The sequence below is a fragment of the Saccharospirillum sp. MSK14-1 genome (assembly GCF_003054965.1).
In the GTDB taxonomy this organism is placed as follows: domain Bacteria; phylum Pseudomonadota; class Gammaproteobacteria; order Pseudomonadales; family Natronospirillaceae; genus Saccharospirillum.
Genome location: NZ_MIES01000033.1, coordinates 57,547 through 518,919, shown reverse-complemented (window position 1 = coordinate 518,919; position 461,373 = coordinate 57,547). Strand labels below are relative to the sequence as shown.

General features: G+C 56.1%; 418 protein-coding genes, 9 tRNA genes, 2 pseudogenes and 3 riboswitches (2 of these 432 cut by a window edge). Of the genes and pseudogenes, 190 read left to right on the top strand and 239 right to left on the bottom strand.

The window, feature by feature from the left end:
- The 4 genes from BGP77_RS11395 to BGP77_RS11380 form a co-directional block, all read right to left on the bottom strand.
- Window positions 1-1,007, bottom strand: the 5' portion of a protein-coding gene (locus BGP77_RS11395; RefSeq protein ID WP_108164857.1) for a sigma-54 dependent transcriptional regulator. Its footprint begins 346 nt before the window's first position; 1,007 of the gene's 1,353 nt are visible here — the first part of the coding sequence; its start codon is at window positions 1,005-1,007; its stop codon lies beyond the left edge, outside the window.
- Window positions 1,004-2,863, bottom strand: coding sequence for an ATP-binding protein (locus BGP77_RS11390; RefSeq protein WP_108164856.1), 1,860 nt, complete (start codon window positions 2,861-2,863; stop codon window positions 1,004-1,006). The genes BGP77_RS11395 and BGP77_RS11390 overlap by 4 nt, the downstream gene beginning before the upstream one ends.
- A 50-nt stretch (window positions 2,864-2,913) precedes the next feature.
- On the bottom strand, window positions 2,914-5,085 hold the full coding sequence (locus BGP77_RS11385) for a TRAP transporter permease (RefSeq protein WP_108164855.1): 2,172 nt from the start codon (window positions 5,083-5,085) through the stop codon (window positions 2,914-2,916).
- 82 nt (window positions 5,086-5,167) lie between these two features.
- Window positions 5,168-6,148 carry a TAXI family TRAP transporter solute-binding subunit gene (locus BGP77_RS11380; protein WP_108164854.1) on the bottom strand — a complete coding sequence of 327 codons (981 nt, stop codon included), beginning with the start codon at window positions 6,146-6,148 and terminating at the stop codon, window positions 5,168-5,170.
- Between the two features lie 258 nt (window positions 6,149-6,406).
- Here BGP77_RS11380 and ispE point away from each other — a divergent pair, with 258 nt between their 5' ends.
- The 5 genes from ispE (at window position 6,407) to ychF (ending at window position 10,884) form a co-directional block, all read left to right on the top strand.
- Window positions 6,407-7,261 (top strand): 4-(cytidine 5'-diphospho)-2-C-methyl-D-erythritol kinase, encoded by an 855-nt coding sequence (gene ispE, locus BGP77_RS11370; protein WP_108164852.1) that lies wholly within the window; start codon window positions 6,407-6,409, stop codon window positions 7,259-7,261.
- 73 nt (window positions 7,262-7,334) lie between these two features.
- A complete protein-coding gene (locus tag BGP77_RS11365; protein ID WP_199224266.1) occupies window positions 7,335-8,273 on the top strand; it encodes a ribose-phosphate pyrophosphokinase in 939 nt (312 codons plus the stop codon).
- 186 nt (window positions 8,274-8,459) lie between these two features.
- Window positions 8,460-9,104 (top strand): 50S ribosomal protein L25/general stress protein Ctc, encoded by a 645-nt coding sequence (locus BGP77_RS11360; protein ID WP_108164850.1) that lies wholly within the window; start codon window positions 8,460-8,462, stop codon window positions 9,102-9,104.
- A gap of 71 nt (window positions 9,105-9,175) precedes the next feature.
- Window positions 9,176-9,763: an aminoacyl-tRNA hydrolase gene (pth, locus tag BGP77_RS11355; protein ID WP_108164849.1), complete on the top strand. Its 588-nt coding sequence runs from the start codon at window positions 9,176-9,178 to the stop codon at window positions 9,761-9,763.
- Window positions 9,764-9,792: 29 nt separating this feature from the next.
- Complete coding sequence (ychF, locus tag BGP77_RS11350; protein WP_108164848.1) at window positions 9,793-10,884, top strand: redox-regulated ATPase YchF; 1,092 nt, start codon at window positions 9,793-9,795, stop codon at window positions 10,882-10,884.
- Between the two features lie 46 nt (window positions 10,885-10,930).
- Here ychF and BGP77_RS11345 read toward each other — a convergent pair whose 3' ends face one another.
- A complete protein-coding gene (locus tag BGP77_RS11345) occupies window positions 10,931-11,680 on the bottom strand; it encodes a head GIN domain-containing protein (RefSeq protein ID WP_158269350.1) in 750 nt (249 codons plus the stop codon).
- A gap of 254 nt (window positions 11,681-11,934) precedes the next feature.
- Between BGP77_RS11345 and BGP77_RS11340 the strand changes: the two genes are divergently transcribed.
- Window positions 11,935-13,527: a GMC family oxidoreductase gene (locus tag BGP77_RS11340; RefSeq protein ID WP_108164846.1), complete on the top strand. Its 1,593-nt coding sequence runs from the start codon at window positions 11,935-11,937 to the stop codon at window positions 13,525-13,527.
- A 3-nt stretch (window positions 13,528-13,530) separates the two neighbouring features.
- Here BGP77_RS11340 and BGP77_RS11335 read toward each other — a convergent pair whose 3' ends face one another.
- Window positions 13,531-13,854 carry a hypothetical protein gene (locus BGP77_RS11335; protein ID WP_199224265.1) on the bottom strand — a complete coding sequence of 108 codons (324 nt, stop codon included), beginning with the start codon at window positions 13,852-13,854 and terminating at the stop codon, window positions 13,531-13,533.
- 76 nt (window positions 13,855-13,930) lie between these two features.
- Window positions 13,931-15,202 carry a D-amino acid dehydrogenase gene (locus BGP77_RS11330; protein WP_108164844.1) on the bottom strand — a complete coding sequence of 424 codons (1,272 nt, stop codon included), beginning with the start codon at window positions 15,200-15,202 and terminating at the stop codon, window positions 13,931-13,933.
- Between the two features lie 197 nt (window positions 15,203-15,399).
- On the opposite strand from BGP77_RS11330, the gene BGP77_RS11325 reads away from it, so the two are divergent.
- A complete protein-coding gene (locus tag BGP77_RS11325; RefSeq protein ID WP_108164843.1) occupies window positions 15,400-17,226 on the top strand; it encodes an EAL domain-containing protein in 1,827 nt (608 codons plus the stop codon).
- 16 nt (window positions 17,227-17,242) lie between these two features.
- Here the strand turns inward: BGP77_RS11325 and BGP77_RS11320 are convergent, their stop codons facing one another.
- From BGP77_RS11320 to BGP77_RS11285, 7 genes are all read right to left on the bottom strand, one after another.
- A complete protein-coding gene (locus tag BGP77_RS11320) occupies window positions 17,243-17,935 on the bottom strand; it encodes a pirin family protein (RefSeq protein WP_108164842.1) in 693 nt (230 codons plus the stop codon).
- Between the two features lie 103 nt (window positions 17,936-18,038).
- Window positions 18,039-18,839 carry an ABC transporter ATP-binding protein gene (locus BGP77_RS11315; RefSeq protein ID WP_108164841.1) on the bottom strand — a complete coding sequence of 267 codons (801 nt, stop codon included), beginning with the start codon at window positions 18,837-18,839 and terminating at the stop codon, window positions 18,039-18,041.
- Window positions 18,836-19,849, bottom strand: coding sequence for an iron ABC transporter permease (locus BGP77_RS11310; RefSeq protein ID WP_108164840.1), 1,014 nt, complete (start codon window positions 19,847-19,849; stop codon window positions 18,836-18,838). Before BGP77_RS11310 ends, BGP77_RS11315 begins: the two co-directional genes overlap by 4 nt.
- Entirely contained in the window at window positions 19,846-20,832 is a 987-nt protein-coding gene (locus BGP77_RS11305) for an iron ABC transporter permease (protein ID WP_233252347.1), read from the bottom strand. Before BGP77_RS11305 ends, BGP77_RS11310 begins: the two co-directional genes overlap by 4 nt.
- Window positions 20,833-21,753, bottom strand: a complete 921-nt coding sequence (locus BGP77_RS11300; RefSeq protein ID WP_233252346.1) for a Fe(3+) dicitrate ABC transporter substrate-binding protein — start codon at window positions 21,751-21,753, stop codon at window positions 20,833-20,835.
- A 266-nt stretch (window positions 21,754-22,019) separates the two neighbouring features.
- A tRNA-Met gene (locus BGP77_RS11290) sits at window positions 22,020-22,096 on the bottom strand.
- 235 nt (window positions 22,097-22,331) lie between these two features.
- Window positions 22,332-25,031: a DUF349 domain-containing protein gene (locus tag BGP77_RS11285; RefSeq protein ID WP_108164838.1), complete on the bottom strand. Its 2,700-nt coding sequence runs from the start codon at window positions 25,029-25,031 to the stop codon at window positions 22,332-22,334.
- A 152-nt stretch (window positions 25,032-25,183) separates the two neighbouring features.
- Here BGP77_RS11285 and sbcB point away from each other — a divergent pair, with 152 nt between their 5' ends.
- A complete protein-coding gene (gene sbcB / locus BGP77_RS11280) occupies window positions 25,184-26,719 on the top strand; it encodes an exodeoxyribonuclease I (RefSeq protein WP_108164837.1) in 1,536 nt (511 codons plus the stop codon).
- A 7-nt stretch (window positions 26,720-26,726) separates the two neighbouring features.
- Here sbcB and BGP77_RS11275 read toward each other — a convergent pair whose 3' ends face one another.
- On the bottom strand, window positions 26,727-27,275 hold the full coding sequence (locus BGP77_RS11275) for a helix-turn-helix domain-containing protein (protein WP_108164836.1): 549 nt from the start codon (window positions 27,273-27,275) through the stop codon (window positions 26,727-26,729).
- Window positions 27,276-27,381: 106 nt separating this feature from the next.
- On the opposite strand from BGP77_RS11275, the gene BGP77_RS11270 reads away from it, so the two are divergent.
- Complete coding sequence (locus BGP77_RS11270; protein ID WP_108164835.1) at window positions 27,382-28,554, top strand: benzoate/H(+) symporter BenE family transporter; 1,173 nt, start codon at window positions 27,382-27,384, stop codon at window positions 28,552-28,554.
- Here the strand turns inward: BGP77_RS11270 and BGP77_RS11265 are convergent.
- Window positions 28,551-29,300 carry an enoyl-CoA hydratase gene (locus BGP77_RS11265; protein ID WP_108164834.1) on the bottom strand — a complete coding sequence of 250 codons (750 nt, stop codon included), beginning with the start codon at window positions 29,298-29,300 and terminating at the stop codon, window positions 28,551-28,553. The two genes, BGP77_RS11270 and BGP77_RS11265, sit on opposite strands and share 4 nt — an antisense overlap.
- Before the next feature lie 217 nt (window positions 29,301-29,517).
- Between BGP77_RS11265 and BGP77_RS11260 the strand changes: the two genes are divergently transcribed.
- Entirely contained in the window at window positions 29,518-31,032 is a 1,515-nt protein-coding gene (locus BGP77_RS11260; protein WP_108164833.1) for a fumarate hydratase, read from the top strand.
- A 131-nt stretch (window positions 31,033-31,163) separates the two neighbouring features.
- Here BGP77_RS11260 and BGP77_RS11255 read toward each other — a convergent pair whose 3' ends face one another.
- The 7 genes from BGP77_RS11255 to BGP77_RS11225 are packed head-to-tail and all read right to left on the bottom strand — an operon-like array spanning window position 31,164 to window position 38,672.
- Window positions 31,164-33,416, bottom strand: a complete 2,253-nt coding sequence (locus BGP77_RS11255; protein ID WP_108164832.1) for a glycosyltransferase — start codon at window positions 33,414-33,416, stop codon at window positions 31,164-31,166.
- A complete protein-coding gene (locus tag BGP77_RS11250) occupies window positions 33,413-34,477 on the bottom strand; it encodes a lysylphosphatidylglycerol synthase transmembrane domain-containing protein (RefSeq protein ID WP_108164831.1) in 1,065 nt (354 codons plus the stop codon). Before BGP77_RS11250 ends, BGP77_RS11255 begins: the two co-directional genes overlap by 4 nt.
- 9 nt (window positions 34,478-34,486) lie before the next feature.
- A complete protein-coding gene (locus tag BGP77_RS11245; protein WP_108164830.1) occupies window positions 34,487-35,146 on the bottom strand; it encodes a gamma-glutamyl-gamma-aminobutyrate hydrolase family protein in 660 nt (219 codons plus the stop codon).
- Window positions 35,122-36,111, bottom strand: coding sequence for an amidoligase family protein (locus BGP77_RS11240; protein WP_233252345.1), 990 nt, complete (start codon window positions 36,109-36,111; stop codon window positions 35,122-35,124). The genes BGP77_RS11245 and BGP77_RS11240 overlap by 25 nt, the downstream gene beginning before the upstream one ends.
- A complete protein-coding gene (gene ggt, locus BGP77_RS11235; RefSeq protein WP_108164829.1) occupies window positions 36,108-37,832 on the bottom strand; it encodes a gamma-glutamyltransferase in 1,725 nt (574 codons plus the stop codon). The genes BGP77_RS11240 and ggt overlap by 4 nt, the downstream gene beginning before the upstream one ends.
- Window positions 37,833-38,237: a GFA family protein gene (locus BGP77_RS11230; RefSeq protein ID WP_108164828.1), complete on the bottom strand. Its 405-nt coding sequence runs from the start codon at window positions 38,235-38,237 to the stop codon at window positions 37,833-37,835.
- Between the two features lie 9 nt (window positions 38,238-38,246).
- Window positions 38,247-38,672, bottom strand: coding sequence for an HIT family protein (locus tag BGP77_RS11225; protein WP_108165955.1), 426 nt, complete (start codon window positions 38,670-38,672; stop codon window positions 38,247-38,249).
- Window positions 38,673-38,760: 88 nt separating this feature from the next.
- Here BGP77_RS11225 and BGP77_RS11220 point away from each other — a divergent pair, with 88 nt between their 5' ends.
- The 6 genes from BGP77_RS11220 (at window position 38,761) to BGP77_RS11195 (ending at window position 44,321) form a co-directional block, all read left to right on the top strand.
- Window positions 38,761-39,657 (top strand): ribokinase, encoded by an 897-nt coding sequence (locus BGP77_RS11220; protein WP_108164827.1) that lies wholly within the window; start codon window positions 38,761-38,763, stop codon window positions 39,655-39,657.
- A 3-nt stretch (window positions 39,658-39,660) separates the two neighbouring features.
- On the top strand, window positions 39,661-40,611 hold the full coding sequence (locus BGP77_RS11215; RefSeq protein WP_108164826.1) for a nucleoside hydrolase: 951 nt from the start codon (window positions 39,661-39,663) through the stop codon (window positions 40,609-40,611).
- Window positions 40,611-41,333 (top strand): sulfite exporter TauE/SafE family protein, encoded by a 723-nt coding sequence (locus BGP77_RS11210; protein ID WP_108164825.1) that lies wholly within the window; start codon window positions 40,611-40,613, stop codon window positions 41,331-41,333. The genes BGP77_RS11215 and BGP77_RS11210 overlap by 1 nt, the downstream gene beginning before the upstream one ends.
- A 76-nt stretch (window positions 41,334-41,409) precedes the next feature.
- Window positions 41,410-42,237 carry a hypothetical protein gene (locus BGP77_RS11205; RefSeq protein WP_233252344.1) on the top strand — a complete coding sequence of 276 codons (828 nt, stop codon included), beginning with the start codon at window positions 41,410-41,412 and terminating at the stop codon, window positions 42,235-42,237.
- A 3-nt stretch (window positions 42,238-42,240) separates the two neighbouring features.
- Window positions 42,241-43,347 carry a peptidoglycan -binding protein gene (locus tag BGP77_RS11200; RefSeq protein ID WP_108164824.1) on the top strand — a complete coding sequence of 369 codons (1,107 nt, stop codon included), beginning with the start codon at window positions 42,241-42,243 and terminating at the stop codon, window positions 43,345-43,347.
- A gap of 71 nt (window positions 43,348-43,418) precedes the next feature.
- Window positions 43,419-44,321 carry an acyltransferase gene (locus BGP77_RS11195; protein ID WP_108164823.1) on the top strand — a complete coding sequence of 301 codons (903 nt, stop codon included), beginning with the start codon at window positions 43,419-43,421 and terminating at the stop codon, window positions 44,319-44,321.
- Here BGP77_RS11195 and BGP77_RS11190 read toward each other — a convergent pair.
- The 24 genes from BGP77_RS11190 to BGP77_RS11075 all read right to left on the bottom strand — a co-directional run bounded on the left by BGP77_RS11190 (window position 44,282) and on the right by BGP77_RS11075 (window position 68,742).
- Window positions 44,282-45,076, bottom strand: a complete 795-nt coding sequence (locus BGP77_RS11190) for a phosphotransferase family protein (protein WP_108164822.1) — start codon at window positions 45,074-45,076, stop codon at window positions 44,282-44,284. The genes BGP77_RS11195 and BGP77_RS11190 overlap by 40 nt on opposite strands.
- Window positions 45,063-45,542, bottom strand: a complete 480-nt coding sequence (gene moaE / locus BGP77_RS11185) for a molybdopterin synthase catalytic subunit MoaE (protein WP_108164821.1) — start codon at window positions 45,540-45,542, stop codon at window positions 45,063-45,065. The genes BGP77_RS11190 and moaE overlap by 14 nt, the downstream gene beginning before the upstream one ends.
- A gap of 7 nt (window positions 45,543-45,549) precedes the next feature.
- On the bottom strand, window positions 45,550-45,801 hold the full coding sequence (locus BGP77_RS11180) for a MoaD/ThiS family protein (protein ID WP_108164820.1): 252 nt from the start codon (window positions 45,799-45,801) through the stop codon (window positions 45,550-45,552).
- A 65-nt stretch (window positions 45,802-45,866) separates the two neighbouring features.
- Complete coding sequence (gene moaC, locus BGP77_RS11175; protein ID WP_108164819.1) at window positions 45,867-46,340, bottom strand: cyclic pyranopterin monophosphate synthase MoaC; 474 nt, start codon at window positions 46,338-46,340, stop codon at window positions 45,867-45,869.
- Window positions 46,337-46,876: a molybdenum cofactor biosynthesis protein B gene (gene moaB, locus BGP77_RS11170; protein WP_108164818.1), complete on the bottom strand. Its 540-nt coding sequence runs from the start codon at window positions 46,874-46,876 to the stop codon at window positions 46,337-46,339. The genes moaC and moaB overlap by 4 nt, the downstream gene beginning before the upstream one ends.
- A gap of 36 nt (window positions 46,877-46,912) precedes the next feature.
- Window positions 46,913-47,881 (bottom strand): GTP 3',8-cyclase MoaA, encoded by a 969-nt coding sequence (moaA, locus tag BGP77_RS11165; protein WP_108164817.1) that lies wholly within the window; start codon window positions 47,879-47,881, stop codon window positions 46,913-46,915.
- A riboswitch (molybdenum cofactor riboswitch) is annotated at window positions 47,870-48,018 on the bottom strand. It overlaps the preceding gene by 12 nt.
- A gap of 42 nt (window positions 48,019-48,060) precedes the next feature.
- Entirely contained in the window at window positions 48,061-49,599 is a 1,539-nt protein-coding gene (locus BGP77_RS11160) for a SpoVR family protein (protein ID WP_108164816.1), read from the bottom strand.
- On the bottom strand, window positions 49,596-50,876 hold the full coding sequence (locus tag BGP77_RS11155) for a YeaH/YhbH family protein (RefSeq protein ID WP_108164815.1): 1,281 nt from the start codon (window positions 50,874-50,876) through the stop codon (window positions 49,596-49,598). Before BGP77_RS11155 ends, BGP77_RS11160 begins: the two co-directional genes overlap by 4 nt.
- A gap of 80 nt (window positions 50,877-50,956) precedes the next feature.
- Window positions 50,957-52,879, bottom strand: coding sequence for a PrkA family serine protein kinase (locus BGP77_RS11150; protein ID WP_108164814.1), 1,923 nt, complete (start codon window positions 52,877-52,879; stop codon window positions 50,957-50,959).
- A 403-nt stretch (window positions 52,880-53,282) separates the two neighbouring features.
- On the bottom strand, window positions 53,283-53,984 hold the full coding sequence (gene ung, locus BGP77_RS11145) for a uracil-DNA glycosylase (RefSeq protein ID WP_108164813.1): 702 nt from the start codon (window positions 53,982-53,984) through the stop codon (window positions 53,283-53,285).
- Window positions 53,981-54,976: a YhdH/YhfP family quinone oxidoreductase gene (locus BGP77_RS11140; protein WP_108164812.1), complete on the bottom strand. Its 996-nt coding sequence runs from the start codon at window positions 54,974-54,976 to the stop codon at window positions 53,981-53,983. The genes ung and BGP77_RS11140 overlap by 4 nt, the downstream gene beginning before the upstream one ends.
- 69 nt (window positions 54,977-55,045) lie before the next feature.
- Window positions 55,046-55,576 (bottom strand): adenine phosphoribosyltransferase, encoded by a 531-nt coding sequence (locus tag BGP77_RS11135; protein WP_108164811.1) that lies wholly within the window; start codon window positions 55,574-55,576, stop codon window positions 55,046-55,048.
- A 120-nt stretch (window positions 55,577-55,696) separates the two neighbouring features.
- Window positions 55,697-56,986 (bottom strand): NCS2 family permease, encoded by a 1,290-nt coding sequence (locus BGP77_RS11130; protein ID WP_108164810.1) that lies wholly within the window; start codon window positions 56,984-56,986, stop codon window positions 55,697-55,699.
- Between the two features lie 238 nt (window positions 56,987-57,224).
- Window positions 57,225-58,709 carry a malate dehydrogenase (quinone) gene (mqo, locus tag BGP77_RS11125; RefSeq protein ID WP_108165954.1) on the bottom strand — a complete coding sequence of 495 codons (1,485 nt, stop codon included), beginning with the start codon at window positions 58,707-58,709 and terminating at the stop codon, window positions 57,225-57,227.
- Between the two features lie 270 nt (window positions 58,710-58,979).
- Window positions 58,980-60,065: an alanine racemase gene (gene alr / locus BGP77_RS11120; RefSeq protein WP_108164809.1), complete on the bottom strand. Its 1,086-nt coding sequence runs from the start codon at window positions 60,063-60,065 to the stop codon at window positions 58,980-58,982.
- Complete coding sequence (gene dnaB / locus BGP77_RS11115) at window positions 60,062-61,459, bottom strand: replicative DNA helicase (protein WP_108164808.1); 1,398 nt, start codon at window positions 61,457-61,459, stop codon at window positions 60,062-60,064. Before dnaB ends, alr begins: the two co-directional genes overlap by 4 nt.
- A 214-nt stretch (window positions 61,460-61,673) precedes the next feature.
- On the bottom strand, window positions 61,674-62,123 hold the full coding sequence (rplI, locus tag BGP77_RS11110; RefSeq protein ID WP_108164807.1) for a 50S ribosomal protein L9: 450 nt from the start codon (window positions 62,121-62,123) through the stop codon (window positions 61,674-61,676).
- A gap of 10 nt (window positions 62,124-62,133) precedes the next feature.
- Window positions 62,134-62,985, bottom strand: coding sequence for a hypothetical protein (locus tag BGP77_RS11105; protein ID WP_108164806.1), 852 nt, complete (start codon window positions 62,983-62,985; stop codon window positions 62,134-62,136).
- A gap of 28 nt (window positions 62,986-63,013) precedes the next feature.
- Window positions 63,014-63,241 carry a 30S ribosomal protein S18 gene (gene rpsR / locus BGP77_RS11100; RefSeq protein ID WP_108125226.1) on the bottom strand — a complete coding sequence of 76 codons (228 nt, stop codon included), beginning with the start codon at window positions 63,239-63,241 and terminating at the stop codon, window positions 63,014-63,016.
- Window positions 63,242-63,258: 17 nt separating this feature from the next.
- Window positions 63,259-63,705, bottom strand: coding sequence for a 30S ribosomal protein S6 (rpsF, locus tag BGP77_RS11095; protein ID WP_108164805.1), 447 nt, complete (start codon window positions 63,703-63,705; stop codon window positions 63,259-63,261).
- A gap of 196 nt (window positions 63,706-63,901) precedes the next feature.
- A complete protein-coding gene (locus tag BGP77_RS11090) occupies window positions 63,902-64,630 on the bottom strand; it encodes a DUF2334 domain-containing protein (RefSeq protein WP_108164804.1) in 729 nt (242 codons plus the stop codon).
- A complete protein-coding gene (locus BGP77_RS11085; protein ID WP_108164803.1) occupies window positions 64,627-65,757 on the bottom strand; it encodes a glycosyltransferase in 1,131 nt (376 codons plus the stop codon). Before BGP77_RS11085 ends, BGP77_RS11090 begins: the two co-directional genes overlap by 4 nt.
- Entirely contained in the window at window positions 65,757-66,968 is a 1,212-nt protein-coding gene (locus BGP77_RS11080; protein WP_108164802.1) for a sulfotransferase, read from the bottom strand. Before BGP77_RS11080 ends, BGP77_RS11085 begins: the two co-directional genes overlap by 1 nt.
- A gap of 55 nt (window positions 66,969-67,023) precedes the next feature.
- Window positions 67,024-68,742: an ABC-F family ATP-binding cassette domain-containing protein gene (locus tag BGP77_RS11075; RefSeq protein WP_108164801.1), complete on the bottom strand. Its 1,719-nt coding sequence runs from the start codon at window positions 68,740-68,742 to the stop codon at window positions 67,024-67,026.
- A gap of 338 nt (window positions 68,743-69,080) precedes the next feature.
- Here BGP77_RS11075 and BGP77_RS11070 point away from each other — a divergent pair.
- The 5 genes from BGP77_RS11070 to BGP77_RS11050 all read left to right on the top strand — a co-directional run bounded on the left by BGP77_RS11070 (window position 69,081) and on the right by BGP77_RS11050 (window position 71,304).
- A tRNA-Met gene (locus BGP77_RS11070) sits at window positions 69,081-69,157 on the top strand.
- A 9-nt stretch (window positions 69,158-69,166) separates the two neighbouring features.
- Window positions 69,167-69,241: transfer RNA gene (locus BGP77_RS11065), tRNA-Gln, on the top strand.
- Window positions 69,242-69,278: 37 nt separating this feature from the next.
- Window positions 69,279-69,353 (top strand) — tRNA-Gln (locus tag BGP77_RS11060).
- A gap of 59 nt (window positions 69,354-69,412) precedes the next feature.
- Window positions 69,413-70,276, top strand: coding sequence for a sulfurtransferase (locus tag BGP77_RS11055; protein ID WP_108164800.1), 864 nt, complete (start codon window positions 69,413-69,415; stop codon window positions 70,274-70,276).
- 2 nt (window positions 70,277-70,278) lie between these two features.
- Window positions 70,279-71,304 carry a polysaccharide deacetylase family protein gene (locus tag BGP77_RS11050; protein ID WP_108164799.1) on the top strand — a complete coding sequence of 342 codons (1,026 nt, stop codon included), beginning with the start codon at window positions 70,279-70,281 and terminating at the stop codon, window positions 71,302-71,304.
- A 73-nt stretch (window positions 71,305-71,377) separates the two neighbouring features.
- Here the strand turns inward: BGP77_RS11050 and BGP77_RS11045 are convergent, their stop codons facing one another.
- From BGP77_RS11045 to BGP77_RS11010, 8 genes are all read right to left on the bottom strand, one after another.
- Window positions 71,378-71,725 (bottom strand): DUF2185 domain-containing protein, encoded by a 348-nt coding sequence (locus BGP77_RS11045; RefSeq protein ID WP_108164798.1) that lies wholly within the window; start codon window positions 71,723-71,725, stop codon window positions 71,378-71,380.
- 201 nt (window positions 71,726-71,926) lie between these two features.
- Window positions 71,927-73,153 carry a glycosyl transferase gene (locus BGP77_RS11040; RefSeq protein WP_108164797.1) on the bottom strand — a complete coding sequence of 409 codons (1,227 nt, stop codon included), beginning with the start codon at window positions 73,151-73,153 and terminating at the stop codon, window positions 71,927-71,929.
- A 2-nt stretch (window positions 73,154-73,155) separates the two neighbouring features.
- On the bottom strand, window positions 73,156-73,947 hold the full coding sequence (locus BGP77_RS11035; RefSeq protein WP_108164796.1) for a mannosyl-3-phosphoglycerate phosphatase: 792 nt from the start codon (window positions 73,945-73,947) through the stop codon (window positions 73,156-73,158).
- Window positions 73,944-74,813 carry a hypothetical protein gene (locus BGP77_RS11030; RefSeq protein WP_199224264.1) on the bottom strand — a complete coding sequence of 290 codons (870 nt, stop codon included), beginning with the start codon at window positions 74,811-74,813 and terminating at the stop codon, window positions 73,944-73,946. Before BGP77_RS11030 ends, BGP77_RS11035 begins: the two co-directional genes overlap by 4 nt.
- A 208-nt stretch (window positions 74,814-75,021) precedes the next feature.
- Entirely contained in the window at window positions 75,022-75,732 is a 711-nt protein-coding gene (locus BGP77_RS11025; RefSeq protein ID WP_108164794.1) for a DUF3581 domain-containing protein, read from the bottom strand.
- A gap of 141 nt (window positions 75,733-75,873) precedes the next feature.
- The gene (locus BGP77_RS11020; RefSeq protein ID WP_108164793.1) at window positions 75,874-76,722 is read right to left on the bottom strand and encodes an alpha/beta fold hydrolase; all 849 of its coding nucleotides are present in this window, start codon (window positions 76,720-76,722) and stop codon (window positions 75,874-75,876) included.
- Complete coding sequence (locus BGP77_RS11015) at window positions 76,722-77,645, bottom strand: PfkB family carbohydrate kinase (RefSeq protein ID WP_108164791.1); 924 nt, start codon at window positions 77,643-77,645, stop codon at window positions 76,722-76,724. The genes BGP77_RS11020 and BGP77_RS11015 overlap by 1 nt, the downstream gene beginning before the upstream one ends.
- 361 nt (window positions 77,646-78,006) lie before the next feature.
- Window positions 78,007-78,082 (bottom strand) — tRNA-Glu (locus BGP77_RS11010).
- 147 nt (window positions 78,083-78,229) lie between these two features.
- Here BGP77_RS11010 and BGP77_RS11005 point away from each other — a divergent pair.
- Entirely contained in the window at window positions 78,230-79,015 is a 786-nt protein-coding gene (locus BGP77_RS11005) for a hypothetical protein (RefSeq protein ID WP_108164790.1), read from the top strand.
- Between the two features lie 53 nt (window positions 79,016-79,068).
- On the opposite strand, the gene BGP77_RS11000 is transcribed toward BGP77_RS11005, so the two are convergent.
- Entirely contained in the window at window positions 79,069-79,533 is a 465-nt protein-coding gene (locus BGP77_RS11000) for a hypothetical protein (protein ID WP_108164788.1), read from the bottom strand.
- A gap of 132 nt (window positions 79,534-79,665) precedes the next feature.
- Here BGP77_RS11000 and BGP77_RS10995 point away from each other — a divergent pair, with 132 nt between their 5' ends.
- The 4 genes from BGP77_RS10995 to BGP77_RS10980 are packed head-to-tail and all read left to right on the top strand — an operon-like array spanning window position 79,666 to window position 83,363.
- Window positions 79,666-79,848 carry a hypothetical protein gene (locus tag BGP77_RS10995; protein WP_108164787.1) on the top strand — a complete coding sequence of 61 codons (183 nt, stop codon included), beginning with the start codon at window positions 79,666-79,668 and terminating at the stop codon, window positions 79,846-79,848.
- A 46-nt stretch (window positions 79,849-79,894) separates the two neighbouring features.
- A complete protein-coding gene (gene glgC, locus BGP77_RS10990; protein WP_108164785.1) occupies window positions 79,895-81,133 on the top strand; it encodes a glucose-1-phosphate adenylyltransferase in 1,239 nt (412 codons plus the stop codon).
- Complete coding sequence (locus tag BGP77_RS10985; protein ID WP_108164783.1) at window positions 81,126-82,622, top strand: glycogen synthase; 1,497 nt, start codon at window positions 81,126-81,128, stop codon at window positions 82,620-82,622. Before glgC ends, BGP77_RS10985 begins: the two co-directional genes overlap by 8 nt.
- Window positions 82,623-82,667: 45 nt before the next feature.
- Window positions 82,668-83,363 (top strand): dienelactone hydrolase family protein, encoded by a 696-nt coding sequence (locus BGP77_RS10980; RefSeq protein WP_108164781.1) that lies wholly within the window; start codon window positions 82,668-82,670, stop codon window positions 83,361-83,363.
- 150 nt (window positions 83,364-83,513) lie between these two features.
- Here the strand turns inward: BGP77_RS10980 and BGP77_RS10975 are convergent, their stop codons facing one another.
- The 10 genes from BGP77_RS10975 to tadA all read right to left on the bottom strand — a co-directional run bounded on the left by BGP77_RS10975 (window position 83,514) and on the right by tadA (window position 93,500).
- A complete protein-coding gene (locus tag BGP77_RS10975) occupies window positions 83,514-85,589 on the bottom strand; it encodes a tetratricopeptide repeat protein (RefSeq protein ID WP_108164779.1) in 2,076 nt (691 codons plus the stop codon).
- Window positions 85,590-85,871: 282 nt separating this feature from the next.
- A complete protein-coding gene (locus BGP77_RS10970; protein ID WP_108164777.1) occupies window positions 85,872-87,227 on the bottom strand; it encodes a hypothetical protein in 1,356 nt (451 codons plus the stop codon).
- 319 nt (window positions 87,228-87,546) lie between these two features.
- Complete coding sequence (locus tag BGP77_RS10965; RefSeq protein ID WP_108164775.1) at window positions 87,547-88,200, bottom strand: tetratricopeptide repeat protein; 654 nt, start codon at window positions 88,198-88,200, stop codon at window positions 87,547-87,549.
- Between the two features lie 242 nt (window positions 88,201-88,442).
- Window positions 88,443-89,126: an MSMEG_1061 family FMN-dependent PPOX-type flavoprotein gene (locus BGP77_RS10960; RefSeq protein WP_108164773.1), complete on the bottom strand. Its 684-nt coding sequence runs from the start codon at window positions 89,124-89,126 to the stop codon at window positions 88,443-88,445.
- Window positions 89,113-89,952 (bottom strand): hypothetical protein, encoded by an 840-nt coding sequence (locus tag BGP77_RS10955; protein WP_108164772.1) that lies wholly within the window; start codon window positions 89,950-89,952, stop codon window positions 89,113-89,115. The genes BGP77_RS10960 and BGP77_RS10955 overlap by 14 nt, the downstream gene beginning before the upstream one ends.
- Before the next feature lie 224 nt (window positions 89,953-90,176).
- Window positions 90,177-90,662 (bottom strand): GNAT family N-acetyltransferase, encoded by a 486-nt coding sequence (locus BGP77_RS10950; RefSeq protein ID WP_108164771.1) that lies wholly within the window; start codon window positions 90,660-90,662, stop codon window positions 90,177-90,179.
- A 29-nt stretch (window positions 90,663-90,691) separates the two neighbouring features.
- On the bottom strand, window positions 90,692-91,108 hold the full coding sequence (locus BGP77_RS10945) for a GNAT family N-acetyltransferase (RefSeq protein ID WP_108164769.1): 417 nt from the start codon (window positions 91,106-91,108) through the stop codon (window positions 90,692-90,694).
- Complete coding sequence (locus tag BGP77_RS10940; protein WP_108164768.1) at window positions 91,101-91,727, bottom strand: LysE family translocator; 627 nt, start codon at window positions 91,725-91,727, stop codon at window positions 91,101-91,103. Before BGP77_RS10940 ends, BGP77_RS10945 begins: the two co-directional genes overlap by 8 nt.
- Window positions 91,728-91,805: 78 nt before the next feature.
- Window positions 91,806-92,984, bottom strand: a complete 1,179-nt coding sequence (locus tag BGP77_RS10935) for an MFS transporter (RefSeq protein ID WP_108164766.1) — start codon at window positions 92,982-92,984, stop codon at window positions 91,806-91,808.
- Between the two features lie 36 nt (window positions 92,985-93,020).
- Window positions 93,021-93,500 (bottom strand): tRNA adenosine(34) deaminase TadA, encoded by a 480-nt coding sequence (gene tadA / locus BGP77_RS10930; protein ID WP_108164765.1) that lies wholly within the window; start codon window positions 93,498-93,500, stop codon window positions 93,021-93,023.
- 205 nt (window positions 93,501-93,705) lie between these two features.
- On the opposite strand from tadA, the gene yghU reads away from it, so the two are divergent.
- Together yghU and BGP77_RS10915 are read left to right on the top strand one after the other, a co-directional pair.
- Window positions 93,706-94,569, top strand: coding sequence for a glutathione-dependent disulfide-bond oxidoreductase (gene yghU, locus BGP77_RS10920; RefSeq protein WP_108164763.1), 864 nt, complete (start codon window positions 93,706-93,708; stop codon window positions 94,567-94,569).
- A 147-nt stretch (window positions 94,570-94,716) separates the two neighbouring features.
- The gene (locus BGP77_RS10915) at window positions 94,717-96,219 is read left to right on the top strand and encodes a hypothetical protein (protein WP_146171234.1); all 1,503 of its coding nucleotides are present in this window, start codon (window positions 94,717-94,719) and stop codon (window positions 96,217-96,219) included.
- Window positions 96,220-96,300: 81 nt separating this feature from the next.
- Here BGP77_RS10915 and BGP77_RS10910 read toward each other — a convergent pair whose 3' ends face one another.
- Genes BGP77_RS10910 through BGP77_RS10900 form a run of 3 tightly spaced genes read right to left on the bottom strand, consistent with a single transcriptional unit; the run spans window position 96,301 to window position 100,664 of the window.
- Complete coding sequence (locus BGP77_RS10910; RefSeq protein ID WP_108164761.1) at window positions 96,301-96,600, bottom strand: hypothetical protein; 300 nt, start codon at window positions 96,598-96,600, stop codon at window positions 96,301-96,303.
- A 39-nt stretch (window positions 96,601-96,639) separates the two neighbouring features.
- Entirely contained in the window at window positions 96,640-99,099 is a 2,460-nt protein-coding gene (locus BGP77_RS10905; protein WP_108164760.1) for a YbcC family protein, read from the bottom strand.
- Window positions 99,096-100,664, bottom strand: coding sequence for an NADH-quinone oxidoreductase subunit L (locus tag BGP77_RS10900; protein WP_199224263.1), 1,569 nt, complete (start codon window positions 100,662-100,664; stop codon window positions 99,096-99,098). Before BGP77_RS10900 ends, BGP77_RS10905 begins: the two co-directional genes overlap by 4 nt.
- A 98-nt stretch (window positions 100,665-100,762) precedes the next feature.
- On the opposite strand from BGP77_RS10900, the gene BGP77_RS10895 reads away from it, so the two are divergent.
- The 3 genes from BGP77_RS10895 to BGP77_RS10885 all read left to right on the top strand — a co-directional run bounded on the left by BGP77_RS10895 (window position 100,763) and on the right by BGP77_RS10885 (window position 102,483).
- On the top strand, window positions 100,763-101,653 hold the full coding sequence (locus BGP77_RS10895; protein ID WP_108164758.1) for a LysR substrate-binding domain-containing protein: 891 nt from the start codon (window positions 100,763-100,765) through the stop codon (window positions 101,651-101,653).
- 137 nt (window positions 101,654-101,790) lie between these two features.
- Window positions 101,791-102,078 (top strand): DUF3817 domain-containing protein, encoded by a 288-nt coding sequence (locus BGP77_RS10890; protein WP_108164757.1) that lies wholly within the window; start codon window positions 101,791-101,793, stop codon window positions 102,076-102,078.
- A 3-nt stretch (window positions 102,079-102,081) separates the two neighbouring features.
- A complete protein-coding gene (locus BGP77_RS10885) occupies window positions 102,082-102,483 on the top strand; it encodes a CopD family protein (RefSeq protein WP_108164756.1) in 402 nt (133 codons plus the stop codon).
- Between the two features lie 46 nt (window positions 102,484-102,529).
- Here the strand turns inward: BGP77_RS10885 and guaA are convergent, their stop codons facing one another.
- Both guaA and guaB read right to left on the bottom strand, forming a co-directional pair.
- On the bottom strand, window positions 102,530-104,107 hold the full coding sequence (gene guaA / locus BGP77_RS10880) for a glutamine-hydrolyzing GMP synthase (RefSeq protein ID WP_108164755.1): 1,578 nt from the start codon (window positions 104,105-104,107) through the stop codon (window positions 102,530-102,532).
- Between the two features lie 143 nt (window positions 104,108-104,250).
- Complete coding sequence (gene guaB, locus BGP77_RS10875; RefSeq protein WP_108164754.1) at window positions 104,251-105,720, bottom strand: IMP dehydrogenase; 1,470 nt, start codon at window positions 105,718-105,720, stop codon at window positions 104,251-104,253.
- Window positions 105,721-105,959: 239 nt separating this feature from the next.
- Between guaB and xseA the strand changes: the two genes are divergently transcribed.
- Window positions 105,960-107,327, top strand: a complete 1,368-nt coding sequence (gene xseA / locus BGP77_RS10870; RefSeq protein ID WP_108164753.1) for an exodeoxyribonuclease VII large subunit — start codon at window positions 105,960-105,962, stop codon at window positions 107,325-107,327.
- 43 nt (window positions 107,328-107,370) lie between these two features.
- Here the strand turns inward: xseA and der are convergent, their stop codons facing one another.
- From der to iscR, 17 genes are all read right to left on the bottom strand, one after another.
- On the bottom strand, window positions 107,371-108,774 hold the full coding sequence (gene der, locus BGP77_RS10865; RefSeq protein WP_108164752.1) for a ribosome biogenesis GTPase Der: 1,404 nt from the start codon (window positions 108,772-108,774) through the stop codon (window positions 107,371-107,373).
- The gene (gene bamB, locus BGP77_RS10860; protein ID WP_108164751.1) at window positions 108,774-109,928 is read right to left on the bottom strand and encodes an outer membrane protein assembly factor BamB; all 1,155 of its coding nucleotides are present in this window, start codon (window positions 109,926-109,928) and stop codon (window positions 108,774-108,776) included. Before bamB ends, der begins: the two co-directional genes overlap by 1 nt.
- Complete coding sequence (locus BGP77_RS10855; RefSeq protein ID WP_158269348.1) at window positions 109,928-110,563, bottom strand: tetratricopeptide repeat protein; 636 nt, start codon at window positions 110,561-110,563, stop codon at window positions 109,928-109,930. The genes bamB and BGP77_RS10855 overlap by 1 nt, the downstream gene beginning before the upstream one ends.
- An 81-nt stretch (window positions 110,564-110,644) precedes the next feature.
- Complete coding sequence (hisS, locus tag BGP77_RS10850) at window positions 110,645-111,898, bottom strand: histidine--tRNA ligase (RefSeq protein WP_233252389.1); 1,254 nt, start codon at window positions 111,896-111,898, stop codon at window positions 110,645-110,647.
- Window positions 111,899-111,971: 73 nt separating this feature from the next.
- On the bottom strand, window positions 111,972-113,090 hold the full coding sequence (ispG, locus tag BGP77_RS10845) for a flavodoxin-dependent (E)-4-hydroxy-3-methylbut-2-enyl-diphosphate synthase (protein ID WP_108165953.1): 1,119 nt from the start codon (window positions 113,088-113,090) through the stop codon (window positions 111,972-111,974).
- A gap of 5 nt (window positions 113,091-113,095) precedes the next feature.
- A complete protein-coding gene (locus tag BGP77_RS10840) occupies window positions 113,096-113,863 on the bottom strand; it encodes a tetratricopeptide repeat protein (protein WP_108164748.1) in 768 nt (255 codons plus the stop codon).
- A complete protein-coding gene (rlmN, locus tag BGP77_RS10835) occupies window positions 113,860-115,035 on the bottom strand; it encodes a 23S rRNA (adenine(2503)-C(2))-methyltransferase RlmN (RefSeq protein WP_108164747.1) in 1,176 nt (391 codons plus the stop codon). The genes BGP77_RS10840 and rlmN overlap by 4 nt, the downstream gene beginning before the upstream one ends.
- A gap of 92 nt (window positions 115,036-115,127) precedes the next feature.
- Window positions 115,128-115,553, bottom strand: coding sequence for a nucleoside-diphosphate kinase (gene ndk, locus BGP77_RS10830; protein WP_108164746.1), 426 nt, complete (start codon window positions 115,551-115,553; stop codon window positions 115,128-115,130).
- Window positions 115,554-115,708: 155 nt separating this feature from the next.
- On the bottom strand, window positions 115,709-116,137 hold the full coding sequence (locus BGP77_RS10825; protein WP_108164745.1) for a SufE family protein: 429 nt from the start codon (window positions 116,135-116,137) through the stop codon (window positions 115,709-115,711).
- 56 nt (window positions 116,138-116,193) lie between these two features.
- The gene (sufT, locus tag BGP77_RS10820) at window positions 116,194-116,724 is read right to left on the bottom strand and encodes a putative Fe-S cluster assembly protein SufT (protein WP_108164744.1); all 531 of its coding nucleotides are present in this window, start codon (window positions 116,722-116,724) and stop codon (window positions 116,194-116,196) included.
- A gap of 10 nt (window positions 116,725-116,734) precedes the next feature.
- A complete protein-coding gene (locus BGP77_RS10815; RefSeq protein WP_108164743.1) occupies window positions 116,735-117,112 on the bottom strand; it encodes an iron-sulfur cluster assembly accessory protein in 378 nt (125 codons plus the stop codon).
- Window positions 117,113-117,142: 30 nt separating this feature from the next.
- A complete protein-coding gene (locus BGP77_RS10810) occupies window positions 117,143-118,363 on the bottom strand; it encodes an aminotransferase class V-fold PLP-dependent enzyme (protein ID WP_108164742.1) in 1,221 nt (406 codons plus the stop codon).
- The gene (gene sufD / locus BGP77_RS10805) at window positions 118,360-119,655 is read right to left on the bottom strand and encodes a Fe-S cluster assembly protein SufD (RefSeq protein WP_199224262.1); all 1,296 of its coding nucleotides are present in this window, start codon (window positions 119,653-119,655) and stop codon (window positions 118,360-118,362) included. Before sufD ends, BGP77_RS10810 begins: the two co-directional genes overlap by 4 nt.
- 1 nt (window position 119,656) lies before the next feature.
- On the bottom strand, window positions 119,657-120,406 hold the full coding sequence (gene sufC / locus BGP77_RS10800; RefSeq protein ID WP_108164740.1) for a Fe-S cluster assembly ATPase SufC: 750 nt from the start codon (window positions 120,404-120,406) through the stop codon (window positions 119,657-119,659).
- 94 nt (window positions 120,407-120,500) lie between these two features.
- Complete coding sequence (gene sufB, locus BGP77_RS10795) at window positions 120,501-121,937, bottom strand: Fe-S cluster assembly protein SufB (protein ID WP_108164739.1); 1,437 nt, start codon at window positions 121,935-121,937, stop codon at window positions 120,501-120,503.
- Between the two features lie 29 nt (window positions 121,938-121,966).
- Window positions 121,967-123,136: an aminotransferase class V-fold PLP-dependent enzyme gene (locus BGP77_RS10790; protein WP_108164738.1), complete on the bottom strand. Its 1,170-nt coding sequence runs from the start codon at window positions 123,134-123,136 to the stop codon at window positions 121,967-121,969.
- Window positions 123,133-123,654 (bottom strand): Fe-S cluster assembly transcriptional regulator IscR, encoded by a 522-nt coding sequence (gene iscR, locus BGP77_RS10785; protein ID WP_108164737.1) that lies wholly within the window; start codon window positions 123,652-123,654, stop codon window positions 123,133-123,135. Before iscR ends, BGP77_RS10790 begins: the two co-directional genes overlap by 4 nt.
- A 278-nt stretch (window positions 123,655-123,932) precedes the next feature.
- Here iscR and BGP77_RS10780 point away from each other — a divergent pair, with 278 nt between their 5' ends.
- Complete coding sequence (locus tag BGP77_RS10780) at window positions 123,933-124,580, top strand: 2OG-Fe(II) oxygenase (protein WP_199224261.1); 648 nt, start codon at window positions 123,933-123,935, stop codon at window positions 124,578-124,580.
- A 17-nt stretch (window positions 124,581-124,597) separates the two neighbouring features.
- Here the strand turns inward: BGP77_RS10780 and BGP77_RS10775 are convergent, their stop codons facing one another.
- Window positions 124,598-124,969 carry a hypothetical protein gene (locus tag BGP77_RS10775; RefSeq protein WP_108164736.1) on the bottom strand — a complete coding sequence of 124 codons (372 nt, stop codon included), beginning with the start codon at window positions 124,967-124,969 and terminating at the stop codon, window positions 124,598-124,600.
- Window positions 124,970-125,069: 100 nt separating this feature from the next.
- On the opposite strand from BGP77_RS10775, the gene BGP77_RS10770 reads away from it, so the two are divergent.
- Window positions 125,070-125,945, top strand: a complete 876-nt coding sequence (locus BGP77_RS10770) for a bile acid:sodium symporter family protein (RefSeq protein WP_108164735.1) — start codon at window positions 125,070-125,072, stop codon at window positions 125,943-125,945.
- Here BGP77_RS10770 and BGP77_RS10765 read toward each other — a convergent pair.
- The 3 genes from BGP77_RS10765 to BGP77_RS10755 form a co-directional block, all read right to left on the bottom strand.
- On the bottom strand, window positions 125,942-126,487 hold the full coding sequence (locus BGP77_RS10765; RefSeq protein WP_108164734.1) for a dihydrofolate reductase family protein: 546 nt from the start codon (window positions 126,485-126,487) through the stop codon (window positions 125,942-125,944). The two genes, BGP77_RS10770 and BGP77_RS10765, sit on opposite strands and share 4 nt — an antisense overlap.
- Window positions 126,488-126,570: 83 nt before the next feature.
- Window positions 126,571-127,506, bottom strand: a complete 936-nt coding sequence (locus BGP77_RS10760) for a DMT family transporter (protein ID WP_199224260.1) — start codon at window positions 127,504-127,506, stop codon at window positions 126,571-126,573.
- A gap of 14 nt (window positions 127,507-127,520) precedes the next feature.
- Window positions 127,521-127,904 carry a DUF2750 domain-containing protein gene (locus BGP77_RS10755; protein WP_158269347.1) on the bottom strand — a complete coding sequence of 128 codons (384 nt, stop codon included), beginning with the start codon at window positions 127,902-127,904 and terminating at the stop codon, window positions 127,521-127,523.
- 182 nt (window positions 127,905-128,086) lie between these two features.
- Here BGP77_RS10755 and BGP77_RS10750 point away from each other — a divergent pair, with 182 nt between their 5' ends.
- The gene (locus BGP77_RS10750; protein WP_108165950.1) at window positions 128,087-128,992 is read left to right on the top strand and encodes a 1,4-dihydroxy-2-naphthoate polyprenyltransferase; all 906 of its coding nucleotides are present in this window, start codon (window positions 128,087-128,089) and stop codon (window positions 128,990-128,992) included.
- A gap of 38 nt (window positions 128,993-129,030) precedes the next feature.
- Here BGP77_RS10750 and BGP77_RS10745 read toward each other — a convergent pair whose 3' ends face one another.
- Window positions 129,031-129,576 carry a nucleotidyltransferase family protein gene (locus BGP77_RS10745; protein WP_233252343.1) on the bottom strand — a complete coding sequence of 182 codons (546 nt, stop codon included), beginning with the start codon at window positions 129,574-129,576 and terminating at the stop codon, window positions 129,031-129,033.
- A 28-nt stretch (window positions 129,577-129,604) separates the two neighbouring features.
- Window positions 129,605-130,531 (bottom strand): RDD family protein, encoded by a 927-nt coding sequence (locus BGP77_RS10740; protein ID WP_108164732.1) that lies wholly within the window; start codon window positions 130,529-130,531, stop codon window positions 129,605-129,607.
- Between the two features lie 281 nt (window positions 130,532-130,812).
- On the opposite strand from BGP77_RS10740, the gene bfr (BGP77_RS10735) reads away from it, so the two are divergent.
- The 3 genes from bfr (BGP77_RS10735) to BGP77_RS10725 all read left to right on the top strand — a co-directional run bounded on the left by bfr (BGP77_RS10735) (window position 130,813) and on the right by BGP77_RS10725 (window position 132,058).
- Window positions 130,813-131,289, top strand: a complete 477-nt coding sequence (gene bfr, locus BGP77_RS10735) for a bacterioferritin (RefSeq protein WP_108164731.1) — start codon at window positions 130,813-130,815, stop codon at window positions 131,287-131,289.
- Between the two features lie 2 nt (window positions 131,290-131,291).
- A complete protein-coding gene (bfr, locus tag BGP77_RS10730; protein ID WP_108164730.1) occupies window positions 131,292-131,759 on the top strand; it encodes a bacterioferritin in 468 nt (155 codons plus the stop codon).
- A gap of 119 nt (window positions 131,760-131,878) precedes the next feature.
- Window positions 131,879-132,058, top strand: a complete 180-nt coding sequence (locus tag BGP77_RS10725) for a hypothetical protein (protein ID WP_108164729.1) — start codon at window positions 131,879-131,881, stop codon at window positions 132,056-132,058.
- Here BGP77_RS10725 and BGP77_RS10720 read toward each other — a convergent pair.
- Together BGP77_RS10720 and BGP77_RS10715 are read right to left on the bottom strand one after the other, a co-directional pair.
- Window positions 131,999-132,652 (bottom strand): DUF502 domain-containing protein, encoded by a 654-nt coding sequence (locus tag BGP77_RS10720; RefSeq protein ID WP_108164728.1) that lies wholly within the window; start codon window positions 132,650-132,652, stop codon window positions 131,999-132,001. The two genes, BGP77_RS10725 and BGP77_RS10720, sit on opposite strands and share 60 nt — an antisense overlap.
- A 57-nt stretch (window positions 132,653-132,709) precedes the next feature.
- Window positions 132,710-132,976: a hypothetical protein gene (locus tag BGP77_RS10715; protein ID WP_108164727.1), complete on the bottom strand. Its 267-nt coding sequence runs from the start codon at window positions 132,974-132,976 to the stop codon at window positions 132,710-132,712.
- Window positions 132,977-133,118: 142 nt separating this feature from the next.
- Here BGP77_RS10715 and BGP77_RS10710 point away from each other — a divergent pair, with 142 nt between their 5' ends.
- Window positions 133,119-134,021: a LysR family transcriptional regulator gene (locus BGP77_RS10710; protein WP_108164726.1), complete on the top strand. Its 903-nt coding sequence runs from the start codon at window positions 133,119-133,121 to the stop codon at window positions 134,019-134,021.
- Between the two features lie 55 nt (window positions 134,022-134,076).
- On the top strand, window positions 134,077-134,460 hold the full coding sequence (locus BGP77_RS10705; RefSeq protein ID WP_158269346.1) for an MAPEG family protein: 384 nt from the start codon (window positions 134,077-134,079) through the stop codon (window positions 134,458-134,460).
- 15 nt (window positions 134,461-134,475) lie between these two features.
- Here the strand turns inward: BGP77_RS10705 and BGP77_RS10700 are convergent, their stop codons facing one another.
- Together BGP77_RS10700 and BGP77_RS10695 are read right to left on the bottom strand one after the other, a co-directional pair.
- A complete protein-coding gene (locus BGP77_RS10700) occupies window positions 134,476-135,159 on the bottom strand; it encodes a hypothetical protein (protein WP_199224259.1) in 684 nt (227 codons plus the stop codon).
- 82 nt (window positions 135,160-135,241) lie between these two features.
- Entirely contained in the window at window positions 135,242-136,936 is a 1,695-nt protein-coding gene (locus tag BGP77_RS10695; RefSeq protein WP_108164724.1) for an L-lactate permease, read from the bottom strand.
- A 157-nt stretch (window positions 136,937-137,093) separates the two neighbouring features.
- Between BGP77_RS10695 and BGP77_RS10690 the strand changes: the two genes are divergently transcribed.
- The 4 genes from BGP77_RS10690 to BGP77_RS10675 all read left to right on the top strand — a co-directional run bounded on the left by BGP77_RS10690 (window position 137,094) and on the right by BGP77_RS10675 (window position 141,304).
- The gene (locus tag BGP77_RS10690) at window positions 137,094-137,957 is read left to right on the top strand and encodes a putative selenate ABC transporter substrate-binding protein (protein WP_108164723.1); all 864 of its coding nucleotides are present in this window, start codon (window positions 137,094-137,096) and stop codon (window positions 137,955-137,957) included.
- An 11-nt stretch (window positions 137,958-137,968) separates the two neighbouring features.
- Complete coding sequence (locus tag BGP77_RS10685) at window positions 137,969-138,643, top strand: ATP-binding cassette domain-containing protein (protein ID WP_108165948.1); 675 nt, start codon at window positions 137,969-137,971, stop codon at window positions 138,641-138,643.
- Entirely contained in the window at window positions 138,640-140,139 is a 1,500-nt protein-coding gene (locus tag BGP77_RS10680; RefSeq protein ID WP_199224258.1) for an ABC transporter permease, read from the top strand. Before BGP77_RS10685 ends, BGP77_RS10680 begins: the two co-directional genes overlap by 4 nt.
- An 85-nt stretch (window positions 140,140-140,224) precedes the next feature.
- Window positions 140,225-141,304 (top strand): NADH:flavin oxidoreductase, encoded by a 1,080-nt coding sequence (locus BGP77_RS10675; protein ID WP_108164722.1) that lies wholly within the window; start codon window positions 140,225-140,227, stop codon window positions 141,302-141,304.
- Between the two features lie 2 nt (window positions 141,305-141,306).
- Here BGP77_RS10675 and BGP77_RS10670 read toward each other — a convergent pair whose 3' ends face one another.
- Window positions 141,307-142,200: an NAD(P)-dependent oxidoreductase gene (locus BGP77_RS10670; RefSeq protein ID WP_108164721.1), complete on the bottom strand. Its 894-nt coding sequence runs from the start codon at window positions 142,198-142,200 to the stop codon at window positions 141,307-141,309.
- A gap of 178 nt (window positions 142,201-142,378) precedes the next feature.
- Here BGP77_RS10670 and gcvT point away from each other — a divergent pair, with 178 nt between their 5' ends.
- Window positions 142,379-143,506 carry a glycine cleavage system aminomethyltransferase GcvT gene (gene gcvT, locus BGP77_RS10665; RefSeq protein WP_108164720.1) on the top strand — a complete coding sequence of 376 codons (1,128 nt, stop codon included), beginning with the start codon at window positions 142,379-142,381 and terminating at the stop codon, window positions 143,504-143,506.
- A gap of 3 nt (window positions 143,507-143,509) precedes the next feature.
- Here the strand turns inward: gcvT and glp are convergent, their stop codons facing one another.
- From glp to BGP77_RS10645, 4 genes are all read right to left on the bottom strand, one after another.
- Window positions 143,510-144,751 carry a gephyrin-like molybdotransferase Glp gene (gene glp / locus BGP77_RS10660; protein ID WP_199224256.1) on the bottom strand — a complete coding sequence of 414 codons (1,242 nt, stop codon included), beginning with the start codon at window positions 144,749-144,751 and terminating at the stop codon, window positions 143,510-143,512.
- 125 nt (window positions 144,752-144,876) lie between these two features.
- Window positions 144,877-147,102 (bottom strand): TonB-dependent receptor, encoded by a 2,226-nt coding sequence (locus tag BGP77_RS10655; protein WP_108164719.1) that lies wholly within the window; start codon window positions 147,100-147,102, stop codon window positions 144,877-144,879.
- Window positions 147,103-147,179: 77 nt separating this feature from the next.
- On the bottom strand, window positions 147,180-148,172 hold the full coding sequence (locus BGP77_RS10650; protein ID WP_108164718.1) for a FecR domain-containing protein: 993 nt from the start codon (window positions 148,170-148,172) through the stop codon (window positions 147,180-147,182).
- Window positions 148,172-148,678: a sigma-70 family RNA polymerase sigma factor gene (locus BGP77_RS10645; protein ID WP_233252342.1), complete on the bottom strand. Its 507-nt coding sequence runs from the start codon at window positions 148,676-148,678 to the stop codon at window positions 148,172-148,174. The genes BGP77_RS10650 and BGP77_RS10645 overlap by 1 nt, the downstream gene beginning before the upstream one ends.
- Before the next feature lie 230 nt (window positions 148,679-148,908).
- On the opposite strand from BGP77_RS10645, the gene BGP77_RS10640 reads away from it, so the two are divergent.
- The 3 genes from BGP77_RS10640 to BGP77_RS10630 are packed head-to-tail and all read left to right on the top strand — an operon-like array spanning window position 148,909 to window position 150,803.
- Window positions 148,909-149,661, top strand: a complete 753-nt coding sequence (locus BGP77_RS10640) for an energy transducer TonB (protein WP_108164716.1) — start codon at window positions 148,909-148,911, stop codon at window positions 149,659-149,661.
- A gap of 25 nt (window positions 149,662-149,686) precedes the next feature.
- Window positions 149,687-150,391: a MotA/TolQ/ExbB proton channel family protein gene (locus tag BGP77_RS18295; RefSeq protein ID WP_370446836.1), complete on the top strand. Its 705-nt coding sequence runs from the start codon at window positions 149,687-149,689 to the stop codon at window positions 150,389-150,391.
- Window position 150,392: 1 nt separating this feature from the next.
- Complete coding sequence (locus BGP77_RS10630) at window positions 150,393-150,803, top strand: biopolymer transporter ExbD (RefSeq protein ID WP_108164714.1); 411 nt, start codon at window positions 150,393-150,395, stop codon at window positions 150,801-150,803.
- Between the two features lie 31 nt (window positions 150,804-150,834).
- Here BGP77_RS10630 and sufT (BGP77_RS18405) read toward each other — a convergent pair whose 3' ends face one another.
- Window positions 150,835-151,683, bottom strand: coding sequence for a putative Fe-S cluster assembly protein SufT (sufT, locus tag BGP77_RS18405; protein ID WP_108164713.1), 849 nt, complete (start codon window positions 151,681-151,683; stop codon window positions 150,835-150,837).
- Window positions 151,684-151,788: 105 nt separating this feature from the next.
- Window positions 151,789-152,379 carry a CGNR zinc finger domain-containing protein gene (locus tag BGP77_RS10620; RefSeq protein WP_108164712.1) on the bottom strand — a complete coding sequence of 197 codons (591 nt, stop codon included), beginning with the start codon at window positions 152,377-152,379 and terminating at the stop codon, window positions 151,789-151,791.
- Between the two features lie 89 nt (window positions 152,380-152,468).
- On the opposite strand from BGP77_RS10620, the gene BGP77_RS10615 reads away from it, so the two are divergent.
- Genes BGP77_RS10615 through BGP77_RS10600 form a run of 4 tightly spaced genes read left to right on the top strand, consistent with a single transcriptional unit; the run spans window position 152,469 to window position 154,987 of the window.
- Window positions 152,469-153,269, top strand: a complete 801-nt coding sequence (locus BGP77_RS10615; RefSeq protein ID WP_108164711.1) for an alpha/beta fold hydrolase — start codon at window positions 152,469-152,471, stop codon at window positions 153,267-153,269.
- A gap of 25 nt (window positions 153,270-153,294) precedes the next feature.
- Complete coding sequence (locus BGP77_RS10610) at window positions 153,295-153,867, top strand: uracil-DNA glycosylase family protein (RefSeq protein WP_108164710.1); 573 nt, start codon at window positions 153,295-153,297, stop codon at window positions 153,865-153,867.
- A complete protein-coding gene (locus BGP77_RS10605; RefSeq protein WP_108164709.1) occupies window positions 153,864-154,589 on the top strand; it encodes an SDR family NAD(P)-dependent oxidoreductase in 726 nt (241 codons plus the stop codon). The genes BGP77_RS10610 and BGP77_RS10605 overlap by 4 nt, the downstream gene beginning before the upstream one ends.
- Window positions 154,586-154,987: a GNAT family N-acetyltransferase gene (locus BGP77_RS10600; RefSeq protein WP_108164708.1), complete on the top strand. Its 402-nt coding sequence runs from the start codon at window positions 154,586-154,588 to the stop codon at window positions 154,985-154,987. Before BGP77_RS10605 ends, BGP77_RS10600 begins: the two co-directional genes overlap by 4 nt.
- Here the strand turns inward: BGP77_RS10600 and BGP77_RS10595 are convergent.
- Both BGP77_RS10595 and BGP77_RS10590 read right to left on the bottom strand, forming a co-directional pair.
- Window positions 154,984-155,370 carry a YchJ family protein gene (locus BGP77_RS10595; RefSeq protein ID WP_108164707.1) on the bottom strand — a complete coding sequence of 129 codons (387 nt, stop codon included), beginning with the start codon at window positions 155,368-155,370 and terminating at the stop codon, window positions 154,984-154,986. The two genes, BGP77_RS10600 and BGP77_RS10595, sit on opposite strands and share 4 nt — an antisense overlap.
- Window positions 155,367-156,386, bottom strand: coding sequence for a DUF3549 family protein (locus BGP77_RS10590; protein WP_108164706.1), 1,020 nt, complete (start codon window positions 156,384-156,386; stop codon window positions 155,367-155,369). The genes BGP77_RS10595 and BGP77_RS10590 overlap by 4 nt, the downstream gene beginning before the upstream one ends.
- A 130-nt stretch (window positions 156,387-156,516) precedes the next feature.
- Between BGP77_RS10590 and BGP77_RS10585 the strand changes: the two genes are divergently transcribed.
- Window positions 156,517-156,846 (top strand): YqcC family protein, encoded by a 330-nt coding sequence (locus BGP77_RS10585; protein WP_108164705.1) that lies wholly within the window; start codon window positions 156,517-156,519, stop codon window positions 156,844-156,846.
- Between the two features lie 14 nt (window positions 156,847-156,860).
- On the opposite strand, the gene BGP77_RS10580 is transcribed toward BGP77_RS10585, so the two are convergent.
- Both BGP77_RS10580 and BGP77_RS10575 read right to left on the bottom strand, forming a co-directional pair.
- Complete coding sequence (locus BGP77_RS10580) at window positions 156,861-158,066, bottom strand: HD-GYP domain-containing protein (RefSeq protein ID WP_108164704.1); 1,206 nt, start codon at window positions 158,064-158,066, stop codon at window positions 156,861-156,863.
- Between the two features lie 84 nt (window positions 158,067-158,150).
- Window positions 158,151-159,821 carry a glutamine--tRNA ligase/YqeY domain fusion protein gene (locus tag BGP77_RS10575; protein WP_108164703.1) on the bottom strand — a complete coding sequence of 557 codons (1,671 nt, stop codon included), beginning with the start codon at window positions 159,819-159,821 and terminating at the stop codon, window positions 158,151-158,153.
- Window positions 159,822-159,975: 154 nt separating this feature from the next.
- Between BGP77_RS10575 and BGP77_RS10570 the strand changes: the two genes are divergently transcribed.
- Window positions 159,976-161,907 carry a DNA topoisomerase III gene (locus BGP77_RS10570; RefSeq protein WP_108164702.1) on the top strand — a complete coding sequence of 644 codons (1,932 nt, stop codon included), beginning with the start codon at window positions 159,976-159,978 and terminating at the stop codon, window positions 161,905-161,907.
- A 72-nt stretch (window positions 161,908-161,979) separates the two neighbouring features.
- Window positions 161,980-162,954 carry a quinone oxidoreductase gene (locus BGP77_RS10565; RefSeq protein WP_108164701.1) on the top strand — a complete coding sequence of 325 codons (975 nt, stop codon included), beginning with the start codon at window positions 161,980-161,982 and terminating at the stop codon, window positions 162,952-162,954.
- Between the two features lie 64 nt (window positions 162,955-163,018).
- Here the strand turns inward: BGP77_RS10565 and BGP77_RS10560 are convergent, their stop codons facing one another.
- Window positions 163,019-165,229 carry a glycoside hydrolase family 3 C-terminal domain-containing protein gene (locus tag BGP77_RS10560; protein WP_108164700.1) on the bottom strand — a complete coding sequence of 737 codons (2,211 nt, stop codon included), beginning with the start codon at window positions 165,227-165,229 and terminating at the stop codon, window positions 163,019-163,021.
- A gap of 80 nt (window positions 165,230-165,309) precedes the next feature.
- Window positions 165,310-165,633: a hypothetical protein gene (locus BGP77_RS10555; RefSeq protein ID WP_108164699.1), complete on the bottom strand. Its 324-nt coding sequence runs from the start codon at window positions 165,631-165,633 to the stop codon at window positions 165,310-165,312.
- Window positions 165,634-165,942: 309 nt separating this feature from the next.
- Between BGP77_RS10555 and BGP77_RS10550 the strand changes: the two genes are divergently transcribed.
- A complete protein-coding gene (locus BGP77_RS10550) occupies window positions 165,943-166,626 on the top strand; it encodes a glutathione binding-like protein (protein ID WP_108164698.1) in 684 nt (227 codons plus the stop codon).
- A gap of 62 nt (window positions 166,627-166,688) precedes the next feature.
- Here the strand turns inward: BGP77_RS10550 and BGP77_RS10545 are convergent, their stop codons facing one another.
- Together BGP77_RS10545 and BGP77_RS10540 are read right to left on the bottom strand one after the other, a co-directional pair.
- A complete protein-coding gene (locus tag BGP77_RS10545) occupies window positions 166,689-166,919 on the bottom strand; it encodes a hypothetical protein (RefSeq protein WP_108164697.1) in 231 nt (76 codons plus the stop codon).
- 3 nt (window positions 166,920-166,922) lie between these two features.
- A complete protein-coding gene (locus tag BGP77_RS10540; RefSeq protein ID WP_108164696.1) occupies window positions 166,923-167,498 on the bottom strand; it encodes a phosphoribosyltransferase in 576 nt (191 codons plus the stop codon).
- 66 nt (window positions 167,499-167,564) lie between these two features.
- Between BGP77_RS10540 and BGP77_RS10535 the strand changes: the two genes are divergently transcribed.
- Entirely contained in the window at window positions 167,565-168,161 is a 597-nt protein-coding gene (locus BGP77_RS10535) for a phosphoribosyltransferase (RefSeq protein WP_108164695.1), read from the top strand.
- Here BGP77_RS10535 and BGP77_RS10530 read toward each other — a convergent pair.
- The 5 genes from BGP77_RS10530 to thiB all read right to left on the bottom strand — a co-directional run bounded on the left by BGP77_RS10530 (window position 168,154) and on the right by thiB (window position 173,623).
- Entirely contained in the window at window positions 168,154-168,684 is a 531-nt protein-coding gene (locus tag BGP77_RS10530) for a thioesterase family protein (protein ID WP_108164694.1), read from the bottom strand. The genes BGP77_RS10535 and BGP77_RS10530 overlap by 8 nt on opposite strands.
- Window positions 168,685-168,786: 102 nt before the next feature.
- A complete protein-coding gene (locus BGP77_RS10525) occupies window positions 168,787-170,310 on the bottom strand; it encodes a methyl-accepting chemotaxis protein (RefSeq protein ID WP_304572213.1) in 1,524 nt (507 codons plus the stop codon).
- Between the two features lie 102 nt (window positions 170,311-170,412).
- Window positions 170,413-171,138: an ATP-binding cassette domain-containing protein gene (locus tag BGP77_RS10520; protein WP_108164692.1), complete on the bottom strand. Its 726-nt coding sequence runs from the start codon at window positions 171,136-171,138 to the stop codon at window positions 170,413-170,415.
- Window positions 171,131-172,636 (bottom strand): ABC transporter permease subunit, encoded by a 1,506-nt coding sequence (locus tag BGP77_RS10515; protein WP_108164691.1) that lies wholly within the window; start codon window positions 172,634-172,636, stop codon window positions 171,131-171,133. The genes BGP77_RS10520 and BGP77_RS10515 overlap by 8 nt, the downstream gene beginning before the upstream one ends.
- 3 nt (window positions 172,637-172,639) lie before the next feature.
- Window positions 172,640-173,623, bottom strand: coding sequence for a thiamine ABC transporter substrate binding subunit (gene thiB, locus BGP77_RS10510; protein ID WP_108165945.1), 984 nt, complete (start codon window positions 173,621-173,623; stop codon window positions 172,640-172,642).
- Between the two features lie 111 nt (window positions 173,624-173,734).
- Window positions 173,735-173,833, bottom strand: a riboswitch (TPP riboswitch).
- A 76-nt stretch (window positions 173,834-173,909) separates the two neighbouring features.
- Between thiB and BGP77_RS10505 the strand changes: the two genes are divergently transcribed.
- On the top strand, window positions 173,910-174,698 hold the full coding sequence (locus BGP77_RS10505) for a phosphotransferase (RefSeq protein ID WP_108164690.1): 789 nt from the start codon (window positions 173,910-173,912) through the stop codon (window positions 174,696-174,698).
- Between the two features lie 5 nt (window positions 174,699-174,703).
- On the opposite strand, the gene ltaE is transcribed toward BGP77_RS10505, so the two are convergent.
- Window positions 174,704-175,732, bottom strand: coding sequence for a low-specificity L-threonine aldolase (ltaE, locus tag BGP77_RS10500; RefSeq protein ID WP_108164689.1), 1,029 nt, complete (start codon window positions 175,730-175,732; stop codon window positions 174,704-174,706).
- Window positions 175,733-175,831: 99 nt separating this feature from the next.
- Between ltaE and tpx the strand changes: the two genes are divergently transcribed.
- Complete coding sequence (gene tpx / locus BGP77_RS10495) at window positions 175,832-176,329, top strand: thiol peroxidase (RefSeq protein WP_108164688.1); 498 nt, start codon at window positions 175,832-175,834, stop codon at window positions 176,327-176,329.
- Window positions 176,330-176,380: 51 nt separating this feature from the next.
- Here tpx and BGP77_RS10490 read toward each other — a convergent pair whose 3' ends face one another.
- The gene (locus BGP77_RS10490) at window positions 176,381-176,863 is read right to left on the bottom strand and encodes a peptidylprolyl isomerase (protein ID WP_108164687.1); all 483 of its coding nucleotides are present in this window, start codon (window positions 176,861-176,863) and stop codon (window positions 176,381-176,383) included.
- A 104-nt stretch (window positions 176,864-176,967) separates the two neighbouring features.
- Here BGP77_RS10490 and BGP77_RS10485 point away from each other — a divergent pair, with 104 nt between their 5' ends.
- A complete protein-coding gene (locus tag BGP77_RS10485) occupies window positions 176,968-177,813 on the top strand; it encodes a CPBP family intramembrane glutamic endopeptidase (protein ID WP_108164686.1) in 846 nt (281 codons plus the stop codon).
- Here the strand turns inward: BGP77_RS10485 and BGP77_RS10480 are convergent.
- The 6 genes from BGP77_RS10480 to BGP77_RS10455 are packed head-to-tail and all read right to left on the bottom strand — an operon-like array spanning window position 177,810 to window position 184,771.
- Window positions 177,810-178,718 carry a DMT family transporter gene (locus BGP77_RS10480; RefSeq protein WP_108164685.1) on the bottom strand — a complete coding sequence of 303 codons (909 nt, stop codon included), beginning with the start codon at window positions 178,716-178,718 and terminating at the stop codon, window positions 177,810-177,812. The genes BGP77_RS10485 and BGP77_RS10480 overlap by 4 nt on opposite strands.
- Before the next feature lie 32 nt (window positions 178,719-178,750).
- Complete coding sequence (locus BGP77_RS10475; RefSeq protein ID WP_108164684.1) at window positions 178,751-180,337, bottom strand: ABC transporter ATP-binding protein; 1,587 nt, start codon at window positions 180,335-180,337, stop codon at window positions 178,751-178,753.
- Between the two features lies 1 nt (window position 180,338).
- The gene (locus BGP77_RS10470) at window positions 180,339-181,370 is read right to left on the bottom strand and encodes an ABC transporter permease (RefSeq protein WP_108164683.1); all 1,032 of its coding nucleotides are present in this window, start codon (window positions 181,368-181,370) and stop codon (window positions 180,339-180,341) included.
- Window positions 181,367-182,479, bottom strand: a complete 1,113-nt coding sequence (locus tag BGP77_RS10465; RefSeq protein WP_108164682.1) for a microcin C ABC transporter permease YejB — start codon at window positions 182,477-182,479, stop codon at window positions 181,367-181,369. Before BGP77_RS10465 ends, BGP77_RS10470 begins: the two co-directional genes overlap by 4 nt.
- A 13-nt stretch (window positions 182,480-182,492) precedes the next feature.
- Window positions 182,493-184,307: an extracellular solute-binding protein gene (locus tag BGP77_RS10460; RefSeq protein ID WP_108164681.1), complete on the bottom strand. Its 1,815-nt coding sequence runs from the start codon at window positions 184,305-184,307 to the stop codon at window positions 182,493-182,495.
- 38 nt (window positions 184,308-184,345) lie between these two features.
- Complete coding sequence (locus BGP77_RS10455; protein WP_199224254.1) at window positions 184,346-184,771, bottom strand: YbaN family protein; 426 nt, start codon at window positions 184,769-184,771, stop codon at window positions 184,346-184,348.
- A 217-nt stretch (window positions 184,772-184,988) separates the two neighbouring features.
- On the opposite strand from BGP77_RS10455, the gene BGP77_RS10450 reads away from it, so the two are divergent.
- Both BGP77_RS10450 and BGP77_RS10445 read left to right on the top strand, forming a co-directional pair.
- A tRNA-Glu gene (locus tag BGP77_RS10450) sits at window positions 184,989-185,064 on the top strand.
- Window positions 185,065-185,186: 122 nt separating this feature from the next.
- Window positions 185,187-185,261, top strand: a tRNA-Gly gene (locus BGP77_RS10445).
- 295 nt (window positions 185,262-185,556) lie between these two features.
- On the opposite strand, the gene BGP77_RS10440 is transcribed toward BGP77_RS10445, so the two are convergent.
- The 11 genes from BGP77_RS10440 to zwf all read right to left on the bottom strand — a co-directional run bounded on the left by BGP77_RS10440 (window position 185,557) and on the right by zwf (window position 202,249).
- Window positions 185,557-186,558, bottom strand: a complete 1,002-nt coding sequence (locus BGP77_RS10440) for an AraC family transcriptional regulator (protein WP_108164680.1) — start codon at window positions 186,556-186,558, stop codon at window positions 185,557-185,559.
- Window positions 186,559-186,726: 168 nt separating this feature from the next.
- Window positions 186,727-188,310, bottom strand: a complete 1,584-nt coding sequence (locus BGP77_RS10435) for a hypothetical protein (RefSeq protein WP_146171233.1) — start codon at window positions 188,308-188,310, stop codon at window positions 186,727-186,729.
- Between the two features lie 77 nt (window positions 188,311-188,387).
- Entirely contained in the window at window positions 188,388-190,058 is a 1,671-nt protein-coding gene (locus BGP77_RS10430; RefSeq protein WP_146171232.1) for a hypothetical protein, read from the bottom strand.
- A gap of 213 nt (window positions 190,059-190,271) precedes the next feature.
- A complete protein-coding gene (locus BGP77_RS10425) occupies window positions 190,272-191,555 on the bottom strand; it encodes a DUF4032 domain-containing protein (RefSeq protein WP_108164677.1) in 1,284 nt (427 codons plus the stop codon).
- A gap of 114 nt (window positions 191,556-191,669) precedes the next feature.
- Window positions 191,670-192,764 (bottom strand): ABC transporter ATP-binding protein, encoded by a 1,095-nt coding sequence (locus BGP77_RS10420; RefSeq protein WP_108164676.1) that lies wholly within the window; start codon window positions 192,762-192,764, stop codon window positions 191,670-191,672.
- A 266-nt stretch (window positions 192,765-193,030) separates the two neighbouring features.
- A complete protein-coding gene (locus BGP77_RS10415) occupies window positions 193,031-196,237 on the bottom strand; it encodes a glycoside hydrolase family 15 protein (RefSeq protein WP_108164675.1) in 3,207 nt (1,068 codons plus the stop codon).
- Between the two features lie 122 nt (window positions 196,238-196,359).
- Window positions 196,360-196,989: a bifunctional 4-hydroxy-2-oxoglutarate aldolase/2-dehydro-3-deoxy-phosphogluconate aldolase gene (locus BGP77_RS10410; protein WP_108164674.1), complete on the bottom strand. Its 630-nt coding sequence runs from the start codon at window positions 196,987-196,989 to the stop codon at window positions 196,360-196,362.
- Window positions 196,990-197,021: 32 nt separating this feature from the next.
- On the bottom strand, window positions 197,022-198,026 hold the full coding sequence (gene glk, locus BGP77_RS10405) for a glucokinase (protein WP_108164673.1): 1,005 nt from the start codon (window positions 198,024-198,026) through the stop codon (window positions 197,022-197,024).
- A gap of 2 nt (window positions 198,027-198,028) precedes the next feature.
- Window positions 198,029-199,855 (bottom strand): phosphogluconate dehydratase, encoded by a 1,827-nt coding sequence (edd, locus tag BGP77_RS10400; protein WP_108164672.1) that lies wholly within the window; start codon window positions 199,853-199,855, stop codon window positions 198,029-198,031.
- 107 nt (window positions 199,856-199,962) lie between these two features.
- Window positions 199,963-200,655, bottom strand: coding sequence for a 6-phosphogluconolactonase (gene pgl, locus BGP77_RS10395; protein WP_108164671.1), 693 nt, complete (start codon window positions 200,653-200,655; stop codon window positions 199,963-199,965).
- A gap of 112 nt (window positions 200,656-200,767) precedes the next feature.
- Entirely contained in the window at window positions 200,768-202,249 is a 1,482-nt protein-coding gene (zwf, locus tag BGP77_RS10390; RefSeq protein WP_108164670.1) for a glucose-6-phosphate dehydrogenase, read from the bottom strand.
- Between the two features lie 233 nt (window positions 202,250-202,482).
- Between zwf and hexR the strand changes: the two genes are divergently transcribed.
- The 7 genes from hexR to BGP77_RS18290 all read left to right on the top strand — a co-directional run bounded on the left by hexR (window position 202,483) and on the right by BGP77_RS18290 (window position 212,137).
- The gene (gene hexR / locus BGP77_RS10385; protein WP_108164669.1) at window positions 202,483-203,343 is read left to right on the top strand and encodes a transcriptional regulator HexR; all 861 of its coding nucleotides are present in this window, start codon (window positions 202,483-202,485) and stop codon (window positions 203,341-203,343) included.
- 295 nt (window positions 203,344-203,638) lie between these two features.
- Complete coding sequence (gap, locus tag BGP77_RS10380; protein ID WP_108164668.1) at window positions 203,639-204,664, top strand: type I glyceraldehyde-3-phosphate dehydrogenase; 1,026 nt, start codon at window positions 203,639-203,641, stop codon at window positions 204,662-204,664.
- A gap of 95 nt (window positions 204,665-204,759) precedes the next feature.
- Complete coding sequence (pyk, locus tag BGP77_RS10375) at window positions 204,760-206,202, top strand: pyruvate kinase (protein WP_370446855.1); 1,443 nt, start codon at window positions 204,760-204,762, stop codon at window positions 206,200-206,202.
- Between the two features lie 279 nt (window positions 206,203-206,481).
- Window positions 206,482-209,139, top strand: a complete 2,658-nt coding sequence (gene aceE, locus BGP77_RS10370) for a pyruvate dehydrogenase (acetyl-transferring), homodimeric type (protein WP_108164666.1) — start codon at window positions 206,482-206,484, stop codon at window positions 209,137-209,139.
- A gap of 26 nt (window positions 209,140-209,165) precedes the next feature.
- A complete protein-coding gene (gene aceF / locus BGP77_RS10365; RefSeq protein WP_108164665.1) occupies window positions 209,166-211,073 on the top strand; it encodes a pyruvate dehydrogenase complex dihydrolipoyllysine-residue acetyltransferase in 1,908 nt (635 codons plus the stop codon).
- 235 nt (window positions 211,074-211,308) lie between these two features.
- On the top strand, window positions 211,309-211,926 hold the full coding sequence (locus BGP77_RS10360; RefSeq protein WP_158269345.1) for an outer membrane beta-barrel protein: 618 nt from the start codon (window positions 211,309-211,311) through the stop codon (window positions 211,924-211,926).
- Between the two features lie 88 nt (window positions 211,927-212,014).
- Window positions 212,015-212,137 carry a hypothetical protein gene (locus BGP77_RS18290; protein WP_255414355.1) on the top strand — a complete coding sequence of 41 codons (123 nt, stop codon included), beginning with the start codon at window positions 212,015-212,017 and terminating at the stop codon, window positions 212,135-212,137.
- A gap of 54 nt (window positions 212,138-212,191) precedes the next feature.
- Here the strand turns inward: BGP77_RS18290 and BGP77_RS10355 are convergent, their stop codons facing one another.
- Window positions 212,192-213,043, bottom strand: a complete 852-nt coding sequence (locus BGP77_RS10355; RefSeq protein ID WP_108164663.1) for a putative RNA methyltransferase — start codon at window positions 213,041-213,043, stop codon at window positions 212,192-212,194.
- 97 nt (window positions 213,044-213,140) lie between these two features.
- On the opposite strand from BGP77_RS10355, the gene BGP77_RS10350 reads away from it, so the two are divergent.
- Together BGP77_RS10350 and BGP77_RS10345 are read left to right on the top strand one after the other, a co-directional pair.
- Window positions 213,141-213,680 carry a TIGR00730 family Rossman fold protein gene (locus tag BGP77_RS10350; protein ID WP_108164662.1) on the top strand — a complete coding sequence of 180 codons (540 nt, stop codon included), beginning with the start codon at window positions 213,141-213,143 and terminating at the stop codon, window positions 213,678-213,680.
- The gene (locus tag BGP77_RS10345; RefSeq protein ID WP_108164661.1) at window positions 213,677-214,030 is read left to right on the top strand and encodes a hypothetical protein; all 354 of its coding nucleotides are present in this window, start codon (window positions 213,677-213,679) and stop codon (window positions 214,028-214,030) included. The genes BGP77_RS10350 and BGP77_RS10345 overlap by 4 nt, the downstream gene beginning before the upstream one ends.
- On the opposite strand, the gene BGP77_RS10340 is transcribed toward BGP77_RS10345, so the two are convergent.
- The 3 genes from BGP77_RS10340 to BGP77_RS10330 all read right to left on the bottom strand — a co-directional run bounded on the left by BGP77_RS10340 (window position 214,027) and on the right by BGP77_RS10330 (window position 216,867).
- Window positions 214,027-214,899 carry a universal stress protein gene (locus BGP77_RS10340; protein ID WP_108164660.1) on the bottom strand — a complete coding sequence of 291 codons (873 nt, stop codon included), beginning with the start codon at window positions 214,897-214,899 and terminating at the stop codon, window positions 214,027-214,029. The two genes, BGP77_RS10345 and BGP77_RS10340, sit on opposite strands and share 4 nt — an antisense overlap.
- Entirely contained in the window at window positions 214,899-216,383 is a 1,485-nt protein-coding gene (locus tag BGP77_RS10335; protein WP_108164659.1) for a SulP family inorganic anion transporter, read from the bottom strand. The genes BGP77_RS10340 and BGP77_RS10335 overlap by 1 nt, the downstream gene beginning before the upstream one ends.
- Window positions 216,384-216,543: 160 nt before the next feature.
- Window positions 216,544-216,867: a heavy metal-binding domain-containing protein gene (locus BGP77_RS10330; RefSeq protein ID WP_108164658.1), complete on the bottom strand. Its 324-nt coding sequence runs from the start codon at window positions 216,865-216,867 to the stop codon at window positions 216,544-216,546.
- A 298-nt stretch (window positions 216,868-217,165) separates the two neighbouring features.
- Here BGP77_RS10330 and BGP77_RS10325 point away from each other — a divergent pair, with 298 nt between their 5' ends.
- The 3 genes from BGP77_RS10325 (at window position 217,166) to BGP77_RS10315 (ending at window position 223,484) form a co-directional block, all read left to right on the top strand.
- Window positions 217,166-219,709: an ExeM/NucH family extracellular endonuclease gene (locus BGP77_RS10325; protein ID WP_108164657.1), complete on the top strand. Its 2,544-nt coding sequence runs from the start codon at window positions 217,166-217,168 to the stop codon at window positions 219,707-219,709.
- 762 nt (window positions 219,710-220,471) lie between these two features.
- Window positions 220,472-222,313 carry a methyl-accepting chemotaxis protein gene (locus BGP77_RS10320; protein WP_108164656.1) on the top strand — a complete coding sequence of 614 codons (1,842 nt, stop codon included), beginning with the start codon at window positions 220,472-220,474 and terminating at the stop codon, window positions 222,311-222,313.
- Window positions 222,314-222,680: 367 nt separating this feature from the next.
- Window positions 222,681-223,484 (top strand): UDP-2,3-diacylglucosamine diphosphatase, encoded by an 804-nt coding sequence (locus BGP77_RS10315; protein ID WP_108164655.1) that lies wholly within the window; start codon window positions 222,681-222,683, stop codon window positions 223,482-223,484.
- A gap of 69 nt (window positions 223,485-223,553) precedes the next feature.
- On the opposite strand, the gene BGP77_RS10310 is transcribed toward BGP77_RS10315, so the two are convergent.
- From BGP77_RS10310 to trmJ, 3 genes are all read right to left on the bottom strand, one after another.
- Entirely contained in the window at window positions 223,554-225,146 is a 1,593-nt protein-coding gene (locus tag BGP77_RS10310) for a hypothetical protein (protein WP_146171231.1), read from the bottom strand.
- Window positions 225,147-225,373: 227 nt separating this feature from the next.
- Entirely contained in the window at window positions 225,374-226,162 is a 789-nt protein-coding gene (cysE, locus tag BGP77_RS10305) for a serine O-acetyltransferase (RefSeq protein WP_108164653.1), read from the bottom strand.
- A 2-nt stretch (window positions 226,163-226,164) separates the two neighbouring features.
- Window positions 226,165-226,953, bottom strand: a complete 789-nt coding sequence (gene trmJ / locus BGP77_RS10300) for a tRNA (cytosine(32)/uridine(32)-2'-O)-methyltransferase TrmJ (RefSeq protein WP_233252341.1) — start codon at window positions 226,951-226,953, stop codon at window positions 226,165-226,167.
- A gap of 241 nt (window positions 226,954-227,194) precedes the next feature.
- Here trmJ and BGP77_RS10295 point away from each other — a divergent pair, with 241 nt between their 5' ends.
- The 3 genes from BGP77_RS10295 to BGP77_RS10285 all read left to right on the top strand — a co-directional run bounded on the left by BGP77_RS10295 (window position 227,195) and on the right by BGP77_RS10285 (window position 230,131).
- Complete coding sequence (locus BGP77_RS10295; RefSeq protein WP_108164652.1) at window positions 227,195-227,944, top strand: inositol monophosphatase family protein; 750 nt, start codon at window positions 227,195-227,197, stop codon at window positions 227,942-227,944.
- Window positions 227,945-228,035: 91 nt separating this feature from the next.
- Window positions 228,036-229,103: a patatin-like phospholipase family protein gene (locus BGP77_RS10290; RefSeq protein ID WP_108164651.1), complete on the top strand. Its 1,068-nt coding sequence runs from the start codon at window positions 228,036-228,038 to the stop codon at window positions 229,101-229,103.
- A gap of 92 nt (window positions 229,104-229,195) precedes the next feature.
- Entirely contained in the window at window positions 229,196-230,131 is a 936-nt protein-coding gene (locus BGP77_RS10285) for an NADP-dependent oxidoreductase (RefSeq protein ID WP_233252340.1), read from the top strand.
- Here BGP77_RS10285 and BGP77_RS10280 read toward each other — a convergent pair.
- Window positions 230,121-231,137, bottom strand: a complete 1,017-nt coding sequence (locus tag BGP77_RS10280) for an asparaginase (protein WP_108164649.1) — start codon at window positions 231,135-231,137, stop codon at window positions 230,121-230,123. The two genes, BGP77_RS10285 and BGP77_RS10280, sit on opposite strands and share 11 nt — an antisense overlap.
- Before the next feature lie 154 nt (window positions 231,138-231,291).
- Here BGP77_RS10280 and BGP77_RS10275 point away from each other — a divergent pair, with 154 nt between their 5' ends.
- A complete protein-coding gene (locus BGP77_RS10275) occupies window positions 231,292-232,107 on the top strand; it encodes a hypothetical protein (protein ID WP_108164648.1) in 816 nt (271 codons plus the stop codon).
- A gap of 99 nt (window positions 232,108-232,206) precedes the next feature.
- Here BGP77_RS10275 and BGP77_RS10270 read toward each other — a convergent pair whose 3' ends face one another.
- Window positions 232,207-232,818 (bottom strand): Yip1 family protein, encoded by a 612-nt coding sequence (locus tag BGP77_RS10270; protein ID WP_108164647.1) that lies wholly within the window; start codon window positions 232,816-232,818, stop codon window positions 232,207-232,209.
- 345 nt (window positions 232,819-233,163) lie between these two features.
- Between BGP77_RS10270 and BGP77_RS10265 the strand changes: the two genes are divergently transcribed.
- Genes BGP77_RS10265 through BGP77_RS10255 form a run of 3 tightly spaced genes read left to right on the top strand, consistent with a single transcriptional unit; the run spans window position 233,164 to window position 236,068 of the window.
- Window positions 233,164-233,496, top strand: a complete 333-nt coding sequence (locus BGP77_RS10265) for a TIGR01244 family sulfur transferase (protein ID WP_108164646.1) — start codon at window positions 233,164-233,166, stop codon at window positions 233,494-233,496.
- A gap of 11 nt (window positions 233,497-233,507) precedes the next feature.
- On the top strand, window positions 233,508-235,115 hold the full coding sequence (locus tag BGP77_RS10260; RefSeq protein ID WP_108164645.1) for a SulP family inorganic anion transporter: 1,608 nt from the start codon (window positions 233,508-233,510) through the stop codon (window positions 235,113-235,115).
- On the top strand, window positions 235,112-236,068 hold the full coding sequence (locus BGP77_RS10255) for a sigma-54-dependent Fis family transcriptional regulator (RefSeq protein WP_108164644.1): 957 nt from the start codon (window positions 235,112-235,114) through the stop codon (window positions 236,066-236,068). The genes BGP77_RS10260 and BGP77_RS10255 overlap by 4 nt, the downstream gene beginning before the upstream one ends.
- Here the strand turns inward: BGP77_RS10255 and BGP77_RS10250 are convergent.
- A complete protein-coding gene (locus BGP77_RS10250) occupies window positions 236,061-236,882 on the bottom strand; it encodes an SOS response-associated peptidase family protein (protein ID WP_108164643.1) in 822 nt (273 codons plus the stop codon). The two genes, BGP77_RS10255 and BGP77_RS10250, sit on opposite strands and share 8 nt — an antisense overlap.
- Window positions 236,883-237,103: 221 nt before the next feature.
- On the opposite strand from BGP77_RS10250, the gene BGP77_RS10245 reads away from it, so the two are divergent.
- Window positions 237,104-238,480 (top strand): ribonuclease J, encoded by a 1,377-nt coding sequence (locus tag BGP77_RS10245; protein WP_108164642.1) that lies wholly within the window; start codon window positions 237,104-237,106, stop codon window positions 238,478-238,480.
- Here BGP77_RS10245 and BGP77_RS10240 read toward each other — a convergent pair whose 3' ends face one another.
- On the bottom strand, window positions 238,481-239,368 hold the full coding sequence (locus tag BGP77_RS10240; protein ID WP_108164641.1) for a LysR family transcriptional regulator: 888 nt from the start codon (window positions 239,366-239,368) through the stop codon (window positions 238,481-238,483).
- Window positions 239,369-239,487: 119 nt separating this feature from the next.
- Between BGP77_RS10240 and BGP77_RS10235 the strand changes: the two genes are divergently transcribed.
- Window positions 239,488-240,207, top strand: a complete 720-nt coding sequence (locus tag BGP77_RS10235; protein WP_108164640.1) for an SDR family oxidoreductase — start codon at window positions 239,488-239,490, stop codon at window positions 240,205-240,207.
- A 61-nt stretch (window positions 240,208-240,268) separates the two neighbouring features.
- Here the strand turns inward: BGP77_RS10235 and BGP77_RS10230 are convergent, their stop codons facing one another.
- A complete protein-coding gene (locus BGP77_RS10230) occupies window positions 240,269-240,718 on the bottom strand; it encodes a thioesterase family protein (protein WP_108164639.1) in 450 nt (149 codons plus the stop codon).
- A gap of 33 nt (window positions 240,719-240,751) precedes the next feature.
- On the bottom strand, window positions 240,752-241,621 hold the full coding sequence (locus BGP77_RS10225; protein ID WP_158269344.1) for a LytTR family DNA-binding domain-containing protein: 870 nt from the start codon (window positions 241,619-241,621) through the stop codon (window positions 240,752-240,754).
- A gap of 130 nt (window positions 241,622-241,751) precedes the next feature.
- Between BGP77_RS10225 and BGP77_RS10220 the strand changes: the two genes are divergently transcribed.
- On the top strand, window positions 241,752-242,993 hold the full coding sequence (locus BGP77_RS10220) for an acyltransferase family protein (RefSeq protein WP_108164637.1): 1,242 nt from the start codon (window positions 241,752-241,754) through the stop codon (window positions 242,991-242,993).
- Here the strand turns inward: BGP77_RS10220 and BGP77_RS10215 are convergent.
- A complete protein-coding gene (locus BGP77_RS10215) occupies window positions 242,926-243,942 on the bottom strand; it encodes a DUF3080 family protein (protein ID WP_158269343.1) in 1,017 nt (338 codons plus the stop codon). The genes BGP77_RS10220 and BGP77_RS10215 overlap by 68 nt on opposite strands.
- A gap of 186 nt (window positions 243,943-244,128) precedes the next feature.
- Between BGP77_RS10215 and BGP77_RS10210 the strand changes: the two genes are divergently transcribed.
- From BGP77_RS10210 to BGP77_RS10195, 4 genes are all read left to right on the top strand, one after another.
- On the top strand, window positions 244,129-245,856 hold the full coding sequence (locus BGP77_RS10210; RefSeq protein ID WP_108164635.1) for a SulP family inorganic anion transporter: 1,728 nt from the start codon (window positions 244,129-244,131) through the stop codon (window positions 245,854-245,856).
- 133 nt (window positions 245,857-245,989) lie between these two features.
- On the top strand, window positions 245,990-246,871 hold the full coding sequence (locus BGP77_RS10205; RefSeq protein ID WP_108164634.1) for an MBL fold metallo-hydrolase: 882 nt from the start codon (window positions 245,990-245,992) through the stop codon (window positions 246,869-246,871).
- Between the two features lie 112 nt (window positions 246,872-246,983).
- Entirely contained in the window at window positions 246,984-247,427 is a 444-nt protein-coding gene (locus BGP77_RS10200; protein WP_108164633.1) for a YeeE/YedE family protein, read from the top strand.
- Complete coding sequence (locus tag BGP77_RS10195) at window positions 247,424-247,879, top strand: YeeE/YedE family protein (RefSeq protein WP_108164632.1); 456 nt, start codon at window positions 247,424-247,426, stop codon at window positions 247,877-247,879. Before BGP77_RS10200 ends, BGP77_RS10195 begins: the two co-directional genes overlap by 4 nt.
- A 56-nt stretch (window positions 247,880-247,935) precedes the next feature.
- Here BGP77_RS10195 and BGP77_RS10190 read toward each other — a convergent pair whose 3' ends face one another.
- Window positions 247,936-248,163 (bottom strand): DUF1127 domain-containing protein, encoded by a 228-nt coding sequence (locus BGP77_RS10190; protein WP_108164631.1) that lies wholly within the window; start codon window positions 248,161-248,163, stop codon window positions 247,936-247,938.
- A 155-nt stretch (window positions 248,164-248,318) separates the two neighbouring features.
- Between BGP77_RS10190 and BGP77_RS10185 the strand changes: the two genes are divergently transcribed.
- Both BGP77_RS10185 and BGP77_RS10180 read left to right on the top strand, forming a co-directional pair.
- A complete protein-coding gene (locus BGP77_RS10185; RefSeq protein WP_108165942.1) occupies window positions 248,319-249,761 on the top strand; it encodes a PLP-dependent aminotransferase family protein in 1,443 nt (480 codons plus the stop codon).
- An 88-nt stretch (window positions 249,762-249,849) separates the two neighbouring features.
- A complete protein-coding gene (locus BGP77_RS10180; RefSeq protein WP_108164630.1) occupies window positions 249,850-250,104 on the top strand; it encodes a hypothetical protein in 255 nt (84 codons plus the stop codon).
- Window positions 250,105-250,189: 85 nt separating this feature from the next.
- Here the strand turns inward: BGP77_RS10180 and BGP77_RS10175 are convergent, their stop codons facing one another.
- Window positions 250,190-250,810 (bottom strand): LysE family translocator, encoded by a 621-nt coding sequence (locus BGP77_RS10175; protein WP_108164629.1) that lies wholly within the window; start codon window positions 250,808-250,810, stop codon window positions 250,190-250,192.
- Between the two features lie 160 nt (window positions 250,811-250,970).
- On the opposite strand from BGP77_RS10175, the gene BGP77_RS10170 reads away from it, so the two are divergent.
- A complete protein-coding gene (locus tag BGP77_RS10170) occupies window positions 250,971-251,999 on the top strand; it encodes an AI-2E family transporter (protein ID WP_158269342.1) in 1,029 nt (342 codons plus the stop codon).
- Between the two features lie 9 nt (window positions 252,000-252,008).
- Here the strand turns inward: BGP77_RS10170 and BGP77_RS10165 are convergent, their stop codons facing one another.
- The 5 genes from BGP77_RS10165 to BGP77_RS10145 form a co-directional block, all read right to left on the bottom strand.
- Complete coding sequence (locus tag BGP77_RS10165) at window positions 252,009-252,188, bottom strand: DUF2798 domain-containing protein (protein WP_233252339.1); 180 nt, start codon at window positions 252,186-252,188, stop codon at window positions 252,009-252,011.
- A gap of 65 nt (window positions 252,189-252,253) precedes the next feature.
- Complete coding sequence (locus tag BGP77_RS10160) at window positions 252,254-253,471, bottom strand: FAD/NAD(P)-binding oxidoreductase (protein WP_108164627.1); 1,218 nt, start codon at window positions 253,469-253,471, stop codon at window positions 252,254-252,256.
- Window positions 253,472-253,620: 149 nt separating this feature from the next.
- The gene (locus BGP77_RS10155) at window positions 253,621-254,583 is read right to left on the bottom strand and encodes a sensor domain-containing diguanylate cyclase (RefSeq protein ID WP_108164626.1); all 963 of its coding nucleotides are present in this window, start codon (window positions 254,581-254,583) and stop codon (window positions 253,621-253,623) included.
- Between the two features lie 81 nt (window positions 254,584-254,664).
- Window positions 254,665-255,231 (bottom strand): elongation factor P-like protein YeiP, encoded by a 567-nt coding sequence (gene yeiP / locus BGP77_RS10150; protein ID WP_108164625.1) that lies wholly within the window; start codon window positions 255,229-255,231, stop codon window positions 254,665-254,667.
- A gap of 64 nt (window positions 255,232-255,295) precedes the next feature.
- On the bottom strand, window positions 255,296-256,321 hold the full coding sequence (locus BGP77_RS10145) for a GlxA family transcriptional regulator (RefSeq protein WP_108164624.1): 1,026 nt from the start codon (window positions 256,319-256,321) through the stop codon (window positions 255,296-255,298).
- 110 nt (window positions 256,322-256,431) lie between these two features.
- Here BGP77_RS10145 and BGP77_RS10140 point away from each other — a divergent pair, with 110 nt between their 5' ends.
- The gene (locus BGP77_RS10140) at window positions 256,432-257,358 is read left to right on the top strand and encodes an alpha/beta fold hydrolase (RefSeq protein WP_108164623.1); all 927 of its coding nucleotides are present in this window, start codon (window positions 256,432-256,434) and stop codon (window positions 257,356-257,358) included.
- Between the two features lie 19 nt (window positions 257,359-257,377).
- Here the strand turns inward: BGP77_RS10140 and BGP77_RS10135 are convergent, their stop codons facing one another.
- Both BGP77_RS10135 and BGP77_RS10130 read right to left on the bottom strand, forming a co-directional pair.
- Entirely contained in the window at window positions 257,378-259,588 is a 2,211-nt protein-coding gene (locus BGP77_RS10135) for a malate synthase G (protein WP_108164622.1), read from the bottom strand.
- 198 nt (window positions 259,589-259,786) lie between these two features.
- Window positions 259,787-260,737 carry a LysR family transcriptional regulator gene (locus BGP77_RS10130; RefSeq protein WP_108164621.1) on the bottom strand — a complete coding sequence of 317 codons (951 nt, stop codon included), beginning with the start codon at window positions 260,735-260,737 and terminating at the stop codon, window positions 259,787-259,789.
- A gap of 217 nt (window positions 260,738-260,954) precedes the next feature.
- On the opposite strand from BGP77_RS10130, the gene aceA reads away from it, so the two are divergent.
- Both aceA and BGP77_RS10120 read left to right on the top strand, forming a co-directional pair.
- The gene (aceA, locus tag BGP77_RS10125; RefSeq protein WP_108164620.1) at window positions 260,955-262,298 is read left to right on the top strand and encodes an isocitrate lyase; all 1,344 of its coding nucleotides are present in this window, start codon (window positions 260,955-260,957) and stop codon (window positions 262,296-262,298) included.
- Window positions 262,299-262,580: 282 nt separating this feature from the next.
- Window positions 262,581-263,696: a hypothetical protein gene (locus BGP77_RS10120; protein WP_108164619.1), complete on the top strand. Its 1,116-nt coding sequence runs from the start codon at window positions 262,581-262,583 to the stop codon at window positions 263,694-263,696.
- Window positions 263,697-263,748: 52 nt separating this feature from the next.
- Here BGP77_RS10120 and BGP77_RS10115 read toward each other — a convergent pair whose 3' ends face one another.
- Complete coding sequence (locus BGP77_RS10115; protein ID WP_108165941.1) at window positions 263,749-264,612, bottom strand: oxaloacetate decarboxylase; 864 nt, start codon at window positions 264,610-264,612, stop codon at window positions 263,749-263,751.
- Window positions 264,613-264,892: 280 nt separating this feature from the next.
- Here BGP77_RS10115 and rimO point away from each other — a divergent pair, with 280 nt between their 5' ends.
- Complete coding sequence (gene rimO, locus BGP77_RS10110; protein WP_199224305.1) at window positions 264,893-266,224, top strand: 30S ribosomal protein S12 methylthiotransferase RimO; 1,332 nt, start codon at window positions 264,893-264,895, stop codon at window positions 266,222-266,224.
- 93 nt (window positions 266,225-266,317) lie between these two features.
- Here the strand turns inward: rimO and BGP77_RS10105 are convergent, their stop codons facing one another.
- Both BGP77_RS10105 and BGP77_RS10100 read right to left on the bottom strand, forming a co-directional pair.
- A complete protein-coding gene (locus tag BGP77_RS10105) occupies window positions 266,318-266,524 on the bottom strand; it encodes a cold-shock protein (protein ID WP_108125007.1) in 207 nt (68 codons plus the stop codon).
- A 227-nt stretch (window positions 266,525-266,751) separates the two neighbouring features.
- On the bottom strand, window positions 266,752-267,957 hold the full coding sequence (locus BGP77_RS10100) for an NAD(P)/FAD-dependent oxidoreductase (protein WP_108164617.1): 1,206 nt from the start codon (window positions 267,955-267,957) through the stop codon (window positions 266,752-266,754).
- Between the two features lie 135 nt (window positions 267,958-268,092).
- On the opposite strand from BGP77_RS10100, the gene BGP77_RS10095 reads away from it, so the two are divergent.
- The gene (locus tag BGP77_RS10095) at window positions 268,093-268,983 is read left to right on the top strand and encodes a DMT family transporter (RefSeq protein WP_108164616.1); all 891 of its coding nucleotides are present in this window, start codon (window positions 268,093-268,095) and stop codon (window positions 268,981-268,983) included.
- On the opposite strand, the gene arfB is transcribed toward BGP77_RS10095, so the two are convergent.
- The 3 genes from arfB to BGP77_RS10080 all read right to left on the bottom strand — a co-directional run bounded on the left by arfB (window position 268,980) and on the right by BGP77_RS10080 (window position 272,680).
- On the bottom strand, window positions 268,980-269,393 hold the full coding sequence (gene arfB, locus BGP77_RS10090) for an alternative ribosome rescue aminoacyl-tRNA hydrolase ArfB (protein ID WP_108165940.1): 414 nt from the start codon (window positions 269,391-269,393) through the stop codon (window positions 268,980-268,982). The two genes, BGP77_RS10095 and arfB, sit on opposite strands and share 4 nt — an antisense overlap.
- Window positions 269,394-269,516: 123 nt before the next feature.
- Window positions 269,517-271,643 (bottom strand): TonB-dependent siderophore receptor, encoded by a 2,127-nt coding sequence (locus tag BGP77_RS10085; RefSeq protein WP_108164615.1) that lies wholly within the window; start codon window positions 271,641-271,643, stop codon window positions 269,517-269,519.
- Window positions 271,644-271,771: 128 nt separating this feature from the next.
- Complete coding sequence (locus BGP77_RS10080; protein WP_199224253.1) at window positions 271,772-272,680, bottom strand: helix-turn-helix domain-containing protein; 909 nt, start codon at window positions 272,678-272,680, stop codon at window positions 271,772-271,774.
- 301 nt (window positions 272,681-272,981) lie between these two features.
- Between BGP77_RS10080 and BGP77_RS10075 the strand changes: the two genes are divergently transcribed.
- The 3 genes from BGP77_RS10075 to BGP77_RS10065 all read left to right on the top strand — a co-directional run bounded on the left by BGP77_RS10075 (window position 272,982) and on the right by BGP77_RS10065 (window position 275,945).
- A complete protein-coding gene (locus BGP77_RS10075) occupies window positions 272,982-273,410 on the top strand; it encodes a hypothetical protein (protein WP_108164614.1) in 429 nt (142 codons plus the stop codon).
- A 140-nt stretch (window positions 273,411-273,550) separates the two neighbouring features.
- Window positions 273,551-274,750 (top strand): multidrug effflux MFS transporter, encoded by a 1,200-nt coding sequence (locus tag BGP77_RS10070; protein WP_108164613.1) that lies wholly within the window; start codon window positions 273,551-273,553, stop codon window positions 274,748-274,750.
- A 79-nt stretch (window positions 274,751-274,829) separates the two neighbouring features.
- Window positions 274,830-275,945, top strand: coding sequence for a PLP-dependent aminotransferase family protein (locus tag BGP77_RS10065; RefSeq protein WP_158269341.1), 1,116 nt, complete (start codon window positions 274,830-274,832; stop codon window positions 275,943-275,945).
- Between the two features lie 23 nt (window positions 275,946-275,968).
- Here BGP77_RS10065 and BGP77_RS10060 read toward each other — a convergent pair whose 3' ends face one another.
- The gene (locus BGP77_RS10060) at window positions 275,969-277,372 is read right to left on the bottom strand and encodes an aminotransferase class V-fold PLP-dependent enzyme (protein WP_108164611.1); all 1,404 of its coding nucleotides are present in this window, start codon (window positions 277,370-277,372) and stop codon (window positions 275,969-275,971) included.
- 129 nt (window positions 277,373-277,501) lie between these two features.
- Between BGP77_RS10060 and BGP77_RS10055 the strand changes: the two genes are divergently transcribed.
- Complete coding sequence (locus tag BGP77_RS10055) at window positions 277,502-277,954, top strand: Lrp/AsnC family transcriptional regulator (RefSeq protein WP_108164610.1); 453 nt, start codon at window positions 277,502-277,504, stop codon at window positions 277,952-277,954.
- A gap of 20 nt (window positions 277,955-277,974) precedes the next feature.
- Here BGP77_RS10055 and BGP77_RS10050 read toward each other — a convergent pair whose 3' ends face one another.
- On the bottom strand, window positions 277,975-278,538 hold the full coding sequence (locus BGP77_RS10050; RefSeq protein ID WP_199224252.1) for a hypothetical protein: 564 nt from the start codon (window positions 278,536-278,538) through the stop codon (window positions 277,975-277,977).
- 244 nt (window positions 278,539-278,782) lie between these two features.
- Between BGP77_RS10050 and BGP77_RS10045 the strand changes: the two genes are divergently transcribed.
- Window positions 278,783-280,870 carry a methyl-accepting chemotaxis protein gene (locus BGP77_RS10045; protein WP_108164609.1) on the top strand — a complete coding sequence of 696 codons (2,088 nt, stop codon included), beginning with the start codon at window positions 278,783-278,785 and terminating at the stop codon, window positions 280,868-280,870.
- On the opposite strand, the gene BGP77_RS10040 is transcribed toward BGP77_RS10045, so the two are convergent.
- Window positions 280,867-281,487, bottom strand: coding sequence for a flavodoxin family protein (locus BGP77_RS10040; protein ID WP_108164608.1), 621 nt, complete (start codon window positions 281,485-281,487; stop codon window positions 280,867-280,869). The genes BGP77_RS10045 and BGP77_RS10040 overlap by 4 nt on opposite strands.
- Window positions 281,488-281,653: 166 nt before the next feature.
- Window positions 281,654-282,235, bottom strand: a complete 582-nt coding sequence (locus BGP77_RS10035; protein ID WP_108164607.1) for a superoxide dismutase — start codon at window positions 282,233-282,235, stop codon at window positions 281,654-281,656.
- A gap of 240 nt (window positions 282,236-282,475) precedes the next feature.
- Between BGP77_RS10035 and BGP77_RS10030 the strand changes: the two genes are divergently transcribed.
- Entirely contained in the window at window positions 282,476-282,994 is a 519-nt protein-coding gene (locus BGP77_RS10030) for a hypothetical protein (protein ID WP_108164606.1), read from the top strand.
- Window positions 282,995-282,997: 3 nt separating this feature from the next.
- Here BGP77_RS10030 and BGP77_RS10025 read toward each other — a convergent pair whose 3' ends face one another.
- Genes BGP77_RS10025 through BGP77_RS10015 form a run of 3 tightly spaced genes read right to left on the bottom strand, consistent with a single transcriptional unit; the run spans window position 282,998 to window position 285,803 of the window.
- Window positions 282,998-283,594: a MarC family protein gene (locus tag BGP77_RS10025; RefSeq protein ID WP_108164605.1), complete on the bottom strand. Its 597-nt coding sequence runs from the start codon at window positions 283,592-283,594 to the stop codon at window positions 282,998-283,000.
- The gene (gene tdh, locus BGP77_RS10020) at window positions 283,591-284,619 is read right to left on the bottom strand and encodes an L-threonine 3-dehydrogenase (RefSeq protein WP_108164604.1); all 1,029 of its coding nucleotides are present in this window, start codon (window positions 284,617-284,619) and stop codon (window positions 283,591-283,593) included. The genes BGP77_RS10025 and tdh overlap by 4 nt, the downstream gene beginning before the upstream one ends.
- Window positions 284,616-285,803, bottom strand: coding sequence for a glycine C-acetyltransferase (locus tag BGP77_RS10015; RefSeq protein ID WP_108164603.1), 1,188 nt, complete (start codon window positions 285,801-285,803; stop codon window positions 284,616-284,618). The genes tdh and BGP77_RS10015 overlap by 4 nt, the downstream gene beginning before the upstream one ends.
- 620 nt (window positions 285,804-286,423) lie before the next feature.
- On the opposite strand from BGP77_RS10015, the gene BGP77_RS10010 reads away from it, so the two are divergent.
- Window positions 286,424-286,609 carry a hypothetical protein gene (locus tag BGP77_RS10010; RefSeq protein WP_108164602.1) on the top strand — a complete coding sequence of 62 codons (186 nt, stop codon included), beginning with the start codon at window positions 286,424-286,426 and terminating at the stop codon, window positions 286,607-286,609.
- A gap of 62 nt (window positions 286,610-286,671) precedes the next feature.
- Here the strand turns inward: BGP77_RS10010 and BGP77_RS10005 are convergent, their stop codons facing one another.
- Entirely contained in the window at window positions 286,672-288,015 is a 1,344-nt protein-coding gene (locus BGP77_RS10005; RefSeq protein ID WP_233252338.1) for an MFS transporter, read from the bottom strand.
- Window positions 288,016-288,263: 248 nt separating this feature from the next.
- Here BGP77_RS10005 and BGP77_RS10000 point away from each other — a divergent pair, with 248 nt between their 5' ends.
- Both BGP77_RS10000 and BGP77_RS09995 read left to right on the top strand, forming a co-directional pair.
- Window positions 288,264-288,812: a TRAP transporter small permease subunit gene (locus BGP77_RS10000; protein WP_108164600.1), complete on the top strand. Its 549-nt coding sequence runs from the start codon at window positions 288,264-288,266 to the stop codon at window positions 288,810-288,812.
- Window positions 288,812-290,203 carry a TRAP transporter large permease subunit gene (locus tag BGP77_RS09995; protein WP_108164599.1) on the top strand — a complete coding sequence of 464 codons (1,392 nt, stop codon included), beginning with the start codon at window positions 288,812-288,814 and terminating at the stop codon, window positions 290,201-290,203. Before BGP77_RS10000 ends, BGP77_RS09995 begins: the two co-directional genes overlap by 1 nt.
- Window positions 290,204-290,268: 65 nt before the next feature.
- Here BGP77_RS09995 and BGP77_RS09990 read toward each other — a convergent pair whose 3' ends face one another.
- On the bottom strand, window positions 290,269-291,366 hold the full coding sequence (locus tag BGP77_RS09990; RefSeq protein ID WP_108164598.1) for a TRAP transporter substrate-binding protein: 1,098 nt from the start codon (window positions 291,364-291,366) through the stop codon (window positions 290,269-290,271).
- A 524-nt stretch (window positions 291,367-291,890) separates the two neighbouring features.
- On the opposite strand from BGP77_RS09990, the gene BGP77_RS09985 reads away from it, so the two are divergent.
- The 3 genes from BGP77_RS09985 (at window position 291,891) to BGP77_RS09975 (ending at window position 296,520) form a co-directional block, all read left to right on the top strand.
- Window positions 291,891-293,462, top strand: coding sequence for a Re/Si-specific NAD(P)(+) transhydrogenase subunit alpha (locus BGP77_RS09985; protein WP_199224304.1), 1,572 nt, complete (start codon window positions 291,891-291,893; stop codon window positions 293,460-293,462).
- Window positions 293,459-294,841: a Re/Si-specific NAD(P)(+) transhydrogenase subunit beta gene (gene pntB / locus BGP77_RS09980; protein ID WP_108164596.1), complete on the top strand. Its 1,383-nt coding sequence runs from the start codon at window positions 293,459-293,461 to the stop codon at window positions 294,839-294,841. The genes BGP77_RS09985 and pntB overlap by 4 nt, the downstream gene beginning before the upstream one ends.
- Before the next feature lie 110 nt (window positions 294,842-294,951).
- The gene (locus BGP77_RS09975) at window positions 294,952-296,520 is read left to right on the top strand and encodes a cation:proton antiporter family protein (protein WP_108164595.1); all 1,569 of its coding nucleotides are present in this window, start codon (window positions 294,952-294,954) and stop codon (window positions 296,518-296,520) included.
- Between the two features lie 9 nt (window positions 296,521-296,529).
- On the opposite strand, the gene BGP77_RS09970 is transcribed toward BGP77_RS09975, so the two are convergent.
- The 4 genes from BGP77_RS09970 to proV form a co-directional block, all read right to left on the bottom strand.
- Complete coding sequence (locus tag BGP77_RS09970; RefSeq protein ID WP_108164594.1) at window positions 296,530-296,787, bottom strand: hypothetical protein; 258 nt, start codon at window positions 296,785-296,787, stop codon at window positions 296,530-296,532.
- Window positions 296,788-296,935: 148 nt separating this feature from the next.
- A complete protein-coding gene (proX, locus tag BGP77_RS09965) occupies window positions 296,936-297,925 on the bottom strand; it encodes a glycine betaine/L-proline ABC transporter substrate-binding protein ProX (protein ID WP_108164593.1) in 990 nt (329 codons plus the stop codon).
- A gap of 70 nt (window positions 297,926-297,995) precedes the next feature.
- Window positions 297,996-299,063, bottom strand: a complete 1,068-nt coding sequence (gene proW / locus BGP77_RS09960; protein ID WP_108164592.1) for a glycine betaine/L-proline ABC transporter permease ProW — start codon at window positions 299,061-299,063, stop codon at window positions 297,996-297,998.
- Window positions 299,060-300,256, bottom strand: coding sequence for a glycine betaine/L-proline ABC transporter ATP-binding protein ProV (gene proV, locus BGP77_RS09955; RefSeq protein WP_108164591.1), 1,197 nt, complete (start codon window positions 300,254-300,256; stop codon window positions 299,060-299,062). The genes proW and proV overlap by 4 nt, the downstream gene beginning before the upstream one ends.
- 349 nt (window positions 300,257-300,605) lie before the next feature.
- Between proV and BGP77_RS09950 the strand changes: the two genes are divergently transcribed.
- A complete protein-coding gene (locus BGP77_RS09950; protein ID WP_108164590.1) occupies window positions 300,606-301,745 on the top strand; it encodes a beta-ketoacyl-ACP synthase III in 1,140 nt (379 codons plus the stop codon).
- A gap of 45 nt (window positions 301,746-301,790) precedes the next feature.
- On the opposite strand, the gene trxA is transcribed toward BGP77_RS09950, so the two are convergent.
- On the bottom strand, window positions 301,791-302,657 hold the full coding sequence (gene trxA, locus BGP77_RS09945; protein ID WP_108164589.1) for a thioredoxin: 867 nt from the start codon (window positions 302,655-302,657) through the stop codon (window positions 301,791-301,793).
- Between the two features lie 159 nt (window positions 302,658-302,816).
- Between trxA and BGP77_RS09940 the strand changes: the two genes are divergently transcribed.
- Window positions 302,817-305,735: an insulinase family protein gene (locus BGP77_RS09940; RefSeq protein WP_108164588.1), complete on the top strand. Its 2,919-nt coding sequence runs from the start codon at window positions 302,817-302,819 to the stop codon at window positions 305,733-305,735.
- 41 nt (window positions 305,736-305,776) lie between these two features.
- Here BGP77_RS09940 and BGP77_RS09935 read toward each other — a convergent pair whose 3' ends face one another.
- Entirely contained in the window at window positions 305,777-306,775 is a 999-nt protein-coding gene (locus tag BGP77_RS09935) for a sensor histidine kinase KdpD (RefSeq protein WP_108164587.1), read from the bottom strand.
- Between the two features lie 265 nt (window positions 306,776-307,040).
- Here BGP77_RS09935 and deoC point away from each other — a divergent pair, with 265 nt between their 5' ends.
- Genes deoC through BGP77_RS09920 form a run of 3 tightly spaced genes read left to right on the top strand, consistent with a single transcriptional unit; the run spans window position 307,041 to window position 310,373 of the window.
- Window positions 307,041-307,814 carry a deoxyribose-phosphate aldolase gene (gene deoC / locus BGP77_RS09930; protein ID WP_108164586.1) on the top strand — a complete coding sequence of 258 codons (774 nt, stop codon included), beginning with the start codon at window positions 307,041-307,043 and terminating at the stop codon, window positions 307,812-307,814.
- A gap of 1 nt (window position 307,815) precedes the next feature.
- Entirely contained in the window at window positions 307,816-309,129 is a 1,314-nt protein-coding gene (gene deoA, locus BGP77_RS09925; protein WP_108164585.1) for a thymidine phosphorylase, read from the top strand.
- A gap of 11 nt (window positions 309,130-309,140) precedes the next feature.
- A complete protein-coding gene (locus tag BGP77_RS09920; RefSeq protein WP_108164584.1) occupies window positions 309,141-310,373 on the top strand; it encodes a phosphopentomutase in 1,233 nt (410 codons plus the stop codon).
- A gap of 218 nt (window positions 310,374-310,591) precedes the next feature.
- On the opposite strand, the gene rlmB is transcribed toward BGP77_RS09920, so the two are convergent.
- The 12 genes from rlmB to tsaE all read right to left on the bottom strand — a co-directional run bounded on the left by rlmB (window position 310,592) and on the right by tsaE (window position 325,299).
- A complete protein-coding gene (rlmB, locus tag BGP77_RS09915) occupies window positions 310,592-311,353 on the bottom strand; it encodes a 23S rRNA (guanosine(2251)-2'-O)-methyltransferase RlmB (protein WP_108164583.1) in 762 nt (253 codons plus the stop codon).
- A gap of 11 nt (window positions 311,354-311,364) precedes the next feature.
- On the bottom strand, window positions 311,365-313,725 hold the full coding sequence (rnr, locus tag BGP77_RS09910) for a ribonuclease R (protein ID WP_108164582.1): 2,361 nt from the start codon (window positions 313,723-313,725) through the stop codon (window positions 311,365-311,367).
- Window positions 313,726-313,817: 92 nt separating this feature from the next.
- Complete coding sequence (locus tag BGP77_RS09905) at window positions 313,818-315,113, bottom strand: adenylosuccinate synthase (RefSeq protein WP_108164581.1); 1,296 nt, start codon at window positions 315,111-315,113, stop codon at window positions 313,818-313,820.
- 2 nt (window positions 315,114-315,115) lie between these two features.
- A complete protein-coding gene (locus tag BGP77_RS09900; protein ID WP_108164580.1) occupies window positions 315,116-316,312 on the bottom strand; it encodes an ATP phosphoribosyltransferase regulatory subunit in 1,197 nt (398 codons plus the stop codon).
- A gap of 197 nt (window positions 316,313-316,509) precedes the next feature.
- Window positions 316,510-317,436 (bottom strand): protease modulator HflC, encoded by a 927-nt coding sequence (gene hflC, locus BGP77_RS09895; RefSeq protein WP_108164579.1) that lies wholly within the window; start codon window positions 317,434-317,436, stop codon window positions 316,510-316,512.
- An 11-nt stretch (window positions 317,437-317,447) separates the two neighbouring features.
- Window positions 317,448-318,650, bottom strand: coding sequence for an FtsH protease activity modulator HflK (hflK, locus tag BGP77_RS09890; protein ID WP_108164578.1), 1,203 nt, complete (start codon window positions 318,648-318,650; stop codon window positions 317,448-317,450).
- Between the two features lie 78 nt (window positions 318,651-318,728).
- Window positions 318,729-320,042 carry a ribosome rescue GTPase HflX gene (gene hflX / locus BGP77_RS09885; RefSeq protein WP_108164577.1) on the bottom strand — a complete coding sequence of 438 codons (1,314 nt, stop codon included), beginning with the start codon at window positions 320,040-320,042 and terminating at the stop codon, window positions 318,729-318,731.
- 59 nt (window positions 320,043-320,101) lie between these two features.
- Window positions 320,102-320,344: an RNA chaperone Hfq gene (hfq, locus tag BGP77_RS09880; RefSeq protein WP_108124953.1), complete on the bottom strand. Its 243-nt coding sequence runs from the start codon at window positions 320,342-320,344 to the stop codon at window positions 320,102-320,104.
- Window positions 320,345-320,601: 257 nt separating this feature from the next.
- On the bottom strand, window positions 320,602-321,573 hold the full coding sequence (gene miaA, locus BGP77_RS09875) for a tRNA (adenosine(37)-N6)-dimethylallyltransferase MiaA (RefSeq protein ID WP_233252337.1): 972 nt from the start codon (window positions 321,571-321,573) through the stop codon (window positions 320,602-320,604).
- The gene (gene mutL, locus BGP77_RS09870; protein WP_108164575.1) at window positions 321,573-323,432 is read right to left on the bottom strand and encodes a DNA mismatch repair endonuclease MutL; all 1,860 of its coding nucleotides are present in this window, start codon (window positions 323,430-323,432) and stop codon (window positions 321,573-321,575) included. Before mutL ends, miaA begins: the two co-directional genes overlap by 1 nt.
- Window positions 323,433-323,491: 59 nt before the next feature.
- Window positions 323,492-324,835, bottom strand: a complete 1,344-nt coding sequence (locus tag BGP77_RS09865; protein WP_199224251.1) for an N-acetylmuramoyl-L-alanine amidase — start codon at window positions 324,833-324,835, stop codon at window positions 323,492-323,494.
- Entirely contained in the window at window positions 324,826-325,299 is a 474-nt protein-coding gene (gene tsaE, locus BGP77_RS09860; protein WP_233252336.1) for a tRNA (adenosine(37)-N6)-threonylcarbamoyltransferase complex ATPase subunit type 1 TsaE, read from the bottom strand. Before tsaE ends, BGP77_RS09865 begins: the two co-directional genes overlap by 10 nt.
- A gap of 153 nt (window positions 325,300-325,452) precedes the next feature.
- Between tsaE and queG the strand changes: the two genes are divergently transcribed.
- Window positions 325,453-326,556, top strand: a complete 1,104-nt coding sequence (queG, locus tag BGP77_RS09855; protein ID WP_108164573.1) for a tRNA epoxyqueuosine(34) reductase QueG — start codon at window positions 325,453-325,455, stop codon at window positions 326,554-326,556.
- On the opposite strand, the gene BGP77_RS09850 is transcribed toward queG, so the two are convergent.
- Window positions 326,522-327,118 carry a YigZ family protein gene (locus BGP77_RS09850; protein WP_108164572.1) on the bottom strand — a complete coding sequence of 199 codons (597 nt, stop codon included), beginning with the start codon at window positions 327,116-327,118 and terminating at the stop codon, window positions 326,522-326,524. The two genes, queG and BGP77_RS09850, sit on opposite strands and share 35 nt — an antisense overlap.
- Before the next feature lie 181 nt (window positions 327,119-327,299).
- On the opposite strand from BGP77_RS09850, the gene BGP77_RS09845 reads away from it, so the two are divergent.
- Both BGP77_RS09845 and BGP77_RS09840 read left to right on the top strand, forming a co-directional pair.
- Complete coding sequence (locus tag BGP77_RS09845; protein WP_108164571.1) at window positions 327,300-328,364, top strand: BamA/TamA family outer membrane protein; 1,065 nt, start codon at window positions 327,300-327,302, stop codon at window positions 328,362-328,364.
- 13 nt (window positions 328,365-328,377) lie between these two features.
- Window positions 328,378-329,253: an ion transporter gene (locus BGP77_RS09840; RefSeq protein WP_108165936.1), complete on the top strand. Its 876-nt coding sequence runs from the start codon at window positions 328,378-328,380 to the stop codon at window positions 329,251-329,253.
- 3 nt (window positions 329,254-329,256) lie between these two features.
- Here BGP77_RS09840 and BGP77_RS09835 read toward each other — a convergent pair whose 3' ends face one another.
- Window positions 329,257-330,153 (bottom strand): helix-turn-helix domain-containing protein, encoded by an 897-nt coding sequence (locus BGP77_RS09835; RefSeq protein ID WP_108164570.1) that lies wholly within the window; start codon window positions 330,151-330,153, stop codon window positions 329,257-329,259.
- Between the two features lie 160 nt (window positions 330,154-330,313).
- Between BGP77_RS09835 and pobA the strand changes: the two genes are divergently transcribed.
- The gene (gene pobA / locus BGP77_RS09830; RefSeq protein WP_108164569.1) at window positions 330,314-331,495 is read left to right on the top strand and encodes a 4-hydroxybenzoate 3-monooxygenase; all 1,182 of its coding nucleotides are present in this window, start codon (window positions 330,314-330,316) and stop codon (window positions 331,493-331,495) included.
- A gap of 7 nt (window positions 331,496-331,502) precedes the next feature.
- On the opposite strand, the gene BGP77_RS09825 is transcribed toward pobA, so the two are convergent.
- Window positions 331,503-333,155, bottom strand: a complete 1,653-nt coding sequence (locus BGP77_RS09825; RefSeq protein WP_158269340.1) for an EAL domain-containing protein — start codon at window positions 333,153-333,155, stop codon at window positions 331,503-331,505.
- Between the two features lie 266 nt (window positions 333,156-333,421).
- On the opposite strand from BGP77_RS09825, the gene BGP77_RS09820 reads away from it, so the two are divergent.
- Together BGP77_RS09820 and BGP77_RS09815 are read left to right on the top strand one after the other, a co-directional pair.
- A complete protein-coding gene (locus tag BGP77_RS09820) occupies window positions 333,422-334,087 on the top strand; it encodes an ABC transporter substrate-binding protein (RefSeq protein ID WP_158269339.1) in 666 nt (221 codons plus the stop codon).
- Window positions 334,088-334,230: 143 nt separating this feature from the next.
- The gene (locus BGP77_RS09815; RefSeq protein WP_108164566.1) at window positions 334,231-334,635 is read left to right on the top strand and encodes a VOC family protein; all 405 of its coding nucleotides are present in this window, start codon (window positions 334,231-334,233) and stop codon (window positions 334,633-334,635) included.
- Between the two features lie 194 nt (window positions 334,636-334,829).
- Here the strand turns inward: BGP77_RS09815 and BGP77_RS09810 are convergent.
- Together BGP77_RS09810 and pyrC are read right to left on the bottom strand one after the other, a co-directional pair.
- Window positions 334,830-334,916: transfer RNA gene (locus tag BGP77_RS09810), tRNA-Leu, on the bottom strand.
- A 63-nt stretch (window positions 334,917-334,979) separates the two neighbouring features.
- Complete coding sequence (gene pyrC, locus BGP77_RS09805) at window positions 334,980-336,020, bottom strand: dihydroorotase (RefSeq protein ID WP_108164565.1); 1,041 nt, start codon at window positions 336,018-336,020, stop codon at window positions 334,980-334,982.
- Between the two features lie 246 nt (window positions 336,021-336,266).
- On the opposite strand from pyrC, the gene queA reads away from it, so the two are divergent.
- The 9 genes from queA (at window position 336,267) to BGP77_RS09760 (ending at window position 347,534) form a co-directional block, all read left to right on the top strand.
- Window positions 336,267-337,313, top strand: a complete 1,047-nt coding sequence (gene queA / locus BGP77_RS09800) for a tRNA preQ1(34) S-adenosylmethionine ribosyltransferase-isomerase QueA (protein ID WP_108164564.1) — start codon at window positions 336,267-336,269, stop codon at window positions 337,311-337,313.
- Entirely contained in the window at window positions 337,310-338,446 is a 1,137-nt protein-coding gene (tgt, locus tag BGP77_RS09795) for a tRNA guanosine(34) transglycosylase Tgt (RefSeq protein ID WP_108164563.1), read from the top strand. The genes queA and tgt overlap by 4 nt, the downstream gene beginning before the upstream one ends.
- Before the next feature lie 134 nt (window positions 338,447-338,580).
- Entirely contained in the window at window positions 338,581-338,934 is a 354-nt protein-coding gene (gene yajC / locus BGP77_RS09790) for a preprotein translocase subunit YajC (RefSeq protein WP_108164562.1), read from the top strand.
- Between the two features lie 96 nt (window positions 338,935-339,030).
- Window positions 339,031-340,878, top strand: coding sequence for a protein translocase subunit SecD (gene secD / locus BGP77_RS09785; RefSeq protein ID WP_108164561.1), 1,848 nt, complete (start codon window positions 339,031-339,033; stop codon window positions 340,876-340,878).
- Between the two features lie 10 nt (window positions 340,879-340,888).
- Complete coding sequence (secF, locus tag BGP77_RS09780) at window positions 340,889-341,839, top strand: protein translocase subunit SecF (RefSeq protein WP_108164560.1); 951 nt, start codon at window positions 340,889-340,891, stop codon at window positions 341,837-341,839.
- A gap of 112 nt (window positions 341,840-341,951) precedes the next feature.
- A complete protein-coding gene (locus BGP77_RS09775) occupies window positions 341,952-342,965 on the top strand; it encodes a tryptophan--tRNA ligase (protein WP_108164559.1) in 1,014 nt (337 codons plus the stop codon).
- A 2-nt stretch (window positions 342,966-342,967) separates the two neighbouring features.
- Window positions 342,968-344,206: a glycosyltransferase family 4 protein gene (locus BGP77_RS09770; protein ID WP_108164558.1), complete on the top strand. Its 1,239-nt coding sequence runs from the start codon at window positions 342,968-342,970 to the stop codon at window positions 344,204-344,206.
- Between the two features lie 85 nt (window positions 344,207-344,291).
- Window positions 344,292-347,024, top strand: coding sequence for an aconitate hydratase AcnA (acnA, locus tag BGP77_RS09765; RefSeq protein WP_108164557.1), 2,733 nt, complete (start codon window positions 344,292-344,294; stop codon window positions 347,022-347,024).
- Window positions 347,025-347,273: 249 nt separating this feature from the next.
- On the top strand, window positions 347,274-347,534 hold the full coding sequence (locus tag BGP77_RS09760; RefSeq protein WP_108164556.1) for a hypothetical protein: 261 nt from the start codon (window positions 347,274-347,276) through the stop codon (window positions 347,532-347,534).
- Window positions 347,535-347,545: 11 nt separating this feature from the next.
- On the opposite strand, the gene BGP77_RS09755 is transcribed toward BGP77_RS09760, so the two are convergent.
- Entirely contained in the window at window positions 347,546-348,145 is a 600-nt protein-coding gene (locus BGP77_RS09755; protein ID WP_199224250.1) for a LysE/ArgO family amino acid transporter, read from the bottom strand.
- Window positions 348,146-348,242: 97 nt separating this feature from the next.
- Between BGP77_RS09755 and BGP77_RS09750 the strand changes: the two genes are divergently transcribed.
- The 3 genes from BGP77_RS09750 to BGP77_RS09740 all read left to right on the top strand — a co-directional run bounded on the left by BGP77_RS09750 (window position 348,243) and on the right by BGP77_RS09740 (window position 351,905).
- Window positions 348,243-349,118, top strand: coding sequence for a LysR family transcriptional regulator ArgP (locus BGP77_RS09750; protein WP_108164555.1), 876 nt, complete (start codon window positions 348,243-348,245; stop codon window positions 349,116-349,118).
- Between the two features lie 123 nt (window positions 349,119-349,241).
- Window positions 349,242-349,718 (top strand): Dps family protein, encoded by a 477-nt coding sequence (locus tag BGP77_RS09745; RefSeq protein ID WP_199224303.1) that lies wholly within the window; start codon window positions 349,242-349,244, stop codon window positions 349,716-349,718.
- A gap of 63 nt (window positions 349,719-349,781) precedes the next feature.
- Window positions 349,782-349,989, top strand: a riboswitch (cobalamin riboswitch).
- Between the two features lie 137 nt (window positions 349,990-350,126).
- Complete coding sequence (locus BGP77_RS09740) at window positions 350,127-351,905, top strand: TonB-dependent receptor domain-containing protein (protein ID WP_108164553.1); 1,779 nt, start codon at window positions 350,127-350,129, stop codon at window positions 351,903-351,905.
- Between the two features lie 24 nt (window positions 351,906-351,929).
- On the opposite strand, the gene holA is transcribed toward BGP77_RS09740, so the two are convergent.
- The 5 genes and pseudogenes from holA to BGP77_RS09710 form a co-directional block, all read right to left on the bottom strand.
- Window positions 351,930-352,952: a DNA polymerase III subunit delta gene (holA, locus tag BGP77_RS09735; protein ID WP_108164552.1), complete on the bottom strand. Its 1,023-nt coding sequence runs from the start codon at window positions 352,950-352,952 to the stop codon at window positions 351,930-351,932.
- Entirely contained in the window at window positions 352,952-353,455 is a 504-nt protein-coding gene (locus tag BGP77_RS09730; RefSeq protein WP_108164551.1) for a hypothetical protein, read from the bottom strand. Before BGP77_RS09730 ends, holA begins: the two co-directional genes overlap by 1 nt.
- Complete coding sequence (gene leuS, locus BGP77_RS09725) at window positions 353,445-356,024, bottom strand: leucine--tRNA ligase (RefSeq protein WP_108164550.1); 2,580 nt, start codon at window positions 356,022-356,024, stop codon at window positions 353,445-353,447. The genes BGP77_RS09730 and leuS overlap by 11 nt, the downstream gene beginning before the upstream one ends.
- A 147-nt stretch (window positions 356,025-356,171) precedes the next feature.
- Window positions 356,172-356,939 (bottom strand): annotated as a pseudogene (locus tag BGP77_RS09715) (fructosamine kinase family protein).
- Window positions 356,926-357,741, bottom strand: a complete 816-nt coding sequence (locus BGP77_RS09710) for a class I SAM-dependent methyltransferase (RefSeq protein ID WP_233252335.1) — start codon at window positions 357,739-357,741, stop codon at window positions 356,926-356,928. Before BGP77_RS09710 ends, BGP77_RS09715 begins: the two are co-directional and overlap by 14 nt.
- Window positions 357,742-357,802: 61 nt before the next feature.
- On the opposite strand from BGP77_RS09710, the gene BGP77_RS09705 reads away from it, so the two are divergent.
- Together BGP77_RS09705 and BGP77_RS09700 are read left to right on the top strand one after the other, a co-directional pair.
- Complete coding sequence (locus BGP77_RS09705; protein WP_158269337.1) at window positions 357,803-360,373, top strand: ATP-binding protein; 2,571 nt, start codon at window positions 357,803-357,805, stop codon at window positions 360,371-360,373.
- Window positions 360,374-360,410: 37 nt separating this feature from the next.
- The gene (locus BGP77_RS09700) at window positions 360,411-361,565 is read left to right on the top strand and encodes a mechanosensitive ion channel protein MscS (RefSeq protein WP_108164547.1); all 1,155 of its coding nucleotides are present in this window, start codon (window positions 360,411-360,413) and stop codon (window positions 361,563-361,565) included.
- 64 nt (window positions 361,566-361,629) lie between these two features.
- Here the strand turns inward: BGP77_RS09700 and BGP77_RS09695 are convergent, their stop codons facing one another.
- The 3 genes from BGP77_RS09695 to glnL all read right to left on the bottom strand — a co-directional run bounded on the left by BGP77_RS09695 (window position 361,630) and on the right by glnL (window position 365,475).
- Window positions 361,630-362,853, bottom strand: a complete 1,224-nt coding sequence (locus BGP77_RS09695) for an argininosuccinate synthase (RefSeq protein ID WP_108164546.1) — start codon at window positions 362,851-362,853, stop codon at window positions 361,630-361,632.
- 128 nt (window positions 362,854-362,981) lie between these two features.
- Window positions 362,982-364,409, bottom strand: a complete 1,428-nt coding sequence (gene ntrC, locus BGP77_RS09690; protein WP_108164545.1) for a nitrogen regulation protein NR(I) — start codon at window positions 364,407-364,409, stop codon at window positions 362,982-362,984.
- Window positions 364,396-365,475, bottom strand: a complete 1,080-nt coding sequence (glnL, locus tag BGP77_RS09685) for a nitrogen regulation protein NR(II) (protein WP_108164544.1) — start codon at window positions 365,473-365,475, stop codon at window positions 364,396-364,398. Before glnL ends, ntrC begins: the two co-directional genes overlap by 14 nt.
- A gap of 254 nt (window positions 365,476-365,729) precedes the next feature.
- On the opposite strand from glnL, the gene BGP77_RS09680 reads away from it, so the two are divergent.
- Complete coding sequence (locus BGP77_RS09680; RefSeq protein WP_108164543.1) at window positions 365,730-368,846, top strand: GGDEF domain-containing protein; 3,117 nt, start codon at window positions 365,730-365,732, stop codon at window positions 368,844-368,846.
- Here the strand turns inward: BGP77_RS09680 and BGP77_RS09675 are convergent.
- Window positions 368,815-369,171 carry an acetyl-CoA sensor PanZ family protein gene (locus BGP77_RS09675; RefSeq protein ID WP_158269336.1) on the bottom strand — a complete coding sequence of 119 codons (357 nt, stop codon included), beginning with the start codon at window positions 369,169-369,171 and terminating at the stop codon, window positions 368,815-368,817. The two genes, BGP77_RS09680 and BGP77_RS09675, sit on opposite strands and share 32 nt — an antisense overlap.
- A 111-nt stretch (window positions 369,172-369,282) precedes the next feature.
- On the opposite strand from BGP77_RS09675, the gene hisB reads away from it, so the two are divergent.
- From hisB to hisF, 4 genes are all read left to right on the top strand, one after another.
- Complete coding sequence (gene hisB / locus BGP77_RS09670; protein ID WP_108164541.1) at window positions 369,283-369,873, top strand: imidazoleglycerol-phosphate dehydratase HisB; 591 nt, start codon at window positions 369,283-369,285, stop codon at window positions 369,871-369,873.
- Between the two features lie 66 nt (window positions 369,874-369,939).
- Complete coding sequence (gene hisH, locus BGP77_RS09665) at window positions 369,940-370,593, top strand: imidazole glycerol phosphate synthase subunit HisH (RefSeq protein WP_255414354.1); 654 nt, start codon at window positions 369,940-369,942, stop codon at window positions 370,591-370,593.
- 35 nt (window positions 370,594-370,628) lie between these two features.
- A complete protein-coding gene (hisA, locus tag BGP77_RS09660) occupies window positions 370,629-371,372 on the top strand; it encodes a 1-(5-phosphoribosyl)-5-[(5-phosphoribosylamino)methylideneamino]imidazole-4-carboxamide isomerase (RefSeq protein ID WP_108164540.1) in 744 nt (247 codons plus the stop codon).
- Between the two features lies 1 nt (window position 371,373).
- Complete coding sequence (hisF, locus tag BGP77_RS09655) at window positions 371,374-372,132, top strand: imidazole glycerol phosphate synthase subunit HisF (protein ID WP_108164539.1); 759 nt, start codon at window positions 371,374-371,376, stop codon at window positions 372,130-372,132.
- Between the two features lie 46 nt (window positions 372,133-372,178).
- Here the strand turns inward: hisF and BGP77_RS09650 are convergent, their stop codons facing one another.
- Window positions 372,179-372,583 (bottom strand): RDD family protein, encoded by a 405-nt coding sequence (locus BGP77_RS09650; RefSeq protein ID WP_108164538.1) that lies wholly within the window; start codon window positions 372,581-372,583, stop codon window positions 372,179-372,181.
- A 262-nt stretch (window positions 372,584-372,845) separates the two neighbouring features.
- Between BGP77_RS09650 and BGP77_RS09645 the strand changes: the two genes are divergently transcribed.
- Window positions 372,846-374,306 (top strand): hypothetical protein, encoded by a 1,461-nt coding sequence (locus BGP77_RS09645; protein ID WP_108164537.1) that lies wholly within the window; start codon window positions 372,846-372,848, stop codon window positions 374,304-374,306.
- A 39-nt stretch (window positions 374,307-374,345) separates the two neighbouring features.
- On the opposite strand, the gene BGP77_RS09640 is transcribed toward BGP77_RS09645, so the two are convergent.
- From BGP77_RS09640 to BGP77_RS09630, 3 genes are all read right to left on the bottom strand, one after another.
- Window positions 374,346-374,759 (bottom strand): hypothetical protein, encoded by a 414-nt coding sequence (locus BGP77_RS09640; RefSeq protein WP_108165931.1) that lies wholly within the window; start codon window positions 374,757-374,759, stop codon window positions 374,346-374,348.
- Window positions 374,760-374,794: 35 nt separating this feature from the next.
- The gene (locus BGP77_RS09635; RefSeq protein WP_199224249.1) at window positions 374,795-375,778 is read right to left on the bottom strand and encodes a hypothetical protein; all 984 of its coding nucleotides are present in this window, start codon (window positions 375,776-375,778) and stop codon (window positions 374,795-374,797) included.
- Between the two features lie 65 nt (window positions 375,779-375,843).
- Window positions 375,844-376,749 carry an AraC family transcriptional regulator gene (locus BGP77_RS09630; protein ID WP_108164535.1) on the bottom strand — a complete coding sequence of 302 codons (906 nt, stop codon included), beginning with the start codon at window positions 376,747-376,749 and terminating at the stop codon, window positions 375,844-375,846.
- A 207-nt stretch (window positions 376,750-376,956) separates the two neighbouring features.
- On the opposite strand from BGP77_RS09630, the gene BGP77_RS09625 reads away from it, so the two are divergent.
- The gene (locus tag BGP77_RS09625; protein ID WP_108164534.1) at window positions 376,957-377,703 is read left to right on the top strand and encodes an SDR family oxidoreductase; all 747 of its coding nucleotides are present in this window, start codon (window positions 376,957-376,959) and stop codon (window positions 377,701-377,703) included.
- Window positions 377,704-377,735: 32 nt separating this feature from the next.
- On the opposite strand, the gene BGP77_RS09620 is transcribed toward BGP77_RS09625, so the two are convergent.
- Entirely contained in the window at window positions 377,736-378,197 is a 462-nt protein-coding gene (locus BGP77_RS09620) for an SRPBCC family protein (protein WP_108164533.1), read from the bottom strand.
- Between the two features lie 112 nt (window positions 378,198-378,309).
- A complete protein-coding gene (locus tag BGP77_RS09615; protein ID WP_108164532.1) occupies window positions 378,310-379,530 on the bottom strand; it encodes a multidrug effflux MFS transporter in 1,221 nt (406 codons plus the stop codon).
- A gap of 133 nt (window positions 379,531-379,663) precedes the next feature.
- Between BGP77_RS09615 and xylB the strand changes: the two genes are divergently transcribed.
- On the top strand, window positions 379,664-381,112 hold the full coding sequence (xylB, locus tag BGP77_RS09610; RefSeq protein WP_108164531.1) for a xylulokinase: 1,449 nt from the start codon (window positions 379,664-379,666) through the stop codon (window positions 381,110-381,112).
- Here xylB and BGP77_RS09605 read toward each other — a convergent pair.
- The gene (locus tag BGP77_RS09605; protein WP_108164530.1) at window positions 381,109-382,017 is read right to left on the bottom strand and encodes an oxidoreductase; all 909 of its coding nucleotides are present in this window, start codon (window positions 382,015-382,017) and stop codon (window positions 381,109-381,111) included. The genes xylB and BGP77_RS09605 overlap by 4 nt on opposite strands.
- Window positions 382,018-382,182: 165 nt before the next feature.
- On the opposite strand from BGP77_RS09605, the gene BGP77_RS09600 reads away from it, so the two are divergent.
- The 3 genes from BGP77_RS09600 (at window position 382,183) to BGP77_RS09590 (ending at window position 387,439) form a co-directional block, all read left to right on the top strand.
- Complete coding sequence (locus tag BGP77_RS09600) at window positions 382,183-382,608, top strand: PilZ domain-containing protein (RefSeq protein WP_158269335.1); 426 nt, start codon at window positions 382,183-382,185, stop codon at window positions 382,606-382,608.
- A 128-nt stretch (window positions 382,609-382,736) separates the two neighbouring features.
- Complete coding sequence (locus BGP77_RS09595) at window positions 382,737-384,698, top strand: family 14 glycosylhydrolase (protein ID WP_199224248.1); 1,962 nt, start codon at window positions 382,737-382,739, stop codon at window positions 384,696-384,698.
- A gap of 89 nt (window positions 384,699-384,787) precedes the next feature.
- On the top strand, window positions 384,788-387,439 hold the full coding sequence (locus BGP77_RS09590) for a LuxR C-terminal-related transcriptional regulator (protein WP_108164528.1): 2,652 nt from the start codon (window positions 384,788-384,790) through the stop codon (window positions 387,437-387,439).
- Here BGP77_RS09590 and BGP77_RS09585 read toward each other — a convergent pair.
- Window positions 387,433-388,182: a ParA family protein gene (locus BGP77_RS09585; protein ID WP_158269334.1), complete on the bottom strand. Its 750-nt coding sequence runs from the start codon at window positions 388,180-388,182 to the stop codon at window positions 387,433-387,435. The two genes, BGP77_RS09590 and BGP77_RS09585, sit on opposite strands and share 7 nt — an antisense overlap.
- Before the next feature lie 119 nt (window positions 388,183-388,301).
- Here BGP77_RS09585 and BGP77_RS09580 point away from each other — a divergent pair, with 119 nt between their 5' ends.
- The 5 genes from BGP77_RS09580 (at window position 388,302) to ppa (ending at window position 392,141) form a co-directional block, all read left to right on the top strand.
- On the top strand, window positions 388,302-388,619 hold the full coding sequence (locus tag BGP77_RS09580) for a DUF6482 family protein (protein WP_108164526.1): 318 nt from the start codon (window positions 388,302-388,304) through the stop codon (window positions 388,617-388,619).
- Complete coding sequence (locus tag BGP77_RS09575; RefSeq protein ID WP_108164525.1) at window positions 388,616-389,026, top strand: DUF3429 family protein; 411 nt, start codon at window positions 388,616-388,618, stop codon at window positions 389,024-389,026. Before BGP77_RS09580 ends, BGP77_RS09575 begins: the two co-directional genes overlap by 4 nt.
- Window positions 389,027-389,144: 118 nt before the next feature.
- Window positions 389,145-390,122: a 6-phosphofructokinase gene (pfkA, locus tag BGP77_RS09570; RefSeq protein ID WP_233252334.1), complete on the top strand. Its 978-nt coding sequence runs from the start codon at window positions 389,145-389,147 to the stop codon at window positions 390,120-390,122.
- A gap of 112 nt (window positions 390,123-390,234) precedes the next feature.
- Complete coding sequence (gene aroA, locus BGP77_RS09565) at window positions 390,235-391,521, top strand: 3-phosphoshikimate 1-carboxyvinyltransferase (RefSeq protein WP_108164524.1); 1,287 nt, start codon at window positions 390,235-390,237, stop codon at window positions 391,519-391,521.
- Window positions 391,522-391,610: 89 nt separating this feature from the next.
- Entirely contained in the window at window positions 391,611-392,141 is a 531-nt protein-coding gene (gene ppa, locus BGP77_RS09560) for an inorganic diphosphatase (RefSeq protein WP_108164523.1), read from the top strand.
- 60 nt (window positions 392,142-392,201) lie between these two features.
- Here the strand turns inward: ppa and BGP77_RS09555 are convergent, their stop codons facing one another.
- Window positions 392,202-393,236, bottom strand: coding sequence for a DUF2333 family protein (locus BGP77_RS09555; RefSeq protein ID WP_108165929.1), 1,035 nt, complete (start codon window positions 393,234-393,236; stop codon window positions 392,202-392,204).
- A gap of 280 nt (window positions 393,237-393,516) precedes the next feature.
- Here BGP77_RS09555 and aroQ point away from each other — a divergent pair, with 280 nt between their 5' ends.
- The 11 genes from aroQ to coq7 all read left to right on the top strand — a co-directional run bounded on the left by aroQ (window position 393,517) and on the right by coq7 (window position 405,642).
- On the top strand, window positions 393,517-393,957 hold the full coding sequence (gene aroQ, locus BGP77_RS09550; RefSeq protein WP_108164522.1) for a type II 3-dehydroquinate dehydratase: 441 nt from the start codon (window positions 393,517-393,519) through the stop codon (window positions 393,955-393,957).
- A gap of 11 nt (window positions 393,958-393,968) precedes the next feature.
- The gene (gene accB, locus BGP77_RS09545) at window positions 393,969-394,433 is read left to right on the top strand and encodes an acetyl-CoA carboxylase biotin carboxyl carrier protein (RefSeq protein ID WP_108164521.1); all 465 of its coding nucleotides are present in this window, start codon (window positions 393,969-393,971) and stop codon (window positions 394,431-394,433) included.
- Window positions 394,434-394,444: 11 nt separating this feature from the next.
- Complete coding sequence (gene accC / locus BGP77_RS09540) at window positions 394,445-395,791, top strand: acetyl-CoA carboxylase biotin carboxylase subunit (protein WP_108164520.1); 1,347 nt, start codon at window positions 394,445-394,447, stop codon at window positions 395,789-395,791.
- 130 nt (window positions 395,792-395,921) lie between these two features.
- Window positions 395,922-396,821 carry a 50S ribosomal protein L11 methyltransferase gene (gene prmA / locus BGP77_RS09535; protein WP_108165928.1) on the top strand — a complete coding sequence of 300 codons (900 nt, stop codon included), beginning with the start codon at window positions 395,922-395,924 and terminating at the stop codon, window positions 396,819-396,821.
- Window positions 396,822-397,077: 256 nt separating this feature from the next.
- A complete protein-coding gene (locus tag BGP77_RS09530; protein ID WP_158269333.1) occupies window positions 397,078-398,178 on the top strand; it encodes a DUF3426 domain-containing protein in 1,101 nt (366 codons plus the stop codon).
- Window positions 398,179-398,288: 110 nt separating this feature from the next.
- A complete protein-coding gene (gene dusB, locus BGP77_RS09525) occupies window positions 398,289-399,278 on the top strand; it encodes a tRNA dihydrouridine synthase DusB (RefSeq protein ID WP_108164518.1) in 990 nt (329 codons plus the stop codon).
- The gene (gene fis / locus BGP77_RS09520) at window positions 399,275-399,589 is read left to right on the top strand and encodes a DNA-binding transcriptional regulator Fis (RefSeq protein WP_108164517.1); all 315 of its coding nucleotides are present in this window, start codon (window positions 399,275-399,277) and stop codon (window positions 399,587-399,589) included. The genes dusB and fis overlap by 4 nt, the downstream gene beginning before the upstream one ends.
- 92 nt (window positions 399,590-399,681) lie before the next feature.
- Entirely contained in the window at window positions 399,682-401,262 is a 1,581-nt protein-coding gene (gene purH / locus BGP77_RS09515; RefSeq protein ID WP_108164516.1) for a bifunctional phosphoribosylaminoimidazolecarboxamide formyltransferase/IMP cyclohydrolase, read from the top strand.
- Window positions 401,263-401,280: 18 nt separating this feature from the next.
- Window positions 401,281-402,570, top strand: a complete 1,290-nt coding sequence (gene purD / locus BGP77_RS09510) for a phosphoribosylamine--glycine ligase (protein ID WP_108164515.1) — start codon at window positions 401,281-401,283, stop codon at window positions 402,568-402,570.
- A gap of 86 nt (window positions 402,571-402,656) precedes the next feature.
- Window positions 402,657-405,026: a 7TM-DISM domain-containing protein gene (locus BGP77_RS09505; protein WP_108164514.1), complete on the top strand. Its 2,370-nt coding sequence runs from the start codon at window positions 402,657-402,659 to the stop codon at window positions 405,024-405,026.
- A complete protein-coding gene (gene coq7, locus BGP77_RS09500; RefSeq protein WP_108164513.1) occupies window positions 405,001-405,642 on the top strand; it encodes a 2-polyprenyl-3-methyl-6-methoxy-1,4-benzoquinone monooxygenase in 642 nt (213 codons plus the stop codon). Before BGP77_RS09505 ends, coq7 begins: the two co-directional genes overlap by 26 nt.
- 57 nt (window positions 405,643-405,699) lie before the next feature.
- Here the strand turns inward: coq7 and BGP77_RS09495 are convergent, their stop codons facing one another.
- The 3 genes from BGP77_RS09495 to BGP77_RS09485 all read right to left on the bottom strand — a co-directional run bounded on the left by BGP77_RS09495 (window position 405,700) and on the right by BGP77_RS09485 (window position 408,646).
- A complete protein-coding gene (locus BGP77_RS09495) occupies window positions 405,700-407,172 on the bottom strand; it encodes an inorganic triphosphatase (protein ID WP_108164512.1) in 1,473 nt (490 codons plus the stop codon).
- A 175-nt stretch (window positions 407,173-407,347) separates the two neighbouring features.
- Window positions 407,348-408,157: an adenosylmethionine decarboxylase gene (gene speD, locus BGP77_RS09490; protein ID WP_108164511.1), complete on the bottom strand. Its 810-nt coding sequence runs from the start codon at window positions 408,155-408,157 to the stop codon at window positions 407,348-407,350.
- 69 nt (window positions 408,158-408,226) lie between these two features.
- On the bottom strand, window positions 408,227-408,646 hold the full coding sequence (locus tag BGP77_RS09485) for an OsmC family protein (RefSeq protein WP_108164510.1): 420 nt from the start codon (window positions 408,644-408,646) through the stop codon (window positions 408,227-408,229).
- A gap of 273 nt (window positions 408,647-408,919) precedes the next feature.
- On the opposite strand from BGP77_RS09485, the gene crp reads away from it, so the two are divergent.
- The 3 genes from crp to pyrF all read left to right on the top strand — a co-directional run bounded on the left by crp (window position 408,920) and on the right by pyrF (window position 411,733).
- Window positions 408,920-409,567, top strand: coding sequence for a cAMP-activated global transcriptional regulator CRP (gene crp / locus BGP77_RS09480; protein WP_108164509.1), 648 nt, complete (start codon window positions 408,920-408,922; stop codon window positions 409,565-409,567).
- Between the two features lie 66 nt (window positions 409,568-409,633).
- Complete coding sequence (argA, locus tag BGP77_RS09475) at window positions 409,634-410,902, top strand: amino-acid N-acetyltransferase (RefSeq protein ID WP_108164508.1); 1,269 nt, start codon at window positions 409,634-409,636, stop codon at window positions 410,900-410,902.
- A 15-nt stretch (window positions 410,903-410,917) separates the two neighbouring features.
- A complete protein-coding gene (pyrF, locus tag BGP77_RS09470; RefSeq protein ID WP_108164507.1) occupies window positions 410,918-411,733 on the top strand; it encodes an orotidine-5'-phosphate decarboxylase in 816 nt (271 codons plus the stop codon).
- On the opposite strand, the gene msrA is transcribed toward pyrF, so the two are convergent.
- Window positions 411,730-412,350: a peptide-methionine (S)-S-oxide reductase MsrA gene (msrA, locus tag BGP77_RS09465; protein WP_108164506.1), complete on the bottom strand. Its 621-nt coding sequence runs from the start codon at window positions 412,348-412,350 to the stop codon at window positions 411,730-411,732. The two genes, pyrF and msrA, sit on opposite strands and share 4 nt — an antisense overlap.
- 109 nt (window positions 412,351-412,459) lie before the next feature.
- On the opposite strand from msrA, the gene BGP77_RS09460 reads away from it, so the two are divergent.
- The 6 genes from BGP77_RS09460 to oppF all read left to right on the top strand — a co-directional run bounded on the left by BGP77_RS09460 (window position 412,460) and on the right by oppF (window position 418,868).
- A complete protein-coding gene (locus tag BGP77_RS09460) occupies window positions 412,460-412,849 on the top strand; it encodes a PilZ domain-containing protein (protein ID WP_158269332.1) in 390 nt (129 codons plus the stop codon).
- Between the two features lie 314 nt (window positions 412,850-413,163).
- Window positions 413,164-414,837, top strand: a complete 1,674-nt coding sequence (locus tag BGP77_RS09455) for an ABC transporter substrate-binding protein (protein WP_108164504.1) — start codon at window positions 413,164-413,166, stop codon at window positions 414,835-414,837.
- A gap of 199 nt (window positions 414,838-415,036) precedes the next feature.
- Window positions 415,037-415,960, top strand: a complete 924-nt coding sequence (gene oppB, locus BGP77_RS09450) for an oligopeptide ABC transporter permease OppB (RefSeq protein WP_108164503.1) — start codon at window positions 415,037-415,039, stop codon at window positions 415,958-415,960.
- A 12-nt stretch (window positions 415,961-415,972) separates the two neighbouring features.
- Window positions 415,973-416,896 carry an ABC transporter permease subunit gene (locus BGP77_RS09445; protein ID WP_108164502.1) on the top strand — a complete coding sequence of 308 codons (924 nt, stop codon included), beginning with the start codon at window positions 415,973-415,975 and terminating at the stop codon, window positions 416,894-416,896.
- 11 nt (window positions 416,897-416,907) lie between these two features.
- Window positions 416,908-417,879: an oligopeptide/dipeptide ABC transporter ATP-binding protein gene (locus tag BGP77_RS09440; protein WP_108164501.1), complete on the top strand. Its 972-nt coding sequence runs from the start codon at window positions 416,908-416,910 to the stop codon at window positions 417,877-417,879.
- The gene (gene oppF / locus BGP77_RS09435; RefSeq protein WP_108164500.1) at window positions 417,876-418,868 is read left to right on the top strand and encodes a murein tripeptide/oligopeptide ABC transporter ATP binding protein OppF; all 993 of its coding nucleotides are present in this window, start codon (window positions 417,876-417,878) and stop codon (window positions 418,866-418,868) included. The genes BGP77_RS09440 and oppF overlap by 4 nt, the downstream gene beginning before the upstream one ends.
- Window positions 418,869-418,925: 57 nt before the next feature.
- Here the strand turns inward: oppF and BGP77_RS09430 are convergent, their stop codons facing one another.
- Window positions 418,926-419,609 (bottom strand): hypothetical protein, encoded by a 684-nt coding sequence (locus BGP77_RS09430; protein ID WP_108164499.1) that lies wholly within the window; start codon window positions 419,607-419,609, stop codon window positions 418,926-418,928.
- A gap of 162 nt (window positions 419,610-419,771) precedes the next feature.
- Here BGP77_RS09430 and ilvD point away from each other — a divergent pair, with 162 nt between their 5' ends.
- The 4 genes from ilvD to BGP77_RS09410 all read left to right on the top strand — a co-directional run bounded on the left by ilvD (window position 419,772) and on the right by BGP77_RS09410 (window position 423,182).
- Window positions 419,772-421,619 (top strand): dihydroxy-acid dehydratase, encoded by a 1,848-nt coding sequence (gene ilvD, locus BGP77_RS09425; RefSeq protein WP_108164498.1) that lies wholly within the window; start codon window positions 419,772-419,774, stop codon window positions 421,617-421,619.
- A gap of 35 nt (window positions 421,620-421,654) precedes the next feature.
- Window positions 421,655-422,695, top strand: a complete 1,041-nt coding sequence (mutY, locus tag BGP77_RS09420) for an A/G-specific adenine glycosylase (RefSeq protein ID WP_108164497.1) — start codon at window positions 421,655-421,657, stop codon at window positions 422,693-422,695.
- 19 nt (window positions 422,696-422,714) lie between these two features.
- Window positions 422,715-422,984 carry an oxidative damage protection protein gene (locus BGP77_RS09415; RefSeq protein ID WP_108164496.1) on the top strand — a complete coding sequence of 90 codons (270 nt, stop codon included), beginning with the start codon at window positions 422,715-422,717 and terminating at the stop codon, window positions 422,982-422,984.
- A 122-nt stretch (window positions 422,985-423,106) separates the two neighbouring features.
- Window positions 423,107-423,182 (top strand) — tRNA-Phe (locus BGP77_RS09410).
- A gap of 136 nt (window positions 423,183-423,318) precedes the next feature.
- Here BGP77_RS09410 and BGP77_RS09405 read toward each other — a convergent pair.
- The 8 genes from BGP77_RS09405 to gpmI form a co-directional block, all read right to left on the bottom strand.
- Window positions 423,319-424,284 (bottom strand): endonuclease/exonuclease/phosphatase family protein, encoded by a 966-nt coding sequence (locus tag BGP77_RS09405; protein ID WP_108164495.1) that lies wholly within the window; start codon window positions 424,282-424,284, stop codon window positions 423,319-423,321.
- Between the two features lie 229 nt (window positions 424,285-424,513).
- Complete coding sequence (locus tag BGP77_RS09400) at window positions 424,514-424,897, bottom strand: DoxX family protein (protein ID WP_108164494.1); 384 nt, start codon at window positions 424,895-424,897, stop codon at window positions 424,514-424,516.
- Between the two features lie 93 nt (window positions 424,898-424,990).
- A complete protein-coding gene (locus tag BGP77_RS09395) occupies window positions 424,991-425,746 on the bottom strand; it encodes a TatD family hydrolase (protein WP_108164493.1) in 756 nt (251 codons plus the stop codon).
- The gene (locus BGP77_RS09390; RefSeq protein WP_108164492.1) at window positions 425,746-426,366 is read right to left on the bottom strand and encodes a DUF2799 domain-containing protein; all 621 of its coding nucleotides are present in this window, start codon (window positions 426,364-426,366) and stop codon (window positions 425,746-425,748) included. The genes BGP77_RS09395 and BGP77_RS09390 overlap by 1 nt, the downstream gene beginning before the upstream one ends.
- Window positions 426,367-426,433: 67 nt before the next feature.
- Window positions 426,434-427,264 carry a divergent polysaccharide deacetylase family protein gene (locus BGP77_RS09385; protein ID WP_108164491.1) on the bottom strand — a complete coding sequence of 277 codons (831 nt, stop codon included), beginning with the start codon at window positions 427,262-427,264 and terminating at the stop codon, window positions 426,434-426,436.
- On the bottom strand, window positions 427,251-428,555 hold the full coding sequence (locus BGP77_RS09380) for a S41 family peptidase (RefSeq protein WP_108164490.1): 1,305 nt from the start codon (window positions 428,553-428,555) through the stop codon (window positions 427,251-427,253). The genes BGP77_RS09385 and BGP77_RS09380 overlap by 14 nt, the downstream gene beginning before the upstream one ends.
- 150 nt (window positions 428,556-428,705) lie before the next feature.
- On the bottom strand, window positions 428,706-429,908 hold the full coding sequence (locus tag BGP77_RS09375; RefSeq protein ID WP_108164489.1) for a murein hydrolase activator EnvC: 1,203 nt from the start codon (window positions 429,906-429,908) through the stop codon (window positions 428,706-428,708).
- A gap of 90 nt (window positions 429,909-429,998) precedes the next feature.
- Window positions 429,999-431,546, bottom strand: a complete 1,548-nt coding sequence (gene gpmI / locus BGP77_RS09370; protein ID WP_108164488.1) for a 2,3-bisphosphoglycerate-independent phosphoglycerate mutase — start codon at window positions 431,544-431,546, stop codon at window positions 429,999-430,001.
- 203 nt (window positions 431,547-431,749) lie between these two features.
- Between gpmI and BGP77_RS09365 the strand changes: the two genes are divergently transcribed.
- The 9 genes from BGP77_RS09365 to BGP77_RS09325 all read left to right on the top strand — a co-directional run bounded on the left by BGP77_RS09365 (window position 431,750) and on the right by BGP77_RS09325 (window position 440,924).
- Complete coding sequence (locus BGP77_RS09365; RefSeq protein ID WP_108164487.1) at window positions 431,750-432,169, top strand: rhodanese-like domain-containing protein; 420 nt, start codon at window positions 431,750-431,752, stop codon at window positions 432,167-432,169.
- 23 nt (window positions 432,170-432,192) lie between these two features.
- On the top strand, window positions 432,193-432,471 hold the full coding sequence (gene grxC / locus BGP77_RS09360) for a glutaredoxin 3 (RefSeq protein ID WP_108164486.1): 279 nt from the start codon (window positions 432,193-432,195) through the stop codon (window positions 432,469-432,471).
- 36 nt (window positions 432,472-432,507) lie between these two features.
- The gene (gene secB, locus BGP77_RS09355; protein WP_108164485.1) at window positions 432,508-432,960 is read left to right on the top strand and encodes a protein-export chaperone SecB; all 453 of its coding nucleotides are present in this window, start codon (window positions 432,508-432,510) and stop codon (window positions 432,958-432,960) included.
- Window positions 432,961-433,090: 130 nt separating this feature from the next.
- Window positions 433,091-435,076, top strand: a complete 1,986-nt coding sequence (locus tag BGP77_RS09350) for a bifunctional diguanylate cyclase/phosphodiesterase (RefSeq protein ID WP_108164484.1) — start codon at window positions 433,091-433,093, stop codon at window positions 435,074-435,076.
- A 78-nt stretch (window positions 435,077-435,154) separates the two neighbouring features.
- Window positions 435,155-435,967, top strand: a complete 813-nt coding sequence (locus tag BGP77_RS09345) for a MurR/RpiR family transcriptional regulator (protein WP_158269331.1) — start codon at window positions 435,155-435,157, stop codon at window positions 435,965-435,967.
- Window positions 435,968-436,038: 71 nt separating this feature from the next.
- The gene (locus BGP77_RS09340) at window positions 436,039-437,601 is read left to right on the top strand and encodes a gamma-glutamyltransferase family protein (protein ID WP_108164482.1); all 1,563 of its coding nucleotides are present in this window, start codon (window positions 436,039-436,041) and stop codon (window positions 437,599-437,601) included.
- Between the two features lie 17 nt (window positions 437,602-437,618).
- Window positions 437,619-438,440 carry a sulfite exporter TauE/SafE family protein gene (locus BGP77_RS09335; protein ID WP_108164481.1) on the top strand — a complete coding sequence of 274 codons (822 nt, stop codon included), beginning with the start codon at window positions 437,619-437,621 and terminating at the stop codon, window positions 438,438-438,440.
- A 22-nt stretch (window positions 438,441-438,462) separates the two neighbouring features.
- Entirely contained in the window at window positions 438,463-439,698 is a 1,236-nt protein-coding gene (locus BGP77_RS09330) for an alanine--glyoxylate aminotransferase family protein (RefSeq protein ID WP_108164480.1), read from the top strand.
- Window positions 439,695-440,924 carry an allantoate amidohydrolase gene (locus tag BGP77_RS09325; RefSeq protein ID WP_108164479.1) on the top strand — a complete coding sequence of 410 codons (1,230 nt, stop codon included), beginning with the start codon at window positions 439,695-439,697 and terminating at the stop codon, window positions 440,922-440,924. The genes BGP77_RS09330 and BGP77_RS09325 overlap by 4 nt, the downstream gene beginning before the upstream one ends.
- An 8-nt stretch (window positions 440,925-440,932) precedes the next feature.
- Here the strand turns inward: BGP77_RS09325 and thiI are convergent, their stop codons facing one another.
- The gene (thiI, locus tag BGP77_RS09320) at window positions 440,933-442,387 is read right to left on the bottom strand and encodes a tRNA uracil 4-sulfurtransferase ThiI (protein ID WP_108165927.1); all 1,455 of its coding nucleotides are present in this window, start codon (window positions 442,385-442,387) and stop codon (window positions 440,933-440,935) included.
- Window positions 442,388-442,799: 412 nt separating this feature from the next.
- On the opposite strand from thiI, the gene glnA reads away from it, so the two are divergent.
- Complete coding sequence (glnA, locus tag BGP77_RS09315; protein WP_108164478.1) at window positions 442,800-444,206, top strand: glutamate--ammonia ligase; 1,407 nt, start codon at window positions 442,800-442,802, stop codon at window positions 444,204-444,206.
- 145 nt (window positions 444,207-444,351) lie between these two features.
- On the opposite strand, the gene ilvN is transcribed toward glnA, so the two are convergent.
- The gene (gene ilvN / locus BGP77_RS09310; RefSeq protein WP_108164477.1) at window positions 444,352-444,843 is read right to left on the bottom strand and encodes an acetolactate synthase small subunit; all 492 of its coding nucleotides are present in this window, start codon (window positions 444,841-444,843) and stop codon (window positions 444,352-444,354) included.
- 2 nt (window positions 444,844-444,845) lie between these two features.
- Entirely contained in the window at window positions 444,846-446,594 is a 1,749-nt protein-coding gene (locus tag BGP77_RS09305) for an acetolactate synthase 3 large subunit (RefSeq protein WP_108164476.1), read from the bottom strand.
- 343 nt (window positions 446,595-446,937) lie between these two features.
- Here BGP77_RS09305 and BGP77_RS09300 point away from each other — a divergent pair, with 343 nt between their 5' ends.
- Window positions 446,938-447,867 (top strand): LysR family transcriptional regulator, encoded by a 930-nt coding sequence (locus BGP77_RS09300; protein ID WP_108164475.1) that lies wholly within the window; start codon window positions 446,938-446,940, stop codon window positions 447,865-447,867.
- A 3-nt stretch (window positions 447,868-447,870) separates the two neighbouring features.
- On the opposite strand, the gene BGP77_RS09295 is transcribed toward BGP77_RS09300, so the two are convergent.
- Together BGP77_RS09295 and djlA are read right to left on the bottom strand one after the other, a co-directional pair.
- Window positions 447,871-449,238 carry a M17 family metallopeptidase gene (locus BGP77_RS09295; RefSeq protein WP_108164474.1) on the bottom strand — a complete coding sequence of 456 codons (1,368 nt, stop codon included), beginning with the start codon at window positions 449,236-449,238 and terminating at the stop codon, window positions 447,871-447,873.
- A gap of 85 nt (window positions 449,239-449,323) precedes the next feature.
- Complete coding sequence (djlA, locus tag BGP77_RS09290) at window positions 449,324-450,130, bottom strand: co-chaperone DjlA (RefSeq protein WP_233252333.1); 807 nt, start codon at window positions 450,128-450,130, stop codon at window positions 449,324-449,326.
- 255 nt (window positions 450,131-450,385) lie between these two features.
- Here djlA and BGP77_RS09285 point away from each other — a divergent pair, with 255 nt between their 5' ends.
- The 5 genes from BGP77_RS09285 (at window position 450,386) to BGP77_RS09265 (ending at window position 456,800) form a co-directional block, all read left to right on the top strand.
- A complete protein-coding gene (locus tag BGP77_RS09285; protein WP_158269330.1) occupies window positions 450,386-452,884 on the top strand; it encodes an LPS-assembly protein LptD in 2,499 nt (832 codons plus the stop codon).
- A gap of 80 nt (window positions 452,885-452,964) precedes the next feature.
- Window positions 452,965-454,185 (top strand): peptidylprolyl isomerase, encoded by a 1,221-nt coding sequence (locus BGP77_RS09280; RefSeq protein WP_158269329.1) that lies wholly within the window; start codon window positions 452,965-452,967, stop codon window positions 454,183-454,185.
- Window positions 454,182-455,195 carry a 4-hydroxythreonine-4-phosphate dehydrogenase PdxA gene (gene pdxA / locus BGP77_RS09275; protein ID WP_199224247.1) on the top strand — a complete coding sequence of 338 codons (1,014 nt, stop codon included), beginning with the start codon at window positions 454,182-454,184 and terminating at the stop codon, window positions 455,193-455,195. The genes BGP77_RS09280 and pdxA overlap by 4 nt, the downstream gene beginning before the upstream one ends.
- Window positions 455,188-455,979 (top strand): 16S rRNA (adenine(1518)-N(6)/adenine(1519)-N(6))-dimethyltransferase RsmA, encoded by a 792-nt coding sequence (gene rsmA / locus BGP77_RS09270; protein ID WP_108164470.1) that lies wholly within the window; start codon window positions 455,188-455,190, stop codon window positions 455,977-455,979. Before pdxA ends, rsmA begins: the two co-directional genes overlap by 8 nt.
- Window positions 455,976-456,800 carry a symmetrical bis(5'-nucleosyl)-tetraphosphatase gene (locus tag BGP77_RS09265; RefSeq protein WP_108164469.1) on the top strand — a complete coding sequence of 275 codons (825 nt, stop codon included), beginning with the start codon at window positions 455,976-455,978 and terminating at the stop codon, window positions 456,798-456,800. The genes rsmA and BGP77_RS09265 overlap by 4 nt, the downstream gene beginning before the upstream one ends.
- Window positions 456,801-456,894: 94 nt before the next feature.
- Here the strand turns inward: BGP77_RS09265 and BGP77_RS09260 are convergent, their stop codons facing one another.
- Together BGP77_RS09260 and BGP77_RS09255 are read right to left on the bottom strand one after the other, a co-directional pair.
- Entirely contained in the window at window positions 456,895-458,433 is a 1,539-nt protein-coding gene (locus tag BGP77_RS09260; protein WP_108164468.1) for a hypothetical protein, read from the bottom strand.
- A gap of 212 nt (window positions 458,434-458,645) precedes the next feature.
- Window positions 458,646-458,798, bottom strand: a pseudogene (locus BGP77_RS09255) (FlgT C-terminal domain-containing protein); the annotation flags it as partial.
- Between the two features lie 208 nt (window positions 458,799-459,006).
- Here BGP77_RS09255 and BGP77_RS09250 point away from each other — a divergent pair.
- Window positions 459,007-459,483, top strand: a complete 477-nt coding sequence (locus BGP77_RS09250; protein ID WP_108164466.1) for a hypothetical protein — start codon at window positions 459,007-459,009, stop codon at window positions 459,481-459,483.
- Window positions 459,484-459,514: 31 nt separating this feature from the next.
- On the opposite strand, the gene BGP77_RS09245 is transcribed toward BGP77_RS09250, so the two are convergent.
- Window positions 459,515-459,940: a hypothetical protein gene (locus tag BGP77_RS09245; protein ID WP_108164465.1), complete on the bottom strand. Its 426-nt coding sequence runs from the start codon at window positions 459,938-459,940 to the stop codon at window positions 459,515-459,517.
- A 287-nt stretch (window positions 459,941-460,227) separates the two neighbouring features.
- On the bottom strand, window positions 460,228-461,373 hold the 3' portion of the coding sequence (locus BGP77_RS09240) for a flagellar assembly protein T N-terminal domain-containing protein (RefSeq protein ID WP_108164464.1). The gene runs 117 nt beyond the window's last position; 1,146 of the gene's 1,263 nt are visible here — the last part of the coding sequence; the start codon falls outside the window, past its right edge; it ends in the stop codon at window positions 460,228-460,230.

The following is a 461,373-nucleotide window of genomic DNA, read 5'->3' as shown; positions in this document are numbered from 1 at the left end:
GCCGCGGCAATGAGTGCGAAGTGGTGGAACAACAACGGAATGTCTTCTTTGCGTTCACGCAATGGCGGTATTTGCAGTTCAACCACATTCAGGCGGTAATACAGATCGGCCCGGAAATCGCCCGCGTCGCTGAGTTTTTTCAAGTCGGTTTTGGTGGCGGCGATGATGCGCACATCCACATCGAGGGTGGTGTTGGAACCCAGACGTTCGATCTTGCCATCTTCCAAAACGCGCAGCAGTTTCACTTGCAGCCCAAGCGGCATTGACTCAACTTCATCCAAAAACAAGGTGCCGCCGCTGGCGTGTTCAAAACGACCAATGCGCTTTTTATCGGCACCGGTAAAGGCACCGGCTTCGTGCCCGAAGAGTTCACTCTCAATTAAATTTTCCGGTACGGCGCCGCAATTGACGGCCACGTAATTGTGATCGGAGCGCGCGCTGTTTTCGTGAATATAACGCGCCAGCGCGTCTTTACCGGTGCCGGTTTCACCGTTCAGCAACACCACGGCGGAGGTATCGATCACGGGGTCAAGCTGGGTCATTAACCGCAGCATGCCGGCGCTTTCACCGAGCACGCGTGGGCCGGGACGCGCAAAGTGACGCAAGCGCGCTTTCAGTTCGCGGTTCTCCAAGGCCAGCTGACGTTTTTCCCGCGCCTTTTTGAGCAGCTCAATGAGCTCGTCGTGATCAAACGGCTTTTCAATAAAGTCGTAAGCGCCTTCTTGCATGGCTGCTACGGCGGTGCTGATGTCACCCTGACCGGTCAGAATGACCACCGGAATGGCGTCATCGATGGCGCGCACCGCGCGCAACACGTCCAGACCATTCATGCCTGGCATGTGGTAGTCGCACAACACGACGAGGTTTTCATCGGCCGACAAATCAGCCACGGCGCTGGCACCATCGGCGTAACAATCGACCGGCAGTTCTTCCAGCGCCAGCGTTTGCGCCATCACCTGGCGGATGTCGGCTTCGTCGTCGATAAAGACCACGGCTCGTTGACTCATGCAGTGCCCTCTCGCTGCGTCAGCGTCAAAATAAATTCAGCGCCCTGTCCATCGGCGCGGTTCTGACCCACCAGGCGGCCGCCGAGTGCATCAACGATCTGACGCGATATCGACAGCCCCAAACCCAAACCCTGCTTCATCGATTTGGTAGTAAAAAACGGCTCGAATAATTGTTCGGTATTGGCCGGTAACCCCGAGCCATTATCGCGCACTCGGCATTGCCAACAAGTGCCGTTTTTATGCACATCGATGGTGATCTTGGGTTGCTCAACCGCTTCGGTGGCTTGCACGGCGTTGGCGATTAAGTTCACCAGCACCTGTTCGATGCGAATTAAATCTCCGTGTACCCAGGCCGGTTGCGAGGGTCGCTGCCAATCGAAGGTCACGCCTTCGCTGTTGTCCTGCGCGCTGATAATCTTCAGCGCCCCATCGACGGGCTGGCGCAAATCCACCGGGCTGGGTGGGCCTTCGGATTTGCGCGCAAAGACTTTAAATTGCCGCGTCAATTCCGCCATGCGATCGCACAGGGCCACAATTTCGCTGAGGTTGGCATCGACGGTTTCGCGATCTCCGCGCTCCAAAAAACGGCGGCTGTTTCGGGCGTAGGCCTGTATCGCAGTCAGTGGTTGATTCATCTCGTGATTTAAACCCGCCGACATCTGACCCAGCACCGCCAGCTTGGCGGCCTGAATGAGTTCCTGCTGAGTTTCGGTTAATACCTGTTCGGCTTTTTCACGCTCGGCCACTTCCGCCAACAATTGGCGGTTGGAGCTTTCCAGATCGGCGGTGCGTTCGGCTACGCGCTGTTCCAGTTGCTCGCCACGTTCGGCCAGTTCCGCTTCACGACGATAGCGTTCGCGCAAATACAGCCAGGTTAAAAAACCACCGAGAAATAAAACGGTACCGGCGATTAAAAATTGCAGTTGAGTAAAGAGCACGGGCTCGGTGCCAATCAGCACCCGTAAGCGCCAATCCAATTGCGGCAAGGGTGTTTCGACACTGAGGTACGGGCGAGCGGTATCACCCGCGCCGATCAATAACCGCTCGGATAAGTCACTGACGCCCAATGGCCGGCCCTGATCAGCAATGGTCATCGGTGCCAGCTCTTCATCGTGGTAACGACGGTCAGCAAAAATAGCGCTGCGGCGCGCCTCAGTAATGGGTTCGAAGGCGCGGTATAACCAGGTGGAACGGCTGGCCAGGAAACTGATGCCGTCTAAATCGAGCACCACCATTTCCGATTCGGTAAAAGCCGCCGGGCGCTGCCATTGGTCTTCCAGATCGGTGACCTGAATTTTTATGGCGACAACGCCCAAGGCGTCACCGGCATCATTTAAAACCGGGTGTGAAAAATACAGGCCGCGCTGGTCGGTAGTGACGCCCAAAGCAAAATAGATGGCCGAATCGGCCGATGCCATGGCTTCGTGAAAATACGGCCGGAAGGCAAAATTACGGCCGATAAAACTGGTGGGTAACTGATAGTTGTTGGCCGCGATGGTCATGCCGGTTCGGTCCATTAAATAGACGTCGGAACTGGCGACAATGCTGGCCATTTGTTTCATTTCTTCGTTGGCTTCAAGCACCAATTGATCGCTGTCGGGGTTTTCTAACACGGCCAGCATCAAGGGGTGTTGCGCCATTAATTCAGGAATGGGCCGATACCGGTTCAATTCGTTGGCAACCAACTGACTGTAACGAAACGATTCCTGAATGCTCTCGCGTTCGAGCAATCGGTAGCCGGCCCAGGAACCAACCACCCAGGACAGCAAACAAGTGCTGGCAAAAATCACCAGAACCCAGAAACGATAGTTCGTTAACCGCAAGCGGTAGTTCGTTAAATAGTGTCTCAGCGACATCCGTTAACCCGGTCAGGCTGCGACAATCGTCGCAGCCATAAGAAGAACGATCAGGCCTGAGGCGCTAATCGGCCGCCACGGGCTTTCTGGATAAAGAAGGCTGCCACGGCAATCGCCAGGCCGACCAGGTCGGTGACGATACCGCCTTCGATCATGGCAAAGGCAGCGACCATCAGCAGGATGCGCACCGGCCAGTTAGCGGCCAGACGCATAAACCAGCCCTGCACACCACCAGACAGCAGATAAACACCAAAGGTGGCGGTGATCAACGCACGGCTGATGGCAAACCAGTCGGCATTCATCAACAGCGCGCCATTGTAGAAGAACATAAAGGGCACGATGAAAGCCGCCAGACCAATCTTGAACGAAGCGGTCGAGGTTTCCATAGCGTTGGCACCGGAAATACCGGCCGCTGCGTACGACGCCAATGCAACCGGCGGCGTAATCGCTGATACCACGGCGAAGTAGAACACGAAGAAGTGCGCCGTCAGCGGATCAATACCGAGCGAAATCAGGCCCGGTGCCACCACCGATGCAGCGACCGCATAAGCCGCCGTGGTCGGCATGCCCATACCCAGCAAGATGGAAATGAACATGGCGAAGATCAGCGCCAGCAACTGGCTGGTTTCGGCTAGGCCGAGCAGCAAGGCGGAGAACCGCGCGCCAACGCCGGTGAGTGAAATCACACCCACAATAACGCCCGCACAGGCACAGACGGCAATGATCTGAATCGACATCACGCCCGCCAGTTCCAACGCTTTCAGAATGGAACGAATGCCCATTTTGTGTGGTGAAATCCAACTGACAACAGCGGCGGATACGGTCGCCAAGGTACCGGCGCGAATCACCGAATACCCCATAAAGAGGGCGACAATCAGAATGATGATCGGCGCGAACAGGTAGACCTGTTTCACCAGTTTACGGAAGCGCGGAATCTCGTCTTCCTTCATGCCGCGCATGCCCAGCTTGGCCGCTTCGAAATCGACCATAAAGTAGACTGATGCGAAATACAGAATGGCTGGAATGATCGCGGCAATGGCGATTTCGGTATAAGGAATACCGGTAATTTCCGCCATGATAAAGGCACCGGCGCCCATGATCGGCGGCATGATCTGCCCACCGGTCGAGGCCGCCGCTTCCACTGCACCGGAAGATTTTTTCGAGTAGCCGACTTTCTTCATCAACGGAATGGTCAGCGAGCCGGTGGAAACCACGTTACCGGCGCTGGTGCCGTTGATCATGCCCATCAGACCGGACGCAAAAATCGCGACCTTAGCCGGACCACCGCGTGCACGACCGGCCACGGCAAAGGCGAAATTCACGAAGTAATCGCCCACTTTCGAGGCCTGCAAAAAGGCGGCGAAAATAATGAACAGAATAATGTAGGTAGAAGACACCGCTGTGGTCGGGCCCAAAACGCCCGCGTCGGTATACACCTGGCTGAAGAAACGCTGCACCGACAGACCCGGGTAACCCAAAAAGCCGGGCAGATAGGGACCGGCAAATACGTAACCCAAAAAGATGCAGGCGATGATCACCAGAGCGAGACCGGCCACACGACGCGTCAATTCCATGATCAACGCAATGCCGCCAACCGCCGCAAAGGAAATGCCGATGGGCGCAAAGGAGGTACCGGTACTCATACGCAGCGGCGTGTTGTACATCAGCAGGAAGTAACTGGCAGCGGCGATGGCGCAAATCACCAGTTGCAGATCCGGCCAGGAAAACGCCGAACGGCGGCTGCGATGGAACCAGCTCAAAATAATGCCGCCAAAGGTGGCGACCATCAGCGGCCAGCCATAAAGGTTGGCTTCAACGGCTGGGTCGATGCGCATCGCACCGTTGGCCATCATCTGTGCCATGGCGCCGGTTTGGTAGAGTGCAAACAGCGCGGGCAACATCAGCACGCCTGCGACGATGGCTGTCCAGCGTCGCGGAGATTCATCATCGGCACTGAAACGGGTGCCGGTATACAACAGAAAACCCAGAATCAACGCACCACAGATGTGAATGATGCGGAACGTCCAGGTTTCCAATGGAGCAATGTTCAGGGTATAGAGGTGAAAGCCTGAAAAAATCACCGCCAGGGTCATGACGCCCCAGAACACCCAGCCTTCAAATAAGCGGCGATTGGGTTCGATGGTTTCTTCGTCGACGCCTTCAATCACCAGGCCATCATCGACGGCTTCACTGGTGGGCGCTTGGTAATCTTTATCAGTCATAACGGCTTCTCAGCGAGCAGAACCGGGCCGACTCCCAAAGGAGCCGACCCGGCGGCAAAGGCCTTGCGGCCTATCAGAGGTCTTACTTAATCATGTTGGCATTGATGGAGTAGCCGTTCTCGTTGAACCAACGAGCCGCCCCCGGATGCCAAGGGATGAAGGTGTTCTTGGTGTAGTTCTCCGGTACTGAGGTCCGGGCTGCCTTATGGATCGACATCATCTGGTCGTTGTTTTCCATGGTCAGCTTGGTGACTTCGTAGACGAAGCTTTCCGGCAGATCACAGTTAGCAATGGCGAAGTTCCACATGGAGACCGCGCGGGCATCGTGATCCAGCGACTGGTAAGTACTGGCCGGAATGGAGAACTCAGACACCGGGAAGGCGTCGAGGACGGTATTCATCTCAGCTTCGCTGAACTCGATGATGTTCACGTCGGTCTGAACTTCCAACTGGCTGACGGCCGGAATTGGAATACCGGCAGCGAACGCGATCACGTCCAGCAGGCCATCCTGCAACTGGCCACCGAGGTCGTTCCAGCTACCGTTACGGCGGTCGAAATCAACACCCAGGGTTTCCAGCATGCGCGGGAAGTAAGTGTCAGAGGTAGAACCGGCCGGGCCGAAACCGATGCGGGCACCGTCCGGGATGTCAGCAATGGAAGTAATGCCAGAGCTGGTCAGTGCGGTGACCGAGAACGGCGTCTGGTACATCGGGAAGATGGCGCAGACGTTGTTCATTTCCATGCCCGGAGCCAGCGGACTGTTACCGTCCATGGACTCGCGAGCCGGGCCCATGGTGGTCAGACCAAAGGCCAGATCACCGGTGTGCACCAGCGCCATGTTCTGCATTGGTCCGCCGGTGACTTCACCACCACCGGACACGCCCAGGTTTTCGGCCACAAAGTTAGCCCAGCCAGAACCATAGGCGAAGTAAGTGCCGCCTTGGCTGGCAGTACCAACGGTAAAGTTGCTCGGCCAATCGGAACGATCTTCGGCCTGGGCGATACCCAGAGCCAGGGTGGACGCGGACAGCGCCGCCAACATAAGAGTGCGGGTTGCCTTCATTGTATTCTCCACTTGTTTTTGTCGTTGTTTGGGATATCACTGCGATATCTGTGGGCTTTAAGCCTCGGCCTGCCTTTAGCAAGCAGCGGGCCAAGGCGGACAAAGCGCCACATCAGCGCAGGTACGGCGATCCCAGCCTGTATAAATGGGTGGATTCCCACCCACTTTTTATCACCCAATGAGTCAGCATCCGCCCATTGGCCTGAGCTTTCATTGCGGTATGATGGCGCCCTCCAGCCTTCGGACCTTGATCGCCCCATGCCCGCTTTGCACCTGCCCGCTCCGGCCAAGCTGAATTTAATGCTGCACATCACTGGCCGGCGCGCGGACGGTTACCACGAACTGCAAACCCTGTTTCAATTGCTCGACCGTGGTGACGAGCTGCAGTTTAGACCAACTTCCGATGGCTGCATTCAACTGTCCCCGGCTCTGCCCGGCGTCGCTGATGACGACAACCTGATCATCAAAGCCGCACGACGGTTAAAGCCGCACGCGCCAAAGGATGCCGGAGTACAGATCACCCTGGAAAAACGCCTGCCCATGGGCGGCGGACTGGGTGGCGGCAGCTCCGATGCAGCCACCACCTTGGTGGCGCTGAATCATTTATGGCAATGCGGATTGGATGACGATCAACTGGCGGAACTGGGACTGGCGCTGGGCGCCGATGTACCCGTATTCGTGCGCGGGCGCAGCGCCTGGGCCGAAGGGGTGGGTGAACGCCTGACTGCCGTTGAACTGCCGGATCAATGGTTTGTAGTGATTCAGCCGGGCGTTGAGGTGAATACCGCGCGCCTGTTCGCTGACACGGAATTGACACGAAATACCCCAGTCAGCACAATACGCTCCGCGCTGGCAGGGGCGGGTCATAATGACTTCGAAGCCGTTGCCAGGAAGCGCTACCCTGAGATCGAACGTGCATTCACCCGTCTGGCTGAATTTGGTCAGGTCCGACTCAGCGGCAGCGGCGCCTCACTCTTTCTAACGACGCAAAGCGACATGGCAGCCCAAGACCTACTGCGCAGCATTGTTGAGCACTACCCGGGCTATAGCGGCTTTATTGCCCAGGGTGTCAATCAGTCGCCTTTGCAGCGAATGCTGGCCGACACGGCCTGACTGCAACTACCGAATCCGAAGTCGGGTGGTTGCAGGCCACCCGAATGAGCTAACCAAAACAGGGTGGTCCTAAGTGTCTAAAATGATGGTCTTTACCGGCAATGCGAATCCCGATCTCGCCAACCAGGTGGTTGAACGCCTGTGTATTCCGATGGGTGACGCTACCATCACCAAGTTCAGCGATGGCGAGACTGCCATTGATATCAACGAGAACGTGCGCGGTGCCGACGTTTTCATCATTCAGCCCACCTGTGCACCCACTAACGACAGTCTGATGGAAGTTATCCTGCTGGCCGACGCGTTGCGTCGTGCGTCAGCCGGTCGCATCACCGCCGTGATGCCCTACTTCGGTTACGCCCGTCAGGATCGTCGTCCGCGTTCTTCGCGGGTGCCTATTTCTGCCAAGGTCGTGGCTGACATGCTGACCGTTGTCGGCATCGACCGCATCATGACCGTTGACCTGCACGCCGACCAGATTCAGGGCTTCTTCTCCATTCCGGTGGACAACATCTATGGCTCGCCGGTACTGCTGGACGACATTCGTCAGCGCGAATTCGAAGACATGGTCGTGGTCTCCCCCGACGTTGGCGGCGTGGTTCGCGCCCGTGCCATCGCCAAGCAGTTGAGCTGCGATCTGGCGATCATCGACAAACGCCGCCCGAAAGCGAACCACGCTGAAATCATGAACATCATCGGCGACGTCAAAGACCGTACCTGCGTGCTGGTCGACGACATGGTCGATACCGCTGGCACTTTGTGCCAGGCGGCCGAAGCACTGGTGAAGTTCGGTGCCAAGAAAGTGGTGGCTTACGCCGTTCACCCGGTACTGAGCGGACCGGCGGTGGAGCGCATTTCCAACTCCCATCTGGAATTGGTGGTGACGGACACCATTCCGCTATCGGAAGCGGCGAAAAACTGTGCTAATATCCGCCAGCTTTCGATGGGGGGGGTGCTCGCTGAGTCCATCCGCCGCGTCAGCAACGAAGAATCCATCAGTGCCATGTTCCGCTAAGTTAGCATCAGAGTTCCGCTAAGTTAGCGTCAGAACAACACTGAATAACAACAAATAGCGGCTTTTTAGCCGCTATTTTGTTGAATTCGTTTTATTCCTTTCAGGCGTTTTGCCTGAATTTACTGAAACGGTGGCAAGCCGAACTGGTCGCGGTTCGCGGTCACCTTGAGTTGGAGAACAACCGCAATGTCTGACATTTTTACTTTGAACGCCGAAGTGCGTGAGGTTGCAGGGAAGGGTGCGAGCCGCCGCCTGCGTCGTGAAGGCTGGGTCCCGGCAATCATCTACGGCGGTGCTAAGAACCGTAAGCCGATGAGCCTGACTCTGAAAGAGCGCGAATTGAGCCGTGCCCTGAAAGAAGAAGCTTTCTACTCTCACGTTCTGACCATCAACATTGGTGACAAGTCCGAACAGGCCATCCTGATGGACATTCAGCGTTCACCGGCCAAAGGCCTGCCGCTGCATGCCGACTTCGAGCGTGTCACCAAGACCACTGTGGTCCACAAGCGCGTTCCTCTGCACTTCATCAATGAAGACAAGTGCAAGGCTGTTAAACTGCAAGGCGGCAAGATCCAGCACACCGCTACCGACGTTGAAGTCACCTGCAAGGTCGGTGACCTGCCGGAATTCATCGAAGTCGATGTGGCTGATCTGGAACTGGGCGCCGTCCTTCACCTGTCCGATCTGAAACTGCCGAAAGGCGTGACACTGACCGAATTGAACAAAGGTGAGTCTCACGACGTACCGGTCGTCAGCATCGCTAAGCCGGCCGGTGTCGACAGCGCTGATGAAGATGACGACGCTGAAGCAGAAGCCGACAGCGAAGAGTAAGACCCGCCCGCGTGAGACACGCGTGCAAAATAAAAGGGCCTGCGGGCCCTTTTTTTAGTTAGGACACACAGATGGCAGCCTTAAAACTCATCGTCGGCCTGGGTAACCCCGGCGCTCAATATGACCGCACCCGGCACAACGCCGGATTCGACTACGTTGATGAACTGCTGGCCAAAGCCGGTGGTCAATGGCAGCTGGACAGCAAATACCAAGCGGAAATGGCTAAAGTGATGCTCGGCGGACGCACCGTCTGGCTGATGAAGCCAATGACCTTTATGAACCGCTCCGGTCAAAGCGTCGCCACCTTCGCCAACTTCTATAAGATCGACGCCCAGCAAATACTGGTAGCGCACGACGAACTTGATCTGTCGCCCGGTGTTGCCCGCTTCAAACTCGGCGGCGGTCATGGCGGCCACAACGGCTTGCGCGATATCATCGCTCGCCTGGGCAACATCAAAGATTTTTATCGCCTGCGCCTGGGCATCGGCCATCCGGGCTCTGCACCGGAAGTGGTCAATTACGTACTGGGCAAGGCGCACCCTGACGACCAGATCCGGCTGGCTCGCGCGATTGATGCGGCCATTGCCGAGACCGATAAAGTGGTCGCCGGGGACTGGCAAAAAGCCATGAATAAATTGCATCAATTTCAGGCCGACTGACGGCCAGAACTTATTTCGGGAGAACTGTTATGGGCATTAAATGTGGCATCGTCGGCCTGCCTAACGTCGGCAAATCGACTCTGTTCAACGCCCTCACCCAGGCTGGCATCGATGCCGAAAACTTTCCGTTCTGCACCATTGAACCAAACACGGGTGTGGTACCGGTTCCTGACCCGCGTCAGGATCAGATTGCCGGCATCATCAAACCGGAAAAAACCATTCCCACCACCATGGAATTTGTCGACATCGCCGGCTTGGTTGCCGGTGCGTCCAAAGGTGAAGGCCTGGGCAACCAGTTCCTCGCCAACATCCGCGAAACCGATGCCATCGCGCATGTAGTACGTTGCTTCGAAGACGACAACGTCATCCACGTGGCCAACAAGATCGACCCGATCAGCGACATCGAAGTGATCAACACCGAACTCGCCCTGGCTGATTTAGACGCGGTGGAAAAGCAGCTGCTGAAATTGCAGAAAAAAGCCAAGGGTCAGGATAAAGAAGCAGTGCGTCAGGTGGCGGTGCTAGAGAAAATCAAACCGGCCCTGGACGACGCCAAACCGATTCGCAGTGTTGAACTGAGCGACGACGAAAAAGCTGACCTGAAACCGTTTTTCTTTTTAACCACCAAACCGACGCTGTACATCGCCAACGTCGATGAAGACGGTTTCGAGAACAACGAACACCTCGACCGGGTCCGCGCCATTGCAGCCGAAGAAAACGCCGAAGTGGTGGTGATCTGCAACAAACTCGAAGCCGAAATTGCCGAGCTCGATGACGAAGAAAAAACCGAATTCCTCGCCGATCTCGGCATGGAAGAACCCGGCCTGAACCGTGTCATTCGCGCCGCCTACAAACTGCTCGGCTTGCAAACTTACTTCACCGCCGGCCCGAAAGAAGTGCGCGCCTGGACGGTCAAAGTCGGCGCGACTGCACCGCAAGCCGCGGGCGTCATTCACACCGACTTCGAAAAAGGCTTTATCCGCGCTGAGACCGTTGGCTACGACGACTTCGTGCAATACAACGGCGAATCCGGCGCCAAAGACGCAGGCAAATGGCGTTTGGAAGGCAAGGAATACATCGTCAAAGACGGCGACGTGATGCATTTCCGGTTTAACGTCTGATCTCTTTTTCAGATCAAAAAAAAGCGGCCCTTGAGCCGCTTTTTTTTCAGTCGTCGTTCAACGCTTCCACCGACGACGAACCACTGACACTCTGGCTCACTAACGGCTGCCCGCGATAACGCACACGCGTTGAACCGCTGCTGCGGATGTCGATGCTTTCCTCGGCCCAGATGGTGACTCGGGAACTGCCCGAGGTGGCGATGTCGACGTGGCGCGCCAGCAAATCGCTGCCTTCCAAACGAACCGAACCTGAGGTACGAATCTCAAGCTGATCGACCAGTCCGGTGGCGGTAATCTCGGCGCTGCCGGAAGACCGCAGGGTCAGTAACGAGGCTTCGACGCGCATGTCCACCTCTGCCCTGCCCGACACGGACAACGTCAGTTCATTGCCCCGCAGTTCATCGGCTGTAATGGACATGGCGCCGCTGACACCCAGATGTTCCAGCTCATTCACATAGAGCGTATACACCGGGCGACTGTCTGAAGCGATATAGACATGCCGTTGCGGTCCGGCTTTAAGGCGGTCATCGCTGATGTTGATGCTGAGGGCTTCCTGCACATTGCGCGCGGCCGAGACCACCAGCACGGAATCATCAGATGGCAGAATTCGCACCTCTCCCCGGCCGGAAAAATACACTCGCTCAATGCCATTTAATTCGTAGCGCTGCTCAACAACAGGCCCTTTTCCCTGAACCCTTGTCTGGTTTGCACAGGCGGATAAAAACATCGCACTGAACAGGCCGATGCCGATGGCAAGCGCGCGATACAATGCAGAAGAAACGAAGGCGTTGTTCAAAAGACTGTCCTTTTTACGGTGATTCACTCGTTCTGACCTTTGCCAAGGTTGTGCCAACTGCCACGGCATCGCTGAAAACCGCCTACTGGCCGCCTTAGCCGTGTGAATAGCCACACCCTTCAGGTCAAATCTGGTCAATTTGCTCATTATTATTCGCCATCGCGACCAAATCATCGTTCAAGCGCGTCGATGTCTTGTTGTTCGTTTAAGACCGGCCTAGGTTAATGGCCGTCGAAAGCCAACCGATAACAATAATGACAAATTTGTTCGACACCATCATCGTCGGCGGCGGTTCCGCCGGTGCTGTGCTGGCCGCTCGCTTATCGGAAGACCCGGGTCATCAGGTGCTGCTGATTGAAGCCGGCGGCAACGGCCGCAGCGCTTTGATCCAATGGCCCATTGGCATCGCGCTCAGTGTCCCGACAAAGCTGCACAACTGGGCTTTTGATACCGAACCCCAGGCGGCCTTAAACGGACGACGCGGTTACCAGCCGCGCGGCAAGGCTTTGGGTGGCAGCAGCGCCATCAATGCCATGATCTACACACGCGGCCACCACGACGATTACAACGACTGGGCGCAGCTGGGCTTAACCGATTTCAGCTGGAAAGAGGTGCTGCCCTGGTTTCGCTACAGTGAAAACAACGGCCGTTGCGCCGACGCTTTCCACGGCCAGGACGGACCGTTGGCGGTGAATGATCTGCGTTATCCAAACCCGGTCGTCGATGCCTTTATTGCCGCCGGGCAACAAGCCGGCTGGTCGCACAACCACGACTTTAACGGCGAGGTTCAGGAAGGCGTGGGTCGCTATCAGGTCACCCAACGCAACGGCCGCCGCTGCAGTGTTGCCAGCGCCTATCTGCACCCCATTACAAAACGCCCGAACCTGACCATTCTGACACGCACCCGGGCTACTCAATTGCTGCTGGGCGACAGTCGAGTAACGGGCGTGCGCATACAACGCGGTCGCTCCGCGCCGCAAGACCTCCTATGCCGACGCGAGGTCATTCTCAGCGCAGGCGCTTTTCAATCGCCGCAACTGTTGATGCTCTCGGGCATCGGCCCGAAAGACGAGCTGGAACGCCATGGCATCGACGTAAAACTGGAACACTCTGAGGTTGGAGCCAATCTTCAGGACCACCTCGATTTTCTCAGCAGCTGGCGCAGTTCATCGTCACGCCTGGTCGGTTACAGCCTGACTGGTTTAGCACGACTGCTAATGGACTTGCCAAAACTGGCAAGAGGCCGAGGCATCTGGACCACCAACGGCGCCGAAGCGGGCGGTTTTATCAAAACCCACCCTAACCTCGACCGCCCCGATATCCAGCTGCACTTTCTGATCAGTCCGGGCGATGACCACAATCGGCGCCCACACTACGGCCAGGGATTCAGCTTACATGCCTGCCAACTGCGACCCTATTCGCGTGGCCGGGTGGGCTTGCACAGTGCCCACCCCTTAGCGTCACCGCGCATCGACATGGGTTTTCTCAGCGACGATCGCGACCTGCCGGTGTTGCTGGCGGGGGTTAAACAAGCGCGTCACATCATCCAGCAAAGCGCCATGGATCAATTTCGCGGTCAGCCGTTTTTTGTGGCCGATAACGCCAGTGATGAAGCGTTAATCGCTGCTATACGCCAGCGTGCCGACACCATTTATCACCCGGTGGGCAGTTGTCGGATGGGGATGGATGCGCAGGCTGTGGTCGATCAACGGTTTCGGGTGAAGGGCGTAGACGGGTTAAGAGTGGTCGATGCCAGCGTGATGCCAACGCTGATTGGCGGTAACACCAATGCCCCAACCGTCATGCTGGCCGAGCGAGCCGCCGCTTGGATAGCAAGCGGTGAGTGAGGCTTATTCTTTCCACACCCAGCGCACCGGCTCGCCAAAGTCGTCGTAAATCCATTCTTTGCGTGGACGACGGCGCTTGGTGTTGGCGGGCGCGGCTTTCTTGTGTTTACGCGAATCGATGGCAGCGAGTACTTCCGGCACCGGGGTGCGCGATGACTTGGGTTCATCGCTGGGTGAGGCGTGAAACGGATTGCTCCAGGGTTTGTTGGCTTCCAACCCTGAGCGACCACGGTCCACCCACTCGATCTCGCCGCCTTCACGCAGAAAGGCTTCGACCTGGTCTTCCAGGTCATGACGGATGTCTTTTTTGCTGGGGGGTCGTTTCACCACCGCCCTCGCGTTTCGCCAACATTAACGAGTCAGTATAACAGGGCCCTGGCGCTATCGGCTAAACCGGATCACCTCAGGCTAAACCACCGGTAAAACGACGCGGACGGAAGGCGGTCATCTCCACCGCCGGTTCTTCGCCAGCGACTTGCTGAGCGATGATTTCGGCACTGCCCATGGCCAACGTCCAACCCCAGGTGCCGTGGCCGGTGTTGTAGTAGACATTGCTCTGCCGACCCAGACCAATGGCTGCCGGGCCATCGGGCGTCATCGGACGAAAGCCGGCCCAGGGTTCGGCTTTATCCCACTGGGCCGCTCCGGGGAAGCGTTTTTCCAGACTGTCCCGTATGGAGTTCAGGCGACGCGGCAACAGACGCCGATCGAAATCAGCCAGTTCCGCAAAACCGGTGACGCGCACCCGATCACCCAAACGAGTGATGGCGACTTTGCGGTTTTCATCAATGAGCGTCGATTGCGGCGCACGAGCCGTAACGGCAACCGGCGCGGTCAGCGAATACCCTTTCACCGGATAAATGGGCAGATGCACGCCCAGCGAAAACGCCAGTTCGCGGCTGCCACAACCGGCACACAGAACAAAGGCATCGGCGTTAAACCATTGCTCACCATCGGGGCCGTTCAGTTGTACCGAATGCAGCGTCTTATCGTCGGTGCGCAGATGCGTGGCTTCCGTGCGATAACGAAATTGCACACCGGCGGCCGCCGCGCGTTCAGCCAACCGTTCGGTAAAACTCTGGCAGTCGCCGGTGCCGTCACCGGGCACCAGTAAACCGCCTGCGATATCGGGCGACAAACCCGGTTCCTGAGCACGGGTTTCATCCGCGTCAAGCCAGCGGTTTTCAATGCCCAGGCGCGTTAAGTGGTCGCCAATATCCAGCAGTTCACGTTTGTCGTCGTCGGTGTCCGCCAGCTTCAATAAGCCGCGGTGGCCGCCGTCAAAATCGAACGGTTCGGCGTCTTCGAGCGCCAGAAACTGCTCGCGGCTGAATTGCGCCAGCCGCAACATGGCATCGTGGTTGCGCCGATAAAGGGCGGGCTGCCCGGCAAAGCGACTCATGCCGACCAGAAACTGAATCATCCGACCGGACGGCGGTAACTTCAGCTTCAGGGGTCCTTCACTGCGCAACATCGATGGCAGCGCCTGACGAATCATCGACGGAGAAGCCCAGGGCGAGACATGACCGTAAGACCGCTGACCGGCGTTGGCGTAACTGGTTTCCAACGCTGCGGCGCTGGCTTTGTCGACAACAGTGACCTCATGGCCACGCCGGTGCAGCGTCCAGGCGGTAGTGACACCAATCACACCGGCGCCAATGATCAAAATTTTCATAACAGCCCCTGACAGCCCCTTCGCAGTTCAAGATAAGCCATTAGCCTATCGATCATTAATCCCTCCGGATAGAGCCAGTTGCCCGCACCAACAAGCCCTTCTGTCCCGACATCATGCGGCTACAGGATGTAACAATTGGACAGAGCGTAGCCGGGCTGCCATTCTATAAAATCCATTGTCGGCGACTGTGGTGCCCTATGGACCCGAACCAGCAGTTCATCGAATACCATCAAGCGTTGATGAAGCTGTGCCATGACAAAGCGTTTATTCAGGATACCCGCCGTAACAAGCTGAGCGCTTTGACCTCACTGTGCGCCTCGTTACTAAATGTTGGCCGGGTCAGCGTGTGGTGGCTGCAAAGCGGTGGCGATGATTTGGAAAGTGAAATTCTTTATCAATTGGGTGAAGGCCACAACTTCGATCCCAACTACCTGACACGCCTGGGCAATCCGGCGTATTTCGATGCCTTGATGAAAGCGCGTATCATTGATGCCCGCAATGCCCGCCAAGACCCACGCACCCAAGCGTTCAACGACCATTACCTGATTCCAACCGGCATACACGCCATGCTGGATGCACCCATCTTTGATGCCGGCCAACTGAGCGGCGTCATCTGCCTGGAAGCGCTGGAGCCGCGCGACTGGTCACTGGCGGACATTTCTCTGGCCACCGCCATTGCCGACACCATCAGCCTGATCAACACGCACGAAGCCTGGTCGCAGTCCCAACAGCAACTTGATTACGTCACCCATTTCGACAGCCTGACGGGCCTGCCCAACCTCAATTCGATGCGTGATCGTCTGCATCACATCACTCGGCAGGAAGCGCCTTTTGCGCTGCTGTGGATTGATCTGGATCGGATCAAGGCGATCAACGATGGCATGGGGCAAATGATCGGCAATCAAATCATTGGGGAGGTGGCGAATCGCTTGCGGCATTTGTCGATTCCCGGCAAAGACAAAATTGCCCGCGTCGGTGGCGACGAATTTGTCATGCTGATTCGTCGGCAAACCGATGAATCGCACCTGCGACATCTGACTCAAAGCATTCTCAATACCCTGGCCGCGCCGATGCAATTGCACGACCAGTTGCTGGCCATTACAGCGTCCATTGGTGTCAGCATCTGGCCTGCTGATGGTCAAGACAGCGATACTCTGCTCAAACACGCCGAAGCGGCGATGTATCACGCCAAGGAACAAGGGCGTGGCCAAGCGCAATTGTTTAACCGCTCCATTTCAGCCGATGCGCGCTCGCGTTTTCAACTGGAATCGCAGCTGCGTGAGGCGATTCGCAACCAGCAACTGGACGTTCACTATCAGCCCATCGTTCGCGCCAGTGACGGCCATTTGATGCAACTGGAGGCTCTCGTTCGCTGGAACCACCCGACGCATGGTTTGTTGCCACCGATCCGTTTTCTCGACCTGGCGCGCTCCGCTGGCTTACTGCCCGATTTAGGCATGGCGGTCATGCATCGCGCTTGCCATCACCTGCGTCAGGCGCAACAAGCTGGCATGAATCTGCCACAGCTGGCGATCAATCTGGCGCCGGAACAACTGCTCGACCCACTCCTGCCCGAGCAATTAAAAGAGGTGTACGAAGCCTACGGTTTGAACGGCGAGTGCTTTGATTTTGAAGTAACCGAAGACGTCATCAAGGCCGATACCGAAATCCTGCGCAACCTGCTGAAACAACTGGTCGACATGGGTTCGGGCTTATCTATCGACGATTTCGGCACCGGCTACTCATCGCTGGCGCGGCTGAAACATCTGCCCTTTGCCAAACTGAAAATCGATCGTTCCTTCGTTAAGGAACTGCCCAGTGACCGCGACGACTGCGCCATCACGCTGTCGATTTTGGGGTTGGCGCGCGGCCTGGGAATGGCCGTGGTCGCCGAAGGTGTGGAAACCGAAGACCAGGAACGCTGGCTGACCGAACAAGGCTGCGATTTCCTGCAGGGTTATCGTTACAGCCGGCCGGTTCCGTTCGATCAATTGCTGATGACGGTCATCAAAGACGCCGGCTGATGACGATGCTGCGCGCTCAGTGCCCGCGTAATTCAAACAACAAGGCATCGACCGACGTGGCGGTTTCGAAGCTGAGCCGGTCTTCTTCCGCAATGTAAGCGCCATCACCGGCACTCATGGTCACACCATTGACGCTGAGCTCACCGTGAGCAACCTGCAGGTAATACAGCCGGTCTTTTGCCGTGGTGAAGCTTTGCGCCTCTTGCTCCAATCGCACCTGATACAGGCTGGCATCCTGACGGATAGCCAGCGAACCTTCACTGCCGTCGGGTGAAACGATCCTGTTGATGCCACTCAAGGCGGAAAAATCCTGCTGCGCATAACTCGGTTCAACACCAGCGACATTGGGCAACACCCAGATCTGCAGGAAATTCAGCCGCTCGCTTTGCGAAGCATTGTATTCACTGTGCATCACGCCACTGCCAGCGCTCATCACCTGCACTTCGCCGGCTTTAAGTTGCGACACATTGTTCATGGTGTCGCGATGGGCGATGGTGCCTTCGAGCACGTAGGTGATGATTTCCATATCGCGATGACCGTGAGTATCAAAGCCGCTTCCCGGTGCTACCCAGTCGTCATTGATGACGCGCAAATCGGAAAAACCCATGTAATTCGGGTCGTAATAATTGGCGAACGAAAAACTGTGGTGCGAATCCAGCCAGCCGTGTTGAGCATGGCCGCGTTGATTGGCGAGACGCACTCTGATCATGATGACCTCCCATCAAATGCTGCGTTCCGGTATCGACGCCGGAACCCTGGATGGAAGCAATATAGAGGCTTACGGAACGCAAGCCTAACGGAGCTTTTCGGCGTTATCGTTCAGTTTCACTGACCGAACGCGGATACGGCACACACAAGGGTTTGCCACCCATCGGCTCGGCCAGAATGCGGCTATCCACCGCAAAAACGTCGGCGATATTGGCCGGAGTTAATACCTGCTCCGGCGTGCCATCAGCAAAGACGGCACCGTTGTTAAACAACACCAGACGATCGGCGTAACGTGCGGCCAGATTGAGGTCGTGCAAGACCACCAGCGTGGTCTTTTTATGGTCGCTGTTCAGCCGACGAATTTGTTCCAGCACATCAATCTGATGGGTAATGTCGAGATGATTCGTTGGCTCATCAAGAATGGCGTAAGGCGTATCCTGCGCCAACACCATGGCAAAGAAGGCACTTTGACGCTGACCACCGGACAGTTCTGCCACCGGCCGATCACGAAGATGCTCAATACCGACGGTGGCAATGGCCTGATCAATCAGCTCAACATCACGCGCCGAACGGAACCCCAGTAACGACTGATGCGGTGCACGGCCATAACCGACCATCTGCTCCACACTGATGCCCGTCGGCACCAGGGGTTCCTGCGGTAAAAAAGCCAACGTCCGGGCGACCGCTTTGGGCGAACTGGACAACACATCCAGCCCATCCACGTTGATGCGTCCACTGCGCGGCTTCAATAAGCGCGCCATGGTTTTCAGCAGCGTCGATTTGCCACAGCCATTGGGGCCAATAAAGACAGTGATTTCGCCCTCGCGAATGGTTAAATCGATGTTATTGATCACCGCCGGATTGCGGCCATAACCGGCACTGACGCCGGACAACACAATACTCATCCGTCCTGCTCCGAAGCGGTGGTTAACATGATGTAAACGAAAAATGGCGCGCCCAGCAGCGCCGCCAGAATGCCGGCGGAAACTTCCAATGGCGGCGCAATGGCGCGGCCCAGTCCGTCAGCCAGCGACACCAGCAACATGCCGGTTAACGCAGACGTCGGTAACAACCAGCGATGCGAACCGCCAACCAGGCGCCGGGCAATGTGCGGCGCCATCAAACCGATAAATCCCATGACGCCGACTACGGCAACCGAAACACTGGCCAGTACTGTCGCCACGGCCAATAACGCCAGACGCAACAACGGCACTCGGATGCCCAAACCGGTGGCAGAGGCATCCCCCAGACTCAGCAGATCGAGCCGGTAGGTCAGCACCAGCGCCAAGGCCGCGAAAATCATAAGCGGAGCAACACTGACCGATACATGATCCCAGTTGCGCCCCCACAACGACCCGGTCAGCCAGATCAGTGGCGCGGAACGTTCGGCGTCGCTCGAAGTCACCAGCAGATAATCAACACCCGCTTCAAACACCAGACCGACGGCCACCCCGATCAACGCCAAATGCGCCGGCGACAAGGTACGAAAATGCGCCACCAGCATGACAATACCGGCGGCCGATAAGCCACCCAAACAGGCGGTCACCGGCATCCAAGCGGGCGGCAAATCCGGCAGTAAGCTGACCAGCAACACCGCGAACAAGGCGGCGCCGGAATTGATGCCGATAATGCCCGGACTGGCCAGTGGGTTACGGATGACCGCCTGAATGATGGCACCCGATAACGCCAGCGCACCGCCGGCCAGCAGCGCCAAAACCACGCGCGGCAGACGCGATTTCAAAATAATGTAACGTTGCTGATCGCCATCGAGATTCAACAGCGTATTGACGATGACATCGACCGGCACCTTCACCGCGCCAACGCCCAGGCTCCAGATCGCCGACGCCAGCGTCAGCGCTGCCAGCAGTGCCACCAGACTGGCTCGACGCCGATAGATGCCCTGCCCAGGGGTCATGCCAGCCTCCGCGCCGTTAGTGTTGCATAGAGAAAATACGGCGCACCGATCAAGGCGCAGACCACGCCCAGAGGCGTTTCATAGGGAAAGCGCACCAGCTTGGAAACCGCATCGGCCAGCACCAGCAACGCACCGCCGCCCAACGCCACGGCCGGCACCAGCGCGCGATGATTTTGCCCAAACCAGAACCGGCACAGATGCGGCACCACCAGCCCAACAAACATCACTGGCCCAGCCACCGCCACGCTGGCACCGGTCAACACGGCGGCCAAGGCAGCGCCTAAAAAGCGCACCCGGCGTGGGTCGATGCCCAGCCCCTGAGAAGCACCGTCGCCCAGCGCCAGCACATTAAACCCGTGCGCCAGCAAAAGGCTGCCCAACACCCCGGCGAAGGACCAGGCGATCAGCGGTAGCACCTGTTGCACTGACACCGACGAAATATCGGCCGACACCCAGTTAATCACCAGGCGCGACAAATCATCATCGAGGGTGTAGGTAAAGCGCACACAGGCATAGCTGAAGGCTCCGACGGCAACGCCAGCCAGAATCAAACGAATGGAGTCGAGCCGGCCACCCAGACCTCCGGCAATGGCAAAGGTGACCAAGCCCGCCAGTGCGGCGCCGAGAATCGCCATCAAATCCAGCGGTACGCCCGCCAGAAACGGCAGTACCACGGCCAGCGCGACACCCAGTGACGCCCCTTGATTGATGCCGAGAATGGATTCCGAGGCCAGTGGGTTGCGGGTTACAGCCTGCAAAGCCAGGCCCGCCAATGCCAGGTTAACGCCGACGAACAGCGCCACCAGCGTGCGCGGCAACCGCAGATCGATCACCGCCGAACGCGCTAGCGAACCATCGTCGACCCACAGCAGGCTGAGAATGTTGGACAGGTGAATATCGCCGCGCTGACCTAACGTCAGCGACCAGAGCGCGGCCGCAACGACGACCGCAATCAGCAATACATATCGAACCGCGAGCGGCACTCAGCGCTCGATCTGCGCCATGATGTCGACCAGGCTGGCAGCGCTGGCTTCAGACGCAATCACACCGCGCAGACGCGACCAGTTGTGCGCCTCAATATCGAACAACCAACCCGACTGAATGGCCTTGAGGTTGTCGAACAACGGCTGCCCTACCCACTCATCGGTCAAACCCGGATCGGCGTATTTGCCGCGAACCAGAATGTCAGGATTGAGCACCGACAGCTGTTCCAGCGAGGTCTGCACAATGGCATCGGAATAGGTGTCGCCATCGGTGGCGGTCATTTCCGTTTCAAAGCCGAACCAGCTCAGCAGCGAGCCGTTATAGCTTGTTGGCGAATGCAGATAAATGCCACGGCCATTGTCGATAAAAAACTGAATCGATAAGCCGGAAACATCGCCCAGCTGGGCTTTGTAGTCCGACATCAGCGCGCGATGTTCTGCCAGACGCTCGCTCATCTGCGCATCACGGCCAACGGCGTGAGCAATGGTCGCAGCCGATTCCAGCGCCACATCGTAAGTACCGGTCAGGCTGTCGAACACCAGCGTCGGAGCAATATCGCTCAGCGAGCTGTAGATGGCACTGTGACGATTCTTATCGGCGATGATCAGGTCTGGCTGCAACGACGCGATGATTTCCAGGCTGGGTGATTTACGGGTACCGACAGACACCCAGTCGTCACCAATGATGTCGGTGTAAGCCTGAACGATGCGGTCACGGCTGTTGTCATCGGCGATACCGACCGGTGCCACACCCACGGCTGCCAGACTGTCGACGAAGCTGTATTCAAGCACCACGATACGTTCGGGGTTTTCCGGCACATCGGTCGTGCCCAGTTCGTGGTCAATTTCAACGGCATGGGCGGAAGTCACCATGGCCAATAATGACGCGGTCATGCCCAAACGAGCGATTACGTTACGCACTGTGTTATCTCCATGATTCAACAGCCGAGTCGACCCATCGAACCCTGAGGTTATTGTCGACTTGAGTCAGCGATGGCGCCGTTGCCAGACGGAGTAAACCCAAGGCAACCGCTAAGATTGGAGCCGGATAATAACGAGGCACAACCGCAAAAACAATTGATAAGCATTCTTATAAATATGAAAAATGCCAACAGGCTTGTTGAGGCGAGCAATCTAAAACCACAACGAAAAAAGCCCGGCTCTTTCGAGCCGGGCTTTCCTCTAATTGGTAGCGGGGGCAGGATTTGAACCTACGACCTTCGGGTTATGAGCCCGACGAGCTACCAGACTGCTCCACCCCGCAATAAACCTTACTGTTGAGATACCTAACGATCACGCGTTGGGTCGGCCTCATAAGCCGAAGGTCGTTGGACTCCCTTCGACTTTTGCGGTGTGGGAGCCCGACGAGCTACCAGACTGCTCCACCCCGCAATAAACCGTTGTGAAGGTTTTAAAAACCGGCGTCTGGGCGCCTCCCTTCAACGGCTGCGAATACTAATGACGAGGTGTTGTAGTGTCAACTAACTTTTTGATTTTTTTCAATTTTTCCCGTTAAGCCACGCTTGTCGGGCCGCCTGCATTCTCACGGCCAGGCGGTCGTAGTCAGCACGCGCGACCGGGCCACAAGCCAGCCAGTCGAGCACGGTCTGATCAATACGCTGCTGATCAACCGTCTGCCCTAACCCACCCGCCAGACGTTGCACCTGCAATTCCATGCGCAGATTTTTATCATCCGCCGGACTGTCGACTTGCGCCAAGGCTTCGAGCTCTACCGTCTGGCGATGAAGTTGATCCCGCGCCTGTGACGTCGCCGGCTGCCGCCACACGCTTAGCTGATCCGCCAGGCGATCGGCACCAGATGGCAGCGACATGGCCCGGAATGCGTCGAGCAAAGCGTCATCGTTACTGTCTTCAAAGCGTGCACGCGAGACCCAATCGATTAATGCTTGCCAGTGCTGATCTTTATTGTGACGTTTTTGCCCACGACAGGCGGCATCGAACTGTTTCTGGGCTTTGTTAAAGCGTTCCTGCAATGTTTTTTGTTGCGTTTTGGGCAGCGCACCCAACCCCCGAAATTGCGCTTTAAGCGCATCAGCCTGAGACTTCTCTGCCAATGGTTGATCGGCTTTGGACAGCGCCTCCAATTGTTCAATCAACGCGTCGGCCTGACGTCGATGGTCATCCAACTCAGCTTTGAACGCCTCTACCTGCTGACCCCGGCGCTCAAATAATTCGTCGCACACTACTCGGAAAGCCTTCCACAACTGTTGTTCATCGCGACGCGCCAAGGTGCCGACTTGCTGCCATTCTTTTTGCAAACGTTTGGCCGCTTCGGTGGCTTTGCGCGTGTCGGTTTCATCCAGTAGCGTGCGAGCGCGTTCAATGATGGCTTCTTTAGCACGACGAAAATCGCCCTGTTCATCCTGTAATTGATGACGCAGTCGTTTGATGACCGCGTCGAAGGCTTTTTGCACGCCCTTATTGGCGGCGCGTTCGACCGGAGAAAACCGACGCCACTCCTGACGCGCCATGTTCATCACCTGATCGAGCTCTTTGATGTCCACGGCGCTGCTGCGAATCAGCGCTTCGTATTGTTTGAGCTGCTCCACCAATTCGCGCCGTTTTTGCAAGTTCAGGCTGCGCAGTTTGCTTTGCTCGTTAAAGTATTCACGGCAGGGTTCATACGCCTGCTGCGCCAAGGCATGAAAGGTCTCCCACAATTCCTGATGCTGATTTTGCAAACCTCGGCTGAGCTGACGCCATTCATCCTGCAGGGTGCGAATGGTTCGTGCGCGATCCTGTGGGTCCATGGATTGACCGATCAGGGTACGCATGCGCTCGATCAGCGCTTCTTTTTTGGGCTGCACGGCAAAGCTCTGCCAGTCGCGCAATTGCTCAACCGCGGCCCGTGTCTCCTCCAATTGACGAAACAATCCGGGATGCGCCACCTGGGTCAGGCGCGCCAGTTCGTCCTCGACGCCGTGCAGCAAACCGGAGGCGCGGCGCAGGTGGCCTTCGTTCACGGCTGCCATACAACGACGCATCAACGCCCGTGCATGTCGGACCGCCTGCACTTCAGCCTGATGGTGTTCGGCCAGTTGATCATGATGACGCGCCAGGGCTTGTTCCACGCGGGCTTTGAGCTGCGGTGCCGGTGAGTCTTCAGGCCAGTCGAGTTCGTGCAGCCATTCATCCAGCGCCTGCGCTTCGGCGTTCATGGTTTCCGGCGAGGTTTCCAAACGGTCCAGCAGGGCTGGCATTGGCCCAAAGCGCTGGCTGATGGACGCCTGATGCGACAGCGCCGTTTCAAACGCCGTGCACAGCCGATGGAACGCCCGCTCTTCCGATTTCCCCGGTCGTGTTAGCTGTTCCGTTTCACGCCATTGATGTTGCTGGTCGGTCAGAAAATGCTGAGCATCGCGCAGAGCTTCCTCGTCGATATCCAGCGCATCGGTACGCTCACGCAGTTCCTCGACAAGGCGAGCCACAATCATTTCACGGTTTGGGTCGATTTTGTTCGGTTCGTCCGTCGCCTCTTGGGTGTCGGTGGGGTCGGTGGCGTCGGTTTGGGTCGTTTCGCTCGAGGGTTGTATGCGCGCCTGGGCGGTTTGCCAGGCGTGTTCAAAGCGTTGCTGCCAGTGTTCGTCGGCATGTTGCCGACACTGCTGCCACTGATCCTGGAAAGCGGTCAGTTTGCCTGCATAGAGCGGATCCAGTGTCGCTTGAGCGTGGCGCTCCATTCGCTCGACCAGATGATGCGCCTGCGCCTGTTCGGCCTGGTGTTCGCGAACGCGGGCGCGCTGGGCGTCGAGTTTGTCACGGGCGATGCGATACACCGCTTTATCGTGCCCTTTGGCTGCGCGCGCCAACGCTTCCAGTTGTTGGCTGTCGGTTAACCGCTCAGCCGCGGCATTACGCACCTGAGCGGAAAACCCTTCCAGCGCCAGGGCGTAACAATGGTGCTCAGAGAGCCCCTCGACATCAGCCTGGTGTTGCAACTGCAGTGCAAGCTGATCGAGCTCGGTCAGCGGCAGATGTTCCAGTTCCGCGTTGTCGAGCCGGCCATCGTCGAGTCGGTTCGCCAGTTCCGCCAGCGCGGCCTGTCGTTGGCGGCGATCCTGACTGTGGCTGCGTTGTGCCAGCTCAGTCGGCTCGGCTGGATCGGGCGTGGCCGAGGTGGATTTAGCCTGGGTGTTCGAATCGTTCTTGTTATTGAACAGCTTGGAGAGCGCAGCCATGATGCCTTACCTCGTCTGGCCGGACGGCGCAACGGGTGCCCCGAATCGGCGAACAGTGCTAGGGTAGAGCCCCTTAGGTACGGCCGAAGACAGCCAGCTTTCGGCGTGGTGCCACGCAGTGTAAACCCTAACGACTTTGCCCGGAAACCATCATGACCCAGCCATCGAGCTTTCTCTGGTACGACTATGAGACCTGGGGAATTCAGCCGCGTCGCGACGGCATTGCGCAGTTTGCCGCGGTGCGCACTGATGCCAACTTAAACCTCATTGGCGATCCGGTCGATCTGAAATGCCGTCCACTGCCAGACACGGTGGTGTCGCCCGATGCGGCCTTGGTGACCGGCCTGAACCCGGCCGACTGTGATCGCACCGGTCTCAGCGAATGGCAATTCGCCGAGCAGATTCAACAACTGATGGCTGAACCGGGCAGTTGTGTGACTGGCTACAACTCGCTGCGGTTTGACGATGAATTCAGCCGTCATCTCTTTTATCGCAACCTCCTCGACCCTTACAGCCGCGAATGGCGCAACGGCAACAGCCGTTGGGATCTGCTCGATGTTGTGCGCCTGACTTACGCGCTTCGCCCTCAGGGCATTGAATGGCCCACGCACGAAGACGGCACACCGTCGTTCAAGCTGGAACAGCTGACGGCTGCGAATGGCATTGAACACGGCAACGCTCACGATGCGGTCAGCGATGTGCTCGCCACCATTGAATTGGCGCGTTTGATTCGACGCCACCAACCCAAGCTGTTCGACTACGCGCTGGAGCTGCGCACCAAGGCGGCTGTTCGTCGGCAACTGAAGTTCGATGAGCGCGAGCCGCACCTGCACGTCAGTGGTCGCATTCCGGCAGCGCGCGGTTGTCTGGCGGTGGAATTGCCGTTGATCGAACACCCGGATCGGCGCAATGAGATCATCGTGCTCGATTTAACCGACGACCCCAGCTGGTTGCTCGATCACAACGCTGACCAACTGCGTGACTGGTTATACACCCCCAACGACGATCTGCCCGAGGGCATTGCGCGCGTGCCGTTGCGCACCCTGCACCTGAACCGCAGCCCGATGGTCGCGCCCTACGCCATGCTCGATGACGAGGTGGCACAACGCCTGGGCGTTGATCGCGATGCCATTGAACGCCATCGCGCCATCGTCGATCGCTGGCATGATCTGGTCACTCTGGCGCGCGATGTGTTTCGTGACGAAGACCGCGCGCCCTTTATCGACCCCGAACACGCTCTTTATGCCGGCTTTATCGACGATCACGATCGCGGCATTTTAAACCGCATCCGCGCCAGCACCGACCGCCCCGAGGCCTGGCCCGGACTGGCCGAAGACTTACACGATGACCGTCAGCAAACCCTGGTGTTTAACGCCCGTGCTCGCCACTTCAGCGATAGCCTGAGCGCCGCCGACGCAGCGCAATGGCGCGATCAGGTCAAACGCAACCTGACCGAGGCCGACTGGGGTTCCAGTCTGAGCTGGCAACAGGCGTTTGATCGAACCGAGGAGTTGCTGCAGGAACAGCCGGAATCGGCGGTGTTACTGCAGGTGAAAGACTGGTTGGAGACGCAGCGCCAGCAATGGCTGGCCGAAGCCAAAGAATCCACAAAGGCGAGCAAAAAGACCGCCTCTACGGCCGAACCGGCCGACACCGGTCACGAACAGCTGGGTTTGTTTGACGAGTAGCGTGGCGTCAGGACGCCCGACCCTGCGGATAGAAAATCAGATTATGCAGCCAGGCGGGCTGCTCGGCTGAATCGTTGCGGTAACCGTGGGGCTGATCGGCCTTAAAGCGCCACACATCGCCCGGCCCCAACCGGTGCCAATCGCCATCGCTGAGCACTGACAGCCAGCCACTGATCACTATGACGTGCTCCACCACCCCCCGCTCATGCGCTTCGGATTCGCGCACGCAACCCGGCGCCAGCTCCAGTTCCAGTAACTCAGAGCGCAAATTGGCATCGAACGGAATCAACGATCGCACACGAATGCCGCTGCCCGCCGGCTCCAGTCGTTTGTCGCCGTTGTAAGCAGGGCTCGTCAATGGCGCCATCAACTGAGAAAAGGACAGCTCGTAGCCACGCGCCAACTTCCACAGGGTGTTGAGTGTCGGGCTGGATTCGCCGCGCTCGATTTGCCCCAGCATGGCCTTGCTGACACCCGTTGCGGCGGCGGCTGCATCCAGGCTCCAGCCGCGGCTTTGGCGCAGGGCTTTTAAGCCGGTGGTGAGTTCGTTGGTCATCGGGCAGCCTTGCTTGTGCGTTATAACGCACGATGCTAGAGTTCGGCGCATTGTACGTTATAACGCACAGCCGAACCAAAACTCGCGGTGCTATAGAGGAGTGCCCATGCTCAGAGATTTTTCCGCGGCCAGCATCAGTGCGGGTTTCGTCGCTGTTTTGGTCGGTTTCAGCAGTTCGGCGGTGATCATCTTTCAGGCAGCGTCCGCCGCTGGTACTGACGCCGCCCAGGCGGGTTCCTGGCTGTGGGCGCTTGGTCTGGGCATGGGCATTACCTCCATCGGGCTGTCGCTGCAACATCGGCTACCGCTGGTTACCGCCTGGTCCACGCCCGGGGCGGCCGTGCTGGCGGTCAGTCTGGGGGATTTCTCGCTGGGTCAGGCTATCGGCGCTTTTATCGCTATGGGCGTGTTGATACTGCTCGCGGGTTTAAGCGGCCAGGCAGAAAGACTGAGCCGCCAACTCAGCCCGGCCATTGCTGGCGCCATGCTCGCCGGAGTGCTGTTGCCCTTTGGTCTGGACGCCTTTGCCGCGCTGAATGACGCGCCCTTGCTGTCGGGTACGATGGTGGTGAGCTACTTTCTGGCCAGGCTCTGGGCGCCACGCTTTGCGGTGTTGATCGTCGCTGCGCTCGGCCTGGTATTGGCGCTGGGGCTGAATCAAGTGGTCACCGACCAATGGCAGTGGGCATTGGGTCAGCCGGTCTGGCAAGGACCGCAGTTTTCCTGGCAAGCGCTGCTGTCGCTGACGCTGCCGCTGTTTCTGGTCACCATGGCCTCGCAAAACCTGCCTGGCATCGCCACCTTGACGGCGGCCGGTTATCTCTCACCCACCTCGTCGATGCTGAAGTGGACCGGCGCGACTACCACAGTGCTGGCGCCCTTTGGTGCCTTTGCGTTGAACCTGGCCGCTATCACTGCGGCTATCTGCATGACCGAGGACGCCCATCCCGACAAGCGCAAACGCTATACGGCTGCGGTATCGGCAGGCTTTTTCTATATCTTGCTGGGGGTCATGGCCGCAACAGTGGTCGCTTTTTTCGAATCGGTGCCGCCGGCTTATCTGGCGACGCTGGCCGGGCTGGCCTTACTGCCGACACTGGGTTCGGCACTGGTGATGGCCTTGCAGGATGACAGCGAACGCGAAGCGGCGCTGGTGACGCTCTTGGTCACCACCGCCAACGTCACGCTCTTTGGCATTGGCGGCGCGTTTTGGGGACTGGTGTTTGGCTATCTGGTGCGCAGCCGCCAGCCCCTGCTAAAGCGCTTAACGAACCGTTAGGCTTTTTCTTTTCCCTTCAGAAAGGCTTCAGCGGCGCGCTTAAACTCGTCGCTTTTCAGCCGTTTCATAAATTGCTGAGCTTCGTCGTCGATGGCGTTAAGAATAAAGCTCATATAGCTCTGCTTCATCAGCCTCTTGGTCGCCTGGATCGCCTCCGTCGGCTGGGCGGCCAATAACTGTGCCTGCTGATTGGCGGCGTTGAGGTAATTTTCGTCACCAAAAACGGCGTTGATCAGCCCGGCCTGCAAGGCTTCCTGTGGTCCAAACGACTTGCCCAGCATCAGCCATTCGGCCGCTTTGTTGTGGCCCACACGCAACGGCAGCAACACGGACGAAGCAAACTCCGGCACCAACCCCAGGTTGACGAACGGCAGTTGGAAAACGGCGCTGTCACCGCTGTAGACCAAATCGCAGTGCAGTAACAAGGTGGTACCAATACCGACCGCCGGCCCATTCACTGCAGCGACAACGGGCTTGGGGAAATCCGCCATGGTTTTCAAAAACTTCATCACCGGCGATTCGTCGTCGAACGGCTTTTCCAGAAAATCGTTCAGGTCGTTACCGGCGGTAAAGCAGAATTTCTGGCCCGACAACAACACGACCTTGGCGTCGTCATCAAACTTGGCTTCGTTGAATACACGGTGCAGCTCGACATACATCGCTTCAGTCAGGGCGTTGCGCTTCTCCGGCCGATTCAAGGTCAGTTCGAGCACACCGTTGTTTAAACGCTGAATAATCTCTGTCATGGCGAAGGTCCTCACTGCATTTTTGTCCGTTCAATTTAAACAAACGTTTGAATTTTGCAAAGTTGGGACTTTGTTTCGCACTGTAAAGCCAGGTGGCCAGCCACACCGTTCCGCTGTGGAAACCCTATGTATCCTAGCGGTAACCACTTGGTATAACTCCGATTCCTGCCATTTTGGTGTACACTTCGCCGCCATCGCCCACGGCCAGGAGACCTTCATGACGGCTATCAAACAGGACGACCTTATCCAGAGTGTCGCCGACGCCCTCCAGTTTATTTCCTATTACCACCCTCAGGATTTTATTCAGGCCATTCACGCCGCCTACGAGCGTGAAGAAAGCCAGGCCGCCAAAGACGCCATGGCGCAAATTCTGCTCAACAGCCGCATGTGTGCCGAAGGCCACCGACCGATCTGCCAGGACACCGGCATCGTCACCGTCTTTCTGAACATCGGCATGAATGTCCGTTTCGACGACGCCACCATGGGCGTTGAAGACATGGTCAATGAAGGCGTGCGCCGCGCCTACACCCACCCGGACAACGTGCTGCGCGCCTCCGTGCTGGCCGACCCGGACGGTAAACGCCAGAACACGAAAGACAACACACCAGCGGTGATCCACACCCGTATGGTTCCCGGCGATACGCTGGAAGTGCACGTCGCAGCCAAAGGCGGTGGCAGTGAAGCCAAATCCAAATTTGCCATGCTCAATCCGTCCGATTCGATCCTCGACTGGGTGCTGAAAGTGGTACCGGAAATGGGCGCCGGCTGGTGCCCGCCGGGCATGCTCGGCATTGGCATCGGTGGTACCGCCGAGAAAGCCATGCTGATGGCGAAAGAATCTTTGCTGGAACCGATCGACATCAACGAGCTGAAAGCGCGCGGCCCACAAAACCGGGGCGAAGAGTTGCGTCTGGAAATTTTCGACGGCGTGAACAAGCTGGGCATCGGCGCTCAAGGTCTGGGTGGCTTGACCACCGTGCTGGATGTGAAAGTGATGGAAGCGCCGACGCATGCGGCCAACAAGCCCGTAGCGATCATCCCCAACTGTGCCGCCACCCGTCATACTCACTTCAAGCTCGACGGCACTGGCCCGGCGGACCTGAAACACCCACGTCTGGAAGACTGGCCGGACATCGTCTGGGACGCCGGCCCCACGGCGCGCAAGGTCAACCTGGACACACTGACCAAAGACGAAATGCTGGCATGGCAACCGGGCGATACATTGCTGCTGAACGGCAAGATGTACACCGGTCGCGACGCGGCGCACAAGCGCATGGTCGATATGATCAACAAAGGCGAAGAACTGCCGGTCGACCTGACCAACAAACTGATCTACTACGTGGGCCCGGTTGATCCGGTACGCGACGAAGTGGTCGGCCCCGCTGGCCCGACGACCGCCACTCGCATGGATAAGTTCACCGACACCGTGCTCGAACACACCGGTTTAATCGGTATGGTCGGCAAGGCTGAACGCGGCCCCATTGCCATCGAAGCCATCGCCAAACACAAGGCGAGCTATCTGATGGCCGTCGGCGGTGCCGCTTATCTGGTGTCCAAAGCGATTCGTAACGCCAAAGTCGTTGCTTTCGAAGACCTAGGTATGGAAGCCATCTACGAATTCGACGTTGTCGATATGCCGGTCACCGTCGCCGTTGATACCAACGGCGATTCAGTCCACAAAACCGGTCCGCAACAATGGGCGGCGAAGATTTTGGCTAAAGAAGTTGGGTGAAACGGAAGACGCTTAACGGGAAATGCGAGACGCCCGATACGAAAAAGGGAGCCACCTGACGGTGACTCCCTTTTTTATTACAGCAAGATGCGACATATCGGGCGAAGGTTTCCACCATTCAGCGTCTCCCGTCAGGCATCTCCCCGCTTACGATCGGCTTCACTCGCCAACACATGCGCATAGATGCCGGCGACATCGTCGGCAAAACGATCAATCGCGAAATCACCGGCGAAGCTCAGGGCTTGATCAGCCAGTTTTTCCCGCTCCGCATCATTCTCCAGCAAATACTGCACCCGCTCCAACCAGAGATTACGGTCTTCGCGGGTTTTAAACCCGTTGTAACCTTCACGCACCACATCGTCGATACCACTGGAGCGCACGGCTACAACCGGCAAGCGCGCAGCCATGGCTTCCAGGATCACCATGCCCTGTGTTTCCGATTTAGAAGCAAACACAAACGCATCGCCTAACTGGTAATAATTGGCCATCTCGTCCGGTGGTACCGGGCCGACCAAATGCACGCAATCCGCCAAGTTCTTCTCTTCAATGCGCTGCTGCAAAGCGCCGCGTTCTTCGCCATCACCGATCAACAGACAATGAAAAGATCGATCGCTGCGACGCCGCAGTTCTGCCAGTGCATCAATCATAAAATAGATATTTTTCTCTTTGCTCAGTCGCGACACCGATACAAAAACGCAATCGTCTTTAGCGATGCCCCAGTCACTGCGCAGTCGCTCTACGGCCTTTTCATCGCGCTGTTGAAAACGTTCAAAATCAATGCCGGTCGGCTGCACATAAAGGTTGGTGGTCACCCCAATCACACGCAGATATTCCTCGGCCGATTGCGTCGGCACAATGACACCCGCACAGCGATTCGCAAAACGACGCACCAGAGAATGAGAAATCAAATTGCGAAACAATGGCCCAGGCAGAGGCACATAATGCGAATAATGTTCCAGACGGGTGTGGTAGGTGTACACCGCCGGTACGCCTAAGGCTTTAGCCCAGAGCAAGCCAAACCAACCCAGCCAGAACGGATGGTGGATATGCACCAGGTCGGGTTTAAACGCCATCATGGCGCGACGCGCACGACGTGAAATGGGGTTGGCCATGCGAAATTCACCGCTCTTACCCAGCGCCACCCAAGACCGCAAACGAACCACTTCGTCTTTATTTTCGTTTTTATCCTGGTCGCGGTAACTCGGCGAAATGATCAACACCTTATGACCTAAGTCGACCAATCCACGGCGCAGGCGTTCAATGGAAATCGGCACCCCACCAATAAAGGGCAGATAGTTGTTGGTGACCATCATTATGCGCAAGGCTTTTTCTCGAAACGGTGTGACGTCGAGATCGAAGTTCGGGTAATAATCCCGATCAACAAAGACCGTGGTATACAATTTAATGGCCAACGCCGTCAGTGCGAACAACACCAACAGAAAATTAAGATGCCCAACATAGAACACCGAATGCACAAAGAACCACAGACTTTCCAGCGTCTTTAAAAACTGGTTTTGGCCAATGTCCAAACGCTGCATATCGATACTGACGTTTTCACCATCCACTGCAACCGTAACGTAGTGATAGAAACTGGTGTCGTCATTGATGACCAATCCACCAGCGCCACCGGTCGTAATATACTCCACACCTTTATGCGTTTGATGATCGAATAAATGCAAATCGGAAGAGAATACAGCCGTGACCTGATGACGACTAAAAATGGTTTGCAATTGTTGCCCAAAGGCTTCATCCACCAGGTAGTCTTCAGCAAAGTCGACCGGTGTTTCCTGAATGGGTTTTAACAATGCGTCGCCCAAAAACACAAATCGATGCGTGGGCTGTTCATCGAGTAATTGCTGATTGAGCCAATGCAACTGGAACTCGTAAGCGTCCGGATCCGTTGTATCGAGAAAAATAAACTGGCTGTTGCCCGCTTTGAACGAATAAAAATACGGTCCAAAATGTTCGTAAAAGTGGAAAGAACCAAAAATGCTGGTTTCGTTCTCACCAACGGTGAGGAAATAAGGCATTTCAAGGTGACTGAAAGATCGATACAAGGCGCGGTACTTATCTTCACCCCCACCACTGACGGCGTTGCCTGCGGACACCAAAAAGTCCGATTCCGTTGCATTAATGATGGGGATCATGGTGCGTTCAAACACACCCACCGAATTATTAATATTCCCCACCACCGAAAAAGACAGCTGACTGCGGCCGGCCAATGTTTCCTGTACGGCTTCAATCTGCTGAGCATGAACCGCGGAATAATCCTGCTCGAAATAAACCAGATAAATTCGATAGCCGACCAACGACAGAATCAATAAAAGGTTGATGTAAAAAATGTATTTCAATCGCCTTGGTGTGAACCAGCCTTTTATTGTCATTTTGGGGCTCCGTCTGTCAGTTCGCGCTGGGTAACGAAGATGCCAATCAACATTCCCAGGTAGATGGTGAGTGCTCGCCAGCCGACGGTAACCAGCACCAGATGACCGGCCGTCAATACGTCTGAAAAGAAATGGCCGAACACACCTTCGGCGATACCGGAAGCGCCCGGTGTCGGTGAAAAATACATCACAAAGGTGGTGATCACCATGCGCCCCACCACCAGCCAATAGGACAAGTCATAACCCAATGCCCAACACAGTACAGCCGGGAATGAAAACAGCGATAATAAGAACAAGGCAGTAAACAACCAGGACGCCAGAATGTCGCGCCAGCGACCACTGAAATAAAGACTGAACCCTTGGGCAAACCGGCGTAATTCCCGCACCAGACGGATACGCCAGCGCCGTTGCCGCGATGCGCTGATCAGATGAAAAGCTCGCAATATTTTCAAACCAATCAACATCGGCCGAGCCAACCAGGATGGCCGCAACAACAGCACGGCAAAAAACCCTAAATACAGCACTACACAGACGATTAAGGTCTGCACCAAGGACGATTGCTGAGCGGCTTCTTCCGCACCCGGCAGGGTCATGAGTAATACCGGGGTGGCGCCAAAAATAAACAGCACGGCCAATACCGTACGGATGGTGGTTGCCGTCATCGCAGTTCCAATGGCAACACCACGCCGTTGCAGAAACCATACCTGGGCAAACCCGCCGCCAGTGGCCATGGGGGTCACGTTGGACACAAATATATTGAGAAAGACCAGACGACCCATGGCCATTAATGGCACCCGCTCACCCAGAGCGCGCAAGGTAAACCAAAGACGCAACGCATCCGATATAAAATAGATCAGCAATAAAACCAGATAACCCGCCAGTGCTGATGGCGATAAAAGATTGCCATCCCAGCTTAGAGATCGTTCTGCGACCTGGCTGTAGACAGCATAAACACCGGCCAGACTCAACCCGATAAACAACAGCGTAAACAGCAGTAATCGCCGGGTATTTGGAGTGCCTTCCCCTGACCCGGACGAGGCCCGGATAGTGCTGTTGGTCATGGTATTCCCTTAGCTGGCTTGTTCGACAAGTCGACGAAACAAGTGTCGCTGCTGCGACAAATATAAAAGAAACTCAGGATGCCATTGCACGCCGAGCACAAACGAATGAGATGGGTCTTCAACTGCCTGAATCAAGCCGTCTTCATCACGCGCCACGACGTTAAGGCCATCGCCCAGCCGATCCACCGCCTGGTTATGCAAGCTATTAACGCGGCCTGGCGAGGTTGACCAATGGCCCAGCCATCGACTGTTTTTTTCAACGCTCAGATGTTTTGTCGGTAACAGTGTCCGCCGGTTAGACGTGCGCCGGCGCCGTGAGCGAATGTCCTGAAACAAGGTGCCACCACGCCGAACATTTAACAGTTGCGCACCCCGGCAAATGCCCAATAACGGACAATCGCGTTCCAGTGCCGTATCGATGATGGCACTTTCGAACGCATCGCGTTGCTCATCATACTTGGGCATCACTTCCGGTTCTTCGGCATAGAGCACAGGGTTGATATCGTGTCCGCCGGTAATCACCACGGCCCGAAAATCGTCTTGCCAACGATCACCGGGTCGCAGTTGCCAGGGTTTGCCACCGGCCAACCTGATGGCCAGTGCGACGCAAAACCGCGGTCCGATGGCGCCTTTACTCGGCCCGGTTATTGCGACGATGGGAGCAGCCATTGCGCCTCCAGTTCAACCACCCAATCTTTAAACCAACGCTTCAAAGGATTGCGCAAATAACGGCGTAATGCAGCGCTGCATTCGGCCAGCCGAGCCTCATCAAAGGCCAAAAATTCGACCTGACACCAGTCGTCCCAGGCCAGCGCAGGGCTCCAGTCGGCGCGCTGAATCTGACAATCGGGCAGGCGGTAGTGGAAGGTGGGTCGGGCTTTGATCAATGGATCATCGGCGACCGCTCTGACACGTGATTCATCCAATTCGGTGAACAGTGGCAGCATATCCAGCGGCCGGTTCCGAGTGGGATTCCAATGCAGGTAATCATCGATCAAGGTGGCAAGGTCAGGCTGATAATCGGCGGCTAACAGATGGCGAACATAGTCGCGCGGAAAAGGGTCAATATAAGGCGTGACGCGGCGCGCCAGATCCGTTTGATCGCGTTGTTTCAGCCATTCTTCCAAACAAACAAACGCCTGCAAATAACGTCGAATAGTGTTGGCATCCAAAGCGGGTAATTCAGGATTAAACTGCAAGCCAAACGCATTGGTCAGTTGATTGGATGACCCTTTTGCTCCGGCTGCGTGTAAACGCTGACTGAGTTTTTCGACCTCATTCAAACGCGATAACGGCAACGGCGGACTGACCAATTCCAATGGCACAAAGGGTTCGGAAACCCGGTGCAGCATGGACTCCAGCCGTTGCTTAAATTCATCGCTCCACTCGCCAGCCTGATAATCTTGCTGGCCCATTTCTTTGAGCAATCGAAAATCCACTTCGACTTGCCAGTCACCCGCTGAATCGCCGGTCAACCGATACTGATAACGACCTTCAGCATTGAGCGTCAGATCCAGTTCATCGGCAATCAGCTGCGCCAGTTGTTGCAGCGGCACACCGTTCATTTCAATTTCGACGCCGACTCGACGTTCGTCGCCGGTTGCGGTCTTGGTGCTTGGCAAATCCACGATCACGATTCTTGCTCCTTTGGGGTCCAGGCTTGCGCCGCCCCTTTCAAACGCGGATCGGCAGCACCACGCCAGCCATCTGAATAACGCTGGAGCGCATGCACACCGCTGGTCAGTGAACGAACATCTATTGAATGGCCGAAGTCGCGCAAAGTTTGCGACCAGAGCGCTGCCGGCGTTCCCGCTTCGACGTCCACCGTTCGACCATTGTACAGAACATTGGGCAAGGCGATGGCCTGTTCAACCGGCAAGCCCCAATCGAGCGTTGCGATCAGCGTTTTGATCACATAACCAATGATGCGACTGCCGCCGCGCGAACCGACCACCAAAACGGGTTCACCCTGGTCATTGAACACCAGAACCGGTGACATGGATGAACGCGGTCGTTTGCCAGGTCCGGGGGCGTTGGGATGCACACCAAAGCCGGCTTTCGCGTCAAAGGTAAAATCGGTCAGTTGATTGTTCAGCACGAAACCACCGGCCATCATGCGCGCACCAAACGGTTTTTCGTTGGAACTGGTTAACGCAACGATGTTGCCTTGCGCATCGACCACGCTGAGGTGGGACGTGCCATCGCGCACCGGGCTTTCTGGTACCGCCGACCCTTCGGTTGCAGACGATGATTGCGGTTGACCATGGCGGAGGATTGTCGCGGCGCGGGGGCCAATTAATTGCGCCCGCTCAGCCAGGTAATCGTGTGACAGCAGTGCCTCAACCGGTACGTCTACGACATCCGGATCACCGAGATAGCGGTAACGATCAGCAAAAGCCAGACGGCTGGCTTCGAGAATCCAGTGCCAGGCTTGCGCATCCTCGGCATCACGTCGGTCCAACGGAAAATGCTGCAACATGCCCAGTGTTTGCAACACCGCAATACCACCGGATGAAGGTGGCCCGACACTGCACAAACGCCACTGACGATAAGGCGCGCAAACGGCCGCGCGTTGTTTGGCCTGGTATTGATCAAAATCCGTTTGGGTTAAATCGGATGGCCAGAACCAACCGCGAGAAGCGCGGTCAATGATGGCCGATGACACCGGTGGCCGGTAAAACGCACTCGCACCTTCCTGTGCGAGACGATCCAGGGTGTCGGCCAGTGGTGGGTTAATCAACCGCTGTGATGACGCGGATTGCTGAGCGCGAAAATAGCGCCGCGTATCGGCAAATAACCGCAGCGAAAAGTCGGCCTCTATTTGCTGCGACAACCGCGTCGGCATAGGGACCCCCTGACGCGCGACCTGCGCTGCCGGTGCCACTAATTCGGCCCAGGGCAACGCCCCGTGTTCGCGATACACCTGCCCTAATAAAGCGGGCAATCCTGGCACACCGACGGCCCGTCCAGTTGGGACCGCCGCAAACCACGGCACGGGAATATTCAGGAGGGTAAAACGATCGGCATCGGCCGACAGAGGTGCGGTTTCCCGACCGTCATAAAAACGCGTCTGTCGATCGGCAGCGCTGTAATGCAACAAGAATCCACCGCCGCCCAACCCCGTTTCCGGCGCTTCGACAAAGCCGAGCATCAGCGTCATCGCCACGGCCGCATCAACGGCATTTCCGCCGCGCTGGAGAACCGCCAGACCCACCTCGGTTGCCAGTGGATCGGGTGAGCTGACAGCGGCGGCTCCCAATGCAGATGCCTTAGGGGTTAGATCAATCGACTGCTCGGGTTCAGCACAAGCAAAGACAAGCAGACCGGATAAAACCGCCAGCGACCGAAGCCTCATTTAAAGACCGGTGTCGCCGTCGTACTTGGGCAGTCCATCGTCGTAGGGACCGGACCAGGCAGGGCGGTCGCTGTAAAAAATATGCTGAACCGGTGCACTACCCGGCTCTTCATCCAAGACGCCCAGCGCAAGACCCAATATCTCGGGACGTTCATGATCAACAAACAACAAGGTCGACCCACAGCGGCCACAGAATACTCGGCTGGCAATGTCGGACGACCGATACGTCACTAACAATGCTTCGCCTTGCTCATACTGCAACTCATCGCGCGCTACATTGATGTAACTGCCAAACGCCGCGCCGTGCTGTTTGCGACACATCTGGCAGTGACAATGACTGGCCGTATTGGGTTGCAGCTTGGCGCGTATTTTTACCCCGCCACACAAACAGGAAGCCCGGGTCATACCATTACCTCATTGATCGGACAGCGCCGCTTTTATTTGTTCAGCTTGCACCTTGAGTTGTTCGACATCAGCCATCTCACTGCCGTGCGGTTTGCGCAAGTCGGCAATAGAGCCGGGAATGATGTGAAAGTGTACGTGCGGAACCGTCTGGCCTGCGCCTTTGCCGTTTAATTGAAACAGCACAATGCCGGGTGCATCGAAGGCTTTTTTTACCGCCGCGCTGACCTTGCGTACGGTGCGCATCCAAGCGGCGCTGGCGTCATCACTGAGATCAAAAATGGTTTCGGCGGGCACTTTGGGAATCACCAGCGTATGGCCTTCGGCCTGAGGCATGATGTCCATAAATGCCAGAGTGTCATCATCTTCGTACACCTTGATGGCCGGGATTTCCCCGCGCAGCATCTTGGCGAAAACATTGTCCGAGTCGTAGGCCATGGTAAGCTCCGCACACTGAAAAGGTTGCGCCAGCTTAGCGGATTTCCCGGCGGCACAAAACGGCGCGCCGCTGATCAAGGAATTACGCATGACCGTCTTCAACCTGGGTTCGATCAACATCGACCACCTCTATCGCGTGGACCATTTTGTCCGCCCCGGTGAAACCCTGGCCTCGACTGACTATCGCACTGTCTTAGGTGGCAAAGGCGCCAATCAATCCATTGCCCTGGCCCGCGCCGGTGCTCAAACACAGCACATCGGTGCCATTGGTAAAGGTGACGTCTGGGTGCTGGAGCAACTGCGCGACGCCGGTGTCAGTACCGATCATATTGCACAGCTCGATGACGCCAGCGGCCACGCCATCATTCAACTGACGTCGGCGGCCGAGAATTCGATTTTGCTGTACCCCGGCGCTAACCATCAGTTGAGCAACGAGCAGATTGATACCGCGTTAAGCAACGCCAACAAAGGTGACTGGTTGCTGCTGCAACACGAAACCAACGCCTTGGCCGAGGCCATGGAAAAAGCCGCCGCTCGCGGTTTGCACATTGCCTTTAATCCTGCGCCCATGGTGGCCGACGCGGTAAAACCGCTGCTGCCAAAAATCGACTTGCTGATTGTCAACGAAGTTGAAGCCATGGATCTGACCGGCACCGACAGCGTTGCTGATGCCGAAGCGGTATTGCAGCGTGACTACCCTCAGTTACGCATCCTGCTGACGCTGGGCAGTGCCGGTGTGGTTCACATCAGCCCGGACGGCCGCATTAGCGTGCCGGCGTATAACGTTGACGCCGTTGATACCACCGCCGCCGGTGATACCTTTATCGGCTATTGTCTGGCCGCGCTGGCCGATGGCCAGGCGGTCTCCGACGCCTTGCGCCGTGGCAACGCCGCTGCCGCAGTGTGCGTCACCCGATTAGGCGCGTCTGTTTCCATACCGAACACCGCTGAGGTCGATGCCTTTCTCAGCGAACATCAGGACTGAACCATGACTCAACGCATTATTATCGACACCGATCCGGGCATTGATGACGCCATGGCGATTCTCTTTGCCTTCCGCTCGCCCGAGCTGGAGGTCATGGGTCTGACCAGTATTTTTGGCAACGTCAGTGCCGAACTGGGCGCCCGCAATGCCTTAACCCTGTGCCAGCTGGCCGGCACCCAGGTAACGGTTGCCCAGGGTGCCACCGCGCCGTTGGGAATGCCGCCAAGACCCCATTCGGACTATGTGCACGGAACGGACGGCTTCGGCAATATCGATTGGCCTCAGGCTGAAGGTGTGATTGACCCGCGTTCTGCTGCTGAGTATATCGTCGAGTCGGTCAACGCTTATCCAGGCGAAGTCACCTTGATTCCACTTGGCCCACTGACCAACCTGGCGCTGGCGCTGGACCTCGATCCAAGCATCGCCAGCAAGGTCAAAGAAGTGGTGTTAATGGGCGGCGCGGTACACGAAACCGGCAACGTCAGCCCGGTAGCCGAAGCCAACATCATCAACGATCCGCACGCCGCCGATCGCGTCTTTGGTGCCGATTGGCCGGTGACCATGATCGGTTTGGACGTCACCCATCAGGTGTTGCTGAAAACCGCGGTGATGGAGCGCATCGAAGCTGCGAACCCGGTTCAGGGCGGGTTTCTGAACCAGGCGGCGCAGCATTATTTCGACTTTTATCGCGGCGCATTAGGCGTGGATGGCTGCTACTTCCACGATGCCGCCACCATCGCCTATGTACTCGACCCCAGCTTGTTTGGCTGTCGTCACGGCCGCATCCGGGTCGCCACCGAAGGACTGGCGTTAGGCCAAACCATGATGGCACCAGAAGGTCGCGAATTCCCAACCGACGGCTGGGCCGACCGCCCTTTGATCAAAGTTGCCTTTGAGGTGGATGACGTTCGCGTACTGCGGCTGTTCGAGCAACGCCTGTCGGAAGCACTCTGATGTTCGATCTGATCTGGTGGCTGTGCGCCTTGGCACTGGCCGCTGGCTGCCTGATTCAAACCGCCCTCGGTTTTGGTATGGCGGTACTGGCCGCGCCGATCATCGTGGTGCTGCGCCCCCAGTGGGTGCCGGTGGTTTTAACGGTCACCGCCTTGGTTCTGTCGCTGCTGAATATCTGGCATCTGCGACGCGATATTCAAATTCGAGCCATGCTGGCGCCCATCCTCACGCGCATTCCAGGCACCGCCGTCGGCACCTGGATTCTGTTGCAATTACCGGTTCAGGCTTTGCAATTGCTGGTCGCCGCCAGTGTGTTACTGGCGGTTCTGGTCAGCGCCTTTGGCCGGGCTTTTGACGCCACGCCTACTCGCCTGGGGCTGGCGGGCTTTGTGTCCGGCATCATGGGCACCACCACCTCCATTGGCGGGCCGCCGATGGCGCTGGTGATGCAACATGGCCGAGCCCGGACCATTCGCGCCAACCTGGCCCTGTATTTTGCTTACAGCTGTGTGTTGTCGCTGATCAGTTATCAGCTGTCGGGCTTTCTCACCCCTGCGTTGTGGCGCGACAGCCTGTCGTTTATTCCGGCGGCTGTGGTCGGGTTTGCGCTCGGCCGACTGTGTCAGACCTGGGTTGACGACCGCTTTCGCCCACTGCTGCTGATTCTGTGCTCGATCTCAGCCGGTATCGCGGTCACCGGCGCCCTGTTCGCCCACGGCTAAGCAAGCGCTAAGGCTGTAAGACAGTGGTCAAATCGCTGTGCTAAGGTGGCGCTCTGCGCGCACCGCCGGAGGGGGCATGAACAATCCCAAACAAAGCCTGATCTGGATGAGCCTGTATCTGGCCATCGTATTGGCCATTTGCGGTCTGATTTACCAACCGCTGTCTCAGGCCTTTATGGCCAACTGGGTCTTCAATGGCCTGATACTGGCCGTGCTGCTGGCGGGTATTGTCATGAGCTACCGCCAGGTCATCCGGTTGTTGCCCGAGATGCAATGGGTCGCGCGCTTCCGCACTGGCCGTGGCAATGCCTATGGCAACGTGTCTCCCAAACTGCTCAAACCTCTCGCCCGCCAGTTGGGCGATGACCTGCAACATGAACGGGTGACCCTGTCACCGATGTCGCTGACTACGCTGCTCGATGGCGTCCGCTCACGGCTGGATGAGGCGCGCGAGCTGTCGCGCTATATGATCGGCCTGCTGGTGTTCCTCGGCCTCCTCGGCACGTTCTGGGGGCTGCTGGGCACCATTGATGCCATTGGCAGCGTGATTCTTGATTTGAACTTGGGTGATCGCCCTTTTAACGAAGTGTTTCGCGACTTACAGGCTGGGTTACTGGAGCCGCTCAATGGCATGGGCACCGCCTTCAGTTCTTCGCTGTTTGGCTTGGGCGGTTCATTGGTGCTGGGCTTTCTCGATATTCAGGCCGGTCACGCTCAGAATCGTTTTTTCAACCGCCTGGAAGAATGGCTGACAGGCCTGACCCATCTGGTCGATATCAACAGCGACAATGCCCAGTTGCTGACCGATGCGTTGTCACCGGAGGAACTCATCGAGCAGTTACAACGGCTGGAAGCGGAGAACCGGCAACTGAAACGCCAACTCGGCTTCACTGACGAGTCCTGAACCATGGCCAGCCGCCGTCGCCCAAGTTCCGCGTTAAACATCTGGCCAGGTTTTGTCGATGCCCTGTCGGCACTGCTGTTGCTGCTGGTGTTTGTGGTCATGGTGTTTACGCTGGCGCAGGTTTTTCTGGCACAGACGGTGGCCAACCGCGACGACCAGCTCAGCCAACTCAACAACCAACTCGCCGACATCGCTGCGGCTTTGCGTTTGGAACGCAACGACAATGACGAGCTGCGCGCTGCGCTGACACAAAGCCAAACCCAAAGCGCCGAACTGAGCACATCATTGGCAGCGCTGCAGGCACAAAGCGACGCAGACCAAGCTCAATTGACCGCACAGCGAAATGATCTGACCGCTCTGCGCGCTCAAAACGACAATCTGACCGACCAGTTAGCAGCCCGCGATGCGCGCCTGGGCGAATTGGAATCCAGCCTGGCCAGCAGTCGTCAATCTCTCGATGAGGAGCGAGCGTTGTCGGCCAGTGCCCGCGCCGAGGTCGAACGCCTGAGCAGCCAGATTGCGCAACTGCGCGAACAACTCGACGTAATCAGCGCGGCATTAGCCGCTGAAGAAGCCGCCCGGGCGGCCAGCGAAAGTGAATTGGCGGAGCTGGGCGAGCGACTGAATACGGTGCTGGCGCAACGGGTGAATGAGCTGGAACAGTATCGCTCTGAGTTTTTCGGTCGACTGCGGCAAGTGTTGGTCGATAATCCCGATATCCGCATCGAAGGCGATCGCTTCGTTTTACCCTCGGAACTGTTTTTCGATTCGGCCTCCGCCACGCTTGGCGAATCCGGTCGCCTTGAATTGGCTAAGGTAGCCACGACCTTAACAGCTGTTGCCGATGACATTCCGGCCGATTTGGGTTGGATATTGCGCATTGATGGCCATACCGACCGGCGCCCGATCAACACCGAGCGCTTTGCCTCCAACTGGGAGCTGTCGACCGCCCGCGCTGTTTCCGTGGTTCGTTTCCTGGCTGAACAAGGCATTCCGGCACAGCGACTGGCGGCCGCGGGCTTTGGTGAACATCATCCACTGGACTCGGCCGATACCGAAGACGCCTTTGCGCGCAACCGCCGCATCGAGATCAAACTGACCGAGCGCTGAACGGAGCGTCATAAATTGAATGCGCCCAAGCCTTCTTTTATGATAGCCAGCCTTTTTGACTGACGAACACCATGATCCGAAACCTCTTGAGCAATCTTCACGGCGCCCTGGCGGCCATCGCCCTGGTGGTTCATACCCTGACCTTAGGTGTCTTTCTCTATTTATTTATTGCGTTGCGGGCCATCATCCGGTTCCGCGCCACCCGACCCTTTTTCCAGCGCGCTCTAACTGGCGTCGCCTCCATCTGGATGGCGGGTATTCAGTGGTGGATGCGCACCTTTCACCGCACCCGCTGGCAGGTTGAGGGTTTGGGTCAGCTCAATCCAAAAGGCTGGTATCTGATCACCGCCAATCACCAATCCTGGGCCGATATTTTCGTGCTGTTCCGGATGTACAACCGCAAAATTCCACTGCTCAAGTTCTTCATCAAGAAAGACCTGATGCGTGTACCGGTGGCCGGTCAGGCTTGGTGGGCGCTGGATTTTCCGTTTATGCAGCGGCATTCAAAATCGTACTTGAAGAAGCATCCGGAAAAAGCCGGCCAGGATTTAGAAGCCACCAAGAAAGCCTGTGAACGGTTTTCGGAAACGCCGACCAGCGTGATGAACTTTATCGAAGGTACCCGTTTCAGCCAGGCCAAACACGACAACCAGAAATCACCCTACAAGCATTTGCTGAAGCCTAAGGCTGGCGGTCTGGCGTTCACCATTGCCGCGCTGGGCAACAAGTTCAGCGCGTTGACCAATGTCACCATCGCCTATCCAGCCGGTGCACCCTCGTTCTGGGATCTAATGTGTGGTCGCATGCGGGAAGTGATCGTGCAGGTGGAAGAACTCGCCATTCCGGCGCATTTCACCACCGGCGACTACCAGAATGACCCGAGCTTCCGTGTTGAGTTCCAGGCCTGGATTACTCAGTTGTGGGAACGCAAAGATCAATTGCTCGACGAAATACTCTCTAACCACCCCAAGTAACGCTGGTTGAACCACTGCTGATAGCGCTGCGCTTCGGCGTTAGCGCGATCATGCAGGATGTTCACCACTTCAATGACCACCAATGCCATGGTCTGCAATACCTGACGCACCAGCGTCGTCTCTGACCAGGGACAGCCCGGCCAGGTTGATCGATATAAACGCACGTACCGGGTTACCACTGGCTCGCCCGACAGCCCGGGAATCAACGGCGCCAGATCGATAGCTGGCGAGCCCCGACCCAACCGTTCCCAATCAAACAACACCGCTTCACCGTTCGCTCGGCGACCCCAGTTGCCGTGGTTGCTGTCCCCGGAAATCAAAACCTCGGGTGCCAGCAAGGCATCAACATCTCGATACCAGGGTGTTATTTTCTGTCGAATCGGCGAACGTTGTTCAGCGGGGAAATGCGCTAACGATCGCTCCAGTTGTTGCGGTGTCCAATCGAAGTGGAACAAGTATTCGTCGGGCACGGTGATCGACTGGGCGTGCAATCGTGACAGGGAACCGAGCAAGTCGGCACTGAGTGTTTCATCGGCCGCGACCGGGGTTGGGATCCATTCCAGCCATACCGCCCCGTCCTGCCAACCCAAGACCTCGGGCACAGCAGGGCCCTGAAAATCGGGATGTTGGGCCAGTTCACGATAGAAATAGCCTTCCGTTTGACCCAGTGGACCTTTAAGAATGGCCCGTTGTCCCTTGAATGTCTGTTGTACCACCCGTGCCTGACCCATGGCCGCCAGGTCAGTCGCGTTCATCCGTGATCTCGCCTTGTTGCCAGTGTGCCAGGCGCTGCTGATCGCTGTCGCGCGATGTGACCCAACGATTGCCGTTGGGCGTTTTTTCTTTTTTCCAAAAGGTCGCTTCGGTTTTCAGGTGATCCATGATGAAAGCCGCCCCATCAAACGCCGCCTGACGATGTGGGCTGGACACACCCACAAAGACAATGGCATCCGCCGGATACAATTCGCCAAAGCGATGGGTAATGCGAATGCGGTTCAACAGCCAGCGCTGAGCAGCGCGCTCGGCGATGCTGGCCAGCGTTTTCTCAGTCATACCGGGGTAATGCTCCAAGTGCAGCCCGGTAATGGCGTCGCCATCGTTCATATCGCGCACCCGGCCGACAAAGAACACCACCGCGCCATCTTCACGATTGCCAGTGCACAGGGCGTCGTATTCCTGCTGAATATCGAAGGCTTCCGCCTGTACGCGTATCACGCGCATGGCGTCGTTAGCCACCCGTCACCGGCGGAAAGAGCGCCACCTGATCACCGGGGTTGAGGTCGACATTGTCGTTCACCACTTCTTCATTGACCGCGCGGGTCAATGGTTGCTCCAGTGCTTCACGCCAATGCGGATGCTGGGTTTGCAGCCAGTTCATCAGGCTGTCGAGATTGGGTGCCTGATCGGCCGGAATGGCGATCTCGGCGATGCCCAGTTGTTCGCGTAATCGAGCAAAAAATTTCAGCTGCACGGTCTTCATTGATTGTTTCCGGTTGCGTGAATGAAACACACCGGCGGCCTAACTCACCCTATCCATGGACGTCTTCAGGCTTGCCAGTGCCCGCTCTTGCCACCGCGCTTTTCCAATACTCTCAATCCTTCGATGCGCATGGCTGGGTCCAAAGCCTTGACCATATCAAAAAGTGTCAAGGCCGCTACCGAGGCTGCCGTCAGCGCCTCCATTTCCACACCTGTCTTACCGTCGAGCTTACACCAGCTTTCGATACGCACTCGACCCTGATCCATTTCCAGGCTTAAGTCTACCGAGACCTTAGTCAACATCAGCGGATGACACAGCGGAATCAACTGCGATGTCTGCTTGGCACCCTGAATACCAGCGACCCGGGCAACGCCAAAGACATCGCCCTTGTGGTGATTGCCATCGGCGATGCGCTGCAATGCTTCCGCATTCATATATACATAGGCTTCCGCACGGGCATCGCGTGTTGTCACCGCCTTGGTGGTCACATCAACCATATTGGCGTTGCCGCTTTGGTCCAGGTGACTGAAGTCGCTCATGCCGTCGGCCCCATCACATTACCAACGCTTTTCAGGTGAGTCACAAAGTTACAGGGTTTGTGACGGGCATCCAACTGCTGCGCCAGTATGCCATCCCAACCGGTGCGACAAGCGCCAGTGGAACCCGGCAAACAAACCACCAGCGTGCGATTGGCCAGACCGGCCAACGCCCGGCTTTGCACCGTCGATGTACCGACATCCTCATAAGACAATTGGCGAAACAGCTCGCCAAAGCCCTCAACTTCTTTATCCAACAACGGCTTTACGGCCTCAGGGGTGGAATCACGGCCGGTAAAGCCCGTGCCACCGGTCAACAGCACCACCTGAATAGCCTCGCTGGCGATCCAGCGTGACAGGTGCATGCGCAGGGCGTAAAGGTCATCCTTCTCAATTTTGCGTTCCAATACCTGATGTCCGGCTTCCGTGGCGCGGTCAAATAACAGCTGGCCGGACGTGTCGGTGCTGCTGTCTCGCGTATCCGAGACCGTCAATATGGCCATGTTCAAAGGCACCATCTGGGCGGCAACCTGGCTCATGTTTGCTCCTGTTCCTGTGATGTGACCTCGGCGGCCTTAACCACCGATGATACTGAGATTCGACGTAGCTCCGCTGTCACCCTGATGCAGCAGATGACTCGGTGCTTTGTGCTGGACCAGCGCCACCAGCCGCTGTTGCAACTGCTGAGGATCCACATCCGCCTGCATCCAGGGTCGAAGATCCAAACCCTGTTCAGTGAACAGGCACAGATGTAACCGACCTGTACTGGAAACCCGCAAGCGGTTACAAGAATCGCAGAAGTCCGGGCTGTACGGCATGATCAAGCCAATACGACCGGCATAATCCGGATGCCAGAACTCTTCAGCCGGTCCAGCATCCCGAGCGCGCAACACTGGCTGCCAGCCATGATCGAGCAACTCGTCTTTCAGGCCCTGACCACTGCGATGATGCTGACGGAAAAAAACCTGTTGATCGCCCGTTTGCATGACTTCGATAAACCGCAAGGTCACCGGGGTGTGTTTCAACCAGTCAAGAAAGCTCGGCAGCTGATCATCGAGTCCGCGCATCAGCAAAGCGTTAACCTTGGTATTGATGCCTAAAGCCACTGCCCGCTCTACACCGGCGAGTACTTCGTCGAGGCGGTCATGGCCGGTGATGTCGTGGAATTGTTGCCGGTCAAGGCTGTCGATCGACACATTTAATTGAGTAAGACCCGCCTGCTGCCAGCGATCAACGTTCTTTGGCAGCTTATAGCCATTGGTGGTTAGGGCCACCTGACGAATACCTGGCGTCGACGCGGCCATTTCAATAATTTGCGGCAAATCGCGACGCAAGCTGGGTTCACCCCCGGTCAAACGAACTTTCTCGGTTCCCAGAGCTGCAAAGGCAGTCAAGGTTTGCTGTATTTCAGGCAGGCTCAGAAAGGCATCCTCAGGACGCCCCTGATACCCGTCGGGCAGGCAGTATTCGCAACGAAAGTTGCACACGTCAGTAATCGACAGCCGCAAATAATAGAAGCGACGGCCTAAAGCATCTTGCAGCATGTTCCACCTTTCCAAAGTCAGGAGGCGAGGCGGTTTCCCGCCCCACCCTGTCGTTCATTGCAATGAACGAGGCCCGGCAGTCGTATTACGCGGTCTCGCGCAACTTAGACCGACCGGGCTCGGTGAGGTTCCATGAGTTTAGTGCAGACAGCCGGTGGTGACCATGGCCTGAGTCGGGTTCAGACAAATTTCAGGTTGTCTTCGAACACATTCTCAGCGCTGGTATCAGCCGGTGGCAGGTGATAGCTCTGGCGCAGGGTTTCGCCATCGTAGGAATGCAGATGCACGTCAAACCCCCACAATCGATGCAGGTGTCGCAACACTTCTTCAGCGTCGTTATTCAGAGGGATGTTATTGTGGCGCCTGTGGTGCAGCGTTAAGGCGCGGTCGCCGCGCAAATCGACATCAACAACCTGAATGTTGGGCTCGCGATTCGACAAGTTGTACTGCTCGGCCAGCAACGCACGCAGTTTCCGGTAACCGGGTTCATTGTGAATGGCACTGATGCGATATTCACTCTCGTCCTCGTCATCGAAGACCGCAAACAAATGCATATCCCGCATCACTTTTGGCGACAAAAACTGTTGAATAAAACTCTCGTCCTTAAAGTTTTCCATGGCGAAATGCAGTGTATCGAGCCAGTCGCCCCCGGCGATCTCCGGGAACCATTCGCGGTCTTCTTCTGTTGGCTCCTGACACATCCGTTTCAAGTCACGATAGATATTGAAACCCAGAGTGTATGGATTCAGCCCGGAGTAGTACGGCGAATCATAGGGCGGTTGAAACACCACAGCTGAATGACTGGCAAGAAACTCCATCATAAAACCTTCGGTAATGTAGCCCCGGTCATAGAGCTCATTCATTAAGCTGTAGTGCCAGAAACTGGCCCACCCCTCATTCATCACCTGAGTCTGGCGCTGCGGATAAAAATACTGCGCCAGTTTGCGCACAATGCGCACCAACTCACGCTGCCAGGGCTCCAACAGCGGCGCATTTTTTTCAATAAAATAGAGCAGGTTTTCCTGCGGTTCAGCGGGATAGCGTGGCTGCTGTCGGGTCTCAGCCTTTCCTTCCGACGTCGGGATCGTACGCCACAGCAGATTCACCTGTTGTTGCATATAGGCTTCGCGCTCTTCCTGACGAGCTCGTTCTTCGGCCGCCGAAATTGGCGAGGGTCGTTTATAGCGATCGACCCCATAATTCTGTAAAGCGTGGCACGAGTCCAAAATGCGTTCTACTTCAGCGACGCCGTATCGCTCCTCACACTGAATGACATAGTTCTTGGCAAATACCAGATAATCAATAATGGCGGTGGCGTCGGTCCAGGTTTTAAACAAATAGTTATTCTTGAAAAATGAATTGTGTCCGTAACAGGCGTGAGCAATCACCAGAGCCTGCATCGGCATGGTGTTTTCTTCCATCAGATACGCAATACACGGGCTGGAATTAATAACGATTTCATAGGCTAAGCCCATAAAACCGCGTTGATAATTCTGCTGGGTTTGCAGAAATTGTTTACCGTACGACCAGTGGTGATAGCCCACTGGCATACCAATGGATGAATAGGCATCCATCATTTGCTCGGAGCTGATGATTTCGATCTGATTGGGATAAGTATCGAGCCGAAATTCCTGAGCGATGTCGGCAATGACCGCGTCGTATTCCTGGATCAGCTCGAATGTCCACTCGCTTCCGGTGGAAATCGGTTTATTGCTCATGCGGATTTCCTCTGGAACAGCTGGCGGAACACCGGATAAATATCGCCTGGATCGATAATCTGCTCCATAGCAAAGTGCTCCGGGTGCTCGGCACGGACATCTTCATAGGCATACCACAACGCCTGGTGGTCGCGTGGAGTGATCTCAATATAGGAGTAATACTGCACCAGAGGCATCAAATAATTAGCCAGTAAATCCTTACACTGAGGGGAATCGTCATTCCAGTTATCACCATCCGAAGCCTGAGCGGCATAGATGTTCCAGGCGCTGGGTGGGTAACGTTCCTTAATAACATCATGCATCATGCGTAATGCACTGGAGACAATGGTGCCGCCAGTTTCGCGGCTGTAGAAAAACTCTTCTTCGTCGACTTCTTTGGCACTGGTGTGATGACGAATAAACACCACCTCAATTTTTTCGTAATTGCGGCGCAAAAACATATAAAGCAACAGGAAAAACCGTTTCGCCATGTCTTTGGTATTCTGGGTCATCGACCCTGACACATCCATCAGACAAAACATCACCGCCGCATTACTGGGAACCGGTACTTTCTCACTGCGGTTGTATCGCAAATCAAAGTCATCAATAAAGGGTAAGCGTTTGATCTTGGCTTCCAGGCGTTGTTGCTCTTCGAGCCACTGCGCTAGTTGCTGGCCATCGCGCAACGCTTCGTCTTTCGCCTCTTCCTGCTCAATCAAGGCGTTTAGCTCCTTGACCCGGCGGCGCGACTTACCACTTAAGGCGATGCGCCGGGCTTGTGCATTGCGCATAGACCTGACAATATTAATTCGGTTGGGAACACCCTGACTGGTAAAACCCGCCTGTCGATACACAAAATCACTCATCTGCTTGAGGTCTTTGCGCACCAGGTTGGGCAGTTCTAAATCCTCAAACAAAAACTCCAGAAATTCATCCTGGGTGATGGTAAACGTAAAATCGTCGAGGCCTTCACCGCTGTTCGAGGCCTGGCCACCCCGCCCTTGACCCGAGCCGCCCTGAGGTTTACGCACCCGATCACCGGTACTGAATTCTTTATTTCCCGGATTGACCGTCGTGCGCGTCCCACCTTGACCGTGCCCAAAGACAGGCTCGTGAATATCTTCCGATGGAATAGAAATGGATTCACCATGCTCCATATCCGTGATGGAGCGTTTATTCACAGCTTCGTTAACGGCTTTCTTGATGTGCTTGCGATAGCGTTCCAGAAAACGACGCCGATTCACGGCGCTCTTATTCTTGCCATTGAGGCGACGGTCAATCACATAGCTGTTGATCATAGCTCGACCTCATGCGGGGCCTTACGGCCGTCAGAGTCGAATGTTGGCCCGGCCACTGAATGGCACCGGGCCGATAGACATCAGGACGATTTACGTACTCGCAGATACCATTCGCTGAGCAAACGCACCTGTTTTTCGGTGTATCCACGGTCGGTCATGCGGCGTACAAAATCCTGATGTTTTTTCTCATCATCCTTGGACGACTTGGCGGAGTAGGAAATAACCGGCAAGAGGTCTTCGGTATTAGAGAACATCTTTTTCTCGATCACAGCCCGCAACTTTTCATAGCTCTGCCAGCTCGGGTTGCGGCCTTCGTTATTCGCTCTGGCGCGCAAGACGAAATTGACGATCTCGTTGCGGAAATCTTTGGGATTGGAAATGCCCGCTGGCTTTTCGATTTTTTCCAGCTCTTCATTGAGCGCGCCGCGATCCAGTATTTCACCGGTTTCCGGATCGCGGTATTCCTGATCCTGAATCCAGAAATCGGCATAAGTGACGTAGCGATCAAAGATGTTCTGACCGTATTCGGAATAGCTTTCCAGGTAGGCGGTCTGAATTTCTTTGCCGATAAACTCAACATAGCGCGGCGCCAGATACTCTTTTAAGTGCGCCAAATAACGGTCGTGAACATCCTGCGGGAACTGCTGCTGTTCAATCTGATCTTCGAGTACGTAGAGCAGATGGACCGGGTTGGCAGCCACTTCGGTAGCGTCGAAATTGAAGACCTTCGACAAAATCTTGAAAGCAAAGCGTGTCGACAGACCATCCATACCCTCATCCACACCCGCGGAGTCACGATACTCCTGAATGGTCTTCGCTTTCGGATCGGTGTCTTTCAGGTTTTCACCGTCATAGACGCGCATTTTCGAATAAAGATTAGAGTTCTCTGGTTCTTTCAGACGAGACAGCACTGAGAACTGGGCCATCATACGCAAGGTATCTGGTGCGCAATGGGCATCGCGTAACGACGAGTTTTCAATCAGTTTGTGATAGATATTAATCTCTTCGCTGACGCGTACGCAGTAGGGAACCTTGACGATATAAACCCGATCCAGGAAGGCTTCATTATTCTTATTATTGCGGAACTGCTGCCATTCAGATTCGTTCGAGTGCGCTAAAATTGTTCCACTGAATGGAATGGCGCTCATGCCTTCAGTTGCGTTGTAATTGCCCTCCTGCGTGGCAGTCAGCAATGGATGCAACACCTTGATGGGTGCCTTAAACATCTCGACAAATTCCATCAGGCCTTGGTTGGCTTTACACAACGCACCAGAGAAGCTGTAAGCGTCTGGATCATCCTGCGGATAATCTTCCAGCTTGCGGATATCGACCTTACCGACCAGCGCGGATATATCCTGGTTGTTCTCATCGCCAGGTTCGGTCTTAGCAACCGCCACCTGATCGATAATCGAAGGATAGAGTTTTACCACCCGGAACTGGGAAATGTCGCCGCCATATTCATGCAGCCGTTTTACGGCCCAAGGCGACATGATGGAACGAAGGTAACGCTGAGGAATGCCATAACGCTCCTCAAGAATGCCGCCGTCTTCTTCGAGATCGAATAAGCTCAACGGACTTTCATAAACCGGTGATCCTTTAATGGCGTAAAAAGGAACCGCTTCGATCAATTGTTTCAGCCGTTCAGCCAACGACGATTTACCACCACCGACCGGGCCTAACAGATAGAGGATTTGTTTTTTCTCTTCCAGACCTTGAGCGGCATGACGGAAGTAAGACACGATCTGCTCGATCGGTTCTTCCATGCCATAGAATTCTTCAAAGGCTGGGTAACGACGAATGATTTTGTTGGAAAAAATGCGACTGAGGCGAGAGTCCTTGGCGGTATCAATAACCTCGGGTTCACCTATGGCTTTAAGCATTCGCTCAGGTGCCGAGGCGTAGGCCATCGGATCGTCTTTGCACAACTGCAGGTATTCTTCCAGTGAATACTCTTCGTGCTGGCGAGCTTCGTAACGTGACTGGTACTGCTTAAATATATCCATCTAGACCCCCTTGAAAGAAACACTGTTTCGGTTCTTTCCCTGAATGATCATGTCATGGATTCATGGGACGCCCTTAGGCGTAACAGACATTCACTGGCTAAGTGGAGCATTCTTCATGCCAATGCCGAAACCGGATTTTTTACAGTGTTCCACTGTGTTATCTAATTTCTTTCTCTGTCGAGTTCTAGACTAGCTCAGTCGAATCAAGAGTGCTGAATTTTCACGCTTTTTCTGAAGGTCTTTACAGTTGGAACGCTCTGATAACGATTAAAAAATGGCTTTGAATTGTGATTGAGTGATGGAGAAACAGCGCACGAATGGCACCGAATGAGGGCGTCAAAATTTAATCGGTCGGCGTCAAATTCAGAACGCTGCCAAGCCGATTAAGCGTTCTGCCAGACCCTTAAGGTTGCCAATCTATCGGGGCCTGTCCGGTGCCACGCAAATACACATTCGCCGCCGAAAAATGCCCGCTGCCAAACCAGCCGCGATGAGCCGATAACGGGGACGGGTGTGGTGCTTGCAACACACAGTGTCGGTCGCGGTCGATAAAACGGCCCTTCTTCTGGGCGTAACTGCCCCACAACATAAACACCAGTTGATCGCGCTCACGGTTCAATCGCTCAATGACCGCATCGGTAAAACTTTCCCAGCCTTTTCCCTGATGAGCACCGGCATTGCCCTGCTCCACCGTCAACACCGAGTTCAGTAACAGCACACCCTGACGCGCCCAGCCACTGAGATCACCATGGTTTGGCCGGGAGATCCCCACGTCCTGTTCCAGTTCTTTATAGATATTGACCAGGCTGGGAGGTGGTTTAATGCCCGCTTGCACTGAGAAACTCAGACCGTGCGCCTGACCGGGACCATGATAAGGATCCTGGCCGAGGATCACGACCTTAACGGACTCAAAAGGGGTTAACTGCAGCGCTCGGAACACCTGATCCGACGGTGGAAACAGCGTCTTTCCAGTTGACGCCTGATCGCTGAGAAAGCGCTGCAACTCCGCCATATAAGGCAATTGAAACTCACCCGCAAGCTGGGCTGCCCAGTCGTCAGCCAGGGTTGGCCGAGCCAGGTTCAAGTGCCAGGGAAGGGTGGTCATTGAGCCTCCATATCAATCAGCGCTCGCCCCTGAATCTGCCCTGCCAGCATGGCTTCTATGCGCGCTTCAACCTCATCAAGACGCAGGGTGTCACAGAGTTCTGGTAAACGCGGCATCTTCCAGACCCCGGCAAATTTGCCCAGCACACGCTGACGCGCGGCCAGTGGCGCATCGGAACTGGCAATGCCCACCAGGTTCACGCCACGCAGAATAAACGGATAGATATCGGTCGGCACAGCCGTACCGCCGACAATGCCGCAGGCCGCAACCGTGCCGCCAAACTTAAGACTTTTGAGGATATTCACCAAGGTAATGTCGCCAACCGTATCGATGGCACCGGCATAGGCGTCCGCGAGCAAGGCTTTGGGCTGCGCATCTGCCAGTTGTGAACGCGGTATGACCACGCTGGCTCCGAGGCTGCGCAACCAGTCATGGGATTGTTCTTTGCCGGTAACGGCGGTGACGTCATAACCCAGCGAACCCAGCAAGTGCACGGCCAAAGTGCCCACACCGCCGGTTGCCCCCGTCACCAACACCGGCCCGTGCTCGGATTTCAAACCGTTGTCGAGCAACTTCTCCAATGCATAGGCCGCGGTAACACCCGCCGTCCCCAGACGCATGGAATCTGCCATCGACAAGCCTTTCGGCAGCGCCATAACCCAGCCCAACGGCACGCGGATATAATCGGCGAAGCCACCATCCGTGTTCATACCCAGATCGAAACCGATCACCGCCACTTCCGTGCCTTCGGCAAAGGTATCGCTGGAATCGCTCACCACCTTACCGGCTGCATCGATGCCCGGCGTATGCGGATAATGCCGGCTGATGCCTTTGTGGCCGTTAGCCGACAGCGCATCTTTGTAGTTAAGCGAGCTGTAGTGCACCCGAATCAACACCTCTCCGACTGGCAAGTCATCCAGGGTCCGGTGTTCAATGGACCGGCTAAGGCCGTCATCGGTCAGATGAATTCTCATGGCGCGAAAGGTAGTCATGGCGGTCTCCACGATGGCTCTTTGCATCAGGCTAACAAGCTGTAGGCAGCGACTGTATTCGACCTTGGATCAGTCCCCGTCAAAAGCGCACAGTGTAAATACCGAATGGCCGGCCTCGCGAATCGCCCGACTGCCACCCAGATCCGGAAGGTCGACAATGGCTGCACATTCAACGATGTCGGCACCCAAACGCTCCACCAGTTTGCAGGTGGCCGCCAAGGTGCCGCCGGTAGCAATCAGGTCATCCATAATCACCGCGCGCTGCCCGGGTTTCAGCGCATCGGCATGCACCTGCAATACCGCTTCGCCGTATTCCAACTCGTAGGATTCTTCATAGGTCTCAAACGGCAACTTGCCCTTTTTACGCACCGGGATAAAGGCTGTTTTCAGTTCATAGGCCAGCGGCGCACCGAGGATAAACCCCCGCGCATCAATGCCGACAATGGCGTCCAGCGGCTGGTCGTAATAGTGATGCACAAACGCATCAATTAACTGACGGAACACCTTGGCATCGGACAACAAAGTAGTGATATCGCGAAACTGTACGCCTTCCTGAGGCCAGTCTGGCACGGTACGAATATGGTCTTTAGGGTCAAACATGGAGGGTTCTCTTCTCTGATCAGCCGATATTGTAACGATCGACCGCGGCAATGACGACCGGCTCGCGGCCATAAAAAAGGGCCCCGAAGGGCCCTGATTCAATCGTTGGCGAACGACAGATCAGATCCAGATGTACTTGATCAGCGCCAACGCAGAGATGATGTAAACGGCAATGTTCACTTCTTTACCTTTACCAGCCAGCACCTTAATGACGGCATAAGACAGGAAGCCTGCCGCGATGCCTTCGGCAATGGAGTAGGTTGCCGGCATCATAAAGGCGGTAATAACCACCGGTGCCGCTTCAGTAATGTCTTTCCAGTCGATGGAAGAGATGGAAGAAACCATCAAAACCGCGACGAAAATCAACGCAGAGGCGGTTGCGTAGGACGGAATCATCAACGCCAGTGGCGAGAAGAACAACGCCAGCAGGAAGAGTACAGAAACGGTGATGGCAGTCAGACCACTGCGGCCACCAACAGCAATACCGGCACCACTTTCAATGTAACTGGTGGTGGTCGAGGTACCGAGCAGAGAACCGGCAACGGACGCTGAACTGTCGGCCATCAGCGCGCGGTTCAGACGCGGCAGTTTGCCATCAGAATCGAGTAATTTGCCCTCTTTGGCCACGGCAACCAGCGTACCGGAGGTGTCGAACAGGTCGACGAACAGGAAGGCAAAAATGACCGAGTACAGACCCAGTTCCAATGCGCCGAAAATATCCAGCTGCAGGAAGGTAGCACCCATACCACTCGGTACAGAGGCAATACCGTTGTAGCTGACCAGGCCGAAGAAGGCGCCGATCACGGTGGTTGCCAGAATACCGATGATCACGCTACCGGTAATGCCGCGATGGTGCAGCGCTGCAATCAGAGCAAAACCGAGGAAGGCCAGCACGACCTGAGGCGAGGTGACATCACCCAGACCCACCAGCGTTGCGTCGTTATTAACGACCACACCAGCGCCCTGCAGGCCGATCAGCGCCAGGAACAAGCCAATCCCGACTGCGATACCGGTTTTCATCGACGCCGGAATAGCGTTGATGATCCATTCACGGACTTTGAAGATACTGATCAGAATAAAGATGATGCCTGACCAGAACACGCAGCCCAGCGCAACCTGCCAGCTCTGACCCATGCCAAACACCACACCGAAGGTGAAGAAGGCATTCAGACCCATGCCCGGCGCCAGAGCAACCGGATAGTTGGCAAACAGACCCATGATGGCCGTACCCAGCGCCGCGGCAATACAGGTGGCCATAAAGACGGCCTCAAACGGCATGCCCGTCTCGGACAAAATGCCCGGGTTGACGACGATGATGTAAGCCATGGTCAAAAAGGTTGAAATACCGGCCAGCACTTCGGTGCGGACATCGGTTCCCAACTCTTTCAGTTTGAAGAGTTTTTCCAGCATTTAAGACTCCTTGGTGACTGCCGGGCGCGATGGTAAGAACAGTAGCCGGCATGATCGTTGTTATCGTTGGAACCCTGAGCCCAGGGGCAAGCGAGCGCGGCAAGTTTCGCAGAAAACCCACGCTCAGGCACCTCTGGACCGATCGGTCAACATTCTGTAAAGCAGGAGCTGTGCCAGATACGAAAAAGCACCCAAAACCGACGGTTTTGAGTGCTTTTTGGTGGCTCGACTGAGGGGATCAGTCGCCGTTCAATTGCAGCGTTTTAAGTGTGCGACTGCGGACTTGCTTGAGCAACTCCGCATTGTCGATCAGCGACTGACCGTAGGAGGGAATCATCGCCGTCAGTTTGTCGCGCCAGGCCGGTTCAGCCAGGCGATCAGCAAAGCAGCGTTCAATGATGTTCACCATGGTTTGAGCCGCGGTCGACGCGCCGGGTGACGCCCCCAACAAGGCCGCCAGCGAGCCATCTTCGGTCGCAATCACTTCGGTTCCAAACTCCAGCTTGCCACCGGTTTTCGGGTCACGTTTGATGATCTGCACCCGCTGACCGGCAATCGCCAACTCCCAATCTTCATCACGCGCTTCGGGATAGAACTTGCGCAGCGCTTCGACACGAGACTTGTGCGACTGCAACACTTCGCTGATCAAGTACCGCGTCAAATCCATATTGGCCAGGCCCGCACGCAGCATGGGCCAGAGGTTGTTCAAGCGCACCGACTTGATTAAATCCAGGAAGGAACCGGCCTTGAGGAATTTGGTGGTAAAGCCGGCAAACGGCCCGAACAACAACGCTTTTTCGCCACTGATGATGCGGGTATCCAGGTGTGGCACCGACATCGGTGGTGCACCCAACGGCGCCTTGCCATACACCTTGGCGTGGTGCTTTTCGACCACTTCCGGCTTGCGACAGACCAGCCATTGGCCGCTGACGGGAAAGCCACCATAACCATGGCCTTCGCTAACACCCGACTTCTGCAACAACGGCAACGCACCGCCGCCAGCCCCCAGGAAGACAAAGCGACAGTCGACCGACTGATAGCCATTCGCGCCACTTTTCAGCGTAATGGCCCATGAGCCATCGGCTTTCTGGTTGAGGTCGGTCACTTCGGTATTCAGCTTTAATTCGAAGCCGTCCTGCGCTTCCAGGTTCTGCACCAACAAACGGGTCAATGCCCCAAAATCGACATCCGAACCATGACTCACCCGAGTTCCTGCTACTTTTTGGTGCGCGTCACGACCTTCCATGACCAGTGGCATCCACTGACTGAGCACGGCAGGGTCTTCGCTGTATTCCATCTCGGCGAACAACGGATGCGCTTTCAGTGTTTCATAGCGCTTACGCAAAAAGGCCACGTTGTCATCGCCCCAGACGAAGCTTTTATGAGGTGCGCGATTAATAAAGGCTTTGGAGTCTGGCAAGGCGCCGTTTTCAACCAGGTACGACCAAAATTGCAGGCTGACTTCGAAGGCTGAGTTGATGTTTAACGCCTTGGTGGTATCGATGCTGCCATCGGCCAACATGGGCGTGTAGTTCAGTTCGCAATAGGCAGCATGGCCGGTACCGGCATTATTCCAGCCATCGGTACTTTCCAGCGCAACGGCGCTGCCCTTTTCGATCATCAGAATGTTCAGGTTGGGATCGAGTTGTTTCAACAACATGCCCAGCGTGGCGCTCATAGCGCCAGCGCCTACCAGGACTACATCTGCTTTGATTGCGGTCATTACGGTCTCGCCCATGGCTGATAAAAGCGGAGATGAAGTGGGCCGGTGGCGATAGGCCATCCTTGAGCGGCCGTAGTGGAGTGTAGACTCCTGGGCCCGACTTCGTGATTCTGGACCGCCGGAGGATGCCGTTTTTAAAGCGAGTGTTTGCTAACCCGAAGCATCCGATTAATGGGCGATCGAGGCGCATTATACGGATTTTGTTATAGAAGTCTTGAATAAAAAGGGGTAAGACGCTCATCCATTTGGCTTATGGACGGCGGTCGATATTCAATCCAGATGTCGCCATTGGCGCGGCACACGGCTGGAAACTCGGGTCAGCAGTTCGTAGCCAACGGTGCCCATCTGCTGGGCAACTTCATCGACACTCAGATGCGCCCCCCAGAGCTCGGCGGACTCACCCAGCTGGACCTTTGGCAGGTCGGTCACATCGACCGTCAGCATGTCCATCGACACCTTGCCGGCCAACGGCACACGCTGACCACCCAGCCACACCGGCGTACCATCCGGTGCGTGACGGGGATAGCCATCACCGTAACCCATGGCGATGGTGGCGATCCGACTGGGGCGTTCCGCACGCCAGCGACCGCCGTAACCCACTCGATCGCCCGCGGGCACTTCTCGAATTGCAATCACCGGCGCGGTGACCGTCATAGCTGGCGCCAACCCCAAGTCAAGGCCGGTTTTATCAAAGCCGGGAGAGGCGCCATAAAGCATGATGCCCGGGCGCACCCAATCGCGATGACTTTGGGGCCAGGCTAAAATGCCCGCAGAATTGGCCAGACTGACCGGGGCGTTATCGATGCCTCGCTCGGCTCGTTCGAACGCAGCCAACTGCGCTTCAGTTGCCGTTGGATCGAGGTCATCAGCGGCGGCAAAATGACTGAGCAGACCCACCGGATGATCGCTCAGCGCGGATAACCGCTGCCAATATTCAGCCGCCACGTCCGGCGCCACGCCCAGACGGTGCATGCCGGTATCGACTTTGAGCCACAAGGGTTGCTGTTGCACCCGTGGGCCCAGTGATTCCAGCTGCGCCAATTGATCCGCTTGATGAACAACCGTTGCGCAATCCAATTCAATCGCCTGGCGCGCCTGTTCGATATCAACGGTGCCTTCGAGCAGAATCAGCGGTTTTTCAACACCGGCGTCGCGCAATTGCCGGGCTTCACCCAACGAGGCCAGTGCAAAGCCGTCGGCATCGCGCAACGCGCGCGCTGCGTCAATCGCACCGTGACCATAAGCATCGGCTTTAATCGCCGCCCAGATACGACTGTTCGGGGCCAGTTCGCGCACCCGCGCCAGGTTGGTTGTCAGGGCCTGGGCATGAATGGTGGCGCACGCTCCCCGGCTCATTCGGCCTGCCAGTCGCCGTATTGATCCGGCGCCAGGTTTTCGAATCGACTGTGCTTACCGATAAAGGCCAGGCGGCAGGTTCCGATAGGACCGTTACGCTGCTTACCGATGATGATTTCAGCGGTACCCTTATCTTTGGAATCTTCGTTATAAACTTCATCGCGGTAGATGAAGAGAATGATGTCGGCGTCCTGCTCGATCGCGCCGGATTCCCGCAAGTCGGAGTTAACCGGGCGCTTGTTGGGCCGCTGCTCCAAGCTACGGTTGAGCTGCGACAGCGCCACGATCGGGCATTCGAATTCTTTGGCGATGGCCTTGAGGGAGCGCGAGATTTCCGAAATCTCGTTGGTACGACCTTCGGTAAAGCCTTTGATTTTCATCAACTGCAGATAGTCGACCACGACCAGACCGACATCGCCATGCTCACGCACCAGCCGACGAATACGACTGCGCATCTCAGTGGGGCTGATGCCCGGCGTATCGTCGATAAACAGCTTGCGATCTTTAAGCAGGTTGACGGCCTTGGTCAGCTTGGGGAAGTCGTCATCGTGCAACTTGCCGGTCCGCACCCGGCCCATATCCAGGCGTCCCAGGGAGGCGATGGAACGGGTAATCAACTGGTCGGCAGGCATTTCCAGACTGAAGACCACCACCGGTTTTTCCTGGTTTAACGCCGCTTCTTCGACCATGTTCATGGCGAAGGTGGTTTTACCCATGGCCGGACGCGCCGCCAGAATCACCAGATCGCCGCTTTGCCAACCGGTGGTCATGCTGTCGAGGTCGGCAAATCCAGTGGAGACACCGGTCAGATCGCTGTCCGAATGCAATAACTCGTCGATGCGCTCCAACGCCCTGTCGACCAGCGGATTCACATGCACCAGACCGCCCTGATTCGGACGCTGCTCGGCAATCTGAAACACCTGGCGCTCCGCATCATCGAGCAGGGTTTCGGCATCCAGCCCGCGAGGATCGTACGCTTTAGAGGCAATGTCGTTGGCGACGCGAATCAGTCGGCGCAATACCGAACGCTCTTGCACGATCTTGGCGTACGCCAAGAGATTGGAAATCGATGGCGTGTTGTCGGCCAGATCGTTCAAATAAGCCATGCCGCCGACGGCTTCGAGCTGCTTTTCCGTCTCCAGCGCTTCGCCCAGCGTGATGACATCGAGCGGCTGAGTCTGATCCGACAGCTTCATCATCATGCGGAAAATCTGCCGGTGCTCGCCGCGGTGGAAATCATCCGGCATCAGTACTTCGGCAACACCGTCCCACTGACTGTTATCGATCATCAAAGCACCCAGCACCGACTGCTCCGCTTCCAGCGAATGCGGCGGCACGCGCAAATCGGCAACATCGTCGCCAGCGAACAGATCGTCTTCTAGGGCATCAGTCATGAGGTACGGCGGTATGGCTAAAGTGGGCGGTTATGGTAGCGGGTTGGGGGGAAAATTGGGAGACGCTTAACGGAAGACGGGAGACGCAAAGTGCGTTTGCTCCCTCACCGGTTTGGAAAACTCGGTGCCAATAAAAACGGGAGACGGGCAACACCTATTCGGCGTCTCCCGTCTCCCGTTCAGCGTCAAGCAATGGGCGCTAAGCGCCCATTAATCACGCCTCAGGCACCACAATAATGTGTACTTCAGCATCAACGTCCGGGTGTACCTGGATAGCGATGTTGTATTCGCCAGTGGCACGGATCGGACCTTCAGGCATACGCACTTCCGCTTTGCTGACTTCAACGCCAGCGGCGGTGATCAGATCAGCCACATCGCGCGGGCCGATAGAGCCGAACAGCTTGCCTTCGTCGCCCGCGTTAGCCGCAACGGTGACTTCAATTTCAGCCAGCTTCTCAGCGCGCTGCTGGGCTGCAGCCAGTTTCTCGGCTTCAGCTTTTTCCAGTTCAGCACGACGCTCTTCGAAGTACTTAATGTTGTCTTTGGTTGCCGGAACTGCCTTGCCCTGAGGCACCAGGTAGTTGCGGGCGTAACCGCCTTTGACATTTACGGTGTCACCCAGAACACCCATCTTGCCAACTTTCTCAAGCAGGATAACTTCCATCTCGCTTACCTCATTTATCGTCCTGATCCGGCTGTTGTGGCAGTCGTGCTCGAATATCGACAGCACCATCGGCCACGGCCACCAGGACCAGTAACGGTAACATGAACTGATTGACCAGGAAGGTGGCTAAATAAAAGGCCACCAACCATTGCCCACCCAATTTCAGTCTGGCCACTAAAGCGTGAACCAGCGCCACCCCGGCAAACACCAAGGGCAGCAATAACAACAACAGTGCCGCAGGCTGCAGCCACCAACTGACGATGATCGCACCCGTTAACAGCCATAACGGCCGTCCGCTGATGCGCAGGCGGTGTAACTCAGCGCGCAAGCCACCCGGGTTATAAAGCCCGGCTTGCCAATAACGCGCCAGCAGTACACACAACAGCGCTTCAAACACCTCAGCCGACATCACCAAAAAGGTGGCGTACGGCTTGATGGCTTCGAGCACCTGCCAGCCCATCTGCTGGGGATCGGGTGTCATCATGGCCTGTATCTGGCCAACGATGGCAGTAAACCGATCTGGCATCAGCTGCTGTCCCACCGTCGCCAGGCATAAACCCAGGACCGTTGCCGACAACAGCATGACTGACCAATCCTGAGAGCGGCGCAAGACCAGAGCCAAAATGGCGGTCATTGGCAGAACCAGAAGGGGCAGTATGACGCCCGTCAATTGCCAGCTCACCAGAGCACCAGCCAAAGCGGCCAGCAGCACTCGTGTGCCAGCGGTAGAACCGTGTCGCAATGCGACCAGCCCCACCAGTGCCGCGCTGAGTGCATAAAGCATCGGCAGCACGGCCAAACCTGCGGCGAGGACTCCTGCATTGAAGCGGCTTTTCATCGCATAGCGAGCAAAGCCCATCATAAGAGGAACCTCCCCTTACCCGACCAACTTACTGATGGCTGTCGGTGTAAGGCAGCAAAGCCAGGTAGCGAGCACGCTTAATCGCCGAAGACAGCTGGCGCTGATAGCGGGCACGGGTACCAGTGATCCGGCTCGGTACGATCTTGCCGGTTTCAGTGATGTAACCTTTCAGCAGGTCTACATCTTTGTAATCGATTTCCTTGATGCCTTCTGCGGTGAAACGGCAGAACTTACGGCGACGGAAAAAACGGGCCATAACAATGCTCCTTTAACTTAGGCTTCGTCAGCCTGCTCGGTGGATTGGTCGTCCAGGTCAACATCATCTTCTTCGACGTCGTCATCCTGTTCGGAGCGGGTGCGAGATACCGCTGCCTGAGCTTCGTCTTTCGCTTTCTTGGCTTCGACGCTCTTCATCATCGGAGACGCTTCAGTCACAGCGTCCTTACGGCGCATGATCATGTTGCGGATGATGGCATCGTTAAAGCGGAAGGTGCTCTTCAGATCGTCGATGACTTCGTTGTCAGCTTCGATGTTCAGCAGCACGTAGTGAGCCTTGTGAGCATTGTCGATCGGGAATGCCAGTTGACGGCGGCCCCAATCTTCCTGGCGGTGTACTTTGCCGCCTTTGTCGGTGATGACCGAGGTGTAGCGCTCGATCATAGCCGGCACTTGTTCAGACTGGTCAGGATGAACCAGCAGAACGATTTCGTAATGACGCATAGGATCTCCTTGCGGGTTATACAACCTTCCGAAGCCGAAGCCGCAGTAAGGTAAGGAGTTAACGCACAGCCGCCCTATCTATAGACGGGAAGCTGGCACAACTGCCCCGACAGTACGTCGGGAGGGCGCGGATAGTATAGAAAGCGACATCGATAATCAAGCGCTAAAGGCCGAGCGGCGGCGGTTCCGGCGATACTCAGGCTGCCTTGGAGGCATCGCTTAAATGCAGCACCTGACGGTAGTTGACCGCCTTAATGCCTTCTCGCAGCCAACGTTGCAGTGACGAGGCCATATAGTAGCGGTGATCGTGAGGGTGAATGGACAGCCTCAGCGCTCGCTGTGACGTAGCGAGACGGCGATTGAGTCCGTTCCAGAGTCGTAGGCTGGGTACTCGCCAGCGAGCATCGGCTTCGAATCCCGCCAGGGGCAAGGCGTGAAAGCGGCCGGTGAGGAGATCATGAAAACCGGCGGTGCTCTCCAGGTAATGAAATGGAAGATGTCGCCGCGCCGCTGCGGGGAGTTTCCCCAAAGCCCAGGCAGGCGGGACGTAGAGTTCAGGCGATTGGAAATCATTGTCAGTAAACCATTGATAGTTGCGCTGCAAAAGCTCAGTCAGTTCGGCTTCGCTCAGCGACAGATGTTCGGCCGCCTGCCGCGACACCAGAGTCGAGTGCAGGCGATGATAGAGCGTCGAGATTCGACGCACTTGATGCAGCCAGCCGTGTCCGGCCAGTTCGTAGCCTCGCTGTTGCCAACGACGCAATTGCGCCAGTTGCTGCGGCTGCCAATCCAGACCCGGCACCACCAGCAGCGTTAAATCGGCCGGGGCGATATCGGCCAGCCAGTTATTCAGCCACCACGCCACCTCATCGAGGGTGTCGGGCATAACGTCGTGCAGGCTGACAATGGCGGGCCGAGCTTTCATGCGTGCTCCGTAATAAAGTCCAACCACAGATCGAGGTTGGCCTGATTGTGCTGAACAACCGCCTGACGCGCCTGACGCGCTCGGGCAGCCACTTCAAATTCACTCAATGCCATGGCGCGCCTCAGCACAGCCGTGACGTCTTCATCGCCGCTTTTGACCACTAAGGTCTGCGCCAGTTCCTGCCAATCGGCAATGCCACAGGCATCACTGACCACAACCAAACGCTGACGCGCCATCGCCTCCAGCGCGATGGTGCCAAAGCTCTCCACATGACTAGGCAGAATCAACGCATCGTGCCCGTCCATGGCCGCCAGCAAACCTTCACGATCCAGCCAGCCGATGTAATCGACGTTGGGCAGCGCTTGCGCGGCCGCTTCAACCAGAGCCCGCTGAGGACCATCACCGGCAATGGCAAAATGCAATTGTGGCAACGCCCGGGCGGCATCCAGCAAGCCTTCCAGATTTTTTTCCGCCGCCAACCGGCCGGCGAACAACACCGAGCGCACCGCACTGGGTGCGCGCGGTGGTTCGCGCTGCAAAAACAGCGGACTGACCGGCGTGCCCATCAAGGCCGCTTGTGGCGCACCGATGCGCTCGGCAATGGCCACCATTTCTTCCGAATTGGCCAACACCACATCGGCGTTACGAAAAATCATCCGATTGCTGACTTCGAAATAACCCCGGGTCAACGAACCTTGCACTCGGTTCCAATACAACTCCGTCAGTTTTTCATACCAGGTATGAAAACCAACCACGACGCGCGCACCCAATTGGCGGGCATAACGCGCACCAAACATCCCAAACAAACCCGGCGTAGGAATCACCACCACATCCGGCGCAAACGCTTCCATCTGCTGGCGCAGTTGCAACAAATTGGGAATGCAGAATTTCTGCGTGGCGTCACCGGGCAAGGGCAGCATCCAACCGCCCTGCCACTGGCCGTCCACGATGGCTGGCGAAATGATGTCGATCTGCTCGACCCAAGGCCCCAAGTGATGCATCAAATCCTGATAGTAAGCACCCACGCCATTACGGTGTGGGGCGGCATCGGAAACGATCAGTACGCGACGCGGTGCGCTGTCGGCACTTCGATTGGGCTGCAATGCTAACGAAGTCTGATCACGCATTACGCCACCTCCTGCATCACACCGGCTTGAGCACAGCGTGCATCAAAGCGATGAGCGACTTGATCCCAGCGCACACTGAACGCCTGCTGCTGATACTGATGACCGCTGCGATACTGTTGCGCCTGCTCGACTTCTGCATCCAGCGCCTGTCGGTAGGCTGGCGTCATCGGCAAACCCAGGTCGTCCAGCAATTGACTGACCGTGCCATCCAGGTCGGCGGTTAACTGTTGCATCGGCACCAACTGGGCATCCGGGTTCTCGCTGCAAAATAAATCGATGTCGCGGTAGTAACCGGCCAGCATGCCGACAATGCGCTGCTCAAAGGCGGGCGTAAAACGCGGCCCATGAAACAGCTGCCAGCCCGGCAACAAAGAACTGAGCTGAGACGGTAAGGTTTTTTGCGCGGGCCGAATGCATAAGGCGAAGTCAGCATCGGGAAACTGCTGACGCAAGCTGGTCAGCCAGGAAGCGAATGAGGGGTTTTTGCACAAATAGCGACGCTGAGCGCCATGAAAGTAGAGGTGCTTTTGAATCATACGCCGGTAAAAGCGCATCAACGTCTGCTTGCGGCGGGTCGGCATGGCGGAATCGAACCGCACTAAGCGCCACAGCGACGCTTCTTCAGGGAACAGCACCACCACCAGGAAACAACCATTCACCGGCAGCAGCGACAGAAAATCCTCTTCTGGCTCTTGCAGGCCCAACTGATGAATCGCATCCATTTGCTTCAAGAAGGGTAAGCGGACTTTGCCAAACACCCGAGCCAGCGGGCTCAACACCCAGCCCAGCGCACGCACGATATAACGCTCGGTAATGCTGGGTGCGAACAGGCACTCCCAGGTACGCATCGACGTCAGTTCGTCGTGATGCGACAACACGCGATGCAGGTGCGTGGTACCGGAGCGCGGCACACCGGAAATAAAGACCGGTCGACGCACCTCAATTTGGCGATAGCGCCGAAAAAACAGCTCGTCACAGAGAAACCCGACCCAATGCACCACTTGCAACAACGTCAGAGCAGGCACGGCCAGCAAATACATCAACGCCCGCTTGGGCAGATGACGCCAGCCGCCATACGGCAGGTACTTCAATGTCCAGAGGCAAATTAACAGCCATTGTCCTAAGGCCAATTTAAAGCCGTGACCCATAGCGCTCCCCTTCTTAACCGGTGGATTGCTGGGAACGGTAGCGGCGCTCCATGTCATTTCCATGACAATACCGTCATGCGGCGGTCATCGTGCCATACCGACCGCCGCCTCGGCTAACTCACCCCTCCAACCGGCGCCACAAAGCCGCGATCTCCGTTTGCCACTGCGATTGTTTTTCCGGCTTCTGATGCTTGGGTTTGCGCGCCTGATCCTCGTGTAGCTGCTGCTCCAGCCACGCCAGACGGCTCAACAACGCGTCTTCGTCATCCATGTCGCCATTCGATTCGCGCTGGGGCAAATCGGTTGCAGGCTCTGCAGACGCTTCACCCGACTCCAACAAACGGTAGAACGGCTCTGGCCCGTCTACTTCCGTTAACTGCCCGTTGTGAATCCACCACCATCGAGTTGCCACCGCATCGAGAAAGGCGCGGTCGTGACTGGTCATTAAGACCGTCAGCTCACTGCCACACAGCGATTCAATCAACTCATCTCGACCGTCCAAGTCCAAATGGTTGGTCGGCTCATCCAGTATCAAAGCATTGGGGCGACGCAAGCGAAAATAGGCAAACATCAAGCGCGCCTTTTCACCCCCGCTGAGGGTGTTAACCGGTTGGTCAAAGCGCTCATAAGGCACGCCCGCATTCAGCAACGTTTGGCGAATGGCCTCATCCGGCCCATCTAACCGCTCGCGCAACCAGTCGAAGCGACCCTGTTTTATCTCCATTCGCTCCAGTAGCTGATCGTAGTAACCGAGCTGGACCCGCGGGTTCCAGCGAATATCTTCCAGGTCGGTATCAAGCGCGGTCATCATGCGTTTCAAGGTGGTCGACTTGCCGACACCATTGACACCCAATAAGGCAATTCGATCGCCAGGGCGTACCTTGAGAAACTCACAATGAATCGACCGGGACGAGTCGCCAGGCAACGCGATCTGCGCAGACTCAAGCACCACCACCTGGCGCGCCGACAAACCATCTTCGGGCAACGCCAAGGCCAGACCGGTGCCCTGACTGACAAAGGTCAGGTCCGACTTCAACCGCTCTACACGCTTTTCCATCGACTTGGCTTTGCGCGACAGGTCTTCGTTGTCATAGGTGTGCCCCCAGTGCGCCAAGCGCTTCGCAGAGGCCTGCAAGCGCGCCACTTCTTTTTCTTCCTGCGCCCGCCGCACCCGCGCTTGCTCATCGGCATCAGCCAAAGCCTGACGCGCGGCGTCAAAGGGTAAATCAAAACAATAGAGGCGTTGATCGCGCAGAAACCAGGTTTGGGTACACAGACTGTCCAACAGATAGCGATCGTGCGACACCATGACCCAGGGCACGGTTTGCGACTGCAACCAGCGGCGCAACAGCGTCAGGCTGAGAATGTCCAGGTGGTTGCCCGGCTCATCGAGCAGCAACACATCCGGTTCAATCAAAATAGCGCGCGCTAGCAACAGCAGATTCTGCTGGCCACCACTGAGCGAATCGACCAATTGGCCCATCTGCTCAATACGGAAACCCAGTTTGTGCAACTCGGCTTCGGCGCGAAAGGCCTCTTCCAATCTACGTGTTGCAGGAATGGCCGCTTCGGCAGCCGCGCGTAATGACAATGACAGCAGCTCAGCAGGAACGAACTGCTCTACCCGACCGATCACCAGATGACGTTGCACCTGGCGCCGCCCGGCATCAGGTTCGTAGGTTCCGGCCATCAAGGCCAACAGACTCGACTTACCCGAGCCATTGTGACCGACCAGACCAATGCGGTCACCGCTATTCACAACCAGTGATAAATCGGCAAAGAGGGGCTTGGCATCCAGACTCAGGGATACCTCGGAAAGCGATAATAAAGCGCTCATATCAACGTCCTAATAAAAAAGGCAACAAGGACGCCGAAGGGGTGTGAAAAAAAGCCGTTCGACGTCCGCTAGTTCGGAAAGGACGTCGGTGCAGCGCCCGAGGGGCACTGTGCGCGGCCGAGACGGCACAAGCACACAATCATGATGGGGCTCCTCTGTAGGCGGTGAATGGAAGGCAATCGTGTTAAGACAGTCTAACGAACCGAGAGGACGGCGCAACGCACAGCTTTTGCTGACTTCACCGCCTGTTCGCTAAACCCTTGAATTTTTTGGAAAAAAGAAAGGTAGGTATTGTTGACACCCCCGCAATTTTACGGATAATACGCGGCCGTTACGGAGGCTATGTAGCTCAGTTGGTTAGAGCACAGCATTCATAATGCTGGAGTCGCTGGTTCAAGTCCAGCCATAGCCACCATCCTCCTGGTGGGCCGTCGCCAAGCGGTAAGGCAACGGGTTTTGATCCCGTCATGCGCAGGTTCGAATCCTGCCGGCCCAGCCATTTTTATTCTCCGTGTTCTCCCTTTACGCCTGATTATTGGGCCGTCGCCAAGCGGTAAGGCAACGGGTTTTGATCCCGTCATGCGCAGGTTCGAATCCTGCCGGCCCAGCCACCTTCTCTTTCACCCAGCAGACCGTTATTGTCGGTTCAGCTCGATGCCGGAGAACTGTCATGCAAACCCAATCCCCTCACCTGATCAGCGCCCGTGAACTGAACGCTCACCTGAATAACAGCCAGACACTGGTTTTGCTCGATTGCCGTTTTGATTTAGCAGCACCCGACGCAGGCCAGGCCGAATACGATAACGGTCATATTCCCGGAGCGTTTTACGCCCACCTCGACCGCGATCTTTCTGCGCCGATCCAGCCCGGCATAACCGGCCGTCATCCACTGCCCGATCCGGCCAGCCTGCAAGCGCGCTTACGCGCCTGGGGTTTGTCCTTTGATACTCCGCTGGTGGTTTATGACAGTGGCGCTGGCCAATACGCAGCCCGCGCCTGGTGGCTGGCGCGCTGGGCTGGTCTCACTCAGGTTCGCCTCCTGGATGGTGGTTTGAGCGCCTGGCTGGAACAAGGTGGTGCCTTAGAGAGCCAAGCACCACCAACACCACCCAGCACAACGATGACCGTGTCGTGCCCGTCTGACTGGGTCATCGACGCCGACCAACTGCACCAGCAATTGAGCGACTTAACGCTTATCGACGCCCGCGCCGCACAACGCTACAGCGGTGAAACCGAACCCCTGGACGCCCGCGCCGGCCATATCCCGGGCGCCTACTGCGCCAACTTTGCCGACAATGTCGACGCCGAGGGGCACTTCCTGAATCGCGAGGCTTTAAAGCAACGTTTTGAACCACTGCCGGATTCCACCGACAAGGTTTGTTACTGTGGCTCAGGCGTCACGGCCTGTCACAATATCCTGGCCATGCTGCTGGCCGGCTTCCCCCAGCCGCAGCTCTATGCTGGCTCCTGGAGCCATTGGATCACTGACAGCCATCGCCCCATTGAAACCGGACTGACGAAGGAACCTCTCTAACCATGCCCGCCCGTCTACTGCTACTTTGTTTACTGACACTCTGTGCCGGCCCTGCACTGGCCCAGTCACACTTCAATATTCTGGTCTACCACCACGTCGCCGAAGACACACCGGCGAGTACGACGGTCAGCCCTGCCACTTTTCGCGAACACCTGGAATACCTGCGCGATAACAATCACCCGGTGATTGCACTGCAAGCCGCACTCGATGCGGTACGCAATGACGAAGCACTGCCCGACGGCGCAGTGGTCATCACCTTCGATGACGCCTTTAAAAACATTTACACCAACGCCTTTCCGTTGCTGCAGGAATTCGCAACCCCCTTCACCATCTTTGCCGCCACCGATCCCATCGATCAGGGCTTCAACGACATGCTCAGCTGGGATCAGCTGCGAGAAATGCAGGAATGGGGTGCAACCATCGCTAACCACAGTCGCGATCACGATTACATGGTTCGCCACACCCCTCGCGACAACGCCTGGCGCGAAGCCATGGCGACAAATATCCGCCACGCCCAGCAGCGTCTGGAAGACGAACTCGGTGACGACATCCCTCGCTGGTTTGCCTACCCTTATGGCGAGTACAGCGCGGGCTTAAAGTCGATTCTGCAAAACGAAAACTTCGTCGGTTTCGCGCAGCATTCTGGTGGTGTCTACAGCGGCAGCGACTTTCTTGCCCTGCCCCGCTTCGCGGCTGCTGGCAACTATGCCCGCCTGGAAACACTGAGCACCAAACTCAACAGCCACCCGATGCCGATCGATCTGTCGTCCATACCCGACATGCCCACCACCGAATCACAGCCGAGCATGACCATCCGGGTCGACGACACCTCAGACATGAGCCAAGCCCTGAACTGTTTTGTCGACAGCAGCTGGCAAGACGCGCAATGGATCGATGAACAGCAGTTCAAGCTAAGCGCTCCGGAACCGCTGGGCACTGGCAGACACCGTTTCAACTGCACCGCCCAGGCGCGCAGCGGCAACTTCTTTTATTGGTATTCCCAGCCTTGGTTAGTGCTTGAGGAATGAGCCTCAGTCACCCAACCAGCGACACAAAAAAACCGGCCTTTAGCCGGTTTTTTTATAACACTCGAAGCCCGCGTCAATCGGGGATTTCGTAGTCCAGTACTTCCACCCAATCATTGCTGTCGGGCAAACGCTCCCAAACGGTGCCGACCTCGGATTTCTCCAAGAGTTCGACAATGCTCGGGTCCAACCGCTCCATACAGTCGAGCGGCGCGACACAGGCGGCGTCTTCTTCCATTAAAAAATCGTCGGTTTCAAAACCACTGTAAAAACGAAAACCCGTATCGTTGGCATGCTGCGCTTCTTCTTTATAAAAGAAACGGATGGGCAACGGACGTTCGTTCAGAATCAAACTGGATGCCAGGCAGAGATAGCCACTGTGTTGGCTGGGACTGCTCTGAACGGTGCTGACCTGAGCTTGCATATAACAAACAACCTCGTAAACGCGGCGTGTATCGGTAGATCCAAAGGGCGGCGGATTATAAGCAAGCCAACTCAAAATGCATCCCGTTTGGGCCGACCAACCGGTCAGAAAATAACGGCACGTTTAGAATCAAGAAGTTATGAATGTAATTTTTTGTAACACCCTGAAAATCCCCAGCGTTGCCACTGGGGTTCTTCAAACTCAGGCCGACTGAGTTTCCTGGTTATCAAGCTCTACGGCATCGAAGATTTGCTCCAGAATGTCTGGAATGGCCGATTGCACACGGCTCCAACTCGGCATAAAGGGCGTCGCCATGGGGTTCTCCAAAAACTCCTGGCCGGCACTCATAACATTGCGGGCAAACAGTTCCACCGCCTCTTCTTCCGCGTGGCGGTCCAGCGACAGACCATTGAAGATGGCATCGTTGTAGTAGGTTTCGATGTAATCCAGCGCCACCCGGAAATAGGTCGCTTTGATGGTGCGGAAATGCTCTTCGGTAAACACAAGCCCCTGAGTCGCCAGCTTGCGGAAGATGGCCTTGGCGATATCGCGCGACATTTTTGACAACCCTTTGCGCGCATCTTCCGGGCTCAGCGGCTGATGTTTGTGGTCATACACCGAGGCGACATTGACTTGGCAGATACTGCGCGGGCTGTAATTGCGATGCAGCTCCGCCAACACGCCCACTTCCAGACCCCAGTCACTGGGAATGCGCAGATTACGCAGCACGTCAGTACGCAGACTGAATTCGCCGGACAGCGCGTAGCGGAAGGAATTCATGTATTCGAGGAACTCGTTTTCGCCTTTGACCATCTTCAACGCTCGCAACAGCGGCGATACCAACAGACGGCAAACACGGCCATTCATCTTATTGTCGGCAATGCGCGAGTAATAACCTTTGCAGAACTGATAACGGTAGGACGGATTGGCGACCGGATAAATCAATCGCGCCAGCATGCCGCGATCGTAGGTTTTGATGTCACAGTCGTGCATCGCCACCGCCTTAGCGCGGTTGGCCGCGAGGATGTAGCCGTAGCAATACCAGACGTTGCGGCCCTTACCCAATTCCGTCGGCGCCAGACCTTTGCTGGCCAGCAGCCGATCCACCGCCTGCAGACGCGGACCGTCATTCCACAGAATTCGAACCGGTTGCGGCAAGCGCCCAAAATATTCCTGAGCGTGACGAAACTGGTCGCGATCGGCCCGATCCAAGCCCACCACCACCTCATTTAAATAAGGCACCTGGCGCAACTCCTGGACAATATTCTCCAGCGCTGGCTGCTCCAATTCCGAATACAGCGACGGCAACACCAACGCCATCGGATTCTGATGCGAAAAGCCGATTAACTCCTTTTCCATGGATTCAACCGGCCGGTCAATCAGGTTATGCAGATTGGCAATCAGACCATTTTGAAAAAAATCGCTCATAACTAGGGCTCCTTGGGGATAAAACGATCAAGCAGGTCCAGCATCGTCCGATTCCAGCCAGCTGGGCCAGGCACGGGCGCGCGGATGACATCAACAACGGTTTCCGGTCGGGCAGTGCCATGCGCGGCGGGAATGCGCACAGCCAGGTCGGCGGCGGCGAGCATGGCGTCATCATTACCACCATCCCCCAAGGCCACACTACGCACCGTCCCAGTGCTACCCAACTGATTCAATAAGTGTTTTAAGGCAACGCCTTTATCCGCACCGTTGGCCAGGTGCATAAAACGACCGCCTTCCAGAAGCTCAATGCCTTCGGCGGCAATCGCTTCTTTAAAGGCATCACGTCCGGGAAAATGTTCGGGCCAGTACACCGGCAAGGCGCCTTCACGCTGGCGTGCCAGAGCCGCTTGGTCGAGCGATAAACCGGTCCAGTCAGCGATTGACTGGTCTTTGGCTTCGTGAAAACCAATCGCAGGCACGTTCAACTGGTCTCGCACCCGCTCAAAAACACGAATCAACTCTGCCAGCGGACGACCCAATGATTGCAACTGGGTCGGCGACTGACGGTCATCCACAATCACAGCGCCATTTTCACAACCGGCCAGCGGCGACAGGTAGGGAATTTCTTCGCGCAACGCCTGCCACTCCGCCCGGGTTTTGCTGGTGATCGCAATGACCGGTATTGAACGCTCTGCCAAAGCGCGCAAAGCCGGTTCTGCCGGTCGCCAATCGTAACTGTCGTGATCCAGCAAGGTGCCATCAAGATCGGTAAAGCAGGCCCAATTTGCAGTCATTTAGCAGGCTCCTTCCAGCGCGGCGCGCCGGGCCGTTGCTGATCGTCCAGCGGTACCACGACGTCGGCTTGCTCGCCTAACGTTGTTAAGCCATGGCGAGTCAAACGCTCGTAGTGCTGAATAAAACGGCGCAGCTGATTGTCATCCATAACGCCGCTGCCACCGCGACCTCGCAGTGCCTCTTCCTGACGCCGGCGCCAATCGAATACTTGCTCAAAACCCGGCGCTTTCAGCACGATCAGCGCATCCAAGGCGGCAAACAAATGCTGATAAGGCCCGGCCAACTGATCGTTCACATAGCGCCGCCAATCCCCATCGGGATCTTCATCGCGCTCCAGTGCATTGATCGGCTCGTCAAGTTCAGCCTCTGGTTGAGCGGTCATGGCCACGCACCAGCCTTCAAAAATGAGCATATCGGGCGGACTGCCCAAAACCGGCCACTCCGACATTGCACGGCGGTCATCGCGGGATTTATCAAAACGAGGCAGGGCTTTTGCACCAACGCCATGACGTACCCAGTGCAACAGCGTTTCACCCAAGGCCAAATCATGGGTTCCCGGTACGCCCCGTGTTGCCAATAAAGGATTGCGTTGCTTGGCCAATCGCTGGCGCTCGGCCAAAGGCAAATACAGATCGTCAATTGAGAGAATGGCAACCGACAGCCCCTGCTGCTCAAGATGCCACTTCAGCACCTCCGCCAGCGTCGACTTGCCCGATCCTTGCGTCCCCTGCACGCCCAATATTGTGGGTCGACGTTGCAGCAGCCAATCGGCCAATGGTTGATAGAACCGATCGCGATAGTCTGCCAACTCTGCCGGCAGTGATGACTGAGCTAGAAAAGTGGTAAAGGCGTCAGTATCAACCACAGCGATCACTCTCCTGAATTCAATGCATCCGACAGCTCGGTAGGAAGACACCATCTTCCGCCGAACCACAAACTACAATCAGGGTAGAGCAAAATACCGGCCAAGAGGACAGGCCGTGGGAAGGCTTTACTGCGCACCAATAAAGTGCGAATTGGAAGTGGCGCACCGAGGCGAGCAGATGCCCGCCCCGTTTTGGTGCGCGCGTAGATTAACCGCCGTTGCGTTCGCGCTTGAGCGCTTCAAACTGCTCTACCATGTCGTCCATGGCAGCAGAATCGTAGGGTTGCAAACCACTGACGATCAGCTTTTTCGAGCCGGTACCAACCACGTCACCGGCGGCGGTGATATTAAATTCGAAGTGCACATCCGCCCGCTTACCGTTGACTTCCAAGCTGGTACTAGCCAGTTCCAGCCCCGGATCTTCAATGTTCAGGTGGTTCAGTTCAAACGCCATGCTTTCGTAGATCACCAGCGGGCGCTTGGGGTTAAACATCACCCCATGCTGCTCCATCAACGGCACCATAATGAACGGGAAGTTGTGGCCCGAGAAAGCCACATAACGACGCGTTAACTGCTCAATTAACGCCGCGTCATGGCTGGTTTTGCCACCATGTTCCAAGTGCAGGTAGGCTTTACCATCCGTGTCCTGCACATCAATGACGCCTTCATCCACTTCAGGAAAGACCAACGGAACGTTATCGCCCACCATGCCGGAAAAACGCACTGACATGCGCTCGCTGACACCATATCGCTCCAATACCAGAGCAAACAATAAGTCGCCTGGCACGCAGAAGCGTTTGGCATCCGGGTTGTGAATGGGATTGAAATCGCCGGCCACATCCTTGGCAAAATTACTGGCCTGGTCAGCACTGATCAGGACATAACCGTTTTCTTTACGATGAAAAGGATCAAGAAACACGAAAATCGCTACCTATATGACACAGTTTGAGCATGTTCGCCTATTGTGACGACTGCCGTTGCACTATAAAGCATCTGGCTAGGAAAAGATTTGTGAACAAAGCTCACTGCCAAACCGTTAAAAACCCGGTTATCCAGCAATTCAGGACACAATCGACTCAACCGTCAGGGTTGGATTTTCCATGGGCAACAAATGTCTCTGTTGCGGTATATCGATAAATTCTGCGTCAGGCAACAGTCGCTGAAGCCGTTGCCAACTCGTTTGGGGCAAGAACAATGAAGGTCGCGCCCGAATAATTTTCACCGGCATGCGCAAACGCTTTAAATCCCGCCATACGGCATCCAGCCCCATATAGTTGGCCACTTCCCACTGCCGACTGAACGCCAGTCGAACCGCATTATCCGCCGGTTCGAGCAGACCATCCAACAACACCTCCAGCGCTTCATCCGGGACACAACGATACGCCCGGTGTGACCGGTAGAACTGCCAGGCTTCGGCACGATCCGCCCAGCATTGAGGCGAACTCAGAGTTGTATCTATCAATGGCAACCGCGCTTGAACCCTAGCAGGCAGGGTCTGGCTTAGAAAGGCCGTCCAGGTACTGAGCAACACCGGCTCGATCAACACCAGACTGCGAAACAAATCGGGCCTGGCGGCAGCTGCCATAACGGTGGTGGTTGCGCCCATCGAATGCCCCATGCCAACCACCGGCGCCGAGGCGGTTGCGTCCAGAAAGCGCACCAAATCATCGGCGTATTGGCGGCAGCGAATCCGATGCTTCGGCTGGCGGGGCTGGCCAGGCCATAGGGCACGGTTATCCAAGGCGGTCAGCGAATAATGCGTCGCCAGCGCCGTTAATAAAGAACGGTAAGCAGGAACCGGAAAACCATTAGCCGCGTAAAAGTGGGCTGGCGTCAGGGAAGTCGACGTGAATTGCCAGTAGGATGCGGCCTCTTTACCCAGAGCAACAGGCCGCTGCCGGGTATCCATTACACCAGATCAGCGGTCGTGGGCAGCGAAGGGAAAGCCCCCTGTTTGCCTACCGCGATGGAGCCGGCGCGTACGGCGCGAGCCAGGATGGCAGCCCAGTCAGGCTCTTGGTCATCACACAGCGATGCCACAATAACACCACAAAAAGCCCCGCCGGCTGCCGTTACGTCAACGACATCAACCACTGGCGGTTGTTCTGAGTACCGGCCGTGACGGGTCACCACCTCAGCTGGCTGGGCACCATCGGTAATAAACACCGCCTGAGCGCGGTGAGCAAAGGCCAAATCCAGCAATTGCTGTTCGGCTTCGCTCTCCCACAACAGCGACAGTTCGTGATGATTCACTTTAATCACGTCAGCGCGGGTCAACATCGCTTTGATGGGTTCACGATAATTGTTGCCACCTGGCCACAAACCCAAGCGCAAATTAACGTCAAAACTGATCAGGTTACCGGCGTCCAGGCAACGGTCGACAAATCCCAGATGCACCCGGCGGATATCCACTTCGGTCAGGGTGTTCGATGCGACATGTACCACCCCGGGTGCAAATTCAGTCGGACTGGGCAGTTTATGGGCAGGCAATACTAAATCTGCGCTGCCACTGCGATAAAACCGAAACTCCGGCCGACCCTGATCATCCAAGGATACCAGCGCCAATGGTGTCGGTGCATCGGTTGAACGCAGATAACGCGTGTCGACACCATAATGCGCCAGCGCCTGTTTCAGATAGGGGCCGAACTGATCCCGCCCAACTTGACCAATAAAGTGGCTTTTTACACCCAAACGCGCCGCTGCCACAGCCACATTAGCCGGAGCACCTCCGGGGTAAAATAAGGCGCCGGGAATGGCCAGCCCATCTTCCTCAATGCCCTGCTGATGCAACGCATCGACGAGCAGTTCACCAAAGGCGTATAACGGCTTCATTCACATTCCTTAATTACAACCGGCAGCGGGGCTTGAATTGTCGCATCCTGCCTGAAAACTGTCGATCTCACAGCAAACAGTGAGTAAGGAATACCCTGCTAACGCAGCCCTAAAATTCCACCGTCTTTATAACCATATTGCAAAAGCAGCCGGCCATGGCCATAGTCGTGACCTTTTAGCGGTGAGCCCTATGGAATTTGTGCTGATAGCCGCCGTCACCCTGGTCGTTTTGATCATGGTGGCCGATTTATTACGCTTAGTGAGGCATCGATGGGTGGCGAGAATCCATTTAAGAAAACGCACTCGCCGCCGATGAGCTATATTAGATAACCGTCTTCGCACCATAAATAAGACGATAAAGTGGCGTCCCGTAGGGGACTCGAACCCCTGTTACCGCCGTGAAAGGGCGGTGTCCTAGGCCACTAGACGAACGGGACGTTGCTAGAGAGCGGCGCACTTTAAGGACGCCCTTTTTAACTGTCAAGCCCACTCTTTGGGGGCTCGGCGACAACTGGTTTTTTGCAGTACACTGAAATGGTGTACGAAAGGAGCAAATCGTTCCTTTCACTTAAACGGAATGGTTCATGGGCATTGATATCAAGGTTTTGCTCTCCATAGCGGCGGTCATTATGGTCGTTGTGATGCTGGTGGCCATGATGATTACCCAGGGCCGCCATCGCCACCAGGCTGCGGTACGCGAGCAACTGCAAAACCTCAACACCCAGTTTCGTAAACTCAACAATGTTTTGCGCAGCCTGCCTGAAGGTTATCTGTCAGCGGAATTACGCGACTTTATTTATCAGGCATTGCTTCAAAACCTGCGCGCCCAGGTGAAACTAAAACCCGATCAGGAAAAATACCTAATCAGCGATTATGAACAACTGACGACCGAACGCGCCCAGGCCAAACTGAACCCGCCGAAAGCAACCATGCCGAGTCTGTCACCTGAAGAAATCAATCTGCATCGACACACACTCAAGGCGTTGTTTCTGTTTATCAAACGCAACTATGAAACCGGCCACATGGACAAAGCAGCGGCGGAGAAAATGCTGGCACAGGTGGAAATCAAGCTGGTTGAAACCGCCGTCCGCTTCTTCAATTCTCGCGGCGATCAGTGCCTGAAAAATAAAAGCTATCAGGAAGCGTGCCGGGCTTATCAGAAAGGCATGGATACGATCACCGCCTCTCGCCACGCCAGCGCGTTTAAACAAGAAGAAATGGCCATGCGCACTCAGTTGAACAGCGCCAAACAGGAATGGCAGGAGCACCGCAAACAGATGTCGTCCACTCAGGCCGAAAAACTGGCGGAAGACATGGAATCGATGGTGGAAGATCAGGACAGCTGGAAGAAAAAGAACGTCTACGATTAACGCCAGACCGAGTCCGCCCGTTTCATAACGGACCCGACCTGACACAGAGCCCGTCAGTTACTCATATTGCGTGGCTGCAGCCTGAACTCCATCGGTGTCTGCAACTGCAACTGCCCCATCCTTTGCGTCGTCAAACGATAGCGACCACAGGTACCGCTCTCGCCCTGACACTCCCCCAGATTGACAATCTCACCCTCAGGTTGGGCTTCGAGAATGCGATGATCATCGGTAATGCAGATCATCTTGCCCGGCGTTAGTACCGCATCCGCCTGATCGAGACTGATTTGAACCGATAACAGGCAGTATTCCGGTAAGGGTTCGCTCATAGACCCTTCAGGGCTACCCGCATCCTGTGGATGAACCGTCACTGTCGTGGTTTCAGTCAGTGTTAGATCGGCCAGTGGCAACAACTGCAACTGCGCTTCTGGCTGGACAGTAAGTACGACATCCTCGGCCAGAACCGGGGCGGAAACAGCAAAAAACAAGACACTCAGAATCAGACCCAGGCGGGTTTTCATAACGGACCTCAACTGACTAAACGATAAAACCAGCGGCAGTTTACCAGAACTCGCAGGCAGTTCCCTTGCCATTTCGGAATCAACCGGTACACAATGCGATCCATCTCCTGAACAGCGCAACCTTATACCACCATGAACAAGCGTCTGATCATCTTCCTGCTGGCGGTCGTGGCCTTTGTGGCGGCGCTGGTCTATTTTGAACAACAGCGGCAGGATCCGTGGAATTCGCCGGTTTTTTTCAGTGAACTGACAAAACCATCGATTCTCGACCACCTGCAGCCGGCTTCTGGCCACCTGCCCAGCGGCGCAGTCTGATTCGCGTCGACCCCGCGTCTGAAGTCCGAACCAGAAGGGAAAGGTTATGTCCGGCATACTGTCCATGATCCTGGCCGGCGGTGAAGGCACACGCTTGGCACCTCTCACCTCGGTACGCGCCAAGCCAGCGGTTCCCTTTGGCGGCAACTACCGCATCATCGACTTTGTGCTCAACAACTTCGTCAATTCCGACCTGCTGCAGATCTTCGTGCTGACGCAGTTCAAATCCCATTCTCTGATGAAACACATGAGTCGGCGCTGGCGAGTGACCGGTCTGACCAATCGGTTTATCGACCCCATTCCTGCCCAAATGCAAATGGGCAAACATTGGTATCAGGGCACCGCCGATGCCATCTATCAGAACATCGATTTGGTCGAAGGGCTGGACCCGGAAATCGTCTGTGTCTTTGGGGGCGATCACATCTACAAAATGGATGTGCGCCAGATGATCGAATTTCATCGCAGTCACGACGATGCGTTACTCACGGTTGCCGCCATTCCCGTCCCCGTCGAACAAGCCGATCAATTCGGCATCATCGAAATCGACGAACATCATAAGATGATCGGTTTCCAGGAAAAGCCCAAGTCCAACCCAAAAACCATTCCCGGCCGACCTGGCTGGGTATTGGCCAGCATGGGCAATTATGTGTTCGAAGCCGATACGCTGGTGGGTTGCCTGCGCGAAGACGCAGAGCGTACCGACTCTATTCACGACTTTGGCCACAACATCATTCCTCAGTTGTTTGAAGCCGGGGTGGTGTACGTCTACGACTTTTCCACCAACAGCATTCGTGGCGAAACCGAACACACCAGCGGTTACTGGCGCGATGTCGGCACCATCGATTCGTTATTTGAAGCCAACATGGATCTGCTGGCGGTCACACCGCCGATTGATCTGTACAACCGACACTGGCCGTTACGCTCGCATCACCCGGCCGTGCCACCGGCTAAATTTGTGCACGATGAAGCCAACCGCACCGGTCAAGCGATCAGCTCCATGATTTCCGGTGGTTGCATCATTTCCGGTGGCAGCGTGCATCAATCGATACTGGGTCATAACAGCCATATTCACAGTTACACCACGGTTGAAGACAGCGTCCTAATGGGCGGTAATGACATCGGCCGTGGTTGCCGCATTCGCCGTGCCATTCTCGATAAAAACGTGACCGTCGCACCGGGCACCGTGATTGGCGAAAACCCCGAACACGATCGCCAACGTTTTCACGTTTCCCCCGGTGGCGTTGTTGTTATCCCCAAAGGCGCCCGTGTTGGCTTCGATGACTGACCCACTGAAAATTCTGGTGATTGCCTCTGAAGTCGAAGGACTGGTTAAAACCGGAGGCTTAGCCGACGTTGCTCGCGCCCTGCCCGCCTGCCTGCAAGCAATGGGTCACGATGTTAAGGTCTCCATGCCAGCTTATGAGCGTATTCGTGAGCACTGGCGTACCTGGCCCGCTCAAACCATTTCCTTACCACTGAGCTTATCGGAAAGCCATCGTATCCAGGCGCGAACCGGTGACAACGATGGCCTTCCCATCATTGCACTCGAACACGCCCCCAGTTTCGAACGCGCCGGGGTCTATGACGATGGTTATCACGCCTTTGACGACAACCCGCGACGCTTTGCCATTCTCAGCAAAGGCGCCTTGCAATGGTGCCAGGAAAACAACTGGCAACCCGACATTGTTCATCTGAACGATTGGCAAAGTGCTCTGGGTGCGTATTACCTGGCCGAACACTTTAAAGATGAACCCTTCTTCGCCAATACCCGCAGCTTGCTGACGTTACACAACGGTGCGTACCAAGGCCACGCCGATGCTCAATGGTTACACCCTCTGGGCATCAACGAGCGCTATTTTCACGAAAACATTTTCGAAGACTACGGCCGCATCAATTTGCTCAAAGGCGGTATTTATTTTGCCGACGGTCTTAACGCCGTCAGCCCCGGCTATGCTGAAGAGTTAATGACAGATCTTGGCGGCCATGGCCTGGGGCGTTTCTTCCGTGCACGCCAGGACGACCTTATTGGCATCCTCAACGGATGCGACTATGGCCAGTGGTCTCCTGAAATTGATGCGCATATTACGGCCCATTTCCAAACCATTGATGAACCTGGCAAAGCGCACTGCAAGGCGGCGCTGCAACAGGAATTCGGTCTGGCAGAACGCGCCGTGCCGTTGCTGGTTTCGATCAGCCGTCTGACCGACCAAAAAGGCTTTCATCTACTGATTCCAGCGCTGGAAGAATTATTAAAAACCGCCGATTTCCAGGTCGTTTTACTCGGTTCTGGCGATGCCGAACTGGCTGCACGGCTGCATAGTCTGGAGCAACGTTATCCGTTAAAAGTCCGATTTACTGAAGGCTATGACATGGCGTTATCACATCGCCTGGAAGCCGGCGGAGATGCGTTCTTAATGCCTTCTCTGTTCGAGCCGTGCGGACTGAATCAGATCTACAGTCAGCGCTACGGAACCTTGCCACTCGTCCGCGACGTGGGGGGACTAAAAAACACCGTTACCGCCTTGAACACAACCGCCAGTAACGTTGATGAAGCCACAGGCTTCAGTTTTTTGGAACCGAATGCGACCACCTTGCAAAACGCGATTGAAAACCTGATCGGTGTCTATTTTAAACAGCCTGACATTTGGCAGCGTATGCAACGCAACGCCATGGAACAACGCTTTGAGTGGCGTGAATCGGCACTGCACTACATTGAGTTCTACCGACGCCTGCTGGCAACGCCACGTTCCAACCCGGGCGCTAGACCTCACTGAAGCCAGCGCTACACTGACTCTGCTCACTTCAAATTGGAGGTCAGTATGAATGCATCCTGGATCGACATCCCCACCCGTGACGGCAACACCTATCAAGGCTATTTAACCTTACCTCCCACAGGCAGTGGTCCTGGCATCGTTTTGTTGCAGGAAATCTGGGGTGTGAATTATCACATCCGCACTGTTGCCGATCAGTTCGCCTTATCTGGCTATACCGTCTTAGCTCCGGATGTGTTTTGGCGCATCGAACCTCGTATTGATTTGGACTACAACGAAGCGGGCAATGAAAAAGCCTTTAGCCTCGCAAAAGCCGTTGATCGTGATCAGGCCACGCTCGATATTGCCGATGCAGTCGACTGTTTAAAGACTCGCGACGAGGTTTCCGGAAAAACAGCCGTCTTAGGTTTTTGCTTGGGCGGGCAATTGGCATTTCGAGTGGCAGCTACGGGTAAGCCCGATGCTGCCGTGTGTTATTACGGTGGTAAAACCGTCGACTATCTGGACGAAGCCAAACAGATCAACATACCCATTCAATTTCACCACGGTGGTCAGGACGGCAGCATTCCACCCGATGCCATAACCGCCATAAAAGAGGCATTGGCTCATCACAAGCCGGCAGAATTCTTCGAGTACCCCGATGCGGGTCATGGTTTTAATTGCTGGGGACGCTCTTTGTATAATCAAAACGCATCGGCATTAGCCCAAGGGCGAAGCTTGGAATTTCTGGCGCACTATTTATAACGCGGGTGTCGTATTCATTGATGTTATTAAAAGCCGAGACATAAAATTTTGCTCGATTACTCACTCATAGATCAGGCAACTTAAATAGTGAGGAAAGAGCCCGCTGCATCCATACCCAATAGACATCGGGTATGGATGAAGTTCACGATACTAGAATCCAGCCATCCGCCGCCAGGCAGACTCCAATTCGCTGATCGCCTTTTTGTCGTAAAAAATGCGCTCTCGGTTATCCATTAATTGCTGCCAGCAGTGCGCCCGGTAGTCACCATCCTGTGCCACGCGCAAGGCCAGATCGACATAGTGCTCAGCCGATTCGGCAATCAAGTCTTTGAAACCCATCTGTTGATACAAACCGGAAGTAAAGTTCCCGCGCAGCAAAACCGACCGTTGCGTCACCACCGGCAAGCCTAAACCGAAAGCATCGAAACTGGTGTTCGCGCCGGTGTAATGGGGTGGATCAAGGGCAACATCAACACATTGCAATAAACCCAAATATTGATCATTCGGCATGCGCGGTATGATGGTCACTCGCTCGATAAGATGACCCAAAATGCGCTGCAATCGCTGTTGCAACAAGATCGCTTCATTCGATTCAGCGCCGCCGATCAACAACAACCGTCCTTTCGGATCACGCTCTACTATCTGCGCCACCAAAGTATCAAAGTCCGGATGCACCTTGCGCGGGTTCTGGTGACACAGATACAAGTGCTCGTGATCACTCAAGCCAAAGTCCAGGCGCTGCCAGGAACGAGTCGACAACACCGGCGGCTCAGCCCAGGTAAACATGTTATTCGGCATACTCAGCAAGGGTTCACTGTATAACTGCTGAGCGTTATCCGGCTCAACCAAGTCACTGGTCAGGAAAAAATCCATAGCCGGAATGCCAGTGGTCATTGGCCAGGCCCAACTGGTGTATTGCACGGGCGCGCAGCGAAACCAGGGTAAGAAATAGTTGAACGTATCGGTGCCCACTTCCCAGTGATAAATCACATCCAATTGTTCACGCCGCAACTGCTCGGCCGCCAAATCAACGCGTTCAGCCAAGGGTAACCAGCGGATATGCTTGAACGGCAACATGGCTTGTGTGCTTGCCAGAGCGGGGCGACTTACAGCAATGACGATTTCAAACTGGCGACTGTCAAAATGCGGCAACATCCCCCTCAGGCTGCGTGCAAATATCCCTTCGTGACCACGACTGACCACCAGTGCGATGCGCAGACGATCTACCCCTGAGCGCTTTTCGGGCGCATCAAAAGTGGGCAATCGATCCGCCAGCATTTGCGCGTAGATCACCTTAAATCGACGATCTTCTCGACCCTGGTACATTAATTTATACGTTGGTTCAGCTCCGGTCATATGCAGCTGTTCCAGTGGCAATACGCCAGGGCGATCCATCCACTGACTGATACGCTGCTGAAATGTTTCACGCCATTGATCAATCGCCAGGCTGGACTCATAGACATCTGGGCAGAGATTATCGGCGTGCAACTCATGCCACCAATGGTCAGGCTGGGCACGCGCCAAACGTCGGAAACTGCTTCCGGCCTGTTGCAGTTCGCCACTGCGTTCGAGTGCTTTTGCCAGGTTAAATTCAGCATCCATATAATCCGGAACTGCTGACAAGGCGTTTCTTAGAGGCTCTATTGCTTCGGTCGGTTTACGAATAAGAAGGTACGCACTGGCCAGATTGTTCAGTACTTTTGGCCGTTGAGAGGGTGGTGCAAAATTAAGTGCTTGCTGGTAGCTGTCGATGGCCTCGCTCATTTGCCCTAAATCCAATAGCGCATTACCGAGATTAAACCAGCCATCAGCGTTCTCAGGCTGTTGGGCCAAAGCCTGCCGGTATTCACCGACGGCATCTGTGAGTCGTCCCGCGCCACGCAATGACAACGCCAAATTAAAACGCGCTGCTACTAATTGTGGGTTCTGTTGAATGCAGGCGTGCAATACGTTGATGGCTTCGTCGTATCGCTCCAGTCGCCGCAGAACCTCACCTCGATTGACCGCAACCGGTGGTACCGGCCCGTACTTTCGTTCTAGCCAATCCAGCTGTGCTAACGCCTCGTTATGACGTTTCAAATACACCAGGCATAAAGCATGCTGCAAGCGATATTCCGGGTTGTCAGGCTCTGCCTTAACGAGTTGCAGGAACAACGCCTCAGCTTCTGTCGTGTGGCCTGTGGCCAATGCATTCTTTGCTGCAGTAAAACGATCCGAATGAGCCATCAATCATCCTTTCTATTGGCTGCCATTATGGAGCACGGCATCTGCATGGGTCTTTGAGATTCGCTGCACTGTGCAAACATCGCATCGTCGAACAGCGGTCGCTTCTCAGTAGACGCTACCCAAGCGTTCCTTGGATGCATGACCGATTAAAAACAGACAGTTAGTTAAACAGTTAAAGAATCGGGCCGTGATCAACCTTGGTAACTGGCTTAAACATTCACTCAAAAAAAAAGCCCAGGGTGTTCAGCCAATGGGCTCTTTGATCATCAAGATAACCAATAATTAATGCCGTAGCCGACGCCTATATAGACCTAATAATCCGGCCAGTACCAACATCACAAAATGATTGAGCGACCCTAGTAAAGAATCGTCGGTATTGGTGCTCGATTCACTGGCTAAAGGCTGAAGAACACGGGCATCAATGGTTTTTCTATCGTTTGGCACCCAACCAATAGCGATGACATCGTTGTTCATGGCAATCTCAGGCCCATGCTTTAATGTATCACTCAGGCTTCCGGTGATACGAACTCCGCCTTCAGCAATAGTATTGTTTGCAACGTCAACAGCGAAGCTTCCAACCGAATTTTCATTTCCAAAAATCCCCCAAACGGCAACCAAATGGCCTTCGGAATCGGATGCAAAAGACAGGTTGTCAGCATATGTCGAAGACGTAACGATTAAATTATTTATCAATTGCGGTGTGCCATTGGGATATCCATTTGCATTCCATCTTTGGAAGTAGATGTCATCATCTGACCCTTCCAGCCATGATGATACAAATCCTCCATCACGATCTGGGGCAACGTTCACCGAACTTACAGACGAGTCAGAACTTAATACATGGCCGTTATCTAAATCGACACTAGACAAGATAGGATTCAAATGTAGATCCAAGATCGAACCATCTATCGTGGGATAGTTATCGTAATCCTCCCAGCCTATCAGAACTTTTTGGTCATTATTCTGAGCAATTCCGGCAAGGTAATTAATGGAATGAAGAGCTTTACGACCTCGACTAGGTACCCCGCCTGACAGGTAAGACTGAATACTCAAGTCGTAATTCGCAGAAGAACTGTCTGTATGCCATACCAGAACAAAGTCACCGTCATTATCCATAGCAATATCCACCCCACAGGGGTTACTGCCCATACTTTCATACAACGGCAACGCACTGCTGGATGTATAAGGCGGCGAAAACAGTAAACCATCAATATCACTGGTTGCATTGCCCCCACAGTTGGTGCTGTTCGCTGATCCACTTTGAGGCACCGTCCAGGCCACCACCAAATTGCCTGCCTGGTCGGCCGCAACGGCTGGAAATTCGAAAGCATCACCACTGCTATTGCCCTGAACTAATGGGCGTGCAGATATAATGGGCTGACCTGAGGAGTTGAACAGCCCCAACATGACTCGGCCAGGCGAGCCAGAACCGTTTTCAGCCCAGACCACGACAAACGAGCCACCCGGTAACGAGACCATATCAAAGCCGTCGATTTCGTAACTCCCGGGAGCTTCACGCAAGGTCAGAACAGCACTGGATCCGTCCAGCAGGCTTTCGCTCCAAACCAAAGAAGGCATGGCGGCCGTACCGGTAATCGCCAAAGCCAAGGCGCTGCGGTGAAAAAGATTGGGTTTCATAAGAAGGTTCCTTCCCGACACATCATGGTGCCACTGCTAAGGCGTTGTACATGGAGACGAGACCCAGACCCATTTAGATGCTTCCCAGCGCACGGTCTGACGGGTCTCAGCCTGCGGATAATAAAGCCAAACGGCCAACACTGTATAAGTTTTGTACCGAGGTGACACAGAATACGCCTGTCGCACAGAAGCCTGAATAGAACTCAGAGGCAAAATTGTCGACTGGTCGACGAATAACACCGTACTCTGTTCGAACTACCTATTAGGCCCAGACTGCCCAGGGTCCGGACAATAGCGGCAACGATCTGATATTGATCTTTTATATCTTACTGTTCACTACAAACCCGTGAAACAGCGCAGACAGCGGTTGGCGCCACCACAGCGGTGCAGACTCCTTGACGGCATGACCCTGCATTTTCCAAGCGCGCCTGAGCTGCTGTACGACCTTGGGTTGGCACATGTCTGGTAGCCGTTCCAATGCCTGACTGAAACAGTCAATGGCTTCGTCCGGACGATTATCGTCTAACAGAACTTTGCCTAACCTGTACCAGGCTTCGCCGTGGTCAGGCTCGTGAGCTAACGCTAGCCGGTATTCCGATATGGCTTCATCCAATTTCCCGGCATGGTTCAACGCACGAGCCAAGTTAAACCGCGCCTGCATGAATCGCGGCCGTCGCTCAGTAAACTGAGTGAGCACCTCAACGGCCTCGTCATGTCGTCCCATGCGGCTTAGAATATCGGCGCGATTGATGCTGACAGCTGGCACTTGCGAGTAGTCTTTGGAGAGCACTTTCAATTGCGCCAACGCCTCATTAAGGCGACCCAATCGTGACAGTAACAAAGCGTAATGAAGACGAATTTCCGGATCATCGGGATGGGTACTGAGCAATTGAAGAATTAACGGTTCGGCGCGCAGATCGTCACCATTTTCTGTGAGTTGTTTAATCCGTTCCAAAATATCGTTTGTGGTCATTCCTTTCTCCCTCGATCAAACAGTCCTTATGTCTTGAGCTGGCGACAGCTCAGACTTTGTCGTACACGGCGAGAGAATATCGAAGGAGCGATTGAATAAACGTTTGAATAAACGAGGAAATAAGCCAGCAATGTGTATATTTGTGGCCCAGTCAACGATTGTTACAACAGGAAGAAACAGTTGGACGGGAGATGGCTTGGGTTTTGTGACATAAAACTCGTTCGGCGAGCCGGATCCTGACGTTATAACCCGTCTTTGTAGTCAGACTCGAGGTGTCGATTCACGTTTTCAAACGCCATTGAACGTAACTGAGAGAAATACTGCCGCACCAAAGCTTCCCCATCGGAATCTTGCATCGGCGCCTGCCACAAACCTGAACGAACCACCGCTTTACCACAATGGAAAAAAACTTCTTCAACCGTTACTACCGTCGCCACCAGTGCGGGCTTCCCATCTGCGGCGAGTTCATCTAATAAAGTAGGATCACGATTTAATCGAGCCTGACCATTTACGCGCAGCGTTTCGCGTGTACCTGGAATCATAAAGATCAGACTGATTGATCCCGTCTGCAGAATATTATGGAACCCAAACGCCAGGCGATTGCCCTTGCGCTCAGGGATTACCAGCCGGTTTTTATCAACGACCTGAACAAAACCGGCTGCATCACCTTTCGGTGACACATCTACCTGTTGCTGAGCATTACAAGTGGCTACCAATACAAAGGGGGATAACGCAATAAACTGTCGAAACGGTTCTGTCAGTGACGATTCAATCTTATCCAGCGCTGCCAGAGTAGGCAGCGGAATCGATTCTCTTAATTGTTCTTCGTTGCGAATGTCAAACTCTTCTCGAATACGCATAAACACCTTTTTGCTGACATCCGCCCCAAAAGTTTCATTGGACTGGTCACCATCAATACCGGCCAAAACGCTCCAAGAGCCGGTTTAAACGAGCCGTGCTGTCAAAAAAGCTGCTACCGCTGCGTTCACCCACCCGAATGGAGGTGGCCATCAAATAGAAGCCCATCCGCATTTCCTGCTCTTGCGGACTGTATGCTGGACCATGGTTAAGATCACTATCAACTTTCAGTAGAAACTGATCCAGACGATCGTCTTCGGCCCGAGTAAAGGCCACTAAATCGTCATAGCTCTCGATATTATTGTCATCGAGCAACTCGTCGAGAACTTTATCCAGGCGACCGTTATAGCGGTAATTGTAAGCCGCCTTTTCCACTGAATAGGCATTAAATTCACTGGCTTCCGGTAAGGCGCCTTCAGCAAACAATTCATTAAAGCCGTGCATTAATTCATGCGTCATAAACACACCGGCGAATGCCGGGGACACTCGATCCGGCCTTACCGTGACTGCCATTAGATTGGCTTGCTGGCCGGTTTGCAAAGTCGGACCGGGCTGCGACAGGCTCGGATGATCTTCAGCTAAAAATAGAATCCACAAACCGTCGGTATGGCCATCAGTCGCGGCGATAATCTGACCGTCCGCTTGAATGTAGCCCCAAAATAAATGCGGATAGAGATTTTGGTCGATGGCCTGAATCAAGGATGCATCTTCCTGTTCCTCAGCATCCGGCACGGGCACCGATCCCATCACCTGAGCCAGGCTTTGCTCATAAACCGACTTGGCTTCCACCCAGTCAACAAAGGTCTCTGATTCCGGCACTTCGTATGTTGCCTGACTGGCACAACCAGCCAATAAGACCAATAGCATTAACGAAAACGCAGCGCGTGCGAGCATTGCTCGGCTCTCCATGCAGATAACAGGGAAATGACCATAGCACAGCCACCCTAAGCTCCACCATTTGCAGCGAAGACAGTTTAGCCCGTCGGCCAGAAGCTGATATGTACGCCATGGCTTATCAGAGGCTTTCCAGGCTGTGCCCTATTCATTCTGATCTATATAAGTTTGAATAATGAATCCAACGGACAATTCCGCTTTATTCATTCCGTTACTTTTGCGATCTACTCCAACCACTTATACATCACCAACGCATCCACCAGACCCTGCGTTGGATGATTAAATGCTTTGGGCAAGCGACCAACGGTTGCAAATCCCAGTTTGCTCCACAGCCTTATGGCACCTTCGTTGCTGGCTGCGACAAAATTAAATTGCATAGCCAGGTAACCCAGTTCTCTGGCGACTTGTTGAGAGTGTTCGCAGAGCTGAGTAGCCAGGCCTTGACCGCGAGCAGAAGAAGACACCATATAGCCACAGTTGCACACGTGACTGCCGGGGCCGGCCTGATTGGTTTTCAGATAATAGGTCGCCAGAATCTCGCCATGATCATTTTCATAGACAAAGGTTTTACGCGGTAACGCCATCCACAAATGATAGGCTTGGTCGCGGTCAGTATTGGTGGCATACGCGTAGGTTTCACCGGCACGTACGACGTTTTCGAATATTGGCCAGATAGCATTAAAATCGTCTGGGCTTGCTTCGCGTATCACCTGAACTCCTTAACTTTGGTATTGCGGTACTAACGTTGTTTTCTCAACTCGTAAACATACGACAGATAACCCAGCTTCTGATAGAAACCCAACACTCGATCATTATTCGCCAGCACCTCTAGGTGCAGCGGTTTCCCTGGGGTCGCCATTGTTTCGGCTCGCTCCAATAGCAACCGGCCATAACCACATCGGCGCCGATCCGGTACCACGTATAGCTGGCGAATATAATTCCGGTCAGGTTCCAGGGCGAACAAACAATACCCCACTAGTCGTTCACCCTCGAAAACAGCCAGGCATTGATAATCACAGTCCAACCAGTGACGTAGGCGTTGCGCCAGTTGCACTAAGTTTAATAGTGTCGTGCTGCCCTCTTCTGCAATCAACGCCTGATTTAACGGCGCCAAGCGTTCCGCGTAACGGCCATCAACTTTTGTAATCTCAACCATGCAAACGACTCAACCAGACTTTGATACCCGCATATGCAAAAAGCCCTGCGAAGAGCGCATCAAAATAGCGTTTGGATTGATCATAAGCGTGGCGAACTCGGGCGTTTGAAAAAAGAACGGCGTAACCAAAAAAGACGACGCCATTGGTTCCGCTGATTACAGCAATTACAGACACCAAACTTGGGATGGACGTATTAGGCGCCAACATCACCGAATAGAGCGCTCCAAAAAATAACACCGCCTTGGGATTGGTCAGATGGATCAGTAACCCGCGTCGATAGACCGCCGCTAATGTTTGTGGAGAACCAGCCATCTGTGTTGATGGCACTGTGGCTATCATGGAACGAAATGATCGATACGAGAGATACAGCAAGTAACCAGCGCCGAACGTTCGCAAGACGTCAAACAGCCAGGCATTGGCTAACATGAGTGCGCCCATTCCAAAGGCCGCGGAAACCGACCAAATTAACGAGCCGCACCAGATCCCACCCGCCACTGCTAATGCCCGTGAACGACCGCTCACAAAGGCGGTACTGGAAATCGCCAGAGTGGCTGGCCCTGGGCTTGCACAGGCAAGAAACGCCGCACTAATGACCAGCCAATAAGGAATGTCCGCCATCGCCGCACTCGCTCCGACAGTAGGTTGCAGTACCAACCACTATATCGCGACGACTGGCAATCGGCATCACCCTTACCGCTAGTGTGCCGTATTGTCTTGACCGCGAATACTGCCAAAAGCGACGAAGGCAATTGCCGTCGCGATGGCCGTGCTGATTGCACCGGTCCAATACACGGTACCAGCGCCGGTCCATAACCAGCCCGACAATAAGTTGCCGACAATTAACCCGACACCCATTCCGGTTGCCACATAAAGGCCTTGACCTAAACCCTGACGACTCGGTGGGAACAACCGGCCTACCCGATGAATGGCAACAGAATGAATCACCCCAAAGGTCAACGCATGTAACATTTGAGTGAAGAAGACCAACGCAAAGCTGTTATCGACCGTCGCCAGCAATGACCAACGCAAAACGGTTGCGAGCAACGCGGTTAATAACAGAAAACGCTCAGTAAACCGCTGAAACCAGGCGCCAATAACAAAGAACACAGCAATCTCTGTCGCGGTGCCAAAACTGATTAAAAAGCCAATGATACTGGCGCTGAAATCACGTGCTTTCAGAAACAAATCGAAGAAGGTGTTGTAGGGGGCAATGCCGATTTGCCAGAAAAATACCACCGCAAGCAGCACACACACCTGACGCCAATCGATGCGTTGTGTTTCTCCGGCACGGATGGCCTGACGCTGCGCCGAATCCAGCCGTGTCTCGGTGGGTATTAGCAGTGTTGTCAGCCACATCAGGCCACAGAGCGCGACGCCAATGACCGGCAAAATGGTGACCGGCAAATAATCCAGGGCGACGCCCAACAACCAGACAATAATGACGTAGCCCACCGAGCCCCATAATCGAACCTGGCCATAGCGAGATTTATCGGGCCCGAGCACGGTCATGGCCAAGCCTTCCATCTGCGGCAACACCGCCGATAAAAAGACGCCAAATAATCCGAATACGCCGAGATACCAATAAAAACCTGTGCCAAATAAGGTCAGTAAATAAAACACGCCCATCATGACAAAACCAAAACGGATCATCGGTAAACGCCGCCCGGTCCGGTCGGTAATCAGGCTGAATAAAAAGGGTGCAAACACATTCACGCCGAAAACCAAGGCTGAAATAACGCCAATCTGCGGAGCGGTCAGACCACGGGCGTCCAGAAAGCGAGCGAGATAAGGAAACACCACGCCAAACAAGGTGAAATAACAGGCGTACATGGGCGACAAGCGCCAGGCTTTCTGTTGAAAAGATAACTCAGACATAGTGCTTCTCAGACCTTAACATTCAGGTGCCGGCCTTCAGCCTGCACTCTTTTTCAGCGCTTTTTGGCGCGCACGACGCTCAGCAAAAAAACGCGACATCAATTCAGCGCATTCGTCTTCCAACACACCACCAACAACGTCCAGATGATGGTTGTATGGTCCAGCATCAAACAGCTGCAAATTAGAACGCACAGCACCACTTTTCGGTTCCGCTGCACCATAGACCAATCGGTTAATGCGGCTGTGTACCAGCAAGCCGGCGCACATGGTGCACGGTTCGACGGTGACATAGAGCGTAGCGCCACTGAGTCGATAGTTGCCCACCGCCTGAGCGGCATTGCGAATGGCCACCATCTCGGCGTGTGCACTGGGATCGAGCCGGCCGATGGGTTCGTTAAAGCCCTCGGCAATCACTTGATGGTCTTGAACAACCACCGCACCCACCGGCACTTCACCGGCACGGTAGGCACGCTGCGCCTGTGCCAACGCTAAGCGCATATAGTGGGAGTCATCCATTGACCTGCTCTCCTGTGAAAAAGGCCGCCATCATACAGCAGCGTTCAGTCCAGTTCAGCCGGCGGCTTCGCAACAAGGTTAGCTTAGAGGAAACGCAGCGTATCACGAGCACCCCAGTTGCCCAGCCGCTGACACTGGGTCAGGATGAGGAACTTCTGCGGATCAGACGCATCTATCCAGACGCCCCCCTAATGAGGACATCGTTGTGACCGATTACACCCCACCCAAAGTGTGGACCTGGAACAGTGCCAACGGCGGTGAATTTGCCAGTATCAACCGCCCCATCGCCGGCGCGACGCACGATAAAGACTTACCGGTTGGCAAACACCCCCTGCAGCTTTACTCGCTGGCCACCCCCAACGGTCAGAAAGTGACTATTTTGCTGGAAGAGCTTTTGGCGCTCGGCTACACCGGCGCGGAATACGATGCCTGGCTGATTAAGATTAACGAGGGTGATCAGTTCAGCAGCGGCTTCGTCGAGATCAATCCTAACTCCAAGATTCCAGCATTGATGGATCATTCCGGTGCCACACCGGTGCGCGTCTTTGAGTCCGGCGCCATCTTGCTCTATTTGGCGGAAAAATTCGGTGAATTCGTACCGACTGAGCCCAGTGCCGCACGCACAGAATGCTTGAATTGGTTATTCTGGCAAATGGGCAGCGCGCCCTATGTGGGCGGCGGCTTCGGTCACTTCTACCATTATGCACCCAGCAAAATTGAATACGCCATCGACCGTTTCGCCATGGAAACCAAGCGCCAACTGGATGTCCTTGATCGCCAGCTCGCTGAACGCGATTACATCGCTGGCAACGATTACAGCATCGCCGACATGGCGATCTTTCCGTGGTACGGCGGCCTGGTGAAGTTTGATTCGTATAATGGCGCTGAGTTCTTATCCGTGCACGAATACAAGAATGTCCAGCGCTGGGCGGATGAGATTCTGAAACGACCAGCGGTACAACGCGGACGCATGGTTAACCGAGTCATCGGCGATCCTTCGGAACAATTACATGAACGTCACGACGCCGGTGATTTTGACACCAAAACCCAAGACAAGTTAAACGCCTAGTTGCGTCGGTACTTAACAAGGATGCCTTAGCCTTAACATTAACCGGGGTGATCCAGCGCATCACCCCGGTTATACTGCTGCCCGCTATCACAAATAGCATAGTGTTTCGATTGAAACAGCAGTACGCAGTACGGGGCGAGATGCACGGTGAAGCGATCGGTGGTGTTGTCTGATGTTTGTCGCAGTTGGCTGTGTCGCATTGTTCTCTCCATGGTGATCGGTGGTCTTACGATCATTACCCCAGTGAACGCGACCTTGATGGATGATGCCGTTGCTCATCTGAACATTGCGGATGTTAATCGAGTAACGCACGGCATCTTCGGCTTCGACCTGACGGCTTTGCCGGATGGTCGCTTTGCCGTCGTTTGGACTGAAGCCAAGGATGAAACTCAAGACGGCAGCGGTTCCACCAAAGGTGGCGCGGTTTATCTGCAGCGCTATGACCGCAACGGCGGCGCTATCGGTCAGAACATCACTGTTTTCGAAGATGTATCCGGCACTGTGTTTCCCGAACGCCCCAGCGTTGCTGCCGATGATCAAGGTCATTTGATCGTCGCCTGGACGACCGTGACCGATATTCAATATCTCAATGCCCACCACTGTACTCGAGGCACCACTGTGGTGGTCAGACGGGTCACCGGGAATACGGTATATGCTGTCGCTGCGCCTGACATCGCCAGCAATGAACCTTGCGGTATTGATGTGGCAATGGATGCCGATGGTGATTTCGCCTTGCTGTGGGGCTATACGAACAACGCTGGCACGCAGCAACTGAACCTTCAGACTTATACGGCAGCAGGCACTAAGATCGCGTCCGCCAGTCCGGTGAGTTCTGCTGGAAACGGTCATCTGGCCATGCAGTCCGACGGCCGTTTTTTCTTAGCCTGGGCAGAGCCAGAAGCGGGTGACGGTTCTATCATCAAAGCGCAGCTCTATAATCTACAGGCACAGTCAATTAATGCCCCTTTTCGCTTGGATGCGCGCAGCAATGCGTCCTTGCCGGTGCAAATCAAACCCAATCTGACGGTAACCGCCGATGGCGGATTGATGGGTATCTGGGCGGAAATGGATGAACCCTATAGCAACACGTCCGGCAGCGATTCCAGTGTGCTGGAAATACGAGGACAACGCTGGTCTGCCGACGGTTCAACCGGTGCGGCTATGTTGTTCGGCCGTCATCAAGAGCAAGGTTCCTTTCGTCTAGATGTTTCGACCCCCGCCATTGGAACTGACAGCAAAGGCAATGTCATGGCCGCTTGGGCGTTTGATACCGGAACCAGCGATGTCCTTCCTTCACAGGCCGAAGCGACAATAATGGACAGCGCCAGCCAGCTGGTCGAAGAACGTCAATTCGCTTATGCCGATTACAGTTGGGAAGACCGAAACCTTAAAGTGGGTCAAGAGGACATCGACGCCGGCCGCCTTGCCGTCAGCGATGAATTCAGTGTGATTGCCTGGGTCGAATTCGATCGACGAGCCAACCCGGATCGTATGAAGTTAAACGCCCTGGTCATGCCGAGCTTGGCGGAAAATAATCGGCGTATTGCGGACCAGAACCTAAACGTCGGTGGTGCGCTCGGGGCACCGATCATTGGCTTAATGCTTCTACTGAGCCTGGCACGTCATTTTCGGTGCTGCCTTCGCTGCTGACTGTCACTAACGGCGATTGAACGATTGACGATTGCATGCTGCAAAAAGTATCAGCCCAACACCGCCTTGGTTTAACGAGGTTCAGGCTGAAGGTTTGGATTGCAGCGCAATATCGATCGTGCAGTTTATCGATAATATCTGACCACTTTCGGCAGCTGTATCCAACAACTGCATCACGTCCTGCCTGGTCTGCTGCAACTGTTCAATGCGCGTTAATTGCCCGGGGGCCGTTTCACCAAAACGCTCCTGATGGCTGAATTCTTTGCGCTCGTGAAAACCGATCTTACTGTCGATCAGTTTAATCAACACTTCGCGCGCTTCTTCGGCATCAAAGTGACCGGCGATCAATTGTAATTGGTGCTGGTTCAAGTCGTCGCTCATGCTAAATTCCTCCCATGTTTTTTATAAGAATTGGCTTCGTCAAACCTCAAGCCAGCCTTGCCAGTGGCCATCGCGATAATGTTCGACGCGGTTGAGTTCCAGCCGCATTAAATGCAACCAACGATGTTCAACCAACTGACGTACCAGCGGGTGTTCAGCCATTACCTGTTCAATGGTCTCGCGTGGCGCATCGATCACCACCGTCAAACGCAGCGGTGTGTGACGCCAGTTTTTACCGTCGTGAACCGATTGCCAGGGCAAACCGATGCGCAAATCACCACCATTGCCTTCAAACACACCGATACGCCCACCCACTACGTTGTGCAGCGTTTTATTGCCGCTGCCATAACGGGCGTTATCAACGGTCGAGGCGAAATACTGCATGTTGATCCAATGGCTGACGATCATCGGTGCGGTCATGATGGATGCTAAGCGCGCGCCGTCGGCATCGAGGCGATGATCGTAATCGTGCAGGAAACACCGCCCCTGCAAGTCAACGCCACGGCTGCGACGACGAGGTGCCACCAGTAACGCCGCATTATTGGCCAAACCCCATTCCGGACGAGTGTGTGACCAGTCAACCGCACGCCGTTGCAGTGCTTGCAGTAAAGTGTGAGGTTGCTCTGCCAACGTCGCCAAGCCCAAATTCGGTGCGCGTTCGCGACGCGCAGCGGTCGAAGCCTGGTTCAATTGTGCACGCAGATTTTGCAGGTCGGCGCGGCAATCGTCTGGCAAGAAATAGGTGTCGAGTAAGGTCACTTCATCGGTGGTGGTATTGTGCAATGCAGCCACAAACTGCGTGCGCTCGGGGATGTCGATACCGGCGGCGCGCAAGCCATCACGAATCGCAATATCATTGAGCAAACCGGCCAGTGCCCGAGCGTTGACATCACCGCCCTGCCCGCAACAGGCACCACAATCCAGACCGGCTTTGTGCGGGTTGTTGCGAGTCTGGCTGCTGTGACCGACCAGCAATACCAGGCGGCCAAAACCTTGTGTCATACCCAAAGCCGTTAACACCTGACGCGCCAGTTCGACTTGCCCGTCCAGACCTCCGGCCGCTTGCTCCGCGAAGGCCGGTCGCAATGCCGTTGCACTCGACCCCAAAGCCAGTTGGTCGTCGCTCGGAGGAACTTTGCCGAGTGTAAAGCTGCGACGAATCAGTTTGATCAGGTAATTCAAACCCGTGGCTTCGACCAGGGTAAAGTTCGACAACGGCGCCGAATGGAAGGCACGCCAGCCCGCTTGTCGGTCGAGCCGATGCACACGTGTCGTGCTCAATTGCGCATCGAGTGTTGGGTCGCCGCTGCTGTCGGTCAGCGCAATGGACGGTGCCAGCAGTCCGGGTAATTGCGGTCGCTCTGCCTTCGTACCGATCGGTGTGTAGCTGATCGGCAAGCCAAAGAAACCAGCAAAACCGATGGTTTGAATGGCCTCTGACTGAGCTTCAAAATGTCGCCGAAACACTTCAGACCGTACGTCTATGCAAAACACGGCCTGAACGTCGGGCGTATCAACCGACGTTGCGTCGGGCTTCGCTAAGAGTTTCCCGGCCAGTTCACGCTGATAGTGAACTTCCTGAGCGCGTTGCCACAGATGAAGCAGTGCCAGCGAACGCTGTTGCTCAGGCAGATCATCGCGTTGCCAGTGCTGTTGCCAGTCCGACCACGGGCTGCCCGTATCGCGATTGCCGTCATCCAGCAGCGTTTCCCAACTCAAACGGATGGCCAGCAATTCAACCAGACTGTGGTCGTCCTGACCCGACTGGCGCGCTTGCCATTGCAAATAAGCACACCAGGCGGCCCAGCCGCTGATGCGCATCAGCACTGCTTGCAGGAATTCAGACCACTGCTCCGGTGGTACAGCCAATTGCTGTAGGGAATCGGCAATCTGTTGCTCCGCATCGTCGGCTAACGCACTGGCCTTAGCCGGGTCAAAGCGATGACGCATCAGCAGCGCAATGCTGTGATCCTGACTGATCACCTGGCGCCAACTGAGGTACAGCGTCTGCTCGCGACTGGGATGCCACTGCGCCTGATCACGGTCAAAATAGGCGGCACAGAATTGTGAAATTTGATGGGTAATGGTGTCGCACCAAGCCGGCTGTCGGCGTAAATCACGGCGACGGTCAAACTGATCACTGAGCAAAGCCACCGGTTGCAGCACGGCATCGCCGTTCTCCAAAGCGGCCACGGCCGACGTCAGCGTCCATTCGCCACTCTGCTCAGCCAGCGCCTGTTGCACATCGGCGGCGACAATGTCGCCGTTGTGCCAGGCGCGGCGATAATCGTCCAGTGAACCGGTCAGGCGCGAACCGGCCAGACGCGCCAAATCTTCAGCGGCGGTCTCAAAGGGTTGTGACACCCGTCCCCAATAGGGATTCACCGCGATCAATCGATCCAACGGCCAGCTTGGCGCGATGCATTCAATGGCTTCGTTAATCGCACGCTGCACCGATGCACGTTCGTTCACATCGGGGGTTTGGACGGATGCGGTCATTGCGATTCTCCTTGTGACTTCAGCGTCGGGTTCGCCATCGTCCGCGCCTGTACAGCACTGAACCGGACCGGCCAGATTTTGAAGGTCAAACGAGTCACGGTTTCATCGAGATAGAAACCGCCAAATGCCCAGGGATAGAAACGCCGGGCGAAGCGGCCAGAGGGATAGCGGCGCAACCAGATTTGTATGGCATAGAGCGCACCGAAGCAGGCCACGACCCAAACCAGCGCCCCGGGTTCAGCCTGGGTTGCCGTGGGCGCCAGGCCGGAAAACAACCAGTGCCAAAGCAAATAAAGCTGAGTCAGCGTAAGGACGCGCACCAGACCGCTGACCCACTGTCGCAACAGACTGCCTTGTTCAACCCACAGCAAAGACGCCAGGCCAAGCGCCACTATCCACAGCGCTGCGGCGGGAACACGCAACTCGGGTAATAAGAGATGCCATAGTTCGGCAGAGCCAAACACCAGCAACACGCTGACAACAGCGGTTATCAGATACCAACCGTAGGGGCGCTGGCCATCGGCCGGGCTGAGCATGTCGCCCAGGCGGGCATAGCGCACCGTTTCACCCGCGGAGAGGAAGGAGTAAGCCTTGTAGCAGGAGTGTGCAACCAGATGCAGCAGCGCCAGTTCATAAAGGCCCAGACCAATCTCCATCAGCATAAAGCCCATCTGCGCGCAGGTTGACCACGCCAACCGCACTTTAACGCTGACCCGTGTCAGCATGACGAGCCCGGCTAAAACCGCCGTTAAACTGCCCACGACCACCAGCAGCCATTGCGCGCTGACAGACACCGCCATCAAGTCAGCCAGCCGGATCAGCACCAAACCGCCCATATTGACCACACCGGCGTGCAACAAAGCAGACACAGGTGTCGGTGCTTCCATCACCTGAATCAGCCAGCCATGCAGCGGCAACTGAGCGGTTTTCAAGATGGCGGCGAGCGCGAACAGTACCGCCGCTAGGTGCAGTCCGGCAGACGCCTGAGTGGCGCCCGCCAGATGCTGTTGCAAAGCACTCAGAGACAACGAGCCAACGGCCTGATAGATCAGCCACAGCGCTATCACCAAACAGATTTCAGCCAAGCGACTGAAGAGGAATTTCTTGTGCGCCACCACCTGGGCAGCTTTACGGTCGGGGTAAAACGTCAGCAGGTGATGCAGACCCACACTGGTCGCGCTCCAGGCGAGCACGATGACCACCAAATGCTGGCTGACCACCAGAATCATGACCGCGGTAATGGTAAACAACAGCGAGCGCACAAAGCGCTGCTGGCCCGGTTCTCCAGCCAGATAGCGCTGTGAATAGCGCACAATAACCCAGCCCAGCAAGGTGACCAGAACCGCCGCGACCAGCCCAACCTTGTCCGCTTCGTAGCCGTAGAGGAGCGCCGCCACCGGTGCCGCCAGCAACAGTGCCAGGCTGATTAGCAGCGATACGGTGGCCACCGCAGTCGCCACGCGCCAGGGGCGTGCTGCCGACCAACTCACCAACAGGTAACCCACGACATAGACCAGTGCCGCCGACCAACCGAGGTTCAGTTCCACCATTTTGTCGCACTCCATCGGACGTCTCAGCAATCGATACACGGATGATGCCGCTGGATTTATATTAAAAATAATATATTGTTTTTATAGTTTCGTTCTTTTTATATGAACATTTGATGCGACAACTGAACTTTCACCATCTCTACTACTTCTGGACGGTCGCTAAAGAAGGCCACCTCACTCGGGCGGCTGAACAATTGCACGTCTCACAATCCGCACTGTCGTCACAGATTCGGCAGTTACAGGAACAGCTGGGCCACGACTTGTTCGTGCGCCAGGGCCGCTCGCTGCAACTGACGGATATGGGGCATCTGGTTCTGGAATACGCGCAGAGTATTTTCAGCCTCGGCAACGAACTGTTATCGGTGACCGAAAGCGGCGAACTGCGTCATTTACAACGCTTGCGTATTGGCTCGGTAGCTACGCTGTCGCGTAACTTCCAGGACAACTTTCTGCAACCGGTCATCGGTGAAGCCAAAATTCGACTGGTGCTGCAGTCAGCCAGCTTAAACGAACTGCTGGAACTGCTCAGGGTTCACAAACTCGATTTAATTCTGTCGAATCGCTCGGTCGCCGCCGATACCTCAACGCCCTGGCGCTGCCAGAAAATTGCCGAACAAAGCGTGTGTATTGTCGGTCCACCGGGAAGGCTTGCCGACCAATTCCAATTCCCCCAAGACCTGGCCCAACACCCGCTTTTGTTACCCGGACCGAACAGCGATATTCGCAGTCAATTCGACCTGCTGTGCGAGCGCCACGGCATCGAAGTTGACCCTTATGCCGAAGTCGACGACATGGCCATGTTGCGCTTGTTAGCGCGCGATTCTGGCGGGTTGGCGGTCGTACCGGAGGTGGTCGTACAGGACGAATTACGCAGCGGAAAACTGCAACGCTATGCCGTATTAGACGATGTGGTAGAACGATTTTACGCCATTACCGCCAAGCGTCATGTGGAGATGGTGGCGTTACGTACCCTGTTGGAACAGGCCGCCGCCAACGTCGACTGAATTGAATATCACTGAACCATCGACGGGCTGCGGTTAAAACCAATTGAGCTGTTGGCTGTGTAAAGCCGACTTATGGCACACGCCCGACACTTGCAACCCAGGCACACTGATGGGCAAATTTTCATTCGGAAGATGTCATGAACGATACTGCATTACGTTGGGCTAATCTGGCTGAAGCCGCTACGCTGGTCGCGCTGTTTTGCGTGGCTATGCCGTTAAAGTACATGGCGGGTTTCCCCGCTGCCGTCAGCCTGGTTGGTTCCATTCATGGCATTTGTTTTCTACTGTTTATCTTTGTACTGATGCGAGCGCTGTTTATGCGCAGTATTGGCATTCCCTACAGCCTGGCATTAGTCGTCGGGGCTTTCATTCCTTTCGGTGGTTTTATTAACGACTATTGGATGCGAAAACGGCAAGAGGTATAACCCATGCTCTATCTGCTCACCAAAAGCCTGCACATTCTGGCGGTTATCATCTGGTTATCTGGCATGGTGGCGCTGGCATTGGGATTGTTGAAACCCGGCAGAACCCAACTGCAACTGCTCAGTACCTGGGATAAAAAAGTCACGACGCCTGCCATGGCTCTGGTCTGGGTGCTGGGGCTGGTTCTTGTTTACTGGGGCGGATGGTTTGGCGCCATCTGGCTGTGGGTCAAACTGGCCGCCGTTTTCGTCTTGTCCGGCATGCATGGCATGCTCAGCGGACAGGCCAAAAGATCCTTGCTTAGTGACGATACTGAATCCGCTCAGACTTCCGTCAAACCCGTTTTATTGCTGATGATGCTGTTGGTTTCATTAGCCATCTTTATGGTGGAAACCAAGCTTTATTAAACGGCCATAGATATAAGAAAGGCGGCTAATCAGCCGCCTTTTTAAATCATTCCCACTCAATTGTGGCGGGGGGTTTTCCGGAAATATCATAAGTGACGCGTGATACGCCACTGATCTCATTGATGATGCGACTGGAAACGCGTCCCAGTAATTCATAGGGCAGATGCGCCCATCGCGCGGTCATAAAGTCGATGGTTTCTACCGCACGAACCGAGATCACCCATTCGTAACGACGGCCGTCACCCACCACGCCAACAGAACGTACCGGCAGGAAAACCGCAAACGCCTGGGAAACTTTGTGGTACCAGTCGGCCTTGTGCAGTTCTTCGATAAAAATTGCATCGGCTTCACGCAACAGATCGGCGTATTCTTTTTTCACTTCGCCCAAAATGCGCACACCCAGACCCGGACCCGGGAACGGATGACGGTAAACCATGTCGTATGGCAGGCCAAGTTCAAGACCAATTTTGCGCACTTCATCTTTAAACAATTCGCGCAACGGCTCGACCAGTTCCATCTTCATTTCTTCCGGCAAACCACCCACATTATGGTGCGATTTGATCACATGTGCTTTGCCGGTTTTGGACGCCGCCGACTCAATGACATCAGGGTAAATCGTGCCCTGAGCCAGGAAGTCGACCTCTTTCAATTTAGTCGCTTCTTCATCGAAGACTTCAATGAATTGATGGCCGATGATTTTGCGTTTTTTCTCCGGATCGGCTTCGCCTTTCAGTGCGTTCAAAAAGCGCTCTTCAGCGTTGGCACGAATCACCTTAACGCCCATGTGCTCGGCAAAGGTATCCATCACCTGGTCACCCTCGCCTTTGCGCAGCAAGCCGTTATCGACAAACACACAAACCAGCTGATCACCAATGGCCTGGTGCAGCAACGCCGCAACCACGGATGAATCGACACCGCCGGAAAGACCCAATAATACTTTGCGATCGCCAACCTGTTCGCGCACTCGAACGGTCATGTCTTCAATGATATTGGCGGCTGTCCACAACGCATCACAGCCGCAAATCGAGCGCGTAAAGCGCTCAAGAATTTCCAGACCTTTTAACGTATGCGTTACTTCCGGATGGAACTGCACGCCGTAGAAACGACGGCTGTCATCCGCCATACCCGCAATCGGACAAGACGGCGTCGATGCCATCAGCTGGAAACCTTCCGGCATCGCACTGACTTTATCGCCATGGCTCATCCAGACATCGAGAATGGCTTTGCCATCACTGTCGCGATCGCTGAAACCGTCGAGCAGTTTGCCACCGTGATCGACCTGCACTTCTGCGTAACCAAATTCCTGTTCTTTGGAACCGATTACTGAGCCGCCCAACTGCTCGGCCATGGTCTGCATGCCGTAGCAAATACCCAATACCGGTACGCCGAAATCAAAGACACGCTGCGGCGCGCGCGGTGATTGATCCGCATGAACCGATTCCGGTCCGCCGGACAAAATAATGCCGTGCGGGTTGAAGGCGTCGATCTCTTCAGGGGTCATCTCGTAGGTGTGAATTTCGCAGTAAACACCGATCTCGCGCACGCGGCGGGCGATCAATTGGGTGTATTGCGAACCGAAGTCGAGAATCAGGATCTTTTGAGCATGGATATCGAGTTGGGTCATGGCGGCGTTCCAGCAGTCAGACGAACAAAACGGTTAAACCGAGTGGCCATTCCACTGCGGTTGATCATTGGCTCAGCACGCTCTCGGTGCCGATAAAACAAAGACACCGGCCGCAGCCGGTGTCGGAATCCACTCACTCCATCTTAGGCCAGACGGTAGTTGGGTGCTTCCTTGGTAATCTGCACATCGTGCACATGGCTTTCTTTGATGCCCGCACCGGTGATCTGTACAAACTCCGGTTTGGTGCGCATCTCTTCAATGGTGCGGCAGCCAGTGTAACCCATGGAAGCGCGCAGGCCGCCCATCAGCTGGTGTACCACCGCGTGCAGCGGCCCCTTGACGTTAATGCGGCCTTCAATGCCTTCGGGCACCAGCTTCTCAACGCCACTTTCCACGGTTTGGAAGTAACGATCGGACGAACCCTGAGTCTGACCCATAGCGCCGACAGAGCCCATACCGCGATAGCTTTTATAAGCACGGCCCTGAAACAGCTCGACTTCACCGGGTGATTCATCGGTGCCGGCAAACATGGAACCGGCCATGATCACCGAGGCACCCGCGACGATGGCTTTGGCAATGTCACCTGAGAACCGGATACCGCCGTCAGCAATCACCGGAATGCCTTTGGTGGCGAGCTCTGTCGCCACATCGGCCACGGCAGAGATTTGCGGTACACCGACACCGGCAACAATCCGAGTGGTACAGATAGAGCCCGGACCAATACCCACTTTCACCCCATCGGCACCAGCGTCGGCCAGATCACGCGCCGCCGCAGCGGTGGCAATGTTGCCGCCGATCACATCCACCTGCGGATAATTTTCTTTAACCCAACGCACCCGATCCACCACGCCTTTGGAGTGACCGTGGGCGGTATCGACAACGATCACATCGACGCCAGCACGGACCAGCGCATCGACACGGTCCGGTGTTTCCGGGCCAGTACCGACGGCAGCACCAACGCGCAGACGACCATCGCTGTCTTTGCAGGCGTTCGGATAGGCCTGGGCTTTGTTGATGTCTTTTACGGTCATCAGGCCGCGCAGACGGAAGTCGTCATCGACCACCAAGACTTTTTCGATGCGGTGTTCGTGCAGCAGCTGACGGACCTGTTCGGGCGCGACGCCTTCGTTAACGGTCACCAGCTGTTCGCGCGGCGTCATCACCGTTTCAATGCGCGCATCCAGATTCTTCTCAAAACGGACATCACGACTGGTGACAATGCCCACCAGATCGTCGCCATCCATGACCGGAACACCAGAGATATTGTTTTCGCCAGTCACCGCCAGCAATTCGCGAACGGACGCTGTCTGCTGAATCGTGATCGGATCACGCACCACACCGGCTTCGAATTTTTTCACCAACCGCACCTGCTGCGCCTGCTGTTCGATGCCCATGCTTTTATGGATGATGCCGATGCCGCCTTCCTGGGCCATCGCGATGGCCAGACGGGCTTCGGTTACGGTGTCCATCGCAGCGGACATCAACGGAATATTGAGACTGATATTGCGGGTCAGTTGGGTTTTGAGCGTCACGTCCTTGGGCAGGACCTCGGAAAAACCGGGCACAAGCAGGACATCATCGAAAGTGAGAGCGGTTTGGGCGATGCGCAACATGAACTTCCCTCCGGGCGAAGTGGGAATGGCGATTGCCGACAGAAACAGCAGCAACCTAAGTTGGCGCGGCATTATAACCAGTTTTGACTTCGAGCAAAGTTTTATGCTCAAATCGCCGGTTTATATAGGCTGCCCCAATGCGGGCCGCACATATGCAACGTCCATGATCGATATAAACGTTGATCAAAACGCCCGTCCGGGCGAGTGCCGCCTGGGCTCTTCTTTATTCCAGGATGTCCATGGCACTGTCAGACCCTCAAGCCCCGCTCACCGTCAGTCAGCTCAACCGTCAGGTTAAATTCCTGCTCGAAAACCAATATCCGGCAGTCCCGGTCAGTGGCGAATTGTCGAATGTGGCGCGGCCAGCGTCCGGTCATCTGTATTTCACGTTGAAAGACGGGACCGCTCAGGTGCGCTGCGCCATGTTCCGCTCCAGTTTGCAGCGTTCGCGGTACCAACCCAAAGAAGGCGATCAGGTTATCGTGCGTGGTCGGGTCAGCCTCTACGAAGGCCGGGGCGATTATCAGATCATCGTGTCTTCCATGCAGCCCGAGGGCGAAGGCGCGCTCCAGCAAGCGTTTTTTCAACTCAAAGAACGGCTGGAAAAAGAAGGTCTCTTTGCCGCCGAACACAAGCAGCCCCTACCTGAACACATTCGCACCTTAGGTGTGGTGACCTCACGCACCGGAGCGGCGCTGCACGATATTCTGACCGTGCTTAAACGCCGTTTTCCGGCCATGGCGGTCATTCTGTATCCGGTAGCGGTGCAAGGCGACGAAGCGCCGGGGCAGATTGTGCGTGCCATCGAAACCGCCAACCGACTGAACCAGGTGGATGCGCTGATCGTCGGTCGAGGTGGCGGTTCACTGGAAGATTTATGGTCGTTCAATGAAGAAGCGGTGGCGCGGGCCATGTTTGTTTCCAAGCTGCCCATTGTTTCCGCCGTCGGCCATGAAGTGGATGTGTCGATCAGTGATTTTGTCGCCGACGTGCGCGCGGCAACACCGTCCCAGGCCGCCGAGCTGGTCAGTCCCGATCAGAATGATATCCGCCGTGCGTTGCTCCATCAGCGGGCCCGTTTGGCGCGTGGCTTGGATCAACGCCTGCAAGCAGACCGCCGGCGCCTGAACCATGCCCGTCAGCGCTTGCGCGATCCTGGGGGGCTGCTGCGTGAATGGCAGCAACGACTGGACGAGCGCGCCGGTCGATTGCTGCGCGCCGTGAAAGCCGGACAACACAATCGAACCCAGGCGTTTACCGCCCTTGCCGCCCGGTTGCGTCGGGCCAGTCCGGTTAATCGTCTGAACAGCGACCGGCGTCGACTGGAACAGCTCGATAAACAACTGCGCCGCCTGGCACAACAGCAAATACCGCCGCGCCGGCAGCAATTAGGATCACTGGCCAGCCGACTGAACGCTTTGTCGCCACTTAATACACTGGAGCGCGGTTACAGCATTACGCGCGATGCATCGGATAAGGTCATTCAGACGGCTGATGAGCTAGCGCCCGGCCAGCGCCTGACTACCTTGCTGCGCCGAGGACGCGTGGTGAGTACCGTTGAACGCGTTGAATCAGAAGAGTCTGTGTCAACGCCCAAGGCAAATTGAGAGAGGCAACTGGCAACCCGGCCTGGATTGCCAGTGCACTGAATCAGCGACGACCGCTGCGCTGAGACCGACCTTTGGCGTGCTCGCGACTCTTACGCACACCCGGCCGAGCATTGGCCTTGTTGGCGTAAGGATTGTCACCCACGACAAATTCAAAACGAATCGGCGTGCCGCGCACCTTCAACGCCTTGCGGAAGGCGTTTTCCAGATACCGCTTGTAACTGCCCGGCAATTCACTGAGCTGGTTGCCATGCACGACAATTACCGGCGGATTGGAGCCACCCTGATGCGCATAACGCGGCTTGATGCGCCGGCCGCGGACCATCGGCGGCTGATGCAGTTCGATCACACCTTTGAGAATGTTGGTCAGCTGATTGGTGCTCCACTTACCGCGCGCCGAGGCGTACGCCTGATTCACCGACTTATACAGATGACCGACGTTGGTGCCGTGCAACGCTGAGATAAAGTGAATATCGGCCCAATCCAAAAACGGCAGGCGACGTTCAATGCTTTCTTTAACGTGATCTTTCTGGTCCTGATCCAGACCGTCCCACTTATTGATGGCAACCACCAGCGCCCGACCGGATTCGAGTACAAAGCCGAGCATGTGCATGTCTTGCTCGACCAGACCATCGCGCGCATCGATCACCAGAATAACCACATTGGCATCCTGAATGGCCTGCAGCGTTTTGACGATGGAGAATTTTTCCACCGCCTCAGAAATGCTTTTACGGCGACGCACACCCGCGGTGTCGATCAGCGTATAGGCCTGGTCGTCACGCTCGTAGGGAATATAGATGGAATCCATGGTGGTGCCGGGGTGGTCGTACACCACTACCCGCTCTTCACCAAGCATGCGGTTAACCAGCGTCGACTTACCCACGTTGGGTCGTCCAACAATGGCCAGGCGAATGTTGTCGTCGTCATCTTCAGTCGCCAACGGATCGTCATCGACCGGGAATTCGGCGAGCACATCTTCAAGCAATGAACGCACGCCCCGGTTATGAGCCGCCGCAATCGGCCGGGGTGACTCTTTCAAACCAAGCTCGTGAAAATCGCCCAGGACCACATCGGTATCCAGACCATCGGTCTTGTTAACCACCAGATGCACCGGCTTACCGGTTTTGCGCAAATGCTGCGCAATGTGGTTGTCGGCGGCGGTGACACCCGATTGGGCGTCGGTGATAAAGAGCACCACATCGGCTTCATCGATGGCCGCCAGCGACTGCTGCGCCATGCGCTCATCGAGCCCTTCTTCAAAGCCGCTGATGCCACCGGTATCGATGACAATAAAGGAACGGTCATCGAGCTTGCCGTCACCGTATTTGCGGTCACGCGTCAGCCCCGCCCAGTCGGCGACCAGGGCATCGCGACTGCGCGTAAAGCGGTTGAACAGGGTTGATTTGCCGACATTGGGTCGGCCCACCAAGGCAATTACCGGGATCATTAACGAGCCTCGTTTGGCCGACGGAACGACAGCCGTTTAATTCGCGAAGAGTTGCCTTGCTGCAGAATATAGTCGTCACCCAGAGCAACGGGCGCGGTATGCGCACCGGTCCAGTCGACCTGTCGCGTCGCCAGCCATTCGCCGGTCTGGGCATCCAGCAGATGCACATAGCCATCGGCATCTGACACCGCCAGCGCATCTTTCCAAGGCAGCACCTGGCTCAGACGCCGGTAGGTAAATTGATCCTGAGTCCAGACCACCGCCAGCGAGCGCGGGTCCAGCGCCACCACATGACTCTGATCGTTCACCGCGTACCAATAGTCCTGGCCCGGCACCACAGCGCGATACGTCGATAACGGCTGACTGGCCAGAACCTGACCCGAAGCCGCATCCAGCACCAGCATGTCACCCTGATAACCGGCGGCGAGCAAATAATCACCGACGCGGGTGACACTGGCATCGACGTCCACCAGACGGCTGACATCGGTTTTGCCCTGAGCACGGGCAATGCGGTATTCCCAGGCCGGTGACCCATCGGCCAGACTCAAGCCCACCAATTTGCCATTGGCAAGGCCGGTCACCACCAAATCATCCACCACCAACGGACGGGCCGTGCCGGTGATGGTCAGTTCCGGCTCAGCGTCCTGATAAACCCACAGCGGCCGGCCAGTATTGCGCTCGAGCGCCATCACCCGGCCGTCCATGGTTTGCACGATCAACCGATCTTCCAGCAACAGTGGCGCTTCAGTCGCCAACGCAGAGATCGCGCTGGACCAGAGTTCACGGCCATTCCAGTCGAACAGCTTCACATCGCCGTTACCGGTCATGATCACCATCTGACGCTCATCGGCCGCCAGCGGTGCGGTGATCTGTTCGGCCAGTTGGCGACGCCAGATGAACCTGCCCGACTCCGACAGCAAGGCCACTTCGCCCAACGGCGAGGCCGTCAAAATGCCACGCTCAGTGACCAGCGGTGCAATGCGGCTGAATGGCATCTCGGTGTAACGCTCTTCGAGCATTTGCCACCAATCGATACGCAAATCGGCCAATTGCGGGCGTTCTTCGGGCAGAGGGGCTGGCGCTTCACGCAGCGACCCGCCGGCACAGGCGGTGAGCACGCTGACCAGCGCGGCCAGAATCAGGGCATTGCGCATTAAGCTTCGTCCGTCTCAGTCGCCAGATCGTTCAGTTTCATTTCCAGATAAGGCGCGTTAATGCCTTGCTGGGCAGATTCTTCCAACGCGGTCTGATAGGCCGAGCGCGCCGCGTCCACGTCACCCTGGCTGAGCAGGATATCACCCCGCAATTCATGGCTGGGCACTTCGAAGCCTTCGCGATCAATGGCGTCCAGCTCGGCCAGCGCCGCGTCGTAATTTTCGGCTGAATAATGCACGCGCGCCAGACGCAGGTGCACCACCGGAGCCAGGCTGTCATCGGCGTTTTCGAGCGCCCATTCCAGCTCTTCAGCAGCGGCCGTCAGATCGCCACTGTCGACCGCTTGCTTAGCGCCTTGCAAAGCCGCGTAAACACCGTAAACCGTATCGCTGTAGTCGCTCTTCAGATTACCAATACGCGCTGCGACGGTGTCGGCATCGTCGTTTTCCACGGCCGTCATCAAATCATCGTAAAGCGTCGACGCTGCTTCGAGTTTTGACTGGGAGGCGTTCTGGTAGAACGTCCAGCTGAAAAAGGCCACCAAGGCCACCAGAACGGCGCCAATCACGTAGTTGCCGTTTCCCGACCACCACTTTTTGATCGCTTCAATCTGTTCCTGTTCTGTGTCGTACACCGTGTCACTCCTGCTGTCAGAGGCGTCCTTCGGCCGCAACCGAAGACTTTCTTGTCATTAACTGTTGGGACATGAATACCGTCAGTCGGCCAACAAGGCGCGCAACTGATCGGCGGCCACGTCAAAGCCGCACTGAATTTGTTCGCGATCATCCCGCAAAGGTTTGATGGTTATTTGCTGCTGAGCCACTTCATCGTCGCCCAGAATCAACGCCACCGGTGCTGCGGATTTATCGGCTTTTTTCATCTGGCTCTTAAAGGAACCACCGCCGCAATTCACTTGCAGACGCAAGCCGGGAATCTCACTGCGTAACTGCTCGGCTAACTTGAAGCCTTCGCGCGAGGCCGCATCGCCGGCCAGAATAAAGTAGGCATCCAGGGTTGCAAAGACGCTCGACGGAATCTTTTCAAGGGTTTCCAGCAACAGGATCAGTCGTTCGACGCCTAAGGCAAATCCAGCTGCCGGAGTTTCTTTGCCACCCAGCTGCGGTACCAGACCATCGTAGCGACCACCGCCACAGACAGTACCCTGAGCGCCGAGACTGTCAGTGATCCACTCAAAGACGGTGCGTGAATAGTAATCCAGACCCCGCACCAGGCGCGGATTGATCACATAGTTCACACCTGCGCCATCGAGCAGCTCGCACAATAATTGGAAATGCTCGCGCGATTCGTCATCCAGGTAATCATCGAATACCGGTGCGTCATTGAGCAGTGCCTGGGTGGTTCCGCTTTTGGAATCGAGGATGCGCAAAGGATTGGTGTGCAATCGCTTCTGGCTGTCTTCATCTAACTGATCGGCCACGCCTTGCAGATAGCTGACCAGCGCTTCGCGATAATTGGCACGTGCCGCGCTGCTGCCAAGCGTATTCAGGTGCAAGGTGACGTGCTCACTCAACCCCAGATTATTGAGCAAACGGGCACTTAACAGAATCAACTCAGCGTCAATATCGGCGCTGGCCATGCCAAAGGTTTCAGCGCCAATCTGATGAAACTGACGATAGCGGCCTTTTTGCGGACGTTCATAACGGAACATCGGGCCGGTGTACCAAAGCCGCTGAACCTGATTGTGCAGCAGGCCATGTTGCAAGGCGGCGCGCACGCAGCCAGCCGTGCCTTCCGGACGCAGTGTCAGGCTGTCGCCGCCGCGGTCCTCGAAGGTGTACATTTCTTTTTCGACGATATCGGTATGCTCACCCACACCGCGTTTGAACAGTGCGGTCGGCTCAACCACCGGCATGCGAATTTCACGGTAACCATACTGATCGAGTACAGCGCGCACCTGCCCTTCCAGGTACTGCCAGACGGGACTGGCGTCCGGCAAAATATCGTTCATGCCACGAATGGCTTGCAGTGTGGACAACTCACTTTCTCCCGATTACAACACAGCGACAACGAACTGACATGCGTCAGTCCTTGGCGATCAGGTTCGCCTCTTGCGCTTCTTTTTCAGCCACTTTCTGACGGATCAGTTTTTCGTAGTGATCCACCAGATTGTCGTGACCGACCTTATGATCTTTCTCACCATCCACATAAATCAGATGCTGTGGTGTACCGCCGGTTAAACCGACATCCGCTTCTTTGGCCTCGCCCGGGCCATTCACGATGCAACCGATCACGGCCACATCGAGCGGTGTGAGCACATCGTCCAGACGCTCTTCCAGAGCGTTCATGGTACCGATGACATCAAAGTTTTGCCGCGAGCACGACGGACAGGCAATAAAATTAATGCCTTTGGAGCGCAACCGAAGACTCTTGAGAATATCGAAGCCGACCTTCACTTCTTCAACCGGATCGGCCGCCAGCGACACGCGCAACGTATCGCCAATGCCGTCCATCAGCAGCATACCCAAACCGACTGACGATTTTACCGTACCTGAACGCAAACCACCGGCTTCCGTGATACCCAAGTGCAACGGCTGTTCAATCTGATCGGCAATCTTGCGATAGGCGGCAACCGCCATAAAGACGTCCGAGGCTTTCAGGCTGAGTTTGAATTCGTGAAAATCCAGACGATTTAGAATGTCGATATTGGTCAACGCCGATTCCACCAGTGCATCCGGTGTCGGCTCACCGTATTTGCGTTGCAGATCTTTGCTCAGCGAACCGGCATTCACACCAATCCGAATCGGAATGCCATGATCCTTGGCCGACTGCACCACCGCACGCACCCGGTCTTCACGACCGATATTGCCCGGATTAATGCGCAAGCAGTCGACGCCTAACTCGGCGACGCGCAGCGCAATTTTGTAGTCGAAATGAATGTCGGCAACCAACGGCACATCAACACGCTGGCGAATTTTGCCAAAGGCTTCGGCGGCATCCATTGACGGTACCGACACCCGCACAATATCGGCTCCGGCCTGCTGGATGCGATTAATCTGTTCAACGGTGGCGTCGACGTCGCGCGTTTCAGTATTGGTCATGCTCTGAACGGAAATTGGCGCATCGCCACCGACCGGCACCGAACCCACCCAGATTTTGCGCGAGACCCGGCGTTTAATCGGGCTCTGATGGCGCTTGTTCATGTCACTCATCGTTCCTCCCGCCAGCTTTGATAAAGCTGGAATTCCTCGCTGTTGGCAAAACGTCGCGCCAATTGATCAGCAAGCTCAACGGTCAACTCAGGCCGATTGATTGCTTCGGCCAGGCGAATACCCAGCCATAAACTGCTGGCGCTCTGTTGCGCGTCGGCCAATCGCCTGAACGATTGATAAGCATCGAAGGCGTCCGACGACTCGCCTTGATGGTACAGCAAGTCTGCCAGCCCCAAGTAGGCACTGGCCCGTTGCCTATCCAATGTCAGTGTACGACGGTAGGCAGCAATGGCCGCAGCGTCATGACCCAGACGACGTTCACTCAACGCCAGATATTCAAAACTCTGAGCACGACGCAGATAAAACGCATCGTCGGTTACGTCGCTAAAACGATCACGCGCCGCTTGGTAGCGCCCTTCGTTGTAGAGAAAAACAGCGTACTGAAAGGTCGATTCAGTACCGCCGCCGTAGCGCACCGCGCGTTGGAAATTCTCTTCGGCCAGCGCCGTTTCACGTTCAACATCAAACACTCGTGCCAGGCCCAGATAAGCGCCTGCCGCTTGGTCATCAAGCGACAACGCTTCGTTTAAGGCGGCTTTGGCCTGATGCAGATTATTGTTCTCGAAATGGCGATAGCCGATCTGAATGTAGGTCTGCACCGCCTGATCTGTATTGGCTTGTTCATCAAGTCGAGTACGACTCGATGTGGTCACGCAACCCGCCAGCAGCACCATAACCAGCGCCGCCAGTGTCAGCCGTTTCACAGCAATCCTCGCTGGCCCCGGCTGGAGGCGATGTCAGCCGCCGTGCGACCGAGCTCCACCGCTTCGATGTAGCGCACCGAGCGTTTGGTTTTATCACTCACCTGACCAACCAATTGACCGCAGGCAGCGTCAATATCATCACCCCGCGTTTTACGAATGGTGACGTTGTAGTGCGCCGCCAATAAAATTTCGCGGAAACGATGCATGCGGTTGTTGCTGGGCCGTTCATACCCGGAGTTGGGGAACGGATTAAAAGGAATCAGGTTGATCTTGCACGGAGTATCACGCAGCACTTCGGCCAGCTCATGAGCGTGCTCTGGCTTATCGTTAACACCATTGATGAGGGTGTATTCAATGGTCGTTACGCGTTTCTCGCTGAACCGTGCCATGTAGTGATTGCAGGCATCCAGCACCTGTTGAATGCCATACTTTTTATTCAACGGGACCAGCGTGTTACGCAGCGCATCGTTAGGGGCGTGCAGCGACAACGCCAGCGCCACATCGGTGACTTTGGCCAGCTCGTAAATTGCCGGAACCACACCGGAGGTACTGAGCGTTACCCGCCGTTTGGACAAGCCGTAGGCGTTGTCATCCATCATCAGGCCCATGGCCTCAACGACGTTATCGAAATTCAGCAACGGTTCGCCCATACCCATCATCACCACGTTGGTGATACGGCGTTCTTTAGCGGACGACTGACCGTCTTCACCGACTTCAAACGACCGCGCCGCCACCCAGACCTGGGCGATGATTTCCGCCGAGCTGAGATCGCGGTTAAAGCCTTGCTTGCCGGTGGAACAAAAAGAGCAGTCCAGCGCGCAGCCGATCTGCGATGACACGCACAGCGTGCCGCGTCCGTCTTCGGGAATGAAGACGGTTTCAACCGCACTGCCGCCGGGCATTTTCATGACCCATTTGCGCGTGCCGTCTTTGGAATCTTTGCAGTAGGTGACCTCGGGCGTGACGATTTCCGCCACTTCCTTGAGCTTGGTGCGCAAGGCTTTGCTGACATCGGTCATCGCATCAAAGTCGTCAACACGACGCTGGTGAATCCATTTCAGTACCTGAGTGGCCCGAAACTTTTTTTCGCCCAGTTCGTTGACAAAAAACTCCTCCAGCGCGGGCAAACCCATGCCGAGCAGATTGACTTTGGATGGTGCCTGTTCAGTCATTATCGTTCCCGTTGGTCACGCTGGACGCTTAGCGGGAGACGCTGAACGCTAGCTTGGATAGGCGTCTCCCGTCTCCCGTCAGGCGTCAAACTTTATCGAGCGCAGATTTCGTCAGCGTTAAAGAAATACGCGATTTCACGCTCGGCTGAAGCCGGAGCATCAGAGCCGTGTACGGCGTTGGCGTCGATGCTGGCAGCGAAGTCATGACGCAGGGTACCAGCCGCGGCTTCTGCCGGGTTCGTTGCGCCCATGATTTCACGGTTTTTAGCAATGGCGTTGTCGCCTTCCAGAACCTGAACCACAACCGGGCCGGAGGTCATGAACTCAACCAGCGCACCGAAGAAAGGACGTTCTTTGTGTTCGGCGTAGAAGCCCTCGGCCTGTTCCTGGCTCAAGCGCAGCATTTTGGAGCCGACGATGGTCAGGCCAGCGGTTTCAAAACGGCTGTAGATGGCGCCGATCAGGTTCTTGGCAACGGCGTCGGGCTTGATGATGGACAGGGTACGTTCTTTGGCCATGGGCATTATTCTCCACTGAGGGTCAATTAGTCGGCGGCGGATTATACGTGGCCGGCCGGTCCGTTACCATGGCCGTACCACCTTTGCATCCCATTTTACCGGCTTAAATGACAAAACAGCGGTCAATAACGCAACCGAAACGCCTGACTCGCCGTTTAAGCCGCGTTTTGCACCGCGACATCGCGAATCCGGCCGACCATGGCACGCAGACCATTACCGCGAGTCGGGCTGAGGTGCCGCACCAGATCGAGCTTGTTGAAGTAGTCTTCAACGTCGAAATCCAGAATCGCCTGGCTGGAGCGACCATTATAGGCAGCCAGCACAACCGCCAGCAGACCACGAACAATGTGCGCATCGGAATCCGCCTGAAAATACAGACGTTCGTTGTCGACACGGTGCGCCAGCCAAACCTGACTTTGACAGCCACGGACAATGCGATCGTCGGTTTTCAGGCTGTCGTCCATGGCCGGCAGTTCTTTGCCCAGATCAATGATGTAGCGATAGCGGTCTTCCCAACTATCAAAGAACGACAAGGCTTCCAGGATGTCATCAGGTGTGATGTCGACGCCGAACTCGCTGCTCATGGCTAAATTCCGTGGTTAATAATCAAAACTTAAAATGCGGTGACTGAGGGAGCGGTTTAAAAAAACAGCCCGGTCTCAAGCCGGGCTTCTTCGCTCATGCGGTCCCGGTTCCAGGGCGGGTCGAACACCAGTTCAACCTCAACCGCTTCAATGCCCGGCACTCGGGCCAACCGATACTTGACGTCATCGACCAGCACCGGCCCCATGCCGCAACCCGGCGCGGTCAGCGTCATGTCGATCTGGGCGGTCGAACCCTCGATGCGTACGCCGTAAATCAGTCCAAGATCGACGATATTGACCGGAATTTCCGGGTCGTAGACCGTCGCTAGCGCCTGCCAGACATGCGCCTCATCCGGCCGACCATCGGCGCTGGGTGCAAATTCCAGCACCTGTGGTTCCATGCCAATGGCATCACCATCCAGACCGTCAATGCGCGCCATGTTGCCTTGATGGACGACGGTATAGTTGCCGCCGAGCGACTGCGTCAGGGTGATAAAACTGTCGGCGGGGATGGTTATCGGCGTACCCACGGGCACCAGGCGCGCCTGCACATCACGCTGCGTGACCACCATGCGTTTTTCGGTCATTGGCGTTGGCTCACACCGACTCTTCTTCGTCGATGATAAAGCTCTCACCACAACCGCATTCTGCGCTGACGTTGGGGTTGTTGAACTTGATCACTCGATTAACGCCTTCCGCGCCAAAATCAATCTCAGTGCCGCGTACGATGGGCAAGGCGCTTTGCTGTACGAAGAGGGTGACATCATCAGCCACGGCAAACTGCAGATCGCTGTCATTGGCTTCGGAAACAAAATCGACCACGTACATATAGCCCGAACAGCCACTTTCTTTCACCGCCAGGCGAATGCCTGAAGCACCGGCCTGCTGGATCTGACGACGGGCATGCTCTACCGCTGCCGGTGTCATGGTGACCGCAGGTGCGGCCTGGTTCGGGTCAAAGGATTCAACGCTCATGAGATCCCCTCCTGTTGCTGACCATTGGGGTTACAGCAAAAATGTTTTTACTTTGTCGAGGCCGGCGAACAAGGCGTCGACATCGTCTCTACTGTTATACAGCGCAAAACTGGCGCGCACCGTTCCGGTAATGCCAAAACGCTCCATCACCGGCATGGCACAGTGGTTACCGGTACGGACCGCTATGCCCTGCTGATCGAGCAACATGCCGATATCGGCCGGGTGGGCGCCATCGAGCAGAAAACTGAGCACACCGGCGCGATGATCCGCTTCGCCCACCAGGCGTAAGCCGTCGTACGACTGTGCCCGCTCTACCGCGTAATTCAGAACATCGGTTTCATGCGCTGCCAGTGCCACTCGGTCCTGTGATTCAAGAAACTCCACCGCAGCGCCCATGCCGATTGCGCCCGCAATATTGGGGGTGCCCGGTTCAAATTTATAGGGCAACGTATTATAGGTGGTGCCGGCAAAAGAGACGGTTTCAATCATCTCGCCACCGCCCATAAAAGGCGGCATTGCCTCCAGCAACTCGCGCTTGCCATAGAGCGCGCCCATACCTGTTGGCCCATACATTTTATGAGCCGAAAAGCTGTAAAAATCGCAATCCAGCGCCTGAACATTGAGCGGCCAATGCGCCACGGCCTGAGCGCCGTCAATCAGCACCTTAGCACCCACAGCGTGGGCTTTCTCGACAATGCTCTCTACCGGATTAACCGTACCCAATGCATTGGACACATGGACGACCGACACCAGCTTAACGCGCTCATCAAGCAGATCGTCCAGCGCCGCCAGATCAATCTGCCCCTGATCATCGACCGGCATTGGCACCAGTTCGCAACCGGTCTGACCGGCGAGCAGTTGCCAGGGCACGATGTTGGCGTGGTGTTCCATGGTCGACACCAGCACCCGGTCACCCTGGCGCAGATGTTCGCGGCCCCAACTGAACGCCACCAGGTTGATGCCTTCGGTGGTGCCCTTGGTCCAGATAATTTCCTGACGATCAGCGGCGTTGATAAAACGACGCACCGATTCCCGCGCCGCCTCAAATTTACCCGTCGCCCGATCACTTAACGCATGAGCACCGCGGTGCACATTGGCGTTGTCGTGCCGGTAGTAATCGCAAATCGCATCGATCACAACATTCGGCTTTTGAGTCGTTGCACCGTTATCCAGATACACCAGCGGCTTACCGTTCACCTGCTGATCCAGGACCGGGAACTGGGCGCGGATATCGGCCAGGTTAAAACTCATGCCAATGGCTCCAGTGCAGCGCCCTGGGCAAAACGTTCGCGCAACAGCGGTTGCAATAAGTCACGCACGGGCGCGTCTGCCAGACCATCGAGCAATTCATTAATAAAGGCGAAATTCAACATCACCTCGGCTTCTTCACGGCGAATACCGCGCGCCAGAAAATAGAACAAGGCGCTGTCATCACGCTGAGCCACGGTCGCGCCGTGCGCACACTTGACATCGTCCGCGTAAATTTCCAACTCCGGCTTGGTATCGACTTCCGCCTGATGACTGGTCAACAGGTTTTTATTGCTCAACTCAGCCAGTGTTTTCTGCGCGTCTTTATGAATATGGATGCGACCGTTGAACACCGCCTTGGCACGATCGGCAACGATGCCACGAAACACTTCACTCGACGTGCAATGCGGCACGCAATGCTCCAGCGTGGTGTGGTAATCAATGTGTTCCTGGCCACGCGGCAAATAAACACCATTCAACGTCAGTTCGGCGCCACTGCCATTGTGCTCAACCACCAGATCCTTACGCTTCAAGGTGCCGCCGAGCGCCATGTGGAAGCTGTCGAGGTTGGCGTAACCACCCAGTGACGCATGCACCGAACCCAGATGACGTACATCGCCTTCTTCGAGTAGTAAGTGGTAATGACGCAGGCGCGCATTGGCGGCTAACTGAAGCTCAGTCACCGGGTTAATAAAGACCGCACCACTGGCGTCGTTGCTGAAGGTTTCCACCAGCGTTGCTTCAGCACGATCGCCAACATCAACCAGAACACGTACCGGAATTACCCGCTCAGTCGCCGCTGAAGAAATCACCTGATTCAGGTGCAACGGCTTGTCGAGCACAGTACCGGGCGCAATTTCGATCCACACCGCTTCCGTCAACATGGCCTGATTAAAAACATTAAACAGCTGACGCTCACCGGCCAGCGTTCTGCTCAGGCGTTGTTCGAAGTCTCCGCGGGTTTGCGCATCGGCTTTTGACAGCAAACGCACACTGACGCCTTCCGGTAAGGCATCGTGATCAACCAGTTGGCCATCGACCAGTGTCAGCGTCATGCGTGACCAATCGTCAAAGTCGACGCCTTGAGCGTCACCCGATGGCGCCGCCAGTTGCCAGTCGGTATTGGTCAACGACCGCAGTGGTGTGTATTTCCAATCTTCGGTTTTACGCGTCGGCCAGGGCGTGTTGCTGAAACGCTCCCAGCCAAGCGCACGCCAGTTTGACAGCCAGTTCCAATCGGTCGCTGCCTGCAACTGCTGATGCGCATTTTGTGCCTGCATAGATACCACGGCCACCTCAGGCTACCTCCTCGTCGATCCATCCGTAGCCTTGCTTCTCGAGTTCCAGCGCCAGTTCACGACCGCCGGATTTGACGATCTTGCCCTTTGCCAGAACGTGAACGTAATCGGGCACGATGTAGTCAAGCAAACGCTGGTAGTGCGTCACCACAATCATGGCACGATCCGGACTGCGCAAAGCGTTAACGCCATTGGCAACCACCTGCAACGCATCAATATCCAGACCGGAATCGGTTTCATCGAGAATGCATAATTTCGGTTCCAGCAACATCATTTGCAGCAGTTCATTACGCTTTTTCTCGCCGCCAGAAAAACCTTCGTTCACGCCGCGCTTGAGGAAGTCTTGCGGTAAATCCACTGCCTGACATTTCTCTCGCGCCAGCTTGATAAAATCCATCGAACTCAACGCTTCCTGACCCCGTGATGCACGCACGGCATCAACGCTGGCTTTCAGGAATTCCATATTGGAAACACCGGGAATTTCGACCGGATACTGGAACGCCAGAAACAGTCCGGCCTGAGCGCGTTCTTCTGGTTCCAGATCAAACAGCGACTGACCATCGAAGTCGGCACTGCCGCCGGTCACTTCATAACCAGCACGGCCGGCTAACACATGACCCAGCGTACTTTTGCCGGCACCGTTCGGACCCATAATGGCATGCACTTCACCGGCTTTTACGTCCAGATTCAGGCCGCGCAGAATGACTTTGTCTTCAACTTGGGCGGCTAAATTATCAATCTTCAACATGGTGTTGGTATCCGTCGTTTAACTCTTTACCAGTACGGTTTTCGTACGTTTACAGCCGGTATCACGGGCCGGCCGGTGATCCATTTCGGTGTGCTTAACCCACCGCGCCTTCGAGGCTGACTTCCAGTAATTTTCCGGCCTCGACCGCAAATTCCATCGGCAGTTCCTTGAACACTTCTTTGCAGAAACCGTTAACGATCATCGATACCGCTTTCTCCGGGTCGATGCCGCGTTGCTGACACAAAAACAGCTGATCATCGCTGACTTTTGACGTCGTCGCTTCGTGCTCAATCACCGCCGTCGGGTTTTTCGATTCGATGTACGGGAAGGTGTGAGCGCCACACTGATCACCGATTAACAGCGAATCACACTGGGTGTAGTTACGCGCACCTTCAGCACCCGGGTTCATCCGCACCAAACCGCGATACGCATTTTCCGAACGCTTGGCGCTGATGCCCTTGGCGATGATGGTCGAACGGGTGTTTTTACCCAGGTGAATCATCTTGGTGCCAGTGTCGGCCTGCTGATAATTCGACGTCAGTGCCACCGAATAAAATTCACCGATGCTGTCGTCACCCTTCAAAATGCAGGACGGGTATTTCCAGGTTACCGCGGAACCGGTTTCTACCTGAGTCCAGGAAATTTTTGAGCGGTTATGTGCCATGCCGCGCTTGGTAACGAAATTAAAAATACCGCCTTCGCCTTCTTCATTACCCGGATACCAATTCTGTACCGTCGAGTATTTGATTTCGGCATCGTCCAGCGCGACCAGTTCCACGACAGCGGCGTGCAACTGGTTTTCGTCGCGCATCGGTGCGGTGCAACCTTCCAAATAACTGACGTGGCTGCCTTCATCGGCAATCAGTAGCGTCCGCTCAAACTGACCGGTTTTGGCTTCGTTGATGCGGAAATAGGTCGACAATTCCATCGGGCAACGCACGCCTTTGGGAATGTAGACAAAGCTGCCGTCGGAAAAGACGGCCGAATTCAATGCCGCATAGAAATTGTCTTTTTGCGGCACTACCGAGCCCAGGTATTTTTTGACCAGCTCAGGGTATTCCTGAATCGCTTCGGAAATGGAACAGAAAATAACGCCTGCGTCCTTCAGCTTTTCACGGAACGTCGTACCAACCGATACCGAATCAAACACCATATCGACGGCCACACCGGCGAGCACTTCTTGCTCGTGTACGGGAATGCCCAGCTTTTCATAGGTGCGCAGCAATTCCGGATCAACTTCGTCGAGCGACTTGGGTCGTTCTTCCATGCTCTTGGGCGAGGAATAGTACGACAGCGACTGAAAATCCGGCTTGGCATATTTCACATGCGCCCAATTGGGTTCTTCCATTTCCAGCCAGGCACGGAACGCCTGAAGACGCCATTCGAGCATCCATTCCGGTTCCTGTTTTTTGGCTGAAATCAGCCGAATCACGTCTTCATTCAGACCCGGTGGAATCGTCAGAGATTCCACGTCCGTGGTCCAACCGGCGGCGTATTCGGATTTCAGATACTGATCAATATTTTCACTCATGGTCTATCACCTAGAGGGCGGTTACCCTTTTAGGAAGCCACCGACGACTGCTTGCGCAGCGCCGGCACGGCTTCACGAATACTATCGATGGCCTGATCCACCTCAGCGGCGGTTGTGTAACGTCCCAGGCTGAAACGCAACGAACCGTGGGCCACGCTGTCCGCCAGGCCCATGGCTTTTAATACATGCGAGGGTTCAACGCTGGCGGAGGTACAGGCCGAGCCGGTACTGACCGCCAGCTGGCGCAGCGCCATCATCAATGCCTCGCCGTCCACACCGCCAAAGGCCACATTTAAATGACCCGGCGTGCGCGGCGCATTGCCACCGTTGATGTGCACATCACCGAGGTCGGCAATGCCTGCCCACAGACGATCGCGCAGCGCGCCAATGCGCTCTGCTTCTTCCGTCAATTCGGTTTTGGCAAGGCGGGCGGCCTCACCGATGGCGACTAACTGATGTGTCGCCAGCGTGCCTGAACGCATACCGCGCTCATGACCACCGCCATGAATCTGGGCTTTTAATTGCAGCGTTGAGCGTCGCTTCACATAGAGCGCACCCACCCCTTTGGGGGCGTAAAATTTATGGCCGGAAATCGAGATCATCGTAGCCTGCCAGGCGTTCACATCGACCGGAATTTTGCCCACGGCTTGAGCAGCGTCGATGTGAAACCAGATGTCTCGGTCAGCCAGCAGCGCGCCAATTTCTGCGACCGGATTCAAAACACCCGTTTCATTATTCGCCGCCATGATGCTAACCAAACGGGTATTGGGCTGCAGTGACTCGGCGACGGCTGACGCACTGATTACGCCATCGCGGTCGGGTGACAACACCGTCACGCCATAACCTTGCTTACGCAGGTATTCCGCTGGGTCCAGCACGGCTTTATGCTCCGTGGCGCTGATGATCAGATGGCAGTCATCCGGCTCGAAATTTTCCGCGACACCTTTCAGTGCCAGGTTATTGCTTTCGGTGGCACCACTGGTCCAGACGATTTCGCGATTATCGGCACCGATCAATTCCGCCAGTTCATTGCGGGCTTCTTCGACCGCTTCTTCCGCTAACCAGCCGAGCAAGTGCGAACGCGACGCCGGATTGCCGTATTGGCCGTCTCGGGTCAGAAACTGCATCAGCTTTTGCGCCACACGCTCATCAACGGGCGTGGTGGCGGCGTAATCGAAATAGACCGGTGCGTTATTCATAACTGACTCGCCAGGATCGTCGCTTCATGAGTCGCCCGCTTGGCGGCCTCGTTGACCGACAACTCTTCCTGGCTCTCCTGCAAATACAGATTTTGGCGCTGATTGACGGACTGGATATCGCGACGGGCGACCAGATCAGCCAACGAAATGTCATCCAGGAAATCGTGAATCTGAGCGCTCAGGTCTTGCCACAGATGATGCGTTAAACACACCTCACCCTGCTGACAACCGGCTTTGCCCTTGCACCGGGTCGCATCCAGGCTCTCGCTGACCGCATCGACCACATCGGCAACACTGATCTCAGCACCGACTCGACCCAGACGATAGCCCCCACCCGGCCCACGCACAGAGGTCACTAAGCCGTGGCGGCGCAGTTTGGAAAACAGCTGCTCCAGATACGACAGCGAAATGTCCTGTCGCTGTGAGATATCGGACAGGCTGATCGGCCCTGAATGCTGGTTCAGCGCCAAATCGAGCATGGCGGTGACCGCATAGCGACCTTTGGTGGTTAATCTCATAACGCGGCTCCCGTGCGGGTTCCTGGCTCTATTTCAGCCTCTGTTGCAACTTCGCGGCTGCAACCTTGATGGTGGCGCGAATTATAAATACCCGAGTAAAACAGTCAACTATTTGTAACGCTCTATTTCGGGGCCTGACGGCAGGTTTCAAGGGTGAGTCAGAAATCGAAAAGCGTTCTAAAAATGATCGTCACGATCAAAAGGTTTCGCTTTACCCGCCCAACCCGGCCGCTATGCTCGCCGGTCACCTGTGAGGATACGCCTGTGAGGATACGCCTTTGATCATCCAACCTGCCGTCCAGCCCGTCTGGGATTACGACCTGATCGCCGATCGTCTGCGCGGAGCTGGCTGGGTGTATCTGCCCTTGGGTGTGGAATCGGGACTGGCTTTGGATCTGTTGCAGGATCTGCACCGTCAGCCGGAAGATCAATGGCGCCAGGCGGGTATTGGCCGACAGCAGGATCACCACACCAACGAACTGATTCGTCGCGACGCCACCTGCTGGCTCACAGGAAAGACCGACGCGCAACAGCGTTATCTGGCAGCAACCGAAGCCTTGCGCGTTGAGTTGAACCGGCGTCTGTTGCTGGGATTGTTCGATTACGAATGCCACTACGCTCGCTATGACAGCGGCGCTTTTTATCGCAAACACCTGGATGCGTTTCGTGGCCGCTCCAACCGCGTACTGACGACAGTGACCTATCTCAACCCGGACTGGAATTCATCCAATGGCGGCGAAATCGTGCTCTACGATCACGACGACACTGAACTGGCCAAACTGCAGCCCAGCCTTGGCGCCATAGTGATTTTTCTCAGTGAAGAGTTTCCACACGAAGTGCTGACGGCTAACCGCAGCCGCTTTTCCATCACCGGCTGGTTTCGGCGCAACAACAGTACCGCAGACTGGGTCGACCCAGCGCGATAACGCACCAACCACCTTGATCATTCAATAAAGAAGGCCCTTAACATCTGTAGCGAAAGACCTATCACAAAAGTCGCCAATGGATAGCGTAAATCCGGTATGTACCTGGGGCCATACTTGCCAGCCGCCCACCAGCCCCGACCGCGTACTTTTCGATAGCCTCGATGCACTAAAAAAAAGCCAAACAACAAACACCAGGGCCGCATCATAAAAGGAATGCCAAAATACCAGCCTATCTCTGCATAGCTCATTAAATATCGATAGCTATTGAGATAGCCGATCAGCAACCCTAAATTCCATAATGCGCTAATGTAGACCGTCATTAACCCGACAAAAATGGCAAAGCCACCGGCGAGAACGCCCAAAAACCGGCCTACATTGCGAGTATTCATAGTTTATCCATCGCCTTAAAAAGTCACTTCTTGCGTTGCGTCAATTCAGCCAACGCGTATTGGCTTAGTCTATCGTCAAACCTTTTCGAGTACAGATTCTATGGCTGCGCTTTTATCGCAAGTTCTACTGCCTTTGATACTGGCATTCATCATGTTTGCCATGGGCCTGGCGCTTAACGTTCGGCATTTTTCCGAACTGTTGCGAGCCCCCACCATTGCCGTGCTGGGCTTGGCGCTGCAGATGTTGATGCTACCGGTGTTGGCCGTATTGATCATTGTGGCATTAAACCTGAATGGCCCAACAGCCGCCGGTTTATTTTTATTGTCGTTATGCCCTGGTGGCGCCACGTCGAATTTATTTACCTATCTCGCTAACGGCAAAGTCGCTTTGAGCATTGCACTGACTGCCTTAAGCAGTCTGCTGGTACCACTGACTTTGCCGGTGCTGTTTGGCGTCTATTTGAATCAGGCTGGGGATAGCGCAGTCGACCTGCAATTGCCGATTGCCAATACCATTAAGCAACTCATCGCGGTGACTTTTTTACCTGTGGTACTGGGCATGGCGTTGAATCATTGGGCACCCAGCATGGCTGCCCGACTGGAGCCTTGGTGTAAAAAACTGGGCACAGGCTTTATGTTGTTGCTGGTATTGGCACTGATCGTCACTAACTGGAGTTTGCTACAAGCGCCGATCAAAGCCCTGGCCGTTTTATTATTGTCCGGCTCGTCTTTAATGATCGCCTGGTTTATCGGCAGCCGCATCAGTCAGGATGTTGCTGTCGCCCGCACCTTGGCTGTGGAAGTCGGCATCCAAAATGCGGGCACCGCCCTGCTGGTCGCCATCAGTCTGATGCAGCAACCAGCGCTCGCCGTGGTGCCGCTGATCTACGGCATTTTGATGAACCTGCCCGGCTTTGGGTTTGTTGCCTGGGTACGGTATCGCGATGCGCAACAAGGCGCATTGCAAGCGGGCTAATCGGGGTTGCGCAGACGACGGTAACGCGACTGCACCAGACCACTTTGGTACGACTGGGTGTGCCGATGTTCAAACGCCAACTCCACACCCAGGTCACCGAAGAGTGACAACCCAGCGCCGAGCAACAACGGCAAGCGCGTCACCGTCAGTTCATCAATGAGATCAGCTTGCAGGCAGGACTGAATCAGCTGACCACCGTCGATATAAACTCCCTGCTCACCGTCAGCCTCCAGTTGCTGCAGTAATGCCGATGGTGAACCGACGAAACTTTCCGCCCTGTACTGGAAATCCGACGGCACGGCAGCCACTGACTTCGATATCACGATCAGTCGCTTGTCTACATAAGGCCACGAATCAAATTGCCGCACCACATCAAAGGTACGCCGTCCCATCATCAAGCAGGTGATCGATGACATAAAATCGGCGTAGCCGTAATCCTCACCCTCGATCAGATATTGCGGACGCATTAACCAGTCGATCGAATCGTCAGGGCGGGCAATAAAACCATCCAGACTGGTGGCGATAAAAACAGCGGTTTTCACGATGGTGACTCCGGTTCCATTGAGAGGCCCGCAGTTTAGATCGACAAGCGGACAGAAATGGACCGGATTAAGAAGTCGGCGACCTAAGCAAGGCGGCGGCTACGTACAGCGAGCAAACCAGCCGCTGCGATCAGCAAAACACCGACAGCGGCGATCGCTCCAGGCACTTCATGAAACAGCAGTGCGCCCCAGACAGTGGCAAAGGCGACATAAGCAAAATCGAAAGTGGCAACGGTGGTCGGCCGACCCAATTGATAAGCCACTGCCGCGCCCACACTGCCGACGATAATGGCCACGGCCAGCAACGCCATGGCAGCCCACTGCATAACATCCATCAATCCCCAGCTGCCAAACAGGAAAGCTTCGCCGGCGCTCAGAGCAACGGATGAAGACTGCCCCAGCACAAGACTGAAACCGATGCCGAGCAACAACATAACCAGGTTCAACCAGATCGACAGCAACAGCGGTTCTTCGTTGGCGCATCGCGAGCGCGTCAGGATCATCGCCAGGGCATAAGCCAGTGCCGACGCCAATGGCAACAAGCTGTAGAGATTAATAGCCCCAGCGGTCGGCTGCAGAATCAGCAAGACGCCAATGGCGCCCAAACCCACTGCTAACCAGCCGGTGCGACCAACCGCATCGCCGAGAAACAACGCCGCGAAGAGGGTAATAAAAATGGGTGAGGAATAATAAACCGCCGAGGCAATCGACAAATCGACATAGAGCAATGAATAGTAATAGGCGATCCACATGGCGCTGAGCAAAGCGCTGCGCAGCAACGTCCACCACGGCCGCTGTGGCCACAACACCAACGCACGGCTACGCCAGAGCAACGCCACGACCAAAACCGGCAATACCAGGACAGAACGCAAGGTGAAAATCTGCCATAGCGTAAATTGGGTGCTGATGCCCTTGATCACCGCATCGCCTAGGGCCAGGAAAAACCCCGTGGCCAGTATCACCGCTATGGCGACGACATTATTATCAACCCGGCGCCCAGCTCGAACAGATGACGACACCTCCCTGCCCCGGATTAATCCTGGCCGGCCGACAAGAGTTCGAGAAACTCCAGAGGTTCCAGCACGATGCCTTCTTCTTTTTTGCCGGGGAAGACCGCCAGCGCCAAACCGTCTTCCTTTAAACCGGGCAACCAGCGTTCCAGCCAGGCCGCCAGATCAATCGCCAGCGGTTCGCAATCGGCCCAATCACCACTGACCCACTGCTGAGCGAATTCGGCGTGTGGCCAGATTGGCAGGCAGTCATCGCCGTCGCAGGACATCAGCACCGTGCCGGCATCACCGCGCAGCGTCCAAACCTGTTCATTTTCCAACACCGAACGCACCAGAAAATCGTAGCGCGCTTCGGCGGGTAAAGTTGGAAGCGTATCGAGTTGTTGCTGGCTGGGGGACTGTGACATAAAAACATCCATCAAAAGAAAGCATCATAACAAAGACACCCAGACGGGTCCCGGCATGTCGATACAGAGTTCAGGGTAACGGTTCAACCGATCCGATCATGCCGAGCCTTGAGCCAGGTCAGCAGCCGATGGCTGTTTTGCGTTAGCATGGCGATATCAATCTCCGTATGGAATTCATTGGTATGACGGCCCAAACCAAACATCGCACCAACCCCTGGTTGCTGGCAGCCCGACCGCGTACGTTGCCGGCAGCCGTCGCGCCCATCATCGCGGCCGTCGCCTTGGCGATCTATCACGGCCACTTCAATCCAATGCTGGCACTACTGACTCTGCTCTGTGCACTGGGCCTGCAGATTCTGGTGAATCTGGCGAATGATCTTTTCGACGCCGAAAGCGGGGTCGACACGGGCGAACGTCTGGGGCCGACTCGCGTTACCCAAAGCGGACTCATTTCACCCACCCACATGCGTCGTGCGCTCTGGGTGTGTCTGCTGTTTTGCTTGCTAACCGGTACACCGCTGGTCATCGCCGGAGGCTGGCCTCTGACACTCGCGGGCATGGCGTCTATCCTGGCGGCCCTGGCCTATTCAGCCGGCCCCTGGCCTTTAGCCAACCACGGTTTAGGCGAAGTGGCGGTGTTGGTGTTTTTCGGTTTGGTGGCCGTTATGGGTTGTTATTGGCTGCAAAGCGAACAGTGGCATATTGCCAGCCTCTGGGTCGGCCTCATGGTGGGTTTTCCCTGTTGCGCCATCTTGATGGTCAACAACATCCGAGATATCGACACCGACCGGCAAAGCGGAAAAATCACTCTGGCGGTTCGCCTTGGCCGCTCCGGCGCAAACTGGTTGTATCGGGCCGCACTACTCAGTCCGTTTCTGCTGGCGTTAGTCGCGGCTGGCTTGCAGCATTTACCACTGTGGTTACCCATCGCACTGATTCCCAGCCTGTATTGGGCGTGGCAACTGGATCATCAACTGCGCCATTATCAAGGCCGAGAGCTGAATGCCTTGCTGGCACACACCGCACAGTTCGAACTCAGAGTCAGTTTATTGATTGCCATTGTGTTGTTAACGCTGGCCTTGGTTTAAGGCCCGTTCCATGCCGTTCACTGGCCTGCGTGTAACGATTATGACGGGGCATGGACCTTCAACAACGGCCACTGATTTAACCAGGATTTGGCCGTCTGGCGTTGCGCAAACGCCTCGGGTTTTGGGCGCTTCTGGTTCAGGCTCAGACACCCGTCCATCAAGGATTTCAACCCAAAAGGAGCGAGAAATTCAATCTCGCCACTATCATTGAGGCGTACCCCGACCGCCGTCTCCACTTCCACCCAATAGCTCATGGCATCGGCCGTTGACTGATAGGGCGCATCGCCATTGCGTTGATGCATGCGCGCCTGATTTTTCACCGACCAGGGCGCTGCTTGCATTGCGTTCAAGCGAGCTTCCAGAGCGCGATCAACTGGCTCACGGGTTTCACGGCGGTCGAAGTAAATCAGATCCACATCCGTCAATGGCGTCGGTGTTTGATAACCATGCAACCGGTCCCACACCAGATTGCGAACAAAACCGGCGGCCAGACACCAGTCCGGCCGTTTTGTCTGCGCAGCGGTTTGCAGCAACGCCATCCGATAGCGGTCGGCTCGTAGCCAAGCGATCAGCGTTTGCGACAAAACTGGATCCAGCTTTTTCATGGCGTTGTTATAAATCACTCGGTGCAAAGTAATAGCTGTTGCTGCGCCAGTACGCGGAAAAAACAATGTCGTAGCCGTACATCAGCTGGATGAGAATCGACTCTCTGTCCGCGACGGATGCATCGGCAAAAACCGCCATGGTGGCGAGCTTTTTGGCCAGCTCGGGATCATCGGTGTTCCGACGATTCATCAACACATTAATCGACACCTGAGACAACTCAGTTGCCTGAGCTTGGCCGGAAGGCGTCGCCGTTACCCAGGTCCTCAACACCTCGGGCTCGCTTTCTAACGCTTGCTGAACCTGATCGGACTGATCAAGATGAGCCACCGGTGGTTGCCAATAGCGCTCTGTTAAAAAAAGCCCCAACACAACTGCCAAACACAAACCGGCCAGAACCCCATAATGACCCCGCCAAACCGGGGCTGATGGCTGAGCATCGAGATCGGTTTTCACAACGAAAGCACGCACCAATAGATCGTAGGGCGCTTGTCGGGTTGTCCGATTAAAGATCAGCAAATAAATGAACGACAACAGCCCAACCCACACAACCATCATCGCCAGAAAGATCCATACCATGCCAACATCAGCAGGCAACTGAGCATTATTTAATGACACGGGTACAAGAAACACCGCGGCGCGAAACAGGCTCTTCGACAGTGACAAAAACTGGCCTTGAGCATCAACCACCGCAAGACCCACCAGCCGCTTGCCGAGCGTCTGGCCGTTACCGAACCGGCTTTCCTGAATACCAAAATAGGCAACGCTCATCGCAAAGCCCACTGTCCGTCCTTGAGGACCCAGCTGCATCAGAAAATCCGCGATCAACAGCCCAAGCAGATACCCCAATACACTCAGTGCAATAACATCGATAACAAACGCGCCTAACCGGCGCCAAACACCTGCGATCCAATTCGGTTGTTCAATCTCACTCATCAAAAAGTCCCTTCATTTCCACTTCCGGTCCAGCAGCCTAAAGGCCCGTTTTATCCCAACCTATAGCGTTCGATAACGCCTGTCACCGACCGCAGAGTGTCCCACAATGCAAACGACAATGGGTGGCGAAGCGTATTGCGAACCGACCTCGTTTCTCTTCGCAACAGACAATACCTCGCATCTGTAACAAAATGTAAAAACTTTTCCACCTGTGTCGCAACAAAACGCCGGTCGACACCGCTATAATGCGCGCAACTTCATACCAACCGGAGGCGACGCCCGTGAAAGGCGATAGCCGCATCATTGAACAACTGAATAAGGTGTTGACCACCGAACTGACGGCGATCAACCACTACTTCCTGCATGCTCGCATGTACAAAAACTGGGGCTTGGAACGGCTCAACGAAGCCAATTACAAAAAGTCCATTAAAGACATGAAGCAGGCTGATGAATTGATTGAGCGCATCCTCTTTCTCGAAGGGCTGCCCAATCTGCAAAAACTGAATCGGCTGATGATCGGTGAACACACTGAAGAGATGTTACAAGCCGACCATGATTTTCAGATCGAAGCCATCGCGCAACTGCGTGAAGCCATCGACGTGTGTGAACAAAATCAAGAATTCGTCAGTCGCGATCTGCTGACGGAACTGCTTGAAGACGAAGAAGAACACCTGGACTGGGTGGAAACTCAGCAATACCAGATTGGCGCCATGGGTATTGAAGTCTACCTGCAAGCGCAGATGAACGACGAGGACTGATCATGAAAGGCAATGCAAACATCATCGACGCTCTGAACATGCTGCTGTCGAACGAACTGGCGGCCATGGATCAGTACTTTTTGCACTCGCAGATGTATCGCGACTGGGGGCTGAACAAACTGTACGAACGCATCGATCACGAATTCGATGACGAACGCGGTCACGCCACCAAACTGATTGAACGGATGCTGTTTTTAGAAGGCAAGCCGGACATGAAAACCCGTGCACCGATCCGCATCGGCGAAGACGTGCCGGCCATGTTGCAAGCCGATCTGGATTTGGAAATTGAGGTTAAGGACGCGCTGAAAGACACCATTAAACTGTGCGAAGCCGAACAGGATTACGTGACTCGTGACATGCTGGTCACTCTGCTCGACGACACCGAAATGGATCACGCTTACTTCCTGGAGCAGCAACTGCGACTGATCAAAATGATCGGTCTGGAACGCTACATGCAATCGCAGATGTGACAACCTGCCGCTCTGGCTGGACGGTCAGAGCCATTGCATTCGGACCCTCATCCGTTCAAAGCTAAGGCAAGGCTGTTAAACAGTCTTGCCTTTTTCATTTTCAGCTTGAGGGTTTATTGATGTCTGATCGTCATCCTACCGAAGTCACCGTCACCAACATTCGCATGCCCTTTCTGTCCATGGTCATTTTCATGGTCAAGTGGGCCATCGCAGCAATTCCAGCACTGTTTATTCTGGCATTAATTGGCGCTGCCATTAGCTTTCTGCTGGGCAGTGGCGGTTTCGAATATCGCGCCTGACTGTTCCGTTGACGGACGGTTGATGCCAGCGGTCACCATAAAGGCCAGCGCTTCATCGAACGTCCAGTCCACTTCAATCAGCTCCGAACGGCGCGCCAACACGGTCAAACCGGCCACCTGATAGCTGATCTGAATCAGAACGGGCACCCAGGGATCGTCTTCGATCTGATCCGGCATGGCTCTGGCCAACGGCATGGGCAGATGATCGCTGGTCACAAAGCCGACAGTGTAACCGGTGCCCTGTTTAACCAGGACGGTTTGCCGACGACCGGGCTCTTTCTCGTTCTGATTGATCAAGGTTGCCACATCCTTGACCGCACCGTAGATGGTCTTCAACACCGGTGTGCGCATCAACTGTTGTTCGAACTGGCGGAACATCCAGTAGAGAGGACGAAAGCTCAACGCCATGCCAACTGCCAGCACGATGCCCACCATCAGCGCCAACCCCACACCCGGCCAGAGTGAATCAAGGCCGATCAACCCCAGCAATGCCTTACCAATTTTGTCGAGCGTGACGGCGATCGACCAGAACAACCAAATAGTAATTGCCAAGGGCAAAATGCTTAACGTGCCGCGTATCAGGATACGTTTCATCCACAAGCTCCCAAAAAAAGGCGCTTAGTGTCGCACAGTGGTCCAGCGGCCTACACCTCAGCCGGTACGACGACGCTCCTCTTTACGCTGTGATAACAAAGCCCGAGCATCAACATCCATTGGCAACGCCAGCGCCTCGAGCAAATCGGAGCGGCGATGCCCCATGTCTTCCAGCAAATGATCGTCATAGTCCAGCAAGCGGGCCATACGCCGGCGGCGCTGCCAACAGACCAGGCGACGCTGGAGTTTTTCCAACCAGACCGGGCGGTGCAAATGACCCACCTGGGGTTCCAACGTACTGTTACACACTGAATTCATTGACATAGCGACCTCTCTTGCCGGCACACGGGGCCGGTCGGTTCAGGGTTTCAGTCCAGTGGGTCGCGACCACGAGCATCAGAATGGCTTGACATATGAATTTAGACAAACTAAAAAAACTATATCCTATGTTTAGGAATTCTAAACGATGACCGAAGCCAGCAGCACATCATCACTGCAAACGCCACTGCCGTTGCTCGACAGCGATCTGGTGCGCACCTTTGTCGCCATTGCTGAAACGGGCAGTTTCACTCGCGCCGCGCGTCAGGTGTTTCGCACCCCCGGCGCACTGAGCATGCAGATCAAACGTTTGGAAGAAACCTTGGGTAAGGCTCTCTTTGTGCGCGATGCGCGTCAGGTTCGACTGACGCCGGAAGGTGAGGTGTTACTCAGCTTTGGGCGGCGCCTGCTTAAGCTGAATGAAGAGGCCGTGGCTCAGTTCCTGGCGCCCAGCCTGGAAGGACAGGTCCGCTTTGGCACGCCGGATGACGTCGGTACCCGAGTGCTGCCGGCGGTGTTGGCACAGTTCGGTCGCTCTCACCCGGCGGTTCAGGTCGATGTCATCGTTGGCAGCAGCCGCGACCTCTTGGCCCGGCTCGATGCCGGGGAGCTCGACATTGTTCTGCTGACCGCAGGCAACGACGGTCAGGACCCAAGCCGCGGTGAACGCGTTCATACTGAAGAACTGGTCTGGGCCGGTCGCAAAGGTGGCATTGCCCAGCAGCGTTCTGTGTTGCCGGTGGCCCTTGCCCGACATGGTTGTTGCTGGCGGACCAAGGCAGTTGATGCCCTCGACAGCGCCGGTCGCGATTATCGCGTGGCTTACAACAGCGAAAACTGCGCCGGGCAAGTGGCAGCGGTCATGGCCGATCTGGCCGTCGCGCCTTTGCCGCGCAACATGGTTAAAGCGCCCCTGTGCATTCTTGACGAAACCGCCGGGTTGCCTGCCTTGGGTGACTATCAAGTTCTGATGGAAAAACGGGACGGCCGCGGACCCGCGAGCGATGCACTCGCCGGCTATGTCATCGAACAACTGCGCCATCCCCATTAGCCAGAGCGCACCCGCTTCTCTACAATCGCCTGCGGTTAACTCATCGGATGTCCCCATGTCTTTCTACTGGTTCAGTTTGTTTGTCGCCGCTAACGCTCTGTTGCTGCTGATACTTGCCTTGAATGTGTCGCTGGTGCGGCGACGATTCAAAATCTCTAACGGTGATGGTGACCAGCCCGAATTGCAGCGTGCGATTCGCGCCCACGCCAATGGCGTTGAATACACGCCTGTATTCGCCTTGCTGGTACTGACGCTGTCATTGCAGTTAGCAGCCGACTGGCTGCTGGCGGTTCTGGTGATCGGCTTTACGCTGGGACGGGTGATGCATGGGCTGGGCATGATCAAACCGGTGAAAGGATTGCGCTTTTGGGGCGCCGTCATCAGCTACCTGTGGACAGCGGCCGCCATTATCGCGCTCTGTTGGAATCTGCTGAATTAAGCGGATCCTGCGCGCTCAGCGCAGGTAGATTTCACCGCTCTGGTAGAGTGAACGGCAATCGTCGGCATCGTGAAAGCGATCACTGACATTGTTCATCGACGCCGCACCGGGACCGGCAAACCGTGGATCGTCGCACTCACCATCGTTTGCCCAGGGGCTGGTGTTATCGCCCCATTCAATGTCTGAGGCACTTTGCACATCACCGGTCGACGCTTCCCAGACCGGTTGCGTTTCAGAAATTTTCAGTTGAGCGGGTGGGAATTCGCCCACTTCGTAGGTACCAATCCAGATGTTGTAATTACCGGATGACGGGTTCGACAACACAATACCTGGGTTTGTGCCCGCGGTGTCGCTGGCAAAATCATCGCTGCAATGCCAATTGCCATCGGCGTCATAGACCACCAGGGTGGTATCGGCTTGGGAGTCGACATACAGGGCCAGCGAATGGCTGCCCGCGTCGTAGTTCAGATCAACATCCGGGGCGTTACTGATGTACCCCGAACAACTTTGATGAGCCTCGCTGGCCGCGTATTCACCACCGGCGGTTAAAGACACCACATGGGGGTCCGGTAAGAAACCGGCGCTCAGATTGACCGAGCCATACGTCGGCTGCGCGGTCCAATCCGCCGCTTGTGCACCGCCGATGGCTGCGATTGACACCAGGCATGCAACGGCAACCTGTACTGCTGTCATCTTCATGAACCACTCCTTCCCTTTGGCTGTTCTGCAAACTGAGTCTGCCAATATAGCGAAGAAATACCTTTTCAACACCCCGGCCGGATCACGACATGGTCGGGTCTAGTATGCCAACACCATAGACCATGGCCACGGTGATCAATCCCGCTGCCACCAGATAATAGAGCGTCGGCAGAATCGTCAGGCGCAGCGTCCGCCCTTCCTGGCCCAACAAACCGACGGTGGCAGATGCCGCCACGACATTGTGAATGGCAATCATATTACCTGCCGCTGCGCCCACTGCTTGGCTCGCCACCATCATAGCGCCGGAAACGCCGAGCAGTTGCGCGGTGTTGAATTGGAAATCCGACAGCATCAGGTTCGACAAGGTATTCGATCCCGCGATAAAGGCGCCTAAGGCACCGACGGTCGCGGTAAAGAACGGATAGACAGCGCCGACGGAAACCTCAACCAACTCGGCCATAGCCCGTGGCATGGATGGCAAATCAGCAGCATTCACGCCTGAATTGATCAAAATGCGCACCATGGGAATGGTGAACACCAAGACAAAACCGGCGCCCATTAAGGTGTGAGTGGATTCGCCCAACGCGGTACGCAACTCACTGAGCTTAATGCGCTGCACCAACAGGGTGACCAACACCACCAGCACCATGATGCCGCCGGGCAAGTACAGCGGCTCGATATAACCACTGACGCCTTCCTGACCCAGAATGTTGTTCCAATGAACGGCCAGAAAGCGGATGCAAAATTCCTTGATCGGTTCAAAAGCACGAGTGATCACCAAGGCCAGCGCCAACATCAAATAAGGCACCCAGGCCAACAATAACGGCATCGGTTTGTGGTGCGTCAAATCATCCAGATCAATCTTAACGGTGCCCAGCCATGTCGCTGGCCATTGCTCAGCCGGAGCAAAATCCCAACGCTCTTTGGGCATCAAAAAACCATGCTGGGCGGCAGGCACGACAATCGCCAGACCGACCAAGGCGCCAATCATCGACGGGAATTCCGGACCGAGAAATACACCCGCGGCCATATAGGGCAAGGTAAAGGCAGCGCCCGCGAAGAGGGCAAAAGGCGCGATAGCCAAACCATCACGCCAGGATTTTTTCTCCCCAAAAAAGCGGGTCAGCATCAGGCACATCAGCAATGGCATTAGGGTGCCGATCACGCCATGAGTGAGCGCAATTTCCGACACCATTAATCGGTAAAATTCCTGCCAACTGCTGCCAGACGCCAACAGCGATTCGGTAATGCCCGCTTTATCCAAACCGCCACTGACACCCACCACAATGGGCGTTCCAACCGCGCCGAAGGAAACCGGGGTCGATTGAATCATCATGCCCATGACCACCGCCGCCAAGGCAGGAAATCCCAAGGCAACCAGTAACGGCGCTGCAATAGCCGCGGTGGTGCCAAACCCCGACGCCCCTTCCAGAAAACACCCAAATAGCCAGGCAACAATGATCACCTGTATGCGCCGGTCCGGGCTGATGTGGGAAAAACCGGCACGGATGGCTGTTAGCGCACCAGAGACCTTTAAGGTGTTCAATAAAAACAGCGCACCGAAAATAATCCACAGAATGCCGGCGGTCAGCATCAACCCTTGCAGCACTGAGGCCAGCACTCGAATGGCGGGCATCTGCCAGGCGACCAGTGCCATGACGATGGCCACCACCAAAACAACCGGCATGGCACGCGAGGCGGGCCAATGAAACCCGACCAGTAATATGCCCGCCAGTAAAATGGGTAAAAAAGCGAGTCCGTAGAGCAAGATATCCATCTCGGTTCCTTCCTGTTTTTAATCAAGATTAACTTAATCTAGATCGTCGTGATGACAACCGTCTTGCTGCAGATCAAAGAGACGTCCGATCGTGGCAATCTGATATACTCGCGCGCTCGTTTCCATCACTTCATTTCGCTGACCCTAAGGATCTTTCATGCGTGCCACCACCGTTTTGCAAGGACTGTTGTTGAGCTTGGCAACCAACATTGCCCTGGCTGATACCTTCGTATTCACCGCCATTCCCGATCAGGACGAGCGTCGCTTGACCGAACGCTTTGGTCAGATCGCTGACTACCTGGCAGCCGAACTCGACGTTGAGGTCGAGTACATTCCCGTGAAAAGTTACGCCGCCGCCGTGTCGGCCTTCCGCAACGATCAGGTTCAGCTGGCCTGGTTTGGTGGCCTTACCGGCGTACAGGCACGGCGGCTGGTGCCGGGCAGTCAGGCCATTGCTCAGGGCGTTGAAGACACCGCTTTTAAAAGTTATCTGATTGCTCACAGCAGCACTGGCTTGGCGCCAATGGATGAGCTCGACGACTCACTGCAAGGGCTGAGTTTCACCTTCGGTTCCAAAGGCTCCACGTCCGGTCGACTGATGCCGGAATATTTCCTGCGTGAAGCCTTGGGCAGCGCACCGGAAGACGTGTTCAGCCGAGTCGGTTTTTCCGGCGACCATTCGCGCACCATTGCCTTGGTTGAGTCCGGTGCTTACGAACTGGGTGTATTGAATTACGCCGTCTGGGATGCGGCCTTTGAGGCAGGCGAAATCGATTCCGATGCCGTTCAGGTGATTTGGGAAAGCCCCACTTACCCGGATTATCAATGGACCATCCGTGGCGATGCCGACGCCCGTTTTGGTGAAGGCTTTATCGACCGAGTCCAACAAGCGCTGCTGAACATGACCGATCCGACCTTGCTGGCTGCCTTCCCGCGCTCCGGCTTCGTTCCCGCCAGCAATGCCGACTATGCGCCGATTGAAGACACCGCCGTCAGCATTGGATTGATGGACGCCGAGTGACCGGACGCCAGATGAATAGCACCGCGCCCTTGTTCAACGTTAACCAAGCTGAACTTAGCTTGGGTGGCCGCGTGATATTGCGCGACCTGAATCTGCAGATTCACAGCGGTGAACGCGTGGCGCTGCTCGGCGAATCGGGCAGCGGCAAGACCACCTTACTGCGCAGCCTACGTCAGCAACATCCAGCCGAGGTCGCCTGGTGTCCTCAGCAAGCGTCACTGGTGCCGCTGCTGAGCGTTTTTCACAACCTCTATATGGGCCGCCTGGATCAATACCACACGCTCTATAACTTGCGTAATTTGGTTTGGCCGGCGGCAGAACGCCGTCGCGAGGTCAGTGCATGGGCTGAGCGATTAGGGTTAGAAGGCCGATTGAATTATTCGGTCGACCGGCTTTCTGGTGGTCAGCAAAGCCGAGTGAATCTGGGTCGGGCACTCTACCAGCAACGACCGGTGTTTATCGGCGACGAACCGGTGTCGGCCGTGGATGAACACCAGGCCGACGATCTGTTGCGACTGATCATCGAACGCCACACCACCGTGATTCTGGCCCTGCATAACATCGAGCAGGCACTGACGCATTGCCAGCGCATCATTGGCCTGAAAGACGGTCGCGTCATTCTCGATGCACCCAGCCGCGAATTAAAGGCGGCGGATCTGGCCGCGCTCTACCCCGCTGCCGTATGAATCCATCGCGCACCAATCCTGCCCAGACCAATTCAGCCCGCGCCATGGTACGGACCAGTGGCTTGCTGTTAGTGCTGGCATTGCTGTGCCTGCCCTGGGCAGATTTCAGCGTGCAAACCCAAAGCCCCGGCCGTGAATTGACCAAGCTGATGCAGGGTCTGTTCATGCCCGTCTGGCCAGAAACCGGCACCCTGCTTTCAGCGTTGCTCAATACGCTGGCCTTTGCGTTCGAAGGCGTCGCTCTGGGAGCCATCTGGGGATTCGTTCTGGCGCTGCTGTACCGCTGGCAAGCGGTGCGCCTCTTTGCAGCATCGATCCGCGCCGTCCACGAACTGTTCTGGGCGTTGATCTTTATTCAGCTGTTCGGTTTGAGTACGCCGGCCGGTGTGCTCGCCATCGCGGTGCCTTACGCGGGAATTTTCGCCAAGGTGTATGGTGAGTTGTTCGAGGAAGTCGACCCGGCGCCAGGTCAGGCATTACCCGCTGGCACCTCGCGTTTATCCGCGCTGTTATTCACCACCTTGCCTCAAGCCTGGCCACACTTGGCGGCTTATACCCGGTATCGGTTGGAGTGCGGTTTGCGCTCTTCAGCGGTACTGGGTTTTATCGGCTTGCCGACCTTGGGTTATCACCTGGAAAGCCTGCTGCGTCAGGGTTTCTATGCCGAAGGCGCTGTCTATTTCTACGCCTTGCTGGTGCTGATTGCGACCTTGCCTTGGTGGTGCCATCGCCGAGCGTTGCCGGTATTTTTAATCGGCTCAGTGTTGTGGTTGCCGCCGCTGACATCACTCAACCCGGCATTAATGGCACGATTTCTAACCCACGACATTGTTCCAGCGCCGTTACGAGCAGGAGATCCCTCGTCGCTGCTGCCCTGGTTGAGTCAGCTTTGGTTCGATCAAATTGCGCCAGGCCTGGGTAATACACTGGTGCTGGCCATGCTGGCGCTGGTGGTGATGGCGTTGATTGGCTTACTCAGTTTCCCGATGGTGTCTCGCCTGTTTGGCCATCGTGCCAGCCGGGGAGCGGGCCATCTGCTGTTAGTGGTGTTGCGTTCGCTGCCGGAATATCTACTGGCTTTTATGGCGTTGATTCTGCTCGGCCCGTCGATGTTGCCCGCTGTGTTGGCGCTCGGACTTCACAATGGCGCCATCGTCGGCCATCTGGTGGGTCAGTACAGTAATGCGCTGCAACTGCGAGACGACGCCTCGCGCGGTTTGAACCGTTATTTTTTTGAAGTGCTGCCACGCCAGTACCGTTTGTTTCTGGCCTTCACGCTCTACCGTTTCGAAACGGTGATTCGTGAAACCGCGATCCTTGGCATGCTGGGCATTCCAACGCTCGGCTTTTTTATTGATTCGGCCTTTTCCGAATTTCGTTTCGACCGGGCACTGGTGCTGCTGATCGCGACGGCGCTGCTGAACATAGCGGTCGATGCCGCCGCCCGACGTTTGCGTCAGCGGTTGCACCTCAATCAACCATTGCATTATTGCTGAGTTGCCCCGACCTCACGTAACCAAAAATATGACATGAGTAATGTTCCACTCATGGTTTCATCGTTTCCAACACCGAGGTTTCGTGATGACTTCTGCTGCCGACCTGTTCACGCCACTCACCTTGAAACGTGGCCCCGCTGCGCCCAATCGTCTGGTGCTGGCACCGCTGACCAACACCCAAAGTTACGCCGACGGTACCCTGGCTGAAGATGAATATCGCTGGTTAACACTGCGCGCCGAAGGCGGTTTTGGATGGGTCACCACCTGCGCCAGTCACGTTCAGCCGAGCGGCCAGGGCTTCCCCGGTCAGCTGGGCTGCTTTAGCGACGATCACTTGCCCGGCCTGACCCGACTGGCTGAGGGTCTGCGCGAGGCGGGAGCACTGTCATCCCTGCAATTGCACCACGCGGGCATTCGCGCTTTTGATGGTGTTACCGACAAGGTTGGTCCGTCGGCCCACGCCGAAACCGGCGCCCGAGCGATGAGCGAAGCAGAGGTCGAGCAGTTGGTCGAAGACTTCATCCGCGCCGCCCAGCGTGCTGAGCAAGCTGGGTTTGATGGCGTGCAGATTCACGGCGGCCACGGCTACATCCTCACTCAGTTTTTATCGGCGCAATACAATCAGCGTGACGATCGCTGGGGTGGATCGTTAGACAATCGCGCGCGTCTGTTGTTTGCGATTCTCGATGGCATCCGCGCCACCTGCCGACCGGATTTTCAGATTGGAGTGCGCATTTCCACCGAGCGTTTTGGTCTGGAATTGCCTGATATGATCGAAGTCGCGCGGCAATTGCTGGCCAGCGATGCGCTGGATTATCTGGACTTATCACTGTGGGATTTCACCAAGCAACCGGAAGACTCTCAGTTCGCGGGTCGCACCTTGATGTCGCTGTTCACCGAACTGCCACGCGGTGAGATTAAGCTTGGTGTGGCTGGGAAAATCATGTCAGCAGCCGACGCCCGGGCCGCGCTTGACGCTGGCGCTGATTACGTTGCCATTGGTAAGGCGGGCATCATGGCACACGACTTTCCAAAGCGTGTTCAGGCCGATGCCAATTTCGCATCGCCCGCCCTGCCTATCGCCGCCGCGCAACTGGCCAACGAAGGCATCAGCCCAACCTTAATGACCTATCTGCGCGGTTTTCCGGGCTTTATCGCCGACTGACTTCAGTCGGCGTTAAGCACATCCCGCCAAGAATATTGTGGCGCGAAGCCCAGCAGGCGTCGCGCCTTTTTGTTGCTATAAAAGGTTTCCCACTCACTCATCTCAGTCTTAATCGGCACGTCCGGATAAAAGCGTTCGATCACTTCCGGATTGCTGAGGCCAACCGACAAATCGTCGTTGGACACGTTAAACACTTCGTAACCCAAGCCATCGGTCTGCAAACAGCACTCCACCATCTGACCCAGATCGCGCGCATCGATATAAGCGAAAATATTCCGACGGCGCAGTTCCGGTTGGTCCATAAAGGCGGGAAAATTCTCGGCGTATTCGTGCGGTTCAATGACGTTGTTAATGCGCAAGCCATAGATGTCGATACCACTGCGCGCCTGAAACGAACGGGCGGTGACTTCGTTGACCACCTTGCTCATCGCATAGCTGTCTTGTGGCACCGTTGGGTGCTCTTCATCGACCGGCAAATAATCCGGCTGCTTTAAGCCATCGGCGAAGCACACGCCGTAGGTGGTTTCGCTGGACGCGAAGATCACCTTGGGAATACCCAGCTTGGTGGCCGCATCGAGTACGTTGTAAGTGCTCAGAGTATTGATGCGATAGGTTTCGTTATCGGGCCGGAACAGAATGGCGGGAATGGCGGCGAAGTGCACGATGGCATCGTAGCGCGGCACACCCTGGCCAGGTTCCAGTTCATCGAAGTCGGCATAAGCCTGGCAGGCGTTAAACACCTGGCCGGCATCGGTCAGATCAATCTTTAAGGTTTTGATGCCCGGCACGTCGGAATCGGCCCAGTCCAGGTTAGTAATGCGATGGCCCTGATCGCGCAGATAGGCAGTGGCATGACGTCCGGCTTTACCGCTGCCGCCGGTGAATAACAGTCGCATAAGAATCCTCGGTTTGCTCAAGGTGAGTACGGCGCTCATGCTATCAGAAAGTGATTGCCGCGAGTTTTCTTGTGTTTCCTATTGGAAACTTTGCTATTGGAATGACGCAGGCTTTGTTGCATCATCGCGCCAGACTCGCACCGCACTGCGGCCCAACTGCCTGCCAATGGAGACGCCCATGAGCGCCAGCCCGGACAACCTGAACACTACCCCGCTGACTGACCTGCACATCGAACTGGGTGCGCGCATGGTGCCCTTTGCCGGTTATTCGATGCCGGTTCAGTTCCCGCTCGGCGTGAAAGGTGAGCACTTGCACACCCGCACACAGGCCGGTTTGTTTGATGTCTCTCATATGGGCCAGGTCAAACTCACCGGGCCTGAGGTGGCGGCTGCACTGGAAACACTGGTGCCGGTGGACGTGATTGATTTACCCGAAGGTCGTCAGCGCTACGCGCTCTTTACCAATGCCGACGGCGGCATTCTCGATGACCTGATGATCACCCATCAGGGCGACGGCCTCTATTTAGTCGTCAACGCCGCCTGCAAAGCCGAAGACATCGCCCACCTGCGCGCCAACCTGCCGGCTGAGATTACCGTCACCGAACTGAGCGATCGTGCCTTGGTTGCCTTGCAAGGACCGAAGGCGGTCGACGTCTTGGCGCGGTTTCAGCCCGCGGTGCACGATCTGGTGTTTATGGATAACCAGCAACTGGCCATCGACGGTGTCGACTGCTTTGTCTCGCGCAGCGGCTACACCGGCGAAGACGGCTACGAAATTTCCATTCCAGCCGACTCAGCAGACGCTCTGGTGCGCAAGCTGCTGGCCGAACCGGAAGTGGAACCCATCGGTCTGGGCGCGCGCGATTCACTGCGCCTGGAAGGCGGTTTGTGCCTCTACGGTCACGACATTGACACCACCACCACACCCGCCGAAGCCAGCCTGATCTGGGCGGTCTCCAAGGCGCGCCGCAACGATGGCGAGCGCCCTGGCGGTTTTCCGGGTGCCGAGGTGATTCTCGGTCAGATTGAACGCAAAGATGCGCCCCGCAAACGTGTTGGCCTGCTGGGCCAGGGTCGCGCACCGGTTCGTGAAGGCACGGAACTGTTCAATGCAGACGGCGATAAGATTGGTGTGGTCACCAGTGGCACCTTTGGGCCGAGCGTTGAAGCCCCGGTGGCCATGGCCTATGTCGACACCGCCTTCAGCGCCATCGACAACAACATTTTCGCCGAAGTGCGCGGTAAGAAGCTGCCGATGACCGTCGCGAAAATGCCCTTCGTCGCCCCAGGTTATGTCCGCAGCTGACGCTTAACTGGAAAAAAGCGCATCGAACAACCACAGCGTGACCGTCTCACCGGCGGCCACGCTGCCGCGATCCTGCTCCAGCGCGATGTAGCAGTTGGCTTCAGTCAGCGAACCGAGAATGTGAGACGCCTGCTGGGCGCGCGTTGGTCGCACCTCGACACCCGTTTCCGTTTGACGCCAGACGCCGCGCTGGAAATCCATTCGGCCGGGGGTTTTACGAATGGCCTCGGTAGTGGTCGCGCGCAAGCTGGGCAAGGCTTTATCCGGCTGACCTTGCAACTGACGAATGGCCCGCGTGGCAACCAGATGGAAGGTCACCAATGACGAAACCGGATTGCCCGGCAGGCCGATAAACCAACTGTTACTGAGACGACCAAACGCCAGCGGTTTGCCCGGTTTAATCGCCAGCTTCCAGATTTCAATGTCCCCCAGTTCGCCCAACACCTGTCGGGTGTAATCCGCCTCACCCACACTGACACCGCCACTGGTGATCACCAGATCGCATTCCGTGTCGGCCTGTTGCAGCACCTGGCGTAAGGCATCGGGATCGTCGGCAACCACCCCGTAATCGTTCACCTGAACACCGAGCCGGGCCAACAGGGCGTGCAACGCCGGTCGATTGGAATCATACAGATCGCCCACGCCCAGCGTTTCATCCGGCTGGCGCAGTTCATCGCCGGTGGCCAGCAAACCCACCTTCAGTCGCGGCCGCACACTCACCTCAGCGCAACCCACACTGGCGAGCAGCGCCACATCCTGCGGCCGGATGCAGTGGCCTTCGGGCAATAGCCGATCTCCAGCGCGACAATCTTCCCCAGCGCGGCGAATGTTATTGCCTTGCTCCGGGACTTTCTCAAAGGTGACGCCGCGGTCACTGACCTCAGCCTCTTCCTGCATCACCACCGCATCGCACCCGGCGGGCAAGACGGCGCCCGTCATCACGCGTACGCAATAACCCGGTTTAAGCGGTTCGGTATAGGGTTGGCCAGCCAAGGAACGCCCTTGAATCGGTAACGGCTTATCGGCCAGAAGATCGGCACGACGCAGGGCGTAACCATCCATCGCCGAGTTGTCCCAGGCCGGTACCGGCGCTTCTGCGCGGATGGACGCGGCGGTGATCCGACCCACACTGTCGGCCAACGCCACACTGCCAGCGCCACTGAGCGGCACCAGGCGCTCAAGCAAATGCGCCAAGCCATCCGCCAACGGCATCAGACCCGGACGATCGGAACAGCCCATGGACATTTCCCCCTGTCTTTGAGGCACCATTTTGAACAAAGGTGATGACCCTGACCAGACGGAAAAGGCCACGATCGTCACAAACCGACCGTGGCCTTGAAGGGGAAAATGATGGATTCAGCCGTTATTGCTTAAAAACGCCAGCTGGTTTCCAGGCGAATGTCGCGACCGGGTTCCAACTGACCAATCACCATGTCGTAACCGGAAAAATGCTGGTAGCTGGCGTTGGTCGCGTGGTCGAGATACGCCTCGTTAAACAGGTTGCTGACGCTCAGGTTGAATGCCAGTCCATCGACCCAGCCGGGCTGGAAGCGCGCGTAGGCATCATGCACCTGATAGCCCGGCTTATCGATGTCGCCGGCGGACGTTTCAAGGTCATTCAGATCCTGCACCCAGGTCAGTTCCCAACCAAATTGCCAGGCATCATTCATCAGCCAATCCAGACTGGCCGTCAGGGTATTGCCGATGGAGTTACCGACGCCAGGATGGTCGTAGGCGTTCAGCGGCTCATCTTCCAACTCAGCGCTATTCACGTGATAACCCAGCTGCCCGCTCCATCGGCCCAGTTCAAAACCGCCACTGAGCAAAACACCCTGAGTGTCCAGGGTGCCGATGTTTTCATAATGGTTGGTGTAGCCCGGCTCTTCGATCACGTTATCGATGCGTGACTGATAGACTTTGGCCGCCACAAACCACTGGCGTGTTGCGTATTCAACGCCCACTTCCCGGTTACTGGCCCGTTCCGCTTTCAGGTCCGGATCATTGGTGCCGCCATCGAGCACGAAGGCATCGGGCGACAGCGGACCACGGAACGCTTCAGCGTAACGCACATAACTGCTCAACGCCTGCGTTGCTTGCCAGGTCACTTGCGCATTGGGGCTGAAACCCGCTTCTTGGTAGCGCTGATCGTTGTGATCGGTGCGGTCATAAGCGTCGTAACGCGCGCCGGCACTGAGTTGCCAGGCGTCGTTCAACTGCCAGTTGTCCTGCGCATAAACACCGATCACGGCATTGTTATCGCGTTGCTCATCCGGATCGGTATTGGCAGGCCCCGCCGTCAATTCATCATGACGATAATCAACACCCAGCGTCAGTTCATGAGCGCCAGGTTTAACCCTGTTCTGCAGATTCAGCCCCTGGCTGACTGAACGACCGGTGTACAGACCAAAAGCACCGTCCTGGGTTACCTGGGAATCGGTGTTGTACAGCGTCACGCCCAGGTCCAGCCAGTCATGATTGGCCGGTGCCCATTGATAATTGACGGTTGTCGTCGCGCGCTCAATCTCCAGCGGGTACAGCGGGTTGGACGCCGCACCGGCCCATTGCGGGCGGCGCGGACGCTCGCCGTCATCGATGCGATAGTCGTAGCTGACTTTGAGCGTTTGTGCGTCCGTTAGCTCACCGACTAATTTGGCAAATCCCATCTGCTGCAGCGATGCAGTTCCCGCCATGGTATCGCCGTTGCCGTCTTCAACGTCGTCCTGTTCAGCCTGGCTGACTGACAACAACGCACTCCAGGCATCGGTTATGCGACCATATCCGGTCAGATTGATTTTATAGCCGTCACCATTGGTGAAATACGCGCTGGAGACTTTGCCGCCAAACCGCTGATCGTCAGCCAGCAAATCGTCCGGATCTTTAGTGACAAATCGGATGGCACCTCCGAGTGCACCCGGACCGGCCGTCGCTGCGCCGGCACCCGCTTCGACTTCAACCCGTTGCAACAAATCGGGTTCGATACTGAGTCGGCCCGCGTGATGATACAGACGACCGGATTGACTGGCGCCATCAATGGTGATGTTAAGCAGTGGATCTTCCAGGCCGCGTACATAGACTTTCTCAGCCACCGCTGACGAGCCACCCACACTGACGTCTGGTTGCTGGCGAAACACTTCATTCAGATCCGATGCCTGACCACGCTCAATAGCATCGCTGCCAACCACGGCCTGGCGCTGGGTCGGATCAATGCCATTGCCCGACACGGTGACCGCAGGCAGCACGCCGTCATTGGCCGCCTCCAAAGTAAAGCTGCCTTGGGCCGTGCGCACGGCTCGCAAACCGGTGCCCGCCAGCAAAGCATCGAAACCGGCTTCGAGAGTGAATACGCCATTTAATCCCGCACTGGTTTTACCGGCGGTCTGCTCAGCGTCGACCGCCAGTAAGACGCCGCTGGCGCGTGCAAAGTCATTTAAGGCACGATCCAAAGGGCCAGCAGCAATGGAAAAATTCTGACGACTCTCTTCAGAGGTTTCCGCTAACACGGGCGTCGTTGACGCCAAGAACGTCAAAGGCAGCAAGGCGGCTATCAGCAATGGGGGCAGGCTTTTAGCGCCCGGTTTCAAGGGTAATGAATGCATGGTAATTCCTCGTTCAGGGTAGAGAAAAACAACGTGTTTTCCTGTTTCCCGAACGAGATAAAAAAAGTGCTAATCCATCAGCGAATTTTTTTCACTGACACCCAAAACGGCAGCCGGTTGTTCACCTCAATGGGCAACGCACTTTCCAGCATCGACAAGGCTTGATCGGTATGACGGACCGGGAAGGTTCCGGACACCCTCAGTTGCGCCACCTCGGGCGAGTACTGAATGACACCGGAGCGATAGCGGTTCAGTTCGTCGAGCACCTGACCCAGTGGCTGACGTTCGACAACCAGCCGACCTTCTGCCCAAGCGGCTCTGGGTTGCGCGGGTTCGACAGCGTCAATGCGTTCAGCGCTGTAATGAGCGCTCATACCCGCATCAATTACCTGAGCCTGAGACGACTGATAAGGCCGCAACCGAACCGCCCCCTCGAGCACCGTTAACTGACCGCGCCCGTCATCGGTTTGTCGCACCACAAAGCGCGTGCCCAATGGTTCTAAACGAGCCAGCTCGGTCGTGACCGCAAAGGGACGTACGGGTTGCTGAGGGTCCGCTGCGGTTTCAATCAGAATCTCGCCGCCCAGGAGGACTAATTGACGCTGCACAGCATCAAAGTTCAGATTGACCGCCGAAGCGGTATTCAGCGTTAAGGCACTGCCATCGGGCAGCGTCAGCGCGCGAATCTCTCCGGTCGCGGTGCGAATATCGGCTCGGTAACGGCGGCTCCAATCACTTTGGCTCACGCCGTAACCACCGAGCAAACCGACGCCCAACACGCTCAGTAACTGCAACGCCTGGCGCCGGGTAACGGCTGCTTTGTGCGCCGCTCGCAATCCTTGTGCGGCCGCCGGATCCGCCACCGCATCAAGGCGCTGATGAACCGAATGCACCCACTGCCAGGCCCGTTGCTGTTCGGCGCCTCGCGCTAACCAGCGCTGCAAATCGATATCGGTTTGGGCGCCGTTGTCATTGGACCACAGCTGAACCAGCCAACCGAGCGCTTCATTCATCACCGGTTGGGACACGCCGGCACGATCGGCCAGTTGTTGCACTTGGGTGTCGGCCATTACGACACCGTCTCAAAGGTCATCAAACAGAGGGTCGCCGCCTTCAACATATAATGCCGAACTGAAGCGACGGACACCGACAGGCGCTCGGCAATCTGGGCGTAGGTCAGTCCTTCAAAACGTGACAGCAAAAACGCCTGACGCACTTTTTCTGGCAACGTATCCAGCGCCTGATCGAGGTGAGTGAGTACTTGCAGAGTCATGTGTTGCAGCTCAGCCGATGGCACCACAGGCTCTGGCAACGACCGCAATGCTTCCAGATACGCCTGCTCCAACGCTCTTCGGCGATGCATATCAACCGCCAGTCCGCGCGCAATCTGGGCCAGAAAGGCGCGGGCACGATCCGGTTCTGGCAGCCGACCCGCGACCATCAGTCGAACATAGGTGTCCTGACTGAGGTCCGCCGCGTCGAACTCACAGCCCAGTCGGCGGCACAGCCAGCGATACAACCAGGGCTGATGTTGGTGATACAGGGTGGCGACTCCGGATCTGGAAAGTGCGTCCACATCCAACCTCTTCACATTTACAAATAATAATTATTATCATTCTACTCTTCGGGATGCGCATGTAAACGGACTTCAAAGTTGAGATTGGCTCTCAACCGCCCTTGATAGTTGTTCTTGGCAACTTTAAGCTTGGCGCCCGCTGGACTTGCCTTCGCTCGTCAACGACGCTGATGGCGTCGAGTTCAAGCCAGCCCTTTCAATCACCCACAGACAGCGATTAACGACTGACGATGAATGACAGCACTCACCATTGGCGCACCATCAGCCTGAACATTGCTGTCGTCCTGTTCGTTATGGGGTTACACGCGGCGGTTTTGGCGTCCGCATTCCTGGCCGGCCCGTCCGAATCCTTGGTGGTTGAACCGCCAACCGTCAGCGGCATGCTGATTCCTGTGCCCCCGGCTGAATCCGTTCAGGCACCGGCCGCCGCGACCACGCCACCGGAACCCGAGCCAGAACCGGAGCCGGTGGAAGAACCGGAGCCGGAACCCGTTCCTGAACCTGAGCCAGAACCCGAATCCATTCCGGAACCGGAACCGATTCCAGAACCTGAGCCAGAACCGGAACCGATTCCAGAACCTGAGCCAGAACCGGAACCCGTTCCAGAGCCAGAGCCGGAAGTCGAAGAGGCATCAACGCAGCCCGTCAATGAAGCACTGGCTGAGCTGGATACCGAGGACGCCGAATCCGAAGGCGCGCCCATCGTGGCACCGCGTTCCGATGCGGCTCATCTGGACAACCCGTCACCGGCCTACCCTCGGCGCTCGGCCCGATTGGGTCATGAAGGTCAGGTGGTGTTGGACGTACTGATTCTCGCCGATGGCAGCGTGGGTGACATTCGCCTGCTCGAGTCCAGCGGCTACGACCGCCTCGACGAAACCGCCATGGATGCGGTTCGGCGCTGGCGCTATGTGCCAGCCACACAGAACGGCGAACCCATTGACTACTGGTTCCGCCAACCCATCAATTTCGAATTGGAGTGAGCACGCTGTGATACAGGAAACCCCCTTGGACAATCCTTACGGCCTGGAGGCTTTGTGGACGCAAGGCGACGCCATCATCAAGGGTGTGGCCATCCTGCTGTTGTTAATGTCCGTGGCCAGTTGGTTGGTGATTGTGATCCGTGGCCTCGACCTGTGGCGGCTGCGACGCCAGGCGAAATCCCTGGATGCATTCTGGCAGGCGCACGATTTCAACGAAGCGCTTGAGCATCTGCAACCGGCAACGCCGCAAAACCCGTATCGACTGCTGGCGGTCAAAGGCCGCGACGCACTCGACTATCACCGCACCCACGGCGATAACCTCAACAGTCAGTTACCGCTGACCGAATGGCTGACCACCGCCATCGGCAGCGCGCTGGATGAAAGCCGCGAGCGTATGCAACGCGGGCTGGCGATTCTGGCGTCAGTGGGTTCCACTGCGCCCTTCGTCGGTTTGTTCGGAACCGTCTGGGGGATTTATCACGCTCTGGTTGGTATTGGCGTGTCCGGTCAGGCGAGCATCGACAAAGTCGCCGGCCCGGTCGGTGAAGCGCTGATCATGACCGCCTTTGGTCTGGCTGTCGCGATTCCGGCGGTGCTGGGTTACAACGCCATCACGCGAGGTAACAAAGGCATTCTGGGCCGGCTGGATCGTTTTGCCAGCCAGTTGCACGCCTATCTGATCACCGGCACACCGACGGTGATCAAAACCGGCAAACGAGGAGTGAACTGAGATGGCCTTTGGCGGCGGCAATCAAGACGACGAGGTCATGAGCGAAATCAACATGACGCCCCTGGTGGACGTCATGTTGGTGCTGCTGATCATCTTTATCATCACCGTCCCGGTGATTACCCATTCGGTGAATCTCGATTTACCCGAAGCGGACAACACCCCGACCGAACCGACGCCCGACACCATCACCATTTCGGTCGGTGTGGGTGGCGAGCTGAGCTGGAACAGCACAACGGTGAGTTTCGACGAACTGGAAAGTCGACTGGCGGCGGCGGCGGCACGGGAACCGCAACCCCCCATTCATTTGCGCGGTGATCGCGCGGTTGCCTACGAGCATGTCGCCAAAGCGATGGCCGCGGTTCAGCGTTCGGGCATTCAGTCGTTGGGATTTTTGACTGAACCGGGCTCGTAACAAAGATCCATCACCCGGTGGATCACACGAATTAGAAAAACAGCCCGGTTTCCAGCCGGGCTTCTTCGCTCATCATATGCTGCTGCCAGGGCGGATCGAACACCAGCTCGACATCGGTTTGCTGCACATGCGGCACCTGCGCCAGACGGAATTTCACATCACCCACCAGCACATCGCCCATGCCACAGCCTGGCGCGGTCAGCGTCATCTCCACTGCAACGCTGTGTTTTTCCTGATCGATATCGAGCTTATAGACCAGACCAAGGTTGACAATATCGACTGGAATTTCCGGGTCATAGACCGTCGCTAACGCCTGCCAAACCTGATCTTCACTGATACGACCATCGGCTGGCGCATCAAAACTCAAACCGTTGGGCTCCAGGCCCAGAGCGTCGGCATCACTGCCATCAACGCGCACCATGTTGCCGCCGTAAATCAGCGTATAACTGCCACCGAGTGATTGGGTGATGCGCACTTCGGCGCCTTCGGGCAAGGTCGTTGCGGCGCCGGACGGCACCTGTCGCGCCGCGCAATCGCGCAGCAAAATTCGAGTATCACCCGCACTGCCAGGGGTTTTGGCGTTCGGCGCTTTGATGGTCAGCCGCTGGCCGCGCTCATCATCCTGCACGCCCATTTCCAAGTCTTTCAGATACGGCAGGCTGGCTTTTTCCAGAAATAACACCAAGCCTTCACCGACTTCCAGCCGTGTATCGGTCGGCTGTTCTTCACCCGGACGGCAATAGGCCAGACAGGTTTCCGCACGCGGTGTGCCCGGGTCGCTGACAAACAGTCGCGCGGCCATGCCCTCCACTTTCTGACGCGCCAATAACTGATTGAGAAAATCGCGTGCAGCGGTGGAGATTTTCAGGCTGGTTTCCATGCATACCTCGGCAGGTGAAGCGACGTTAATTGGCGCTATACCTGAGTGCTTTACTCAACTATTTCAAGGCCTGAAACTGCGCTTTCCGCGCCGACCGGTTTGATATCAACGCGCCTGCCGATGCCGCGCCACCTTTTCCCGGTTGCCACAGCTTTGCATTCGGCACCAGCGACGTCCGCGACCCCGACCATGATCAATGAACAAACCGGTACAGCGACCGCATTCTTTTAACCGGGACAAATCGCTCTGTGACAGTAAATCCAATAGATCAAGGCCCAGTCGAACGCCAATCAGACTGCCTTGCACGCTGTTATCGACCTGCCAACTGAGCGCTTTTCCATCCTGGGTCACCAGCGTGGACGCGGACAAGGCCGCTGCAGCCGTCTGTGCCAGTTCATGCAGATCGCCGGAGTCGGGTTCACGCTGAGCGGCTCTGGCACTGAAAACCCGATAGCCGGTTTCACGTAACGCCAGCAATCGCTGATATTCCGCCGTCGCGCGCTTGTCCGGCCAGGCCTTCAGGTCGGCCGCTTCGCGCTGATCAATCAACTCAAACCGGACCGCCCAATCCAACAATGCAGGCCAATCGGGTAAGGCACTGGCCGAGCGCTGCTTGTCTTCCTCATCGATGCTGTTGAGGAAGTCGAGAAAACGATGCCCACCGAAGGGCGTTAGGATCTGCCAGGCGTGATTCATGTCTGTAACCTATAAATTTTATTTAATGGTTGCAATCTTTATTGAGCCAAATACCATTAAAACGAATTTAATGGTTACAGGAGAGCGTCATGTTGAATCTGGATCATCGCTTCGATTTCGAAGGTCATGCCATTGCCTGGGGCACGTTCGGCGCAGGACCCGCGCTGGTGCTGGTGCACGGTTTTCCCTTTTCCAGTCAGGTTTGGCGACGCATTGCGCCCAGCCTGGCGCGGCGGTATCGATTGTATTGCTTTGACCTCTTAGGCTCCGGCAGGTCCGACAAGCCACATGAGGTTCCATCGCAAACACAGGGACGCCTGCTGAAAGCCTTGCTCGACCATTGGCAACTAGACCACCCTGACGTGCTGGCACACGATTTTGGCGGCCTCGCAGCGTTGCGTGCGCTCTTTGTTGAAGGCGCACAATTGGGTCGGCTGACCTTGTTGGATGCGGTGGCGGTGCTGCCTTCCGGGTCACCTTTCTTTGCCCATGTGCGTGAGCACGAAGCCGTTTTCGCTGGCCTGCCCAGCTACGCCCACCAGGCCATGTTTGAGGCCTACATTCAAAGTGCGGCCTACCACACCTTATCCGCCGAAGCGCACCAAACGTATTTTCAGCCGTGGCAGGATGCCGCCGGACAGGCGGCGTTTTATCGCTGGATTGCGCAGTCAAACAGCGCGGCCATCGAAGAGCTGCAACCGCTGTATCAACACCCGCCCTGCCCGGTTCGATTACTCTGGGGGGCGGAAGATACGTTTATTCCGCCGGCGCAGGGCCAGGAACTCGCCCGCCGACTGCACCTGCCTCCACCCGAACTGATTCCCGGCGCGGGTCATCTGGTGCAGGAAGACGCCCCTGAAGCCTTGGTCGGTTTACTGCTGACCGATTAGGGGCAAGCCTTGTTATCATGGCCGCATGTCCGATGATCTAATAGCCAGGGTCCGCGCCTGCCAGTTGTGTCAGGCCGCATTACCACGCGAACCCCGTCCCATTGTGCAGTTCCATCCGACGGCCCGCCTGCTGATTGCAGGCCAGGCTCCCGGTCTTCGGGCGCATGAGGCGGGTCAGCCGTTTCTCGATGCCAGTGGTGAGCGCTTGCGAACCTGGCTCGGCTTGGACAAAACACAGTTTTACGACCCATCACAGGTTGCCATTATCCCCATGGGTTTTTGCTACCCTGGCCGTGCTGCCAGTGGCGATGCACCGCCACGACCGGAGTGCGCATCGACCTGGCGAGTACCGCTGCTGGAGCAACTGACCTCAGTGCAATTAACACTGATCATCGGCCGTCACGCCTTAAACTGGCACTGGCCTGAGGCCACTGATTTAACCCATGCGGTTCGTGCTGGCCTGAATAATAACCGCCAGGCTTTGCCCCACCCCAGCCCGCGCAATAACGTCTGGTTAAAACGCCATCCCTGGTTTGAAACTGATATCCTGCCGCCACTGCAACAGGCGGTGAGCAAAGCAATAGGAGAGCAATCATGAGTGACAAACTCTGTTTAATGACCGGCGGTTCCCGCGGTCTGGGTGCGGCGTTGGTTGAGCAATATCAGCAACAGGGCTGGACGGTGCGTGAGTTCTCCCGCTCCGGGTCTGGCGAGGCACATTTCGATGCGGATTTCAGCCGACGCGAAAGCGCCATTGACGTGATAGACGCCGAATTCCGCGCCCAAGCCAGCCAGGATTGGGACGAAGTAGTGCTGATTTTAAACGCCGCCCAGATTGGCCCGATCGGCCCCCTGCCCAGCAGCGCGCCTCGCGATTGGTGGCAGAGTCTGGATGTGAATCTGACGCTGAATATTTCCGCAGCGGGATTATTTCAGCAACATTTCCAGCACTCACCCGCCCGCAAAACACTGGCGGTCATTTCATCCGGCGCCGCTCGAATGGGGATGGGCGGGTGGAGCTTGTATTGCCTGGCCAAAGCCGGCTTGGAACGTTTGGCGGAATCGATCGCTGAAGAGCAACAAAACGCCGATCATCCGATCCAGACATTGAGCATCAGCCCAGGGTTGATCGACACCCAGATGCAAGCTGAAATTCGTTCCAGTGACGCCGATAACTTTGCCGATGTTGAAGAATTCATTGCCTTTAAGGAGCAAGGTGCTCTGGTCGATCCGAATCGCGTTGCAACCGCTGTGCGGCAACTGATCGACTCACCCTTTCGCAGTGGCGAGTTAAAATCGGTGAGCGAGATACTGTCGTGACCGTCGAAATCAGCAGCGATAAAAACCGTCTTGATCTGGATGTGATCCACGGTTTTTTAACGCAGAGTTACTGGAGCCCGGGCATTGAACGTGAACGCGTTGCACGCGCCATTGCGCATTCATTGTGCTGGGGAATGTACAGCGACGGTCAGCAAATTGGGTTTGCGCGAGTGACCACCGATCAGGTTCACTTTGCCTATCTCGCCGATGTGTTTATCGTACCGCAAGCACAGCGCCAAGGACTCGGTCAGCAGCTGATAGAAGCGGTATTGGCCGATGAACGACTGCAAGGATTGCGGCGCTTTATGCTCGCCACCAGCACCGCTTCGAGTCTGTACGAACGCTATGGCTTTGAAGCGGTCACTGAACCAAATAACCTGATGCAACGATCGTATTAATCGCCCGGCCAGGCCTCAATTTCATCGAGATATACCCAGCGTTTTTTGTGATGGGTAAAACGGGAAATTTCATGCAGGCTGTGTTCGGTTTTCTCGTCGTCTTGATAACGTGCCCGAAACTCAACGTACCCTTTTTTGAAACCGGTTTTGCTGCGCAAAACGTCCAGACCCAGCCAGGTCGTGCCCTCCAAATCGGCGGGCTGTAAATCCGGGCAGGTGCTGGGATGCCAGCTCGCCAACAAATAAGAATGGTTGCGCCGAACAAAGGCCGTGTAGCGACTGCGCATTAAGGTTTCACAATCCGGCACGGTAGCGCCCTGGTCGAGATAGCGGCCACAGCATTGCGAATACGACAACGGACGACCACAAGGACACGTGCTCATTGCACACTCCGGCTGGCGTTAATTAACCCACCAATGGCACGCGCCAAAGCGTCAGAACGATTCGGATGGCGCATCACTTTTAATACCAGACCCGACAACCCCGGCTGCAATGCCAACCCTTGCACCACACGATTAAACCCATCCTGATCGGCCAGTTGCGCCAAGCGATCGAGTGCCACCAGACTCAATTCGGTATCGTCCAGCAACGCTGGGTGGCGGGTGAATATCGCCAACACCAGATCCAGAGACTGTGTATGGCGATTCAGCGCACGACTGATAAAAGCGCGCACCAGCCCGATCGCATCGCTTTGCGATACAGCCCGAACCGCGCAGGTATCGGTTGTCTCATTCGCCTGTGCATCCGCTATCGCAATAATCGCATCAGCCAACGCCAAAGTAGGACGATGATGTTCAAGCATTTGCAGTAATTGATGGCGCGGTTCATCCGGCAGTTCTGGCAATCGTTTAGCCAGCTGTTGTTGTGCTTTATCGTCAACCGATTCCAACACCTCCGCCAGCCCTTGCAGACCCAGAGCGGGCCAACTCTCCGGATCAGCCGAGCCCAACAGATAGTCTTGCGCTGCTGCGTAATACTGACTGGTCGGCGCTCCCAAAATACGACCGGCGCGCGCATGCAGGGCGGCCATCTTGGCGTCGTCCGGTTTGAACTGATAAGGATGATCCGTCAGCAATCGCTGCCGTTCCGCAGTGTCCGTTGTGGCCAACGCTTTCATAAAACGATTGAGCACATCGGTGGCCACTGGCGCGGGTAAACCCGCCTGTTCGTCCAGCGGTAATTTCATAAACCAGATGGCGTGTTGCTCGCGATTGTCCGGATGCCACAGCAACAGCACCAGCCAAGCGTGATTGAGGTGTGGATAAGGATAAGCGCCGCCTTGATCAAAGCGTTGCCAGTCGTCTTTGGACAGTCGCCGTAACTGACTGCCGAGATCGAATAATCGGTAGCGTGCACCGCTTTGTTCAAGAAATTCACCGAGGCGAGTAGGAGCTTGCATCTTGTCTACACTGGTTAAAAAAGCGCCGCTTATTCTACACGCTCGGCCGATTGCCTGACAGATTGGATTGTTGCAGCTAGAATTCAGCGCGAATCAATCATCCACCCACCGATAAAGACCCGGAGTAACCGTGGCTCAGATTGCAACTTTACTGGATAACCTGGAAGCCGAACTGCGTCGGCTGAACTTGTGGAGTGACGTTCCACCCAGCACCGAAGCCCTGGCAAGCACCGCGCCTTTTGCCGTGGATACGTTGTCGCTGCCACAGTGGTTGCAATGGATCTATATCCAGCGTTTGCGCGCTCTGCTCGACGCCGGAAAACCACTGCCCAATGGTGCTCTGGTGAAACCTTATGCCGACCAATATTTTGATCAGCAAAACGACCTGCCCGCGCACCAGCTGCTGCATATTATTGACCGTATTGACGGCGAATTAGGTCGGCCTGATCAGCATCAATAAGACCCATTTTCCGGTCAGATATAGTCCGACAGTTGTACGCCTTCCTTGAACGGGTCGAGCGCGCGCTTAATGCCGTCCTGACAACCGGGCACTGACAAATCCAACACCCGCCAGGGAACCGGCTGCCCGGTATCGTAGTTCTTAAACAACCGCACGGTAGGTGTCATCTGATCGTGCTCATTAATTTCAATCACCACGCCCATCAACCCACTGTTCATTTCCACGAGTGACCCCACCGGAAAGATGCCCATACACTGGATAAAAATATCCACCAGGTTTCGATCCAGATGGTGGCCGCTCCACTCGATGAGTTTCTTCATCGCGGCGGTCGGCGGAATGCCACGGTGATAAACGCGATCGGCGGTGATGGCGTCATAGACATCTACGATGGCCGTCATACGACCGTACTCGCTGATTTGTTCACCCTTCAGCCCCATCGGATAACCGCTGCCATCCATTTTTTCATGGTGCTGTGCCGCGACCTGAATGGTCAGTTCCGATACGCCCTCGGTCTGCTCAAGAATTTCCTTACTGTGCAAAGCGTGGCGTTTAATGATTTCAAATTCTTCATCGCTGAGCCGGTCCGGTTTATGCAAAACCTCATCGGGAATCATGGTCTTGCCAATGTCGTGCAACAAAGCGCCGACCATAATCTGGTGCAAAACGTCGAAAGGTAATTTGCGGAAGCGGCCGTATACCGACATCAGTACCGACAGGTTCACCGAGTGCTCCATCAGATACGAATCTTTGTGCCGGATGCGTCCCAGACAGGTCAGCGCATTGTGATTGCGAAAGACCGATTCCAACAATCCATCGGCAACACTGTTAACCGAACTCATGTCGATGGCCCGGCCCAGTTTGACGTCGCCCATCAGGGTATTAATCAGCGTCTTGGCTTCGCCGTGCAGTTCATCGGCGCGTTCGCGTTCGCTGGCCAGCTCAACGCGCGGCCGGTTGTATTGGGTTTGCTCGCCAACCTTCAGTAACTGCGCCTGATTCTCGCGTTCAATCTCTTCCATTGGCACGCCATCGGAGGAGTCCAGACCCTTACTGGTATCAATATAGATTTGGCGAACGCCCAGTTTGCGGATTTTCTCAATAACGGCGTCAGAGCCAATTTTGCCTTGCCGGCTGTAGTTGTAGTGCGGGATCCAATCGGTATTCATGTCGGAGATATACATCCCGACTTTGAGACTGCGGATGGGAATGCGTTTGATCATCGGTGAACCTGACCCAAAAAGTCCGTTTTCGGGTCAAGTTTAGTACAAAACTCAGCGTCAACAGGGGAAATTGCTGATCAATTTTTATACTTTCCGAGTCCAGGTTTCCTTCAGACCAATGGTCTTGTTAAACACCAGTTTGCCGCTGCCGCCTTCGTAGCGATCGAGCACGAAATAGCCCTCACGCTCAAACTGGAACGCCGCTTCCTGGGCCGCTTCAGCCAAACTAGGCTCAACCACGCAGCCGGTCAGGGTCGCGAGCGATTCGGCATTGATGTACTGCATAAAATCATCACCGCCGCGATCCGGGGTTTCATGATCGAACAAGCGATCATAAAGGCGCACTTCCGCTGGCAGGCCTTCGCTGGCCGAGACCCAGTGGATAACGCCGCGCGGGCGAACGCCTTCTGGCGCATCCGCACCCACGGTGCCTGCCACCGCGGTGGCGCGTATCTCGACAATCTCACCGCTATCGTCTTTGATCACTTCGTCGGCCTGAATGATGTAAGCGTTGCGCAGCCTTACCCATTCGCCCAAAACCAATCGCTTAAATTTCTTGCGCGACAGGCTGGAATCCTCATTGAAGTCAGAACGGTCGATATAGATTTCACGGGTAAACGGCAATTCACGTTCGCCCAGATCACTGCGGTTCGGGTGACCTGGCGCCGTGAACACTTCGCGATGGTTATCCGGCAAGTTGGTCAGCACCACCTTCAACGGATTCAACACGGCCATGGCGCGCGGCGCGTTGTCGTTCAGGTCTTCGCGAATGGCGTGGTCGAGCATGCCCAGATCGACCACGCCACCGGCACGGCTGGTGCCGACCATATCGGCGAAATGACGCAAAGCCGCCGGCGTGATACCGCGGCGACGCATGCCACTGATGGTCGGCATACGCGGGTCGTCCCAACCGTCGACCACCCCTTCATCCACCAGACGCTTCAATTTGCGCTTAGACGTCACTGTGTAGTTAACATTCAAGCGCGCAAATTCGTACTGATGCGGCACCGCTGGTACCGGCAATTTTTCGATAAACCAGTCATAGAGCGGACGGTGATCTTCGAATTCCAGCGTACAGATGGAATGCGTCACGCCTTCCAATGCATCCGACTGGCCGTGAGCGAAATCGTAACTCGGGTAGATGCACCAGGTGTTGCCCGTCTGGTGATGCTCTTTGCGACGAATGCGATACAGCACCGGGTCACGCAGGTTCATGTTCGGCGCCGCCATGTCGATTTTCGCGCGCAGCGATTTGGCGCCGTCGTCGAACTCACCGTTTTTCATGCGCTCAAACAGGTCGAGGTTTTCCTCAACACTGCGCTCACGATAGGGGCTGTTGCGACCCGGCTCGGTCAGGGTGCCACGGTACTCGCGGGCCTCTTCACCGCTGAGATCGCAGACATACGCATCACCCTGTTTGATCAATGCCACCGCCCAGTTGTACAGCTGGTCGAAATAATCAGAGGTGTATTTTTCTTTGCCCACCCAATCAAAACCGAGCCATTGAATGTCGGCTTTGATGGAATCGATGTATTCCTGCTCTTCCTTTTCCGGGTTGGTGTCGTCAAAACGCAGATTGCAGACGCCGCCAAATTGCTCGGCCAGACCGAAATTAACGCAGATGGATTTGGCATGACCAATGTGCAGATAACCATTGGGCTCTGGTGGAAAGCGGGTCACGATTTTATCGTGCTTACCACTTTTCAGGTCGTCTTCGATCAGGGTGGCGAGAAAGTTGGACGGCTTGTCACTCATCAGAATGCGGACTCCGGAAATCACTCGGCAGGAGAATGGGGTGTGCCAAACCGGCGATTATACCGGTTTGGGCAGCGCTGAGTAGGGGCCGCACCTTGCACTGTGCCAAGCGAAACAATACTGTATATCCATCCATATCCTGATCACTGACACCATGCGCTTATTCATTGCCGAAAAACCCAGCCTCGGGCGCGCCATTGCCGCTGCCCTGCCCGGTCAGCAAAAGCGCGAGGACGGCTGCGTCTACGTCGGCGATACAGTGGTCACCTGGTGCATCGGCCACTTGCTGGAACAAGCCGAGCCGGACGCCTACGACCCGGCTTTCAAGCAGTGGTCATTCAATACCTTGCCGATTGTGCCGGACCAGTGGCAATACCAAACGAAACGACAAACCGCCAAACAGCTCGCGGTGGTACGCCGGCTGGTGAAACAAGCGGACCAACTCATCCATGCGGGCGACCCGGACCGAGAAGGTCAGTTACTGGTCGACGAAGTGCTGCACTTTTTAAACGTGCCCAAAAGCAAACTCGACCGCACCCAACGCTGCCTGATCAATGATTTGAACCCGAGCGCGGTTAAGCGCGCGCTCGATAACCTGCAACCCAATCGTGATTTCCAGCCCCTGTCGGTCTCGGCACTGGCGCGGGCAAGAGCGGACTGGTTATACGGCATCAACCTGACTCGGGCCGTGACACTGGGCGGCCGCAATGCCGGTTATCAGGGCGTGTTATCCGTCGGCCGGGTACAGACACCGGTTCTGGGTTTGGTGGTGGAACGGGATCGTGCCATCGACGCCTTCACCCGTCGTCCTTACTACGAAGTCTGGGCGCAACTGCAAACCAAGACCGGCGAACACTTTGCTGCCCAATGGCAACCGAGCGAGGCCTGCGAAGCCTGGCTGGATGACGACGGCCGCAACCTGTCACGACCGCTGGCTGAACATGTGATGAAAACCGTGCAAGGACAGGACGGTGAAATCACCACAGCCAGTGCCACCACCAGCAACCAGAATGCGCCACTGCTGCCAAGCCTGTCTCACTTACAGATGGACGCTAACAAGGTGTTTGGCTTCAGCGCGCAACGCGTGCTCGACCTGGCGCAGAGCCTGTATGAAAAACATCAGGCCATCACCTACCCGCGCTCCGATTGCCGATATTTGCCCAATGAACACCATGCCCAGGCCGATCAAGTAACGACGGCGATTCGCGCCAGCCTGAGCTCATTAAACGATCACCGCCTCGACGCCGCCTGGTCGCAACTGAACCTGCGGCAAAAAAGCCGCGCCTGGAATGACGCCAAGGTTGGTGCGCACCACGCCATTATTCCCACCGGTAAAACCGTCAAACGGCTCAGTGAGGATGAGGCAAAAATTTATTATCTGGTCAGCCGCGCCTATGTAGCCCAGTTTCTTCCCGCCTGGCAACGCCGCGAGCAGAAAGTTGAACTGCGCCTGGCCGGCGGCTTGTTCCGTGCACAGGCCAAGCAAACGTTAGAAGCCGGTTGGAAGGTCTTGTTTCCCAGCAAAAACGATGACGCCGAGACGACTTTGCCCACCGTTCATAAAGGCGATTCAGTTCATTGCGACCAGGCTGACATTCGCGAAAAAGAAACCCAGCCACCAAAGCCGTTTACGGAAGCCACCTTGCTCGCGGCCATGACCGGCATCAGTCGTTTCGTGGCTGACACTGAACTGAAAAAAGTGCTCAAAGAAACCGACGGTCTGGGAACCGAAGCCACCCGAGCCAGCATTTTAGAAGTGTTGTTTAAGCGCGGTTTTTTGCGACGCCAGGGTAAAGCAGTGCACGCCACTGAGGCGGGCCAGGCACTGATTAACGCTCTGCCGGAAAGCCTGACCCTGCCCGACCGAACCGCACGCTGGGAATCGATTCTGAGTGACATTGCCAGCGGCGAGGCCGCTTATGACACCTTAATGCAGCCGTTGATCGGCGAGTTACAGAATCTGATCGGCACGCTGCGTTCCTGGCAACCTGCGGGGCTGGCGGGTCTGGGCAAACCGCCGCGGCGTGGGCGACGAAAACCAGCTCGTGGCAAAGCCACACAGGGTCGTCGACGCAAGGCCGGGTGATGATGGCGCCGCAACCGAGTAAACTGCTGTCATCGTTCACAGAACAAAAAACCCATCGGTTCAGGAGAAGTCATGACTCACGCCATCCGCATTCACAAAAACGGCGGCCCAGAAGTCTTCAGTTGGGAAGACATTCAGGTCGGCGATCCCGGTCCGGGCGAAGTCCGCATCCAACAAACAGCGGTCGGTTTGAATTACATCGATGTCTATTTCCGCACCGGTCTGTATCCCACCGCTGAGTTTCCCGCCATTCTCGGTCAGGAAGCCGCGGGCATCGTCGAAGCCGTCGGCAGCGGTGTGACCGGATTAAAAGAAGGCGACCGAGTGGCCTATCCGATGTGTCCGGGCGCTTATGCGCAAGCCCGACTGATTCCAGCGGATAAATTGCTCAAACTGCCCGATACCATCAGCGACCAGACCGCGGCGGCCATGATGCTCAAAGGTCTGACTGCCCATTATTTGCTGTACCGGACTTACCTGGTCAAAGCCGGTGATCCCATTCTGGTGTATGCCGCGGCTGGCGGTGTGGGCCAAATTCTGACTCAGTGGGCCAAACAATTGGGCGCGGTGGTGATTGGCTGCGTCGGCTCGGCCGATAAAGGCGAACTGGCTAAAGCCGCTGGCGCCGATCACATCATCAATTACAGCGAAGAAAACATCGCCGAACGCGCCCGCGAATTGACCGGCGGCGAAGGTGTTGCCGCCGCCTACGATTCCATTGGTAAAGCGACCTTCGAGGCGTCACTCGATGCGCTGCGTCCGTTCGGTGTGTTGGCGTCGTACGGCAATGCCACCGGCCCGGTCGATCCGTTCAGCCCGGGCATTCTGGCCCCCAAGGGGTCGCTCTATGTCACCCGGCCAACGCTCGCTACTCACATCAGCACGCGGGCACTGCTCGAAGAAGGCGCCGAACGCTTGTTCGATGTGGTGAGTCGTGGCGATGTCACCATTCACGTTAACCAGACCTACGCCCTAAAAGAGGTTGCCCAGGCGCATCAGGATCTGGAAGCGCGTAAAACCACCGGCTCGACCGTTCTGCTGCCGTAAGAGTTGCCCATAAAAAAGCCCCCGTCGAAACGCTTCGGCGGGGGCTTTTTTTCGTCCGTCTGATTTAACTCAGGCGTTCGAACGTCGCGGTCAGTTCCTGCAGTGTTTGCTCAGCCTCGGCCTGGCTAAAACCCATCTGCGGGATAAAATCGATCAACTGCGGAATCGGGAAACCCAGCGCAATGCCATACATCTGATGGTCGCTGTTAAAACCGAGGCGATCAAAAATGCTTTGCATGGTCGCTTGCGTGCGGCTGTCGTTCAGCCAATCGGCCACGGTGTCCGTCAGGTCCGGCAAGATCCGCACTTCGGTATCGGATTCGATGTCCACCCAGAGGGTCGCGCGAATATCACGTGACGAGACACCGATGCGCAATTCAAAGCGGCCACTTTCCTCAGCAAACCGGCCCAGATGAGGGATAAAATAGGCAAAGGCATGCGCGTCCAGATCGATGCTCACGGTCTTCGATTGTCCCGCTTCCAGATACACTTTCGCAAAACCTTTCAGTTCGTGCACCGGGCGTCGGTACGTACTTTGCTGATCGTGGATATACAGCTGAACAACCTCCGCACCGGCACAATCACCCACATTGGTCACGGTAACACTCACCCGACGTGCATTGGCGTCGAATGTCGGTTCAGACAGATCAAAGCGGGTATAACTCAAACCATGACCAAAGGGATACTGCACGGGCAGTTCTTTAGTGTCGTAGTAACGATAACCGGTGAACAAACCTTCGCTGTACTCGACGGTTTCTTTAGTGCCCGGGAAGGTCTCGAACGTCGGATTATGTTCCAGACGCAACGGGAAACTTTCACTCAGTTTGCCCGATGGGTTAGTCTCGCCAAACAGCAATCGCGCCAGCGCTTCGCCGCCACCCTCGCCCGGCAACCAGGCCTGCAACAGAGCAGGCACCTCGGCTTCAAACTGACGAGTTTCCACCGCAGAACCCGCGTGCAACACGACGATCAGGTTTTTATTGGCCGCGGCCACCGCCTTGATCAATTCAATGTGATCGGGCGCCAGTTTCATGTCGGCGCGGTCGAAGCCTTCGCTTTCCATGGCATCGGTGGTACCGGTCAGCAAGACCACCGCATCCGCTTCGCTCGCTAACGCGACCGCTTCGTTTTTCTGGGCATCGCTGACGCTCATTTCGGTGTAACCCGGCGCGAAATCAATTTCTGCGCGGGCACCGATGGCGCTCAATGCATCACTCAATTGGCGGGCATTCATGTGCGAGCTGCCGCCGCCCTGGAAACGTGGATGCTGAGCAAAATCACCAATCACGGCCAGGCGCTGGCTGCTCTTCAGCGGCAACTGCTGTTGATCGTTTTTCAGCAGCACAGCACTTTCAGCAGCCAACTGAACGGCGATTTCGTGGTGCGCCTTCCAGTCGGGCGTCACTGTACGGCGGTTATCGAGACTGCGATTGATCAGTTCCAGCACACGCAACGCGTGCTCATCCAGAACACTGCTTGGTAACTCACCACTGGCCAGTGCCGCCAGCAACTGCTCATCACGCTCAGCCGGGCCGGGCATTTCCAAATCCAGACCGTTCAGGTGAGAAGCAACCTTGTCTTTCACCGCCACCCAATCGGACATCACCAGGCCTTCGTAGCCCAGTTGATCGCGCAAAATGCGTTGCAGTAAATCCGGAGATTGGCAGGCGTGCGGGCCGTTAACGCCGTTGTATGCGCCCATCACCGTCCACGGGTTCGCTTCGCGAATGGCTTTGGCAAACGGCTCAACGTAAAGCTCCTGCAACGTCCGTTCGTCAATTTCAGCGTTGATTAAAAAACGACGGGTTTCCTGCTCGTTACCCGCAAAATGCTTGATGCACGCGCCAACACCCTGGCTCTGCAAACCATTAACGAAAGCGGCGGCCATGGCACCGGTGTGGAAAGGATCTTCAGAAAAATATTCGAAATTTCGACCGCCCAAGGGAGTACGCTTGCCGTTTAAGCCCGGACCCAGCAAAACGGACACACCCAGCGCCTGGCATTCATCGCCAATCGCCGCGGCGGCCTGACTCATCAGTTCCGTGTTCCAGCTCGCGCCCATGGCCGCTTCAACCGGAAACACCGTGGCCGGTTCTGCGCTGCCATCCAGCGTCGAAGAGTGGCTCAGGCGCACGCCATGAGGACCGTCCGTCAGGGTAACGGCAGGAATGTCCAGGCGCTCGATGCCATGCAGATGCCAGGCATCCAGACCACACAAGAGTTGCACTTTTTCTTCAGGCGTCAACTGCGCCAGGATGGCTTTAGGATCAAACACCGGTCACTCCCATCGGACAAATTCGGGCGCGGATTGTAACCGGTTTCAGGCGGGGGTGACAGCCTGGACAAACCGATCAGCTAGCTGGCTGAACTCGCCTTGCGCTGCCGCGCTTCCAGGTAAAGCGGCATTTTGCCTTCGTCTTCATAACAGGGATCGCCGTCTTCGATGCGAATGATCTTGGCACCGGGTACGTAAGGAATACTGGATTCCACTTCCAGCAAAGCGCTGTGTACTAAATCAGCCATCACCCGCTCAATGGGCTGATCGTAAACCTCAGCCAACGCCTCCAACTTGGCTCGATCAGAACGGCTCATCTGAATCTCGGTCGACACCAGTTGCTGCCGTTGGCGTCGGTTCTCTTCCCACTGATTCAGTATCCGGCTGAAACGCTGATTGACCATACTTTCCTCCTGACTGGAAACTTAGCGGCTCAATTCATTGAGCTATCCTGACTAAGCAACCTCTTTGCCAGGCCGTTTTTTTCAACCCTGAGTCTGGTTAAGCCCTGAAGCCCCATCAACCTGGTGGCCAAGGCAGTGCGCCTCGCCAGGTTGTGCGCCATGGCAGTGCAGTCAGGTTACGCATGGAAGGCTTTCAGATTCACTGATCAAGTTGCTCAGTTATTTTGCAAGCTCCGGTGGCCGCTTGCGCTTGTGGCGCTGTACATTGACCCCATCAAGGTCGCTTAACAGTCATCACTGGAGTCATTCATGTCTGCCTTTCCAAAACGTTGGTCGGTTGAAAATCCGGACGTTCTGCAACTGTATTCACTGGCCACACCGAACGGTCAGAAAATCGGCATCATGCTCGAAGAAAGTGGTTTGCCGTACGAAGCTCATACCGTCAACATCATGAACGACGAGCAGTTCGACGAGGATTACCTCAAGCTCAACCCGAACAACAAGATCCCTTCGATCATCGATCCCAACGGCCCAGACGGAAAACCGCTGCAGCTGATGGAGACCGGCGCCATCCTGATTTATCTGGCCGAGAAAACCGGTCGCTTCCTGCCGACCGATCCGGCGCGTCGTCTGGAAACACTGCAATGGTTGTTCTTTCAAACCGCGCACATCGGTCCAATGCTGGGGCAGTTTGGTCACTTCTATAAATTCGCCGCCGACAAGAGCGATGCCTATTCCAAAGAACGCTTTACCAGCGAAAGCCGTCGCTTGCTGGGCGTGCTGGATCAGCGTCTGGAAGGTCGGGAATGGATCATGGGTGATGAGTTGACCATCGCTGATATGGCCATCGCCCCCTGGATCAAGTGCATCGATTTCTACGAAGGTCACGACGTGCTGAACACCGCCGAGTTCAAACATGTGATGGACTATTGTGAACGGTTTTATGCGCGGCCAGGCGTACAGGCCGGTGCTGCCGTTTGCGCCATTCGTTGATCGCAGGCATTCACCACAAGACTGCGGTTAGCGCAGCCTTGTGGTGACCCGTACTGTCGCGATCAACCATTCGCGAATAAGGGGAAAATGCCGAAAATAAACGCCAGTGGCACCGCCATCAGAATGGCGGGCAACCACTGCTGGCGGATGTGCCAGAGGCTGTACACCAGTGCCATCGGCGGCAGCAGTACCACGATCCCCCAGGCCATTGACTGGCGGAAGGCTTCGGTCAGCGCCAGCGTATAGCCGACGATAAAAACCACCAACGGCACATAAAACAACAGCAACAACATCAATCAGTTCTCGGTCTTAGGCAGATGAGGCGCCAGAATGGCGTAGAGCTCGGGCCGGTTGTCTCGAATTTCTTCGGCCGTTAATCCTTCCAGTGAATGCGGGTATTTCAGCCAGGCTTCGGTTTCGTGCACGAAGTAATCCGGCACCCGGCCGGTTTCATTGCGCGAGGGTTTGTAATACGGCACCGCCACCCGAATATCATGCGGAGTGTTGAGGCGCGCACGCGCTTTGATGTCATCGATGATGGCTTCAACTGATCGGCCGGTATCAAAGACGTCATCAACGATCAGCAGCGCATCATCGTGGGTGATGTGCTTAATCAGATAGTCCAAACCCAGCACCTTAACCGAACGGCTCTGATTATCGATGCCACTGTAGGACGCGGTACGAATAGCGATGTTGTCGGTATGCACACCGTGATAATCGAGAAATTCCTGCACCGCCGCGCCCATGGGCACGCCACCGCGCCAGACAGCGATCATAAAGGTCGGCCGAAAACCGGAGTTCAGCACCTGAGCAGCCAAGCGAAAGCTGTCTTCGAGCAGGCCCTGAGCACTGAGGTATTGTTTTTTCACCATGGCGAGGTTAGCGTCCAAAACATTGCAGTGAGCAATAGTCCCCAAAGCAGACCCGACTGGCAACCCATGATGCACCCCGATCACGATCGTCCCAAACGTTACCTTGATGAAGCTGAACTGATTCGCGACGCCTTTCGCCTGGGCGTACAAATTTATGAAAGCGGTTTCCGACCCAACTTTATTGTCGGCTTATGGCGGGGTGGCAGCACCGTCGGCATCTATGTGCAGGAATGTTTGCAGACGCTTGGCGTGAACACCGACCACACGTCATTGCGCACATCCTATCAGGGCATGACGCGCTATGCCGATATGGTGGCCGCACCACAAAGTCGTATTCGAGTACACGGCACCCAGTACTTGCTGGAAAACCTGAATGCCGATGATCGATTGCTCATTGTCGACGACGCTTTCGGTACCGGTCACAGCCTGGCGGCGGTGCTGGAACGACTGAACCGTCACTTAAAGCGCAATATGCCCTCGGACACACGACTGGCCACACTGTACGAACGCCCGTCAGCCAACCAAACCGGTGTGCGGCCGGATTACAGCCTGCACCAAAGCGAAGACTGGCTGGTGTTTCCCTATGAAATGAATGGCCTCAGTCGCGACGAAATCGACCGTGAAAAACCCTACCTGACCGACATTCTTAACAGCGTCAGCTAAAGCTCTGACGTTTCGCCGCGAGCGTTGCCTTCCAGTCGGCTACTGCCTCGGTTTCCGGGGGTGAGCTCAGCGCCAGGCCTTGATCGGCAAAGACCGCATCGAGGCCTTTCACCTTACCGTTTTTTAAAATCGCAACGCGTGCGTGGCCGACGCTGAACAGTTGATCGCCACTGTAAAACCGCTGTTCGAAGTAACCGTATTTTTCATCCCAGCACACCAGTTGCACGCGCGCGTCGACGCGACTGAACGGACGGAATTCACGGATGTAGGTCATTTCCTGCGCATTGAGTACCGCCCGATACCCTTCTTTGAGGTAAGCCGAGCCCATACCGGTATCAATAATCCAACGCGTGCGGCATAAGTCGCCAAAGGAAAAGTAGCGTGCCGCGGTTAAATGAATATTGATATCCATATCATGCGGCCAAACACGAAAGCGCATCTGAATAGGCGCTAAGGGATCTGCATTTTTGCGCCGAAAAACAGCGCTCAGCAACAACAAAAACAACCGACCTATCAAATTCATAACACTTGCCTAAAACCGAGTCCGGCGCATCCTGACGCTGCGATGCAGGCAAGGCAAACTCTGAAGGTCATTACCAACCCAAGGTTCACAATGGCAACGGAATCAATCGCTTTTATAGCCGATTCGGAAACCGCCCCAATGTTTCCCCGCCACATAAATGGGCGCGGAGACGTCATGCATGACCTCGCCGGTATCACGCTTATAGGTTTGCAACAGGAAGGGTTCTTCGTGGCTGCCGCAGCGTTTACCCGTACGGTCGGTAAAGATGCGTTTGGTGCGGTTACCGGCAACATCGGTGTCGTAATCGCCGGTTAATGGCTGACAGAATTTGTTGTTATGAGTGGGAAAGTATCCGTTCACATCAACGGCACCGGCATAGATGGCATCGTCGTTTTCATCCAGCACGGGTTCCTGGATGGGCGGAAAGAGTTGATCGGTCAAATCGTCAAACGGGCTTTTGTGTTTGATCGGGTCAGTGCCATCAATCGGTGTGTACTCAAAGCGAAATAAGTCGTCTTCGCTGATATGACCGGCCTCAATGGCGCTTTCCAAAACAGCGCCAATATCGGCAGCGGCATTGACGGCGGCGCGCGCCAACTGAGTGTGGCGATCATCAATGTCGTAGTGCCGCAATTGCACAAAAATGCCTTCCACCCGCTCGCTGAGTGCGAGAATCCGACTGGAGGCTTCGCCAATGGAGTGTTCGATCGATTTCATTGACCCGTGCAGGTGTTCAATATCGGAGCTGATGCCTTGGCTGTCTTTGCTCACCGCTGTTTGCAGGTCGGCCATGGCGTGAACGGTATCGCGCGCCTGCGTCATGCCATCGGCCACACCCGACAAACGTTCGCCAATACCGTTGAGCGCTTCATCGAGCTCAGCATCGACGCTGAGCAACGCATCCATGGCGGTCTTAGTCTGATCGGTGCATTCGCTCATGCCACCCAGCAACCGTCCGATGGTGTCCGTCGCATCGGCCGTCTGCCGCGCTAACTGCCGAACTTCATCGGCGACCACTGCAAAGCCTCGACCATGATCGCCTGCGCGCGCCGCTTCGATGGCCGCATTCAATGCCAGCAAGTTGGTTTGGTCTGCGACCTTGTGGATGGTCCCCAGAATATCGCCGATGGCGGCCGACTCTTCCTGCAACCGATCGATCTGTTGCTGGCAGGCGTTCAATTGATCGCGCTGCCCGGCTCGCGCCTGCTCCACAAGGGTCATGCGCTCCTGACCGTCCAACGCCAGTGATTGCGCATCATCGACGCGCGCATTGGCGTCGTCCATGGCGCCGCTCATGCCTTGGGCAGCGCCCTCCAGTCCTTCGACGCGCTCCGCCAGAGCGCCAGCAACCCGTTGTTGCTCAACCAGGTGTTTTTGAATGCCGTCGAGAAAATGAGAGGCGTCTGCTGATTCAATGGCGATGCGGCTGGCCGCCTGACCGATTTGCGCGGGTGATGCTTCGTCGTCTACCGACCAGTCGGCCGAACGGGCAACGGCGTTTTGCCTGCGCCTGGGCAGCTTCCAGAAAGCCAGCGCCAAAACGCCAGCGGCCACTCCTGGCCAAGGCGTACCCGGCCAGTAAACGGATGCCGCTGCAATAGCAAGGCTGGCGCTGATCAATAACACGCCGAATCCCACTTGGCTTACCACAGTCTTATTATTGTTATGGTTGATTCCGTTCATACTGCGACCTTTTTAGCGCAGATTAACAGTCGTTAACGAATCAGCTTATTCGACTTTTTGGGGGTTCGCCAGCGACTGTCCCAATAGGGTGTCGAACGCGCCCTGGCTGCGTTTTTGCTCGAATTCGGCCAGACTGAGATTCAACCACTGTTCGCTTTCCAGGCCGAGCAAAACGTGATCGGTAGCATCGAGCATTTCATCCAGATGATGGGTCACCAGAAGGACCGTACTGCCCTGCTCACGCTGAATGTCACGCACCCAGGTCAACCCTTCCTGGCGCAAAGCCGGGTCCAGCGATGAAAAAGGTTCATCCAGCAACAACACCGGCTTGCGTTGTAAAAATACCCGAGCCAGGGCGACACGCTGTTGTTGGCCGCCACTGAGTTGATCGGGCCGCCTGGCCAATAATCTTTGCAGTTCAAAGCGTTGCGCTGCCTGTTCCAGATAGGCCTGTTGCGAGTCGGTTAACCGGCCGCTGGGGTTCATGCCCAGGGCCAGATTCAACTCGACACTGAGATGATCAAACAGGTTGTTGGCCTGAAACAGCACGCCGAAGGGCCGCTGCGCTACCGGCAGACTGGATAGGTGCTGGCCCTGCCACAAGACGTCACCACCGGTGGGTTCGTGCAAGCCGCACAGCAGGTTCAACAAGGTTGACTTGCCCAGACCGCTGGCCCCGATCACCGCCATTAATGAACCCGCAGGCAGTTGAAAATCCCAGTGGAACCGGCTCTCGCCCAGACGGGCGTTCAAACGTCTGACTTCAAGCACGACGGCCTCCCCGAGCCCACTCGGCCAATAACAACAGCGCCGCACAGAGTACCAGCAACAGCATCATCAGTTGCGCTGCCAGCGTCATTTGGTAACTGCCCATGGATTGGTAAATCAACAGCGGCAAGGTGATAAAATCCACCTGACCGACCAAGGCCGCCACACCCATATCGCCCAGACTGAGCACCGCGGCCAGCGCCAGTGCCCAGAACACAACCGGGCGCAATAACGGCCAGTAAATCAATCTGACAGCCGTTGGGGTCGATAAACCCAGTACCCGGGTCAGACGCTGGTATTGCTGATGCGCGGCTAGTGCGCGGGCGCGCAACGGTTGAATGATCAGCGGCATGGCCATCAACGCATTGATCCAGATGATCAGCGGCCAGGTCGCCTGCTTGGCCCAACCCAGCCGTAAACACAGTAAAAACAAACCGGTGGTCAGTACCATGGCAGGAATCACCAACACGCCGAAATTCAGCCAGCGCGAGCGATCTTTACCACGCACCGGTATACACCGGGTCAACGCCAGGACAACCGCGCAGACGGCACTGCACACAGCAATCCCCAGACTGGTCTGCAAGGCCGCTAACAGGCGTGCCGACCAATACCAGTCATCGCGCAGCGCCCGACCCAGCAACGCCAGATAAGGCGCCAGCAACAACACCAGCAAGGTGACAATGGCCAGCCATTGCACAGCTTTGGGTGGACGTCCGGCCGAGCGGACAGGCAGGCGGGCCGCTTCCATATTGAGCACGTTGCCACGGCCCAGCGCCGCGATGGCGGTGAGTGCAACAGCGCCATGAATGACGGCATACAACGCCGCTGCCCGCGCATCAAAGTCGTATTTCAGCGCCTGATACACCGCCACTTCCAGATTGGTATTAGCCGGCCCGCCGCCGAGCGTCAGGATCACCGTGAACGAACTGAAACACAGCAACGCTTCAAGCACGAACACCGGCCCTGAGGCCGCCCGCAGTACCGGCCACTCCAGCCGACGTAAGCGCTGCCAAGGGCTTAAGCCAAGCACCTGAGCCAGGCGCAACTGGTGATCGGGAATCTGGCTGAGACGATCCCACAACAGACGAATAGCAAAAGGCAGATTCATCGCCAGGTGCGCAATCAAGATGCCATCAAGGCCGTAAATACTGCCCGGCAACGCCAGCCAGCCTTCACGTCCGAACAGCGCCACCACGCCAAGCACGACGGCCAGCACCGGCAACACAAAAGCCAGATTCAGAAACCCTGCCAACGCCCACTGACCGCGGAATGGTCGCTGTGCCAAAGCCCAGGCAAAGGGCCAGGCAAGCAACACGGACAGCCCGGCTGAGAGCACCGCCTGATAAAGGGAGAACCAGAGTAAGCGCCCCAGATAGGCGTCAAAATAGATCGCCCAATCCAGACCGCGCCCGGGATGGAGCACCATGCCCAGGGCGGCCAGCAGCAGCGTCAGCCCAAGCAGAGCCGCACCGAGATAGCGATAGGCCGACGCTGCCGTCATCGGTTATTGGCTCGCTGCGTTACGCCATTCGCGCAACCAGGCGCGGCGGTTATCCGCCACCTCGGCGCTGTCGAACATCAGCGTTTGCGGCTTCACCATCTGCTCGAACGATGCCGGGGCATCAGCGCTGTCGAGCACGGGCCACATCCAGTTGGTGCCCGGCAGAACATCCTGCGCCGGCTTGCTGATCAGATAAGCAAGAAAATCGCGTGCCAGATCGAGTTGATCGGACGACGCCAGAGCCGCCGCAACTTCGATCTGGGCGTAGTGACCTTCTGCAAAAATGGCCGCCTGATAGCGATCGGTGTCTTCAGCGGTGATGTGATAGGCCGGTGAGGTGGTGTAGCTGAGCACCATGTCGCTCTCGCCTTCCTGGAACAGGGCGTACGCTTCACTCCAGCCCGGCGTCACGGTGACGACGTTGTGTTGCAGCGCCTGCCAGGCGTCGGCCGCGTCATCGCCAAACACTGACTTCATCCACAACATCAAACCTTGACCGGGCGTGGACACGCGCGGGTCCTGATAAATGATCGACACGTCAGAATCGTAGACCAGCTCTTCCAGTGAGCTGGGCACCTGCGCAACCTTGGTTTGGTCATAGACAAAGGCAAAGTGGCCGTAGTCGTATGGCACGAAGGCATCATCGTGCCATTCGTACGGCAAATCGAGACCCGACAAATCGACGCCGTGCTCAGCCAGCACGCCCAATTCACGAGTCTCGGAAATCAACGCATCGTCCAGGCCCAGAATGATGTCAGCGTCGCTGTTACTGCCTTCCAGACGCAACCGGTTCAGCAAGGCGACACCGTCTTCGAGCCCGATAAACTCCACATCACAGCCACACTCAGCTTCAAAGCCGGCTTCGATTTGCGGGCCCGGGCCCCATTCGGTGTTGAACGATTCATAGGTGTAGATGGTCAGTGGATCCGCCAAAACGGGAGCGGTCAGCAGTGGCAAGGCAGCCAAGAAGCGTGTATTCAGTTTCATCATGCATCCGGTTCAATTGTCGTGAGTGAACAATTACCGGCGTACAAACAGCACCTGGCGAATGGCCGTCAGACTGTTTGCTGGGGGATCAGGTTGAAGCAGGATTGCGCAAAGGCAGATCGTCTCAACTCCCTACGCCAGCATTAACTGGTTCAGGTTCGACGGGTCAGTCTCAGCCACCATTAACGGGCGGCACCCCGGCGAGAACGCTCGCCATTCTACTGATGTCGCCAGCGATGTCCAAATTCTGCAACAATGCGCCCCTTTGATCGGTAAGGAATCGCAAATGGAACTGGCGCTATTTCAGGCCTTGGAACAGGTGGGTGAACGATTGCCAAACGCACTGGCGGCCGAACGCTGGCCGGGCGGTTTGTGCAACCGTCTGTTTCGGGTAACCACCGACACAGGCCACTACGCTTTGCGCCTGAATCACCCTGATTCCGAGCGACTGGGTATTGATCGTCAGCGAGAACAACAACTATTGATTACCCTCGCCGATCAACCATGGGCGCCAACCCCGCTCTCTGTTCAGGATCACTGGTTACTCACGCCCTGGTATGACGGCGCTTCCCCCGCTCAGGGTGCGCACACCGATCTGGCCTGGTTAACCACGGCGTTAATGGCCGTGCAATCCATCGAGATCAGCGGAGAGCCACTGAACATTGCGGATCAGATTCGACACCTGCATGACTACCCCAACACCTTGCCGCCGGCTTTCTCCCAAGCCGTGCTGAAACACTGCAACGACTATCAACTCCCCGCGCAGCTGACGTTGTGCCACCACGACTGGCACCCTGGCAATCTGGCGGTTACGGAGTCGGGCTGGGTTTTGCTCGATTGGGAATTCGCCGCCCTGGGCGATCCGGCGATGGACCTGGCGGCGGTATGCAGTGGTTTTGACCTCAGCGAGGCTCAGAGTTTGCAACTGGCCGACGTACTCGACATCCGCAACGATCGGTTGCAACAGGCACGAGCGATGATGTCAGCGCTCGCCATCGTCTGGTACAGCGCCAACCCAGGGCTCGCGCCCGCCGGCGCACCAGACGCAGACGACTGGCTGGTGCGCTGGGGCTAAACCGCTTAAGCGGCGTTCAGATGCGCGCCAATGCGTTCAATCACCGTCGACAACGCCGCGTCATCGATACCCAAATGAGTAACCAGACGAATGCGCTGGCCGCCCGCGATCAGCAAACCGGCTTCGGCCAGTGCCGCTTTCAGCGCGTCACCTGTGGCGGCACTGTCGAGCGTTAGAAACGCCATATTGGTATGAGCAATCGTCGACTGAACGCGCGGCAACCCTGCCAGCGCCTGTGCCAATTCGGCGGCGCGACGATGATCATCAGCCAGACGCTCAACGTGGTGATCCAGCGCATAATCAATCGCCGAGGCAAAAATACCCGCCTGACGCAAACCGCCACCCACCATCTTGCGCCAGCGCCGGGCGCGTTGAATCAAGTCATGCGAACCAACCAATACCGACCCTATCGGCGCCCCCAGGCCTTTAGAGCAGCATAAACTGACCGAGTCGAACGGCTCAGCCAAGGTGCGCAGCGACTGACCCGTCGCTACCGACGCATTAAACAAACGCGCGCCATCCAGATGCAGCGACAACCCATGGCGGTCCACCAGGGCTCGCGCTTGCTGAGTGTATCCGTCGGGCAATACCTGACCACCATGGGTGTTTTCCAGCGCCAACACACGGGTGCGGGCAAAGTGTGGATCGTCCGGTTTGATGTAGGCTTCCACCTCAGCCAGATCGAGGGTGGCATCGCTCTGAACCGTCAAAGGTTGCGGCTGAATACTGCCCAATACCGCTGCGCCACCGGCTTCGTATTTGTAGGTGTGATACTGCTGACCGACGATGTATTCCTCGCCGCGCTGGCAATGCGCCAGCAACGCCACCAGATTGCTCTGCGTTCCGGACGGCAACAATACCGCGGCGGCTTTACCGGTCATGTCCGCCAGTCGTGCTTCGAGTGCATTAACACTCGGATCATCGCCATACACATCATCGCCGACCTCGGCTTGAGCCATCACCTGACGCATGGCATCGGTTGGACGAGTAACGGTATCGCTGCGTAAATCAATGGGGGCGGAACGGGTCGGCATGCTCAGACTCCTGGCGGGTAAAAGCGCATTTTACCATTGCATTTAGCGAGTTTCGCCCCACTTGAGGCTGGGCAACCTGATCAATCTCAAGGAGACCTCATGGCTGAGATTACACTGCAAGGCAACCCGATCCATACCAGCGGCGACCTGCCAGCCACTGGCAGCCAGGCACCCGCCTTTTCGCTGACCAAAACCGATCTGTCTGAGCTGAGCTCCGCCGATCTGTCTGACAAAACGGTAGTCCTGAACATCTTCCCCAGCGTCGACACGCCCACTTGCGCGGCTTCTGTGCGTCGTTTCAACGAAGCGCTGAGCCAGCTCGATAACGTAGAAGTATTGTGTGTCTCTGCCGACCTGCCGTTCGCGCAACAACGCTTCTGCGGCGCTGAGGGTTTGGATCGCGTTACACCGGCATCCGCCTTCCGCAGCGACAGCTTCGCTCAGGATTATGGCGTGAAAATCACCGACGGTCCGCTGGCTGGTTTATTGGCCCGTTCGGTTGTGGTGATCAAAAACGGCGAAGTTGTCCACACGGAGCTGGTCGCTGAAACCGCTGACGAACCCAACTACGATGCGGCCTTAAACGCAGCGGCCTGAATCGTACAAAGCGGAATAAAAAAAGGCGCCGATCGGCGCCTTTTTTATGGATCAATGAGCGTGACCACTGGGTCCGTGCACATGACCATGAGCAATTTCTTCCGGTTCAGCCGCGCGCACTTCGATAATCTCAATATCAAAGGTCAGTGTTTTTCCGGCCATCGGATGGTTGGTGTCCACATCAACAAACTTATGGCCAACCTTGGCAACCATCACATGACGCGGGCCTTTATCAGTCTGCACCTGCGCCACCATACCCGGCTTCCAGCGTTTGGCACCACGCAGGTGCTTAATGGGAAGTCGCTGCATGGCATCCGGCCTGCGCTGTCCATAGGCTTTCTCCGGCGCGATGGTGACGCTGAAACTGTCACCGGCATCGCGACCTTCCAGCGCTTCTTCCAGACCGCGGATAATACCGCCATGGCCATGCAGATAGGCGTTGGGTTCGCCACTGCGCGAACTTTCAATATCGTTGCCCTGTTCGTCACTCACACTGTAGTGAAACAGGACCACCTGATTCTTTTCGATCGGCATAGCATTCTCCGCGCCGGTAAGGGTGCGCCATTATAGCCAGCTGCGGCGTTGACTCCAGCCACGGCTGTGGTCAACTGACCCCATTCTTCAACCGGTTCGCAACCATGCTCCCTTTCGCCCTGTTCTACTCATTGGCACTGGTCTTACTCGGTCTGGCGCAACATCATCGGCTGCGCTACGGCGGCGCAGCGTTAGTCTTGTTCGTCGCCGCTCTGATCGGCTATACCGGCTGGGCGTTCTTTGCCGTCGCCCTGAGCTATGTGCTGCTAACCGCCTGGATGCACCTAAAGCCGGCGCCCTTGTGGTTGATGATCGCACGTGGAGTACTGTGGTTTGGGCTCAGCGCCTTGCTGTTTGCGCATGCTGTGCCTGGGTATCAGGGTCTGGTCGTCATTACAGACACGGCCGTGAAGACCAACAGCATCGCCAGCAGCCTGTATTTTAACCATGACAAGGTGTTGGTGGCCTGGTCGCTGATGGCGTTTGTGCCGCTGTTCCGATCCAGCTTGGATACCCGCCCCCTGCCGAACACGGCGCTGACCATCGCTGCCCTGAGTACTGTCACTGCCCTGCCGCTGCTCCTGGCCGCGGCCAGCGGCCTGATCGACTGGCAACCTGCGGTGCCTGCTGTCTTCTGGATATTCGCCTGCGCCAACCTGCTGAATACCTGCTTGGCCGAGGAGCTGCTGTTTCGGGGTGTTGTACAGCGATGGCTGCACCGTCACCTGGGCCCTTGGCCAGCCTTACTGCTGGCAGCCACACTGTTTGGTTTGGCGCATCTGGCCGGAGGCTGGACCTATGTCGCCGTGGTGACCCTGGCGGGACTGGCCTATGGCCTGGCGTATTTATGGACGGGCCGACTGATCTGGTCGGTACTGATGCATTGGCTGTTGAACCTGACGCACCTGCTCCTTTTTACCTACCCGCTGACCGCCCCGCCAGCCCTTTAAAGCGGCGGATCGGTCGGCGTTAATAAATCGGTTTCTGGTCGTCGCAGCGATACCCAGGAATGCACGAAAATAGCACCCATGATGGCCAGGCCGCCTACAAACGTCAGCGGCGAAATGGCTTCATTGAGCACCAGCCACACCCAAACGGGGCCCATCAACGTTTCAATCAACAAGAACAAACTGACTTCGGGCGCTGGCAAGTAACGCGTCGCTTTCATGATCAATACCGAGGCAACCGGCATTTGCAGTAAGCCCATCACCGCCAGCCAACCATAGCTGGATAAACTGAGCGTCAGCGGATCAGAAAAACCTGCGCACAATAACGACGTCACCAAGCCACTGAGCGCCACCACCGGCATCTTTGGCAAATCGGGCAAGCGGCGCAGCAACGTCAGCATCAAACCCATTAACATCGCCAGCAACAAGGCCAAGGCATCACCGAGCCATTGGTCCAACCCAATGGAACCAGCAAAGACAATCAGCACACCCGACATTGCCACGACGATGGCCACCCAGGTGCGTAACGGAATGGTTTCGCGCAATAACAACCAGGAAAACAACGCCGCAAAAAACGACGAAGACGCCAATACAACGACGGCATTCGCCACCGAGGTGTGATTGACACTCAACACAAACAAACTGCTGTTGATGCCGTACAAAAGTGTCACGACCACTGCGGCCAAGCCATGAGCCGCATAAACACGAAATTGTTGTGTGCGACCTGTGATAACGATAAAGGTCGTCATCGCAACGAAAACCAAGGCGCCGCGCCAAAAACCAATGTCATAAGGGGAGGCACCCACCAGCCGGACCAGCAAGGCGTCGAAACTCAAGACCATCACGCCCAGCGCCGCAATCAACACTCCTTTGCGATGGTCGACTAAGGGCGCAGATAACGCATTCATTTGATGATCCTATTCATGGGTGTCGAGACAATTCAGCCAAAGGCGGTATTCAGCAACGCCTGAGTGTACGGATGTTGTGGCTCAGCAAACAGCCTGGATGCGACACCCTGCTCCACCACCTGACCGTCCTTCATCACCAGTATGGAGTGACACAGCGCCTTCACGACTTTCAAATCGTGGCTGATAAACAGATACGCCAAACCGTGATCGGCCTGCAAACGCTTCAGTAACTCAATCACTTGAAACTGCACGGTGCGGTCGAGCGATGACGTTGGCTCATCGAGAATGATAAAACGCGGACGCATCACTAACGCTCGTGCGATCGCAATGCGCTGACGCTGGCCACCGGAAAATTCGTTGGGATAACGAAAGCGTAATTCCGGGTTCAGTTCGACTTCTTCCAACACCCGGATTACTTCACGCTCGCGCTCTTCGGGGGTACCAATCTGATGAATATCCAGCCCTTCGCGAACAATCTGTTCCACGGACAAACGCGGACTCAAACTGCCATAGGGATCCTGAAACACAATCTGCATGGCGCGTCGATAAGGACGCAATTCGGTAGTGTTCAGCGACTGCAAATCCTGACCATCAAAACGCACCTCGCCTTGCGCTGTATTCAAACGTAACAACGCCCGGGCCAGTGTTGATTTACCCGAACCACTTTCACCCACCACACCCAACGATTCACCTTGATGCAAGCGAAAACTGACGTCCTCGACCGCTTTCACATGATCCACCGTGCGACGCAAAATGCCGCGTTGAATCGGAAACCAGACGCGCATTGACTGAGCCTCTAACAGCAACGGCGCATCGTCGTTCAAGGGTGCCGGCGCATCGCCCGGCTCGGCCGCCAACAGCTTCTGAGTGTAAGGATGCCGCGGTTGATCAAACACCTGTCGCGTGGTTCCAACCTCCACCAGGCGGCCGCCTTCCATGACGGCTACCCGATCGGAAAACCGATTTACCAGGGTCAGATCATGGGTAATAAAGAGCACAGTCAACCCCAGCTCTTTTTGCAATCGAGCCAACAATTCCAGGATCTGTGCCTGTATGGTGACATCGAGCGCGGTGGTGGGTTCGTCCGCGATCAACAGTTCCGGTTCGTTCATCAGTGCCAACGCAATCATCACCCGCTGACGTTCACCGCCGGATAACTGATGCGGATAGGCCCGTAACTTTTTCTCGGGTGATTTCAAACCGACCCGTTCCAGCATGGCCTGAGCCTGCTTAACCGCTTCACTGCGACGCACCGGCCGGTGCAGCTCCAGCATTTCCACCAACTGCTTCTCAACCGTGTGCAGCGGGTTCAAAGAGGTCATTGGCTCCTGAAATATAACGCTGATTTTGTCACCGCGTAATCGACGCAATTCGGTGTCACTCATCGAACGGATGGACTGCCCCTTCCATTCAATATCGCCGCTCAAAAACGATAGGGGGGGTTCCGGTAACAATCGTAAAACCGACAAGGCCGTTACGCTTTTACCAGAGCCACTTTCACCCACCAGCGACACCACTTCGCCAGCGTTTAATTCCAGGCTGACTTCGTGCACCACCGGCACGACCTGATCGCCTTGCTTAAAGCCCAACGACAACTGTTTCAGCGCTAACAAACTCATATCAATACGCCTTGCGCGGGTCGAAGGCATCGCGCACGCCCTCGCCGATAAAGATCAACGTGGTGAGCATAAAACCGACGATAAAAAAGGCGGTAAAACCCAGCCAGGGCGCCTGGATATTGGCCTTGCCCTGCGCCAGCAACAATCCCAGCGAGGGTGAACCCGGCGGCATACCGAAACCGAGAAAATCGAGTGAGGTTAAGATGGTGATCGAGCCGGACAGCGTAAACGGCATAAAGGTTAAGGTTGCAACCATGGCATTCGGCAGGATGTGGCGAAACATCAAACGGCCATCGCTCATGCCCATAGCTCGCGCTGCTTGCACGTACTCGAAATTACGCGCTCTTAAAAATTCTGCACGCACGACACCGACAAACCCCATCCAGCCGAATAACAACGTGACTAACAACAACCAGCCAAAACCCGGCGTGACGATGCTCATCAAAATAATCAGGATAAACAGCTGCGGCATGCTGCTCCATATTTCGATAAAGCGTTGCATAAACAGATCGAGCCGGCCGCCATAGAAACCTTGAACAGCACCGGCAGCAATGCCAATCACTGCGGTTATAACAGTGACTGCAAAACCAAATAAGACGGAGATACGAAAGCCATACAACAGATTCGCCACCACATCGCGACCTTTATCGTCGGTACCTAACCAGTTATTCGCCGTCGGCGGACTGGGTGCCGGGCTGGGCAAATCGTAGTTAATGGTGTTGTAGCTGTATGGAATTGGCGGCCATAAAATCCAGCCACTGTCGGCAATTAGTTCGCGCATATAAGGATCGCGGTAGTCGGCTGGCAACTCAAAATCACCACCAAAATCCGTTTCCAAATAGGTGGTTGCCACCGGGAAGTACGGCTGTCCGTCGTACCAAACCAAGAGCGGCTGGTCATTTGCAACCAACTCTGAGGCCATCGACACCACAAAGACAATGCCGAATATCCACAGACTCCACCAAGCCCGGCGATTTGCTTTGAACCGCTGCCAGCGCTGGCGTCCAACGGGCGTCAACTGAAGCCACCTCATGAGCGCGCCTCAAAATCAATCCGCGGATCAACCAGCGTGTAGGTCATGTCACTGACGATGTTCATCACCAAACCCAGCAAGGTAAATACATAAAGCGTGGAAAACATGACTGGATAATCACGCTGCAAGGTGGACTCAAACCCAAGCAGGCCCAACCCATCAAGAGAGAAAATGGTTTCAATCAGCAAAGCGCCACTGAAAAAGATGGCAATAAAAGCGCTCGGAAAGCCGGCGATGATGATCAACATGGCATTGCGAAACACATGCCCATAAAGGATGCGTTTTTCCGTTGCACCCTTTGCCCTGGCGGTCATCACATACTGCTTATGGATTTCGTCGAGAAAGGAGTTCTTGGTCAGCATGGTTAAACCGGCAAAGCCTCCGATTACCATGGCAAAGACCGGCAAGGCCATGTGCCAGAAATAATCCGCAATCTTGCCTAACACACTGAGCTCTTCCCAATTCGATGACGTCAGCCCACGCAACGGAAACCAGTCGAAATAACTGCCGCCAGCAAAGAGAATGATCAACAAAACAGCGAAGAGAAACGAAGGAATAGCGTTCGCAGCGAAAATCACGCCCGACGTCCAGACATCAAACTTCGAGGAGTGCTTAACGGCTTTGCGGATACCCAGCGGAATCGATACCAGATAAATAATCAAGGTCGACCATAATCCCAGGGAGATGGAAACGGGCATACGCTCAACAATCAGATCAACGACTGAACTGCCACGAAACAGGCTGTCGCCGAAATCGAAACGCATGTAATCCCACAGCATGGTGAAATAGCGTTCGTGCAGCGGCCGATCAAAACCAAAGCGTGCTTCGATGGCTTCGATATCTTTCTCGGTCAGGCCGCGGGCACCGCGATAGGAGGAATCGCCGGTGCGGTTGCTGCTGCCGCTGCTTTGCTGATTATTACCAGAGGTATCGCTTTGATTATTGCCGGTCACCCGGTCCAGCATGGAAGCGGTATTACCTTCGAGCTTGGCAATCATCTGATCAACCGGGCCACCAGGCGCGACCTGGATGATCAGAAAGTTAATGGTCACAATCGCCCAAAGCGTCGGAATAACCAGCAACAGCCGGCGTACTAAATAGGCAGTCATAAGATCAGCTTACTCAACGGCCATTGCGCTCCGGTAAGGTTTGCGCAGCCTGGGCATCGTACCACCAGGATGAACTGCCCAGAGAGTAGCGCGGTATGCGATCCGGACGGCCAAATTTATGCCAGTAAGACACCCAGTATTCACTGTTGTGCCACTGCGGCACGGCGTAATAACGCCACAACAAAACCCGATCCAATGCCCGGCCATAAGCCAGCAACAGCTCATCATCCTGCTGGTTATCGACAACGCCTTGAATGAGCGCATCAATCACCGGGTCCTGAGTGCCGACCATGTTATAGCTGGAATCCAGATAGCCACTGCCCCACTGAATCTGGAGGTTATCGTTGGGATAGGCATAGCCGAAGAAAGAGCGCGATACCATATCGAAATCACGTTCACGCAAACGATTAACATACTGAGTGGTATCGACCGTTCGAATGGTCATGTTAATGCCGGCTTTGGCCAGATTTTCTTTAAACGGAATGGCAATGCGTTCGTTATCCGGCCGATAAAGTAGCAACTCAAAACTCAAAGGTTCACTGGTTTCAACATTCACCATCTGACCATCGCGACTTTCGTAACCCGCTTCACGCAACAAGGTTAACGCCTGCCTCAGTTGCGGGCGGATATTACCGCTGCCATCGGTCTGCACGTTGGTGTAGGGCTCGGTAAACACCTCATCGGGAATCTGGCCACGGAATTCTTCCAAAATAGCCAGCTCCTGCCCTTGCGGCAGTCCGGTTGCCATGTATTCGGTGTTCTGAAAATAACTGTGGGTGCGACTGTAATAACCATAGAGCAGGTTATCGTTGGCCCATTCAAAGTCGAATAACTGATTGATCGCCATCCTCACCCGCCGGTCTTCGAATACCGGGCGCTGAATATTGAACACAAAGCCCTGCATACCGGTAGGAACTTCGTGAGGAATACTCTCTTTAACGATGTAGCCGGCGTCAAAGTTAGTGCCGGTGTACTGGGTCGCCCATTTACGCGCCGATGACTCCGTTCGATAGTCGTACTCGCCTTTTTTGAAGGCTTCCAATAACACAGTGTCATCCAGGTAGTAGTCAACACGTTCGCGTTCGATATTAAGTAACCCCAGCTGGGTAGGATGATTGATTGCCCAGTAATCTTCTATTCGTTCATAGACGACATATTGCCCCATCTCGTATTCGCTGATGGTGTAGGCACCACTGCCCAGCGGCACGTTTTCAAACGGCTCGGCAAAATCGCGATCGGCAAAATCGTGTTCCGGGAAAACCGGCAGGCCAGCCAGACCAACCAGATTCGACTTACTCGGTGCCGGCAGGTCAAATCGAACCCGCTGTGCGTCCAAAACCTCAACTGTCACGCCATCATAGATGGTGCGAAATTGCGGTACGCCATCGGTCATCAAAAGATTGAAGGTAAAGGCCACATCCGATGCTTCGATCGGACTGCCATCCTGAAAAGTGGCAGCGGGGTTCAGATGAAAGATAATCCAGTCATTGCTTGCCGGGTATTCAACCTGTTCAGCGATCAGCCCGTAATAGACTCCGACTTCATCACTGTTACCGACCATTAAAGAGTCAAAGAGATAGGATTCGATACTCGCAGGCGTCGTTCCACGCAGCGCAAAGCGATTGAAGTTATCGAAAGTACCGCGAGCGCCATAAGTGGCCGACCCGGTTCGGGGAGCATCCGGATTCACATAGCCCCAATGCTCAAACCCTTCCTGGTATTTGGGCTCGCCACGCTCGGCAATGTAATAGGAAACAGTGACGTCTTCCTCGGCCACAGCCGGAAACACCAGGCACGCAGTAACCACAGCCGCAATACAGGCTCTCATGATGACTCCCTCACAAATTGAATGATGTGATGTTCTTATTAGGATGGCCGACGCTGTACGACAGCAGACTTCACCTCAGCCTGGCGTTGCGACAGCGGTACCGTCGACAAACGACCGATACCTACCGTACAAGCGATCCAAAAACAGACCAGCATGACTTTCAATGGCCAGGGATCGACAACCGTAATGGACACACCGAAGGTTATGGCCACTACCAACAAGGCGGTTCGTTTGGAACGTTTTTCGATATAGCGCTCGCGTTGCCAGTTGTCGATCAAGGGTCCAAACACTCTAGAAGATAACAACCAACGGTGGAAGCGTGGCGAAGTGCGGGCAAAACAAAAGGCAGCCAACAACATAAAAGGTGTGGTTGGTAACACCGGCAACACCACACCCAAGGTTCCCAGACCGACACACACCCAGCCGGCGGAAAAAATTAACCAACGAAACAACCAACGATGCATGGACCCCGATCCTCTAAACCGCCAGCACACCGAACACTGGACAGGATATCAACCATAGCAAAGCCCGCCAGCAGGCGGTACACCGGGGCTGGTAAAGCACGCCAAAACAGGTGTAACACACTGATTTAGATAATTTTTTTAGAAAAAGCCTTGCAAAGGTCAAAACCGATGGTAAGATGCGCCCCGCTTTCGACGAAATCGCCGAAGCTTTCTGAAGGTCCCGTTCGTCTAGTGGCCTAGGACACCGCCCTTTCACGGCGGTAACAGGGGTTCGAGTCCCCTACGGGACGCCACTTCAGATTAGAATTTGCGGGAATAGCTCAGTGGTAGAGCACAACCTTGACCGAGGTTGGGGCCGGGCGGGTAGCCTCGCGAGTTCGGTTCGACGCAGTCGAACTCAATCACAACCAGTTATGCGGGAATAGCTCAGTGGTAGAGCACAACCTTGCCAAGGTTGGGGTCGCGAGTTCGAATCTCGTTTCCCGCTCCAAAAATCAGCGGCAAATCACAACGGTCGCGAGCTGGAGCGCCAGCCCGGTCGAATCTCGTTTCCCGCTCCAACATTCAATAAAACCCGGACTTGTTCCGGGTTTTGTGTTTTCAGGGGATCGATCAGCGGCAAATCACAAAGGTCGCGAGCTGGAGCGCCAGCCCGGTCGAATCTCATTCCCCGCTCCAACATTCAATGAAACCCGGACCTGTTACGGGTTTTGTGTTTTCAAGGGATCGATCAGCGGCCACTTACAAAGGTCGCGAGCTGGAAAGCCCCGCTTTCTCACCGCACCTCATTCCCAGCGACGACGCGCCTTATAAAAGGCGCTGACATCCATGAAACCCAATTTATCAGCCAATTGAGACGCTGGCAGACCGCGTAGCCGCTTGAAACATCGCTTGCGGGCATCATCCAGCAATTGGGAATAGCGAACGCCTTCATTTGCCAACTTTCGCACCAGCGTCGAACGGCTCATGCACAATTCACGAGCCAGGTTTGTCTGATTCCCATACCGAGACAGGTTTTTGTCCAGTAATTGCTGAACGCGGCCACTTAAAGTCTGTTGCTGGGCAATCTGACTGCGCAAACCGGCAGCCCGTTGGGACAGAATTTTAAACAGATAGGGGTGCTCTCCGCCCTGGACCGGTGTGGCAAAGACCGAGCTGGGAACAATGAGGGCATTGCGATCGGTATTGTAACGAATGGGCACCTGGAAACAGCGGTCGACCGCCGTGTGATAATTGGCTTTGGGGTAGGCAAATTCCACGGCGACCAGTGGTAAGGGCTGCTGACAAAGATGACACCCCCAGTGATACAAAGCAGCCATGCTACGTTCTACCGCGCAGCGGGGATAATCCATCGTTGAGACAAAACGAAAGCTAAGCACGGTGCGCTCGCCTTCTACCTCTACCTTCCAGGTATCAGCTGGATTTACCAACAAAATGTTCTCAAGGTATGTTTCCAGCACTTCTCCCAGATTCCGGCAGGATTGCATCAGATAGCTGGGCAACCCTTTAGCATCGGGCGCCACCCGAGCACCAAATTCCACCCCAACCGCCGGGCAAAACGGACTGTCGCTGGCTTGTTGCCACAACCAAACCAGCCAAGCTTCCGGATAGCGCTTCTCGAGTAACTCACTGATATCGGCATTGCTTTGCAACTGTTCCACGTCATTCATCAACGGCGGATAGAGATGTTGCAATGCGCTGTGGTTAAGAATGTTCAGTCGCAGCAATTCCCGGGCAAGATCGACCACGGCAATCGCTGATACACTGGGTTGTGCATCCGGTGACATATCCTTGCCTCCGTTCTGGCGCGTTGTCTGTTGCTAATTTGCGTCAGAAATCGGGAAGAGGCAATGAGCGATGGTGAGATACCAATGAGAACGGTCCGGGCGGGAGGTCAGGATGCGACCTGGTGCAAATAATACAGCCACCCCGCCAGACCATTGAACTTCAAACCTCTACGACTGTCGGGTGCCCTGAGGTACGGACACTTTGCTTATGGCCGACTCGTCTTGATCCACCCTTTCAACGTCTGCCAGTTTCGACAACTCAGTGGGGTCCAGCACAAGCTCGGCAAGTAATACCTTATTATTCAGGTCATCAAGATTACGCAGCCGCGCACTAAAATCGCGCAGCTCATGCAGGCTTCGCGTTGTGGTTTTCCAATCGACCAACTCACCCATACGGTATTCTTGAGCATCAAAACGGCTTTCAAAAGTTCGGCTTTGCGTGCCGTACACATCGCCATCCAGCAAACCGGTCATAGTGCGAATCTCGGCACGCTCACTCAGCTCATAGTATTGATAATTCTGGTTCTGAAAATCGACAAAGTCCCAATGATCCAAAGGCTCAAAATAGCCAGCGTCCAACTCCCAGATCTGACGTTGGTCGATTTGTCGGTTCAAACTGCCGTCCTGCTTGAAAACAGTTTCCTGCGCCAGTGTCAGTGAAACAGTCTCCACCTGATCCTGGCGTACTGGGTGCGTATTCTGCCGGACTGTACGTCCTTCAAAATGAACAAAGAAATCAGGCAGGCCTGACATCATCATCGATTCAGCAGCCGTCAGTTCCTGCTGGTTGACCGTTTCGTCAACGAGACCGTACAACATGTCAAAAGCATCCAACAGCAACGCCTTTTGGTCGCCACTGCCTTGGGCCCGGTCCAACCCTTCACGCAGAATTTGCCGATAATGCGCTAAAGCTGCTTGACGGCGTGTTCCTTCAGCCGAACCAGTAAGCCCCGTTTTATCTACCGATAATTCAATATGATTACCGAAAAATTCAACATCGATATTCCGCCTCTGATCGGTTTCCGTCATGGACAAATCAAGGCCAGGCTTTCGTCCATCGTCAATCGACAATTTGAGTTCCAAGATGCCGGACATATCGTCCAAACCCAACTTTGCCAGAGATACACCTCCGCCACTAAAGTATTCGTTTGCCAAACGGTTTAAACCAATTGCCAGACTGTCGAGCTCTTGCTTTTCTTTCTGAGATAGCTTGCCATCCAGTTGAAACTCTACGGATAACGTCTGAAATTGAACACCAGATTCAATGCCATCATGGCCATAACCAGACTCGCGCCGGATAACAAAGGTGAGCGTATCACCACTGTCAGTGGTTAGGCTCAGCTCAATTTCAGAACTGGGATCGTTATGATCAACTACGAATTTAGCGGGATCGATCGGCGAGGAATTTTCATTGAGCGTTGAATAGCGATATTGCGTTGCACTTTGCGTGACTGATGTTTCGTTATTATCCAAAAAATGAGACAAACTCAGCGGAACATCTCGCATCATCTCAAAGTGTTCGTTTTGAGCAACACGGTTGGTCAGTTGTTCGGTAATATAACGCGGTGCATCCAGGTGTTTTACCGATACATCTTTCACATGGCGTGGTTCACTATAAACCGAAGAGAGCGGCCCTCCACCGTGAATAATGACCTTCGGTGGTTCGCCTTCACCATAGTTTTTCAGTGAAGGCATTTCAGTAAGAATCATCGTACCGTGAAAAGGTCTTCCCGGACCTAAAATACCGTTCATAATCCCCTCCCATTCACCACGCTGGAATAGGCACACCCGAACCTAAGCAGCAGCCTCTCAATCAGCTGCCCCTCAGATCATGCTTTAACACTGGCCGCTTCATTAGCAAAAACCACGGGTTCTTCACCACGCAGATAATCCGGAGCCTTATTCGGGTCGTTCTCCGTTATTTTCTCATCAGAATATTTATACATAGCGTCCATGTTGAGTATTAAATCATCCAACATTGCCACTTCTGGTTCGGCAAACTTATCGTCATAGAGCGCTAACAAATTGGTTTTATCCGAATATTGATTGGTGATGGTATTCCACTCGAGCAAGACGTTATCCTTGTACACCAACTGTTCCAGCTTGGCATCCAACTCAACGCTCCTGTCAGCTTTAACCAGTACACCATTGCGCCGTTCCAGTTCTGTCCGAGATGCTGCTTGTTCCTGCAGTTCGTAGTATCGATAGTTTTGATCGTTACTGCTGAAATCGACCATGGACTTACCTTCTGCCGGCTTAAAGTAAGTCCCTCTTAATTTCCAAAACTGATTCTGGTCAATATCAAGATCACCATTGGCATATTGATGTATTTCGGTCTCTTGAGAGAAATCCAGACTAAAGCGCGCACTCTGTTCTTCACGCCCTTCTTCCGGGTTGCGCATACCGACTCGGCTTAAGTACGAAATCCGGAAGTCAGCAACCGAGGTCAACATAGCGGCTTCGTCTTCACTCAGCTTCAAACCCGGTTTGGGCTCTTCAAGTTCGCCATGCAATGCATCAAAGGCCGCCAGCAACAACTTACGGTCTTCCTCACTACCGTTGGCACGACCTACACCATCAACCAATTGTTGACGATATTGCGCCAGTGCCGCCTCACGGCGCTCTGTGTCATAACCATCCACCAAGCCTAATTTATCAAGGGTTGCGGTGACCTTGTTACCATTGGCCACCGATTCAATATGACGGGCGTTTGGACCATCGGAGAACTTCAGGCGAAGTCCGTAGTCAACGTCATCATGATTTGGCAGGGCAAATGGCGGTGTGATTTCTGTCAGACCACCATCGAGCGACAACGACAGCTCAGCCACTTCATTTAAGCTACCGAGATCAAGTGAATCCAAGTCCAGCTCGCCGGTTGCAAAATAGTTGTTGGCCAAGGCATTTATTTTATCGGACAACGCCAGCAGTTCGTTTTTCTCGCTTTGCGACAGTCGCCCATCCAACTCGTAATCAACGGAGACATTTTCATATCCAACAGCGGCGTATCGCGGCGTACTGCCCAGGCCTTTTTCGTAATGAAGGTTAAAGGTGATCGTATCGCCACTTTTAGTCTTCAAGCTGAACGACAATTCACTCTCGGCGTGGACAGTGTGTTTCTCAAGCTCACTGAAATCCGGCTCAACCCATTTGCCACCGGTATTTTGATAGGTATAACGATCCAGTTGTTGATGTACTGAGTTCTGGTCGTCTTGGAGAAACGTGGTAAGACTCTGTGCCAGGTTGTTAATGCCAGGTCCTTTGTCCATGGCCTTCGACATTCGCTCAGCCAGTCCCGGCAGATTTTGATCATCTCCGCTCAGGAAACTCTGCTGCTTGGGCGGGCCGTATATATTCGCCTCGGGCAGACCGCCCAGCTGAATATTGACCATGGGAGAGACCCGGTTCTGACTTTCCTTGCTGCCCAATCCACCCACGGGTATTTCAACGGTAATTTTGGGAACAACACTGGCCGAAAGGTACGTATTTGATATCGCTGCCATGATTCACCTCTACAGAAATCCCTCTGTTGCAAACGATAACGACCCTGGCTTTAAAAGCTTTAATCAAACAGGCGCACATGCGCCCCTTTGGTATTAAAGGGCAATCCACACCGCCGACAAAAAAGCCAGACCGACTGGTCTGGCTTAGGGTTCCATTATTGCAAAACACTGGCAGGGAGAGGTTTCCCTCTCCAGTGCTTCAGGCTCACGACGCTACTTTTGCGAGGAGACAAAAGGATCGGTGTCGATTTCAACATCGCCTGCCTGACGGCGTTTGAGGACCGTGTTGATATACGAATCAATGGCGGCCTTCTGACCGACATCCTTGCCCGAGGCTTCGCTTAAATACCAACGATGCTCCAAGATTTCGTGAAAAATCTCTGCATCGTCAAGCTTACCTTTCATGTCCGCAGGAATGGGTTCTATCGTTGGATTAAAAACTTCAGACAACCAACGATACGCAGCCACGGGCTCGGGAATATCCCGGCCATCGACTTCACTCAGATGGGCTTTGTAGCGACTGAGATCATTGAGTAACCGGCGCGCCTGGTTTTCCTGAACCTGCAACCCGGTGAGACTATTTAAGCGACGGCGATGGTGCCAATGTTCGACGACACGCGGAACCATACGCACGCGCTGGCCGTTATCGACAGTGGTAATCTCCATCTCTTCAACATCAAACCCCAGATCATTGAGCCGGCGTATGCGCTGCTCCATCAGATACTGGTCTTCCGGATCAAAGACTTCATCCTGTGTCAGCTCGGCCCAGAGTTTCGAATAGCGCTCCACCAATGCCTGAGCCAGATCGATCGGGTCTTGCCCTTTGGGCAACGTACCGGCCGCTTCCAGATCCATCAGCTCACCACCAATGTTGGTTTCCGCCAATTCCAGATCGTATTCACGACGACCTTCGGACAGCTTGTCGCGCATTTCACCGGTTTCAGCGTCGACCAGATAAGCCGCCATCAAGCCTGCATCACGACGGAACAGGGTGTTCGACAAGGAACAGTCACCCCAATAAAAACCCGACAGATGCAAACGCACCAACAGCTCGGCCAATGCATCCAGCATCTGACTCAGCTGCTCGGCTGAAATGCCTTGTTGAATGATGATGCGGTATGGCAAAGCCCCGTCGAGATAATGCGTCACCAATAATCCACGATTGGCCATATCGACCGGCTCACCGACCAGATCAAAACGAGCCCGCGCTTCGGCCACGTCTTCATCGCGATTGGTCACCAAACCCACGGCTTCGACCACCGGCAAACCCAGCTCCTGCAGTTCACGCAGCAGTTTGTATTCTTTACGCGCAACCGGCGTCATCAGCTCCTTCAGTGCGTAGACCTGATTGTTATGGCTAACAAAGCGCACTACATTGCGGTGAATACCCCGCGCGACCTCAACGAAGAGTTCCGGTGGCCACTGGGTTAAGTGCTTGGACCAGGGGTAACGCAGGTCGGTAATGTAATGGCTGGGTGAGGCGATCTGGATCTTCATCGGACACCTTCAAAAGCTGCTTGAACACGACTATAGCGAAAACAGAGACGAGCGCGAGCGATAAAAAAAGCCGGCGCGAAGCCGGCTTTTCTGTCGACTGAAAAAGCGGTCGACTTACAGGCGATTAGTGGTCTCGGCGTCGAACACGTGCAGGCGATCAACGTTAACTTCCAGCGCCACTTCTTCGCCCACTTTCGGTACTTTGTGGACGTCCATCTTAGCGAGAATCTTCTTCTCTTCGTTCGGCATTTTGATGTGGACAACCACTTCGTGACCCAGGGTCTCGATGATCTCCACCTTGCCTTTCAGCGGCGCAGTATTGGTCCAGTCCTGCTCGTCAGACGAGGCAATATGCTCTGGACGGATACCGACGACGACGTTTTTACCTTTACGCTCAATGATGCCGTCTTTCCACTCGGCCGGCGTTTTGAAGGTCAGATCCGGGTGCACCAGCTCGCTGCCGTCATCAGAGACTTTGAACGTCAGGATGTTCATGTTCGGCGTACCGATGAACTGAGCGACAAAGACGTTTTGCGGGGTGTCATACAGGTCCAGCGGCGTGCCGACCTGACGCAGGTTACCGTCGTGCAATACCGCAATACGGTCACCCATGGTCATGGCTTCAACCTGATCGTGGGTCACGTAAACCGAGGTAATACCCAAACGCTTCTGCAGGTTGGCGATCTCAGCGCGCATGTGAACCCGCAGCTCGGCGTCCAAGTTGGACAGCGGCTCATCGAACAGGAACACAGACGGTTTACGAACGATGGCACGACCCAGTGCCACACGCTGACGCTGACCACCGGACAGTGCTTTCGGTTTGCGGTCCAGCAACGGAGTCAGGCCCAGGGTTTCGGCGGCTTCGTTGACCAAACGGTCGATCTCGTCCTTCGGCATTTTGCGCAGACGCAGACCAAAGGCGATGTTTTCGAAGACCGACATGTGCGGGTACAGAGCGTAGCTCTGGAACACCATCGCCACGTCGCGGTCTTTGGGGTGGATGTTGTTAACGACGCGGTCGCCGATGTACAGCTTGCCGTCGGTGATTTCTTCCAGGCCAGCGATCATACGCAGGGTGGTGGATTTACCACAGCCAGAAGGGCCAACCAAAACCATGAACTCTTTATCTTGGATTTCCAGGTTCAGGCTCTTGATGACGCTCACGTCTTCGTAGTTCTTGCCTACGTTCTCAAAAGTAATACTAGCCATCAGCTTTCACTCGTTTCTTGTCGTTATACAAGCACCGTTTCGCTTGTGCAGCGAAACCCCGACTGGACTCGACTTAAGTCCCTGGCCAACAACACCAGATCACCTACCTTGCCGACCCCATTCCAGACCGGAATGTAATTTTCTTTCACCACTTTTGTGGCTGCCGATCAAACTGGGCTCATCTTGACGTAATAATACTACCAAATGCAAGCCCGGATCGTTGCCCAGCGCCGTAAAGATGCGCCAAACGCCCATATCACGCGGCTTTAGCCTGATGCGCCGGTGTCGTCCGTGGCTTGCATCAAGTAAGTCAGCGCTTCCAAAATCCGGGTTTTCACCCGCGTCGGCGGGTTCTGGTAGAAGGCTTGCCAGGCCTGACCACGAAACTGGTTGTAATTTTCTTTCTGGGCGGGGAACTGAGCGATCCAGTTGAGGCGAACCGCATGAGAGATAATGACATCGAGCACGACATAGTCATCGACTTCCATCGCTGGGTTGGCCCGGGCAAAAGCCAGTAACCCCAGCAAGGCTTCTATGCTCAGCTGGCGATAGGCCGGACTGGGAATCTGGTCGAGCATGCGCTCCACTAACTGCGCAAACTGCGGTTCCCCTGCAGTCATCTGGTCGAGCACCCGAGCCGACTCCAAGCGCGACCGGGGGTCAAAGCGATCACCGACGACCACCCCCCGGCACTGCTCCAGTAACGCCCAAAGCCCGGGATGAAAATCCTCCGGCAGACGCGGCATCACGCCTTGCTGTTCGCGCCACTGATACCAGTTGCGCGCCTCTCCCAACTCCGCCTTGCTGTCGTCCTCTTCCGCGACTGGGTTTAGCTGCGCGGGTTCAGTGCGCATCTGCAACGACTCCTGGGCAAACAAACGACCCACTTCCCGCGAATAGCTGCCCAGAATGGCGCGAATCCGTTGTTGGATGTCATAAGGACTCAACGACGCCAGCCGCTCAAATGCCTGGTCCGGCTTGAGATCGTCGCTTTGCGCCAACTGGCCCATAATCAGCATCGCCAGGTGACCGGGGCGCAGCGTCATCATGCCCTGAAACAGATCCGGCTCACCGCGCATGATGGTCGACAGGATGACCAGTATTTCCTGGTTCAACACCGCTTCGCGCCGATCCTGACCGCAGTTACGATTGATCAGCTTCAAGGTTTCCTTGTTCGACAGCGGCTCACGAATGGTGCCTTGATCGGAATACGCCCGACCAACAATGATGATGCGTTGTCGCGCCAGCACTTCGGCTACCGCATCTTCCAGTCCGCCCCAGTATTTGCCAAGCACACCCGCCGCATTGCGAATAACGCTCCACAAGTAAGCCTCACTGGCGCGGCGATAGACCTCTTCGAGTAACACTTTAACCGTGACCCGAGGCGCAATGCCCGGGTCAAAATCCAGACCGTGAGCGTCAGCCAGGTCGCTGAGAATATCGATTTGCTCATACAGATTGACCGACGCCTGCAGCCGTTGCACTTTCCTGTCCAGGCTTTCGGTCGGCTCCAGCAAGCTGAGCATCGACGCTTGCAACGGCGTACAGTGCGCCAGATCGACCTGCAACCATTGCTTGCGAACTCGACGCGACAACGCCATCGCCGCAGGCACCTGGTAATCATTGAGTTCTTCAATGCGCTCAACACCGACTTCGTTGAGCAACTCACTCATTGGCCCGGTGCTGACGGCAACGTCACCGCATTCGCCCGCCATCAACTCACGAATCAGTTCATAGAGTGCGTCTTTGTCGGGCGCGTTGAGCATCGGCTCGGACAAAAAAATCATCATCAGCGGGCGCGCCGGCTGGTCCCAGTGCCGACTGACGTAACTGAGTTCCGCTTTAATTTTCTCGCACAGCAAACGGTTGTCTGACGCCAGGTAAAAGGTATCGCGGTTCTGAAACTGCGGCAGAAAAACGCAGCTTTCACCGTTGAGTTCATACAGCTGAGCGGTCGACAAGGAACGCGGTCGGCGCTGCGGTCGACCGGTCAAACCCAATTCGCGATTCTGTCCAATGATGTTAAATACCCGCGCCAACTCCAGCGGCGGTAAGGCTCTTACCGGTTCCAGATCGTCAACGGTTTCGCTGAACAAGCCGGCCTGTTTCAATGTCGCACGAACCTGATCGTTTTCAGCGAGCAGGCCAACCACCACCGGCGTTTTATGTTTGTCGCCGACGCGGCGGTGAGCGTTGAGTGGATCGATATCGCGGCGCTCGATGTAACCACCATCCAGCAGGCAACCGAGGGTGTACAACGACTGCGCCCAGATTAACGGCACGTTGTTATTCGCCTGGCGCGGCTGACTGCCGGGTTCGGCTTTTTCGGCCTCAATGTGATCAGCGGGCACGAAATAGAGTTCGGGTAACAGCCACTGGCCATTGTGCTCAACGCGCAAACTGTCCAGTCGCTGGCGGTAATCGGTGGCCAGTTCGGTGTCGCCATCGAACAACGCATTGAGATAACAATAGGTATAAAACAGCGGCCATTCCGATTCGATGTGCTCAAAATTGCGCAGCTCATGCGCTTCGTAATGCAGACGATGCGGATCTTCCAGCACCGTCTGATGGCCATCGAGTAAAAACCGTTTGCAGCCGTATCGCCCCGCCAATTTACTCAAAATGCGCTCGCGGGTTTTTTTGACCAGCGATGCCTTTTCCACTGCGAACGCCGGATAACCGATGATCGACAAATCTGCGGCATCGACTTCCTTCGACATCGACTCACGCGGCAGCAGGTTTTCCAAGGTGGTACGGCAGCGTGCAACTTCATCGGACACCACATGAATAACGCCCGCCTGACCACCGCCCTCCCCAAAGAGGTTAACGCCACGCATCGACTGCAACGCGGCTTTCACCATTCCGACCGAAGACGCATTGATCTCAACCCGGCCGTTATTGATTTTATTACCGCGCTCCCAGATGCCGTAATCCGGTGTGCGATAACCACGCCCGATATACCAAACCAGATTCTGTACGAAATTCACCTCGGCGACGGTCTGTACCAGACGCAACCCCGAACGCGTCATACGCGCCAGCATCAGCAGATACAATGACGTCGCGTCGAGTTGCAGGTGACCCCATTTGTCATCATCCACCACCACCTGACCAGAATGAGTGGCGTACTTGGCGTGCAGTGCATCGAGCGGATTTTGGGTGTACTTGAAGCGCTCAACCTTATGCGCCTGACGGGTCATCGACTGCAACAGTCCGCGCATCAGGCGGGTCACGCAATCAGCCAGATAAGCCGTGCGCTCCGGGTCTTCGCCGCTGCGCCGATAGGCCAGCCATAATCCCCAAACGGCTTGAATGGAATAGACGTTATCGCGCACCCAGGCGTCGGTGTAGTCGCCGTGACCGTTCACATCGGTGCTGGCTGGAAACAAGCCGGTGGTGGCATCCTGACGACTCAGGATGGTGCTATCGACCGCCTCGAACCAGGCGTTCAGACTGTCAGGACCGGGGTTGGGCATGAATCGTTGCCTAAAGAACGCGCCCGGCCAGAACCGGGCGACGTCGGGAATCGAAGAATTGTTATTGTACTAAGGCTGTTCAACAAGCCAACTGCCTGATCAAGACCAGGCAGGCGGCCGGATTAACCGGCCAGTTCGCAGGCTTCGCGCGCCAGTTGCTCGATGCGACCCCAATTGCCCTGGTTCAGCGCATCGGCCGGCACAATCCAGGAACCGCCGACACAGGCCACATTGCCCAGCGCCAGGTAGTCGCGGAAGTCCTTAACCGAAATGCCGCCGGTCGGGCAGAAACGCACATCCGGGAAGGGACCGGCAAAGGCCTTCAGCGCCGAGACGCCACCCGAGGCTGCTGCCGGGAAGAATTTAAAATGGGTGTAGCCCAGTTCCATACCCTGCATCATTTCCGACACGCTGGCGACTGCCGGCAAAAACGGCATGGATGTTTGCAAACCGGCATCGAGCAACCGCGGTGTTGCACCCGGGCTGATGGCAAAATCGGCGCCGACGTCTTCGAGTTGCTTTAGCTGCTCAACCCGAGTCACGGTACCGGCACCCACAATAACGCCCTCAACTTTTTTCATTTCGGCGATGACATCAATGGCCGCTTCGGTGCGCAAGGTCACCTCCAACACTTTTAGACCACCGGCTTTCAACGCCTCTGCTAAAGGACGCGCATCTTCAACACGTTGAACGGCCAACACCGGCATCACCGGGTAGGCTTGTTGCAGGATTTCGTTGACGGAATAGCTCATTGCTCTCTCTCCAAGAAGGCGTTTGCCTCACCTCAGTGGGTGTTAAGGCGATGGTTCAGAACGGCCGCTGCACCGAGCAAGCCAGGTTGTTTGGACACCACCACGTAGGTGGGCACGTGTTCGACAAAACCGCGCAATCGCGCCTTGGCTTCAAAGCGGGCACGGAACTGACTGCTTTGAAAGTAATCGAGGAAACGCGGCACGATACCGCCGGCGATATAAAGGCCACCTTTCGCGCCCAGCATCAAAGCCGCATCGCCCGCGTACGAGCCAAGAATGGCGCAAAAACGGGCCAGGGCTTCTTCGCATTGCGGATCAGCACGGTCCAACGCCCGCTGGGAAATATCGGCTGCTTTCAGACTTTGCGGTGCCACTTCCTGACGGTCGCACAGCGCCTGATAGATGTTTTCCAGGCCCATGCCAGACAGCAAACGTTCTACCGACACCCGTTCGTATTTAGTCAGCAGGAATTTCAGAATGTCGATTTCAACCGCGTCGGTCGGTGCAAAATGCGCGTGACCGCCTTCGGTTTCCAACGTCACCGGACCGGCGCTACTAAACGCCAGCCCCGCCAGACCTAATCCGGTGCCCGGTCCGGTTACAGCCATCGGCCAACCAGGCACAGCCTCACCGGGGCCGACTTTAACCACACCGTCGCTGCCCAGATGCGGAATGGCGTTGGCCAGCGCGTTGTAATCGTTGATGAACTTAAGCGACGTCAGGCCAATATCCGACTGCAATTCCTGCACACTGAACGACCAGGTGTGGTTGGTCATGGTGATGCGGTCCTTATCGGTCGGACAGGCAATGGCCATCACCGCATGTTCCGGACGCTCATAGTCGGCCGCCGGGCCGGTCAGGTAAGCACGAATGGCATCGGCAATGGTGTCGTACTCAGCGCCATTCAATGCGGCCACGGCCACCAGATCCTGCTCCGCCAGTTGCGGGCCTTCGGCCGGGTCAAAACTCAGCAACGGCGCCAATGCAAAGCGAGCGTTGGTGCCGCCGATATCGGCGATTAAACCGTATTGGGCCATGCTCAGTCCTCGAAATCTTCAAAGCGGAAGATGGTGGCGCCTTCTTCAGCGGAGTTCACAGCCGCACGCATCGGCGCGAACAACTCACGACCCACGCCAAATTCATTGCCTTTCAGGTCAGCGATAACCGGAGAACGCTTTGCCCATTCCTGAGCATCGACGCGCACTTCAACGGTGCCCGCTTCGGCATCCAGACGAATGATGTCGCCGGCTTTGACCTTCGCCAGCGGACCACCGTCACTCGCCTCCGGCGACATATGAATCGCCGCCGGTACCTTACCAGACGCGCCACTCATACGACCGTCGGTAACCAGCGCCACCTTGTGACCACGATCGAGCAATACGCCCAACGGCGGCGTCAGCTTGTGCAGCTCCGGCATACCATTGGCTTTCGGGCCCTGGAAACGAACCACGACCACACAGTCACGATCCAACTCGCCGGATTTAAAGGCTTCCTGCAAATCGTGCTGGCTTTCAAACACCACGGCGGGACCTTCGATGATGCGGTGGTCCTGACTCACTGCCGACACCTTGATCACGCCCGTACCCAGGTTACCTTTCAAGACCTGCAAACCACCTTGGGGACTGAACGGATTGCTCGCCGGACGGACGATGTCTTCATCCAGTGACTGCTGGGTGCCAGGTCGGAATTCAACCTCGTCACCGTCCATAAACGGCTCTTGAGTGTAACCGTCCAAACCGGTGCCAAAGATGGTTTTAACGTCACTGTGCAGCAAACCGTCACCGAGCAATTCACCCATGACATAACCCAGACCACCGGCGGCGTGGAAATGGTTCACGTCCGCCATACCGTTGGGGTAGACGTGTGCCAGAGTGGGCACGATTTTGGACAGGTCGGAAAAATCTTCCCACTTCAATATGATGCCCGCCGCGCGCGCCATGGCGATCAAGTGGATGGTCAGGTTGGTGGAACCACCCGTCGACAGCAAACCAACGATGCCGTTGACAAAGGCTTTTTCATCGAGCACCTCAGAGATCGGCGTGTACTGACCATTCTGTTTGGTCAGACGAATGGCCTGCTGAGCGGCCTCACGAGTCAGCGCATCACGCATCGCATTTTCAGGGTTTACAAAACTGGAGCCTGGCAGATGCAACCCCATAAATTCCATCAGCATCTGGTTGGTGTTGGCAGTGCCATAGAAGGTACAGGTACCGGCGCTGTGGTAAGAATCTGACTCGGCCTGCAGCAGCTCATCGCGACCGACTTTGCCCTGAGCGTATTCCTGACGAATGCGCGCTTTTTCTTTATTGGGCAAACCGGACGGCATGGGACCGGCCGGCACAAAAACGGAAGGCAGATAGCCAAAACGCAGCGCGCCGATGACCAGGCCGGGTACGATCTTATCGCACACGCCCAGATAGAGCGCGGCATCGAACATGTTGTGCGACAGCGCCACACCCGTGGCCATCGCGATGTTATCGCGACTGAACAAACTCAGTTCCATGCCCGGCTGACCTTGAGTCACGCCGTCACACATGGCTGGAACGCCCCCCGCGACCTGAGCAGTACAGCCCATTTCGCGAGCGGCTTGCTTGATGATATTCGGGAAACGCTCATACGGGTGATGCGCGCTCAACATATCGTTGTACGCAGTCACGATGCCCAGGTTAGCCTGGTTCATCAGCTTGATGGTGTTCTTCTCATCGTCCGAGCAGGCCGCAAAACCATGCGCCAGGTTGCCGCAGCTTAATTGACGACGATCGGGAATCTGTTCACCGGCATCGCGCATCCGCTCCAGATAGCGACGGCGCGAGGGTCCACTGCGCTCGATGATGCGGTTGGTGACGTCTTGCAAGGTGGTGTTCATTTAAATCTACCCTCTTTAAAAAACGGGAGACGCTTAACGAAAGACGCTGGACGCCGGGTTACCGCCGCTAACTGGCGTCTCCCGTCAAGCGTCGAGCGTCTCGCTGCTTATTCAGCCCAATAGACCGACACTGGCGTCAATGTCTGCTTCAGCACCGAACGCACCGGCAGATCCACTACCGGGCCATCGCCCAGCGCGGCGTCCAGTACCGGTTTTTTACCCGCACCGGTTAAGTGCAGCACGATCCAGTCGCTGTGCAGAATGCGCTTCAGGGTCAACGTCATACGGGCGTGCGGCGCGGTTTTTGGCACCACGCCACAGCAATCAATGTGGTTGTGGGTATCCAGTGCTTTGTTCAGTGTGTCAGCACCGGGGAAAAACGAGGCGGTATGGCCGTCTTCACCCATGCCCAGCAAAGTCACCGTCAGTTGCTCCGGCAAGGCCGCCAGGGTTTTGTTCAGACTGGCTTCGGCTTCGAATGGCGTGGTGTGCTCAGACTTGTGGGCAATAAAACGCGCCGCGACAGCGTTGTTTTGCAGCAAGTGAGTGCGCACCAACTTTTCATTGCTGTCGTCGTCACTGGGATCAACCCAGCGCTCATCGACCAGAGTAATGGTCACCTTCGACCAATCCAGGTCAGCGACGCTCAGCGCTTTAAACAGATCCACTGGCGTGCGACCACCAGAAACCGCCAGACCGGCTTCGCCGGTGTCGCTAATGGCAGCGGCCAGGCGTTCGATAATGTCACCGGCCAATTGTTCGGTCAGCGCATCGCGGCTGTCGAAATCGAGTTGTTGCATTGGGATATCCTTCGGCTAACGGGAGACGCTTAATACGGGAGACGTCTAACGGAAGACGCTTGACGCCGGGTTACCGGCAATCTGCATCTCCCGTCAAGCGTTCAGCGTCAAATCAATTGCTTTCATGCCAGCTGCGGCCATCACGCGCTACCAGCTCGAAGGCCGCTTGCGGACCCCAGCTGCCAGCTGGATAGCTGTGCGGTGCAACGGTCGATTGCTTCCAACCATCGAGAATGGCGTCGGCCCAGACCCAGGCGGCTTCGACTTCATCGCGGTGCACGAACAAGGTGGAGTTGCCACGAATCACATCCAGAATCAGACGCTCATAGGCTTCCGGTACGCGTGAATCGGCAATGTGGTCGGGCATGGTCAGGTTCAGCGTTACCGGCGTGACCTGCATGCCTTCACCCAGGCCCGGCAGTTTGTTCATCATATTCAGCTGAATGGATTCTTCCGGCTGCAGACGGATGACCAGCTTGTTCGACGCCAGGTTGGAGCCTTCCGGGAAAATGGAATGCGGTACGTCTTTAAACTGAATAACGATTTCGCTGTAACGCGCGGGCAGTCGCTTACCGGTACGCAGATAAAACGGCACGCCGCGCCAGCGCCAGTTGTGAATATCGGCACGAATGGCAACAAAGGTTTCGGTCTGCGAATTGGGCTTGCCGCCCTCTTCTTCTTTATAACCCGGTACCGCTTTGCCACCGACGTTACCGGCAGCGTACTGAGCACGGACGGTGTTGCGGCGCACTTTATCCAGACTCATCGTCTGCAGCGATTTCAGGACTTTTAATTTCTCGGCACGAACCGCATCGGCATCGAGCGACACCGGCACGCCCATGGCCACCAGACACAATAATTGCAGCAGGTGGTTTTGAATCATGTCGCGCAGTGCGCCGGAATCGTCGTAGTAACCCCAGCGACCTTCGACGCCAACAGTTTCGGCAACGGTAATCTGCACATTATCGATGTGAGCGTTGGTCCAGACCGGCTCGAACAAGGCATTGGCAAAACGCACCGCCAACAGGTTCTGTACCGTTTCCTTGCCCAGATAATGGTCGATGCGATAGATATTATTCTCGGCAAAAATTTCCGACACACCGTCATTGATGACTTTGGACGACGCCAGACTTTTACCGATGGGTTTTTCCAACACCACCCGGCTGTTTTCGTTCACCAGGCCGGCTTCGTTCAGATTGCGACTGATCTCACCGAAAAAGTCCGGGGCGGTTGACAGGTAATAGACAGTGTCCTGGCAGCTGAAATCGTTATCCAGTTCAGCCGCGAGATTTTTAAAAGTTTCCGGTTCGCGAGCATTCACCGCAACATAGGTCAGACGCTTGGAGAAACGCTCCCAAACGGCTTCATCCCACTGCGCACGATCAACAAATTGATCCAGCCCCTGTTTCACCAGGTCGAGGTAACCGTCGTGGCCCAGGTCAGTGCGCGAAGCACCAATCACGCGGGTGTTGTCACCCAGATAACCGGTGCGATCGAGATTGTAGAGCGCAGGCAACAGCTTGCGGATAGCCAGATCGCCGTTGCCGCCGAAAATAACGACGTTACAAGGGCTGCTGGCTGTCAGATGATCCATAGATGACTCCGATACCTAAAGCGGTGAACTGTAGTTTTTTTCCAATTTTACGGTATTAAGGGCGTAATGTCGCCTATAATTGTAATTTTACAACAAGGTGTCAGGCTGCCCTGAACGCTGGTTACCACAGGCGGCCAGCGGGGCCATCAGCCTTTCGCTGGCTCGGGATATTCCCTACAATCCGCCAGCGACCCCAACAAGGCCCAAGGCGACCATTTAAGGATAGCGCACGCATGTCATTGAACATTCTGGAGCGACTCAAGTCGAACCCGAGCTGCCTGAGCAAGAGCGAACGCAAGGTCGCCCAGGTGATTCTCGAAGATCCGAACAAGGCGATTCGTTCCAGCATTGCCAGCCTCGCCAAGGCCGCCAACGTCTCCGAGCCGACGGTGAATCGTTTTTGCCGCAGCCTCGACTGCACGGGCTTTCCCGACTTCAAACTGAAGCTGGCGCAATGCCTGGCCACCGGCACGCCCTATGTAAACCGCAACGTAGAAGCCAGCGACAACGTTGAGGAATACTCGAGCAAAATTTTCGAAGCGACGATGAGCGCCATTTCCGATGCCAAGCGCTCCATCGACCCGAACGCCTTGAGCCGCACCGTCGATGCACTGGCACAGGCCCGGCGCATTGAAATCTACGGTCTGGGTGCATCCGGCAGCGTCGCCATGGATGCCCAGCATAAGTTCTTCCGCATGAACACACCCTGCGTCGCTTATACCGATGTATTACAGCAGCGCATGGCCGCGGCTGCCACCAAGCCCGGCGATGTGGTCATCATTATCTCCAACACCGGCCGCACCATTGCGCTGGTGGAAACAGCGCGTATCGCACGCGATTCTGGCGCGACCGTCATTGCCATCACCCAGCCGCATTCGCCGCTGGCCGAAGACAGCCATATTCTGCTCGGCGTCGACAGCCCGGAAAACACCGACATCTACACCCCCATGACATCACGCATCGTTCACCTGACGGTTATCGACGTGCTGGCCACCGGTGTCATTCTCAAACATGGCCCGGAATTCCAGAGCCACCTCAAGCGCATCAAAGCCGCCCTCGCCGACACCCGCTTTAAATCGGCTGAAACCGACTGAGGCGCTCACCAAGACGGCTGGTTTAACACCCGCCTTCTTGACCCAAATCATGTAATAAAACTACAAACTGCTGTTCAATCTGGCCGATCGGTGGCAGAATGCGGCCGCTTTGTTGTATAACGATGTAAATAAGCTACAACATAACCAGTCGGTTTCCGTCGACACGACGTGTCGACAACGACCGCACAATAACAGTCAAGCTTAAGAGGCGATGTCCGGCGCAGCCCGACCTCGGCTCGCACTTCGAACGGCGGTGGCGCAAAAACCGCCTAATCACGCTTAGAGGAGCATAAAAATGTCCAAGATACGCGTTGCGATTAACGGCTATGGCCGCATCGGCCGGAACGTTCTGAAGGCCTTGTACGAAGCCAAGCAGGACGGTAAGGACTACCCCATCGAAATCGTTGCCATCAACGACCTGGGCGACTCCAAGACCAATGCTCACCTGACCAAGTACGACACCGTTCACGGCCGCTTTAATGCCAAGGTCGATTACGACAACGAAGCACTCTACGTTAACGGCGACAAGATCATCACCTGCTCTGAACGCGACCCGGCCAACCTGCCGTGGGGCGAGCTGAACGTCGACGTGGTTTACGAGTGCACCGGTTTCTTCGCGACAAAAGAAGCAGCCAGCAAGCACATCACCGCCGGCGCCAAGAAAGTCATCATTTCCGCTCCGGGTAAAGAAGTTGATGCGACCGTGGTTTACGGCGTTAACGACAGCGTGCTGACGTCTGACATGACCGTGATCTCCAACGCCTCTTGCACCACCAACTGCCTGGCGCCAGTTGCCAAGGTTCTGAACGACACCGTTGGTATCGAAAGCGGCCTGATGACCACCATTCACTCTTACACCAACGATCAGCGTCTGAGCGATGTGTATCACTCTGACCTGTACCGTACCCGCGCGGCTGCGCTGAACATGATCCCGACCAAAACCGGCGCCGCTGCAGCGACGGGCCTGGTGGTTCCGGAACTGCAAGGCAAGTTCGACGGCCTGTCGATCCGCGTCCCGACCGCTAACGTTTCTCTGGTCGATCTGAGCTTCACCGCCAGCCGCGACACCAGCGTTGAAGAAATCAACAAGGTCATCGCTGACGCCATCGCCTCCGATTCGAAACTGGCTTCTGTCCTGGCCGTTAACGAAGAGCCGCTGGTCTCTACCGACTTCAACCACAACCCGTACAGCTCCAGCTTCGACGCGACTCAAACCCGCGTTCAGGGCCGTCTGGTTAAGGTAATGTCCTGGTATGACAACGAATGGGGCTTCTCCAACCGCATGTTGGACAACACCGTTGCCCTGATGAACGCCAAGTAAGCCCACTTATAAGAGCCCGGACCCGGTCCGGGCTTTTTTCGTTATAATGACCCGCTCATTCGGCGGCGAAGCATAACAAGAGACTCTTCATGACGATGAGACGCACCAAGATCGTAACCACCCTGGGCCCGGCCACCGACAAGCCTGGTATGCTGGAAAAACTGATTCTGGCGGGTGCCAACGTGGTTCGACTGAACTTTTCCCATGGCAGCGCCGATGATCACAAAGGCCGCGCCAACGCAGTCCGTGAAATTGCTGCCAAACACGGCCGTTCGGTTGCCATTCTGGGCGACCTGCAAGGCCCGAAAATTCGCATTGCCCGCTTCAAGGACACCAAAGTCCAGCTCGAAGACGGTCAGGCTTTTATTCTCGATGTCGGCTTCGATAAAACCGCCGGTGACAACACCCGCGTTGGTATCGACTATCCTGCCCTGGCCGAAGACAGCCAGCCGGGCGACATCTACTTGCTCGACGACGGCCGCGTTAAGGTTAAGGTCGAAAAAGTAGACGGCAGCGCGGTACACACCACCGTTATTCAAGGTGGTCCGCTGTCGAACAACAAAGGCATCAACAAGCTCGGTGGTGGTTTGTCCGCTAAGGCGCTCACCGACAAAGATAAAGAAGACATCAAGACCGCCGCTGAAATCGGCGTCGATTACATCGCCGTTTCCTTCCCGCGCAACGCCGAAGACATGAACGAAGCACGCCAATTACTGGCTGCGGCGGGTTCTACAGCGGAAGTTGTGGCGAAGCTGGAACGCGCCGAAGCCACATTGAATCACGACACGCTCGACCAGATTATTCTGGCGTCCGACGTGGTGATGGTGGCGCGGGGTGATCTGGGTGTAGAAATCGGTGATCCGGCGCTGATCAGCGTGCAGAAGCACATCATCAAACGCGCCCGTACCCTGGACCGCGTGGTCATCACCGCCACTCAGATGATGGAATCGATGATCGACAACCCGTTCCCGACACGGGCCGAAGTGTTCGACGTCGCCAACGCGGTGCTCGATGGCACCGATGCGGTTATGTGTTCGGCTGAAACCGCCGCCGGCGCTTACCCGGTTGAGACGGTCAAAGCCATGCACGATGTTTGTTTGGGGGCAGAAAAACACCCACTGACAACGCAATCGCGCCACCGTGTGAACACAGAGTTCCATCGCATCGACGAAAGCATCGCCATGTCAGTGATGTACGCTGCGAACCATCTGCGTGGCGTCAAAGCGATCATCTGCATGACCGAATCGGGTGCGACACCGCGTTGGATGTCACGCATCAGCTCGGGTATGCCGATCTACGCCATGACCCGCCACGACACCACTGCACGCCGTGTGGCGCTGTATCGCGGTGTTGAAGCGGTGCCGTTCGACATTCACAGTGTGCCGAACGATCAGATCAATCGTCTGGCCGTGGACGAACTGAAAAAGCGCGACATCGTCAAAGATGGCGACTTGGTGATCTTAAGCTACGGCGATCACGAAGGCGTTCATGGTGGCACCAACACCCTGAAGATTGTCAGTGTCGGTAATATCCTGTAAAAAGGCGCACCGATAGAATTTCAGGTAACAACGGCAGCCACCATGGCTGCCGTTTGTGTATCTAAGGGATGAAAAAAGCGAAATTTCGCTGACTGATGTTACTTCGCCGCAGGATCAGCGAGCCGGATAATTTCGGCTAAAGTGACAGCTTAGGTTACGACAAACGTAACCACATGATTTTCAACAGGCCGGTCGTCCAAAACTCAAAAAAGTGCGGCGATCGTCAACCGACTCAACTCGTTGAGGATTCAACCCAAAAGGGGAAGAGGTCTGAACTTTATGGCAAACGATATCGATCCAATTGAAACGCAGGAATGGCTCGACGCCCTGGCGTCCGTCATGCGTGAAGAAGGCACCGACCGCGCCCAATACCTGCTCAAGCGTCTGTCCGACAACATCACACAAAGCGGACCGGACGTTCCCTTTGCACTGAACACACCGTTCCGGAATTCCATCAATCTGGAAGACGAACCGAAGTACCCCGGCGACAACGAAATGGAGCGTAAAATCCGCGCCATGATCCGTTGGAATGCGGTTGCCATGGTGGTTCGCGCTAACAAATCCGGTGATGATCTGGGCGGCCATATTTCATCGTTCCAGTCGTCCGCGACCCTGTACGACATGGGCTTCAACCATTTCTGGCGCGCCCCGACCGACACCCACCCGGGCGACATGGTCTACTTCCAGGGCCACATCTCACCGGGCATCTACGCGCGTTCTTTCGTTGAAGGCCGCCTGAGCGAAGATCAGCTCGACAACTTCCGCCGCGAAGTCGATGGCAAAGGTCTGTCATCCTACCCGCACCCCTGGCTGATGCCGGACTATTGGCAGTTCCCAACCGTTTCCATGGGTCTGGGCCCGATCCAGGCGATCTACCAGGCACACGTCATGCGTTACCTGGAAAACCGCGGTGAAATTGAAAAAGGCGGACGCGTCTGGGCTTTCCTGGGCGACGGTGAAACCGACGAGCCGGAATCACTGGGCGCCATCGCGCTGGCCGGTCGTGAACACCTCGACAACCTCAACTTCGTCATTAACTGTAACCTCCAGCGTCTGGACGGTCCGGTCCGTGGTAACGGTAAGATCATCCAGGAACTGGAAGGCGTGTTCCGCGGTGCTGGCTGGAACGTCATCAAAGTCGTCTGGGGTCGTCATTGGGACAAGTTGTTCGCCAAAGACTCCAAAGGTCTGCTGCAGAAGCGCATGGACGAAGTGGTCGACGGTGAATTGCAGGCGTTTAAAGCCCACGGCGGCGCCTACACCCGTGAACATTTCTTCGGTAAGTACCCGGAGCTGGCTGAACTGGTCAAGGACATGAGCGATGAAGACATCTATCGTCTGAACCGCGGTGGCCACGATCCGTACAAAGTCTTTGCGGCCTTCCAACGCGCCGTCAGCGACAACAACGGTCAACCGACCGTCATCCTGGCGCACACTGTCAAGGGTTACGGCCTGGAAGCGGGCGAAGGCAAAAACGCCAGCCACCAGTTGAAAAAACTCGATGTCGATTCACTGAAAGCCTTCCGCGATACCTGCGGTGTGCCGATCTCCGACGAAGACTTGGAAGCGGGAAAGATCCCCTTCTACCGTCCGGACGAAAACAGCCCGGAAATGCAGTACATCCGTAACCACCGCAACAACCTGGGTGGTTACATTCCGATGCGTCGTCAGGAATCCAAAGAAACACTGAAAGTGCCAGCGCTGGAAACCTTTGAGTCACTGACCAAAGACAGCGGCGACCGTGAAATTTCCACCACTATGTCCTTTGTGCGGATGATCTCCAACCTGCTCAAAGACAAGGAAATTGGCGATCGCATCGTGCCCATCGTGCCCGATGAAGCGCGTACCTTCGGTATGGAAGGCCTGTTCCGCCAATACGGCATCTACTCGCCCAACGGCCAGCTCTATATCCCTCAGGATAAGGGTCAGGTCATGTGGTACAAAGAAGACGTTAAAGGTCAGATTCTGCAGGAAGGCATTAACGAATCCGGCGCCATGAGCTCCTGGATTGCCGCAGCCACCGCGTACAGCACCTACAACCGTCAGCTGATTCCGTTCTACGCTTTCTACTCCATGTTCGGCTTCCAGCGTGTGGGCGATCTGTGCTGGGCGGCGGGCGACCAACAGGCGCGCGGCTTCCTGATCGGCGCGACCTCTGGCCGCACCACTTTGAACGGCGAAGGTTTGCAGCACCAGGACGGTCACAGCCACATTCTGGCCGGCACCGTGCCGAACTGTGTGTCTTACGACTGCAGCTACGGCTACGAAGTGGTCACCATCATTCAAGATGGCATGAAGCGCATGGTTGAAGACAACGAAAACGTCTTCTACTACATCACCACCCTGAACGAAAATTACCAGCACCCGGGCCTGGAAGAGCACATGGTCGAGGGCATCAAGCGTGGTATGTACTTGCTGGAAGACGGCGTCAAGAAAGGCAAGAAAGCCGTGCAACTGTTCGGCTCCGGCTCCATCATGCAGGAAGTTCGTGCCGCCGCAGAGATGCTGCGTGACGACTTCGGCGTGCAGGCGGATGTCTGGGCGGTGACCAGCTACAACGAACTGACCCGCGATGGTCAGGACGTCGAGCGCTGGAACATGCTGCATCCGGAAGACAAGCCGCGTAAGGCTTACGTCACCGAAGTACTGGAAAGCCGTCGTGGCCCGATCGTTGCCGCCAGCGATTACATGAAAAACTACGCCAACCAGATCCGTCAGTGGGTTCCCCAGCCGTACTACGTACTGGGCACCGACGGCTTTGGCCGCAGTGATTCGCGCGCCCAGCTGCGTCACTTCTTTGAGGTGAACCGTTACTGGATTGTCGTCGCCGCACTGAAAGCGCTGGTCGAAGAAGGCAGCGTGGAAGCCAGTGAAGTCACCAAGGCGATCAAACAATTCAAGCTGGACCCGAACAAACCTAATCCGGTCATCGCCTGAGTCGGTTGAGGAATTGAGGAGTCATCATGGCAACTGAAATTATCAAGGTACCCGACCTGGGAATGGACGCGGCGACCATCATCGAAATCAGCGTCAAGCCCGGCGATGTCATCGCCGAGGACGACACCCTGATCGTGCTGGAGTCGGACAAGGCGTCCATGGACGTGCCCGCGTCCAAAGGTGGCAAGATCACTGAGATCAAAGTCAAAGAAGGCGATTCCGTCTCCGAAGGCGACGAAATTCTGTATCTGGAAGTTGAAGGCGGCAGCGACAGTCAGGCTGACGAGGCTCCGTCAGAATCAGAGTCTCCGTCCGAATCCAACGACGAACAGAAAGCCGCACCGGCCAGCAATGGCGGCGGTGAAGTGCAGGCCGTTAAAGTACCGGACATCGGTATGGATTCAGCCAGCATCATCGAAGTGCACGTCAAGGTCGGCGACACCATCGCCGAAGAAGACACCCTGGTCACGCTGGAATCCGACAAAGCCAGCATGGACGTACCGTCCGACACCGCTGGTGAAGTGGTTTCCGTCCAGGTCAAAGAAGGCGACGACGTCTCCGAAGGCACTGTGCTGATCGAAGTTAAAACCGCCGGTGGCGGCAGCGCGCCGGCGGCGTCCAGCGGTGAATCAGCTCCGACTGCGGCACCCGCCAGCAGCGGTGGCGAAACACGCGAAGTTAAAGTGCCGGACATCGGCATGGACAAAGCCAGCGTTATCGAAGTACACGTCAAAGCCGGCGATACCATCGCCGAGGAAGACACCCTGGTCACGTTGGAATCGGACAAAGCCAGCATGGACGTCCCGTCCGATGCCGCCGGTGAAGTGCTGTCGGTCAAGGTGAACGAAGGTGACGACGTCTCCGAAGGCACCGTACTGATCGAAATCAAAACCAGCGGTGGCGGCAGTGCACCGGCGCCAGCGGCTACTGCTCCGGCTGCGAAAGAAGACGCCAAACCAGCGCCTAAAGCGGCAGCCGAACCTCAGGCGCCGACACTCGCCAGCGCTCACGAAGGCGAACTGACAAGACCATCGAAAACTGTTCACGCAGGCCCTGCCGTGCGAAAACTGGCGCGTGAATTCGGTGTCGATCTGGCGTTGGTTCCGGGTTCCGGCCCGAAAGGCCGCATCGTCAAAGACGATGTCGCCGCCTGGGTGAAAAAACGCGTTCAGGAGCCGGGTGCCGCTACCGGTGGCTCGGGTATTCCGGCCGTTCCGGATCAGGACTTCAGCAAGTTCGGCGAGGTCGAAGTCAAAGAACTCAGCCGGATTCAGCAGATCACCGCGGCCAACATGTGGCGCAACTGGGTCAACATCCCGCATGTGACCCAGTTCGACGAAGCCGATGTCACCGACACCGAAGCGTTCCGCAACTCGCTGAAGCCGGAAATGGAAAAACGCGGCGTCAAGATCAGCCCGCTGGCCTTTATTGTGAAAGCCTGCGCCGCTGCTCTGGTCGAGTTCCCGAACTTCAACGTCTCGCTGATGGCTGATGGCAAACGCTATGTGCAGAAGCACTACGTCAACATCGGTGTCGCCGTCGACACCCCGAACGGCCTGATCGTTCCGGTGATCAAAGACGCCGACAAGAAGTCGATCTGGCAGATTGCCGAAGAGATCATCGACTTCGCCAAACGCGGTCGCGATGGCAAGGTAAAAGCCGACGAGATGAAAGGCGGCTGCTTCAGCGTCTCCAGCCTCGGTGGCCTGGGCGGCACCGCCTTCACGCCGATCGTCAACGCGCCGGAAGTGGCCATCCTGGGTGTGTCCAAAAACCAGGTGAAACCTTTCTGGACCGGCAAAGAGTTCGTACCGCGCACCTTCACACCGCTGTCGTTGTCGTACGACCACAAAGCGGTCAACGGTGCCGACGCGGCCAAGTTCACCACCTACCTGACTCAGGTACTGGCGGACGTGCGTCGACTGGTGCTCTGATAGCGCGATGATCGCTTACTAAAAACCGGCCTCAGGGCCGGTTTTTTTATCGTTCAAAAATAGCACGTTCACAAAGTCTTCGAGCCACAAAACGCCATAATAATTGCGTCATATAAGTGGTTACTAATTTGATCTTTTTTTTGAATTAACTTTAAATCGAAATACCATTCGAACCGCAGATGGCCTCAAAAAACACAACGAATTTTCAGTGATTTTCATACACAAGGATTATCGGGTGAAAAAATTTCTAATTACAATTATCTTGGTTTCTAGCACCTCTGCAGCTACCGCTGGAGGGTTTTACATCGGAACTAGCCTCGCTTTTTCAGACACACAACATGCTTCGACGGTGAAAGAGACTGGCAATGATGACATTACTGAAGATGTAGGAATCTCTGGCCCGGCATTTTCGGTTTTTGGTGGTTACCAATATGATATTAACGACACTGTATTTACTGCGTTCGAATTGAGTTTACTTGGCTCTAGGGCAAGTGGCGATGCAGATATTGACGGCACCAAAGCCAGCATCGACCAGAAAACAGGTTTAGGGGTTTCTGTCTTACTGGGAAGACAACTAGGAGAAGGCGCATTATTCGGTCGTTTTGGTTTACAACAAACCTTGTATGAGTTGTCTGCCGAAAATAGCAGCGAATCTTATGATGGTCCCCATACTGGTTATAAGTTTGGCCTAGATTACCGACTGCCGCTAAACGACAGTTTCCAAGTTCAAATGGGATGGAGTCGAACTTTTTACTCTGAAGAAACCTACTACTCTAGACCGGGAACAGGCTATAGCTTGAATTTTGAGCCGACAGAAAGCTTGTTTGAGTTAGCTATTGCAAAAAAATTCTGAACAGCGAAAGCCTAACCTGGAAATAAAATTTGAGTTATTTTGTTCCAGGTTAGGCTCCCTACACGCTTAAACCCCTTAAGAACACCTTTTGCGTCAACATCGGTGTCGCCGCCGATACACCGAACGGCCGATCGTCAACGGTGCCGACGCGACCAAGTTCACCACCTACCTGACTCAGGTATTGGCGGACGTGCGTCGACTGGTGCTCTGATAGTGCAATGATCGCTTACTAAAAACCGGCTTCAGGGCCGGTTTTTTATGTCGTTTAAACGTCAGTGATCGGTTCGTACACCCGCACAAAAATTTCAGCCGTCACTTCCAGCGCCGTTAAAGCGGCCACCCTCGCCTTACCGTCTTTTGGCGCACGATGACCATGAGGGGTCATCGCCAGCAAATCCTGTATCTGTTTGCCGCTGTCGAGTCGAAATGAATAACTGACTTCATCTTCTTCTATCAATTGAAACCCATCCAGCTGCGGCGCCTTGGGTTCGGTCTGAGCGTCGACTCGCTCGTACAAGACTTCGCGCAGTTCACGCAAGTGGGCTGGACCAGGATCAACCTGAATAAGCCGTCCACCCGGTTTCAATACGCGGGCAAATTCATTGGCCACCGGAAATCCGAAGACGCACAGCAACCGATCGAGGCTGGCATTCTGAACGGGCAGATGAGCGTTGCTGCCCACCAGCCAGGACTGACGCTTGTCCTGTTTAGCCGCGGCTAAAACGGCGTCTTTGGAAATATCGAGTCCGGCCATTCTCACCTTCATGGATGCCGGTGCCAGCTCGGCAAATTGACGCAGGTAATAGCCTTCGCCGCAGCCAGCATCGAGGATATTGAAATCGGCATCGGGAAGTGGGCTCGGGCAGCACAGCCGAGCGATCAGTTCGACCACCGGCTGGTAATGACCCGTCGCCAGAAAGCGCTGGCGAGCAGCCACCATGGCTTTGGAATCACCCGGGTCTTTAGAGCGCTTGTGCTGCACCGGCAAGAGGTTCACATAGCCCTGGCGCGCTTGATCGTAGCTGTGGCCTTGTGGGCAGACCCAGGTCTTGTCGTGCTGATCCAATGGCTCACCGTCCAGTGGACAAGCCAGTTCAACAAAGGGTTCGATTGGCATGGTGCAGCCCTTTTCAATGACGTCTCTCTTCAGTGCCCTTGGCTTGCGTTACCATGGCGACTCGATAAAAAAGCCACCGCGCACTGAGGAATCGGCTATGCATATTACGGTATTTTGCGGCTCCAAACCCGGTTTGGACCCGGACTTTCTTCTGGCAGCGCGCCGGCTTGGCGAGCGGATGGCGCAGCGCGGACACGACCTGGTCTATGGCGGTGCTAAGGTCGGGCTGATGGGCGCCGTGGCTGACAGCGTACTGGCAGGCGGCCGAGAGGTCATAGGCGCCATTCCCAAAGCGCTGGTGTCGAAAGAGGTCGCCCACGAAGGTCTGACGCAGTTGCATGTGGTCGACACCATGCACCAGCGCAAAGCCATTCTCTCTGACGAGTCCGACGCCTTTATCGCCCTCCCCGGTGGCCCCGGCACCCTGGAAGAATTATTCGAAGTGTGGACCTGGCGCATGCTGGGCTATCACCAAAAGCCCGTCGCGCTGTTTAACCTCAAGGGTTATTACGATCCGCTGCTGGCAATGATCGATCGCATGATCAGCGCCGAATTTGCCTGGTCCGATCTGACCGCAAGCCTCATCGTCGCCGATGACATGGATGACCTGCTCAACCGACTGGAGGCTGCACAATGAGGCAGCGCTTTGTGCCGCTCTATCAGGCATTGATCGGATTATCGCTGGCGGTAGCGCTGTTAGCCATCTTGCTCAGCGAGGCAACGCGTCCCTGGTGGGGAGTGATCATCGCTGCCTTGCCGATGGCGTTGCACTTCACCTTGCGACTGTCGTTCAAGCCACGGCCGCGTACGCGTTGGTTAATGCCACAGCAAGTGATCACGCTGGGCGGCTTGGGGCTGACGGTAAACCCGGACGTTATTGAACAACCGTCCTGGCTGGCAACCGCCTTAGCCACCGCTCTGGTGATCTGTCTGTACCTTTACCTGTTTAAGGTGTGGCGGGCGGACCCGCCAGCGCACGAGGATTAACGCAACAGCAAAAGCGGTTTATTGGCGCGCAACAACATCTTCACCGTCAGACTGCCCAGCACCAGATCACGCAACCTGGTATGACTGAACGCGCCCATTAAGGTCAGATCGATGTCATGCTCGGCTTGGTAACGCACCAGCTCTTCGCTGGGTTTGCCATCCAAGGTAACGGCGGTGATGTTCAGTCCGGCTTCACGCAGCTTCAAGGTGGCAGCCTGCTGCAAGCCTTGAGCTGTGGCGGGGTCTTCGCCCACCGTCACCAGATGCACTTCCAGGCCGGTAAACAGCGGACGGTTGGCGAGCATATCCAGCGCCTTGCCGGAAGCATCGCTGCCGTCGTAAGCCAGCATCACGCGTTTGGGTTCCTGGAAGTCGTTGTTCACCACCAGCACCGGCTTGTGCAATGAACGCAGAATGCTTTCCAGATGACCGCCCAGATGACGATCATCATCGCCGCGTTCTTCGCCACGAATGCCCAGCACCAGCACACGAATGTCGTCTTCCAGTTCGATCAGCGATTCGGTCAAACCGCCATGGCGCTGCTTCATTTGCGGTTCCGCGACGCCCGCCTGTTGCAGGCGGTCACTCGCGGCGTTCAGCATTAATTTGCCTTGTTCGAGCATCAAGCGGCTGCGCTCGGCTTCGATGTCGGTCAGTTCCTGCATCAGCGTTTCGCGACTGCCCAAACCAATGGTTCCGCTGAGATCACTCGGCACCACCGCCGGTCCCTGCTCTAAATTGTGCAGCAGTTGAACCGGCGCCTGAGTGCGACGATGAATCCAGGCGGTGTAATCACACACCGCTGCGCTGAATCGCGACGCATCGATGCAGGTTAAGATTTTGCCATTCTTGTTATTGTCGTTGGCCATCAGTGGGCTCCCAATACCTTGTCGATTTCATCGGGTTTATCGTGCACGCCAAAGCGGTCAACAATGGTTTCGCTGGCCTCATTCAGGCCAATAACCTCGACCTGTGCACCTTCGCGACGAAACTTAATCACCGCCTGATCCAATGCACCAACGGCGGTAATGTCCCAAAAATGCGCGCGGTGCAGATCGATGACCACCTTATCAACCGCTTCTTTGAAATCGAAGGCCGCTGTGAATTTTTCCGCCGACGCAAAGAATACCTGCCCAACCACTTCGTAGCGACGCGTGTCATCGGCCTCGCTGTATTGCGAGCGAATGTACATGAAATGGCCAACCTTGTTGGCAAAGAACAAGCTCGCCAACAATACGCCGGCGAGCACGCCAAACGCCAGGTTGTGCGTCCAGACCACGACCACCACCGTGGTGATCATCACCAGATTGGTCGACAGTGGCAGCTTTTTCAGGTCGCGCACCGAACTCCAGTTAAAGGTACCGATCGACACCATGATCATCACCGCCACCAGCGCGGCCATCGGAATCATCGATACCCAATCTTTGAGGAAGACCACCATCAGCAACAACACCACACCGGCAGTCAGCGTAGACAGTCGGCCGCGGCCGCCGGATTTCACGTTAATCACCGACTGGCCGATCATGGCGCAACCGGCCATACCGCCGAGCACACCCGCACCCAGATTCGCCAGGCCCTGAGATTTGCACTCGCGGTTCTTATCGCTGCCGGTGTCGGTCAGGTCATCGACAATGGTCGCGGTCATCAACGACTCAAGCAGACCCACCACGGCCAGACTCGCGGAATAGGGAAAGATGATCGCCAGGGTTTCAAAATTCAGCGGCACATCAGGCCATAAGAAGATTGGCAGCGAATCCGGCAGCTGACCCAAATCACCCACGGTGCGGATATCCAGCCCCATCCAGACCGCAATGCCGGTCAATACCAGAATGGTGACCAGCGGCGACGGAATGGTTTTATTCAGATAGGGAAAGCCATAAATGATCGCCAGCCCCGCAGCCGTGACTGCGTAGACATGCCAGGTCACATTGGTCAGTTCCGGCAACTGCGCCATAAAGATCAGAATCGCCAGCGCATTCACAAAACCAGTCACCACCGACCGGGAGACAAAGCGCATCAGCGACCCCAGCCGCAAATAGCCAGCGATGATTTGCAAAACCCCGGTCAGCAAGGTGGCGGCCAGCAGGTATTGCAGGCCGTGATCTTTCACCAGCGTCACCATCAGCAACGCCATGGCGCCGGTGGCGGCAGAGATCATGCCCGGACGGCCGCCGGTGATGGCAGTGATCACGGCGATACAAAAAGACGCATACAGGCCGACTTTCGGGTCGACACCTGCGATGGTGGAAAAGGCAATGGCCTCGGGGATCAGCGCGAGCGCGACAACAAGTCCGGCGAGCAAGTCGCCACGCAGATTGCCGAACCAGTCCTGGCGGCGGGATAAAAACAGCATGCTTACCTCATTTGAATCGGTTAGCGCACTGCATCAGGAACTGTTTGGCGCCAATCGTTCACAACAAACGATCAGCACCGGTTGAATCGGCAGGCGCGCACGGAGCGCGAATCATAGCGGCTATGACAGTGATGACAAGGCTGGTCACCCAGCCAGACCCTCAATCACTGAGCCGAACCGCCGTCCCACTGACACTGACCATCATCATACTGCCGCGTTCACCGACGACCTCGTAATCGATATCGATACCGACAATGGCGTTGGCACCCAAGGCAGCCGCGCGTTCTTCCATATCTGCAAAGGCGGTTTCACGCGCTTTGCCCATTTCCCGTTCGTAAGCGGCGGAGCGACCGCCGACGATGTCGCGAATGGCGCCGAAGACGTCCTTGAAGATATTGGCACCGAGAATGGCTTCACCGACCACGATGTCCAAATACTCAACAATGGGGCGGCCTTCAACGGTGTTGGTGGTGGTTTTCAACATAACGACTTCCTGAGTGAGATAGAGTTGCCAGCATAGCAAGTCGCCTCTGGCAGGCATGCGCCATAAGTCAGAAAGGTCTGAGAAGATCGTCAAATTCCAGGAAAACTCAAACGGACATTCAAAGGATATTGCCCTGTCACAAAAAACCGTTAGGGTGGACAGTGGTCACAAAAACTGACCAATCGTTCAAATGCAAGGAAACCAGTCGTCGACACTCTGCGATCCGGATTAACATTTAATTGCCGTGGGAGAGAGTCAGGGATTCTGCCAAACAACGAACTGAAACTGAGGGATCTCCATGAACTACACTTTGCCGATTGTGGCATTGGCGACACTGGTCGCCAGTGCTGCAGCCCAAGCCGATCTGATATTCAGCGAGTACATTGAAGGCTCGTCCAACAACAAAGCGTTGGAACTCAATAACACCGGATCCAACGCCGTTGATCTGTCCCAGTACAGCATCGAACTCTATTCCAACGGCAATATCAGCGTACAAAACCAAATCACGCTCAGCGGCACCCTGGCGCCTGGTGGCTTCTATGTCATCGCCAACAGTCAGGCGACCGGCGCCATTCTCGATCAGGCCGATATCACCGCCACGGTGACGTTCTTCAATGGCAACGATGTACTGCTGTTGAAAGAAAACGGGGTGGTGGTTGACCGCATCGGCGAATTGGGCAATGCCGACTATTTCGGCGGCGAAGTCACGCTGGTGCGCAAAGCCGGCATCACCCAGGGCGATCCTCAGTACGACACCCCGTTCGACCCCAGCATCCAATGGGACAGCTACCCGCAGGACACCTTCGCCTATCTGGGTGACGGTGATGCGGGCGGCGGTGGCGGTAATCCTACGCTGGCGCAATGTGGCGACCCGATGACCACCATTTCAGCGATTCAAGGCAGTGGCAGTGAATCACCTCTGCTAGGCCAATCGGTCGCCATCGAAGCCATCGTCGTCGCTCAGTTGCAAGGCAGCAACCAGATGGACGGCTTCTTTGTGCAGGAAGAAGACGTTGATGCCGACGGCGATCCGACCACGTCCGAAGGTCTGTTTGTTTACGCCGATACCCCGGCCGTTGCCGTCGGTGACAAGGTGGTCGTTAACGGTCAGGTGGATGAATACTACGGCCTGACGCAGCTTAACCAGGTTGCCGGTATTGAGATTTGTGCAACCCAACAGGCACTGCCTTCTGCGGCGACGGTCAGTCTGCCGTTGAACGATCGCAGTGACCTGGAAGCCTTTGAAGGCATGAGTGTCGCCTTCAATCAGATGCTGACCGTTAACGAAGTCTATCTATTAGGCCGTTACGGGGAATTCATGATAGGCGAGGGCCGTCGCTATATTCCCACCGAAGTCGCCAAACCCGGTACGGCGGCTGACGCGGTACTAGCAGCCAACGCGCTGAACTCGTTGATCGTCGAAGATGGCATTTCCACTCAGAACCCCGACCCGGTGATCTTCCCCGCACCCGAGTTGTCGGCCTACAACAGCCTGCGCATTGGCGATACGCTGGCCAGCCTGACCGGCGTCATGAACTACGCGTTCGGCGCCTACAAAGTCATTCCGACCACAACGCCTGTCTTCCAAGGCACCAATGCGCGCACGCTGGAGCCAACGGCAACGCCGGATGCAGATCTGCGTCTGGCCAGTTTTAACGTGCTCAACTACTTCAATGGCGATGGCACCGGCGGCGGTTTCCCAACCGAACGCGGTGCAGAAACGCCGTTTGAACTGGAACGCCAACAAGCCAAGCTGGTCGCCGCACTGGAGGCGATGGATGCCGATGTGCTGGGCTTGATTGAACTGGAAAACGACGGCTTCGACGACACCAGCGCCATCGCCCAACTGACCGATGCGCTGAATGCCACCCAACCAGAGCAAACCCAGTACGACTATGTCATTCCCGGCGTACCACTGGGCAGCGATGTGTTGGCGGTCGGCATTCTCTACCGGCCAACGGTGGTTTCTCCGGTCAACATGCCCGCCGTGCTAAACAGCGCCAGTTCGCCTCAGGATGAAACCGGCGAGCCGTTGTTCGACGACAGCCTCAACCGACCGGCCATTGCACAAAGCTTTGAACACGCCGCCAGCGGCGATCGCTTCACTGTGGTGATCAATCACCTCAAATCCAAACGCGATACCGACTGCGTTGATGCCAACGATTGCGACCAAGGCCAGGGCGCTTACAACATAGCCCGCACCCGTGCCGCTGAAGGAATGGCCGAATGGCTGGCCAGCAACCCGACCGGTGTAGACGACAGCGATGTGCTGATCTTGGGCGATCTCAACGCCTACAGCATGGAAGACCCGATCCAGACATTGGCAGAAGCCGGTTACGCGTCGCTGAAATCAGACGGCGACTATTCTTACGTCTACGATGGTGCAGCGGGCAACCTCGACCATGCGCTCGCCAGCAGCAGCCTGACCGAGAAAGCGCTCAAGACCCAGGACTGGCACATCAACACTGACGAGCCGCTGGCGCTCGATTACAGCACCAGCTACAAATCGCCCGGCCAGGTGGAAAGCTTCTATGCGCCGACCGCCTATCGCTCATCAGACCACGATCCGGTGATTGTCGATCTGGCCATGAACGCCCCGCCCGTCGCCAGCTTCCGCGTGTTTAAGATTCTGTTCTGGTACTTGTTTATCAGCGACAGCGAAGACCCGGATGGCACCCTGACCGATCAGCACTGGCAGATCGGCGAACTGAGTTTCCACGGCAGCTGGAACCTGTTGCCGGTCGGCCTGGTCAAACGTCAGGAAGGCAATGACGTCACGCTGACCGTCACCGACAACAGCAGCGCGCAAAGCAGCAGCACCCAGTCGTTACCGCGCCGCTGATCCAGCGAGTCGGTATTCAGCAATAGCGTCAATCCCCGGGGTCGCTCATGCGACCCCTATTTTTAGGTCTAATTCGTCACCGCAGTCACCACTCTCTCATCCTGCTGTCATCCATTCTCCCAGCCTTGGCCTCACCCTGCTACGGGAGACTGAGCCATGACGCAAGGTCGCGTAGGCGCTGTGTTCACAGATTAGGAAATCACCTAAACAGCGCAATACACCTTGAATAGCTGCAAAACCGTGCTTCACTTTTCAATCAGACGATCAACCCCAGGCCATTAGCCTGAAGAGGGTAAACGTTATTCTGGGTAACGAATGAGCCACCACAAACGCTTATACGCCCATTTACGTGAACGCACAGTGCTATTAAGCGAGGTGGCCGTTAGGTGGCGATATCATGCCGATCTGTGAATTTTTCCATTAATTTCGGTATGCGTGAAACCTCTGACTGACAAATGGACTACGCTCATTATGCGGTGCAGTCAAAATAGAGGTGTCGTGAAGGTTACTGTTTATAGCGTTTCAGATGAGATGACCCTAGAAACCGAAGGCGGTAAAACGCATCTGAATTTCCAGTGGCATTTGATCGTCGCGTCTCTATGAACTGACCACATGGGGAAATCCAATGGTCATCACTTTAAACAGTGTAAAACCGCCACCCGGCGATAAGTTGGAACGACCCAAGGCACGTAAAGGCACACATTCTTTGACGCTGATCTTGATGGCTTAAAAGCAAACAAGACCCACATAAAGGTTACTGCCATGTTAAAAAGTCTGTTAGCGAAAATATCAGGTGGTAAGCAAATAACTATCGCCAAAGATGACTGGGTCAATGCTCAAGGTCAACTCGATGCATTAACTCGCTCACTCGCCATTATTGAGTTTGACTTAGATGGCAATATTTTAATGGCCAATGACAACTTCCTGAACGTCGTAGGTTATTCGTTAGAGGAAGTCAAAGGCCAACACCACAGCATTTTTGTCGATAACACCTACCGCAATAGCCAAGAATACAAGGATTTTTGGGCTCGGCTGAGTAATGGTGAATTTCAAAGTGGTGAGTACTGTCGCTACTCGAAAAGCGGTCAGGCAGTCTGGATTGAAGCTAGCTACAACCCTATTTTTGATGCCAACAAAAAACCCTATAAAATCGTTAAATTTGCCAGTGATATCACCGCAAAGAAACTTCAAAACAGCGATTATGAAAGTCAACTGGAAGCCATATCCAAATCTCAAGCGGTCATCTCATTTAAACTGGATGGCACCATACTTTCGGCAAATGACAATTTCTTAAACACCCTTGGCTATACGCTCAATGAAGTGCAAGGCAAACATCATCGCTTGTTTGTCGATTCCGAATACCAAAAATCTGACGAGTATCGTAACTTTTGGGACAACCTCGCTAAGGGCGAACATTTCGTGGGTCGTTTTCCACGCGTTCATAAAAACGGCAAAGTCATTTGGATACAAGCCAACTACAGCCCTATTAATGACCCAACCGGAACGCCTTATAAAGTCGTAAAATTCGCCACAGATATTACGGCTGAAGTCGAAGCTGAACAACAGCTTCAACAGACCGTTAGCCAGGTGAACTCGGCCATTAATGCCGCGGTTAATAATGACCTGACCCAACGAGTGGCAACCGAAGACAAGTCCGACATGATGCTCACTATCTCAGAAGGCGTAAATTCACTGCTTGATACCATGACAGAGATCATCATCAACATTAAAAATGCATCCGATGCTGTGTATAACGGTGCTCGTGAAATCTCCAATGGCAACACAGACCTTTCTAACCGCACTGAGCAACAAGCTTCTAGTCTGGAAGAAACAGCGTCTAGTATGGAGGAGCTAACCACTACTGTTCGCCAAAATGCAAACAATGCCAAAGAGGCTAACAACTTGGCATCCAATGCTGTAACAATCGCCCTGGATGGTGGTCACTTAATAGAAGACGTGGTTAAAACCATGGCCTCCATCAATGAATCCTCACAAAAAATTGCGGATATCATTGGCATGATCGATGGCATTGCTTTTCAAACCAATATCCTAGCATTGAACGCTGCGGTTGAAGCTGCTCGAGCGGGCGAACAAGGGCGAGGCTTTGCGGTTGTTGCATCAGAGGTAAGAACCTTAGCGCAACGCTCAGCGAATGCGGCAAAAAACATTAAAGACCTTATCTCGGAGTCAGCAGAGAAAATCAACAATGGCAATGAGCTGGTCAATAAATCCGGCGATACCATGAGAGAGGTCGTGACTGCGATCAAGCAGGTCAATGACATTATGACTGAGATCGCCAACGCGTCTGCAGAGCAATCATCCGGGTTGGATGAAATAGATAAGGCCGTCAGCCAAATGGATGAAATGACACAACAAAATGCCGCCCTTGTTGAAGAAGCGGCAGCGGCCTCTGAAAATCTATTAAGCCAAGCCGATCTGTTAACGAATAATGTAAACCAATTTGCACTGACCGAGAGCAGCCATACTCCCCACAGCATTAAACCCATAACGCTTACAGACGCCCAAAAATCATCACCTAAAGATGCTTCTGTGCACCCATTAGCGTCCAACACTATCGCCATTAACAGGCCAAGCCGTCACTGAAACCTCTGCTCGATGATGGCGAGGATAGTAGGGAGAATTGTTAACTGGCATGGCATTGATTATTTGGGGCAGAGGTGATGGCAAAAATACAGGGTAAACCTAGGGAGTCATCAGCGCTGGCCTACAACACTGACGGCAAGTCCGCGCACCAAGTGACCGGGTTTTATGCCCTGACGCTTGCCTGTCCGCAAACCAAGCTCGCGTCAATCTACAAGGGTGCATGCCACCCCGCGCCTATCTCACGGACATAAGCCCGGCGAATTCTGGCACAGATATCACCGTATTCATCAAAGCGTCATGACGTTGTCACCCTAGCTTCATCCGCCCAGCCTAGCCTTGGCCTAACTCTGCCATGGGAGACTGAGCCATGACCCAACGTCGCGTACGCGCTGTGTTCATATCCGACATTCACCTCGCCAACCCCAACAGCCAGGTGGATTTGCTGGCCGACTTTCTGAACAACACCGACACCGACTACCTCTACCTGCTCGGCGACATCGTCGATCTGTGGAAGCTCAGCACTCGTAAGGGACGCTGGCATAAACACCACGAAGCGATCCTCAAACTGATCCTCACCAAAGCCAAAAGCGGCACCGAAGTGGTCTATGTACCCGGCAATCACGATCCCTTTTTCCGTCACTTCGCCGACACCCATCTCGGCCCGGTGCGCGTCGAACACGAAGCCATTCATACCGCGGCCAGCGGCGAACGCTATTTACTGCTGCACGGCGATCGCTTCGATGACGACATTTACTGCGGTCATTTCTGGTGGCACATCGGCGAATGGCTGTACGAAACGGTGGTCACTCTGAACCGCCACCTGAATCGACTGCGTTCCTGGCTGGGTAAATCCTATTGGTCACTGCCCGGCGCACTGAAAATGCGTTCGAAAAAAGCCCGCGCTTACATCGAAAGCTTTGAAGAAAAGGTCATTCACTACGCCCGCGAACAAGGCGTTCAAGGCGTCGTCTGCGGCCACATTCATCAGAGCAAACTGCGCATCGAAGATGGCTTTGTGTACGCCAACGACGGCGACTGGGTGGAAAGTTGCTCAGCCTTGCTCGAGCACGAGGACGGCAGCCTGGAACTGTTAGAAGTACCGCACGCCCAGACCGGCACGCATTTGCATCCATCGCCCGCCTGGCAGGCGCCAGGGCGGAATCCGGCGTAGCTGGGTATTGCCTGATCATAAAAAAACCCATGCTTTGCATGGGTTTTTTATGGAATCAAAGGGACTGGGTCAGTGCCTCGCCCCCAACCGCCGAGACCACCCACGTCGCAGCCCCAGCACCGCTACAAAGCCCCCAAACAGCCAACTTAAGGAACCACCGCTGGTAGCGGCTTGAGGATCTGTCGCTGGATCTGGATGTACAGCCACCAAGCCAGGAACGAAGATGGCGTTCAGGGTTTTGGAAGTATCTTTATTAATGTCAATATCATCCAGCCAAGCCAACATAATGGCTTGGTCGTTCATCGCTACCTGAACGCTTTGGAATTCATTATAGGGAACATAGAGGTATTCAGCGCCTTGCTTCAACGGAATTGCCTCGCTCATCGGCTCGTTCTCACCGGAAAAACCAGAGGCCAGAATCTGGGGTAAAGAGTCATGTTGAGTTCCAGCCATCCCAGCCATCGACCAGACGGAAATAAAATGACCGTCACTGTCCATGCTCAAACTGGGCGTTGAAACAGCACCGGAGACTATATACACATCCGATAACACCGTAACGCTCTCCATCGATGGAGACGCATCCGCCAACCAGCGCTGAGCTTTAATCTGTGGTGCCGTGCCTAACGATATCCGTTCAACGCTTGGATCACTGTCGACAACCCAGGATGCAATAAAACGCTCACGATCATTCGGGTTAACCGCGAGCGTGGGGCGTACCTCACTGTCTAACAACACATCAGAGGCAGCGATGCCGTTCGCCAAATGGAAGGCATCACCCACCACTTGTCCCTGAAGGTCATAACGTTGCCCCATCACCCGGCTTGATGATCCGTCGTCAGCAATGACCACATACGCAACGATCAGTGCATTGTTGGCATAGAAGGCCAGGTCGCCGGTCAATAGGGTGTGATTAATAATGCTCACTGGGGATGTCTGGTTTTGACCGAGCGCATTAAAGGTTTGTATTTGCAGGTTCGTTCTGCCGCTGAATTGATTGTTATCCTCTTTTAAAGCCCATAACAAAGCGAAATCGCCGTCTTCATCCATGGCGGTATCGATAGCACAGGGTTGGGCACTTGCTGCCAAGCCTGGCTGAATCACGTCCGATGGTTGGCCCGACTGACTGATCAGCCTGGCCTTTACCTCAACGTCAGCATCCAACTCGGTGCTATCACAATATTTGTTCACCCTTCCAGTTATAGATGCGCCTTGTGCAGACTCCCCCCAGGCCACCACCATATTGCCATCCAGATCGGCACTGACCGACGGTTGCCAGGGAAAGCGACCGTTTTCCAACACCGCAATGACACGTTCATCGCCAACCTTGTCACCCTGGCCATCATAGCGTTGCAGTACAATGCGATCTGCCGTTGATGCGGGTGCTGGCTCGCCGGCGTCTGCTTGTTGGGGTTCATAATGCTCTGCCCACACCAGCGCAAAATGATTGTCCGGCAATGGCGTTAAATCGAAACCGTAAAACTGAGCACCGGCGGTGTCTTTGAAGGTTTGCAGTGTTTTCGGTGTTGCCTGGGTCAGGTCGTCCGCCAACTCCGCTGAAGCGGTATTGAATGTGGCCGCTATGCTCAGTGCCAACAGGCTGCGCCGGAACACTTGGTGGGATGATTTTTTGCACGAACGGGGGCTCTCACCTTGTACAGTCATCGGGGTCATATCCATCAAAGGGTTGGTTCATGTCCGACGCGAGACAACAGACGTCAGTCAATCGGCTTTGAAGGTTACGACCCGAGCGTTTTATTCAGCGCTGTAATCGCCGTGTTATTTTGCGGGAAACGTTTGAAAATCGTGCAATCAGTTCGAGGTTTTATCGATGGGATAAGGCCGCATAAAAAAACGCGCCAAAGGGCGCGTCTTTTTATGCGGCGATTTTTTCAACTGCCGCTGTTCGCTGATCGATCCGAATCTTCAATCGGTGCGAAATCTTCATCGCTCAATTCGGGAACGTCCAAGGCCTGATAATTCGCGTCCAGTCGCTTCATCGATTTGCAGATCGAATTGATGCGTTCGTCCTGAGCATGAATGTGATCGAGCAAGGCTTTGATGGCGTGCGCCGTTGGGTCGGGCATGGAAGACACGCCGTAGGCATCGAAACCCATCTTGTCGGCGATGGCTTTTTGTTCATCGCTGAACGGCAATACCTTTTCACCGTGCTGTTTGACGATGCGCCCGGGCACACCAACAACGGTGGCCGCTTCCGGCACTTCTTTGGTCACCACCGCATTGGAGCCGATGCGCGCGTTGCGCCCCACGGTGAACGGGCCCAGTACTTTGGCGCCGGCGCCGACAATAACGCCGTCTTCCAGCGTCGGATGGCGCTTGCCTTCATTCAAACTGGTACCGCCGAGCGTCACCCCCTGATAGATGGTGACGTCGTTGCCAATTTCGGCGGTGCCGCCAATCACGACGCCCATGCCGTGGTCGATAAAGAAGCGGCGGCCAATCTTGGCGCCGGGGTGAATTTCAATACCGGTCAGCCAGCGTGAAAATTGTGACATCCAGCGCGCCAGAGTCTTCAGGTTCCAGTGCCACAATCGATGATTCAGCCGGTGCAGCAGCAGCGCGTGCAACCCGGGGTAGTTGAGCAACACTTCAAACCAATTGCGCGCGGCCGGGTCCCGGTCGAGGACGCTTTTAATGTCTTCCTTCACACCTTTAAACATGATCAACGCTTCCTCAAGGATTTATCGACCTGGGTCAAAAAGCCACGCAAGATATTGGCTTCCACTTCATCGGGCTGGGCACGCAAGACGAGTCGCCGCACCTTATTCATCAAAGTCCGGGGGTTAGTGGGGTCGAGGAAGTCGACTTCAACCAGGGTCTTTTCCCAGGCCTGGAACAGCCCTTCCAGCTGCTCTGCACTGGCCGGTGGCTGATCCCACTCGACGCCCCAGGGCCCGGCCGGGCGAGGCTCCTGAACCAAGGATCGCATGCGCAGTTCATAAGCCAGCACCTGCACCGCCTGCGCCAGGTTCAACGAGGAATAATCCGGGTTGGCGGGTATGTTCACATGATAGTGGCAGCGCGCCAGTTCTTCATTCGTTAAACCGGAACGTTCGCGACCAAACAACAAAGCGACTTTCGAACCGGTCGGATGATCGGCAACGCGGTCGGCCAACTGGCGCGGGTCGAGCATCGGCCAGGGCAGAGAACGCGAGCGCGCCGAAGCGCCCACCACCAAGCCACAATCGGCAATGGCGTCGTCGAGGTGATCGACTACTCGGGCGTTTTCCAGCAAATCCTGAGCACCGGAAGAGCGCGCCGTGGCTTCTTCCGATGGAAATTCTTTAGGCGACACCAGCGCCAGATCAGTCAGCCCCATAGTTTTCATGGCGCGCGCAGCGGCGCCGATATTGCCGGAATGAGAGGTATGCACCAGCACCACGCGGACGTCGCTGAGGTCCATCTCGGAGGCTGGGTTATTGGAAACGGTGGCCGATTGCGGCTCGGACATGAAAAAAACTTCCCGAAGCTATTAAAGAAAGAGGCGAATGCCGCTATTATACGCGCCCTTTTTCCGGAAGGCTGCCCCAGGCACTTTTAGTTCGCTGATGCGGGCGGCTTCCAGAACGCTGTTTAACAAACCCGTCCTTGCGGCATGCCTCGACCCCGCGTCGGCCTGCGCGTTTCTGTTTTGTGGAAACGCGGGTCCGATTGGCAGTGGTCGGGCCGTCATATGAGTGAGAAGTAAGCCTATGCAACCGATCGTTACCATTGCCCTGCGCGCTGCCCGCGCTGCGGCCGACAAACTGAGCTACACCCTGGCCAACATCGACTCCCTGACGGCGGAAGGCGACAGCCGCGAGACCGTGTTTGACAAGGCTATTGAAGACGCCGCCTGGCGTGCTCGCAAAGCCATCCGCAAAGCCCACCAACGCCACCACATCGACTGCCTGCAAATCGGCCGTGATGAAAGCCGTGATTACGACGGCGAATCGGTCTGGCAGATCAATATCCTCAGCGGCGAAACCAACTACCGCACCGGCTACCCCGGCTACCTGATCAACATCAGCTACTTCCGCGCCGACCGCATCGAAGCGGTGGCCTTGCTCGACCCGGCCAGTGGCGACGAATACGGCGCCATGCGCGGCCGTGGCGTACAGCTGAACGAGCGCCGCGTGCGCGTTGCCGGTGGCAGCCTCGATAAAGCGCTGGTCGGCATCGAAAGCCGCGATTTCGCCACCACCGCCCAATGGGCCGAGCGCGTTGCGGGTGTTCGCGTCACCGGCTGTGGCTTGCTGAGTCTGGCCAATCTGGTCGCCGGCCGTTTGCAACTGGCGTTCGCCGACGATCTGAATCCGGTCGATTTCGCCGCAGCCAGTTTGTTGCTGCAAGAAGCCGGTGCGCTGTCCGGCGACCGTAAAGGCGGCCCGGCCAGCGTCAAAAAGGGCGAGCTGCTTGCGGCCGCGCCAAAAACCTTCAAACAATGGCTGGCTTCACAATAACGACCGACAAAAGTCACGACCGGCTGACCATCCACTGAACTGACCGGTCGTCATGCTATAGTGCCCCGCTTGTTTAGCGGGGGACTGACCATTGAGCGATCTGCATCTATACGCTGGCCGCCATGCCTTTGAGCACATCCAACAACAGGGCCTGACACCCAAGGATATTCGCCTCATCCTCGGCGCTTCCGGTGGCCCCAAGTGCTTTGTACTGACGCACCTGGACCGCTATCTGGTCCGCGAATGGTTGCCCAAAATTCCTCACCCGGTCGATCTGGTCGGCTCGTCCATTGGCGCGCTGCGCATGACAGCCTACGCCAACAACGATCCTTTTGCGGCGATTGAACGACTGGAAGAAGGTTACCTGGAACAGCGCTATACCGAACACGCTGATGCCGATGAGATCACCACCAAAACGCTGGATTTCATCGACGGCATGATCGGCGCCGGCGGCTTTGCCGACCTGAACCCACAGCGCCAACTGCACATCGTCACGGCGCTCTGCAAAGGTGCCACCACCGTCACCAGCCCACGCCGACAAGCACTGGCCTTTGGCCGGGTGGCATTGGCGAATCTGATTTCACGCCGCACCCTGCCCCGGCATTTTGAGCGCGTCATCTTTCGCAGCCACGAGACCGAGCTGCCACTGCCGCACTGGGACGATTTCGACACCCACCAAGTGCCGTTAAGCGCCGCCAACTATCGCTCCGCCTTGCATGCCACGGCCGCCATCCCCGTGGTGATTCACGGCGTTGATAACCCGCCGGGCGCACCGCTGGGGCATTATCGCGATGGCGGCATGGTCGACTACCACTTCGATCTGCCGTTCAAACCCGACAATGGCCTTGTGCTCTACCCACACTTTTCGCCGGTGATGAAACCCGGCTGGTTCGACAAACCACTGCCCTGGCGCAAGATCAGCGCCGAACACTACAGCCACACGCTGGTGGTAACGCCGAGCCCGGAATTTATTGCTCGGCTGCCCTACGGAAAAATTCCCGACCGCAAGGATTTCGAACGTCTCAGCGATAAAACCCGGCTGAAATACTGGCGCACGGTGGTCGATGAAAATCAGCGTCTGGCCGAAGCCTTTGATGGGTGGATCAACGGCAACAACCTGGCTGATTCAGTGCGACCCATCGAGCACATTGCTCGCTAGGCAACGCTGCGTCACCCGCATTGATATTTTGCAGTTGGCCCTAATCTGCTCACCCACTTACCTCCATTGAACCGAAGAACGGGGAGATACCAATGAGCACGATGAAGGCCATGACTTACGATCAGTACGGGGATAATTCCGTGCTGACATTAACCGACCAACCGATCCCCAAAGTCGGGCCCGACGAAGTTCTGGTGAAAGTCAAAAGCGCTTCGGTCAATCCGGTCGACTGGAAAATCATGATGGGCTATCTCGACCCGATCATGCACGCCTGGTTTCCCATCACGCCGGGCTGGGATGTCGCTGGCGTCGTTGAACAAGTCGGTATGGACGCGCCGGAATTTAACGTCGGCGACGAAGTCATCGCCTATGCGCGCCGCGATATGGTCAACGACGGTACCTACGCCGAGTACGCAACCGTGCCGGTCCGGGCGCTGGCGCGTAAACCGGCCGCGTTAAGCTGGAACGAAGCCGCCGCTCTGCCGCTGGCCGGCTTGACCGCCTACCAATTGCTGACCCGTCTGGGCTTGCAGCAGGGCGAAACCGTGCTGATTCATAATGCCTCCGGTGGTGTGGGCCTTCTGGGTGTGCAAATTGCCAAGCATTTAGGCGCGCGCGTCATTGCCACAGCCTCAGAGAAAAACCACGACTTTCTGCGCGAACTGGGCGCCGAACCGGTGGCCTATGGCGAGGGGTTAACCGACAGAGTGAAAGCACTGGCGCCGGAAGGGGTCGATCTGGTCGCTGATTTTGTCGGCGGCGTTCTCGACGTCACTCAAGCGGTGCTTAAAGCCGATGGCGGCCGCCACGCCTCGATTGCCGATGGCGGCGTCACCGATGCGGGCGGTCAGATGATTTGGGTTCGTCCCAGCGATACCGATCTGCAAACCCTGGCGGATATGGCCGACGCCGGAGCGCTGACGGTGCCACTGGCCGCCACCTTCGAGTTAGCCGACACCGCCAAGGCGTTCGAGCTCAGCCAGGGCGGCCACGCCCGCGGCAAGATCGCCATTCACGTCAGCGACTGAGGCTCAAACCGCTGAAGGCCTCCGTGACCGGTTGCCACTGACCGGTCACCAGGCCGTTGCGATTGCGAATCGGTGGTTGCTGCCAGCGCTCTGGCAGCGCCAGATTCAGCTGCTTCAAGATGGCCGCCATTGCCACCTCAGCGGCATCGGCTGAACCGGAATCCATCTTCAGGGCAACGCCCAGTTTCAGCTCGGGCAAAGCCGCGATATACACACCTTCCGCCCCAATTTTCAAAAACGCCTGATCGCCCAGTGCCTGCATGGCTTCGGTGCAGAAACGATTGCTGCCGCCCACCATAAAAGGGTGCTTAGTCGCCGCCTGATGCAGACGACGCGCGCCGTCACGGTAAGGCTCCGGCAAGGTTTGTGGATCAGCAAAGCGGGCGAATCCCAAAGCGAGACGGTGCAACGGCATGGCCCAGGTGGGCGCGGTGCAGCCGTCGGGTGACAGCGGCACGCCGGTCAACTCAACGTCGCAGCAGTGTTCAAAACACGTACGGATTGCCTGTTGGACGGGGTGATCAACACTCACATAACCCGCCGTCGGCCAGCCCTGATGGCGCGCTAACGCCAACATGCCCAGATGTTTGCCAGAGCAATTGTTATGTCGCCCATCGGGTTGGGCGTGCTGCCAGGCCAGGTTGATAAACGCCTGCTGATCCGATGGCCATTGCAAACCACATTCGAAATCCGCCGCGGCCAAACCCAGCTTACCCAGAAAGCGGTCGGCCACCGCCGTATGTTCCGGCTCTCCGTTGTGCGAAGCGCAGCACAGCGCCAGTTCTTCGTCGTCCAATTCGAACGCCTGGTGCGCGCCGCTCGCCAACATCGGTAACGCCTGAAACGCTTTGATCGCCGAACGTGGATAGGTGGGCGTATCGACATCGCCCAATGACCAGAGCGTCTGGCCCGCAGACGTCATTACCAAAGCACGACCACGGTGCTCACTTTCAACCGCCCCACCCCGAATGACCTGAACCAACACGGGATTATTCGACTGCGTCATGATTCAACCCTGTTTTTAAGCAAAGGCTGATACTAGGGAACCTCTGACTGAATTGAAACTGAACAGCCAGATCCCGCCTGAACGTCAATTCAGAATGCATTCAGTCACAGCACGCCACAGTAGCGCCATCCCGATTGGCACGCAGGAACTTCTCATGGTCCGCTCATGGTTACTGACCGCACTCAGCGCCCTGTTGCTCGCTGGCTGTTACGTCGAAGTCGACCCTTATGCGACTTACGGCACCACGCCGGTCAGCGAATACAGTACGACCTTTCTTACCCGCACCGCGCTGATGCCTTACGCGCTCGGCGCCAGCAGTATCGATATGCTGGCCAACCCGGACGATTATTTGTCACCGTCGTCGCGCATGGCGACTCGCGCAGTGCCCATTGAAACCACCAGCACCTATCTGTTCGACAGCGACAGCTGCAGTTTTGGCGGCTACACCGCCACCGAGGCATTTGGCGATACCGAAACCTACAGCGGTGGCATGACCTGGGTGGAACTGGGACTGACCGCCACCGCCACCCAATGTGGCACCAGCAGCTGGCTCGGACTGAGCACGCTGAACAGCCGACTGATCTACGATGTACGCGGTTGGTATGACGACGCCTTTGCTGAGATTGTCAGCCTGGACGCCCAGCTCACCGGGTATTTGCGGCTGAGCAACAGTTTTCAGAGCGTCAAACTCAGTGGTCTGGATGTGCGCGTGGCAGAACTCGATGCCACCGATTTCCGCCTGCTCGCCGATGCCAGCCTTTACTTGAACGATGCCCGTTACAGCGGCAGCGCTCGCCTGGACACACTCGAAGGCGTGCATTTTTATCGCGGCGCATCTTTTCCGCACGCCGGCCGGGTGCGCATCAGCAGCGGTTATGATTGGGTGGAATTGCGCTTTCTCAGTGATGGCGTCAGCCGGCGAGACAGTGATGGGTATTACACCTATCTGCCCTGGTGGGAATTCAGTTAATCGTGGGAGTGGCGCGACAACGGCCAATATTTACGAAGGCAAACCGTACGTTGGAACGATAAAAAATCGCCCGCCATGCCAGCGGGCGATTTTAGCGCATTAACTGTGAACGATGTATTCCGGACCAAACCCCGCCGACCAGATGATGACCGTGCCGATGCGCATCGACACCAGCAGCACCAGCGCCACGGTGAGCACCGAGGTGGCGTACATAAAGGCGCGTTCTTTGGGAATATTCATCACAATCGGCATGCCTTCATAAATCAGATACACCGAATAGGCCGCCGCCAATACAAAGACGACGACGTTCAACCACAACACCGGCCAGATACCCACAATGCTGGCCAGGAAAATCGGCGCCGTGGTATAGACGGCCAAAGCCATGCCGTGGTGTTGATCCGTTGCTTCATCGGAATAGGTGCGCGACATCCAATTAATGAATTCGGCAAACACCCACACCCCAATCAACGCCGCCAAATAACTCAGCACGCACAACACCAGTCCGCTTTCGGGTGTCAGAGTGGTCTTCGGACTGCCCGCAATGGACCAGCCGACATGGACCACACCGATGTAAAAACAGATGGCAGGAATTAATGCCAGGATAGGCACGTGGGTCAGGTACTCCATCAGTTTGGAGCGACGCTGCTGGCGAATCAGTGACCACTCACTATCGGGGTGCGTAAAAATGCCAAGAGTATGGTCGAGAATCATGAACTTCTCCTCGTTGTCAGGACCGGTTTTATTGTTGTTGTAGAGGGCGGATACCCGCCGGGCGAAGGTTATTCGAACGCTTGTCGATCTGTTACAGGCTTACGAAAACAACCGGCCAATACCAAATAACATAGAGCTTTTGACAAAGACTGCAAGCACTCGACAACACCACTCCAGAGGCGCTGAATGAATACCTTGAATCGTCAGCGCTCGCCTTAATATTAGTTTTTGCTAATATTTTAGTATCCGCAACGACTATGATGTGTCGTTGCCAAGCAGTCGCACGCCCGACACCCTGTGTTAGCATGCATCCCCATCATCCTTCCCTGCCATGAGGATACACCGATGAACGCCACGCAATTGGCCAATAATTATTGGGTCGCTCCGCAAATCACTATCGACGATGTTGCCGAGGCCAAAGCGCAAGGTTTTAAAGCCATTGTCTGCAACCGTCCCGATGGTGAATCGGCCGACCAAACGCCGTCCGCCGACATTCAAAGTGCCGCCGAAGCCGCCGGTCTGCCGTTTTACATGCTGCCGATGAACGGCCCGGTCTTTTCCGCTGATCAAGCGGAAACCCTGCGCACGGTGCTCGAACAAAACGACAAGGTACTGGGCTATTGCCGCAGCGGTAACCGCAGCAGCATTCTCTACCGTGCAGCCATGGGCGAGGCCTGATTCTGGCGCGAATGAAGTCATTTTCTCTCCCGTCGACCGGCGACCTTAACGCCGGTCTTTTAGTGGCACTGGTCGGCATTCCCCAATGCCTGGCCTACGCCATGTTGTCGGGCCTGCCTCCCATGTACGGGCTGGTAACAGCCATCGTTCCCGGCATGATTGCCGCCGCTGCCGGTCGCAGTGCTCACGTTACCGTCGGCCCAACCAACACCACGGGCCTGATCATTCTCACCAGTCTGGCGCCCTGGGCCGACCGACCCGAGTTGTTATTAACCGCCATGGTTACACTCAGCGTGTTGGCCGGTTTGTCGCGGTTAATGATTGTCGCGCTGCGCGCTGAACGGGTTTTCGATTTCGTGCCCGAAGCGGTGTTGCTCGGTTTTTCCACCGGTGCGGCCATTATCATTGCACTGATGCAGTTGGACGAATTTCTTGGGGCACCCTTCAACGGCGTGCGCACCGTGGTCGACGAAATCTATCGGCTGACCCAGATTGAGTTCGGCATCATCGAACCGGCCGCCTTGGGGCTGGCCGCCGCTGCCTTATTGTCGGTTGTATTGGGCCGCCGTTATTTACCCCGCTGGCCAATACCCTTAGCCGCGTTAATCACCAGTATCGCGTTGGTGTGGTTCGCACCCTGGGCGTTTATCGACCAGTGGATCACACTCGAAGAAAGTACCGTCATCAGCGATGGCTGGCCGCAATTGGCGACTCAATTACCGAACTGGGCCATGATACAGGCGCTGATCGTACCCGGTTTTGCCGTGGCCTTTATCGGCTCACTGGAATTAATCGTCACCCTGCGCAATCGTCAGGAACAACGCTACTTGCGGGCCGAACTTGGCAGTCAGGGCGTCGCCAATCTGGCTGGCAGTCTGGTCGGCGCCTTTCCCGCCAGCACCTCCCTGACGCGCTCGGTATTACTCGACATCGGCGGTGCCACCAGCCGCTGGGCGCCTTTTATTGCCGCCGCCGTGCTGCTGCCAATTTTGCTCTTTGGTGCGGATCTGATCCGCGCCATTCCGCAACCGGTCATTGCCGGTTTACTGGTCGCGACCGCTTTATCGATGCTTAAGCCCGAACAGATCGCCTCGGTGCTGCGCGCCAATCGCCAAACCCGCACGCTCTTTATCGTCACCGTGACCAGCACGTTGGTACTGGCGTTCCACGAAGCGATTTTGCTCGGCGCGGGTCTCGGTCTGGTGATTTTCCTGTTGCAATCGAGCCTGCCACAGTTGCGCCGTTATGCCGTCGACCAGAACGGTTGGTTGACCGCCCGTGAGCACAGCGATAATGGCCACTACGCCATCCAGATTTCCGGCAGCCTCTATTTCGCCGCGGCCCGGCAATTGCCTGAACGTCTGGAGCCATTGATTCCGGACGATGCTCAGCAGCTGACGCTCGACTTAAACCATGCCCATCAACCGCGCATTGCCGCCACCCAGGCGTTATTGCGTTTTTGCGAGCTGTGCCAGCACCGCGGCATTCGGGTCGATATTTGCGGTTATCCGGCAGAACTGAAACGCATCGCCGACACGCTGGGCGTCCGCCTGCCCTGGTGCGAATTTAAAATCGAACAACGCCTGGCCGGTGCCAACGCCGAGGAAGGTTCCGCATGAGTGATCTGCACGCACCGGATTTTACGCCTCACAACTTCGGCGGCTTGCTCACGGTGGCGCCGCAAATGCTCGACTTTATGGCCCAGGCAGAACGGGTAGCGCGAACCGACGCCTCCATTTTGGTCCGTGGCCAGACCGGCAGTGGTAAGGAGCTGGTCGCGCGTTATATTCATCAGACGTCGCGTCGCGCTTCGGGTCAGTTCAGCGCCATTAACTGCGCGGCGCTGTCGCGTGAACTGATGGCCTCGGAACTGTTTGGTCACAAACGCGGCGCTTTTACCGGCGCCACCGCCGATCGCACCGGCCTGTTCAAACTGACCGATGGCGGCACCCTGTTTCTCGATGAAATCGCTGAAATGCCGCTCGACATTCAGGCCGGTTTATTACGCGTCTTGCAGGATCGTTGCTTCACCCCTCTCGGGTCGAGCGACGTTATTCAAACCGATATTCGTTTAATTTCCGCCACCCACACCTCGTTGCGCCGACAGGTTGCTGAGCGTCAATTTCGTGAAGATTTGATGTATCGGGTGCGCGTGGTGCCGCTGTACTTACCGCCACTGACGGCTCGCCTCGGTGACGTTGAAATGCTCAGCTGGCACTTTATTGCCGAACAAAATGCGCGTAACGAACGCACCGTTGAATGCGTCAGCCAGGCCGCTTTCGATGCGCTGCTTGCCTACCGCTGGCCGGGCAACATTCGCGAGCTCAACAACGTCATTACTTACGCTCACGCCATTGGTACGGGCACGCGCATCGATATTGCCGATCTGCCGCCGGAACTGCGTGGCGAAGCTCCTCCTGACGAGGCGCCCATGCCACCGGAGCAGCGCGAGCGCGACCGCATTCTGGAATTGCTGCAGCGCCACAAAGGCCACAAACAGGCCGTCGCCGACGAACTCGGCATCTCCAGAGCCACCTTGTGGCGCAAAATGAAAAGCCTGCAACTCAGCTGAGCGCACCGGGCAGTTCGTCGCCCGGCTGCCACTGCGGCAGCAACGTTTGGCCCGCAAACGTCGACGCTGTCTCTGCTCCGTCGAGACGAATCAGCTCAAACGGTTCGCGCACCTCGGTCATGTTCAATAAAGGCGCAAACACCTCAGTTTCCACCCTTGGGTTTAGCCAGTCGGCCAGTTCGTCATCGAGCAGGATTAATGGAAAACTCTGGCGGTGAATATTGGCAAACTGGGCGTGACTGCGCAGCGTGATGATGCCAGTCGATACCAACGGTTGCTGCTCGGCATCGAGCCAGTGTTTGCAAAAAGCACCGAAGATCATTGGCTGGCCATCGGGTCTCTGAATCAGATAACGCTGCTTGGCCATCGGTTTGGGTGGGTGTTCCTGTTCCAGTTCGGACAGCTCAGTCCACAAGCGTCCGCCGGAATAGATCGGTTGCCACTCGACAAATCCTTGCGCAATCACCACCGAGCGAAAGCTGGGTGGCGGGTTGCGATGCATCGGCGATTCAAAAACACGGTCGGATCGGCAATTGAAACTCGACCAGCGCGTGGGTTTGAGCGTGCGGTTGTCGAGCACCAGCCACCAGGTCGCCGGCATCAGTTTGGGACCGGCACGAGTGGGGACCAGCGCTAATACCTGATCGGTGGGGCGCAACTCTTTGCGCAGGGGGCCCAGTGGGTGCGTCGTGCGTTCACCGCCATCGCGCGGGCGGCCTAAAATGGCATCGATCTCTTCCGGCGTATAACCGGCGCCACTCAAAATACCGGGTAACCCCGGGTAATCATTCACATTAAAAAGTTCGCCGCACATCGAACGGACTCTTGCCTTAGCATCCGGGTTGCGACGCCGACCCTGGCGATCTTCCTGATGACTGCTGTGTTGATGTCCGTCCCCGGAACCGTGCAGAAAAATCTAGTTCACACAGGCGAGCGTGCAAATCTGAAGGCGGTTTACCCGACTGTGACCATCCGCTCTCTCAATAAGCCGTCTTTCCCGCTACACTGTTGGTTTCAGCAAGACAGTCGTTGTATATGACACCCGACAGCCAAGATTTCTGGTTCCTGCCGCTCGGCGGATGCGGCGAAATCGGCATGAACCTGAACCTCTATGGACACGATGACGCCTGGTTGATGGTCGATTGTGGCGTCACCTTTGCCGAACCCGGCAACCTCACCGACCCCCACGTGCAGATGCCCGACCCGGCGTTTATCGCTGAGCGCGCCGACCAGCTGGCCGGCATCGTCATCACCCACGCGCATGAAGACCATATCGGTGCGCTGCCCTATTTATGGCGTCGTTTTCGCGCCCCGGTGTACACCACAGCTTTCACCGCCGAGATCCTCAAGCGCAAGCTGATGGAGTTCAATCTGGCCGGCAAAGTGCCGGTGCACGTGGTACGGCCGGGCGAACGTCGGCAGATTGGCCCGTTCAATGTGGAGTGGCTGTCAATCACTCACTCCATTCCCGAACCCCAGGCCTTGATGATCCGCACGCCGGTGGGCAGCGCCTTCCACACCGCCGACTGGAAACTCGACCCGGCGCCGGTACTGGGCCCGGCCTTCGACGCCGCCCCCTATAAACAACTGGCGGCCGAACCCCCCGACGCCATGATCTGCGATTCCACCAATGCGCTGGTCGAAGGTCATTCCACCTCCGAAGCCGAACTCTACAACGGCCTGAAACAGATCGTTGAAAACGCCGAAGGCCGGGTGGTGATCAGTTGTTTTGCCAGCAATGTGGCGCGGTTAAAAACCTTGATGAAGATTGCCGAAGACAGCGGTCGCCAGGTCGGCCTGCTCGGTCGGTCGCTGCGCAATATGGTGTCAGCGGCGCGCGCCAGCGGTTACTGGAGCGGCATGCCAAAATTTATCGACAGCTTCGATCTGGGCTATTTTCCGCGGCAAAATTTTCTCGCCATTGCCACCGGCAGCCAGGGCGAACCGCGCGCTGCGCTGCATCGATTGGCGCGTGATAATCATCCCGAACTCACCCTCGAAGCCGGCGATACCGTGGTGTTCAGCTCCAGAGTGATTCCTGGCAATGAAAAACCGGTCGAAGCGCTGATCAAACTCTTGCAACAACGCGATATCAAAGTCATTGCCGCCGAAGATTCCGCCGCCCCCATTCACGCCTCCGGCCACCCGGCGCGCGACGAACTGGCGCAGATGTATCAGTGGGTGCAGCCCAAGCTGGCGATACCGGTGCATGGTGAAACCGAACACATGGCAGCCAACGCGAAAGTCGCACGCGATGCGGGCGTGAAACAGCAATTAACGGGGTTCAATGGCGACCTGTTTTATCTGGCACCGGTCAAAGGCGTGCGCCGCAAGGCAGTCGCTACCGGGCGCTTGGGCTGGGACCGAGATGCGTTGATTCCAGTGAAAAACGAGGCGGTCGAAGCCGACTGATCAGTCCTCTTTCAGCGCATCGATCACCACCCGCAACGCCGCTGGCATATAGCGGTTTTGCGGAAAATACAGATACAAACCGGGCCACTCTGGGTTCCAATCTTCCAGCACCTTTTCCAGTTCGCCGCTGGCAATGTCCTCACGCAGCAGTGGTTCGGCATAGTGGGCAATGCCCAAGCCTTGTTTCACCGCGCGCATCATCAAACCTGGGTTATTGGTGGTCAGATTGCCTTTGACATCGACCACCCATCGCTCCTCTTGCCGCTCAAAAGCCCATTCATAACGCCGCCCACTGTGAAAGCGAAAACCGATGCAGTTGTGCGCTGTTAAATCGGCCGGCTGCTGCGGCCTGCCGTGGCGGTCGAGGTAATCTTTCGAGGCCACGGTGACAAAGCGAAAATCGGCCACCACAGGCACCGCCACCATGTCCTGAGGAATGGCATCTTTGAGCCGCACGCCCAGATCAAAGCCATCGGCGACGATATCGATCAGCCGGTTATCAACAATCAACTCGATGTCGATACCCGGAAAGTTTTGCTGAAACTCAACGCCCAGACGATCGAGCAAGATCGGCGCTGCAATTTCGTTGGCGCTGATGCGCACTCGGCCATGTGGTTGGGCGTCGTCGGCATCGAGGTTATCCACCGCCTGGCTGAGATCGCTGAGCAGGGTCGACACCTGCTGATACAACCGATGACCGGCTTCGGTTAACGACACGCTGCGCGTGGTGCGGTTGAACAGGCGGGTGTGCAGGCGTTCTTCAAAGCTGCGTACCAGATGGCTCAGCGTCGAGGGCGTCAGGTTCAGCTCTTCCGCCGCCTGCTTAAAACTCAGATGGCGGGCGACCAGTTGAAACGCCTGCAGCTCGTTCATCGGGGGCAAGGCCATTATGTGATCTCATCAAATAATCTATGAAAACTATAGCTATTTTACTCACAATGTCCCAGCCCGATACTGTGCTGCGAAAGTGACGCGCCACACCGGCGCCACGCAACAGAGAGAGCATTATGAGTAACAAGGTATTTCTGGTCACCGGTGGCAACAAAGGCATCGGTAACGCCATTGTTCGTCAACTGGCCAGCGCCGGTCACACCCTCTACCTCGGCGCCCGTAACGTCGAAGCGGGTCAGCAGGCGGCGGCTGAATTGCAGTCAGTCGGCGATGTGCGTTTTGTCCATCTCGACCTCAACGACACCCAATCGCAGCTGACGGCGGTCGAGCACATTAAAGCCGATACCGGTTATCTGGACGGCCTTATCAACAACGCCGGCATCATCACCGACTACAGCACCGCTGCCACCGTAACCGTGGAAAACCTGAGCACCACCTTTACCACCAACCTGTTCAGCACCATCGCGGTTACACAGCAGATGCTGCCCTTGCTGCGCGCAGGCGAGCACAAGGCCATCGTCAATCTGTCGACCGGCCTGGGCTCCATCACCCAGCATGGTGACCCATCCTGGCCCTTCCACAGCACCGTACCGATGGCCTACAACGCCTCTAAGGCGGCGTTGAATATGTTCACCGTACTGCTGGCCAAGGAGCTGCGTGCGGAAGGGTTCCGAGTGAATTCGGTCAGCCCGGGCTGGATTGCCACGGACCTGGGTGGGCAGGACGCCCCGGGTACGGCCGAAGAAGGCGCTCAGATTGCCGTCGAAACCGCGCTTAAAGGCGCCGACGGACCGACCGGCCTGTTTCTGACCAGCGGTGGCGTGATTCCCTGGTAGGAATGCAGTGATCGGCAAGACAACTCAAGGGTTGAGCCGGCCATCGGCTCAACCCGGCATCTTATTCCTCATCCGACAAAGGCCGGCCTTCCAACTCTACCAGCGACTGCCGCATCACCTCATCAACCGCCGCCTTCTGGCCGTTCTTACCATTGAACAGCACAATGCGCGCCTTGCCATCGGTGGTGATGGTCTGCTGGCGTTCGCTGAACACGGCGTATTCATGCACAAAACCAAACTCCTGAATCGACAGGGTGCGCGCACCGACCAGGATGTTATCGGGATAGGTCAGCGGCCGACGGTAACGGCATTCGGTCTGCCCGACCACCGGACCGACACCGGTTTGCTTCATCTGCTCGAACACCGGCGTGCGCTCAAAATAAGCGATGCGGGCGTTTTCGAAATAGCGGAAATAAACCACGTTATTGACGTGGTTAAAGGCATCCATATCGCCCCACTGCACCGGCAGCTCGATGATCACGGGGTAGGTTTTTTTGAAGTCGTCGAGCATGGTTGGCGTTCCTGCAGAGATTCGAGTGACAGATTAGCTAAGGTTGTCAGCAATCGATAGCGTCTGCCTTAAAACCTCTCGGTAACGACGTGACACTTTCAATGTGGTGCCATCGATTAAACGAATGTCACCGTCTCCACTGGGTTGAAAGCTCAAATGATCGACCGAGTTTTGGTTAACCAGATAGCGACGATGCACACGGCAGAAAGTCCGTTCATCCAACTGAGATTCCAACTTACTCAACGTCGTACGCAGCGGATAAACACGGCCATGGCTGTGCAGGTTGACGTAATTCCCGTTGGCTTCCAGCCACTGCACTTGATCCAGTTTCACCAGAAATTCTTTATCGAGTTTTTTAACCAGAACCTGCTGTAAGGTGTCACTTTGAGTGACATCACTGTCGCGATCCGCTTCACTGCGATCGAGCCAATGCGCCTCACCCTGCAGGCGACTGACGATAAAACCGCCCAGATGGTATCCCGTCAATACGCCGAGATAACTCCAGCCATCTTTCTGATATTCATAAAACAACTCACGCAGCCAGGGACCAAATTGGTAGTCCTGACCGGCCAGTGCATAACCCCATTTGCGCAGTACGACCATCACCCCGACATGGCACAGACAGAACAGCACCGACGCTAAAAAATGACCAGCCAGCTGTATCGGCAGACCCACCCAGCGCAACGGATACCGACGAAAACCAGCAAACAACAGCGGACACAACAGCAGAAAACTCAGAGCGCTGGAGTATTCCCACAGTGGCGCCTCCCACCATTGCAAAGGAGACGTTCCCGGCCGTTGGCGTTCCAGCCAAATAATACTGGTGTTCAGGGTCGCGCTGATTAAAAAGTAGGCCGCCAACGCACCGTACAGATATCGCCGAGGGTGCTGTTGAAAGGCCAAGAACAGCCGCCTGCTTCGTTTGATTCCACCGTTCGTCACTGAAAGCCTACCGTTCATCACATCTCGCTATTCACGGGCTCTGCCAAGGCAGACACTCGCGCTGGGTTTCAAATCACAGTGACCAAGCCTCATGCAAAACCACCGACACACCGACCTCGACTGGATTCGAATTTTCGCCTTTGGCGTGCTGATTCTCTACCACCTGGGCATGTATTACGTGGCCGATTGGGGATTCCATCTAAAAAGCGATCGCCCGGTCGATGCGCTGCAAAACCTGATGATTCTGACCAATCCTTGGCGGATGTCACTGATCTTTTTGATCAGCGCCATGGTGCTGGCGCTTGCCCAGCAACGGCTCAGTGTCGGTCAATTAATCGCCCTGCGCAGCAACCGGCTGCTGGTGCCATTGGTGTTCGGCATGGTTGTCGTCGTCGCGCCTCAGGCTTATTTGCAGGCGGTCGATCGCGGTTATACCGATCTCGGCTTCTTCGCCTTCTGGCGGCTCTATATCAACCCGACCACCCACGAAATTCCGCCGATGCAGACCGGCCTCGGCCTGCTCACCTGGAATCACTTATGGTTTATTCCCTATGTGTGGTGTTACAGCCTGATCGTACTGCTGCTGTCGCCCCTGCTTCGGCGCTTGGCCAGCCGTTCATTCATGCAACGGCTGCCATTGAGCCTGGCGCTCGTTGCGATGCTGATGTTCACCAGTTGGATCGTCATCGAACTTCAACAACGCTACCCGGCCACCCATGCCTTGTTTGATGACTGGTACAACCACGCGCTCTATTTCACAGTATTTGTGTTCGGTTATTGCCTGGCGCAAAACGAAGGCTGGTGGCAACGCATTATTCAGATTCGATTGGTATTTCTGCTGACCGCCATCGTCTGCTACAGCCTGATCATCCTCGACCGCGAAGGCCAACTGAACCGGCTGGCGCCCTACTTTCCCAACGCGGACTTAGTTGACTGGATTTATGCGGTCGTCGAAATGCTCAATCACTGGAGCTGGATACTGGCGGTCATCGGCTATGGCGGACGCTATTTGGCAAAACCCGATCTGCCGATTGATCGCACCGGCAGAATCAGACGCTATGCGAACGAAGCCATTTTGCCTTGCTATGTGTTGCATCAGACACTCATGTTGATCAGCGCCGCCTGGTTGCAATCTGTTGAATTGCCGTTAGCGCTGGAAGCGCTGGTGATACTGAGTCTGACTGTGCTGGGCTGTGTCGTCGGCTTTGAATGTCTGCGTCGGTTTCAACTGAGCCGCTGGCTGTTCGGGCTGCGCCTCAAACAGGCTACCGCCGAACCTCGCCACCACAGGCTTCAATCAAGGATTGCCACGCCTGAACCTGAGCTCGAATAACAGTGCGAAAGTCGTCATGCAGGATGTCCAATGCCTGCTGATAATCCGTTAAGCCGACACTCAACTCACCCAGAGCGTCGGTTAGGGCCTGCAGCGTGTTAAACCCCGCCAAAAACCGCCGATCCACCTCGCCCAGCCACGGCTGAACCTCACCGACAAACACATTCGCCATCACATTGCGCGCGTAGCCGAATTCCTTCATCGCCGGGCCCATGGGGCACAGGCGTTTGTCTGCGGCGGCTTCGTTCAGCATGGCTTCTGCCTGCTGCAACGTCTGAATCGCCAACCGCATCGATTGCAGACTGTGGCCACCCATGGGGTATTGGGTGGTTTGTTGCAGCACATTAAGCCAATCGTCCTGAGTGCTTTGCATGGGGTTAGCGACGAGGTCAGCGAGCGCTTGCTGGCTAGTGGCGTAGCCGGCTGCGTCAATGTCGTCATTCGGTTTGATGGCCGTGCTGCCGTCGGTCCAGTAGCCGCTGTAATCCGGGTTGGCGAGGGTAGCGTTCCACAGGTGCTGGTGAAAGGTGGCGCGTTTTTGCGCCAGGGCATTGTCCAGTTCCGTGCGCAGTTCGTCGCCCAGTTCGATGTCGGAATTCAGGCAAGCGGGCAGCAGTTCGAGCAGGCGGCGCTCGTAGTCGAGGCGGATCACCGGGTCAGCCAGTTTGCCAAGAATGGAGTTGCGTTCGCCGATGAGCACAAAAACTTCACAACCGCGTAACGCCCAGGCATCGAGCAGATCCAGCCGGATATCCTGTGGGCTTTGAAGCAATTCACGTGGACGCGGATAGACGGGCAGCGCCATGGCTTGCTGCGCTGGCGGTTCGGCATCCAGCACCCGGCCGACGCGGGTGACGTAGTCGTCGAGTAGCGCTTCGGCGCTGCGCTCACAACCGCTCAGCAGCAACGCCACCAGCACGGATGTTGCAATACGAAACAGGCGTTGCAACAAAGTTAAACCTCTATTTTGTTCATTTAGTAAAAACCGCTTTAATTTCAATATCTTACAGATTGGCACGTTCGTTGTAATAGAGCCTGCAATTGTTTAACACTCGTTCGGTTCGCCGCTGCCTTTCTGGCCTATGCTCACTAAGGCGGTGCGTTGCGACGACCGAGTCCGGCAACAGGAGCTGCCATGACTGCCCAATCTCTAACCGCTCGTTTGCGGCCCTACATTCCAGCGCTGGAGTGGATTCCCAATTACCAGCGCAGTTGGTTACGCGGTGATGTGATCGCTGGGATCACTACCGCGACCTTATTGGTGCCCCAGGCGATGTCGTATGCATTGCTCGGCGGCCTGCCGCCTTACATCGGTTTGTACGCCTCGGTGCTGCCGATGATCATCTACGCCTTTTTCGGCACCTCGCGTCAGTTAGCCGTCGGTCCCGTTGCCTTGGTTGCGTTGCTGGTGGCCAGTGGCATTGGTCTGATGGCACCGGTCGGTTCTGAGCGCTATATCGAGCTGACGATACTCCTGTCGCTGCTGGTCGGTGGCGTGTTTCTGGTGATGGGTATTTTCCGGCTCGGCTTTCTGACCAACTTTTTATCCCATCCGGTGATCTCCGGTTTCACCAGCGCCGCCGCATTAATTATAGCGGTGAGCCAGATATCAAATCTGCTGGGCTTGTCGTTACCGCGCAGTGAGAACATCGCCGAAACGCTGTGGCACGCGGCCGATCAATGGCAACAGATTCACCTGCCAACGCTGGTGATTGGCGCCGCCAGTCTGTTTTTGCTGATCGCCTTAAAGCGCCTGAACAAGGCATTACCCGCCGCGATGATGACCGTGGCGGTAACCACCATTGCGGTCTGGGCACTGCGTCTCGATCAAGCCGGTGTGGCAGTGGTCGGTTCGGTTCCGGCGGGTTTGCCGGCGTTATCGGCCCCGGCCTTTACCTTGGCCGATGCTATGGAACTGCTGCCCATGGCCATCGCCATCGCACTGATCGGTTTTATGGAAAGCATTGCCGTGGCGCGCAAATACGCCAGCGAGCGGCACTATGAGATCAATCCCAACCAGGAACTGATCGGTCTGGGGCTGGCCAACCTGGTTGGCGCCTTTTCCCGTGCCATGCCCGTCGCCGGTGGTTTTGGTCGTACCGCCGTCAATGCCAACGCCGGTGCCAATACTGGCTTGGCGCCAGTGATCACCGCCAGCCTGATCGCCATTGCGCTGGCCTTTTTAACGCCGCTGTTTTACTTCCTGCCCAAGGCGGCGTTGGCGGCCGTAATCATGGTGGCCGTTGCCGGCTTGATTGATCTGCACGAGGTGAAACATCTGTGGAAGGTCAAACGCAGTGACCTGGGTTTGTTGCTGTTCACCTTTGCCGCGACATTGGCGCTGGGCGCCAAAGACGGCCTGTTTCTGGCAGTGGGTGCGTCCATGTTGTGGTTCGTTATTAAAACCACTCGGCCGCATTACGCCGTGCTGGGCAAACTGCCGGGCACCGAGGCCTACCGCAACATCGAGCGTCATCCACAAGCGCAGATTGAACCGGGTATTCTGGCGATCCGTTTCGACGCTCAGTTCTACTACGGCAACGTCAGCTTCCTCAAAGACACCATTCGTCGCGTTGAACAACGCCTCAATGCCCCCTTGCGTGCGGTGGTACTTGATGCCTGTTCCATCAACCAGCTGGACAGCTCAGCCGACACCGCCCTGCACGATTTACTGCGCGATTACCGCGAGCGCGACATCGAGTTGTTTATCGCTCATGTCAAAGGCCCGGTTAAGGATGTCATGGACCGTTCAGGCTTCAGCGAAACCCTGGGGGACGATCACTTTTTCCTGGAAACCGAGCCAGCCATGGCCGCCGCCCGCGCTTGGGTGCAGCGCAATGAAACAGATGTTGCAACAAGCTGAAGCATCGCAGACAAACACAGCCCACAGAGGCCGTGAAATGGCCCTTGGAGCCTTGGCACAACATTTGATTAGTAAACGCTAATATTGACTGACACCAATGATGCCAAGCTTTCGCCCAAATGGAGGCAACCTTATGAGCATTCAGATTGAAACCTTTTACGACGAGGCCACCAACACCCTCACCTATGTGGTGTTCGACCCGGCCTCCAAAGACGCCGTCGTGATCGACCCGGTGTTGGACTACAACCCCATTGGCAGCATTGTCTCCGATGACAGCTACCAAAAAGTGGTCGACTTCGCTCAGCAACACGGCCTGAAACTGCACTACGTGCTGGAAACGCACGCCCATGCCGACCACCTCAGCGCAAGTCAGCTGTTTCGGGATGAATTCCCGGATTTGCAGGTCGCCATCAGTGAGCGCATTCGTCAGGTACAGTCGGTATTCAAAACCGTCTACAACCTGTCCGACAGCTTTGTTACCGACGGTGAACAGTTCGATCGTCTGGTTGAGGACTTTGAAACTCTGAGCGCCGGTACGCTGACGATTAAAGCCTTGCCAACGCCCGGACATACGCCCGCCTGTTTATCTTATTTGATCGACGACGCGGTATTCACCGGTGATGCGCTCTTTATGCCCGACTACGGTACGGGCCGTTGTGACTTCCCCGCTGGCGATGCCCGCACGCTCTACCAAGGCATTCAGGCCAACCTGTACAGCCTGCCGGATGACACGCGCGTGTTCACCGGCCACGACTACCAGCCGGGCGGTCGCGCCGTGCAGTGGGAATCAACCATTGGTGAAGAGAAAGCGCAGAACATTCAGCTTAAAGGCAGCACCAGCGAAGACGAATTCGTGCAGTTCCGTGAACAGCGCGACGCCAAGCTGGCCGCGCCTAAGCTGATTTATCAGAGCATTCTGGTGAACATCGAAGCCGGTCACCTGCCTGCTCAGGAAAGCAACGGCAAGCGCTATCTGAAGATTCCGCTGAACATCCGTGCTGAACGCGCTCAGTAAATAAAAGGGCGGAGCATCGCTCCGCGAACATCGCCCAAACTTGAAGATGCGGCCATTGGCCGCATTATTTTGGGCAAATTAATTAGATTCTACTAAATTAGGTTTATCTAACATGGAAATCGTCAATTTCACACCGGTCCCCGCCTTGATCGGTGGCGCGCTGATCGGGTTGTCGGCAGCCTTCTTGCTCTGGTCGCAAGGTCGCATCGCAGGTATTTCCGGCATTGTCGGCGGGTTGACCAAGCCGGTCCGCGGCGATCTGGCCTGGCGCGCAGTATTTTTGATCGGACTGGTGCTCGGCGGCGTATTGTACCGGGTGCTCGGTTTCGGTGTCGGCGTTGATCACATTCAGCCCGTGGTCAGCCCCACGCTTTTAGTCTTAGCCGGTTTGTTGGTCGGCGTCGGCGCCACCATCGGCGCCGGATGCACCAGCGGCCATGGTATCTGCGGTCTGGCACGACGCAGCCCACGCTCGCTGGTTGCCACCCTGAGCTTTATGGGCAGTGGTCTGGTGACTGTCTTTGTTGTACGTCAGTTGATGGGAGTTGGGGCATGATTCAGACATTGCGCTTAGTGGCCGCTCTGTTCGCCGGCATGATGTTCGGACTGGGTTTGTCGGTCGCGCAGATGATCGACCCGGCCAAAGTCATTGGCTTTCTTAATATCTTCGGTGCCTGGGATCCGTCTTTGGCGTTTGTCATGGGCGGTGGACTGGCGGTGAACCTGATCCTGACCCCCCTGATTTTCAAACAGGCACGTCCTTGGCTCGCGGATTATTTCCGCCTGCCCGCCAAGACGGAAATTGATCGTCGCATTGTGCTAGGTGGCATTATTTTTGGCGCGGGCTGGGGTTTGGCCGGTTATTGCCCAGGCCCGATGATCACGTCGCTGAGTTTTGCCAATAGCAGCATCATCACCATCATACTCGCCTACTTAGTAGGTACCTGGATCACCCAGCAGGCGCTGGCCTGGATCGATCAACGACCGAGCCGTCTGGCTCGCGCCTGATTCTCCTGCTTTGCTCTCTTACCCGGCATTCGCCGGGTTTTTTATGGCCGCTGGACTCAGTGCCAGAATGGACGGCGCACTTCTCGCTGCACCTGATGCGGCAACAAGCCAACATCACGATAAAGATGCGCGGGCAATTGCTTCAATTGACGCCGTGTCTGCGTGCGTTGCTTCCAGCGGTTCAGCACCGTCACGAACCGACCCCAACGCGCCTTACCGGTAATACGGCGGGCAGTGACCGAGTGAGTTGTCAGGCTAGTAAAAGGTGTGGTTTGGGTGCTCATTTCATCCTCCTGTACTTCTTCACTGTACTGGGATTATGCTACGCCCATGATCTGAACCGGCACAGATTCAGATCATTGTTATATTCAGGAGTACAGATTAAGAAGAGCCCCAACTGTTACGCCCTTTTTTACCCTCAACTGTTATGGTGACCCGATTGGAAACCAGCCTGTATAACCAATTGGCCGAGAAACTGGCCGACCACATTCGCAGCGGCGCCATCGCAACCGGTGAACGGCTACCGTCCATCCGACAACTGGCAAAGCGTGAAGGCGTCAGTATTTCTACGGTGATGTCGGCTTACAGCATTCTCGAAGAGCAAGGCTGGGTAGAAGTACGGCCTAAGTCAGGTTATTACGCCATCAAGCAGGCTCGGCCATCGCTGGCCATTCCGTCCATCGCGCACACCGAAGCGCGGCCGATTGTGGCCACCACCTCTCAGCTCGTCATGGATGTGCAGCGCAATGGCTTTCGCTCTAACGCGATCAATTTCAGCCGCGCCACACCCGCCAACGATTTCCCCATCGCCAAACACCTGCAGCAGAGTTACACCCGACAAGCGCGAACTCGCCAGCATCTGGGCGTGGGGTATACCGTTCCGGAAGGCTCTGAAGAGTTGCGTCAGCAGATCGCACGCCACGCCATCGACGCCGGTGTGGCTGTCTCGCCCGACTCCATTGTCACCTCCATTGGCAGCCTGAACGCCATGGGGCTGTGCCTGCAGGCGTTAACGCAGCCTGGCGATGTGGTCGCGGTGGAATCCCCTTGCTACTACGGCATTCTGCAATTGATTGAATCGTACGGGCTGAGGGCGGTGGAAATCCCGGTCCACCCGGAGACCGGCATGAGTCTGGAAGCCTTGAAACTGGCGCTGGAGCAATGGCCCATCGCCGCCATCATTACCGTATCGAACTTTTCCAATCCGCTCGGTTGCAGCATTCCCGAAGACCGTAAACGCGCTCTGGTTGACATACTGGAGCACTACGAAGTGCCATTGATTGAAGACGACATTTACGGCGACCTCTATTTTGGCGAACGACGCCCCAAAGCCATCAAGGCATTCGACACCCAGGGCTGGGTACTGCTGTGCTCATCGGTCTCCAAAACCATCGATCCGCAGATGCGCGTCGGCTGGGTGATGGCGGGCCGATACTATGAAGACATCCTCTATCGCAAGTTCGTCAACCTGGTCGCCACGCCTCTACTGCCACAACTGGCGTGTGCCGACATTCTCAGCCAGGGTATTTACGAGCGACACCTGCGTCAGGCCCGAGAGGCTTATCGCCAGCGCTATGAACGACTGGCGGATCTGGCCAGCGAGCACTTCCCCTCAGCCACCAAAATTTCACGCCCCCAGGGGGGCATTGGTGCCTGGTTTGAATTGCCCGCGTCGGTCAACGCCACCGAGCTTTATCATCACGCCAAAGACCAAGACGTGCTGATCGCTCCGGGCGAAATGTTCTCGCTCAACAAGCAATTCCGACACTGCTTTCGTCTGAGTTATGCCTACCGCTGGACTCCGGAACGGGAAGACGCCATTCGCCGATTGGGGGAGTGGGTGACGCAGCGCGTAAGCCCAACGAACACTTTCGATCAGTAAGGTGACGCAGCGCTCGTCAATAGATTGACTTGGCATCCAGTCAGGTGCGTCAATGCACCCGTTTTTCGATTGATAAAAGGATGCATCAATGAACCTCAACCCCAAGTCTTATCTGATCACGTTTTTACTCACCGTGTTTTTAGGACCGCTCGGCCTGCTTTACTCAAGCATCGCCGGCGGGCTGATCTTGCTGATCATTGCGTTGAGCACTTTTTTTACTGTCTTCATGCCGATTCTTTGTTGGTTGCTCTCAATCCCTCTGGGCCTGTACGCCACCTACCGTCACAACAAAGGTCTGGGTACGCTGCTGGAACCGCCGAGCCAACATTCCGCGTCCGAATAACCGAGGCAAACACCCACAAAAAACCCGGCCAAAGCCGGGTTATTTTGTGGGTGTCGCACAGGGAAACAAAAGCACGGCCATCGCATTATTTACTGACCGCCAAATACGCACCAGCGGCCATCATGATGCCACCAGCCGAGCGATTCAGCCGGCGTACCGCCTTCGGTGTCTTCAGCACTCGCGCCGCTCGGGCAGCGCTGACGGCAATTAACATTAAGCCTAACGACAACGCCAGCGCCGTCAGGACACAGACCAACAACAGATCGGAGGTCGACAACGCGCTGAGGTTGACGAAGGTCGGCAGGAAGGCGATGTAAAACAAGATCACCTTGGGGTTGGAGGCCGAAATCAGGAAACCCTGCATAAAACCAGACCAGCCTCCACCGCCTTCGGTGTCGGCTGCCAGCGGTTCACGGTCACTGACCGCCGCGCGGAACATGCGAATACCGAGGTACATCAAATAAGCCGCACCGAGGTAACGAATCACGGTGAATAGGCCCGCCCAGTTTTCAGCAATGGCGGCCAGGCCGTACGTCGCCAGCACCAGATACACCAGATCACTGACCACCATACCCAATGCCAACAGCACGCAGGCATTAGCGCCACGAGTCAGAGCCCGCGCCAGAATCGCAAAAACGCCAGGGCCAGGCGTGATGCTGAACAGGAACAAAGCCAGGAAGAAGGTGAACGCGCTGTGCAGTGTCATGATCGAGATACCCACTCAAAAGAGGCGCCATTCTAACGCGGCTTAAGCCCACCTGCCGAGCACCAATGATGACTTTCAGTCGACTGCGCCAAGCGCTCGCACTGTGGTTTAATGTCTACAGATGCCAACAACAGAAACTAACCACAAGGACGCCCCAAGGATGAGCCCCAAGCCTCTGCCGAATTTTACCGATGCCCCCATGGCTCGATCACTGATCACGGTGGCGGCGGTCATTATTATTCTGGCAGGCATGCGAGTGGCTCAGCCGATTTTGGTGCCGTGCCTGCTGGCGTTGTTTCTGGCGGTGTTAACGGCGCCTGCCGTGCGCTGGTTGGTCGGCTGGAAGGTGCCTGTGCCCATCGCCATTGGGCTGGTTGTGGCGCTGGTGTTCGCCGTGCTCTATGTCATCGGCAGCCTGGTGGCGACCTCGGCCGATGATTTTTTCAAACGCCTGCCGGAATACGAAAGCAGCTTCGATCAGGCCATCACCTACCTGCGTGAACGCGTACCCTGGCTGGCCGGTGATCTGCGTTCAAGCTTGCAATCGCTGGCACCGCCGGACAGCTTTATCAGTTTTGCCGGTCGCTTGTTCTCGGGCGTAGGCAGCATTCTGCTGGCCGTGGCCCTGACCACCTTCATCCTGATTTTTATGCTCTACGAGGCGCAAGGCCTGCCCGCTAAAACGCGTCGCGCCTTGGGCAACAGCGTCGATATGACATTTGCGCGCCGCTTCAGCCACTCGGTGCAACGCTACCTGGTCATCAAATGTCTGGTCAGTGCGATCACCGGCCTGGCGGTCTGGGTGTTGATCAAATTGATGGGCGTAGACTACCCCATTCTCTGGGGTACCTTCGCCTTTCTGATGAACTTCATCCCCAATATCGGCTCGCTGATCGCCGCCGTACCCGCCATGTTTCTGGCCGCCATTCAGTTCGGCTGGCCCGGCGTGCTGATCAGCGGTTTGGGGTTCGGCGCCATCAACGCCGTGATTGGCAATTTGCTGGAACCACGACTGATGGGGCGCTCACTCGATCTATCCACACTGGTGGTGTTTATCTCTTTGGTGTTCTGGGGCTGGCTGCTGGGGCCGGTCGGAGCCTTGCTGGCAGTGCCTTTGACGGTTGTCGTCAAAATTGGCTTGGAGCTGTATCCGAAAAGCCGCTGGCTGGCGGTATTGCTCAGCCAGTAGCAAACCGCATCAATCCAACGAGCACAGTCGCGTGGATAACTGCGCCACGCGGCGACCAAACAGTAAGATGATGACAAAGGCGATGGGCCAGGCGACCACAAAGGCGCCAGCCCAGCGCCCCAGAAAACCGGCGCTCATACCGGTGTTGACCGCGGTAATCACCGCCGTCATCAAGGTCACCATCAACATCTACATCAACAACGCCTGCACCCAGTGCTGGTACTTCTTACGGAACATAACGACTCTCTCCGAGTTTAGGTTTGATCCGGCCGCTGGTACTTCAGCCACCACTCACGCCCTTTGAGCATCAAATGCCAATACACCCAGGGAAACAGCGTGGTTTTCATCCACCAATAAAAGCGGCGCGGTCGGGTTGGATTCAGAGGAAAGCTCGGCTGAAGCTGTCCGCCATAACCGAATTCAGCCAACACCACCTTGCCGGCTTCAACCGTTAACGGGCAGGCTCCATAGCCGTTGTAAACCGCAGGGAACGATTGGCCCTTACGCATCGCCAGAATATTGCGCGCCACCACCGGCGCCTGCTTACGCACGGCCGCAGCGGTTTTCGCGTTTGGCGCAGAACAGACGTCACCCAGGCTGAACACATTGGCGTAACGTGGGTGTTGCAAACTGTACTGATCCACATCTAACCAACCGGCCTCATTGGCCAGAGCACTGTCACGGACAACCGCCGGTGCTCGCTGTGGCGGAGTGACATGCAGTAAATCAAAGGATACTTCCCGTTCGCCGCCATCTGCCTGACTGAACCAGGCTTTGCGGTTCGGGCCATCCACTCGCACCAGCGTGCTGCCAAAGACCGGCATGGCACCGTAACTGCGCACATAGCTTTCCAAAACGGGCACAAACTCAGCGACACCAAAGAGGGCGGCACCGGCGTTGTGAAACTGCACTTCAATGCCGCCCAGCCGACCTTGCTGCTGCCAATAATCGCAGCTGAGATACATCGCTTTCTGAGGCGCCCCGGCACATTTAATGGGCATCGGTGGCTGAGTGAAAATCGCTTTACCCGAGCGCAAGGACTGCACCTGTTGCCAGGTGTAATCGGCTATGTCGGTCACGTAGTTGGAGGTCACGCCGTTTTTGCCCAGGGTATCCGCCAAACCTTCGATCGCTTGCAGATTCAGCTCCAGCCCAAGCGCCACCACCAACTGCTCATAGTGCAGTACCGCATCGTTATCGAGCCGGATTTGACGCTGATCGGGCTCAAACGCCGCGACGCGCTGCTGCACCCAGTCGACGCCCTTCGGTAACAGGCTGACGGTGGATCGCTGCAATTGTTTCAAGCGCATCACCCCGCGCCCCACCAACGTCTGACCCGGTTGATAGACGTGCGTCTGATTCGGCTCAACCACGGCAATGCGCAGGCTCGCCTGACGCTGTTTAAGGGATGCCGCCACCGCGATACCCGCGGCACCGCCACCGGCTATAACAATTTGATAGTGATGAGTCATAGTATCGCTCTTCTTTTTATTAGAGTTTTCTAATATTAAACGCCAGGCACGCTGAGAAGCAACGACACTTTGGTTGTAGACCGAATGAATACTGAGAATGGGCGGGTAACGATGGCAAGGCCCGGCGATTGCCGGACCCATAGGTCTTATCAATCCGCGGCGACGAAACAGCCTCGCCCTTGTTTTTTAGCGCGGTACAGCGCTTTATCGGCTTTTTCAAAGAACTGCCACAGCGTCTCACCCTTTGAGGGGCGCGAACTGTAACCGCCGATGGAAATGGCCAGTTCCGTACCGGTATTGGGATCCGACAGTTCGTGCACCGATACCAGAATCCGCTGCGCCACCTGGGCCGCCTGATCCGCATCGGTGGCCGCCAGCAGGATCACAAACTCATCGCCACCGAAGCGCGCAATGACATCGGTGTCGCGCAGGCAATCACCAATCTTACCGACCACCTGCATCAGAATGCCGTCGGCCACCGAATGCCCCAGGGTATCGTTCAGGGTTTTGAAATTATCCAGATCGCAGACCAGAACGGTCAGCGGTGCGCCCTCCAGGCACGCTTCGGCGAGCATGTCTGGCGCCTGTTCATCGAGAAAGCGACGATTGGGAATGCCCAGCTGCGGGTCGCGCATCAAGTTGTCGCGCAGTTCATCCTGCTGCTCTAACAGACGACGCTGGGTGCGTTTGAGTTCTTCAATGTCGGTGTCAGCGCCCAGGTATATCCATGGGTAACCGTCTTCGGTGCGATGCACGACGGTGCCTTTGTTCAACAGCCAGCGGTATTGGTCGCCGTGCTGACGAAATCGGTACTCCGCGCAAAACAGGTCCGTTTCACCGCGAATCACGGAATTCCAGGCTTCCTCAACGCGATTTCGATCATTGGGATGCACGTATTGCAGCCATTCCCACGCATCATTGAAGGGCACTTCGCCATTACAGTGAACCGGCGTGGTTAAGGGGTAATCCTGATAATCGCGATGATTGACGACGAAGACGCCAAGACGATCAAGGGCGGCTTTGACTTTTGGATCCTGATGCAACATTTCTAACAGCTCAGCAACCGCTTGATCCTCCGACGGTTTCTGAGAAGAGTTTTCAGACGAATTCACCCTGACTTTGACCTCCCTGTCAGCGTTTAAATAGGGCGCTTGTAATTTAACGGCTTAAGATAGCGCGATTTTTGATCAGCGTCAGGCCCGCGACATAAACTTGCGCGATTCGGTGTTCACCTTGATGCGCTCACCCACCTCAATGTATTCAGGCACCTGAACACTCAGCCCACGCCCAAGATCGGCTGGTTTGGTGCGGGCCGAGGCAGACGCACCTTTAATGGCAGGCGCGCAATCGAGCACTGTTCGCAGCACCGACTGGGGCAGTTCAATGGCGACCAAGGCGTCGTTAACCACAACGCCCGTCAGGCCTTCCATACCATCTTCCAGCCACGGCAAGGTGTCATCGAGATCGTCACTGGACAGCATGTGCTGAGCGTAATCTTCGGCGTCCATAAAGGTGTGCATATCGCCATCGGCAAACAGATATTGAACGGTCCGCATCTGGGCATCGGCCAGCGTCAGCAGATCGTCACCTTTATAGGTTTCTTCGCGTTTGCGCTTGGTGACCAGGTCGTTAAACGTCATTTTGTAGAGGGTGGATGCACCACGAGCACTGGGGCTGTGCACATCAACTTTGCGAACAATAAACGGCTGACCGTCCAGCTCAACAACATGACCGGGCTTAATTTCAGGGGCTTTAGGCATCGTAAACTCGTGTTACAAGGCGGAAAAAGGGCCGGCAGTTTAGCACAGCAACGTCCAGAAACCGCTAGTCCGCAGCGCTGATGCGCGGGCTGAAACGGCGCCGATAATGTTCCATCGTCATGCCCAGCTCGCGCTTGAACAGACGGCGGAAATTGCTTTCATCCTGATACCCCACTTCACCGGCGATACGCGCTGACGTCAGCCGGCTGTTTTCCAGCAATTGGCAAGCTCGCTTGAGGCGTTCTTTCTGCAGGTATTTTAGCGGCGACAAACCAGTAGCCTGGGCAAAGCGGCGTTTTAATTGCCGGTCGCTGATGGCCAGTTCGGCAGCCAGCCCGTCAATACTGATACTCTGATGCAATCGCTCACGCAGTCGCGCCTGCGCCAGCCGCACCTTGTCATCGTTGTGTGGCGCATCCGCCTGCGTCGCGGCATAGGCAACCGGCGCGGTGGGATGACGATCAACCTGCATCAGTTTGGCCACCTCCAGTGCCAAGGCTTCACTGTGCTCTTTGGCGACCCAATGCAGCACCATCTGAGCGGCACTTTGACTGCCACCGGTGGCACACACAATGCGACCATAATCGGCCAGGGCCGTGCGCGTATCGGTCCGTAATCCGGGAAACAACTGCTGAAAACTGGCTTCGCTGCGCCAATGCATCAGCGCCGGATAGGGTGTCAGCAACCCGGCTTCGGCCAGCAAAAAAGCACCGGTACAAGCGCTGGCCACCACCCCACCTCGTTGATAATGCGATTGCACCAAAGTCACGACCGGCTGCAGTCGGGTCAGTGCCTGCACAATGCGTTCAGGCCGCGACACCGCTTCAATAATCGATGGCACGACCCAGACTTGCTCTGTCGCAGGGATGGGGCTGTTTGACAGCGCTTCGGGCAACGCACAATCCGCAGCAAGGGGAAGACCGTTAAATGGCAGCACCGGCTGGCCATCCACCGACGCCAGCGTCCATTCAAACAAAGGCGAATCGCCGCCGGCTTTGTGGTGACAGTAGTTTGCCATGATCATGGCTTCGACCAGGCTGACCGTCAGCGCACCGGAGCAGCGCTCAGTCAGAACCAACACCACACGCATCGTCGCCTCCCATGGATGTCATATTTAGACCTTAAGTTGTCAAATATGACACTTACACCAAGAACGAACAAGACTCAGACTGAGACGCTCTTGTTACCGGACAGACCCTTATGACCGCCATCAACGCTCAGTCAGACCGCCGCTCACAGCCCTTGCCCAGCCCGGTACCGCGCTTGTATCAATCCATGAGAACCGCCTTAAACGGTTTGGGTTGGCTCGCGCCCGGGCTGACCGGCCGGATTCTGAATCGGCTTTGGTTTACGCCCTATCACGGCAAGCCCAGCCCCAAGGCACAGGCATTCTGGCGCAGCGCCGATCGCCATCACGACTTAACCATGCCCTGGGGCAGACAACGGCTTTATGCCTGGGGAGATGCCTCGGCGCCGCTGCTGATCGCTGTGCACGGTTGGCTGGGCAGTGGCAGTCAGTTTCGGCATTGGGTGCCTGCGTTGGTCGAGTCGGGTTATCACGTTGTGGTGATGGACATGCCTGGTCATGGCTACAACAAAACCCGCCAAACTGACCTGTACGAATTCGCGCGGGTGTTGCGGGCGACGACTGAATTACTGGGCAATCCTCAAGGGGTCATGGCGCATTCCATTGGCAGTCAGGCGGTGATTCAGGCATTGGCACTGGGCATGACCACTGAGCAGATGGTGCTGCTGGCGCCGGGTTTGAACATTCAGGCCGTGGTTGATCATTTCTGCACCATGATGTCGATATCGCCCAGGGTCAGAACCGCCTTTGAAGCACGCTTACACAACTATTCAATCGATCTGGCTGAACGCCATCTGGGTGAACCCATCAGCATCTGGGAACGGCTGGGTCACGATTTCGCGCGCGACTATTTACGCTATCCGGGCTTGATGATTACCGATCAGGACGACCTGGAAATCCCGCAGTCCGATTTCGCCATGATCCACAAAAACTGGCCACAGGCCGAGCGAATCACCACCACGGGCCTTGGCCATTACCGCATTCTGAAAGACGCAACGGTGGGCGAGCGCGTGATCGACTTCTTCCGTCAATCCCGCTGACTCGCCCGGTTACAGCGGCTCAGTTGGCCAGCGCCGTCTCCTTCGGCTGAACCGATTTCGCGGCGGCTTTGGCTTGCTGACGGTAGGCGTGCAACAGCGGTTCGGTGTAGCCATTGGGTTGCGTTTTGCCTTTAAGCACCAGCGCCAGTGCGGCCTGAAACGCAATGCTGGCGTCGAAGTCCGCCGCCATCGGCTGGTAGGCCGCATCGTGGGCATTCTGCCGATCGACCACCGCGGCCATGCGCTGCATCGTTTCAATCACCTGCGCTTCCGTGCACAGCCCATGCTGCAGCCAATTGGCCATGTGCTGGCTGGAAATGCGCAGAGTGGCGCGGTCTTCCATCAGGCCGACATCGTTGATATCGGGCACTTTGGAACAGCCGACACCCTGATCAATCCAACGCACCACGTAGCCAAGAATGCCTTGGGCGTTGTTATCCAGTTCCTGTTGAATCGCCTCGGTACTGAGCGTGCCGGGATCGTCGAGCAGCGGTAACGTCAGCAAATCGTCCAGCTTGGCTGGCGCGCGTTGGCGCAACTGCGACTGTCGCTCGCGCACATCCACCCGGTGGTAATGCAGTGCATGCAAGGTCGCGCCATTGGGTGACGGCACCCAGGCGGTGTTTGCACCCGCTTCCGGATGGGCGATTTTTTGGCTCAGCATGGCGGCCATTTCATCCGGCATCGGCCACATGCCTTTGCCGATTTGAGCGCGACCAGCCAGACCACAAGCCAAGCCCACATCGACATTATTATTCTCGTAAGCGGCGATCCAGGCGGTTTGCTTCATCTGCGCCTTTGGAATCATCGGTCCGGCCAGCATGTCGGTGTGAATTTCATCACCGGTGCGATCCAGGAAGCCGGTGTTGATAAAGACCACCCGATCCATGGCCGCACGAATGCATTCTTTCAGGTTCAGACTGGTGCGACGCTCTTCATCCATGATGCCGATTTTGAGCGTGTTCGGTGCCAGGCCTAAGGCCTGCTCGACGCGCTCGAACAGATCGACCGCGAAGGCCACTTCGGCCGGGCCGTGCATCTTGGGTTTAACGATATAGACGCTGCCAGTGCGCGAATTACCGAGCTCGCCCAAGGCGTTTAAATCGTGCATGGCCGCCAAGGCCGTCATCATCGCATCGAGCACGCCTTCGTAGATTTCGCGACCATGGCGATCAAGAATCGCCGGCGTGGTCATCAGATGACCGACGTTGCGCACGAACATCAGGCTGCGTCCGGGCAAGGTCAGCGGCCGGCCATCCAGACCCTGGTATTGACGATCGTCCGCCAAGCGGCGCGTGACGGTATCACCGCCTTTGGTGAAGGTCTCACTCAAGGTGCCACGCATCAGACCCAACCAGTTGCGGTAGACCTCGACCTTGTCATCGGCGTCGACAGCAGCGACGGAGTCTTCACAATCCATGATGGTGGTCAGCGCCGCTTCGATCAGCAGATCTTTAACGCCCGCGGCGTCGGTGCTGCCGATCTTGTCGGTCGGATCAATCTGAATTTCGATGTGCAGGCCATTATTGACCAGCAAGATGGCGATCGGGCTTTCCGGATCCCCCTGAAACCCCAGACACTGTTCCGGCTTCGCCAGACTGGTTTCACGACCGTCGACCAACTCCACCACCAACTCACCACCGAGCACCCGATACGCACTGACCCGCGCGTGGCTGCACTCAGCCAGCGGCGCCGCCTGATCGAGCAGTTGCCGACCGTAAGCAATCACCCGCGCGCCACGCACCAGGTTGTAATCATCACTGGCTTCTGCGCCATCGCTGTGGGCGATGGCATCGGTGCCGTAGAGCGCATCGTAGAGACTGCCCCAGCGGGCATTCGCCGCATTCAGCGCAAAGCGGGCGTTCTTCACGGGTACCACGAGCTGCGGTCCGGCCTGCTCGGCGATTTCACGATCCACGCCGGTGGTGCGAATCTGAAAGTCGTCGCCGACCGGCTGCAGGTAACCGATCTGTTCGAGAAAGGCGCGGTAGTCGTCACGGTCAAAGACTTCACCGCTGCGTTCGGCGTGCCAGCGATCCAGCTGCGCCTGCAGTTGCTCGCGCTCACGCAGCAAGGCGTCGTTACGCGGCGTCAGTTCATCCAGGATGGATTCCAGTTGCTGCCAGAGATGGGTCGGCTCAATGCCAGTACCCGGCAGAAGTTCCTCGGCAACCAGGCGGTGCAGCGCTGTTGCGATCTGCAAGCCGCCCTCGGTAGTGCGGTCTGTCATGCTCGGTGCCTCTTGTTGTCGGCGCTGGCGGCGCCTTTTTGTGGGCGTTTTTATGTGCGGTTTTGTGTTGTGCACAACCCTGAGCCTAGGGACCGAAAAATAATTCCACTAATTTATTGTTGTTATTTTCACTATTCATATTGTGAATATTAAACAATCGTTTGAATCAAACCCTGTTCAAAACCCAACCAAAGCCACTCAAAACTCCGGTGCGATGACCTCTTCGGCCACTTCATTGATCAAGCGACGCATCCAGCGGTGGGCTGGGTCGTGATGCAACAATGGACTCCACACCAGCTTGAGCTGAATGGGCGGAATCTCAAAAGGCGGCGCTTTCACCACCAGGCGCGGGTTCTCCGCCTGCAGCAAGGCCGCGCGCGACGGTACGGTCAGCACCAGGTCGTTCTGTTCTGACAGCAACATGGCGGCCTGATAGTGGCGCGTAAAGACGGTGATACGGCGCTTTTTGCCAAGCTGGCGCAAGACTTCGTCGACCCAGCCCAGACGCTGCACATCGCCCGGATCGACGCCAACACTGACGCCAAAACCCGTCTTGGACACCCAGACGTGCTGGGCTTCGAGATAATTTTTCAGGCTGAAATTATCGAGGATGGGATTGTCGCGGCTGACCATGCAGCAGAAGTCATCTTTCCAGACCGTGGTCTGATGGAACGACTGAGGAATGGAGTTAAAGCGGTTGATCACCAGATCGACCTTGCCCTGCTCCACGTCGAAAAAGCTGACGTCGCTGGGCGTCATTAAATCGAGAATCACGCTCGGCGCAATTTCCCGCAACCGCCGTAACAGCGGCGGAATCAGCGTCGATTCGGCGTAATCACTGACCATGATTCGGAACACCCGGCCGCTGGCGGCGGCGTCGAAATCGCTGCGTGGTTGCACCGCCCGCTCGATATCCTGCAGCACGGTGCGCAGCGTCGGCTCCAATTGGCGCGCCCGTTCGGTTGGCGTCATGCCCTCGCTGGTGCGGATCAGCAACGGATCATCAAACAGCACCCTCAGGCGACGCAAGCCGTTACTCATGGCGGGCTGGCTGATGCCCAGCTGGTCGGCGGCGCGGGTCACACTGCGCTCGCGCAGCAAAACATCCAGGTAGACCAGCAAATTCATGTCGATGCGATTCAGTTGCATGGCGATGTCCGTCGAAAACGTCGCTGTATCCTAACCAAGCCAAAACACATTCACCACAGGAATAGTGAAAATAACGATTATAAATTAGCCAAATTTTTTATCGGCCCCTAAGGTGAATTTATCGACGCCGGATGATCAAAAAATAATCAAAACGATCCCGGCGCCGACGGAACCCAAAACAACAAGCCGAATGGCAGCACAACCAAGAGGACTTCCGATGACTACTTCAACAACCGGAAACTACGATCGCCAGCAGGAAATTGATGCCATCGCACGCGACTGGGAAACCAACCCACGCTGGCAGACGATTCGTCGCAACTATGGCGCCGAAGACGTGGTGCGGCTGCGCGGCTCACTGAAACGGGACAACACCATTGCCACCCGCGGGGCGGAAAAACTCTGGCAATTGGTTAACGAAGGCGGCCGCCCGGAGTTCCGCCCGGAGAAAGACTTCGTCAATGCCATGGGCGCTTTAACCGGTGGCCAGGCGGTGCAACAGGTCAAAGCGGGCGTGCAGGCGATTTACCTGTCTGGCTGGCAGGTCGCCGCTGACGCCAACAGCAGCGAAACCATGTACCCGGACCAATCGCTCTACGCCGTTGACTCCGTACCGACGGTGGTTCGCCGCATCAACAACGCCTTCGAGCGCGCCGACCAGATTCAGTGGCAAGCGGGCAAGCAGCCGGGCGACGCCGACTTTGTCGATTATTTCGCGCCCATCGTTGCCGACGCCGAAGCCGGGTTCGGTGGCGTACTGAACGCTTACGAGCTGATGAAAAACATGATCCGCGCAGGCGCCTCCGGCGTGCATTTTGAAGATCAGCTGGCAGCCGTTAAAAAATGCGGCCATATGGGCGGCAAGGTGTTGGTACCAACGCAGGAAGCGGTGCAGAAACTGACCGCGGCGCGTCTGGCAGCCGATGTGGAAGGTGTCCCTTCGATCATTCTGGCGCGCACCGACGCCAATGCGGCCGACCTGCTGACCTCGGATTGCGACCCGTACGACGCCCAGTTCCTGACCGGTGAACGCACCGCTGAAGGCTTCTACCGGGTGCGCAACGGTATTGACCAAGCCATCTCACGCGGCCTGGCTTACGCGCCCTACGCCGACATGCTGTGGTGCGAAACCGCCACGCCGAACCTGGACGAAGCGAAAAAATTCGCCGAAGCCGTGCGTAAGGAATTCCCTGATCAACTGCTGGCGTACAACTGTTCGCCGTCGTTCAACTGGAAGAAAAACCTGGACGACGCCACCATCGCCAAGTTCCAGACCGAACTATCGGCCATGGGCTACAAGTTCCAGTTCATCACCTTGGCGGGCATTCACAACATGTGGAATTCCATGTTCAACCTGGCCTACAACTACGCCCGCAAAGACATGTCGGCCTACGTCGAACTGCAGGAGCAGGAATTCCGCGATGCCGACAAGGGTTACACCTTTGTGGCGCATCAGAAGGAAGTCGGCACTGGCTACTTCGACGATATGACCACCGTCATTCAAGGTGGCTCCTCCTCGGTCACGGCCCTGACCGGCTCGACCGAAGAAGAACAGTTCGCCTGATGTCATTGAGCCTGTGACGGGCAGGCTCGTTCCCCTTGGCGCCGCTCGCGGCGCCTTTTTCGTTGACAGTCCAGGCGCCGTCCTTAGTATTAGGCGCATGAATATCTGGATGCACACGCCACGATTTACTGACCTCCGAGCCTTGCAAGTGGGCGCGGCGGTCTGACTTTTCCTGTCTGAAAAGCCATCTCCGAGCTCCGGTTCGGAGGATTCCAAAACACCATCCCTTGGAATACACCCACCCAAAGCAACGCCTTTGGGTACTGGCTTTTTGGAGACAGCATGAACACCCTTCTCAATGCTCAACAACTGGCAGCGGCACTGTCATTGCGTGACCTCAGCGATCCTGACCAAGGCCCGCATGCCATCCAGCTACTGCTCGACGCCATCGCCGCGCATCTTACTCACACCTACCAGGCCCCGTTGCAACGGTTGCCCGCTTCGCCGCTGGTCGCGGTTAAACAAAACTATGATGCCCTGGGTTATCCGCCGGACGGTCCCGCACGTGAAAGTCGTTACAGTCGCTACTTATCATCCGACTGGATGCTGCGCACGCAAACGTCAGCACTGGTGCCGACCTGGTTGAAATCCTGGCCCGATAAAACACCGCGCCGGCTGATGCTGCTAACCCACGGTCTGGTGTATCGACGCGACAGTATCGACCGGCTGCATTGCGCCGAACCGCATCAGGCCGATATTTGGGTATTGCTACCCGCCAGCGACACCATCGACCTGCGCCGCGCCGTCACCGATGTATTGCAGACGGTATTACCCGAGCGCGCACTGAGCCTCTGTCATTCGCCTCATCCCTACACGCGTGACGGCATCCAACTGGATGCGTTGTCGGACAAAGGTGAACTGGTGGAAATCGGCGAGGCCGGCATTATCGACCCCGACTTATTGGCGCGCTGCGGCTGGAACCCGGACGAAGTCACTGGCATCGCCATCGGCCTGGGATTGGATCGCCTGTTAATGCTGCGCAAAGGCTTGCCGGACATCCGCTTGTTACGTAATGGTGACCCGAGAGTGATGCAGCAGATGCTGACGCTCGACCCCTGGAAGCCGGTGTCCTGGCAGCCGGCGATCGAGCGCGATCTGTCGATCGCTACCGACAACGCCATGGACGCCGAAACGCTGGGCGACGTAATTCGCCAGGCGTTACCCGAACAAGTCGATTGGCTTGAAGCCGTCAGGGTGCTTAGTGAAACGCCCGCGGCGCAGTTACCGGAACAGGCGATTGAACGGCTGGGATTAACAACAGGTCAGAAGAATGTACTGGTGCGTCTGACCATTCGCCACCCGACCCGCAGCGTCACTCAGGCCGAAGCCAATGCGCTGCGCAATCGGGTGTATCAGGCGATTCACCAGGGCAAGGTGATGGCCTGGGCCGAAGACTGAGCCCAGCGCCTTTAGCTTTATAGGAGAGTGGTAAGCGTTGTGAGGTGAGTGGTTACTCGCTCACCTTCATAAAGTCGCGCGCCCACTGGCGGTTTTCTTCCAGCGTGGAGTAACGCACCGACAGTTCCGAAGCGTCCAGCGTGCCTTCGGCAATGCCGCGTTGTTCGCGCAGGCAATCGTAGGTGGCTTTGATGGCGGCGAAATAGGCCGCGTGGCCGTTAACGACAACGCGCACCCCGTTACGCGCCAGACGTTCACGGTCACGCAATTCCGGGTTGTCGTAGGCGACCAGCATCAGCGGAATCGACACATGCTGGGCGATCTCTTCCAGATGTTCGAAGTCTTTAATGCCAACCATACAGATGCCATCAGCGCCCGCTTCCTGGTAGGCCTTGACCCGTTCGATGGTCGCTTCAACGCTCAACTGACCGGCGTTGGTCCGGGCGAAGATGCTCATCGCCGGATCGATGCGCGCATCCAGTGCGGCTTCAATTTTGCCGACGCCTTCATCCAGCGGAATCAAATCGGTGGATTTACGGCCGTACTTGGCCGGCAACAAGGTGTCTTCAATGGTCAAGGCCGCCACACCGGCACGCTCCAGTTCGGTAATGGTGCGAATCACATTCAAGGCGTTGCCATAACCGTGATCGGCGTCAGCGATGATCGGCAGCCGAGCGACGCGGCCAATACGCGTGGCTTGTTCGACAAACTCGCTGAGCGTAATCAACGCAAAATCCGGTGCCGCCAACACCTGCAAGGACGCCACCGACCCACCGAGAATGCCGATTTCAAACCCCAGGTCCGCCGCAATACGGGCCGACATCGGGTCAAAGGTAGAAGCGGTATAAAAGCACTGATCACTGTTTAACAAAGCGCGGAAATCGTTGCGCAGATCGTGCTGGGATGGGGTGGCCATGCTGTACTCCTGAAACGGCAGATGCATCGAAAGGAAAAGAAACGCGCATTATAGGCGCTCATGACCGAATCCGTCAGTCACGAACACAGCGTTTTTACTGACGCTGGGCAATAACTGCCGTGCCTGAGCGTTAAGGAGACCCAGCGCGAGTGATTCAGGACGCCTTACATTACGGCCCTTGCAGCGCCACGCCGGGCGGCTACAATGGCGCTCCTTTTTTGACCACCAAGCCGAGGCCCCCATGTCCGTTCAAAACCACGATCCCCGCGAAGGCCAGCCGATGGACGGCAAGCCCGGCGGTGCGCACGGCAAAGTCGGTTTTGTCAGCCTGGGCTGCCCCAAGAACACCGTCGATTCCGAGCGCATCCTCACTCAGCTGCGCGCTGAGGGTTACGACATTGTGCCGTCTTACAACGACGCCGATGTGGTCATCGTCAACACCTGCGGCTTTATCGACTCAGCGGTGCAGGAATCGCTCGACACCATCGGCGAAGCACTGGCTGAAAACGGCAAGGTGCTGGTGACTGGCTGTTTGGGTGCCAAAGAAGACGACATTCGCGAAGTGCACCCCAATGTGCTGTCGGTCACCGGCCCGCACGCTTATGAGCAGGTGGTCAACCAGGTGCACGAAGTGGCACCGCCGAAGCACGACCCCTTTATCTCGCTGGTGCCGGATACCGGCGTTAAGCTCACGCCCAAGCACTACGCCTATCTGAAAATTTCCGAAGGCTGCAACCACAGCTGCAGCTTCTGCATCATTCCGTCGTTTCGCGGCAAATTGGCCAGCCGTCCGGTCGGCCAGGTGCTGAGCGAAGCCGAACGTCTGGTGAAAAACGGCACCAAGGAATTGCTGGTGATCTCTCAAGACACCAGCGCCTACGGTGTCGATCTGAAATACCGCACCGACTTCTGGAACGGCAAGCCGGTCAAAACGCGGATGAAGGAACTGTGCCAGGAACTCGGCCAGCTCGACGCCTGGGTACGCATGCACTACGTCTACCCTTACCCGCACGTCGACGACATCATCCCGCTGATGGCCGAAAACCGCATTCTGCCGTATCTGGATATTCCCTTTCAGCACGCCAGCCCATCGGTTTTAAAGGCTATGAAGCGACCGGCGCATTCGGAAAAAGTGCTCGAGCGCATTCACAAATGGCGCGAGATCTGCCCGGACATCACGCTGCGCTCCACCTTTATTGTCGGCTTTCCCGGCGAGACCGAAGCCGATTTCCAGATGCTGCTCGACTTTATGGAAGAAGCACAACTCGACCGCGTCGGGGCCTTCCAGTATTCCAATGTCGACGGCGCGGCCTCAAAAGAATTGCCGGACCAAATCGATGAAGCCGTGAAACAGGCACGCTTTGATCGTTTTATGGCTGTTCAGCAACGCATCAGCGCCGCTAAATTGCAGGCCAAAGTCGGTAAGCAGGTCGAGGTGATCATTGATGAAGTGGTCGACGAAGGCGCGGTCGGTCGCACCAAGGCGGATGCACCGGATATCGACGGTCAGGTGTTTTTGGACGGTCAGACCCATTTAAAACCGGGCGATATTCTGACCGCCGAAGTGGAAGAAGCCGACGAATACGACCTTTGGGCCCATCCGGTCGCCTAAGCCGTCCGTCTTTTCTGCAGACAACAAAAAAGCCGCTCAATGAGCGGCTTTCTTTTGTGCTGAACTCTCGGCTAAGCGAGATTCATCGGCTATTTAGATAGCAACGATGTTTTCAGCCTGAGGACCTTTCTGGCCCTGAGTGATGGTGAACTCAACTTTTTGGCCTTCAGCCAGGGTTTTGAAGCCTGAACCTTGGATGGCGCTGAAGTGAGCGAAAACGTCTGGGCCGTTTTCTTGCTCGATGAAGCCGAAGCCTTTAGTTTCGTTGAACCATTTAACGGTGCCGGTAACGGTAGCCATTGTTAGTCTTCCTGTCATATCAGAATTCATAAATGTCTGCGAGCAGACGGTTGTGCTTTAAGCGGTGCGATCACTCATGAAATCAAGACGAGGTACTAACTACTGGTAAGGACATCGAAATGGTTTGCATTTTACAAGGTCGTACTTTCAAGCGAGGCTGACTATAGGACCCCTGATTGTCCCGGTCAACGCTTATTTGTAAATTAACGCGCTTCTTTTGACCAAGCTTACACCACTTGACCCGCACACCAGCCGCTAGCCCAGGCCCACTGGAAGTTGTAGCCGCCCAGCCAACCGGACACATCCAACACCTCGCCAATAAAATACAGACCCGAACATTGTTTGGATTCGAAGGTTTTTGACGAAACAGCTTCGGTACTGACCCCGCCCAGAGTCACTTCGGCGGTGCGATATCCTTCCGTGCCCGCCGGTATTTTTTGCCATTGGGTGAAGGCCTCAATCACCGCATCGAGCGACGCTCGATCCAGATCCATCACCCGCCGGTCCGCCAATTTGGCCAGGCGCTTATCCGCCGCCAGCCAACTCTGTACGAAACGCGCCGGCAGCAATCGGCCGAGCAGCGTCTTCAACTCTGCCTTGGCGCCTTCATCACGCCATTGCTGCAACTGTTCGGCCAGATCAACACCCGGTAAAAAGTCGATGGTGATGGTGTCGCCTTCACGCCAATAACTGGAAATTTGCAGAATCGCCGGGCCACTCAAACCGCGATGGGTAAACAACAATGCATCGGTAAAGCTCTGCGAACCGCATTGAACGCTGACGGGCACCGACACACCGGATAAGTCACGGGCGACGGTTAACCAATGATCACTGAGCGTAAACGGCACCAGTGCTGCGCGGCGTTGCGTAACGGGCAGATCAAATTGCTGAGCAATGTCATAACCAAAACCGGTCGCACCCAACGTCGGAATCGACAATCCCCCCGTGGCAATGACCAGAGACTGGCAGCGCACCGCGCCTGCGCTGGTGGCTAACTGAAAGCGGTCGGCCCCGCCATCGTCTACCGCTTCAATCGCTTCGACGCTGCATTGCGTGCGGATATCTACACCGGCTTGTTCACACTCGGCGATTAAAATATCGAGCAGGTCTTTGGCTTTGTCATCGCAAAAAAACTGCCCCGGTGTTTTTTCGTGATACGCCAAGCCATATCGATCGACCAGTGCCAAAAAATCCCAGGGCGTGTAGCGACTCAACGCCGACTTACAGAAGTGCGGATTAGCCGATAAAAAATGCGCGGGGCTGGTATCGAGGTTGGTGAAATTACAGCGTCCGCCACCGGACATCAGAATTTTTTTACCCACCCGTTTGGCGTGTTCAATGACTCGCACCGAGCGACCACGGGCGCCCGCCGTTGCCGCGCACATCAAACCGGCGGCGCCACCGCCTATGATGACTGTGTCGACGTGTTGCATACCAAACCCCGTTGAATCAGGGCGCGCATGATAGCCGATTTACGCTCTGAATGTACGCTGCATCCCAGCGACTCTGGCGTTGTTTGACCCTAGAGCGCGTGCTTCAATGTCGGCTTGCTGTGTTGGAGATTCAAGATGTTATCCCTCACCGGGACAGGCCGTTGGCAAAACGCACTGACGGCATTGGCACCCTGGTTATTTCTGTTGTTGTGGTCCGCCGGTTTTCCCATCGCCAAGGTGGCCTTAGCCGACGCTTCTCCTTTGGTTGTCCTGTCGCTGCGTTATGCGTTCAGCCTGCTGATTCTCTTTGTGCTGTGGTTAATCATCCGCCCTCCCTTGCCGACCAGCGCCGCGGCCTGGCGTCATTTGGCAGTGGTCGGTTTTCTGGTGCAGGTGCTCTACTTCGGTTTGATTTACGTGTCGATGAGCCTGGGCATGTCGGCTGGCGTTTCCGCCTTGATCGTATCGCTGCAACCGCTGGTGATTGGTCTGGCGTCACCCTGGTTTCTCGGCGAACGCGTCAGTCGGTTTCAGTGGCTGGGATTGTTGTTGGGTTTTGGCGGCACAATTTTGGTGGTGTCAGCGCAGACCGGCACAACGTCGTTATCCTGGTTGGAACTGTTGTTGGCTGTCGGCTCGCTGCTCGGTATTTCCGGCGGCATGTTGTACGAACGCCGCTTTGGTACGGCCCAGCACATTGTCACGGCCAACCTGGTTCAGTACAGCGTCGGTTTGATTGTCTGCGCGCCGCTGCTGATGTTTGAAGACAGTCATCTCACCATCACCGCCTCATTCAGCTGGGCGTTGGCGTATCTGGTGATCGGTAATTCGTTGATCGCCGTGACGCTGTTACTCGCCCTGAGCCGGGTTGGTCGTTCCGCCAAGGTGGCGTCGCTGTTCTTTCTGGTACCGCCAGGCGCTGCCTTGCTGTCGTTTCTGATTCTGGGTGAGCGCATTGCCCTGCTGGCCTGGCCGGGCATGTTAGTGGCGATAGCCGGCGTCGCTCTGGCCAGCTGTAAAGGCTAGAGATCGACCTTGCCGCGCAGGGCTTTAGTGCGACCGGCTTTGGTTTTGCGATCCATGCGTTTGTTCTGCGACGAACGTGACGGCTTGGTCGGTCGGCGTTTTTTCACGCTGTAACCGGCTTCCTGAATCAACGCCTGCAAGCGCGCCAGTGCATCGGCGCGGTTTTGTTCCTGAGTTCGGTACTGCTGCGCTTTGATCACCACTACGCCTTCCTTGGTGATGCGCTGATCATTACGCCGCAACAGGCGCTCTTTATAAAATGGCGGCAAGCTGGAGCGCTGAATATCGAAACGCAAATGAATGGCGGACGACACCTTATTCACGTTTTGCCCGCCGGCGCCTTGCGATCGGATAGCCTGCAGTTCAATTTCCCAATCGCCCAGAGTGACGGTGTTGGATATCTGTAACATGGTGATATCGGCCAATGGCCGGGGTGAGATTTCGGCGTTATCTAAGCATTGGCGGGCGTGGAGGTAAAGACCACAAAAAAACCGGGCCATTGCTGGCCCGGTTCTGGTCACCAAAATCAACGATCAGTATGTATAAGAGACACTGGCTTCGACAGTGCGTTCGGCTCCGAACCAGCAGTTGTCGTCATCAAAACAGGTTGCATACCGTTCATCCAGCAGGTTATTTACCGACAAGCCCAACTCAGCACCATTGAGTCGCTCGTTCAGACTGCCAAGATCATAGCCAAGGCTCATATCCATCAGCGTTGTAGACGGAACAGTATCGGTGTTCTGTTCGTTCAATTGGCTCTCACCGATGTACCGCAAGCCCATACCGACCGTGAGACCGTCTAGAGCACCGTTATAGAAACCATAATCCGCCCAGACAGACAGCAATTGTTCAGGCACCCAAACCGGAGTTTTGCCTTCCAGGTCAGTTTCATCTTCGGTGATTTCAACGTTCTGATAAGTATAGTTCAGTGAGACCAGCAACGATTGTAGCGGCTGAACACTGGCATCAATTTCAATACCTTGTGAACGGACTTCTCCAACCTGAATTTTATCGTAGGCGCCACCATCCGGATCTGCCGCTGGTACATTTTTTTTGTCGATACGGTAAAACGATACATTGGCCATAGTACGACGGTCTGCTGATTCATATTTCACACCAGCTTCCCATTGCTCACCCGTGGATGGCTCAAACTTATTACCATCTGTATCGGTACCTGCTTCCGGCTGGAAACTGTCCGCATAACTGATGAAGGGTGACACGCCATTAAAGTTATAAAGCGCGCCAATACGTTTGGAAAAATTGGTCTCGTGTTGAGTTGTTGTTGTGTCGTTAAGGTTATTCTCGATTTCACTTTCGAAATCATCGTAACGCAGACCACCAATAACAATGAGATCCCCCCACTCCAATTGATCCTGAATATAAATACCCAGTTGGCGCTTACTTAAGTTCTGATCGGTATAGCGGGTAAAGGTCAATGCATCAGGGTCGATTTGATCGTGATCTGGATCATACAGATCAATAGTGGGGGCGACAGCATCGTCATAGATAATACTGGCATCCGCAGAAATCAGGTCGAGACCAAACAACAGGTTATGGTCGACTGCCCCGGTCTGCACCAGACCGGTAAATTGATTATCGAGTGTAATCGCCTGGGTTTCTTCATCCGTTGAATAAGCTTGACGGCTTAGCGTGCGATCATCTGCGGCCAAACCAGTGCTATAGGTATTCTCCTGATAACCAGTGCCATCGGTGAAACGGAAGTTATGCAGGAAAGTCCAGTTATTGTTGAAATCGTGGTTGATTTTGAAACCCGCCATCGTGGTTTCACGTTCGTATTTTTCCCAGTTCACATCGCCCGCGTAGGCATCCACTGGCAAGTCGCCGTTCGGGTTGTCGAGGATCACACCCTTGGCAGGAAGGGTACTGTAGATACCCATTTCGGGATCATTCTGGTAATAAAAATTCAAGTTGATCAGCGTGTCGTCACTAACCTGCCAATCCATCGACGGTGCGACCAGCATACGCTCCAGACGTGATGTTTCTGCCTGTCCATCCTGTCCTCGAGCCAGGCCAACAAAGCTATATGACAACGCTGAATCGCCGATCTGCCCTTGGCTTTCCACTTTGCCTTCGAGCAAGTTTCGGCTGCCGGTTGCCAATTCAACCTGGTGTTCGGAATCAGTCGATGGCTGCTTACCGATCATGTTGACCATGCCACCTGGAGGCATAGCACCATAGAGCGTTGAGGTTGGCCCCTTGAATACTTCAATTTGACCAACTGCAGCCAGATCGACTTGCGCCTGATAGTTCCAACCGTCGATGTAAATCAGCGGCAGCCCATCGTAATAGTTGTAGAGGTTTTCGAAGCCACGGATGTTGTATAGCTCGAGTCGATTCACCGACCCACCACGCAGTTCAGTATTCACACCCGAAGCATAACGCAATGCACTGGCGACCGAGTCAGCATCACGCATTTCAAGCGCTTCACGGTCTAGAACAGTAATACCCTGTGGCGTGTCTTGGGGATCAAGAACGGTCTTGGTGGCTGTATTTCGATAGGTTTCGCCAAACACCACTACCTCATCAAGAGTATCGGTGTCGTCACTTTCGGGTTGATTGGTTTCTTCGGCCAAAGCCAGGGGCGTTATGGCCATGGCCACAATCAAGGGTAATAGTCGAAAAGGAGCTTGGGCTTGCATCAGTCGAGTCCTGTAAATAATGGGAATCAAAGACAAATAAAAACAATTCCCATTTTATAGGATGGCCAGGCTTTAAAACTTAACCAGATGGTGCAAGTAACGTGAGGATTAAGCTCTGAACTCGTTCTTCACACATTCGTCGGGTCTGGTTCAATAGGCACCCAATATTCCATGGCAGTGTGATCACCACTCAAGGTGTTTACCTGCGGATAGACTTCAAGATCGACACCATAGAGAGCCCGATACCCCGAGCCCGGCAACCAATGGCGAAGAAACCATTCCAGCGTTTTATCCAAGGCGTGGATAGGCCCCTGAAATGGAATCGCTGCATATTGTTGCGCTGGAACGCTCAGCTTTTCGAAACCGGACGGTAATTCGGAATGCCCTCGGTACTCTGCTGCAGCCCAATAAGGAAAACTCTTACCCTGATCCTCAGAGCGGCTGACTTCAAGCACACCAAGCAAGGGACCGGCGCATTCATTAAGTGGCATGGCAGCGAGAAACTCCCGCCATAACGCCGGTACTATCGAGGAAAAATTCGGCTGTGAGGAGAACAATCCCTGGATGATTTTACTGACGCCGACCAGCTCCATAGCCGGACGACTTTCGACACGAACCTGCAATAAGCGGGGCGTTAACTCAGCCGGCGGCAGTGGTGTGTTACCGATTCGAATGGGGGTTTTCAAACCACTGCGCACGCCTTTGCGACGATAATCTCCTGGCGTGCACCCAAACACCTGTTTAAAGGCTCTGTTGAAACTGATTTCTGAATCAAAGCCACAATCCAGAGCGATATCAAGCTGACGAGCCTTGGTACTCAACAACGCTTCCGCTGCCCGACTGAGGCGTAGCTCGCGAACATATTGAGCCACTGACAATCCCGTTTGTGCACCAAATACCCGTTGAAATTGCCAACGCGACCACCCGGCCTGACTGGCCAGAAAGTCCACTTTCAACGGCCCACCCAAGTGTTGGTGAATGTAGGTCAGCACAGCATCAAGGCGATTCTGCGCTGCACGAGCGTTGGCACCAAACATACATTACTCAGCGTCATGTGAATCGAAAATCATACCCAAGCACGCCATTTATGACAATCATTCTCATTTAAGATTTATCAGACCACGCCCTGACGGATTGCCGATTCGCTCACAACGCAACATAAACACACAGTACCCAGCGTTCCCCGGTCTACACTTCAACTTCAGGCCTCAATCAGTCTTCGGGGCTATCTTCATCAGAGATCGCGTGGTAGTTGTAGTCCCCAGGACGAACGCATTGATTGCTGAATGTCTGCCGTTCTGGAGCCACTGAATTCATGTTGTATCAGAGGAGCCAAGCATGTTCGACCACCGCACTTGGCAACGTTTTCGACACTTTTCCAGTCTTTTCGCATTGTTGTGGCTGGCATTAGGCGCTCTGGCGCTGACCACCGCCGAACTGGTCGATACCGCTCATGCCGCCACCGAAGCCTGGCACATGCTGGTCCGCCCAAGCGCCCTGATTATTGGCGCTGCCGGCATTGCACTGGGTCTGTGGGGTGCACGTCTGGTGTTGCTCACCCGCACTGGCGGCTGCCTGCTGATGCTGGCCGGTTTGCTGTTGTTGTTGATGCCGGTCCAGATCGCCGCCCTGTTCTTCGTTTTCTCTGCCACCAGCGGACTGACCGCTGCCATCCTGGCGCTGTGCATCAGTTTGGAATGGCCAGGTCTGGCCAGTTGGTTATCGACGCTGGTGACTGTGCGCTGGGGCCACTCCCGACCATCCTGACGGCTGGACACTGGGTTCCAGTCGACTGGCGGTCGATGTGACTTTCCACATCGGCTCACCGTCCCTTCTTTGCTAAACTATGCCGCCTGACTTTCCGGTGGGCCACTCCCGGCTCGCCGCCGCAATCACAGTGGTTCTTCATGAAAACAACGTTCCAGTTTGCCGTCCTGATGGCGGCCACCATGGCGATGGGTCCTTTCGCCATCGACGTCTACCTGCCTGCTTTTCCGGTTATCGCGGCTGACCTGGGTGTCGCTGAGTCGCAAGTGGCTTTAACGCTCAGTCTGTTTATTTTCGGCCTGGCCTTTGGTCAGATCATCGGCGGTCCGTTGTCAGATCGTTATGGCCGCGCGCCCGTGCTGTTAACCGGCCTGGCTATTTATGCCATCACCGCCTTGATGGTCGCTGCCAGCAACAACCTGACCTGGATGATTACCTGGCGCGTCATCATGGCATTCGGCTCCGGCTGGATCATGGTCAGCGTGCCGGCACTGGTGCGTGATAACGCTCATGGCAAAGAAGCCGCTCGGCTGTTTTCTCTGGTGGCACTGATCATGTTTATCGCCCCGGCTCTGGCACCAACGCTCGGTTCGTTGCTGCTGTGGGTCGGCGACTGGTCGCTGATCTTCTGGTTCATTGCGGGCTATTGCCTCTTAGTGGCCAGCCTGCTGTGGTTCAAATTATTGCGCCACCTGCCCAAACGCGAAGCCAAGCAAGAACCCGTTGGCAAGCTACTGACCAATTACCTTGAGGTGTTAATGCACCCCATTGCCTGGCGCCACATCGTAATTCAGGCGTTAGGTTTCAGCGTGTTAATGCTGTTCGTCACTCACGCTTCCTTTATGTATCAAGGCTGGTTCGGCCTCAACAACGCTCAGTTTTCGGCGGCCTTTGCCACCGGCGTTGGCCTGATGGGTGTTATGGGCATCATCAACCGTCGACTGCTGTTGACCTACACACCCGTTCAGTTGCTGAAAATTGCCGTCAGCCTGCAGCTGGTTGCGTTGATTTTGATGAACATCTTTCTGGCGTTTAACAGCAGCAGTTTGTGGTCGTTCCTGCCCATGATGGTCCTGGTCGGTGGCACCGTTGGCGCCATTGCACCGAACAACCAGGCGGCTTACCTGGAGTATTTCAGCCAGCTCAGTGGCACCGCCAGTGCGCTGATTGGCGCTTTGCAATTTGTGATTTCCGGTACGGTGACAACGTTATCGACGTTATTGGTCGACGGTTCGATCACTCGCATCACCCTGGCAATGCTGCTGATCTGTGTCCCGACTTGCCTGGCGACTTTGAGCTTGCCGCGCGCTCAACCTTTACCTCAGACACCCGCCAACTGAGTGATCAATGGCAACGGCGGGTTTGAAGCCCGCCGCGCTTTTGCCCAGACTGGCAACACCCGTGTTCGCTGGAGAAGCAATGAGTGTTCTGCCGATTACCCAATTGATTGCCCCGACCGATCGACTGGATCTGGGCATCGGTCAACCCGACCCTGCCTTTTTGAGTGCGGTACTCTTTGAGCCGCTGCAAGCTGACGCTTTGTCGCTGGCTTATGGCGCCCCGGCGGGCGATGGTCGATTTCGCACGGCGCTGGGTGGGTGGCTGACAGAACACTATCCGGTGTCAGTGGCCCCGGAACACCTGCTGATCACCAACGGCTCAACCAACGCTCTGGATCGCATCTGCGCCAGCTTTGCCCGCCCGGGCGATACCGTGCTGGTCGACGATCCGACCTACTTTATTGCGCGCACCTTGCTGGCCGATCACGAACTGACGCTGATACCCATTCCACGTGATGCAGAAGGACCCGATCCCCTCGCACTAAGCGCCTTGATCGATCAACACAAGCCGGCCTTTTGTTACTGCATTCCGACGTTTCAGAATCCCTGCGGCTATACCTTATCCAGCGCCAGACGCCAGCAACTGGTGGACGTTGCCCGTCAGTCCAACTGCCTGTTGGTCGCCGACGAGGTCTATCAGTTGTTGCACTTCGATACCCCGCCACCACCGCCTTTGGCGAGTTTCGATGAACAGGCGCCGGTCATCTCCATCGGCAGTTTTTCCAAAATACTGGCGCCAGGTCTGAGACTGGGCTGGATTCAAACCAACCCGGAATTGCTGGATAAACTGACGCAATCGGCCGTGTTTAACAGTGGCGGTGGACTCAATCCATTCACCTCAGCACTGGTACAACCGCTGCTTGAGGATGGTCGTTTAAATACCCACTTGATGCAGTTGCGTCAGCAATTGAAAGACCGCTGCCAGGCGTTGGTAGCGGCGCTGCATGAACACCTGGGCGACGCGATCAGCTTCACAGCACCACAGGGCGGATACTTTATCTGGGTCACTTTAAACTCACCCATCGACAGCGAAACGTTACTGCCCGATGCCATTGCCGCCGGCGCGGGTTTTCTACCCGGCGCCCGCTTTTCAGCTCAAGCGGATAACCGCTCAGCGTTGCGACTGTGTTTTGCTTTTTACGATGAAGAGCGACTGGTGGAAGCAGTGCGACGACTGGCCAGCGTTATTCGCTAATCGCCGTTAAAACCGGGCTTCCGTTAAAACCATGGTGCCCAGAGTCGATCCAACTCGGCAACGGCAGGCCCTGCATTTTGCTGCGGATTGCCGGCCAGCTCGGCCAATGCCGCCAATACCCGGTCCAAATCGGCCGTGCTGTTCATGGGATGAAAACTCAACCGCACCCAGCCCGGCCGGGCATCCATATCACCCTGCTCCAGTCGCTCGCTGAATGCGCGGCTGGCTTGCCGATCAATGCCCAGCAGATGATGCCCATAGGTGCCTGCGCAGCTGCACCCGCCACGTGCTTCAATGCCATAGTCGTGACTGAGACGACGCACCGCCTGCGAATAATGCACGCCTTCAATCACTACTGAGAACACCGACAAGCGCTGACGGTGCTGATTCGCCAATAACCGAACTCCCGGAATATCGTCCAACCCAGCCAAAAAATAATCGTTTAAATAGACTTCACGTTCGGCCATGGCGGCAACACCCATCTCAGCTTTTAACTGCATCGCCAGCCCGGCTTTCAAGCCCTGCAAAATACCCGGCGTGCCCCCGCTTTCGCGCCGTTCGATATCGCTGATAAAACGATGCTCACCCCAAGGGTTCGTCCACACCACCGTACCACCTCCGGCCACATCGGGAATGCGATTGGCGTATAGCGCGCGATTGAATACCAACACGCCGCTGGAACCGGGCCCACCCAAAAACTTATGCGGTGAGAAAAATACAGCATCCAGAGGTTCGTCATCGGCGGGGTGCATGTCGATGGCGACATAAGGCGCTGCACAGGCAAAATCGACCCAGCAAAATCCACCCTGTTGGTGCATCAGTCGGGCAATCTGCCGGTAGGGTGCGGCAATACCTGTGACATTGCTGGCGGCCGTCACCGAGGCATAGCGTGGGCGTGATGTCGGCAATGCGGCTAAATCGTCCGCCAGCCAGTCAAGGTCGACGTCGCCTTCGGTCGTGGGCGGAATAATCCGCACCTCTGCCAGACTTTCCAACCAGAGTGTCTGGTTGGAATGGTGTTCCATGTGGGTCACGTAGATGACTGGCTGCTGATCTTGCGGCAGTGCCAATGCCGCGCGATGGCGCTCATGAACCCACAATCCAAGCAGCCGACTGAGCTTGGCTGCGGCACCGGTCATACCATCGCCGCAGAACAAGACGATGTCGTCATTACTGGCTCCGACCCCCCGGCGAATCTGCTCTCGGGCCTGTTCCAGCGCCGCCGTCATGCTGCGACCGCTGAGGCTGGCCTCACTGTGCGTGTTCGCCATCCACGGGGCCGCGACATCAAGCAACCGTTCTTCCAGCGGGCGATACAGCCGGCCGCTGGCTGTCCAGTCGGCATAGAGACGCTGGTTGGGTAAGTTGATCGTATTGTCGCGCAGCGTTTGCCAGCGATCGGAGGAGGCATTAACAGCAAGGCACATGGTCGGTTCCGTTGAAAGCGTTGGCGAACCAGTATGGCGCCCCGGCGCCCAATAGAGTTGCCAACATTTTCAGCGAACCGCCGATAATTAGAGTATATTTTTCAAATTATCGTAATTATTAGGTTTTTTATGCCCGACAGTACCGACCTGGCCATACTGCGATTGCTGCAACAAGACGCCACGCTCTCCGTTCAGGCCATTGCCGAGCGCATCCACCTGACCACCAGTCCGTGCTGGCGACGCATACAGGCACTGGAAGCCGGCGGTTATATCCGCCGCCGAGTGGCGCTGCTCAATCGTCAACCACTGGCATTGGGCGTGGATGTTTTTGTGTTTATTCGCACCAATGAACACAACGATGCCTGGCTGGACGATTTCACCGACACCGTAATCGAGCTGCCGGAAATCGTCGAAGCCTATCGAATGAGTGGGGAGGTGGATTATCTGTTGCGTGTCGTTGTCGGCGATATTTCTGACTATGACCGTTTTTATAAACGCCTGGTCAGTCGCATCAAGCTGGCCGATGTCAGTTCCAGTTTTGCCATGGAGCAGCTCAAATACACGACCGAGCTGCCCATCTAATCGTTAGCGGCCATGCAACATTATTCAGTATGACCCCGGGTCAGCGCCAGAAAACCACCCAGCGACAACAGCAAAACACCTGAACCAAAAAGGATGGCCACCGGGTAATACAAATTACCGGCCAAATCGAGTTGGCTGTATTTAATGATCATAATCAGCGCTTCCAATACCAGAGCAATACAAACGGTGCCGACAAACCGGGTAATGGTGCGGCGAATATTGGTATAAACATTTTCGCTGCTGTCTTCACTGCTGTATTCCTTGCTGATGCCAGCGCCCAACTCAAACATCGCCAGGGCAATAACCAGCGTATTAATGGCGTGAATAACGGTCGAGATCATCTCCCCGGTATCGAATATATCCGCGAACAGATTAAACAAACTCGACAACGCCATAATGAGCGCAAGCGCAAAAAAGATATTAGAAAACAATCCGGCCATCAGGCGTTTATACAACCGCATCCCGCTTTCACGTCGCCGATGATTCATGCGCTGGCGCGTGCTGTCCGGTGTCAGGGATTCCGATTGTTGCGGTGAGGCGTTGGGCAAGTGAGAGGTATTGCTCGAGTTCATAACTTCGGTCATCGGGTTAGGTCCATATGAGTGCGTCCCCGATTCTAGTGAGCCCACTGCGCATCGCCATCAAGGTTCTGTAAAGGACCCTTTGGGTTTATAAAAGCGTGAACCTGAACACAGCGACCGTGCAGTCATTGCAGGTGTCGTTTCTGTCCCCTCTGCGCCTTGCGTTATCACCAGTCCTTCTATACTGAAATTCAGCATCAGCCTGCTGGCTGTTTCACGATGGAGCCTGCCCGATAGGGATTAACGTATGTTTGATAACCTCAAAACTCGTACTCGTTTGAACATTGGCTTTGGTATTTTAATCGCTGGACTCATCTTGATCGTTGCACTGAGTACTTTAATTATCTGGCGTTTTAACGACCAAGTCAGCCGTATTTCCAATGAGCATGCCCCGGCACAAGGGTTCTTATTGAACGCCGACCGAGACCTGCAACAAGCGCTGGTCGCTGAACGCAGCATGCTGGTACTTGAACCCGGCAGCGAAGCTTTCGAACACCAGCGCCAAGCTCATGCTGAAAATATTCAACAGGCGCATGACCGGGTTTTGCGCTATGCCTCGCTGGTCAGAACGGATATTTCCAATCAGTTGGTCGAACAATACCTGGCGTTGGAAGCCGAATGGCAATCCAGTTCCAATGCGTTGGTCGACGCTTTGGAATCAGCCTCATCGCCACTGGCTCGATCCCGTTTAAGTGCGCGAAGCCTTGATGAAGTCGATGCTCAGTTCAATACCATGCGCGACGTTATTGATGAAGTGGGCAATGAATTAACGATCTTGCTGCAACACGAAACCGCCAATGCCCAATCCAGTTATTACCTGTCACTGGCCATCATGCTCACACTCAGCCTGATCATGGTGCTCTGTGCGCTATTCCTGTCAGTGCGTATCAGTCGCAGCATCTTGTCTGAACTGGGTGGCGAGCCAAAAACCGCAGCTCATATTTCACGGCAAATTGCCGAGGGTAATCTCGACATTCCCATCGATGTAAAAGACGGTGACGACTCCAGCATCCTGGCCGCCCTTCAGGTCGTACGCAGTTGCATTAATGAATTAATTGCCGAAATGAATCGCATGTCCAAGGCCCACGCTGAAGGCGAAATTGATGTGGTCATTGATGCCAAAAAATTCGGTGGCGCTTACCGCACCATGGCGGAAAGTCTGAATCAGATGGTGCAAGGCCACATCATTGATCAGCGCACCGCGCTCAACTGCATCGAAGCCTTCGGGGCTGGGAAAATGGATACACCCTTAGCCCCGTTCCCGGGCCAAAAAGTGTTCATCAATACCACCATTGAAAAAGTTCGCAGCAACATCAAAGCCTTGATTGAAGACACCAATAAACTGGTGGATGCCGCCGTTGAAGGTGAGCTCAACATCCGTGCTGACGAGGCTGTCCACCAGGGCGACTTCCGCAAAATCGTCGCCGGTTTGAACAGTGTGATGAATGCCTTTGCCGAGCCCATCGATGAAATCACCGTGATGATGCAGGCATTGGAAAAAGGCGACCTGACTCAGACATTGCAAAGCAATTCCTACCGAGGCCGGATCAAAGATCTGCAAACCTCCATTAACGCCACCCTGGCGCAATTAAACACAACCATTCAGGAAGTTTTACTGTCGGCCGCCAAACTGGGCACTGCGGCATCGAGCCTGAATGGCACGTCACGCCGTTTAAGTCAGTCAACGTTAGATCAGGCAGCGAATGTCGAAGAAACAACTGCGTCCATTGAAGAGATGTCAGCGTCCATCGACAAGAATGCGAAGAACGCTCAGACCACCGAATCCATTGCTCAACAGTTAACCGTGGAGGCGGAGAAAGGCAGCGAAGCCGTGGAACGAACCATTGCCGCGATGAAAAAGATTGCCGAGAAAATCGGCATCATCGATAACATTGCTTACCAGACAAATTTGTTGGCATTAAACGCCACCGTCGAAGCCACCAAAGCCGGGAATCATGGCCGCGGGTTTGCCGTGGTTGCTGCCGAAGTCCGGCGACTGGCCGAGCAAAGCCAAGGGGCATCACAGGAGATTGGTCAGGCCGCAAAACACAGTGTCGAGCTTTCAGAAACCGCCGGGCAATTGTTCTCAGACATCGTACCGACGATTCAGAAAACCTTTGAACTGGTGCGCGAAGTGTCGGTGGCTTCCGGTGAGCAATCGAGCGCCACCCGGCAAATCAACTCCGCCATGGAACAGATGAGTTCGATCACTCAATCCAACGCCGATTCGGCTGAAAATCTGACCAGTTCGGCCGATGAATTAAGCGAGCAAGCCGAGCATTTACGCGCTGTCATGGCCTTCTTCCGCACACAACAGGCGCTACCGGCGAGTTAAGAGATCGCCGCGGCCGTAGGCTCATGATCCGCAGGCGCTGCATTTTTTTGCAGCGGTTGCAGTCGCTGAGCCACGGTCGCTAAACGCTGGCCCAGATAATAGGCCGTTGCCAAATCATCTCGATGCAAACGGCCTTGATCGGACTGAGCCACCACACCTTGCTGAGAACCCAGGCGATTCAAACCGGCCGGGTTGTACTGACTGGCCATATCCAGATTCACCCATACCAACCCCAGCTGACTGGCCAGAATATTGAAATAACCCAAGGTGGCTGACTGATCACCGTTTTCACTGCCCCCCACGGTAAACCCTGCCGCCGCTTTTCCCGACCAAAGCTGTTCGGTGTAGCGCGGCCCCGAGGTTGCGTCAGCAAAGGCCTTAAATTGCGCCGCAGGACCACCCATGTAGGTCGGCGAGCCAAAGGCGATGGCATCAACCTGATCCAATTGCTCTAACAACGCCGGGTTCTGATAACGCCCCTCAATGATGTGACGACCTTCAATGGGCAATCGTACTGCTTCGCTATCAGCCACAGCATTCACGCCGTCGGCTAACGCCATTGCCAGTTGCTGCAACGTTTTTCCAGGCGAAAAATAGACAATACCAACGCGAGTCATTGGGAGTGGTCCTTTCGTTGATGAGGGGCTTGAGAGGCTGGGAGACACTTGCTTGCTTCAGGAACAGCGAGACGCTTGGGTGCTACGCCCCCCCCCCCGGAACGGGAGACGCTGAAGCCAGTCTGTCGTGCCTAACTGGCGTCCAGCGTCCAGCAAAACTTCGTCGTTACTTGGCGAAGTTTTCGTTCGCAAATTCCCAGTTCACCAGCTTCCAGAAAGCCGCCAGGTAATCCGGGCGAGAGTTGCGGTAGTCGATGTAGTAGGCGTGTTCCCAAACGTCGACCGTCAGCAGCGCAGTTTGACCGCTGGTCATTGGGGTTGCGGCGTCGTCGGTGTTGACGATTTCAACAGAGCCGTCGGAGTTTTTCACCAGCCAGGTCCAGCCTGAACCGAAGTTGCCGGCGGCTTTTTCGTCGAATTCTTTCTGGAAGGCGTCGAAGGAACCCCATTTGCCGTTGATGGCATCCGCAACCGCGCCCGTTGGAGCGCCACCGCCGTTCGGGCTCAGGCAGTGCCAGTAGAAGGTGTGGTTCCAGATTTGAGCGGCGTTGTTAAACATGCCACCAGAAGCTGACTTGATGATGTCTTCGAGGCTTTTGCCTTCGAATTCGGTGCCCGGCACCATGCCGTTCAGCTTGGTGACGTAGGTGTTGTGGTGTTTGCCGTGGTGGTATTCCAGTGTTTCCTGGGAAATGTGCGGTTCCAGGTCGTTCTTGGCATAAGGCAGTTCGGGAAGCGTAAAGCTCATTATGATTTCCTCTGTCGTTCTAGGGTTTGGCTGACGGGCCTTATGATACTCCGCCAATCAATTAAATAAATATTTTAGTTTATTTAATAAGGCTATCCCAGCCTAACAATCAGGCTATGGCAACCGGGTTAGTCGGGTTTGGCAAAGTGTGTAAGAATCCAGATCCAGGCGCAGTCATGCTCTGTTCAGCTTGGCAATGCCAAGGTAGGCGCGATTCCGATAACCCTGGAGTATGGACCGATGTACAAACAACTCGGATGGCTGTTGATGTTGGTGGTGGTCACCAGTCAGGCGGCGGCCAAAGACGATTATTTGTGGGGCAGTTATGGCGGTCATCAGGGCTACTTTGATGCGCCCTACTTTGGTATTGGCTTTATGGCCAACAGCTGGGGAGCGGAACTCGGTGTTGTAGGGCACTCCGAGTATCGCGGGGATATCATTTATGAACCGCCGGCTACCTCCCAAAACACCTTAATTGAGAGCGATATCCAAACCGGCTGGCCGTTTTATATTTCCGTCTTGAAAGGCTATGCCCCTAACGACCGCATTGCCATCTACGCCTCCTTAGGGGTATTGGTGTGGAATAACTGCGATGTGGTGGAAAGCAATGCGTCCCACAAACGCTACTGTTCCGGTCAAACCGCCGACGCCGAACTGATTCCCGGCGCCGGTGTCCTCTATAACTTCGGTTCTCTGACGGCGGGTTTTGGTTATCAGCATGGCATCGGTCCTTTGCTGTCGATCGGTACCGATCTATAACCGTTAGAACAAACCGTTAATCCCATTGGCGACAAACTGAATCGCTAACGCCGCCAGGATCACGCCCAACAAACGCTGAATGATGTCGTCGCCGGTTTTACCGACCAGGCGGCGGATCTGCGTCGCCATCAAAGCGCCCGCCATGGTCACCGCCAACACCAGCATGGCCGCTGCGATCACAACACCCTGGCCGCTCAAACCTTCAGCATCTGCCATCAGCAGCACCGTCAACGTCAATGTGCCCGGCCCGGACATTAAGGGAATGGCCAGCGGATAGACGCTGATATCGCCCAAAGGGCGTTCGGTTGGTTTGTCCGGCACCGGGGCTGAGGTGATCATGCGAAAGGCGGTGTTGAACAGCAAAATCCCCCCGGCCACACGCAGCGCATCCATGCTGATGCCCAGCGTCGTAAGCAGTGCTTCACCGGCCCAGGCAAACAACAAAATGATACTGGCGGCAATGGCGGTTGCTTTGGTCAGCGTTTTCAAGCGCGATGCAAACGGCCGACCCACGGTCAGCGAATAGAAGATCAGTGCCGTACCGATGGGGTCGATAACAACAAAGTAACTCGCCAGGGCATTAAGAAAAGCCGTGCTCATGCCGTCCAGTCCAACAACACCTTGCCCGAGTGACCGGAGCGCATGGTTTCAAAGCCGGCTTCAAAATCATCGACTTTAAAACGATGGGTAATCATCGGTGACAGATCCAGACCGGATTGAATCAGGCTCGCCATCTTGTACCAGGTTTCAAACATTTCCCGGCCATAGATGCCCTTCACTTCCAAGCCTTTAAAAATGATCTTGCTCCAGTCGATGGCCATGTCATCCGGCGGAATACCGAGCATGGCAATTTTGCCACCGTGGTTCATCGCATCGAGCATGGACCGAAACGCCGACGGCACGCCGGACATCTCCAGACCGACGTCAAACCCTTCGGTCATATGCAGACTGTTGACCACATCGGTCAGCGATTCCTGAGCCACATTGACCACCCGACTGGCGCCCATTTTTTTCGCCAGATCGAGACGGTAATCGTTCACATCAGTCACCACCACATGGCGCGCACCGGCGTGTTTGGCGACCGCGGCCGCCATCATCCCGATGGGTCCGGCGCCGGTGATCAGCACATCTTCTCCGACCAGATTAAAACTTAAGGCGGTGTGCACGGCATTGCCGAACGGATCGAAAATGGCGGCCATTTCGTCACTGACTTCATCGGGCAACTTGAACGCATTGAACGCCGGAATCACCAGATATTCAGCAAAAGCACCGGCGCGGTTAACACCCACACCCTGGGTATTGCGACACAGATGCCGACGACCGGCCCGGCAGTTACGGCAATAACCGCAGGTGATATGGCCTTCGCCACTGACGCGATCACCAACAGCAAAACCGGTCACTTCCTGACCCATGCCAACCACTTCACCGACGTATTCATGACCGGTCACCAGACCGAGCGGCACTGTCTGTTGCGACCAGCGGTCCCAGTTATAGATGTGCACATCGGTTCCGCAGATGGCGGTCTGACGAATCTTGATCAGCAGGTCGTTATGACCGACATCCGGTTCGGCAACATCGGTCATCCAGATACCGGTTTCGGGTTTCAGTTTGGCCAACGCCTTCATGCAATGATCTCCAGTTCACGGCCGACTTCAATAAAGGCCAATACCGCCTGTTCGAGTTGTTCACGGTTGAGGCCCGCGCTCATTTGGGTACGAATACGCGCCTGACCTTGTGGCACCACAGGGTAGCTGAAACCAACAACATAGATGCCGCGTTCAAGCAGTAATTCAGCCATCCGGCCCGCTAAGGCCGCATCGCCGACCATAACCGGAATAATCGGATGATCACCGCCACTGAGTGTAAAACCGGCCTGGCTGAGACAGTCGCGGAAGTAGGTCGTGTTGTCCCACAGCTGCTGACGCAAAGCATTACCCTCGGCAATCAAATCCAGTGCCTGCAAGCTGGCCGCGGCAATACTCGGGGCCAGCGAATTGGAGAACAAATAAGGCCGTGAGCGCTGACGCAACCAGTCGACGATCGGTTTAGCGGCGCTGGTGTACCCGCCGCTGGCGCCACCCAGCGCTTTGCCCAACGTTCCGGTAATGATGTCGACGCGATCCATCACGCCGTGGTATTCGGGGGTACCACGACCGCCTTCGCCCATAAAACCCACCGCATGACTGTCATCAACCATCACCAGCGCATCGTATTTTTCCGCCAGATCGCAAATGGCCGGCAAATTGGCGATCACGCCGTCCATCGAAAACACACCATCGGTCACGATCAGCCGATAGCGCGCGTCCTGACTTTGCTGCAGGCACCGTTCTAACTCCGCCATATCGTTATTGGCGTAACGATACCGCTGCGCCTTACACAGCCGGACACCATCGATGATTGACGCGTGGTTGAGGGCGTCGGAAATGATGGCATCGTCGCCATCAAGCAGCGTTTCAAACAAACCGGTATTGGCATCGAAGCAGCTCGAATACAGGATGGTGTCTTCCATGCCCAGAAAATCGCTGATGCGTGCTTCCAGGTCTTTATGAACTTGCAGCGTGCCGCAGATGAACCGGACCGAGGCAGCGCCATAGCCATAGTCATCGAGCCCTGTTTTGGCCGCGTCAATTAAACGCTTGTCATCCGCCAGCCCGAGATAATTATTGGCGCAAAGATTGATTACCGAGCCCTGGCTCAAGCCGACAGACGCAGACTGTGGCGATTGAATAATGCGCTCAGATTTGTACAAGCCCTGCTCACGCAGAGACTGCAATTGCGCTGGTAGTGCGGTTAATAACGAACGGGACATTCCACTCTCCTCGGAAAACAAACCCAAAGGGTACGGTCTTGGCTGGGAGCCAAGGCTTGGGTCGCTGCGTTCTAAAAACAAGACATCATCCCAGTTAACAACCGATTTTAGCGTAACGGCAGCACTACAGCTGGCGGGTTATCCGGCTGTATTGCGCTTATAGCGCTACCAATACCTTGCAATGCCATTTTGATACACCACATTGTGTAAAACGGTGATCGCCGGTTTGCTGAAGACCCTGCTTGGGCCTCTTCATCAAACTCTACCACTGTTAGACTCGCCTAAAAGTTTGAATTGGCTCACAAAACTAGATTCAATAGCGTGTCATGTTACTGATTAATGGAAAAGGATAGCGGCCCATCAGGCCACTACCGTCGAGCCCATGCAGGGAACTCTTTAAAGGCCGACGCACCAAGGTAAGGCTCAATTGCAGTTTACAGGGATGCCAGTCAGACAACGGCTTAGCGCCGATATCCTGGTCACTGGACCGGTCATAGCGCGAACAGGCGCACTGAACTAATCTTCGTTTCAGTTCGTAATGGCAAGGTGCCACGAATTGACGTCGACTCGTTCTTTTCGACCGGGTTAGCGCCAGTCCGACGGGTTTAATGAGGGAAAATATGGATCAGAAGTTGCAAGAGCTTGAACAAGCCATCGTCGATGCCGAAGACGCCAAACGTCAGTTTGTACAGGAAAACCCCAACGGCAGCGGTGACAAAACCGAACGGATGCGTCTCTACAACAAGGTCGAACTCGCGCGCAAATCCCTGCGTGACTACAAACGGATGAATCCTCACCTGTTGTAATACCAGCCCAGCCGGGCATTCTCGCCCGGCACGACCTTCAGTTATCCCACTTCTATTCAACTTTATTCAACTTCGGGTAAGCGCAACACCTGAATCACCGCCAAAATCGCCACAGCCCCCAGAACCCCCAGAACCGTTGCCGGCCCCCACAGATCACCCAAGACGCCAACAGAGCCCGCCAGCAGCATTAAACCGCCGATCAGGGTATTGCTGACGGCAACGTAGGCCGCGCGATTATCGGCATTGGCCAGGTCGACCAGATAGGCCTTGCGACCCAAGCGCACGCCACCATGACAGACCATCACCAAAAAGTAGAGTGACGCCACCAGCAGCGGTGAAACGGCCTCAGGTCCAAAGAACTGCGTGCTCAGCCACACCGCCAAACCTGCCGCCGCCGAACCACTTGCCGCCAAGGCCATCACCCAGCGACTGGAGCGGTCACTCAATCGTCCCCAAAGCGGTCCACTGCAGCTGGCGGCCAAGCCGCTGAGCATCAGCAATACACCCAGCCCCAACCAGCTGCCGCCCTGTTGCTGCACTAAAACCACATAGTAAGGCGGCGCCAACGCCAGACTGAGCAGCAGAGCCCGCGCCCAGACAAAGCGTCGAAATGATAGATCACTGCGCAACAACGTCAGTTGTGAAAGCGCAACGGAAAAGGCATTACCACCGCCCTCGGTCGAACCGGCTTGTTCGCGAATCCACGCAAACCCGAGCAAGCCAGCGCCCCAACACATCGCCGCGATCGCTAAAAAAACGCCGAGTAAAGCGGCGTTCTGCTTCAACTCCGGCCAGGCCATCAAGCCAAGGCCGAGCCCGAACACCAACACGCCCGACACACCGGAGCTGTATCCCATTAAGGTGCCACGGCGGGTTTTAGAAACGGTTTTTCCCAAGACGTCCTTGGCAGCCACCGAACACAAGCCGCGGGCCACGCTGTAGACCACCAACAGCACCAGCAGACACACACCCGCTGCAACCCCCTCCAGCATGAGCGCTACCACCGCCATGGCCACTAAGGCACCGGCAGAGAGCACAGCACCGAGCATCCAAACGCCTTTGCGCTTTGGACGACTGCGGACCAAAGCGGCCACCAGCAACTGCGGCATCAACACCCCAGCTTCACGAATGGGCACCAGGAAACCAACCAACGCCATGGGCGCGCCCAATGCCGCAAACAGCCAGGGCAGAATCAGCCGGGCACTGCTCAATTCATCGGCAATTTTACTGAAGGTGTTACCGGCCAGATAACCGAAGAAGTTGCGCGGTTGATGACGACAGGCGGAATCAGGGATGTCTTTGCAAACGCGAGCATCTTCCTCTCCGGTGATCTTGTCGTACATCCAACCTATGGCATCCTCATCCATACGACTGCTCGAACTGTGTTCACTGACGCTTTGCGACACGCCTGAGTCCCCTTCTTTCAATCAATGGTGAATGGCTGATTGGCCTGAGCTATCCAAAGGTGTCTTCGAATGCAATCGGCTCAGCCGTAAAAAAGCACTTTATCGCTGTATTGTGTAGCTTACAGGCTGGTCTCAATCGCCCGTCATAAAGTAGACTACCGCGCGTTGGCCCGGTCCCAACAACGATAACGAATGACGCTTGGGGCCAACCCCTCTGGTTCGCCCGAATGGATATTGAAGGATCCCCGATGAAATACCTAGCCTCGATGGTCAGGTCGCTGTGCCATCTTAATCGCTTGCTGGGGCAAGTGTTCTCCTGGTTTACGCTGGCTATCGTGCTGGTCTGCTTCACCGTCGTCGTACTGCGCTATGCCTTTTCCATCGGCTTCGTCTGGATGCAGGATCTCTATGTCTGGCTCAATGGCGCCATGTTTATGGGCATTGCCGGCTACACCTTGCTGCGCGAAGGTCATGTGCGCGTCGATGTGTTTTACCGCACTGCGCCGAAACGACGCCGCGCCTGGGTCGATATCGGCGGTGCGCTGATTTTTATCGCGCCATTCATCTACACCATCCTTCACTACGCCACGCCTTACGTATTGCGCTCCTGGAGTTTCTGGGAAGGCTCATCCAACTACGGCGGCATGCCCGGCCTGTTCGTGATGAAGAGTTTTATTCTGGTCTTTGCGCTGGTGATAGCGCTGCAAGGCCTGGCCATGCTCGGCCGCAGCATTCTGGTTCTGAACCAACGCGAAGACCTGGTTCCTGAAGATTATCGTTACGAGGAGCACGCCTGATGGACGCTTCACTCATCGGCGAAATCCTCGCCCTGATCATGTTTTTCACCATCATCGGTGTCCTGATGTTTGGCTTTCCGGTGGCGTTTTCGCTGGCGGGTACCTCGTTAATTTTTGCCGCCATTGCACACGCCTTTGGTGCTTTAGATTTATCGAACCTGTCGAGTCTGGCACCGAGATACATGGGCATCATGCTCAACGAAGTGCTGGTGGCTGTGCCGTTATTTATCTTTATGGGCATGATGCTCGAACGCTCCGGCATCGCTCAGGGTCTGCTGATTACCATGGGCCGCTTGTTCGGCAATCTGCGTGGCGGACTGGGAATTTCAGTCATTGTGGTTGGCGCCTTACTCGCGGCTTCCACCGGCATCATCGGTGCCACCGTGGTCACCATGGGCTTACTGTCGCTGCCGGCCATGATGAAGGCGGGTTACAACACCCCGCTGGCAACGGGCGTGATCACGGCCTCAGGAACGCTGGGGCAGATCATTCCACCGTCAACCGTGCTGATATTTATGGGCGATATGCTGGCGGGCATCAACGCTCAAGTGCAGATGTCGCTGGGTAACTTTGCGCCCAAACCGGTATCGGTCGGTGACCTGTTTGCGGGTGCCTTTGTACCGGGCTTGCTGCTGGTGGCTGTCTTTATCGGCTATATGATTTTCAAGGCCATCACCGATCCGGAATCCTGCCCGGCGCTGGAAACCAGTGAAGAAGATCGCGCGCGCCTGGGCCGTGATGTCATCACCACCTTGGTGCCACCCCTGTTGCTGATCATTGCGGTGCTGGGTTCCATTCTTGGTGGTATTGCCACCGCGACCGAATCCGCCTCCGTGGGTGCCGTTGGCGCTATGATACTGGCGGCTTTCCATCGCAAGCTGACTTATCGCAATCTGCGCGAAGTGATGTACGCCACCGCCAATACCACGGCAATGATTTTTATCATCCTGATCGGCGCCACCGTTTTCTCACTGGTGTTCCGCATGATGGGTGGTGACGATCTGGTACACGATTTCCTTAACGCCCTGCCCGGCGGTAAATACGGCGCCATCATCTTTGTGATGCTGCTGATGTTCCTGCTCGGTTTTATTCTCGACACCTTCGAAATCATTTTTATGGTGCTGCCGATTACTGCGCCCATTCTGCTGATGATGGGTGTCGACCCGGTCTGGCTCGGTGTCATTGTTGCGGTCAATCTGCAAACCAGCTTCCTGACACCGCCGTTCGGTTTTGCGCTGTTCTATCTGCGCGGTGTGGCTCCGAAGACGGTCAAAACCACCGACATCTATCGCGGTGCCGTGCCGTTCGTGCTGATGCAGTTAGCGGTCATCGCCACACTGGTTCTGTTCCCCGGCATCGTCACCTGGCTGCCGAATCTGCTCTACAGTTAAGTGATGGCAGACACAAAAAAACCGGCTCAAGGGCCGGTTTTTTTATTGCCGTTTTCCAGTACTGCTTAGGGCTGGAAGAACTGCTCGCGTGCTTGCAAGAAACGACCGTCGACTTGCTCGGTACGGGTCCGCAAGATGGCCAACGATTCAAAATAGCTGTCAGCCGTTTTCTTGGTCAGTGCATCGTTGCTGTCACGCAGCTCACCGAGGATATCCTTCGCGGCCTCAGCACCGGCACGCAGGATGTCTTCCGGGAAGTAACGCACTTGCACACCGTGCTGGTTAACCAGGGTTTGCAGCGCAATCGGATCGTTAGCGTAGAAATCGGACGCCACCTGATCGTATTCCGCCTGGCAGGCATACTCGACGATCTTCTGCAGATCGGCAGGCAGCTCAGCAAACTTGGATTTGTTAACCACCGCTTCGGTGGCCAAACCTGGTTCAACGAACGACGGCATGTAGTAGTTTTTGGCAACCTGATAGAAGCCCAGCGCCAGGTCATTGTAGGGACCGACGAATTCAGCAGCATCCAAAGCACCGGATTGCAGCGCCTGATAGATTTCACCACCGGCCATGTTGACGACGGTCGCGCCCAGACGCTCCCAGACCTGACCACCCAGGCCCGGCGTACGGAAACGCACACCATCGATGTCATCCAGGCTGTTCAGTTCGTTGCGGAACCAACCACCGGCCTGCGTACCGGTATCGCCTGACATGAAACCTTTCACGCCAAACTGGTCATACACTTCGTCCCAGATTTCCTGGCCACCCATGTAACGAATCCAGGCAGACAGTTCACGCGAGGTCATGCCGTAAGGCACACCGGTAAAGAAAGAAGTTGCGCGGCTCTTGTTCTGCCAGTAATACGCAGCACCGTGGCTCATTTCTGCAGAGCCTTCGATAACGGCATCGAACGCACCCAGGGCCGGAACCAGTTCGCCCGCGGCATACACTTCGACCGTCAGACGACCACCGGACATTTCGGTGATGCGATCGGCCAGACGCTGAGCGCCCACACCCAAACCGGGGAAATTGCGCGGCCAGGTCGTAACCATGCGCCAGGTGATGCGTTCTTCAGCGATAGCCGGTGCTGACAGGCTGGTTGCAGCGGCTACACCACCGGCACCCATCAGACCCTTTTTGATGACGTCACGTCTTTTCATGTTTGACTCTCCTGCTAGGGACAGAGACTGATTCAGCCCGGCGCAATGGCCGAGGTCAGTTTCTTGGCGTTTTTAGTTTTCGTTGTATCCAATGTGCATAGTTGCCAGACGACAAGCGCCGACCAACCGATGTTGCTCAAGGTTTACTTGAACAGCCGGGGTCTGCCGGAATCCAACTGATGGAAACATCCCGTTTGAAACTGAGCTGAAGCCGTTGTCTTCACTCTTGTTATCTGGCTTCCAGGGGCTTGTGACTCGCTCGCAAAGAATAACCCCGACTTGGCGATTTCTCAAACCAGACGGGCGTTTCAGCGCAGTTTAGACTTTAGTGGAATGGCCAAAGTGGGCAACTTTATGAATGAGCTTTGTTGAACTGACCCGGCGCAACCGTCACTATAAGCGATGCTTACTGAGAGAAAGCTGGCACATATCAATAAAAATCAGCCGGCCAACGATAAAAATAACCACAACAACATCGACTACCGACCGTCAACTGATGACAATAAACGGGAGTAAGCATGCCTCTGACTATCGCTGTGCCGCGCGATCGTCTACCCGGAGAAACCCGGATAGCCGTGACGCCGGACACCACCCGAAAACTGATTGAACTGGGCTTTACTGTACGCATCGAATCCGATGCAGGTGCGGCCGCGCAATTTTCCGATGAGCGTTACGCTGAAGCCGGTGCCGACATCACCGACGACGTTGCTGCGCTCTATGATCAGGCCGATGTTTTGGTCAAGATCAACGGACCACAACCTCAGCACCCAGCGCTCAATGGCAGTGAATTGGACGCACTGGGCAACAACAAAACCTGGATTTCCTTTCTCGCGCCAGCGCAAAACGAAACCACACTGAACACCTTTGCTGATCGCGGCGCCAATGCCGTGTCACTGGATGCCATTCCGCGTATTTCCCGCGCTCAGAAAATGGATGTGCTCAGCTCGATGGCCAACATCGCCGGCTACCGTGCGGTGATCGAAGCGGCCAACCAGTTTGGTCGCTTCTTTACTGGCCAGATCACCGCCGCCGGTAAAATCCCCCCGGCTAAAGTGCTGATCATTGGCGCTGGCGTGGCCGGTCTGGCCGCCATCGGCGCGGCTAAAAGTCTGGGCGCTGTGGTGCGCGCTTTCGATACGCGCAAAGAAGTGAAAGAACAAGTCGAATCCATGGGCGGCCAGTTTCTCACGGTCGAGTTGGAAGAAGACGGTTCCGGCAGCGGCGGCTATGCCAAAGAGATGTCGCAAGCCTTTATCGACGCTGAAATGGCGCTCTTTATGGAGCAGGCCAAAGAGGTCGATATCATCATCACCACAGCGCTGATTCCCGGCAAACCGGCGCCCAAGCTGATCACCGAAGAGATGGTCAAAGCCATGGCACCGGGCAGCGTGGTGGTCGATCTGGCCGCACCGAACGGTGGCAACTGCGAATGCACCCTAACCGATGAGATCGTCGAACAGCACGACGTTAAGATCATTGGTTTCACCAACTTAGCGGCGCGGGCAGCCACCCAGGCGAGCCAGTTATTGTCCAATAACGTGCTGCGTTTATTTGAGCATCTGTGCCCGAATAAAGACGGTGAGCTGACCTTCGATTTAGAAGATGACATCACCCGTGGTTGCACCGTCGTGCATCAGGGCAAGGTGATTTGGCCCGCACCACCGCCACAAATTTCGGCCGTTCCCAAAGCCGAACCCAAAACCACAGAGCCCACACCGGAAACAACAACGGCCACCAAACGCGCGCAGCCGATCGCCCTTTACTGGTTAATCGCGGGTGCTTTGTTATTGGGGCTGGGTGCCGTCGCACCGGCCGATTTTATCGGTCACTTTACGGTCTTTGTGCTGGCGGTTTTTGTCGGCTGGCAAGTCATCTGGAACGTCAGCCATTCGCTGCATACGCCACTGATGAGTGTCACCAATGCGATCTCCTCGATCATCATTATCGGCTCACTGTTGCAGGTATCCGGTAGTGGCTCGACCCTCGTCACCGTGCTCGCCGCCATCGGCATTCTGGTGACCTCCATCAACATCGCCGGTGGCTTTTATGTCACTCGTCGCATGCTGAATATGTTTCGCCGGGAGGGTCAGGAATGAACGCTGTCTTATCCATGGCCTATTTGTTGGCCGGTGTGTTTTTCATTCTCTCGCTCAGTGGTTTGAGCTCTCAGGAAACCGCCCGACGCGGCAATGTCTATGGCATGACCGGTATGCTGATCGCCATTGTCGCCACCGTCGCTTCGGCCGCGGTTGAGGCCTATGCGTTGCTGGCAACAGCGATGGTGATTGGCGCAGTGATCGGTTTGTGGCTGGCGCATCGCGTTGAAATGACGTCCATGCCACAGCTGGTTGCGCTGCTGCATTCCTTTGTGGGGTTAGCCGCGGTGATGATCGGCTGGGGCGGTTATCTCGACCCGCGCAATCACCTGGACGGTACCGAGCGCATCATTCACAACATCGAGCTCTATCTGGGCATCTTTATCGGGGCAGTAACGCTCACCGGTTCGTGGGTCGCCTTCGGCAAATTGCAGGGCATTATTTCCAGCAAGCCGCTCACATTGCCGCTGCGCAACGGTCTGAATGCCTTGGCGATTCTGGCATCGCTGGTCATGTTAGTGATCTTTGCACCCGATGGGCACGGCCCCGGCGATCTGAACCTGCTGATCGCTATGACGGTTATTGCCCTGCTGCTCGGTGCTCACTTGGTGGCTGCCATCGGTGGCGCCGATATGCCGGTGGTCATTTCCATGCTCAACTCCTACTCGGGTTGGGCAGCAGCAGCGACCGGTTTCATGCTCGGCAACGATTTGCTGATCATCACCGGCGCCTTGGTCGGTTCGTCCGGTGCCATTCTCAGTTACATCATGTGCAAAGCGATGAACCGCGCGTTTCTCAGCGTCATTCTGGGCGGCTTTGGCAATGCCACCGCGAGCGACGATGACACTGAGTACGGCGAAGCCAGCAGCGCCAATCATGACGACGTGGCCGACTGGTTAAAGAACGCCGAATCGGTGGTGATTGCACCGGGCTTTGGTATGGCCGTCGCTCACGCCCAACAGGCGGTCGCTGACTTAACCGATAAGTTGCGCAAGCAAGGCAAGACCGTGCGCTTTGCCATTCATCCGGTCGCTGGTCGTCTGCCCGGCCACATGAATGTGCTCTTGGCCGAAGCCAATGTGCCGTATGACATCGTGCTGGAGATGGACGAGATCAACGATGATTTCCCCGACACCGATGTGGTATTAGTCATCGGCGCCAACGACATCGTCAATCCCGATGCCAAGGAAAAACCCGGTTCTCCCATTGCTGGCATGCCGGTGCTGGAAGTCTGGAAAGCCAAGCAAGTCGTCATCCTTAAGCGCTCCATGGCGACCGGCTATGCAGGCGTAACCAACCCGCTGTTTTATCGCGACAACAGCGCCATGCTGTTCGGCGATGCCAAAGACAGCGTGCAACAACTGGTCAATAAAGTCTGATTGCAGACGTTCACCAAAACCGCCTCCGGGCGGTTTTTTTGGCCACTGATTCGGGTGAGGCACACTGAACGCTGTGCTAAGCTAAATCGGAACCCGAACGACTTTCCGCTATGGATTTTCTGCTGCTTTGTGTTGCCTTTGTTTTTGGTCTGGCGGTTAAGTCGCTGGGCTTGCCGCCGCTGGTCGGGTATTTACTGGCCGGATTCGGGCTGCATTTTTTAGGCGTCACCCCCGGCGAAGGGTTGGAAACCCTGGCTGACCTGGGCATCACTCTGATGCTGTTCACCATCGGCCTTAAACTGAAAATCAGTGACCTGCTGCGCCGTGAAGTCTGGGCGGGAACGCTCAGTGAACTGGGCTTGTGGTGTGTTCTGTGTGTCGGTGTTCTGCTGACTCTGGCGAGCGTTGCACTGCCGTATTTCGCCGGACTGTCATTCAATACCGCTGCTTTATTGGCCTTTGCCTTTGGGTTCAGCAGCACCGTTTGTATCGTCAAATTACTCGAAGAAAGCGGTGAGATGCGTACTCGCCACGGGCGTCTTGCCATTGGCGTGCTGGTCATGCAGGACGTTGTTGCCGTGCTGTTCCTGGTTTTTGCCACCGGCAAAATGCCGTCTTACTGGGCGATCGCCCTGCTCGCTCTGCCGTTTATTCGACCGTTACTCAACCGCCTGCTCGACTCGGCTGGCCATGGCGAATTATTGCCACTGACCGGTTTTTTTCTCGCCCTGGGCGGCTACGAATTATTCGCCTTAGTCGGTGTTAAAGGCGACCTCGGTGCGTTAATTGCCGGTATGTTACTGAGCCACAGCAGCAAAGCGACTGAGCTGTCAAAAGCCTTATTAGGCTTCAAAGATTTGTTCTTAATCGGTTTCTTTTTATCGATTGGCTTTACCGCCCTGCCGACGCTTGGCATGGTGGGTATCGCGCTGGGTTTAACGCTGTTATTGCCGCTGAAATTTTTGTTGTTTTACGGCTTGTTGCTGGCCATGCGATTGCGTGGTCGTACTGCTTGGTTGGGCGCCTTGGCGCTGGCTAACTACAGCGAGTTCGGCTTAATTGTTGCCGACCTGGCCGTCGATCTGGATTGGCTGCCCGCGCAATGGCTGGTCATTCTGGCACTGACTGTCACCTTCTCATTTATCGTCACCAGCTTGTTATATCCGCGGGCGCACGCGCTCTATTCGCACAACAAAACCCGACTCACCCGTTTTGAACGCAGCCAACGTTTGCCCGAGGATGTACTGACTCAACCGAAGGATGCACAAATCCTGGTGGTCGGACTGGGCCGAGTGGGCACAGGCGCCTATCGCGCGCTGCATCAGTTAATGGGTAAAAACGTCTGGGGGATGGATGCCGATCCATCACGCATTCAACGCATGACGGACGAAGGCATGAAAGCCTTTGTCGGCGATGGCGAAGACGCCGATCTGTGGGAACATCTCGACTTATCGTCGGTGAAACTGATTCTGCTGGCCTTACCGTCCATCGACGACAGCCGTAATGTGACCAACCAATTGAAACGCGCCAATTTTAACGGCCAATTAGCCGCTATCGCCCGTTATGAAGATGAGCGGTTGCTGTTGATGGATGCGGGCATCGACAAAGTCTTCAACTTCTATACCGAAGCCGGTACCGGTTTTGCCGAAGAAAGCCTGGCCATGATCGGCCAGCGCTGACGACGGCCTTTAGTGCGACGGTGTTTCCACCAGGTCCATGCCGGTTAATTGAGCACCCACCAAGGTGTTTTCCACCTCTTGACGCGCTTTTTCCAGCTCAACGGTGACGTTATCGCCCTCGGGGCTGAAATGGGCCGTAAACGATTCGATGTTTCCGCTAACCGGTTCCAGCGTCAGTGGCAGCGACGCCAACTTCGCCTGAAGCGCCTCTGCGCTTAAGGTTTCACCCTCGGGCAATGCAAAGGTTAATGAGAAATAAAATTGCATCGGCAACGCATCCACTAATCACCAAAGCGCGCAGCATAACCGCTTGATCTGAAAACCGCGAACCCTGGCCACTATCCATAAAAAAGCCGCACACCTGAGCATGCGGCTGGTGGATATCGATTGAAATCAATCGATCAGTTGTTGAGCTTTACTGCGCGGCAGCGCGAGCTTGCTCCAGCCAGCTATCGAAGGTGGCCTGGTTGGCTGAAATCCAGTTCAGCGCGTGCTGACGGATTTCACGCTGTGAGTCTTCGCCATCGGCAATCAGACCGTTTTCAGCGCTCACCGCATTGATCGGCAATTTAGCAATTTCGAACAGTTTTGCCGCCGCGGGGTTCTCGTCGGCCCATTCCTGGTTGGCGACAATGCGCTCGCTGTTCACTTCAAAGCCATAGTTGGTGCCATCGGACAGTGCGGTGTCAGAGCCGTTCGGGTTGGCGGAGTACGGGACTTCCAGCCAGACCACGTCTTCACCCGGCACCAACACACCCGACACCCAATACGGCGTCCAGGTGTAGTAGAAAATGGACTCACCATCGTTGTAGCGGGTGATGGTATCGGCGATCAGTGCCGCGTACTGGCCCTGGTTGTGATCGATGGTGTCGCGCAACTCGAACTCATCCAGTTGATGCTCAATCACACCTTCACAACCCCAGCCAGCATTACAGCCGGTCAGATCGGCCGTGCCGTCGCCATCGGTGTCGAACAGGGACGCAATTTCCGGGTCGGCGAAATCAGCCAGGTTATCGATGCCGTATTCTTCCGCGGTCGCTTTATCAATCAGGTAACCCTGAGCGGCACCGGTGATGTAGTTGCCTTCACGGTAGAAGACATCATCGCCGCCCGCATTCTCATACATGCCGTTGTGCAGCGGGTACCAGTTCACCGCCATAAAGGTGGCATCGCCATTGGCAATGGCGGTATAGCCGGCGCTGTAATCCAGCTCCTGAATGTCTTCAACGTTGTAGCCCAGTTCGCGCAGCGCTTCGTTGATCACAACAGTCTGGAAGGTTTCCTCGGCAATGGTGCTTTGCACCGGTTGCACGGTAACCCCTTCGCCAGGCATGGATTCAGCATGAGCCGTCAGGCCCAGCGTGAGTGACAAGGCGGAAACGCCCAGGACTTTCTTAGCGTACATAATCCTCTCCTAATCGGTTCGGATGTTTCAGTGAAACAGTGATGTCTCTAAAAAATGACGTGGCGACTGTTCAGTCACCGCGCCGCGGTAAAATCAATTTGCGCACCAGACCGACCGGGCCGGTCTGATACCAGTGACGCGTGCCACGAGCCCGGGCATCACGCCCCAACGCCTGCGTCATGCGATCGAGGATGATGGCCAACAGCACAATGCCAATACCACCCACCGTGGCCAGGCCAATGTCGAGGCGGCCAATACCACGCAACACCATCAGACCGAGACCGCCCACGGCAATCATCGATGCAATCACCACCATCGACAGACTCAGCATCAATGTCTGGTTTACGCCCGCCATGATGGTTGGCATCGCCAGTGGCAGCTGCACTTTGTAGAGCAACTGCGGCTTACTGGCGCCAAAGGAATTCGCCGCTTCAATCAAATCTTCCGGTACCTGACGAATGCCCAGATTGGTCAGGCGAATCACCGGTGCCACCGCGAAAATAATAGTCACAATCACACCGGGCACATTGCCAATGCCGAACAGCATGACAATAGGCACCAGATAGACGAAGGCGGGTGTGGTCTGCATGGTATCGAGCACGGGCCGGACCGCGCGCGCGACCTTGTCACTGCGCGACATCCAGATACCCGTGGGAATGCCAATGGCCATGCAAAAGAACACAGCGGTGAGCACCAGCGCTAAGGTAGTCATGGCTTCGGACCAGGCCCCGATGGCACCGACCAAGGTCAGACTGACAATGGAACCGAACGCCAGTTTACGCCCGGAGGCCTGCCACGCCAGCAATGCCACCAGCGCGATCATGATGAAGGGTGGCACCCCATTCAGTACCGCATCAAAAAACGACAGAATGGTATCCACCGGCTGTTTGAGCACGGAAAACACCGGGCGGAAATTCGAGACAATCCAGTCGATGGCAGTTTCTACCCAATCCTGCAACGGAAACCATTCACTCTGAAACGGACGCCAAAAATCCCAACTGACTTCATCCAGCTGACCAGCGGAAGAAAGACTGCTGGCGGTGTCTGCATCGGAGGGGGTGCCCCACGGATTCGCGGCCGCTTCGTTGCTGGTTTCTTGTTCCGGTTGGCTGGTCGCCCAAGGGTTACTCGCGGTCATGCTTCATTCTCCCGATCCAGAGTTTCCAGCAAGGTGGCCCGGCTGACCGATCCCAGATATTGCTGTTGCTCATCGACAACCGGCACGGCGCACGGCGACTGAGCCACGATGGTCAAAATATCACTGATGGACGTGGCCGCTTCGACCACGGGAACCTCAGCCACAAACGCCGCTTCGAGGGTGCTGTCCTGTTCTACCTGAGTTTTCAGCGAGTCGATGGATACGGTGCCGAGGTAGCGATTTTGTTTATCCACGACGTAACCAAAATCACGATCGTTATCCTGCAAGCGTTTCAGACTGGCGCGCAGACCACTGCTGCTTTCTTTTTTGATCAGCGTGGTTTGGCTTTTGCGAGCGATGTCTTTGGCGGAAAACACATTGCCAACGTTCACACCCCGGAAGAAAGATGACACATAGTCGTTGGCGGGGTTGTGCAAGATTTCATCCGGAGTGCCGACCTGAACCACTTCACCGCCTTGCATAATGGCAATGCGGTCACCAATGCGCATGGCTTCGTCCAGATCGTGAGAAATAAACACCACGGTCCGTTGATGCTCGCTCTGCAGTTTGAGCAATTCATCCTGCATTTCGGTACGAATCAGCGGGTCCAGTGCGGAGAAAGCCTCGTCCATCAACATGATGTCGGGGTTTGACGCCAGCGCCCGGGCCAACCCAACGCGCTGCTGCATACCGCCGGACAATTCATCCGGATAGCTGTCCGCATTGGCCTCTAAACCGACTTGCGCCAGTGCATCACGCGCGGCTTGATGTCGAGCCGCCTGATCAACACCGGCCAACTCTAAGCCAAAGGCCGTGTTATCCAGCACACTCAGGTGCGGCATCAAAGCAAAGGATTGAAACACCATACTGATTTTGCTGCGCCGAACCTCGCGCAACTTGGCTTCGCTCATCGCGGCGACGTCTTCGCCGTCAATCAGCACCTGGCCTCGAGTGGGTTCGATCAGACGGTTAAGCAGGCGTACCAGCGTCGATTTGCCGGAACCAGACAACCCCATCACCACGAAAATCTCACCTTCGTGCACTTCCAGATTGGCGTCTTGAACACCGACGGTCAGGCCCGTCTGTTCGAAAATGTCCGTCTTATTTAAACCCTGGTTGAGCCGTTCGAAGGCCGGCTCAGCATCGCCTCCGAACACCTTATAGAGATGCCGTACTTCCAATTTGATCGACATTTTACCCCTTCAGCGAAAGCGGCTTTGAACGGGTTTCGCTCACGACTTGCATGCTGAATCAGCCGCGAGTGAAACACGCTCATTAACCGTTCAATCGCCCCAATTAATTAGTTGTCTAAATTTTAGTCCTTAAAGATTATTACTCAATTGTTAGCAAATTATCAAGCTGTAGCCGCCTAAAACCGCCAGTAACGGCCGAACGAAAAACTTAGATCACTATTTATTTTTTAAGTCAACCGTCGCAGCGGAACGCTCATTTCCAATGCCTGACCCTGGCTATGGTGCGTGCTACACTGCCGCCCTTATTGACCCGCTCGAACTCTCATCAAAAGAACAAGGAATCATCGCCATGCCGACATACCGCCCGACCGAAGAAGTCGTTATCAGTGGCGCTGGTCTGTGGACTCCCGAACATGTGCTGACCAACGAAGAACTGGTCGACGTGCTCAACCGCTACGCCGATGACTACAACCAGACGCATCAGGCCGAAATTGAAGCTGGCGAGCTGTCTGCCGTGGCGACCTCCTCCGCTGAATTCATCGAAAAAGCCAGTGGCATCCGCCAGCGTTATGTTTTTGAAAAAGACGGCATTCTGGAAGCCGATCGGATGCGTCCACGCTTGGCTGAACGCAGTGATGATGAGCTCAGCCATCAGGCCGAAATGGCCATTAATGCGGCACGCAAAGCGCTGGCGGCAGCCAAACGAGAGGGCTCACAGATTGACGCGGTGATCGTCAGCTGTGCTTACACCGCTCGCGCTTATCCGGCCATCGCTATCGAGGTTCAAAACGCCTTAGGTATCGACGGGTTCGGCTTTGACATGTTGGTGGCCTGTTCAGCGGCCACCTTCGCGCTGCATCGCGCGAATGAAATGGTCCGTGCCGGCAGCGCGGGAGCCGTTCTGGTGATCAACCCGGAACTGACCTCACCCCAGGTGAATTATCGCGATCGCGACAGCCATTTTATTTTCGGCGATGTCGCCACCGCCATGGTGGTCGAACGCGGCGATCAAGCCGAAGGCGACCACGTTTACGATATTCTTGGCACCCAAGCCAAGACCGTTTTCTCGAACAACATTCGCTCCAACTTCGGTTATATCTCGCACGCTTATGAGAGCGATCCGTTCGGTCCAGACAAGCTGTTTCATCAGGAAGGCCGCAAGGTTTTCAAAGAGGTCTGCCCAATGGCCGCCGACCATCTGGAACAGCAAGTGGATCAGGTCGGCATTGCGGTAACCGACGTTAAACGTTGGTGGCTGCACCAGGCCAACATCAATATGAACCAGTTGATCACCAAGCGCTTGCTCGGCGAAGTCGCCAGCAACGACGTCGCGCCGATCGTATTGGACCGTTACGCCAACACCGCTTCCGCCGGTTCCATCATCGCCTTTAATTTGCACCATGAAGATTTGCAGTCTGGCGATGTCGGTGTGATTTGTTCGTTTGGCGCCGGCTATTCGATTGGCAGTTTGGTTTTGAAAAAGCGCTGAACAAAGACACGCACTAAAAAAGGCACCCTCGGGTGCCTTTTTTGGTTAATAGAGCAGCGTGAATAATTTGCGCTGGTAGCGAGCAGCCAGCGGGTCGCCTTTGGGCAGGCCGTTCAGTATATCGAGGAACGTTTTACGGGCGCCGCCATCGCGGAAGTTGCGGTCTTTGGTGAGCACGCCGATCAGGGTTTCCAGTGCTTCTTCGCTGCGGCCAGCCTGGCTGTACTGCACCGACAGTTCGTACGCCACTTCCAGATCGTCCGGGTTCGACTCCAGACGTTGCTGCAGCTCCTGAATTTCCGGCGTTTCTGCCGCTTCAGCCAAAAGCTTCAGGCGCGAGCGCAGCTCTTTATAGTGCGGCTCGGTCTGCTGCTGCATGGTCATGGCGTCGAGAATGGTTTCGGCTTCGCTGCCGCGCTTCAGATCGATATAAACGCTGGCCAGCATAAAAGCAATTTCGGTGTCTTCGCCGCTCAACCGATACGCTTCCTGCACCAACGGCAACGCCTGGGCCGGATTACCCGCCGCCTGAAATTCCGCAGCCTGTTGCAGTAACTCATCCCAGGGCTTGGGCAAATACTTTTCCAGGCGCTGACGAATCGCCGATTCCGGCTCAGCGCCCATAAAGGCATCCACGGGCTGACCGTTCTGGATAAACGCCACCGTCGGCAGGCTGCGTACACCGAACTGCGCCACGATGTTGGGTTGCTCGTCCGCATTGACCTTCGCCAACAACAGTTGATTGGGGTATTCACCGGCCAGCTTTTCCAGGATTGGCATCAGGGCTTTGCAGGGCGCGCACCAGTCGGCCCAGAAATCCATAACCACCAGCCTTTGTTGGGACTCTTCCACCATTACCTGCTGAAAGTTCTGCTCCGTGACGGTAATGACGTTGCTCGCTTGTTGGCTCATGACTGCCTCAATGCTGATTCAATTGCCCTCTTTATAGGGGCGATGCGACTTTATAACAACGCCAGAACCACGCCGGTCACACGCGCAGACACCTTGTCATGACAGGGCCGGGGTAGACCGTTACAATCGGCGCCTTGTCAGCCCAGCCAGGAGCACAGTATGAAGCGAGGCGTTCGATTGGCCATAGCGGTCGTTTTGGTGGCCGTTGTAGCCGGCGTCGGCCTTTGGTACAGCCAGGTGATCGCCCAGCAGAACCCGTCCAATATCGCGGTCAGCGATTTTGAGACCCGTCATTTTCAAAGCTATGAACTCAGTAACGGCTTAAAGGTGTTGCTGGTGTCTGACACCGACAGCGAACAAGCCGCTGCCGCTTTGAACGTGAGCGTCGGTTCCTGGAGCAATCCGCCCGAGGTCCCTGGTCTGGCACACTTGCTGGAACACGTGCTCTTTCTGGGCACGGAAAAATACCCGGAAGTTGACAGCTACCATCGCTTTATCGAGCAAGGTGGTGGCCGTAACAATGCCTATACGGCTTCCGAGAACACGCTCTATTACTTCGACATCGATGCCGAACAGCTGCAGCCCGCACTGGATCGTTTCGCGCAGTTCTTCATCGCGCCGTTGTTTGATGCCGACTACGTTGAGCGCGAGATCCAAGCCGTGAATTCCGAGTTTACGGCCAGCCTGCAAAACGACAGCCGTCGTCTTCAGGATGCGCTCAGCGAACTCTATTTGCGGGATCATCCCGCCTCACGTCTGGCCATTGGCAACGAAGACACCCTGGATATCGCGGACTTGCGCGACCAGCTGATGCGCTTCTATCGCCAGCACTATGTTGCCGAGCGCATGACCTTAACGGTCTACGGCCCGCAAGACGTCACCACGCTAAAAGCCTGGGTGGATGAACGCTTCGCCGGTGTTCGTTCGGTCGATTCCGAAGCACCGGTTTTCGATCAGCCCTTTTTCGAAGACGCCGACCTGCCATTTTTGGTCGAAGTGCAGCCGCGCCGTGAAAGTCGCTTGTTGCAGTTGCGGTTTCCCGTGCCGGGCAACCTGGACGAACTGGACACCAAGCCGGGCGAATTCATCGCCTATTTGCTGGGCCAGGAAACCAGCGGCAGCCTGTTGTCGCAACTTAAATCACGAGGCTGGGCTGAAGCGCTCAGCGCTCACAGTGGTGATACCACCGCCAGCACGCATCAGTTCAGCCTGAGCATCCAGCTTACTCAATCCGGCCTGGAGAACTGGCAGGATGTGGCTGGCTTGGCGTTTGAATATTTGCAGTTGATCGCGGACCAAGGTCTGGAAGAGTGGCGCTACGATGAACTGGCGGATATTAACGAGGTCAATTTCGAGTTTGCCGAGAAAGTCAATCCGGCCGCCACCGTTCAGCGACTGGCCGAACGGTTATCGGTGTACCCTCCCGATGAAGTGCTGCGTGGCCCCTATCGGTTTACCGATTTCGACGACGACACCATCCACAACTGGCTCGACTATCTGTCACCGGACAACGCTCTGGTCGTGCTGATGCACCCCGAAGCCGGCGACAACGTCCGCAGTCGCTGGTATGACACGCCTTACAGCCTGACACCACTGTCCGGCAACACCCTGGCGCAATGGCGCAACCCCGGGACCAGTGGCGCGCTGTCATTGCCGGACGCCAATCCGTTTATTCCGGACGATCTGGATGTATTGCCGCTGGCCGCGCCCAGCAGCACCCTCTACAGCAACCAACCACAAATTGTCAGCACCGCTCCGGGCTACGAGCTTTGGTTCGAGCAGGATGACCAGTTCCGCACACCGAAACTGGACATGTCCATGCTGATCGAAACACCGGAAACCCGAGCCAGCGCGCGTGACCGAGTCATGACGCGGCTTTATCTGGACCTGGTTGACGACGCTCTGAGCGAATTCCGGTATGCCGCTGGCCTGGCTGGTTCCGGCTATGGGTTATCGACCAACAGTCGCGGCATGCACTTGCGCCTGTATGGCTACAGTGAACCGCTGCCCACCTTGTTCGATACCATTTTGGTGGAGCTGGCCGAGCACAGCATCGATCCGGACCGTTTTGCACGACTCAAAGAGGATCTGGCGCGACGCCTGCGCAATGCCGACGAAGACCCGGTCGTGAACCAGATGTACCGTCGCCTTAGCCAGTTTTTAATTCAGGATTCTCAGACGCCGGATGAACTGCTGGCAGCACTGGAAGAGGTCACACCGGCGGACCTGAATGAATTGCGCGACCGTTGGCTAAGCAATCACCGCCTGACCTTGTTAATCCACGGTAACCTAACCCAGGACGCCGCCATCAACCTGGCCGACCGAGCGCGACTGATGCTGCCACCGACCGCCGAGGCGCCCGAGGTTAGATCGCAAATCGCGGCGCTGGCGAGTCGTCGCTACCGCCATGAAATGTCGATCGACCATAATGACTCAGCGTTACTCGGTTACTACCAGGGCAACAACAGCAGCTTGCGTGAACGCGCACTCTACGCGCTCACCGGCCAAGTGCTCAACACGCCCTACTTCACCGAATTGCGCACTCAGGAACAGCTCGGTTACGTGGTCTTTGCCCGCGCGCACTCAGTCCATGACTGGCCTGGGTTAGTGGTCTATATCCAATCACCGACAACCGACCCAGCCTTACTGCAACTCTACTCTGATCGTTTTATGACGCGTTTTTCACAGCGATTGCGCAGTATGAGCGAAGCGGAATTCCGAAGTTTCAAACAAGGCCTGGAAACCAGTCTGACGGCACCGGCGGATAACTTGTACGATCTTAGCCAGCGCTACTGGAACGCCATCATCGACGGCAATCCCAACTTCAATACCGGCCAACGCCTGGCCGGCGAAGTAGACACCATCAGCCTGGATGGCTTTGTCCGTTTCTTTGAATCGCAGTTTATTGCAGAAGGCAGTCGCCGCCTGGTATTGCATCAGGTCGGTGATGGCATGGCTCGCGATTACAACGAGCATGGACAGGGCTTGGTCGGTTTCTATCCGGCTGATGAACCGGCGGATGTGCAAGATGACGCCAACTGGGTCACGCCAACCTTCAACAACTTGCCGCCGCGTTAAGCGTCGGCAAGTTGTTATTGATCGCTTAAATTATCACGCCGTCAAGCGTCTTCTTCGTCCATGGCGTCATCCAGACGCCGTGGCAATACCAGCACCACTTCGGTACCGGTACCGCTGTCGTTCACTTCCAGATAACCCTGAAGCATCTGCGCCAATCGACGCGCCACAACAAACGACAGACCCGGCCCAACGTCGGCACCCTGGTCGATAATGCGCGTGTATCCAGACACGGACGATGCCAACTGTTCGGCATCCAGTCGACGACCACGAGCATTCAACGTCACCCGCAATGCATCGCCCAGTTCGGCATCGATATAACCGATCAGATGAACGTCGATGGTGGATTCACGATTCATCCGCACCAGCGCCTGAATGGCGCGAGTCAGAAGGTTGTGCAACCAGTTAACATCCGACACCAGCGGTAATTGGTCTTCTTGATGTTCCAGTTTAATTTTGACATCGCGTGAGCGGCCATAGCGGTTCCACTCATCCAGAAAGCGCTCAACCAGATTCAGGAAATTCACATCTTCATGACGCGGCACTTCCGATTTCAATTCAAGTCGAGCCAAGGCGCGTAAATCTTCAGCATAACGCTGCATCAATTCGGCACGTTCTTTAATTCGATCGCGCGCATCGGCTTCTTCCGATGTGGCCAGTGTCAGCACTTCGGCCATGGCGGTATTCAAGGCCAACGCCATGCTATCCAGAGCCTGATCTTTTTCCTGAGCAGAGGTTAATACCAGACGTCGCAGGTCGGCGCTTTGCTTCGACTCATATTCATAACGATCGATCTCCAGGTGACTTTCCTGCAGCGAACGACGAACGCGGCTCAATTCCTTATACGCTTCCGTCACCCGGTTTTGACATTGGTTCAGTGCCGTCAAAGAAGCGCCACCGGCCAAAGCAACCAGGCCCAACAAAATTAATAACGACTGGGTATCCAGCGGTTCCAAACCGAAAAAAAGGAGACCTGCCAAAGAGGCTCCCCAAAGAATCAAGGTAACCACCCAGAGGATGGCGTACTGCGAGGCTCGAATCACACTTGTCTCCTAACAGGTGGCGCAGGGCACACCTCTTTGGTCCATCGAAAGGCGACAGTTTGCCATCTTTTTCAGCGTTTAATAACTGTCTTGCGAACGGAACCATTGAATTAGACGCACAAGTTTTGTTGCGCCATTTGTTCCGCACCGGCACGCCCTTTCCATTTCCGCCACACAAGCCACCGACAAAGAATGGCGACACGATTGTGTTTGCCGGGCCTTGAGCCTAAAATGGCCGCGCATAATCTGACCATTTGGACAATAAATGACAGACCATGCCTCTCTGGCCCGCCAGGCCCTGAGCCTGATGGACTTGACCAGCCTGAACGACACCGACAATGACGCCGTCATTGCTGCTCTGTGTGACTCCGCAAAAACGCCGTTTGGCAGCCCGGCGGCTGTGTGCGTCTATCCAGCCTTTATCGACGTCGCGCGCAAAGCATTGGCCCAACATGGCCTGAGCCAAGTGCGCGTCGCAACCGTCACCAACTTTCCTGGCGGCAGTGACGATATTGAACGGGCCGTCCGTGAAACGCGCGACGCCGTCGCTGCGGGTGCACACGAAGTCGACGTCGTGCTGCCTTACCGCACGTTGATGGCTGGCAATAGCGAACGCCCCGCCGACCTGGTCCGCGCCTGCAAAGCGGCCTGTGGCAGCGCGGTGAAACTCAAAGTCATTATTGAAAGCGGCGAACTCAAAAGTGCTGAGCTCATTCGTCAGGCCAGCGACATCGCCATTGCTGCCGGTGCCGACTTTATAAAAACCAGCACCGGCAAGGTGCCCGTTAACGCCACCCTGGAAGCGGCTGACATCATGCTGAATGCCATTGCCGACAGTGGCAAAGACGTAGGATTCAAAGCGGCCGGCGGTATTCGTACCCACGCTGAAGCTGCCGAATACCTGGCCTTGGCTGAGCGTATTCTAGGCACTCAATGGATCACCCCCGAGCACTTCCGCTTTGGCGCTTCCAGCTTACTCAACGATTTGCTGACCACCTTGGGTGCTGAACCCTCAGCGCCGTCGGGCAGCGGTTACTAAGATGTATTTACCGCAGGAAATCATCCGCCGTAAGCGCGATGGACTGACACTCGACGCGGAAGAACTGCGCTGGTTCGTGCAGGGCATCAAGGATGAATCCATCAGTGAAGGGCAGATCGGCGCCTTTGCTATGGCGGTCTATTTCAAAGGGCTTACGCTGGACGAACGCGTTGCTTTGACCACTGCTATGCGCGATTCAGGCAAGGTACTGCGCTGGGATTTACCCGGCCCCGTGCTCGACAAGCACTCAACCGGCGGCGTCGGTGATGTTGTCAGCCTGATGCTCGGCCCAATGGTGGCAGCCTGTGGTGGCTTTGTACCGATGATCTCTGGTCGTGGCCTGGGTCATACCGGCGGCACCCTCGATAAACTGGAAAGTATTGCTGGCTACAATCCCTTTCCTGCCAATGCTTTATTCGAACAAACCGTGCGCGATTGCGGCGTCGCCATCATCGGTCAGACCGGTGACCTGGCACCGGCCGATCGTCGTTTCTATGGCATTCGCGACGTGACCGCCACGGTGGAAAGCCTGGATTTGATCACGGCATCAATCTTGTCGAAAAAACTGGCCGAGGGGCTGGATGCCCTGGTCATGGACGTCAAGGTCGGCAGCGGCGCTTTTATGCCAACGCCCGAGTTGAGCCAACAGTTGGCGCAAAGCATTGTCGCCGTTGCTGAAGGCGCTGGCGTAAAAACCACCGCTCTGCTCACTGACATGAACCAGGTCCTGGCGCGCTCGGCGGGCAACGCGGTGGAAGTGCATGAAGCCGTCGATTATCTGACCGGTGGTCCGCGCGACGCGGCTCTGCATGAAGTGACTGTGGCGCTGGGTGCGGAAATGCTGGTCGGAGGTGGCTTGGCCGACTCACTCGACCAGGCCCGCGCCAAACTGCTGCAAGCACTCGATAGCGGCGCGGCTGCGGAACGTTTTGCGCGCATGATCAGTGCCCTGGGCGGACCGGCTGACTTTCTGGAGCGACGGGATGAAGTTCTGCCCAAAGCCCCCATTATCAAGCCCATCACCGCGACGCAATCCGGCTATTTGCAGCCGATGACCGTGCGCGATATTGGATTGGCCGTGGTGGCCTTGGGCGGTGGCCGGACCCGAGCCGATCAACACATTGATGCGGCGGTTGGTTTAACCAACATCGCCAAACCCGGCACCTACATCGAAGCCGGCGAACCCCTGGCAGTCGCGCATCTGCGCCGCGACGACCAGTTGGTAGAATTGCAACAACGATTGCGCAGCGCCATGCCGATCAGCGATCGGCCGGTGGATGACCTGACCGTCATCCACCAACGACTTGCGCACTGAGGAGGTTTGATATGGCACGTGCCATCATTCTGGTTCTGGATTCATTTGGCATTGGCGCCAGCGCCGATGCCGATCGCTTCGGCGATGTAGGCGCCAATACCCTGGGTCATATCGCCCAGTGGTGCGCCGAAGGCAAGGCCGATAAAGGCCGCTCCGGTGCCTTACACCTGCCAAACCTGACGCGTCTGGGTTTGGTTCAAGCCGCCACTGACAGCGCCGGTGGCCAGGTTCCCGCCGGAATGCAGACCGGCGATCGCTTCACCGGCAGCTTCGGTTATGCCCGCGAATTATCGAGCGGCAAAGACACACCCAGCGGCCATTGGGAAATCGCCGGTGTGCCGGTTCTCTACGACTGGGGTTACTTCAAAGAAGAACAGGACTCCTTCCCGGCCAGTCTGCTTAACGACCTGATCGAACGCTGCAACCTGCCCGGTGTATTGGGCAACTGCCATGCCTCCGGCACTGAGATCATTCAGCGTCTGGGTGAAGAACATTGCGCCACCGGCAAGCCCATCGTCTACACCTCGGCCGACAGTGTGTTCCAGATTGCCTGTCACGAAGAAACTTTTGGCCTGGATCGGCTGATGGAGGTCTGCCAGGTCGCGCGCGAATTGGTGGATGAATACAACATCGGCCGCGTTATTGCGCGTCCCTTTATCGGCGCCGATGCCGACAGCTTTCAACGCACCGGCAACCGTCGCGATCTGGCTGTACCACCGCCGAGTCCGACCGTTTTGCAGAAACTGACGGACAACAATGGCGAAGTGATTTCCATCGGCAAAATTGCCGACATCTACGCTCAGGTTGGCATCAGCCGCAAAGTGAAAGCCACCGGCCTGGATGCTTTGTTCGACGCCACCTTAGAGCAAGTCAAAGGCGCTGACGATCGCAGCATCGTTTTCACCAACTTCGTGGATTTCGATTCGTCGTACGGCCATCGTCGCGACGTTGCCGGATACGCCGCCGCACTGGAACGCTTTGATAAACGCCTGCCCGAATTGCTGGCGATTTTGGCTGACGATGACATCCTAATGATGACCGCTGATCACGGCTGCGACCCAACCTGGCCCGGCACCGACCACACTCGCGAACACATTCCCGTGCTGGTCTATGGCAAACAGTTGCAGGCGATCAACCTCGGCGAGCGCGCCACTTTTGCCGACATCGGTCAGACACTGGCGGATTATTTCGATTTGCCAGCGATGGATTATGGCACCAGCTTCTTGGACGAATTGGTCGCCTGAATCCGTCGCCAAAAAAAGGGGGAGCTTAGGCTCCCTTTTTTATTGACCCAAGCAAAGCCCAGTTCTGACTGACTCGCCCCGGCTTCATTAAATCGCAAGCGTAAGGCAGGAAATAAAAAGAGCGCATACCGGTTTGTCTGCGATTGAGAAGAACCGGTGAGACACACTGCAAAACGGGCGCTACCCGAGCGCCCGTCAGGAAAGAACACCCAGAACGTTCAGCCCGACAGACGTTGCCGAACGACCTCAAAAAGGGAAATACCGGCCGCCACCGAGACGTTCAGGCTGCTCACCTGACCGGCCATGGGAATCATAAACAAGCCATCGCAGGTATCACGCGTTAAGCGCCGTAAACCCTTGCCTTCGGCGCCCAGCACCAGAGCAACCGAGGCCGTGAAATCGCTTTGATAGAGGGAGGCTTTTGCTTCACCTGCGGCGCCATAAATCCAGATTCCCCGGCCTTTCATCTGCTCGAGCGTCCGTGCCAAATTGGTGACCACGACAAAAGGCACGGTATCCGCCGCGCCACTGGCGATTTTCACCGCCGTCGGTGTCAGGCTGGCCGATTTATCTTTGGGGACAATGACCGCATCGGCACCAGCGGCATCGGCCGAACGCAGACAGGCACCAATGTTATGCGGGTCGGTAACGCCGTCGAGCACCAGTAACAAGGCCGGTCGATCCAGGCCATCGAGCAACGCATCCAGACCGGCTTCGTCGAGCACGGGCGCTGCGAGCATTTGAATCAGCACACCCTGATGACGTGCATCACCCAATTGCTGCTGATGCACCAGGCGCTCGAAAGCATCGCGTTCCAGCCACCGGAATTTAACGCCGCTGTTACGCGCTTGATCGAGCACCGCCTGAATGCGTTTATCCTGTCGGCCCTTGAGTAACACCAGTTCGCGAACGCGGTCAGCTTGGTTTTCCAGCGCGCTCTGGCAAGCGTGCAAGCCATAAATCCATTGAACGTCAGACATCAACTGAAACCTTAGGTACGCCGTTTACGCTTGCGGTTGGGCTTATCGGACTGTGCTTTTTTGGCACCGGTTTTTTTAGCGCCGGCTTTTTTCTTACCCGCCGCTGGACCCGGGTGTTTGACCTTGCGTACTTCGGCATCGGCTAATTCAAAGTCAATCTTGCGATCATCCAGATCAACCCGAACCACTCGTACTTTTAAGCGATCCCCCAGACCATAACTGACACGGGTGCGTTCACCGATCAGGCGGTGGGCGGTTTCGTCGAGCTGGTAATAATCGCTTTGCAATGACGAGACGTGAACCAGGCCATCGACATAAACATCGTCGAGCTGAACAAACAGGCCAAAGTTGGTGACCGAAGATACTGAGCCTTCGAACTCATCACCGACATGATCTTTCATATACTCGCACTTCAACCAGGCAACGACGTCCCAGGTCGCCTCATCTGCGCGTCGTTCGGTCATGGAGCAATGCTCGCCCAATTCCAGCATGGCGGCATAGTCGTAAGGGTAAATGGTCTGCGCATCCATCTTGGGCGCGCCATCAACACGGCTGACCAGCTTGGTTTTTTTGTTCGAACGAATGACCGACCGAATGGCACGATGCACCAGCAAATCGGGATAACGGCGAATCGGCGAGGTGAAATGGGTGTAAGCCTCGAACGCCAAACCGAAGTGGCCGATGTTATCAGGCTGATAGACCGCCTGGTTCATAGAACGCAGCATCATGGTCTGAATCAGATTGAAGTCTTCACGACCGGCAATGGTGGCCAGTAATTTCTGATAATCGCGAGCGTGTGGTTTTTCACCACCGGACAGGTCCAGTGCCAGTTGACCCAGATACGCACGCAGATTTTCCAGACGTTCGGCTGAGGGCACATCGTGCACTCGATACAGGCAGGGAATTTCCAGCTGCTGCAGGAAGTCCGCCGCGCAAACGTTGGCTGAAAGCATGCATTCTTCGACCAGACGATGGGCGTCATTGCGCTGGCTGGGCACGATGCGATCGATCTTGCGGTCGTCATCGAAAACGATGCGAGTTTCGGTGGTTTCAAAATCAATGGCGCCGCGCTGCTGACGCTGGAAACGGAACAGTTTAAACAGCTCGCGCAAGGTGGTGATGTTTTTCAACACCGCCGCACCGTGATCGCGTTCGATCTCGGCCCGTGCTTCGGTGGCGGTTTCCGGGTCCAGGGCAGGCCCGACTTTGGAATACGTCAGGCGGGCGTGCGAATAAATCAGACCTTCCAGAAAACGGTAAGACTGGAGATCGCCGCGGGCACTAACCGTCATTTCGCAGACCAGTGTCAGCCGATCTACCTTAGGATTCAGCGAGCACAATCCGTTGGATAATACTTCCGGCAGCATTGGAATAACCTGCTCAGGGAAGTATACCGAGGTGCCTCGCGAGCGCGCCTCTACGTCCAGTGGCGAGCCCACTTCGACGTAGTGCGACACATCGGCGATGGCGACAAAGAGTTTCCAGCCACCACCTTTAATGGATTCGGCGTATATAGCGTCGTCGAAATCGCGTGCGGTTTCGTCATCGATGGTGACGAACGCTTTGTCGCGCAGATCGATGCGGTTGGCCTTATCCGCATCATCCACCGTTTCACTTAAACCGGTGATTTCCTCTTCGACTTCATACGGCCAGGTGTGCGGAATTTCATAGGTGCGTAAGGCGATGTCGATTTCCATCCCCGGGTCCATATGCTGACCCAGCACTTCACTGACCTTGCCGACGGGCTGACGACGAATTTTGGGTTGTTCGATAATGCTGACCACGACCACATCGCCGTCTTCAGCACCGGCTTCATCGCCCGGTGGAATCAAAATGTCGTGACTGACGCGGCGGTTTTCCGGCAGCACACGGCCAAAACCACCGTCACTGGAATATCGCCCGACCAGCTCCTGAGTATTGTGTTCCAGAACTTCGGTAATGATGGCTTCAATACGACCGCGATGATCGCGCTTGCCTTTGCGCGCCAGCACAACATCGCCGTCGAAACAGCAACGCATCTGGCGGTGAGTGAGCACAAAATCTTTGCCGCCCTGCTCAGGAATCAGAAAGCCAAAACCGTCGGGGTGACCCTGAACGCGACCTTTGATCAGGTCCATCTTATCGATCAGGCCGAAGGCGCCTTTACGCGAACACAGTAATTGGCCGTCACGAACCATGGCGATCAGACGGCGGCGCAGCGCTTCGATATCGTCTTCGCCGGTGAGGCCCAATTCGGCGCACAACTCAGGGTGCGTCGCCGGACCCTGACGTTGTTCCAGGTGGGCATGAATGAATTCCCGGCTGGGAATGGGGTTTTCGTATTTTGCAGCTTCCCGCTTATGGTGCGGGTCAGCGTGAGAATCTCGACTGATAGGAAAGTGTCCTTAAATGAATTTTGGATGGCACTGGATTGGTTTCACCTTAGATCAGTATAACCCCAGTGCCATCGGTATGCTGTGCGTCGTTACTTAATGTCGAACGAATGCTGCAACACAATGGTTTCGGTCCGATCCGGACCGGTCGACACAATGTCGATGGGCGCGCCAATCGCTTTTTCCAAGTAGGCGATGTAGTCGCGAGCTTCGCTCGGCAAATCGTCCAGTGATTGCGCACCAACGGTGGATTGCTGCCAGCCCGGCAGCTCTTCATAGACCGGCGTGACCTTCTCGAAGGCTTCTGCGGATGCTGGCCATTCCACGTCCTGACCGTTCTCATCCTGATAACCCGTGCAGACTTTAACGGTCTTGAGGTTATCGAGCACATCCAGCTTCGTCAGGCAGATGGCATTGATGGAGTTGATGCGAATGGAATGGCGCACCAGCACGGCATCGAACCAGCCACAACGACGCGGGCGACCAGTGGTGGTACCGAATTCGTTGCCTTGTTTAGCCAGATGCTTGCCATCGTCGTCAAACAGCTCAGTCGGGAACGGACCGGCACCGACGCGCGTGGTGTAAGCCTTGGTGATGCCCATGATCTGATCCAGATACAGCGGACCAACACCGGAACCCGTTGCCACACCACCGGCGGTGGTGTTGGACGAGGTCACGTACGGATAGGTGCCGTGATCGATGTCCAGCAGCGAACCTTGCGCGCCTTCGAACATGATATCGCCACCGGCTTCACGGATGCCGTGCACCTTGCCGACGGTGTCGATGATCATGTCGCGGATTTTCTCTGCCTGTTCGCGGGTTTCCTTCAACGTTTGCTGAACGTCGATGGATGGCTCGCCGTAATAACCGGTCAGCGCGAAGTTGTGGTAGTCCATCAACTCAGTCAGCTTGGCTTCGAAATCGTCCTGGAACACATCGCCCAGACGCACGCCGCGACGCGCGACCTTATCTTCGTAAGCCGGACCGATACCACGGCCGGTGGTGCCGATCTTGGCGTTGCCACGACGCTTTTCACGCGCCTGATCCAGAGCGATGTGCACCGGCAGAATCAGCGGACAACCCTGACTGATCGACAAGCGCTCACGCACCGGTACGCCACGCTCTTCAAGCATGGCCATCTCGGTCAACAGCGCTTCGATGGACAGCACGACGCCATTACCGATGATGCAGCTGACGCCCTGGCGCAGAATGCCGGATGGAATCAGATGCAGTGCGGTTTTGACACCATCAATGACCAGCGTATGACCGGCGTTATGGCCACCCTGAAAACGGACCACGGCGGCCGCTTTCTCGGTCAGTAGATCAACGATCTTGCCTTTGCCCTCGTCACCCCATTGTGTGCCGAGTACGACAACGTTTTTGCCCATCGTTAGTTTGCCTGTTGCTTAGTTAAAGGTTGTACGGTCCAGCTTTCGCCTTGCTGTACCAGTTCACGATCGCAGTTCAGCTCTTCCAGATGCGTCTGATCGCTGAACACCTGAATCACTCGCTCGCCCTGAGCTCGCAACTCGGTAATTTTCGCATCCAATCCCGCCGGGCCTGCCGCCGGCGCCAGAATGGCCGCGGCTTCACGCCATTGACCCAAGGTCTGGCTGGCAAGAATTTTCAGATCGGACGAAAAACCGGTCGCCGGACGCGACCGGCCAAATACTTTGCCCGTCGCGTCGTAACGACCACCTTTGGCAACCGGCTGACCGAAACCCGGCACAAAGGCCGAGAACACCAGACCGGTGTGGTAGTTGTAATCGCGCAGTTCCGCCAGATCGAGATGGATGCGTAATTGAGGGAACCGCTCGCGCAACAAGCGCGCGATGCCTTCAAGCGTATCCAAAGCGTCAAACACGCCCTTCGGTGCGCCTGTAAACGCATCGCGCCAACCGACGAGCGATTCAATCGAGCCATGGCATTCGGGCAGCATGGCCAGCCAGCCTTTGTAGCGCTCATCCAATTCGGCCGTTTGCAGCCAGGCGCGTAAATCCGGCAGCGCCCGTAAGCGCAGCAATTCAAACAGTTCGGCCTGGGCATCTGCGCCCAGCTCAGCCCCTTCAATCAGTGCGCGGTAAATGCCGATATGACCCAGGTCCAGTGAAACATCGGCCAAGCCCGCCTTCGTTAAAGAGGTCAGCATCAGCGAAACGATTTCGACATCGCTTTCGGTGCCCGAGTATCCATAGAGTTCAGCACCGATCTGAATCGGGCTGCGGCTGGACAGCAAGTGCGTCGCACGTGCGTGCAGAATGTCGCTGGAATAGCAGTAACGGGAAACCCCCTGGCGCGGCATCGAATGCGCATCCATACGGGCAACTTGCTGGGTTTTATCGGCCGACAGGCCCATCAATCGGCCAGTGGCTTGATCGGTCAACTTGTAGGTCAGCAGATCCAGGTCGTGGCCGACACCGGTGAGCAGAGATTCGAGGTATTCGGCGTTCGGTGGTATGACCAGGTCATACCCCCAGGCGCGGTATTCGTCGAGCAACAGGCGGCGAAGCGCCTCGATGCGTGCGGCCTCCGGCGGCAGAATTTCTTCAATGCCGTCCGGTAACAGCCAGCGTTCAGCGATGGTCATGCCAGGACACTATTCCATTTGCGATCTGCGTTTAAAGAACCCCAAGACGGCACGCTTACAGCGCCAAAACCATTCATTGGGCACAAAAAAACCGGGCAAGGAGCCCGGTTAACGAATTCTACACTTAGGACGGGAAACCCCCAAAGGTTTTTTGCTCTTCAGCGTCTCCCGTCTTCCGTCTAGCGCTTCGCGGCCAATCAATTGACGCCGTTCTGATCCCGCATAAAGCGGAAGAAGTCACTTTCCGGATCCAGCACCATCAGGTCGCTGCCGTCGCTGAAGCTGGAACGATAAGCCTGCAAGCTGCGGTAGAAGGCGTAGAAGTCTTCATCCTGGCTGAACGAGCTGGAGTAAATACGCGATGCTTCGGCATCGCCTTCACCACGCAGCTGCTCGGCCTCACGGAAGGCTTCGGCCAGAATCACCGTACGCTGACGATCGGCGGAGGCGCGAATCTCTTCGGCCTGACGCTCACCGTTGGAACGGAAACGACGCGCTTCCTGCTCACGGTCGGAACGCATCCGGCTGAACACGTCCTGCGACACTTCCTGCGGCAGGTCGATGGCCTTGATGCGGATGTCGATCACTTCAATACCCAGGCCGTCAGCAAACTGGTTGATCTGCTGAGTCACCTGACGCATCAGACGATCACGCTCACCTTCATCTTCAATGCGACCACCGGTCGACAGCGGCTCTTCCTGGCCACGGCCAGAGACCACTTCACGCAGCGTGCGCAAACCAAAGGCATCGCGCAGACCGGAGTTGATGCGGCTTTCCAGAATGGAGTTGGCGCGGAACATGTCACCACCGCTGGTGGCGGTGTAGTAGTCACGCACGTTGTCGATGCGCCATTGAATGTAGGCGTCGACTTCCAGACCTTTCTGCTCGCTGGTGATAAAGCGTTCCGGATCGGTATCCAGGGTGATGATGCGGCGGTCGAACTTGCGCACATCTTCCACAAAAGGAACCTTAAAGTGCAGACCCGGCGGTAAATCCGCATGAACCACTTCACCGAATCTCAGTTTGATCGCGCGCTCTTTCTCGGTGACCACAAACAGGCTTTGGATACCGACAAATACCAGCAGGGCGAGCACGACTAGAATCAGGGCATTACGATTGCTCATTGTCTCGCTCCTCAGTTACTACTGCGACGACGATCCAGCTCACCCAGAATCTGATCGGTCAGATTCCGGATTTCGCCGCTCGACAGGTTGTTAATGTCGCTGCCACCGCCGTTACCGCCGCCGCTGGCACTGCCACCGCTGCTGCCAGTTGCGTTACGACGCAGCTGATCCAGCGGCAGGTACATCATGTTGTTACCGTTCTCGACATCCATCAGCACCTTGGGCGCGTTTTCGTAGATGTTCGACAGGGTTTCCAGGTACAGGCGCTGACGAGTGACGTCCGGTGCTTCGTTATAAGCCGCCAGGATGTCACGGAAACGATCCGCTTCACCGGTAGCGCGTGCCACCACCTGCTCTTTGTAACCCTGAGCTTCTTCCAATTGCCGACGGGCATTACCTTCAGCAACCGGCAGAATCTGGTTGGCGTAAGCCTGAGCTTCGTTGATCAGACGCTGTTCGTCTTCGCGCGCCTTGATCACATCATCGAAGGCATCCTGCACGGCCGACGGCGGTGAGGTGTCGTTGATGTTCAACTGCGCCAGTTCAATACCGACGTTATAAGACGTCAGGTAGTTCTGCAGACGTTCACGCACGGCCACCTGAATGGCGTCACGACCAACCGTCAGCGCCTGCTCCAGGGTCGCACTGCCCATCACATGGCGCAGCGCCGATTCAGCCGCATTCGCCAATGAGGTTTCCGGCTGGCGGACGTTCAATGCGAAATCGCGCGCGTTTACAGCACGGTATTCCACGGTCATGGTGACCGAGACGATGTTTTCATCGCCGGTCAGCATGCTCGACTGATGCCGGTAGGAACGGACTTCGGTGACGTTCACCTTTTGGTCAATGGTATCGATAAAGGGCACCTTGAAGTGCAGCCCGGGCGTTTCCAACGCGTGGAACTGACCCAGTCGCAACACGACGGCGCGCTCGGATTCATCAACGGTGTAGATGGAGTCGTAAACGGCATAACCGACCACCAGCACCACCAGGATGCCGATGATGGCACCCAGGCCGCCGGCTGAGCCGCCACCTTTATTGGAACCGCCGCCCTTGTTGCCTTTGCCACCGCCAAACCATTTGTTCAGTTTGTCGTTGAATTGTTTTAACAGTTCGTCCAGATCCGGCGGACCATCGTTATTGCCACGACGGCGACGGTTCCCCCAGGGATCCTGATCGTTATTATTGCCATTTGGTGGTTCATTCCACGCCATGGTCGTCTCCGTTTCTCAAGTGTTCCGTCCGTTTCGATGTCGGGCGATGCACTGCATCAATGCTCAAAAAGCCCGCCATCAATGTTCAAAAAATGCCTTGGGTTCTGCCAGGCCAAAGCGCTCCAGATCGAGTCCGTTGTGCTTGACCAGTTGCTTCAGGTCTTTCTTCTGAATGCGCACATCCAGCAAGGCATTACCGGCATCGTCATAGGCTTCGCCCAGCACCGCATTCTGTTGATAGAGCGCGGCACGCAATGCCGATTCGCTTGGCGCCAATGCCAGTTGCTGGGCGATGATGTCATCACCCAGCCGTTCAGCAATGGCCGCCTGAATCAGGGCCAGGCCATCACCACGCTGGGCAGAAACCCAGACGCGAACCGGCATGCCCTGATCGTCGCGTTCAATCGCCGGCTCGAAGTCATCCAGCAGGTCGATTTTGTTGAAAATTTCCAGCCGGGGTATGTCGAGCGAGCCAATTTCTTCTAATACGGCTTCAACCTGCTCGATGTTCTCAACCCGGTCTTCGTCGGCACTGTCGATCACATGCAGCAGCAAATCGGCCTCAGCCGTTTCCTGCAGCGTTGCCTTGAATGCCTGCACCAGCTTGTGTGGCAAATGCCGGATGAATCCTACCGTATCGGCCAGCACAATGTCGCCCATGTCAGGAATACTGAGGCGACGCAACGTCGGATCCAAGGTTGCAAACAACTGATCCGCAGCATAGACCTCAGAACGCGTTAGAGCATTGAACAGCGTCGATTTACCGGCGTTGGTGTAACCGACCAACGAAACCGTTGGCGTATCGGAGCGGCTGCGTGCGCGGCGGCCCTGATTACGCTGTTTCTCCACCTTTTCCAGACGGCGATGAATACTGCTGATGCGCGCCTGCAACAAGCGGCGGTCGGTTTCGAGCTGGGTCTCACCCGGACCGCGCAAACCAATACCACCTTTCTGACGCTCCAAGTGGGTCCAGCCTCGAACCAAGCGCGTGCTTTGATACTGCAACTGCGCCAGCTCAACCTGCAGCTTACCTTCGTGAGTACGGGCGCGTTGCGCAAAAATATCGAGAATCAGACCGGTACGGTCGAGCACGCGACATTCAACGGCGCGCTCTACGTTACGTTCTTGAGAAGGGCTGAGACTGTGGTTAAACAACACCACGTCAGCGCCGGTACTGGCGACCGCCGCTTTGATTTCATCCAGTTTACCGGGACCGACAAAATACTTCGGATGCGGTGTGGAACGCGAACCGCCAATAAAAGCAGCCGGTTCACCCCCCGCCGATACCACCAGTTCTTCAAATTCCTGGGGATCTTCCCGATCGTCGGACTCGGGAAAGTCGATGTGGACCAGGACAGCCCGGTCCCCACCTTCGACACGTTCAAAAAACAATCAGGCTCTCCGAGCCCGGCTTCGCCGGGCTATCCAGACAGAGGACGTCGACGCCGGCTTTATTCAGCCACCGCTTCATCGCCTTCATGGGCAATTTTGACGTTACGGGCCGGAACGACGGTTGAAATGGCATGTTTGTAAACCATCTGGCTGACGGTGTTCTTCAACAGAATGACAAACTGATCGAAGCTTTCGATCTGACCCTGCAACTTGATGCCGTTAACCAGAAAGATGGAGACAGGGATGCGCTCTTTGCGCAGGGCGTTCAGGAAAGGGTCTTGTAACGAGTGCCCTTTTGACATGTTGGACTCCTTTTAATGAAGGATTATAAGTATCGTTCCCGCCCGAATGAATTCGAGCGCCACGTGATTAGCACCAGCGTTGCCATCTGCCTCCAGAGTTGGAGGGCGCCCGGCGAACAAAAAGTCTGGCAGGGTCGTTTGGCAAGCTCAGATTGACAGCCACTCAAACCGGCCCGATCGCAATCACGAATATCTTGGGCGTATTGTAGGCGAAAAGCTGAGCCTTGTGGATGGTCGGTAGTCACCTAAATTTCGCTTTACGTAACCTTTTTACGCAACCTTTGCCGCGCCTGATCGAACAGGTCATCCGCTTGTGAATCCAACCAGTTCAAACCCTCCCAACCCCGCATCCAGGTGAGCTGACGCTTTGCCAACTGACGTGTCGCGGCAATGCCTGCTGCCGTCATCTGGCGGTATTCCAGCTCGCCGCTCAGATACTGCCACATTTGACGATAGCCGACGGCGCGGATGGATGGTAGATCCAGGTGCAGGTCGCCGCGCTGAAACAGCCGCACCACTTCGTCCTCAAAGCCCATTTCGAGCATGCTTTGAAAACGCTGTTCAATACGTTGATGCAGAACCGAGCGTTCATCAGGTGAGACTGCAAACTGGACGACTTGCCAGGGGAAATCATCCAATGCCGCTTCACTGAGCCCGCCGCGGCCATCGTGCGCCGACGCCGCCCAGAATTCCGAAATGGGACGTCCGCTGATGCGCTGCACTTCCAGCGCACGCAACACTCGCTGGGGGTTCTGTCGGTCGATGCGTGCCCAGGCCTGCGGATCGACGGCCTGCAGCTCAGCCACCAATGCCTCCAAACCGGCAGCGTCGAGCCAGCCCTGTAATTGCGCTCTGACCTCAGCATCGGCCGGCGGCATGGCCGCCATGGGTTGCACCAACGCTTTGAAATACAGTGCCGTCCCACCGACTAAAATCGGCACTCGCCCGCGCTCGGTAATATCGGTCATCGCCGTCAGCGCGTCTTCACGGAAATTGGCCGCCGAATAGCTGACCGCCGGGTCGCACAAATCGATCAGATGATGAGGCACCTGCTGCTGAATGGCGGCCTCCGGCTTGGCGGTACCGATATCCATGCCGATATAAACCTGCGCCGAATCAACGCTGACAATTTCACCGTTAAATTCATCGGCCAGCATCAACGACAGATCGGTTTTACCCGCAGCGGTGGGTCCGGTCAGAAAGATGGCGCGGGGGAGGTCGGTCGCCACTAACGCCCTCGCAAAAACAGCTTGTCGAGTTCGTCCAGACTCAATTGAGTCCAGGTGGGTCGACCGTGGTTGCATTGACCGGAACGCTCGGTGCGCTCCATGTCCCGCAGCAAGGCATTCATTTCAGGAATGGTTAATTTGCGGTTGGCGCGCACCGAGCCATGACAGGCCATGGTGGACAGAATTTCGTCGCGCCGGGCAATGATGGCGTCCGACGTATCGTGCACCATAAAGTCGGCCAGCACCGAACGCACCAGCGGCTCCACTTCGGCTTGCTGCAAGTAAACCGGCGTCTGACGCACAATCAACGCTTCCGGCCCCAGCCGCTCAATCACCAGACCAAATTGCGCCAGCAGGTTCGCAAACTCTTCAGCGGTATCGGCTTCGCGCTCACTGACCGACAGTTTTTGCGGCACCAACACCGGCTGCGCCTGCACGCCTTGTTGGTCGTATTGGGTCTTCATCCGCTCGTAAGTAATGCGCTCGTGTGCCGCGTGCATATCGACAACGATCAACCCCAGCCGGCTTTGCGACAAAATATAAATGCCATGCAGTTGCGCCACGGCAAACCCCAAGGGCGGCACATCATCGACTGCTTCGGGCAAGGGCGGAGTATTCAACGCCAGGCCGTCTAAACGCGCGCCGGGTTGCGGATTCGATTGCAGCGACTGATAAAACCCAATCTGATCATTAACCGAGCTTTCCGAACGGTTGGCTTGCGGCGCAAAGGACGATGACGAATAGGCCTGCGGCGACATATCCATTCGCTGCTGACCGGCAAATTCACCAGCCTCTAAACCCGTTGCCGGCGCCGGTTGTGGCGTGCGCGCCATGACCGGATCGTTGTTGGCGTCGGGCCTGACATCGGCCAACACCCGGTGCAACTGACGGAACAGAAAATCGTGCACCAGACGCTGATCGCGAAAACGAACTTCGTGCTTGGTCGGATGAACGTTCACATCCACACCGGCCGGATCGAGCGACAGATACAACACAAAGCAAGGATGCCGACCGTGGTACAGCACATCGCGATAGGCTTGCTTAACGGCATGACCGATCACCTTGTCCCGGACCACGCGACCATTCACAAAGAAGTACTGCATATCGGGCATGGAACGCGAAAACGTCGGCAGACCGACCCAACCGGTCAGACGCAAACCGGCGGCTTCAACATCGATAACCAAGGCATTGTTCATAAAGTCAGCGCTGAGCAATTGCGCCACGCGACGCTCCTGCTCGGCCTGGGTGGTCGCCGCGCGCAACGAATGAATGGTGCGATTGTTGTGGCGCAATGCAAAACCGACATCAAAGCGTGCCAACGCCTGGCGTTTGATGACTTCTTCAAGGTGATTGAATTCGGTTTTTTCGGTGCGCAAAAACTTGCGGCGAGCGGGCGTATTAAAAAACAGATCACGCACTTCAACACTGGTTCCGTCGGTATGCGCGGCCGGGCTGATTTCGGTGTCCATGTCCTGTCCGTGGGTATTCACTTGCCAGGCTTGATCTTGATCGGCGGGTTTGGAGGTCAGCAGCAAACGGGCGACGGAGGCAACCGACGCCAGCGCTTCACCGCGAAAACCCAGCGAGGAAACCGCCTCCAGATCGTCCAGATTATGAATCTTCGATGTCGCATGGCGCGCCAGTGCCAACGGCAAATCATCGCGGCCAATACCGCCGCCGTTATCGCGCACACGCATCAGCTTCACGCCACCGGCTTCGATCTCCACATCGATGCGATTGGCACCGGCATCGAGCGAATTTTCCAGCAATTCTTTGATCACTGACGCCGGTCGTTCAACCACCTCGCCTGCAGCGATCTGGTTGGCAAGACGCGGCGTCAGTATCTGTATTCGTTTCATAAGAACTCTTGTGGGTCATCGCAACGTTGCCGCCGCTTTGACGTAACGATAACGCTGTTTCAGGCCTCAGGGATCAACAACACCTGACCGATACGAATGGCACTGCCCTGCAATTGATTCACTTCGCGCAAACGGCCCACCGAGGTGCCATTGCGCGTGGCGATGCCCGACAATGTATCGCCACTGACCACGGTGTAACGACGCATACCATCGCTGCCATTGCTCTGTTGCCAGGCGATCCAGGTACCCGGTGGCGGGTTATCGTTAAACCAGTCGATCACACCGTCGCGGACCGCACTCGCCAGCCGTCGGCGATAGCCTGCTGAGCCCAGATTAGCTTCCTCGGTTGGGTTGGAGATAAACCCGGTTTCGACCAAGATGGAGGGCACATCGGGTGACTTCAAGACGGCAAAACCCGCCTGTTCCACTGTCGACTTATGCAAGCGCGCCACGTTGCGCATTTCACCCAAGACGCGGCTGCCGACATCCAGACTCGAGCGCATGGTGGCGGTCATCGACAAATCGACCAGCACCGATTTCAGCACCTCGTCTTTGTCTTCCAGACTGATGCCATTAATACCGCCAATGACATCGGCTTCATTTTCCTGGTTCGCCAGATACGCCGCCATGGTCGATGTCGCACCACCGGACGACAGCGCAAACACCGACGCTCCGGACGCACGCGGACTGGTGAACGCATCGGCATGAATCGACACGAATAAATCGGCGTTGTGTTCACGCGCAATCTGACGACGACGGTGCAGTGAAATGTAGTAATCGTCGGTACGCACCAGGAACGGCTCAAAGCCTTCCACATCACTTAATTGCCGATACAGTTCACGGGCGATCGCCAGCACGATGTGTTTTTCGCGGGTGCCACGACCACCAATCGCACCCGGGTCTTCCCCCCCATGGCCGGCATCAATGGCGACAATAATATTGCGCCGCTGACCGTTCAGATCGCCGACGGTCTTACTGACCTGTTGTTCACGCGGCTGCAACGCTTCACCGCTGGGTCGCTCCAGATCGAGCACCAGACGATGACCGTATTGTTCATTCGGATTCAGGGTAAAGCTGCGCGGCGTTAAGTCGGTATCCAGGTCCAGCACGATGCGCAAATCGCCACCGGGGCGGGCACCACTGCGAATGCGCTGAATACCGCTGCGTTGTAAATCAAGCGACGCCAAGGAGATTTGCAGATCGGAGCTTTCAATATCCACCACCACGCGACTGGGGTTGGACAGTGTAAAAACGCGGTGTTCTACCGGGCCACTCAAATCCAATACCAGACGCGTGTTATCCGGCGCGGGCCACAACCGCGCACTTTCAATCTGCGCAGCTAAGGACACTGGTGCCAGCACGCACATCACGAGCAGCATCAACAACCGATGCATCAGGCGCATTCCCCTTCTTGCTGCAACCATTTAATCAGACTCTGACCCCGCTCAGTCGCGGGCTCGAACGCCAGACTCCGGGCGGAGTCAGCCTCGCTGAAATGTATCACGACATCGGCGTCGGGCAAGACCCCAGCGCCGCGCTCCGGCCATTCCACCAGCCAGGCGGTGTGGTCGGTTAAATAATCTCGCACACCAATAAATTCCAATTCTTCCGGGTCGGCAAGTCGGTACAGGTCAAAATGGACTACTGTGATCGACTCGCATTCATAAGGTTCGACCAGCGTATAGGTCGGGCTTTTAACCCGGCCAGTCCAGCCACAGCCAGCAATAATGGCCTGACTCAAGGTGGTTTTGCCCATACCCAGTGTGCCATCCAGATAGAGTCTGGCACCGTTCAGATGCATCAGACCACGCGCCAGCGTTTGGCCCAGCAAGGGCATCTGCGATTCATCGACAGTCAGGCGGTACAAGCGGTTTCTCCAAACCCGGGGCAGATCAGTTGGCGCGCAGTGTAACACTCCATAGAGGCGCTCCAAAGGTCGACGTGGCGCGGTTGCATTGACGATACCGGGCGCAACGACCACACTGCGCCCTGTTCCAGCCACCGCCTTGTCACCACCGCCATGTCCGTTTCTGCTTCCCGCATCGATGCTCTGGATCTCAGCGCCCTCGCTGAGCGCATCAAAGCTGAAGCCCGCGCCCTGGGTTTTCAGGCGGTGCATATTGGTTCGGCCAATACCGAAGCGCATCGACCGGCCTATGAAGACTGGCTGGCCGAAGGCTACAACGGCGATATGAAGTGGATGGAGCGCAACCTCGATAAACGCTTCGATGGCGCCCAATTGCACCCAGGATCCGAACGCGCCATCTCAGTGCGGCTCGATTATCGGCCCGACGGTCCGATGCAAGCCATCCTCGATGACCCCAACAAAGCCTATATTTCGCGTTACGCCTTAGGGCGCGACTACCACAAAGTGATGCGTAAACGGTTAACCCAACTGGGCCGCACCATTGAGAGCTGGGTCGGCGAACACGGTTTTCGCGCCTTTGTCGACAGCGCACCGGTGATGGAGCGACAACTGGCGCAACAAGCAGGCATGGGTTGGTTGGGCAAGAACAGCCTGCTTCTGAATAACACAGCAGGTTCCTGGTTTTTTCTGGGCGAACTCTTTACCAACCTGCCCCTGCCGATCGACCCACCGTTTGAGACCGAACACTGCGGGTCGTGCGATCGCTGCATGACCGCCTGCCCGACCGACGCTTTTGTGGCTGAAGGCGTGCTCGATGCCCGGCGCTGCATCAGTTATCTGACCATTGAACACAGCGGTTCCATCGACCCGGCATTACGCCCGCTGATGGGCAACCGCATTTACGGCTGCGATGACTGTCAGATGGTCTGTCCGTTTAATTCGTTCAGCCAAACCACTCAGGAAAGCGACTTCGAGCCACGTCACAACCTCGACCAGGCTGATCTACTGACTTTATTTCAATGGAGCGAAGCTGAGTTTTTTGAGTACACCGAAGGCTCAGCAATCCGCCGCATCGGCTACCAGCAATGGTTGCGTAATCTGGCGGTAGCGTTGGGCAATGCCCCCACGCAACCCGCCATCGTTGAGGCGCTAATGGCACGGCGTAATGAAGTGTCGGACTTGGTTCGCGAGCATCTCGATTGGGCTTTAGAGCGTCACGGTGTCAATCCGCCGGAGTCAGTATCACGGCCGGATTAGCAGGCGCCAGGGCGTTAAATGCTTCTGTAAAGCGTTCCAGCTGACTGTGTGGCAATTGCACCGTCATCGTCACCTCGGTGCCATAATCAACCTGCTCGGCGGTCAGACCTGACTGGTCGAGTAAACGTCGCACCTCACTTTCCAACGCAAAAGGGACGCTCAGCGTTAAACCGTGCTGGGCCTCCAAGGTGATGTAATTCGCCTGTTCCAATGCCTGCGATACCGCGCCACCATAGGCCCGTACCAAACCACCGGCTCCCAGCTTGATCCCCCCAAAATAACGCACCACCACGGCCAGCACATTGTCGAGCCGCTTATGGCTGAGCACGTTAAACATAGGCTTGCCCGCCGTCCCGGACGGCTCGCCATCGTCGCTCATGCCCGAATCGCCGCCCGCAGAAAAGGCAAAACACAGGTGGCGGGCATCCGGATAGGTTTGACGCAATTGCGCCAGACGATGCTGCGCTTGCTGTTTATCCGCCACTGGCTCAACCCAGGCCAGAAACCGACTTTTCTTGACGACCAGTTCCGCCGCTACCGGCGCAGCCAGAGTCTGCTTCATTCATTCTCCTGCCAGTCAGCGCTGCGATGATGTCTTTAAACGGCCATAGCCTAACATTAAGCTCAGGGTCGCCATCGGCCAGCGGAATTATATCGACGGTGACGAACACCGATAGCTCACGCTTTCCAAACACCGCCAGCGCTGGGTACACTGCCAGCCAAGCTGACTTCGAGACCCGGATATGAACCCAGTTAAAACCCTCTCCTGCGCGTTGGCATTGTCCCTGGGCGCCACACAAGCGGAAGAACTCAAACCGGCCGGCTGGGTATTGTTACCGGCCATCGGCTCCAGTCCCGAAACCGGTTTTCAGTACGGTGTCTATGCGCTGCATCAGTTTGCCCAAACCGCCGAGGGTGAACCTCAGGATCGTCTGGCGTTTCTGCTGCAAGGCACCAGCGAAGGCCAATACCAAGCCCGAATCAGTCCTGATTTTTTTGTGGCCGGTGGCGACTGGAACCTCACCGGCGGCCTATCCGGCATGTACTGGCCAACGCCCTACTACGGCCAGAGCAACGACATTGATCTGGATACCGAAGAAGAAAGCTACGAACTGACCGCCTTCACCGCCGAAGCTGGCGCCGCCTATGCAGTGATGCCGGCGTTGCGCCTGGGTGGACTCCTCTTTGTTGAATCCGAAGACATTGAAGACGACGTCGACAACCCGTTGCTCAGCGATGCGCAAACCGGGTTTGATGGCGGCCTTTACGTAGGTGCCGGCATCACCGCCAGCTGGAACACCACTGACGATCGCGACTGGCCCACCCGTGGCACCCTGGCACAGGCCGAATTGCGTCAGTACAGCGAATCCCTCGGTGGCGACTACACCTTTACCCGGCTCGATACCGCCGCCAGCCAATACCTGCCGCTGGGCAGCGACGTGATCGCTCTGGGCGTCAATTATGGTTATGGCAACGACGACACCCCCTTCTCACGGTTGCCGCGACCGTCCGGCGAATCGTCCTTGCGCGGCGCCGATGGCAACCTCTGGATTGGTCAGCATCTGTTCGGTCTGCAAAGCGAGTATCGCCATACCCTGACCGACCGTTGGGCGGTCACCGGCTTTGTTGACGCGGCGCAGGTCGCTGACGACCCGGACGATCTTGCCTGGCGTCGTTTCCATACCGCCGTTGGCGGCGGCATCCGTTACGCCACCCTGGCCGATTCGCGCTTTAACGTTCGCGCCGATATTGCGGTTGTCGATATGGAAAGCATTGGCTTTACCATCAGCGTCGGTGAAGCCTTCTGATTCACGCCATTTTATGAACCAACGCCGTACCGATCATTTTCACATTGCCCGACAAGCCGACCAGCCAGAACCGATGGCTGGCTGGCGCCTGGCGCTGAACGACATTATTTTCGGCGCCGAATCCGCCCCCGGCAAAGCCTTCGATATTGCGCTGATCATCGCCATCTTAATGTCGGTCGCCGCCGTGATGCTGGAAACCGTGGGCATCGTTCAGGCCGAACACGGCCGAACGCTGGTGCGACTGGAATGGTTCTTTACCCTGGCGTTCACCATCGAATACGGATTGCGTTTGCTGTGTGTTCGCCACCCCTGGCGCTACGCCACCAGCTTTTTCGGCATCGTCGATCTGCTGTCGATCATTCCGACCTATCTCAGCCTGTTAATCCCAGGGGTGAATTCGCTGCTGGTGATTCGTATCCTGCGCATTCTGCGCGTATTCCGAGTGCTCAAGCTGTTTCGTTACCTCAACGAAGCAGAAATGCTGTTGCAGGCGATGCGCACCGGCTACCGAAAAATACTGGTGTTCCTCTACGCAGTGATCACCCTGGTCATCGTGTTCGGCTCCATCATGTATCTGATTGAAGGGCCACCCAACGGCTTCACCTCCATCCCTCGCTCGGTTTACTGGGCCATCGTCACACTGACCACCGTCGGCTATGGCGACATCACACCGCTCACGCCCATCGGGCAGTTTATTGCCTCGGCGGTGATGATTACCGGCTACGCCATCATTGCCGTGCCCACCGGCATCTACACCGCAGAACTTGCCAATCAGATTCGCATCAAACGCGATTCCCGCGGCTGCCCTGGCTGTGGCAAAACCGGGCATGAAATGGACGCCGACCACTGCCGCTTCTGCGGCGAAGCGCTGAGCACCAACGACGATTAACACTCACCAACGTGAGGTTCCGGCAACGCGCCGGAAGTCGCGTGGCGATTGGCCTGTCTGGCGTTTGAAAAACCGCGTGAAATATCCCGGATCACTAAAGCCTAAACGGTCCCCCACCTGCGCCACCGTCTGGGCCGTATAGACCAGCAACCGCTTGGCCTCGAGCAAGATACGCTGATGCACCAGCTGCAACGCCGACTGTGCCACCGTGCGCCGACAGATACTGTTCAGATGCGCCGTGGTAACACCCAACTCTTGCGCGTAGCGAGCGACCGTCCAGCCGTCGGCATAGTGCTGTTCGATCAACCGATTGAAGTCACCGAAATGATCGACACCGGTCATAGCGGGTTCGACCAGCAAACCGCCGGCTGGCAGACAATAGCGGATCAAATGCACCATCAAGGCGGCCAACAGCGCTTCCATTAATGCCGCCCGACCCGGCGCTTGAGCAATGTATTCGTTGTGTATTTGCCACAGCGCATCATCAATGACCGCATGCTGTGGCGAAGTCACCAGTGCACAGAGCCGAAACTCGGCAAACAGCTGCGTCAGTAAAGCCGTGCTCACTCGCTCACCCAAGCGTTGCACCAAAGGATTGGCCAGCGTCAGCACCAGCCCCTGAGCGTCGGCATCAAATTCAAAACCGTGCACGCTCATTTCCGGCACCACCACCAGTCCGCCGGGCCCCAACTCATGCACCTGCGATTCGTGTTGTACCCGAGCCCGCCCCTGACGCAGATAGAGCAATTGAAACAACCCTGCATGACGATGTGGACGAATCACCCAATCGAGCGGTTGGCTGCGTTCAGCAATGGCTTCGCAATGCAGCAGGTCCGGCGTCGGCCAGTCCTGATGTTCGCCATAGAGTTTAAAAACCGGAACGGTGTGGAAGGCAGTCATATTAGATCAAAAAAGCATCAGAAGTTTTCAAATGTACAAGTATTGCAGCGATTTAGCCATTCAAAGCGCCACTCCATCGACGAAAATGACAAGTCCATAACGCGACAGTCATAACAACAAAGCCGGCGAGTTGTACAACCCGGCCATCGTGGAGAAGCTCATGAAAACCCAAGTTGCCATCATCGGCTCCGGTCCGTCTGGTCTGCTGTTAGGCCAATTACTGCACAAACAGGGCATCGATAACGTCATCATTGAACAGCGCAGCCAGGAATATGTTCTGAGCCGCATTCGTGCCGGCGTACTGGAGCAAGGCATGGTCGACCTGGTGCGTGAAGCCGGCGCCCATGAACGGATGGACCGCGAAGGCGAGGTTCACGAAGGCGTCTATCTGGCGTTTGACGGCCGCAAAATCCGCGTCGACCTGGCCGGGCTGACCGGCGGTGACACCGTGATGGTCTACGGCCAGACCGAAATCACCAAAGACCTGATGGACGCGCGCGCCGCCGCCGGCCTGACGACTGTTTACGAAGCCAGCGACGTTCAGCCACACGATTTCTACAGCGACACACCCAGCGTCAGCTTCACGAAAGACGGCGAAAACATCACGCTGGAATGCGATTACATTGCCGGTTGCGATGGCTTCCATGGCATCTCGCGCAAATCGGTACCGCAGGACAAACTGAAAACCTTCGAGCGCGTTTATCCGTTCGGCTGGCTCGGTGTGCTGTCCGATACCCCGCCGGTATCCGATGAACTGATTTACGCCAAACACGAACGCGGCTTTGCACTGTGCTCCATGCGTTCGGCCACCCGCAGTCGCTACTACGTGCAAGTCCCACAGGATGAAAAAGTCGAAGACTGGTCCGACGAACGCTTCTGGGACGAACTGAAAAAACGCCTGCCCGAGGAAACCGCCGAGAAACTGATCACCGGTCCTTCGATCGAAAAAAGCATCGCACCGCTGCGCTCTTTTGTGGCCGAGCCGATGAAATTCGGCAACCTGTTCCTGGTCGGCGACGCCGCACACATCGTCCCGCCGACCGGCGCAAAAGGTTTAAACCTGGCGGCCAGCGATGTCAGTACCCTGTATCGTGCGCTGACCGCCACCTACCACGATGGCCGCGCTGATCTGCTGGAAAAATATTCCGAAGTCTGTCTGCGCCGCATCTGGAAAGCCGAACGTTTCTCCTGGTGGATGACCTCAATGCTGCATCGTTTTGGTGATGAAGATTTTGATCAACGCATCACCCAGGCCGAGCTGGAATACGTCACCGGCTCCCAGGCGGGCTTAACCACCATTGCTGAAAACTACGTCGGCCTGCCGTACGAACCTTTGGAATAAAACACCCTCAAACCACGCGGCGCGGCCTTTGGGTCTGCGCCCGTTGGTTTTCCAGAAACGCCGAGTAATAGGCGTCCGCTGGCATGGGCTTACCATAGAGCCAGCCTTGTGCATAAGACACGCCCTGAGCGATCAACCAGTCGGCCTGCTGCGAGGTTTCCACGCCTTCGGCAACCATCGTCAGTTGCAGCGATTGCGCCAGCGCAATGATGCTCTGCAACAAACGGAAATCGATGCTGTCTGTTCCGATGGCCTGAACGTAACGTCGATCCAGTTTGAGGAAACTGAACGGCAAATCACTGAGATAATCCAAGCCCGCCTGACCGGTGCCAAAATCATCAATGCCAATCACACAGCCAAGCGCATCTAACCGCGCCAGAGCATCGCGCACCTGAGTTCGACGGCTCGGGTCCAACGCCGACTCGGTCATTTCCACTCGCAAATGGGTTGCTGACAACGCCGGGAAAAACCGCCGCAGCCGATCGGCAAAATCCAAACTATGGTCGCCCAACGCATGCGGCGAGGCGTTCAGGGAGATGTAACAGTCGCCCTGTTGGGGCACCAATCGATTCAACAATTCACAACTCTGCCAGGCCATGATGGCTGTCAGTTCGCGTATCTGACCGCTGGCTTCGGCTTCGGCAATAAACTCGACAGGCGATAACACACTCTGCCCATCGCGACGCCATCGCGCCAATGCCTCGGCCCCCAACCAACGCCCTGTTTTCAGTTCAACAATGGGTTGAAACCAGGCTTCGAATTCCTGCCGCGCCAAACCCAGTCGAATCTGATGACTGACCTGTTCCAAGCGATGCCGACGCAATAACACCCAGGCCACCGTCAACGCACAACTGAGCAAGAGGATACTGAACACCGCCCAGCGTTCGAGCTTGATCACCGACCAAAGCGTCGCCGGCGGATAGATTAACGACACACTCAATTTGGCATCCTGGCTGGACCGCACCTGCACCAGACGCGAGCGCGGGCTCAGAGCCGTCTCAACTAAGGGATCGTTGCGCTCAAGTACCGCTTCGGCTGCCTGGCGATTGAGCGACGACAGCGCACCTTCCACCAGTAATGGCCGGGTTTGATCACGATGGCCGATCATCACGGCCTCATCCGCGTAGCGAATGCGATCGAACAATTGGCGCAGGGCCGCAGAGGACAACACCGCCGCTGTCGCCACCCCACGCGCGTCCCAGCGATAGATCAACAAACCGGGCCGCTCGACGACCGGAATGCGCCGTTCCAGCGATAAATGCAAGCCCAACCCGGGTTGCAAGGCGTCCATCGGCCGGGCGTCATTCACGGCGCCCCAACTGGTGCAAACCAAGCGATAGCCCGCATCGATGCGCAAAAAACCTTCGATGCCGGGCAAGCCATACGCCTCGCGTTGCATCAATTGGCGTCGCTGTGGCGAACAGCCCTGGCTGTTATCGAGTTGCAGGTTGATCAGACTGCCATTGACGTGATCGAGCAAAATATCCAGATCGGCCAACACCGACAGCGCTTTATCGCGCGCCTCATCGGCTTGGTGGCTGCGCACGGTCGACAACATCAACAAACACAGCAGCGTGACCGGTACCACCATCAGAATCAGAGAAACCCACCAGGTCCAATGATCCGTCAAACTGTCTTTCCAACGTAAATGCAGGGGCATGCTGTTCTCGAACCACTGACCTGCGCGGGTTAACAACCCGCATTTGAATCGAGGTGACATTTCCAGACGAACCCTCGCCTGCCGCGAAATGCCGTTACACCCTTCCCTGGCACCGAAGCGGGGAGTGTATGAAGCTTTGATGACAGATCAATGACGACAACCCCCGGCCATCTGCTACATTTAAAGCACTGGCTAACCCTGCGACAGGGCATTGAATGAGGCACCTTGCTGTAAGCAGTCTGGTTTGTGTTTGCTGGATTAAAAGCGTGTTCGCTGATCCGCTGACTGTCATTACGCTGTCGAATTCGGTCTACAACGAAGTGGGTATTCCGTTAATAACGGAGCTGTATCAAAGCGCCGGTGCCGAGGTGACCCTGCTGGCCATACCAGCGCCCAGGCAAGCGTTCATCCTGGCTCAAGAAAGCGCCGATGCCATCATCGTTTCACCTCTAGGCCTTAACCAAAGAAACCCCAGTTACCTCCGCCTGCCCACCGTCATATCCAGCGTGAGGCTGATGCTGTTCACTGGCCGAAACGACCTGAGCTGGCCACTGCATGATGACCTGACGATGGGGGTCCTCAGAGGCATCGTACCCAGTGACGCCCGCGACAAATTACCCGCGGGGCTGACCCTCGTTGAGGTCAACGACCTGTCTCAGATGATGCGCATGGCCGACCGTCAGCGTGTGGATGTGGTACTGATGCCCTATACCCAAGGCCTGGCAACCATTCGTGATCTGCAACTGCAAAGAGTCCGCCCCCTGGGCCCGGCATTGTCGGACGTGCCGATGTATCACTATATCCACAAGCGCCACCAGAACCTGGTCGCGCCTTTGAGTGCCACGTTGGAGCAATGGTCTGAATCCGGGTATTTACAAGAGCGCCACCGACAATGGTGGGAACCACTCGAAGCCCGTGTTAACCAACGCTGAAACGCCATCGGCTCTAAACAAATGCCGCTCGTCTCCCTCAGTTTAAACACCATGGCAGTAAGAACTTCTGCGTGACCTTGTCGAAATGAACCATCAATAATCGACAAAGCCCAGATACAGCCCTCATCAATAGGACCTTAACGATGACCCCAATGATTTTCGTCAACCTGCCCGTCGCCAACCTGAACACCGCCATGGATTTCTACGCCGCGCTGGGCTTCACCAACAACCCACAATTTACCGACGAAACCGCCGCCTGCATGGTCTGGAGCGAATCCATCCTGGTGATGCTGCTGACCCACGCCAAATGGAAAACCTTCACCGACCGCCCCATTCCGCCGACCACCAGCAGCGAAGTCATGCTCGCTCTCGCCTGCGAAAGCCGAGACCAGGTGGACGCCCTGAACGAAGCCGCCACCAACAACGGCGGCACCGCCGACATCAACCCCAAACAGGACATGGGATTTATGTACAACCGCAACCTGGCTGACCCGGATGGTCATGTCTGGGAAATGGTTTGGATGGATATGGCGGGGATGGAAGGCTAAAGCAAATAGGCACCACGCTCCAAAGAAGCAAAAAACCCCGATCACATTAGATGATCGGGACTTTTTAATTGGGTACCAGAGGCCGGACTCGATGGTCCGACATCTCGGCCGGCACGTGCCGATTCGTGTTCAGCTCGCGACTCATGGCAAATAAAAAGCCCCAACCACTTTTGTGATCGGGGCTTTTCACAATCTGGTACCAGAGGCCGGACTCGAACCGGCACAGTGTTGCCACCGGGGGATTTTGAATCCCCTGCGTCTACCAATTTCGCCACTCTGGCATTGCTTTCGCAAGTGACGGGCATTCTAGCGAAAAATCCTTGCCCGTCAATGGCTTGTCTGCCTCAAGTTGCGCTTTTCATGCGCCAGTTGATGGTTTCGCCAGCCTGGAACGGAACGATGGTCTCGCCATCGGCCAAGTCAATCCGCTCTGGCAGCTGCCAGGGTTCGCGCACCAGCGTTACTGTGCCCTCGTTGAGCGGCAGGCCGTAGAAGTTGGGGCCGTGTTCGCTGGCGAAGGCTTCCAGTTTGTCGAGTACGCCCAGCTCTTCAAACACCTGCGCATAGAGTTCCAGCGCCGACCAGGCCGAGTAGCAGCCGGCGCAGCCACAGGCGGTTTCTTTCTTGTGACGTTCGTGTGGCGCTGAGTCGGTACCGAGGAAGAATTTGGGCGAGCCGCTGGCGACGGCGGCACGCAGGGCTTCCTGGTGGGTGCGGCGCTTGAGTACTGGCAGGCAATAGTTGTGCGGGCGGATGCCGCCGACCAACAGGTCGTTGCGATTCAGCATCAGGTGTTGTGGCGTCAGGGTGGCGGCCACGCGCTCGGGCGCGGCCATAACGAAGTCAGCGGCGTCTTGGGTGGTGATGTGTTCGAAGACGACTTTCAAACCCGGGTGGCGCTCGACAATGCCCGCCAGATGACGGTCGATAAAGACTTTCTCGCGGTCGAAGATATCGACATCGCCATCGGTGACTTCGCCGTGAATCAACAGTAACAAACCGGCTTCGGCGAGGGCGTCGAACACCGGGTCGAGGCTTTCCAGCGCGCTGATACCCGCCGTGGAGTTGGTCGTGGCGCCGGCCGGATAGAGTTTGGCGGCGACAACGCCCGCCGCTTTTGCAGCCTGAATATCGGCCGCTGTGGTGCGATCGGTTAAATAGAGCGTCATCAAAGGCTCGAAGCTGCTACCAGCCGGACGTGCCGCCAGAATGCGTTCGCGGTAGGCGCTGGCCATGTCGGCGGTGGTGACTGGCGGCGTCAGGTTGGGCATCACAATGGCGCGGGCAAAACAGCGTGCGGTGGCGGGCACGGTTTCAGCCAGCATGGCATCGTCGCGAAAGTGCAGATGCCAATCGTCCGGGGTACGCAGAGTCAGTTGAGTCATCGACAGGGCCCTGAATGTGTGGAGAAGCGGTCGGAATTAAGCGCGCCGGAGTCTACCAGATTTCAAGTTCGGGCGCTGTCATAGCGCTGTCACAGCAGAGCGTTAGTCTGCGCCCGTCGTGAAAGCACTCGGCAACCGATCGTACCGATCGGAGAACCTCGGAACCTTGGCCGGCCCCTGCCGGCTTTTTTTATGTCCGCTCTGCCCCTAAAATACGCGACCCTTTTTCCAGGCCCGACGACCCGCATGGACGTTCGCGATTTCGATTTCAATTTGCCCGACGAGCTGATCGCTCGCCAACCCGCCGCCGAGCGCACCGGCAGCCGCCTGCTGTGTCTTGATGGCGCCACCGGTGCCATTGCGCACCGCCAGTTCCCGGATTTACTCGACCAGCTTGAACCCGGCGATCTGCTGGTGTTCAACAACACCCGGGTGATACCCGCGCGGCTGTTCGGCCAGAAAGCCAGTGGCGGCAAGATCGAAGTGCTGATCGAGCGCATGACCGGCGAGCAAACCGCGCTGGCGCATGTGCGTTCCTCGCGCTCGCCGAAAGCAGGTGCACGGCTGGAGCTGGAAGGCGGCATCGAGCTGGAAGTGACCGGTCGCGACGACAACCTGTTCAAGCTGCGTTGTCTGAATGACACGCCGCTGGTCGAGCTGCTGGAACAGCACGGCCATATGCCGCTGCCGCCCTATATCGACCGGGCTGATGAGGCGAGTGATCGCGATCGTTACCAGACTGTCTACGCCGAGCGCCGCGGCGCAGTCGCCGCACCCACGGCCGGTCTGCATTTTGATGAAGCGCTGCTGAAGAAGCTCGCCGATAAAGGCGTCAATACGGCTTTCGTTACGCTGCACGTCGGCGCTGGCACCTTTCAGCCAGTGAAAGCTGACAAGGTCGAAGACCACCATATGCACTCCGAGTGGATTGAAGTGTCCGACGCTGTGGTCGAAGCGGTGCGTGAAACCCGCGCGCGTGGCGGTCGGGTGATTGCCGTTGGCACCACCTCGGTACGCTCGCTGGAATCGGCCGCCGCTTCCGGTGAATTGCAGCCCTTTACCGGCGATACCAACATCTTTATCTATCCGGGCTATCGTTTCGCAGTGGTCGATGCGCTGGTCACCAACTTTCATTTGCCGCAGTCGACGCTGATTATGCTGATCAGCGCCTTTGCCGGCCGCGAGGCGGTGATGGCCGCGTACCAGGCCGCCATCGACGAACGCTACCGCTTTTTCAGTTATGGCGATGCCATGTTTGTCAGCCGCCAAACTCTGCCTGAGGAACCCGCATGAGCCGCACCTGTTTTATGGATTTCGAACTCAAAACCACCGATGGCGCTGCCCGTCGTGGCACGCTGAATTTCCCGCGTGGTCAGGTGGAAACACCGGCGTTTATGCCAGTCGGCACTTACGGCACGGTCAAAGGCATGACGCCGCAGCAAATCGAAGAGATCGGCGCGCACATCATTCTCGGCAACACCTTTCATCTGATGCTACGCCCCGGCACTCAGGTGATTGAAGAACACGGCGACCTGCACGACTTCGCCGGCTGGAACAAACCGATTCTGACCGACTCCGGTGGTTTTCAGGTGTTCTCGCTGGGCAAGATGCGCAAGATCACCGAGCAAGGCGTGACCTTCCGCTCACCGGTCGATGGTGCCAAAGTCGAGCTGACGCCGGAACGCTCCATGGAAGTCCAGCGGTCGCTGGGCTCCGACATCGTGATGATTTTCGATGAGTGCACGCCGCACCCGGCGACACACGAGGTCGCTAAGAAATCGATGGAATTGAGCCTGCGCTGGGCCAAGCGTTCCAAAACAGCTCATGGCGACAGCCCGTCGGCGTTGTTCGGCATCATTCAGGGCGGCATGTATGAAGACCTGCGCGACGTCAGCCTGAAAGGCCTCACCGACATCGATTTTGATGGCTACGCCATCGGCGGCCTCAGCGTCGGCGAACCCAAAGAAGACATGATGCGCATGCTCGATCACGTCACCCCGCAGATGCCGACCGACAAACCGCGCTATCTGATGGGCGTCGGTACGCCGGAAGACCTGGTCGAAGGCGTGCGTCGCGGCGTCGATATGTTCGATTGCGTGATGCCGACGCGTAACGGTCGCAACGGTCACTTCTTCACCACCGATGGCGTGGTGCGCATTCGCAACGCCCGACATCGTCACGATTCCGCGCCGCTCGACGCCCAGTGCGATTGCTACACCTGCCAGAACTTCAGCCGCGCCTATTTACACCATTTGGACAAATGCGGCGAAATGCTCGGCGCCCAGCTCGGTACGCTGCACAATCTGCGCTATTACCAGCGCTTAATGGCTGGTTTGCGCGGTGCCATTGAAGCGGGTAAATTGTCGGCCTTTGTGGACGACTTCTACGCGGCCCGCGGCTTGGAAACACCGCCGCTAACGCCCTAAGCGACCAACAACCGAACACCCAGCCTTGAGGCTCGGCCAAACGGCCCCATCAAATGGGGCTGCTACGCCTTTTTAATTGCCTCTGGCTTATTAATTATAAATTCAATCAACCTCTGGCATTTCGGAGTTACACAATGAAAAAACTGCTCGCCGCCGCTGCCCTGGCTCTGTCCCCGGCACTGGCTCTGGCTGCTCCTGCCGCTCCGGCACAACCCACCTGGCAACTGCCGATCATGCTCGGTCTGTTCGTGCTGATCTTCTGGTTCATGGTTTGGCGTCCGCAAAGCAAGCGCGCCAAAGAACACAAAGCCTTGATCGCTGCGCTGAGCAAAGGCGATGAAGTGACCACCGCTGCCGGTATCGCTGGCAAGGTCACTAAAGTCAGCGACGACTACGTCAGCGTTGAAGTCTCCGACAACGTTGAACTGACGTTCCAGAAACAGGCCATCGTTGCCACCCTGCCCAAGGGCACGCTGAAGGCCCTCTGATCGGCCACAGCCAACGCCGCTTCCCCGGAAGCGGCGTTTTCATTTTGGCACGTTGACCGCTCGCTGCTGGCCCGCTTAATCGCTCAGGAAACCCTCATGCTGAACAAGTACCCGCTGTGGAAATACGCCATCGTCGTCGTTGTGCTGGCGTTGGGCATTCTCTACAGCTTGCCGAACCTCTTTCCCGCCGACCCGGCTGTCCAGGTGCGTGGCGCCGACGCCGGCATGGTTATGAACCAGACCAGTCTGAACCGTATTACCAGCCTGCTCGACGACGCTGACATTGACCATTTCGGCGAAGAGATCGTCGGTCAGTCCGCGCTGGTGCGACTGAATTCCAATGACGACCAGTTGGACGCCAAGGCCGCCATCCAGCGTGGTCTGGGCAGCGATTACATTGTCGCGCTGAACCTGGCACCGACGACGCCCGACTGGCTGACAGCCATCGGCGCGCAACCCATGGCTCTGGGTCTCGATCTGTCCGGCGGTGTGCACTTCCTGCTGGAAGTCGATATGGACCGCTTTATCGATACTCAGCTGAACAGCTACTCGGCCAATATCCGGCGCAGCTTCCGCGAAGAAAACATCCGCTATCGCGGTGTCGATGTGCTCGACGACGACTCCATCCAGATTCTGCTGGCCGATACCGATTTCCGCGACCAGGCTGAAGACTGGCTGCGCGACAACCTGCCCGATTTCCAGCACGAGAACATCGAAGCGCGTGGCCTGCCGGGCCTGTCGCTGACGCTGACCGAAGCCCGCATCAACGAATTGCAGGATTACGCCGTCAGCCAGAACCGCACCACCCTGAACAACCGTGTTAACGAACTGGGCGTGGCCGAACCGCTGGTACAGCGTCAGGGTGAAAACCGCATCGTGGTGGAACTGCCAGGCGTGCAGGACACCGCACAGGCGAAGAACATTCTCGGTAAATCCGCCAACCTGGAATTCCGTCTGGAAGCCACCAGTGGCGGCGAAGTGTTCCCGATGCGTTCCAGTCAGGGCGGCCGTGGAACGGCGTCTTTGGAGCGTGACGTCATCGTTACCGGCGACAACGTCACCGATGCGCGCACCTCGTACGACCAGAACGGTCTGCCGCAAGTCCAGGTCAGCCTGGACGGCGAAGGCGGCTCGCGCATGGGTCAGGTCACGCGTTCCAATATCGGCCGGCCAATGGGCGTACTGTTCATCGAACAGAAGTCGATACTGCAACGTTACGAGCAGCAAAATGGCGAAGCGGTTCCGGTCTACGACAGCGTTGAAGAGAAAGAAATCATCTCGCTGGCCACCATTCGCGGTGCCTTTTCCAACTCTTTTGTGATCACCGGTCTGGACAGTCCTCAGGAAGCATCCGAACTGGCACTGCTGCTGCGCGCCGGTGCCTTGGCGGCGCCGATGAGCTTTGTCGAAGAACGCACCATCGGCCCAAGCCTGGGTGCGGAAAACATTCGTCAGGGCACCAACTCGGTGATCATCGCGTTTGCGCTGGTCATTCTGTTTATGGTCGCCTGGTATAAAGTCTTTGGCGTCTTCGCCAGCGTTGCTCTGGGTGCCAACCTGGTGTTGATCGTGGCGGTGATGTCGCTGATGAGCGCGACGCTCACCTTGCCTGGTATTGCCGGTATCGTGCTGACGGTCGGTATGGCGGTGGACGCCAACGTGCTGATCTTCAGTCGCATCCGTGAGGAACTGGCCGAAGGACGACCGCCGCAGGCCGCCATCGACGCCGGTTACGGCCGCGCCTTTGTCACCATTCTCGATGCCAACATCACCACCCTCATTGTGGCGGTGATTCTGTTTGCCATCGGCACCGGCCCGGTCAAAGGCTTTGCGGTCACCCTCTCGGTGGGCATTCTCACCTCCATGTTCACGGCCATCATGCTCACGCGTGCGCTGGCGAACCTGACCTTCGGTGGTCGGGCCCTGAAAAAGCTGCCGATCTGAGGACGCCGACATGAGTGAACCAAAAGTTTATAACTTTATGGGTCGTCGCCACCTGGCGGCCGCCTTCTCCATTACCCTGCTGGTGATTGCCGTTATCGCCCTGGCGGTACGCGGTCTGAACTACGGCCTGGATTTCACCGGTGGTGCCCAGATCGAAGTCGGCTACGAACAGCCGGCCGATGTGAATCAGGTACGTACTGTCCTGACCGACGCTGGCTATCGCGATGTGGTGGTGCAGTATTTCGGCAATAACACCGACGTGCTGATCCGCATGCAGGAAGACAACAATCCCGACCTCGGTAATGAGGTGCTGGACTTATTGTCGGCCGAACGCAATGACGTTGAGTTGCGCCGCAACGAATACGTTGGCCCTCAGGTGGGTGAAGAACTGCGTGAGAAAGGCGGCATCGGCATGATCGTCGCGCTCGGTTTGGTGATGGTGTACATCGCGCTGCGCTTCCAGTTCAAATTTGCCATCGGCGCAGTCGCCGCCTTGATTCATGACGTCATCATCGTGCTCGGCTTCTTCGCGGTGACTCAGTTCCCGTTCGACTTAACGGTACTGGCGGCCATTCTGGCGGTGATCGGTTATTCCTTGAACGACACCATCGTGGTCGCCGACCGCATTCGCGAAAGCTTCCGCACCATTCGTCGTGACGATCCGATCTATCTGGTCAATATCTCGCTGACGCAAACACTGAGCCGGACGGTCATCACATCCTTGACCACATTGCTGGTGTTGATCGCTTTGGGCATCTTCGGTGGCGAAATGATTCGCGCCTTTGCCGAAGCACTGACCGTCGGTGTGGTTATCGGTACTTACTCGTCCATCTATGTGGCGTCCAATATTCTGCTGGCCATGAAACTGACCAAAGAAGATTTGATGCCGCCGGAAAAAGAACAAGCTGACGAGGACGAAGTGCCGTCCTGGCTGACCGATCCGGACGACGAAAAGTCCTGATCCGCTGTCACCAGAACCTTGCTAAAAGCCCCGGCCACGCGCCGGGGCTCTCGATTTTAACGCCCCTTTCCGCTAAGGTTCGCGCTCTCCAATCAATTTCCAGAAGAGCCTCATGAGCAAGACGCGCGTACTGACCGGCATCACCACCACCGGTATTCCTCACCTGGGTAATTATGCGGGCGCTATCCGCCCGGCCATCGAAACCAGCCAAAAACCGGACACCGAATCCTTCTTCTTCCTGGCCGACTATCACGCCCTGATCAAATGTCAGGAACCGGAACGGGTACAGGAATCGGTCCGCGCCATCGCTGCAACCTGGCTGGCCTGCGGTCTGGACCCAGAGCGCGTTACCTTTTATCGCCAGACCGATATTCCGGAAATCACCGAACTGACCTGGGTGCTGACGACCGTCACCGCCAAGGGTTTGATGAACCGCGCCCACGCTTATAAAGCGGCGGTGCAGGACAACATCGACGACGACAACGCCGATCCGGATCGCGGCATCACCATGGGCTTGTTCAGCTATCCGATTCTGATGGCCGCCGACATCCTGATGTTCAACGGCGAAAAAATCCCCGTCGGCAAAGACCAGACTCAGCACATCGAAATGGCACGCGACATCGCCGGCCGTTTCAATTACATCTATGGCGACACCTTTAAATTGCCCGAAGCGGTGATTGAAGAATCCGGCATGATTCTGCCCGGCCTCGACGGTCGTAAGATGTCGAAGAGTTACAACAACACCATTCCGCTGTTCGAAGGCGAGAAAAAGTTCCGCAAGCTGATCAACAAGATCAAAACCAACCTGCTGGAACCGGGCGAACCGAAAGATCCAGACGACTCAGCATTGTTCGATATTTATTCGGCTTTTGCCTCTCAAGACCAGATCGCCGACATGCGTCAGCAATACGCCAATGGCATCGCCTGGGGCGAAATGAAGAAGGTACTGTTCGAATTCCTCAACGAGGAACTGAAAGAAAAACGCGAACACTACCTGACGCTGATGGACGACCCAGCTCAGCTCGACGCCATCTTAAAACGCGGCGCGGAAAAAGCGCGTGATCTGTCAGTGCCGTTGATGGCAGACGTGCGCCGTAAAGTCGGCATCGGCCCGATCGCAGGCTGAACATGATCACTTCGGCCGGCCTGGCACTGTTGCTCGCCCGGCACTGGCCGGAATCCAATTCGACCGCCGCCGGTCGGCGTACACTCGACCTGATTGGGGCGCTGGAAAGCGCCGGTTATCAGGTCGAGATTGCCAGCGCGGCGGACGTCTCTCCCTTCCAGGCCAATACCGGCCATCGTCAACACAACATCGCCGTCAACGATTCCGGCTTCGACGACTGGATTGCCCAGCTCAAACCCGCCTTAGTGGTTTACGACCGTTTCGTCATGGAAGAGCAGTTCGGCTGGCGCGTGCATCAACAGTGTCCGGACGCCATGACGCTGCTGGATACCAGCGACTTTCACAGCCTGCGCGACGCGCGTCAGCAAGCACTTACTTCCGGCCAGCCGCTGAACCTGTTTAACGCCACTGCCGAGCGCGAGCTGGCGTCGATGGCACGCTGCGATCTGACGCTGATGATTTCCCAGTTCGAAATCGAACTGCTGCATAAACAGTTTCAGTTCCCGGCCGAGCAGTTGTTGTACTTGCCTTTTCTGGTCGATCAACTGCCAAACCTCGACGCTCTGCCTGGCTTCGATGAACGCCAGAATCTGATGATGATCGGCGGTTTTAAACACGCGCCCAATCGCGATGCCGTTGCCTGGTTCCGCACCGCGGTCTGGCCAAAAGTGCGTCAGCAATTACCAACCCTGGAATGCCACGTTTACGGCGCCTACGCCGATCATGCCATTCAGCAACAGCATCAACCCAAAGCCGGGTTTTATCTGAAAGGTCGCGCCGAGGATGCGTTGGCAACGCTGGAAAATTATCGACTCAATCTGGCGCCGCTGCGTTACGGTGCCGGCCAGAAAGGCAAGATTCTCGACGGCTGGCTCAGCGGCACGCCCACCGTTACCACGCCCATCGGCGCCGAAGCCATGGCACCGCTGGACAACTGGGGTTACCCCATCAGCGACGCTCCGCAACAGCTGGCCGACTCCATTGTGCGCCTCTATTTGGACAAGGTTGCCTGGCAGCAAACGCAGCGATCCGGCATTCAAGCGTTGAAAAGCGGCTTTTGGCATCAAGATTATGTACCAGGCTTCGTTCGCCGCCTGAACAGCGTAGCGCTCAATCTGGCCGACCATCGCAACCGTCAGATCTGGGGTCGTATTCTGCGGCGTACCGAACACCGGGCCGAAGAGTTTATGAGCCGTTGGATTGAAGCCAAGAACCAAGGAAAAAACGAACAGCGCTCATAGCAAAGACTCATCGGACTGGCAGTGGACCACTGATCGCGCAGCTCCCATCGTGTAGGGCACGCGGACCAACGACGGAGGATTTTCGATGAGCAACAGCTTCAACGCCCTCGACAGCCTGGCGGTAGGTGACAAAACCTACCGCTACTACAACCTACAGGCACTGGCCAATAAGACCGACCTCGATCGCCTGCCCTTCTCACTGAAAATCCTGCTGGAAAACCTGCTGCGCAAAGAAGACGGCAAGAACGTCAGCGCCGAGGATATCAAAGCCGTTTGTAACTGGGACGCCAATGCCGAACCCAGCTATCAGGTCGGTTTCTCACCTGCTCGCGTTGTATTACAGGATTTCACCGGTGTACCGGCAGTGGTCGATCTGGCCGCCATGCGCGCAGCGATGAGTAAGCTCGGTTCCGATCCTTCGCGCATCAACCCGCGCTCACAGGTCGATCTGGTCATCGACCACTCCGTCATGGTCGACTACTACGGCGATATGGAATCGCTGAAGAAAAACACCGACCGCGAATTCGAGCGCAATAACGAACGCTATCAATTCCTGCGCTGGGGCCAGCAAGCGCTGGATAACTTCCGAGTCGTACCGCCGGGCACCGGCATCGTGCATCAGGTGAATCTGGAATACCTGGCCGAAGTCGTGATGACCGAAGACAAAGACGGCGAAACCTGGGCGCTGCCCGATACGCTGGTCGGCACCGACTCTCACACCACCATGATCAACGGCCTGGGCGTGCTCGGCTGGGGCGTCGGTGGCATTGAGGCCGAAGCGGCAATGCTCGGTCAACCGATCACCATGCTGATTCCCGAAGTGGTCGGCTTTAAGTTCAACGGCAAGCTGCCCGAAGGCGCGACGGCAACCGACCTGGTGCTGACCGTCACCCAGATGCTGCGCAAAAAAGGCGTGGTCGGTAAGTTCGTCGAATTCTACGGCGACGGCCTCGACAACCTGCCACTGGCCGACCGTGCCACCATCGCCAATATGGCGCCGGAATACGGCGCGACCTGCGGCATCTTCCCGATCGATAACGAAACGCTGCGTTATATGGAACTATCGGGTCGCAGTCAGCAGAACCGCGATCTGGTTAAAGCCTACGCTCAGCAACAAGGTATGTGGCGTGAAACCGGTGCGCGCGAAGCGGACTACACCGATACGCTAGAGCTCGATCTGTCGACCGTCGAACCCAGCCTGGCCGGCCCCAAACGGCCGCAGGACCGTGTCGCCCTGAGCAACGCCAAAGCCGAATTCCTGAAACTGCTCGAAGAAGACGAAAAAACCATCGCCTCCGATCAGGCCGATGGCCGCTTTCTCAGCGAAGGCGGACAAACCGCGGTCGACAGCGCCAAGCTGCAGGACAAAGGCGCGGTGGAATACGAAATGGATGGCAGCCGTCATTTGCTGAAACACGGCGCCGTGGTGATTGCCGCCATCACCAGCTGCACCAACACGTCCAACCCGGCCGTGCTGATGGCTGCGGGCCTGGTCGCCAAGAAGGCTCGGGAAAAAGGTCTGATGTCACAGCCCTGGGTAAAAACCTCGCTGGCGCCGGGCTCACAAGTCGTGCCGGCCTATCTGGAAAAAGCCGGCGTGCTGGCGCCATTGCAAGAGCTGGGTTTTAACATTGTTGGCTTCGGCTGCACCACCTGTATCGGTAACTCCGGCCCGCTGGATGCGGCTATTTCTGAGGCGATTCGTTCGGGCAATCTCAAGGTCTCGTCGGTGTTGTCGGGCAACCGCAACTTTGAAGGCCGTATCCATCAGGATGTGCCGACCAACTACCTGGCTTCGCCTCCGCTGGTGGTCGCCTATGCGCTGGCCGGTTCCATGGCTATCGACCTGAATACCGAGCCGCTGGGCACCGGCAGCGACGGCAAACCGGTGTATCTGAAAGACATCTGGCCGAGCCAGCATGAGATTGCCGACTGCGTGAATGCCGCCGTCTCGTCCGGTCTGTATCAGGAAAAATATCAGGACGTCTTCGCCGGCACCGAAGCCTGGCGCAACCTGCCGGTTCCGGAAGATGAAATCTACTCCTGGCCGGAATCCACCTACGTCAAACAGCCCACCTACTTCGACGGCATGACCATGGAACCCAAGGCGCCGGCACCGGTCAGTGGTGCGCGTTGCCTGGTTAAGGTGGGTGATTCGATCACCACCGACCACATCTCCCCCGCGGGCGCCATCAAACCGGACAGCCCTGCAGGCAAATACTTGCAGGAGAACGGCGTCGAACCCAAAGATTTCAACAGCTACGGTTCGCGCCGCGGCAACCACGAAGTCATGGTGCGTGGCACCTTTGCCAACGTGCGGCTGCGCAACCAGCTGGCTCCGGGTACCGAAGGCGGCTTTACCACGCACTTTCCGAGTGGCGAACAGACCAGCATCTTTGACGCTTCCACTCAGTACCAGAAGGATGGTGTACCGTTGGTCGTGCTGGCCGGCAAAGAGTACGGCACGGGCTCATCACGAGACTGGGCCGCCAAAGGCACCAACTTACTGGGTGTAAAAGCCGTGATTGCGGAAAGTTTCGAGCGCATTCACCGCTCCAATCTGGTCGGTTTTGGCGTCCTGCCGCTGCAGTTCCAACCCGGCGACAGCCATGAAAGTCTGGGCCTCAGTGGCGAGGAAAGCTTCGATATCCAGCCCATCAAGGGCGAGCCGGAAACACTCGAAGTCACTGCCACCAGCGATGACGGTAAGAAGACCGCATTCACCGTACAGGTGCGCATCGACACCGCGGTCGAGTGGGACTACTACCGCCATGGTGGCATTTTGCATTACGTACTGCGCGAACTGGCCAGCCAATAAAGCCTGCGCCCCGGGAGCCAATCCCGGGGCTTTTTACCTACCCTGCCCACCCGATCCATTTATCTTGCAGATAAAGTTGACAGCCCGACCCATCCTGACGTTAATATTACGCAAAGCGACAATTAATTGACGCTACTTGTACTTTTAAGCGATATAAATCACACTTTTCATGGCGACCAATTCACAAAACTTGGTCAACGCAGTCTACCCTAGTAGGCTGCATTCTTTTATTTGAGTCGGGTAACCGGGATGTTCATCGACGGTCTTACAGAACACGAAAAGCACCAACTGGCTATTCACCTGCGTGAACATGACCACACACCTTTTATGGTCATAAAACACGCACACGCGGCCTCTCAATGCGAGAAACGCGGTATCGAGGTCCACCCGATCGACCGCAAATATCTGAACCTGCTCGATGAAGCCATTGCCAGCCTTTATGAGAAGTACCGTCAAGGCCCGGGTTTGAGTTACTCCATTCATCAATCAACCCGCCGGGGCTTAGCCTGAGCGATTAGCGGCTAGAGCACTAACGACACCGCCACCAACACCATCACCCCTCCAATCACTGCATCAAAACAACGCCAGTGCCAGGGCGAGCGCAGCCACTGCTGCAAGTAGCGCCCCGACCCCGCCAGTGCGGTGAACCAACACAAGGATGCCAGTGATGCACCCAACGCATACAAGCCTGGTGACGTCTGCTGGGCACCCACGCTGCCAATCAGGACGACGGTATCCAGATAAACGTGCGGATTGAGCAGCGAAATAGCCAACGCCTGGCCCGCCAATGTCCAAGCGCCAACCGCACTGGCCGCTGGCCCCGCCTGCAAAACAGAACTCCCCTGCCAGGCACGCAACAAGGATTGCGCCGCTAAGTACAGCAACAGACCAACGCCCAACCAAGTCAATACCGGCACCAAAGCAGGCACCAGTCGTTGCACGCTCTCTAAGCCAAAAACACCGGTGACGATCAAAACGGCATCAACACCCGCACACACCAACGCCAGCACCCAGCGGTGTTCTCCGCGCAAGCTGCGACTGAGCACCCAGGCATTTTGCGCACCGATTGCCACAATCAACCCCAGAGATACCGCAAACCCCGTCATGATGGACGACAACATCAAAGCAACCTACTGCTCAAGAATCATTGGTCGCAGCCTACTCGTTGCGGCTATCATTAATCCAACGAATAATCTTAATACCTAATTAGAGTTTCTAATGATTGACTATCGTCTACTGGAAGCCCTCGCTGCTGTCATTGAGACCGGAGGCTTTGAACGCGCTGCCGAGCAATTGCACCTCACCCAGTCGGCGATCAGTCAGCGCATTCGCCAACTGGAAACACTGCAAGGCCAACCGGTGCTGATTCGAACCCAGCCACCGGTCGCCACCGAACTGGGAAGGCGGCTGAACAACCATTTGCAGCAAGTGCGGTTGCTGGAGCAAGACCTGACCCAGGCCGAACAACCCTTAAACATCCGGCTAACCGCCAACGCCGACTCCATGGCCACCTGGCTTCCCGATGCTCTGGGTATGGCTGAATCCAGTCACCGGTTCAATTTCGACCTCATCGTTGAAGATCAGGATATTGGCTTAAAACGGATGCGCGATGGTGAAGTCATGGCCTGCATTTGCGCACAAAGCCAAAGCGTTAATGGCGGTCGCGTTCAAGCGCTGGGCGTTTTGCGTTACCGCGCGCTCGCCAGCCCCAGCTTTATTCACCGTCACAACCTCATCGACAATGCAGCATTGGCGCAGGCCCCCTGCCTGATCTTTAACCATGATGATCGACTGCAACATCGTTTTCTTGCCGATCAGGGTCACGCTGGGCCCGGCCGGGTACATCGCTGCCCAACATCAGAAGGTTTCGTACGCATGGCTCTGGCGGGCCTGGGCTTTGGCATGATGCCTGAGTTGCAAGTAACCGAAGCCATCAACCAGGGGGAACTGGTCGACATTCGGCAGGGTTACTCCCTCGATGTACCTCTGTATTGGCACTACTGGCAGACAGAAAGCGACGCTCTGGCTGAGTTACGCCACGCGGTAACACAGCAAGCCAGCCGCGTCTTGCGACCGATCAGCAATTGGCAATAATTATTGAAAAGATTCATTTTCAATCATAAAAGCTATCGCCACCTTTAAACCAATTCATTCGCCCTTATCTGATAGGTGTAAGACACTAGGCAGCAATTGAATTGAAGCCTGAAAAGGAGGCACATCATGAGTACTAATGCTATTGGCTTAAATACCACCAGCGCTGAAAAACTGGCCAAAGGCCTGAATGAGTTGCTGTCTAACTATCAGGTCTTTTACATGAACGCTCGCGGTTATCACTGGAATATCAAGGGCGATAATTTCTTCGAGCTGCACGTGAAATTCGAAGAACTCTATACCGATCTGCTGACTAAAATTGATGAAGTGGCTGAGCGTATCCAGACCTTAGGTCATGAACCGCTGCACAGCTACAGCGACTACATCAAGCAAGCATCCATTGAAGAACACACCAAGATCCGTGACGGCCGCGTTGCCATTGGTCATATTCTGGAATCTTTCCAGTCGCTGATCGGCAAACAGCGCAGTTTGCTTGCCGTTGCATCCGATGCCGGCGATGAAGGCACAGCTGCCCTGATGAGTGACTACATTCGCGAACAGGAAAAAACCGTCTGGATGTATCGCTCTTACATGGGTGAATAACAACGGTTGTTTGTTGCTTTTGAAATAACCCCTCGCGGCCGATGCACACGCATCGGCCGCTTGTTTTAGACCCACCCCATCGCTACCATCGCGCTCGACAGAAAGCCGTCGGTGAACGGGAAATCAGTGCAAAGCTGATGCTGCCCCCGCAACGGTAAGAGGTGCGCGACGCAACCAGCCACTGCGATTTATTCGTGGGAAGGCGCCTAGCCCGATAAGCCTGCTTATCACACCTCAAGCCCGGAGACCGGCCGATGGCCTTATGTGTCAGCACATCAAAGCTGATGAAGCTGTAACACTCGCTGTTGTTGCGGAGGGCAACAAGGTGGCTACCAGCGCGTATCAATTATGCGCTGCGCTTCTTTGCGCCTTCGTTTATTCAATCATGAATAACGAAAGGATCAATCCATGAAACATGCACTTCTGGCATTGGGATTAATTTCCCTGCCCATTCTAGCTTTGGCTGAAGACAATACAGTGGTGGTAACGGCCAGTCGTTATGAGCAGCCGATTACCAATACGTTAGCGGCGGTGACGGTGCTGACTGAGGACGATATTGAGCGCTATGGTGATGACAGCCTGGCCGATCTGCTTTCCCGTCTCGCTGGTATCACCATTAAGCCAAGTGGCAGTCTTGGCTCAACACAGAGCCTATTGATGCGCGGTTCGGCGACCAATCAAATCATCGTACTGATAGATGGCGTTCGTTCAGGCAGCGCCACAACTGGAAGCGCGACGATAAACGCCATACCACTCTCCAGCATCAAACGCATCGAAGTGGTACGCGGCCCTATCTCTAGTCTCTATGGTGCTGACGGTGTTGGTGGCGTCATCCAGATTTTCACTCACGAACCAAATGAAATCGGTAACGATATTGAGCTTCGTGCCGAATATGGCAGCTACAATTTCAGAAATATAGGCACAGGTTTTCGAGTGCAAACCAGCAACATCATGGCTTCTGCCAACCTGAATTATCTGGCGACCGATGGCTTTGACAGCACCACTTTATCATCAAACGGTAACGAAGATCGGGATGGCTTTGAGCAATGGTCAGGTGATCTAAATGTTGAATCACAAATAACAGATTCACTGGTGCTTGGTGCAATTCATAATCAATCGCGGGGCATTGCAGAATACGATGACGCCAGTTGTACCAGCAATTGTAGCGATACCTTGAGCACCACCAACCTGATGAGTTCTCAACTCCATCTTGCTTATGATTTAAATCCAAGTTGGAGCTTGCTGACAGAATTTGGGCGACACCTTGATGATTCAGAAGCCGAAGACTCTTTCCCCGGAACCTTCACAACCGAACGATTAACATTCAACGTTTCAGCACAACACAAACTGGATAGCGGATTCAGCGCAATACTTGGTACAGACGGCTACCAAGATTCGGTCGAATCGACCACAAACTATGAAGAAGACAGTCGCAACAATTTGGCTGTTTACGCCCAAACGCAACTGGAAAGCGGCGATCATCGTTTGCAAGCTGGTTTAAGGGTTGACGAAAACAGCGCTTATGGCACTAACGTAACCGGAAACACTGCATTTTCGACGTTTATTTTTAGAGATATCGAAGCAATTATTAGCCATGGCACAGCGTTTAAAGCGCCAAGTTTCAACGATCTTTATTATCCCGGCTATGCAAATCCTGACCTTAAACCCGAAGAATCAGAAACGGTTGAAGTTAGCGTCCGCCAAATTTCGAACCACGGCACTTGGCGATTGAGCGCTTATCACACGAAAGTTAAAAATCTTATTCAAGAAAGCAACAATAAAGATTCCATTCTAAAGGGGGTGGAAGCAGAATGGTCTCAACAACTGGGTTCTTATAACATCGCACTCGCTTTGGCTTACCTTGACGCTCGCGATGATGACAATGACCGCTTAGCAGACCGGCCCCAATGGAGTGGTTCTGCTTTCCTGGCTAGACAGTTTGGACGGTTTGGAGTTGATCTTGATGTACAAGCCGAAAATGGTCGAACGTCGGGTGATGAAGACTTAGACGGATTTGTATTGATTGGCCTAGGTGGCGAATACAACCTAACAAATGAAAGCCAACTGTTTGCCAATGTCGATAATATTTTTGATGTCGACTATGTTTTAAATCATGATGGCTACAATAACTTCGACTACAACACCCCAGGCCGCACCTTCAAAGTCGGTATCGAATACCACCTTTAATTAGTCACCGATCTTAATCGGTTACTAAAGCGCAGCCGGCACGCGTCCCGGCTGCGCGACTTCACTGATCACCACACTCAATGCATGCCAGGGATCGCCCGCGCGCCGGCCTTTGATCGTGGCATCGATATCGCCACAACGCACCAGGCAGTGCTGCCAATGATCCAGACCCGCCCGACGAATGGCTTGCTGATAGGGGCCCTGACGTTTGTCGAAAATACGCAGTCGCTTGAACACCGCCTGCAATGGCTGACCGGATTGCTGCGCCTCAGCCAACTGCACCAGATGGCGCAATTCACGGGACAACACCCACAACACAATCGGTGCTTCAACCCCTTCAGCTGACAGACCAGAGAGTACTCTCTGACTGCGTGCTAAATCACCATTTAAAAACGCATCGGATAAATCAAAAATATCAAAGCGCGCACTGTCAGCAACGGACTGAATGACGGTATCAAGATCAATGGTGGTGGTGTCACTGAGCAGCAACAACTTATCGATTTCCTGACGGGCGGCTAATAAATTGCCATCAACTTTGTCGGCCAGCAATGCCAAGGCATCATCATCGATGGTCAGCCCCTGTGCTTGCAGTCGCTGCCGCAACCAGGCCGGTAATTGATGACGCTCTACCGGCCAGATCGGCAACCACCAACCCTGTTCAATCACCTGGTTAAACCACTTGGCTTTGCTTTGCGCTGCTTCCAGTCGATCGGACTGAACTAACAATACATTATCGGGATTCGCGTTAGCGGCGTATGCCACCAGTGCTTTACGACCATCGTCTTTCAGCTTGGCGCTGAGCCGCACTTCCAACAGTTGCCGGTCACCAAAAAGTGACATCGATTGATTGGCATCTTGTAAGACATTCCAGTCAAAGCTGGTGTCCGCATGAAATACCTGACGCTCACTCACACCAGCGTCGCGTGCGGCTGCTCGAACTTGATCGGCCGCCTCCAACGCCAGCAGTGGCTCATCACCACTGATCCAGATCACCGGCGGCAAGCCTTGCTGCAACTGCTGCGTTAACTGTTGCGCATTGATTTTCATCAGGGCGACTCCGGTGCCCGATTCAAAGCTTCGCTGGAAATGGCTTCCAATTGATCAAGCAATCGCAGTGCGATGCGTTGTCGCAGAAACGTTTGTCGCTCCAGGCGAGCTTCGTCTTCGTCGATTTCCGGACTCAGACTTAACCGGGTTTCTGATCGAGTACGACGGTGTTCAATGACCGCGACACCCTGAGCATTGATCAGGCTCCACTCCACCTCCAGCGTCAACACCTCGGCTTCACTCAGCTCAACACGGGTGTCGTCCACTCGATGAATGGCCAGCAAGGTGTCGGCTGGTCGTTCTGACAATTCCAGGCCATAGACAGCAAAGGTATTGCGGGTAATCAGGTACAGTTCATCCTGATGACCATTGGCCTGCCAGACCAAGGGACTGAGTCCTTCGGCAAACCGGAATTGGCCTTTGAGTTGATAACCGCAACCACTCAGTGCTGCGGCGAACAACACAACCAGAACAGCTTGTTGAATCCGGGCATTAATTCGCAACGATGTTTACCAACTTGTTCGGTACAACAATCACTTTGCGCACGGTCGCATCTCCGATAAAACGTTGAACGTTTTCATCAGCCATGGCCGCGGCCTCGACACTGGCTTTGTCGGTGTTAGCAGCCACTTCAAAACGACCGCGAACTTTGCCGTTAACTTGCACGACATAGAGTTGAGTGTCTTTGACCAGCGCGTTGTCATCGACCTGCGGCCAGCTGACGTCAAGAATTAACCCGTCATGACCCAACTCATTCCACAGCACTTGCGTAATGTGCGGCACGATCGGGGATAACACCCGCACCGCAGTTTCCAGGGCTTCACTGACAACGGCACGGCCCTGGGCATCCTTGGCATCGAATTTGTTAACGGCGTTAAGCAGTTCCATCACCTTAGCGATGGCGGTGTTGAACGTTTTGCGCTCGCCAAAATCCGCCGTTACACCGGCAATGGTTTCGTGCGTTTTCCGACGCAGCGCTTTTTGTTCGTCACTCAGAGCGTCGACGGACAGTGCATCCACGTTACCGCCGTCCACGAGCTGGTGTACTGCACGCCACAAACGCTGCAAAAATTTCTGCGCACCCTGAACACCAGACTCCGTCCACTCCAGTGTCTGATCCGGCGGCGCAGCAAACATGGAGAACAAACGCAGCGTATCGGCACCGTATTCTTCGATGGCCTGCTGCGGATCCTTGCCGTTATTTTTCGACTTGGACATCTTTGCCATACCGGCGTATTCAACCGGCAAGCCCGTGGAAATCTGACGCCCGCCAATCACCTTGCCTTTGTCATCGCGTTCGGCTTCTACATCGGTCGGTGAAACCCAGACGCGACCTTCATCGCCGGTGCGGAACCAAGTCTCCGCCAGCACCATGCCCTGACAGAGCAAATTGGTGAACGGCTCATCGGTTTTAACCAGGCCTTCATCGCGCATCGCTTTGTAATAAAAACGCGCGTACATCAAATGCATGGTGGCGTGCTCAATACCGCCAATGTACTGATCGACCGGCAACCAGTAGTTGGCTTCTTCCGGTTCAATCATACCGTCGTGGTAATTCGGCGTAGTGTACCGCGCGAAATACCAGGACGATTCCATAAAGGTATCGAAGGTATCGGTTTCGCGTTTGGCCGGTTGGCCGCCGTGGGTGGTGTCTTCAAAAGCCGGGTTATTTTTAATCGGCGAACTGGCGCCATCAAAGACCACATCTTCTGGCAGCACCACGGGAAATTCTTCGGCCGGTTTGGCTTCGCCATCGACATAGACCATCGGCACCGGTGCGCCCCAATAGCGCTGACGACTGACACCCCAATCCCGCAGACGGTAATTGGTGGTGACTTCACCCAAACCTTGGTCGGCTAACCAGTCGGCTATTTTCTTGAATGCTTCCTGACTGCTCAAACCATCAAATTCACCGGAATTAACGACCACGCCTTTTTCGGTGAAGGCTTCAACACTCAGGTCGACCTGCGCATCACTGCCTTCAGCCGGTGCAACCACTTGCTTGATCGGCAAGCCATAGGCGGTCGCGAATTCCCAATCGCGCTGGTCGTGACCCGGCACCGACATCACCGCGCCGCTGCCGTAATCCATCAATACAAAATTAGCGGACCACACCGGGATTTCTTCGCCGGAAATCGGATGAATGGCGATCAAACCCGTGGCATGACCTTTTTTCTCCATCGTCGCCATGTCGGCTTCGCTGGTGGTCATGCGGCGACACTCTTCAACAAACGCCTGCAAACTGGGGTTGTCTTTGGCGGCGGCAGTGGTCAGCGGATGATCGGCTGCCAACGCCATATAGGTAACGCCCATCAGGGTATCCGGACGGGTGGTGTAAACCTCAACCGACTGATCGCTGTCTTTCAATTTAAAGCGCAACGTTACGCCCAGGCTGCGCCCAATCCAGTTGCGCTGCATGGCCTTCACTTCTTCCGGCCAGCCGGTCAGGTTATCCAGCTGTTCCAGCAATTCACCGGCATAGGCCGTGGTTTTAACAAACCACTGATCCATTTCTTTGCGCTCGACCGGGGTGTCACAACGCCAGCAGCAACCGTCGTGCACCTGCTCGTTGGCCAAAACCGTCTGGTCTACCGGGCACCAGTTAACGGCCGAGGTTTTCTTATACGCCAGACCTTTTTCCACCAGGCGAGTAAAGAACCACTGCTCCCATTTGTAGTAATCCGGCGAACAGGTGGTGACTTCGCGACTCCAGTCATAGGCAAAACCGAGCATCTTTAACTGACCACGCATGTGGTCGATGTTCTCGTAGGTCCATTTGGCCGGTGCCACGCCATTCTGAATGGCCGCGTTTTCGGCAGGCATACCGAAAGCGTCCCAGCCCATCGGCTGCAACACGTTTTTGCCCAGCATGCGCTGGTAGCGGCTGATGACATCGCCGATGGTGTAGTTGCGAACGTGCCCCATGTGCAGTTTGCCGCTCGGGTACGGCAACATCGACAGGCAGTAGAATTTCTCTTTGCTCATATCGACGGTGGCTTTGAACACCTGTTGCTCATTCCAGGTGGTTTGCACCTGGCGTTCAATCGCGGCCGGGGAATAGTTCGCGTCCATCGGATTCCTGTTGTTTCGAGTCAAAGTTTGGAGTCAAAGGTGAAACGGGTGGCAGACGCTCACCCGGACGGCTGAGGATACCCGACTGGCGGGCTTTTTTCGACTGGCAGAACCACACAATAGCGGCGATGGCCGTATAAATCCGGCTCAACCCAGGTAGCGATCGACAACGCTCATCACCGCACGATGGTAGACCGCACCGAACAGGTTCAGATGGTTCAGCCAGTGGTACAGGTTGTACAGCGGTATGCGCTCTTAAAAGCCAGACAATAACGGGCTTTCGGCCTGATAGGCTCGGTAAAACTCCGGGGCAAAACCGCCAAAGGCGTGGGTCATGGCCAAATCCGCTTCCGGCCAGCCGTAATAGCAGGCCGGATCGATCATCACCGGCTCACCAGAACGATCAAACAGCAGATTGCCCGACCACAGATCACCGTGCAGCAACGCCGGTGATTGGGGTGGCAACCAGCTTGGCAACCGATCGACCAATCGCTCGATCGACTGCACCTCGCGGGTACTCAATAAACCGGCGTCACGAGCACGCTGCACCTGAGGCTTATAGCGCTGCTGTTGATAAAACACCCCACCGTCGTCACACCAGTCATTGGCCTGGCGACTATCACCACAAAAGGTGTCGAGCGAGAACCCAAAACGCTCAGCCACACAACGATGCTGCTGTGCCAGCTGGCGACCGGCTTGCTGCCAACTGTCAGACTGCGGCCGCCCCAACTCAATGGCCTCTATGACCAGACGATGGCGGGCAACCGAAACAACCTTAGGAACCCGCCATCCGGTATCGGCCAATGCCTGAAGACCGGCTGCCTCGGCGGCGTAAAAATCGTCGGGCGCAGCGGCATTGCGCTTGACCAGCACCGTCTGGCCGTCGGGCAAACGTTGGCGTTCAAGCTGATTCATCGCCCAAGGCTCCGGCTTTACGTAAAGCCACGACATCGGCTGTGACAATTTCTAAATCGGCCGCCTCCAGCCATTGCGCCATCCAGCGGAAGGTTGCCGGGGCATAGAACGCAATATGAGTGGGGTCGTGAATGTAACGCCATTGTCGAAACGCCGCCTGGTCTCTCACCTGCTGTGTCTGGATCACCAACAGGCCGCCCGGCAACAGCTGTTGCCATAACTGTGACAGCACTTTTGCGGGCTCGGCCAGGTGCTCTATCACCTCAGTCAAGGTAATAAAATGGAAACGGCGCTGTAAAACTTCGCTATCTGGCCGATAGTAAAGATCATATAGCGCAACCGGATATCCTGCTTCTTCAAGCATGGCGGCTAAAGCAGGACCCGGCCCGCAGCCGAAGTCCAGACCCTGACAGCCTGGTGGCATTCGATCAGTGATCGTATAAAAAGTGCGACCTAAGAAGCGACGATAGCCAACGTCGTCTAGAGTGTTTTCATGTCGATCGTATTCAGCCTTTTCCAGTTCGGCCGAAACATGCTGCTGAACAGGCACGCTAACGAGCTGGCAACGTTGGCAACACCAGTAATCGCGTTCGCCTCGACGGTGCCAGTGTAATGCTTGCGTTGCACCACACAGCGGACATTTATGCGCCCCCAGGGCTGGAATTTGGTGATCAATATCAACCATGCTTAACGTAACTTCTGACAAGTCATATAAGGCTACCAAGGAGTCCGGTGTCAGCGCCAATGTCGCGCAACTCCGGTCGGGTTGGCTGACTTGGGGTAACAAAGGGAACATCATCATCGTGGCACCGTGTTCAGTTATTCGTTTTTGGCTCGTTCTGTGGTTTCTGCTGTCTGCAGCAATGCTCCCGTCTACACTCCGGGCCGACGTACAAACCCCAGATACACGCAGCTATTGGCTATCGGTACCCGCTGACTGGCAAGCGCAGCCGCTCGATGCGCAAACGCTGCGCAGTTACCAGACCGACCTGACCATCCGCTGGGATGGCGGCGTCGATTGGCATTTGATGACGCTGCAATCGGATCAGCCGATTCACACTGTTTTGGACTTCCGCAACTCGTCAGTTATCGGTCGTTATCGACACTGGATATTCAACGACAATGACGAACTGGTTGCGGAATACGAAGGCGGCATTCAAAGCGAAACCCGCAATCCTATCTTTCTGCGACACGGACAAGTCATGGAATTACCAGCGGGTCGTTATCAGGTTGTTACTCGACTAGACAGCCCCTTCTATATTGGCGAACCCGAGCCTCACCTCTTCCCGTTCAACGGCTACATGCAGTCCATCAAAATTGGCAATGCCATCACCATGGCAGGCATGGGCATCTTTTTCTCGATGGGTATTTACTACGTCGTTTTAGGGTTCAGCCGACGGCGAATGGGTGACGTTTTTTACGCCATTTTTATCTGGGGTAATTTTGTCTATAACGGCGCAGCCTTACTGGTTTTTTCCGACCTGTTTCAAATTCAGAATTTCTACCTGATCAGCATCCCTATTGTTGCTGCCTCAAACCCGGCCTACATCGCATTCGTAATGGTGTTACTGAACATCAATCGCTACACCTCGCGCATTCTTTATCATATCGGTCAGGGCATTATTGCGCTCTTTGTGGTGTTCTGGATCATCGCGCTGCTGCAACCCAACTGGTCACTGGAACTGGCACGCTATGGCGTGGGTTTGTTTGCGCTTTATGGCATCAGCGCTGGCGTTACTCGATTGATACAAGGCAATCGAACATCGCGCTATTACCTTGTTGCCAACATCGCCTTCTTTATTCCTGGTCTGATGTCCATTGCGGTTTCCACCTGGCCTTACGCTGAGACGCTCTTTGTCGAGCACGTTGGCCTCTTTGCCGTTGCCATTGAAGTTATCTTGTTATCCCTGGTGATCAGTCATCAGGTCGGCATGGTGTATCGCGAAAAGGAAGCCGGACTTTTTGCCACCCAAGAAGCCTTGCTGGCTGCCAACCAGGCACTGGAAACTAAAGAACGTTTTCTGGCGAACGTCAGCCATGAATTACGCACGCCACTCAATGCCATCCAAGGCTCAGTGGAACTCATCGACCAATACAGTCTACCGACCCGAGTGCAACGTCACATTCAAGCCATTCATACCTCCTCCAATTTTCTGCTGTATTTGATCAACGACATACTCGATCTGGCGAAATTAAACGCCAATCAACTGGGGCTGGTACACGAAGAATTTGATCTTGATGTGGCGCTTGACGAACTGGGCGGTCTTTACAGCAACTCGTTCAATCGCGATCGCGTTCGACTCAGTATTGATGTCGATACGCAAGTGCCAAGAAATCTGATCGGCGATGAAAATCGCATCAAACAGGTTCTCGCCAACCTGCTCAGCAACGCCTTCAAATTCACCGAGCAAGGTGAAATCCGCCTGAGCATTCGGCCCGTCGATAACCAACATTTAGAATTCCATGTCAGCGATACGGGCATTGGCATCGATGCTGACAAATTACAGAGCGTTTTTTCTGCGTTTACTCAGGCTGATGCGTCCATCGCGCGCCGTTATGGTGGCACCGGTTTAGGCCTGCACATCGCCTCCAAACTGGTTAACTTAATGGGCAGTGATCTGGGTGCCAACAGTGTGCCCGGTCAAGGCAGCGACTTTTATTTCCGCCTGCCGGATGTCGGCCCGTTCAGCACACCCCAGACCCAGACCAAACCCCTGGGCCTGATTTATCAAAGCGATGAACTGGCTCAACTTATCCAACAGGATTTGACGCGTTTCGGTATTGCACCGTCCGTGCAATTGAACATGACTCAGTTGCCGGATACGTTTCCCGACAACCAGCTGTGGCTGATCATTGCTGAAGATTTTGACCCGCTGCTGCACGAACGGCTTAGCGATACCGGCGCTGCGGTTAAATGGTACCTGCGCAACGCCAGTGGATCCGACCACAACAACGACAGCCTCGATATAGAACTGCTCCCTTACGCGCGCATGGGGCTGGCACACCTGCTGGAAGCACCAACGGCAATCGAACCGCCAGAACAAATCAATCGGCTGCTCAGTCAGATGCAGATTGTCGCCGTTGACGACAATGTGGTGAATCTGAAAGTACTGATGGGCATGTTGCGCCGGCTGAACGTCGACTGTGCTGGCTTTGAACGACCCGAAGAGGCCATTCGGTATATTGGCTCCAACGTGCCCGATGTGGTGCTGATGGATGTACAGATGCCCATCATTGACGGCCTGGAAGCCACTCGTCACCTGCGCCAGCAAGGCTTTCGCAACCCGGTTATTGCCTTTACCGCCAACGCCTCTGATCATGACTTGGATAACTGCCGCTCGGCTGGTATGAATGACGTATTGGTCAAGCCGATCAAATTGGAAGAATTAAAACGCATGTTATTGAAGTGGTCGGATTCACTCAGCAAACGCTGAAGTCTGACTGGGATGTAACCTTTGAAAAGGAAAGTCTATGAACGCTTCGAAGTGGTCACTGATCTGGCCGATGCTCCTGACGTTTCTGGTCCCCCTCGCCGCGGCCTGGTTTGCCTACCCGACGCATCTGCCGCCGAGTTTTGGCATCTTCCCGCCAATACAGGTTGAGGGTACGCCAGGGTTTAATCTGTTCTATTTCATTGCCGTCTCGGCCATCGCCATTCTAATCGCCGCCGTCTATATCATTCCCAAACGTTTTGGTTTTGCGGGCAGCGAACCCGTTCCGGCGCCGGGTAAAAAAGCCCTGCCCTGGTGGTTCTGGGCTGGCGGTGCAGTGATGCTGTTTTTCTGGTGGCTGATGTGGGCCCGTCCGCCGGCGCTGGGCACCCTGGTGTATTACGCCTTCAGCCCGATGTGGTGGGGCTTTATCGTTATGCTCGATGGCATTAACTATCGACAGAACGATGGCAAATCTCTGCTCGCCACCAAGCCGGGATTAATGGCGTTCAGTGCCATTACATCGGTTGTTGGCTGGGGCTATTTCGAGTTCTATAACTTCTTCGTGCAATCGAACTGGTATTACCCCAACGGCCATATGGAAGAGCTGCCACATGCCCAGATCGTGTGCATGTATCTGGTCGCCTACAGTACCGTCTGGCCGGCCATTATGCAGTGGTTCAATTTGCTCAACAGCTTTCCCAAGCTGGTGGCGCGTTTCCAGAACGGTCCCCAATGGACGGTCAAAGGCAACACCCTGATCATCTTTGGCGTCATTGTAATTACCCTGTTGGTGTTCTTCCCCTTTGGCATGTTCTGGAGCATCTGGATCGGCCCGATGGCGGTGATCATCGGCATGATGCAGCGGTTGAATCTCTGGACACCCTTTGCGTCAATGGCCAAAGGCGATTGGTCGCCCACCTTACTGATTGCGCTGGCATCACTGTGCAACGGTTTCTTCTGGGAAATGTGGAACTACGGCAGCGTCCGCCCCGATCTCGGCTACCCAACCAACCCGCATTACTGGCAATACGACGTGCCCTTTGTGAACGTCATTCATATCTTTTCCGATATGCCACTGGTGGGTTATTTCGGTTATCTGCCGTTCGGTTTATTGGTGTGGGTGTTTCTGATTTGGGCGGGTAAATTGGTCGGTAAAAATACCGATCTGTATTTGCACGACGATGCCAAATAAACCAGCCAATGCATGAACAAAAAAAGGGCCGCGATCTGCGGCCCTTTTTTTCCCAACCCAATTATTATTTCAGCGGGCTGCGGCCTTTGCTGGCGGCAATGCGCATGCGCAAGGCGTTCAGTTTGATAAAGCCTTCGGCGTCTTTTTGATCGTAGGCACCGGCGTCGTCTTCGAAGGTAGCAATGCTTTCGTCAAACAGGCTGTCGTCGGATTGACGACCGGCGATGATGACATTGCCTTTGTACAGCTTAACGCGCACGTTGCCGTTCACGGTTTCCTGAGAGGCGTCGATCATTTCCTGCAGCATGCGGCGTTCCGGGCTCCACCAGTAGCCGTTGTAGATGACTTCGGCGTACTTGGGCATCAGCTCGTCTTTAAGGTGCGCCACTTCGCGGTCAAGGGTGATGGATTCGATCGCACGGTGCGCCTTGAGCATGATGGTGCCGCCGGGCGTTTCATAACAGCCACGTGACTTCATGCCAACGTAACGGTTTTCGACAATGTCCAGACGGCCAATGCCGTTGTCGCCGCCGACCTTGTTCAGGTAGGCCAGCACTTCGGCCGGGCTCATGGCTTTGCCGTCGATGGCGACGATGTCGCCTTTCTCGTAGGTGAGTTCCAGGTAGGTCGGGCTGTCGGGTGCCGCTTCCGGACTGACCGACCAGCGCCACATGTCTTCTTCCGCTTCCGCCCAGGGATCTTCCAGAATGCCGCCTTCGTATGAAATGTGCAGCAGGTTGGCGTCCATGGAGTAAGGCGATTTTTTGCCTTTCTTGTTGAAGTCGACCGGGATGGAATGCTCTTCGCAATAGGCCATCAGCTTTTCACGCGAGTTCAAATCCCACTCACGCCAAGGCGCGATCACTTTCACACCCGGCTTCAGCGCGTAGGCGCCAAGTTCGAAACGCACCTGGTCGTTGCCTTTACCGGTAGCGCCGTGGGCGATGGCATCGGCACCGGTTTCGTTAGCGATTTCGATGAGGCGTTTGGCGATCAGCGGACGGGCGATGGAAGTGCCCAGCAGGTATTCGCCTTCGTAGATGGTGTTGGCGCGGAACATGGGGTAGACGTAGTCGCGCACAAATTCTTCGCGCAGGTCGTCGATGTAGATTTCCTTGATGCCCAGCGCCTGCGCTTTGGCGCGCGCCGGTTCAACTTCTTCACCCTGGCCGATATCGGCCGTAAAGGTGACGACCTCGCAGTTGTAGGTTTCCTGAATCCATTTGGCGATGACGGAGGTGTCGAGGCCACCGGAGTAGGCCAGAACGACCTTCTTAATATCGGACATGATTGCTCCCAGGGCTTGTTACAGGCGGTAAGAAAGGCGCCCTATTCTACGGCCTTGGCGGGCTGGCCTCCAGTGCATTCCCAGCAAGAGTGCATGTCACTGGAGGCTTTCGGCCAGGGTTATGGCGCTCAGTCGTCTTCTTCGACCGGCGATTCCATCTCCATGTCCAATTCTTTGATCTTACGGGTCAGCGTATTGCGGCCCCAGCCGAGCAATTCGGCGGCGTCGCGACGGCGGCCGGCGGTGTGCTTGAGTGCGGTTTCGATCATGATGCGCTCGAAGCTCGGTACGGCGTTATCGAGCAAACGGCGTTCTCCACGGGCCAGTTCACGGTCGGCCCAGTTGCGCAGCGCCTGTTCCCAGTTTTCGCTGGCGACCGGCGCCTGGGTTTCATCGAGCAGCTCTGGCGGTAAATCCGACACCAGCACTTCGCGACCGGACGCCATCACGGTGATCCAGCGGCAGGTGTTTTCCAGCTGGCGGACGTTGCCTGGCCAGTCGAGCCGGCTTAAATAAGTTTCGGTTTCCGGACGCAGCGTTTTCGGTTCCACGCCCAGTTCTTCGGCGGCTTTATGCAGGAAGAATTCGAGCAGACGCGGAATGTCTTCACGCCGATCCGCCAGACGCGGCAGATGGATGCGAATGACGTTCAGGCGATGGAACAAGTCTTCGCGGAAACGGCCTTCTTTTACCAGGTGTTCCAGGTTTTGGTGCGTCGCGGCAATGATGCGCACATCGACTTTAACCGCCGTGTGGCCACCGACGCGGTAAAACTCGCCATCGGCCAGCACGCGCAGCAATCGAGTCTGGGTTTCGGCCGGCATGTCGCCGATTTCATCAAGAAATAAGGTACCGCCATCGGCCTGCTCAAAGCGTCCGCGGCGCTGGCCCTGAGCGCCGGTAAAGGCACCCTTTTCGTGCCCAAAAAGCTCCGATTCCATCAAGTCGCGCGGAATGGCCGCCATATTCAAGGCAATAAAAGGACTTTCCCGACGGGGGCTGTGGCGGTGCAGCGCATGCGCCACCAGCTCTTTACCGGTACCGGATTCGCCATTGATTAAGACGGTGATGTTCGATTGCGAGAGGCGGCCGATGGCACGAAACACTTCCTGCATCGCCGGCGCTTCACCGATGATTTCGGTGTTACCCAAGGCCGGCGCTGGCTCGGCCGACGCCTGTTTTTGGCGGGTGTGCTCAATGGCACGCTCGACCAGCGAGACGGCTTCTTCTACATCGAACGGCTTGGGCAGATATTCGAATGCACCGCCCTGGAACGACGCCACCGCGCTGTCCAGGTCGGAATGGGCGGTCATGATAATAACCGGCACCTGAGGATGATGATCGTGAATGCGGCTCAGCAGCTCCAGGCCGTCGATGCCCTCCATGCGCACATCGCTGATGATGGCATCGGGCGGATCCTGATCGATCTTGCGCAACAGCGCTTCACCGGTTTCAAAGCTGCGGCTGTCGATGCCCTGCTTTTCAAAGGCTCGCTCCAGTACCCAGCGAATCGACCGATCATCGTCGACGATCCAGACGCGATTAAGACTGCTCATTGAGCCCCTCCAAAGGTAAATAGACGCTAAAACGAGTCGAACCCGGTACCGAATCGCACTCAATGACGCCCGCGTGATAATTGATAATCTGCTGAGCAATGGACAATCCCAGTCCAGTGCCCGATGGCCTTCCCGAAATCATCGGGTAAAAAATCTTCTCCAACATTTCCGGCGGAATGCCGGGACCGTTGTCCAGCACATCCAGCCGCACCACCAGCCGATACCGATGCTGGCGGATGGTGAATTGCCGCACCGTGCGCGTGCGCAGGGTGATGGTCGGCTTAACGATGTCGTTCTCCAGTAACGCCTGCAGAGCGTTGCGGGCGATGTTCAACACCGCCTGAATCAGTTGCGCCTCATCCGCTTCCATGTCCGGGATGCTGGGATCGTAATCGCGCACCAGATCGATCTCATCGCCGCTTTCCACGTTCAGCAACGAGTACACCCGCTCAGCAATCTGGTGAATATTGACCGGCACTTTATTGGGCACCTGGTGGCTGCCCAACATCCGATCCACCAAATTGCGCAGCCGATCGGCCTCCTCGATGATCACCTGGGTGTATTCCTGCAAGGAGGCATCGGGCAATTCACTGGCCAGCAGCTGCGCTGCGCCGCGAATACCGCCCAAAGGATTTTTGATTTCATGGGCCACACCACGCACCAGATGGCGGGTGGTTTCGGTCTGTTCGATCAATCCCTCATCGCGACTGATTCGCATGGCGCGATCGGCCGGCAACATTTCGACGATCAGATGCAGCTGCTCGTCTTCCATATAAGGCGTCACCATGAAATCGAGCGTCATGGCTTCACGGTGCACCAACTGCCACTGCGCCGAACGCACCGACAGCGTGGTACCTTCATCAACCGCCGACATCAGCACTTCGCGAATCTCGGTCGGGTTCACAAAGAGCGCATAAAATGGCTGGCCGAGCACCTGCTTACCCGAACGGATCAGCAACAGCTCCGCTGACGGGTTAACGTGTTCAACGATCAGCGTCTCATCCAGCTGGATGACAGCGGTGAACTGATGATCCACCAACTGGCGAAAAAAATCGGTGTCTGACACAAAAACTATTCCTGTGGATCCAAGGGCGCTCGCGGGCCGCAGGCAGCTGTACGCAAGAAGCAGGCCATTGAACGCAGGGATTTAATGCACGATTTCGGGGCTTCTCAAAATTATAGCGCACCAATATCGAGCTTATCGGTAAAAACACGAACCAAAACAGTGCAGATGCTATTGATTTAACTGAGGACTGCTCGAAGTTCGCACCACACCGCTTTGGTTTATACTCGGACGTTCATCCGAGACCGGTGTGCCAGATGGATCAGAAGTACCCGCTCAGACTGCTGGATAATGCCTGGCAACTCAGTGCCCGCGGGCAGGGACAAATTTTGCTGTTTGCCGATGCCAACGGCGCCAGCCTGGCCAGTCTGGTCGACGGCTTTCATCCCAATCCAACACCACGACGCTTTCATTATCAGCTGGGCCCGGATGCGGCTTTTTATGGCTACTACCCGCTGACGGATGCCGTGGCCCGGTTATACAGCGAACGCGGGCCATCCGATCTCGATAACTGGTTTGCCGAACTCAACATCTACCCGCCCAATCGCACCATTTGGCGTCAATTGCTGGTCGATCATTATCTGCGACGACCACCGCTGCTGCTCAAAGATCACGTCATTCAACAGTCATTGAGTTTGGGTGACGATTTGGTCCGCCTGCTGGCCGCTCTGACGGAAGAACGCCCGGTATTGATCGCCTTGACTGGCGGTCATTGGGCCAGTGCCTCCTTGCAACAGTGGCTTGGCCGGCAACGCCCGACACTGGCGGCCAAAGTCATGATTCTGGTCGCTAACGATGCCGATCAGTTACCGCTGGCGGACAGCACCGTCCAGGAAGCCCCGCCTGGTCATGCGGTCAGTCAGGTGGGCTGGCTGATCGACCTTCCGCCCAGCAACGACAGCATGCCCAACTGGCCTCTGCTGGACCCGATCAAGAGCGAAAGCATTCCCACGCTGATTCAGCAAGCCCTGCAAAACCACGCGCTGTTGTGTCATGAAGAAACACTCAGTCTGTGCGACCAGATCAACCAGATGCTCGATGAACGTCAGATCATTCTGGTCAACGACCATCGCTACGATTTACTGCTGCTCGAAGCCGAGGCTTTGTTCTACAGCGACCGCTACAACGGCGCGATCACCGCCTTAAATGAGCTGCTCGAGCTGGCGCGTCAAGAAGGTGATGCGCTGTGGCAATTCGACGCCTACCTACGCCTGGCCTGGTGTGGCCTGCATAAATATCGGTTAGGCGACGCCTGGCAGATGATCAAGCACGCCCAGTCGGCGCTGCAGAGTGTGGATCGGCAAAACGCAGATTGGTTGCTGCGTGAGCGTCAGTGGTTGCTGTTACAAGCCATGCTCTACGGCCAAGAACACCGTCGCCTGCCGGAAACCAGCCAGCACCGCCTGGAAGCGTTACTGCCCATGGAACGCAATGACGACTTTCAATACGCCTTTCGTTTTGCTCAGGTCAGCTGGGCCGCCAGCCTGAGCCCGCGTGAACTGACCTTCTTGCGCAAAGCGCTGGTGCGCAGCCTGCGCTGGGCGCGGCAGCTCAACAACAAAGTGGCCGCCATCAAGATATTGCATTCCATGGCAACACTGGCCTCGCGCATCGGCCGTCAAGACAGAGCATTGCGCTGTTTGTATTTGGCGCTGCACCTGGCAGAAAAACTCGACTCACCCAGCCACGACGTGCCGCTGCTCAGCGCATTAGGATGGCTGCGATTGAATCAACAGGAGTTATCCGCCGCGCGCGATACCTTTCAGGCAGCCTTACAACGCTTGCAACATACGACCAACTACCACCAGGTTGCCATTACGCTGAACAACCTGGCCTGGGCTTATTTTGTCGGTGCCAATCTGGCGGAGTGCGATCGATTATTGGGCACGGCGATTCGGCTGTGCCGCAGCCGTGGGTTCCGCAGCCTGCCCTATCACACCCTGGATGACTTGTTATTGCACCAGGCGTTGTGCCGTTACTATCAGGGCAACAGCGTGTTGGCGCAGCGCACACTGCACGAGATCGATCATCGCCACCACAGCCTCAGTGCCAAGGGTGAGCTGCTGCATTCCTGTTTATCGCTGCATTTCGCCCGAGCCGAACATAACAGCGCTGCGCAGTCTTTGCTGACCGATCGTCTGAAAGCTCAAATCGACAGCCAGCTCGAGTTACCGGCCTATTTGCTCGACATCGTGCGCCACGCTCAAGGCGAGCCAAGCCAGCACATCAGTTGGCTCAACCACGAGGTCACCGCCGCCAATGCGTTGACCAGCCGACCGGTCGATGTGGTCGCCTTGTTGCGTTCGGCGGAACTGGAAGGTGAAGTCGAGAAATTGCAGCAACGGGTGCGCGATACCCGGTTACTGTCGCACCTGAGCGCTCAGGCCAACGCCGCCACAGACGCAGGCCGCCTGACCGAAACACTGGTGCGCCAGCTCAGTGCTCATCTTGATTGCGATTATGTGGCCATTGAGCTGCGCCCTCTGGCCTATATGTCGCCCACCTTCCACAGCCACGGCCTGGATGACATCAGCGCCGAACGGCTGCATCAGGTCATGGCGATGCACAAGTTAACGCGCGGCCGGGTCCTGTTGAACCTGCGCGATCTGGATATGGAAGGCTTTGAAACCGGCTCGTTGTACATCAATTCCATCAGTCTGCCCAAGCACGACTTTGGCGACCTGGTATTAATGACCCGTGACCCACAGGGGTTTGAAGAATCGGTATTACGCACCACCGCCATGCTGGCCGCGCAACTGGCAGCGGCCATTCAGCGGCTGATGCATGAGCGCGAGCTGCAATACTTGTCGTCCACCGACATGCTCACCGGTTTGATCAACCGCCAGGCGCTGTACCCACGACTGGAAGAAGAGTTATCGCGCACCCGCCGACACTCGAATTACCGATTCTGCCTGGCGTTTCTCGACCTGGATAATTTCAAATACCTCAACGATCACTACGGTCACAATCTGGGCGATCAGGTGTTACAGGGGTTTGCCAAATCACTGGATGAACACAGCCGCGCTGAAGATCTGGTTTCACGCCTGGGTGGCGATGAATTTGTCATCCTGTTCCCCGGTCAAACCGGCGAACAGGTAGAGCAATTCTGCCGCCGGCTCCTCAAACAATTCGGCACCGCCAAAGCGGTGCAACAAACCTTGAAACGCTTCACGGGCCAATCGCTCAAGTTGCCCAGCGAACGCCGTTTGGGGTGTTCGGTCGGCATCATTGAACTCGACCGCGACACCGTGCCACGCTCCGTCGATGCCTTACTGAATCAGGCTGACCAGGCCATGTACGCCGCCAAAAGTCAGGGTAAAAACCAGGCTGTGGTGGTGCCTTTCAACGCGGCGCTGGACGATGGCGTGCGATAAAGTCGCGCGTGACTGTGTTCAGGTCATCAGCCACGTCATAATCGCGATCGGCCATCAACACCGTCAGTAAGCGCTGCCCGACACCTCGCCCGCGCGTAGCCGCCCGCACCGCAAAACCCACAATCACGCCCTGCCGCACCAGCGCCACTGCCACGATGCGTTCGTTGAAACGGGCCACCTGCAGATCAACCGACGCCGGATCATCCTGCCAGCGCTGCCAGGCGTTGCGATAGGAAGCGCACTGGGACTGCTCAACAGCCAACCGCTGCAATTCGGCCAGATCGCGTTCGTTGGGATGAGTCAGCGGATGCACAGTGACTGGCATAACCGTCTCCATGGGTGGTTTGGCGCGCAGCATACCGATATACTGGCGCCTCGCAAGCAGGCACGCACGCGCCTGTACCCGTCGACCCAATTCGTAATTCGAGAGTGTCCTATGAGTCGCCAGGCGACGATCGAACGCAACACCACCGAGACGCGCATTCGTGTCAGCATTAATCTGGATGGCGAAGGCCAGGCCAAATTCGATACCGGCATGCCATTTCTCGAACACATGATGGATCAGATTGCCCGTCACGGCCTGATCGATCTGGACATTTTATGTCAGGGCGACAACCACATTGACGACCACCACAGCGCCGAAGACATCGGCATCACCCTGGGCCAGGCCATGGCCAAAGCGGTGGGCGACAAAAAAGGCATCACCCGTTACGGCCACGCCTATGTGCCGCTCGACGAAGCACTGTCACGCGTGGTCATCGACTTCTCCGGTCGTCCAGGCCTGTTTTACGACGTGCCTTTTACCCGCGCCAGCGTCGGCGGTTTCGATGTCGATCTGTTCCGCGAATTCTTCCAGGGTTTCGTCAACCACGCCCAGGTGTCGTTGCACATCGACAACCTCAAAGGCGAAAACTCCCACCACCAGGTGGAGACCGTCTTTAAAGCCTTCGGTCGCGCGCTGCGCATGGCGCTGTCGGCTGACGAACGCATGGCTGGCGTGACACCTTCGACCAAGGGTGTGCTCTAAGCCAACCTGAGTCTGCCGGGCACCGCGCCCGGCTAACACCATCACTTTTTGAAGATTGAGGGCAACGTGAGCGCCACACTGCTGACTGTGATCGACTATGGCATGGGCAACCTGCATTCGGTGGCCAAGGCACTGGAACACGTTGCACCCGATAACGTTCATATCGAAGTCACCGACAACCCCGAACGCATTCGTGAAGCCGACCGGATTTTACTGCCCGGCGTCGGCGCCATCCGCGATTGCATGGCCGAAATTCGTCGTCAGGGTGTTGATCGATTGGTTGATGAAGCGATACGCGACGGCAAACCCTTGCTCGGCGTCTGCGTCGGCATGCAAGCGCTGCTGGCACACAGCCTGGAAAATAACGGCATCGATTGCATGAACTATTTTGACGGTGAAGTGCGTCGTTTCCGCGATGGCGCCGTAGACGCACACGGGCTACCGATGAAAGTGCCGCACATGGGTTGGAACAACGTCGAACTGAAAGTCGACCACCCCTTATTAGCCGGCATCAACAGCGGCGATCGTTTCTATTTTGTACACTCCTACTACGCCGATGCGCACCCGGAATACACCGCCGCCACCTGCGACTACGACGCCACGTTCGCGGCGATGATTTATCGCGACAACATCTTTGCGACCCAGTGCCACCCGGAAAAAAGTTTTCCCGCTGGCCTGACGTTATTGAATAATTTTGTACGCTGGAACGGCCAACCCTAAGCGCCGCTCACCAGGCACCGTAACGAGGAATTCCAATGCTGATCATCCCCGCCATTGACTTAAAAGACGGCCAGTGCGTGCGCCTGCAACAAGGCCGCATGGAAGACGCCACCGTCTTCGGTTCTGACCCGGTTGAAATGGCCGGTCGTTGGGTGGAAGCCGGCTGTCGTCGTCTGCATTTGGTCGACCTCAATGGCGCCTTCGAAGGCAAACCAATGCACGCCGAGGTCGTCGCAGCGATCTCCCACCGCTACCCGCAATTGCCGATTCAAATCGGCGGTGGCATTCGCAACATCGACATCATTGAAGCCTACGTCGAAGCCGGCGTGAGCTGGTGCATTATTGGCACAGCCGCGGTTAAAGATCCGGGTTTTGTGCGCGAGGCTTGCAGTGCATTTCCGGGCAAAATCATTGTCGGTATCGACGCCAAAGATGGCCTCGTCGCCACCGAAGGCTGGGCGGATGTCAGTGAAGTGAAAGCCACCGACCTAGCGCGCGATTTCGCCGACGCTGGCGTGTCTGCCATCGTCTACACCGACATCGCCCGCGACGGCATGATGCAGGGTGTTAACCTCGAAGCCACGGTCGAAGTCGCGCAAGCGGGCGGCATTCCGGTGATTGCCAGCGGCGGTGTAACCGACATCCATGATATCGAACGTCTGTGCACGGTCGCCGATAAAGGGTTGCTCGGTGCCATTACCGGCCGCGCTATCTACGAAGGCAAACTCGATGTGCGTGCCGCTCAGGCCTACTGCGACGAACAGACGGGAGCGAAATAACATGGGTCTGGCGAAGCGGATTATTCCTTGTCTAGACGTCGACGCCGGTCGCGTTGTCAAAGGCGTTAACTTCGTCAACATCCGCGATGCCGGCGACCCGGTAGAAGTCGCCAAACGCTACAACGACCAAGGCGCCGACGAGATCACCATGCTCGACATCACCGCCACCCACGAAGGGCGTGACACCATGGTCGACACGGTCAGCGCCATCGCCGGCCAGGTGTTTATTCCACTTACGGTAGGCGGCGGTATTCGCACGCTCGACGACATTCGTACCATGCTCAATGCCGGCGCCGACAAAGTGTCCATCAACAGCGCGGCGATCAAAAACCCCGACTTCGTACGCGAGGCTTCACAACGTTTCGGTGCGCAATGCATCGTCGTCGCCATTGATGCAAAAAAAGTCGGCGACCATTGGGAAATTTTCACCCACGGCGGTCGCAACGCCACCGGCATTAATGCGGTTGAATGGGCGAAAAAAATGGACGACTACGGCGCCGGAGAAATCCTGCTTACCTCGATGGATCGCGACGGCGTTAAAACCGGTTTCGACATCGAACTGACCCGTGCCGTCGCCGATGCAGTGCGCGTTCCCGTCATCGCCAGTGGCGGTGTTGGCAACCTGCAACACCTGGCTGACGGCGTATTAGAAGGTCACGCGGATGCGGTGTTAGCGGCGAGCATTTTCCACTTTGGCGAATACAGCATCCGTGAAGCCAAAACGGTGATGCAAGAAAACGGTATCGAGATGCGGGTGTAACTCTCAATACACCCGACAACCCGTCTGAACGGTCGCGACCGCTGTATCAGTCCGACTCTGGTTCAAAGTAGGGAACGTGCTTGACATAGGTTCCGGCCACCAAATCGCCGAGCCTGCGATCGAATAAAAAGATCAGCAGATAATCAAGCACGACAGGAACAGGAAACAACAAACTATTTCGCACTATGGATCTAATCGGTCCGCAAGGCTTCAAGCTCTTTCTCGCTATGACCTGAATACTCACCAAGCGTTTACCAAGACTCTGACCATTAAGTCCGTCGGCAATTAAGATCAGGAAAACCCAGAGTCCACCCGACAGATAAGCAGCCGTCTGATCGGGTTCAAGTACCCATAGCAGTATTGCCGATGGGGCTAAAGCCAAGAGTACATCCACGACCTTGGCAATTATTCGCCGACTCAAATGGGTCACGTAGAAAGGTAATTCGTCCATCGGGCGTCTTTATAGTGTTAAATGACAACTCACAAAAACCAGTGACGGTGCATGTCATAGCGATCAGACCGGCCATGATACTACTCACTCTAGGCTGATTATCTCAGTCATCTGATTATTCCACTGTGATACAAAATCCAACAAACATTCGTCTTATTACCATTAAAAAAACTTGATACCTTTTATTTTATCAGCCCGCTGACAGCCCCTCATCGTGAAGGATCACCCTGATGGGACATATGAATGACTAAGGGAATGCACCATGACAATAGCAAATACGGCCAGTCGCGACTGGTCTTTAGTGATATTACGCGTCTCGCAAACCAGCGCGCAGATCTGGGTCGGCACACTGCACCCCGATCTGCACAAACCGGAAAAAGCCTACGTTGAAGTGACCGGTCCTAACGGGACGTTTCCAGCACAAGAAATCCATCTCAAAGAATGGAAGCGACCCTTCCGATACGTCAATAAACGCTTCTATCACATCGTTGAATTTACCGGCCTTGAGCCTGGCGTTCAGTACCAGGTGTCGTTTTCTCGGCAGCCGCAAGCCATCTACCGTGAATACACCCAAAAACAGTTACTAAAATCCGGCCAGTTTAAAACGCTGCCAGCGCAGTTGCCCACCGACAGCAATCAACCATTCACCATTGCCTTCGGCAGTTGCTACTACGACGATCGCGATGGTGGTCAGGCGGCCGGCGCCTATCGGGCACTCTATACACGCGGGCACTCCAGCGTGCAGCCGGACATCAGCTTTCTAACCGGCGATCAGGTTTATCTGGATATCGGTATCGACTCACTGTCACCGGTGACCTCTGAAATCCGCGATCGAGTGGCGGGCGATTATTACCGACACTGGGATCTGCTCAGCGATGTCTTCACTCACGGCGCTACCTGGATGCTGCCGGACGATCACGAGTTCTGGAACGACTACCCGTTTTACGACACCATCAACCCCTACCTGCTGGCCATACGCATCGACTACATCCGCAACACCTGGAAAAAAGCGGCGCTCGATGGAGTAAAAAAAGTTCAGGCCACGCAGCGGATTGAAACCTTTGATGTCGGCGAACTGTCGTTTTGTCTGGCCGATGTCCGCACCGAACGTGACGAACACGGTTTTCTACCTCAGGCTGAATTCGAAAAACTCGATCGTTGGGCTCGAAAGCTGACAGGACCCGGTGTGCTGGTGATGTCTCAGCCACTGCTCGTTAAGCCAGAAGCCGAACGCAACCTGCTCAGTTATACCGATCAATACACGGCCTTACTTGAAGCGCTGGGCAGCAGCGGGCACACCATTGTTATGCTCAGTGGTGACGTGCATTTCGGCCGCGTGGCAACCGCAACACTAGGCCCTAAAAAGGGCAAACTCATCGAACTGATTTCCTCTCCCATGTCTAACCTGACGCATATCAGCAGCAGTCTGGCGAACGAGACGCCGGAAAGTGAACCGGTCGAATTTCCTCACCCTTCCATTAATATCCCTGGCTGGACAAGGCAATCCATCGAACCCAATTCAAACCAGACGGTAAGCACTCGCAAAGGGTGGCCGCTCTCGGCTTATTGGACGGACAGAACGACCGAACACTTTATGACGGCCAGTTTTAATAAAGACGACAACGGCGAGATTAAACTGGTGGTGAATGCCTGGCGGGTGCGACAACGCGATGATGATAATTTGCCGGTTCGAGACCTGGGTCCGTTCGAATTCAGATTATAGAATCGGTGGGTAAGGCGCATTCCCATGCAGCCCGTTTTGCTAGGGAATGCGTTCAATATCTGGCGCAATAAATGCCTTACGCGCGGGTTCAGAAAATAAACGTTCCTTGGTGTAATGCGTCAACATGATTTGTGTATCCAACATTTGAGGATAACGATCAATCAAGTCATCCGCTGAAGTCGCGCTGCCCGCTTTATTCATAAAATGTCTCACCGCCAATATCCAGGCTTTGGTTAACGTCTCGTGAAACTTGGCAGGATCAACCTGATGGTGGATCAGAAATTGATTCAGCGTCTCGCGCATTTGGTCGGTGGCGGTATCCGGGTCGCTTTCACACAGATAGATATACGCCAAACGAAGATGCGCGCGGTGGTTAAAATCAGCCACCGGAATGTCACACCGTTCCATCCGTTGTCGGAAAGTCTGGTCGTCTGGACTGATGGCAAATTCCATAACATCCCCCTGAGCAATCTGCATTTAAATAGGCCTTAAGCCGAGGCAGCGGCTTCGGCTCTGTTTTTCATCAACACCAAGAGTGACCGGTGAAAGTCGCGGAAAATAATTTCACCCCAGAGTCGGGAATACCAGCCAAAGTTTGTGTTATCGACCAAGGTGGTTTGCAGATGCAAAACCGTTTCACCCTGACTGTTTTCACTGATCCTATACTCACCGTTCAGCGGTGAGAAATATTCACCGCCCAGTTTAACGTGGGGGTCCAATGCTTCGTCCGGTATTTTTTCTGGGTCAATGTCAAAGTCGTAAGCCATTCGCTGATTAGTCTCCCAGCCGGTAATAACTTCCTTAAAGACCACACCTTTTTCCCAATAACTGGTTCGTACCGCACCGACACCACTGGCATCCATACGCGCTTCAACCGGCCGTGGAACACCAATCAGCTGATTAAACGACAGCGGTAATTCCCCATCTTCTATAACGGTGACGCTGGCGAGCTGGCGCCATATAACATCGGCCGGCGCGTCGATAACAATCTCATTGTGCACCTGATAGGTTTGCGACATGGACGGCAATTGAATTTCCAGCGGCCAAATCACTACCGGCAATACAGCGACCGATAACAAGGTACCGTTCTTCCGCTGAAACATAACCCGATGCACCCAGCCAGCCAAGAGACCACCAAGACTCGACAGCAACATAAAGGCTGGCAGCGCCAGAGCGATGCAGATAGTGCCTTCAATAAAAGTCACAAACGCGGCCAGCAGAAAAATAAAGATCGGCTGCCACGCCACGATGATCATACGTTTGCGTGGAAGACTGGGGTTTTGTTGTAACTCAAAGTGGATGCGGATATAGCCAATCGCGAAGGGCACACCACACAGAAAAGAAATCGATACCAACCAACCCACTCCCGCGTTTAGGTCGGCATCAATGGCGCTAACAAGCCACATAAAAAACAGCCGAAATGAAGCGCCATAGAGCACACCCAACAAAATCCCTATGTGTTTTGGCTTCAAAATCTGCTCCTTATCGTACGGGAATTGGACCAATAAGCAGTTTAACCTGCAATGTCCCGATGTCGTCAGGCACTCATCACCATCCCACCGAGCACCTTGCGCGCCTGCAACGGCGACAAGCCAAAGTATTTTTTATAATCGCGACTGAATTGCGTTGGGCTTTGGTAACCGACCGCCTGGGCAGTCTGGTTGACGTTGAGGGCGTCCTGGCTGAGCAGTTGCTGGGCTTTGATCAGTTTCAGGCGTTTGATGTATTGCACCGGTGAGGTCCGGGTGATTTCACGGAAATGCTGGTGGAACGACGACACACTCATGTTCGCCTGGCTGGCCAGTTGCTCAACGCTCGGCGCTTCGGTAAAGCCTGCGTGCAATTCTGAAAGAACCCGAGCGATGCGGGCATAGTGCCCCTGATTCAGCACCAAGGCTTCCAGAGCAGGGCCTTGCTCCCCTTTGAGTGCTTCGAATACCAAATCTCGCATGCGCGCTTCGCCCATGGCTTCGCATTCGGCCGGGTCGTGCAACGCACCCAGCAGCCTCAGCACAGCATCGGCCATGCTCGACGTCATCGGCACGGATGCCATGGGAATGGGTTTTTCGTTACCTGAGCGCTGCCTGCGTCGGTTCATCGCGGTCACCAGCTCACTCAACAGCGCCGGATCTAAGCGAACGGTCAGGCCGTACAGCGGTTCTTCTTCGCTGGCGTGGGTTTCACACTCGAACGGCAGCGGCAGCGTTTGCACCAAATACTGGCCGGGGTTGTATTCAATCACTCGGTCACCCAGGTAACCGGTTTTACGGCCTTGAACCAGAATCACCAGGCTCGGTTCATAGAGCAGCGGCGTTTTGTCGATTTTCACTCGGCCATAAACCAGCGACACGTTTGGCAGGGGCGTTTTGGTAAAGCCCGGTGTGTGCACCAGATCGTCAATCAGTTGCACGGCTTGCGGCGTGAAAACAGTGTTAGGGTACATGACAACCACTCCAATCCAACAAATCCTATTTACGGAAATCTACAGGATTAAACTGATATTCCCATGCTTAAACACTGTTATTTTTCATTTTTTGTAGAAAAAGGCAGAAATGCTGGAGAAATGCCAATCGCGGCCCAACGCGTTAACAACCAGACTAGGCTCCACGCTGATCACCAGCGAACGATTCACTATCTGAGGTACAGAGCCATGAGCAACAACATTGAAGGCAAGGTCGTCGTCATTACCGGCGCCAGCAGCGGTTTGGGCGAAGCCACCGCCCGTTTGCTGGCCCAAGAAGGCGCCAAACTGGTCTTGGGCGCACGCCGTACTGAGCGTCTGCAAGCCCTGGCGGATGAACTGAACAACGCTGGCGGCCATGTGCTAACGGTGACCACCGATGTGGTGCAGCGTGATCAAGTCGAAGCACTGGTCAAGGCGGCGATCCAATCGCACGGCCGGGTCGATGTGATGATCAACAACGCAGGCATCATGCCGCAAGCGCCCATGGAGCAACTGCGTGTCGATGAATGGGATCAGCAAATTGATGTGAACATCAAAGGGGTTTTGTACGGCATTGCGGCAGTGTTGCCACACATGCAGAAGCAAAAGTCCGGGCAGATCATCAACGTGTCATCGGTTGCCGGGCACAAAGTGTTGCCCCCGGGTATCGTATATTGCGCCACCAAACACGCCGTGCGCGCCATTTCCGAAGGCATGCGCATGGAAATGACGCCCTACAACATTCGCAGCACCATTCTGTCACCGGGCGCTGTCGCGACCGAGTTAAACGACTCCATTAAAGCGCCAGAAGTGGCCGAAGGCATGAAGGCGTTTTATGAGGCGGTAGCCATTCCGGCCGACTCGTTCGCAAGGGCTGTGGCCTTTGCCATCAGTCAGCCAGAAGACGTCGACATCAACGAAATTCTGTTCCGCCCGACGGCGCAGGAAGTCTGAGTCGATTGCCGCTCGGCCGTCAGCAAGCGCCGCTAGTCGGCGCTTGCTTGCATCGCCGTTAATTTGTATTGCAACTGACGTTCAGCCTGACGGGCACGTTTACCCATCACACTGCGCAACAAGGGTGACAACAACCGTAACGTCCAACGGGTATTACGGCTGTAGAACCGCCAGTCAATTTTGGTCCGCCCACTGGGTGCCGTCGACCAACGTATTTCCATGCGCGGTTGAATACCATCGAGCTCGCCTTCTGTGGCGAAATAGGTATTGGGCTGGTAATCCACCACCGAAACGGCCACCGGCTGGATACCCTGACCTGGGACTTTAACGTCCTCCAACCAGGTTTTGCCCACACCAATGTGACGATCGTCCTTTTCGACAATGCGGATCACCTGAGGAAACCACTCGGCGAAATTTGTCATATCCGTCAGATAATCAAAACTTGGCTCGATCGCCGTTTCCGTCAACAAGGAAAAACTCGCCAATTTGATCATGCTTACCTCAATGCCGCGCTGGTGATGTCAGACGAGCGTTAATGCGGCCCATTCACAATGCCTCAACCCGACAGAAGTCATTAGCCAAACACTCTATTGAGGCTGATCGTGATCACACTGCCTCCGCCGAGACACTTCTGGCCAATAACACCAGCACTAATGCCAGAACCGCGCAGCCCAGATAACCCAGAGACAGGGAATACAGCGTCTGGTTGTAGAACTGCCCAACGAGCAACGCCACACCCACGGAGATCAAACTCGATACCGATGCGATTACCGACGCACCGAGTCCGGCCACTCGCCCCAGCCATTCCATTGCCAGTGCGTTGATATTGCCGAACACCAAACCGACACAAAAAAACAGGCCGTATCCCAACACCAAAAACGTCAGCAATGACGGGTGACCGCTCCCTAGCCAGGACAGCAATAACAACACAGCCGAACACACGATCATGCCCACCAAAGCGGTGATGATTTGGCGCTGCATGCCAAATCTCATCACCAAACGGCCGTTGGTAAACGACGCCAGGCCAATGCCGGACGCGAGAATGGCAAAGTAAAGCGCAAAGCGTGTACCGGCATTATAGAGATCGCTAAAAATGGCCTGAGCGGTGCTCAGATAGGTGACCTGACAACCAAACACCAAGCCTGCCACCGCGGTGTAAGCCATCACTTTGGGGTGACCAACGATCAAGGCCGTGTTGGTGGCGAGTTTCCCAAACACCAATGGGATGCGTCGATCCTGAGGGAGCGTCTCCGGTTGCCGCAACACCAACCAGGTGGCGCCGATCAACGCCAGCACCGCGTAGGAAATAAAAATGCCGCGCCAATGACCAATGACCAAAACCAACTGGCCAAACGCCGGTGCCACCATCGGCACCAGAATGATCAGCATCACCACAAAGGAAAAAATGCGCGCCATGGCATCGCCGGAGAACTGATCGCGGATCAACGCCCGGGTACCAATTTTCGGACCGGCCACACCGATGCCCTGAATCATCCGACCGACCAGCAACATCGGCAAACTGGTGGCCAGAATGGCCATCAATGTGCCCACCATAAAGATACCCAGACCCATCATAATGGCCGGTTTACGACCATAGGCATCCGCCAAGGGACCAAACGCCAGCTCGCCAAACACCATGCCCAATACCAGCATGGATACCACCAGCTGCGTGTCGGTGGTGCTGACGCCAAATTCCGCTTCGATGGCCGGCAGACCGGGCAAGATGGCATCGAGCGATAAGGCGGTTAAACAGGTCAGCAACGCGAAGCCGGCCACCAGCTCAGGTAATGATCGTGACAATGGGCGGGCAACAGCGGTCTCAAGCATGGATCACTCGACAGTCGATCAAGGGCCGACGAGACTAGCGCAACTGTCGCGCAAAGATAAAAGTTTTTGACATCTTGAAGCCCCTCCCGGATCATTTTTCGACTGACAAATTTAATAAGAAACGGGCACCGCTATGTATCTTGGTATCGATCTTGGAACCTCCGGCCTGAAGGCCATCCTGCTGAATGAACGCGGCCAACTCGTGGCCCAGGCCACCGCGCCTTTGACCGTCAGCCAACCGCAGCCGGGCTGGTCGGAACAGGCACCGGAAGACTGGTGGCAAGCCATGCAATCGGCCTGTGCCATGCTGGCGAAAGAGCAGGATTTAAGCGCGGTGCGCTCCGTCGGACTGTCCGGCCAAATGCACGGTGCCACCCTGATCGATGCCGCCGGTGACGTCATTCGCCCCTGCATGCTGTGGAACGACGGCCGCAGCGGCACGCAGTGCGACGAGCTGGAACACCGCCTGCCTGATTTCCGCGAACGCAGCGGCAACCTGGCGATGCCCGGCTTTACCGCCCCCAAGGTGCTGTGGGTCGCGGAAAACGAACCCGACGCTTTCCAACGCATCGACAAAGTGCTGCTGCCCAAGGATTACCTGCGCTATCGCCTCACCGGCGAATTCGCCTCCGACATGTCCGATGCCGCCGGCACTTCATGGCTGAACCCGGCCGAGCGCCGCTGGGACGATCAACTGCTGTTTGTGACCGGCCTGACCGAAGCCAATATGCCCCGCCTGTATGAAGGTCCGGATGTCACCGGCGTGGTCAGTGCCGCTGCCAGCGCCGCAACCGGTCTGCCGCAGGTTCCGGTTGTCGCAGGCGCCAGCGACAACGCCGGTGGCGCACTGGGTGTTGGATTGATCGAACCCGGTCAATCGATGCTCAGCCTGGGCACCTCCGGTGTGGTCTTTACCGTCAGCGATGGTCACCGCGCCGCACCCGAGCAAACCGTCCACGCCTTTTGCCACGCCCTGCCCGGCCGTTGGCATCAGATGAGCGTTAACCTCTGCGCGGCCGAGTGCCTGGCTTGGCTGAGCCGCATTACCGGTCGCCCCGTGCCTGAGTTGATCGCTGCGGTGGAAGACAGCGGTCGCACCGAAACCAGCCTGACGTTCCTGCCCTATCTCAGCGGTGAACGCACGCCACACAACGACCCGCGCGCGCGCGGCCAGTTCCTCGGTTTGTCGGTGAATACCGATGCGGTTGACCTGACGCTGGCCGTGCTCGAAGGCGTCACCTTTGCCCAGGTCGATGGTCTGCACGCCTTGCATGCCGCCGGTGTCACACCCGCCGATATGAATCTGATTGGCGGCGGCAGCCGCTCTGCATTTTGGCGTCAATTGCTGGCCGATGCGCTGAAAATCCCGACGCATGCGCGCGACGGTGGCGACGTCGGCCCCGCCTTGGGTGCCGCTCGTCTGGCGCAATTAGCCGACAGCAAAGCCGATTGGTCGGAGGTGTTCACACAGCCCCAGCTGATGGAAACCTGCCGGCCAAACGCTCATCGAGCCGCCTACCTGGATGCCCAACTGGCACGCTTCCGGGCGCTGTATAAGGTCAGCCGGCCGCTGCTGGACTAAGCGTCGCCGGACAACCACCGAAAGCCCGTCAACTGTTCGCTTTGCTGCCACAGTTGGCGGGCCACGTCAGCATCACGCGCCTGGCGTGCACAGCCAACCTTGATCGCCCGGCCGCGCAGTTCACGAAACCCACGTGGCCCGGTGAAATCGCCCCCCTTAATGTCGCCCCCCAGCGCTGCATACAAGGTCGGTTCCGCACCCGCCTGAGCGCTTTGCAGAAAAACCGGCCCGACCAGCTTCATTAACCAGGTCGGCAAATAGCGCGACAACTCGGTATTGGACGCGCCAGGGTGGGCAGCGACCGAAATCGTCTGATAACCCGCGTCGTCAAGCCGACGTTGTAATTCAAATGCGAACATCAGACACGCCAGCTTACTCTGGGCATAGGCAGCCACGCGCGAATAGCGCTGGCGACTGTTGAGGTCATCGATATCAATGGCGCCGCGGCGATGCGCCACTGAGCTGAGCGACACCACCCGAGCACCGGGCGTTAATTCCAACCGTGGCAGCAATAAACCGGTCAGCAAAAAATGTCCGAAATAGTTGGTCGCCATCTGCAATTCCAGACCGTCTTCCGTCACAACAAAGGGTGGAAACATGACGCCGGCATTATTGATCAGCGCATCCAGGCGGCCGTAGTTGGCCAAAAACACCTCGGCAAACTCACGCACTGACGACAGCCGGCTCAGGTCCAACGGCAGCACATCGAGTCGGGCCTGCGGGTAAGCACTCAGTAACTGCTGACGCGCCGCCTCGGCTTTGTCGGCGTTACGGCAGGCCATCACCACCCGGGTGCCCTTAGCTGCCAAAGCCCTTGCTGTTGCTAATCCCAATCCGGCATTTGCGCCGGTCACAATCACCACCGTGTCGGATAAGTCCGTCACTGCGTCCAAATGAAACACCATCGGCGTCACCTTTATTGAGCTGTACCTGCCTTTCTACTGCATCAGCTTAGCCCGGTGCTGTGAATGCGCTGAAAGTCAGCTTTACCCGAAAGCGGACAGAAACGCGCCTTTGACTATACTGATCCTATGGATTGGCGCCGAAGCTGCGCCCACCAGGAGGTTTATTTGCGTCAGTACATCCGACATGCGACCGACATCCCGTTATCCGTCCAGGCGGCGGATACTTCACCCCCTGATGCCCGGTTGAAAAACTTCAGCTGTGGCGGTCTGAGTTTTTGCAGTGATCGCGCCATAACGCTTGGACAGCGGTTGCGCCTGAGCATCGACATCGATGAGCCACCGTTCGAAATCGACGGCCAGGTCGTCTGGTGTCATGTTCAGGATGAGCAGTATCTGATTGGCGTCTGCTTTCATACCGATCAGGATGCCTTCTCCGTGCGCATGGTGGAGCAACTGTGCCGCATCGAGGAATACCGCGAAAAAGTACAGCGGACCGAAGGGCGCGACATCGACCGAGATCAGGCCGCTCGTGAATGGATCGAGCTACACGCTGCCGAATTCCCCAACTGGCAGCCCAACAACGCTGATTAGAACGCCAACTCCGTCACTGTGATCACCAATTCCGCCCCCCGGGGCGGAAGACTGTCCCTGCTCAGGCTCTACACTGAACCGCGCTCATCCGACCAAAACAATCACAACAAACTGAAAGGTATTGCGCGATGACTGTGACCTCTAACCTCAAGCATCTGGCCAGCGCCAGTGTGCTGACTCTCGCTGTCGCTACGGCCCAGGCCGATACCGCCAGCTCTGCAAACGTTATGGCTCCTCTGGAAGTCAGCGACTGGTATGCGTTTGATAACCAACTGACGACCGCAGCCAACATGGGCGTAACCGCGGTCTCTGTCGATGTCTGGTGGGGCAAGGTGGAAGGCGCCGGTGACCAGCAATTCGACTGGAGCTACTACGACACCATCTTCAGCCACATCACCAGCGCCGGTCTCGACATCGTGCCCATCATGTCGTTCCACCAATGTGGCGGTAATGTGGGTGATACGTGCAACATCCCTATTCCGTCCTGGATTTGGAACCACTACGGCGTGCCCGCTTCAGACCTGCGCTACAAAAGCGAGCAAGGCAATGAGTCTGTCGAAACGGTTTCGTTGTGGGCCGATCACCTCGTCGCCAGCGAATACCAGGAATTTATGGAAGCTTTCGAGAGCCATTTCAGCGGTTACGCCGACGACATGCTGGAAATTAACGTTTCGATGGGACCGGCCGGTGAGTTGCGCTATCCGTCCTACAACAGCCACGACACCGGCAGCGGTTACCCAACGCGCGGTGCCTTTCAATCGTACAGCGACCCGGCCAAAGCCGACTTCCAAAACTGGGCGCTGGCAAAATACGGCAGCTTAAATGGCGTCAACGGTGCCTGGGGCACCAGCCTGACGCAGAGCAGCCAGATTCAGCCGCCGTCGAACGCGGGCAGCTTCATTGCCAATGGCGATCAGTTTTACACCCAGTACGGTCGCGACTTTGTGCGCTGGTATCACGACAGTCTGATGCAACACGGCCACACCATGATGACCACCGCCCTGAACGCTTTGGACGGTGCCTTTGCCGACATCGAGCTGGGCATGAAAATCCCCGGCATTCACTGGAAGATGGCCACCGGCGACAACACCGAGCGCAGCGCCGAAATCGCCGCCGGCCTAATTCCGTCTGACGTTAATTTGGACACCGATGCTACCGGCCATGGCTACGCTGACATCGTCGGGGTTCCGGCCAGCTATCAGAACGAATCGCGCGGCGTGGTGCTGCACTTCACTGCTCTGGAGATGAACGACGACCCATACGGCAGCGGCCAATCTCTGGCGCAAAGTCTGGTGTTCTGGGTGGCTAACGAAGCGGCCGCCCAAGATGTCCCCATTAAAGGAGAAAATGCACTGGCAGGCGGTGTGACCACCGATAATGGCTGGAACAACATTGAAAACGCCTTCGACTACGCCAGTTACAGCGGCATGACCGTGCTGCGCATTAATCAGGTCACCACCGGCGGCACTGGTCAGAATCGCTACAGCCAGTTCATCAATCACTATCTGGTGCCTGACGGCGATTGGCAGCGTACGGTGATTTTTATTCGCGGCAAAACACAGTCCGGCCAAAACCTGTTTATTCGTGGTGGCATTGATCACGCCTATGCCAACGCCAATCTGGGCCGTAATTGCCAGACTTATAACGTTGAATGCGCGCTGCGCATCCAACACAACAACCTGCTCAACGCCACCACCGTGGGCTGGAAAACCGGCGATCTGTACCTCGATTGGTACGGCATTGAATCTGGCCAGGGTGCCGGCGCCGAAGGCACCGCCATGGATTGGACTACCGATGAATGGCCTTCAAGCTGGGGCGCTTTACGCACGGTCCCCGTCGACGGTTACGGTGAGGAAGTGCTCAATCACTACGGCGATCACTACTGGATGCTGGATGTGCAAATGGATTGCAGCAACACCGTAAACGGCTGGTTTGAAGTGAAATCTTACATTTCTAACGGCCCTGGCTGGGAAGGCAACATCAGTCAAAGCGGAACGCCTTACAGCACCAGCAATCACTTCGCTCAATGCGGTCGAATCAACGTGTTTGAACGCGACAGCAGCAGCGCCCAGATCATCAACTTCCCCTGATACGGGTCTCTTGCCGGTCGCGATTTTCAACCGCGACCGGCACTCACATCTTGGTATAGTGCGGCTCTTTGAACCGCACTGAGCCAGATATGACCGACGCCTTGCCCAACCCAGCAATAGCGCCTTACAAACTGGTCCCTCCGGCTCAGGCAGTCAGCCTGCTATCGCGCCCGGCTTTGCTGAATTGGCTGGATCGCGCCCTGCACTTCTCCGTCACCTTAGTTCAGGCACCGGCCGGTTTTGGTAAAACCAGCCTGATCAGTGCCTGGCTGGCTGAGCGCGACCTCGATGCGCTGTGGTACAGCTTGGATGCCGGTGACAACGATCCGGCCTATTTCGCCGCCCACTTTATTCACGGTCTGCATCAAGCGACCAACCTAGGCTGCCCCAACAGTGATGCACTGGTCAGTCGCGCCAGTGTGGACCGTTTGGATCAGTTGCTGGCCAAAGCCATGGTGGAAGTAAGCCAGCGGCAGCGGCCTCTGTGCCTGGTTTTGGATGGCATGCAACTGGTTACCGAAGCCAAAGTATTAACTGCTTTACGACTGTGGATTCGCGCCCTGCCGCCCAACATACACGTGGTCATGACCAGTCATCAGGAACCGGCGCTCGGGCTTAGCGCGTTACGAGTACGCGGCCAATTACTGGAAATGGGCTCTGAGCAGCTGGCGTTCCAGCAAGAGGAACTGGCCGCCTTGCTGAGTGATCGACTCGATGTGACGGTGTCCGGCGCAACACTGACCACCCTACTCGACAGTACCGCTGGCTGGCCCGCAGGCCTTGCACTGATTTGCCACAACGCACGCAGCGAAGCCGATTTACTCGATGCCAGCCAGATGCTAAACGCCGCGGGCGCGCATCTGGAAACCTATTTGCAGCAGGAAATTCTCGACGAACTACCGCCACCTCAACGGGCCTTTCTGAGCCAAGTCTGCGTGTTTGATCGCTTCGATGCGGCCTTGTGCGATCGACTGCTGGACCAGCAAAACAGCCAATCGCTTATCGACCAGTTGCGTCGCGACGGCCTTTTTATCATCGCGCTGGACAGTCGTTCGGGCGGTTATCGCTTACCGCCGCTGATTCGCCAGACACTGATTCGGCTGGCGCAGCTTCAGTCGCCTGAGACTTGGCGAGACGGCTGCATCAAAGCGGCCTATGCCTGCCTCGATAACGGTCAAGCCATGCAGGCGGCGCAATTGGCGATGCGCCAGGACGACGCCGATCTGAATCAGGCCGTGCTGAACTCCGCTGGCCTCGATTTGTATCGCAGCGGTCAATTCAGTCTGGTGGAACGGTTACTGGCACCACTGGACGCCGACCGCATCCGTCAGAATGCAGACCTGTTGCTGCTCAAAACCTGGATCTGGCTGCTCAGTTACCGCGAAGAAGAAGTGCTGCCGTTACTGCGCCAGGCCGAAGCCCAGCACGCCGATACTCGACCAGAGTATGCGGTTGCTCGTGCACAAGCCGCCATTAATCGCGAAAACTTTGCCGCCGCACGCCAACTGGCCGGTCAGGCGCTCGACCAACTCGGTCAGGACCGCAGCGTGTCACGGACTCTGGCGACGTCCGTCCTGGGTCAGGCAGCCTTGTGTGCCGGGGAACTGGAGCTGGCTCAGCGTCATTTACAGACGGCCGAGCAACTGGCGCGGGCGGGACAATTCACGCAACAACAGCTTTGGGTTCGCTGTCTGCTGGCCGACGTTCACAGTGTGGCCGGCGACTGGGATCAGGCGTTGTCGATTCAGGATGACGCCGTGCAACTGGCGCGAGAACGCTGTGTCGAACCGCTGATGCATCTGGAATTTTTATACCGTGGTCGCATTCAGATTCTGACCGAGCGCGGACGCTGGGAAGAAGCACTGCAACACCTGGATTTTGCCAGCGATTTAATCGAACCGCTGGGCGATTACGGCCTGCTCAATCCTTTGGTGTTGCGTGGCCGTTTGGCCTTAGCGCGCGGGCGCGACACTGAATTAGGCTCGCTGGCACTGCAAGTGCGACGGCTGCTCACTCAACACCCTTATCATTCGGACTGGGTCGCCCAGGCACAGACCTTTTTGCTCGCAGCCGAGCACTTAGGGGCGGCACCGGTGTTGCCATTGCCAACCGCACAGCACGGTCAATTCGCCACACCCAGCAACCACTTTCAACATCAACTGGCGCGCAATGCCGCCCTGGAAAAATGGTTACAAGGACAGTCAGACAGGGCGTTAAAAGAGATGCGTCATTTAGCGGGACTGGCCCAACAACAGGGTCTACTGCTGCCGGAATTACACGCTCGTTTGCTGTCAGCTTTGTGGTCAGACGACACCCAGGGTGAGTCCGACTGGCATCGCGCCCTGCCCTGGCTACCCAGGGTGCGACCGCTGGCCAGTCTCGATCTGTATCGACGCCTGTGCTCGACGACTGAACGGACCTGGACCGACTGGTCGTTGTGGTGGCAACCCTCGGCAGCCAATCGCCGACCGGTAGCGTCTGTGGCCCAAGGGGATCCACGTTTAAAACGCCTGAATCGACACTGGGTCAGTGGCCATGAGCAGGTCACGGCCAAAGAGTTTGAAGTGTTGATGCTGCTCGGCCAGGGTTTAACCAACGAAGCCATTGCGCAGTGTTTGCACGTCGCGCCATCGACCATTAAAAGTCACATCCGCCGGCTTTATCGCAAACTCGATATCAGCGATCGAAATCAGGCGCGTGCCTTGGTTGAGCGGTTGCTCGACGGCAGTCAACATCAGTGATGCAAATCCAGTTCACGCATCAGTGTTTTCCATAACGCCTGGATATCACGCACGATGGGATGACGGGGTTTAATTTCTGCCACCGCGCGACGCTCCAAGGCCATTTTTTCAACCTCAGTCGTGGCACGAATAGACAGCGGTGTCGGCGCATCAAAGCGTTCAGAAAACCCATCCATCGATTGCTGATGCAAGGCCAACCGACCGTTTACTCGATTAAAAAACGGCATCAGTTTATCGGCGCTGATGGCGTTGTCCTGCGCGAATTCCAGCACGTGTTGATAGCTTTCAAAACACAGTGGCGTGGGCGTCAGCGGCACCAGAATCCGGTGCGCAGCGCGGTAGGCTTGCTCGATCACGGTATTGATGCCCGGCGGACAATCGATCAACACCAGATCGTATTGAGATTTCAGCGACCGTAATAATCGTTTCAGGTGTTTTTCCGACGCTTCGTCGGTCATCAGCCGATCCAGCTTGCGCAGGCTTTTGCGTGCCGGTAACAAATAAACACCGGAATAACGTGAGCCTTCAATAAAATCATTCCAGTCAACGCTGGTGCGTAACCAGTCGCGCGCTTTTAAGCCTTTGGCTTCACCACCGGAGAGAAAATAGCTGGCCGAAGCTTGTGGATCGAGGTCGATCAACAAGGTTTCAAAACCGTATTCACTGGCCTGATGCGCCAAGTGAATCGCCGTGGACGTCTTGCCCACGCCGCCTTTCTGACTGTGTATTGCTACCACTTTCATCAGAGGTCTCCCACCGTCAAACGGCATTCAGGTTATGACAGCCCCATGTCGATACGATGACAGTGCAAACCGTTTGCCTGTGCGAAGCGTATTAAGCAAAAACCCAAGCAGGTCACACCATGATGCTGACATTGAAACAAGCCCGCCAAACCCGCACGCCTTTTACACGCGCTGAAGTGGCTGCACTTCAGGCAAGCTTTTACCATCTGCATCTGTTTCAGGGTGACCAGGGTCAATTATTGGTGAACGAAAACGGCCAGCCACTGGTGTTAAAGTCGTTGCCGGCGGTGCGTCAGTTATTGGCGCAGTTACCCATTGAGTCAGCCGAATTAGTACACCGCAGCGCCTTCGGCGAAATGATTGGCCAGGCCGATGGTGATAACACCTTGCGAGTGCCGCTGACCATTCATGCGCAACCTCAGGGAGAGTTCGAATGACACCCAGTCGTATCATGTTGTTTTGGGGCCTTGGCGGCCTGGCCATCTTTGTGATTCTGGCGCTGCTGCCTTGGGTCAACCCGGGCCTGCTGGTTCACTTCCATTCTTTCAGCGCGCTGATTCTGGTGTTTCTGACCGGCTCGCTCTGGTTACCGGCCGTCACACACGAAGACCGCCATGTGCCGGCTATTACGCTGGCGATGATTTTATTTCTGCTCGCCTGGGTCAGTTTTTATCTGCCGTTGTGGCTGGCCGTGTTGGTGCTGGTGCCGGCTTACCCGGTGTTGTGGTGGCAAGAGCGCCGCTGGTTTGGCCGCGCTCAGCCGCTGGACTATCGCAATTTGCGCACACTGCTCACCTGGACGGTCACGGCGCTGCACATTCTGGCATTAGCCGCGGTTATTTGATGCGGGTCAAACCACTTGCCGACAGGCGGCAAAAGAACTCGCCAGCGCGATTGTAATTTTGTTACATTCTGTCGCGTTCCGGCACAGCCGGCTTGGATGACCAAAGGACACAGAGCCCGTGAGTCAAGCAGGCGAGATACGCAAAATTGGAGTACTGACCAGTGGCGGTGACGCCCCTGGCATGAATGCGGCGGTGCGCGCCGTGGTTCGAACCGCCCTGATGAAAGGGCTGGACGTGTATGGCGTACGCGATGGTTACCTGGGTTTGCACCAGGACCGCATCGATAAACTCGAACGCCACCATGTTTCCGATCTGATCAATCGTGGCGGCACCTTCCTCGGTTCTGCCCGTTTTCCCGAATTTAAAGAAGAAGTCGTTCGTCAGGAGTCCATCGCCAACCTGCGCAAGCACGGTATCGACGCTCTGGTCGTGGTCGGCGGTGACGGTTCCTACATGGGTGCCAAACGTCTGACCGAGATGGGCTTCCCCTGCGTTGGTCTGCCCGGCACCATCGACAACGACGTCGCCGGTACCGACTTCACCATTGGTTTTCACACCGCCCTGAACACGGTGCTGGACGCGGTCGACCGGCTACGCGACACCTGCTCGTCCCACAATCGCATTGCCATTGTCGAAATCATGGGACGTTACTGTGGCGACCTGACATTGATGGCCTCGATCGGCAGCGGCGCCGACTTCACCGTGGTGCCGGAAAAAGGCTTCGATGAGGAAGCGTTGATTCAATCCGTTGCTGACGGCGTTTCTCGCGGTAAAACCCATTCGATCATTGCCATCACCGAACACGTAACCGATGTATCCGCGCTGGCCAAGCGCATCGAAGCACGCACCGGTTTGGAAACTCGCGCCACCATTCTTGGCCACATTCAGCGTGGCGGTGTGCCCTGCGCCTTCGACCGCGTACTGGCCAGCCAGATGGGTGCTTATGCGGTGGATTTGTTGTTACAGGGTATTGGTGGCCGGTGTGTTGGCATTCAGAGTAACGAACTGGTGCATCACGACATCATCGATGCCATCGAGAACATGCCCCGCCCGTTCAAACAGGATCTGTACGACCTGACCAATCTGTTGGCTTGATTGGCGCAACGTCTATCAGCAAAAAGTGCAATGCCGTCTTGCCCGCCTGCGGATGCAAGGCGGCGTCGCTTTGACGTAGAATAGCCGGCCCATTACCGACCTGCGAACCTCGATGTCCAGCTTGACGCTCCCCGCATTGCGCCACGCCCGTGGCGAAGTCCAGATTCCTGGCTCTAAAAGCCTGTCCAACCGAATTCTGCTGTTGGCCGCTCTGAGTGAAGGCACTACCCAGATTACCAACCTGCTGCGCAGCGACGATATCCGTCATATGTTAACCGCACTGGCGCAGCTGGGTGTCCACTTCGAGCTCAATGACGATGGCACTGAATGCACGCTGACCGGCCTTGCCGGTCCACTGGCGCGTGGTCAGGATCTGGCGTTATATCTGGGTAATGCCGGCACGGCCATGCGGCCATTAGCCGCCGCCTTGTGCATTGGTGAAGGTCACTTTGAACTGACCGGTGAACCGCGCATGGCGGAACGGCCCATTGGCGATTTGATCGATGCGTTATCACCGCTGGGGGCAACGGTTCACTATCGCGGCGCAACCGGTTATCCGCCGCTGGGTATCGAGGCCGGTCAGTTACACGGCGGTACTGTGCAGATCGATGGCAGCATTTCCAGCCAGTTTCTGACGGCGTTGCTGATGGCGGCGCCTTTATTGAATGAAGCCTTGACCATCGAAGTGGTCGGCGAACTGGTCTCTAAACCCTATATCGACATTACTCTGGATGTGATGCGCCGCTTCGGCGTGAACGTTACCAACCGCGATTATCGCGCCTTTGAGATCGACGCTGGCCAGCGTTACATCAGTCCGGGACGCATTCAGGTCGAAGGCGACGCCTCCAGCGCCAGCTATTTTCTCGCCGCCGGTGCGATCGGTGGTGGCCCGGTAAGGGTACATGGCACCGGCACCGATTCGGTACAGGGCGATGCCCGCTTTGCCGAAGTGCTGGAGCAGATGGGCGCTAAGGTCACCTGGGCACCGGAGTGGATTGAAGTCAGCAATAACGGCGCGCTGAACGCGGTGGATGTCGATTTGAATCACATTCCCGATGCCGCCATGACCATCGCCACGACCGCCTTGTTTGCCCAAGGCACAACCCGGATTCGCAATGTCTATAACTGGCGAGTGAAAGAAACCGACCGGCTGAGCGCCATGGCAACCGAGCTGCGCAAGCTCGGCGCCGACGTCATTGAAGACGAGGATGCACTGACCATCACGCCCCCGGCGCAGACACAGAGCGCGGCCATCGACACCTATAACGACCACCGCATCGCCATGTGTTTTTCACTGGCAGCTTTTGGCAGCGGCACGGTAACCATTAACGATCCGGGCTGCACGTCCAAGACGTTCCCGGACTATTTCGAGCGCTTTGCCGCCATTACTGACGGTTAAGGCGACGGCCGATATAATCGGCGCACGATTAAACTGAGATTTTCAACACTGAACTCACACTGCGAACGCAACACTTAAAGAGGCCCGACATGAGCTACAGTCAGATCCCTGCCGGCAAAGACGTCCCTAACGACATCTACGTCGCCATCGAAATCCCGGCCAACGCCAGTCCGATCAAATATGAGATCGACAAAGACATGGACGCCCTGATGGTCGACCGCTTTATGGCCACGCCGATGTTCTACCCGGCTAACTACGGCTTCGTCCCCAATACTCTGGCTGATGACGGCGATCCGGTCGACGTTCTGGTCGTCACCCCCTACCCGGTTGTTCCCGGCTCGGTGATTCGCGCGCGTCCAATCGGCGTTCTGGAAATGACCGACGAAGCCGGTTCCGACGCCAAAGTCCTGGCCGTACCGCACAGCAAACTGAGTTCACTGTACGACGACGTTCAGGAAGCCACCGATCTGCCGCCGCTGCTGCTGGAACAGATCAAGCACTTCTTCGAGAACTACAAAGACCTGGAAAAAGGCAAGTGGGTGAAGGTCGACGGCTGGGCCGATGCGGCCAAAGCCAAAGAGATCATCAACGAATCGGTCGCCGCCTATAACAAAGGCTGATCCGACCGCGCATAAAAAAGCCGCCTCGATGGCGGCTTTTTTATGTCTGGCAATCAACAATCAACCGGTTGCCAGTAATTCGCGCAGATCGATTAACGCCGCATTGGCGCGGGAAATGTAGCTGGCCATCACCAATGAATGATTCGCCAACACACCAAAACCACTGCCGTTCAAAACAATGGGCGACCATAGATGGCGTTGCGTGGCTTCCAGCTCACGAATGATCTGTTGCAGACTGGCGCGCGCGTTTTTGTTATCGAGCACCGAACCGAAATCCGACTCGATCGCTTTGAGAATGTGCAACAACGCCCAAGTCGTTCCGCGCGCTTCATAGAAGACATTATCCACTTGCAGGCGCGGTGTTTTCACCGACTGTTCCTGCGCGGCCGGTGTCGACTGAGCGGCCCCGCCTTCGCGCGCCAGATCGGTATTGACCCGCCGTTGTTCCACCGAAGCGCTGAGCCGTTGCGACAACGATCCCAGACGCGTTTCCACATCGCTCAGATAAGAACGCAGATTATCGGCGCGGGCATAAAACTGCGCCTGAGCATTGGCCGGATCCGACAGTCGGTTCAGATAGGAATCCACCAGACGCAAACCGCGACGATATTCGCCTTCGGTGGAGGGCAGAATCCAACTGGAATTATCGAAATGGAACAGCGGTTCAGCCTGTGCCAGATCCGGATCTTCAGTTGATTGCGATTGCGAGCGACTCAGGTCACGGCGCATCGCCCGGCTGAGATCGCGCACCTGAGTGACCACACCAAATTCCCAGCTGGGCATGTTGTCCAGCCATACCGACGGTGGCGCCACATCGTTGGACAGATAGCCACCGGGCTTTTCCAACAGCGTGCGCATCAATTCGGTCAGGGTATACGTCGTGGCGTAACCCACCACCCGCTCACGGTCATTTTGGCGCGCGTGCTGCTCTGCGCGGGCAACCGGGTCAAAGGTATTCGGCTCATTACTCCAGTACCAGCCAAGCGCAATTAAGACCAACAAAACCAACCCGAGCACAATACCGAGCCAACGTCCGAGCCGGCGCGTTGGAATCAACCCGCCAAGACGCCGAAAAAATTGCCTCAAACCAGCCATCACTCGCGCTAAACGTTCACGCCACATACCCTTCACTCCTGTGAGTTTTGCCGCCAGCTTAACGACCCGATACCGTCAAACCAAGCGACAAGGGTCACTTTCACGCCCGGCACCGCTGGCTGAACCAGCATCAATCCGGCTAAAGTGACCATTTTGATGATGAAAATTCACAACTAAAATTCGCCCATTCAGTTGTTCGGCGAAGTTAACGCCAATATCCTCTATATTTCCGTGCATGTTCACGGATATTTTTACGACAGCGAGGCATTTCAAGACCCCTATGGCACAGCTGCTCCTGCTTAATGGCCCTAATCTCAACCTGCTTGGTACTCGCGAGCCGACTATCTACGGCCACACGACGCTGGCTGACATTGAGCAGCACTTAAGTCAGCAAGCCCAGGCCCTTGGACACTCATTGGATTGTCTGCAAAGCAACCATGAAGGCGAGCTGATCGATCGCATCCATCAGGCAAGAACCGATGGTACCGCCTTTATCCTGATTAACGCTGGCGCTTTTACACACACCAGCATCGCGCTGCGCGATGCCCTGGGGGGTGCTGAAGTGCCGTTTATTGAGCTGCATCTGTCCAACGTGCACGCTCGTGAATCTTTCCGCCATCATTCCTATCTCGCCGACAAGGCCGTCGGTGTGATTTGTGGATTTGGGCCGCACAGCTACGATTTGGCTCTGCAGGCTGCACATCAACAATTATCGAGCTAGAGGAACGCATCATGGATATCCGTAAGGTCAAAAAATTGATCGAGTTGCTGGAAGAGTCCGGCATCGACGAAATCGAAATTACCGAAGGCGAAGAGGCAATCCGTATCAGCCGTTCGTCACGCGCTCTGCAAGCAGCGGCACCGATGCAGTACGCGCCGATGCCAGCCCAGGCTCCGGCAGCCGCTCCTGCCCCTGCGGCAGCTCCGGCAGAAAGCAGCGAACCGGCCAAGGCAGAACACAGTGGCCATGCAGTGCGCTCACCGATGGTCGGCACCTTCTACCGTGCGCCGTCTCCAACCAGCCCGTCCTTTGTTGAAGTCGGTCAACACGTCAACGAAGGCGATACCATCTGCATCGTCGAAGCGATGAAAATGATGAACCAGATCGAAGCCGACAAGAGCGGTGTCGTTGAAGCCATTCTGGTTGAAAACGGCGAACCGGTTGAGTTCGATCAAGCCCTGGTCACCATTCGCTAACGAGGCCTGTCATGCTGAAGAAAGTGCTGATTGCCAACCGTGGGGAAATCGCTTTGCGTATCCTGCGGGCGTGCAAGGAGATGGGCATCCAAACCGTTGCTGTGCATTCGGTAGTGGATCGTGATCTCAAGCACGTAAAGCTGGCGGACGAGTCGGTCTGTATCGGTCCGAACCCTTCCGTTAACTCTTACCTCAACATTCCTGCTCTGATTGCAGCGGCTGAAGTGACTAACGCCGATGCCATCCATCCCGGTTACGGCTTTTTGGCCGAGCGCGCGGATTTCGCAGAGCAGGTGGAAAAATCCGGCTTTGCCTTCATCGGCCCAACCGCCAACGTCATTCGCCTGATGGGTGACAAGGTGTCGGCCATTGAAGCAATGAAAAAAGCCGGCGTTCCTACCGTTCCGGGTTCCGACGGCCCGTTGCCGGAAGACAAAGACCAGTGCCTGGCCATCGGTCGCCGCATTGGTTATCCGGTGATGATCAAAGCCGCCGCGGGTGGTGGTGGTCGTGGTATGCGCGTGGTGCGCGAAGAAAAAGACCTGATCGGCTCCGTACAAGTGACCAAATCGGAAGCAGCCTCTGCTTTCGGTGATGGCACCGTTTATATGGAAAAATTCCTGGAAAACCCGCGTCACGTGGAAGTCCAGGTATTGGCCGACAGCCATGGCAACGCCATTCATCTGGGCGATCGCGACTGCTCGTTGCAGCGTCGTCACCAAAAGGTGATGGAAGAAGCTCCGGCGCCACACGTCAATGAAGAATCACGCGCCAAGGTACTCAAAGCCTGTGTCGACGCCTGTATCGAAATCGGCTATCGCGGTGCCGGGACGTTCGAATTCCTGTACGAAGACGGCGAATTCTACTTCATCGAGATGAACACCCGTGTTCAGGTGGAGCATCCGGTTACCGAAATGGTCACCGGTGTGGACATCATTAAAGAGCAACTGCGCATCGCCGCTGGCGAACCGTTGAGCTTTAAACAAGATGAAATCCACATCGTCGGTCACGCCGTGGAATGCCGAATCAATGCCGAAGACCCACGCACCTTTATGCCGAGCCCCGGCAAGGTGACTCAGTTCCACTCTCCGGGTGGCCTGGGTGTGCGCTGGGATTCACACATTTATTCCGGCTACACCATCCCGCCGTTCTACGATTCGATGATCGGTAAGCTGATCACCTATGCTGACACGCGCGAACAGGCCTTGTTGCGGATGAACTCAGCACTGGATGAACTGGTGGTCGGTGGCATTAAGACCAACACCCCACTGCAGAAAGAGCTGGTCAACGATGGCGGCTTCCAACGCGGTGGCGTTAACATTCACTATCTGGAACACAAGCTCGCCGCTGAGCAGTGAGTTTTTGCTGGTGAATAAAAGGCAGCCATCGGCTGCCTTTTTTGTTGACGCCATCACGGTGGCCCGACGTGCCATTCGGCCGACAATCCAGTATCCTCGCGAGCAACTTCTGCACCGGCAAAACGCATCGATGCCCTGGCTTCAAATCCGTATTCCGACCGATCCCAATCACACCGACGCCATTGAGGAAGCCCTGTTACTGGCAGGTTGTCAGGCGGTCACTTTGATCGACAGCGAAGACCAACCGGTCTTTGAACCTATTCGTGGTACTACGCCGTTATGGCAGCACACCACGGTGCAAGGGCTGTTCGAAGAAGACGTGGACGCGGTGGCCTTACAAGCCAGCATTGAGCAGTTTGCAGTGAACGAAGGCATACAGCTCAGCGGTGCCATTCATACCGAAATTCTCGAAGACAAGGACTGGGAACGTGCCTGGATGGATGCCTTCAAACCCATCCAGTGTGGCCCTCGTTTGTGGATTTGCCCATCCTGGCTGGAACCGCCAGAACCGACGGCAGTGAACCTGCGGCTCGATCCCGGTTTGGCGTTTGGCACAGGCACCCATCCAACGACCTTCTTATGCCTGCAATGGCTGGACGAAACCATCCGCGGTGGCGAGCGTTTACTCGATTACGGTTGTGGTTCGGGCATTCTCGGTCTGGCGGCGATTTTGCTGGGCGCGCAACAGATGGACGGCGTTGATATCGATCCTCAGGCACTGGACGCCACTCGCGCCAATGCGGCTAACAATGGCATCGACAATAACCGCTTTAATGTCTGGATGGATGATCAGCAACTGGCGCCCACCTATGACTTGCTGGTCGCTAATATTCTGGCCGGGCCGCTGTGCGATCTGGCGCAATCGCTGTGTCAACGATTGCAACGTGGCGGTCGACTGGCCCTGTCTGGCATCTTATCGCACCAGGCCGAGGCGGTTATGGATGCTTACCGCCCTTGGATCGATCTGGATGCGCCAGTCGAACGGGATGGCTGGGTTCGACTGAGCGGGACCAAGGGAGCCTCTGAATAATTCCCCCAAGGCTCTGCGCGAGCTAAAACGTTTTGCCACAAGTGATGCGGCACCCCGACGCACTTCGCAGCGCAATGGCCGTAGTCCTTGTCAAGAAGTGCAACGACGAGGCAGGACGTTTTAGCCGCGCCCTTCGGAGCTTTCCGAGGCTCCCTTGTTGTGATCGGCAGACAGCTCTCATAAACTGAATCGTCCGGTACCACTGCGTGACCGGACTCCTTTTTACCGCGCATGGATGCCGACAACTCGAATGGCCATGGCTGAAACCTTCATAACTCAGTGCCCACATTGCAGCACCTCGTTTCGCATCACCGATGAGCACCTCGCGGTCGCTAACGGTTCAGTGCGCTGTGGTGCCTGTTTGCAGGTATTCAGCGCGCGCAGCCACTTGCTCAACGGCAAGCTGAAAACCAAGCCATCGGACCCACCCCGTCCAGCGGCTAAAACACAACCTCAATCATCGGCTGCCAGCCAGCAAAGCGACGATGACGATTTTCTGTTCGAAGACGATCCCAATGACAACTTCGAAGAATTTATTTTCTCCGACGACGACTTACTGGGCGAAGACAGCAACGACGAACTGGATGAACTGAGCGATGCTTTCTGGGATCTCAGCGACGACGCCCCGCAACGTCCAACCGAACCCAAACCAGCGGCCAAAGCAGAACCGGCGCCGGCTAAAAATGACTCTGAATCTGCGTTCGATATCAGCACCGACGATGAGGCTGACGAGCCAGAATCCAGTTGGATGGTGGATGAGGATGACGAGTCATACGATGATGAGGCTGAGCCCGGAGCCCGTGAAAATCACGCGACTCAACTGGCGCAGCAGCTGTCGACGACGGATTTTGACTTCACCGACGAACCACCCCAACGCGGTCGCCGCTGGTTAGGCTTGGCGGTGATTGCCTTGCTGCTGGTAACCCTGGCCGGTGAACTGGCGTGGTGGCAGAAAGATCGCTATGCCCGTCTCGACCCCTGGCGCGGCCTCTATCAATCAGCCTGCAACCTGCTGGGCTGCGAGCTGCCACCACAACAGGATTTAACCAACGTTAAGCCGTCGAACGTCCTGGTGCGCAACCACCCAACGGTCGAAAACGTCAGACTGCTCGATGCCATCTTGACCAATCAGGCGCCTTTCCGTCAGCCCTTCCCGACGCTGATTCTGGAATACACCGACATCAATGGTGAGCGGGTTGCGGACCAGGCGTTCACGCCGGACGATTACCTGCGCGGCGAACTGACGGGCATCAAACTGATGCCAACCAATACCCGTATTTACGTTTCGATACCCTTTCGCGATCCCGGCAGTGAAGCGATCAATTACCAGCTGCGCACAGCGCCAGGCCCTGGCTGAAAAATCGGCGCTAACAAACACCGATGTCCGTTGCATGTCAATCTTTAAGTTCGACCACTAAGTCAGTATCATTCCCCGCCCCTGAGCTGAGCAATTTTTAACCGCTTGTCGTGTTTGCCATCGGTCCCTACCAGTTTGATCGACCCACCGTCCTAGCGCCTATGGCCGGTGTGACCGATCGTCCGTTCCGTACCCTCTGCCGGTCACTGGGTGCGGGCTTGGTGGTCTCGGAAATGGTGACCAGCGATACCCGGTTATGGCACACCACCAAGTCGCGTCAGCGGCTGGATCACGACGGCGAAGCCGGACCGATCAGTGTGCAGATTGCCGGCGGGGATGCGCAGATGATGGCTGAGGCGGCACGCGCCAACGTCGCCGGTGGCGCCCAGATTATCGACATCAATATGGGCTGCCCGGCCAAGAAAGTCTGCAACAAGGCAGCGGGTTCCGCGTTGATGCGCGATGAGCCTTTGGTGCGGGACATTCTTGAAGCCGTGGTCGCTGCCGTCGATGTACCGGTCACGCTGAAAACGCGCACCGGCTGGGCACCGGATCAGCGCAATGCCATCCGCATTGCACGTATGGCCGAAGACCTGGGTATTCAGGCGTTGGCGGTTCATGGCCGGACTCGCGCCGATGCGTATCGCGGTGAGGCCGAGTACGACACCATCGCCGAGGTCAAAGCCGCCGTGTCCATTCCGGTGCTGGCCAATGGGGATATCGATGGGCCGTTAAAAGCCGCCGAGGTTCTGAGCTACACCGGTGCCGACGGTGTGATGATTGGCCGAGCGGCTCAGGGCAATCCGTGGATTTTCGCGGCCATTAACGACTACCTGGCGACCGGTGAACTGCGACCGGCGCCCAACCTGAACACGGTGGCGACGACCCTGGCCGCCCATGTTCAGGAGCTGCATCGGTTTTACGGCGAGTATTTGGGGGTGCGCATCGCCCGCAAACACGTTGGATGGTACCTCAAAGGCCAACAGGTGGAACGCCCCACCATCAAAAATTTTAATGCCCTGGAGCAGCCTCAGGCCCAGCTTCAGTGGTTGAACCAGTTGTTTGATCGTTTGACTTCTTTAAAGGAAACAGCCGCATGAGCCTCGACACCTTCGTCACCGATTCCTCCAGTGCCCAACCACAATCCAACGACACCTTTCAGGTCGATGCATCAGTAGAACAGCCCCAGACTCTTAGAGACAGCGTGGAAATCGCCATGCGCAACTACTTCGCGCACCTGGAAGGTCAGGATGTGGCCAATGTCTATCAGATGGTGATGAGTGAAGTTGAAGCGCCCATGCTCGAAGCGGTGATGCGATTCTGCCGCGACAACCAAACCAAGGCATCGCAGGTGCTCGGTCTGAACCGCGGTACCTTGCGCAAAAAGCTCAAGCAATACGGCCTGCTCTAAGCGGCCACCAAGGCGACCTCCGGGTCGCCTTTCGTTTTTCTGGACCTATCATTTTCTGACCAATCGAACGACTTTCCGCCCGTGAGGACCGCATGACCCAAGCCCCCCAACGCGCCCTGCTCAGTGTTTCCGATAAAACCGGCATTCTCGATTTCGCCCGTGCCCTGCACGAACGTGGCGTTGAACTGTTGTCCACCGGCGGCACTCACCGCCTGATCAGCGAAGCCGGTATTCCGGTGCGCGAAGTGTCCGATCACACCGGGTTTCCGGAAATGATGGCCGGTCGGGTAAAAACCCTGCACCCGAAGGTCCACGGCGGCATTCTGGGTCGGCGTGGCATCGACGACGCGGTCATGGCCGAACACGGCATTGCCCCCATCGATCTAGTGGTGGTCAATCTGTATCCGTTCGCTGACACCATTGCCAAGCCGGATTGCACGCTGGGCGATGCCATCGAAAACATCGACATTGGTGGTCCCACCATGGTTCGTTCGGCGGCCAAGAACCATAAGGATGTTGCCATCGTCGTTAACAGTGGCGACTACGACACCCTGCTGGCCGAGTGGGACGAAACCGGCGGTTTGAGCGCAGCAACGCGCTTCCGGCTGGCGCGTTCGGCGTTCGAACACACCGCGGCCTACGACGGCATGATTGCCAACTACTTAGGCAGCGTCGAAACCGAATCCACACCGGCCAACGTCCCAGTGCGCAGCGAATTCCCGCACACCTTCAACCAGCAATGGCAGTTGAAAGATGTGATGCGCTACGGTGAAAACCCGCATCAAAAAGCCGCCTTCTATGTCGACGCCACGCCGTTGGAAGCCAGTGTTGCCACAGCGACCAGCATTCAGGGCAAGGCGCTGAGCTATAACAACATCGCCGATACCGACGCGGCCTTGGAATGTGTGAAAGCCTTCAGCGCACCGGCCTGTGTGATCGTCAAACACGCCAACCCCTGTGGCGTGGCGACCGGCAGCAATCTGCTCGACGCTTACAATCGCGCCTTCCAGACCGACCCGACCTCGGCTTTTGGCGGCATCATCGCCTTTAACGGCGAACTGGATGAAGCGACGGCTAAGGCGATCATTGAGCGCCAGTTTGTTGAAGTCATCATTGCTCCCAGCGTCAGCGCTGCGGCGGCCAATGTGGTCGCCACCAAACCCAACGTTCGTCTGTTGGCTTGCGGCACCTGGGACGAGGCCGTTGCCGGTTTCGATTTCAAGAAGGTCAACGGCGGTTTGCTGGTTCAAGATCGCGACCTGGGCCGTGTCAGTGCTGACGAACTTAAAGTCGTTACCAAGATCGCACCAACCGATGCCCAGCTGGCCGATCTGCAATTTGCCTGGTCGGTGGCCAAGTTCGTGAAATCCAACGCCATCGTTTATGCCCGAGACGGCCAGACCATCGGCGTTGGCGCCGGCCAGATGAGCCGTGTTTACAGCGCCAAGATTGCGGGCATCAAAGCCGCCGACGAAAATCTGGACATTGCCGGTTCGGTCATGGCTTCCGATGCCTTCTTCCCGTTCCGCGACGGTCTCGACCAAGCCGCTGAGATGGGTGTTAAAGCCGTGATTCAGCCTGGCGGCAGCATGCGTGACGACGAAGTCATTGCCGCCGCTGACGAACACGGCATCGCCATGGTATTCACCGGCATGCGCCACTTCCGCCACTAAAACGCCCAAGGAGACGTCATGAAGGTTTTGATTATCGGCAACGGCGGTCGTGAGCATGCTCTGGCCTGGAAGGCAGCGCAGAGCTCCTTGGTCGATCAGGTGTTTGTGGCGCCCGGCAACCCCGGTACCGCCGGTGAGCCCAATATCGAAAACGTCGATATTGGCGTCACCGATCTGACCGCGCTGGCCGATTTTGCGGAACAAAACGAGATCGGCTTAACCATTGTCGGTCCGGAAGCCCCGCTGGTCATTGGCGTGGTCGACCTGTTCGAGTCACGCGGCCTTAAGATTCTCGGCCCTACTCAAAATGCCGCCCAACTGGAAGGCTCCAAGGCGTTCACCAAAGATTTCCTGGCACGCCACACCATCCCCACGGCGTTCTATGGCGTCTTCACCGACGCCGATAAAGCCAAAGCCTATGTGCAGGAAAAAGGCGCGCCGATCGTCGTGAAAGCCGACGGTCTGGCCGCCGGTAAAGGCGTGATCGTCGCCCAAAACGAAACCGAAGCCTGTGCAGCCATCGACGACATGCTCGCTGGCAACCGCTTTGGTGAGGCTGGTTCGCGTGTCGTGGTCGAGGAATTTCTGGTCGGCGAAGAGGCCAGCTTTATTGTGCTGGTCGATGGTGAAGACGTCGTGGCGTTTGCCTCTTCGCAGGACCATAAAGCCCGCGATAATGGCGACACTGGCCCGAATACCGGCGGCATGGGTGCCTATTCTCCAGCGCCGGTGGTCACCGACGCCATGCACCAACGCATTCTGGAAGAAGTGATTCACCCGACGGTGCGTGGCATGAACGCCGAAGGTAATCGCTACCGGGGTTTTTTGTATGCCGGCATTATGGTCGCGCCAGACGGCACGCCCAAGGTATTGGAATACAACTGCCGTTTTGGCGATCCCGAAACCCAACCGATCATGATGCGTTTGCAATCCGATCTGGTCGAGCTGTGTCTGGCTGCCGTAAACGGTGAACTGGCAAACCTCCAGACCGACTGGGACCCGCGCCCAGCGCTGGGTGTTGTGCTGGCCGCCGGTGGTTATCCCAATGATTATCGCAAAGGCGATGTCATTGCCGGACTGGATGCCAACTTTGCCGCCGATACCAAGGTGTTTCAGGCGGGAACCGCGCGCAACGACGCCGGTCAGATCATCACGCAAGGCGGTCGAGTGCTGTGTGTGACCGCTTTAGGTGACACTGTGGTCGAGGCTCAGCAAGCGGCTTATGATGGAGTTCAACTGATCGACTGGGCCGATTGCTTTTACCGCACTGACATCGGCCATCGCGCCATCAATCGACGCCCAAGCTGACCTGGCTCAAGGGCAACGCCAGTCCTCAGTTGGGACCGCCGGCTGAGGACGCTATACTCACTGAACGTTGTTTAAGTGAGAGTGTCATGCGCCGAAACGTCCTGCCCATACGCCGTTTATTGGCCACCGTCGGGTTGCTGTTAACGGCTGGCGTCGTTCTGGCCGACCCGGTCTTGCTGAATCAGGAACGCTACCGGTTAAGCGTGTTAAACAACGCTGATTATCTGGACGATCCCAGTGGTGAACTGCAACTCGACGACTTAACCGACCCGGAAACCGCCAATCGGTTTACCCCGGTGCATCAATCCATTTTGCGCAACGGCGTCTTCGATGGCGGGCACTGGTTGCGTCTGAGCCTCACCAACCCGGATGGTCACCCACGTCCGATCAATTTTCTGATCGACAGTCACGCCAATCATTTGATCGAACTTTATTACCCCGGCCTTGATGGCCAATACCAAACACTCCGTTCCGGTGCGTCCATCGCATTGGCCGATCGGCCGGAGCCATTGGGCACCTACGCATTACCGATGATGTTGCCTGCGGGCACCCATACTCTCTATTTGCGCCTGGCATCAGAAGATCCGCTCAATACACAAGTCTGGCTGATGGATCGAGCCAGTCTGCAAGCCACACTGGGGATTAATCTCGGCCTACACGCCGCCATGCTGGCGCTGCAATTACTCGGCCTGGGGTTCGCGCTTGGCGCTTTAGTACGCTATCCCCATCCGGCTCTGGCCTGGGCCAGCCTGTTCAGTTTCGGACTTATTTTGATGTCGGCTGGCTGGAACGGGCTGGCGGCACCACTGCTACCCAACCTGGGATTTATTGATATTCATGCACGCAACACCGGGGGCGTGCTCGCGTTATTGGGGTTAACCGGTCTGGTCGCTCAGGTCCGGCGCGATCATTCCTCACACTGGCTAAGAGAATTTTTGCGTTGGGCACTGCGCTCTCTGGTACTCATAGCCGCCCTGGCTTTACTGCCGATCGCACACGGCCTGGGCGTTTTCTTGCTGACATTAGCGCCGCTGGCACTGATCGGCATTGCCTTAAGCTGGTTGCGCTATCGACAGTCCAATTTACGCCATGAGCACTGGACCTTGGCCGCCATCGCCTTTGCCAGCCTGGTATTCCTACTGGTTGTTGGCTCCAGTGCAGGCTTGCTATTAAGCGTCTCCACCAATGCCATGCTGCTGCATTTAACCGCTGTCGTTGCGGTCTGGATTGTGTTGCGCGCCGCCTACCATCGGGCCCGGTACCGCGATGCCAGCCTGGTCGCAACCGGACTGAATTTACCCTTGTTACACTGGCCATTGATGCGCAAGCTCAATCATGAAATGCGCGGCCCCATCAACGGTGTTCTGGGTATGTCGGAGTTGCTGCAGGACACCAGCCTTTCCGCACACCAGCAAGAGTACGTTAACACCGTGCAGGCAGCCGGTTTTTCACTGTTGCGACAAGCGGACCAATTGCAGAATCTGGTGCGCATTGGACTCAACCGCCTGCCGGACAATCAGGACGAATTTGACCTCTACGATCTGCTGGAAGACGCCATTCAACCTTATTCCCGTCTGGCGCACGCCAAACAACTGGAACTGGTGATGGATGTCGCGCCGGAATTACCCAGTCGTTATCGAGGCAATGCGCAGATCATCACTCAGATTTTGTCGAATTTACTCGATAATGCTTTGGCCTATACCGAAACCGGCGAGGTGCTGGTGCAGGTAAAACCCTGGAATGGCCACCGGATTCGTTTCAGTGTGACGGATACCGGCCCTGGCCTGCCTAAAGACCTCAAAGACAGCTTGTTCGATTTCCCCACGCCGCCAGAAAATAATGTGTTATCGCCACGCGAAGTTTATCTGGGCCTGCCGATTACTCGCGTGCTGGTTGGTTTGCTTAACGGCCAGCTGTCGTACTCCAGTGAACTGCGTATCGGCTCTACATTCTGGGTCGATCTGCCACTACCGGAAGTGGCCGACAGTGACGAAGCCAACGCCCAAACACCCGGCGATCTGGCCGACGTTCGCCTGATGGTCGTGGACGACAACCTGACCTGCCGCAAAGTGATTGAGCACCTGGGCAAAAGCTGGGGAATGGAAGTCTTCAGCGTCAGCAATGGCCAATCCGCACTGGCCAATCTGCATAACGAATTTCACAAGGGAACGCCGGTGGATGTCCTGGTACTCGACCAGAACATGCCGTCCATGACCGGCACTGAGCTTGCCGAACGCATTCGTGGTGATGAGGCACTCAACCGCGACATCCTGATCATCATGCTCACCGGGGTCGACGTCGGCCAGGCCGACCTCGATGAGAGCCGCCTTAACATTCAATATCTATTAACCAAGCCGGTATCCGGTCGCGCACTGAAGCAAACGCTGATGCAAGCCATGCCAGACATCCTGCACAATCGGGAGCACCACCATGTCAAGAAGTCTCTCTTTTTCTGATCGCCTGTTCGACAAACTCGACAACGCTCTGAAAACGTTAACGCCCGGCGCTGTTGGTGCGGCCAACCCGTCACCCGGCCGACCCTATGAAGCGCCAGACTTAAATGATGACGATCGACGACACTTTGCGGGGCTGATGCGCATCAACCACACCGGTGAAGTCTGTGCTCAGGCACTCTATCAAGGCCAAGCCACCACCGCGCGCCTGCCTCAAGTACGCGAATCGATGCAGCAGGCCGCCGACGAAGAACTGGATCATTTGGCTTGGTGTGAACAACGGGTCAATGAGCTGGGTGGACGCACCAGTCTGTTAAATCCGCTGTTCTATGCGCTGTCATTCGCACTGGGTGCCGGGGCCGGTGTTGCCGGTGACCGCTGGTCACTGGGTTTTGTGGCAGCAACCGAAGATCAGGTCAGTGGCCACCTGCGCGACCACATTGAGCAAATCGGTGAACGCGACCCACGCAGCCGTGCCATTTTGCAGCAGATGCTTGAAGATGAAGAACGCCATTCTCACAACGCCATTGCTGCGGGCGGGCAAGTATTCCCAGAGCCCGTTAAGCAGTTGATGACCACGATCTCTAAAGTTATGACGCGCAGCGTTTATCGGTTGTAACGAGGAAAATAACGGGGAGATGGGAGACGCTAATGCTTAGCCGTCTCCCATGTGCAATCAAAGGCGGGCAGCGGCCACTTCGCGCGAATCGAACAAACGACCAGCCATTTGCTTGATATCACGCAGCAATACCGGTTTGGAACGTGTCCAGGAATAGACCGACGCCTGCTGCTCCATTGGCAACTCATCCAACCATTCCCGCAGTCGACTGACCACATCAATGGCAGACAACTTAGACAAGTTATCTTCCAGCGCCTGCAACTCTTCCTGATAGTGATTCAGCTGCTCGCCGTAGAGCGAATTGAAATACTGACACAGCATCAGCAAGCGATGCACTGCCGGGTATTGCGTCAGCGCGTGACTGGCACTGCCGGCAAATTGCTCCGGGTTAAAAGCCTGCCACGCTGACGACAATGAACGATCCAGACCATCGCTGATGGCTTCTTCACTGGCGCTGCGATGGTGCGCTTCCTGTTCTGATCGCCAGGCACGCGTATGCAACCAGCTGGTCATCGACATCAGCGTATGACCAAAACGGGGATTGCGAGCCAGCGCCTCTATGCCGTTCAAAGCTCGAATCGCTTTAGCCTGCTGCAAGCTGACAGCAATGTTTTCGGGTTCGCTGCGCGCATCGCGGCTGAGCGCAAAACAGGCTGGCCACCAAGACACCAGCGGACGAATGGCTTCTTCCAGCCAAATGACCCAGGCGGTAAACCGCTGGCTGTGCTCCGTGGGCAAAATATCTTCAAACCATTCCATCTCGGTTTGAATATTGCCCAAGGTCACCAACAGTGCCTGAAGATGGCGCCATTGCTGACTGATCCAGAACAGATCCCAGTGTGATTGCAAACGCTCAAGTTCATAACCCATCAAGGCACAAAAAGCACTTTCCATACTCTGCTGCGCAACGATGGCCGGTAAAGGAATGTTTAAGCTGGCGTTGCCGTCGAGCAACCGATACCCACGTTCTGCCTTGGACAAATCGGAGGGTACCAAGGGCACACTTTCAGTGAATTTCAGGGCCAAATCCAACAGTGCTGGCAGCTCACCGCTTTTCAGTTCAAGCTCAACTTCGCTGATGGCTTGTTGCTGGGTTTCAGTCAGAATTTTGCCTTCATCCAGCACGACTTCGATGTCGGCATTCTGGTGAGAAACCAACCAACGGTGACGATGAAAGTGGGTCGCAAATAAGGGTTTTAAATCTGCCTCAGTCACATTAGCAGGCAACTGGTCCGCCGGCAGTGACGATAAATCCAGAGATCCATCAGCGCGTTCAACTTCCCATTCATCGCGTTGATGCAGACCGCCCACGTTGGAGCCTCGAGTCTTGAGGGTTTGAACCCAGCGGTCTGCCGACTTACGCATCCGTAAGGCAGCACCTGCAGCGGTTAAACGCTGATCCTCAGTATCAAAATAGCGGTTTTCCAGATACTGCGAACGGCTGTCCAACCCGGCCAAGAGGGGATGGGCTTTAAACGCTGCCGTCGCATCCGTCTGGATGCTTAATTTCAGTTCAATTTCCTGGCCCATAGGACGGTTCGCTCCACAATGGCTTATCGTTATTATGTTGTTGCCCACTGGCGGTCTTCCATTGCACCGCCGAAGGTCACCTGCTCAGTTTACCTACCTTGCCTGGCCGGTCTACCACGGTTTGGCGATTCAGATCACACTTTACTTGCTTTGTCAGTGTTTTGTCAGTCTTTACTTAGGCCGGGCCCGGACCGTTACTCATATTGCGCGAGTAAAAGATCTCCTGCATCTCCCGCCAGAGCGCTTGCATAATCTGTTTTTGTTCGGCTTCCGGGAACTCTTCCACACCGCTGCCAAACAAATAATTATCGAGTTTGAAGTCTTTCAGCAGCATTTTGGTATGGAAAATATTCTCCTGATAGATGTTTACATCGATCATTTCATACGCAGCTTTAGTGTCCTGCGCCAAATAATTCTGGATAGAGTTTATTTCGTGATCAATGTAGTGCTTGCGGCCATCCACATCCCGGGTAAAACCGCGCACTCGGTAATCCATCGTGACAATGTCGCTGTCAAACGAGTGAATCAGGAAATTCAGCGCTTTGAGTGGCGAAATCACACCGCAGGTACTGACATCGATGTCGGCTCTGAAGGTGGAGATGCCATTATCCGGATGACTTTCCGGGTAGGTATGAACGGTAATGTGGCTTTTATCGAGATGCCCAACGACGGCATCCGGCATTGGGCCAGGTGACGCCTCGGCGTAATCTTCATTGCCGCCGACCGGGTATTCGGAAATTAAAATGGTGACACTGGCACCGTGTGGTTCGTAATCCTGACGCGCAACATTGAGGACATTCGCGCCGATGATGTCAGTCACCTGAGTCAAAATATCAGTCAGGCGATCAGCGTTGTAGACCTCATCAATATAGGCAATGTATTCGTCCTGATGCTGTTCGGTCTTGGCGTAGTTAATGTCGTAAATATTAAAACTCAACGACTTGGTCAGATTATTAAAGCCGTGCAAACGCAGTTCGTCAGTCATCCAGAAAACCCCCGATGAACAGTAAGCTGAACACACAACGATCAGTTCTGGCTGACTTAAAACAATGCATCAAAGTTCTACTACCTCAAAACTGTGGGTGATCTCAACGCCTCCTTTTTCCAACATCATCGACGCCGAGCAATATTTTTCAGCCGATAATTTCACCGCCCGTTCAACCTGACTGACTTTGAGATCATGACCGCTGACGATGAAATGAACATGAATGCGTGTAAAAACAGCAGGAACGGTATCGGCCCGTTCGGCTTCCAGCTTCGCCTGACAATCCACCACGTCCTGACGGCCCTTACGCAGAATATTAACCACGTCATAGCTGGTGCAACCACCCAGACCGCACAACACCATTTCCATTGGGCTCGGGCCTCGACTGTCACCGCCGTCTTTAGCGGCGCCATCCATATAGCCACGATGCCCACTGTCTGAGATATATTCGAAGGCCTTCTCACCGGCCCATTGAATGTTTGCCTTCAATTTTCACTTTCCTCACTGTTAACGACACCTCGTGTCGGCGAAGATTACCACAGCGGTCGGCCCAGACAGGATGGTCTTGAGACAAATTCGTTCAAGCCATAGCCAATAAAAGGCCCATCGCCCATAATGCCTTGACATTATGTTTTTTATACCATCATTTATTCAGCCTGGACTGGCCTGACTCTGCGCGAGCAACAGGGCCACTTTAGGGACACCAGGCCCCGGTCAGCATGCGGTCGCCCGGGCCATACGAACACAGGAACGACTCGCACTATGGTCAAACAGCCACTCGAACATCCTCATCTCGATTATTTCCTGTCGCAATGTCATCGCCGACGTTATCCGTCCAAGACCACCTTGATTTATGCTGGCGACAAGAGCGACTCGCTTTTTTACATCATCAAAGGCACCGTTTCCGTCATCATTGAAGACGACGATGGTCGTGAGATGATCATGTCCTACCTCAACACCGGTGATTTTTTCGGTGAATTGGGATTGTTTGATTCTCTGGAAACACGCTCCGCCTGGGTTAAAACCAAAACCGAGTGTGAAGTGGCGGAGATCTCCTATAACAAGTTCCGCGAGATCACCCACGATGACGCCCGCATTCTGTACTTTATCGGTGAGCAGATGGCCAGCCGCCTTCGCGCCACCACCCGTAAAGTCGGTGACCTGGCGTTCTTGGACGTAACCGGCCGGGTTGCCCGCACGCTCCTCGACTTGTGCCATCAGCCCGACGCGATGACTCACCCAGAAGGCATGCAGATTAAAATCACCCGCCAGGAAATTGGCCGCATCGTCGGCTGTTCGCGCGAAATGGTTGGTCGGGTTTTGAAGAGCCTTGAAGAACAAGGCCTGGTCAGCGTGAAAGGTAAAACGATGGTGGTCTTTGGTTCACGCGAATTCTTCCAACAACGTTAGCTTTAGCGTCTCCCTAGTCTCCACCGAATTCGTTATCATGGGCCTTCACACAGGAGGCCCCTTCCCTTGACCGATTTCGTTCGACTCTTCCGCAACAGCGCGCCCTACATACATGCCTATCGCGGTAAAACTGCGGTCATCTGGCTGCGCGGCAAGGTGTTGGACTCAACAGCGATTCAATCACTGGTCCCAGACTTGGCATTGCTCAACAGCCTGGGATTAAAACTGGTCATTGGTTTCGATGCAGAAGACGCTACCGGTGTACGGCTCGACAGCGAAGCGCAGATTGATACAGCGACCATGGACGACATCCTGGCGCGCATTGGCCACTGGCGCTCTCGGCTGGAAGCACACTTCACTCAGGGCTTATCTAACTCACCCATGCACGGCGCCCGCATTCGGGTGATCGGCGGCAATTTTGTAACCGCCCGCCCTGCGGGTGTTGTCGATGGCTGCGATTTACAAGCGCAAGGCCGCGTGCGGCGTGTCGACCACCAAGCCATTCGCGCCCACCTGGATCAGGGCCACATTGTGCTGTTGCCTCCGCTGGGTTATTCGGTCACTGGCGAAGTCTTTTACCTGGCGCCAGATCATCTGCTGGTCGAAACGGCGCGCCGCCTGGACGCCGATAAGCTCGTGATTATTGGCGACGACCCCTTAGCGCTGACGGATCAACAGAAAGAATTAACGGCCTTTGAGCTGAGCCAATGCCTGAGCCGAGCAGATCGCCATCAGGCAGGCAGCCGCGAATTAGAAGCGGCCCTGGCTGCCAGTGATGCGGGCATTGGGCGTTGCCATGTCATTGATGGACAGCAAGACGGCGCTCTGCTTGCCGAATTATTTACCCGCGATGGGGTCGGCACCTTAATCGCGCGCGATCGCTACGACACTTTCCGCGCCGCCCGTACCGACGATATCAATGGCATTCTGGCCTTATTACAGCCACTTGAAGAACGCGGCATTCTCGTGCGCCGCGACCGTGAGAAGCTGGAAAACGAGATTGACCATTTTTACGTCAACGAACGCGACGGCATGATCGTCGGTTGCGCAGCGCTCTACCCCATGGCCGATACCGACCCGGCCGTCGCAGAATTGGCCTGTGTTGCCGTGCATCCAGACTACCGGCAATCCGGCCGTGGCGATGCTTTGGTGGCAGCACTGGAAAAACGCGCCCGTCAGTCCCGCATCGAACGACTTTTTGTATTAACCACTCAAACCGCTCACTGGTTTGCTGAACGCGGCTTTGAACCGGCTGGCGTTGAGGAACTGCCACCGGGTCGGCAGCAGCTGTACAACTATCAGCGCAATTCAAAAGTCTTTTTTAAAACGCTTTAAGCAATCGGATACCGCATGACGTTTATTGAACAACTTCAAACCCGCTGGCAGGCCGGTACTCAACTGTGCGTTGGGCTTGATCCGTTTCGAGATCGGTTCCCGGCGACCTTACAATCCCAACCCGATGCCATTGACCGGTTTAACCGGGCCATCGTTGACGCCACCGCCGACCTGGTGTGCGCGTTCAAACCACAATTTGCCCACCACGCCGCCGAAGCCGCCGAAGACCAACTGAAATCCAGCATCGCTTATATCAAGCAACAGCACCCCGGCATACCGGTCATTCTCGACGCCAAGCGCGGTGATATTGGCTCAACCGCGGCCATGTACGCTCGCGAAGCCTTTGAGCATTACGGCGCGGATGCGGTAACGGTTAATCCTTATATGGGTGCAGACACCGTCATGCCCTTTGCCGAACATCGAGATAAAGGCGTGATTGTCCTGTGCCGAACGTCAAACCCGAGCGCGTCTGATTTTCAGGATCGGTTGATCGACGGCGAACCCTTGTATATCCATGTTGCGCGCGAAGCCCAGGAAGTCTGGAATAAGTACGGCAATCTGTGTCTGGTGGTCGGGGCGACTGCTCCAGAAGAGATGGCGCTCATCCGCGCTGCAGCGCCCGACTTACCTTTACTGGTGCCGGGCATTGGTGCTCAAGGTGGGGATCTTGAAGGGACGGTTCGTCACGGCCAAACCTCGCCTGGCCGTGGACTGATGATCAATGCATCGCGTTCGGTCATCTATGCCAGCAACGGCGACGATTTCGCCGTCGCCGCTCGGCACGAAGCCACCGTATTGCGCGATCAAATACAGCGCCTGGCCTTCGCTTAAAGTGGACAGACGGCGCCAGTGCCTTTTAGGCCGCAATATCCCAGCGGGTTCTTATAGAGATATTGCTGATGATAGGTTTCGGCAAAGTAGAACGTCGGCTTTGGCGCCAACTCAGTCGTGATCGGCCCTTTTTCCAGTCGATCCAACTCGCTTTGGAACACCGCCGAGGATTCTCGCGCCACGGCTAATTGAGCTTCATCCCCGTATACCGCTGAGCGGTATTGAGTGCCAATGTCGTTGCCCTGGCGCATACCCTGAGTCGGATCGTGCGCTTCCCAGAACGACTTCAGCAATTTCTCCAACGACAAAACCGCCGGGTCGTACACCACTCGAACAATCTCCGTGTGGCCCGTACGACCGGTGCACACTTCATCATAGGTAGGGTTGGGCGTGGCTCCGCCGGCGTAGCCGACAGCGGTATTCACCACGCCCGGCACCTGCCAAAAATGACGCTCTGCTCCCCAGAAACAGCCCATGGCCAGCAATATTTCTTCACACCCAGGTGGCGTTTCGCGCATATCGATGTCCAGCACCATGTGGTGAAAATCCACGTCCAGCGGCTCAGAACGGCCTGGCAGTATGTCTTCCGCCGCGGGTAATTGGGTAGATCGAGCCATGTCGATACTCCTGACAGTCGAAAATGAGGTTCGCCAGACCACCGGCCTCGCGTTGCGCCCTAGATGCGCGCCAACTATAGTGTTTTCAATACCTTCAGAGGAAGTCTTGATGACTAATGAACAACGCCGTTTTCAGCGCATCAGCTTCGACGCCCGGGTTTCTCTGGTGTTCGATAAGGTGCAATACCCCGGCGTGCTGCGCGACATCAGCCTGAAAGGTGCTTTGGTTATGTTGAACGAAGGCGCCACTCACATCGAGACCGGTCAAACGGGTGAACTTAACATTCGCCTCGATCAGGGCGATGTCGAAATGCAGATGGAAATCAGCGTCGCCTACGTCCATCCACAGCGCCAAGCGTGTGGCCTTAGCATCCTGTCCATGGATGTTGACACGGCGTCACACCTGCGTCGACTGGTAGAAGTAAACCTGGGCGATGCGGATGCACTGCAGCGAGAACTCAGTAAATTGATCGAAGCCATGGAAGCAGAATCGCAATAACATCACGCACCAAGACAGAGCAAAGGACAATCTTCGGTGTCATTCCTGTCCGAAAAGAGTGCCTTTTTGATTGTTTACATCATCGCCCATCGTCTGCAAAAAAACCGGTATAATGCCACCTGAAACCGATTTCGGACCCACATCGGCCCGATGGTTGTAGAATATGAAAAACATCGTTGATGTTTTTGAAAAGATATGACACTTTCTCTGCTTTCCATTGGACGGGTTGGCTTATTTGGCCAACCCGTTCTTGTTTCAATTGCTGGCCTTCACAAGAGGCTGGCAGTCGTCAGTCACCATAAAGAGGATCATCCATGAAACCCATCGCTGAACATTGGCGACTGAGCCTGGCAGCTGCGTTGATCGCAGGTGTTGCCCTGGCCGGTTGCTCAAGTGACGAAGAGTCCACAACAGAAACTGACACCGCACAATCCAGCCCTGCCGCCACTCACCCGGTTACCGGTGAAGCCTTGGCCGCTGAACAGGTTTTCCGCTATCAGGCTCTAGACGAAATTTCTTCCTTCGACCCGCAAGTGGTTGAAGACGTTGACGGCTCCTATATCTCACGCGACCTCTTTGAAGGTCTGCTGAATGCCGACAAAGACGGCAACCCTTCTCCTGGCGTTGCTGAGCGTTACGAATCCTCCAATAACAACCAGACCTGGACATTCCATCTGCGTGATGACGCCAAATGGTCTGATGGCAACGCGGTCACCGCAGGCGACTTCGTTTACGCCTGGCGCCGTGCCGTTGATCCGGAATTGGCCTCTCCTTACGCCTGGTATATGTCACTGATGGCCATCGAAAATGTTGATGCCGTTCTTGAAGGCGAACTGCCGGGTGAAGAGCTGGGTGTGACTGCCATTGACGACCAGACTCTGGAAGTCAACCTGGAGCGTCCGCTGCCTTACTTCCCGCAGATGGTCATGCACTCCACCACTTTCCCGTCACCGCAGTGGGTGATTGACGAGCACGGCACCGAGTGGACCCGCCCGGGCAACCTGGTAGGTAACGGCGCCTTCACCCTGACCGAATACGTCATCGGTGAGCGCACTGTGCTGGAGCGCAACCCCGAATACTGGAACAACGACGAAAACCTGATCGATCGCGTTGAAGCCTATGTGATCAACGACGAAAACCAGGGCCTGACTCGTTATGAAGCGGGCGAGCTGGACAAAACTGACATCCCGGCAGGTCAGTATCCACGCCTGGAACAGCAGACTCCGGAACAAGCCCACGCGGTACCGGCGCTGTGTAACTACTACTACATCTTTAACAACGATGTTGAGCCGTTTGATGACGTCCGTGTTCGTAAAGCCCTGTCTTATGCCATCGACCGCAACATCGTTGTTGAGAACGTCACCCAGGGTGGCCAGTTCCCGGCTTACACCTTCACACCGGAACTGACAGCAGGCTTCACTCCGCCGACCGTTGACTTCGCCACCATGACTCAAGAAGAGCGTGACGCCGAAGCCAAGCGCCTGATGGCTGAAGCCGGTTATGGCCCGGAAAATCCGCTGAGCTTTGAGCTGCTGTTCAACAGCTCAGAAAGCCACCGCTCCATCGCCGTTGCCGTTTCTGCCATGTGGCAAGAAAAGCTCGGCGTTCAAGCCACACTGGCTAACCAAGAATGGCAGACCTTCCTCACGACCCGTAGCGATGGCAATTTTGAAGTGGCCCGTGGCGCCTGGTGTGGTGACTACAACGAAGCGTCTACCTTCCTGGACCTGATGCAGTCTGAGTCTGGCTACAACGACGCCAACTACGTTTCTGAAGAGTACGATCGCCTGTCTGCCGAAGCCAAAACCATGGCCGATCCGAGCGAAAACTACACTGAGATGGAACACCTGATCGCCGACGACATGCCGAATGCTCCGGTTTATCACTACACCGAAGTCTTCATGCTGAAGCCGTACGTTAAAGGCTGGCGCTACGACGATGTTCAACAGAACACTTACAGCCGTGAGCTGTACATTGTTGAGCATTGATCGACTAGCGTTCTAAGTCCGGCACCGCCCTAGTGGCGGTGCCTTTCCTATAAAGAAAGACCTTCCGCCACCTGATCCGTGATTAACCCTTGTTTGCATAGCTTTACGGCGCAGTGTCTCTGCGTATCCGAAGGAATGTTCGAAAGCTGGAGTAGGACTTTAGTAGAATAGGCGGCGTTTTTTTCAGCAGGCTAACAGCATGATCAACTTCATCATCAGAAGACTGGGTGTCGCGATACCGACACTGCTGGTCCTGATCGTCATTTCCTTCATCATGATGCACTCGGCCCCAGGCGGCCCGTTCAACAGCGAAAAGCCCCTGCCGCCGGAAGTCATGGCCAATATTGAGGCCAAATACGGCCTGGACCGACCGCTTTATCAGCAGATCGGCACCTACATCTACAACATCGTTACCGATTTTGATTTCGGCCCGTCCTATAAATTTAAGGACCGGAGCGTCAACGACATGATCGAGAGCGGCTTCCCTGTCACCCTGACCTACGGTTTCTGGGCCTTTGTGTTTGCCGTTGTTTTGGGGATTTCCCTCGGGGTCATAGCCGCGCTCAAACACAACACCAAAGGCGACTATTTCGCGGTCGGCTTTGCCATTGTCGGCCAGGTGTTACCCAACTTCGTCATGGCGCCCATACTGGTCCTGGTATTCACTCTGCATCTGGGCTGGCTGCCCGGCGGCGGCTGGCGCGGTGGTCAGATCGAATACATCATTTTGCCGGTCATTGCGCTGGGCACCAGCTTCCTGGCCAGCATCGCCCGCATCACCCGTTCGAGCATGCTCGAAGTGTTGAACGCCAATTACATCCGTACTGCCCGCGCCAAAGGCATGCCATTCCGACACATTCTGTTTCGCCACGCGCTGAAACCGGCCATGTTACCGGTGCTGTCTTATCTGGGCCCAACCTTCGTGGTCATGATCACCGGCTCGGTCATTATTGATGTCTATTTCACCACCGGAGGCATCGGCGCTTACTTCGTTAACGCAGCGCTGAACCGTGACTATTCCGTGATTATGGGCGTCACCATCCTGTTGGGTGCACTGACCATTCTGTTCAACACCATCGTCGATATTCTCTACGCCTGGATCGACCCCAAGATCCGGCTCTGAGGGCTTTATTTCATGTTGTTTATATCCAAGAAAACGGCCAAATTGGCCGAAAATGTGGCGGCCGATGACGTTTCCGGCCGCAGTCTCTGGGCTACGGCGATGGCTCGCTTTACAAAAAACAAAGCCGCCATGACGAGCCTTGCTGTATTGATCGTCATCTTCTTATTTGCCTTCGGTGCTCCTTTTGTATCGGAGTGGGAGTACAGCAAGATCGATTGGGAAGCCCTTAAAGACGACAGTCTGCAAGCGCCTTCGATCGCAACCGGCCACTATTTTGGTACCGATGAGCAAGGACGCGACATGTTCGCCCGTGTTGCACTTGGCAGTAAAATTTCCCTAGCCGTCGGTATAATTGGTGCTGCGATTGCTGTCTTTATTGGCACCCTCTATGGCGCCGTCGCTGGGTATTTTGGAGGGCATCTAGACAACTTAATGATGCGTTTTGTCGACATCATGATGTCCATTCCTTATATGTTTTTCTTGATTTTGTTACTCGTCGCATTCGGTAAACGCATAGAACTGTTGTTTATCGGAATCGGCCTGATCTCCTGGATGGATATGGCGCGGATCGTTCGCGGCCAGACACTGTCACTGAAAAACAAAGAGTTTATTGAAGCCGCTGTCGCCACTGGCCTGACGTCTATGACCATTGTGCGCCGACACATCGTGCCTAACCTGATGGGCGTGGTGGTTGTCTTTGCCACCCTCTTAATCCCTCAGATGATTCTGACCGAGTCGTTTATTTCATTCCTCGGTTTAGGCGTCCAAGAACCGATGACCTCTTGGGGTGCTTTGATTGATCAAGGCGCTGGAACCATGCGCTACGGCACTATTTGGCAATTGGCTTTTCCTCTGGGTTTCTTTATCGCCACTCTGACCAGTCTGTTTTTCATCGGCGATGGGCTCCGTGACGCCCTCGACCCGAAAGACCGCTAAGGCAACGAATTATGAGTCTATTAACCGTAAACGACCTGTGCGTACGCTTCGATACTCTCGATGGCGATGTGTGCGCTGTTAACGGCCTGAACTTCCATCTCGACGCCGGTGAAACACTGGCGATTGTCGGCGAATCCGGCTCGGGTAAAAGCCAGACCGCCTTCTCCATCATGGGCCTGCTGGCGCGCAATGGCCGCGCCGAAGGCAGCGTGCAGTTTGATGGCCGGGAGATTCTGAATCTGCCGGAGCCGGAGTTGAATCACATCCGTGCCGATCAGATCAGCATGATCTTCCAGGACCCGATGACCTCGCTGAACCCCTTTATGAAAGTCAGCCAGCAACTCACCGAGGTGCTGCGTCATCATAAAGGCCTGTCGCAAAAAGACGCCCTGGACGAAGCTATCCGCATGCTGGATGCGGTGCGCATTCCCGAAGCGCGCAATCGCATTCACATGTACCCGCACGAATTCTCCGGCGGCATGCGGCAACGCGTGATGATCGCCATGGCGCTGCTGCTGCGCCCGCGTTTGCTGATTGCCGACGAACCCACCACCGCACTCGACGTGACCGTCCAAGCGCAAATCATGACGCTGCTGGCCGATCTGCAAAAAGAGTTTGGCACCGCCATCATGCTGATCACCCACGATCTCGGTGTCGTTGCCGGCGCCTGCGAACGCACGCTGGTGATGTACGGCGGCCGAGTCATGGAGTACGGCGATACCGAAGCGGTGTTCGACGCACCCAGCCATCCCTATACCCAAGGGCTGCTCAAGGCCATCCCGCGTCTGGATCAGGCCAGCGATGAACTGCTGACCATTCCCGGCAACCCACCGAACATGCTCGACATGCCAGTCGGCTGTCCATTCCAGCCACGTTGCCCGCATGCTAACGACCATTGTGCCCAGGTAATGCCTGAATTAACGGCGCAAAATAGTCTGAACCGGCAACGTGCCTGCCACTTCGAACCGGAGGCCTTACGATGAGCGAAGCGAAGAAAAAACTGCTGTCGGTCAAGGACCTGAAAGTCCAGTTCGACATCCACGCCAAAGGCGCTATGCCCTGGACCCAACCGAAAAAACTGAAAGCGGTGAACAACGTTTCATTCGATCTGTACGAAGGCGAAACGCTGGGCATTGTGGGTGAATCCGGTTGCGGTAAGTCGACGCTGGCTCGAGCAGTCATCCGCATGTTACCCGTTGAAACCGGTGAAATTGTTTGGCTCGGCCAGGACCTGGCTCCGCTGAAAGACCGCCAGATGCGTGCGCACCGCAAAGACATCCAGATGATCTTCCAGGACCCGCTGGCATCGCTGAACCCGCGCATGACCATCGGCCAGATCATCGCTGAGCCACTGCGCACGCATTTCCCGAAAATGCCGCAGGCGGAAGTTCAGGCCAAAGTGCAGGAGATGATGAAAACCGTTGGTCTGCTGCCCAACCAGGTGAATCGCTACCCGCACGAATTCTCCGGTGGTCAGTGTCAGCGTATTGGTATTGCCCGGGCACTGATCCTGAAGCCAAAACTGATCATCTGCGATGAACCCGTCTCGGCTTTGGATGTATCGATTCAGGCGCAGGTAGTGAACCTGCTGATGGAATTACAGAAGAAGATGGGCTTGTCGCTGATCTTTATTGCGCACGATCTGAGCGTGGTCAAACACATATCCACGCGCATCATGGTGCTTTATCTGGGCAATGTCATGGAGCTCGCCGACGCCAAAGATCTCTACGACCAACCGCGTCATCCATACACCCAGGCATTGATCTCCGCGGTGCCCATTCCGGACCCGAAGATCGAACGCAACAAGGACATCATCCTGATCGAAGGCGACTTGCCCTCACCGATCAATCCACCGTCCGGCTGTGTGTTCCGCACCCGCTGCCCGAAAGCTCAGGCAAAGTGCGCCGACCAGAATCCGTCGCTGGATTACGCCGCGGGGACGCATCAGGTGGCTTGTCATTTTCACGATTGAGTCACTCAAAAAACCGCACTTTCGAGTGCGGTTTTTTTTTGCACATCGCCACCCGGATTACCATTCCGGCATCATCAACTGCCCTATCCCTATGATTAAGCCAGGCAACAAAATGGCGGGTAAATCCATGCCTAATGACAAGCGGGAGACCCCATAATTTTTTGCCACATCGGATTCATAAAAAACGTGATTCAAGCCGATCCAACCTGGTCCACCACCGACTCTGAGATTCCAACCAAAGCCTTCATCGTAGGCGCGACTGACGTCATTAAGCCCATCTCCGGATCCAACATTACCGCTGTCGTAGCGATGCACTAAGTCGTAGTGATAGACCCAATCCGCACCCAGCCAAAATATTTCATCGCGATAATAACGCAGCCCTATTTCCACCGTCTTTGCATTCAGACGAACATCGGATTCATTCAACTCATGATAACCGCTGGTCATTACACCCCAGGTTGCACGAGCACACAGATCAACCCACGGTATTTTGGCTATCAGCCCCATATCCGCTTTAAACGCGTGTCCGACTTCGGTGTAGTACAACTCATCTTCCTGCACATCGATGCCAGCCCGGGTAAGGCCATTGAATTGCCACTCCCCTCCCACAATCGGCATGACCGGAATGTGTTCGGGATACAGCCAACAACCCTCAACCTCAGAGGCGGCCAATACAACCTTTGCCCCTGCAAACTGCGCCAGTGTCAGCAACAGCACCGTTAACCAACGTGCAGACTTCATTCGCTATCACTCCTTTCCATCCCCGAATCCTGTATGTCGCCAAAAGAAACAATCCATTGGCAATATTGCACTGCGTATCGGCGAACCCTTCAGTACAATGCACCATTAGAATAATCACCGGACGGCGTCCGTGCTCCGCCCGACTAACGCAGGAAGACCATCATGCCTGAGTATCGCTCGAAAACGTCCACTGCCGGCCGCAATATGGCTGGCGCCCGTGCGCTCTGGCGCGCCACCGGTATGAAAGACGACGATTTCCACAAACCGATCATCGCCGTCGCCAACTCCTTTACCCAGTTCGTTCCCGGCCATGTCCATCTCAAAGACCTCGGGCAGCTGGTGTGCCGCGAAATCGAAGCGGCTGGTGGTGTCGCTAAAGAATTTAACACCATCGCCGTCGATGACGGCATTGCCATGGGCCACGACGGCATGCTCTACAGTTTGCCATCGCGCGAAGTCATTTCCGATGCCGTGGAATACATGGTCAACGCCCACTGCGCCGATGCCCTGGTATGCATTTCCAACTGCGACAAAATCACCCCGGGAATGCTCAACGCCGCCATGCGCCTGAACATTCCGGTGATCTTTGTTTCCGGCGGCCCGATGGAGGCCGGTAAAACCAAGTTGGCCGATCACGGTCTCGATTTGGTCGATGCCATGGTCATCGCGGCCGACCCCAACGCCGATGACGAACTGGTCAATGAATACGAACGCTCCGCCTGCCCAACCTGCGGATCCTGCTCGGGCATGTTCACCGCCAACTCGATGAACTGTCTGACCGAAGCCATCGGTCTGTCGCTGCCGGGTAATGGCAGTACTTTGGCCACGCACTCTGACCGCCGCCGCCTGTTCGTCGAAGCCGGTCAACGCATTGTCGGTCTGGCCAAACGCTATTACGAAGAGAACGACGACAGCGTGCTGCCGCGCTCCATCGCCAGCTTTAAAGCGTTTGAGAACGCCATGGCGCTGGATATCTCCATGGGTGGCTCCACCAACACCATCCTGCATTTGCTGGCCGCTGCTCAGGAAGGTGAAGTCGACTTCACGCTGACCGATATCGACCGGATGTCACGCGTGATTCCGCAGCTGTGCAAGGTGGCGCCCAACAACCCGAATTATCATATGGAAGACGTGCATCGCGCTGGCGGCATCTATTCCATTCTCGGCGAGCTCGACCGCGCCGGTCTGCTGCACACCGATTTGCCGACGGTGCATTCCAAAACACTGGCCGAAGGTCTCGCTCAGTGGGACATCATGCGCACCGATGATTCAGCCGTTAAAGAATTCTTCCGCGCCGGCCCGGCGGGTATTCCGACACAGGAAGCCTTTAGCCAATCGACCCGCTGGCCGACGCTCGATGGCGATCGTGAACACGGTTGTATCCGCTCCCTGGAACACGCCTACAGCAGCGAAGGCGGTTTGGCAGTGCTGTACGGTAATCTCGCGGAAAATGGTTGTGTGGTGAAAACCGCCGGCGTCGATGACAGCATTCTCAAGTTCACCGGCAAGGCACGCATCTTTGAAAGCCAGGACGCCGCCGTTGAAGGCATTCTGGGCGACACCGTTAAAGAAGGCGATGTCGTTATCATCCGTTACGAAGGCCCCAAAGGCGGCCCGGGTATGCAGGAAATGCTCTACCCGACCAGTTACTTGAAATCCAAAGGTCTGGGCAAAGCCTGTGCCTTGCTGACCGACGGACGTTTCTCTGGCGGCACCTCTGGGCTGTCGATCGGGCACGTGTCTCCTGAAGCGGCCGCAGGCGGTAACATCGCCCTGGTACAGGAAGGCGATGACATTGTCATCGACATTCCAAACCGCTCCATTCGCATCGACATCAGCGATGACGAACTGACCGCACGCCGTACTGAGATGTCAGCCCGCGGCGCAACAGCCTGGAAACCAGCCGCACCCCGCAAGCGCAAGGTGACCACAGCGTTAAAAGCCTATGCCTTACTGGCCACCAGTGCCGACAAAGGTGGTGTGCGCGACGTTGAGATGCTGGGTGATTAAACGCTGGATGCGAAACGGAAGACGGGAAACGCTGAATGCATATTGAAGCCGACTGGTTTCAACAGCAGGTGCTGGACTGGTACGACCGCCACGGCCGCAAAACACTGCCCTGGCAGCAGAACAAGACGCCCTACCGCGTCTGGATCTCCGAGATCATGCTGCAACAGACCCAGGTCAGCACCGTCATTCCCTACTTCGAGCGCTTTATGGCGCGTTTTCCGACGGTGCAGGATCTGGCATCGGCCGACACCGATGAAGTGTTGCACCTGTGGACGGGCCTCGGCTACTACGCCCGCGCCCGCAACCTGCACAAAGCCGCACGCCAACTGGTTGACGAGTTCGACAGCGAATTCCCTGACACCGTTGACGCTGTCGCCGAACTGCCCGGCATTGGCCGCTCCACCGCTGGCGCCATTCTCAGCCTGAGTCGCGGCGTCCACGCGGCCATTCTCGATGGCAATGTCAAACGCGTCTTAGCGCGTTTTTTTGCGCTCGACGGCTGGACCGGCACGACCGCCAATCTCAAGCAGTTGTGGGCGTGGAGCGATGCACTGACACCGGTCGAACGGGTGGCGGATTTCAATCAGGTGATGATGGACCTGGGCGCCATGGTTTGTGTGCGCTCACGTCCACTGTGCGACGCCTGCCCGGTACAGTCTCAATGCCGCGCCTATGCCGAAGGTCGCAGCGCCGATTTACCCGCGTCCAAACCCAAAAAAGAAAAACCGGTACGCGACGCCTGGATGTTAATCCTGCAGGCACCCGATGGCCGAGTGCAGTTGGTTAAGCGTCCGGACAGCGGTATCTGGGGCGGACTGCACGCCTTTCCCCAATTCGACAGTCGCGATGCGGCCGAGCAGCAGTTAGCGCTCAACGGCATCGACGACGCCGTTGAAGACTGGAGCAGCTTTCGGCATACCTTCAGTCATTATCACCTCAATATTCATCCGCTGTTCGTGCCGTTGAGCGCCACCCCGCCGGCTGTTTCCGAACACGCCCTCTGGTACCATCCAGGGCTCGCCGAGCAGGTTGGCCTGAGCGCTCCGGTCAAAACCCTACTAGAACGACTGTTCTAACCCGATTGGACCCATCCTTATGACTCGCACCGTCTTTTGTCGTAAATATCAGCAGGAACTCGAAGGTCTGGACAAGCCGCCCTACCCCGGTCCGCAAGGTCAGGACATCTTCGAGCACGTTTCCAAACGCGCCTGGAGCGAATGGCAGGAACATCAAACCCGGCTGATCAACGAAAAACACCTGGTTATGACCGACCCGGATGCGCGGAAATACCTCAAAGAACAGATGCAGAAATTCCTCAGCGATGACGACTTCGACCAGGCCGAAGGCTACGTGCCTGAAGCTTGACCGGCAGGGAATCTTTAAAAAAATCAAAGATTTATGGGTTAAAGACTTGACGCCCTAAAGCAAATTCCGTTTAATACACGCCGTTCGTTTGGGGCGCTTCATCGTGGCTCCGTACAGAACATGCCCAGATAGCTCAGTCGGTAGAGCAGGGGATTGAAAATCCCCGTGTCGGTGGTTCGATTCCGCCTCTGGGCACCACCTAATTTCTCAGAGGAGCCTCGCTGATGCGGGGCTTTTTTGTGCCTGACGCTCCGCCAAATCGAACCAGCTTTTTAACTGGATGGTTCGATGGATCAACGCCTTCCCTGGCGCTGCCCCTCCAGGCGGCTACGCCTCAACGAAACGATGACCGAATGATCCCGTGATCGGTGCTGTAGGGGTTGTCGTCATCGATATGGTCGTTCCAAATACGCGTGTCCTGATGCTTCCAGATGACGTCACTGGAATATTCAAAGAATTCCTCCGAGACCAGAATATGGTCCAGCACGCCCTTATGACTGTTGTGCTCGTGGGTGTAATAAACATCCCGGAACGATTTCAGCTGCTGAAAAAACAGCGTGCTGTACAGCGAACGGTCAGCCCCTCTGGCCCGGTTCGACAAGGTAGGCTGATCCGTTATCAGGCTCAGTGTATTGCTGAGCGGATCATCATTCAGGTCACCAATCACAACAACCGGCGTGTTCGAGCCTCGCATTTGATCAATCAGCATCATACGTAAAGCCGTCGCCTCAGCCGTGCGCCGAATGGTGGAAACCGCACTGCCAACGGCACTGCGATAGTGACGGTCTACATTAGACATTCGCGCAGGTAGCTTGGACTTCAAATGACACGCATAGAGCGTAAAAGGAGGCGTTTTTTGATGTGATGAATGAGCAATCTGCGCTTTGATAACGCTGCGCGAAAACTGATCAATGTGAACACTGACGTCATCATCTTCGCCATCACCGTCGTCCAGCTTAACCAATTCAGTAAACGGAAATTTTTTGATCACCTCAGCCGAGGCAATGTGCCACGGCGCACGAACGATCATCGCCACAGCAATGTTGTACCAACGATCAGCGATGTACTGCGTCTGATAGTTGGATAACTCGGGCACCGATAACACCTCATCTAAGGCGTCTTTGTGCCACAACTCCTGAAACACCACGACATCCGCATCCACCTCAATCAGCATGCGGCGAATCCAGTCGCGCTTACCGCGATACTCAGCGTCGGTAACTGGCTCGGCAGAATGCGTGGTTAATCCAGCTTTCTGAAAATTATAGAGATTGAACGAGGCAAAACTGATATCCGCAGGCATGCCGGCTCTCCCTTGAATCCGATTGGCAGTTTGACTATAGCTGTCGAATTCGTTGTAGGCGGTTTGCGTTGCAGGACGGTGACAGTTCGCTCTCCAACAGCGAGCGAGTTTGGGGCCTGCTCTCGGCACGATGAGCAGCGGTTAGCTGGGTTAAGGCGTCGATGGCATACAGGTTATAAGCACAAAAAAGGGCGCCGCAGCGCCCTGATATGATCGTCGGGTTAGTGTCTTAACCCTTACGACCTTCAATGCTCAGACTGCCCGGGCCCATGGCCACCAGGAACAGGAAACCACCAGCGATCGCGATGTTCTTGTTCAGCATGATTACTTGCATGCCGTCAGACAGGTCGAAGTGGAACAGGAAGCCAGACAGTACGCAGAAACCGGCCAACAACAGCGCCGCGATGCGCGTCTGATAACCGATCAATACCGCCAAGCCACCGAGAATTTCGACCAGAATTGTCGGGTAAATCAGAATGCCCGGAACACCGACCATTTCCATGTAACCTTGCGTACCTTCCAGGCCGGTCACTTTGTCCCAGCCCGACATAATAAACATATAAGAGATCAGCACGCGGCCGACCAGCATTGCCCAGGGAGCTATCATATTCATGAAATCTTTCCTTTATTGGATTTAATTAACACACCCGATTCACTATAAAGAGGCCGCTGCGGACTGCCTATCTAAATAATTAGAGCTAGTTGATTAGAATTTCTGAAATAGTTGCCGCACATTGGCCGATGTATGCGCCATCAAAATCGCCAAACTGATCGATCGAGCCTGAGCCAGACAATCGGCCGTCTGCAGTAAATCAAGCAAAGGGTTGGTGTGTTGTGGTTGCATCGGGCGCATATCCGGCGCATCGGTTTCCAACAGAATGCGGTCGACGGGCATCTGAGCAAACGCTTCGCGGGTTTTGGCCGACTTCAAGATCAGACTGCCACAGCCGAGATACCAGCCCTTATCCAAATACGCCCGCGCCTGCTGATAAGGCCCCAAAAAAGCATGCACCACTCCGCGCACATCGGGGTAGTGCTTGAGCAGCGCCAGCACCCGGTCGTGCGCTTTCACCGCATGCACAATGACCGGCAACCGATGTTCCGCCGCCATCGCCAGTTGCGCCTCAAACCATCGTTCCTGCAACTCTGGCGCGGCTTTCGGCGTTTTCCCTTGATGAAAATCCAGGCCGATTTCGCCCAGCGCAATGCACGGCGGATAGTCCGACAGCATCGCTTGGAGCGCCGATAAATCCGGCTCGGAATTGGGTAGAAACCAAGGGTGGTGGCCAAAGGCCAAACGGATTCGGGAGTCGGAGGAGAAACGTTGCCCGGCAGCGCGCCACTGCTGTGGCTCGGTACCGGGCAAGATCCACTGACCGATGCCAGCGGCTTGTGCTTCGCTGAAAGCGCCATCCGGATCGCTGAGTGCATCCGGATGGCAGTGCGCATCGATCCAGGTCATCAGAAGTAGCTGAAACGATCCTCGAGCATGCGCAGGCGTGCTTCCGCGTCAGCGATGTCACGAATCAGCTGCTGGTTGCGACTGCGCAATTCGCCCTGGCGCTCACGCAAGCGGGTGATTTCGTTGTAGGTCGAACGGCGCTCTTCTTCGCTCAGTGATTCCGAGAACAAGACCGCTTCCATCTCGTTCAGTCGGCGCTGCGACTGCGACAACTCATTTTCGTTGCTGCGCTGTTCGCTGCGTAAACCACTGATTTCCGAAGTTACCGCATAAATTTCACGGCCGGCCTGATAGCCATCGAGAAATTCCGGTTCCAGTGACGGCGGGCAAATACCGGTGTACTGGTAGCCATTACGGGCACGGCTGAAACCATTACGAGCGGTACAGAAGCTGATCAGCCCTTCTTCATGACCATCCTGATACTGACGCAGATCGGGCGTGACACCGTGTTTGGCACAGGCCTCACGATGCGCACCGATGCGGTTCGACGGATAACCGTTGGCACCGTCTTCAAAACCGATGGAGAACCAATCAGCGGTCAAACATTCTTCTTCACTCAGGGTGGCACAACCGGATAAAACAAGCAGGGAGGCCAGCAGAACGGCCGCTAATCGCTTCATAATCAACTCCTGTGTCAGCGATTTGTCATTGAGATGTAAAGGATTCTGGCACAGAAAGCTGAACCGGTCATGAACCTTTGGGCATGCCGTGCGGACGCTCGACCCAGAGATGATCGTCCGGCGCGATTGGGTCCGGCTCCGGTTCAATCGGTAGGGGCTGCGGTTGGTGCAGCAGCGGCTTTAACGACACCCACTCAATGTCGGGGTAATCGGCCGGATCGAGACTGGCAAAAAAGGCCAGCGTCTCCGGATACGGATGGCAAATGATGGTCACGTTGCCCTGGCGGCGCGCAATAGCCAGAGCTTGCTGCCACTGCTGCGCCAAAAACTCCGGCGTGCGTTCGTGATCGAGAAACACCCGACGCCGCGACCATGGCACACCCATGGAATCGGCAACGCGCCATCCCTGGGAATCGGCAATGGTCAATGAATCGAAGAAAAACAGCTGGCGGGTTTTCAGTTCCGACATCACCCAGCCCATGGCTTCGGCGTCACGCGTCAGCTCACTGCCCATATGATTGCTTAAACCTTCGGCATAAGGCACACCGTCGAGCCCCGCCAGCAGGTTGGCAAGCAACTGCTCGCGGCCTTCGCGACGGTCCAGCCCTAACGGTCCCAGTGGCAGACCCCGCTGGTTCGACATCGGCGCATGGACGATCACCGTCTTTTGCGCACGGTGCGTTTCCTGTGCCAGGGCTTCAGTGAAGGGACGCCCGGGCATAATGCCAAGCGTCTGTACGAAGGGAATATTGATGGCGCTGAGGCCAGCCCGCCACTGATTGCCAAGGTCATCAACGACAATGGCAATCTGCGACGAGGCCTGAGCCAGACCGGCAACGGCCCAGAGCAGGCAGAAACCGAGGCCTCGCCAACGCCTGAGGGTGTTAGCGCGAGCCATTCAAAAAGCGCATGCCTTTGAGGACGGTCAGCGCCTGGTAGAGCTGATAGTCAGCGATCAATTGCTCGTCGGTTTCGCTGCTGTCATCCGCACGGTCATCGCTGCCATTTTCACCTTCCGGGTTAGCCAAGTGACCGGCCAGGTCGGCTTCGGTGTAATACGGATTACCGTTTTCCTGAGTCAGCTTACCGGGGCGTACTTCGATGTCGGGCACAATGCCTTGCGCCTGAATCGAACGGCCGGATGGCGTGAAGTAGCGCGCGGTGGTCAGTTTAATGGCGTGGTTTTCATCCAGCGGCAAAATGGTCTGCACCGAACCTTTGCCGAAGCTGCGTGTGCCCATAATGATGCCACGATGATGGTCCTGAACCGCACCGGCCACAATCTCTGAGGCTGAAGCGCTGCCACCGTTGATCAGCACCACCAGGTTGACGCCTTCGCTCGGATCCTGCGAGTGCGCCCGGAAACGGCTGGCGCTGTTGGGCAAGCGACCTTCGGTATAAACAATCAACCCTTCGGAAATCAACGCATCGACAACTTCGACCGACGCCTGCAAAACACCACCCGGGTTATTGCGCAAATCCAGCACCATGCCGTCTAACGGTGCACCGTTTTCACTGCGCAACTCGCTCATGGCGTCAACAAAATCGCGACCGGTGCGTTCCTGGAACTGGGAAATACGCACATAACCGAAATTGTCATCCAACATGCGATGACGCACCGAGGTGATCTGAATAACATCGCGCACAATTTCGATAACCAGCGGCTGGTTTTCGCCATCGCGCACGACCGTCAGTTCAATCGGGTCACCGGGTTCACCGCGCATCAGGGTAACGGCATCGTTGACCGTCATGCCCTTCACCGGTGTGTCATCGATCTGAGTGATCAAATCGCCTGACTGCATGCCAGCGCGGAACGCCGGTGTATCATCGATCGGTGCAACGACGCGGATAAAACCGGTTTCGTCCAGGGTGATTTCAATCCCCAGACCACCGTATTCACCCGAGGTACTTTCGCGCAGATCGGCAAAGTCTTCCGGAGTCAGATAATCGGAGTGTGGGTCGAGTCCAGACAGCATGCCTTCAATGGCACTTTCGATCAGCTCGCTGTCATCAATGTCTTCTACATAAGCCTGTTTGATGCGATCCAGTACCTGAGACAGCATACGGACGTCATCTACCGGCAGGCGGGTCTGACTCTTTTCGGCGTGCACACTGCTGGCGATACCAATGGAAATACCAACAATCAAGGCCGTCATTGCAGTCAACCAAGGGCTGCGAATCAACTTCATAAGGGTTCCTTTCGCGTCTGTGTTCGATGGCATAGCGTCACCCGGGGCGCGTTCTGCGGTGTCGGAACTGCCGCCATTCTAAGCAACCCTGGCTCAGTTAGCACGGCTGTTCGGTCACTGGGTTGCCTTACCATAACATTCATAAGGCAGCTAACGATTGAGCAACCAGTCGTCCGGGTTTTCCGGTCGACCGTTGCGGCGTAACTCAAAATACAAACCCGGCTGAGTAAAACCGCCGGATAATCCCACTTCAGCAATCACATCACCAGCGCCAACCCAGGCACCGACATCGCGTAGCAATGCCTGATTACGTCCATAGAGGGTCATCAGACCATCGCCGTGATCGAGGATCACCAGGAGGCCAAAACCGTTTAACCAATCGGCAAAAACCACCCGCCCCCGATGCACCGCACGGACCTGTGTGCCCGAATCAGCGCCAATGAGCCAACCTTGCCAATTCAAGCGCGAATCGTCGATGGGGCGGCCAAAGCGTGCCCGTAACGACCCCTCAACCGGCCATGGCAGGCGACCTTTAACCTCCGCCATGTCAGAACCTTCCGGAAAGTCGAATTCCAGATCCGCCAGTTCCGACTGCATCCGTTCGATCAACTCATTGAGCTGTTCCTGCTCGGCTTCTTTACGCGCCAACTCCGCTTCAGCCGCTTCGGCCTCGGCACTGAGGTTAGCCAAAATCTGGCTGCGCCGGTTCTTTTGTTGTGCCAGTTCATCGCGCGTTTGCGCCAGTTGCTGACGGTCGCTCTGCAACTGCTCGGTCAATTGCGCTTGCTCTTCAATGTTAGCCGTCAGACGTTCCGATCGCTCCACCCAGGCCTGAAGCGCTTCGTTTTGATCTTCATTGAGAATGGCGAAATAGTGCATCTGCCGTGCCAGCTCTTCCGGACGCTGGCCGGAGAGCAACAATTTGATCAATGGCTGGTTGTTCTGTTTATACGCCAAGCGCAGGATGGCGCGAATGGTGGCGCGCTGCTCTTCCTGCTTTTGTTCCAGATCGCGCTGTTCAGCCAGCAACGCATCCATCTGATTGCGTGCTTGAGTCAGCCGGGTTTCGGTATCGCGCAGGCGCCGGTTATTGTCACCCAAACGGCGTTCTGTGGTTTCCAGCGCCTGACGCTGCTCTGACACATCGTTGCGTCGCGAGCGTAATTCAGATTCCAATGCCTGAATCTGGTTTTGCAGCTGATCCAGTTCCCGTTGACGCAATGTCAGGTCGTCTTCTGACCAGACAGGCAGCCACAGCGGCGCAACGAGCCAGAGCCCGAGAACTCCAAGACAGCGGAAAATTAAGGAAGGACGTACCAAGTCAGCGGAGCCCAGATTCAAATGCGTTGGCATGGGCCCAGCAGGCTACCCCAAGCAGCCCGACGACGCCAGGGGACCGGGCGGCCCCCTTTCGTCACCTTTACCAGCGACCCGTTCGGGTGCTTAACCTTCAATCAGACTGTGGCCAGTCATGTCGGACGGTTGCTGCAAGCCCATCATCGCCAACAGCGTCGGCGCGATGTCAGCCAGACGACCTTCGGACAGCTTGGCGTCTTTGTTGGTCTCAGTGACATAGACCAGCGGCACCGGGAAGGTCGTGTGGCTGGTTACCGCACCACCGGAATCCGGGTCTACCATCAGTTCGGCGTTGCCATGGTCAGCCGTAATCAGCACTTCACCACCGGCGCGTAAGGCCGCTTCGGTCACTTTTGCCAGAGCATCATCGAGCGCTTCAACGGCTTTAATGGCCGCGTCCATTTTGCCGGTGTGACCAACCATATCGCCGTTGGCGTAGTTACAAACGATCAGATCGTAGATGCCGTCGTCGATGGCCTTGACCAGTTTTTCAGTCACTTCCGGAGCGCTCATTTCCGGTTGCAGATCGTAGGTAGCCACTTTCGGTGATGGCACCAGAATACGGTCTTCACCCTCGAAGACGTCTTCACGCCCACCGTTAAAGAAGAAGGTGACGTGCGCGTATTTTTCCGTCTCGGCAATGCGCAGCTGTTTCTTGCCCTGCTGTTCCATCACTTCGCCGAGCGTGTTGCTCAGCAGTTCCGGCGGATAGGCCACCGGCGCATCAATGTTAGACGCGTATTCGGTCAGACAGACAAACGCCGCCAAATCCGGACGCACGGAACGGTCGAGGTCGGATTCCAGATCTTTATCAATAATGGCGCGGGTAATTTCACGGGCCCGGTCAGGACGGAAGTTCATAAAGACAACCGCATCGCCATCTTCAAGTTTGACCGCTTCACCGCCGTCAACCCGAACCGAAGAGGCCGGCACGAATTCATCGTCTTTATCCTGATCGTAGGCCGCCGTCAGCGCATCCATCGGCGTACCCGCCACAATGTCGGCTTTGCCTTGCGTCAGCAGATCGTAGGCCGCCTGAACACGCTCCCAACGATTATCGCGGTCCATGGCGTAGTAACGGCCAATCAGCGACACGATGCCGCCCACGCCGAGCTTTTCCAGTTTGCTTTCCAGCTTCTCGATCGACGGCATGGCCGAGCGAGGCGGTGTATCACGGCCGTCCAGGAAGGCGTGAACATAAACTTTATCAGCGCCGCGTTTGACCGCCAGATCAACCATGGCATGGATGTGATCTTCATGGGCGTGCACACCACCGGGCGACAGCAAGCCAAGAATATGCACCGCCTTACCGTTAGACACCGCCGCATCGACGGCCTTGGTCAACTCGGCGTTTTCATAAAAGGCACCGTCTTCGATGTCTTTGGTGATGCGGGTCAGTTGCTGATAAACGATGCGCCCGCTGCCCAGGTTCATATGGCCAACTTCGGAGTTACCCATCTGACCGTCCGGCAGGCCCACGTTCATGCCGGAGGTATGAATCAGGGAATGCGGATATTCCTGCCACAACCGTTTCCAGGTCGGGGCGTTGGCTTTTTCGATGGCATTGGACTGAGACGTCTCACTGTGGCCAAAGCCGTCGAGAATCACCAGTACTGCTGGCTTTGCAACCGCCATGGGTCTACCTCCAACTTAAAGATGAGTTCAATAATGTAGGAAAATTACATGTCGTTAGTGTACTGATTCCAGCGGCATCTAGCGAGCCTGACAACGGCTTGGGCTGACTATCGGCACGATTGCTCGCCTGCGGCTATGGCTGACCGGGTCGCTGGTGTATACTCCGGCGCTTAATTTTTCACCGTCTTTAGAGTCAGGACCTTATGCTCCAACAACTGTTCGAATTCGTGATCAACCACTGGATTTTGGCGGCCATCTGGGTGGCACTGTTAGCAGCCCTGCTGGCGACCGAAAGCAGCAAAGGCGGCAAAGGTGTCTCGCCTCAGCAAGCGACCACTCTGATCAACAGTCAGGATGCCAAAGTCGTCGATCTGCGTCCCAAAGACGAGTACCGCAAAGGCCACCTGCCCGGCGCTATCAATATCCCCTCGCGCGATTTCGCCAACCGCATGAGCGAACTCGACGCTTATAAAGACAAGCCCATTATTCTGGTGTGTAAAACCGGCACCAGTGCTGGCGCCAGCGGCGCACTGCTGACCAAAGCCGGCTACAAGCAATTGCACAAACTGCGCGGCGGCGTTCTGGAATGGCAAAATTCCAGCTTGCCGCTGGTGAAGTCTTAATTCCGCTAAGCGAGTCCAGCACCATGGCACAGCAAGCAACCGTCACTCTCTATACGACTCGTTGGTGCGGCTTTTGCGCGCGCGCCAAAGCATTGCTGGAACACAAAGGGGCTCGCTACACGGAAATTCCGGTCGATCAGGAGCCGGAAAAACGCCAGGAAATGATGCAGTTAAGCGGCCGTCATACGGTGCCGCAAATCTGGGTTGGCGACGTTCACGTCGGCGGCTGTGACGAACTTTATGCCATGGAACACAGTGGTCAGCTCGATCAGTTACTGAAGCAAGCGAGCGACCCCAACTAAACAGTCAGACTTTTAGCATTCAACACCGGAGTCATCATGAGCGAACAACAAAAACCGCAATTTGGTATTCAACGCATCTATACCCGGGACGTGTCGTTTGAGTCACCCAACACCCCGGCCATCTTCCAGCAGGAATGGAAGCCTCAGGTCAAACTGGATCTGAACACCAAAACGCGTGAACTGAGCGAAGGCGTTTACGAGATCACTCTGGTGGTCACCGTCGAAGCCAAGCTGGGCGAAACCACGGCCTTTTTGGTCGAAGTTCAGCAAGCCGGCATCTTTAACCTGGGTGGTTTTGCCGACGAAGCCCGCGATCAGATGCTGGGGGCTTATTGCCCATCGCTGCTGTTCCCTTACGCGCGTGAAGCGGTCGATTCTGCTGTCACCAAAGGCAGCTTCCCGGCCTTGATGCTGGCACCGGTCAACTTCGACGTGCTGTATCAGCAGAGCAAGCAAAAACAGGGTGAGTCCGCCGCGACCACGAACTGATTAGCTGCTCGGCTAACAATAAAAAATTTGCCGGGAGCGAAACCGCTGTACGTCTCCCGCCACCTGGCCGCGCAAACACGACGGCCTTACCCGGCTTCGTAACGGAGCCGAACGATTAAGAGGGCTGTTCGTGAACCAGGGTGACATGCGGTCACCTCATCTGGCCGCGTTTCAACAAAGCCCCTCGCCCCAGGCAGTCTGTAACGGGACAGGGCTCATTCTCCAGGTCAATGCCGCTTGGCATTCCTGGTTCGGTTGCACCGACGATGTGGTCGGCGCAGCACTTAGCCATTTCCTTCCGGCGTTGCATGAGCAATTTCTGGCTGAGCGTGACGGACCGCATCGCTTCATTACCAACAGCGGTGATAACCAGCGTTTAAACGTGCGCTTGCAGCCCTTCGACAGTGACGATGAACAGGGATTTATTGTCAGTGTTGAAGCGGACCGGGAAGGCCGTTGTCTGCATCAGCGACTGACGCCGCTGTTCGAATCGAGTCTCGATGGCATCGCCTTCATCGGTACTGACGGTCGTTATCAGCTCGCCAATCAGGCCTTTTTCGACATGCTTGGGCGCGACGCCGACAGCATCATCGGGCATTCCTTTACCGACTTTATCGCCGCCGATCATTTATCGGGCGACATCGACAGCCTGCAGCAAAAGCTGCTCAGCGGCGAAGTCGGTGGTTTGTTTGAGATTCACTACAGCCACGCCGAGGGTCATTGGGTACCGGCATCCATTCGGCCGGTTTCGGTCAGCGACGACGCCGGTAATCCGGCAGGTGTTTGGTCGATCAGCCGCGACAGCACGCTGCGCAATCAACTGATTGAAAGCCTCACCAGCAGCGAACGCCGCTTCCGCGCCCTGTTCCGCAACAGCCTCGACGCCATTGCCTTCTGGGGCAATCAGCATCAGTTGCGCTACGCCAACCAGGCGTATCTCGACATGACCGGCTACAGCCGCGAAGAGTTGAGCCATATGGCGTTTGCCGACCTGTTACCGCCAGGCTGGGAAGAGACCGAAGCCGAATTCCGCCGTCAGCTGAACGAACGCGGCTACACCGACGTCATCGAAACGGAAATCATGCACAAAGGCGGGCAGGTGGTGCCCATTTCCATTCGCGCCAGCGCCTTCCGCGACAGCCAGGGTGAGATCAACGGTTCCTGGTTTATTCTGCGTGACATCACCAGTTACAAGCAGGCGCTGAATCAGTTGCGCCACAGCCAGAACATGCTGCAACAGACCAATCGCATGGCGCGCATTGGCGGCTGGGAATTCGACAGCCAGAGCCAGCAGTTCAGTTTTACCGAAGAAACCTATCGCATTCTGGCCATTCCACAGGCGTACGATAAAAGCCTCGACAGCATTCTGAAGCTGTTTAACCCCGGCTCTCAAAAACGTCTGCTGCACGAAGTGGCGCGCACCAACGACAGCGGCCAGCCAACGGACTTCGAAGTCCGGCTCGATGGTTTTGAACCCGCGCGCTGGTTACGCATCAGCGCCCAGACCGCCATTGACTCCAGTGAGCGCAGCTATGTGGTCGGCGCCATTCAGGATATTTCTGAATTTAAGGCGCGTCAGCGCAGCCTGGAAAACGACCGTGACACCTTCCAGCACCTGGCCTTTCACGACCCACTCACCGGCCTGCCCAATCGACTGCTGCTGGAAGACCGCTTCCAGCAATTAAGCTTTGCCGCTGAGCGACGCGGCGGCCATGTGGCCATCCTGGTGATCGATCTGGACGATTTTAAAATCATCAATGATCAACGCGGTCACCCCGCGGGCGATGCCCTGCTGCGCGCCATTGCCGAACGCCTGCGCAATTGCATTCGCCAGTCGGACACCGTTGCCCGCCTGGGCGGTGATGAATTCATCGTGCTGGCCAGCCTCGACAGCGCCAGCGAGATCAATACCGTCGCCAACAAGCTGTTCGAAGAGTTGCAGTTGCCCATCGAATGGAACGGCGAAACACTCAACAGCCAGTGTTCCATGGGGGTGGCGGTCTATCCGCATCAGGGTGGCGACTTCAACAGCCTCTACGAAGCGGCCGACCAGGCGATGTATCAAGCCAAGGCGGGCGGTAAAAACCGCTACCTGTCGTTCGTCTCCAGCGAATGAGCGGATCGATCTGATTGAGGCTGGCGCACCCGTGAAACAAGTGTTTCAATGGCGAAAGACTTGTTTCACGGACGCCTCATGCCGCTTTCCGAACGCATCCAACAACACTGGGCCGACCTGCCCCCCACCGAACGACGCGTCGCTGAATTTCTGCTCGCCGAAGCCAATCGTGCGGCGACCTACTCACTGACCGAACTGAGCCAGTTACAAGGCGTCAGCAAAGCGACCGTCAGTCGCTTGTTTCGTCGCCTGGGATTCGATGATTTCAACGCCGCGCGCGAGGTGTTGCGTGAGCTGCCCAATCCCGGCAGTCCACTGCTGCCACGTCAGGACGGTGCCACCGACCTGGACAGCCACTTAGCCCAGGAGCGCAGCAACACTCAAACCTGGCTGGGCACAGATCACCTCGATGAACTCATCACCGGGCTGTATCAGGCGCGCCGGCTTTACTGCCTGGGATTACGCAATAACTTCCCCCTGGCGCTGCACGCCGAAACCCAATGGCTGCAACTGCGCGACAGTGTTCAGGCACTGCCAAGGCCCGGACAATCATTATCGGAACAATTAGGACCGCTCGACCGCGACGACTGGGTCGTCCTGTTCGGTCTGCGCCGTCGTCATCAAGGGTTTCGTCGACTGATCAGTCAATTGCTGGCCGGACCCGCCACCCTGGTGCTGATCTCCGAACCGGGTTACCAACCGCCATCGCGACCCGACCATCATCTGGTATTACCGCTGGAGGCGACCGGGCCGTTTGCCAGCTATGCCGCCCCGATGAGCTGGGTGTCACTGGTGGCCAACGGCATGATGCAACGATTCCCAACAGCGACGCGCGAGCGCATTGAGCGCATCGAACAAAGCTACCATCGCCTGGACGAGCTGGAACCCTGATCGACCTTGCCTAAGAAACACTTGTTTCTTAGTATTGAAAACAAGAAACATACGTTACCGGAAACCGTGCCATGCCTTACGCCATCACCAGCCCACATCATTCCGCCACCGAAGCGGGTGCCAGCGTTCTGGCCGACGGCGGCAGCGCCATCGAAGCCATGGTTGCCGCCGCTGCGGCCATTGCCGTGGCGTATCCGCACATGAACGGCCTCGGCGGTGACGGTTTCTGGCTGATCAGCCCGGCGGGCCGCAAACCCATTGCCATTGACGCCACCGGTTGCGCAGCAGCCGACGCCAGCATCGAGGGCTATCGTGCGCTGGGTCTTAACACCATTCCCCACCGCGGCGGACGCGCGGCGCTGACATCGGCAGGCGCCGTCGCCGGGTGGCAAGCCGCGCTCGACTTATTGCCCAGTCACCGCCCGTTAGCCGACTTGCTGGCACCGGCACGGGATTTAGCCCGCAGTGGCATCCGCGTCACCGAGAGCCTGGCAGCAGCGTCCACTAAGGTGGCAGACGAATTCACAACGCTTGCTGGCTATCAAGCCATCTTCGCCCCGGACGAGCGCCCGCTGGCGCAAGGCGAACAGCTGCGCAACCTCAAACTGGCGGATACCCTGGATCATCTGGCACGCGCGGGTTTAAACGATTTCTATCAGGGCGATGTTGGTCAAAGTCTGGCGCGCAGCCTCGACAAGGCCGGCAGCCCACTGACACGCCGTGATTTGCAGTCATACCGGGTGCGCCAGCCACAGGCACTGACCACCGCCACCCGCGATGGCGACCTGTTCAACTTCCCGGCACCAACACAAGGTCAGGCGTCGCTGATGATCCTGGCGCTGTTTGAACGAGTCCGCGACCAGGCCACCAGCGAAGCCGACCGCGTGCATTTGTTGATCGAGTGCACCAAGCTCGCTTTTCGGGCTCGCGACCGCTACACCGCCGATCCCAATCACCTGCCACCGGCTTACTTCGATCAGCTCGACGAAACCCACCTCGACGCCCTCGCCCATCAGGTTCAACTTAAGCGCGCCGCGCCCTGGCCGCATCCGGCCGAACCGGGCGATACCGTCTGGCTCGGCTGTGTCGATGCCGATGGCACCATGGTCAGCTATATCCAGAGTCTGTACTGGGAGTTTGGTTCCGGTGTGGTTTGCCCTGACACGGGCATCGTCTGGACCAATCGAGGCCTGAGCTTCAAGCTTGATGAGCACCACCCCAACCGGCTGCGCCCCGGTGCACGGCCGTTTACCACGCTGAATCCGGCGTATGCGGATCTGAACAACGGTGACCGACTGGTTTACGGCACCATGGGCGGTGAAGGTCAGCCACAAACACAGGCCGCCTTGATGATGCGCCACCTGATGGAAGGCCGCTCCCTGGAAGACAGCATCGCCGACGGCCGCTGGCTGCTCGGCCGCACCTGGGGCGACAACAGCAACAACCTGAAGCTGGAGGCCGATCTGGCCGCACGCATTGCCAGCGACTTACAACAGCGCGGCCACGATCTGGTCAGCGTTCCCGAACACAGCGAAATGATGGGCCACGCCGGCGCCATTCGTCGCTATGCCAATGGCCGACTTGAGGCCGCCACCGACCCGCGCAGCGATGGCCGCGCACTCGTCCAAGACTGACCTTAGGAGATTTATCGATGGAAGCCTTCAGTTCCGCCCTGCCACTGATCCTCACACTGGCGGCCACCGGCGTCTTCGCTGGCATTCTTGCGGGTTTACTGGGCGTGGGCGGCGGAATCGTCATCGTGCCTGTGCTGTTTTTCGTGTTTCAGGGACTGGGCGTTTCGGCCGACTCCGCCATGGTCATCGCCACGGCTACCTCCTTGGCAACCATCATTCCCACCTCGCTCAGCTCTATACGGGCGCACCACGCCAAAGGCAATGTCGACTTCGCCTTGCTCAAACTCTGGGCGCCATTCGTTTTGCTGGGCGTGTTGCTGGCCAGCTATCTGGTCACCATCGCTGAGGGCGAATGGCTGACCACGCTGTTCGGTGTCATCGCCACCCTGGCCGCGCTGAATATGTTGCTGCGCGCGGGCAGTCCACCGATGTTTCAACACCTGCCCAGCAAAGCCGGGCAATCCATTATGGCCGCGCTGATTGGTTTATTTTCCGCGCTGGTCGGCATCGGTGGCGGTACCCTGAGCGTTCCGACTCTGACCGCCTGCAATTACCCGGCGCATCGTGCGGTCGGTACCGCCGCCGCCATTGGCCTGATCATCTCACTGCCTGCGGCGGTGACCTTGCTGATCGCCGGCCAGACCCCGCTGGATGCACCGGCAGGCACTTACGGTCTGGTCAACCTGCTCGGCTTTATCTGCATCGTCCCGCTGACGGTGCTGTTCGCGCCGGTGGGTGCACGCATTGCGCACGCGCTCGACGCCACCAAGCTGAAAAAAGTCTTCGCCATTGTTTTGCTGATCACCGGTGTGCGCATGTTGGCGCAGCTGGTGCTCTGATCTGAATTGAGGTTTGTTATCCATGTCTGCACCTGAACAGCACCGTCTGAATCCACCGCCGCGCCTGTTGATGGGCCCGGGGCCGATTAACGCCTATCCGCGCGTGTTAAATGCGCTGTCCACCCAACTGATCGGCCAGTACGACCCGGTGATGACCGGCTACATGAACGACGTCATGGCGCTCTACCGGGGCGTCTTCGATACCCAAAATCACTGGACCTTTATGGTCGACGGCACTGCCCGCGCGGGCATTGAAGCGGTACTGGTGTCGGTGATCGAACCGGGTGACAAAGTCCTGGTGCCGGTCATGGGTCGTTTCGGTCATCTGCTGGTAGAAATTGCTGAGCGCGCCGGCGCCCAAGTGCACACCATCGACGTCCCCTGGGGCGAGGTGGCCCAGCCAGAGCAAGTGGAAGCGGCCATCAAAACGGTTCAGCCCAAACTGCTCGCCACGGTTCAGGGCGACACCTCCACCACCATGCTGCAGCCACTGGCGGAGCTCGGTGCCCTATGCCAGCAATACGACGTACTGTTCTATTGTGACGCCACCGCGTCCATCGGCGGCAACACCCTGAAAACCGATGAATGGGGATTGGATGCGGTGTCCGCCGGTTTGCAAAAATGCCTTGGCGGCCCGTCGGGGATTGCACCGATTACGCTCAGCGATCGCTTTGTCGAGGTCATTCGCCGCCGTCACCATATCGAAGCCGGCTTACGCGCCAGCGACGTCGACGAAGAGCTCGGCCCGCGCATTCATTCGAACTATTTCGATTTGCCGATGATTCTCGACTACTGGAGCGAGAAGCGACTCAACCACCACACCGAAGCCACCTCAATGCTCTACTGCGCCCGCGAATGCGGCCAGATCATGGCGGAGGAAGGTCTGGACGCCTGCGTTGAACGCCACCGCTTGCACGGCAACGCCATGCTCGCTGGCCTCACGGCCATGAACCTCAAACCTTATGGCGATTTGAGTCAGCGTATGAACAACGTCTGCGCGGTCTACATTCCCGAGGGCATCGATGGCGAAGCAGTACGAGCCGTATTGTTAAACGACTTCAACATTGAGATTGGCACCTCCTTCGGCCCGCTCGCGGGCAAAGTCTGGCGCGTCGGCACCATGGGCTACAACGCCCGCCTGGATGCCGTCCTATCCACGCTCTCGGCCTTGGAGCATTGCCTGCGCCGTGCCGGCCATTCGTTCACCGCGGGCGCCGGTATCGACGCCGCCTACCAAAGCTACCGGAGCCCGGCATGAGTTCCATCGGAACGGACGCACTAAAATGGTGCGACGAGCTCGCCACCCTGACCGCCACCCCCGGCCAGATGGAACGCTGCTACTTAACAGAGCAACATCGTCAGGCCAATGCCCGGGTCGGCGCCTGGCTGCAGGCAGCCGATTTACCAACCTGGCAGGACGCCGCGGGCAACCTCTGGGGTCGCTTACCGTCCGATAACCCCGATGCCCCCGTGGTCATTCTCGGCTCGCATCTTGATACCGTCCCCAATGGCGGCATCTACGACGGCATTCTCGGCGTGGTGTTGCCTCTGCTGGTAATGATTGAACTGAAACAACAGGGCATCAGCCTGCCGTTTCACCTCGATCTGGTCGGCTTCGGTGACGAAGAAGGCTCTCGCTTCAGTTCCACCTTGCTGGGTAGCCGCGCGGTGATTGGCCAGTGGGACCCGAACTGGGCCAGCATCAAAGACGCCAACGGCATCAGCATGGCCGAAGCGTTCGAGCGTTTCGGTCTCGACATCACGGCCGTCGGCGACGCCAGTCGTGCCGGAGAGTCCGTACTCGCTTACCTGGAAACCCACATCGAACAAGGCCCGGTGCTCGAAGCCGAAGACTTACCGGTCGGCATCGTCACCGCCATTGCCGGCGCGCGTCGCTTTAACATAGACTTCACCGGCATGGCTGGCCACGCCGGTACCGTACCGATGCACCTGCGTCGCGATGCCTTGGCCGCCGCGTCTGAATTCACCCTGATCGTGGAAAAAGTGGCCCGTGAACACGGCGTCACCGCCACCGTCGGGCGCATTCAGGCCAAACCCGGCGCCGTCAACGTGATCGCTGGCAACGCCCAGATCAGCCTCGACATCCGCAGCGAAAAAGACAACGAACGCGACTCCGCGCTCGATATGATCTGGGATACCGCCAAAATCGCCTGCGCCGAGCGCGGCATTGAAATGAGCTGGCAGGAAATTCACGCCGCACCCGCCGTTGCTTGCGACGACCAACTGCAAAGCGCCTTAGCCAGCGCCATTGAACAACACGGCTTAAAGCCGCGTTACCTGCACAGCGGTGCCGGTCACGACGCCATGGCCATGGCGGCCATCTGCCCGGTTGGCATGCTGTTCGTGCGTTGCGAAGGCGGCATCAGCCACCATCCGGATGAATCGATCACCGCCGAAGACGCCGACGTGGCCGGGCGGGTATTGAAAGACTGGATTCTGGCGTTAGCTGCCAAAACGAACTGAACGGGCCCTCAGGCCCGGTACACCCCAACATTGCGAAACCCGGCGTCCTGCAAATGCAGGGCGTGCAGCTTACTCATCACGCCTTTATCGCAATACAGCAGGTACTGTTTGTTGACGTCGAGCTCGGCAAACCGGCGGTTCAGGCTGTAAAATGGAATCTGCACCACCTCGTGACCACTCAGCTCCAATGGCTCACCCTCGGCCTCACTGGGATGGCGAACATCGATCACCACCGCATCGGCGGCGGCCGACGTCGGCAGCGTTTCATTCAGGGATTCCTGGTCGGTCCAGGTCAACTGATCAACATTCTCGATGCGGCGTTCAGCGATGGCCGCTTCCAGCACCGCGCTGTCAAAGGCCGCTTCAGCTTCGAGCAACGCCGGTCGCTTACAGGCGGCATTCGGCTTGCGTGAAATCACGCCACAGTATTCCGGCATGCGCTCGGCAAAGGAAGCGGTGCCCAGAGCACGAGCCTGGTCGATGATCTCAGGCTTGTCGGTCACGATCAGCGGGCGAATCACCAGCCGGTCGGTCACTTCATCAATCAAATTCAGGTTGGGCATGGTCTGGCTCGACACCTGCGCCAGACACTCACCCGTCACCAGCGCCGGAATGTTTTGTTCTTCGGCGATGCGCTCCGCCGCACGCATCATCATGCGTTTGAGCACCACGCCCATATAGCGGTCTTCAACCTGAGTCAGAATTTCCTCAACCACGCCTTCGAATGGCACAGAAATAAAGTGCGTCTTGTGCGAGGCGCCGTATTTCTTCCACAGGTAATAGGTCACTTCCTTAACGCCGTTTTCGTGCGCCGCGCCACCGAGATTGAAAAACAGGAAGTGGTTTTTCACGCCGCGGCGCAGCATCTGGAACGCCGCCACCGTCGAATCAAAACCGCCACTGACCAAGGTCAGCACCGATTCCTGAGTACCCAGCGGATAACCGCCCAGACCCGGCCGTTTGTTCTCAATCACATAAAAGCGGTTATGTTTGATCTCCAGGCGAATTTCCAACTCCGGGTTCTTCAAACGCACACCGGCCGCATCGCTTTGCTGGTTCAGGCCACCACCAACATAGCGCTCCACATCGATGGAGGTGAAATCGTGATCACCGATGCGCTTGCACCGCACACAAAAGGTTTTTCCCGCCAGCGCGTCACCCCACACTTCCAGTGTGGCCGCCACCATGGCGTCGAAGTCGGTGAGTGGAAACTCCTTCACCGCCTGCACCTGGCTGATGCCCGGCACACATTCCAGCGCCTGAGCTACGGCTTCATTGACCACCTCGGCGGTCTCTTCCGGGGTGCGCACCGAGATGGCGTCCCAGGTGTTGACCACCTTCACCTCAGCACAGATGGGGCGCAGTACATTGCGCAGGTTTTGCGCCAGGCTCTTGGTCATCAGCTGACGAACCGGCTTGGTTTTGATGGTGATCTCGGGGAAGAGTTTGACTATAAACTTCATGCGTCTGACCAGGCGGGCGGTGTCGGTAATTTGAGGGGCGCGGAGTATAGCCGGATGGCGATCAATTTTCATCCGTCAGCCTCACTTCACCTCTGCACCAAAATCGCGCACCATTGGCGGGCGCATCGAATTGTGACGCACCATAACAGTGCTTACAAAGTGGTCATAAACGGCTTCAACGCCCATGATACCGCCGCTCTAACGGCTATTGGTGCGTGGCATAAGAATTGCTGAAACCGACGACACTGTTCACACTATTGGTGCTAACGCACTAGTAAGCGACAACAACCTTTGGTGGATCAGGTGCGCAAAACGGTAACCGTGCACCTTTAAGGTGCCGCCTCGACCGGCGAAACCGAGACCGCACAATAAGCTCACCGGCCAAGATGGCCGTTCAACCTGGAGATACACAATGTCAGCGAAAACTTTAAAGCTGCTCAAAGATATCGACGCCAAGTGGGTCGACCTGCGCTTTACCGATACCAAGGGTAAAGAGCAGCACGTTTCCATCCCAGCCAGCGAAGTAGACGAGAGCTTCTTCACCGACGGCAAAATGTTCGACGGTTCTTCTATTGCTGGTTGGAAAGGCATCAACGAATCCGACATGATTCTGATGCCGGACGACGAAGCTTCTTTCGCCGATCCGTTCTTCGAAGACGCCACTGTCGTCGTTCGCTGCAACATCGTTGAACCTTCCACTGGCGAAGGCTACAACCGTGACCCGCGTTCCGTTGCTCAGCGCGCTGAGGAATACCTGAAGTCTACCGGCCTGGGCGACACCGCCATGTTTGGTCCGGAACCTGAATTCTTCGTCTTCGACGACGTTAAGTGGGGCGCTGACATCTCCGGTGCGTTCTACAAAGTCAGCTCTGAAGAAGCGGCTTGGTCTTCTGAAAAAGTATTCGAAGACGGCAACATGGGTCACCGTCCGTCCGTTAAAGGCGGTTACTTCCCGGTTCCTCCGGTCGACAGCCTGCATGACATCCGTGCCGCCATGTGCGAAGCCATGGAAGAAATGGGTCTGGAAATCGAAGTGCACCACCACGAAGTAGGCACCGCTGGTCAGTGTGAAATTGGTGTTGGCGCCAACTCTCTGACTAAGAAAGCTGACGAAGTGCAAATCCTGAAGTACGCGGTTCACAACGTTGCTCACGGCTACGGCAAAACCGCCACCTTTATGCCTAAGCCTCTGGTGGGTGACAACGGCAGCGGTATGCACGTTCACATGTCCTTCTCTAAAGACGGCGTTAACCAATTCGCAGGCGACGACTACGCTGGCCTGTCTGAAACGGCCCTGTACTACATCGGCGGTATCATCAAGCACGCTCGCGCCCTGAACGCTTTTGCCAACGCTTCTACCAACTCTTACAAGCGTCTGGTTCCTGGCTTCGAAGCACCGGTCATGCTGGCTTACTCGGCCCGTAACCGTTCTGCTTCCATTCGTGTGCCTTGGGTTTCTTCTCCGAAAGGTAAGCGTATCGAAGTTCGTTTCGGCGACCCGACCGCTAACCCGTACCTGATGTTCTCTGCCTACCTGATGGCTGGCCTGGACGGCATCAAGAACAAGATCCACCCGGGCGACTCTGCCGACAAAGACTTGTACGACCTGCCGCCGGAAGAACAGTCTCAGTACCCGACTGTTTGCTCCAGCCTGGAACAAGCGCTGAACGCTCTGAGCGAAGACCGCGAATTCCTGAAAGCCGGTGGCGTATTCGACGACGACATGATCGATGCCTACATCGAACTGAAGATGGAAGAAGTCACTCGCATCCAGATGACGACCCATCCGGTCGAATTCGACATGTACTATTCAGTCTAAGGACTGAACGTCGAATCAGACGATTAAAAAAAGAGAGTCAAAACAAAGCCGGCCTTGCGCCGGCTTTTTTTATGTTGAAAGACAGGGGATCGATTGCAATAAAAAAGCGGGCCACGCCCGCTTTCGTACCCATCGCAGTGAGCGATTACAAACTCAAACTCTTATCACCGCGAGCGATACCCGACACCCCGGTCCGCGCCACTTCCAGTACCGTTGAGCCCGACAAGGCGTCCAGGAACGCACTGACTTTCTCTTCATTGCCGGTCACTTGAAGCGTGTAAGTGGTTGGCGTGACGTCGATGATCTGACCACGGAAGATGTCGCAGGTGCGTTTCACTTCTTCGCGCTGAGCGCCGGTGGCGCGCACCTTGATCATCATCAGCTCGCGCTCGATGTGCGACCCTTCCGTCAGATCGACCAGCTTGACCACTTCGATCAGCTTGTTCAGGTGCTTGGTGATCTGCTCAACGACTTTGTCTTCACCGATGGTCACCAGCGTCAGTCGGGACAGGGTTTCGTCTTCAGTCGGCGCCACGTTCAGCGATTCGATGTTATAACCGCGCTGAGCAAAAAGACCGACCAGCCGCGCCAAAGCACCGGCTTCGTTTTCCATCAGAACAGAAATGATGTGTCGCATGATCAGGTCCTCTCCGTTTTGCTCAGGAACATGTCGGCCATGGCACCGTTGGGTACCTGCATCGGATACACATGTTCGTGTTGATCAACCAAAACGTCGATAAAGACCACCTGATCGCGCACCGCCATCGCTTCTTCCAACTTGCCTTCCAGCTCGTCGGCGGTTTCTATGCGAATGCCTTTGTGACCATAACTTTCGGCCAGGGCCACGAAATCCGGCAAGGAATCGAGGTAGGAATTGGAGTAACGCGATTCGTAGTTCATGTCCTGCCACTGGCGCACCATGCCCAGATAGCCGTTGTTCAGACACAGAATCTTCACCGGCAAACCGTACTGCTTGCAGGTCGAAAGCTCCTGAATGTTCATCTGAATCGAGCCTTCGCCGGTGACGCAAACGACATCGGCATCCGGGTAGTTCAACTGCACGCCCATGGCCGCCGGGAAACCGAAGCCCATGGTGCCCAGGCCACCGGAGTTGATCCAGCGGTTGGGCTTGTTGAACTTGTAGTACTGGGCGGCAAACATCTGATGCTGACCCACATCCGAGCAGACGTAGGCGTTGCCGTTGGTGATGCGGCTGAGCGTTTCGATGACGTGCTGGGGTTTCATGCGCTCGGAATCGTCGGTGCGATACCGACCGCCGTGACGCTGACGCCACTCGTCGATGCGCTCCCACCATTCGCCCAGCGCTTCCTCGTCGACCTTCATCTTGGCCTGCTCGACCTGCTCCAGCATTTCCTTCAACACCGGTTTCACCGGGCCAACGATTGGAATGTCAGCGGTGACCGTTTTGGAGATCGACGCCGGGTCGATGTCGATGTGCACGATGGTCGCATCGGGACAGAACTTGCTGGTGTTGTTGGTCACCCGGTCATCGAAGCGCGCGCCAACGGCGAGAATAAAGTCGGCGTTGTGCATCGTCATGTTCGCTTCATAACTGCCGTGCATGCCGAGCATGCCAACGAACTGACGATCGGTGCCGGGATAACCGCCCAGGCCCATCAAGGTATTCGTCACCGGGAAGTTCAGCGTCTGCGCCAGGGTGGTGAGTTCCTTGCTGGCTTTGCCCAACACCACACCGCCACCGGCGTAGATGATCGGCCGCTTGGCCTGCAGCATGGCGTGAACCGCTTTGCGAATCTGGCCGCTGTGGCCTTTCTTCACCGGGTTATAGGAACGCATCTTGATGCGATCCGGATATTCGTACGGGAACTTCTCGTTCGGCATGGTCATGTCTTTGGGAATATCGACAACGACAGGACCGGGCCGACCGCTTTCGGCAATGTAGAACGCCTTTTTGATGATGGTCGGAATATCGGCCGGATCGCGCACGGACATATTGTGCTTAACGATCGGACGCGACAGACCCATCATGTCGGTTTCCTGGAAGGCATCATCACCGAGCAGATGACTCATCACCTGGCCGGTAATAACCACCATGGGCACCGAATCCATATAAGCGGTGGCAATGCCGGTAATGGCATTGGTGGCACCGGGACCGGAAGTCACCAGTACAACGCCGGCCTTACCCGAGGCGCGCGCGTAAGCATCGGCCATATGGGTCGCAGCCTGTTCATGGCGCACCAGAATGTGTTTAACGTCGGACTGCTGATGGATGGCATCGTAGATATGCAGTACCGCACCACCGGGGTAGCCGTATACAAATTCAACGCCTTGGTCTTTCAACGAACGGATGAGCATTTCGCCACCGGAGAGCATTTCCGGCTCGGCGACAGAGGCGGGCTGTGTCATGACAAACACCTGTGTCTGAGACCCAAGAACGACGCTCTTCCCGAAGTTGGAGCGATCTTCAGCCCGTATTCAAGTCACGCCGCCGGTAAGCGACGCCACCAATACAGCCGGCCGGTTGAGGGTAACCCTGCAACTCGGACACCGGCATTGCTGCCTGGATCGGGTTCAATGGACCGCCGGTTTGGGGCCAGCGGTCAGGGGAGTGTAGCGGGTTGAGGGGCTCTGTGCCACAGCTGGGAGACGCTTAACGTAAGACGGCAGACTCATTGGCGACGCCGAACAACTTCCGGCACAATTCAATTTCAGCTCATGTTTTTTATTCTTTTACCAAAAGGATTTCATAATGTTTCTGGAGCGCCGTCACCTGCAAAGCCTGCAAGCCATCAACGAAGCGGGCAGTCTGGCCAAAGCCGCCGAACGGCTGCATGTCACCCAGTCGGCGCTGTCACACCAGATCAAAAGCCTGGAGCACTATTTCGACGTCAGTCTGTTTTTGCGCCACACCAAGCCGATCAAGTTATCGCCAGCCGGGCACAAACTGCTGGATTTAGCGGTGTCGGTGTTACCGCGCATTGCGGCGGTGGAAGAAGAAATGTCGCGCTTGGCCTCCGGCGAAAGCGGGCGGCTGTACATCGCCATTGAATGCCACGCCTGCTACGACTGGCTGATGCCCGTCCTGGCCAAGTTCAAGCAAGCCTGGCCGGGCGTGGAAGTGGACATCCGCCTGGGCCTGAGCTTCGATTCCATTACTGCCTTACGCGCCGGTGAACTCGACCTGGTGATTTCCTCCGACCCGATCGAAACACCCGACCTGATCTTCCGGCCGATGTTCAACTACGAAGGCCGGTTAATCCTGCCCGACGACCATCCCTTAGCCAAACACGACTTTATCCGCGCCGACGATCTGAAAACAGAACACCTGATCAGCTATCCGGTCAGCCGCGATCGTCTGGATGTGTTCAAACACTTCCTGACGCCCGCCGGGGTTGAACCCAAATCCCTACGCCAATCGGAACTGACCGCGGTGATTTTACTGCTGGTTGCCAGCGGCCGCGGCATCACCGCCCTGCCCGACTGGGTGCTGCGTTATTCGCAACACCCCACCAGTCTAGTCACCCGGCAACTGGGCGAAACCGGTTTGCACGGCAAGATGTATTCGGCCATTCGCAGCAGCGATGCCAACAGTCAGTATCTGGCCGATTTTGCAGAATTAGCGGGGCAATTTGGACCGGGAGGAAAACCGCCGGTCGATGAACCGGCGGCGGTGTCATAACGGTTAGCGGTAGCGGCGCTCCAGCCACTCAAACACGGCACGCATGCCCATGGCTTCACCGCCGGACGGACGACCCGGCAAGGCGCGGTTGTTAAAGGCCATCACATCGAAGTGCACCCAATGGCTCGCATCAACGAAGCGTTTTAAATACAGCGCTGCCGTAATGGCGCCACCCATGGGGGTCGTCGGGCAGTTGACCAGATCGGCGATATCGCTTTTCAGAAAATCTTCGTACGGCTCGTGCAACGGCAACCGCCAGACCGGATCGTCCGCTGCCAAACCAGCATCGCTGAGCGCACCGGCCAGCTCATGACTGCCGGTAAAAAACGCCGGCAATTCCGTGCCCAGAGCGACACGAGCGGCACCGGTCAGGGTGGCAAAGTCGATCAGTAAATCGGGGGTGTCGGTTTCCGCTTCCGCCAGCGCATCGCACAGCACCAGTCGGCCTTCGGCGTCGGTGTTATCGACTTCCACGGTCAGGCCTTTACGAGTGTTCAGAATATCACCAGGGCGGAAGGCGTCGCCTGCGATGGCGTTTTCCACCGCCGGAATCAGCACGCGCAAACGCACCGGCAGGTTCATTGCCATAATCAGTTGCGCCAGACCCAGTACATGCGCAGCGCCGCCCATGTCCTTTTTCATCCAGCGCATCGCACCGCCGGGTTTGATATCCAACCCACCGCTGTCGAAACACACGCCTTTACCCACCAGCGTCAGCTTCGGCTGGCTGTCATCACCCCAGCGCAAATCGAGCAGACGTGGCGCGTGCGTGGCAGCGCGGCCAACGGCGTGCACCGCCGGGTAATTCTGGGTCAGCAAATCATCGCCGACGATCTCACTGAATTGACCGCCAAAGCGATCCGCCAAGTCAGCGGCGGTGCGGGCGAGGTTTTCCGGCATCATGTCAGCGGCCGGTGTGTTGACCAGATCGCGCACCAGCGCCGTGCCTTCTGCCAAGTGACGCACGCGGTCAACCAAAGCCTCATCGTCAATCACCAGGGTGGTATTGGGTGCGGCGTTTTGTTTGTAACGGTCAAAACGGTAAGCGCCCAGTAACCAACTGAGTGCACAACGTTGCAACACATCCTGATCATCGTCGGCCAGAGCATAACGACCGGCTGGCAAGCGGTTCACCAGATCTCCCAGCAACCAGGGCGCGGTGCGATCTTTGACCACCAGCACCACTTCCGCCAGCTCACCATCGTCGCCGGGCAGCAGCGCGTGACCGGGCGCTTTAAAGCCGCTGGATTTGAGCCAGCGCTGCGTACTGGGCGAACGCGCGGCGAGCCAGGTGTCGTAGTCGGATTGTTCGATCAGGGTTAACGGCAGGCCGTTTTGACCGGCTTCAAGCAAGGATGCAGTGGTGGGCATGGACGTCTCTGTTATTACGGAACCGTTTGCTTCTATAGCGGCAACGGCGCAGGTTTCAAGAGGATCAGCGCGATAGCAATGATCATTAACTGAGTTTGCGCTGGTTCTTTATGGTTTCGTAGGCTTGCTGAATTTCCTGAGTTTTTTCTTTGGCGATGGCCATCATTTCTTCGGGCAAACCGCGTGCCACCAGTTTGTCCGGGTGGTGTTGGCTCATCAACCGACGATAGGCTTTTTTCAGGTCCGCATCGCTGGCGCGCGCATCAATGCCCAACACCCGATACGACTGTTCCAGACTCGGGCCGCGTGGGCGACCGGCTGAACCGCGGCTGCCGGACCGGGAAAATTGTGCCTGGGCACGCATGCGCTGATGAATCAGTTCAAATTGCAGTTTATTGATGTTCAGCGCTTTGCAGATTAATTGAATGATGCGCTGTTCATTCGGGCTGAGCGATCCATCCGAATAGGCCGTCTGTAATTGCAGTTCGAGAAATAACTGACTGAGGGTGCTGCGTCGGCCGATGATTTCGTGCAGCTCATCGAGCAGCGGCATGATGTCGTAGTCGGGCGTTTTGCCTTCGTTGAACAGACGCATCGCTTCCAGACGCTGAACCTCATCAAGGCCCATGCGCGTCATCACATCGCGCGCCTGTTGAATTTCCTGTTCGCTGACCCGGCCATCGGCTTTGGCCAGCTTACCCATGACCCGAAAAGTGGCCTGAAAAAACACGGTTTGCAACACGCCGCGGCGGTCGCCCTTGAGCTTATTGGCGTGGTCTTGCTGGGTCCGGTCAAAGGCGTTGCCGAGCAAAATACCCAAGACGGCACCGACCGTCCCACCGGCATATAAGCCCAACGCACTGCCTACAATTTTGCCAATCCAGCCTTTCAACACAGCACTCCTCTCACCACCCGACTCACCGGCCATCCACGTCTCAACAAGCACTGTCAAAGCTTCGAAAACGCAGAGGGCTCAGCTTAACCCGTCGAAAGCCGGGCTACCACCGCCCTGTCGGCTTGGGTATCATGCCCGTTTTCCTCCGAACTCACACCGGGGTCTATGCCAACGCCCGCCCACGCACATTCCTTTCGGCTTCTGGCCCGTCCTCTGGCACTGACTCTGTCAGCGGCAGTGGCGATGCCGATCATGGCTGAAAACACCAGTATTCTGCGCGATTGGCAGCCCTATGCCGAACTGCCCGAGAACGAACGCCAGGGCATCGCACCTTACTGCCCCGGCGGTTTTGTCGACCCGATGCGGCTGGACGACAGCATTGATCCAACCCGGCCCGATGAAGAATTCCCGCTGGTTTTCCAGTTCGATGAAAGCGATAACGTGTCCACCAACTCCGCACACCTGAGCGGCGACGTCAGCGCCAAACGCAACGCCTTTCAGGTGTTCGCCGACGACATTCGTTACGAGCGCAGCACCGGCGTCGGTGAAATGAACGGTCAGGTGCGTTTGCGTTCCTTCGGCGCGCTGATTGCCGGTGAATCGGCCCGGCTCGATTTCGACACCGACGAAGCCACCATCAACCAGGCCGAGTTCGCCCTGCATCGCGAAGACTTGCACGGGTCGGCTGACACACTGAATCGCGAAAGCCTGACGCAGTTTCGCGGCGAAGGCATTGCCATTACCCGCTGCATGCCGGAAGACCCTGCCTGGGGCATTCGTGCCGCTTCGTTGTCGGTGAATCAGGAAACCGGCATCGCCCGCGCCTGGCACGCGCGCTTTGAAATCAAATCGGTGCCGGTGTTGTACGTGCCGTATCTGTCGTTTCCCATCGACGAGCGTCGCCGCAGCGGTTTTCTGCCCGGCACCTATGGCCTGGGTGAAAACGGCGTCAGCGAACTGGCCGTGCCCTACTACTTAAACCTGGCGCCCAATTACGACGACACCTTCACGCTGCATTATTTTGGCGAACTGGGCTTGCTGGCGCGCAACGAATTTCGTTTTTTAACCGAAGACCACAGCGGCATTTCCGACCTCGATGTGCAGCTCACCCAGGAAGCGGAAACCACCGATGGTGACACCGCACCGCGCCGCTGGGCTTATCGCCAGCGATTGGCCGGTCAATTAAATGACAAAACCGGTTACGACCTCGACACCCGCTGGGTCAGCGACAGCCAATACGATCAGAACTTCAACAACGGTGGCGACAGCGTCGACGATCAAACCCTCGACTTAACGCTCACCCGCCGCCTGCCCACCGGCTTGCTGACCGTCGACAACGAATTCACCACGCCGGTGCAAGATGGCAGTTCCAATTTCCACACCGCCAGCATTGCGGCCAACACCCGCTTTGGCGATTTACGCACCCGCTTGCTGACCGAATTCCAGGTGCCGGAACAGGAAGCGTTCGTTCCCGACGATCCACTCGATAAAGACGACTGGCCGTTGCAACGCCTGCCCGAACTGGCCCTGACCTATCAGCCACTCAATCTGCCCGGCACGCTCAGCCCGTCCGGGCAATTGACCGCCAGCCGTTTCAGCCGTCAGCTCACGCCGGAGCAGGAAAACGCACTGGAAAGCTCGGGCGATCCGTCCAAATTGGCCGCCGCCAACGAAACCAACCGTCTGTATACTCGTCTGGGTCTGAGTTATCCGCTGGGCGTGGAATGGGGTTATGTGCGGCCTCAGCTGGATGCGTTCTTCCTCGGGTATCAGCAAAGCAACCCGCTGGATTCCGAGTTCAGTTTCGAAGCCGACGACTTTGAACGCGACCCGTCCATCGTCACCGGCCGCTTCACGATGGACAGCCGCATCGTCGCCGAAAAACCCTACCGCACCAATTCCGGCATCATCGTTCACTCCATCGAACCGCGTCTGCATTACACCTACACGCCGTTCGTCGACCAAAGCGATTTGCCCAACCTCAATACCGAAGCGGTCGATAACAACTTCAAACTGTTCACCAACAATCGCTTCAGCGGGCTCGACCGCATCGGCGATATGAACCGGCTGAGCGTCGCTCTGGATTCGCGCTTTCGCAACAACCGGACCGGCGAAGAAGTCTTGTTTGCCGGTGTCAGTAAAGGGTTGAAACTGTCGCAGGAACGCGTCACTGCAACCGGCCCTTCTGCCGCCGAAGACGACGACTTCGAACCCGAGTTCAGCCCCACCTATCTGGATTCGCGCTGGCGTCCGGCCGAGGACGTGCAAGTCAACGCCTCCGCCCAATGGGCACACGACGATGGCACCCTCGAAGCCTATTCAGCCGACGTCACCTACTTACCGCGCGGCCGTCGCTTTTTACGCCTGGGCATCACCCGTGAAGACGACGCCCAGGGTTTTGGCATGTCCGGTTACTGGCCATTGCGCGCCAACATTGCCATGGTCGGTCACGTTAACTGGGCCCGCCCGGTCGCCGACGACGTGCCCTATGGCGACTACGAAAACACCGACCTGGTATTGGGCATCGACTACGACAGCTGCTGCTGGAACGTCCGGATCGTCGGCTTCAGCAATCAGCCCGATGAAGACGACGAAGACGACGAAACCAACAGCCTGTTTTCATCGCGTCCCGAGCGCGGTGTAAGATTCGAGTTCACCCTCAAAGGCATGGGCGGCAGCACCGGTTCCATCGAATCGCTGTTGGCCGACAAAGTACCGGGTTATAACGGACGCATTCATGATTATCGTTGAAGGGCTGCGCCGCGGCCCTCATGACAGCAAACGATCATCGCTTGCTGTACTCGCACCGCACTGACTCCAGGAGCCACATCGTGCACAGATTGACCACCCTAACCCTCACCGCAGCCCTGTCGCTGATACTGGCGTGGCGTGCCGACGCCGCCGAGTTGCTCGACCGTGTTGTGGCCGTGGCCAACGAAGACATTGTCACCGCCAACGAGCTGGCCGCGCGCACCGCCGAAATTCGCCAGCGCTATCAAAACAGCCCGCAGGTTTTGCCACCGGGCGATCAACTGCGTCGTCAGGTATTGGATTCGTTGATTCTGGAACGTCTGCAATTGCAACTGGCCAACAACATGAACCTGAGCATCACCGACAGCCAGGTGAACGAGGCCATCAACAACCTGGCACGCCAGCGCGACATGTCGCTCGACAGCTTTATTGCCGCCGTTGAAGCCAGCGGCGACGACTACGAAGACGTGCGTCGCCAAGTGCGCCGCGAACTGACCTTGAACCAGGTGCGCCGCCGCTACGTCGGCCGCGAAATCAACGTCACCGAAGGCGAAGTGAACCGCTACCTCGACACCCTGGCCGGCCAGTCCATTCAGGACGTGAAATTCGAATTGCTGTATCGCCGTTACGCCACCGACAACCGCGAACAAGCGCAGGCGCAACTGGAACAACTGCAAGCCGGTGATCAGCTCAGCGTTGACGACGACACCCGCAACCTCGGTCTGCGCCCGATCAGCGAACTGCCGAGCATGTTCCGCACCGTGGTCCCGGTGCTCGACCTTAACGAAGCCGTGCTGATCGAAAGCGGCGGCGCGCTGCATCTGGCACAGTTGATCAGCAAAACCGACCGCCAGGCGGTTCAGGTGGAGCAATATCAGGTGCGTCATATTCTGGTGCAACCCGATGCACTGTTGAACGCAGAACAGGCGCAAGCCCTGCTGGAAGACTTGCGCCGTCGCATCGCCAGTGGCGAAAGCATGGCCAGCCTTGCCGACCAGTTCACCGACGATTTAAGCAGCAAAGGCAAAGGCGGTGCGCTCGGTTGGCGTCAGGCCGAAGAGTTTGTACCGGCCTTTGCCAATCAGGTTCGCACCACGCCCATCGATCAGGTCAGCGGCGTGTTTGAATCGAATTTCGGTTACCACATTTTGCGCGTTGAAGATCAGCGCAGCACCGACATCAGCCTCGATGTCTTGCGTCAGCAAGTGCGCGAATCGCTGGCCCAGCGCAAGTTCGAAGAAGCGCTGCAACGCTGGCTGGTGGAACTGCGCGCGCAGAGTTTTGTCGAGGTTAAATTGTGAGTCTGCCGCTGGCGGTGACACCGGGCGAACCGGCGGGCATTGGCCCCGACCTCGTGCTCAAGCAAGCGCTGGTAGAACACCACCAGCCGTGGTTTGCCATCGCCGACCCGGCCTTAATGGCCGAGCGCGCTCAGCTGTTAAAACTGGACGTGCGCATCGAAACACTCGCCAGCCTCGATGACCTCAGCGCTCCGCAGACGGGCGTATTGCCGGTGTTGCCGGTGGAGCTCAACGCCCCGTGCGAGCCCGGCCAACTCGACGCCCGCAACGCCGCTTACGTACTCAAAACACTCGACGTCGCCATCGATCTTGCCATGGCCGGCAAGGCCGCACTGGTCACCGGCCCGGTGCACAAAGGCATCATCAACGATGCGGGCATCGCCTTTACCGGCCACACCGAATACCTGCAAACCCACAGCAACGCCAACCAAGTGGTGATGATGCTCGCCACCGAAGGGTTGCGCGTCGCTCTGGTGACCACTCACTTACCTCTGTCGCAAGTGCCCTCGGCCATCACCGCCGAGCGCATCGACAGCGTCGCCACCGTTTTGCATCAATCACTCCAGCGCGATTTTGGCTGCACCGACCCCAGAATCCTGGTGTGTGGTCTGAACCCGCACGCGGGCGAAGGCGGTCATCTGGGTCACGAAGAAGGCGATGTGATTGAACCGGCTTTGGCTAAACTGCGCGCACGCGGTTGGCACTTTAACGGCCCGCTGCCGGCCGACACCCTGTTCCAGCCGCATTATCTGGATGACGCCGACGCCGTGCTCGCCATGTATCACGATCAGGGTTTGCCGGTGCTGAAATTCAAAGGCTTTGGCGCGGCAGTCAACATTACCCTGGGCTTGCCCTTTGTGCGCACCTCGGTCGATCACGGCACCGCCCTCGACCTGGCCGGTACCGGCACCGCCTCCGATGGCTCCCTGGCCGTGGCGTTACAAACCGCCGCCACCATGGCACAGCACCGTCAGCACAACGAACGTTTAAATGGACAATCGAATGCATAAAGCGCGTAAACGATTCGGCCAGAATTTTCTGCACGACAGCCGCATCATCGATCGAATTGTCGCCAGCATTGCGCCCAAACCGGGCCAGCGACTGGTGGAAATCGGCCCCGGTCGCGGCGCCTTAACCGAGCCTTTGCTGGCCGGCACCGACGGCGAACTCGATGTCATCGAACTCGACCGCGATTTAATTCCCATCCTGCGCGCGCAATTTTTCGACGCCAACAACCTGCGCATTCACGAAGCCGATGCGCTGCGTTTCGATTATGGCCAACTGATCAACGGCGATGAAAAACTGCGCCTGGTCGGCAACCTGCCGTACAACATTTCTACGCCGCTGATGTTTCATCTGCTCAACTGGTCGAGCCAGATTCACGACATGCATTTCATGCTGCAAAAAGAAGTAGTCGAACGGCTGTGCGCCGCACCGGGCGACAACGCCTACGGCCGCCTCGGCATCATGATGCAGTACCACTGCGAAGCACGCTATCTGTTCACCGTACCGCCGGGCTCGTTCCAGCCCGCACCCAAAGTCGATTCCGCCATCGTACGGTTAACGCCGCGCGCGAAACCCAAAACCCCGGCCGACAACGTCGAACTGCTTGGCACCGTGGTGCGCACGGCGTTCGGTCAGCGGCGTAAAACGCTGCGCAATAATTTAAAACCCTTGATCGACGCCGCGGGTATCGAAGCGCTGGGACTCAACCCCGGCGAGCGCGCCGAAAACCTCGCCATTGCCGATTTTGTAAACCTGGCCAACGCCATTCACCGTCAGGAGAAAGCATGACGCTCTATGCCGTCGGCGACCTCCAAGGTTGCCGCAGACCCCTCGAATTGTTATTGGAAACCGTCGGCTTCGACACCAGCGTCGACAAACTCTGGCTGACCGGCGATCTGGTCAATCGCGGTGACGATTCACTGGGGTGTTTGCGGTTTGTGCGTTCATTGGGCGATGCCGCCGAAACGGTTTTGGGCAATCACGATCTGCATTTACTGGCGCTGGCACTCAGCCAGCAACCGATGAAAAGCAACCCCGACCTCGACCGCATTTTAAACGCCGAAGACTGCCTCGAACTGATGGAATGGCTGCGCACCCGGCCCGTCTTACTGCACGACGCCGAACGCCGCCTGCTGATGACCCACGCCGGCATTCCTCCCATCTGGAGTGACAACGAAGCGCAACTGCACGCCAAAGAACTGGAAAGCCTGTTCGCCGACCGGCCACGTTTCCTCGGCTTTTTAAGTGAGATGTACGGCGACAAACCCGACGTCTGGAGCGACGACTTAACCGGCACCGAACGCTACCGCTACCTCACCAACGCCTTCACCCGCATGCGTTTCTGCGGCCCCGACGGTCGCCTGGAATTCAAACACAAAGACGGCATCGACGACTTCCCCACCGGCATGCGGCCCTGGTTCGACTGGCCGGTTAAACGCGAGCACACCGTCTTGTTCGGTCACTGGGCCGCACTGATGGGCCGCACCGGCAACGACGATTTCGTCGCCCTCGATACCGGCTATGTGTGGAATAATTATTTAACGCTGATGAATCTCGATACCGGCGAACGGCTGCATTGCGATACCGCCGGGATTGTTTTTTCGGTGTAATGGGCGAATAAAAAACCCGGGCTAAACCCGGGCTTCTACTAGACACGTTAAAAACGCTTTTGAGTTTCAAAAACGTTGATCAAACATCCATCGGTTAAGAACGGTCGCCAATGCCCGCTCGCCACCACCGGCGAAGGCCGAACAAAACCACGAACAAACCACTCAGCCAACCGGCGGAGCCACCGCTGGAGTTTTGGGTTAATGGCCCTGTGATTGGTTCTGATGAAGCCGGTTTTTCATATAGTGCCACTTCAATTTCTTGCTTATCGTCATCCGACCAGAGAATCGCCATGCTTTGATCACTCAGGGCCACAACCGCCCCGTAAAGATCTTGAGACCCAAAATCTCCACGCTCTAATTCAGAGAAAGAAAAGTGCAGAACTTTTGAACCGCTGGTGCGAAAGAGATGAAAACCGGCATCCGCGATTGATGGAACAGAGCTATCATCATCCTTTGGGTCGTATATCCACGCTGATAGGAGATTGCCTTCACTATCCACATCAATACGGGGGGTTGAGGATGCAACAGTATTTGCAACGGAGTTGTCATAAGTGATCAGTTCGAACTCACTGACTGCTGAGCCATCTTCAGGTAAGTACTTCGTAACCATTGAAATCACCTCAGCATCTCCATAATCGGTGTCGTTTACACCATAAGTCGGGCTTGCCAAATTAATCCAGCCAACCCAATAGCCGTTGTCGCTGTACGACGCAATCGATGGCTTTATTTGTGTTATGCCCTCTTCATCACTATTGCCGCTTATCCGAACGTTTCCACCGGATCCCAATGGCACATTGGCGGCGGAGTATTTTTGGCCCCAGACGGCATAATCGACATCAGGCTCGCCGCCTTCCACAAACTGCGACCAGACCACCATAAAACTGCCATCGTCTTGCATGGCCAGGCGGGCTGGGTAAAAAGCCACACCATCATCAATCGGCTTTAATGGGTCAGCCAACGCCGGTGTGCCCAGTCTCTGAAAGGGCATCACCCTGATATCCAAAGCCCTCTTGCCATGATCCAGAAGCCCCCATAACACGGCGAAATCACCATCCTTATCCATGGTGACGTCCACACCACAGAACTCACCGCTTTTGCCGTCCTCGGCGGTTGTAACGTCGACGCTGGTTTGAACATCACCGACATTCACCGTTTTAACCATCAACTCTGATTGAGCGGAGTAGCAGAGGTAAGCGCCCGGCGAACTACCCTCCGTCTCAACCCCCCACGCCACCACCAGATTTCCTGTTTGGTCCGCCGCCACAACGGGGCGGACCGGGTAGCCGGACTTTTCTTTGGAATGGGTATAGAGCAGCACTTCCTTCCCGACCAGTTCGCCTTTTCCGTTAAAGCGCTGCAATTTGATATGGTCCTCTCCATCGCCACCGCTATAAGCGTAATCTGCCCAAACCAGGGCGTATTCATCGTTCGGCAGTTTGGTGACATCGAAGCCGGCAAATCCGCGCTTTTCTTCATCGGCGAAGGCTTTCACCGTAAAGCGCGCCAGTTCTTCGCCCGGGGCTTCGGCCATCACCGGGCCGGCCAGCGTTATGGCCAGCGCCAACAGGCTGGGGCGCAACAAAGACGTTGGTTGGGGTAAGAGGTGTTGTTGAGCAGACCGTTGTATTGCCATCACACTGTTTCCTCCCTGTTAGAAACAGCGCGAGGCTAACCCGCAGTCGTTTGAATAATCGTTTTAAGAAGCGTTGTTTTTTCGCCGCCAGGCCGTGCTCGCAGAAACGAAGCTTGGAAGTGTGCAACGAGTCACATCGCCACCCGTGCCGGGCATAAAAAAGGCGCCTTAAGGCGCCAATCGAGAGAGTCATTCTGGCCCGGTTCGGGGAATTACCAGGCCATGGCCAGGTCGTCCATTTGCAAATTCAAACGTTCGCTGCCAATCGCCAGCTCGGCAATGGCGAAGTGCGGTTGCACCTGTTTCACTTCGGCGACTAAGCGAGTGTCGCTCAGTTGCCAGAAGGTATCGCCCTGGCGGTCGAAGTGCTGGCTGGTGCAATTCGCTGACTAACTCGGCTAACTGCTAAAACACAACAATCCGTTGTATGGCGTATATTTGCAGACCAAAGCACTCTATGATTCGATTTACTCGAAAGTTAGCTTCAGCCCGTTTGAGCAGGTTATTGATAAAGGTGTAGCACAACTCGTTATGTAACCAACGTTGAACTGTTGATCAGTAATGGCAAGTATTATGAAGCGATTTACGCTTTCTGAAGAAAACTTAATTCGAACAAGCCGCCGCCGTGGCGCTATTATCGGCAGTGTTACTTTCCTGTTATTGGCACTGGCTCTTTGGCAGAACGATGATGTCACTGTATTAAATTTTTCACTTATTTCGGTCGTTAGCTATTGGCTCTATACAGGCAAATTCGGTAATGCTAGTTCGGTTAAATACCCATGGGTTTTCAAAAGATCAGAAGAGGCCAACTGGGAAATAATAACCTTACCTTCCGCCGTAGCATTTCAAAATAGAGGTGCAGTCAGCCGGATAGAAGGCAAAGATATTACCGCCATAACAGCTCGATACCGAAGTAATCAACTCAAATGGCTTGATATTTATTACGGACCTCAACGCACTCGTATTCAATATTACAAAGACTTAGAAGAGATCTACCGGCATGTTAGAAAGATAGCCGCGAGTGCGGAGTTACATGAACAGCGTCGATAGTGGTTCAGCCTATCTGCGGTTTATGTACTGTTTATCCATTGATGGATGGCGCATTCTTTTTAGGAAGAAATATAAACCCTGACACAATGGCAGTGATGAAACCTGCATAAAACCCAAAACCAACATCCTCAACCGTTATCAATCTAACATTACCCCAACCCACAATATAAAAAGTCCAGAGCTCAGCAAGCACACCACCCAACAGGCTGACAGCGATAACGCTAAACAAGCTGCGTCGTACCTGAACGATATAACAGAAAACACCCAACACTGCTGCTGGCAATAAAAACATCAGCCCTGCAAGCGAAACCAGTAAACAAGGGAGTATCGCAGAGTATTCCCCAGTAATAGCCGCGGCAAATGCGGCCGTGAGTGAGATGGGTACGGAAATGTAAAACGGACAAATGGCATAGCCAATTACCACCACGTACTTTTTTCTGCTCACGTTAAAGTGCATATCCGTCCTTTTCGGTATAACCCACACCTCCGATTTAATTCAGTGTCACGGTTTGATTATTAGGCGTCAAACTGAATTATCTTCAGAGGCTTGTTATGCCTTCAGGTTACCGCCCCCTTCTCTTCATAAGATCAACCTTACCTAAAGAGACAGACTAAAAGGTCACAACACGTCACACTCGAACAAACCATGTTTCGGCTCTGCCATGAAGTGTGCCTTGGGAAATCGAATAAAAAAGGCGCCTTAAGGCGCCAATCGAGAGAGTCATTCTGGCCCGGTTCGGGGAATTACCAGGCCATGACCAGGTCGTCCATTTGTAAATTCAAACGTTCGCTGCCAATCGCCAGCTCGGCAATGGCGAAGTGCGGTTGCACCTGTTTCACTTCGGCGACTAAGCGAGTGTCGCTCAGTTGCCAGAAGGTATCGCCCTGGCGGTCGAAGTGCTGGCTGGTGCGATACACACTCAGGAAGTCGCCGGGGCGCAAGCCGCTGCTGGCACCGGTGTCGACAAAAATGCGCTGACCGTTCACCTGGCTGATCGCTGCCATAAACGGCTGGCACTGAATGGTTTTCTGAATGTCTTCAACCGCCTGGTCGAGCAGCAGCTTTACTTCCTGACCGTAATCGGTGCTGAAGAAACGGCCGGTGGCAAAACCCACGCGGGCGTTGCGCGGTTCGTTCCATTCACCGTAGGTGCTGTAACGGCTTTGGAAAACCAGCGCGCCGGAATAGCCATCGTGCACGAAAATGTCGAACACAAAGTGACGGGTGCGTTCGGGGCGTTCAATGCCCACGCGGGACAACACACCGTCCCAGACTCGCGGTTGGTTCGCGTGCGGGTCTTCCATCGCCAATTCGCGAATGGCGCCGGAAATCACAAACTGCGCACCGAGGTTTTTCGCGGCATCAACGGCGCTGGTCAGCGTCATGCGTGGCGACAGTTGGGTCGGTGCGGCGTCGCTGTTCGGGTAGAGCGTCATGGTGTTGGCGTTCAGCGCGCGAATGCCCGCCATGCCACCAAAGCCATTCACAAAGTAAGCCGCCAGTTCGCGATCGACCGACCCCAGATGGCCCATGGTGGACTGTTCGGGGTGGTCCATCTGAAAACCGGTCACTGCCACGGTTTTGCGATAGTGATTGGCCATCACATTGGCGCACACTTCGTTCGACGACACCCGGGCGGTAATGGACACCTGGTACACATTGCCCTGGCGACCTTCGCTCATGATGTGAATGTCGGTTACGCGAGCGGCGCTGTTCACGCGCAGGTAATCGACCGTCAGGTTGCCGTTTTCCATCACCTGAGTGGAATGCACCTGAGCGCTGACTTGCACCGACGCCGCTTCAATGGCCTTGCGCAGTGCGCGGATGCGGGCGCTGTCGGTATCGCCAAATTGAATCTCGGCTTCACCGACGGCGTCGACCAGAACCAA

Coding starts and splice junctions, on each gene's coding strand:
- BGP77_RS11390 (WP_108164856.1), bottom strand. CDS start 2,863: ATGTCGCTGAGACACTATTTAACGAACTACCGCTTGCGGTTAACGAAC.
- BGP77_RS11385 (WP_108164855.1), bottom strand. CDS start 5,085: ATGACTGATAAAGATTACCAAGCGCCCACCAGTGAAGCCGTCGATGAT.
- BGP77_RS11380 (WP_108164854.1), bottom strand. CDS start 6,148: ATGAAGGCAACCCGCACTCTTATGTTGGCGGCGCTGTCCGCGTCCACC.
- ispE (WP_108164852.1), top strand. CDS start 6,407: ATGCCCGCTTTGCACCTGCCCGCTCCGGCCAAGCTGAATTTAATGCTG.
- BGP77_RS11360 (WP_108164850.1), top strand. CDS start 8,460: ATGTCTGACATTTTTACTTTGAACGCCGAAGTGCGTGAGGTTGCAGGG.
- pth (WP_108164849.1), top strand. CDS start 9,176: ATGGCAGCCTTAAAACTCATCGTCGGCCTGGGTAACCCCGGCGCTCAA.
- ychF (WP_108164848.1), top strand. CDS start 9,793: ATGGGCATTAAATGTGGCATCGTCGGCCTGCCTAACGTCGGCAAATCG.
- BGP77_RS11340 (WP_108164846.1), top strand. CDS start 11,935: ATGACAAATTTGTTCGACACCATCATCGTCGGCGGCGGTTCCGCCGGT.
- BGP77_RS11330 (WP_108164844.1), bottom strand. CDS start 15,202: ATGAAAATTTTGATCATTGGCGCCGGTGTGATTGGTGTCACTACCGCC.
- BGP77_RS11325 (WP_108164843.1), top strand. CDS start 15,400: ATGGACCCGAACCAGCAGTTCATCGAATACCATCAAGCGTTGATGAAG.
- BGP77_RS11320 (WP_108164842.1), bottom strand. CDS start 17,935: ATGATCAGAGTGCGTCTCGCCAATCAACGCGGCCATGCTCAACACGGC.
- BGP77_RS11315 (WP_108164841.1), bottom strand. CDS start 18,839: ATGAGTATTGTGTTGTCCGGCGTCAGTGCCGGTTATGGCCGCAATCCG.
- BGP77_RS11310 (WP_108164840.1), bottom strand. CDS start 19,849: ATGACCCCTGGGCAGGGCATCTATCGGCGTCGAGCCAGTCTGGTGGCA.
- BGP77_RS11285 (WP_108164838.1), bottom strand. CDS start 25,031: ATGGCTGCGCTCTCCAAGCTGTTCAATAACAAGAACGATTCGAACACC.
- sbcB (WP_108164837.1), top strand. CDS start 25,184: ATGACCCAGCCATCGAGCTTTCTCTGGTACGACTATGAGACCTGGGGA.
- BGP77_RS11275 (WP_108164836.1), bottom strand. CDS start 27,275: ATGACCAACGAACTCACCACCGGCTTAAAAGCCCTGCGCCAAAGCCGC.
- BGP77_RS11270 (WP_108164835.1), top strand. CDS start 27,382: ATGCTCAGAGATTTTTCCGCGGCCAGCATCAGTGCGGGTTTCGTCGCT.
- BGP77_RS11265 (WP_108164834.1), bottom strand. CDS start 29,300: ATGACAGAGATTATTCAGCGTTTAAACAACGGTGTGCTCGAACTGACC.
- BGP77_RS11260 (WP_108164833.1), top strand. CDS start 29,518: ATGACGGCTATCAAACAGGACGACCTTATCCAGAGTGTCGCCGACGCC.
- BGP77_RS11255 (WP_108164832.1), bottom strand. CDS start 33,416: ATGACAATAAAAGGCTGGTTCACACCAAGGCGATTGAAATACATTTTT.
- BGP77_RS11250 (WP_108164831.1), bottom strand. CDS start 34,477: ATGACCAACAGCACTATCCGGGCCTCGTCCGGGTCAGGGGAAGGCACT.
- BGP77_RS11245 (WP_108164830.1), bottom strand. CDS start 35,146: ATGGCTGCTCCCATCGTCGCAATAACCGGGCCGAGTAAAGGCGCCATC.
- ggt (WP_108164829.1), bottom strand. CDS start 37,832: ATGAGGCTTCGGTCGCTGGCGGTTTTATCCGGTCTGCTTGTCTTTGCT.
- BGP77_RS11230 (WP_108164828.1), bottom strand. CDS start 38,237: ATGACCCGGGCTTCCTGTTTGTGTGGCGGGGTAAAAATACGCGCCAAG.
- BGP77_RS11225 (WP_108165955.1), bottom strand. CDS start 38,672: ATGGCCTACGACTCGGACAATGTTTTCGCCAAGATGCTGCGCGGGGAA.
- BGP77_RS11220 (WP_108164827.1), top strand. CDS start 38,761: ATGACCGTCTTCAACCTGGGTTCGATCAACATCGACCACCTCTATCGC.
- BGP77_RS11215 (WP_108164826.1), top strand. CDS start 39,661: ATGACTCAACGCATTATTATCGACACCGATCCGGGCATTGATGACGCC.
- BGP77_RS11210 (WP_108164825.1), top strand. CDS start 40,611: ATGTTCGATCTGATCTGGTGGCTGTGCGCCTTGGCACTGGCCGCTGGC.
- BGP77_RS11205 (WP_233252344.1), top strand. CDS start 41,410: ATGAACAATCCCAAACAAAGCCTGATCTGGATGAGCCTGTATCTGGCC.
- BGP77_RS11200 (WP_108164824.1), top strand. CDS start 42,241: ATGGCCAGCCGCCGTCGCCCAAGTTCCGCGTTAAACATCTGGCCAGGT.
- BGP77_RS11195 (WP_108164823.1), top strand. CDS start 43,419: ATGATCCGAAACCTCTTGAGCAATCTTCACGGCGCCCTGGCGGCCATC.
- BGP77_RS11190 (WP_108164822.1), bottom strand. CDS start 45,076: ATGAACGCGACTGACCTGGCGGCCATGGGTCAGGCACGGGTGGTACAA.
- moaE (WP_108164821.1), bottom strand. CDS start 45,542: ATGCGCGTGATACGCGTACAGGCGGAAGCCTTCGATATTCAGCAGGAA.
- BGP77_RS11180 (WP_108164820.1), bottom strand. CDS start 45,801: ATGAAGACCGTGCAGCTGAAATTTTTTGCTCGATTACGCGAACAACTG.
- moaC (WP_108164819.1), bottom strand. CDS start 46,340: ATGAGCGACTTCAGTCACCTGGACCAAAGCGGCAACGCCAATATGGTT.
- moaB (WP_108164818.1), bottom strand. CDS start 46,876: ATGAGCCAGGTTGCCGCCCAGATGGTGCCTTTGAACATGGCCATATTG.
- moaA (WP_108164817.1), bottom strand. CDS start 47,881: ATGCTGCAAGATGCTTTAGGCCGTCGCTTCTATTATTTGCGGCTGTCG.
- BGP77_RS11160 (WP_108164816.1), bottom strand. CDS start 49,599: ATGAGCAATAAACCGATTTCCACCGGAAGCGAGTGGACATTCGAGCTG.
- BGP77_RS11155 (WP_108164815.1), bottom strand. CDS start 50,876: ATGATCAACAGCTATGTGATTGACCGTCGCCTCAATGGCAAGAATAAG.
- BGP77_RS11150 (WP_108164814.1), bottom strand. CDS start 52,879: ATGGATATATTTAAGCAGTACCAGTCACGTTACGAAGCTCGCCAGCAC.
- ung (WP_108164813.1), bottom strand. CDS start 53,984: ATGACCACCCTTCCCTGGCACTTGAACCTGGCTCGGCCAACCCTGGCT.
- BGP77_RS11140 (WP_108164812.1), bottom strand. CDS start 54,976: ATGACTACCTTTCGCGCCATGAGAATTCATCTGACCGATGACGGCCTT.
- BGP77_RS11135 (WP_108164811.1), bottom strand. CDS start 55,576: ATGTTTGACCCTAAAGACCATATTCGTACCGTGCCAGACTGGCCTCAG.
- BGP77_RS11130 (WP_108164810.1), bottom strand. CDS start 56,986: ATGCTGGAAAAACTCTTCAAACTGAAAGAGTTGGGAACCGATGTCCGC.
- mqo (WP_108165954.1), bottom strand. CDS start 58,709: ATGACCGCAATCAAAGCAGATGTAGTCCTGGTAGGCGCTGGCGCTATG.
- alr (WP_108164809.1), bottom strand. CDS start 60,065: ATGAGCCGGGGAGCGTGCGCCACCATTCATGCCCAGGCCCTGACAACC.
- dnaB (WP_108164808.1), bottom strand. CDS start 61,459: ATGACTGATGCCCTAGAAGACGATCTGTTCGCTGGCGACGATGTTGCC.
- rplI (WP_108164807.1), bottom strand. CDS start 62,123: ATGGAAGTTATCCTGCTTGAGAAAGTTGGCAAGATGGGTGTTCTGGGT.
- BGP77_RS11105 (WP_108164806.1), bottom strand. CDS start 62,985: ATGATGGGCTTTGCTCGCTATGCGATGAAAAGCCGCTTCAATGCAGGA.
- rpsR (WP_108125226.1), bottom strand. CDS start 63,241: ATGGCCCGTTTTTTCCGTCGCCGTAAGTTCTGCCGTTTCACCGCAGAA.
- rpsF (WP_108164805.1), bottom strand. CDS start 63,705: ATGCGTCATTACGAAATCGTTCTGCTGGTTCATCCTGACCAGTCTGAA.
- BGP77_RS11090 (WP_108164804.1), bottom strand. CDS start 64,630: ATGAAAGCTCGGCCCGCCATTGTCAGCCTGCACGACGTTATGCCCGAC.
- BGP77_RS11085 (WP_108164803.1), bottom strand. CDS start 65,757: ATGCGTGATCAGACTTCGTTAGCATTGCAGCCCAATCGAAGTGCCGAC.
- BGP77_RS11080 (WP_108164802.1), bottom strand. CDS start 66,968: ATGGAAATGACATGGAGCGCCGCTACCGTTCCCAGCAATCCACCGGTT.
- BGP77_RS11075 (WP_108164801.1), bottom strand. CDS start 68,742: ATGAGCGCTTTATTATCGCTTTCCGAGGTATCCCTGAGTCTGGATGCC.
- BGP77_RS11055 (WP_108164800.1), top strand. CDS start 69,413: ATGCAAACCCAATCCCCTCACCTGATCAGCGCCCGTGAACTGAACGCT.
- BGP77_RS11050 (WP_108164799.1), top strand. CDS start 70,279: ATGCCCGCCCGTCTACTGCTACTTTGTTTACTGACACTCTGTGCCGGC.
- BGP77_RS11045 (WP_108164798.1), bottom strand. CDS start 71,725: ATGCAAGCTCAGGTCAGCACCGTTCAGAGCAGTCCCAGCCAACACAGT.
- BGP77_RS11040 (WP_108164797.1), bottom strand. CDS start 73,153: ATGAGCGATTTTTTTCAAAATGGTCTGATTGCCAATCTGCATAACCTG.
- BGP77_RS11035 (WP_108164796.1), bottom strand. CDS start 73,947: ATGACTGCAAATTGGGCCTGCTTTACCGATCTTGATGGCACCTTGCTG.
- BGP77_RS11020 (WP_108164793.1), bottom strand. CDS start 76,722: ATGGATACCCGGCAGCGGCCTGTTGCTCTGGGTAAAGAGGCCGCATCC.
- BGP77_RS11015 (WP_108164791.1), bottom strand. CDS start 77,645: ATGAAGCCGTTATACGCCTTTGGTGAACTGCTCGTCGATGCGTTGCAT.
- BGP77_RS11005 (WP_108164790.1), top strand. CDS start 78,230: ATGGGCATTGATATCAAGGTTTTGCTCTCCATAGCGGCGGTCATTATG.
- BGP77_RS11000 (WP_108164788.1), bottom strand. CDS start 79,533: ATGAAAACCCGCCTGGGTCTGATTCTGAGTGTCTTGTTTTTTGCTGTT.
- BGP77_RS10995 (WP_108164787.1), top strand. CDS start 79,666: ATGAACAAGCGTCTGATCATCTTCCTGCTGGCGGTCGTGGCCTTTGTG.
- glgC (WP_108164785.1), top strand. CDS start 79,895: ATGTCCGGCATACTGTCCATGATCCTGGCCGGCGGTGAAGGCACACGC.
- BGP77_RS10985 (WP_108164783.1), top strand. CDS start 81,126: ATGACTGACCCACTGAAAATTCTGGTGATTGCCTCTGAAGTCGAAGGA.
- BGP77_RS10980 (WP_108164781.1), top strand. CDS start 82,668: ATGAATGCATCCTGGATCGACATCCCCACCCGTGACGGCAACACCTAT.
- BGP77_RS10975 (WP_108164779.1), bottom strand. CDS start 85,589: ATGGCTCATTCGGATCGTTTTACTGCAGCAAAGAATGCATTGGCCACA.
- BGP77_RS10970 (WP_108164777.1), bottom strand. CDS start 87,227: ATGAAACCCAATCTTTTTCACCGCAGCGCCTTGGCTTTGGCGATTACC.
- BGP77_RS10965 (WP_108164775.1), bottom strand. CDS start 88,200: ATGACCACAAACGATATTTTGGAACGGATTAAACAACTCACAGAAAAT.
- BGP77_RS10955 (WP_108164772.1), bottom strand. CDS start 89,952: ATGCTCGCACGCGCTGCGTTTTCGTTAATGCTATTGGTCTTATTGGCT.
- BGP77_RS10945 (WP_108164769.1), bottom strand. CDS start 91,108: ATGGTTGAGATTACAAAAGTTGATGGCCGTTACGCGGAACGCTTGGCG.
- BGP77_RS10940 (WP_108164768.1), bottom strand. CDS start 91,727: ATGGCGGACATTCCTTATTGGCTGGTCATTAGTGCGGCGTTTCTTGCC.
- BGP77_RS10935 (WP_108164766.1), bottom strand. CDS start 92,984: ATGTCTGAGTTATCTTTTCAACAGAAAGCCTGGCGCTTGTCGCCCATG.
- tadA (WP_108164765.1), bottom strand. CDS start 93,500: ATGGATGACTCCCACTATATGCGCTTAGCGTTGGCACAGGCGCAGCGT.
- BGP77_RS10910 (WP_108164761.1), bottom strand. CDS start 96,600: ATGAGCGACGACTTGAACCAGCACCAATTACAATTGATCGCCGGTCAC.
- BGP77_RS10905 (WP_108164760.1), bottom strand. CDS start 99,099: ATGACCGCATCCGTCCAAACCCCCGATGTGAACGAACGTGCATCGGTG.
- BGP77_RS10900 (WP_199224263.1), bottom strand. CDS start 100,664: ATGGAGTGCGACAAAATGGTGGAACTGAACCTCGGTTGGTCGGCGGCA.
- BGP77_RS10895 (WP_108164758.1), top strand. CDS start 100,763: ATGCGACAACTGAACTTTCACCATCTCTACTACTTCTGGACGGTCGCT.
- BGP77_RS10890 (WP_108164757.1), top strand. CDS start 101,791: ATGAACGATACTGCATTACGTTGGGCTAATCTGGCTGAAGCCGCTACG.
- BGP77_RS10885 (WP_108164756.1), top strand. CDS start 102,082: ATGCTCTATCTGCTCACCAAAAGCCTGCACATTCTGGCGGTTATCATC.
- guaA (WP_108164755.1), bottom strand. CDS start 104,107: ATGACCCAACTCGATATCCATGCTCAAAAGATCCTGATTCTCGACTTC.
- guaB (WP_108164754.1), bottom strand. CDS start 105,720: ATGTTGCGCATCGCCCAAACCGCTCTCACTTTCGATGATGTCCTGCTT.
- xseA (WP_108164753.1), top strand. CDS start 105,960: ATGGCACTGTCAGACCCTCAAGCCCCGCTCACCGTCAGTCAGCTCAAC.
- der (WP_108164752.1), bottom strand. CDS start 108,774: ATGATCCCGGTAATTGCCTTGGTGGGCCGACCCAATGTCGGCAAATCA.
- bamB (WP_108164751.1), bottom strand. CDS start 109,928: ATGCGCAATGCCCTGATTCTGGCCGCGCTGGTCAGCGTGCTCACCGCC.
- hisS (WP_233252389.1), bottom strand. CDS start 111,898: ATGAACGATATTTTGCCGGACGCCAGTCCCGTCTGGCAGTACCTGGAA.
- ispG (WP_108165953.1), bottom strand. CDS start 113,090: ATGAACAAGCGCCATCAGAGCCCGATTAAACGCCGGGTCTCGCGCAAA.
- rlmN (WP_108164747.1), bottom strand. CDS start 115,035: ATGACTGAACAGGCACCATCCAAAGTCAATCTGCTCGGCATGGGTTTG.
- ndk (WP_108164746.1), bottom strand. CDS start 115,553: ATGGCCAAAGAACGTACCCTGTCCATCATCAAGCCCGACGCCGTTGCC.
- BGP77_RS10825 (WP_108164745.1), bottom strand. CDS start 116,137: ATGAGCAGCGAGTTCGGCGTCGACATCACACCTGATGACATCCTGGAA.
- sufT (WP_108164744.1), bottom strand. CDS start 116,724: ATGACCGAAAAACGCATGGTGGTCACGCAGCGTGATGTGCAGGCGCGC.
- BGP77_RS10815 (WP_108164743.1), bottom strand. CDS start 117,112: ATGAGCGTTGAATCCTTTGACCCGAACCAGGCCGCACCTGCGGTCACC.
- BGP77_RS10810 (WP_108164742.1), bottom strand. CDS start 118,363: ATGAGTTTTAACCTGGCCGATATCCGCGCCCAGTTCCCGGTCCTGGAT.
- sufC (WP_108164740.1), bottom strand. CDS start 120,406: ATGTTGAAGATTGATAATTTAGCCGCCCAAGTTGAAGACAAAGTCATT.
- sufB (WP_108164739.1), bottom strand. CDS start 121,937: ATGAGTGAAAATATTGATCAGTATCTGAAATCCGAATACGCCGCCGGT.
- BGP77_RS10790 (WP_108164738.1), bottom strand. CDS start 123,136: ATGAATAACGCACCGGTCTATTTCGATTACGCCGCCACCACGCCCGTT.
- iscR (WP_108164737.1), bottom strand. CDS start 123,654: ATGAGATTAACCACCAAAGGTCGCTATGCGGTCACCGCCATGCTCGAT.
- BGP77_RS10775 (WP_108164736.1), bottom strand. CDS start 124,969: ATGAATACTCGCAATGTAGGCCGGTTTTTGGGCGTTCTCGCCGGTGGC.
- BGP77_RS10770 (WP_108164735.1), top strand. CDS start 125,070: ATGGCTGCGCTTTTATCGCAAGTTCTACTGCCTTTGATACTGGCATTC.
- BGP77_RS10755 (WP_158269347.1), bottom strand. CDS start 127,904: ATGTCACAGTCCCCCAGCCAGCAACAACTCGATACGCTTCCAACTTTA.
- BGP77_RS10750 (WP_108165950.1), top strand. CDS start 128,087: ATGACGGCCCAAACCAAACATCGCACCAACCCCTGGTTGCTGGCAGCC.
- BGP77_RS10740 (WP_108164732.1), bottom strand. CDS start 130,531: ATGAGTGAGATTGAACAACCGAATTGGATCGCAGGTGTTTGGCGCCGG.
- bfr (WP_108164730.1), top strand. CDS start 131,292: ATGAAAGGCAATGCAAACATCATCGACGCTCTGAACATGCTGCTGTCG.
- BGP77_RS10725 (WP_108164729.1), top strand. CDS start 131,879: ATGTCTGATCGTCATCCTACCGAAGTCACCGTCACCAACATTCGCATG.
- BGP77_RS10720 (WP_108164728.1), bottom strand. CDS start 132,652: ATGAAACGTATCCTGATACGCGGCACGTTAAGCATTTTGCCCTTGGCA.
- BGP77_RS10715 (WP_108164727.1), bottom strand. CDS start 132,976: ATGTCAATGAATTCAGTGTGTAACAGTACGTTGGAACCCCAGGTGGGT.
- BGP77_RS10710 (WP_108164726.1), top strand. CDS start 133,119: ATGACCGAAGCCAGCAGCACATCATCACTGCAAACGCCACTGCCGTTG.
- BGP77_RS10705 (WP_158269346.1), top strand. CDS start 134,077: ATGTCTTTCTACTGGTTCAGTTTGTTTGTCGCCGCTAACGCTCTGTTG.
- BGP77_RS10700 (WP_199224259.1), bottom strand. CDS start 135,159: ATGAAGATGACAGCAGTACAGGTTGCCGTTGCATGCCTGGTGTCAATC.
- BGP77_RS10695 (WP_108164724.1), bottom strand. CDS start 136,936: ATGGATATCTTGCTCTACGGACTCGCTTTTTTACCCATTTTACTGGCG.
- BGP77_RS10690 (WP_108164723.1), top strand. CDS start 137,094: ATGCGTGCCACCACCGTTTTGCAAGGACTGTTGTTGAGCTTGGCAACC.
- BGP77_RS10685 (WP_108165948.1), top strand. CDS start 137,969: ATGAATAGCACCGCGCCCTTGTTCAACGTTAACCAAGCTGAACTTAGC.
- BGP77_RS10680 (WP_199224258.1), top strand. CDS start 138,640: ATGAATCCATCGCGCACCAATCCTGCCCAGACCAATTCAGCCCGCGCC.
- BGP77_RS10675 (WP_108164722.1), top strand. CDS start 140,225: ATGACTTCTGCTGCCGACCTGTTCACGCCACTCACCTTGAAACGTGGC.
- BGP77_RS10670 (WP_108164721.1), bottom strand. CDS start 142,200: ATGCGACTGTTATTCACCGGCGGCAGCGGTAAAGCCGGACGTCATGCC.
- gcvT (WP_108164720.1), top strand. CDS start 142,379: ATGAGCGCCAGCCCGGACAACCTGAACACTACCCCGCTGACTGACCTG.
- glp (WP_199224256.1), bottom strand. CDS start 144,751: ATGTCCATGGGCTGTTCCGATCGTCCGGGTCTGATGCCGTTGGCGGAT.
- BGP77_RS10655 (WP_108164719.1), bottom strand. CDS start 147,102: ATGCATTCATTACCCTTGAAACCGGGCGCTAAAAGCCTGCCCCCATTG.
- BGP77_RS10650 (WP_108164718.1), bottom strand. CDS start 148,172: ATGGCCGACACCCAAGTGCAACAACTGGCCGATCGTGCCGGCGTGTCC.
- BGP77_RS10640 (WP_108164716.1), top strand. CDS start 148,909: ATGAATGACAGCACTCACCATTGGCGCACCATCAGCCTGAACATTGCT.
- BGP77_RS10630 (WP_108164714.1), top strand. CDS start 150,393: ATGGCCTTTGGCGGCGGCAATCAAGACGACGAGGTCATGAGCGAAATC.
- sufT (WP_108164713.1), bottom strand. CDS start 151,683: ATGGAAACCAGCCTGAAAATCTCCACCGCTGCACGCGATTTTCTCAAT.
- BGP77_RS10620 (WP_108164712.1), bottom strand. CDS start 152,379: ATGAATCACGCCTGGCAGATCCTAACGCCCTTCGGTGGGCATCGTTTT.
- BGP77_RS10615 (WP_108164711.1), top strand. CDS start 152,469: ATGTTGAATCTGGATCATCGCTTCGATTTCGAAGGTCATGCCATTGCC.
- BGP77_RS10610 (WP_108164710.1), top strand. CDS start 153,295: ATGTCCGATGATCTAATAGCCAGGGTCCGCGCCTGCCAGTTGTGTCAG.
- BGP77_RS10605 (WP_108164709.1), top strand. CDS start 153,864: ATGAGTGACAAACTCTGTTTAATGACCGGCGGTTCCCGCGGTCTGGGT.
- BGP77_RS10595 (WP_108164707.1), bottom strand. CDS start 155,370: ATGAGCACGTGTCCTTGTGGTCGTCCGTTGTCGTATTCGCAATGCTGT.
- BGP77_RS10590 (WP_108164706.1), bottom strand. CDS start 156,386: ATGCAAGCTCCTACTCGCCTCGGTGAATTTCTTGAACAAAGCGGTGCA.
- BGP77_RS10580 (WP_108164704.1), bottom strand. CDS start 158,066: ATGATCAAACGCATTCCCATCCGCAGTCTCAAAGTCGGGATGTATATC.
- BGP77_RS10575 (WP_108164703.1), bottom strand. CDS start 159,821: ATGAGTGACAAGCCGTCCAACTTTCTCGCCACCCTGATCGAAGACGAC.
- BGP77_RS10570 (WP_108164702.1), top strand. CDS start 159,976: ATGCGCTTATTCATTGCCGAAAAACCCAGCCTCGGGCGCGCCATTGCC.
- BGP77_RS10565 (WP_108164701.1), top strand. CDS start 161,980: ATGACTCACGCCATCCGCATTCACAAAAACGGCGGCCCAGAAGTCTTC.
- BGP77_RS10555 (WP_108164699.1), bottom strand. CDS start 165,633: ATGGTCAATCAGCGTTTCAGCCGGATACTGAATCAGTGGGAAGAGAAC.
- BGP77_RS10550 (WP_108164698.1), top strand. CDS start 165,943: ATGTCTGCCTTTCCAAAACGTTGGTCGGTTGAAAATCCGGACGTTCTG.
- BGP77_RS10545 (WP_108164697.1), bottom strand. CDS start 166,919: ATGTTGTTGCTGTTGTTTTATGTGCCGTTGGTGGTTTTTATCGTCGGC.
- BGP77_RS10540 (WP_108164696.1), bottom strand. CDS start 167,498: ATGGTGAAAAAACAATACCTCAGTGCTCAGGGCCTGCTCGAAGACAGC.
- BGP77_RS10535 (WP_108164695.1), top strand. CDS start 167,565: ATGATGCACCCCGATCACGATCGTCCCAAACGTTACCTTGATGAAGCT.
- BGP77_RS10530 (WP_108164694.1), bottom strand. CDS start 168,684: ATGAATTTGATAGGTCGGTTGTTTTTGTTGTTGCTGAGCGCTGTTTTT.
- BGP77_RS10515 (WP_108164691.1), bottom strand. CDS start 172,636: ATGACGGCAGCGTCGGCCTATCGCTATCTCGGTGCGGCTCTGCTTGGG.
- thiB (WP_108165945.1), bottom strand. CDS start 173,623: ATGAAACTGAATACACGCTTCTTGGCTGCCTTGCCACTGCTGACCGCT.
- BGP77_RS10505 (WP_108164690.1), top strand. CDS start 173,910: ATGGAACTGGCGCTATTTCAGGCCTTGGAACAGGTGGGTGAACGATTG.
- ltaE (WP_108164689.1), bottom strand. CDS start 175,732: ATGCCGACCCGTTCCGCCCCCATTGATTTACGCAGCGATACCGTTACT.
- tpx (WP_108164688.1), top strand. CDS start 175,832: ATGGCTGAGATTACACTGCAAGGCAACCCGATCCATACCAGCGGCGAC.
- BGP77_RS10490 (WP_108164687.1), bottom strand. CDS start 176,863: ATGCCGATCGAAAAGAATCAGGTGGTCCTGTTTCACTACAGTGTGAGT.
- BGP77_RS10485 (WP_108164686.1), top strand. CDS start 176,968: ATGCTCCCTTTCGCCCTGTTCTACTCATTGGCACTGGTCTTACTCGGT.
- BGP77_RS10480 (WP_108164685.1), bottom strand. CDS start 178,718: ATGAATGCGTTATCTGCGCCCTTAGTCGACCATCGCAAAGGAGTGTTG.
- BGP77_RS10475 (WP_108164684.1), bottom strand. CDS start 180,337: ATGAGTTTGTTAGCGCTGAAACAGTTGTCGTTGGGCTTTAAGCAAGGC.
- BGP77_RS10470 (WP_108164683.1), bottom strand. CDS start 181,370: ATGAGGTGGCTTCAGTTGACGCCCGTTGGACGCCAGCGCTGGCAGCGG.
- BGP77_RS10465 (WP_108164682.1), bottom strand. CDS start 182,479: ATGACTGCCTATTTAGTACGCCGGCTGTTGCTGGTTATTCCGACGCTT.
- BGP77_RS10460 (WP_108164681.1), bottom strand. CDS start 184,307: ATGAGAGCCTGTATTGCGGCTGTGGTTACTGCGTGCCTGGTGTTTCCG.
- BGP77_RS10455 (WP_199224254.1), bottom strand. CDS start 184,771: ATGCATCGTTGGTTGTTTCGTTGGTTAATTTTTTCCGCCGGCTGGGTG.
- BGP77_RS10440 (WP_108164680.1), bottom strand. CDS start 186,558: ATGTCACCGGATGCACAACCCAGTGTATCAGCGATTGCCGTGGTCGAT.
- BGP77_RS10435 (WP_146171233.1), bottom strand. CDS start 188,310: ATGAACGGTATTTTAGGTCCGGGAAGACCTTTTCACGGTACGATGATT.
- BGP77_RS10430 (WP_146171232.1), bottom strand. CDS start 190,058: ATGGCAGCGATATCAAATACGTACCTTTCGGCCAGTGTTGTTCCCAAA.
- BGP77_RS10425 (WP_108164677.1), bottom strand. CDS start 191,555: ATGAAGATCCAGATCGCCTCACCCAGCCATTACATTACCGACCTGCGT.
- BGP77_RS10420 (WP_108164676.1), bottom strand. CDS start 192,764: ATGGCTAGTATTACTTTTGAGAACGTAGGCAAGAACTACGAAGACGTG.
- BGP77_RS10415 (WP_108164675.1), bottom strand. CDS start 196,237: ATGCCCAACCCCGGTCCTGACAGTCTGAACGCCTGGTTCGAGGCGGTC.
- BGP77_RS10410 (WP_108164674.1), bottom strand. CDS start 196,989: ATGAGCTATTCCGTCAACGAAATCCTGCAACAAGCCTACCCGGTGATG.
- glk (WP_108164673.1), bottom strand. CDS start 198,026: ATGGCCCAATACGGTTTAATCGCCGATATCGGCGGCACCAACGCTCGC.
- edd (WP_108164672.1), bottom strand. CDS start 199,855: ATGAACACCACCTTGCAAGACGTCACCAACCGCATCATCGAGCGCAGT.
- pgl (WP_108164671.1), bottom strand. CDS start 200,655: ATGCAACAACTCGATTTCGACAGCCGCGATGCGCTGACCGAACAATTG.
- zwf (WP_108164670.1), bottom strand. CDS start 202,249: ATGGATCATCTGACAGCCAGCAGCCCTTGTAACGTCGTTATTTTCGGC.
- hexR (WP_108164669.1), top strand. CDS start 202,483: ATGTCATTGAACATTCTGGAGCGACTCAAGTCGAACCCGAGCTGCCTG.
- gap (WP_108164668.1), top strand. CDS start 203,639: ATGTCCAAGATACGCGTTGCGATTAACGGCTATGGCCGCATCGGCCGG.
- pyk (WP_370446855.1), top strand. CDS start 204,760: ATGAGACGCACCAAGATCGTAACCACCCTGGGCCCGGCCACCGACAAG.
- aceE (WP_108164666.1), top strand. CDS start 206,482: ATGGCAAACGATATCGATCCAATTGAAACGCAGGAATGGCTCGACGCC.
- aceF (WP_108164665.1), top strand. CDS start 209,166: ATGGCAACTGAAATTATCAAGGTACCCGACCTGGGAATGGACGCGGCG.
- BGP77_RS10355 (WP_108164663.1), bottom strand. CDS start 213,043: ATGCCAATCGAACCCTTTGTTGAACTGGCTTGTCCACTGGACGGTGAG.
- BGP77_RS10350 (WP_108164662.1), top strand. CDS start 213,141: ATGCATATTACGGTATTTTGCGGCTCCAAACCCGGTTTGGACCCGGAC.
- BGP77_RS10345 (WP_108164661.1), top strand. CDS start 213,677: ATGAGGCAGCGCTTTGTGCCGCTCTATCAGGCATTGATCGGATTATCG.
- BGP77_RS10340 (WP_108164660.1), bottom strand. CDS start 214,899: ATGGCCAACGACAATAACAAGAATGGCAAAATCTTAACCTGCATCGAT.
- BGP77_RS10335 (WP_108164659.1), bottom strand. CDS start 216,383: ATGCTGTTTTTATCCCGCCGCCAGGACTGGTTCGGCAATCTGCGTGGC.
- BGP77_RS10330 (WP_108164658.1), bottom strand. CDS start 216,867: ATGTTGAAAACCACCACCAACACCGTTGAAGGCCGCCCCATTGTTGAG.
- BGP77_RS10325 (WP_108164657.1), top strand. CDS start 217,166: ATGAACTACACTTTGCCGATTGTGGCATTGGCGACACTGGTCGCCAGT.
- BGP77_RS10320 (WP_108164656.1), top strand. CDS start 220,472: ATGTTAAAAAGTCTGTTAGCGAAAATATCAGGTGGTAAGCAAATAACT.
- BGP77_RS10315 (WP_108164655.1), top strand. CDS start 222,681: ATGACCCAACGTCGCGTACGCGCTGTGTTCATATCCGACATTCACCTC.
- BGP77_RS10310 (WP_146171231.1), bottom strand. CDS start 225,146: ATGACTGTACAAGGTGAGAGCCCCCGTTCGTGCAAAAAATCATCCCAC.
- cysE (WP_108164653.1), bottom strand. CDS start 226,162: ATGTTTAAAGGTGTGAAGGAAGACATTAAAAGCGTCCTCGACCGGGAC.
- trmJ (WP_233252341.1), bottom strand. CDS start 226,953: ATGTCCGAGCCGCAATCGGCCACCGTTTCCAATAACCCAGCCTCCGAG.
- BGP77_RS10295 (WP_108164652.1), top strand. CDS start 227,195: ATGCAACCGATCGTTACCATTGCCCTGCGCGCTGCCCGCGCTGCGGCC.
- BGP77_RS10285 (WP_233252340.1), top strand. CDS start 229,196: ATGAGCACGATGAAGGCCATGACTTACGATCAGTACGGGGATAATTCC.
- BGP77_RS10280 (WP_108164649.1), bottom strand. CDS start 231,137: ATGACGCAGTCGAATAATCCCGTGTTGGTTCAGGTCATTCGGGGTGGG.
- BGP77_RS10275 (WP_108164648.1), top strand. CDS start 231,292: ATGGTCCGCTCATGGTTACTGACCGCACTCAGCGCCCTGTTGCTCGCT.
- BGP77_RS10270 (WP_108164647.1), bottom strand. CDS start 232,818: ATGATTCTCGACCATACTCTTGGCATTTTTACGCACCCCGATAGTGAG.
- BGP77_RS10265 (WP_108164646.1), top strand. CDS start 233,164: ATGAACGCCACGCAATTGGCCAATAATTATTGGGTCGCTCCGCAAATC.
- BGP77_RS10260 (WP_108164645.1), top strand. CDS start 233,508: ATGAAGTCATTTTCTCTCCCGTCGACCGGCGACCTTAACGCCGGTCTT.
- BGP77_RS10255 (WP_108164644.1), top strand. CDS start 235,112: ATGAGTGATCTGCACGCACCGGATTTTACGCCTCACAACTTCGGCGGC.
- BGP77_RS10250 (WP_108164643.1), bottom strand. CDS start 236,882: ATGTGCGGCGAACTTTTTAATGTGAATGATTACCCGGGGTTACCCGGT.
- BGP77_RS10245 (WP_108164642.1), top strand. CDS start 237,104: ATGACACCCGACAGCCAAGATTTCTGGTTCCTGCCGCTCGGCGGATGC.
- BGP77_RS10240 (WP_108164641.1), bottom strand. CDS start 239,368: ATGGCCTTGCCCCCGATGAACGAGCTGCAGGCGTTTCAACTGGTCGCC.
- BGP77_RS10235 (WP_108164640.1), top strand. CDS start 239,488: ATGAGTAACAAGGTATTTCTGGTCACCGGTGGCAACAAAGGCATCGGT.
- BGP77_RS10230 (WP_108164639.1), bottom strand. CDS start 240,718: ATGCTCGACGACTTCAAAAAAACCTACCCCGTGATCATCGAGCTGCCG.
- BGP77_RS10220 (WP_108164637.1), top strand. CDS start 241,752: ATGCAAAACCACCGACACACCGACCTCGACTGGATTCGAATTTTCGCC.
- BGP77_RS10210 (WP_108164635.1), top strand. CDS start 244,129: ATGACTGCCCAATCTCTAACCGCTCGTTTGCGGCCCTACATTCCAGCG.
- BGP77_RS10205 (WP_108164634.1), top strand. CDS start 245,990: ATGAGCATTCAGATTGAAACCTTTTACGACGAGGCCACCAACACCCTC.
- BGP77_RS10200 (WP_108164633.1), top strand. CDS start 246,984: ATGGAAATCGTCAATTTCACACCGGTCCCCGCCTTGATCGGTGGCGCG.
- BGP77_RS10195 (WP_108164632.1), top strand. CDS start 247,424: ATGATTCAGACATTGCGCTTAGTGGCCGCTCTGTTCGCCGGCATGATG.
- BGP77_RS10190 (WP_108164631.1), bottom strand. CDS start 248,163: ATGAGCACCCAAACCACACCTTTTACTAGCCTGACAACTCACTCGGTC.
- BGP77_RS10180 (WP_108164630.1), top strand. CDS start 249,850: ATGAACCTCAACCCCAAGTCTTATCTGATCACGTTTTTACTCACCGTG.
- BGP77_RS10175 (WP_108164629.1), bottom strand. CDS start 250,810: ATGACACTGCACAGCGCGTTCACCTTCTTCCTGGCTTTGTTCCTGTTC.
- BGP77_RS10170 (WP_158269342.1), top strand. CDS start 250,971: ATGAGCCCCAAGCCTCTGCCGAATTTTACCGATGCCCCCATGGCTCGA.
- BGP77_RS10165 (WP_233252339.1), bottom strand. CDS start 252,188: ATGTTGATGGTGACCTTGATGACGGCGGTGATTACCGCGGTCAACACC.
- BGP77_RS10160 (WP_108164627.1), bottom strand. CDS start 253,471: ATGACTCATCACTATCAAATTGTTATAGCCGGTGGCGGTGCCGCGGGT.
- yeiP (WP_108164625.1), bottom strand. CDS start 255,231: ATGCCTAAAGCCCCTGAAATTAAGCCCGGTCATGTTGTTGAGCTGGAC.
- BGP77_RS10145 (WP_108164624.1), bottom strand. CDS start 256,321: ATGCGTGTGGTGTTGGTTCTGACTGAGCGCTGCTCCGGTGCGCTGACG.
- BGP77_RS10140 (WP_108164623.1), top strand. CDS start 256,432: ATGACCGCCATCAACGCTCAGTCAGACCGCCGCTCACAGCCCTTGCCC.
- BGP77_RS10135 (WP_108164622.1), bottom strand. CDS start 259,588: ATGACAGACCGCACTACCGAGGGCGGCTTGCAGATCGCAACAGCGCTG.
- BGP77_RS10130 (WP_108164621.1), bottom strand. CDS start 260,737: ATGCAACTGAATCGCATCGACATGAATTTGCTGGTCTACCTGGATGTT.
- aceA (WP_108164620.1), top strand. CDS start 260,955: ATGACTACTTCAACAACCGGAAACTACGATCGCCAGCAGGAAATTGAT.
- BGP77_RS10120 (WP_108164619.1), top strand. CDS start 262,581: ATGAACACCCTTCTCAATGCTCAACAACTGGCAGCGGCACTGTCATTG.
- BGP77_RS10115 (WP_108165941.1), bottom strand. CDS start 264,612: ATGGCCACCCCATCCCAGCACGATCTGCGCAACGATTTCCGCGCTTTG.
- rimO (WP_199224305.1), top strand. CDS start 264,893: ATGGACGGCAAGCCCGGCGGTGCGCACGGCAAAGTCGGTTTTGTCAGC.
- BGP77_RS10105 (WP_108125007.1), bottom strand. CDS start 266,524: ATGGCTACCGTTACCGGCACCGTTAAATGGTTCAACGAAACTAAAGGC.
- BGP77_RS10100 (WP_108164617.1), bottom strand. CDS start 267,957: ATGCAACACGTCGACACAGTCATCATAGGCGGTGGCGCCGCCGGTTTG.
- BGP77_RS10095 (WP_108164616.1), top strand. CDS start 268,093: ATGTTATCCCTCACCGGGACAGGCCGTTGGCAAAACGCACTGACGGCA.
- arfB (WP_108165940.1), bottom strand. CDS start 269,393: ATGTTACAGATATCCAACACCGTCACTCTGGGCGATTGGGAAATTGAA.
- BGP77_RS10085 (WP_108164615.1), bottom strand. CDS start 271,643: ATGCAAGCCCAAGCTCCTTTTCGACTATTACCCTTGATTGTGGCCATG.
- BGP77_RS10080 (WP_199224253.1), bottom strand. CDS start 272,680: ATGTTTGGTGCCAACGCTCGTGCAGCGCAGAATCGCCTTGATGCTGTG.
- BGP77_RS10075 (WP_108164614.1), top strand. CDS start 272,982: ATGTTCGACCACCGCACTTGGCAACGTTTTCGACACTTTTCCAGTCTT.
- BGP77_RS10070 (WP_108164613.1), top strand. CDS start 273,551: ATGAAAACAACGTTCCAGTTTGCCGTCCTGATGGCGGCCACCATGGCG.
- BGP77_RS10065 (WP_158269341.1), top strand. CDS start 274,830: ATGAGTGTTCTGCCGATTACCCAATTGATTGCCCCGACCGATCGACTG.
- BGP77_RS10060 (WP_108164611.1), bottom strand. CDS start 277,372: ATGTGCCTTGCTGTTAATGCCTCCTCCGATCGCTGGCAAACGCTGCGC.
- BGP77_RS10055 (WP_108164610.1), top strand. CDS start 277,502: ATGCCCGACAGTACCGACCTGGCCATACTGCGATTGCTGCAACAAGAC.
- BGP77_RS10050 (WP_199224252.1), bottom strand. CDS start 278,538: ATGACCGAAGTTATGAACTCGAGCAATACCTCTCACTTGCCCAACGCC.
- BGP77_RS10045 (WP_108164609.1), top strand. CDS start 278,783: ATGTTTGATAACCTCAAAACTCGTACTCGTTTGAACATTGGCTTTGGT.
- BGP77_RS10040 (WP_108164608.1), bottom strand. CDS start 281,487: ATGACTCGCGTTGGTATTGTCTATTTTTCGCCTGGAAAAACGTTGCAG.
- BGP77_RS10035 (WP_108164607.1), bottom strand. CDS start 282,235: ATGAGCTTTACGCTTCCCGAACTGCCTTATGCCAAGAACGACCTGGAA.
- BGP77_RS10030 (WP_108164606.1), top strand. CDS start 282,476: ATGTACAAACAACTCGGATGGCTGTTGATGTTGGTGGTGGTCACCAGT.
- BGP77_RS10025 (WP_108164605.1), bottom strand. CDS start 283,594: ATGAGCACGGCTTTTCTTAATGCCCTGGCGAGTTACTTTGTTGTTATC.
- tdh (WP_108164604.1), bottom strand. CDS start 284,619: ATGAAGGCGTTGGCCAAACTGAAACCCGAAACCGGTATCTGGATGACC.
- BGP77_RS10015 (WP_108164603.1), bottom strand. CDS start 285,803: ATGTCCCGTTCGTTATTAACCGCACTACCAGCGCAATTGCAGTCTCTG.
- BGP77_RS10010 (WP_108164602.1), top strand. CDS start 286,424: ATGGATCAGAAGTTGCAAGAGCTTGAACAAGCCATCGTCGATGCCGAA.
- BGP77_RS10000 (WP_108164600.1), top strand. CDS start 288,264: ATGAAATACCTAGCCTCGATGGTCAGGTCGCTGTGCCATCTTAATCGC.
- BGP77_RS09995 (WP_108164599.1), top strand. CDS start 288,812: ATGGACGCTTCACTCATCGGCGAAATCCTCGCCCTGATCATGTTTTTC.
- BGP77_RS09990 (WP_108164598.1), bottom strand. CDS start 291,366: ATGAAAAGACGTGACGTCATCAAAAAGGGTCTGATGGGTGCCGGTGGT.
- pntB (WP_108164596.1), top strand. CDS start 293,459: ATGAACGCTGTCTTATCCATGGCCTATTTGTTGGCCGGTGTGTTTTTC.
- BGP77_RS09975 (WP_108164595.1), top strand. CDS start 294,952: ATGGATTTTCTGCTGCTTTGTGTTGCCTTTGTTTTTGGTCTGGCGGTT.
- BGP77_RS09970 (WP_108164594.1), bottom strand. CDS start 296,787: ATGCAATTTTATTTCTCATTAACCTTTGCATTGCCCGAGGGTGAAACC.
- proX (WP_108164593.1), bottom strand. CDS start 297,925: ATGTACGCTAAGAAAGTCCTGGGCGTTTCCGCCTTGTCACTCACGCTG.
- proW (WP_108164592.1), bottom strand. CDS start 299,063: ATGACCGCGAGTAACCCTTGGGCGACCAGCCAACCGGAACAAGAAACC.
- proV (WP_108164591.1), bottom strand. CDS start 300,256: ATGTCGATCAAATTGGAAGTACGGCATCTCTATAAGGTGTTCGGAGGC.
- BGP77_RS09950 (WP_108164590.1), top strand. CDS start 300,606: ATGCCGACATACCGCCCGACCGAAGAAGTCGTTATCAGTGGCGCTGGT.
- trxA (WP_108164589.1), bottom strand. CDS start 302,657: ATGAGCCAACAAGCGAGCAACGTCATTACCGTCACGGAGCAGAACTTT.
- BGP77_RS09940 (WP_108164588.1), top strand. CDS start 302,817: ATGAAGCGAGGCGTTCGATTGGCCATAGCGGTCGTTTTGGTGGCCGTT.
- deoC (WP_108164586.1), top strand. CDS start 307,041: ATGACAGACCATGCCTCTCTGGCCCGCCAGGCCCTGAGCCTGATGGAC.
- deoA (WP_108164585.1), top strand. CDS start 307,816: ATGTATTTACCGCAGGAAATCATCCGCCGTAAGCGCGATGGACTGACA.
- BGP77_RS09920 (WP_108164584.1), top strand. CDS start 309,141: ATGGCACGTGCCATCATTCTGGTTCTGGATTCATTTGGCATTGGCGCC.
- rlmB (WP_108164583.1), bottom strand. CDS start 311,353: ATGTCTGACGTTCAATGGATTTATGGCTTGCACGCTTGCCAGAGCGCG.
- BGP77_RS09905 (WP_108164581.1), bottom strand. CDS start 315,113: ATGGGCAAAAACGTTGTCGTACTCGGCACACAATGGGGTGACGAGGGC.
- BGP77_RS09900 (WP_108164580.1), bottom strand. CDS start 316,312: ATGACCATCGCTGAACGCTGGCTGTTACCGGACGGCATTGAAGAAATT.
- hflC (WP_108164579.1), bottom strand. CDS start 317,436: ATGAGCAATCGTAATGCCCTGATTCTAGTCGTGCTCGCCCTGCTGGTA.
- hflK (WP_108164578.1), bottom strand. CDS start 318,650: ATGGCGTGGAATGAACCACCAAATGGCAATAATAACGATCAGGATCCC.
- hfq (WP_108124953.1), bottom strand. CDS start 320,344: ATGTCAAAAGGGCACTCGTTACAAGACCCTTTCCTGAACGCCCTGCGC.
- mutL (WP_108164575.1), bottom strand. CDS start 323,432: ATGAAACGAATACAGATACTGACGCCGCGTCTTGCCAACCAGATCGCT.
- BGP77_RS09865 (WP_199224251.1), bottom strand. CDS start 324,835: ATGCGCCTGATGCATCGGTTGTTGATGCTGCTCGTGATGTGCGTGCTG.
- queG (WP_108164573.1), top strand. CDS start 325,453: ATGTCCGTTTCTGCTTCCCGCATCGATGCTCTGGATCTCAGCGCCCTC.
- BGP77_RS09850 (WP_108164572.1), bottom strand. CDS start 327,118: ATGAAGCAGACTCTGGCTGCGCCGGTAGCGGCGGAACTGGTCGTCAAG.
- BGP77_RS09845 (WP_108164571.1), top strand. CDS start 327,300: ATGAACCCAGTTAAAACCCTCTCCTGCGCGTTGGCATTGTCCCTGGGC.
- BGP77_RS09840 (WP_108165936.1), top strand. CDS start 328,378: ATGAACCAACGCCGTACCGATCATTTTCACATTGCCCGACAAGCCGAC.
- BGP77_RS09835 (WP_108164570.1), bottom strand. CDS start 330,153: ATGACTGCCTTCCACACCGTTCCGGTTTTTAAACTCTATGGCGAACAT.
- pobA (WP_108164569.1), top strand. CDS start 330,314: ATGAAAACCCAAGTTGCCATCATCGGCTCCGGTCCGTCTGGTCTGCTG.
- BGP77_RS09825 (WP_158269340.1), bottom strand. CDS start 333,155: ATGCCCCTGCATTTACGTTGGAAAGACAGTTTGACGGATCATTGGACC.
- BGP77_RS09815 (WP_108164566.1), top strand. CDS start 334,231: ATGACCCCAATGATTTTCGTCAACCTGCCCGTCGCCAACCTGAACACC.
- pyrC (WP_108164565.1), bottom strand. CDS start 336,020: ATGACTCAACTGACTCTGCGTACCCCGGACGATTGGCATCTGCACTTT.
- queA (WP_108164564.1), top strand. CDS start 336,267: ATGGACGTTCGCGATTTCGATTTCAATTTGCCCGACGAGCTGATCGCT.
- tgt (WP_108164563.1), top strand. CDS start 337,310: ATGAGCCGCACCTGTTTTATGGATTTCGAACTCAAAACCACCGATGGC.
- yajC (WP_108164562.1), top strand. CDS start 338,581: ATGAAAAAACTGCTCGCCGCCGCTGCCCTGGCTCTGTCCCCGGCACTG.
- secD (WP_108164561.1), top strand. CDS start 339,031: ATGCTGAACAAGTACCCGCTGTGGAAATACGCCATCGTCGTCGTTGTG.
- secF (WP_108164560.1), top strand. CDS start 340,889: ATGAGTGAACCAAAAGTTTATAACTTTATGGGTCGTCGCCACCTGGCG.
- BGP77_RS09775 (WP_108164559.1), top strand. CDS start 341,952: ATGAGCAAGACGCGCGTACTGACCGGCATCACCACCACCGGTATTCCT.
- BGP77_RS09770 (WP_108164558.1), top strand. CDS start 342,968: ATGATCACTTCGGCCGGCCTGGCACTGTTGCTCGCCCGGCACTGGCCG.
- acnA (WP_108164557.1), top strand. CDS start 344,292: ATGAGCAACAGCTTCAACGCCCTCGACAGCCTGGCGGTAGGTGACAAA.
- BGP77_RS09760 (WP_108164556.1), top strand. CDS start 347,274: ATGTTCATCGACGGTCTTACAGAACACGAAAAGCACCAACTGGCTATT.
- BGP77_RS09755 (WP_199224250.1), bottom strand. CDS start 348,145: ATGTTGTCGTCCATCATGACGGGGTTTGCGGTATCTCTGGGGTTGATT.
- BGP77_RS09750 (WP_108164555.1), top strand. CDS start 348,243: ATGATTGACTATCGTCTACTGGAAGCCCTCGCTGCTGTCATTGAGACC.
- BGP77_RS09740 (WP_108164553.1), top strand. CDS start 350,127: ATGAAACATGCACTTCTGGCATTGGGATTAATTTCCCTGCCCATTCTA.
- holA (WP_108164552.1), bottom strand. CDS start 352,952: ATGAAAATCAATGCGCAACAGTTAACGCAGCAGTTGCAGCAAGGCTTG.
- leuS (WP_108164550.1), bottom strand. CDS start 356,024: ATGGACGCGAACTATTCCCCGGCCGCGATTGAACGCCAGGTGCAAACC.
- BGP77_RS09710 (WP_233252335.1), bottom strand. CDS start 357,741: ATGATGATGTTCCCTTTGTTACCCCAAGTCAGCCAACCCGACCGGAGT.
- BGP77_RS09705 (WP_158269337.1), top strand. CDS start 357,803: ATGCTCCCGTCTACACTCCGGGCCGACGTACAAACCCCAGATACACGC.
- BGP77_RS09700 (WP_108164547.1), top strand. CDS start 360,411: ATGAACGCTTCGAAGTGGTCACTGATCTGGCCGATGCTCCTGACGTTT.
- BGP77_RS09695 (WP_108164546.1), bottom strand. CDS start 362,853: ATGTCCGATATTAAGAAGGTCGTTCTGGCCTACTCCGGTGGCCTCGAC.
- ntrC (WP_108164545.1), bottom strand. CDS start 364,409: ATGAGCAGTCTTAATCGCGTCTGGATCGTCGACGATGATCGGTCGATT.
- BGP77_RS09680 (WP_108164543.1), top strand. CDS start 365,730: ATGGATCAGAAGTACCCGCTCAGACTGCTGGATAATGCCTGGCAACTC.
- BGP77_RS09675 (WP_158269336.1), bottom strand. CDS start 369,171: ATGCCAGTCACTGTGCATCCGCTGACTCATCCCAACGAACGCGATCTG.
- hisB (WP_108164541.1), top strand. CDS start 369,283: ATGAGTCGCCAGGCGACGATCGAACGCAACACCACCGAGACGCGCATT.
- hisA (WP_108164540.1), top strand. CDS start 370,629: ATGCTGATCATCCCCGCCATTGACTTAAAAGACGGCCAGTGCGTGCGC.
- hisF (WP_108164539.1), top strand. CDS start 371,374: ATGGGTCTGGCGAAGCGGATTATTCCTTGTCTAGACGTCGACGCCGGT.
- BGP77_RS09650 (WP_108164538.1), bottom strand. CDS start 372,583: ATGGACGAATTACCTTTCTACGTGACCCATTTGAGTCGGCGAATAATT.
- BGP77_RS09645 (WP_108164537.1), top strand. CDS start 372,846: ATGACAATAGCAAATACGGCCAGTCGCGACTGGTCTTTAGTGATATTA.
- BGP77_RS09640 (WP_108165931.1), bottom strand. CDS start 374,759: ATGGAATTTGCCATCAGTCCAGACGACCAGACTTTCCGACAACGGATG.
- BGP77_RS09630 (WP_108164535.1), bottom strand. CDS start 376,749: ATGTACCCTAACACTGTTTTCACGCCGCAAGCCGTGCAACTGATTGAC.
- BGP77_RS09625 (WP_108164534.1), top strand. CDS start 376,957: ATGAGCAACAACATTGAAGGCAAGGTCGTCGTCATTACCGGCGCCAGC.
- BGP77_RS09620 (WP_108164533.1), bottom strand. CDS start 378,197: ATGATCAAATTGGCGAGTTTTTCCTTGTTGACGGAAACGGCGATCGAG.
- BGP77_RS09615 (WP_108164532.1), bottom strand. CDS start 379,530: ATGCTTGAGACCGCTGTTGCCCGCCCATTGTCACGATCATTACCTGAG.
- xylB (WP_108164531.1), top strand. CDS start 379,664: ATGTATCTTGGTATCGATCTTGGAACCTCCGGCCTGAAGGCCATCCTG.
- BGP77_RS09605 (WP_108164530.1), bottom strand. CDS start 382,017: ATGGTGTTTCATTTGGACGCAGTGACGGACTTATCCGACACGGTGGTG.
- BGP77_RS09595 (WP_199224248.1), top strand. CDS start 382,737: ATGACTGTGACCTCTAACCTCAAGCATCTGGCCAGCGCCAGTGTGCTG.
- BGP77_RS09590 (WP_108164528.1), top strand. CDS start 384,788: ATGACCGACGCCTTGCCCAACCCAGCAATAGCGCCTTACAAACTGGTC.
- BGP77_RS09585 (WP_158269334.1), bottom strand. CDS start 388,182: ATGAAAGTGGTAGCAATACACAGTCAGAAAGGCGGCGTGGGCAAGACG.
- BGP77_RS09580 (WP_108164526.1), top strand. CDS start 388,302: ATGATGCTGACATTGAAACAAGCCCGCCAAACCCGCACGCCTTTTACA.
- BGP77_RS09575 (WP_108164525.1), top strand. CDS start 388,616: ATGACACCCAGTCGTATCATGTTGTTTTGGGGCCTTGGCGGCCTGGCC.
- aroA (WP_108164524.1), top strand. CDS start 390,235: ATGTCCAGCTTGACGCTCCCCGCATTGCGCCACGCCCGTGGCGAAGTC.
- ppa (WP_108164523.1), top strand. CDS start 391,611: ATGAGCTACAGTCAGATCCCTGCCGGCAAAGACGTCCCTAACGACATC.
- BGP77_RS09555 (WP_108165929.1), bottom strand. CDS start 393,236: ATGGCTGGTTTGAGGCAATTTTTTCGGCGTCTTGGCGGGTTGATTCCA.
- aroQ (WP_108164522.1), top strand. CDS start 393,517: ATGGCACAGCTGCTCCTGCTTAATGGCCCTAATCTCAACCTGCTTGGT.
- accB (WP_108164521.1), top strand. CDS start 393,969: ATGGATATCCGTAAGGTCAAAAAATTGATCGAGTTGCTGGAAGAGTCC.
- accC (WP_108164520.1), top strand. CDS start 394,445: ATGCTGAAGAAAGTGCTGATTGCCAACCGTGGGGAAATCGCTTTGCGT.
- prmA (WP_108165928.1), top strand. CDS start 395,922: ATGCCCTGGCTTCAAATCCGTATTCCGACCGATCCCAATCACACCGAC.
- BGP77_RS09530 (WP_158269333.1), top strand. CDS start 397,078: ATGGCTGAAACCTTCATAACTCAGTGCCCACATTGCAGCACCTCGTTT.
- fis (WP_108164517.1), top strand. CDS start 399,275: ATGAGCCTCGACACCTTCGTCACCGATTCCTCCAGTGCCCAACCACAA.
- purH (WP_108164516.1), top strand. CDS start 399,682: ATGACCCAAGCCCCCCAACGCGCCCTGCTCAGTGTTTCCGATAAAACC.
- purD (WP_108164515.1), top strand. CDS start 401,281: ATGAAGGTTTTGATTATCGGCAACGGCGGTCGTGAGCATGCTCTGGCC.
- BGP77_RS09505 (WP_108164514.1), top strand. CDS start 402,657: ATGCGCCGAAACGTCCTGCCCATACGCCGTTTATTGGCCACCGTCGGG.
- coq7 (WP_108164513.1), top strand. CDS start 405,001: ATGTCAAGAAGTCTCTCTTTTTCTGATCGCCTGTTCGACAAACTCGAC.
- BGP77_RS09495 (WP_108164512.1), bottom strand. CDS start 407,172: ATGGGCCAGGAAATTGAACTGAAATTAAGCATCCAGACGGATGCGACG.
- speD (WP_108164511.1), bottom strand. CDS start 408,157: ATGACTGACGAACTGCGTTTGCACGGCTTTAATAATCTGACCAAGTCG.
- crp (WP_108164509.1), top strand. CDS start 408,920: ATGGTCAAACAGCCACTCGAACATCCTCATCTCGATTATTTCCTGTCG.
- pyrF (WP_108164507.1), top strand. CDS start 410,918: ATGACGTTTATTGAACAACTTCAAACCCGCTGGCAGGCCGGTACTCAA.
- msrA (WP_108164506.1), bottom strand. CDS start 412,350: ATGGCTCGATCTACCCAATTACCCGCGGCGGAAGACATACTGCCAGGC.
- BGP77_RS09460 (WP_158269332.1), top strand. CDS start 412,460: ATGACTAATGAACAACGCCGTTTTCAGCGCATCAGCTTCGACGCCCGG.
- BGP77_RS09455 (WP_108164504.1), top strand. CDS start 413,164: ATGAAACCCATCGCTGAACATTGGCGACTGAGCCTGGCAGCTGCGTTG.
- oppB (WP_108164503.1), top strand. CDS start 415,037: ATGATCAACTTCATCATCAGAAGACTGGGTGTCGCGATACCGACACTG.
- BGP77_RS09445 (WP_108164502.1), top strand. CDS start 415,973: ATGTTGTTTATATCCAAGAAAACGGCCAAATTGGCCGAAAATGTGGCG.
- BGP77_RS09440 (WP_108164501.1), top strand. CDS start 416,908: ATGAGTCTATTAACCGTAAACGACCTGTGCGTACGCTTCGATACTCTC.
- oppF (WP_108164500.1), top strand. CDS start 417,876: ATGAGCGAAGCGAAGAAAAAACTGCTGTCGGTCAAGGACCTGAAAGTC.
- BGP77_RS09430 (WP_108164499.1), bottom strand. CDS start 419,609: ATGAAGTCTGCACGTTGGTTAACGGTGCTGTTGCTGACACTGGCGCAG.
- ilvD (WP_108164498.1), top strand. CDS start 419,772: ATGCCTGAGTATCGCTCGAAAACGTCCACTGCCGGCCGCAATATGGCT.
- mutY (WP_108164497.1), top strand. CDS start 421,655: ATGCATATTGAAGCCGACTGGTTTCAACAGCAGGTGCTGGACTGGTAC.
- BGP77_RS09415 (WP_108164496.1), top strand. CDS start 422,715: ATGACTCGCACCGTCTTTTGTCGTAAATATCAGCAGGAACTCGAAGGT.
- BGP77_RS09405 (WP_108164495.1), bottom strand. CDS start 424,284: ATGCCTGCGGATATCAGTTTTGCCTCGTTCAATCTCTATAATTTTCAG.
- BGP77_RS09400 (WP_108164494.1), bottom strand. CDS start 424,897: ATGAATATGATAGCTCCCTGGGCAATGCTGGTCGGCCGCGTGCTGATC.
- BGP77_RS09395 (WP_108164493.1), bottom strand. CDS start 425,746: ATGACCTGGATCGATGCGCACTGCCATCCGGATGCACTCAGCGATCCG.
- BGP77_RS09390 (WP_108164492.1), bottom strand. CDS start 426,366: ATGAAGCGATTAGCGGCCGTTCTGCTGGCCTCCCTGCTTGTTTTATCC.
- BGP77_RS09385 (WP_108164491.1), bottom strand. CDS start 427,264: ATGGCTCGCGCTAACACCCTCAGGCGTTGGCGAGGCCTCGGTTTCTGC.
- BGP77_RS09380 (WP_108164490.1), bottom strand. CDS start 428,555: ATGAAGTTGATTCGCAGCCCTTGGTTGACTGCAATGACGGCCTTGATT.
- BGP77_RS09375 (WP_108164489.1), bottom strand. CDS start 429,908: ATGCCAACGCATTTGAATCTGGGCTCCGCTGACTTGGTACGTCCTTCC.
- gpmI (WP_108164488.1), bottom strand. CDS start 431,546: ATGGCGGTTGCAAAGCCAGCAGTACTGGTGATTCTCGACGGCTTTGGC.
- BGP77_RS09365 (WP_108164487.1), top strand. CDS start 431,750: ATGCTCCAACAACTGTTCGAATTCGTGATCAACCACTGGATTTTGGCG.
- grxC (WP_108164486.1), top strand. CDS start 432,193: ATGGCACAGCAAGCAACCGTCACTCTCTATACGACTCGTTGGTGCGGC.
- secB (WP_108164485.1), top strand. CDS start 432,508: ATGAGCGAACAACAAAAACCGCAATTTGGTATTCAACGCATCTATACC.
- BGP77_RS09345 (WP_158269331.1), top strand. CDS start 435,155: ATGCCGCTTTCCGAACGCATCCAACAACACTGGGCCGACCTGCCCCCC.
- BGP77_RS09340 (WP_108164482.1), top strand. CDS start 436,039: ATGCCTTACGCCATCACCAGCCCACATCATTCCGCCACCGAAGCGGGT.
- BGP77_RS09335 (WP_108164481.1), top strand. CDS start 437,619: ATGGAAGCCTTCAGTTCCGCCCTGCCACTGATCCTCACACTGGCGGCC.
- BGP77_RS09330 (WP_108164480.1), top strand. CDS start 438,463: ATGTCTGCACCTGAACAGCACCGTCTGAATCCACCGCCGCGCCTGTTG.
- BGP77_RS09325 (WP_108164479.1), top strand. CDS start 439,695: ATGAGTTCCATCGGAACGGACGCACTAAAATGGTGCGACGAGCTCGCC.
- thiI (WP_108165927.1), bottom strand. CDS start 442,387: ATGAAGTTTATAGTCAAACTCTTCCCCGAGATCACCATCAAAACCAAG.
- glnA (WP_108164478.1), top strand. CDS start 442,800: ATGTCAGCGAAAACTTTAAAGCTGCTCAAAGATATCGACGCCAAGTGG.
- ilvN (WP_108164477.1), bottom strand. CDS start 444,843: ATGCGACACATCATTTCTGTTCTGATGGAAAACGAAGCCGGTGCTTTG.
- BGP77_RS09305 (WP_108164476.1), bottom strand. CDS start 446,594: ATGACACAGCCCGCCTCTGTCGCCGAGCCGGAAATGCTCTCCGGTGGC.
- BGP77_RS09300 (WP_108164475.1), top strand. CDS start 446,938: ATGTTTCTGGAGCGCCGTCACCTGCAAAGCCTGCAAGCCATCAACGAA.
- BGP77_RS09295 (WP_108164474.1), bottom strand. CDS start 449,238: ATGCCCACCACTGCATCCTTGCTTGAAGCCGGTCAAAACGGCCTGCCG.
- BGP77_RS09285 (WP_158269330.1), top strand. CDS start 450,386: ATGGCTGAAAACACCAGTATTCTGCGCGATTGGCAGCCCTATGCCGAA.
- rsmA (WP_108164470.1), top strand. CDS start 455,188: ATGCATAAAGCGCGTAAACGATTCGGCCAGAATTTTCTGCACGACAGC.
- BGP77_RS09265 (WP_108164469.1), top strand. CDS start 455,976: ATGACGCTCTATGCCGTCGGCGACCTCCAAGGTTGCCGCAGACCCCTC.
- BGP77_RS09260 (WP_108164468.1), bottom strand. CDS start 458,433: ATGGCAATACAACGGTCTGCTCAACAACACCTCTTACCCCAACCAACG.
- BGP77_RS09250 (WP_108164466.1), top strand. CDS start 459,007: ATGAAGCGATTTACGCTTTCTGAAGAAAACTTAATTCGAACAAGCCGC.
- BGP77_RS09245 (WP_108164465.1), bottom strand. CDS start 459,940: ATGCACTTTAACGTGAGCAGAAAAAAGTACGTGGTGGTAATTGGCTAT.